The sequence below is a fragment of the Paracoccus sulfuroxidans genome (assembly GCF_007830335.1).
Classification (GTDB): Bacteria; Pseudomonadota; Alphaproteobacteria; order Rhodobacterales; family Rhodobacteraceae; genus Paracoccus; species Paracoccus sulfuroxidans.
The window spans coordinates 1-375,819 of the sequence record NZ_VLKU01000004.1; the positions used below are offsets into that span (position 1 = coordinate 1).

364 protein-coding genes, 2 tRNA genes, 5 pseudogenes and 1 riboswitch are annotated in these 375,819 nt (G+C 64.4%); of the genes and pseudogenes, 231 read left to right on the forward strand and 140 right to left on the reverse strand.

Annotated features, from left to right (window positions below):
• Positions 1 to 50: 50 nt before the first annotated feature.
• The 14 genes from IQ24_RS07095 to IQ24_RS07155 all read left to right on the forward strand — a co-directional run bounded on the left by IQ24_RS07095 (position 51) and on the right by IQ24_RS07155 (position 10,274).
• Positions 51 to 320: a hypothetical protein gene (locus tag IQ24_RS07095; RefSeq protein WP_145397122.1), complete on the forward strand. Its 270-nt coding sequence runs from the start codon at positions 51 to 53 to the stop codon at positions 318 to 320.
• The gene (locus IQ24_RS20220) at positions 320 to 472 is read left to right on the forward strand and encodes a hypothetical protein (protein WP_199756516.1); all 153 of its coding nucleotides are present in this window, start codon (positions 320 to 322) and stop codon (positions 470 to 472) included. The genes IQ24_RS07095 and IQ24_RS20220 overlap by 1 nt, the downstream gene beginning before the upstream one ends.
• Positions 469 to 948: a helix-turn-helix domain-containing protein gene (locus IQ24_RS07100; RefSeq protein ID WP_145397599.1), complete on the forward strand. Its 480-nt coding sequence runs from the start codon at positions 469 to 471 to the stop codon at positions 946 to 948. The genes IQ24_RS20220 and IQ24_RS07100 overlap by 4 nt, the downstream gene beginning before the upstream one ends.
• Positions 945 to 1,772, forward strand: coding sequence for a ParB N-terminal domain-containing protein (locus tag IQ24_RS07105; protein WP_145397123.1), 828 nt, complete (start codon positions 945 to 947; stop codon positions 1,770 to 1,772). The genes IQ24_RS07100 and IQ24_RS07105 overlap by 4 nt, the downstream gene beginning before the upstream one ends.
• Positions 1,769 to 1,993: a hypothetical protein gene (locus IQ24_RS07110; protein WP_145397124.1), complete on the forward strand. Its 225-nt coding sequence runs from the start codon at positions 1,769 to 1,771 to the stop codon at positions 1,991 to 1,993. Before IQ24_RS07105 ends, IQ24_RS07110 begins: the two co-directional genes overlap by 4 nt.
• A complete protein-coding gene (locus IQ24_RS07115) occupies positions 1,993 to 2,529 on the forward strand; it encodes a class I SAM-dependent methyltransferase (RefSeq protein ID WP_145397125.1) in 537 nt (178 codons plus the stop codon). Before IQ24_RS07110 ends, IQ24_RS07115 begins: the two co-directional genes overlap by 1 nt.
• Positions 2,526 to 3,164 carry a hypothetical protein gene (locus IQ24_RS07120; RefSeq protein ID WP_145397126.1) on the forward strand — a complete coding sequence of 213 codons (639 nt, stop codon included), beginning with the start codon at positions 2,526 to 2,528 and terminating at the stop codon, positions 3,162 to 3,164. The genes IQ24_RS07115 and IQ24_RS07120 overlap by 4 nt, the downstream gene beginning before the upstream one ends.
• Positions 3,165 to 3,336: 172 nt before the next feature.
• Positions 3,337 to 4,530, forward strand: coding sequence for a hypothetical protein (locus IQ24_RS07125; protein ID WP_145397127.1), 1,194 nt, complete (start codon positions 3,337 to 3,339; stop codon positions 4,528 to 4,530).
• A gap of 1 nt (position 4,531) precedes the next feature.
• Positions 4,532 to 5,347 (forward strand): hypothetical protein, encoded by an 816-nt coding sequence (locus tag IQ24_RS07130; RefSeq protein WP_145397128.1) that lies wholly within the window; start codon positions 4,532 to 4,534, stop codon positions 5,345 to 5,347.
• Positions 5,340 to 7,130, forward strand: coding sequence for a hypothetical protein (locus IQ24_RS07135; protein WP_145397129.1), 1,791 nt, complete (start codon positions 5,340 to 5,342; stop codon positions 7,128 to 7,130). Before IQ24_RS07130 ends, IQ24_RS07135 begins: the two co-directional genes overlap by 8 nt.
• A gap of 3 nt (positions 7,131 to 7,133) precedes the next feature.
• Positions 7,134 to 7,565: a hypothetical protein gene (locus IQ24_RS07140; RefSeq protein WP_145397130.1), complete on the forward strand. Its 432-nt coding sequence runs from the start codon at positions 7,134 to 7,136 to the stop codon at positions 7,563 to 7,565.
• Positions 7,565 to 7,750 (forward strand): hypothetical protein, encoded by a 186-nt coding sequence (locus IQ24_RS07145; RefSeq protein WP_145397131.1) that lies wholly within the window; start codon positions 7,565 to 7,567, stop codon positions 7,748 to 7,750. The genes IQ24_RS07140 and IQ24_RS07145 overlap by 1 nt, the downstream gene beginning before the upstream one ends.
• Before the next feature lie 62 nt (positions 7,751 to 7,812).
• The gene (locus IQ24_RS07150; protein ID WP_145397132.1) at positions 7,813 to 8,460 is read left to right on the forward strand and encodes a hypothetical protein; all 648 of its coding nucleotides are present in this window, start codon (positions 7,813 to 7,815) and stop codon (positions 8,458 to 8,460) included.
• Positions 8,457 to 10,274 (forward strand): hypothetical protein, encoded by a 1,818-nt coding sequence (locus IQ24_RS07155; protein ID WP_145397133.1) that lies wholly within the window; start codon positions 8,457 to 8,459, stop codon positions 10,272 to 10,274. Before IQ24_RS07150 ends, IQ24_RS07155 begins: the two co-directional genes overlap by 4 nt.
• Here IQ24_RS07155 and IQ24_RS07160 read toward each other — a convergent pair.
• Complete coding sequence (locus IQ24_RS07160) at positions 10,235 to 11,068, reverse strand: Stf0 family sulfotransferase (protein ID WP_158637492.1); 834 nt, start codon at positions 11,066 to 11,068, stop codon at positions 10,235 to 10,237. The two genes, IQ24_RS07155 and IQ24_RS07160, sit on opposite strands and share 40 nt — an antisense overlap.
• A gap of 49 nt (positions 11,069 to 11,117) precedes the next feature.
• Between IQ24_RS07160 and IQ24_RS20070 the strand changes: the two genes are divergently transcribed.
• Both IQ24_RS20070 and IQ24_RS07165 read left to right on the forward strand, forming a co-directional pair.
• Complete coding sequence (locus IQ24_RS20070) at positions 11,118 to 11,276, forward strand: hypothetical protein (protein ID WP_158637493.1); 159 nt, start codon at positions 11,118 to 11,120, stop codon at positions 11,274 to 11,276.
• Between the two features lie 240 nt (positions 11,277 to 11,516).
• Positions 11,517 to 11,804, forward strand: a complete 288-nt coding sequence (locus tag IQ24_RS07165) for a hypothetical protein (RefSeq protein WP_145397135.1) — start codon at positions 11,517 to 11,519, stop codon at positions 11,802 to 11,804.
• A gap of 175 nt (positions 11,805 to 11,979) precedes the next feature.
• Here the strand turns inward: IQ24_RS07165 and IQ24_RS07170 are convergent, their stop codons facing one another.
• Complete coding sequence (locus IQ24_RS07170) at positions 11,980 to 12,207, reverse strand: hypothetical protein (protein WP_145397136.1); 228 nt, start codon at positions 12,205 to 12,207, stop codon at positions 11,980 to 11,982.
• Positions 12,208 to 12,631: 424 nt separating this feature from the next.
• Here IQ24_RS07170 and IQ24_RS07175 point away from each other — a divergent pair, with 424 nt between their 5' ends.
• Together IQ24_RS07175 and IQ24_RS07180 are read left to right on the forward strand one after the other, a co-directional pair.
• The gene (locus IQ24_RS07175; RefSeq protein ID WP_145397137.1) at positions 12,632 to 13,180 is read left to right on the forward strand and encodes an N-acetylmuramoyl-L-alanine amidase; all 549 of its coding nucleotides are present in this window, start codon (positions 12,632 to 12,634) and stop codon (positions 13,178 to 13,180) included.
• A gap of 2 nt (positions 13,181 to 13,182) precedes the next feature.
• Positions 13,183 to 13,542 carry a hypothetical protein gene (locus IQ24_RS07180; RefSeq protein ID WP_145397138.1) on the forward strand — a complete coding sequence of 120 codons (360 nt, stop codon included), beginning with the start codon at positions 13,183 to 13,185 and terminating at the stop codon, positions 13,540 to 13,542.
• A 151-nt stretch (positions 13,543 to 13,693) separates the two neighbouring features.
• Here IQ24_RS07180 and IQ24_RS07185 read toward each other — a convergent pair whose 3' ends face one another.
• Both IQ24_RS07185 and IQ24_RS07190 read right to left on the reverse strand, forming a co-directional pair.
• The gene (locus IQ24_RS07185) at positions 13,694 to 14,818 is read right to left on the reverse strand and encodes a Hint domain-containing protein (protein ID WP_242007988.1); all 1,125 of its coding nucleotides are present in this window, start codon (positions 14,816 to 14,818) and stop codon (positions 13,694 to 13,696) included.
• Between the two features lie 386 nt (positions 14,819 to 15,204).
• A pseudogene (locus tag IQ24_RS07190) lies at positions 15,205 to 16,126 on the reverse strand (IS5 family transposase).
• Positions 16,127 to 16,456: 330 nt separating this feature from the next.
• Between IQ24_RS07190 and IQ24_RS07195 the strand changes: the two are divergent.
• The 3 genes from IQ24_RS07195 to IQ24_RS07205 all read left to right on the forward strand — a co-directional run bounded on the left by IQ24_RS07195 (position 16,457) and on the right by IQ24_RS07205 (position 19,154).
• Positions 16,457 to 17,917 (forward strand): calcium-binding protein, encoded by a 1,461-nt coding sequence (locus IQ24_RS07195; RefSeq protein WP_158637494.1) that lies wholly within the window; start codon positions 16,457 to 16,459, stop codon positions 17,915 to 17,917.
• Positions 17,918 to 18,454: 537 nt separating this feature from the next.
• Complete coding sequence (locus IQ24_RS07200; RefSeq protein WP_145397140.1) at positions 18,455 to 18,679, forward strand: hypothetical protein; 225 nt, start codon at positions 18,455 to 18,457, stop codon at positions 18,677 to 18,679.
• 223 nt (positions 18,680 to 18,902) lie between these two features.
• Complete coding sequence (locus IQ24_RS07205; RefSeq protein ID WP_145397141.1) at positions 18,903 to 19,154, forward strand: hypothetical protein; 252 nt, start codon at positions 18,903 to 18,905, stop codon at positions 19,152 to 19,154.
• A gap of 479 nt (positions 19,155 to 19,633) precedes the next feature.
• Here IQ24_RS07205 and IQ24_RS07210 read toward each other — a convergent pair.
• A tRNA-Gly gene (locus IQ24_RS07210) sits at positions 19,634 to 19,707 on the reverse strand.
• An 85-nt stretch (positions 19,708 to 19,792) separates the two neighbouring features.
• Between IQ24_RS07210 and IQ24_RS07215 the strand changes: the two genes are divergently transcribed.
• On the forward strand, positions 19,793 to 21,241 hold the full coding sequence (locus tag IQ24_RS07215; protein ID WP_145397142.1) for a TrkH family potassium uptake protein: 1,449 nt from the start codon (positions 19,793 to 19,795) through the stop codon (positions 21,239 to 21,241).
• Here the strand turns inward: IQ24_RS07215 and IQ24_RS07220 are convergent.
• Entirely contained in the window at positions 21,238 to 22,695 is a 1,458-nt protein-coding gene (locus IQ24_RS07220) for a peptidoglycan-binding domain-containing protein (protein WP_145397143.1), read from the reverse strand. The two genes, IQ24_RS07215 and IQ24_RS07220, sit on opposite strands and share 4 nt — an antisense overlap.
• 84 nt (positions 22,696 to 22,779) lie before the next feature.
• Here IQ24_RS07220 and IQ24_RS07225 point away from each other — a divergent pair, with 84 nt between their 5' ends.
• The 8 genes from IQ24_RS07225 (at position 22,780) to glmM (ending at position 33,093) form a co-directional block, all read left to right on the forward strand.
• The gene (locus IQ24_RS07225; RefSeq protein WP_145397144.1) at positions 22,780 to 23,712 is read left to right on the forward strand and encodes a glycine--tRNA ligase subunit alpha; all 933 of its coding nucleotides are present in this window, start codon (positions 22,780 to 22,782) and stop codon (positions 23,710 to 23,712) included.
• The gene (locus tag IQ24_RS07230) at positions 23,709 to 24,182 is read left to right on the forward strand and encodes a DUF6446 family protein (RefSeq protein ID WP_145397145.1); all 474 of its coding nucleotides are present in this window, start codon (positions 23,709 to 23,711) and stop codon (positions 24,180 to 24,182) included. The genes IQ24_RS07225 and IQ24_RS07230 overlap by 4 nt, the downstream gene beginning before the upstream one ends.
• On the forward strand, positions 24,182 to 26,470 hold the full coding sequence (gene glyS, locus IQ24_RS07235; RefSeq protein WP_145397146.1) for a glycine--tRNA ligase subunit beta: 2,289 nt from the start codon (positions 24,182 to 24,184) through the stop codon (positions 26,468 to 26,470). The genes IQ24_RS07230 and glyS overlap by 1 nt, the downstream gene beginning before the upstream one ends.
• A 102-nt stretch (positions 26,471 to 26,572) precedes the next feature.
• Positions 26,573 to 29,131, forward strand: a complete 2,559-nt coding sequence (locus IQ24_RS07240) for a putative PEP-binding protein (RefSeq protein ID WP_145397147.1) — start codon at positions 26,573 to 26,575, stop codon at positions 29,129 to 29,131.
• A 216-nt stretch (positions 29,132 to 29,347) separates the two neighbouring features.
• Entirely contained in the window at positions 29,348 to 29,917 is a 570-nt protein-coding gene (locus IQ24_RS07245; RefSeq protein ID WP_145397148.1) for a cell wall hydrolase, read from the forward strand.
• A gap of 73 nt (positions 29,918 to 29,990) precedes the next feature.
• Positions 29,991 to 30,773 carry a dihydroneopterin aldolase gene (locus tag IQ24_RS07250; RefSeq protein ID WP_145397149.1) on the forward strand — a complete coding sequence of 261 codons (783 nt, stop codon included), beginning with the start codon at positions 29,991 to 29,993 and terminating at the stop codon, positions 30,771 to 30,773.
• Positions 30,770 to 31,750: a dihydropteroate synthase gene (gene folP / locus IQ24_RS07255; RefSeq protein ID WP_145397150.1), complete on the forward strand. Its 981-nt coding sequence runs from the start codon at positions 30,770 to 30,772 to the stop codon at positions 31,748 to 31,750. Before IQ24_RS07250 ends, folP begins: the two co-directional genes overlap by 4 nt.
• A complete protein-coding gene (gene glmM, locus IQ24_RS07260) occupies positions 31,747 to 33,093 on the forward strand; it encodes a phosphoglucosamine mutase (protein WP_145397151.1) in 1,347 nt (448 codons plus the stop codon). The genes folP and glmM overlap by 4 nt, the downstream gene beginning before the upstream one ends.
• Here glmM and IQ24_RS07265 read toward each other — a convergent pair.
• The 3 genes from IQ24_RS07265 to dksA form a co-directional block, all read right to left on the reverse strand.
• Entirely contained in the window at positions 33,090 to 34,220 is a 1,131-nt protein-coding gene (locus IQ24_RS07265) for an FAD-dependent oxidoreductase (RefSeq protein ID WP_145397152.1), read from the reverse strand. The genes glmM and IQ24_RS07265 overlap by 4 nt on opposite strands.
• Positions 34,217 to 34,780, reverse strand: coding sequence for a DJ-1/PfpI family protein (locus IQ24_RS07270; RefSeq protein ID WP_145397153.1), 564 nt, complete (start codon positions 34,778 to 34,780; stop codon positions 34,217 to 34,219). Before IQ24_RS07270 ends, IQ24_RS07265 begins: the two co-directional genes overlap by 4 nt.
• A 67-nt stretch (positions 34,781 to 34,847) precedes the next feature.
• Complete coding sequence (gene dksA / locus IQ24_RS07275; protein WP_145397154.1) at positions 34,848 to 35,270, reverse strand: RNA polymerase-binding protein DksA; 423 nt, start codon at positions 35,268 to 35,270, stop codon at positions 34,848 to 34,850.
• A gap of 160 nt (positions 35,271 to 35,430) precedes the next feature.
• Here dksA and IQ24_RS07280 point away from each other — a divergent pair, with 160 nt between their 5' ends.
• Both IQ24_RS07280 and IQ24_RS07285 read left to right on the forward strand, forming a co-directional pair.
• Complete coding sequence (locus IQ24_RS07280; RefSeq protein WP_145397155.1) at positions 35,431 to 36,276, forward strand: AAA family ATPase; 846 nt, start codon at positions 35,431 to 35,433, stop codon at positions 36,274 to 36,276.
• 3 nt (positions 36,277 to 36,279) lie between these two features.
• A complete protein-coding gene (locus IQ24_RS07285) occupies positions 36,280 to 36,729 on the forward strand; it encodes a GNAT family N-acetyltransferase (RefSeq protein ID WP_145397156.1) in 450 nt (149 codons plus the stop codon).
• Positions 36,730 to 36,774: 45 nt separating this feature from the next.
• On the opposite strand, the gene IQ24_RS07290 is transcribed toward IQ24_RS07285, so the two are convergent.
• The 11 genes from IQ24_RS07290 to sucC all read right to left on the reverse strand — a co-directional run bounded on the left by IQ24_RS07290 (position 36,775) and on the right by sucC (position 47,815).
• A complete protein-coding gene (locus IQ24_RS07290) occupies positions 36,775 to 37,275 on the reverse strand; it encodes a lytic transglycosylase domain-containing protein (RefSeq protein WP_145397157.1) in 501 nt (166 codons plus the stop codon).
• A 122-nt stretch (positions 37,276 to 37,397) separates the two neighbouring features.
• Entirely contained in the window at positions 37,398 to 38,792 is a 1,395-nt protein-coding gene (lpdA, locus tag IQ24_RS07295; RefSeq protein WP_145397158.1) for a dihydrolipoyl dehydrogenase, read from the reverse strand.
• Positions 38,793 to 38,841: 49 nt separating this feature from the next.
• A complete protein-coding gene (locus IQ24_RS07300; protein ID WP_145397159.1) occupies positions 38,842 to 39,231 on the reverse strand; it encodes an MAPEG family protein in 390 nt (129 codons plus the stop codon).
• A complete protein-coding gene (locus IQ24_RS07305; protein WP_145397160.1) occupies positions 39,231 to 39,488 on the reverse strand; it encodes a hypothetical protein in 258 nt (85 codons plus the stop codon). The genes IQ24_RS07300 and IQ24_RS07305 overlap by 1 nt, the downstream gene beginning before the upstream one ends.
• Before the next feature lie 4 nt (positions 39,489 to 39,492).
• A complete protein-coding gene (locus tag IQ24_RS07310; protein ID WP_145397161.1) occupies positions 39,493 to 39,921 on the reverse strand; it encodes an EVE domain-containing protein in 429 nt (142 codons plus the stop codon).
• Positions 39,922 to 39,975: 54 nt separating this feature from the next.
• On the reverse strand, positions 39,976 to 41,526 hold the full coding sequence (odhB, locus tag IQ24_RS07315; protein WP_145397162.1) for a 2-oxoglutarate dehydrogenase complex dihydrolipoyllysine-residue succinyltransferase: 1,551 nt from the start codon (positions 41,524 to 41,526) through the stop codon (positions 39,976 to 39,978).
• Positions 41,527 to 41,529: 3 nt separating this feature from the next.
• Positions 41,530 to 44,496: a 2-oxoglutarate dehydrogenase E1 component gene (locus IQ24_RS07320; protein ID WP_145397163.1), complete on the reverse strand. Its 2,967-nt coding sequence runs from the start codon at positions 44,494 to 44,496 to the stop codon at positions 41,530 to 41,532.
• Positions 44,497 to 44,628: 132 nt separating this feature from the next.
• Positions 44,629 to 45,048, reverse strand: coding sequence for a hypothetical protein (locus tag IQ24_RS07325; RefSeq protein WP_145397164.1), 420 nt, complete (start codon positions 45,046 to 45,048; stop codon positions 44,629 to 44,631).
• Between the two features lie 67 nt (positions 45,049 to 45,115).
• Positions 45,116 to 46,000: a succinate--CoA ligase subunit alpha gene (gene sucD / locus IQ24_RS07330; RefSeq protein WP_145397165.1), complete on the reverse strand. Its 885-nt coding sequence runs from the start codon at positions 45,998 to 46,000 to the stop codon at positions 45,116 to 45,118.
• A gap of 43 nt (positions 46,001 to 46,043) precedes the next feature.
• Positions 46,044 to 46,622, reverse strand: coding sequence for a hypothetical protein (locus IQ24_RS07335; RefSeq protein WP_145397166.1), 579 nt, complete (start codon positions 46,620 to 46,622; stop codon positions 46,044 to 46,046).
• Positions 46,622 to 47,815, reverse strand: a complete 1,194-nt coding sequence (gene sucC / locus IQ24_RS07340; RefSeq protein ID WP_145397167.1) for an ADP-forming succinate--CoA ligase subunit beta — start codon at positions 47,813 to 47,815, stop codon at positions 46,622 to 46,624. The genes IQ24_RS07335 and sucC overlap by 1 nt, the downstream gene beginning before the upstream one ends.
• Positions 47,816 to 48,108: 293 nt before the next feature.
• Here sucC and IQ24_RS07345 point away from each other — a divergent pair, with 293 nt between their 5' ends.
• On the forward strand, positions 48,109 to 50,970 hold the full coding sequence (locus IQ24_RS07345; protein ID WP_145397168.1) for a beta strand repeat-containing protein: 2,862 nt from the start codon (positions 48,109 to 48,111) through the stop codon (positions 50,968 to 50,970).
• Between the two features lie 70 nt (positions 50,971 to 51,040).
• Here IQ24_RS07345 and mdh read toward each other — a convergent pair whose 3' ends face one another.
• Positions 51,041 to 52,003 (reverse strand): malate dehydrogenase, encoded by a 963-nt coding sequence (mdh, locus tag IQ24_RS07350; RefSeq protein ID WP_145397169.1) that lies wholly within the window; start codon positions 52,001 to 52,003, stop codon positions 51,041 to 51,043.
• A gap of 172 nt (positions 52,004 to 52,175) precedes the next feature.
• On the opposite strand from mdh, the gene IQ24_RS07355 reads away from it, so the two are divergent.
• From IQ24_RS07355 to IQ24_RS07415, 13 genes are all read left to right on the forward strand, one after another.
• Positions 52,176 to 52,916, forward strand: coding sequence for a sulfite exporter TauE/SafE family protein (locus IQ24_RS07355; protein WP_145397170.1), 741 nt, complete (start codon positions 52,176 to 52,178; stop codon positions 52,914 to 52,916).
• A 95-nt stretch (positions 52,917 to 53,011) separates the two neighbouring features.
• A complete protein-coding gene (locus tag IQ24_RS07360) occupies positions 53,012 to 53,851 on the forward strand; it encodes an HpcH/HpaI aldolase/citrate lyase family protein (RefSeq protein WP_145397171.1) in 840 nt (279 codons plus the stop codon).
• A gap of 46 nt (positions 53,852 to 53,897) precedes the next feature.
• A complete protein-coding gene (locus tag IQ24_RS07365) occupies positions 53,898 to 54,452 on the forward strand; it encodes an NnrU family protein (protein ID WP_145397172.1) in 555 nt (184 codons plus the stop codon).
• A 1-nt stretch (position 54,453) separates the two neighbouring features.
• On the forward strand, positions 54,454 to 54,660 hold the full coding sequence (locus IQ24_RS07370; RefSeq protein WP_145397173.1) for a DUF1737 domain-containing protein: 207 nt from the start codon (positions 54,454 to 54,456) through the stop codon (positions 54,658 to 54,660).
• A complete protein-coding gene (locus IQ24_RS07375) occupies positions 54,657 to 55,691 on the forward strand; it encodes a MaoC family dehydratase (RefSeq protein WP_145397174.1) in 1,035 nt (344 codons plus the stop codon). The genes IQ24_RS07370 and IQ24_RS07375 overlap by 4 nt, the downstream gene beginning before the upstream one ends.
• The gene (locus IQ24_RS07380) at positions 55,688 to 56,428 is read left to right on the forward strand and encodes a DUF4344 domain-containing metallopeptidase (protein WP_145397175.1); all 741 of its coding nucleotides are present in this window, start codon (positions 55,688 to 55,690) and stop codon (positions 56,426 to 56,428) included. Before IQ24_RS07375 ends, IQ24_RS07380 begins: the two co-directional genes overlap by 4 nt.
• Positions 56,429 to 56,599: 171 nt before the next feature.
• Entirely contained in the window at positions 56,600 to 56,992 is a 393-nt protein-coding gene (gene sdhC / locus IQ24_RS07385; RefSeq protein ID WP_145397176.1) for a succinate dehydrogenase, cytochrome b556 subunit, read from the forward strand.
• Between the two features lie 10 nt (positions 56,993 to 57,002).
• A complete protein-coding gene (gene sdhD, locus IQ24_RS07390) occupies positions 57,003 to 57,392 on the forward strand; it encodes a succinate dehydrogenase, hydrophobic membrane anchor protein (RefSeq protein ID WP_145397177.1) in 390 nt (129 codons plus the stop codon).
• Positions 57,393 to 57,399: 7 nt separating this feature from the next.
• A complete protein-coding gene (gene sdhA, locus IQ24_RS07395; RefSeq protein ID WP_145397178.1) occupies positions 57,400 to 59,202 on the forward strand; it encodes a succinate dehydrogenase flavoprotein subunit in 1,803 nt (600 codons plus the stop codon).
• Positions 59,202 to 59,567: a hypothetical protein gene (locus tag IQ24_RS07400; protein ID WP_145397179.1), complete on the forward strand. Its 366-nt coding sequence runs from the start codon at positions 59,202 to 59,204 to the stop codon at positions 59,565 to 59,567. Before sdhA ends, IQ24_RS07400 begins: the two co-directional genes overlap by 1 nt.
• Positions 59,567 to 59,884 carry a hypothetical protein gene (locus tag IQ24_RS07405; protein WP_145397180.1) on the forward strand — a complete coding sequence of 106 codons (318 nt, stop codon included), beginning with the start codon at positions 59,567 to 59,569 and terminating at the stop codon, positions 59,882 to 59,884. The genes IQ24_RS07400 and IQ24_RS07405 overlap by 1 nt, the downstream gene beginning before the upstream one ends.
• A complete protein-coding gene (locus tag IQ24_RS07410) occupies positions 59,881 to 60,597 on the forward strand; it encodes a hypothetical protein (RefSeq protein ID WP_145397181.1) in 717 nt (238 codons plus the stop codon). Before IQ24_RS07405 ends, IQ24_RS07410 begins: the two co-directional genes overlap by 4 nt.
• A gap of 18 nt (positions 60,598 to 60,615) precedes the next feature.
• Positions 60,616 to 61,395: a succinate dehydrogenase iron-sulfur subunit gene (locus tag IQ24_RS07415; RefSeq protein ID WP_145397182.1), complete on the forward strand. Its 780-nt coding sequence runs from the start codon at positions 60,616 to 60,618 to the stop codon at positions 61,393 to 61,395.
• A gap of 55 nt (positions 61,396 to 61,450) precedes the next feature.
• Here IQ24_RS07415 and IQ24_RS07420 read toward each other — a convergent pair whose 3' ends face one another.
• Together IQ24_RS07420 and IQ24_RS07425 are read right to left on the reverse strand one after the other, a co-directional pair.
• Complete coding sequence (locus tag IQ24_RS07420; RefSeq protein ID WP_145397183.1) at positions 61,451 to 62,143, reverse strand: metal-dependent hydrolase; 693 nt, start codon at positions 62,141 to 62,143, stop codon at positions 61,451 to 61,453.
• A gap of 40 nt (positions 62,144 to 62,183) precedes the next feature.
• Positions 62,184 to 63,143 (reverse strand): AEC family transporter, encoded by a 960-nt coding sequence (locus IQ24_RS07425; RefSeq protein ID WP_158637495.1) that lies wholly within the window; start codon positions 63,141 to 63,143, stop codon positions 62,184 to 62,186.
• 72 nt (positions 63,144 to 63,215) lie between these two features.
• Between IQ24_RS07425 and gatC the strand changes: the two genes are divergently transcribed.
• The 5 genes from gatC to IQ24_RS07450 are packed head-to-tail and all read left to right on the forward strand — an operon-like array spanning position 63,216 to position 67,026.
• On the forward strand, positions 63,216 to 63,503 hold the full coding sequence (gene gatC, locus IQ24_RS07430; protein ID WP_145397185.1) for an Asp-tRNA(Asn)/Glu-tRNA(Gln) amidotransferase subunit GatC: 288 nt from the start codon (positions 63,216 to 63,218) through the stop codon (positions 63,501 to 63,503).
• The gene (gatA, locus tag IQ24_RS07435) at positions 63,500 to 64,984 is read left to right on the forward strand and encodes an Asp-tRNA(Asn)/Glu-tRNA(Gln) amidotransferase subunit GatA (RefSeq protein WP_145397186.1); all 1,485 of its coding nucleotides are present in this window, start codon (positions 63,500 to 63,502) and stop codon (positions 64,982 to 64,984) included. The genes gatC and gatA overlap by 4 nt, the downstream gene beginning before the upstream one ends.
• A gap of 28 nt (positions 64,985 to 65,012) precedes the next feature.
• Positions 65,013 to 65,576 carry a hypothetical protein gene (locus tag IQ24_RS07440; protein ID WP_145397187.1) on the forward strand — a complete coding sequence of 188 codons (564 nt, stop codon included), beginning with the start codon at positions 65,013 to 65,015 and terminating at the stop codon, positions 65,574 to 65,576.
• A 56-nt stretch (positions 65,577 to 65,632) separates the two neighbouring features.
• Complete coding sequence (locus IQ24_RS07445; RefSeq protein WP_479684926.1) at positions 65,633 to 66,205, forward strand: N-acetylmuramoyl-L-alanine amidase; 573 nt, start codon at positions 65,633 to 65,635, stop codon at positions 66,203 to 66,205.
• Positions 66,202 to 67,026, forward strand: coding sequence for an aminoglycoside phosphotransferase family protein (locus IQ24_RS07450; RefSeq protein WP_145397189.1), 825 nt, complete (start codon positions 66,202 to 66,204; stop codon positions 67,024 to 67,026). The genes IQ24_RS07445 and IQ24_RS07450 overlap by 4 nt, the downstream gene beginning before the upstream one ends.
• Here IQ24_RS07450 and rlmJ read toward each other — a convergent pair.
• A complete protein-coding gene (gene rlmJ, locus IQ24_RS07455; RefSeq protein WP_145397190.1) occupies positions 67,023 to 67,805 on the reverse strand; it encodes a 23S rRNA (adenine(2030)-N(6))-methyltransferase RlmJ in 783 nt (260 codons plus the stop codon). The two genes, IQ24_RS07450 and rlmJ, sit on opposite strands and share 4 nt — an antisense overlap.
• 374 nt (positions 67,806 to 68,179) lie before the next feature.
• A complete protein-coding gene (locus IQ24_RS07460; protein WP_145397191.1) occupies positions 68,180 to 68,407 on the reverse strand; it encodes a DUF1127 domain-containing protein in 228 nt (75 codons plus the stop codon).
• A 315-nt stretch (positions 68,408 to 68,722) separates the two neighbouring features.
• Between IQ24_RS07460 and IQ24_RS07465 the strand changes: the two genes are divergently transcribed.
• From IQ24_RS07465 to murD, 9 genes are all read left to right on the forward strand, one after another.
• Positions 68,723 to 69,832 (forward strand): Mrp/NBP35 family ATP-binding protein, encoded by a 1,110-nt coding sequence (locus tag IQ24_RS07465; RefSeq protein WP_145397192.1) that lies wholly within the window; start codon positions 68,723 to 68,725, stop codon positions 69,830 to 69,832.
• Positions 69,833 to 70,565: 733 nt separating this feature from the next.
• Positions 70,566 to 71,096 (forward strand): division/cell wall cluster transcriptional repressor MraZ, encoded by a 531-nt coding sequence (gene mraZ, locus IQ24_RS07470; RefSeq protein WP_145397193.1) that lies wholly within the window; start codon positions 70,566 to 70,568, stop codon positions 71,094 to 71,096.
• A 1-nt stretch (position 71,097) separates the two neighbouring features.
• Positions 71,098 to 72,072, forward strand: a complete 975-nt coding sequence (gene rsmH, locus IQ24_RS07475) for a 16S rRNA (cytosine(1402)-N(4))-methyltransferase RsmH (RefSeq protein ID WP_145397194.1) — start codon at positions 71,098 to 71,100, stop codon at positions 72,070 to 72,072.
• Complete coding sequence (gene ftsL / locus IQ24_RS07480) at positions 72,072 to 72,407, forward strand: cell division protein FtsL (RefSeq protein WP_145397195.1); 336 nt, start codon at positions 72,072 to 72,074, stop codon at positions 72,405 to 72,407. Before rsmH ends, ftsL begins: the two co-directional genes overlap by 1 nt.
• Positions 72,404 to 74,209: a peptidoglycan D,D-transpeptidase FtsI family protein gene (locus IQ24_RS07485; protein WP_145397196.1), complete on the forward strand. Its 1,806-nt coding sequence runs from the start codon at positions 72,404 to 72,406 to the stop codon at positions 74,207 to 74,209. The genes ftsL and IQ24_RS07485 overlap by 4 nt, the downstream gene beginning before the upstream one ends.
• Before the next feature lie 28 nt (positions 74,210 to 74,237).
• Positions 74,238 to 75,707: a UDP-N-acetylmuramoyl-L-alanyl-D-glutamate--2,6-diaminopimelate ligase gene (locus tag IQ24_RS07490; protein ID WP_145397197.1), complete on the forward strand. Its 1,470-nt coding sequence runs from the start codon at positions 74,238 to 74,240 to the stop codon at positions 75,705 to 75,707.
• A complete protein-coding gene (locus tag IQ24_RS07495) occupies positions 75,704 to 77,089 on the forward strand; it encodes a UDP-N-acetylmuramoyl-tripeptide--D-alanyl-D-alanine ligase (protein ID WP_145397198.1) in 1,386 nt (461 codons plus the stop codon). The genes IQ24_RS07490 and IQ24_RS07495 overlap by 4 nt, the downstream gene beginning before the upstream one ends.
• Positions 77,089 to 78,171 carry a phospho-N-acetylmuramoyl-pentapeptide-transferase gene (mraY, locus tag IQ24_RS07500; protein ID WP_145397199.1) on the forward strand — a complete coding sequence of 361 codons (1,083 nt, stop codon included), beginning with the start codon at positions 77,089 to 77,091 and terminating at the stop codon, positions 78,169 to 78,171. The genes IQ24_RS07495 and mraY overlap by 1 nt, the downstream gene beginning before the upstream one ends.
• Before the next feature lie 86 nt (positions 78,172 to 78,257).
• The gene (gene murD, locus IQ24_RS07505) at positions 78,258 to 79,658 is read left to right on the forward strand and encodes a UDP-N-acetylmuramoyl-L-alanine--D-glutamate ligase (protein ID WP_145397200.1); all 1,401 of its coding nucleotides are present in this window, start codon (positions 78,258 to 78,260) and stop codon (positions 79,656 to 79,658) included.
• A 93-nt stretch (positions 79,659 to 79,751) separates the two neighbouring features.
• Here murD and IQ24_RS07510 read toward each other — a convergent pair whose 3' ends face one another.
• Positions 79,752 to 80,879: an OmpP1/FadL family transporter gene (locus IQ24_RS07510; RefSeq protein ID WP_145397201.1), complete on the reverse strand. Its 1,128-nt coding sequence runs from the start codon at positions 80,877 to 80,879 to the stop codon at positions 79,752 to 79,754.
• Between the two features lie 276 nt (positions 80,880 to 81,155).
• Here IQ24_RS07510 and guaB point away from each other — a divergent pair, with 276 nt between their 5' ends.
• The 4 genes from guaB (at position 81,156) to IQ24_RS07530 (ending at position 86,844) form a co-directional block, all read left to right on the forward strand.
• Positions 81,156 to 82,604, forward strand: a complete 1,449-nt coding sequence (gene guaB / locus IQ24_RS07515; protein ID WP_145397202.1) for an IMP dehydrogenase — start codon at positions 81,156 to 81,158, stop codon at positions 82,602 to 82,604.
• A gap of 120 nt (positions 82,605 to 82,724) precedes the next feature.
• A complete protein-coding gene (locus tag IQ24_RS07520) occupies positions 82,725 to 83,492 on the forward strand; it encodes a lysozyme family protein (protein WP_242007990.1) in 768 nt (255 codons plus the stop codon).
• An 85-nt stretch (positions 83,493 to 83,577) separates the two neighbouring features.
• A complete protein-coding gene (locus tag IQ24_RS07525) occupies positions 83,578 to 84,729 on the forward strand; it encodes an RsmB/NOP family class I SAM-dependent RNA methyltransferase (RefSeq protein WP_145397203.1) in 1,152 nt (383 codons plus the stop codon).
• A gap of 57 nt (positions 84,730 to 84,786) precedes the next feature.
• On the forward strand, positions 84,787 to 86,844 hold the full coding sequence (locus tag IQ24_RS07530; RefSeq protein ID WP_242007992.1) for a PAS domain-containing hybrid sensor histidine kinase/response regulator: 2,058 nt from the start codon (positions 84,787 to 84,789) through the stop codon (positions 86,842 to 86,844).
• A 3-nt stretch (positions 86,845 to 86,847) separates the two neighbouring features.
• On the opposite strand, the gene IQ24_RS07535 is transcribed toward IQ24_RS07530, so the two are convergent.
• Positions 86,848 to 87,432, reverse strand: a complete 585-nt coding sequence (locus IQ24_RS07535) for a sulfotransferase family protein (protein ID WP_145397205.1) — start codon at positions 87,430 to 87,432, stop codon at positions 86,848 to 86,850.
• Positions 87,433 to 87,666: 234 nt separating this feature from the next.
• Here IQ24_RS07535 and recA point away from each other — a divergent pair, with 234 nt between their 5' ends.
• The 4 genes from recA (at position 87,667) to IQ24_RS07555 (ending at position 92,737) form a co-directional block, all read left to right on the forward strand.
• The gene (gene recA / locus IQ24_RS07540) at positions 87,667 to 88,737 is read left to right on the forward strand and encodes a recombinase RecA (RefSeq protein WP_145397206.1); all 1,071 of its coding nucleotides are present in this window, start codon (positions 87,667 to 87,669) and stop codon (positions 88,735 to 88,737) included.
• Between the two features lie 191 nt (positions 88,738 to 88,928).
• Positions 88,929 to 91,589: an alanine--tRNA ligase gene (gene alaS / locus IQ24_RS07545; protein WP_145397207.1), complete on the forward strand. Its 2,661-nt coding sequence runs from the start codon at positions 88,929 to 88,931 to the stop codon at positions 91,587 to 91,589.
• A complete protein-coding gene (locus IQ24_RS07550; RefSeq protein WP_145397208.1) occupies positions 91,586 to 91,885 on the forward strand; it encodes a DUF1330 domain-containing protein in 300 nt (99 codons plus the stop codon). Before alaS ends, IQ24_RS07550 begins: the two co-directional genes overlap by 4 nt.
• 57 nt (positions 91,886 to 91,942) lie before the next feature.
• Positions 91,943 to 92,737 carry a class II glutamine amidotransferase gene (locus tag IQ24_RS07555; protein ID WP_145397209.1) on the forward strand — a complete coding sequence of 265 codons (795 nt, stop codon included), beginning with the start codon at positions 91,943 to 91,945 and terminating at the stop codon, positions 92,735 to 92,737.
• Between the two features lie 35 nt (positions 92,738 to 92,772).
• Here the strand turns inward: IQ24_RS07555 and IQ24_RS07560 are convergent, their stop codons facing one another.
• Positions 92,773 to 93,588, reverse strand: a complete 816-nt coding sequence (locus tag IQ24_RS07560) for a cyclase family protein (protein ID WP_145397210.1) — start codon at positions 93,586 to 93,588, stop codon at positions 92,773 to 92,775.
• Positions 93,589 to 93,775: 187 nt separating this feature from the next.
• Here IQ24_RS07560 and IQ24_RS07565 point away from each other — a divergent pair, with 187 nt between their 5' ends.
• From IQ24_RS07565 to IQ24_RS07575, 3 genes are read left to right on the forward strand one after another with little or no spacing between them, the layout of a single operon-like run.
• The gene (locus IQ24_RS07565; RefSeq protein ID WP_145397211.1) at positions 93,776 to 95,068 is read left to right on the forward strand and encodes an adenylosuccinate synthase; all 1,293 of its coding nucleotides are present in this window, start codon (positions 93,776 to 93,778) and stop codon (positions 95,066 to 95,068) included.
• 58 nt (positions 95,069 to 95,126) lie between these two features.
• Entirely contained in the window at positions 95,127 to 95,339 is a 213-nt protein-coding gene (locus IQ24_RS07570; protein ID WP_145397212.1) for a DUF2842 domain-containing protein, read from the forward strand.
• Entirely contained in the window at positions 95,336 to 95,992 is a 657-nt protein-coding gene (locus IQ24_RS07575; protein ID WP_145397213.1) for a thiamine diphosphokinase, read from the forward strand. Before IQ24_RS07570 ends, IQ24_RS07575 begins: the two co-directional genes overlap by 4 nt.
• Positions 95,993 to 96,034: 42 nt before the next feature.
• Here the strand turns inward: IQ24_RS07575 and IQ24_RS07580 are convergent, their stop codons facing one another.
• Genes IQ24_RS07580 through IQ24_RS07590 form a run of 3 tightly spaced genes read right to left on the reverse strand, consistent with a single transcriptional unit; the run spans position 96,035 to position 99,724 of the window.
• Positions 96,035 to 96,967, reverse strand: coding sequence for an ABC transporter permease (locus IQ24_RS07580; RefSeq protein ID WP_145397214.1), 933 nt, complete (start codon positions 96,965 to 96,967; stop codon positions 96,035 to 96,037).
• A complete protein-coding gene (locus tag IQ24_RS07585) occupies positions 96,960 to 97,967 on the reverse strand; it encodes an ABC transporter permease (RefSeq protein ID WP_145397215.1) in 1,008 nt (335 codons plus the stop codon). The genes IQ24_RS07580 and IQ24_RS07585 overlap by 8 nt, the downstream gene beginning before the upstream one ends.
• Before the next feature lie 56 nt (positions 97,968 to 98,023).
• Entirely contained in the window at positions 98,024 to 99,724 is a 1,701-nt protein-coding gene (locus tag IQ24_RS07590) for a peptide ABC transporter substrate-binding protein (RefSeq protein WP_145397216.1), read from the reverse strand.
• Positions 99,725 to 99,956: 232 nt separating this feature from the next.
• Between IQ24_RS07590 and IQ24_RS07595 the strand changes: the two genes are divergently transcribed.
• From IQ24_RS07595 to IQ24_RS07605, 3 genes are read left to right on the forward strand one after another with little or no spacing between them, the layout of a single operon-like run.
• Complete coding sequence (locus tag IQ24_RS07595; RefSeq protein ID WP_145397217.1) at positions 99,957 to 101,777, forward strand: ABC transporter ATP-binding protein; 1,821 nt, start codon at positions 99,957 to 99,959, stop codon at positions 101,775 to 101,777.
• Positions 101,778 to 103,127, forward strand: coding sequence for an NAD(P)/FAD-dependent oxidoreductase (locus IQ24_RS07600; RefSeq protein ID WP_145397218.1), 1,350 nt, complete (start codon positions 101,778 to 101,780; stop codon positions 103,125 to 103,127).
• 51 nt (positions 103,128 to 103,178) lie between these two features.
• Positions 103,179 to 104,345, forward strand: a complete 1,167-nt coding sequence (locus IQ24_RS07605) for a M20 aminoacylase family protein (protein ID WP_145397219.1) — start codon at positions 103,179 to 103,181, stop codon at positions 104,343 to 104,345.
• 98 nt (positions 104,346 to 104,443) lie between these two features.
• Here IQ24_RS07605 and lpdA (IQ24_RS07610) read toward each other — a convergent pair whose 3' ends face one another.
• Genes lpdA (IQ24_RS07610) through queA form a run of 4 tightly spaced genes read right to left on the reverse strand, consistent with a single transcriptional unit; the run spans position 104,444 to position 108,798 of the window.
• The gene (gene lpdA, locus IQ24_RS07610; protein ID WP_145397220.1) at positions 104,444 to 105,835 is read right to left on the reverse strand and encodes a dihydrolipoyl dehydrogenase; all 1,392 of its coding nucleotides are present in this window, start codon (positions 105,833 to 105,835) and stop codon (positions 104,444 to 104,446) included.
• A gap of 44 nt (positions 105,836 to 105,879) precedes the next feature.
• The gene (locus tag IQ24_RS07615; RefSeq protein ID WP_145397221.1) at positions 105,880 to 106,449 is read right to left on the reverse strand and encodes a DUF924 family protein; all 570 of its coding nucleotides are present in this window, start codon (positions 106,447 to 106,449) and stop codon (positions 105,880 to 105,882) included.
• Between the two features lie 38 nt (positions 106,450 to 106,487).
• The gene (locus tag IQ24_RS07620; RefSeq protein ID WP_145397222.1) at positions 106,488 to 107,741 is read right to left on the reverse strand and encodes an MFS transporter; all 1,254 of its coding nucleotides are present in this window, start codon (positions 107,739 to 107,741) and stop codon (positions 106,488 to 106,490) included.
• A 7-nt stretch (positions 107,742 to 107,748) separates the two neighbouring features.
• The gene (gene queA, locus IQ24_RS07625; protein WP_145397223.1) at positions 107,749 to 108,798 is read right to left on the reverse strand and encodes a tRNA preQ1(34) S-adenosylmethionine ribosyltransferase-isomerase QueA; all 1,050 of its coding nucleotides are present in this window, start codon (positions 108,796 to 108,798) and stop codon (positions 107,749 to 107,751) included.
• Positions 108,799 to 108,916: 118 nt separating this feature from the next.
• Here queA and IQ24_RS07630 point away from each other — a divergent pair, with 118 nt between their 5' ends.
• A complete protein-coding gene (locus IQ24_RS07630) occupies positions 108,917 to 109,207 on the forward strand; it encodes a (2Fe-2S)-binding protein (RefSeq protein WP_145397224.1) in 291 nt (96 codons plus the stop codon).
• Positions 109,155 to 109,640, forward strand: coding sequence for a bacterioferritin (gene bfr, locus IQ24_RS07635; RefSeq protein WP_145397225.1), 486 nt, complete (start codon positions 109,155 to 109,157; stop codon positions 109,638 to 109,640). Before IQ24_RS07630 ends, bfr begins: the two co-directional genes overlap by 53 nt.
• A gap of 72 nt (positions 109,641 to 109,712) precedes the next feature.
• Here bfr and IQ24_RS07640 read toward each other — a convergent pair whose 3' ends face one another.
• The gene (locus tag IQ24_RS07640) at positions 109,713 to 110,393 is read right to left on the reverse strand and encodes an HAD hydrolase-like protein (protein WP_145397226.1); all 681 of its coding nucleotides are present in this window, start codon (positions 110,391 to 110,393) and stop codon (positions 109,713 to 109,715) included.
• A gap of 108 nt (positions 110,394 to 110,501) precedes the next feature.
• Here IQ24_RS07640 and glmU point away from each other — a divergent pair, with 108 nt between their 5' ends.
• The 3 genes from glmU to IQ24_RS07655 are packed head-to-tail and all read left to right on the forward strand — an operon-like array spanning position 110,502 to position 114,395.
• Complete coding sequence (gene glmU, locus IQ24_RS07645) at positions 110,502 to 111,845, forward strand: bifunctional UDP-N-acetylglucosamine diphosphorylase/glucosamine-1-phosphate N-acetyltransferase GlmU (protein ID WP_145397227.1); 1,344 nt, start codon at positions 110,502 to 110,504, stop codon at positions 111,843 to 111,845.
• On the forward strand, positions 111,845 to 113,662 hold the full coding sequence (gene glmS, locus IQ24_RS07650) for a glutamine--fructose-6-phosphate transaminase (isomerizing) (protein WP_145397228.1): 1,818 nt from the start codon (positions 111,845 to 111,847) through the stop codon (positions 113,660 to 113,662). Before glmU ends, glmS begins: the two co-directional genes overlap by 1 nt.
• Positions 113,663 to 113,720: 58 nt before the next feature.
• Positions 113,721 to 114,395 (forward strand): DNA alkylation repair protein, encoded by a 675-nt coding sequence (locus tag IQ24_RS07655; protein WP_145397229.1) that lies wholly within the window; start codon positions 113,721 to 113,723, stop codon positions 114,393 to 114,395.
• Here IQ24_RS07655 and IQ24_RS07660 read toward each other — a convergent pair.
• Positions 114,383 to 114,883: a hypothetical protein gene (locus tag IQ24_RS07660; RefSeq protein WP_145397230.1), complete on the reverse strand. Its 501-nt coding sequence runs from the start codon at positions 114,881 to 114,883 to the stop codon at positions 114,383 to 114,385. The two genes, IQ24_RS07655 and IQ24_RS07660, sit on opposite strands and share 13 nt — an antisense overlap.
• 117 nt (positions 114,884 to 115,000) lie before the next feature.
• Here IQ24_RS07660 and moaA point away from each other — a divergent pair, with 117 nt between their 5' ends.
• A complete protein-coding gene (gene moaA, locus IQ24_RS07665; RefSeq protein WP_145397231.1) occupies positions 115,001 to 116,008 on the forward strand; it encodes a GTP 3',8-cyclase MoaA in 1,008 nt (335 codons plus the stop codon).
• 12 nt (positions 116,009 to 116,020) lie between these two features.
• Here moaA and IQ24_RS07670 read toward each other — a convergent pair whose 3' ends face one another.
• Positions 116,021 to 116,374: a GFA family protein gene (locus IQ24_RS07670; RefSeq protein ID WP_145397232.1), complete on the reverse strand. Its 354-nt coding sequence runs from the start codon at positions 116,372 to 116,374 to the stop codon at positions 116,021 to 116,023.
• A 144-nt stretch (positions 116,375 to 116,518) separates the two neighbouring features.
• On the opposite strand from IQ24_RS07670, the gene uvrA reads away from it, so the two are divergent.
• The 30 genes from uvrA to aroA all read left to right on the forward strand — a co-directional run bounded on the left by uvrA (position 116,519) and on the right by aroA (position 144,179).
• Positions 116,519 to 119,377 carry an excinuclease ABC subunit UvrA gene (gene uvrA, locus IQ24_RS07675; protein ID WP_145397233.1) on the forward strand — a complete coding sequence of 953 codons (2,859 nt, stop codon included), beginning with the start codon at positions 116,519 to 116,521 and terminating at the stop codon, positions 119,375 to 119,377.
• Complete coding sequence (locus tag IQ24_RS07680) at positions 119,374 to 119,745, forward strand: DUF4260 domain-containing protein (protein WP_145397234.1); 372 nt, start codon at positions 119,374 to 119,376, stop codon at positions 119,743 to 119,745. Before uvrA ends, IQ24_RS07680 begins: the two co-directional genes overlap by 4 nt.
• Positions 119,746 to 119,947: 202 nt before the next feature.
• Entirely contained in the window at positions 119,948 to 120,313 is a 366-nt protein-coding gene (locus IQ24_RS07685; RefSeq protein ID WP_145397235.1) for an NADH-quinone oxidoreductase subunit A, read from the forward strand.
• A complete protein-coding gene (locus tag IQ24_RS07690) occupies positions 120,313 to 120,837 on the forward strand; it encodes a NuoB/complex I 20 kDa subunit family protein (RefSeq protein WP_145397601.1) in 525 nt (174 codons plus the stop codon). Before IQ24_RS07685 ends, IQ24_RS07690 begins: the two co-directional genes overlap by 1 nt.
• Before the next feature lie 3 nt (positions 120,838 to 120,840).
• Entirely contained in the window at positions 120,841 to 121,458 is a 618-nt protein-coding gene (locus IQ24_RS07695) for an NADH-quinone oxidoreductase subunit C (protein WP_145397236.1), read from the forward strand.
• Complete coding sequence (locus tag IQ24_RS07700; protein ID WP_242007995.1) at positions 121,455 to 121,886, forward strand: thioesterase family protein; 432 nt, start codon at positions 121,455 to 121,457, stop codon at positions 121,884 to 121,886. Before IQ24_RS07695 ends, IQ24_RS07700 begins: the two co-directional genes overlap by 4 nt.
• A gap of 2 nt (positions 121,887 to 121,888) precedes the next feature.
• Positions 121,889 to 123,127, forward strand: coding sequence for an NADH-quinone oxidoreductase subunit D (locus IQ24_RS07705; RefSeq protein ID WP_145397237.1), 1,239 nt, complete (start codon positions 121,889 to 121,891; stop codon positions 123,125 to 123,127).
• Complete coding sequence (locus IQ24_RS07710) at positions 123,127 to 123,411, forward strand: hypothetical protein (protein ID WP_145397238.1); 285 nt, start codon at positions 123,127 to 123,129, stop codon at positions 123,409 to 123,411. The genes IQ24_RS07705 and IQ24_RS07710 overlap by 1 nt, the downstream gene beginning before the upstream one ends.
• Positions 123,411 to 124,169: an NADH-quinone oxidoreductase subunit NuoE gene (gene nuoE / locus IQ24_RS07715; RefSeq protein WP_145397239.1), complete on the forward strand. Its 759-nt coding sequence runs from the start codon at positions 123,411 to 123,413 to the stop codon at positions 124,167 to 124,169. Before IQ24_RS07710 ends, nuoE begins: the two co-directional genes overlap by 1 nt.
• Positions 124,170 to 124,296: 127 nt before the next feature.
• Positions 124,297 to 124,944, forward strand: a complete 648-nt coding sequence (locus IQ24_RS07720) for a hypothetical protein (protein WP_145397240.1) — start codon at positions 124,297 to 124,299, stop codon at positions 124,942 to 124,944.
• A complete protein-coding gene (locus IQ24_RS07725) occupies positions 124,944 to 125,192 on the forward strand; it encodes a DUF5337 domain-containing protein (protein ID WP_145397241.1) in 249 nt (82 codons plus the stop codon). The genes IQ24_RS07720 and IQ24_RS07725 overlap by 1 nt, the downstream gene beginning before the upstream one ends.
• A gap of 17 nt (positions 125,193 to 125,209) precedes the next feature.
• A complete protein-coding gene (gene nuoF / locus IQ24_RS07730; protein WP_145397242.1) occupies positions 125,210 to 126,505 on the forward strand; it encodes an NADH-quinone oxidoreductase subunit NuoF in 1,296 nt (431 codons plus the stop codon).
• Between the two features lie 179 nt (positions 126,506 to 126,684).
• Entirely contained in the window at positions 126,685 to 127,098 is a 414-nt protein-coding gene (locus IQ24_RS07735) for a DUF5333 domain-containing protein (RefSeq protein ID WP_145397243.1), read from the forward strand.
• The gene (locus IQ24_RS07740) at positions 127,095 to 127,640 is read left to right on the forward strand and encodes a hypothetical protein (RefSeq protein ID WP_199756517.1); all 546 of its coding nucleotides are present in this window, start codon (positions 127,095 to 127,097) and stop codon (positions 127,638 to 127,640) included. Before IQ24_RS07735 ends, IQ24_RS07740 begins: the two co-directional genes overlap by 4 nt.
• A 52-nt stretch (positions 127,641 to 127,692) precedes the next feature.
• Complete coding sequence (gene nuoG / locus IQ24_RS07745; protein ID WP_145397244.1) at positions 127,693 to 129,714, forward strand: NADH-quinone oxidoreductase subunit NuoG; 2,022 nt, start codon at positions 127,693 to 127,695, stop codon at positions 129,712 to 129,714.
• A gap of 4 nt (positions 129,715 to 129,718) precedes the next feature.
• Complete coding sequence (locus IQ24_RS07750; protein ID WP_145397245.1) at positions 129,719 to 130,486, forward strand: hypothetical protein; 768 nt, start codon at positions 129,719 to 129,721, stop codon at positions 130,484 to 130,486.
• Between the two features lie 18 nt (positions 130,487 to 130,504).
• Entirely contained in the window at positions 130,505 to 131,542 is a 1,038-nt protein-coding gene (gene nuoH / locus IQ24_RS07755) for an NADH-quinone oxidoreductase subunit NuoH (RefSeq protein WP_145397246.1), read from the forward strand.
• A 1-nt stretch (position 131,543) separates the two neighbouring features.
• On the forward strand, positions 131,544 to 131,726 hold the full coding sequence (locus IQ24_RS07760; protein ID WP_145397247.1) for a hypothetical protein: 183 nt from the start codon (positions 131,544 to 131,546) through the stop codon (positions 131,724 to 131,726).
• On the forward strand, positions 131,726 to 132,217 hold the full coding sequence (gene nuoI / locus IQ24_RS07765; protein ID WP_145397248.1) for an NADH-quinone oxidoreductase subunit NuoI: 492 nt from the start codon (positions 131,726 to 131,728) through the stop codon (positions 132,215 to 132,217). Before IQ24_RS07760 ends, nuoI begins: the two co-directional genes overlap by 1 nt.
• Complete coding sequence (locus IQ24_RS07770; protein WP_145397249.1) at positions 132,214 to 132,618, forward strand: carboxymuconolactone decarboxylase family protein; 405 nt, start codon at positions 132,214 to 132,216, stop codon at positions 132,616 to 132,618. Before nuoI ends, IQ24_RS07770 begins: the two co-directional genes overlap by 4 nt.
• Positions 132,615 to 133,217, forward strand: coding sequence for an NADH-quinone oxidoreductase subunit J (locus tag IQ24_RS07775; RefSeq protein WP_145397250.1), 603 nt, complete (start codon positions 132,615 to 132,617; stop codon positions 133,215 to 133,217). Before IQ24_RS07770 ends, IQ24_RS07775 begins: the two co-directional genes overlap by 4 nt.
• 101 nt (positions 133,218 to 133,318) lie before the next feature.
• The gene (nuoK, locus tag IQ24_RS07780; RefSeq protein WP_145397251.1) at positions 133,319 to 133,624 is read left to right on the forward strand and encodes an NADH-quinone oxidoreductase subunit NuoK; all 306 of its coding nucleotides are present in this window, start codon (positions 133,319 to 133,321) and stop codon (positions 133,622 to 133,624) included.
• A 6-nt stretch (positions 133,625 to 133,630) separates the two neighbouring features.
• Complete coding sequence (gene nuoL / locus IQ24_RS07785; protein WP_145397252.1) at positions 133,631 to 135,775, forward strand: NADH-quinone oxidoreductase subunit L; 2,145 nt, start codon at positions 133,631 to 133,633, stop codon at positions 135,773 to 135,775.
• 1 nt (position 135,776) lies between these two features.
• Entirely contained in the window at positions 135,777 to 137,324 is a 1,548-nt protein-coding gene (locus tag IQ24_RS07790; RefSeq protein WP_145397253.1) for an NADH-quinone oxidoreductase subunit M, read from the forward strand.
• A 9-nt stretch (positions 137,325 to 137,333) separates the two neighbouring features.
• Entirely contained in the window at positions 137,334 to 138,827 is a 1,494-nt protein-coding gene (nuoN, locus tag IQ24_RS07795) for an NADH-quinone oxidoreductase subunit NuoN (RefSeq protein WP_145397254.1), read from the forward strand.
• A complete protein-coding gene (locus IQ24_RS07800) occupies positions 138,820 to 139,584 on the forward strand; it encodes a biotin--[acetyl-CoA-carboxylase] ligase (protein ID WP_145397255.1) in 765 nt (254 codons plus the stop codon). The genes nuoN and IQ24_RS07800 overlap by 8 nt, the downstream gene beginning before the upstream one ends.
• Positions 139,584 to 140,363 carry a type III pantothenate kinase gene (locus IQ24_RS07805; protein ID WP_145397256.1) on the forward strand — a complete coding sequence of 260 codons (780 nt, stop codon included), beginning with the start codon at positions 139,584 to 139,586 and terminating at the stop codon, positions 140,361 to 140,363. Before IQ24_RS07800 ends, IQ24_RS07805 begins: the two co-directional genes overlap by 1 nt.
• The gene (locus IQ24_RS07810) at positions 140,356 to 142,032 is read left to right on the forward strand and encodes a ribonuclease J (RefSeq protein ID WP_145397257.1); all 1,677 of its coding nucleotides are present in this window, start codon (positions 140,356 to 140,358) and stop codon (positions 142,030 to 142,032) included. The genes IQ24_RS07805 and IQ24_RS07810 overlap by 8 nt, the downstream gene beginning before the upstream one ends.
• A gap of 38 nt (positions 142,033 to 142,070) precedes the next feature.
• Positions 142,071 to 142,766 carry a tRNA (guanine(46)-N(7))-methyltransferase TrmB gene (gene trmB / locus IQ24_RS07815; protein ID WP_145397258.1) on the forward strand — a complete coding sequence of 232 codons (696 nt, stop codon included), beginning with the start codon at positions 142,071 to 142,073 and terminating at the stop codon, positions 142,764 to 142,766.
• Between the two features lie 81 nt (positions 142,767 to 142,847).
• Positions 142,848 to 144,179 carry a 3-phosphoshikimate 1-carboxyvinyltransferase gene (gene aroA / locus IQ24_RS07820; protein WP_145397259.1) on the forward strand — a complete coding sequence of 444 codons (1,332 nt, stop codon included), beginning with the start codon at positions 142,848 to 142,850 and terminating at the stop codon, positions 144,177 to 144,179.
• A gap of 63 nt (positions 144,180 to 144,242) precedes the next feature.
• Here the strand turns inward: aroA and IQ24_RS07825 are convergent, their stop codons facing one another.
• Entirely contained in the window at positions 144,243 to 144,638 is a 396-nt protein-coding gene (locus tag IQ24_RS07825; protein WP_145397260.1) for a hypothetical protein, read from the reverse strand.
• A gap of 148 nt (positions 144,639 to 144,786) precedes the next feature.
• Here IQ24_RS07825 and IQ24_RS07830 point away from each other — a divergent pair, with 148 nt between their 5' ends.
• Entirely contained in the window at positions 144,787 to 145,173 is a 387-nt protein-coding gene (locus IQ24_RS07830) for a VOC family protein (protein WP_199756518.1), read from the forward strand.
• Between the two features lie 21 nt (positions 145,174 to 145,194).
• Here the strand turns inward: IQ24_RS07830 and IQ24_RS07835 are convergent, their stop codons facing one another.
• A complete protein-coding gene (locus tag IQ24_RS07835; RefSeq protein WP_145397261.1) occupies positions 145,195 to 147,090 on the reverse strand; it encodes a propionyl-CoA synthetase in 1,896 nt (631 codons plus the stop codon).
• A 152-nt stretch (positions 147,091 to 147,242) separates the two neighbouring features.
• Positions 147,243 to 149,522, reverse strand: coding sequence for an NADP-dependent malic enzyme (locus IQ24_RS07840; protein WP_145397262.1), 2,280 nt, complete (start codon positions 149,520 to 149,522; stop codon positions 147,243 to 147,245).
• Between the two features lie 118 nt (positions 149,523 to 149,640).
• Between IQ24_RS07840 and IQ24_RS07845 the strand changes: the two are divergent.
• The 6 genes and pseudogenes from IQ24_RS07845 to IQ24_RS07870 all read left to right on the forward strand — a co-directional run.
• A pseudogene (locus IQ24_RS07845) lies at positions 149,641 to 150,063 on the forward strand (cytidine deaminase); the annotation flags it as partial.
• Entirely contained in the window at positions 150,060 to 151,391 is a 1,332-nt protein-coding gene (locus IQ24_RS07850) for a thymidine phosphorylase (RefSeq protein WP_145397264.1), read from the forward strand. The pseudogene IQ24_RS07845 and the gene IQ24_RS07850, both read left to right, overlap by 4 nt.
• Positions 151,388 to 152,572: a phosphopentomutase gene (locus tag IQ24_RS07855; protein WP_145397265.1), complete on the forward strand. Its 1,185-nt coding sequence runs from the start codon at positions 151,388 to 151,390 to the stop codon at positions 152,570 to 152,572. Before IQ24_RS07850 ends, IQ24_RS07855 begins: the two co-directional genes overlap by 4 nt.
• Positions 152,572 to 153,531, forward strand: a complete 960-nt coding sequence (locus IQ24_RS07860; RefSeq protein WP_199756519.1) for an adenosine deaminase — start codon at positions 152,572 to 152,574, stop codon at positions 153,529 to 153,531. Before IQ24_RS07855 ends, IQ24_RS07860 begins: the two co-directional genes overlap by 1 nt.
• A complete protein-coding gene (gene upp, locus IQ24_RS07865) occupies positions 153,528 to 154,163 on the forward strand; it encodes a uracil phosphoribosyltransferase (RefSeq protein ID WP_145397266.1) in 636 nt (211 codons plus the stop codon). Before IQ24_RS07860 ends, upp begins: the two co-directional genes overlap by 4 nt.
• Positions 154,164 to 154,232: 69 nt before the next feature.
• Positions 154,233 to 155,297 (forward strand): SPOR domain-containing protein, encoded by a 1,065-nt coding sequence (locus tag IQ24_RS07870; protein WP_145397267.1) that lies wholly within the window; start codon positions 154,233 to 154,235, stop codon positions 155,295 to 155,297.
• 4 nt (positions 155,298 to 155,301) lie between these two features.
• Here the strand turns inward: IQ24_RS07870 and IQ24_RS07875 are convergent, their stop codons facing one another.
• From IQ24_RS07875 to IQ24_RS07885, 3 genes are all read right to left on the reverse strand, one after another.
• Entirely contained in the window at positions 155,302 to 156,321 is a 1,020-nt protein-coding gene (locus IQ24_RS07875) for a hypothetical protein (RefSeq protein WP_145397268.1), read from the reverse strand.
• Between the two features lie 129 nt (positions 156,322 to 156,450).
• Positions 156,451 to 157,356: an RNA polymerase sigma factor RpoH gene (gene rpoH, locus IQ24_RS07880; RefSeq protein ID WP_145397269.1), complete on the reverse strand. Its 906-nt coding sequence runs from the start codon at positions 157,354 to 157,356 to the stop codon at positions 156,451 to 156,453.
• A 55-nt stretch (positions 157,357 to 157,411) separates the two neighbouring features.
• Positions 157,412 to 158,446, reverse strand: a complete 1,035-nt coding sequence (locus IQ24_RS07885) for a pseudouridine synthase (RefSeq protein WP_145397270.1) — start codon at positions 158,444 to 158,446, stop codon at positions 157,412 to 157,414.
• On the opposite strand from IQ24_RS07885, the gene IQ24_RS07890 reads away from it, so the two are divergent.
• A complete protein-coding gene (locus tag IQ24_RS07890; RefSeq protein WP_242008000.1) occupies positions 158,445 to 158,750 on the forward strand; it encodes a DUF6476 family protein in 306 nt (101 codons plus the stop codon). The genes IQ24_RS07885 and IQ24_RS07890 overlap by 2 nt on opposite strands.
• Here IQ24_RS07890 and IQ24_RS07895 read toward each other — a convergent pair.
• Positions 158,747 to 158,989, reverse strand: a complete 243-nt coding sequence (locus tag IQ24_RS07895; RefSeq protein ID WP_145397271.1) for an accessory factor UbiK family protein — start codon at positions 158,987 to 158,989, stop codon at positions 158,747 to 158,749. The two genes, IQ24_RS07890 and IQ24_RS07895, sit on opposite strands and share 4 nt — an antisense overlap.
• A gap of 124 nt (positions 158,990 to 159,113) precedes the next feature.
• Here IQ24_RS07895 and lgt point away from each other — a divergent pair, with 124 nt between their 5' ends.
• The 3 genes from lgt to pgeF are packed head-to-tail and all read left to right on the forward strand — an operon-like array spanning position 159,114 to position 161,798.
• Complete coding sequence (gene lgt / locus IQ24_RS07900) at positions 159,114 to 159,995, forward strand: prolipoprotein diacylglyceryl transferase (RefSeq protein WP_145397272.1); 882 nt, start codon at positions 159,114 to 159,116, stop codon at positions 159,993 to 159,995.
• Positions 159,992 to 161,050, forward strand: a complete 1,059-nt coding sequence (locus IQ24_RS07905) for a class I SAM-dependent methyltransferase (RefSeq protein ID WP_145397273.1) — start codon at positions 159,992 to 159,994, stop codon at positions 161,048 to 161,050. Before lgt ends, IQ24_RS07905 begins: the two co-directional genes overlap by 4 nt.
• Complete coding sequence (gene pgeF, locus IQ24_RS07910) at positions 161,034 to 161,798, forward strand: peptidoglycan editing factor PgeF (RefSeq protein ID WP_145397274.1); 765 nt, start codon at positions 161,034 to 161,036, stop codon at positions 161,796 to 161,798. Before IQ24_RS07905 ends, pgeF begins: the two co-directional genes overlap by 17 nt.
• 14 nt (positions 161,799 to 161,812) lie before the next feature.
• On the opposite strand, the gene IQ24_RS07915 is transcribed toward pgeF, so the two are convergent.
• Positions 161,813 to 162,313 (reverse strand): Lrp/AsnC family transcriptional regulator, encoded by a 501-nt coding sequence (locus IQ24_RS07915; protein ID WP_145397275.1) that lies wholly within the window; start codon positions 162,311 to 162,313, stop codon positions 161,813 to 161,815.
• Positions 162,314 to 162,476: 163 nt separating this feature from the next.
• On the opposite strand from IQ24_RS07915, the gene trxB reads away from it, so the two are divergent.
• The 4 genes from trxB (at position 162,477) to IQ24_RS07935 (ending at position 167,117) form a co-directional block, all read left to right on the forward strand.
• On the forward strand, positions 162,477 to 163,481 hold the full coding sequence (trxB, locus tag IQ24_RS07920) for a thioredoxin-disulfide reductase (protein ID WP_145397276.1): 1,005 nt from the start codon (positions 162,477 to 162,479) through the stop codon (positions 163,479 to 163,481).
• Positions 163,482 to 163,598: 117 nt separating this feature from the next.
• On the forward strand, positions 163,599 to 165,308 hold the full coding sequence (locus IQ24_RS07925) for a bifunctional sulfate adenylyltransferase/adenylylsulfate kinase (RefSeq protein ID WP_145397277.1): 1,710 nt from the start codon (positions 163,599 to 163,601) through the stop codon (positions 165,306 to 165,308).
• Positions 165,309 to 165,375: 67 nt separating this feature from the next.
• A complete protein-coding gene (locus IQ24_RS07930; protein WP_145397278.1) occupies positions 165,376 to 166,167 on the forward strand; it encodes a hypothetical protein in 792 nt (263 codons plus the stop codon).
• Positions 166,164 to 167,117, forward strand: coding sequence for a glycosyltransferase family 8 protein (locus tag IQ24_RS07935; protein WP_145397279.1), 954 nt, complete (start codon positions 166,164 to 166,166; stop codon positions 167,115 to 167,117). Before IQ24_RS07930 ends, IQ24_RS07935 begins: the two co-directional genes overlap by 4 nt.
• Positions 167,118 to 167,184: 67 nt before the next feature.
• Here the strand turns inward: IQ24_RS07935 and IQ24_RS07940 are convergent, their stop codons facing one another.
• Both IQ24_RS07940 and IQ24_RS07945 read right to left on the reverse strand, forming a co-directional pair.
• Positions 167,185 to 167,412, reverse strand: coding sequence for a DUF1150 family protein (locus tag IQ24_RS07940; protein WP_145397280.1), 228 nt, complete (start codon positions 167,410 to 167,412; stop codon positions 167,185 to 167,187).
• 12 nt (positions 167,413 to 167,424) lie between these two features.
• A complete protein-coding gene (locus IQ24_RS07945) occupies positions 167,425 to 167,835 on the reverse strand; it encodes an Hsp20 family protein (protein WP_145397281.1) in 411 nt (136 codons plus the stop codon).
• Between the two features lie 162 nt (positions 167,836 to 167,997).
• Here IQ24_RS07945 and IQ24_RS07950 point away from each other — a divergent pair, with 162 nt between their 5' ends.
• The 3 genes from IQ24_RS07950 to IQ24_RS07960 are packed head-to-tail and all read left to right on the forward strand — an operon-like array spanning position 167,998 to position 169,794.
• Complete coding sequence (locus tag IQ24_RS07950; RefSeq protein ID WP_145397282.1) at positions 167,998 to 168,216, forward strand: YdcH family protein; 219 nt, start codon at positions 167,998 to 168,000, stop codon at positions 168,214 to 168,216.
• A gap of 53 nt (positions 168,217 to 168,269) precedes the next feature.
• Positions 168,270 to 168,755 (forward strand): 5-(carboxyamino)imidazole ribonucleotide mutase, encoded by a 486-nt coding sequence (gene purE, locus IQ24_RS07955; RefSeq protein ID WP_145397283.1) that lies wholly within the window; start codon positions 168,270 to 168,272, stop codon positions 168,753 to 168,755.
• On the forward strand, positions 168,748 to 169,794 hold the full coding sequence (locus IQ24_RS07960) for a 5-(carboxyamino)imidazole ribonucleotide synthase (protein WP_145397284.1): 1,047 nt from the start codon (positions 168,748 to 168,750) through the stop codon (positions 169,792 to 169,794). Before purE ends, IQ24_RS07960 begins: the two co-directional genes overlap by 8 nt.
• Here the strand turns inward: IQ24_RS07960 and cobD are convergent, their stop codons facing one another.
• A complete protein-coding gene (gene cobD / locus IQ24_RS07965; protein WP_145397285.1) occupies positions 169,795 to 170,754 on the reverse strand; it encodes a threonine-phosphate decarboxylase CobD in 960 nt (319 codons plus the stop codon).
• Positions 170,755 to 170,987: 233 nt separating this feature from the next.
• On the opposite strand from cobD, the gene IQ24_RS07970 reads away from it, so the two are divergent.
• The 5 genes from IQ24_RS07970 (at position 170,988) to IQ24_RS07990 (ending at position 175,074) form a co-directional block, all read left to right on the forward strand.
• Complete coding sequence (locus IQ24_RS07970; RefSeq protein ID WP_145397286.1) at positions 170,988 to 171,488, forward strand: type III secretion system chaperone family protein; 501 nt, start codon at positions 170,988 to 170,990, stop codon at positions 171,486 to 171,488.
• A gap of 160 nt (positions 171,489 to 171,648) precedes the next feature.
• On the forward strand, positions 171,649 to 172,458 hold the full coding sequence (proC, locus tag IQ24_RS07975; RefSeq protein ID WP_145397287.1) for a pyrroline-5-carboxylate reductase: 810 nt from the start codon (positions 171,649 to 171,651) through the stop codon (positions 172,456 to 172,458).
• Complete coding sequence (locus tag IQ24_RS07980) at positions 172,455 to 172,814, forward strand: tRNA-binding protein (RefSeq protein ID WP_145397288.1); 360 nt, start codon at positions 172,455 to 172,457, stop codon at positions 172,812 to 172,814. The genes proC and IQ24_RS07980 overlap by 4 nt, the downstream gene beginning before the upstream one ends.
• The gene (locus IQ24_RS07985; RefSeq protein ID WP_145397290.1) at positions 172,814 to 173,767 is read left to right on the forward strand and encodes a 2-hydroxyacid dehydrogenase; all 954 of its coding nucleotides are present in this window, start codon (positions 172,814 to 172,816) and stop codon (positions 173,765 to 173,767) included. Before IQ24_RS07980 ends, IQ24_RS07985 begins: the two co-directional genes overlap by 1 nt.
• Before the next feature lie 62 nt (positions 173,768 to 173,829).
• On the forward strand, positions 173,830 to 175,074 hold the full coding sequence (locus tag IQ24_RS07990; RefSeq protein WP_145397292.1) for a glycerate kinase type-2 family protein: 1,245 nt from the start codon (positions 173,830 to 173,832) through the stop codon (positions 175,072 to 175,074).
• Between the two features lie 40 nt (positions 175,075 to 175,114).
• Here IQ24_RS07990 and IQ24_RS07995 read toward each other — a convergent pair whose 3' ends face one another.
• Positions 175,115 to 176,230, reverse strand: coding sequence for an amidohydrolase family protein (locus tag IQ24_RS07995; protein WP_145397294.1), 1,116 nt, complete (start codon positions 176,228 to 176,230; stop codon positions 175,115 to 175,117).
• Positions 176,231 to 176,399: 169 nt separating this feature from the next.
• On the opposite strand from IQ24_RS07995, the gene IQ24_RS08000 reads away from it, so the two are divergent.
• A complete protein-coding gene (locus IQ24_RS08000) occupies positions 176,400 to 177,419 on the forward strand; it encodes a magnesium transporter CorA family protein (protein ID WP_145397295.1) in 1,020 nt (339 codons plus the stop codon).
• Here IQ24_RS08000 and IQ24_RS08005 read toward each other — a convergent pair.
• From IQ24_RS08005 to cobS, 6 genes are all read right to left on the reverse strand, one after another.
• A complete protein-coding gene (locus tag IQ24_RS08005; protein ID WP_145397297.1) occupies positions 177,416 to 178,087 on the reverse strand; it encodes a DUF1045 domain-containing protein in 672 nt (223 codons plus the stop codon). The genes IQ24_RS08000 and IQ24_RS08005 overlap by 4 nt on opposite strands.
• A gap of 51 nt (positions 178,088 to 178,138) precedes the next feature.
• Positions 178,139 to 179,944, reverse strand: coding sequence for an aminopeptidase P family protein (locus tag IQ24_RS08010; protein ID WP_145397299.1), 1,806 nt, complete (start codon positions 179,942 to 179,944; stop codon positions 178,139 to 178,141).
• Positions 179,945 to 179,979: 35 nt separating this feature from the next.
• Positions 179,980 to 181,248, reverse strand: a complete 1,269-nt coding sequence (epsE, locus tag IQ24_RS08015) for an exopolysaccharide biosynthesis GT4 family glycosyltransferase EpsE (RefSeq protein WP_145397301.1) — start codon at positions 181,246 to 181,248, stop codon at positions 179,980 to 179,982.
• Between the two features lie 71 nt (positions 181,249 to 181,319).
• A complete protein-coding gene (gene cobT, locus IQ24_RS08020; RefSeq protein ID WP_145397303.1) occupies positions 181,320 to 183,191 on the reverse strand; it encodes a cobaltochelatase subunit CobT in 1,872 nt (623 codons plus the stop codon).
• Entirely contained in the window at positions 183,188 to 183,730 is a 543-nt protein-coding gene (locus IQ24_RS08025) for a hypothetical protein (protein ID WP_199756520.1), read from the reverse strand. Before IQ24_RS08025 ends, cobT begins: the two co-directional genes overlap by 4 nt.
• Positions 183,730 to 184,701: a cobaltochelatase subunit CobS gene (gene cobS, locus IQ24_RS08030; RefSeq protein ID WP_145397304.1), complete on the reverse strand. Its 972-nt coding sequence runs from the start codon at positions 184,699 to 184,701 to the stop codon at positions 183,730 to 183,732. Before cobS ends, IQ24_RS08025 begins: the two co-directional genes overlap by 1 nt.
• Before the next feature lie 175 nt (positions 184,702 to 184,876).
• Between cobS and IQ24_RS08035 the strand changes: the two genes are divergently transcribed.
• From IQ24_RS08035 to IQ24_RS08065, 7 genes are all read left to right on the forward strand, one after another.
• A complete protein-coding gene (locus IQ24_RS08035) occupies positions 184,877 to 185,854 on the forward strand; it encodes a DUF808 domain-containing protein (RefSeq protein WP_145397306.1) in 978 nt (325 codons plus the stop codon).
• 158 nt (positions 185,855 to 186,012) lie between these two features.
• Positions 186,013 to 187,392, forward strand: coding sequence for an FAD-binding oxidoreductase (locus IQ24_RS08040; RefSeq protein ID WP_145397308.1), 1,380 nt, complete (start codon positions 186,013 to 186,015; stop codon positions 187,390 to 187,392).
• Between the two features lie 170 nt (positions 187,393 to 187,562).
• Positions 187,563 to 188,354: a glycoside hydrolase family 25 protein gene (locus tag IQ24_RS08045; RefSeq protein ID WP_145397309.1), complete on the forward strand. Its 792-nt coding sequence runs from the start codon at positions 187,563 to 187,565 to the stop codon at positions 188,352 to 188,354.
• Positions 188,330 to 188,986, forward strand: coding sequence for a CPBP family intramembrane glutamic endopeptidase (locus tag IQ24_RS08050; RefSeq protein WP_145397311.1), 657 nt, complete (start codon positions 188,330 to 188,332; stop codon positions 188,984 to 188,986). The genes IQ24_RS08045 and IQ24_RS08050 overlap by 25 nt, the downstream gene beginning before the upstream one ends.
• Positions 188,987 to 189,046: 60 nt before the next feature.
• Positions 189,047 to 190,825 carry an aspartate--tRNA ligase gene (aspS, locus tag IQ24_RS08055; RefSeq protein WP_145397313.1) on the forward strand — a complete coding sequence of 593 codons (1,779 nt, stop codon included), beginning with the start codon at positions 189,047 to 189,049 and terminating at the stop codon, positions 190,823 to 190,825.
• Between the two features lie 74 nt (positions 190,826 to 190,899).
• The gene (locus tag IQ24_RS08060) at positions 190,900 to 192,276 is read left to right on the forward strand and encodes a DUF1800 domain-containing protein (RefSeq protein ID WP_145397315.1); all 1,377 of its coding nucleotides are present in this window, start codon (positions 190,900 to 190,902) and stop codon (positions 192,274 to 192,276) included.
• A 9-nt stretch (positions 192,277 to 192,285) separates the two neighbouring features.
• Positions 192,286 to 193,464, forward strand: a complete 1,179-nt coding sequence (locus IQ24_RS08065; RefSeq protein WP_145397317.1) for a DUF1501 domain-containing protein — start codon at positions 192,286 to 192,288, stop codon at positions 193,462 to 193,464.
• 18 nt (positions 193,465 to 193,482) lie between these two features.
• On the opposite strand, the gene IQ24_RS08070 is transcribed toward IQ24_RS08065, so the two are convergent.
• Positions 193,483 to 194,214: a response regulator gene (locus IQ24_RS08070; protein WP_145397319.1), complete on the reverse strand. Its 732-nt coding sequence runs from the start codon at positions 194,212 to 194,214 to the stop codon at positions 193,483 to 193,485.
• A 149-nt stretch (positions 194,215 to 194,363) separates the two neighbouring features.
• Between IQ24_RS08070 and mce the strand changes: the two genes are divergently transcribed.
• Both mce and IQ24_RS08080 read left to right on the forward strand, forming a co-directional pair.
• A complete protein-coding gene (gene mce, locus IQ24_RS08075; RefSeq protein ID WP_145397320.1) occupies positions 194,364 to 194,768 on the forward strand; it encodes a methylmalonyl-CoA epimerase in 405 nt (134 codons plus the stop codon).
• Complete coding sequence (locus IQ24_RS08080) at positions 194,768 to 195,028, forward strand: DUF1467 family protein (protein ID WP_145397322.1); 261 nt, start codon at positions 194,768 to 194,770, stop codon at positions 195,026 to 195,028. The genes mce and IQ24_RS08080 overlap by 1 nt, the downstream gene beginning before the upstream one ends.
• Here IQ24_RS08080 and IQ24_RS08085 read toward each other — a convergent pair.
• Genes IQ24_RS08085 through IQ24_RS08095 form a run of 3 tightly spaced genes read right to left on the reverse strand, consistent with a single transcriptional unit; the run spans position 194,994 to position 197,359 of the window.
• The gene (locus IQ24_RS08085; RefSeq protein ID WP_242008002.1) at positions 194,994 to 195,698 is read right to left on the reverse strand and encodes an EI24 domain-containing protein; all 705 of its coding nucleotides are present in this window, start codon (positions 195,696 to 195,698) and stop codon (positions 194,994 to 194,996) included. The two genes, IQ24_RS08080 and IQ24_RS08085, sit on opposite strands and share 35 nt — an antisense overlap.
• Complete coding sequence (locus IQ24_RS08090; RefSeq protein WP_145397324.1) at positions 195,695 to 196,261, reverse strand: nitroreductase family protein; 567 nt, start codon at positions 196,259 to 196,261, stop codon at positions 195,695 to 195,697. The genes IQ24_RS08085 and IQ24_RS08090 overlap by 4 nt, the downstream gene beginning before the upstream one ends.
• Positions 196,262 to 197,359: a class II histone deacetylase gene (locus IQ24_RS08095; protein ID WP_145397326.1), complete on the reverse strand. Its 1,098-nt coding sequence runs from the start codon at positions 197,357 to 197,359 to the stop codon at positions 196,262 to 196,264.
• Between the two features lie 33 nt (positions 197,360 to 197,392).
• On the opposite strand from IQ24_RS08095, the gene IQ24_RS08100 reads away from it, so the two are divergent.
• Entirely contained in the window at positions 197,393 to 197,647 is a 255-nt protein-coding gene (locus tag IQ24_RS08100) for a DUF167 domain-containing protein (protein ID WP_145397327.1), read from the forward strand.
• Here IQ24_RS08100 and IQ24_RS08105 read toward each other — a convergent pair.
• The gene (locus IQ24_RS08105) at positions 197,644 to 197,910 is read right to left on the reverse strand and encodes a hypothetical protein (RefSeq protein ID WP_145397329.1); all 267 of its coding nucleotides are present in this window, start codon (positions 197,908 to 197,910) and stop codon (positions 197,644 to 197,646) included. The two genes, IQ24_RS08100 and IQ24_RS08105, sit on opposite strands and share 4 nt — an antisense overlap.
• A 154-nt stretch (positions 197,911 to 198,064) precedes the next feature.
• Here IQ24_RS08105 and IQ24_RS08110 point away from each other — a divergent pair, with 154 nt between their 5' ends.
• Together IQ24_RS08110 and IQ24_RS08115 are read left to right on the forward strand one after the other, a co-directional pair.
• Entirely contained in the window at positions 198,065 to 198,811 is a 747-nt protein-coding gene (locus tag IQ24_RS08110; protein WP_145397331.1) for a M48 family metalloprotease, read from the forward strand.
• A gap of 231 nt (positions 198,812 to 199,042) precedes the next feature.
• Positions 199,043 to 199,396 carry a hypothetical protein gene (locus tag IQ24_RS08115; RefSeq protein WP_145397333.1) on the forward strand — a complete coding sequence of 118 codons (354 nt, stop codon included), beginning with the start codon at positions 199,043 to 199,045 and terminating at the stop codon, positions 199,394 to 199,396.
• A 4-nt stretch (positions 199,397 to 199,400) separates the two neighbouring features.
• Here the strand turns inward: IQ24_RS08115 and ilvN are convergent, their stop codons facing one another.
• From ilvN to IQ24_RS08130, 3 genes are all read right to left on the reverse strand, one after another.
• The gene (ilvN, locus tag IQ24_RS08120) at positions 199,401 to 199,961 is read right to left on the reverse strand and encodes an acetolactate synthase small subunit (RefSeq protein WP_145397335.1); all 561 of its coding nucleotides are present in this window, start codon (positions 199,959 to 199,961) and stop codon (positions 199,401 to 199,403) included.
• A gap of 34 nt (positions 199,962 to 199,995) precedes the next feature.
• On the reverse strand, positions 199,996 to 201,750 hold the full coding sequence (locus IQ24_RS08125) for an acetolactate synthase 3 large subunit (RefSeq protein WP_145397337.1): 1,755 nt from the start codon (positions 201,748 to 201,750) through the stop codon (positions 199,996 to 199,998).
• A gap of 182 nt (positions 201,751 to 201,932) precedes the next feature.
• Positions 201,933 to 202,769, reverse strand: a complete 837-nt coding sequence (locus IQ24_RS08130; RefSeq protein WP_145397339.1) for an arginyltransferase — start codon at positions 202,767 to 202,769, stop codon at positions 201,933 to 201,935.
• 258 nt (positions 202,770 to 203,027) lie between these two features.
• On the opposite strand from IQ24_RS08130, the gene IQ24_RS08135 reads away from it, so the two are divergent.
• Positions 203,028 to 205,808, forward strand: coding sequence for a [protein-PII] uridylyltransferase family protein (locus IQ24_RS08135; RefSeq protein ID WP_145397341.1), 2,781 nt, complete (start codon positions 203,028 to 203,030; stop codon positions 205,806 to 205,808).
• Between the two features lie 21 nt (positions 205,809 to 205,829).
• On the opposite strand, the gene IQ24_RS08140 is transcribed toward IQ24_RS08135, so the two are convergent.
• Together IQ24_RS08140 and carA are read right to left on the reverse strand one after the other, a co-directional pair.
• Complete coding sequence (locus IQ24_RS08140) at positions 205,830 to 207,950, reverse strand: glycosyltransferase (protein WP_145397343.1); 2,121 nt, start codon at positions 207,948 to 207,950, stop codon at positions 205,830 to 205,832.
• Positions 207,951 to 208,033: 83 nt separating this feature from the next.
• On the reverse strand, positions 208,034 to 209,185 hold the full coding sequence (carA, locus tag IQ24_RS08145; protein ID WP_145397345.1) for a glutamine-hydrolyzing carbamoyl-phosphate synthase small subunit: 1,152 nt from the start codon (positions 209,183 to 209,185) through the stop codon (positions 208,034 to 208,036).
• 142 nt (positions 209,186 to 209,327) lie between these two features.
• Between carA and IQ24_RS08150 the strand changes: the two genes are divergently transcribed.
• Positions 209,328 to 209,792 (forward strand): GatB/YqeY domain-containing protein, encoded by a 465-nt coding sequence (locus tag IQ24_RS08150; protein WP_145397347.1) that lies wholly within the window; start codon positions 209,328 to 209,330, stop codon positions 209,790 to 209,792.
• 2 nt (positions 209,793 to 209,794) lie between these two features.
• On the opposite strand, the gene IQ24_RS08155 is transcribed toward IQ24_RS08150, so the two are convergent.
• Both IQ24_RS08155 and IQ24_RS08160 read right to left on the reverse strand, forming a co-directional pair.
• Positions 209,795 to 210,946, reverse strand: a complete 1,152-nt coding sequence (locus IQ24_RS08155) for an MFS transporter (protein ID WP_145397349.1) — start codon at positions 210,944 to 210,946, stop codon at positions 209,795 to 209,797.
• An 88-nt stretch (positions 210,947 to 211,034) separates the two neighbouring features.
• Positions 211,035 to 212,174: an alpha-D-ribose 1-methylphosphonate 5-triphosphate diphosphatase gene (locus tag IQ24_RS08160; RefSeq protein WP_145397351.1), complete on the reverse strand. Its 1,140-nt coding sequence runs from the start codon at positions 212,172 to 212,174 to the stop codon at positions 211,035 to 211,037.
• Between the two features lie 160 nt (positions 212,175 to 212,334).
• Here IQ24_RS08160 and phnF point away from each other — a divergent pair, with 160 nt between their 5' ends.
• From phnF to IQ24_RS08180, 4 genes are all read left to right on the forward strand, one after another.
• Positions 212,335 to 213,054, forward strand: coding sequence for a phosphonate metabolism transcriptional regulator PhnF (gene phnF, locus IQ24_RS08165; RefSeq protein WP_145397352.1), 720 nt, complete (start codon positions 212,335 to 212,337; stop codon positions 213,052 to 213,054).
• Positions 213,055 to 213,326: 272 nt separating this feature from the next.
• On the forward strand, positions 213,327 to 216,479 hold the full coding sequence (locus IQ24_RS08170; protein ID WP_145397354.1) for a DUF4781 domain-containing protein: 3,153 nt from the start codon (positions 213,327 to 213,329) through the stop codon (positions 216,477 to 216,479).
• A 28-nt stretch (positions 216,480 to 216,507) separates the two neighbouring features.
• Entirely contained in the window at positions 216,508 to 217,074 is a 567-nt protein-coding gene (locus tag IQ24_RS08175; protein WP_145397356.1) for an SMI1/KNR4 family protein, read from the forward strand.
• A gap of 212 nt (positions 217,075 to 217,286) precedes the next feature.
• Complete coding sequence (locus tag IQ24_RS08180) at positions 217,287 to 218,042, forward strand: hypothetical protein (RefSeq protein WP_145397358.1); 756 nt, start codon at positions 217,287 to 217,289, stop codon at positions 218,040 to 218,042.
• 62 nt (positions 218,043 to 218,104) lie between these two features.
• Here the strand turns inward: IQ24_RS08180 and IQ24_RS08185 are convergent, their stop codons facing one another.
• The 8 genes from IQ24_RS08185 to IQ24_RS08215 all read right to left on the reverse strand — a co-directional run bounded on the left by IQ24_RS08185 (position 218,105) and on the right by IQ24_RS08215 (position 224,299).
• Complete coding sequence (locus IQ24_RS08185; RefSeq protein WP_145397360.1) at positions 218,105 to 218,569, reverse strand: hypothetical protein; 465 nt, start codon at positions 218,567 to 218,569, stop codon at positions 218,105 to 218,107.
• Entirely contained in the window at positions 218,566 to 219,813 is a 1,248-nt protein-coding gene (locus IQ24_RS08190; RefSeq protein WP_145397362.1) for a type II and III secretion system protein family protein, read from the reverse strand. Before IQ24_RS08190 ends, IQ24_RS08185 begins: the two co-directional genes overlap by 4 nt.
• The gene (gene sctV, locus IQ24_RS08195) at positions 219,810 to 221,867 is read right to left on the reverse strand and encodes a type III secretion system export apparatus subunit SctV (protein WP_145397363.1); all 2,058 of its coding nucleotides are present in this window, start codon (positions 221,865 to 221,867) and stop codon (positions 219,810 to 219,812) included. The genes IQ24_RS08190 and sctV overlap by 4 nt, the downstream gene beginning before the upstream one ends.
• The gene (locus tag IQ24_RS08200; RefSeq protein ID WP_145397365.1) at positions 221,864 to 222,397 is read right to left on the reverse strand and encodes a tetratricopeptide repeat protein; all 534 of its coding nucleotides are present in this window, start codon (positions 222,395 to 222,397) and stop codon (positions 221,864 to 221,866) included. The genes sctV and IQ24_RS08200 overlap by 4 nt, the downstream gene beginning before the upstream one ends.
• Positions 222,398 to 222,408: 11 nt before the next feature.
• The gene (locus IQ24_RS08205) at positions 222,409 to 222,783 is read right to left on the reverse strand and encodes a hypothetical protein (protein WP_145397367.1); all 375 of its coding nucleotides are present in this window, start codon (positions 222,781 to 222,783) and stop codon (positions 222,409 to 222,411) included.
• 23 nt (positions 222,784 to 222,806) lie between these two features.
• Entirely contained in the window at positions 222,807 to 223,751 is a 945-nt protein-coding gene (locus IQ24_RS08210) for a SctD/MshK family protein (RefSeq protein ID WP_158637496.1), read from the reverse strand.
• Positions 223,752 to 223,861: 110 nt separating this feature from the next.
• Entirely contained in the window at positions 223,862 to 224,032 is a 171-nt protein-coding gene (locus IQ24_RS20075) for a hypothetical protein (RefSeq protein ID WP_158637497.1), read from the reverse strand.
• 21 nt (positions 224,033 to 224,053) lie between these two features.
• Positions 224,054 to 224,299, reverse strand: coding sequence for an EscE/YscE/SsaE family type III secretion system needle protein co-chaperone (locus tag IQ24_RS08215; protein ID WP_145397370.1), 246 nt, complete (start codon positions 224,297 to 224,299; stop codon positions 224,054 to 224,056).
• A 373-nt stretch (positions 224,300 to 224,672) separates the two neighbouring features.
• On the opposite strand from IQ24_RS08215, the gene IQ24_RS08220 reads away from it, so the two are divergent.
• Entirely contained in the window at positions 224,673 to 225,773 is a 1,101-nt protein-coding gene (locus IQ24_RS08220) for a DUF1521 domain-containing protein (RefSeq protein ID WP_145397372.1), read from the forward strand.
• A gap of 60 nt (positions 225,774 to 225,833) precedes the next feature.
• On the opposite strand, the gene IQ24_RS08225 is transcribed toward IQ24_RS08220, so the two are convergent.
• The 15 genes from IQ24_RS08225 to IQ24_RS08295 all read right to left on the reverse strand — a co-directional run bounded on the left by IQ24_RS08225 (position 225,834) and on the right by IQ24_RS08295 (position 236,391).
• The gene (locus IQ24_RS08225; protein WP_145397374.1) at positions 225,834 to 226,850 is read right to left on the reverse strand and encodes an EscU/YscU/HrcU family type III secretion system export apparatus switch protein; all 1,017 of its coding nucleotides are present in this window, start codon (positions 226,848 to 226,850) and stop codon (positions 225,834 to 225,836) included.
• Positions 226,847 to 227,689: an EscT/YscT/HrcT family type III secretion system export apparatus protein gene (locus IQ24_RS08230; RefSeq protein ID WP_145397375.1), complete on the reverse strand. Its 843-nt coding sequence runs from the start codon at positions 227,687 to 227,689 to the stop codon at positions 226,847 to 226,849. Before IQ24_RS08230 ends, IQ24_RS08225 begins: the two co-directional genes overlap by 4 nt.
• Entirely contained in the window at positions 227,686 to 227,940 is a 255-nt protein-coding gene (gene sctS, locus IQ24_RS08235; protein ID WP_145397377.1) for a type III secretion system export apparatus subunit SctS, read from the reverse strand. The genes IQ24_RS08230 and sctS overlap by 4 nt, the downstream gene beginning before the upstream one ends.
• Before the next feature lie 9 nt (positions 227,941 to 227,949).
• Positions 227,950 to 228,594, reverse strand: a complete 645-nt coding sequence (sctR, locus tag IQ24_RS08240) for a type III secretion system export apparatus subunit SctR (protein ID WP_145397379.1) — start codon at positions 228,592 to 228,594, stop codon at positions 227,950 to 227,952.
• A 9-nt stretch (positions 228,595 to 228,603) separates the two neighbouring features.
• Positions 228,604 to 229,845, reverse strand: a complete 1,242-nt coding sequence (locus IQ24_RS08245; RefSeq protein ID WP_145397381.1) for a FliM/FliN family flagellar motor switch protein — start codon at positions 229,843 to 229,845, stop codon at positions 228,604 to 228,606.
• Positions 229,842 to 230,336 (reverse strand): YscO family type III secretion system apparatus protein, encoded by a 495-nt coding sequence (locus tag IQ24_RS08250; protein WP_145397382.1) that lies wholly within the window; start codon positions 230,334 to 230,336, stop codon positions 229,842 to 229,844. The genes IQ24_RS08245 and IQ24_RS08250 overlap by 4 nt, the downstream gene beginning before the upstream one ends.
• Positions 230,333 to 231,661 (reverse strand): FliI/YscN family ATPase, encoded by a 1,329-nt coding sequence (locus IQ24_RS08255; protein WP_145397384.1) that lies wholly within the window; start codon positions 231,659 to 231,661, stop codon positions 230,333 to 230,335. Before IQ24_RS08255 ends, IQ24_RS08250 begins: the two co-directional genes overlap by 4 nt.
• Positions 231,658 to 232,305 (reverse strand): hypothetical protein, encoded by a 648-nt coding sequence (locus IQ24_RS08260; protein WP_145397386.1) that lies wholly within the window; start codon positions 232,303 to 232,305, stop codon positions 231,658 to 231,660. The genes IQ24_RS08255 and IQ24_RS08260 overlap by 4 nt, the downstream gene beginning before the upstream one ends.
• On the reverse strand, positions 232,302 to 233,069 hold the full coding sequence (locus tag IQ24_RS08265; RefSeq protein WP_145397388.1) for a hypothetical protein: 768 nt from the start codon (positions 233,067 to 233,069) through the stop codon (positions 232,302 to 232,304). Before IQ24_RS08265 ends, IQ24_RS08260 begins: the two co-directional genes overlap by 4 nt.
• Positions 233,069 to 233,860, reverse strand: a complete 792-nt coding sequence (gene sctJ, locus IQ24_RS08270) for a type III secretion system inner membrane ring lipoprotein SctJ (protein WP_145397390.1) — start codon at positions 233,858 to 233,860, stop codon at positions 233,069 to 233,071. The genes IQ24_RS08265 and sctJ overlap by 1 nt, the downstream gene beginning before the upstream one ends.
• Before the next feature lie 21 nt (positions 233,861 to 233,881).
• Positions 233,882 to 234,238 (reverse strand): hypothetical protein, encoded by a 357-nt coding sequence (locus IQ24_RS08275; protein WP_145397392.1) that lies wholly within the window; start codon positions 234,236 to 234,238, stop codon positions 233,882 to 233,884.
• A 461-nt stretch (positions 234,239 to 234,699) separates the two neighbouring features.
• Positions 234,700 to 234,930 carry a hypothetical protein gene (locus IQ24_RS08280; RefSeq protein WP_145397394.1) on the reverse strand — a complete coding sequence of 77 codons (231 nt, stop codon included), beginning with the start codon at positions 234,928 to 234,930 and terminating at the stop codon, positions 234,700 to 234,702.
• Entirely contained in the window at positions 234,917 to 235,399 is a 483-nt protein-coding gene (locus IQ24_RS08285; protein ID WP_145397396.1) for a hypothetical protein, read from the reverse strand. Before IQ24_RS08285 ends, IQ24_RS08280 begins: the two co-directional genes overlap by 14 nt.
• 13 nt (positions 235,400 to 235,412) lie before the next feature.
• Positions 235,413 to 235,718 carry a hypothetical protein gene (locus tag IQ24_RS08290; protein ID WP_145397398.1) on the reverse strand — a complete coding sequence of 102 codons (306 nt, stop codon included), beginning with the start codon at positions 235,716 to 235,718 and terminating at the stop codon, positions 235,413 to 235,415.
• Between the two features lie 40 nt (positions 235,719 to 235,758).
• Positions 235,759 to 236,391: a hypothetical protein gene (locus IQ24_RS08295; RefSeq protein WP_145397400.1), complete on the reverse strand. Its 633-nt coding sequence runs from the start codon at positions 236,389 to 236,391 to the stop codon at positions 235,759 to 235,761.
• A gap of 296 nt (positions 236,392 to 236,687) precedes the next feature.
• Between IQ24_RS08295 and IQ24_RS08300 the strand changes: the two genes are divergently transcribed.
• The gene (locus IQ24_RS08300) at positions 236,688 to 237,581 is read left to right on the forward strand and encodes a hypothetical protein (protein ID WP_145397402.1); all 894 of its coding nucleotides are present in this window, start codon (positions 236,688 to 236,690) and stop codon (positions 237,579 to 237,581) included.
• A gap of 58 nt (positions 237,582 to 237,639) precedes the next feature.
• On the opposite strand, the gene bamE is transcribed toward IQ24_RS08300, so the two are convergent.
• From bamE to IQ24_RS08330, 6 genes are all read right to left on the reverse strand, one after another.
• Positions 237,640 to 238,041: an outer membrane protein assembly factor BamE domain-containing protein gene (gene bamE / locus IQ24_RS08305; RefSeq protein ID WP_145397404.1), complete on the reverse strand. Its 402-nt coding sequence runs from the start codon at positions 238,039 to 238,041 to the stop codon at positions 237,640 to 237,642.
• 169 nt (positions 238,042 to 238,210) lie between these two features.
• Complete coding sequence (locus IQ24_RS08310; RefSeq protein WP_145397405.1) at positions 238,211 to 238,837, reverse strand: ABC-type transport auxiliary lipoprotein family protein; 627 nt, start codon at positions 238,835 to 238,837, stop codon at positions 238,211 to 238,213.
• Between the two features lie 9 nt (positions 238,838 to 238,846).
• A complete protein-coding gene (locus IQ24_RS08315; RefSeq protein ID WP_145397407.1) occupies positions 238,847 to 240,148 on the reverse strand; it encodes an MlaD family protein in 1,302 nt (433 codons plus the stop codon).
• Positions 240,132 to 240,929, reverse strand: coding sequence for an ABC transporter ATP-binding protein (locus IQ24_RS08320; protein ID WP_145397409.1), 798 nt, complete (start codon positions 240,927 to 240,929; stop codon positions 240,132 to 240,134). Before IQ24_RS08320 ends, IQ24_RS08315 begins: the two co-directional genes overlap by 17 nt.
• Complete coding sequence (locus tag IQ24_RS08325; protein ID WP_145397411.1) at positions 240,926 to 242,026, reverse strand: MlaE family ABC transporter permease; 1,101 nt, start codon at positions 242,024 to 242,026, stop codon at positions 240,926 to 240,928. Before IQ24_RS08325 ends, IQ24_RS08320 begins: the two co-directional genes overlap by 4 nt.
• A 69-nt stretch (positions 242,027 to 242,095) precedes the next feature.
• Positions 242,096 to 242,929 carry a LysR family transcriptional regulator gene (locus IQ24_RS08330; protein WP_145397412.1) on the reverse strand — a complete coding sequence of 278 codons (834 nt, stop codon included), beginning with the start codon at positions 242,927 to 242,929 and terminating at the stop codon, positions 242,096 to 242,098.
• Positions 242,930 to 243,275: 346 nt separating this feature from the next.
• Here IQ24_RS08330 and IQ24_RS08335 point away from each other — a divergent pair, with 346 nt between their 5' ends.
• The 16 genes from IQ24_RS08335 to IQ24_RS08410 all read left to right on the forward strand — a co-directional run bounded on the left by IQ24_RS08335 (position 243,276) and on the right by IQ24_RS08410 (position 257,276).
• Positions 243,276 to 243,965, forward strand: coding sequence for a methylamine utilization protein MauF (locus IQ24_RS08335; RefSeq protein ID WP_277872866.1), 690 nt, complete (start codon positions 243,276 to 243,278; stop codon positions 243,963 to 243,965).
• Positions 243,966 to 244,045: 80 nt separating this feature from the next.
• A complete protein-coding gene (mauB, locus tag IQ24_RS08340) occupies positions 244,046 to 245,329 on the forward strand; it encodes a methylamine dehydrogenase (amicyanin) large subunit (protein ID WP_145397416.1) in 1,284 nt (427 codons plus the stop codon).
• Between the two features lie 4 nt (positions 245,330 to 245,333).
• The gene (locus tag IQ24_RS08345) at positions 245,334 to 245,894 is read left to right on the forward strand and encodes a MauE/DoxX family redox-associated membrane protein (RefSeq protein ID WP_145397418.1); all 561 of its coding nucleotides are present in this window, start codon (positions 245,334 to 245,336) and stop codon (positions 245,892 to 245,894) included.
• Position 245,895: 1 nt separating this feature from the next.
• Positions 245,896 to 246,498, forward strand: a complete 603-nt coding sequence (gene mauD, locus IQ24_RS08350; RefSeq protein WP_145397420.1) for a methylamine dehydrogenase accessory protein MauD — start codon at positions 245,896 to 245,898, stop codon at positions 246,496 to 246,498.
• A 44-nt stretch (positions 246,499 to 246,542) separates the two neighbouring features.
• Complete coding sequence (gene mauA / locus IQ24_RS08355; protein WP_145397422.1) at positions 246,543 to 247,109, forward strand: methylamine dehydrogenase (amicyanin) small subunit; 567 nt, start codon at positions 246,543 to 246,545, stop codon at positions 247,107 to 247,109.
• 58 nt (positions 247,110 to 247,167) lie between these two features.
• Positions 247,168 to 247,566, forward strand: a complete 399-nt coding sequence (locus IQ24_RS08360; protein ID WP_145397424.1) for an amicyanin — start codon at positions 247,168 to 247,170, stop codon at positions 247,564 to 247,566.
• Between the two features lie 31 nt (positions 247,567 to 247,597).
• The gene (mauJ, locus tag IQ24_RS08365) at positions 247,598 to 248,530 is read left to right on the forward strand and encodes a methylamine utilization protein MauJ (protein WP_158637498.1); all 933 of its coding nucleotides are present in this window, start codon (positions 247,598 to 247,600) and stop codon (positions 248,528 to 248,530) included.
• Complete coding sequence (locus IQ24_RS08370; RefSeq protein ID WP_145397425.1) at positions 248,524 to 249,759, forward strand: cytochrome-c peroxidase; 1,236 nt, start codon at positions 248,524 to 248,526, stop codon at positions 249,757 to 249,759. Before mauJ ends, IQ24_RS08370 begins: the two co-directional genes overlap by 7 nt.
• A 27-nt stretch (positions 249,760 to 249,786) precedes the next feature.
• Positions 249,787 to 250,449 carry a ferredoxin-type protein NapG gene (napG, locus tag IQ24_RS08375; RefSeq protein ID WP_145397427.1) on the forward strand — a complete coding sequence of 221 codons (663 nt, stop codon included), beginning with the start codon at positions 249,787 to 249,789 and terminating at the stop codon, positions 250,447 to 250,449.
• Positions 250,446 to 251,297: a quinol dehydrogenase ferredoxin subunit NapH gene (napH, locus tag IQ24_RS08380; protein WP_145397429.1), complete on the forward strand. Its 852-nt coding sequence runs from the start codon at positions 250,446 to 250,448 to the stop codon at positions 251,295 to 251,297. The genes napG and napH overlap by 4 nt, the downstream gene beginning before the upstream one ends.
• 114 nt (positions 251,298 to 251,411) lie before the next feature.
• Positions 251,412 to 252,020: a Hint domain-containing protein gene (locus tag IQ24_RS08385; protein WP_158637499.1), complete on the forward strand. Its 609-nt coding sequence runs from the start codon at positions 251,412 to 251,414 to the stop codon at positions 252,018 to 252,020.
• A 592-nt stretch (positions 252,021 to 252,612) separates the two neighbouring features.
• Positions 252,613 to 253,368, forward strand: a complete 756-nt coding sequence (locus IQ24_RS08390; protein WP_145397433.1) for an ABC transporter ATP-binding protein — start codon at positions 252,613 to 252,615, stop codon at positions 253,366 to 253,368.
• A gap of 7 nt (positions 253,369 to 253,375) precedes the next feature.
• Entirely contained in the window at positions 253,376 to 254,107 is a 732-nt protein-coding gene (locus tag IQ24_RS08395; RefSeq protein WP_199756521.1) for an ABC transporter ATP-binding protein, read from the forward strand.
• Between the two features lie 30 nt (positions 254,108 to 254,137).
• On the forward strand, positions 254,138 to 255,343 hold the full coding sequence (locus tag IQ24_RS08400; protein WP_145397438.1) for an ABC transporter substrate-binding protein: 1,206 nt from the start codon (positions 254,138 to 254,140) through the stop codon (positions 255,341 to 255,343).
• Positions 255,344 to 255,406: 63 nt separating this feature from the next.
• A complete protein-coding gene (locus tag IQ24_RS08405; protein ID WP_145397442.1) occupies positions 255,407 to 256,294 on the forward strand; it encodes a branched-chain amino acid ABC transporter permease in 888 nt (295 codons plus the stop codon).
• Position 256,295: 1 nt separating this feature from the next.
• On the forward strand, positions 256,296 to 257,276 hold the full coding sequence (locus IQ24_RS08410; protein WP_145397444.1) for a branched-chain amino acid ABC transporter permease: 981 nt from the start codon (positions 256,296 to 256,298) through the stop codon (positions 257,274 to 257,276).
• A gap of 70 nt (positions 257,277 to 257,346) precedes the next feature.
• Here IQ24_RS08410 and IQ24_RS08415 read toward each other — a convergent pair whose 3' ends face one another.
• The 3 genes from IQ24_RS08415 to IQ24_RS08425 all read right to left on the reverse strand — a co-directional run bounded on the left by IQ24_RS08415 (position 257,347) and on the right by IQ24_RS08425 (position 260,761).
• Positions 257,347 to 258,555, reverse strand: coding sequence for an AI-2E family transporter (locus IQ24_RS08415; protein ID WP_145397447.1), 1,209 nt, complete (start codon positions 258,553 to 258,555; stop codon positions 257,347 to 257,349).
• A gap of 134 nt (positions 258,556 to 258,689) precedes the next feature.
• The gene (locus IQ24_RS08420; protein ID WP_145397449.1) at positions 258,690 to 260,093 is read right to left on the reverse strand and encodes a sensor histidine kinase; all 1,404 of its coding nucleotides are present in this window, start codon (positions 260,091 to 260,093) and stop codon (positions 258,690 to 258,692) included.
• Entirely contained in the window at positions 260,090 to 260,761 is a 672-nt protein-coding gene (locus IQ24_RS08425; RefSeq protein WP_145397452.1) for a response regulator, read from the reverse strand. The genes IQ24_RS08420 and IQ24_RS08425 overlap by 4 nt, the downstream gene beginning before the upstream one ends.
• Before the next feature lie 78 nt (positions 260,762 to 260,839).
• Here IQ24_RS08425 and IQ24_RS08430 point away from each other — a divergent pair, with 78 nt between their 5' ends.
• The 5 genes from IQ24_RS08430 (at position 260,840) to IQ24_RS20225 (ending at position 265,404) form a co-directional block, all read left to right on the forward strand.
• Positions 260,840 to 261,913 (forward strand): ABC transporter substrate-binding protein, encoded by a 1,074-nt coding sequence (locus IQ24_RS08430; protein ID WP_145397455.1) that lies wholly within the window; start codon positions 260,840 to 260,842, stop codon positions 261,911 to 261,913.
• 204 nt (positions 261,914 to 262,117) lie between these two features.
• Complete coding sequence (locus tag IQ24_RS08435) at positions 262,118 to 263,056, forward strand: Bug family tripartite tricarboxylate transporter substrate binding protein (protein ID WP_145397456.1); 939 nt, start codon at positions 262,118 to 262,120, stop codon at positions 263,054 to 263,056.
• A complete protein-coding gene (locus IQ24_RS08440) occupies positions 263,053 to 263,547 on the forward strand; it encodes a tripartite tricarboxylate transporter TctB family protein (RefSeq protein ID WP_145397458.1) in 495 nt (164 codons plus the stop codon). Before IQ24_RS08435 ends, IQ24_RS08440 begins: the two co-directional genes overlap by 4 nt.
• 3 nt (positions 263,548 to 263,550) lie before the next feature.
• Entirely contained in the window at positions 263,551 to 265,068 is a 1,518-nt protein-coding gene (locus IQ24_RS08445; RefSeq protein WP_145397460.1) for a tripartite tricarboxylate transporter permease, read from the forward strand.
• Positions 265,069 to 265,248: 180 nt separating this feature from the next.
• Complete coding sequence (locus IQ24_RS20225) at positions 265,249 to 265,404, forward strand: hypothetical protein (protein ID WP_199756522.1); 156 nt, start codon at positions 265,249 to 265,251, stop codon at positions 265,402 to 265,404.
• 103 nt (positions 265,405 to 265,507) lie between these two features.
• On the opposite strand, the gene IQ24_RS08450 is transcribed toward IQ24_RS20225, so the two are convergent.
• On the reverse strand, positions 265,508 to 267,544 hold the full coding sequence (locus tag IQ24_RS08450) for a TonB-dependent receptor domain-containing protein (RefSeq protein ID WP_145397462.1): 2,037 nt from the start codon (positions 267,542 to 267,544) through the stop codon (positions 265,508 to 265,510).
• Positions 267,545 to 267,694: 150 nt separating this feature from the next.
• Between IQ24_RS08450 and IQ24_RS08455 the strand changes: the two genes are divergently transcribed.
• The 4 genes from IQ24_RS08455 to IQ24_RS08470 are packed head-to-tail and all read left to right on the forward strand — an operon-like array spanning position 267,695 to position 271,456.
• The gene (locus IQ24_RS08455) at positions 267,695 to 268,735 is read left to right on the forward strand and encodes a hemin-degrading factor (protein WP_145397464.1); all 1,041 of its coding nucleotides are present in this window, start codon (positions 267,695 to 267,697) and stop codon (positions 268,733 to 268,735) included.
• Positions 268,732 to 269,610, forward strand: coding sequence for a heme/hemin ABC transporter substrate-binding protein (locus tag IQ24_RS08460; RefSeq protein WP_145397466.1), 879 nt, complete (start codon positions 268,732 to 268,734; stop codon positions 269,608 to 269,610). The genes IQ24_RS08455 and IQ24_RS08460 overlap by 4 nt, the downstream gene beginning before the upstream one ends.
• Positions 269,610 to 270,683: a FecCD family ABC transporter permease gene (locus IQ24_RS08465; protein ID WP_145397467.1), complete on the forward strand. Its 1,074-nt coding sequence runs from the start codon at positions 269,610 to 269,612 to the stop codon at positions 270,681 to 270,683. Before IQ24_RS08460 ends, IQ24_RS08465 begins: the two co-directional genes overlap by 1 nt.
• Positions 270,680 to 271,456, forward strand: coding sequence for a heme ABC transporter ATP-binding protein (locus IQ24_RS08470; RefSeq protein WP_145397469.1), 777 nt, complete (start codon positions 270,680 to 270,682; stop codon positions 271,454 to 271,456). The genes IQ24_RS08465 and IQ24_RS08470 overlap by 4 nt, the downstream gene beginning before the upstream one ends.
• Here the strand turns inward: IQ24_RS08470 and IQ24_RS08475 are convergent.
• The 3 genes from IQ24_RS08475 to IQ24_RS08485 all read right to left on the reverse strand — a co-directional run bounded on the left by IQ24_RS08475 (position 271,438) and on the right by IQ24_RS08485 (position 274,172).
• Positions 271,438 to 272,214, reverse strand: a complete 777-nt coding sequence (locus IQ24_RS08475) for an N-formylglutamate amidohydrolase (protein ID WP_145397471.1) — start codon at positions 272,212 to 272,214, stop codon at positions 271,438 to 271,440. The two genes, IQ24_RS08470 and IQ24_RS08475, sit on opposite strands and share 19 nt — an antisense overlap.
• The gene (locus IQ24_RS08480; protein ID WP_145397473.1) at positions 272,211 to 273,011 is read right to left on the reverse strand and encodes an alpha/beta fold hydrolase; all 801 of its coding nucleotides are present in this window, start codon (positions 273,009 to 273,011) and stop codon (positions 272,211 to 272,213) included. The genes IQ24_RS08475 and IQ24_RS08480 overlap by 4 nt, the downstream gene beginning before the upstream one ends.
• A gap of 105 nt (positions 273,012 to 273,116) precedes the next feature.
• Entirely contained in the window at positions 273,117 to 274,172 is a 1,056-nt protein-coding gene (locus IQ24_RS08485; protein WP_242008013.1) for a DUF475 domain-containing protein, read from the reverse strand.
• A gap of 420 nt (positions 274,173 to 274,592) precedes the next feature.
• On the opposite strand from IQ24_RS08485, the gene IQ24_RS08490 reads away from it, so the two are divergent.
• Positions 274,593 to 274,669: transfer RNA gene (locus IQ24_RS08490), tRNA-Pro, on the forward strand.
• 413 nt (positions 274,670 to 275,082) lie between these two features.
• Here the strand turns inward: IQ24_RS08490 and IQ24_RS08495 are convergent.
• The 8 genes from IQ24_RS08495 to IQ24_RS08530 form a co-directional block, all read right to left on the reverse strand.
• Entirely contained in the window at positions 275,083 to 279,405 is a 4,323-nt protein-coding gene (locus IQ24_RS08495) for an NACHT domain-containing protein (protein ID WP_145397477.1), read from the reverse strand.
• Between the two features lie 259 nt (positions 279,406 to 279,664).
• Positions 279,665 to 280,504 (reverse strand): hypothetical protein, encoded by an 840-nt coding sequence (locus IQ24_RS08500; protein WP_145397478.1) that lies wholly within the window; start codon positions 280,502 to 280,504, stop codon positions 279,665 to 279,667.
• A complete protein-coding gene (locus IQ24_RS08505; protein WP_145397480.1) occupies positions 280,501 to 281,331 on the reverse strand; it encodes a protein NO VEIN domain-containing protein in 831 nt (276 codons plus the stop codon). The genes IQ24_RS08500 and IQ24_RS08505 overlap by 4 nt, the downstream gene beginning before the upstream one ends.
• Before the next feature lie 197 nt (positions 281,332 to 281,528).
• Positions 281,529 to 282,254, reverse strand: coding sequence for a hypothetical protein (locus IQ24_RS08510; protein WP_145397481.1), 726 nt, complete (start codon positions 282,252 to 282,254; stop codon positions 281,529 to 281,531).
• Positions 282,255 to 284,582: 2,328 nt separating this feature from the next.
• Positions 284,583 to 285,209 carry an HNH endonuclease gene (locus IQ24_RS08515; protein WP_145397483.1) on the reverse strand — a complete coding sequence of 209 codons (627 nt, stop codon included), beginning with the start codon at positions 285,207 to 285,209 and terminating at the stop codon, positions 284,583 to 284,585.
• A gap of 251 nt (positions 285,210 to 285,460) precedes the next feature.
• On the reverse strand, positions 285,461 to 287,017 hold the full coding sequence (locus IQ24_RS08520; RefSeq protein ID WP_145397485.1) for an AAA family ATPase: 1,557 nt from the start codon (positions 287,015 to 287,017) through the stop codon (positions 285,461 to 285,463).
• A gap of 321 nt (positions 287,018 to 287,338) precedes the next feature.
• A complete protein-coding gene (locus IQ24_RS08525) occupies positions 287,339 to 288,187 on the reverse strand; it encodes a GIY-YIG nuclease family protein (RefSeq protein WP_158637500.1) in 849 nt (282 codons plus the stop codon).
• A gap of 9 nt (positions 288,188 to 288,196) precedes the next feature.
• Positions 288,197 to 289,219: an ADP-ribosylglycohydrolase family protein gene (locus IQ24_RS08530; protein ID WP_145397489.1), complete on the reverse strand. Its 1,023-nt coding sequence runs from the start codon at positions 289,217 to 289,219 to the stop codon at positions 288,197 to 288,199.
• 78 nt (positions 289,220 to 289,297) lie between these two features.
• Between IQ24_RS08530 and IQ24_RS08535 the strand changes: the two genes are divergently transcribed.
• A complete protein-coding gene (locus IQ24_RS08535) occupies positions 289,298 to 289,921 on the forward strand; it encodes a hypothetical protein (protein ID WP_145397491.1) in 624 nt (207 codons plus the stop codon).
• 372 nt (positions 289,922 to 290,293) lie between these two features.
• Here IQ24_RS08535 and IQ24_RS20390 read toward each other — a convergent pair.
• A pseudogene (locus IQ24_RS20390) lies at positions 290,294 to 290,831 on the reverse strand (IS21 family transposase); the annotation flags it as partial.
• 65 nt (positions 290,832 to 290,896) lie between these two features.
• On the opposite strand from IQ24_RS20390, the pseudogene IQ24_RS08545 reads away from it, so the two are divergent.
• Positions 290,897 to 291,687: pseudogene (locus tag IQ24_RS08545) on the forward strand (IS3 family transposase); the annotation flags it as partial.
• A 199-nt stretch (positions 291,688 to 291,886) separates the two neighbouring features.
• Positions 291,887 to 292,629: pseudogene (locus IQ24_RS08550) on the forward strand (IS5 family transposase).
• A gap of 339 nt (positions 292,630 to 292,968) precedes the next feature.
• Here IQ24_RS08550 and gabD read toward each other — a convergent pair.
• Both gabD and IQ24_RS08560 read right to left on the reverse strand, forming a co-directional pair.
• Positions 292,969 to 294,420, reverse strand: coding sequence for an NADP-dependent succinate-semialdehyde dehydrogenase (gene gabD / locus IQ24_RS08555; protein WP_145397493.1), 1,452 nt, complete (start codon positions 294,418 to 294,420; stop codon positions 292,969 to 292,971).
• Between the two features lie 72 nt (positions 294,421 to 294,492).
• Positions 294,493 to 295,524 (reverse strand): LLM class flavin-dependent oxidoreductase, encoded by a 1,032-nt coding sequence (locus tag IQ24_RS08560; protein ID WP_422386273.1) that lies wholly within the window; start codon positions 295,522 to 295,524, stop codon positions 294,493 to 294,495.
• A gap of 144 nt (positions 295,525 to 295,668) precedes the next feature.
• On the opposite strand from IQ24_RS08560, the gene IQ24_RS08565 reads away from it, so the two are divergent.
• Complete coding sequence (locus IQ24_RS08565) at positions 295,669 to 296,652, forward strand: helix-turn-helix domain-containing protein (RefSeq protein ID WP_145397497.1); 984 nt, start codon at positions 295,669 to 295,671, stop codon at positions 296,650 to 296,652.
• A gap of 3 nt (positions 296,653 to 296,655) precedes the next feature.
• On the opposite strand, the gene IQ24_RS08570 is transcribed toward IQ24_RS08565, so the two are convergent.
• Positions 296,656 to 297,333 (reverse strand): GntR family transcriptional regulator, encoded by a 678-nt coding sequence (locus tag IQ24_RS08570; protein WP_145397499.1) that lies wholly within the window; start codon positions 297,331 to 297,333, stop codon positions 296,656 to 296,658.
• Positions 297,334 to 297,472: 139 nt separating this feature from the next.
• Here IQ24_RS08570 and IQ24_RS08575 point away from each other — a divergent pair, with 139 nt between their 5' ends.
• The 11 genes from IQ24_RS08575 (at position 297,473) to IQ24_RS08625 (ending at position 310,345) form a co-directional block, all read left to right on the forward strand.
• Entirely contained in the window at positions 297,473 to 298,099 is a 627-nt protein-coding gene (locus tag IQ24_RS08575) for a flavin reductase family protein (protein ID WP_145397501.1), read from the forward strand.
• 2 nt (positions 298,100 to 298,101) lie between these two features.
• Positions 298,102 to 298,800: an aspartate/glutamate racemase family protein gene (locus IQ24_RS08580; RefSeq protein WP_145397503.1), complete on the forward strand. Its 699-nt coding sequence runs from the start codon at positions 298,102 to 298,104 to the stop codon at positions 298,798 to 298,800.
• Positions 298,801 to 299,040: 240 nt separating this feature from the next.
• Positions 299,041 to 300,009 (forward strand): ABC transporter permease, encoded by a 969-nt coding sequence (locus tag IQ24_RS08585; RefSeq protein WP_145397608.1) that lies wholly within the window; start codon positions 299,041 to 299,043, stop codon positions 300,007 to 300,009.
• A 13-nt stretch (positions 300,010 to 300,022) separates the two neighbouring features.
• Positions 300,023 to 300,961: an ABC transporter permease gene (locus IQ24_RS08590; protein ID WP_145397505.1), complete on the forward strand. Its 939-nt coding sequence runs from the start codon at positions 300,023 to 300,025 to the stop codon at positions 300,959 to 300,961.
• Between the two features lie 3 nt (positions 300,962 to 300,964).
• Entirely contained in the window at positions 300,965 to 302,158 is a 1,194-nt protein-coding gene (locus IQ24_RS08595; RefSeq protein WP_145397507.1) for an amidohydrolase family protein, read from the forward strand.
• Positions 302,155 to 303,678 (forward strand): amidohydrolase family protein, encoded by a 1,524-nt coding sequence (locus IQ24_RS08600; RefSeq protein ID WP_145397508.1) that lies wholly within the window; start codon positions 302,155 to 302,157, stop codon positions 303,676 to 303,678. Before IQ24_RS08595 ends, IQ24_RS08600 begins: the two co-directional genes overlap by 4 nt.
• Positions 303,671 to 304,687: an ABC transporter ATP-binding protein gene (locus IQ24_RS08605; protein WP_145397510.1), complete on the forward strand. Its 1,017-nt coding sequence runs from the start codon at positions 303,671 to 303,673 to the stop codon at positions 304,685 to 304,687. The genes IQ24_RS08600 and IQ24_RS08605 overlap by 8 nt, the downstream gene beginning before the upstream one ends.
• A complete protein-coding gene (locus tag IQ24_RS08610; protein ID WP_145397512.1) occupies positions 304,684 to 305,646 on the forward strand; it encodes an ABC transporter ATP-binding protein in 963 nt (320 codons plus the stop codon). The genes IQ24_RS08605 and IQ24_RS08610 overlap by 4 nt, the downstream gene beginning before the upstream one ends.
• Before the next feature lie 104 nt (positions 305,647 to 305,750).
• The gene (locus IQ24_RS08615) at positions 305,751 to 307,313 is read left to right on the forward strand and encodes an ABC transporter substrate-binding protein (protein ID WP_145397513.1); all 1,563 of its coding nucleotides are present in this window, start codon (positions 305,751 to 305,753) and stop codon (positions 307,311 to 307,313) included.
• Between the two features lie 67 nt (positions 307,314 to 307,380).
• Positions 307,381 to 308,862: a chlorohydrolase family protein gene (locus tag IQ24_RS08620; RefSeq protein WP_145397515.1), complete on the forward strand. Its 1,482-nt coding sequence runs from the start codon at positions 307,381 to 307,383 to the stop codon at positions 308,860 to 308,862.
• A 16-nt stretch (positions 308,863 to 308,878) separates the two neighbouring features.
• Complete coding sequence (locus IQ24_RS08625; protein ID WP_145397517.1) at positions 308,879 to 310,345, forward strand: amidohydrolase family protein; 1,467 nt, start codon at positions 308,879 to 308,881, stop codon at positions 310,343 to 310,345.
• Here the strand turns inward: IQ24_RS08625 and IQ24_RS08630 are convergent.
• Complete coding sequence (locus tag IQ24_RS08630; protein ID WP_145397519.1) at positions 310,300 to 311,307, reverse strand: LysR family transcriptional regulator; 1,008 nt, start codon at positions 311,305 to 311,307, stop codon at positions 310,300 to 310,302. The two genes, IQ24_RS08625 and IQ24_RS08630, sit on opposite strands and share 46 nt — an antisense overlap.
• Positions 311,308 to 311,528: 221 nt before the next feature.
• Between IQ24_RS08630 and araD1 the strand changes: the two genes are divergently transcribed.
• The 9 genes from araD1 to IQ24_RS08675 all read left to right on the forward strand — a co-directional run bounded on the left by araD1 (position 311,529) and on the right by IQ24_RS08675 (position 321,208).
• Positions 311,529 to 312,518 (forward strand): AraD1 family protein, encoded by a 990-nt coding sequence (araD1, locus tag IQ24_RS08635; protein WP_145397521.1) that lies wholly within the window; start codon positions 311,529 to 311,531, stop codon positions 312,516 to 312,518.
• A gap of 12 nt (positions 312,519 to 312,530) precedes the next feature.
• Entirely contained in the window at positions 312,531 to 314,273 is a 1,743-nt protein-coding gene (araD, locus tag IQ24_RS08640) for an L-arabinonate dehydratase (RefSeq protein ID WP_145397523.1), read from the forward strand.
• Positions 314,273 to 315,184, forward strand: coding sequence for a Gfo/Idh/MocA family protein (locus tag IQ24_RS08645; protein ID WP_145397525.1), 912 nt, complete (start codon positions 314,273 to 314,275; stop codon positions 315,182 to 315,184). Before araD ends, IQ24_RS08645 begins: the two co-directional genes overlap by 1 nt.
• Before the next feature lie 117 nt (positions 315,185 to 315,301).
• Positions 315,302 to 316,261: a galactofuranose ABC transporter, galactofuranose-binding protein YtfQ gene (gene ytfQ, locus IQ24_RS08650; RefSeq protein WP_145397526.1), complete on the forward strand. Its 960-nt coding sequence runs from the start codon at positions 315,302 to 315,304 to the stop codon at positions 316,259 to 316,261.
• 69 nt (positions 316,262 to 316,330) lie between these two features.
• A complete protein-coding gene (locus IQ24_RS08655; RefSeq protein WP_145397528.1) occupies positions 316,331 to 317,851 on the forward strand; it encodes a sugar ABC transporter ATP-binding protein in 1,521 nt (506 codons plus the stop codon).
• The gene (locus tag IQ24_RS08660) at positions 317,851 to 318,867 is read left to right on the forward strand and encodes an ABC transporter permease (protein WP_145397530.1); all 1,017 of its coding nucleotides are present in this window, start codon (positions 317,851 to 317,853) and stop codon (positions 318,865 to 318,867) included. Before IQ24_RS08655 ends, IQ24_RS08660 begins: the two co-directional genes overlap by 1 nt.
• On the forward strand, positions 318,864 to 319,835 hold the full coding sequence (gene yjfF, locus IQ24_RS08665) for a galactofuranose ABC transporter, permease protein YjfF (RefSeq protein WP_145397531.1): 972 nt from the start codon (positions 318,864 to 318,866) through the stop codon (positions 319,833 to 319,835). The genes IQ24_RS08660 and yjfF overlap by 4 nt, the downstream gene beginning before the upstream one ends.
• A gap of 137 nt (positions 319,836 to 319,972) precedes the next feature.
• Positions 319,973 to 320,761, forward strand: a complete 789-nt coding sequence (locus IQ24_RS08670; protein ID WP_199756526.1) for a TSUP family transporter — start codon at positions 319,973 to 319,975, stop codon at positions 320,759 to 320,761.
• Positions 320,762 to 320,905: 144 nt separating this feature from the next.
• Positions 320,906 to 321,208: a hypothetical protein gene (locus IQ24_RS08675; protein WP_145397533.1), complete on the forward strand. Its 303-nt coding sequence runs from the start codon at positions 320,906 to 320,908 to the stop codon at positions 321,206 to 321,208.
• Between the two features lie 81 nt (positions 321,209 to 321,289).
• Here IQ24_RS08675 and IQ24_RS08680 read toward each other — a convergent pair whose 3' ends face one another.
• Positions 321,290 to 322,567: a serine hydroxymethyltransferase gene (locus IQ24_RS08680; protein ID WP_145397535.1), complete on the reverse strand. Its 1,278-nt coding sequence runs from the start codon at positions 322,565 to 322,567 to the stop codon at positions 321,290 to 321,292.
• 478 nt (positions 322,568 to 323,045) lie between these two features.
• On the opposite strand from IQ24_RS08680, the gene IQ24_RS08685 reads away from it, so the two are divergent.
• From IQ24_RS08685 to IQ24_RS08705, 5 genes are all read left to right on the forward strand, one after another.
• Positions 323,046 to 324,068 carry a transporter substrate-binding domain-containing protein gene (locus tag IQ24_RS08685; protein WP_145397537.1) on the forward strand — a complete coding sequence of 341 codons (1,023 nt, stop codon included), beginning with the start codon at positions 323,046 to 323,048 and terminating at the stop codon, positions 324,066 to 324,068.
• A 100-nt stretch (positions 324,069 to 324,168) separates the two neighbouring features.
• Positions 324,169 to 325,311 carry an amino acid ABC transporter permease gene (locus tag IQ24_RS08690; protein WP_145397539.1) on the forward strand — a complete coding sequence of 381 codons (1,143 nt, stop codon included), beginning with the start codon at positions 324,169 to 324,171 and terminating at the stop codon, positions 325,309 to 325,311.
• 8 nt (positions 325,312 to 325,319) lie between these two features.
• On the forward strand, positions 325,320 to 326,447 hold the full coding sequence (locus IQ24_RS08695) for an amino acid ABC transporter permease (protein WP_199756527.1): 1,128 nt from the start codon (positions 325,320 to 325,322) through the stop codon (positions 326,445 to 326,447).
• Positions 326,444 to 327,217 (forward strand): amino acid ABC transporter ATP-binding protein, encoded by a 774-nt coding sequence (locus IQ24_RS08700; RefSeq protein WP_145397542.1) that lies wholly within the window; start codon positions 326,444 to 326,446, stop codon positions 327,215 to 327,217. Before IQ24_RS08695 ends, IQ24_RS08700 begins: the two co-directional genes overlap by 4 nt.
• A 211-nt stretch (positions 327,218 to 327,428) precedes the next feature.
• Positions 327,429 to 328,316, forward strand: a complete 888-nt coding sequence (locus IQ24_RS08705; RefSeq protein ID WP_145397544.1) for a DUF2189 domain-containing protein — start codon at positions 327,429 to 327,431, stop codon at positions 328,314 to 328,316.
• A gap of 42 nt (positions 328,317 to 328,358) precedes the next feature.
• Here IQ24_RS08705 and IQ24_RS08710 read toward each other — a convergent pair whose 3' ends face one another.
• Positions 328,359 to 329,252 (reverse strand): LysR family transcriptional regulator, encoded by an 894-nt coding sequence (locus IQ24_RS08710; protein WP_145397546.1) that lies wholly within the window; start codon positions 329,250 to 329,252, stop codon positions 328,359 to 328,361.
• A gap of 178 nt (positions 329,253 to 329,430) precedes the next feature.
• Between IQ24_RS08710 and IQ24_RS08715 the strand changes: the two genes are divergently transcribed.
• From IQ24_RS08715 to IQ24_RS08730, 4 genes are all read left to right on the forward strand, one after another.
• Positions 329,431 to 330,759 (forward strand): D-serine ammonia-lyase, encoded by a 1,329-nt coding sequence (locus tag IQ24_RS08715; RefSeq protein ID WP_145397548.1) that lies wholly within the window; start codon positions 329,431 to 329,433, stop codon positions 330,757 to 330,759.
• A gap of 75 nt (positions 330,760 to 330,834) precedes the next feature.
• Positions 330,835 to 331,731, forward strand: a complete 897-nt coding sequence (gene folD / locus IQ24_RS08720) for a bifunctional methylenetetrahydrofolate dehydrogenase/methenyltetrahydrofolate cyclohydrolase FolD (protein WP_145397550.1) — start codon at positions 330,835 to 330,837, stop codon at positions 331,729 to 331,731.
• Between the two features lie 11 nt (positions 331,732 to 331,742).
• Positions 331,743 to 332,636: a formyltetrahydrofolate deformylase gene (gene purU / locus IQ24_RS08725; RefSeq protein WP_145397551.1), complete on the forward strand. Its 894-nt coding sequence runs from the start codon at positions 331,743 to 331,745 to the stop codon at positions 332,634 to 332,636.
• 119 nt (positions 332,637 to 332,755) lie between these two features.
• Complete coding sequence (locus tag IQ24_RS08730) at positions 332,756 to 333,274, forward strand: flavin reductase family protein (protein ID WP_145397553.1); 519 nt, start codon at positions 332,756 to 332,758, stop codon at positions 333,272 to 333,274.
• Positions 333,275 to 333,312: 38 nt separating this feature from the next.
• Here IQ24_RS08730 and IQ24_RS08735 read toward each other — a convergent pair whose 3' ends face one another.
• A complete protein-coding gene (locus IQ24_RS08735) occupies positions 333,313 to 333,900 on the reverse strand; it encodes a nitroreductase family protein (protein ID WP_145397554.1) in 588 nt (195 codons plus the stop codon).
• 226 nt (positions 333,901 to 334,126) lie between these two features.
• Here IQ24_RS08735 and IQ24_RS08740 point away from each other — a divergent pair, with 226 nt between their 5' ends.
• Positions 334,127 to 334,864, forward strand: a complete 738-nt coding sequence (locus IQ24_RS08740; RefSeq protein WP_145397556.1) for an MgtC/SapB family protein — start codon at positions 334,127 to 334,129, stop codon at positions 334,862 to 334,864.
• Here IQ24_RS08740 and IQ24_RS08745 read toward each other — a convergent pair.
• Positions 334,861 to 335,409, reverse strand: coding sequence for a DNA-3-methyladenine glycosylase (locus IQ24_RS08745; RefSeq protein WP_145397558.1), 549 nt, complete (start codon positions 335,407 to 335,409; stop codon positions 334,861 to 334,863). The genes IQ24_RS08740 and IQ24_RS08745 overlap by 4 nt on opposite strands.
• Before the next feature lie 156 nt (positions 335,410 to 335,565).
• Here IQ24_RS08745 and IQ24_RS08750 point away from each other — a divergent pair, with 156 nt between their 5' ends.
• Positions 335,566 to 336,339, forward strand: a complete 774-nt coding sequence (locus IQ24_RS08750) for an SDR family NAD(P)-dependent oxidoreductase (RefSeq protein ID WP_145397560.1) — start codon at positions 335,566 to 335,568, stop codon at positions 336,337 to 336,339.
• Here IQ24_RS08750 and IQ24_RS08755 read toward each other — a convergent pair.
• The gene (locus tag IQ24_RS08755; RefSeq protein WP_145397561.1) at positions 336,312 to 339,134 is read right to left on the reverse strand and encodes a non-ribosomal peptide synthetase; all 2,823 of its coding nucleotides are present in this window, start codon (positions 339,132 to 339,134) and stop codon (positions 336,312 to 336,314) included. The two genes, IQ24_RS08750 and IQ24_RS08755, sit on opposite strands and share 28 nt — an antisense overlap.
• A 258-nt stretch (positions 339,135 to 339,392) precedes the next feature.
• On the opposite strand from IQ24_RS08755, the gene IQ24_RS08760 reads away from it, so the two are divergent.
• From IQ24_RS08760 to IQ24_RS08775, 4 genes are all read left to right on the forward strand, one after another.
• Entirely contained in the window at positions 339,393 to 340,604 is a 1,212-nt protein-coding gene (locus tag IQ24_RS08760) for a M24 family metallopeptidase (protein ID WP_145397610.1), read from the forward strand.
• 88 nt (positions 340,605 to 340,692) lie between these two features.
• The gene (locus IQ24_RS08765; protein WP_145397563.1) at positions 340,693 to 342,033 is read left to right on the forward strand and encodes an MFS transporter; all 1,341 of its coding nucleotides are present in this window, start codon (positions 340,693 to 340,695) and stop codon (positions 342,031 to 342,033) included.
• A 101-nt stretch (positions 342,034 to 342,134) separates the two neighbouring features.
• Positions 342,135 to 342,992, forward strand: coding sequence for a LysR substrate-binding domain-containing protein (locus IQ24_RS08770; RefSeq protein WP_145397565.1), 858 nt, complete (start codon positions 342,135 to 342,137; stop codon positions 342,990 to 342,992).
• Positions 342,993 to 343,076: 84 nt separating this feature from the next.
• Positions 343,077 to 343,976 (forward strand): DMT family transporter, encoded by a 900-nt coding sequence (locus tag IQ24_RS08775; RefSeq protein ID WP_199756528.1) that lies wholly within the window; start codon positions 343,077 to 343,079, stop codon positions 343,974 to 343,976.
• 32 nt (positions 343,977 to 344,008) lie between these two features.
• On the opposite strand, the gene IQ24_RS08780 is transcribed toward IQ24_RS08775, so the two are convergent.
• The 3 genes from IQ24_RS08780 to IQ24_RS08790 form a co-directional block, all read right to left on the reverse strand.
• Positions 344,009 to 344,458 (reverse strand): 6,7-dimethyl-8-ribityllumazine synthase, encoded by a 450-nt coding sequence (locus IQ24_RS08780; RefSeq protein WP_145397567.1) that lies wholly within the window; start codon positions 344,456 to 344,458, stop codon positions 344,009 to 344,011.
• 71 nt (positions 344,459 to 344,529) lie between these two features.
• Positions 344,530 to 344,673: riboswitch (FMN riboswitch) on the reverse strand.
• A gap of 45 nt (positions 344,674 to 344,718) precedes the next feature.
• The gene (locus IQ24_RS08785) at positions 344,719 to 345,579 is read right to left on the reverse strand and encodes a class I SAM-dependent methyltransferase (protein WP_145397569.1); all 861 of its coding nucleotides are present in this window, start codon (positions 345,577 to 345,579) and stop codon (positions 344,719 to 344,721) included.
• A 278-nt stretch (positions 345,580 to 345,857) separates the two neighbouring features.
• Positions 345,858 to 346,748, reverse strand: a complete 891-nt coding sequence (locus tag IQ24_RS08790) for a LysR family transcriptional regulator (protein WP_145397571.1) — start codon at positions 346,746 to 346,748, stop codon at positions 345,858 to 345,860.
• A gap of 172 nt (positions 346,749 to 346,920) precedes the next feature.
• On the opposite strand from IQ24_RS08790, the gene IQ24_RS08795 reads away from it, so the two are divergent.
• The 9 genes from IQ24_RS08795 (at position 346,921) to IQ24_RS08835 (ending at position 355,804) form a co-directional block, all read left to right on the forward strand.
• A complete protein-coding gene (locus tag IQ24_RS08795; RefSeq protein WP_145397572.1) occupies positions 346,921 to 347,706 on the forward strand; it encodes an ABC transporter ATP-binding protein in 786 nt (261 codons plus the stop codon).
• Positions 347,696 to 349,648: an AMP-dependent synthetase/ligase gene (locus IQ24_RS08800; protein WP_145397574.1), complete on the forward strand. Its 1,953-nt coding sequence runs from the start codon at positions 347,696 to 347,698 to the stop codon at positions 349,646 to 349,648. The genes IQ24_RS08795 and IQ24_RS08800 overlap by 11 nt, the downstream gene beginning before the upstream one ends.
• Positions 349,648 to 350,526 (forward strand): branched-chain amino acid ABC transporter permease, encoded by an 879-nt coding sequence (locus IQ24_RS08805; RefSeq protein ID WP_145397576.1) that lies wholly within the window; start codon positions 349,648 to 349,650, stop codon positions 350,524 to 350,526. Before IQ24_RS08800 ends, IQ24_RS08805 begins: the two co-directional genes overlap by 1 nt.
• Positions 350,527 to 350,528: 2 nt before the next feature.
• Positions 350,529 to 351,602, forward strand: a complete 1,074-nt coding sequence (locus IQ24_RS08810) for a branched-chain amino acid ABC transporter permease (protein WP_145397577.1) — start codon at positions 350,529 to 350,531, stop codon at positions 351,600 to 351,602.
• Between the two features lie 36 nt (positions 351,603 to 351,638).
• Positions 351,639 to 352,871: an ABC transporter substrate-binding protein gene (locus tag IQ24_RS08815; RefSeq protein WP_145397578.1), complete on the forward strand. Its 1,233-nt coding sequence runs from the start codon at positions 351,639 to 351,641 to the stop codon at positions 352,869 to 352,871.
• A 3-nt stretch (positions 352,872 to 352,874) separates the two neighbouring features.
• Positions 352,875 to 353,663 carry an ABC transporter ATP-binding protein gene (locus IQ24_RS08820; RefSeq protein ID WP_145397579.1) on the forward strand — a complete coding sequence of 263 codons (789 nt, stop codon included), beginning with the start codon at positions 352,875 to 352,877 and terminating at the stop codon, positions 353,661 to 353,663.
• An 11-nt stretch (positions 353,664 to 353,674) separates the two neighbouring features.
• Positions 353,675 to 354,886 (forward strand): phenylacetate--CoA ligase family protein, encoded by a 1,212-nt coding sequence (locus IQ24_RS08825; RefSeq protein ID WP_145397580.1) that lies wholly within the window; start codon positions 353,675 to 353,677, stop codon positions 354,884 to 354,886.
• A 247-nt stretch (positions 354,887 to 355,133) separates the two neighbouring features.
• The gene (locus IQ24_RS08830; RefSeq protein WP_145397581.1) at positions 355,134 to 355,418 is read left to right on the forward strand and encodes a hypothetical protein; all 285 of its coding nucleotides are present in this window, start codon (positions 355,134 to 355,136) and stop codon (positions 355,416 to 355,418) included.
• A gap of 107 nt (positions 355,419 to 355,525) precedes the next feature.
• Positions 355,526 to 355,804 carry a hypothetical protein gene (locus IQ24_RS08835; protein ID WP_145397582.1) on the forward strand — a complete coding sequence of 93 codons (279 nt, stop codon included), beginning with the start codon at positions 355,526 to 355,528 and terminating at the stop codon, positions 355,802 to 355,804.
• A 396-nt stretch (positions 355,805 to 356,200) separates the two neighbouring features.
• Here the strand turns inward: IQ24_RS08835 and IQ24_RS08840 are convergent, their stop codons facing one another.
• The 13 genes from IQ24_RS08840 to IQ24_RS08900 form a co-directional block, all read right to left on the reverse strand.
• Positions 356,201 to 356,596, reverse strand: coding sequence for a GlcG/HbpS family heme-binding protein (locus IQ24_RS08840; RefSeq protein ID WP_145397583.1), 396 nt, complete (start codon positions 356,594 to 356,596; stop codon positions 356,201 to 356,203).
• Positions 356,597 to 356,709: 113 nt separating this feature from the next.
• A complete protein-coding gene (locus tag IQ24_RS08845; protein WP_242008015.1) occupies positions 356,710 to 358,299 on the reverse strand; it encodes a gamma-glutamyltransferase family protein in 1,590 nt (529 codons plus the stop codon).
• Positions 358,296 to 359,849 (reverse strand): acetolactate synthase large subunit, encoded by a 1,554-nt coding sequence (locus IQ24_RS08850; protein ID WP_242008017.1) that lies wholly within the window; start codon positions 359,847 to 359,849, stop codon positions 358,296 to 358,298. The genes IQ24_RS08845 and IQ24_RS08850 overlap by 4 nt, the downstream gene beginning before the upstream one ends.
• Positions 359,846 to 360,907, reverse strand: a complete 1,062-nt coding sequence (locus tag IQ24_RS08855) for an ABC transporter ATP-binding protein (protein WP_145397584.1) — start codon at positions 360,905 to 360,907, stop codon at positions 359,846 to 359,848. The genes IQ24_RS08850 and IQ24_RS08855 overlap by 4 nt, the downstream gene beginning before the upstream one ends.
• The gene (locus IQ24_RS08860) at positions 360,904 to 361,890 is read right to left on the reverse strand and encodes an ABC transporter ATP-binding protein (RefSeq protein WP_145397585.1); all 987 of its coding nucleotides are present in this window, start codon (positions 361,888 to 361,890) and stop codon (positions 360,904 to 360,906) included. The genes IQ24_RS08855 and IQ24_RS08860 overlap by 4 nt, the downstream gene beginning before the upstream one ends.
• Positions 361,883 to 363,328: an amidohydrolase family protein gene (locus IQ24_RS08865; protein ID WP_145397586.1), complete on the reverse strand. Its 1,446-nt coding sequence runs from the start codon at positions 363,326 to 363,328 to the stop codon at positions 361,883 to 361,885. Before IQ24_RS08865 ends, IQ24_RS08860 begins: the two co-directional genes overlap by 8 nt.
• Positions 363,329 to 363,398: 70 nt before the next feature.
• Positions 363,399 to 364,970: an ABC transporter substrate-binding protein gene (locus IQ24_RS08870; protein ID WP_145397587.1), complete on the reverse strand. Its 1,572-nt coding sequence runs from the start codon at positions 364,968 to 364,970 to the stop codon at positions 363,399 to 363,401.
• 27 nt (positions 364,971 to 364,997) lie between these two features.
• Positions 364,998 to 365,897, reverse strand: a complete 900-nt coding sequence (locus IQ24_RS08875; RefSeq protein WP_145397588.1) for an ABC transporter permease — start codon at positions 365,895 to 365,897, stop codon at positions 364,998 to 365,000.
• Positions 365,894 to 366,835, reverse strand: a complete 942-nt coding sequence (locus tag IQ24_RS08880) for an ABC transporter permease (RefSeq protein ID WP_145397589.1) — start codon at positions 366,833 to 366,835, stop codon at positions 365,894 to 365,896. The genes IQ24_RS08875 and IQ24_RS08880 overlap by 4 nt, the downstream gene beginning before the upstream one ends.
• Positions 366,832 to 368,481, reverse strand: coding sequence for an amidohydrolase (locus IQ24_RS08885; protein WP_145397590.1), 1,650 nt, complete (start codon positions 368,479 to 368,481; stop codon positions 366,832 to 366,834). Before IQ24_RS08885 ends, IQ24_RS08880 begins: the two co-directional genes overlap by 4 nt.
• A gap of 272 nt (positions 368,482 to 368,753) precedes the next feature.
• A complete protein-coding gene (locus IQ24_RS08890; RefSeq protein WP_145397591.1) occupies positions 368,754 to 369,674 on the reverse strand; it encodes a LysR family transcriptional regulator in 921 nt (306 codons plus the stop codon).
• A 74-nt stretch (positions 369,675 to 369,748) separates the two neighbouring features.
• A complete protein-coding gene (locus tag IQ24_RS08895; RefSeq protein WP_145397592.1) occupies positions 369,749 to 370,150 on the reverse strand; it encodes a rhodanese-like domain-containing protein in 402 nt (133 codons plus the stop codon).
• A 77-nt stretch (positions 370,151 to 370,227) separates the two neighbouring features.
• On the reverse strand, positions 370,228 to 371,088 hold the full coding sequence (locus tag IQ24_RS08900; RefSeq protein WP_145397593.1) for a DMT family transporter: 861 nt from the start codon (positions 371,086 to 371,088) through the stop codon (positions 370,228 to 370,230).
• 531 nt (positions 371,089 to 371,619) lie between these two features.
• Here IQ24_RS08900 and IQ24_RS08905 point away from each other — a divergent pair.
• Positions 371,620 to 372,066, forward strand: coding sequence for a hypothetical protein (locus IQ24_RS08905; RefSeq protein WP_145397594.1), 447 nt, complete (start codon positions 371,620 to 371,622; stop codon positions 372,064 to 372,066).
• A gap of 124 nt (positions 372,067 to 372,190) precedes the next feature.
• Here IQ24_RS08905 and IQ24_RS08910 read toward each other — a convergent pair whose 3' ends face one another.
• Positions 372,191 to 372,691: a GNAT family N-acetyltransferase gene (locus IQ24_RS08910; protein WP_145397595.1), complete on the reverse strand. Its 501-nt coding sequence runs from the start codon at positions 372,689 to 372,691 to the stop codon at positions 372,191 to 372,193.
• 98 nt (positions 372,692 to 372,789) lie between these two features.
• Here IQ24_RS08910 and IQ24_RS08915 point away from each other — a divergent pair, with 98 nt between their 5' ends.
• Positions 372,790 to 373,590, forward strand: coding sequence for a class I SAM-dependent methyltransferase (locus IQ24_RS08915; RefSeq protein WP_145397596.1), 801 nt, complete (start codon positions 372,790 to 372,792; stop codon positions 373,588 to 373,590).
• A 5-nt stretch (positions 373,591 to 373,595) separates the two neighbouring features.
• Here IQ24_RS08915 and IQ24_RS08920 read toward each other — a convergent pair whose 3' ends face one another.
• Positions 373,596 to 374,516, reverse strand: a complete 921-nt coding sequence (locus tag IQ24_RS08920) for a LysR family transcriptional regulator (RefSeq protein ID WP_145397597.1) — start codon at positions 374,514 to 374,516, stop codon at positions 373,596 to 373,598.
• A gap of 86 nt (positions 374,517 to 374,602) precedes the next feature.
• On the opposite strand from IQ24_RS08920, the gene IQ24_RS08925 reads away from it, so the two are divergent.
• Positions 374,603 to 375,817, forward strand: coding sequence for an acyl-CoA dehydrogenase (locus IQ24_RS08925; protein WP_145397598.1), 1,215 nt, complete (start codon positions 374,603 to 374,605; stop codon positions 375,815 to 375,817).
• Positions 375,818 to 375,819 lie beyond the last annotated feature (2 nt).

Consider the following 375,819-nt stretch of genomic DNA (forward strand, 5'->3'; position numbering starts at 1 on the left):
CTGATGATCGTCCTTCCACACGAGGACACAACAGCACGGGATCATCTGAAATGTCTTTCCGAAAATGCGGGGGCGAAGAGGCGGAGCGCGCCTGGTTCGCGGGCCTGCTGTGGCGGGCCTTCCCTGACGCGCGGTCAGAGAATGAACTGGCCGAACTGGCGGCCGACGTCCTGACCTCGGACAGCCGCCCGGTCACATCGCGCACGGTGCGCAACTGGCTGCGGCGCGAGAACGCCCCTCATTTTCGCTATGTGCTGAAGGTCATCGCTCTGGTCGGTGCCGAGACCGTGTTCCAGATCATCGATCCGGAGGTGCACTGATGCGGCTGCTGTGGCGCATGGCGCAACGCTATTACGACGCCCGCCACCGGCGGGCGATGCGGGTGGCGGATCAATCTGCTGCCGATGCCGACTGGTTCAAATCGCAGTCGGAAAGGTTTTTCCAACGGATCAAGGGGGCGCGCAAACTATGAGCCGCAAGACCGTACTGGAGGCCCATGGCTTCAGTTCGCCGACCGAGGCAGCCCGCGCTTTGGGCGTTTCGGTGCAAACCATCTACAACCACATCGATCGCTTCGGGGGCCTTGATCGGGATCTTCTGGCCCGAGTGAAAAGGCGCACAACCGGTCGGGCTGTGGAACTGCCTGATGGCACGAAAGTCAGCTCGATTGCGAAAGCTGCGCGGATCCTTGGCTGCTCCGAGCAGAAGGTTGCACGCCATCTCCACCGGCACGGTGACCTGCGCTTCATCATGGAGGGCGAGATTCGCTTGCCGGAGGTGGGCGCTATTACGGATCCGCGCGAAGGGCCTGCCAACCAGCAGTTGGTCGCTGCCCCCGTCACTGTACCGCCACGCGTTCTCAGGCGGGCGACGGGGCGCATCGACGTCGAGGTCGTCATCGAAACCATCCGGCAGTGCCGCGACCAGTATTTGGAGGAAGCAGCATGAACGGTTTTCGCGTTGTCGATATCTCTGACCTGCCTGCCTGTGAGCCGCGTCCCCAGCCTGCGCCGCAGTTGATGTGGATCGCCGTTGATCATCTGGTTATCGATGAGCGCTACCAGCGCCCGTTGGCTGCTGGCAACAAATTGGCCATCCGCCGGATTGCAGAGGAGTTTCAGTGGTCGCGGTTCTCGCCCGTGCTGGTCGCTCCGGTTGCTGGTGGTCGCTATGCGCTGATTGACGGCCAGCATCGTGCCCATGCTGCCGCCCTGTGCGGCTTTGACAGTATCCCGGCCATGGTGACCCTGGTTGCGCCAGAAGAGCAGGCCTTGGCCTTTATCGAGATCAACACGCGGCAGATCCGCGTGGGGCGCGAACAGGTCTACCGGGCCGCGCTAGCTGCGGGAGAGAGTTGGGCGATCGCGTGTCGGGATGTTGTGGAGGCCGCAGGTTGCCGCCTGATGACCTCGAAATATTCTACCTCGCAGAAGAGGCCGGGCATGGTATTTGCCGTGGCGCTGATCCAGCGATTGGTCGCGGCGGGCAAGGGCGAGGCGGTCACGCGCGCCCTTGCGGCGCTCATGGAATATGATGCGTCGTCGGTGCCCAATTTCTCGAACGACCTTCTGACACCATGGATTTCGGCGGTGGCCGAGAGTGACGCGGAGGTGTCGGCGCTGGTCGCGGCGCTGCGTCATCGGCGGCCATGGTTGGTCATGGATGTGGCTGACAGGTTTGCCACTGTTGAGCACAAGCCGAAGGCCCAATGCCGTCGGGAAGCATTCTCTGCCCTGATCGCCAGTCAGATCCGCGCGGAGGCTCAGGCATGACGCATCACTGCGATCTCGCGGCGCGGCAGCAGGACATGCGCGATCTGTCTATTCTCCGCCGTGCCTGCACTGGCGAGAAGTTTTCGGACATCAGCCGATCCCATGGCAAGGGCGGGGCGTTTGCGCGCGTTCTCGTGGCGCGCATTCGTGATGCCGATCTGCGCGAGAGCGGTGAGCCGCAAAGCGTGGTGCTGGCGGGCTACCCCGGTGCGAGGTCGTGATGGGCAAGCGCTCCAGTTTTGAACGCCGCCCGCGTGACTTCTATCCGACACCCCGCGCTGCCTGTGCGCCGTTGCTGCCGCATCTGCCCTATGGCGCGATGTTCATCGAACCCTGCGCGGGCGACATGGCGCTGGTCCATGGTCTGGAGGCTGGGGGTATGTCCTGCCAGTGGGCGGGCGACATCGAGCCCCGGCACCCTGATGTCCAACGCTTTGATGCGCTGGAGGAAGATCTCGGGATGATGCTGGATTCCGCCGATTACATCATCACAAATCCGCCGTGGGCGCGCGAGATCCTTCACCCGATGATCCGCACCTTCTCGGCGCTTCGCCCGACATGGTTGCTCTTTGATGCGGACTGGGCGCACACGCGGCAGTCGGCCGCGTACATGCCTTTGTGTCGTGCCATCGTTTCGGTCGGCAGGGTCAAGTGGTTTCCCGACAGCACGATGACCGGCAAAGACAACTGCTGCTGGTATCTCTTCGACGCGACCGAGCGCGGGGCAGCCCATTTCTTCGGGAGGGTCGCCGCATGACCACGCATCTGCGCAGCTTACAGCCGATGTCGATCGATGACCTGCCGGAATATCCTCTGACGGTCGAGGATCGGCTGGACAGCCATTACTTCATGCCGTGGGAGCGCCGCCGGTGGCTCAACTCGGAAATGCGCTTGCGCGGCACGCCGGAGTGTCGGGCCTATTTCTTCGACCTCATCAACATCTCGTATGACCAGGCGCCGCTTGGCACCTTGCCCGATGATCTCGACCTTCTGGCCAAGCTGCTGCTGGTCGATCCCGCGCATTTCCGGCAGCTCTGCAAACTGGATTTCGGGCCGCTGCACAAATGGACTCGCGTTCGGTGCGAAGGCGAGATCCGCCTGATGCACGGCATGGTCTTGCGAAGCCTGCAGGAGGCGGTGGCACGGCGGGAAGACAATCGGGCGAAGAACGACGCGGCCAATGCGGCGAAACGTCTGCAGCGCCTGCGGGTGACCGTCGCCGGGTACAGCAAGGATCTGGCCGCCAACGATGCCGCTGTTCGCTGGATCGATGAATGGATGCTGAAGGAAGGCTGCGAGTATCGCACCGCCTCCTGGGTCGAGCGCGGGATTTCGCGCTGGACCGATCACGCGTTTTCGCTGGCCCGTGGGGCCGGCCGAACTGTCCCCTGATTGTCCAACATTGTCCGCAGGACAGTCTCAGACAGTCATCGGACAATCTCAGACTGTCCTGCACGACAGGGACATAGACAGGGAAATGAAAAGGAAAGCACACAGGCCAATCCCGACACTGCACCGGGCGCGCCTGTGGATAAGTCGGAAATGCTGAGAAAGAGGGATGGCCATGACCGGGACGAAAGCGGACAGGGAAGCGCGAGTTGACAGGTTACTGATCGCGCCTTTGGCGGGGCTGCCGCGCAGGCGCGGGGTCAGCGCAGAGGCACATGAGAAGATGCTGCACCGCCTGCGCGATCGGCTGGGCGCCCTGATCGATGTTGCGGTTGGCGCCACCTTCGACTGGAGCGGTGCCATGTCCAGCGTCAAAGCCGAAATTCACGGTATCGCTGCGGCCCTGTCCTCCATAGGCGGCGGCATGATCGACAATGCCGCGAAGTTCGTCGAGCTGAACGCCCGCAAAGCCGGAAAGTCCAAGGCAGAGGCGGTGCGTGCCCGGAAGGAATATGAAATTGAACTCCAGGCCGGCGCCGAATCCATGGGCGGGTCCTGGTACGATCGATGGCTTGCTGGCGTCAAGAAACAGGTGGCTCTGAAGGGGCTGGACATTGACGATCAATTGGCCGCCCTCGATGCCGCCGAAAGCGCGTCGAAACGCGGTGGGCGAAAAAAATCCCGGTCGGGCAGTTCGGATCGCGAGGGCGAGCAGGCCGCGCGCAATCTTGAACGGATCCAGCGGGATTTCCTGACAGAGCAGGAACTGCTTGCCGTTCAATATCAGGAGAAACTGGACGGTCTGGCAGCGGCGCGCGACCGGGAACTTCTGACCGAGCAGGAGTATCAGGCCCTGAAGCTCCAGGCGCAGGCCGATTTCAACGCCAAGTCAGCCAGCCTCGATCGGCAGGCGCTGCAGGAGAAGCTGGCGGCATGGTCGGGCGGTCTGGGCGACCTTGCCGGCCTGATGAACACTGGAAACCGGAAGCTGTTCAAGATCGGGAAGATGGCCGCCATTGCACAGGCCGTGGTTGATGGTTGGTCGGCGGCAACTTCCGCATGGGACAAAGGCATGAAGATTGGCGGCCCGCCGGTTGCAGCTGCATTCTCCGCCATGTCTATCGCCCGAACCGGCGCCATGATCGCCTCGATCAAATCGACGCAGTTTGATGGCGGCGGTGGGGCAGGGGGCGGCGGATCAGCCGGATCTGGCAGTGGCGCTGCCGCGGCAGCTCAGCAGCCGCTACAGGTCCGCATGCTCGGGCTGTCGCCGGACAGTATCATTTCCGGGGCCGATCTGGGAACGCTGCTGAACCGGCTGAACGATGAGGCCGGTGATCGCGGCTACAACCTGCTGACACGAGGGTAACATGCTCTACACCGACTTTCTGCGGGAGTCCCAGTTGGCCTCGGGCAACCGCAGGAACCGGCCCGTTTTCGCCTGTGACAACCTGATCGCTGCCGCGGTGTTGTCCGGCGGCAACGCTCAGGCCGGAAGTCCCGTTGGAAACCTTCGGACGTCATCGACCTATGATCGCTATCGGCAGTCAGCTGACGCGGCCTCCTCTGTGATCGTCGCGACCTTCGATGCCCCGCGCGAGGTCGGTATCATGGCGATCTCCGGGCATGGGTTGGCGGGGCTTTGCGCCTCGGTGCAATTTTCCCATCACGATGGCGCGGCATGGGTGAATGCGGACCCGATCACAGATCTGACCCCCGCCGCAATCGGGCGTCGGATCGCGCCGGTCGTGACGGATCGAGTGCGCCTGATCCTCAATGGAGTGAAGGCGGGGGCCAGTGTCGGCGTGTGGTTTGCAGGCCCGGAGCTGGTGTCCCCGCAAGATTTTCACGGTGAGTTCGCGCCTCGGATCACTCCTCAGAACGTCGAACTTCAATCCAATGTCAGCGAGGGCGGAAACCTGCTCGGGTCTGCCACAATCCGGCAAGGGTCATCGTCCTCCTTCAGCCTGCAACATCTTCGGCCGGAGTTTGTTCGCGGCGATGGGTTCAGATTCCTGGTGCGGCACCACAATGCCGGTCGAGGGTATTTCTTTGGGTGGCGGCCCGGCCGGTATCCGGAAGATCTGCAATATGTCTGGCGGCAGGGCGATCCGGTTGTTCCCACATTTATGGGCCTGCGGGATTACATGCAGGCGTCTTTCAACCTGAGGGTATTCGATGGCTGATTTTGATCGGCAGATCTTGCAGATTGTCGAGATCGACATCGAACGGTGCGGTCGGACCTTCGGTGGCGGTGTCTGTACGGCGTCGCTTTCGCAAAAAGTTCCCGACAAGTGCTTCAACACCTTCGCGACCTGTGTGCGCCCCGCTGTCTTTGCCCCGATCGTCCAGACCTTGCGTTTCGCCCAGAACATCTCGGGGCTACCGGGGGAGGTCCACATCTACCCTGCATTGGCAGCAGTGTCGGTCAGTGCGGCGGAAATCAACACCCAGGGCATCGACGCAAAATCGTCGGCCATGGGAAAGCGGGCCCGTGTAACGGTGCGGCTCCAGGACTTCACCGACGCTGACTATGGCTTTGACCAATACGCAGAAGAGCGGCGCACCGGTGCTGCGCAGTTCTCAGGTCAGGGATATAACCCAAAGGATCGCGGCAGCTTCCTGCAGAAGCTGCGCGCACGTCAGCCCTATTACACCGGGTGGAAGCTTCGTCTGCTGAGCGGCTATGTCGGAGATCGCATCGAAGACATGGCGGTCTCGCATTATGTCGTGACGGACTGGACTGGTCCTTCCGCCAGCGGAGAGGTCGTGATCACTGCCAAGGACGTGCTGGATCTTGTAGACAATGCGAAAGCCGTTCTCCCAGCCGCCACGCGCGGGCAATTGCTGACCGCCATGGACAGCAGCGGCACCGGGGCATCTACGGTCCAGCCTGCCGGGATCGGTGATCTGGAATATCCGGTCAGCGGCTGGGTCACGATTGGCTCGGAGATCCTGTCGTTTACCCGTGCGGGAGACGTATTCACCTTCACGGGACGGGGCCGTTTTGGATCAGAAGCAGCCAGCCATGAGGCCGGGGACACGGTGCAGAAATGCGAGCGGTTTCAGAACCTCTCGCTCGCCGAGGCGATTTACCAGGTCTGCGCGCGATCTGGCCAGATTCCGGCCAGCTATCTTGATCTGGCCGCATGGCGCGAGGAAGAGCAGGGGTGGCTCCTGGGCTTCAACCTCGATGCGATCGTGCCCAAGCCCGTGGGCGTAGCCACATTGTTGGGTGAACTGCAGCAATTCGGCTGCACTGTCTGGCCGGATGTCGAGGCGCAGAAAGTCCGGTTTCGTGTAAACAGGCCGATCCGTCCGGATGAGCCACGCATGGTGCTGACCGATGCGGACGGCTTTATCGAACGCAGCTCGGCAGTCTCAGATGAGGAAGAGCTTCGCGTCAGCCAGATGTTCCTGTGGCATGGCATGCTCGATGCGACAGGCGATCTGGACAAGGCCAGCAACTTCCGGCGCGGGGTCGTCGGGGTCGAGGACACGTCCCGCACCTATAAGGTTCCGGCGTTGCAGTCCCTCGGCACGCGCTGGCTCGGTCTTGCCGGTGACGACGCCATTGCCTCGGCCGTGGCGGAACGGATTGTGGCGCGGTTCTCGGAGACCCCGCGCACCTTTGAAGCACTTCTGGATCAGGGGCAGGCCGAACAGATCAAGCTCGGCGATCCGGTATTCGTGCGATCGCACCTGATCGTGGGCGCAACGGGAGAGCCGGTGACGACCATGATGGTGGTCAAATACATTGCGCCATCGATCGCGGGCCACCGCGTCAAGGTGAAGCTGGAGACCTTCGCCTTCGAGGGCAACTACGGGTACTGGGCGGCAGACGGGACGCCCGACTATGACAGCGCCCCGGAGGTGCAGCGCGAGGAAGTGGCGTTCTGGTTTGATCCGGCAGAAGAGGCCGGAGGGACGCAGTTTTCAGACGGCCGGCAGGCCTACCAATGGTATTGAGAAATGGCGACCTGGACCAACATCAGTAACGAAGACATCAAGCACAAGAAGCCGATCACGGTGGCTGCCGGGCGCGCGCTTCGCGACAACCCTGTCGCGATTGCAGAGGGGGCCGCAGGCGCGCCGAGGGTGCAGGATGCGGCACTTGCCCTTAACATCACGTCTGCAGGCGTCGACTGGGTTGCCAAGCGGATCATCGCGGCGGCGTGGAACGCCCTCGGGCAGACGGTCATGGCGGTTCACCACGCATCTACCACATCGACACTCGTGCCTGGCACCACCGTTTTGGGTAGCGAGCTGAGCGCAACCAATGCCGCTGGCAGATCCGGCCCATCTCTTCCGGGCACTTGGCGGCTTCAGGGCAACGTGATGCCCGTAGAAGGGGCTGTTGCTCTTGTCCCCGATCGCGCATCCGTATGGCTGAGGATCGTGTAATGGAATGGCGCAATCCCCGCTTCAATGCATCGGGCACCATCGATGTTGAATTACTGGTACCCGATCTGGGATGGCTTCCCTTCACGGCCAGTCCGGACGATCCCGAGGACTATGGCCGCGCGATCTTCAATGACCTGAAGGACAAGGCTGCGCCCTTTGTCCCTGAGGACCAAGCCGCAGAATAGCGGCCCTGCCACCGACAACCCGCCCCGCCCTCGTGCGGGGCTTTTTCATATCCGGAGACGCCATGCCAGTTGCAACGGCAACCATCACCGGCCCCGTCTTTGATCAGACCGGGGCACCACCGTTTGACGCAACGATTGAGTTCCGGCTGCGCAGCAATCCCCGCGATCTGAGCGGCGCCGTACTGCGCGGATCCACCGTAGTGAAGGTCGGGCCTGCCGGGGCGTTCTCGACGGTACTCTACGCTGCCGACGGCGGATCGACCTATGACGTGATCCAGCGCCACCACCCCTACCTGGGAGCGGACCTGGTCGAGCAAGATATCGGGCCGATCCGGGTCACCGGCGGGGAAACCCGATGGCTCGCGGCGCTGCTGCCGGTCAAGATCGCGACCGGGGCAAGTGATACCCACCGCATCAAGCGCGGCGATAGCTTGAGCATCGCGGGCGTCTGGCTCGACGAATTCGGCGTTCCGATCCCGAGCGCGGGTGTCGGGATCGCATCAGCGCTGCTCGGACCGGACGGCGTGACGCGCGCCATCACCAGCAGATGGCAGGCTGGTGTCGGTGAGTTTGAGCTGTCTATGGCAGCCGGAACTACGGCCCAGCTACCCATCGGAACCCATCAAATCGACATCAAGTTTTCGACCGGCGCGCGCGTTCTGCGCACCATGACGGGTCGCGTTATCGTAGGGCAGGAGATCACACCGTGAGCGTTTACGACAAGAGCCGGGCAATCCTTTTCACTGGCGGCACTCTTCCGGTTGGCGGGGTCTCGGCCGGCGATCTGGGGGCGGAAACTTCGCGGGCTACGCAGGCAGAAAGTCGGCTGGGAGCTAAAATTGACGGGCTTTCGGTCAACGGCGCGGCTGGGTTCAAGGGGCCATATCTGTCGATCTCGTCTGGAATGGCGGGGACAATTGCTGGGCAGGTATTCACGGTAACCCAGCCCGACGGGATGCTTGTGGTCAGCAACGACGGCGCGGGGCACACTGTCCTGACATCTCTGGTGTCTGCTGAGATCGCCAATCAGTCGAAACAACCGCCCTACCAGCCTTACGCATCCTATGCTGCGGCAGAGGCCGCATCCATCCCTGCTTCCGTCGACATGGTGGAAGCGCTTGAGGCGGGTGCCGTCATTGGATGGGTGCGCGATAGCGAGGGAACGGCCCTTGGCGGCGGCTGGTCTCCTGCTGGAACGCCAACCCCCAAGCATTGGGGCGCGGTTGCAGACGGCGTGACCGATGACCGCGCGGCTTTCGAGGCCGTCGAAGGTGACGGCGTGTCCCCGGTCAAAGTGACGGGCAGTCATTTCCTGAGCAGCAACACCGCTGCCCAAAATGTTGCTTACATTCTGTCCAGCGATGCATCCGTGACAATGGGAGCGGGGGGTTGGAACCCCCGACGCTACTACAAGGACGGCGTCACACCCTTCGATCGCAAGGTGAATTTCTCCACGCAAAACCCCACCGTTCCACCTGGCGCCTACACCATCCTCTCCGACGGCTACCAGTCAGAAATGTACTGGATCAACCAGTGGGGCTATCAGGAGAAGGATACCAATGGGAACCATTCCGGTGCCTTCCAAGGGCCTTGGCCAGCCGGTCAGACGCGCGGCGCAAGAACCGGAGCGCACCAGCTCTATCTTCGGGGACAGCACTCGGGGATGGGGGACGGCTACAACCTCTTTGGTTCGATGACTGTCGCGCCGCATGGGGATGGTCCGATAACTTACTGGAGTGGTCAGAACAGCGGCGGGTTCGGGAACTTTCAGGTCAATGCGCAGGGCGCCAAGGTCAACCTGTACGGCCTCGGCGATTGCGTCTTGGACGACAAAGGATTCGCCGACGTATCACTTCTTGGCCATGTGTCTATCGTCAAACGGTTCGGACTTGACAGCGGGGATTACGAGGTTCCTCGTTTTAATTTCCTCGCTATCAGTGACGGCGACAAACCTCTTGACCATGCGTATGCCACCAAGGGGGCGTATCGACACGGCCTAGATTTGGCGAACAGTACTTTCGTCAACAACTGCGCTATCGCCTTGGGTGAGGGGCACAGAATTGGGTTTGACGCACAACCGCCGCTGCCCGGCAAATATACGTCGAGCACTGGCGGAACGACCTATGTTCACAAAGCTGTCGGACCAAACCGGCTAGAGTTTGTGATGGAAGCGACGCCGATCTTGAATCTCTACAGTGACCGCCTAGAGGTCAAGCCTGCCGCAGAGAACAACGCCGGCCTCCGAGTGCGTGGGGCGTCCGCAACGGCCATGGCCGCCATTGGACAAATTGGCAACACATCTTACGTCTCAGCTCACACGACAGGTTCGGAAACTACTGTCCTTGCGTTGCGCGCAGCCGATTCAACCGGAGCTGAACAAAGCGTACTCTTGCTACGGGGTTCTGGTGTCGTGGCTGCACCCCTGCTCCCGACATTCGCGGGTAATGCATCGGCAAAAGCAGCCGGGCGCACGGCCGGGGACATCTACAAGACCGACATCGGCGAACTAAGGATTGTTGTCTGATGCGGGGCGAAGCCGATAGCGTGCGACTTCTCGCGAATGTAGCGCGCTACGAACTCCTTGTTCATGTCCCCGCCCTGCTTCCTGATTTCGGAGGCTCCAGGTTCCCATGTTTGGAGATCAACGTCGGCGAACGCCCCGATGCTCCTGACCACCGCAGCCGGATCGCGGCAAATATCGGAATAGCGCACAGGCAGAGAAGGGATGCCGGAAAGAGCAAGAAGATAGCCCATGTTCTGATTGGACTGCATGATGTAAGACAGCCGAAGGTCGATGTCACTTTCATCGTATACAGCCGCCGCAAGGGCGTTTTCCTGACTGGTCCACTGCTTGGTCTGAAATGCGATGGACCACGAGACAGCCTGCTCGATCAGGTTCTCGCGCGAGATGTGGATCATCCTGATTCCGCCCTCATACATCCGATCTATGCGCCAGCGGAGAAGCATCCGCAGCTGATCCCACGACGCTTTGAAACCGATCATCTTACCATTCCCGGGATGGTTTTGGGAAATGGCCCTGAGATAATCGGGAAATGTTTCTGCGTGGAGTTTCGGAAGTCGCGCCCCGACAGTATCGTGATTAAGCTGCTCATAAAATCCATCGAATGCAGGGGTGGAGCGAAGATACCCTGCCAGAAGGTTGGAGCCGCACCTGTTGGTGAAGCCGATCAGGTAAAGCGGATGATTGAATACGGGGGCGGCCTCCTCGAAGCGAACCCGTCCGCTGAAGATGCCTTCGATGTTGGTCTCGTGGACCATCGGAGCGGAGGCCACCCCGCCAAGTATTTTCGTAGTCATCTCGGTGGACCTTCCGTTGCCGACGCCGACCCTAAGTTGAGGAGCAGCAGTGCACACCCTGACCCTAACCGACCAGCAATTGCAACTCATCGGCGCGGCCTTGGCTGAAATGCCCTATCGCATGGCCGCGCCGATCATGGCGGAGATAAACCGGCAGATCGCGCAAGCTCAGCAAGCGTCTGGGGATGCTCCATCGGAGGCCCCATGACCACCATCACATACCGCCTCGGCACGGTCGGATGGGCGACCCGCTCCTAACCCCGCCTCCGGGCGAGGTGTGCGATATGGAAAGGCCGCAGGATCAGAGGGGGCGCCAGACTCTGATCCTGCGTTGTGACTTTGCCCAAGGGACGCGGGGCAGGCTCCCAGAGGCTAGGCGACGCCAGTAGGCTAACAGCCAAATGGCACACGACAAATACCACTTTACGCTGATGCGCAGGAGGCGCTTGTGACCGCACCATCAATTGATAACCGCATCAGTCTGGGGAATATCCTTGTCGCTGGCGGAATGATCGTCAGCATCTCGGTCGCGTGGGGGACACTCAACGGCAGGGCAGAAACCCTTGCATCCGAGCTGTCAAAGCAGGCGGCAGCGACGGCTTCGCATGAGGCCCGCATCAGGGCCATGGAGACGACCACAGCCCGTCAGGATGAGCGCATGGTCCTGATCCTCGACAGCCTACGGAAAATCGAAAGCCGTCTTGAACGAGACATGTCTGTGCCGCGTGGGCCTTGATTGGGGCCGGTGGGCTCTCGGCAACCGAGGTTGGTCGGACACCGGCCCCGCCTCGCTGTGGTGGCGGCGAGGTAGCATATTGTGCTCATATTTTTGAGAGGTTCAAGAAGATTGCGTGCGAGTTTGCCAATCGATCTTGGTTTTTGGATCGGGTGGCTAGTACTTGCGGCTTTGCCTAATGGGCAATGCAGCGTTCAAACCGCTCAAAGACGGCGCAATCCCATGCTTCGTAGCGGCCAGCTCGCGTGCGATTGAGCTTCCAACGCACAGCCGTCGCCGCGAAGGCGGTTACGGAAGCCTGGAATGCTGCATGACCTTCTGGGGTGTCCAGCGATGGCAGCACCATGAAGCCGAATTGATGAGGCGAAGTTTGGGCATGATCAAGTTTCGGAAGTTCGGTCATGTCAGGCCTTTCACGATAGGTTTCTGGACTGAGGTAACGGCCGAGTGCCGGAGCGGCAAGATACTAGCCTCTAAGCTACCGCGATCAGGACGACCAAGGGTAATGATGACGGATAGGCCAAAGTGACAAGCAAAAGCATAGCAATGGACATAGAGGACCTCTGTTTTCTCAATTTAAGCTGTAACTGCCTGCGGCAACGAGCCGATCTTCAAAGCGACTTTCGTGTGGGTGAAAGATGACCTTCCCAGCCTGACCGTCTCTGTAAGTCAATGCTCTTCCGACAAAGCCTGGCGATCAGACTGATCGCCCCAGCTTAGGCTGATCGGAGAAAGCGGGGGCGCTGTTCCTTTTTGGACTTGTGCCCCTCAATCCTACCACACCGCCCGGCCTTTGTGCTGGGCTTTTTCATGACAAGGAGACCACGATGGGCAAGATTGCTCTGGTGATCGGGCATAACGCCTGGTCGCAAGGTGCTGTGCGCGTCACAGACGGGCGCGGCGAATATGACTGGATGACAGATCTGGCCAGTCAGATCTTCACACAGGAACCGGCACTGTTCCGGGTTTTCCGCCGCCCTGCTGGTATTGGCTATTCGACCGAGATCCGGCGGGCCTATGCGGAAGTGGATGCTTGGGGCGCTGACGCCTCGATCGAGCTGCATTTCAACAGCGCAGCAGCCGGATCAGCGACCGGCACGGAAACGCTCACCTCAGGGACGACCGGCAGCCTGCGTCTCGCCAAACTGATCCAGCCAGCCATGGTCAATGCCCTCGGGCTGCGGGATCGAGGGCTGGTGACGCGTAGGCGCGGGGATCGGGGCGGCGAAAGCCTGTGGCAGGGCAGGGCGCCCGCGGTGCTGATCGAACCCTATTTCGGGTCGAACCCCGCCGACTGTGTTGCAGCCGACCGCCATTTCGCGGCGCTGGCCAGCGCTCTCCACATCGCTTGTGCAACTTACCTCAAAGGAAACTGACCATGGATCTGATCATCGCTGCGGTGATGCCGCATATCTTGGAAATCATCAGCATTGTGCTGGCATCTATCCTCGGCTGGGCGGGTAATACGGCCCGCAGGAAGTGGGGCATTGACGTCGAAGCGCGGCACCGGGATGCCCTGCATTCTGCGCTGCTGACCGGCGCGCGTTTGGCGCTCGAGCGCAAGCTCGAGCCCAAGGCAGCGATCGGTCTCATCCTGGGCCATGCACAGGCGAGCGTGCCGGATGCGATTGCGACGCTGAAGCCGAGCGCAAGGGTGCTGGAGGATCTGGCGCAGTCGAAGCTTCGGGAAGCTGCTCAGGTCCGCGGCGCTGAAGACCTGGCCGAGGCTTTGCGGTAATGCTTGGGGACGGCATCTACTATGGCGTCAGCGACATCGCCTCTGTTGTCCTTGTGGTGCTGCCTCAAGGCAGAAAGGTGGGAGGCTGGATGCCGCATATATGATCAAGAGAAGGTGGTTCGGCAGGAGCTTGGCGTGCTCCTGCCTTTTTCTAGCTAACCAGCGATCGGCGATTCTGAACGTGTCGAACCGCGAGTTTGCGAGCTTGTCGACCGGAAGTTAGTTGACGAGCAGCGACAGGTCGGTAGTCTCTCGTTCTAAGCTCGGGGAAAATTGCAAAAATCTCCTCGGAAGCTGCTGCACCGACTGCTTTGATGGCTTCCGGTCCAGTGAAGAAGGATTCCGTTTCTGCGCCGTTTGAAAACACAATTTCATGGCGATCAAAGAGGATGTGGAAGTATTCCACTTCCGCGATATCAGATGCAATATCAATGCCATCAAGTTGAAGGAGCTGCTTCGCTGCGACCAAAACCTCATTGGTGCCAAACATTCGCTGCGCGATAGAGGAACAGACTAGGATACGGTGCTGGGGAGAAACGAGCAAATCGTATCGGGGCAGGTTCGTGCCTAAAGCGCCAGCGCGAATTCTGATTGGTCGCAGATGCGCGTTCGCTTGAAGTTGCTTGTATGTCAACCGCTTGGATCCCATCCAGCGAATTGGCTGCATCCCGTTGTCTTTGGTTTTGACCATGGTGCCAATTTGGAGGCATTCTACTGCACAACTACCCGTCGAAGTGCTGAGTTCAGTTCCTCGAGCAAAGCAGACCACAGTAAGCTCGTAGACGCTGCTGGAAAAACCGATTGTCGCAGGATAAGTGGAGTTGGGCAACGGGCTCACGCCTGAGACTACTACTTTCGAAATTCGATCGATGTCGTTCCATTCCGGCAGGCTGGATACCGAAGGTCGAAAAAAGATGTCGCCGCTGCTCGTTTGCATGAGGATGCCGGATTGTGTAACATCGTGACTGTTACCATCAGCGTCGTGAACGGTAATGGTAAAGTTTGCTTGCACGAACGTGTTAATCGTCGCGTTTGAAACGTGTGCACTTGTATCCGGATCGTCGTAGGAGAACCTGCTCGGGCTCTCGAAAAACGTACCCTGATATGAGGTATTGAAATGATTGCCGACAGAGCCGGTATAGTAGTTCCCGCTAACCGAAACCGGCCGAATTCCAGAGCTGCCTTCAGCGGTCCAACCATTGATAGCATTCGCTTGTGTTTGGCCGATGTTAGTGGAAGGAGTGCTGTCGAAAAGTGGTGCTTTTCCGATCCACATGAGATTCGTGGTAGTAGAGGGCATTTTTCACCTGTTACTTGTTTCCCAACACACACATTCTGATACCTCTCAGCCACTCGGAGAAGTAGTTGGACAATTGTACAGGTTATCGGCAATGCTTAGTGCCCAGACCGTCTACCATGGTATCGCTGAGCGCGCCACTGTTTGATGGTTCTGGGCGCGATCGCAATAGTTTGACAAATGAGCCGCTCGAGCGAACGTGTCTCTTGCCCCGGTAACCTTATGTCCTGTGACGTTGCCCCATTGTCATCCAGCGTGAGTGATGCTCCTAGTTTCAGTTTTGCCTGTTTGGGCAGGTTGAGCAACAGGAGGAGCTCTGTTGCACAAATCGTCTGAGGGTAGGAGTAGCCCTTTCCCGGACAGACTTATCTTACGGCTTCCGTCGCGGGGATGCCGAGCGCGATGAAGCCGTTCAGGACAGCAACGCGGACCTGGAACTCTGCGACCTGACGGTCGAAGCCCCGGGTGGACAGGCGCTGGCCCAGCAGCTTGACGCAATTCATCTTGATCTCGGCGCGGCTTCGGCGGTGATAGCCACTCCATCATCGCCAGATGGTGCGCCCGAGCTGCTTCGAAGTGCGCAGGATCTCGTAACGGGCGATGGCCTCTGCGGTGTCGGGCCTCCACGGCTTGGCGTTCTTGCGAGGCGGGATGATCGCGGCGGCCCCGCGGGCCGCAATGGCTTAATTGTATTTGCGGGTGTCGAAGGCGCCATCGGCGGCGACGGTTGCGATCTCCTGCTCGGGCGGGATCTGGTTGAGCATCTCTGGCAGCCTCCGCGCATCGCCCAGATTGCTGGTGGTAAAATCGGCTGCGCGGATTTCCAAGGCTTTCTCGTCGATCCCGATGTGGATCTTGCACCAAACCCTGCGTTTCGAGCCACCGTGCTTGCGGGCGTTCCACTCGCCTTCGCCATCGACCTTGATCCCAGTGCTGTCGACCAGCAGGTGCAGGGGGCCATCCGAACCACGATAGGGAATGTTGACCTTCAGGGTCTTCTGCCGCCGCGACAGCGTGCTGAAGTCGGGCACCGCCCAGTCCAGGCCGATCAGCCGCATTAGGCTCTCGACGAACCCTGTGGTTTGCAGCAGCGCCATCCCGAACAGCACTTTCATCGTCAGGCCGGTCTGGGCAGAAGTCGGGCTGGCGGCTACGCTTGCCGGTGCGGACGGCTTCCTAGGTCATGGTCGGATCGAACCAGATCGTCAACGAGCCACGGCGCTTCAGTGCTTCGTTACAGGCTGGCCCGTTCTTGGTCCTGAGGGTCGGCGGTGTCGGTCTGCTCATGCCTTCCACCTACCATGCTGGATTCCCAAGATGAATCCCTAACCGGATTTGTGCAACAGAGCCAACAGGAAGCCAGCGAGGAGCTATGCAAGCTGCGCAACGCTCGGCCCCGTTACGGTGGAAGGTCTTGGTGAAAACACACCTGGCGAGCCCGGTGTTCGCTCATCTATTAGCCCGGCACCACATGCGTGACCACTTGCCGCTTTCAGGCGCGAATTTTCGTCCTGGAGCCTCTCAGTCTCTTTGCTCGCTGGTGCCTCACCGTTTTGACACAAAGGATTGACGATACAACCATAGATTGCATACTGCGTGCACGGGATGCTTGCTGGGATGCTTAACCTTTGGGAGATTGATATGGCGGTGAAGTTACTGGCTCCGACGGACCCCAAAAGGATGCTCCACGGGTCGACTTCAGACGATGTTCTGACGGCATCAACAACTGGCTCCGGGGCACATCAGGTTCATCTATATGCTGACGATGGCGACGACGTGATCAATATGAACCTAAAAACCACATTTAGTGGGGGCGGTATCAAGCATGGCTTTCACGTTTTTGGCGGAAAGGGGGCTGATGAATTCAGATTCAATAATATTAATGGAATAACTGGTACAGTAGTGAGTCGGATTGATGATTTTGACGCGACACGGGATAGTATATACATAGGAGGGCAGCTACTAGATCTGCGCAATCCGAGCGCAATCGTTGGGTGGAAGGTTGCTATCGTTGAGTTTGCAATGTCTTCCAGCTTGGGTGCTCACGAATCTCAGCAATGGTTGCGAATTGTGACACCGGCCGGCCAAGCGTTAATCGCATTGGAAGGTGCGCGATTGGATCCAGGATCTTCCACCGGGGAGGAAAAGCATTTTATCCCGATTGGGACTGCAATGCCTGCGATATTTAAAGAGGTGCCGTATCAGGATCCAATTAATTTTATTCCTTATGATGTATTCCCGAAGGCTAGCCACAGATATGTGAATCATGGACTTGGTTCTGATGGTGGCGATACTTTTTGGGGGACTGATTTCGACGATCTTTACGATGGCCATAGAGGCGCGGACCACATTAAAGGTGGTGCTGGTAACGACACCCTTTATGGCTATTTTGGCAACGATACGATTAATGGGGGCAACGGACATGATGTTATTGAGGGTGGGAAGGGGCGTGATCTTATTTATGGGGGCGAGGGGCGCGACACTATTGCTGGCGGCACCGATCAAGACGTGATTTACGGTGGAAATGGTGATGATCGAATCTATGGAGGAAGCGAAAGTGATACTCTCTATGGAAATGAGGGGTCTGACTATATCGATACCGGAACTGGGAATGATCAGGTTTGGGGTGGAGATGGCCGCGATACTGTTTTGGGCGGGCGGGGAAATGATTATCTTCGCGGAGAGAAGGGAAATGACGCCATCCAAGGGGGAGAAGGTAATGACACGCTGGTCGGAGGCTTGGGGTCCGATACCTTAAATGGTGATGTCGGCCAAGACGTGTTCATTTACTATTCGCCTGCCGAGAGCCCAAGGTTGCTTGCCGAGAGAGATAGAATCGTGAACTTTCAGTCGGGAGTAGATAAAATCAACATATTTAGTATGGATGCAGACAGGGATAGGGTGGGGCTTCAGGCTTTCAATTTTAATGAAGGAGTCGCCGGTCCAAATTCGGTTTGGTTGGTTAAATCTGGATCAGATGTAATTGTTTTTGCGGATGTTGATGGCGATGCCGTCGCAGATTTTTCCGTGCAGCTCGTTAATGCTTTGACGATAACGGTATCGGATTTTGTGTTGTAATTGTTTCGGATGAATGTGCTTGGCTTTAAATGCTTGCAGTGGTTGACTGGTAATGTGCTGAATAAATCTTTGCTTTGCATGCTTGTGTAGCTATGCGGGGCGCCGTATTCCGCTTCTATGGTAGGGCAAGTGATGATATCTGGGCCAGTGCCCTCGCATGGTTCATATCCAAATGCTTTGATGTCGTCGGCGGGTATACTACGCAGGCGAGTTACTTGATTGGTCAGTTGATTTAAGGTTGGGTTGTGCCCGTTAGGTTGATCCTAAGAATTTGACAATTCCCACAACACTTTTCATTATTCCATAATCATCAAGCGACTCATGTCGACCTCCGGTCGCACAGAAATCCTTGATGCGGTGCAGATTCTGCAGCGGTACCGTAGTCTAACCGAGTATAAAGTGGGGACGCCCCGAAGTACAAATGGTGAACCTTTTTCTCCCATCGGCCGCAGATTGATCGAGAGCTTTAGTAGGTTTCAAAACAAATGTAGATTATAGTGTTTACGATAGAATCGTCTGCAACCGAAAGTTTAGTCTATGCATCCACCTAAACATCTTGGCAGCTACCCCGGCCGCGATGTCGACCTGCAAGAAAACCTTGAGGAAGGGTTTACAGCGCTCATCATCGCGGCGGAAAATGCTGGCTGGCTGCCGTTTGAGGCATATCAGGCCGTCATTTCTCTCGCGGAAGCGCATGCTTGCGCTGATATCAGCAACGAAGCGATGGCAGATTTTCTGGAGAAGATGAACCGGCAGCGGTGATTGGCAAGTCTCGAGGCATGTACGAGAGATATGCTGAAGTCAATATGGGGCGGGCGGACTCTTGCCGCTTCCTAATTCTATCATAAGCGACCTCAACTTGGTGTTGCCCAGCGGCGCCATGCAACGTAAAGGTAGTAAGGGACGCCGCTCTAGTTGAATGCGTGTCTTTGAGTCAATCGTAGGATGTTCCATGTTCCCGTAGGCAGCCGGACGGAGCATCTACATGGCTTTGGTTCTTATAGGGTTTATCGTTGGAGTGGTCTGCTCAATCCTAGCAATCGTGCTGGGATTTGTGTGGTGGAAGGTGCTTGTCATCTACATTGGGGCCGGGATTCTGGGCATAGGCGTAGCCGCAATTGCTTGGGCCGTTGCGCCAGATGATCTGCGGGAGATCAAAAAATATGAAGACGGCCCTCCTGATCCCAAGACTCTAGCCGCGATTGCCCGGCGCCCAAACTCTCGGGAGTGGAAATAGGTAGAACCAAATTTCCGTGATTTGAGCTGGCTCTCTTGAATGTAGGGAACAAGAGGAAGGAATAGGCAAAGGATCAGCAACACCGTGATCAGCAACTGACCGGATGGAGTTGTACCGTTCCACCATCCGGTCTGTTGGCTTTAACTCTGAACCCCTTACTGCACGCATAGGGTGTAGCAAGTTCTCTACTCCCAATCCATTTGCCGTTTTCGGCAGGTGTCGAAAACGGCAGGTGTTGGCAGCAACACTAGGAATGGCGTCTCTTGCGTGCACCTTAAACGCCAGCACCCTCATGTCTCTTTAGACATCTGTTTCATGCTTGACGCTGTGCAGCCGGTGTGGAGCGACACATGAGCGTACTTCGGGGATAACTTCGGGAGTCGATGCCTGGATTTGTCCAGATTGGGCGGAATTTGTCCGATGCGATGATTGCGAAAGTGAAGCCATCTTTCGCTATGTCCCGGTATATATGGGATTTTTGGAGCGGGTGATGGGAATCGAACCCACGTATTCAGCTTGGAAGGCTGCTGCTCTACCATTGAGCTACACCCGCGTCACCCGTTTCTATAGGGGGTGGCCTTGCCCCATGCAAGTGCCGAGCGCTTGACGCAGGAAATGGCGCGGGGCAAGCCTGCGGAATGATTGATGTTCGCCCCGTGGCCAATACCGTCGGAAAACTGGTCGTCGCTTTGGGCGTCTCGATGCTGCTGCCCATGGCGGTCGATTTCTGGCATGGCGATCCGCATTGGCAGTCCTTCCTGCAGGCGGCGGCGCTGACCAGCCTGATCGGGCTTATGGTGACCATCTCGACGCGCGGGGCAGACATGGCCCTGACGCTGGAGCAGGCGTTTCTGCTGACCACCTCGCTGTGGCTGGTGGTGCCGCTCTTCGGCGCACTGCCCTTCATGCTTGGCGCGCCGAATGTGGGCTTTACCGATGCCTATTTCGAATCGATGTCGGGGCTGACCACGACGGGGACGACCGCCTTCCCGCATCTGGACGGGCTGCCCAAGGGCACGAACCTGTGGCGCGCCTTCCTGAACTGGGCAGGGGGCCTTGGGATCATCGTCGTCGCCATGATCTTCCTGCCGGTGATGAAGGTCGGCGGCATGCAGTTTTTCCGCTCTGAAGGCTTCGACACGCTGGGCAAGATCCTGCCCCGCGCCTTCGACATCGCATCCGAGATGACGGGCGTCTACATCGGGCTGACGGCCGCTTGCGCCATCGTTTTCATCCTGCTGGGCATGACCGGCTTTGACGCCATCGTGCATGCCATGTCGGCGACCTCGACCGGTGGCTTTTCCAGCTATGATGCCAGCATCGGGCATTATGGCGGGGCCAGTGAATATGCCTCGGCGCTGTTCATGATCCTGGGCTCGATCCCTTTCATCCGCATGGTGCAGCTGGTGCGCGGCCAGCCGATGCCGATGTGGCGCGACGTGCAGATCCGCGCCTATCTGCGCTGGATCTTTTATGCCGTGGCGATCGTGTGGCTCTATCGAGTGTTCTGGCTGGGGGCCGCCCATCCTGCCGATGTGCTGCGGGAAACGACGTTCAACATCATCTCGACCATCTCGGGGACGGGGCTTGCGACGGCGGATGTGGCAAGCTGGGGGCATTTCCCCTTTGTCATCCTGATCATCGTCGGGCTGATCGGCGGCTGCACCGGCTCGACCTCGTGTTCGGTCAAGGTGTTCCGCTATCTGGTGCTGCTGCAGGCCGTCCGGGCGCAGCTGCGCCGCATGCATTCGCCGAACCGGGTCTTTCCGCTGCGGCTTGAGGGGCGACCGCTGGAGGAAGACGTCGTGGCCTCGGTCATGGCCTTCTTCACGCTCTTCATGCTGACCTTCGGGGTGCTGATCGTGGCGCTGGCGCTGACCGGGCTGCATCCGCGCACCGCCGTCACCGCCGCCTGGACGGCGATTGCGAATATCGGCCCGGTCTGGGGCCCCGAGGTCAGCTCGAACGGGGCGATCAACCAGTTCCCCGCCTCATCGAAATGGCTGATGATCGCGGGCATGTACACCGGCAGGCTGGAACTGCTGTCGGTGCTGGTGCTGCTGCTGCCGCGCTTCTGGCGGGTCTAGTTCCCGGTCAGCGGATTGGCAGCCCCCTCGGGTGCCGGAGTTTCGGCTACCGGGGCGGGCGCTTCCGCCGCTGCCGGGGCGTAGCGCGCAATCCCGTCCGAGATTTCCGCCGCCAGCCTGCGCTGATCGTCGGGGTCCGAGATCGGCCAGATCAGCACGAAGCCCTGCGCGCGCCCGTCGATGACGCGGCCCTCGGCATGGCCGATATGCGTCTCATTGCGCCCGTCCAGCGTGATCGCGCCGTTCGAGACCTTGCGCTCGGGCGTGGGGACCCAGCCAAGCGCGGTGATCAGCCCCGCAAGGTCCAGCATTTCCTGCTGGCCGCCGGTCTGCGAGAATAGGATCAGCGCCGCGCCCGAGCCATCCTTCGGCCCATAGATCGACAGCGCCCGCTCGGAACGGTCGAACTGCAGCTTGTCCATCGGCGCGGGCATCGAGAGGCCCGTATGCGCATCCTCCAGCACCGTCAGGCCCATCTGCTGCCGCCATGCCTCGCGACGCGAGACCAGCTCGGCCATGGCCGTCGCCGGATCGGGAGAGGCGCGCAGCAACACGACCTCATTGGCGATGGCGGATTGGGTCCGGGGACCGTCCTTGCCGTCGATGTCGCCGTCATAATGCCCGGCCCACCGCAGGGCGCGCTGGACATCCTCCAGCGGCGGCATGGGCAGGGGCTGACTTTCGGGCGAGGAGATCACGCCGATTTCCGGCGCCTGACCGGGGGTGGTGACCTCGCCCATCTCGGCGGCCTCGGCCAGAAAGGCGTCGCGCGGCACGGCCTTGGCGTTCTTGAACGCGCCCAGCCATTCGGCACCCGCCGCTTCCTCGAAGGGGCCAAGGGCGACCGCGAAGCGACCGTTCGGCAGCGTCCACAGACCCGCGTCGGGCAGGGTCTCGCGGTATTTCGTCAGGGTCTCATCGGCCTTGGCGCGGTCGGCGCTTGATTCGATGCGGATGAAGTACTGGGCGGGGGCAGGCGCAACCTCGGGGGCTGCGACTTCAGGGGCCGCGACCTCCGGAGCGGGCTGAGCCTCGGGTGCTGCGGCCTGGGTGCTGGAAGGCGGCACGAAGGTCGAGCCTGCACCGACGGGGCTGGCGGGCGCGGTACCCTGGGTCGCAGGCGCTGCCGCCTCGGACGCGGCAACCGGCGTCAGATTGCGGCCCTGCGCGGCTGAAATGAAGCTGTCGCCCGGCACCTGACCTGCGGCTTTCAACTCATTCAGCCGGGTTTCAGCCTGCTCGCGCGGCATCGGCCCAAGGGCGATCCCGATCCAGCCATCCGACAGCGGGAAGGTCACGACGCCGGGCAGTTGCGAACTCCAGCCCTGGGCGGCGGTCTGGGCGGCCTCGGCCCCGCGCTTGGCCTCGATGCGGATCACCACGTCTTCGGCCAGCGCCGGCAGCGCCACGGCCAGTGGCAGAGCCGTCCCAAGGATGAGTGCAATCCGCCGCATCAAACAGTCCCTCTCATTGACCCCGCGCCGCCCTCTGCTAGAAGGCGGCAGACATTTGTGCCAGTTATGCCAAAGGATGCACCAATGACCAGCCCAAAGGACCGCCCCAGCTGCTTTCAGGACGTGATCCTGCGCTTGCAGAATTATTGGGCAGGGCAGGGCTGCGCCGTGCTGCAACCCTATGACATGGAGGTCGGCGCGGGCACCTTCCACCCGGCGACCACGCTGCGCTCGCTGGGGCAAAAGCCTTGGGCTGCGGCCTATGTCCAGCCCTCGCGCCGCCCGACCGATGGGCGTTACGGCGAGAACCCGAACCGGCTTCAGCACTATTATCAATATCAGGTCATCATCAAGCCAAGCCCGCCGAACCTGCAGGATCTGTACCTTGGCAGCCTGAAGGCCATCGGCCTTGATCCGATGATCCACGATGTCCGCTTTGTTGAGGACGACTGGGAATCCCCGACGCTGGGCGCCTGGGGCCTTGGCTGGGAGGTCTGGTGCGACGGCATGGAAGTCAGCCAGTTCACCTATTTCCAGCAGGTCGGCGGCCATGACTGCCGCCCCGTCTCGGGCGAGCTGACCTACGGGCTTGAACGTCTGGCCATGTATGTGCTGGGCGTCGAGCATGTCATGGACATGCCCTTCAACGACCCGAACTCGCCCATTCCGCTGACCTATGGCGACATCTTCCTGCAGACCGAGCGGGAGTATTCGCGCTGGAACTTCGATCAGGCCGATACCGAGATGCTGTTCCAGCACTTCAAGGACGCCGAGGCCGAATGCGACCGCATCCTCTCGGCCGATGACAGCGACAGCGCGGGCCGCAAGATCCCGATGCCGCATCCGGCCTATGATCAGGCGATCAAGGCCAGCCATCTCTTCAACCTCCTGGATGCGCGCGGCGTGATCTCGGTGACTGAGCGTCAGGCCTATATCGGCCGCGTCCGCGCGCTGGCCAAACGCTGCGCCGACGCCTTCGTCGCGACCCCCGCTGCCACCGGAGAGCAGATCCGATGAGCGGCAAGATCATCGCCATCTTCTTCGCCCTGCTGATCCTGATCGTGGGCGGGGGGATGTATTACCTGCAGGTCTATTACTATTACCGCGAAGTGACGGACGCCCCCGCGGTGCTGGAACTGGCCGGTCCCGAAGGCCAGCCGGTGCAGATCCCGGTCCGCGATTATCAGGGCATCTATTCGGTCAGCTCGCCGCTGGCGAACCGCGCCTGCTTCACCACCGACCCGGCCACGGCCCAGACCGCCACGCTTTACGAAAAGCCCACGCCGCTGATCCCGCCGCGCTGGTTTGACTGTTTCGATGTCGGCCAGCTGAGCGACGACATCGATGCCGGGCTCGCCAAGACCTATCTGGTCCACAAGGACATCGCGCCCAAGATCGACGCGGTTCTGGCCATCTATCCCGATGGCCGCGCCTTCGAATGGCGCCAGACCAACGAAGAAGCCGAAGAGAAAAGGACCATCGACTGATGCCCGACCTGCTGATCGAACTCTTTTCGGAAGAAATCCCGGCCCGCATGCAGGGCCGCGCGCGCGAGGATCTGAAGAAACTCGTGACCGACGGTCTGGTCGAGGCTGGCCTGACCTATGCGTCCGCTGGCGCCTTCTCGACTCCCCGCCGCCTGACGCTGACCGTCGAAGGGCTGTCCGCCGAAAGCCCGACCACGCGTGAGGAACGCAAGGGCCCCCGCACCGACGCGCCCGAGGCCGCGCTGGAAGGCTTCCTGCGCTCGACTGGCCTGACCAAGGACCAGCTGGAAGCGCGCGACGACAAGAAGGGCCAGGTCTGGTTCGCCACGATCACCAAAGCAGGCCGCCCGGCGGCCGAGATCGTCACCGAAGTCCTTGAAGCCACGATCCGCAACTTCCCCTGGCCGAAATCCATGCGCTGGGGCGCGGGCAGCTTGCGTTGGGTCCGCCCGCTGCACTCGATTCTCTGCATCCTCACCGATGAGGCGGGCGCGCAAACCGTCCCCCTGACGGTCGAGGGCATCGCGTCTGGCGACAGCACGCGCGGCCACCGCTTCATGGCCCCCGACGCCTTCACCGTCACCAGCTTCGATGACTACGCCGCCAAACTGCGCCGCGCCAAGGTCATGCTTGACAGCGCCGAACGGGAAGCCGCGATCTGGCAAGAGGCGCAGAATCTCGCCTTCGCCCGCGGCTGGGAGATCGTCGAGGACAAGGGCCTGCTGACCGAAGTCGCGGGCCTTGTCGAATGGCCCGTCCCCCTGATGGGCGCGATCGAGGACCGCTTCCTGACTCTTCCGCCCGAGGTGTTGCAAACCTCGATGAAGGAGCATCAGAAATTCTTCTCGGCCCGGAACCCGAAAACCGGCCGGATCGAGGGCTTCGTCACCGTCGCCAATATCGAGACCCCCGACAATGGCGAGACCATCCTGCACGGCAACCAGAAGGTGCTGGCCGCCCGTCTCTCGGACGCGGCCTTCTTCTGGGATCTGGACCTGCGCGAAGCGAAATCGGGCATGGCGGATTGGGCCGAGGGCCTGAAATCCGTGACCTTCCAAAGCAAACTGGGCTCTCAGGCCGACCGCATCGCCCGCATCGCGGCGCTCGCGCGAGAGATCGCGCCGCTGGTCGGCGCAAACCCGGATCAGGCCGAGGAAGCCGCCAAGATCGCCAAACTCGACCTGCGCTCGGCCATGGTCGGCGAGTTCCCCGAGCTGCAAGGCACGATGGGCCGTTACTATGCGCTGGAGGCCGGCAAGGACGCCGCTGTCGCCGATGCGGCGAGGGACCACTATTCGCCGCTGGGTCCCTCGGATGACGTGCCCTCGGCTCCGATTTCGGTGGCTGTCGCGCTGGCGGATAAGCTGGATACGCTGACCGGCTTCTGGGCGATTGACGAGAAGCCGACTGGTTCGAAAGACCCGTTTGCGCTGCGTCGCGCGGCACTGGGGGTTATTCGGTTGGTGCTGGGGAGTGGGGTGCGGGTGAACCTCCTGCAGCAGTTTAAGCTCTCAACGGGGCAACACGTTTTGAAGGCATTGGAGCGCTTCGGCATTGATGCGCTCTCCCAAGAAGAACGTCAGAGGCTTCTCGCAGCATTTGGCGACTCTGAACAAACTATGAAAGTTTTGCGCGAAATCTCTGCCAGCCGAGACACCACCAGTGAGGCTATCGATGCGACGGAGGCCATAAGTGCTTTGCTCGATGCGGCTTCCGACGTGAATACTCGTTTTATTGGGCTAACGAAGGTTGGCGTCTCAGAAGCCGACCTCCTCTCCTTCTTCCACGACCGCCTGAAAGTCTTCCTGAAAGACCAGGGCATCCGCCACGACATCATCGACGCCGTCATCGCTATGCCCGGCAATGACGACCTCGTGCTTCTTGTGAACCGCGCCACCGCCCTCTCGGATGTGCTGAAAACCGAAAACGGCACCAACCTCCTGCAGGGCCTCAAGCGTGCTGCGAACATCCTCGCGCAGGCCGAGGAAAAGGACGGCGTCGAATACAGCTTCGGTGCCGACCCGAAATTCGCCGAGACCGATCAGGAACGCGCCCTCTTCGCGGCCCTCGCTACCGCCGAACCCGCCATCAAGGCGGCAGTCAAGGCCGAGGATTTCCCGGCCGCCATGTCGGCCATCGCGGCGCTGCGCGCACCCATCGACGCCTTCTTCGATGCGGTCCAGATCAACACCGATCACCAGATCGTCCGCCGCAACCGGCTGAACCTTCTGTCTCAGATCCGCGCAGCCGGGGCGCTCATCGCCGATTTCAGCAAGATCGAGGGCTGAACCGCCCTTCTCTGTTGCGAAAGTACCCGCGGGGGTCAGGGGGCGGCAGCCCCCTTTCTTCACCCTTGCCGCAACGCGGCATCCGTGTCAGTTTCGTTACAAATGAGCTTGCTGATCGACCCTTCCTCCATCGTCGAAATCACTCCCTCGGCGGGGGTCGATGCGGCACGCCACGGCTGGCGGGCGAAATGCCTGCAACGCCTGGTGCGGATGGGCCTTCCTGTCCCGCACAGCTACGCCTTCAGCAGCGATGCCGTCCGGGCGATTGCGGGTGGCGCGACGCTCGATTCCGACCAGCTTGCGACCCTTTTCGGTCCCGGCGGGCTGGTCAGCGTCCGACCCTCGGCGGTCGATCCCGCCTGGGGCGGGCCGGGCACGATGCTGAACGTCGGCATCAATGACGAACGCCATGCCGAGCTGGTGGTGACCCACGGGCAGGACGCGGCGGACGCGCTCTATCTGGGCTTCGTACAGTCCTTTGCCATCCACGTGGCCCGGCTCGACCCGGACATGTTCTCGGACAGCGAGGCCGGGCTTCAGGCCACCTTGCGCGCCTATCAGGACGAAACCGACGACGAATTCCCGCAGGACCCGGGCCGCCAGCTGGCCGAGGTGCTGCGCAGCATGGCGCGCGCCTGGGACGGCCCGACCGCACGCCTTCTGCGGCAGGCTAAGGGCGCGCCCGCGCAGGCCCCGCTGGGGCTGGTCGTTCAGGACATGGCGCTGGCCATCGGCCCCGGCGTCACCGGCTCGGGCACGATCCAGTTCATCGATCAGGTCACCGGCCTGCCGCGCCTGACCGGGCGCTTCCGCGAACAAGAGCAGGGCCGTTCGCGCGGCCACGGCGCGGCGACGCTTTATCTGACACGCGACCCGCGCGGCCTCTCGCTCGAGGAAGCCGCGCCCGAGGTCTTTGCCGAACTGGTCCGCTTCGGCGTGGCCGCGCGCGAACGCCTGCGCGAGGAAATGCAGATCGAATTCGTCGTCGCGGATGGCGAGCTGTCCATCATCGACGCGACGCGGGTGACACGCTCGTCCCGTGCCAGCGTGCGCATCGCTGTGGCGCTGGCCCGCGACGGCATCATCCCGCCGCAAGAGGCGGTGATGCGGGTCGAACCCCGCGCCATGTCGGATCTTCTGCACCAGCAGATCGACCCGCGCGCCCCGCGCGACATTCTGGCCCGCGGCATCAACGCCAGCCCCGGCGCGGCCACCGGCCGCATCGTCTTCACCGCCGCCGCCGCACAGGCGGCCGAGGCGCGGGGTGAGCGCTGCGTCCTTGCCCGCCGCGAAACCGTCCCCGAGGATGTGCGCGGCATGCATGCCTCGGTCGCCGTCCTGACCGTGGGCGGCGGCATGACCAGCCATGCGGCGGTGATCGCGCGCGGCATCGGCCTGCCCTGCATCGTCGGCGCCAGCGGCATCGCCATCGACACGCGCGCGCGCACGCTCCGCGCCGGCGGGCGGATCTTCCACGAGGGCGAGGAAATCACCATCGACGGCACCTCGGGCGAGGTGCTGGCGGGCGCGGCGGAAATGCTGGAACCGGCGCTTGATGACAGTTTCGACCAGCTTCTCAGCTGGGCGGGGGAGTTCTGCCGCATCGGCGTGCGCGCCAATGCCGACAGCCCCGAGGACGCGCAGACCGCGCTGCGTTTCCACGCGCAGGGCATCGGCCTCTGCCGGACCGAGCATATGTTCTTCGACGAAACGCGCCTGCCTGCCATGCGCGAGATGATCTTCGCCGACACGCCCGAGGATCGCCGCTTGTCGCTGGAACGCTTGCTGCCGATGCAGCGGAGCGACTTCTTGGCGCTCTTCGGGATTATGGCGGGAATGCCCGTCACCATCCGCCTCTTCGACCCGCCGCTGCACGAATTCTTGCCGCATGACCGCGAAGGCATGCGCGAACTGGCCGAATCGCTGGACCTGCCGCTGTCGGACGTCACCCGCCGCGTCGAGGAGCTGCGCGAGTTCAACCCGATGCTGGGCATGCGTGGCGTGCGGCTGGGGATCACCGTCCCCGAGATCTATGACATGCAGGCCCGCGCCATTTTCGAGGCCGCGGTCGAGGCCAGCCGCGACGGCGCGCAGATCGTGCCGGAAATCATGATCCCGCTGGTCAGCGCCCGCCGCGAGGTTGAGCTGGTCAAGGCCCGCATCGAAACCGTCGCCGCCAAGGTCCGCAACGAAATGCGCACCGATTTCACCTATCGGCTGGGCGTGATGGTGGAAACGCCGCGCGCCGCGCTGAGGGCCGGGGATCTGGCCGAACAGGTCTCGTTCCTGTCCTTCGGCACCAATGACCTGACGCAGATGACCTATGGCCTGTCGCGCGACGACGCCGGACGCTTCATGAGCGATTATGTCGGGCAGGGCGTCTATGAGGACGACCCCTTCCACATCCTCGATCAGGACGGGGTGGGGGAACTGGTGGCCATCGGCACCGAACGGGGCCGGATCGCCAATCCCGACATCACGATTTCCTTCTGCGGCGAACATGGCGGCAACCCCGAATCCATCGCCTTCTGCCTGCGCGCAGGTGTCAGCTATGTCTCTTGCTCGCCCTATCGGGTGCCGGTCGCGCGCCTTGCTGCGGCGCAGGAATCGATTCTGGAGATGCATCGAGAGCGTCAGAATCACCCGGTCACGAAGTCTTAAGACCTTCGGAAATCAGCCGCCTTTCGCCATTTACCTAAAATGAACTAGGCGGTTTTATGCCGCTTTGGGGGCAGTTCCGGGGTTTTCGGGCACCTCACATACCTGTGGGCTAGCGCCCGTGGCGGGTTATCCGGTTCTTGGACGACAGCTTTACGCCCGGTTGTCGGGTGTTCGATCCGAAAACCGGGTGCATCCCGCAACGCGAACTGGAACATCATGTCTGATAGCCGATTGTGGCTGACGCGCCTCTCGTTATGCATCGCCGTCGCCTTCTCATCTTTCGCAGCCACCTCGGCACACGCCAATAACGCGAAAACCACGACCCCGCAGGTCCAGCAGGTCTCGTTCCGCGTCACCAGCCCCGACACCGGCCGCCAGACCGTGGCCACGGTCAGCAAGCAGGATCTGGAGTGCCTTGCAGAGGCGCTGTACTTCGAGGCCCGGGGCGAAGGCACCCAAGGCCAGCGCGCCGTCGCCGAAGTCATCCTGAACCGCGTCGATCATCCGCGTTTCCCCAAGACCGTCTGCGGCGTTGTCAACCAGCGCGGCCAGTTCAGCTACAAAGGGCGCGTTTCGCCCCGCATCCACGAATCCGGTGCCTATGCCCGGGTCAAGAACGTCGCCATCGCGGCTCTGTCGGGCTCTGCGCCCCGGACGCTGACCAATGGTGCGACCTATTTCCATACTGGCGCTGTCCGTCCGTCCTGGTCGCGCCGTTTCGAGCGGACCACCCGCATCGGCGCCCATATCTTCTATCGCTCCGATCGCCGTCTGGCCTCGAACTGATTTTCCTGCAATATGCCCCAATGAACCTCGCCAACCTTATGGCGAGGTCGTTTGTTTGGGAGATCTCGGCGCGATGGAACAGCCCGACCAGATACATTTGCGCGACTACATCGTCTCGACCGAGATCGGGGCCTTTCAGACCGAACGCGGCAATGAACAGCGGCTGCGCTTCAACCTGACGGTCGATCTGGCCCAGCATGTGGTGGGTGTGAATGATGAGGTCGACCGTATCCTCAGCTATGACATCCTGACCGGCGCGGTGGCCATCGGCCTTGCCGACCAGCGCTATGACCTGCTGGAGACGCTGGCCGAAAAGATCTCGGCGCAGGTTCTGGCGCATCCGCGCGCCGCGCAGGTGACCGTCACCGTCGAAAAGCTGGACCGCATCCCCGGGGCCTTGGGCGTGACGCTGGTGCGCCGCTCGGCCCGGGTCGAGGCCGATCCGACCGAGGCGCCGGTTTCGGTCATGTTCCACAAGACCGAGGTGGCCTTGCCGCAGGGCGGGCTGGTCATCGTGCCCGATGCGCCGCATCTGCCGCTGCCGCAGGGCGGCAACCAGCGCGAGGTCGAGCTTCTGGCGCTGGATCAGGCCGCCTGGGCGCTGGCCGGGCATCTGGGCCTGACCATCGCCGACACGCGCACCGAAATCGACTGGGCTGCGACTGAACGCCGCGCGGTCGTCTGGGCCCCCTCGCGCATGGTGCGCGACGTGGCGGGCCTGCCGCCCGAGCCGCATGCGCTGGCCTTCTGGCTGGCCGATCGGCTGGGGGCCGAGAGGCTCTACTGGGCGCTGCCCGCCGGTGAGACGCCCCCGCCCGCACCCGAAGGTTTCACCATTCCGGTGCAGCAAAAATGAGCGAGGGCGGTGCCTATTACCGACCCATCCCCGATGAATATGGCCGCTGGACGCTGGCGGGCGGCTGGGTGCGTTTTTCCCGGTTCGAGATCCTGCGCCGTGGCCTGCCGCCCGAACTGACCGATTGCGCCCCGAATGAGGTGATGGTCCGGCTGACGCAGGAACGCCCGCCCGTGCTGGGCCTCTCGATGGACCAGCCCCGGCTGATGGGCATCGTGAACGCGACGCCCGACAGTTTCTCGGACGGCGGCACCTATGATCACCGCGATCATGCCCGCCAACTGGTCGCCGACGGGGCCGAGATCGTCGATATCGGCGGCGAATCCACCCGCCCCGGCGCGCTGGAGGTTCCAGCCAGCGAAGAGGCCGCCCGTGTCCTTCCCGCCATCGAGGCGGTCCGTGGCACCGCCGCCATCTCGGTCGATACGCGCAAGGCCGATGTCGCCCGTGCGGCGGTCGCGGCGGGGGCGGGGATGGTCAACGATGTCTCGGGCCTTGATTTCGACCCGGCGATGGCCGCGACCGTGGCCCAGACCGGGGCCGAGCTTTGCATCATGCACGCGCAAGGCCTGCCCGAGACGATGCAGCACGACCCGCGCTACGGCGATGTGGTTCTGGACGTCTATGATGCGCTCTCCACTCGCATTGCGCGGGCCGAGGCGGCGGGCATTCCCCGGCACCGCATCGTGATCGATCCGGGCATTGGTTTTGGCAAGACGCAAGAGCATAATCTGGCGATCATGCGGCGGATATCGCTGTATCATGCGCTTGGCTGTCCGGTCCTTCTGGGGATCTCGCGCAAGCGGTTCATCGGGGTGATCGGACAGGCCGAACATCCTGCGGACCGCGCGCCCGGAACTCTTGCGCTGACGCTTGCGGCTATCGCGCAGGGGGTTCAGATTCACCGCGTCCATGACGTGGCAATAATAAGGCAGGGCCTGCACCTGTGGCAGGCCGCAATGCGGAGCGAGACATGAGCAGAAAACTTTTCGGGACCGATGGCGTCCGGGGCCGCGCGAACTCACATCCGATGACCGCCGAAATGGCGCTGCGCCTTGGCGCGGCGGCCGGGCGCTATTTTCGCCGGGGCAGCGAGAACCAGCACCGCGTCGTGATCGGCAAGGACACGCGGCTGTCGGGCTATATGCTGGAAAACGCGCTGACGGCGGGGCTGACCAGCACGGGCATGAATGTCCTGCTGCTGGGGCCGGTGCCGACGCCTGCGGTGGGGTATCTCACGCGCTCGATGCGTGCGGATGTTGGCATCATGATCTCGGCCAGCCACAATCCGGCGCATGACAATGGCATCAAGTTCTTCGGCCCCGACGGCTTCAAGCTGTCCGATGAGGCCGAGGCGGAAATCGAATCCATCGTCGCTGCCGAAATCGCCCCGGCGCAGCCGCAGAACATCGGGCGCGCCAAGCGCATCGATGACGGGCGCGGGCGCTATGTCGAATATGCCAAGACCACCTTCCCGGCGGGCAAGCGTCTGGACGGGCTGAAGGTCGTGGTCGATTGCGCCAATGGGGCCGCCTACCGCGCAGCACCCGACGTGCTGTGGGAACTGGGGGCCGAGGTCATTCCGCTGGGCGTCGACCCAAATGGCTTCAACATCAACGACGGCGTCGGCTCGACCCACCCCGAGGCCTGCGCGCGGGCCGTGCGCGAACATGGCGCGCATGTAGGCATCAGCCTTGATGGCGACGCCGACCGCGTGATGATCATCGACGAAAACGGCCGCGTCGCGGATGGCGACCAGATCATGGCGCTGCTGGCGGGCCGCTGGGCGGACGAGGGGCGGCTGCAGGGCGGCGCGCTGGTCGCCACCGTGATGTCGAACCTGGGGCTTGAGCGATTCTTGCAGCAGCGCGGGTTGCGGCTGGAGCGCACGGCCGTCGGCGACCGCTATGTGGTCGAACGCATGCGCGCCAATGGCTTCAACCTGGGCGGCGAGCAGTCGGGCCATATCGTGATGACCGATTATGCGACGACCGGCGACGGGCTGATCGCCAGCCTGCAGTTTCTGGCCGCGATGACCGACAGCGGGCGCTCGGCCTCGGAACTGGTGTCGCAGTTCCAGCCGGTGCCGCAGATGCTGAAGAATGTCCGCTATCAGGCGGGGGGCGATCCGCTGGCGCAGGACAGCGTCAAGGCCGAGATCGCACGGGCCGAGGCGCGGCTGCAAAGCTCGGGCCGGGTGCTGATCCGCAAATCAGGGACCGAGCCGCTGATCCGCGTCATGGCCGAGGCCGAGGATGAGGCGGTGCTACGTGAGGTCGTCGACGGAATCGTCGCGGCGGTGGAAAAGGCGGCGGCCTAGGCGCGCATCAGCGTCGGGTCGAAGTCGTAAAGCCAGCTGAACCGCTCGATCAGGCGCGTCGGCGCCAGTTTCGACACCGCGCGCAGCCCGGCATGGGCGACCGCGCGGGTCGGGCCGCGCAGGTGATAGTTGCGGGCGTTGGCATTGGCGGCCTCGACGATGCGCTGGCAGCGCTCCTGACGCAGCGACTGATAGCGGGACAGCGCCTGTGCCTGATCCGGTGTCTCATCAAGGCAGGCGGCCAGCACCCAGGCGTCCTCGATGGCCATGACCGCGCCCTGCGCCAGAAAAGGCAGGGTGGGATGCGCAGCATCGCCCAGAATGACGCGCCGCCCGTCCTGCCAATGCTGCGCGACGGGGTGGCGGAACAGCCCCCAGACCGAGACCTCATCGATCTGCGACAGCCAGCCCGAGACCGGGCCGCCAAAACGGGCGAAGGCCGCGCGCAGTTCCGCCGGGTCGCCGGGCTGGCTCCAGCCCTCGTCCAGCCAGTCGGGGCGTTCGACCACGGCGACGATATTGCGCAGCCCGTTCTTCAGCGGATAGCTGACCAGATGCCGCCCCGGCCCCATGAAGACCTGCGGCACAGCAGCCGAGTCATCGTCGGAAATCAGCGCGCGCCACGCCGTCTGGCCGGTGAAAAAGGGCGTCTCGGGCCCGTTCAGCACCGGGCGCAACACGCTTTTCACCCCATCCGCGCCGATCAGCAGCCCATCCGCGACGGATTCGGGCGTAGCGTCCTGCCCCAGCAGGACCTGCACCCCGGCGGCCCGCGCGGCCTCGGCCAGCACGTCGATCAGCCGGGCGCGATGGGTCAGATAGAAGCGATCTTCGGGCCGATGCCGCGCCATATGCAGATGCGAGACAAGCCGGCCCGCGGAATCGCGCAGCACCACCCCGGTCGAGCGCAATGAGACCGCATCCAGCGCCGCGCCAAGGCCAAGCGCCTCGAACACCCGCACCGCATTGGGCGAGATCTGCAGGCCCGCGCCAACCTCGGTCAGGGCGGGCGCGCGCTCAAGCACGGTGACCTCGGCGCCGCGCTGCGCCAGCGCGCAGGCGACGGTCAGCCCGGCGATGCCCGCGCCGATGACCGTGACGGGCCGTTGTCGGACGGCCCCGCTCAGGACAGGTGCTCCGCCGCCAATGCGCCCTGCAACTGCTGCAGATCCGCAGCCGAAAGCCCGGCGGCGGCCAGAACCAGCGCCGCGAAACTGGCCGGAGCGGTGCCGGGCGCGCTGATGATGCCGCGATCCTCGATCGCGCGGGGGCTGGTCTGGTAATGAGCCTCGCCCGCATAGGCGGGGACATGACCCTTCAGAAACTCGACCGAATTCGAGGTATGGGCGACATCCTGCAAGAGCCCGGCCCGCGCCAGCGCCAGCGTGCCGCCGCAGATCGCGGCAACGGTCTGGCCGCGATCATGCGCCGCCTTCAACTGATTTGAGATGTCAGGGGCGGCTGCGGTTTCCCAGATCGTGCCGCCGCAGATGACGATGACCTCATCGCCCTGCGGCTGGAAGGGGGCCAGATTGCAGGCCGTCAGCCCGCCCATCGAGGTGACATTGCCGCCATCGGGCGAGGTCAGCCGGACGTCTACGCCGAACCAAGCGCGCCCGGGGGCCGAGATCAGGCTGGTCTCCCAATCGGCAAAACCCTCGGTCAGCAGGATCAGAACTGGGCGCATCTGACGTTCCCTTTCGGAATGCGAAGGCCGCCCGACAGGCGGCCTTTCAAGCGTCTGGCAAAGGGGATCAGTCGTCGCGGTGCACGCGCTCGCGGCGTTCGTGCTTTTCCTGCGCTTCCAGCGTCATCGTGGCGATGGGGCGCGCGTCCAGCCGCTTGAGGCTGATGGGTTCGCCCGACATCTCGCAATAGCCGTATTCGCCGGTCTCGATCCGGCGCAGCGCCGAGTCGATCTTGCTGACCAGCTTGCGCTGACGGTCGCGGGTGCGCAGTTCCAGCGCGCGGTCGGTTTCCTCAGAGGCGCGGTCGGCCAGATCGGGGACGTTGCGGGCGCTTTCCTGCAGGCCCTCCAGTGTCTCGGCGGACAGTTCCAGAAGCTCGTGCTTCCACGCGATCAGCTTGCGGCGAAAGTATTCCAGCTGACGCTCGTTCATGAAGGGTTCGTCTTCGGCTGGGCGATAGTCGTCGGGCAGGAAGGTCTGGGCTTTCATCGTTCCTCCGGTGTCCGGGCCACGAATACCCGGTCCTCGCGCACCATGTAGGCGATGATGGTCGGATTGTCACTAGGCCATTCCTAGTTCGATCGGCACAAACTTGCGCTGCCACCGGGGGGGCATTAGGTTCGCGCAGAGTTCCCGAAAGGATTGCCAGATGCAGTTTTCCTCAACCGAGACCTATGTTGCGCCCCCCGACCTTGCCATGGCGGTGAACGCGGCGATCACGCTTGAGCGGCCGCTTCTGGTCAAGGGTGAGCCCGGCACCGGCAAGACCGAACTGGCCCGGCAGGTGGCCGCCAGCCTGAATCTGCCGATGGTCGAATGGAACATCAAATCGACCACCCGTGCCCAGCAGGGGCTTTACGAATATGACGCGGTGTCGCGCCTGCGTGACAGCCAGCTGGGCGACGCGCGCGTGCATGACATCGGCAACTATATCCGCGAGGGCAAGCTGTGGCAGGCGTTCGAGGCCGATCACAAGGTCGTCCTGCTGATCGATGAGGTCGACAAGGCCGATATCGAGTTTCCGAACGACCTCTTGCAGGAACTCGACCGTATGGAGTTTCACGTCTATGAGACTGGCCAGACCATCCGCGCGCAGCACCGCCCCGTGGTCATCATCACCTCGAACAACGAAAAAGAGCTGCCGGACGCCTTCCTGCGCCGCTGCTTCTTCCATTACATCCGCTTCCCCGATGCCGAGACGCTCAAGCGCATCGTCGATGTGCATTACCCGGGCCTGAAGCCCGCGCTTCTGGACGAGGCGCTGCACCAGTTTACCGAATTGCGCGAGGTGCAGGGGCTGAAGAAAAAGCCCTCGACCAGCGAGCTGCTGGACTGGCTGAAGCTGATTCTGGCCGAGGATCTGTCGCCCGAGGACCTGAAGCGTCCGGCGGGCGAGATGCTGCCGAAGATGCACGGGGCGCTTTTGAAGAACGAACAGGACGTGTCGCTGTTCGAAAAGCTGGCCTTCATGGCGCGCCGCCAGCAGGGGCGCTAGATCATGCAGATCCGCCCGCTGGAGCCCCGCGACCGCGCCGAATGGCAGCGGCTTTATCAGGGCTATCAGGCCTTTTACGGCTTCCACGACCGGCCCGAGGCCTTCTATGACGCCGCTTTCGCGCGGCTGATGTCGGGCGCGGCGCAGGATTTTCACGGGCTGGTCGCCGAGGCCGAGGGGCAGTTGATCGGCCTGACGCATTACGTCTTTCACCCGAACCTCTGGCGCGAGGAAGGCGTCTGCTATCTGCAGGATCTGTTCACCGATGCAGCCGCGCGGGGCAAGGGCGCGGGGCGCGCGCTGATCGAGGCGGTCTATGCCGCCGCCGACCGCGCGGGCGTGCCCAATGTCTATTGGCTGACCGCCGAGGACAATTATCCGGGCCGCGCGCTTTACGACCGGGTTGGGGTCAAATCGCCCTTCATCCGCTATAACCGTCCGCCTCAGGCATGAAAAAAGCGGCCCCAGGGGCCGCTTTCAAGGTGATCCGCTAGGGGATCAGCGAAGCCCGGTTTCTTGCAGAAGGCCTTTGCGCTTGGCTTCATAGTAATAGCCCTTGGCGTACCAGCTGACGGCGGCGTCTTGATTGCCACCGGCGACCAGATAGGCGCCGCGCAGGTATTTCACTGCATATTTCAGGTTGGTTTCGGCATCCAGCAGTCCCTCGGGGGCGCCGCGATAGCCCATGCCACGCGCGGTGGCGGGCAGGATCTGCATCAGCCCGTAATAGGGGCCGTTGCGGGCGCCGGGACGGTGACGGGATTCGCGGATGACCACGCGGTGAACCAGTTCGGGCGGAACCTGATATTCAGCCGAGTATTTGTTGATCAGGCGGCGCAGTTCCGGCGTCTCGTTCGGGTGCAGACCGGCGGTCTGCGTCTGAGCGGCGGATTTGCGGGGCTCAACCAGATAGCGGCGGTCGGGATCGACGGAGTTGTCGCCGCAGGCAGAAACAGCCAGCAGGCCACCGACAGCCAGCAGTCGGATCAAGGTTTTCATCACTGTCCTCGTTTTCCTTTGGAAAAATCCTTAAACCGGTTCGCGCGATCCAACCAAACCAAAACGAAAGGCCGCCCATGGAAGGGCGGCCAGTCGGCGAGATCTTGCCGGTTTTCAGCGGATCAGGCGTGGATTGCGCCGTCTCCAAGGGCCAGAGCGGCCTCACGCACCGCTTCCGAGCAGGTCGGATGCGCGTGGCAGGTCAGCGCGATGTCCTGAGCCGAGGCCCCGAACTCCATCGCGACGCAGACCTCGTGAATCATCTCTCCGGCGTTCGGGCCGATGATGTGGCAGCCCAGAACCCGGTCGGTTTCCGCATCGGCGATCATCTTGACGAAGCCGTCGGCCTGGAACAGGGCCTTGGCGCGGGCGTTGCCCATGAAGGGGAACTTGCCGACCTTGATCTTGCGGCCGGTGGCCTTCGCGGCCTCCTCGGTCAGGCCGACCGAGGCGACTTCGGGCGTCGTATAGATCACGCCGGGGATGACGTCATAATTCACATGACCATGCTTGCCGGCGATGACTTCGGCGGCGGCCATGCCTTCATCCTCGGCCTTGTGGGCCAGCATCGGGCCGGGCACCGCGTCGCCGATGGCATAGACGCCGGGCACATTGGACTGCCAGTGCTTGTCGACCTGCACGAAGCCGCGGTCGGTCATCTGCACGCCCAGCTTGTCCAGGCCCAGCCCGTCGACATAGGGGCGACGGCCGGTGGCGACCAGCACGACATCGGCCTTGATCTCATGCTCGCTGTCGTCCTTGCGCAGCTTGTATTCGACCTCGGCCTTGCCGCCCTTGACCTCGACCTCCGAGACTGCAGCGCCCAGAACGAACTTCAGGCCCTGCTTGGCCAGGATCTTCTGGAACTGTTTTTGCACCTCGCCGTCCATGCCGGGGGTGATGGCGTCCAGATATTCGACCACCGTGACCTCGGCCCCAAGGCGCGCATAGACCGAGCCAAGCTCAAGCCCGATCACGCCCGCACCGATGACGACCATCGAGCCCGGGACCTTCTTCAGCGCCAGCGCGCCGGTGGAATCGACGACGACGCCCGCATCATTGTCGACCGTCACACCCTTCAGCGCCGAAGGGACCGAGCCGGTGGCGATGACGATGTTCTTGGTGTCATAGGTGGTGTCGCCGACCTTGACCTTGCCGGGGGCCTCGATCGTGGCCCAGCCCTTCAGCCAGTCGATCTTGTTCTTCTTGAACAGGAATTCGATGCCTTTGGTATTGCCGGTGACGGTCTCGGCCTTGTAGCCCAGCATCTTCGCCCAATCGACCTTCACCTCGGGGGTGATCAGGCCCATCTTGGCGAAATTCTCATGCGTTTCGTGCAGCATGTGGCTGGCGTGCAGAAGAGCCTTGGACGGGATGCAGCCGACGTTCAGGCAGGTGCCGCCCAGCGTCTCGCGGCCTTCGACGCACGCAACCTTCAGGCCAAGCTGGGCCGCGCGGATCGCGCAGACATAGCCGCCGGGACCGGCGCCGATGACGATGAGATCGTAGGTGGACATTCAAACTCTCCTTGAGGTGTGCAACCGACGGCAGGTCGGCGGTGGCTGGTCAGAGCAAGGCGATGAGGATCATCGCAACGGTTGAAAAAAAGCCCACGCCCCAGATCAGCGATCGCCAGGGCGACAGGCCGAAGGCATAGGCGGGGATGTAGAGAATGCGGGCCAGCAGATAGAGCCACGAGAAGAACACCGTCCACACATTGGTGGCGTCGCTCATCGTGACCAGAACAACCGCAATCGTGAAAAGAACCAGCCCTTCGAAATGGTTGTTGACCGCCCGGCGCAGCCGGCCGGTCAGGGGCGAGAATTCGGGCTGGGTGTCACGCGCGCTGGCGTTCCACTTTGCGCCGACATCGCGGTTCATCACAGCCCCGGCCAGCATGATCTGCGTGGCCTGAAGCAGGGCGGCAAGGCCAAGGGCGGTGAGTTCAGCAGACATCAAGCGGTCTCAAGCACGTGCGAGCGGGTGCCCGTCACCCCGGCCTGACTGTTGAAGACGCCCGCCGCGCCCTGCAGATAGGCGGTCGCGGCCTTGACGTCGCTGACCTGATAAAGGGCCCAGACGCCATGCCCGGTTTCGCGCCACAGTTGCAGCAGGCTCAGCCCGTTGTTGCCCCGATCCTCGGCATCGGCGTCGAAGGCCGATTTGAAGCGGGCGTAATCGGCGGTCTCATAGTGAACGAGCATTTGGGTCATGGCGTTACTCCTTTAACATGGCGGCGTGAATGGTCTGGAAATCTGCCGCAGAAATTTCAAACAAGCCACGGCGGGCAAGCATGCCCCAGTTGCCGCGGGTAAACTCCAGCCTATCTGCTAAACGGGCGATGGGCGTTTCGGTTGCCTTGCCCCAATCGACATCACGCCGCCAGCCGGTCATGCCCGGGGCCATTTCGGCCTGATAGGGCTGACCCTCGCGGATGCGACCGATCGCGGTGAAGGCCTTCAGGGGCGCGCCATCCGGAAAGCTGACCTTCGGCGAATAGAAGATCAGCCAATGCCCGGGCAGCACGCGCCGGAGGGGCGCCTCTTTCCCGTGGTTCAGCATCGCAAACCCGCCTGCGACACCGCGCATCACGTGCTCGCGTGAGACGGTGCCGATCCAGTGGCGGGGCTCAACGCTGTCGGGCATGAGAGGCTCCCTGTTCGCAGGGCGCGCGGCCGAAAGGGTCGCGCGCCATCCGGATCACAGATCCATCAACAGACGGCGCGGATCCTCAAGCGCTTCCTTGACGCGCACGAGGAAGGTCACGGCGCCCTTGCCGTCGACGATGCGGTGGTCATAGCTCAGCGCCAGATACATCATCGGGCGGATGACGATCTGGCCATTCTCGACCACCGGGCGGTCCTGGATCTTGTGCATGCCAAGGATCCCCGACTGCGGCGGGTTCAGAATGGGCGAGGACATCAGCGAGCCATAGACGCCACCGTTCGAGATGGTGAAGGTGCCGCCCTGCATTTCCGCCATGGTCAGCTTGCCGTCGCGGGCGCGCAGACCCAGTTCGGCGATTTCCTTCTCGATCTGGGCGAAGCTTTTCAGATCGGCGTCGCGCACGACCGGAACGACCAGACCCGAGGGCGTGCCCACGGCGACGCCCATGTTGACGTAATGCTTGTAGACCACGTCGCCGCCGTCGATCTCGGCGTTGACCTCGGGCACTTCCTTCAGCGCGTGGCAGCAGGCCTTCACGAAGAAGGACATGAAGCCCAGCTTCACTTTGTGCTTCTTCTCGAACTGGTCCTTGTAGGTGTTGCGCAGGCCCATGATGCCCGACATGTCCACCTCGTTATAGGTGGTCAGCATGGCGGCGGTGTTCTGCGCGTCCTTCAGGCGGCGGGCGATGGTCGCACGCAGGCGGGTCATCTTGACGCGCTCTTCCCGGGCGGCGTCCTGCGCCGACGAGGGCTGGCGCGGCGCTGCGGCCGGGGCCGGAGCCGCCGAGGCTGCGGCAGCCGGGGCCGAACCGGCGCGGGCCACGTCTTCCTTCATCACACGGCCGTCGCGGCCGGTGCCGGTGACCGCATCGCGGTTGATGCCGGCTTCGGCCATGGCTTTCTTGGCCGAGGGTGCGTCCTCGACATCGCTGCGACCGGCGGTGGCCGCCGGGGCTGCAGCAGCGGCAGGGGCGGCGGCAGCAGCCGGAGCAGCCGCAGGCGCGAGCGTGGGGGCAGCGCCCGCCGCACCTTCGGTGATGATGGCCAGTTTCGCATTCGCGTCGACCGTGGTGCCTTCGGGGGCGAAGATCTCGCTCAACACGCCCGCTGCCGGAGCCGGAACCTCGACCGAGACCTTGTCGGTCTCAAGCTCGCACAGCATTTCGTCCTGCTGGACGCTGTCGCCGACTTTCTTGAACCAGGTCGCGACGGTCGCTTCGGTCACGCTTTCGCCCAGGGTGGGCACCATCACATCGACGGGTTTTCCGCTCATAGTCACTGTTCCTTCACTGGGCTTGGCGCCCGATTTCTCTTTGGGCAGCATTTCTTCGGGACCGGCGTTCCCCTCTTCCATGATCTGCGCGATCAGGGCGTTGGGGGCGACGGTGGTCCCTTCCGGGGCGATGATTTCGGCCAGTCGACCGGTTACGGGCGAGGGGACCTCGACCGTCACCTTGTCGGTTTCAAGTTCGCACAGCATTTCATCCGTCGCGACATGGTCACCCGGTTTCTTGAACCAGGTGGCCACAGTCGCTTCAGAGACCGATTCCCCCAAAGCGGGGACGCGTACTTCGACAGCCATATGTCAGTCCTTGATGGTGGTCGCGTCGTTGACCAGCGCGTCCTGTTCGGCCTTGTGGCGCGAGGCAAGGCCCGTTGCCGGAGAAGCCGCCGCCGCCCGTCCGACATAGCGCGGGCGGGTGTGATCGGCGCCGATATGGTTCAGCACCCATTCCAGGTTCGGCTCGACAAAGCTCCAGCCGCCCTGGTTCTTGGGCTCTTCCTGACACCAGACGATTTCGGCCTTCTTGAAGCGCTCCAGCTCGCGGACCATCGACTGGGCCGGGAAGGGATAGAACTGCTCAAGACGCAGGATATAGACATCGTCCGCACCAGCCGCGTTCCGCGCCTGCAAGAGGTCATAATAGACCTTGCCCGAGCAGATCACGACACGCTTGATCTTGTCGTCGGGCTGCAGTTTGAAGTCCGACTTGCCGCGTTCGGCATCATCCTGCAGCACGCGGTGGAAGCTGGAACCGGTGGTGAACTCATCAGCCGAAGAGACCGCCAGCGGGTGACGCAGCAGCGACTTCGGCGTCATCAGGATCAGCGGCTTGCGGAAGTTCCGCTTCAGCTGGCGACGCAGGATGTGGAAATAGTTGGCGGGGGTCGAGCAGTTGGCGACGATCCAGTTATCCTCGGCGCAGCCCTGCAGCCAGCGCTCCAGCCGGGCCGAGCTGTGCTCGGGGCCCTGACCTTCATAGCCATGCGGCAGCAGGCAGACGAGGCCCGACATGCGCAGCCATTTCTTTTCGCCCGAGCTGATGAACTGGTCGAACATGATCTGCGCGCCGTTGGCGAAGTCGCCGAACTGGGCTTCCCACAGGGTCAGCGTGTTGGGTTCGGACAGCGAATAGCCGTATTCGAAGCCCAGCACCGCATATTCCGACAGCATCGAGTCGATGACCTCGTAGCGGGCCTGACCGCTGCGGATGTGGTTCAGCGGATAGTAACGCTCTTCCGTGGTCTGGTCGGTGAAGGCCGAGTGGCGCTGCGAGAAGGTGCCGCGCGTCGAATCCTGACCGGCCAGACGGACCGGATGCCCCTCGGTCAGCAGAGAGCCGAAGGCCAGCGCCTCGCCCGTGGCCCAGTCGAAGCCCTGTCCGGTGTCGAACATCTTCGACTTCGTCTCCAGCAGGCGACCGACGGTCTTGTGCAGATCCAGATCCGCCGGATGCTTGACCAGCGCCTTGCCGATATCGGCCATGGTCTCGGGCGAGATGGCGGTTTCGCCGCGGTTGTATTCCTCGGGCTCGATCGTCAGGCCCGACCACTTGCCGTCCAGCCAGTCGGCCTTGTTCGGCTTGAAGTTCTTGCCCGCCTCGAATTCCTCGTTCAGCAGCGCCTGGAAGGCGGCCTTCATTTCCTCGATCTCGCCCTCGGGGACCAGACCGTCGGCGACGAGGCGTTCGGTGTAAAGCTGCAGCGTGGTCTTGTGGCCCTTGATGCTTTTGTACATCGCCGGGTTGGTGAACATCGGCTCATCGCCTTCGTTGTGACCGAAGCGGCGATAGCAGAAGATGTCGATGACCACGTCCTTGTGGAACTTCTGGCGGAACTCGGTCGCGACGCGCGCGGCATGGACCACGGCCTCGGGGTCGTCGCCGTTCACGTGGAAGATCGGCGCTTCCACCATCAGCGCGATATCCGTGGGATAAGGCGAGGTGCGCGAGAAGCTGGGCGCGGTGGTGAAGCCGATCTGGTTGTTCACGATGATATGGATCGTGCCACCCGTGCGATGGCCCTTGATGCCCGAAAGCTGCAGACATTCCGCCACGATGCCCTGACCGGCGAAGGCCGCGTCACCATGCAGCAGCACCGGCAGAACGGCGGTCCGCAGATCGGTGTCGTTCATCTGGTCCTGCTTGGCGCGGACCTTGCCCAGCACGACCGGGTTCACCGCTTCGAGGTGGGAGGGGTTCGCGGTCAGCGACAGGTGCACGGTGTTCGAATCGAACGTCCGGTCGGAGGAGGCGCCAAGGTGGTATTTCACGTCGCCTGAGCCGTCCACATCCTCGGGCTTGTAGCTGCCGCCCTGGAATTCGTGGAAGATCGCGCGGTAGGGCTTGCCCATCACATTGGCGAGCACCGACAGGCGGCCCCGGTGGGGCATGCCGATGGCGACTTCCTTCACCCCAAGCGCGCCACCGCGCTTGATGATCTGTTCCATCGCCGGGATCAGCGCCTCGGCACCGTCAAGGCCGAAGCGCTTGGTGCCCATGTATTTGACATGCAGGAACTTTTCGTAGCCCTCGGCTTCGACCAGCTTGTTCAGGATGGCGCGGCGGCCTTCGCGGGTGAAGGCGATTTCCTTGCCGTAACCCTCGATCCGCTCTTTCAGCCACGAGGCCTGCTCGGGGTCCGAGATATGCATGTATTGCAGCGCGAAGGTGCCGCAATAGGTCTGCTCCATCAGCTGCACGATCTGACGGATCGAGGCGATCTGCAGGCCCAATACGTTGTCGATGAAGATCGGGCGGTCCAGATCGCCGGGGCCGAAACCATAGGTCGCGGGGTCCAGCTCGCCATGATCGGGCGCGTCGCGCAGGCGCAGCGGGTCGAGGTTGGCGTGCAGGTGACCCCGGATCCGGTAGGCGCGGATCAGCATGATGGCGCGGACGCTGTCCAGCACCGCACGCTTCAGCTGGTCGTCGGTCAGGGCGATGCCCTTCGCTTCGGCCTTGGCGGCGATCTTGTCCAGCGCCGCGCTGGCCTCGGTCTTGGTCGACATCGGCCATTCGCCGGTCAGCGCCGAGGTGGTCTCATCCGAGGGGACCGGCGGCCAATCCTTGCGCTGCCAGCTTGCGCCCTGCGCTTCGCGGGTGACGACGGCTTCCTCGTCGCCAAGGCTGCTGAAAAAGCTGTCCCAGGCCGCATCCACCGCCGAGGGGTCCTTGGCCCATTGGCCATAGAGCTGCTCGACATAGGCGGCGTTCTGACCCTGCAGGAAGCTCGAGTCGCGGAAGGCGGAGTTGGGGGATTGATCGTTCATGGTTCAAACGTCCAGTTCGGTACAGACGGCGATGATCGCGGGATGAGGCAGGTCGGCGACATGCTGGCCTGCAGCGGGAAGAAAGCGGGGTATGCGTAGGAATGATGCGGAAGGGATCAAGGTTTCGGCTCCTCACGCACAGATGATGTCGATTTTGCGCGCGCCGGGATCGTCGAAGGGCTCGGCCAGCGGCTGAACCTCGATCCGCACGGGGCGTTTGCGCTCCAGCCCGCACAACGCCGAGGCGGCGTGCTGGTCGGCCCCGTTGGGCGCGCGTTCGGGGTGATAGATCAACCGCCAGCCCGCGTCGTTGCGGTTGACGGTGCGCACGGCCTGCTGGGGAAGGCGGGTCGCCTCGTGCAGGTTCGTGCGGGCGGGAACGCCGCCGCGCAGGATATCCTCGGTCGGCGCGCGCCCGCAGGCGGTCAGCGCCAAGGCGATGCCCAGAAGCAGGGTGGTCCGGCCAGCCATGCGGCGGAGGGGCAGAAGGGGCCCGTCACCGTCGGCAGGGGCGGAGGCTGCAAGCTGAAGTCTGATGCCGTCGACAAACACTTCATGAACCCGCGGTTAAACTGTCGCAGTCCCAAGGTAGGTAGGGACTGCGACTAAGTCAAAAGTCTTACTTGCCGATGGCTTTCAGCACGGCCTCGCCCAGACCGGCGGGGCTGTCGGCAACGATGATCCCGGCCTTCTTCATGGCCTCGATCTTCGATTCCGCGTCACCCTTGCCGCCCGAGACGATGGCACCGGCATGGCCCATGCGGCGACCCGGAGGAGCGGTGCGGCCGGCGATGAAGCCGGCGGTGGGCTTCCAGTTGCCCTTTTTCTTCTGCTCGGCCAGGAATTCGGCGGCCTCTTCTTCGGCCGAACCACCGATTTCACCGATCATGATGATCGAGGTGGTTTCCGGATCGTCAAGGAACAGCTTCAGCACGTCGATGTGCTCCATCCCCTTGATCGGGTCGCCGCCGATGCCGACTGCCGAGGACTGGCCAAGGCCCACATCCGAGGTCTGCTTCACGGCTTCATAGGTCAGCGTGCCCGAGCGCGAGACGACGCCCACCGAACCACGGCGGAAGATCGAGCCCGGCATGATGCCGATCTTGCATTCGTCCGGCGTCATGATGCCGGGGCAGTTCGGGCCGATCAGACGCGAATTGCTGTCCAAGAGCGCGCGCTTGACGCGCATCATGTCCAGAACCGGAATGCCTTCGGTGATCGCGACGATCAGCGGGATCTCGGCGTCGATGGCTTCCAGGATCGAGTCGGCCGCGAAGGGCGGCGGCACATAGATCACGGTCGCATTGGCGCCGGTTTTCGCCACGGCTTCGTGGGCCGAGTTGAAGACCGGCAGGCCCAGATGCTCGGATCCGCCTTTGCCGGGCGTCACGCCGCCGACCATCTTGGTGCCGTAAGCGATTGCCTGTTCGGTGTGGAACGTCCCCTGCGAGCCGGTAATGCCCTGACAGATGACTTTGGTGTTTTTATCTACGAGAACAGCCACTTGGGCCTCCTTGGATATATGTTTCTCGTCTGGCCGCGGCGCATCAGGGCGCGGCTCGGTATTTTTCTATGGCGACGGTGGCGACGTTGTCGGCCGACTGGACAGAGACGCTGGCGGTCGGCGGAAAATCGGCATTGGTCAGCACCTCCGAGCGCATCTGACCTTCCGAACCGCTGCTCAGCAGGGCAGGACCGCCGCCGATGCCACCGATCCGCACGGGATCGGTGCCGATCAGGGTCAGCGCCCCGGCGGTCGCGGCATCATGCACCTCGTCCCGCAGCTCTGAGGGCACTGAGCGTCCGCTCAGCATAATCACGCAACTCGCATGAATGCCGCCGGGCAGCTTGACGGCCGTCACGGTCATGATGCCGAAAACGTCCTCTGCCGCATCGGGGATGGCGCTGGTCGCTGTCACGATATTGCCGTCCGTCGTGGTCATGACCGTGGATTGGCCGTCAGCGGCCGCACCCAGGGTCAGAACCCTGGCCGGGTCCGAGAGGGCCGCATCGCAATCGGCATAAAGCTTGTCGACAAGCTTCTTGCCCGTGCCGTCGGCCGCCTGAGCCGTCGAGGCCCCTGCAGTCAGCAGCAGGATCGCTGCGATTTGGCCCGCCCGCCGCATCAGCCCTTCACCGCTTTCACGATCTTCTGTGCCGCGTCGGACAGATCGTCAGCCGCGATCACGTTCAGACCGGATTTCGCGATGATCTCCTTGCCCAGCTCGACGTTCGTGCCCTCAAGGCGCACGACCAGCGGAACTTGCAGGCCGACCTCTTTCACGGCGGCGATGATACCTTCCGCGATGATGTCGCAGCGCATGATGCCGCCGAAGATGTTGACCAGGATGCCTTTGACATTCGGGTCCGAGGTGATGATCTTGAACGCCTCGGTCACTTTCTCTTTCGTGGCGCCGCCGCCAACGTCAAGGAAGTTCGCAGGCTCGGCACCGAACAGCTTGATGATGTCCATCGTGGCCATCGCCAGACCCGCGCCGTTCACCATACAGCCGATTTCGCCGTCCAGAGCGATGTAGTTGAGGTCGTATTTCGACGCCTCAAGCTCTTTCGGGTCTTCTTCGGTGGTGTCGCGCAGCTCGATGATGTCGCTGTGACGGTAGAGCGCGTTGTTGTCGAAGCCCATCTTGGCGTCCAGCGCCTTGATGTTGCCATCGGGCATGACGATCAGCGGGTTGATCTCCAGCATCTCCATGTCCTTGTCCAGGAACAGGCGATACAGGTTCTTGACCAGAGCCACGCATTGCTTGACCTGCGCACCCTCAAGCCCAAGGGCGAAGGCGACGCGGCGGCCGTGGAAATCCGAAAGGCCCGAGGCCGGATCGACGCTGAAGCTGACGATCTTTTCGGGGGTCGAGGCTGCGACTTCCTCGATGTCCATGCCGCCTTCGGTCGAGGCGACGAAGCTGACGCGCGAGGTGCCACGGTCGACCAGCAGCGCCAGATAAAGCTCGCGCGCGATGTCCGAACCGTCTTCGATATAGATGCGGTTGACCTGCTTGCCGGTCTCGCCGGTCTGGTGCGTGACCAGCGTGCGGCCCAGCATCTGACGGGCCAGTTCCTCGGCCTCGGTCACCGATTTGGCCAGGCGGACGCCGCCTTTTTCACCGGCTTCCTTTTCCTTGAAGTGGCCTTTGCCACGGCCACCGGCGTGGATCTGGGCCTTCACGACCCAAAGCGGTCCGCCAAGCTCGCCTGCGGCGGCTTTCGCCTCATCGGCCCGGGTGACGACGCGACCGTCGGAAACCGGCACGCCATACTGGCGCAGCAGCGCCTTGGCCTGGTATTCATGGATATTCATGAGCAATTCCCCGCTAATTCGGTTGGCGGCGTTCTGGCACATTGCGGCCAGCCCATGAAGCGTTATGACGCCTTTGTCACCGGAAACAGCGCTGTTTTGCCGTTTTGTGATCGCAACCTCGAAGGGTGTGATCACAAACCTGCCCGGACGCCTGTCGGGGCTTCGAACGGCTTATATGACCGTTAGAGCTAACGTTGGGTCATCGATTCTTGTCGGGCAGGAAATGCTGGCGCATTTTTATTGCACGGTGCTAAGCAGGGCGCACAGCGAAATTCAGTGATGCGAGTGGGCCGATGGCAAATATTACGGGAACCGCAGGTAACGACAATCTGGTGGGCTTTCCAGAAGCGGATCAGATCTATGGACTGGCGGGCAACGACTCGATTACCGGGGGCGGCGGGAATGACCTGCTGGACGGTGGTTCAGGCGACGATACCTTCTATATCGGTGGCAATAACTTCGGCCTGGACACATTCCGCGGCGGTGAAGGTTATGACACGATCTGGATCAACGCGAACATCAGCGTCCAGAATTTCCAGCTGACCACGGCGAATGTCAGCGGCGTCGAGGTGCTGCGTTTCGGCATCGGAAACTATCTGACCGGCACGAACGGCAATGATGTGTTCAACATCAGCGGCGTCGGCTCGGTCTATAACTATAACCGCATCGAGATGAACGAGGGGAATGACCTCTTCACCGGCCATGCGGGCAACGACTATGTCAACGGCGGCGCGGGCAATGACACGCTGAACGGGCTGGCAGGCAATGACGAGCTGCGCGGCGGCAGCGGCAACGACCTGCTGAACGGCGGCTCGGGCGACGATTACTTCTATATCGGCGGCAATGACATCGGCCGCGATACGTTCCAGGGCGGTGACGGAAACGACACGATCTGGATCGAGTCGAACATCAGCGTGCAGAACTTCCAGATGACCACGGCGAATGTCGCAGGGATCGAGACGCTGCGCTTCGGCATCGGCAACTATCTGAGCGGCACGAACGGCAATGATGTGTTCAACATCAGCGGCATCAACTCGATCTATAACTATAACCGCATCGAGATGAACGAGGGGAACGACCTCTTCACCGGCCATGCAGGCAACGACTATGTCAACGGCGGTGCGGGCAATGACACGCTGAACGGGCTTGCGGGCAATGACGAGCTGCGCGGCGGCGGCGGCAACGACCTGCTGAATGGCGGCTCGGGCGACGATTACTTCTATATCGGTGGCAATGACATCGGCCGCGATACCTTCGCCGGTGGCGATGGGAATGACACGATCTGGATCGAGTCGAACATCAACGTGCAGAACTTCCAGCTGACCTCGGCCAATGTCGCGAGCATCGAGGTGCTGCGCTTCGGCATTGGCAACTATCTGGGCGGGACCAACGGCAATGATGTGTTCAACATCAGCGGCGTCGGCTCGGTCTACAATTACAACACCATCGAGTTGCTGGAAGGGCATGACAGCTTCACCGGCCATGCGGGCAACGACTATGTCGACAGCGGCGCCGGTAACGACACGCTGGTCGGCGGTGCGGGCGATGACCGCCTGAACGGCGGCACCGGCATTGATACCGTGACCTATCTGGATGCGGGCGCGGGCGTCACCGTCAACCTGGGCATCACCAATGCGCAGGTCATCGGCGGCGGGCGCGGCAGCGATACGCTGACCTCGATCGAGAACGTGACCGGCTCGAACCACGCCGACCGCCTGACGGGCAATGCCGTCGCCAACCTGCTGCTGGGCGGCATGGGCAATGACACGCTGACCGGCGGCGCGGGCAACGACACGCTGAACGGCGGCATGGGAATGGATACCGCCGCCTATGCGGGTGCGACGGCGGGTGTCAGCGTCAATCTGGCGCTGACCGGGCCGCAGGTCATCGGGGCGGGTCTGGGCGCCGACGTGCTGATCGCCATCGAAAGCGTGATCGGTTCAGCCTATGCAGACACGCTGTCGGGCAATGCGTTGGCGAACGCTCTGGAGGGCGGCGGGGGCAATGACTCGCTGAACGGGCTTTACGGCAATGACACGCTGCTGGGTGGTGCGGGCATTGACACGCTGAACGGCGGCCTCGGCGACGATGTCATCAACGGCGGCGAGGGTGTCGATACGGCCATCTTTGCCGGAGGCACGAACTTTACCGTCAATCTGGGCGTGACCGGCCGTCAGAACACCGGGCAGGGCAGCGACCAGATTGTCGGGATCGAGAACCTGATCGGCGGCACGGGCAATGATGCCTTCACCGGCAATGGCCTTGCGAACCTGCTGAACGGTCAGGCGGGCAATGACACCCTGTTGGGTCTGGGCGGCAATGACACGCTGGTCGGCGGCCTTGGCAATGACCTGATGGACGGCGGGGCCGGGGTCGATACGATCCTGTTCTCGGGCGCGGCCAATGGCATCCGCGTCAACCTGAACCTCAGCACCGTGCAGGCCACGGGGCAGGGCAATGACATCATCCGTGGCGTCGAGAACCTGACCGGCAGTGCCTTCAACGACGTCTTCACCGGCACTGCCGCCAACAACCTGCTGATCGGCAATGGCGGCAACGATTCGCTGGCGGGCATGGGCGGCAACGACACGCTGGACGGCGGTTTGGGCAATGACACGCTGGACGGCGGCGCGGGCATCGACACGCTGATCTTCTCGGGCGCGGGGGCGGTGCGGGTCAATCTGGCGCAGACCACGGCCCAGAACACCGGCATGGGCATCGATGTGCTGCGCGGGTTCGAGAATGTCGTCTCGGGCAATGGTGCGGACCTGCTACGCGGCAACACGCTGGCCAACACCCTGAACTCGGGCGGCGGCAATGACATGCTGTACGGCGGCCTTGGCAACGACACGCTGCTGGCGGGCGCAGGCGACGACTTCCTGTGGGGCGAGGGTGGCAATGACATCCTGACCGGCGGCCTTGGCGTGGATCGCTTCGCCTTCGACGCGAACAATGGCAACGACCGCGTCACCGACTTCCAGGACGGGATCGACCGCGTCGTTATCCGCACGGGGGCCGAGAACTTCAGCCAGGTGAACGTCACCTATGATCCGAACAACTACTCGAACACGGTCCTGACCTTCGGCGGCACCACGGTGACGCTGGTGGGCGTGTCCTACTGGAACATCACGGCCTCGGATTTCGAGTTCATCTGATCCAGCCGCAACGGAAAGCCCCCGGAAGAGCGATCTTCCGGGGGCTTTTCTATCTCTTGTCAGCTGTGGCTCAGGCCAGCGACGGATCGATGCCCTTGCAAGCCTCGACGAGGCCCTTCACCGCATCGACCGACTTGTCGAACATGGCCTGTTCGTCCTTGTCCAGCTTGATGTCGATGACTTTTTCGATGCCATTCGCGCCGATCACGGTGGGCACGCCCACATACATGCCGTCCAGACCATAGGCGCCCTTCACGAAGGCGGCGCAGGGCAGAACGCGCTTCTGGTCTTTCAGATAGGCTTCGGCCATTTCGATGGCGCTGGTTGCCGGGGCGTAGAAGGCGGAACCGGTCTTCAGCAGGCCCACGATCTCGGCGCCGCCATCACGGGTGCGCTGGACGATGGCGTCCAGTTTCTCCTGCGTGGTCCAGCCCATCTTGACCAGATCCGGCAGCGGGATGCCTGCGACGGTGGAATAGCGGGCCAGCGGCACCATGGTGTCGCCGTGACCGCCCAGAACGAAGGCGGTGACGTCCTTCATCGAGACGCCGAATTCCAGCGACAGGAAGTGACGGAAGCGGGCCGAGTCCAGCACGCCAGCCATGCCGACAACTTTCTCGGCGGGCAGGCCGCTGAATTCGCGCAGCGCCCAGACCATGGCGTCCAGCGGGTTGGTGATGCAGATCACGAAAGCGTTCGGGGCATGCTTGGCAATGCCTTCGCCCACGGATTTCATGACCTTGAGGTTGATGCCCAGAAGATCGTCGCGGCTCATGCCCGGCTTGCGGGCGACGCCTGCGGTGACGATGCAGACGTCCGCGCCTGCGATGTCCGCATAGTCGTTCGTGCCTTTCATCGTGGCATCGAACCCTTCCGAGGGACCCGATTCAGCAATGTCCAGCGCCTTGCCCTGAGGGGTGCCTTCGGCGATGTCGAACAGGACGACGTCGCCCAGTTCCTTCATCGCTGCCAGATGCGCAAGAGTGCCGCCGATCTGTCCAGCGCCGATGAGAGCGATCTTGGGTCGGGCCATGTTAACCTCCGATTTGGATGATGGTTCGCCGCAGCCCCTAGTGCTTTAGCACGAGAATCGCAAGTCTCGGCGGCACGGCACCCAAAATGAGACCGCTATCAGTCGCCTGCATTGCATGCCGGACGCAGTTGGCATAGGCGGGCAGGGGTATCAAGCAAGCTGGACGGCGCAGATGGATCTGGGCACGACGGGCTGGATCCTGGGGGCGATTGCCGCCTTCGCGGTCGGGCTGGCAAAGGGCGGACTGTCGATGGTGGGCGTGATCGCCGTGCCGCTGATGGCGCTGAAGGTGCCTCCGGTGCAGGCGGCGGGGATCTTGCTGCCGGTCTATATCCTCTCGGACATCGGTGGGCTGATCGCCTTTCGCAAGGATTTTGACCGCAATGTGCTGGTCAAGCTGCTGCCGGGCGCGGTCTCGGGCATTCTGCTGGGCTGGGCCACGGCGCATCTGGTCAGCGAAAGCACGGTCGAGCTGATCGTCGGCGTCATTGGCCTTGCCTTCGGCCTGAACGCGCTGCTGCGCCGCAACGGCATGCAAGAGGCGAAGTCGCCCCAATGGGGCCCGGGCACGTTCTGGGGCGTGATCGCGGGCTATACCAGCTTCGTCGCCCATGCGGGCGCGCCGCCCTATCAGGTCTATGCCCAGCCGCTGCGCATGTCGGCGATGACCTATGCCGGGACGACGACGATCTTTTTCGCCATCTGCAACATCATCAAGCTGGGCCCCTATGCGCTGCTGGGCCAGCTTTCGGCCCAGAACATGACCGTCGCCGCGATCCTGACAGTGCCCGCGATCCTTGGGGTGATCTGCGGGCTCTGGTTGGTCAAGCGCATGTCTCAGGCCGTCTTTTACCGCTTCATCACCTGGGCCTTGATCCTCGTTTCGCTGCGGCTGATCTGGGCGGGCCTATAGCAACGGCAGGTATTTGCCGCGGTGCGGCGAAACAGAGCTTGCGATTCGGTTCTGATTTATGCAGTTTTGCGCAACATTGTTTCGTGAGGATTCTGATGGCCCGTCCCTATCGCTCTGTTCTGTACATTCCTGCCGCCAATGCCCGCGCGATGGAGAAGGCCAGGACCCTGGCGGCGGATGCCATCATCTTCGATCTGGAGGACGCCGTCGCGCCCGCTGAAAAGGCTGGCGCGCGCGAGCTTCTGGCCGAGGCGCTTCGGTCGGATTTCGGCGGCCGCGCGCGGATCGTGCGGATCAACGGACTGGATACCGAATGGGGCGAGGCCGATGCCCGCGCCTTTGCGACCGGCGCGGATGCGGTGCTGGTGCCGAAGGTCAGCCGGGGCGAGGATCTGGACCGCGTCGCCGCGCTTGTGCCGCAGACCCCGCTTTGGGCGATGATGGAAACGGCCGGGGGCATGCTGAATGCCGCCGAGATCGCCCGTCACCCGCGCCTGCAGGCGATGGTCATGGGCACGAACGACCTCGCGAAAGAGCTGAACGCGCGATTCCGCCCCGACCGCCTGCCGATGATGCAGGGGCTGGGGATGTGCCTGCTGGCGGCCAAGGCGCATGGCAAGATCATCGTCGACGGTGTCTTCAACGCCTTCAAGGATCAGGACGGCCTTCGCGCCGAATGCGAGCAGGGCCGGGACATGGGCTTTGACGGCAAGACGCTGATCCACCCCTCGCAGCTGGAGATCGCGAATGAGGTCTTCGCTCCCTCGATGACCGAGATCGAGCTTTCGCGCCGCCAGATCGCCGCCTTTGAAGAGGCGACCGCGCAGGGCAAGGGCGTGGCCGTCGTCGATGGCAAGATCGTCGAGAACCTGCATGTCGCCACCGCGCGCGCTACGCTGGATCTTGCCGACGCGATTGCCCGCATGGACGCTTAGTGCAACTACTGGTCGCAGACGACATCCAGCGAAAAAGGTCAGCCCGATGTTCATTCTAGTCCTAGGCGTCTTTCTGTGGTGGGCCGCCCATCTTTTCAAACGCATCGCGCCCGCGCGCCGCAATGCCATGCCCGAGCAGCAGGCGAAGGCGCGCGTCGCCATCTCGCTTTTCGTTTCCGTCGTGCTGATGGTGATCGGCTATCGCATGGCGGACGGGCCCTATTGGTGGGGGCCGACGCCCGCGCTGAAGGGGATCAACAACCTTCTGGTGCTGGTCTCATTCTATCTGTTCGCAGCCGCCGGTATGAAAACCCGCGTGACCAGCATGATCCGTCACCCGCAGCTGATCGGCTTTTCGCTTTGGGCGGTGGCGCATCTTCTGGTGAACGGCGATCTGCCGTCCTTCGTGCTGTTTGGCGGGCTTCTGCTGTGGGCGCTGGTCCAGATCGTGCTGATCAACCGCGCCGAGCCGAACTGGGCCCGCCCGACCGGCCCCTTCCCGCCGCGCAAGGAAATCATGGCCGTGGTGGGCGGCGTGATCGTATTCGCCGTCGTGGGCCTGATCCACGGCTGGCTTGGCCCCAATCCGTTCGGAGCGTGACATGCCGAAAATCTACCGACTTCTGACCGAGGACGATACCGCCGATTTCTGCCACAAGGTATCGCTGGCGCTGTCGAAAGGGTGGGAGCTGCACGGCAGCCCCTCGATCTCATTCGACAGTGCGCGCGGCGTGATGCGCTGCGCACAGGCGGTCACCAAGGACATCGACGCCGAATACCATCCTGACATGAAACTGGGACAACAATGACCAAGACCAATCCGGGGCGCTTTTTCGAAGATTATCAGATTGGCCAGGTGATCCGCCACGCGGTGCCTCGGACCGTGGCCGAGGGTGAGCGCGCGATGTATCACGCGCTCTATCCGGCGCGGCATGCGCTGTATTCATCGGATGAATTCGCCTCGGCCTCGGGGCTGGAAGGCAGCCCGATGGATGACATGATCGCCTTCCATATCGTCTTCGGGAAAACCGTTCCGGATGTCAGCCTGAACGCGATCGCGAACCTGGGCTATGCCGAGGGGCGCTGGCTGAAGCCGGTCTGGCCGGGCGATACGCTGCGGTCGGAATCCGAGGTGATCGGCCTCAAAGAGAACTCGAACGGCAAGTCGGGCGTCCTTTGGGTGCGCACGCGCGGCCTGAACCAGATGGATGAGGTCGTGCTGGAGTACGTCCGCTGGGTCATGGTGCGCAAGCGCGATGCCGCCTCGCCCGCGCCGGACGCGGTCACGCCGGAACTGGCCAGCACCGTCGCCGCGCTGGATCTGGTGGTGCCCGAGGGGCTGGATTTCAGCGATTACGACTTCGATCTGGCCGGAGAGCCCTATCGCTGGGGTGACTATCAGGTCGGCGAGATCATCGACCACGTCGATGGTGTCACCGTCGAAGAGGCCGAGCATATGCTGGCCACGCGCCTGTGGCAGAACACCGCCAAGGTGCATTTCGACGTCACCGCGCGCGAGGATGGCAAGCGCCTGATCTATGGCGGCCATGTCATCAGCATGGCGCGCGCCCTGTCCTTCAACGGCCTTGCCAATGCGCAGATGATCGTCGCGCTGAACGCGGGTGCGCATGCGAACCCCTGCTTCTCGGGCGATACGATCCGCGCCTGGTCCGAGGTGCTGGACAAGGCCGATACCTCGGCCCCCGGCGTCGGCGCGATCCGCTTGCGGCTGGTGGCCCATAAGGGCGCAGCCGGGGATCACCAGCTGCGCGGCGAGGACGGCAAATATGCGTCGAACATCCTGCTGGATCTGGATGTGTGGGCCTTGATGCCGAAATGATCGCAAAGCGCCTGTGGGCGCTGGCCTTGGCCGGTGCCTGCACTTTCACCCCAGCTCTGGCCGATGTCGCGCGACAGAATGAGTTCGTCGAGGCGAACATCATCAACGCCTTCTATCACGAGCTGGGGCATGCGCTGATCGACACGATGGAACTGCCGGTGCTGGCGCGCGAGGAAGAGGCGGCGGACGCCTTCTCGGTGCTGCTGATTGATGAACTTTGGCCGCCCGAGCAGGCCGAATGGCTGTCGCGCGACAGCGCCCGGGGCTGGGCGCTGAGTGCGGCGACCTACAAGGGGCAGGGGACCGAGCTTTGGCAGATCTACGCCCTCGACATGCAGCGCTATTACAACGCCGTCTGCCTGTGGTACGGCGCCGACCCGAAGAAACGCCGCGCCTTCGCCGATGACCACGCCCTGCCGCGCGAGCGCGCCGAGACCTGCGCCGACGAATATTACCAATCCCACAAAAGCTGGTTCGGCCTTCTGGTCCACGCCATGCGCAACGCGCCCGGCGATGCGCTGGTCTATGAGGGCGATCAAAGCGATGAAGTAGGTCGCATCATCAAGCGCGAAATCGACCGGGTGAACGCGCATTTCAAGTTTCCCCGGAGGATCCGGGTTGTGGTAGAATCCTGCAATGAGGCCAACGCCTATTATGAATTGGGGACCCGCCGCATTCAGATCTGTCGCGAATATGCCGATTCATTCCGGCAGATGGCGCGCGATTCGCAGATGTGATCACACACATGACCAGCGTGATCACAAATTGCAAAAAACCTCGCTTATCCCCCGAATGTCCGGCTTGCAGGCGTGACACCTTCGGGAAAGAGGATAGAAGCGGAACCAATTTCGGCCAGCCCTCGCCCGCCAGCCGTCGCGCGAGAGGCCTTGAACGCAGGAGAGCGCATCATGGCTGACGTCAACCGGGGCAACCGGCCATTGTCACCACACTTGCAGGTGTACCGCCTGCCCATCGCCGCCATTACCTCGATCATGACCCGGATCACCGGGCATGCGCTGGTGGCCGGCATCCTGTTGATCGTGTGGTGGCTTGCCGCTGCCGTGACCTCGCCGGGCGCTTTCGCCTGTGCCGATTGGGTCATGCGCTCGTGGATCGGGTTCATCGTGATGACGGGGGCGATGTGGTCGCTCTGGTATCACCTGCTGGCCGGGGTGCGTCACCTTTTCTACGACGCGGGCTACGGGATGGAGATCGAATCTGCCCGCAAGTCCAGCACCGCCATCATCGCGGGTTCGGTCATTCTGGCCGTGATCACGCTGATCCTGTTCTTTGCGCTTTAAGGAGGCCGACATGCGTTACGTGACCCCGCTGAAAGCTGCCGAAGGACTGGGTGCCTCGCATACCGGGACCCAGGATCACTGGTTCCTGACCGTCACCGCCGTCGCGCTTCTGGTGCTGACGCCGCTGTTCATGATCGTCGTGGCCTGCGCCATCGGCCTGCCGCGCGAAGGCGTGATCGCCTATTTCGGCCGCCCGTTCCCCGCGATCATCACCGCGCTGTTCATCATCGTCGGCATGCTGCACTTCATCCGCGGCACCCGCATCATGATCGATGACTATCTGCAGGGCGGTGCCCGCAAGGCCGGGATCATCATCTCGGTCATCTTTTCCTGGACGGTGATCGCGGTCGCCGTTTACGCGCTGGCCCGCATGGGGCTGGCCACGCTCGTTCTCGTCTGAGGTTCCCATGGCTGCTTATCCCTATATTACGCATGATTACGATGTCGTCGTGGTGGGCGCTGGCGGAGCCGGTCTGCGGGCGACGCTGGGCATGGCCGAGCAGGGTCTGCGCACCGCCTGCGTGACCAAGGTTTTCCCGACCCGCTCGCATACCGTCGCGGCGCAGGGCGGCATTGCCGCCTCGCTGTCGAACATGGGCCCGGATAACTGGCAGTGGCACATGTATGACACCGTCAAGGGCTCGGACTGGCTGGGCGATACGGATGCGATGGAATATCTCGCCCGTGAGGCCCCGAAAGCGGTCTATGAGCTTGAACATTACGGCGTGCCGTTCTCGCGCACCGAAGAGGGCAAGATCTACCAGCGTCCCTTCGGCGGCCACACGACCGAATTCGGGGAAGGCCCGCCCGTGCAGCGCACCTGCGCCGCAGCCGACCGCACCGGCCACGCCATCCTGCACACGCTTTATGGCCAGTCGCTGAAAGAAAAAGCCGAATTCTTCATCGAATATTTCGCGCTGGACCTGATCATCACCGACGGCAAATGCACCGGCGTCGTCTGCTGGAAGCTGGATGACGGCACGATCCATGTTTTCAACGCCAAGATGGTGGTGCTGGCGACGGGCGGCTATGGCCGCGCCTATTTCAGCGCGACCTCGGCCCATACCTGCACCGGCGACGGTGGCGGCATGGTCGCGCGCGCCGGTCTGCCGCTTCAGGATATGGAATTCGTGCAGTTCCACCCGACCGGCATCTATGGCTCGGGCTGCCTGATCACCGAAGGCGCACGCGGCGAGGGTGGTTATCTGACCAACTCGGAAGGCGAGCGCTTCATGGAGCGTTATGCCCCGACCTATAAGGACCTTGCGTCCCGCGACGTGGTCTCGCGCTGCATCACCATCGAGATCCGTGAGGGTCGCGGCGTGGGTGAGCACAAGGACCACATGTTCCTGAACCTGCAGCACCTTCCGCCGGAAGCCCTGCATGAGCGTCTGCCGGGGATCTCGGAATCGGCGAAGATCTTTGCCGGCGTCGATGTCACCAAGGAACCGATCCCGATTCTGCCGACGGTCCACTACAATATGGGCGGCATCCCCACGAACTATTGGGGCGAGGTGCTGAACCCGACCGAAGAGCATCCGGATGCCGTCTTCCCGGGCCTGATGGCCGTGGGCGAGGCCGGTTGCGCTTCGGTCCATGGTGCGAACCGTCTGGGCTCGAACTCGCTGATCGACCTTGTGGTCTTTGGCCGCGCTGCCGCGATCAAGGCGGCCGAGGTGATCGACCGCGATGCGCCGATCCCGGTGACCAATGTCGAGCAGGTGGAAAAGGCGCTGGACCGCTTCGACCGCATCCGCAACGCCAATGGCTCGACCCCGACCGCCGACTTGCGGCTGGAGATGCAGAAGACCATGCAGGCCGACGCCGCCGTATTCCGCACCGACAAGTCGCTGGCCGAGGGCGTCGACAAGATGCGCGAAGTCGCGGCCAAGATGAACGATCTGAAGGTCACCGACCGCAGCCTGATCTGGAACAGCGACCTGATGGAAACGCTGGAACTGACCAACCTGATGCCCAACGCTCTGGCGACCATCGTCGCCGCCGAGGCGCGCAAGGAAAGCCGCGGCGCGCATGCGCATGAGGACTGGCCCGAGCGTGATGACGCCAATTGGCGCAAGCACTCGCTTGCGTGGATTGAAGGGAACGATGTTAAACTGGCCTATCGCCCTGTCCACCTCGAGCCTCTGACGACGCAAGAGGAAGGCGGGATCGACCTGAAGAAGATCGCACCTAAAGCGAGGGTTTATTAATGCGTCTTTCCCTATCCCTGACCGTAGCTGCGCTGGCCCTGTCGGGCTGCGTCATGCAGAACCCCGGCCAGATGCCGCCCGTCGACAGCAACCTGCCGCCGATCGCCTCGGTGCCCAGCGTTGATACCGCCGCCCGCACCACCGCGCGCGTCGTCATCAACCGCGAAATGGCGCGCCGTTTGCCGGGGGCCAATGTGGCGCCCTATACCGATTGCGTCATCGACAATGCCTCGGCCTCGGAACTGGCCAGCATCGTCAGCTCGGGTGATGCCGGTGCGGCGGGCACGGTTGCAGGCATCGTCGGACGCCCGGCGACCTCGCAATGTATCGCACGCGCGGCCTCCTCGGCCCGGGGCACCGCCTGATGAGCGGGCGCCGGGTTGCATTCCTTGCCGTTCTGACCCCGGTTCTTCTGGGGCTGGCGGCATGCAGCCCGGTGCCTGTCGCCCAGGCCGAGCGGATCTGTCTGGATGACGCGCGCGCCGCCCGCAGCCCTCAGGGCGAGGTCGGATTCGGCGTCGGCTCGGGCGGGTTCCGGGGCGGCTATCTGTCGATTGGCGTGTCCTCGGACTATATCGCCGGACGTGATCCTTCGGATGTTTACAACAATTGCGTGATGCGGCGCTCGGGTCAGATGCCCACGCGGCCGCTTTACGAACAGCCCGGCTGGAGAGGCAAGTGATCCGCGCCCATCTGGCCACTTTCCCGCCGCGCCGCAGGATCCTGCGCAAGGTCGTCGACGCGATCCTGCCGCAGGTCGACCACCTGTTCGTGGTGCTGAACGATTATGACGGCGTGCCGGGCTATCTGACGAAAGACCCGAAGATCACGGCGATCATCCCGGATCGCGACGTGAAGGATGCGGGCAAGTTCTGGTTCACGCCCGCGCCCGACGACATCGTCTTCACCATTGACGACGATATCGGCTTTCCGCCCGATTACGTCGCCCGCACCATTGCCCATGCCGAGGCCCTGGGGTGGGAGGGCAATGTTTTCGGCTATCATGGCAACGCCTGGCATTCGGCGAAAGGGTGGGAGAACTATCTGTTCCACCAGCCTCTCGACAGCGTCAGGGGCGTGTCGCTGATCGGCACGGGCACGCTTTGCGCGCGCGGCGATGCGATTGCGCCGCTATCCGCGATCGAGCCTTATGCCGGGGCCTGTGATATTGGCCATGGCCTGTGGATCCGGCAGCAGGGCATCCTGCCTTGGGTGCTGCCAAGGGAAGAGGCATGGCTGACCAATGACCTGCCCCATAACCTGTGGAAATCATCGCTTTTCGTGACGGTTCACCGCCCAAAGGCGTCTGAAAACCTCAAACTGCTGCGGAAATTCGCCTTTGACTGGCCGCATGCCAACCAAAATTTCGACGACTACCGCCCGGCGGCGGTCTGACCACCAGGAGAGTACCCAATGGTCCAGTTCAATCTTCCCAAGAATTCGCGCCTCCGGGTCGGCAAGACATGGCCCAAGCCCGAAGGGGCGACCAATGTCCGGCGCTTCAACATCTATCGCTGGGACCCGGACACCGGGGAAAACCCGCGGATGGACACCTATTTCATCGATCTGGACAAATGCGGCCCGATGGTTCTGGACGCGCTGATCAAGATCAAGAACGAGATCGATCCGACGCTGACCTTCCGCCGCTCTTGCCGGGAGGGCATCTGCGGCTCCTGCGCGATGAACATCGGCGGCGGCAACCATCTGGCCTGCATCTTCGGCATTGATGAGGTCAAGGGCGATGTGAACATCTACCCGCTGCCGCATATGCCGGTCATCAAGGACCTGATCCCGGACCTGACGCATTTCTATGCGCAGCACGCCTCGATCCAGCCCTATCTGATCACCGAGACGCCGACGCCCGACAAGGAATGGCGCCAGTCGATCGAGGATCGCAAGAAGCTGGACGGTCTTTATGAATGCGTGATGTGCGCCTCCTGCTCGACCGCGTGCCCGAGCTATTGGTGGAACGGCGACAAGTATCTTGGCCCGGCGGCGCTGCTGGCGGCCTATCGCTGGATCATCGACTCGCGCGATGAGGCGACGGGTGAGCGTCTGGACGATCTGGAAGATCCGTTCAAACTGTATCGCTGCCACACGATCATGAACTGCACCAACACCTGCCCGAAGGGTCTGAACCCGGCGAAAGCCATCGCCTCGATCAAGCATCTGATGGTCGAGCGGATCGTTTGATCGCCCGCACAGCATGATGAAAAGGCAGGGCCATCGCGCCCTGCCTTTTCATATGTCACAGCTTGATCGGTTCCAGCACTTCCGGCTCGATCACGTTGACGCCGGGAAGGCCCGCGACCAGCTCGCTTGCGTCCTGCGCCAGCAGCGGGAAGGTGCGATAGTGGCAGGGGATGACGGTGTGGAACTTGAAGTATTTCTTTGCCGCCCAGGCCGCGCGCTTCATGTCCATGGTGAAATGGCCGCCCGCGCAGAGGATGCCGATATCGGGCATGTGATATTCGCCCATCCAGGCCATATCGGCCATGATGTCGGTATCGCCCGAGACATAGATCACATGGCCTTCGCCCGCGATCATATAGCCGGATTCGTGCCCGGCATAGATCGGCCCCTCATTCCCTTCGAAGGATGAGGAGTGGGTGGCGTTGACCATCGTGACCTTGGCCCCGCCCAGATCGACCGTGCCGCCCTTGTTATAGCCGATCCCCTCGATCTCCTGATGCGTGACCCAGGTGTTGATGAGGTCATAGATGCCGACGACCGGGATTTTCAGCTCGCGCGCGATCGACAGCGTATCGCCGACATGATCGCCATGCCCATGCGTCAGCAGGATATGGGTCGCGCCTGCAATGGCCTCGTCCCGGCGATCCTCGGGGAACATCGGGTTTCCCGACAGCCAGGGGTCGATCAGGATGACGGCTTGTTCGATCTCCAGTCGGAAGCTGGAATGTCCCAGCCAGGTGATTTTCATGATGCACTCCTGAAGGTTGGGGAGAGGGGGCTGGCCGGTCTTAGGTGACGAAGGACAGCACGAAAGGGATCGAGAGAACCGACAGAACGGTCTGCCAGCTGAGAATATCGGCGAAAAGCTCGGCATCGCCACCCATTTGCCGGGCGATCAGATAGCCGTTCGCGGCCGTCGGGACCGAGGCGATGATCATGCCCGCCATGGTCAGATCGGGCGAGAGGCCGAAATATTGCGCAAGGGCCAAGAAGATCAGCGGCATCGCCAGCAGCCGCAGCCCCACCGCCATGCCAAGCGGGACCGAGATCGACCAGAGGCGGCGCACCTGCACGCCCGCGCCGACGATCAGCAGGCTGACCGAGATGGCGGCGGTGCCGATCATGTCCAGCGTCGCGGCCAGCGGCTCGGGCATGCGGATACCGCCAAGGTTCAGCGCCAGCCCGCCCATGCAGCCGAGGATCAGCGGATTGGTCGCAATCGCCAGCAGCATGCGGCCAATCCCGCCGCGCCCCGTGCCCCAGATCGCCATCAAGAGGATGTTCACCACATTGATGATCGGGATCAGGAAGGCGATGCCGACGGAAATCAGCGCGTTCCCCGCCGTGCCCATGATGCTGGCGCCAAGCGCCAGACCGATGAAGGAATTCCACCGCGTCACCGCCTGAAAGACCGTGGTGAACTGCGGGTCCGGCATTCGCCAGATCAGCCGCGCGATCACCGCGAGCACGCCCCCGGCCGCCGTCATCAGCAAAAGCGAGATGCCATAGGGGCCGACCCGCGTCCAGTTCAGATCCGCCCGATAGACCGAGATCAGCATGATCGCCGGATAGAGGATGCGATAACAGAAGATCTCGACCCCCGGCCAGGCATTCTCGGGCACTAGGGCGCTGCGGCGCGCCAGATGGCCGATCAGGATGACCAGGGCAACAGGAAGAACAGAGGCGGTGACAGACATGGCGCGACACTGCGGCCTGATCCGCGCGCCGTCAATCATGGTTCGCAGCATGGGCAAGTGCCTGCAAATGCTTGCTCCGGCCAGCGACGGGCGGTAAACCCGCCCCAAGCGAAAGGAGCCCCCATGGCGATCACCGAGGATGAAGCCCGCAAGGTTGCGCATCTGGCGCGCATTGCGGTCAATGACGCAGACCTGCCCGCTCTTGCGCAGGAGCTGAATGGCATCCTGCATTTCATGGAGCAGCTGAACGAGGTCGATGTCGACGGCGTTGAGCCGATGACCGGGGTCGAGCCGATGCGGCTGAAGCGCCGCGAGGATGTCGTCACCGACGGCGAAATGCAGGATCTGATCCTGAAGAACGCGCCCGATGCGCGCGAAGGATTCTTTGCCGTCCCGAAGGTGGTGGAATGAGCGATCTGAACAAACTGACCATCGCGGGCGCACGCGACGCGCTGGCGAAAGGCGAAACCTCGGCGGTCGAGCTGACCGAGGCCTGCATTTCCGCCATCGACGCCTCGGGGGCGCTGAATGCCTTCGTGCATGGCACGCCCGACATGGCGCGCCAGATGGCTGCCGCTGCCGACCAGCGCATCAAGGCGGGCAATGCCCAGCCGATGACCGGGATTCCGGTGGGCGTGAAGGATCTGTTCTGCGTCAAGAACGTGCCCAGCCAGTCGGCCAGCCGCATCCTTGACGGCTTCCTGCCGCAATATGAATCGACCGTGACCCAGAACCTGTGGGATCAGGGCGCGGTCATGCTGGGCAAGCTGAACCAGGATGAGTTCGGCATGGGCTCTTCGACCGAAAACAGCGTCTATGGCGCGACCGTGAACCCGTGGAAACTGGGCGATGGCGTGGCGCGGACGGCGGGCGGCTCGTCCGGCGGCTCGGCGGCTGCGGTGGCGGCGGATCTGTGCCTTGGCGCGACCGCGACCGATACCGGCGGCTCGATCCGACAGCCTGCGGCCTTCACCGGCACGGTCGGCCTGCGTCCGACCTATGGCCGCGTCAGCCGCTGGGGCGTGATCGCCTATGCCTCGTCGCTGGATCAGGCCGGGCCGATCACCAAGACGGTGCGCGATGCCGCGATCATGCTGGGTGCGATGGCCTCGGTCGACGCGAAGGATTCGACCAGCGCCGAGCGTCCGGTTCCGGATTACGAGGCAGCGCTGACCGGCGACATCCGCGGCAAGAAGATCGGCATTCCGAAGGAATACCGCATCGAGGGCCTGTCGGATGAAATCGACGGCCTCTGGTCGCGCACGGCCGAGATGCTGAAGGACGCGGGCGCCGAGATCGTCGACATCAGCCTGCCGCATGCGAAATATGCGCTGCCCGCCTATTACGTCATCGCGCCTGCCGAGGCCTCTTCGAACCTCGCGCGCTATGACGGCGTGCGCTATGGCCGCCGCGCCAAGCTGGGCGCGGGCGACGGCGTGGTCGAGATGTATGAAAAGACCCGCGCCGAAGGCTTCGGCCCCGAGGTGCGCCGCCGCGTGATGATCGGCACCTATGTGCTGTCCGCCGGTTTTTACGACGCCTATTACAACCGGGCCCGTCGCGTGCGCGCGCTGATCAAGCGTGACTTCGATCAGGCCTATGCCAGCGGCATCGACGCGATTCTGGCGCCGACCACGCCCAGCTCGGCCTTCGCCTTGGGCTCGGCTGACAGCAGCAACCCGGTCGAGATGTATCTCAACGACGTCTTCACCGTGACGCTGAACCTTGCCGGTCTGCCGGGGATCTCGGTCCCGGTCAGCCTTGACCAGCAGGGTCTGCCGCTGGGCATGCAGCTGATTGGCCGCCCGTGGGAGGAAGGCGAATTGCTGAACTTTGCTCAGGTGCTTGAAAATGCATCCGGCTTTGTGGCGAAGCCCACGCGCTGGTGGTAGGCTTGGGGCGAAAAGCAGGGAGCTTTCGATGCGGACACTGATGATCCTGAGCGTTCTGGCACTTGCTGCCTGCAACGAAAACGCAGGCTGGAACCCGAATTACGCCGGCATCAACGCCAATACGCCCTATGGCAAATACCTGCGCGAACGCGAGGTGGCGCTGCATGGCAAGGGCGCGACGCCGCAGGTGATTCCGATCGTGCTGCCCGCCAAGGCACCCACCGCCGAAGAAATCGCGGGGACTGCGCCCAGGAAAGCGGCGGCTGCGGCCCCCGTGACCGAAACGGCCCGGCCCGCCGTTCCCGCGAATGCGCAGGTCGCGCAAAGCGGGCCCTATCCGGGCTCGACGCCGGTTCTGGTGCGCTATGCCCATGCCGAACAGCAGGCCCCCGGCACGGCGACCTATCGCCGCAGCGGCGGCTCGGTCGATGCGGCGGCACGGGCCTGCCGCAGCTATGCTTCGGCTGATGCGGCGCAGACCGCGTTCATCGCGGCGGGCGGGCCGGTGATCGACCCGCGCGGCATGGACCCGGACGGCGATGGCTTCGTCTGCGGCTGGGATCCGCGACCCTATCGCCAATCGCGGCTTTGACCTTCCCCTCTCCGAACCACGGGGAACGGCGGGACGGCCAGCAGCCTGAACTGATCGTGCTGCATTATACCGGCATGGCGGACGGGCCCTCGGCCCGCGCCCGCCTTTGCGACCCCGAGGCCGAGGTCAGCGCCCATTGGCTGGTCCATGAGGATGGCCGGACGGAGGCGCTGGTCGCAGAGGATCGCCGCGCCTGGCATGCCGGGGCGGGCGCGTGGCAGGGCAGGGGGGACGTGAACTCCCGCTCCATCGGGATCGAGATCGTCAATCCCGGCGACCAGCCTTTCCCCGAACCGCAGATGGCGGCGGTCGAGGATCTGCTGCGCCAGATCATGCAGCGCTGGCACATTCCGGCCAGCGGCGTGATCGCGCATTCCGACCTTGCGCCGGATCGCAAATGCGACCCCGGCCCGCGTTTTGACTGGCGGCGGCTGGCGCTGCAGGGGCTGGCAGTCTGGCCTGTCGAGGCGGGACCGGATGCGCCACTGGCGAAATCGCTCGACGCCATCGGCTATCCGCCTGCAACTGACGATGTGCGTCTGGCCGCCTTCCGCCTCCGCTTCCGCCCCTGGGCCACCGGCCCCGAGGATGAGACCGACCGCCGCCTTGCCGCTGCATTGCTGGGATGAGCGACGCCGGGCCCTGGCTTGACCGCTGGCGGCTGGACGTCGACGGCCCCACGATCCGCACGGCCAATGCGCTGCTGTTGCCGGTCCGCCGCGACACTGCGGAACTGATGCTGAAGCTGGCGCTGACCGAGGATGAGCGGCTGGGCTTCGACCTGCTGGAGTGGTGGGGCGGGGCGGGCGCGGTGCCTGTGCTGGAACGTGACGGGCCTGCGCTGCTGATGCCGCGCGCCTCGGGCAGCCGCGATCTGGCGCAGATGGCGCGGCAGGGTCAGGACGATCTGGCGATGGGTCTGCTCTGCGCGGTCGCGAACCGGCTGCATGCGCATCGCGCACCGCCTCCGGCCCATCTGGTGCCGCTGGATCAGTGGTTCAGGGAATTGCCCGCAGCGGTGGCCGCGCATGGCGGCATCCTGCAGGACAGCTTGCAGCAGATGCAGGAACTGCTGCCCGATCAACAGCAGGTCGTGCCGCTGCATGGCGATTTGCACCACGCCAATGTGCTGGATTTCAACGGAGAATGGCTGGCGATCGACGCCAAGGCCCTGATCGGAGAGCGGGTCTTCGACTTCGCCGTGATGTTCGGAAACCCGGATCTGGATGACCCCGCGCAGCCGGTCGCGCTGCTGCCGGGCGTGCTGGACCGCAGGCTTGCGGTCGTCTGCCGCGAGGCGGGGCTGGACCGGGAACGCCTGCTGCGCTGGCTGCTGGCGTGGAGCGGGCTTTCGGCCGCCTGGTTTCTGGGCGACGATCCCGTCGACCGGCCCCGGCTGGCCGTCGATCTGCATATTGCCGAATGGGCGGCGGTGCGGCTGGCGGGCTAGGGGCGCAGGCGGGCGAAGATTGCCTCGATTCGCGCGGCTTCCTCGGGCAGGCCGAAGGGCGGGTTCACCACGAACATGCCCGAGCCGACCATGCCATGACCGGGCCGGGCAGGCGGGAAGCGCACCTCGGAGCACAGCGCCTCGGGGAAGGCGGCGCGCAGGTCCTGCACCATGCGGGCCTGCCGGTCGTCGGTCAGGATCGGATACCACAGCGCGATGACGCCCACGTTCCACTTGCGCGCTAGCTTGGCCATCTGGCGGGGAATGGCCTCATAATCGGCCTTGATCTCATAGCTGGGGTCGATCAGCAGCAACCCCCGACGCGGCGTGGGCGGGCAGACCGCCTGCGCCATCTGGAACCCGTCCTGCCGGTGCAGATGCGCGAATGAGGCGACGCGGGACAGGGCCTCATGCTCGGCCGGGTGCAGCTCGGCCAGATGAACGGTGTCGCCCGGGCGCTGGAAATGCTGCGCGATCAGGGGCGAGCCCGCATAGGCGGTGGGGCCGTGCTGCGCGCGGATGGTGGCAAGGGCCTCTGACAGCGGATGATCGGGGGGCAGCCAGCCTTCGTCCAGCGCGCGCTCGATCCCCTGCCGGGCCTCGCCCGTCTTGCGGGACGCCTCGGCGGCAAGGTCGTAAAGGCCGCGTCCGGAATGGGTTTCCAGATAGCTGAGCGGTTTCGGCTTGGCCGTCAGATAGGCCAGCATCCACGCAAGCAGGCTGTGCTTGTGCAGATCGCCCAGATTTCCGGCGTGATAGGCGTGCTGATACGACAACATGGGCGCAACATGCCGCGGATATTCAGAAAAGAAAAGCGGCGGCGCCCAGGGAGGAGGAGGGGCACCGCCGCGCAACGCCGGCCCAGGGAGGAGGAGGGGCCGCGTATTGGGTGCGGCAATGGCAGGGAGGAGGAGCCATTACCGCGAACGAGCGATCCCAGGGAGGAGGGGACCGTCGTATTCCGTTCCGCCATCCCGGGCGGAGAGAGATGCGGCGACCCCCAGGGAGGAGGAAGGGGTCGCCGCTCACAACAGGAAGCCCAGGGAGGAGGAGGGGCTTCACCGTATCTGTTGGCGGCATCCTCAGGGAGGAGGAGGAGGATGCCGCCGGAACCCAGACCCTAGGGAGGAGGAGGGGTCAGGGATCTGAATTCTTACTTCCGGCCCCAGGTAGCATCATGGGCGATGCTGGGGATGGCCGCGCGCGAGATGCCCAGATCGGCCAGGTCGCGGGTCGAGAGCTCGCTCAGTTCGCGGACCGTCTGGCGATAAAGCTCACGACGGGCGAAATATTCGCGGATGTCAGCCACCACCTTGGTGAACCGGCCAGCGCCGGCGCCATGATGACGAGACGTGTTGTGGTTCAGGTCGAGGACAGCCATTTCTTTCACTCTGCTTTCATCATCCGGCCTGCGCTATTGCCTGCCGTCTTGTTGAGTTGAAGATGGTCGAAATGCTGCAGATGCACAATGGGCTGAACGGTAATGCTGCTATGCAGAAACCGCATGGCTGGATCACGGGTTCGTGCACAACCTGTTAAAACCATGACAGTTTTTTTTAACCATACGGTCCAAAAGTCGTAAAAATGGGCCGTCGCTATGTCTGTGACGCAGGGTCGCAAGCTGTTACGCCGGGTCACTTGCCCATGCCCGCGCAACTTGCCATTGTTGCGCGATACTGGCCGAGGGGAGATCAACATGGCGACTTCACGGGAACGTGTGCTGGAGGAACTGGCGAAGGTCGCCGTTCCGGGCGGCGGAAACCTTGTTTCGGCCGATCTTGTCCGGGCTTTGGCCATCGAAGGCGGTGTGATCCGATTCGTTATCGAGGTCGCGGATGCCGCGCAGGCCCGCGCCCTTGCCTCGGCCGAAGCCGAGGCGCAGCGCCTTTTGACCGCGCTGCCCGAGGTCGAGCGCGTGCAGATCGTGATGACCGCGCCTGCCGCGCCGCGCGGCTCGGCCCCGCCTCAGGTCAAGGCGCAGTCGGGCGCGGGGCGCGAGGCTCCGCCCAATCTGACCATCGGACGCCATCCCACGCCGCAGGACGGCCCGGCTTCGGTCGCGGGTGTCGCGCGCATTCTGGCCATCGGCTCGGGCAAGGGCGGGGTCGGTAAATCGACCGTAACTTCGAACCTCGCGGTCGCGCTGGCGCGGGCAGGGCGCAAGGTCGGGATTCTGGACGCCGATATATACGGTCCCTCGCAGCCCCGGATGCTGGGCGTCACCGGCAAGCCCACCAGCGAGGGTGACGTCATCCAGCCGCTGCATGCGCATGGCGTGACGGTCATGTCGCTGGGCCTTCTGATGAAGGAAGGTGAGGCCGTCGTCTGGCGCGGTCCCATGCTGATGGGCGCGCTGCAACAGATGCTGACCCAGGTGAACTGGGGGCAGCTGGACGTGCTGCTGGTCGACCTGCCGCCGGGCACGGGCGATGTGCAGTTGAGCCTCTGCCAGAAAGCGAAGGTGACGGGGGCGATCATCGTCTCGACCCCGCAGGACGTGGCGCTGATCGACGCCCGCCGCGCGATCGACATGTTCAACAAGCTGAAGACTCCGGTTCTGGGGCTGATCGAGAATATGTCGACCTATGTCTGCCCGAATTGCGGGCATGAGGCGCATCTGTTCGGCCATGGCGGCGTCGCGACCGAGGCGCGCCAGCTGGACCTGCCCTTCCTGGGCGAGATCCCTTTGCAGCTTGAGGTGCGCCTTGCCGGGGACGCAGGCGTGCCCGTCGCGGCCGGAGAGGGCGCGGTCGCCGATGCCTATGCGCGTCTGGCCGAGCGCCTGATCGGCGGCGGCATGGCCTGACACCCACAAGCCGGGTTTCCAATTCGCCGGGCCAGAGGGCAGATCCCTCTGGCCCGGTCTCTTTATACAGAGGCGCGCGGTCCGCGACCGGTCTGGGATTTCATGGGAACCGGGGCTGGGAATTTACGGGACCGGCGTGGGCATTTCCCGAATCTGGGCCAGAACACTCGAATCACCGCGCCGTGATTCTGCGTGATTCTGATTCCCTTCCCCGTGTTCGCCTGGCCACATCGGGCCAAATCCCGCCCGTGACGCAGGGGCGAAAGCACTTTTGGGAATTCATGGGGATATTATGCCACAGCTAGAATCCCACTACATCTAGTAGCTGAATTTGTCTGCGCCCCGATACCTGCCCTGTGCGTCACGGGAAGGTGAGTTTGTTCACAGAGAGTTCTTCTGCAACAACCCGCCGGTGACCCTTGGGACTCCAAACAAATCCATTGCGTCCCATGTTTTCCCATGTCATCCCTTTCTCACGGAGAGGGGCTCCAAGGGACAACAAGATCCCGAAAGGCGATAGCAGGCTTTCATACAGGCAACCCACTCCACATTCGCCCCTGCGGCGCGCGAGCAGCACCTCCCCCAGGTGGCGCAAACGCAGGGCGCGGTCCCCGAAACTTCGGGGCCCAGCAATGGGAACGAGGGCGGCGGATCGGGCAGTGGCAGCAGCCCGATCCGCCCTTTCCTTTTCGGGCAACCGGGAAGGCTGTGACAGTGGAAGGAGTGCGGGCCAGTGGCGCGCAGATTCAGAGGTTCGGAAGAGGTCAAGGTGGACGCGAAAGGTCGCGTGTCCATTCCTGCCAAATTCCGCCGGGTCTTTGAAGCTTCCGACCCCGATTGGGTCAACGGCCGCCGCCCGCAGTTGGTCATCGTCTACGGCACCCGCGACTGGAAACACCTGCAGCTGTTCACCATTGAAGCGATGGACGAAATCGACGCCGGCATCTCGCGCATGCCGCGCGGCAGCGCCGAGCGGAACCTGCTGGAAAACATCTACCACGGCCATGCCGAGGAAACCGACATCGACGGCGATGGCCGTCTGGTCCTGCCGCAGAAGCTGCGCGAAAAGATCGGCCTCGTCGACGGCGCCTTCTTCATCTCGGCGGGCGACAGCCTGAAGGTCTGGACCCCCGAGGCCTATGCCGAGGAAGAGCGCCGCCTTGAAGAACTGGTCCCCGATTTTGAGCCGGGCGCCGACCCGCTGTCGCTGCTGAACGCAGCAGGCGCTGGCGCGGCCGCGCCGATGGCAGGGGGTGGGGACTAGCATGTCGACCGCCTCGGAACCTCATGTCTCTGTTCTGCTGGGCCCGCTGTTGCGGGCCGTTCAGCCTGTCGAGGGTGTCTGGCTGGACGGAACATTTGGCGCGGGCGGTTACAGCCGGGGACTGCTGGAGGCCGGGGCCACCAAGGTCATCGGCGTCGACCGCGACCCTTCGGTGTTCCAGATGGCCCAGAGCTGGGCGGCGCAATATGGCGACCGGCTGCGGCTGGTCGAGGGTACGTTTTCCGATCTTGACACGCTGGCGGGCGAGCCGCTGGACGGGGTCGTGCTGGATCTGGGCGTCAGCTCGATGCAGCTGGATCAGGCCGAGCGCGGATTTTCCTTCCTGCGCGACGGCCCGCTGGACATGCGCATGGCCGACAAGGGGCCGTCGGCGGCCGAGCTGCTGAACGAGGCACCCGAGGCGCTGATCGCGGATGTGCTCTATCTTTACGGCGAGGAGCGCGCCTCGCGCCGCATCGCCAAGGCGATCGTGGCCGCGCGCCCGCTGCACCGCACGGCCCAGCTGGCCGAGGTCGTGGCCGCCTGCCTGCCGCGCCCGAAACCGGGCCAAAGTCATCCCGCCACGCGGGCCTTTCAGGCCATCCGCATCTGGGTCAATGATGAATTCGGCCAGCTGGTCGCAGGGCTTTCCGCTGCCGAACGCGCGCTGAAGCCGGGCGGCAAGCTGGCGGTGGTCAGCTTCCACTCGCTGGAGGACCGGATCGTCAAGCGCTTCATGCAGGCGCGTTCGAACAGCGCGGGCGGCGGCAGCCGTCACGCCCCGGTTCTTGCGCAAGAGGCACCGGCGTTTACCCAACCCTACCGCCGCGCCATCGGCCCCGATGATGCCGAGCTTGCGGCCAATCCGCGCTCACGCTCATCGCTTCTGCGCGTCGCGATCCGCACCGATGCCCCGGCGGGCCGGGTCGAGGGCGCACTTCTGGGGCAGCCGCTTCTGCCCGAAAGGAGGGGCTGATGCGCTCGATCCTGTATCTGTTCACGGTTCTGGTGGTGATGGGACTGGCCTTCTGGGCCTACCGCGAAAACTATCGCACGCAGGCCGAGATCAACAAGATGGCCGATGTGCAGCGCGAAATGTCTGTCCTGCGCGAAAATCTGGCGATCCTGCGCGCCGAATGGGCTTATCAGAACCGTCCCGAGCGGCTGCGGGAACTGGTGAACCTGAATTTCGACAAGCTGAAACTGCTGCCGCTGACCTCTGACCAATTCGTCGACGTGGGACATGTCGCCTATCCGGCCCCGCCGCCCGCGCCGGCCGAAGACGCGCCCTCCGAGGAGACCGAGCGATGATCCGTACGCCCCTTCGCCCCCTGGCCCGCATTCTTCGCGCACGAGAAAAGGGCGAGAACCCCGATGAAATCGAGGCCGAAAACCTCGCCAACCGCCACGCCGAGATTCAGGACCGGGCCCGCTCGCAGGCAGAGAACCGGCTGTATTTCATGGCGCTGGCCTTCGTCATCGCCTTCGGCACCATCGGCGTGCGCATGGGCGCGCTGGCAGGCAGCCAGCCGACCGAGCCGCGCGTGCAGGCCAGCGGCGCGCAGATCATCTCTCAGCGGGCCGATATCGTCGACCGTCAGGGACGGGTTCTGGCGACGAACCTGATCACCCATTCGCTTTACGCCCATCCCCAGCAGATGGTCGATCCGCAGCGCGCCGTGCGCGAGCTGGTGCGGATCTTTCCTGACCTCAACGAAGAGCGGCTGACCCGCGATTTCACCGGATCGCGCACCTTCCTGTGGATCAAGCGCAAGATCAGCCCCGAGCAGATGCAGGCCGTCCATGACATCGGTGAGCCGGGCCTGCTGTTCGGCCCGCGCGAGATGCGGCTTTACCCCAACGGCCATATTGCCAGCCATATCCTTGGCGGCTCGACCTTCGGGCATGAGGGCGTGGCCAGCGCCGAGGTGCTGGGCGTCGCGGGCGTCGAAAAGGCCTTTGACCGCTGGCTGCGCGACCCCGCCAATGACGGCGCGCCCTTGATGCTGTCGCTGGACCTGACCGTTCAGGCCGCGATGGAAGAAGTGCTGTCGAACGGCATGAAGGTGATGAACGCCAAGGGCGCCACCGGCATCCTGATGGAGATCAAGACCGGTGAGATCGTGGCCATGGCCAGCATGCCTGACTTCGATCCGAACGACCGTCCGCGTCCGCTGACCAAGGGCGACGCCTCGGATAGCCCGCTGTTCAACCGCGCGGTGCAGGGCCAGTACGAGCTTGGCTCGACCTTCAAGATCTTCCCGGTCGCGCAGGCGTTGGATATGGGGCTAATCAACCCCAATACGATGATCAACACCCAGTCGCCGATGAAGATTGGCAAGTTCCTGATCCATGACTTCCATGTCTATGGCGCGCAGATGTCGGTTTCGGACATCATCGCGAAATCCTCGAACGTGGGGACGGTGCGGGTCGCGCAGATGGTGGGCGGCCAGAAGCAGCGGGAATTCCTTGAAAACCTTGGCTTCTTTGAACCGACGCCGCTGGAGCTGACCGAAGCGCCGACCGGCAAGCCCTTGGTGCCGCAGCGCTGGCCTGCGGTGACCGCCGCGACCGTGTCCTTCGGCCATGGCCTTGCCGCCAGCCCGCTGCATCTGGCGACGGCCTATGCGACGCTGGGCAATGGCGGACGCCGCGTCACGCCGACGCTGGTGCACGAACGCAACCGCCCTGCGGGCGAGCAGGTGCTGTCCGAACAGGCCTCGCGCCGGGCTCTGGGCCTCTTGCGCGAAGTGGTGACGCGCGGCAGCGGCCGCTCGGCCAATGTCGAGGGCTATGAAGTCGCGGGCAAGACCGGCACCGCCGACAAGCCGCGTCCGCAAGGTGGCTATTATCGCGACAAGGTGGTCTCGACCTTCGCCTCGGTCTTCCCGGTCAGCGATCCGCAATATGCGCTGGTCCTGACGCTGGACGAGCCTTCGGTGAACCGGGCAGGGGGCGTCTCGGCCCGGACTGCCGGTCTGACTGCCGCGCCCGTCGCGGGCGAGATGATCCGTCGCGTCGCGCCGCTGCTGGGTCTGCGCCCGATCACCGAAGATGCGCTGCCGAATGTTGAACCTCGCTCGGCCGATGGTCTAAAGATCGTCTCGAATTAAGTGAGAGGTTGTCGTGGCTGATCGGGGAATGCGACTGTCCCTTCTGGGGCTGAGAGGGGACAAGGGGCGCGACCCCGAGATCACGGATATCGCCGTGGATTCGCGCAAGGTGCGCGACGGGCATCTGTTCGCGGCGCTGCCGGGCTCGGTGACGCATGGGGCGGAATTCATCCAATACGCGCTGCGTCAGGGCGCTGCAGCGATCCTGACAGACCGTGAAGGCGCCAACATCGCGGCGGACGTGCTGGCCGGTTCGGATGCGGCGCTGGTCGTGGCCGAAGACCCGCGCGCAGCGCTGGCCGGAGCGGCGGCACTGTGGTTTCACAGCCAGCCAAGGACGATGGTCGCGGTCACCGGCACCTCGGGCAAGACCTCGATTGCCACCTTCACGCGCCAGATCTGGCAGAACCTTGGCCGCAAGGCGATCAGCATCGGCACCATGGGGGTGAACGGCGACTATCAGGCCAAGCTCGCCCATACGACGCCCGATCCCCTGACGCTGCATTTCGTGCTGGCCGATGCGGTGGCGCATGGCGTGACGCATGCGGCGATGGAGGCCTCGTCCCACGGGCTCGACCAGCGGCGTCTGGACGGGGTGCGGCTGCAGGCGGGGGCGTTCTCGAACTTCAGCCAGGACCACCTCGACTATCACAAGAACTTCGACGACTATTTCGCGGCCAAGGCGCTGCTCTTCAACCACGTGCTGGACGAGGGCGCGGCGGCGATCATCAACATCGATGAGCCGCGTGGCCGCCAGATGGCCGAGATCGCCCATGATCGCGGGCTGGTGCTGACCACCATCGGCCGGGATGAGCGCGCTGACATGCGCATTCTGGGCCAGCGTTATGACGCGACCGGACAGGATCTGCGGTTCCAGTTCCAGGGTCAGGCGCATATGGTCCGCCTGCCGCTGATCGGCGGTTTCCAGGCCGAGAACGTGCTGGCCGCCGCAGGCCTCGCCATCGCGACCGGCGAGAAGCCCGAGGAGGTTTTTGCGACGCTTTCCGAACTGCGCACCGTGCGCGGTCGGATGCAGCTGGCCGCGATGCGCGACAATGGCGCGGCGGTTTTCGTCGATTACAGCCACAAGCCCGGCGCGCTGGCCTCGGCCCTGCAATCCCTGCGCCCGCATGTGATGGGCCGGATCGTCGTGGTCTTTGGCGCAGGCGGCGATCGCGACAAGCTGAAGCGCCCGCTGATGGGCGAGGCGGCGCGCGAATTCGCCGATGTGGTGATCGTCACCGACGACAACCCCCGCAGCGAGGTTCCCGCGAAGATCCGCGCCGAGGTCATGGCCGGTGCAGGCCCCGACGCCATCGAGGTCGGGGACCGGGCCGAAGCGATCCTGCGCGGCGTCGACGCGCTGCAGCCGGGCGACGCGCTGCTGATCGCGGGCAAAGGGCATGAGACGGGCCAGATCATCGGCAACGACGTCTATCCTTTCGATGATGTCGAGCAGGCCTCAGTCGCCGTCGCGGCGCTGGACGGCAAGATATGAGCCTCTGGACCGCAGCAGAGGCCGCTGCCGCAACCGGCGGTCAGGCGGTCGGGGACTGGCAGGTCAAGGGCGTCTCCATCGACACGCGCACAATCACGCCAGGCGATCTGTTCGTCGCCCTGAAGGACGTGCGCGACGGCCATGACTTCGTGGCGCAGGCGTTGGAGAAAGGCGCAGGCGCCGCGCTGGTCAGCCACATCCCCGACGGCGTTGCGCCGGACGCGCCGCTGCTGATTGTGCCCGATGTGCTGAAGGGCCTTGAGGCGCTTGGCCGCGCCGGTCGCGCCCGCATGACGGGCAAGGTCATCGCCATCACCGGCTCGGTCGGCAAGACCTCGACCAAAGAGATGGCCCGCGCCGCTCTGGCCGGGCAGGGGCGCATCCACGCGGCTGAAGCCAGCTACAACAACCATTGGGGCGTGCCGCTAACGCTGGCGCGCATGCCCGCCGACACCGATTACGCGATCATCGAGATCGGCATGAGCAACCCCGGCGAGATCGAGCCGCTGGCGCGTCTCGCCCGGCCCCATGTCGCGATGATCACCACCGTCGCCGCCGCCCATCTGGAAGCCTTCGGCGCCATCGAGGGCATCGCCCGCGAAAAGGGCGCCATCTTCACGGGCCTTGAGGCCGCAGGCAGCGCCATCATCCCCGAGGATCTGGCCGTCACCCCGATTCTGCGCGACGCCGCCGATGCCTCTGGTGCCATCGTCATCGGCTTCGGCGATCAGGGCATGGCCCGTCCCGTGAAGGCCGAGACGACCGACGGCATCACCCAGGTTCGTGCGCGTGTGCTGGGCGAGACGCTGGATTTCACCCTGCACACCTCGGGCACGCATTTCGTGATGAATGCCGTGGGCGTACTGGCCGCGATCACCGCCTCGGGCGCGGATGCGAAGGCCGCCGCGAAGGGGCTTGGCGACTGGCATCCCCCAGCGGGCCGTGGCGCGGTCGAGGATCTGGGTGGCATCCGCCTGATCGACGACGCCTTCAACTCGAACCCCACCTCGCTCGCGGCGGGGCTTGCGACGCTGGCCCGGCTGACGGGGGGGCGCCGCGTGGCGATCCTGGGCGACATGCTGGAGCTTGGCCCCGATGAGGTCGCCATGCATCTGGCCATGGCCTCGGACCCCTCGATGCCCGCCATCGCGGTGGTCCATACGGCGGGCCCCCTGATGCAGAACCTTCACGACGCCTTGCCGCAGGACCGCCGCGGCACCCATGCCGCCACCTCGGCCGAACTGGCCCGGATGGTCACGGAACTCGTCTCGCCCGGCGATATCGTGCTGGTCAAGGGGTCGAAATCCTCAAAGGTCTCGACCGTGGTTGACGCGCTTCGCCGAAACGCGCAAACGACCCGCTCTGAAAAAGAGGGACAGTAATGCTCTATTGGCTCACAAACCTGTCGGATGGCGGCGATTTCTTCAACCTGTTCAGGTACATCACCTTCCGAGCCGGGGGAGCCTTCTTTACCGCGCTGATCTTCGGCTTCATGTTCGGCCGTCCGCTGATCGACCTTCTGCGCCGCAAGCAGAAAAAAGGTCAGCCGATCCGCGATGACGGCCCGCAGGGGCACCTGGCAAAAGCGGGTACGCCGACGATGGGCGGCCTTCTGATCCTCGCGGCGCTGGTCGTGGGGACGCTGCTCTGGGCGCGACTCGACAACGGATATGTCTGGATCGTGCTGCTGGTGACGCTGGGTTTTGCGCTGATCGGCTTTGCCGATGACTACGCCAAGGTCACCAAACAGCACCACGCGGGCCTTTCGGGCCGCATCCGCATGCTTCTGGGACTGATCATTGCCGCCGCCGCAGGTGCCGCCGCCGCATGGCTGCATCCCGAGGCGCTCAGCGGCCAGCTCGCACTCCCCTTCTTCAAGAATGCGCTTATCAATCTCGGCATTCTCTTCGTCCCCTTCGCCATGATCGTCATCGTCGGTGCCGCCAATGCGGTCAACCTGACGGACGGGCTTGACGGGCTCGCGATCATGCCGGTGATGATTGCGGCCGCGTCCTTCGGCTTCATCGCCTATGTCGTCGGCAACGCCAATCTGGCGAATTACCTCGGCGTCCACCTCGTCCCCGGCACCGGCGAACTCGCCGTCTTCGTCGCCGCGCTCATCGGCGGGGGGCTGGGCTTCCTCTGGTACAACGCCCCGCCCGCCGCCGTCTTCATGGGCGATACCGGCAGCCTCGCGCTTGGCGGCGCCCTCGGTGCCATCGCCGTCGTCACCAAGCACGAGATCGTGCTGGCCATCGTCGGCGGCCTCTTCGTGGTCGAGGCGCTCAGCGTCATCATCCAGGTCCTCTACTTCAAGCGGACCGGCAAGCGCGTCTTCCTGATGGCCCCGATCCACCACCATTTCGAAAAGAAGGGCTGGGGTGAGGCGCAGATCGTGATCCGCTTCTGGATCATCGCGCTCATCCTCGCGCTGATCGGCCTCTCGACGCTGAAACTGCGCTAGCCTCTGGCGGCTTCTTTCATGCCGAAATATCCTCTGGGGGTCCGGGGGGCGAAGCGCCCCCGGCTTTCCGCATCGAAAGGCAGATCATGATCCCCGTTCAGGGTGTCCAGAATCAGACCATTGCCGTCCTTGGTCTGGGCCGCTCCGGCCGCGCCACGGCCGAGGCTCTTGCCGCAGGCGGCGCAAATGTCATCGTCTGGGACGACGGCGCCGACACGCGTGGAGCGGCCGAGGCACAGGGCCTGCACCTCGCCGACCTCACGCAGGAAAAATCCTGGGAGGGGGTCAGCGCGCTGATCACCAGCCCCGGCATTCCGCATCTCTACCCGCGCCCACATCCGGCGATCGCCATGGCGCTGAAACTGGGCGTGCCGGTCGACAATGACATCGGGCTTTTCTTCCGCAGCTTCGCCACGCGCGACTGGGACAGTTTCGACACCATGCCGCGCGTCGTGGCGATCACCGGCTCGAACGGCAAATCCACCACAACGGCGCTGATCCATCACATTCTCCAACAATCGGGCCGGCCCACGCAGATGGGCGGCAACATCGGCACCGGTGTCCTCTCGCTCGAGCCCGCCCAGGACGCCGAGGTCGTGGTGCTAGAGCTTTCCAGCTACCAGACCGATCTCGCCCGGGCGCTCACCCCCGATGTCGCGGTCTTCACCAATCTCTCGCCCGATCACCTCGACCGCCACGGCGGCCCCGGCGGCTATTTCGCCGCCAAGCGCCGCCTCTTTGCCGAAGGCGGCCCTGATCGCGCGATCATCGGCGTCGATGAGGTCGAGGGCCAATATCTGGCCAACCAGCTCTCGCAGGGACCGACGGATGACCGGGTGATCCGCATCTCTTCCGGGCAGAAACTCGAAAGCTCGGGCTGGACGGTCTTCGCCCGCAAGGGCTTCCTCGCCGAATGGCGCAAGGGGCGGCAAGTGGCTTCCATCGACCTGCGCGGCATCACCGGCCTGCCGGGCGCGCATAACCACCAGAACGCCTGCGCCGCCTATGCCGCGACCCGCGCCCTCGGCCTCGCCCCGCGCGAGATCGAGGCCGCCTTCCACAGCTTCTCGGGCCTGCCGCACCGCAGCCAGACCGTGGCCGAGATCAACGGCATCCGCTGGGTCAATGACAGCAAAGCCACCAATGTCGATGCCGCCGCCAAGGCGCTTCAGGCCTTCGACCGCATCCGGTGGATCGCCGGAGGCTTGGGCAAGGACGGCGGCATCGCCGCGCTCGCGCCCGATCTCGGCAAGGTCGTCAAAGCCTATCTCATTGGCCATTCGGCCCGCGATTTCGCTCTGGAACTGGGCCAAACCCCCTATGAGATCGCCGAAACCATGGAGCAGGCCGTCGCCCACGCCCATGCCGAGGCCCAAGCGGGAGAGACGGTGCTTCTCGCCCCCGCCGCCGCCAGCTTCGACCAATACCCCAATTTCGAAAAACGCGGCGAGCATTTCACCGCCCTCGTCGAAGCCCTCAAGACCTGAGCGCTTCTTCGTTGCTGAAATACCCATCAAAGGGTGCAGAAAGACCAAAGGCCCCAGCAAATGCCGGGGCCTTCGTCATTTCACGCCACAAGCTTAGAAGCTGTAGCCAACCCGGACGCCCACGCCCCAGGCATCGCTGTCCCGCATCCGCGCGCGTGCCACGTCGGGCGTGCCGGTCTCGGGATCGGCGCTGCCAAGCTTGGTATAGTTGACGCCGGTGGTGATCTTCATGTTGTCGCGGGTATAGATCGCGGCCACGGTGATCGCCTTGCGGCCATTGGTCGGTGCCAGGGGCGAGACCATATCGTCGCCCGTCGACGGCTCATAAAGGAACGAGACGGTCCCCGACCAGTTGTCGTTGAACTTGCGTCCCACGCCGATCGTATAGGTGGTCGTATCCTCCAGCGCGACCAGCCCCTCGTCGACGCCGAAACCATTCGGCGGTGCCACGACCAGCATGGTCGGACGGACGCGGAACTCGGACCAGTTCACCCAGCGGATCGAGCCGAACAGCAGCGTGTCCTCGGCGATGCCGGTCTGGCCTTCCAGCGTCCAGGAACGCGGGGTCTTCACCTTGGTCTTGTCGTCCAGCGTGCCGAAGGCGCTGGATTCATGGGTGTCGAACTCATGCTCGATGGGCGAGTTATAGGTCAGTGAGACACGGGCCGCGATCTCGGGGATCTCATAGGCCACGCCCGCGACCCAGCCGAAGCCCCAGCTGTTGTCCAGCTTCACGTTGTAGCCCGAGATCGGGCCATAGGCGAGGCCGCTCAGGTTCACCTCACCCTCGGCATGCGAGCCGCGGATACCACCATGGACCGAGAAGTTGTTCTCGAACTTGTAGCGCAGCAGCGCGGTATAGGTGGTCGAGTCGACCTTGGCCGAGGTGCCGCCCAGCATCATCGAGCTGCTGTCATAGCGGATGTCGGCACCGAAGGGCTGCTCCATGATGAAGACGCCCGACAGATTGTCGTTGAACTGATGCTTGTACGAGATGCCTGCGAAGCCATAGCCCTTGGCGACATCGCCAGTGCGGGCATCGACGCCGGGGATCAGGTCGCGCCCCGAAACGCTGGGGTCGACGCCTCCGAAACTGAATTCGACGTAATTGCCCTTCTCGAACATGGGTGCAAGCGACTGCGGTGCCCGCTCAATCCCGCCCGCAAGGACCGGAGCGGCGGTGACCAGTAGCGCGCCGATGCTGGTAAATGTTCTTTTCATGATTTCCTCCCCTTCGACTGCATCAGGTCAGCCTCGAATGAAGCGTGCGTTACCACGCCCGGTTGCGTCAATCTGGCGTGCTCTCTGACGTCACGTTTCGGGGATCAATGGGGTGGGGCCGTGTTGTTGCGGCAACTTTCCGCAGCGTCGCCGATATTTTCCCACCGTTTCCGGCTTCTGCAGGAATGCGCGGCAAGGGCCTTCGGATGCTCTGGACAAATCCGTTCCGGCGTGAAATGGGAAACTGCCAAACGAACCCCTGACAAGGATGCTCCCATGCAGATTCGTGAGGCTTTGACCTTCGACGATGTCCTTCTGGTCCCCGCTGCTTCCTCGGTGATGCCGTCGACGGCGGATGTGACGACTTATGTCACCAAACAGATCCGGATGAACATTCCGCTGCTCTCCAGCGCCATGGATACGGTCACCGAAAGCCGCATGGCGATTGCGATGGCCCAGGCCGGTGGCATTGGCGTGATTCACCGCAACCTGACCACCGAACAGCAGGCGAACGAGGTTCGCCGGGTGAAGCGGTTCGAATCCGGCATCGTCTATACGCCGATCACGCTGCGTGCCGATCAGACGCTGGCCGACGCCAAGGCGCTGCAGGACCGCTACAACGTCACCGGCTTCCCGGTGGTCGATGCCGAGGGCCGGGTCGTGGGCATCGTGACCAACCGCGACATGCGCTTTGCCAGCGACGACCGCACCCCGGTCAGCGTGATGATGACCTCGGACAATCTGGCGATCCTGCAAGAGCCCGCCGACCGCGCGCAGGCCATCGACCTGATGAAGGCCCGCCGGATCGAGAAGCTGCTGGTCACCGATGGCGCGGGCAAGCTGACCGGCCTGCTGACGCTGAAGGACACCGAGATGTCGGTGCTCAACCCCTTGGCCTGCAAGGACGATCTGGGCCGCCTGCGGGTGGCCGCCGCCTCGACCGTGGGCGAAGAGGGCTATGAGCGCAGCCAGGCGCTGATCGACGCGGGCGTCGATCTGGTGGTGATCGACACCGCGCATGGCCATTCCGAGGGCGTCGCCAAGGCCGTCAGCCGCATCAAGGGCTTCTCGAATGAGGTGCAGGTGGTCGCGGGCAATGTCGCCACGGCCTCGGCCGCGCGCGCGCTGATCGACGCCGGCGCCGATGCGGTCAAGGTGGGCATTGGCCCCGGCTCGATCTGCACCACCCGCATCGTCGCGGGTGTTGGCGTGCCGCAGCTGACCGCGATCATGGATGCGGTCTCGGGCGCGGGCGACGTTCCGATCATCGCCGATGGCGGCATCAAGTTCTCGGGCGATTTCGCCAAGGCGATCGCGGCGGGCGCAAGCTGCGCCATGGTCGGCTCGGCCATCGCCGGGACCGATGAAAGCCCGGGCGAGGTGATCCTCTATCAGGGCCGCTCGTTCAAATCCTATCGCGGCATGGGCTCGCTGGGTGCGATGGCGCGTGGTTCGGCGGACCGGTATTTCCAGAAAGATGCGGCGTCCGACAAGCTGGTGCCCGAGGGGATCGAGGGGCAGGTGCCCTATAAAGGCGCCGCCGGAGCGGTCATCCACCAACTGGTCGGGGGCCTTCGCGCGGCCATGGGCTACACCGGCAACGCCACCGTCGAAGAGATGCGCAAGAATTGCGAATTCGTCCGCATCACCAATGCAGGGCTCAGCGAAAGCCACGTCCATGACGTGCAGATCACCCGCGAAAGCCCGAACTATCGCATGGGCTGAGCCCCTGCGGTGAAGATTGAAAGCGGCGTCGGGGCGATCCCGGCGCCGTTTTTCATGCGCCAACCGAATCTTAAGCATTCCGAGGGTAAGACGGGGTGTCCTGTTCCTTCGGTCGTGCCCGTGCGTCTCTCTGCCCTTCTTTTCTGTCTGCTCTTGCTGCTGCCGCGCGTCGCGCTGGCGGTGCCATCGGCTGATGTCTGCGAATGGGCGGCCCAGCAGGCGGCGGCGGAAACGGGCGTGCCTGCCGATATTCTGGGCGCGTTGACGCTGACCGAAACCGGCAGGCGAACCGATGGCGTTGTGCGCCCCTGGGCGTGGAGCGCGAATGCCGAAGGCGAAGGGGCCTGGTTCGACGACCCGCAATCGGCGATTGCCTTCGCTGAACAGCGCGTCGCCATGGGACGTCCTAATGTCGATATCGGCTGCTTTCAGTTGAACTACCGCTGGCATGGCGAGAATTTTCAGTCGGTCGCGCAGATGTTCGACCCTTTGACGAATGCCCGCTATGCCGCGCAATTCGTCAGCCAGCTTTACGCCGAAACGGGCGATTGGCGGGTGGCGGCAGGCGCGTTTCACTCGCGCACGCCGGTGCATGCGAACCGCTATCTCGCGCGGTTCGATACCCTGCGCGACATGCTGCAGACGCGGGGATTTGCCCAGATGACGGGCGCGCCCGAAACCTACAATCAGTTCCAGATGGCGCAGGCGGGACCACGCCGCGAACCTCGCGCACGGGTGATGTTGCTGGGGGCGCCGCTTGGCAGCGCGCCGTCCGGGCAGGTCGCCTCGCTGGCGGTGATCAACGCGCCGCGCGGGCCAATGATCGCGACCCGCGCCACCATGCTCTCGGACGGAGAGGGGGCGGCGCGCGGATCTCTCTGGCGCTAGGGCGGCTGCGGGATTGACTTTCCGTTGTGCAGACAGCTTCTGGGCAGCACCACCCGCGCTATCGCCCTTGAAGGGCAGGACCGACATGACCCCCAACGCACGCATTTCTGCGGCCATCGACATTCTGGACCACGTGCTGGGCGGCATGCCCGCCGAGGCTGCGCTTCTGCGTTGGTCACGCTCCAGCCGCTTTGCCGGGTCGGGCGATCGCAACGCGGTGCGCGATCTGGTCTTTGACGGGCTGCGGCGGCTGCGGTCGCGCGCGGCTCTGGGCGGCTCCATGTCCGGGCGTGGCGTGATGCTGGGCATGTGCCGCGAAACCGGCCTCGACCCCGTCAACGTCTTCACCGGCGAGGGCCATGCACCGCTCCCCCTGACTGCAGCCGAGCTGGCTGCCGGGCAGGCTCCGAAAGGACTTGAGGCGCTGGATCTGCCCGATGAGGTCTGGCCGCTGTGGCAGCAATCGCTTGGTCACCGCGCCGAGGATGTCGCGCTGGCGATGCGGGATCGCGCGCCCGTCTGGCTCAGGGTCAATGCGCTGAGGGTCGATCCGCAGCAGGCTATCGCTGCGCTGCAAGCCGAAGGCATCACCTGCCAGCCGCATTCGGAGCTACCCACGGCGCTGATGGTGACCGACGGCGCGCGAAAGATTGCCGCCTCGTCAGCCTATCGCGATGGCCTGATCGAGCTGCAGGACCTCTCCCCTCAACTCGCCTGCGCGGCGCTTCCCGCTGCCAAGCGGGCGCTTGATTATTGTGCGGGTGGCGGCGGCAAGGCGCTTGCCCTCGCGGCCAGTGGCATCGGCTCAGTCGTTGCCCATGACGCCAGTGCCGCGCGGATGACCGACCTGGCGCAGCGCGCACGACGTGCTGGCGCGCGAATTCAAATCGCCGCGCCCGGCAGCGTGAAGGGCAGCTTCGATCTGGTTCTGGTCGATGTGCCATGCTCGGGCTCGGGTACCTGGCGCAGGACGCCGGATGCGAAATGGCGTTTCAGCATGCCTGCGCTGCACAACCTGTTGCAAACGCAGAAGGATATCCTTGATGAGGTCGTGCCGCATGTCGCGCCGAAGGGGCATCTGGCCTATATGACCTGCTCGGTACTGACGCCCGAAAACGGCGATCAGATCGCGGCCTTTCTGACCCGTCATCCGGATTTCGAACAGGATTTCCAACGCTCTTTCCTGCCGCCTGAGGCGTCGGACGGATTTTTCATGGCGGTTTTGCGGCGCCGTTAACCCTGCATTAACGCGTGTGGCGCTAGGCTCGGGGCACGAATGGCAATGCGAGGCAGGATGATGCGAAGATCCGAAAGGGCTGATGCGGCGCGGGCCGGGCATCTGCTTTTGCCGCTTCTTGTCCTGCCGGCGCTTGTCGGGGCCTTGCTGCTGGCCGTTTTTCCCTCGGAACCTGATGGGATGGTGCTGGTGATCGGCAGCAGCGCGGTTCTTGCCTGGTTCCTGCTGGGCGGCTCGATCTCGGTTGCGAGTATCTGGGGGCGGCTGGCCGTGCATCGCGCCTGCAACCAGCTTCGCGCCGCGATTGCCGATATCGAGGGACCTGCGTTCATCATTGGCCCCGGTGGGGCGATCCTCGATCAGAACGAGGACGCACTGGCGCGGGCGGGCGATCTGGTCGGACAGAAGATTCATCATCTTCTGGGCCGCCGCTATGCCGAGCCCGAGCGCATGTGGTCGGATATCGGGATCAGCCTTGGCAGATCGGGCCGCTCAGCCGCCGATCTGGGGGCGCTGGGCGATTTTTTCATCAGCCGTGAGGCGGGGTCAGAGCTGCAGCTTTGGCAGCTCAAGTCGAACCTGAAGCAAATTCGTCAGCAGCTCTCGGTTGTGCCGTCGGATGATTTCGCATCCCTGCCGGTGTCGCTGCTTCGGCTGACCGCTGAGGGGAAAATCCTTTCGGCGAACGCCTCTGCGCGGGAGTTGCTGGGACCGCATGTCGAGGGCCAGACATTGTCCGCGCTGTTCGACGGGCTTGGGAGGAATGTCTCGGATTGGGTCGGCGACGTGTCGATGGGGCGGATGAAGGGCTCGGCCGAGGTGCTGCATTTCCGCACGGATGGCGCCGACCGCTACGTCCAGATCAGCCTGTCGCCTGCGACGGACGGGCTGGTAACAGCCGTGCTTTCGGACGTGAGTGAGTTGAAGACGCTTGAGGCGCAATTCGTCCAAAGCCAGAAGATGCAGGCCATCGGCCAGCTGGCGGGCGGGATCGCGCACGACTTCAACAACCTGCTGACGGCGATCCGGGGGCATTGCGACCTGTTGATGCTGCGTCATGACCGGTCAGATCCCGATTACGCCGACCTTGACCAGATCAGCCAGAACACGAACCGGGCGGCGGCGCTGGTGCGTCAGCTGCTGGCATTTTCGCGCAAGCAGATGCTGCGGTTACAGCCGCTGGATCTGCGGGAAACCCTGTCCGACCTGACCCATCTGCTCAATCGACTTGTCGGTGAACGGATCATCCTGACATTCGAGCATCACCCTGCACTGCGGACGATCCGTGCCGACCGTCGTCAGCTTGAACAGGTCATCATGAATCTTGTGGTGAATGCGCGGGACGCCATGCCCCAAGGTGGGAACATCACCATCGCCACGGACAACATCAGCTTTGCCGACCCGACCGAGATCGGGCGCGCGATCCTGCCCGCCGGTGAATATGTCCGGGTGTCGGTGCGCGATCAGGGTTGCGGTATCTCTCCGGATATTCTGGCCAAGATATTCGAGCCATTTTACACGACCAAGCGCACGGGCGAAGGCACGGGGCTGGGCCTCTCGACCGCTTATGGCATCGTGAAACAGACCGGTGGCTATATCTTCTGCGACAGCACCCCGGGCGAAGGCAGCAACTTTGCTTTGTATTTCCCCGCGCATGAGGGGGAAATTGTCGCACAGGATGAGACGCCTTCCGCGCCAGCCCCCATCAGCCGCCCCCGGCGCGAGATGGACGCGACGGTTCTTCTGGTCGAGGATGAAGCGCCGGTGCGTGCCTTTGCCAGCCGCGCCCTGAAGCTGCAGGGGTTCAAGGTCCTTGAGGCCGCCTGTGCCGAGGATGCGCTGGATATCCTGACGGACCCTGAGGTCGCGGTCGATATTTTCGTCACCGATGTGGTGATGCCTGGAATGGACGGCCCCACTTGGGTGCGGGCGGCGCTGAAAGACAGGCCCGAGACCCGTGTGGTCTTCATGTCCGGCTATGCAGAAGATGTCTTCACTGAGGATCGAGAGCCGATCCCCGGATCGACCTTCCTGGCAAAGCCGTTTTCTCTGTCGGACCTGACGACCATGGTGGCAAGCCAGGTCGAGCGAGAGGCACCGCCTGCAACCCCCTGACGCTTAAAGCGTGCGATAGATCGCCAGATCGGCCTCAAGCGCCTGCATCAGATTGGAATGCTGATCGGCATTCAGCGTCACATCGGCGGCGGGCGGGACGTTGATGTGCGGCAGTCGCAGAGCGCAATCCAGCCGATCTTCAAGGAAATCGGTGAAGGCTTCCATGTCCTCATAGCGGAAGATGCGGTCGACCCTGCTGGGGCCGTCAGTCAGAAATCCCGATTGCGATCCGACATCGGCCAGTGAGCCTGCGGTGCCACTGGCGTACAGCCGGGAGAATTCGGCGAAAGACACACCGGTCATGGGGTGGGCGGGGTCGTCCTGATCGTCCCGCTGGCGAAAGCGATACCAGCTTTGCAGCCAGCTGAGCGGTTCTCGCATCAGGGCAACGGTCGTGAAGGCATCGCCGGTGGCAGATTGCAGCCAGGGCGCGATGAACTGGCGAAAGGTGCGAAAATCCGTGTGTTTGAGCTCGGCGGGTCGTTGGACGGCCAGGTTTGCAAGCCCCTCCAGCGCGGCCTCGATCGCGGTTGAACCCGCTTTCGGCGTCGCAAGGAAAACAAGGCGGCGTTCCCAGAAGATCAACATTCTGCCGCCCTTCAAACGTAACTGTCGACCTGCGGGAAATATCGGTTGGTGCCCCTGCTGTAAACCAAATCTTAACCCCTGCATGCCAACATCGGCGGAAGGATGGTGATGGGATTAACTAAAAACTTGCAAACGCCCGCGTTCAGGGGCAAGTAAGAACAAGACATGAACATAAGCCCGGGTGGGGCACCGATTGCCCCGGCGTTCGGGGTGTGAAATAACCGTGAGGACGGCATGGCAGGGGCAACACTTTTCGATATGAGCGACAAGAAAACGGCTGACAAGCAAAAGGCGCTGGACAGCGCTCTGGCCCAGATCGAGCGTCAGTTCGGCAAGGGCTCGATCATGAAGCTCGGCGCGGACAATCCGGTGGCCGAGATCGAGGCCACCTCGACGGGCTCGCTGGGGCTGGACATCGCTTTGGGCATTGGCGGCCTGCCGAAAGGCCGCATCATTGAGATTTTCGGGCCGGAAAGCTCGGGCAAGACGACGCTGACGCTGCATGTGGTGGCCGAAGAGCAGAAAAAGGGCGGCGTTTGCGCCTTTGTCGATGCCGAGCATGCGCTGGACCCGCAATATGCGAAGAAGCTGGGCGTCAATCTGGATGAGCTGCTGATCAGCCAGCCGGACACGGGCGAACAGGCGCTGGAGATCGTGGATACGCTGGTGCGCTCGGGCGCGGTCAGCCTGGTTGTCGTCGACTCGGTCGCGGCCCTGACCCCGAAATCCGAGATCGAGGGCGATATGGGCGATATGCAGATGGGGTCTCAGGCCCGTCTGATGAGCCAGGCGATGCGCAAGCTGACCGCCTCGATCGGTCGCTCGAACTGCATGGTCATCTTCATCAACCAGATCCGGATGAAGATCGGCGTCATGTTCGGCAACCCGGAAACCACGACGGGCGGGAACGCGCTGAAGTTCTATGCCTCGGTGCGTCTGGACATCCGCCGCACGGGGTCGATCAAGGACCGCGATGAGGTGATCGGCAACGCCACCCGCGTCAAGGTGGTCAAGAACAAGGTGGCCCCTCCGTTCCGGCAGGTCGAATTCGACATCATGTATGGCGAAGGCATCTCGAAAACCGGCGAGCTTCTGGACCTTGGGGTCAAGGCGGGCGTCGTCGAGAAGTCGGGCTCGTGGTATTCCTATGGCGATGAGCGCATCGGTCAGGGCCGCGAGAATGCCAAGCAGTTCCTGCGCGACAATCCCGACACGGCCTATGCCATCGAAGACAAGATCCGCGCCAGCCACGGTCTGGACTTCGGGGCCGCCGAAGAGAGCGATGGCGACGTCATGGAAGAGTGATCGGCAGCGATCACCAGAAGAACGCAAGGGGCCGAAAGGCCCCTTTGTCATAGGGGCCGCCTGATCCCGCGATACGACTAGCTGTCGACTTCTGGCGGATGCGCCTTTACGCAGGCGACAGCGGGGGATAATGAAATCCTCCACACTCATATGCAGCGCCGGCCCAGGGCCTATCAGCGGGATCGCCAGAAATGCCAAGCCTGAACGACATTCGTTCCACCTTCCTGGATTTCTTCAAGCGCAACGATCACCAGGTCGTCGCCTCAAGCCCGCTTGTGCCGCGCAATGACCCGACGCTCATGTTCACGAACTCGGGCATGGTCCAGTTCAAGAACCTGTTCACCGGGGTTGAGCATCGCGACTACAAGCGCGCGACCACCTCGCAGAAATGCGTCCGCGCGGGCGGCAAGCACAACGACCTTGACAATGTGGGCTATACCGCGCGCCACCACACTTTCTTCGAAATGCTGGGCAATTTCAGCTTCGGCGACTATTTCAAATCCGACGCGATCCCCTTCGCGTGGGAGCTGCTGACCAAGGACTTCGGCATTCCGAAGGACAAGCTGCTGGTCACGGTCTATCACACCGACGATGAGGCCGCGAACATCTGGAAGAAGGTGGCGGGACTTTCGGACGACCGCATCATCCGCATCCCGACCGATGACAACTTCTGGCGCATGGGACCGACCGGCCCCTGCGGCCCCTGCACCGAGATTTTCTTCGACCACGGCGATCACATCTGGGGCGGCCCTCCCGGCTCGCCCGATGAGGACGGCGACCGCTTCATCGAGATCTGGAACCTCGTCTTCATGCAGAACGAGCAGTTCGAGGATGGCTCGATGCGCGAGCTTGAGATGCAGTCGATCGACACAGGCATGGGGCTGGAGCGGATCGGCGCGCTTCTGCAGGGCAAGCACGATAACTATGACACCGACCTGATGCGCAGCCTGATCGAGGCGAGCGCGAATGCCACCAGCAGCGATCCGGACGGTCCGGGCAAGGTGCATCACCGCGTCGTGGCGGACCACCTGCGCTCGACCAGCTTCCTGATTGCGGATGGCGTGATGCCCTCGAACGAGGGGCGCGGCTATGTGCTGCGCCGGATCATGCGCCGCGCGATGCGCCACATCCACATGCTGGGGGCGAAGGACCCGGTGATGTACAAGCTGGTTCCCGCGCTGGTGCGCCAGATGGGCGCTGCCTATCCCGAGCTTGGCCGCGCGCAGCCGCTGATTGAGGAAACGCTGAAACTTGAGGAAAGCCGCTTCCGCCAGACGTTGGACCGCGGTCTGCGCCTGCTGGACGATGAGCTGTCGAGGCTGCCCGAGGGTGCGAACCTGCCGGGCGAGGCGGCGTTCAAGCTGTACGACACCTATGGCTTCCCGCTGGACCTGACGCAGGATGCGCTGCGCGAAATGGGCCGCGCGGTCGATACCGCCGGGTTCGACAGCGCCATGGCCGAACAGAAGGCGAAGGCGCGCGCGGCATGGTCCGGCTCGGGCGAGGCCAAGGATGCGACGATCTGGTTCGAACTGGCCGAGCAGCACGGCGCGACCGAATTCCTGGGCTATGACACCGAGATCAGCGAGGGTCAGGTTCTGGCTCTGGTGCAGGACGGCGCCGGGATTGAGCAGGCGAGCGAGGGCCAGCAGGTCCAGATCGTCGTGAACCAGACGCCCTTCTATGCGGAATCAGGCGGGCAGGTGGGCGATACCGGCCTGATCAAGACCGAAACCGGCGCCGCGCGGGTCACCGACACGCGCAAGGCGGGCGGCGTCTTCATCCATGTGGCCGAGGTCACGCTGGGCACGATCTCGCGCGGGCAGGGGGCGCAGCTTTCGGTGGATCACACGCGCCGCAGCGCGATCCGCGCGAACCATTCGGCGACGCACCTGCTGCATGAGGCGCTGCGCCGGGCATTGGGTGAGCATGTTGCTCAGCGCGGCAGCTTGAACGCGCCCGACCGTCTGCGCTTCGACTTCAGCCATGCCAAGGCGATGTCGCCCGAGGAAATCGCGCAGGTCGAGCGTGAGGTGAACGAATTCATCCGCCAGAACAGCCCGGTCGAGACGCGGATCATGACGCCTGATGACGCACGCGGTCTGGGCGCGCAGGCGCTGTTTGGCGAAAAATACGGCGATGAGGTACGCGTCGTGTCCATGGGTGAGCTGGAAGGCTCGGGCAAGGGCAGCAATGGCCAGACCTATTCGCTGGAGCTTTGCGGCGGCACCCATGTCGCGCGCACCGGCGATATCGGCATGTTTGCCCTGACCGCCGAGACGGCCTCGGCCGCAGGCGTGCGTCGGATCGAGGCGCTGACCGGGCAGGCGGCGATGGAAGAGCTGCGCCGCGTCGATGCGGAACTGACCGAGATCGCCAGCGTGCTGAAGGCGCAGGCGGGCGATGTGGTCAGCAAGGTTCGCGCCTTGGCCGATGAGCGCAAGGCGCTGGCCAATGAGGTCGCGCAGCTGAAGCGTCAGCTGGCGATGGGCGTCGGCGGTGCCGAGGATGCACCCAAGGAGATCAACGGCATCAAGCTGATCGCGCGCCGCGTCGATGGCGTTTCGGGCAAGGAGCTGGGGCCGCTGGTCGATGAGATCAAGGCGAAGCTGGGCTCGGGCGCTGTCGTCGTTCTGGCCGAGGCTGAGGGCAAGGCCACGGTCGCGGCGGGCGTGACGCCGGATCTGACCGGCCGTGTCTCGGCGGTGGAGCTGGTGCAGGCCGCGACGGCGGCTCTTGGCGGCAAGGGTGGCGGTGGCCGTCCCGACCGCGCACAGGGTGGCGCGCCCAGCCTTGAGGCGGCGGATGCCGCGATCACCGCAGTTGAAACCCTGATCGGAGAGAAAGCATGACCGCGCTTTGGATTGCCAATGTCACCGTCACCGATGATGAGGCCTATGGCCGCTACGCCAAGCTTGCGACGGTCGTGATCGCCGAACATGGCGGCGTGTTCCTGACCCGTGGCGGCAAATATGTGCAGCTTGAGGGCCGGGACCGTCCGCGCAATGTCGTGGCGCGCTTTCCCAGCCTTGAGGCGGCCGAGGCCTGCTATCGCTCGGCCGGTTATCAGGAAGCGCTGTCGCATGCCCGCAATGCCTCCGAGCGCGATCTTGTGATCGTCGAAGAAGTCGCGCCTCCTGCGAAATAACGTGATTCGTTAGGAAGTTGGTGCTAGCCTCGGAGAAAAGTCGCAAAGGGGCAGAGCATGTGTCGCTGGGCCGCCTATATTGGCAGTCCCATCTATCTTGAGGATGTGATCAGCCGCCCGGGCCATTCGCTCGTGCGGCAAAGCCACGGCGCAACGCGGTGCCATACACCCGTCAACGCCGATGGTTTCGGCATCGCTTGGTATGGGGATCGGGAAGAACCGGGGCTTTATCGCGACGTCATGCCCGCATGGTCAGACCCCAATCTGCGCAGCCTGACCGCGACCGTACGCTCGCATCTGTTCATGGCGCATGTGCGGGCCTCGACCGGCACGGCGACCAGCCGGAACAACTGTCACCCCTTCGTCGTCGGCCGCTGGTGCTTCATGCACAATGGCCAGTTCGGCGGCTATGACAGCTATCGGCGCGCGGCCGAGCAGTTGATCCCCGACGATTATTACGCCCATCGCAAGGGCGCGACCGACAGCGAGGCGCTGTTTCTGTCCGCACTTGGCGCGGGCCTTGACGGCGATCCGGCAGGTGCGATGGCGCGGGCGACGGCGGCTTTCGAGGATCTGGCCCATCAGCGCGGCACCGCGCCCTATGTCCGCCTGACCGCCGCATTCTCGGACGGCCAACGCCTTTATGCGCTGCGCTATGCCAGCGACGATCAAGCCCCCACGCTTTATCACCGCTGGTCGGTCGGGCGCGGCGGGCGAGCTGTCGTGTCGGAGCCTCTCGAGGCGGATGAGGCCGATTGGCTAGAAGTCCCGCAGGGCTCTTTCTGCATCTTCGAAGGCGAGGAGGTCACGATCCTGCCCTTTGCCCCCGGCAAGGCGCAGGCCGCCGCCTGAGCGGGCAGGTCGGCCCCGCCGACCCGCCCAACCCGTTACATCATCGCCAGAATGCGGGCTGGTCCGCCGGTGCCGCGCGCATGTTTCGGCGCGCCGACGAACAGCGTGGCCCCCTTGGCGGGCATCTGGTCCAGATTGGCCAGCCCCTCGATCCCGAAACGCCCCGAGGGCAACCACGAGTGATGCACCGCCAGATCCGTGGAATTCCCGGGGTCCAGCGACAGCGTGTCGACCCCGATCGCGCCAACCTCCATCCCCGCAAGCATATCGGTCGCGGCGGTCGAAAAGCCGGGGAAGGCGAAATTCCCGGCAGCGTCATTGCGGAACTCGGGCGATGCGACCTTCGCCGCCCAGCCCGAATTCATCGCCACGCAGGCGCCTTTCGGAATCTCGCCATTGGCGCTGACCCAGGCTTCGATATCGGCAGGCTCGACCATGGCATTCGCATCGTCGCGGGCCTTGGCGGTCAGGTCGATGACGCAAAGCGGACAGATCAGCGACTCGGGCGCAAGTTCCGCGACCGATTTCCCATCTTTCGAAAAATGCAGCGGCGCGTCGATATGCGTGCCCGAATGCTCAAAGATTGTCAGCTTCCACAGCTGATAGCCCGCCTGATCGATATTCACCGCCTCTTCATAGGCGATGCCGGGCTTGCCGTCGAAGGTCGGGAATTTCTCATCGAAGACATGGGTCAGGTCGACCACCTTGCCCGTGCTTTGCGCCAGCGCCGGGCGCGCGCTCAGCGCGCCAAGCGCCAGCGCCGCAGTTCCGGCCGCAGCCGCACCGGCAAACAGGCTCCGGCGGCTCATCATCGAACGCTTCACATCTTCCATCACGCAGGCATGACACATCTGCATCACCTTCATCTGGCCGGACCCGCTCCGGCGGCAGGCTCAGGCTGACACGATATGGCATTTGAACCAAAGGGTTTTTCAGGATGCTTGCGTCGCAACGCGGCCATGCTGCCGAATGGGCTTTCCCCTAGGGGCACAGGTCATTATACCATGCGCGGCATTCATGACCGCAAAGGGGTAGAACATGGCCAACGTGGTGGTCGTCGGCGCGCAATGGGGCGACGAAGGCAAGGGCAAGATTGTGGACTGGCTTTCCGAACGCGCCGATGTGATCGCGCGCTTCCAGGGCGGTCATAACGCCGGTCACACGCTGGTCATCGGCGGTCAGGTCTTCAAGCTTTCGCTGCTGCCCTCGGGCATCGTGCGCAAGGGCAAGATGGCGGTGATCGGCAATGGCGTCGTGCTGGACCCCTGGTCGCTGTTCTCCGAGATCGACAAGCTGGCCGCCCAGGGCGTCGAGATCAGCCCCGAGAACCTGATGATCGCGGAAAACACCCCGCTGATCCTGCCGCTGCACCAGGACCTCGACCAGCTGCGCGAAGAGGCTGCGGGCAAGGCCAAGATCGGCACCACCGGTCGCGGCATCGGCCCTGCCTATGAGGACAAGGTTGGCCGCCGCACGATTCGCGTCGCCGATCTTGCCGATGAGGAAACGCTGGACGCGCGGCTGGACCGCCTGCTGGCCCATCACGACGCGCTGCGTCAGGGCTTGGGCGCGACGGCCGTCAACCGCGCCGAACTGCGCGCGAAGCTCCTGGAGATCGCGCCGAAGCTCCTGCAATACGCGCAGCCCGTCTGGAAGGTGATGAACGATTATCGCAAGTCGGGAAAGCGCATCCTCTTTGAAGGCGCGCAGGGCAGCCTGCTGGACATCGACTTCGGCACCTATCCCTATGTGACCAGCTCGACCACCATGTCGGGCATGGCCGCGACCGGCACCGGCCTTGGCCCAAGCGCCATCGGCTTCGTCCTGGGCATCGTCAAGGCCTACACCACCCGCGTCGGCGAAGGCCCCTTCCCGACCGAGCTTGAGGATGCCGACGGCCAGCGCCTGGGCGAGCGCGGACGTGAATTCGGCACCGTCACCGGCCGCAAGCGCCGCTGCGGCTGGTTCGACGCGGTTCTGGTCCGCCAGACCTGCGCCATCTCGGGCGTGAACGGCATCGCGCTGACCAAGCTTGACGTGCTGGACGGGTTCAAGACGCTGAAGATCTGCACCGGCTACGAAATCGACGGCACGCGCTATGACTACCTGCCGACGGCGGCTGCGCTGCAGGCTAAGGTGACGCCCATCTATGAAGAGATGGAAGGCTGGGAAGAATCGACCGAGGGCGCACGCTCCTGGGCCGATCTTCCGGCGGCGGCGATCAAATACGTCCGCCGCATCGAAGAGCTGATCCAGTGCCCGGTGGCGCTGCTCTCGACCAGCCCCGAGCGGGACGATACCATCCTCGTCACCGATCCCTTCGCGGATTGATCTGAACCGAAGGGCAGGGGCCTCGAGGCCCCGCCCGCCACCCGACCGGAGGACAGCCATGGATCTGAAGACAAGAAAGCGCTGGTCGCTGCTGATCCTGCTGATCGGGCTGCCGCTCTACATCATCGTGGCGGTGACGCTGGTGAACTGGATGGATGCCCGCTGGGGCCGCCAGCCCATCTATATCGAGGTGCTGGTCTATATCGCGCTTGGCGTGATCTGGGCGCTGCCCTGCCGCAAGATCTTCACCGGTATCGGCAAAGAAGAATGAGCGCGGCCCTGCGCAGCGCCACACCTGTCACCCTTGTCGGCGGCGGCCCTTTCGCCCCCCGCGATCTCGAAGACGCGCTCGCCCTGGCACCCACCCTCGCCGCAGCCGATGCAGGAGCCGATCAGGCGCTGGCCCTTGGCCGCATGCCACAGGCGGTCTTTGGCGATTTCGACAGCATCTCCCGCACCGCCCGCACCGCCATCCCGGCCGAGCGGCTGCACCGGATCGCCGAACAGGACAGCACCGATATCGAGAAAGCGCTGACACGGATCGACGCACCGCTGGTCCTCGGCGTAGGCTTCTCGGGCGGCAGACAAGACCATGTCCTCGCCGCGCTGAACGCGCTCGCGCGCCGGATCGGCCCGCCCTGCATCCTGCTCTCCGATCAGGACGTCATCACCCTCGCGCCCGCCCAGCTGAGCCTCGATCTGCCTCCAGACACCCGCCTTTCGCTCATGCCCATGGGCCCCGCCACGGGGCGCTCGACCGGTCTCGAATGGCCCATCGACGGACTCGACTTCGCCCCAGACGGCCGCATCGGCACCTCCAACCGCAGCACCGGCCCCGTCGAACTCAGCATCGAAGGCCCGATGCTCCTCATCCTGCCCAGACCGCAGCTTGCCCTGCTGGCGCAGTCCCTGCTCCGCGCCTGATTTCTTCGTTGCCCAAATACCCATTCGCCGAGGCGGCCACTCTCACCGCCCGCGAATGCGAGGATCCATCGCGTCCCGTAACCCGTCGCCGATGTAATTCACCGACAGCACTGCCAGCGAGATGAACATCCCCGGCAGGATGACGCGCCACGGGTACATCTGCATCTGATCGATCGCGTCGAACAGCAGCCGCCCCCAGGTCGGGAAATCGGGCGGAAAGCCAAGGCCCAGAAAGGACAGCGCGCTTTCGGTGATGATCGCGGTCGCAATCCCCAGCGTCGCCGCCACCATGATGGGAGAGATCACATTCGGCAGCACATGGCGCGTCAGCATGCGCAGTTCCGATGTGCCGATGGATTGCGCGGCGGTGATGAACTCGCGCTGTTTCAGCCCCAAGACGTCGCCGCGCACGATCCGCGCCGTCTGCATCCAGGAAGTCGCGCCGATGGCAATCACGATCAGCAGGAAGGTCCCGCCCGCCGGTCCCAGCGACTTGCCCAGCGGCTCGCGAAACAGCGTCACCATCAGCAGCAGAAGCGGCAGCAGCGGCAGCGCCAGAAACAGCTCGGTCACCCGCATCAGCGGCGCGTCCAGTCGGCGGAAATACCCCGAGAGCAACCCGATCAGGCTGCCCAGCGTCAGCGCAATGGCCATGGCGACCAGCCCCACTGAAAGCGAGATCCGCCCCCCCGCCATCATCCGGGCCAGCGTGTCCCGGCCCAGCTGGTCGGTTCCCAGCGGGTGCGCGGCGCTGAATCCCAGATTGCGGGCGCGGAAATCGACATAGGTCGGATCGATCCGCCAGATGAGCGGGCCGATGCCCACAAGCAGCAGGATCAGCACAAAGACCACCAGCCCGACCATGGCGCCGCGATGGGTGCGGAACTGTCGCCAGATCTCGCGCAACTGGCCACGGGAAGGGGGCAGGGGCTCAGGCACCAAAGGCAGGGGCGTGTTCGCGTTCAGCTCAGTCATAGCGGATCCTCGGGTCAAGGAAGCCGTAAAGCAGGTCGGCGATCAGCGTGAAGGTCACGATCAGGATCGCAAAGATGAAGGTCAGCGTCATCACCATGGGAATATCGTTCGAGTTGATCGCCAGGATCAGCAACTGGCCCAGACCGTTCACCTTGAAGACCTGCTCGGTGATGATCGCGCCGCCGAAGACGGTCGGCAGGCCAAGGGCGATGACCGTCACCACCGGGATCAGCGAGTTGCGCAGCACATGTTTCAGCACCACGACCTTCTCGGACAGGCCCTTGGCGCGGGCCGTGCGCACATAGTCCTGCCGCAGATTGTCCAGCATCGAGGCACGCATGAAGCGGCTGATCTGGGCGGCGTTGTAAAGCGCCAGCACGGTGACCGGCATCACCATCTGCCGCACCTGCACCACGAAGCTGTCCCAATCGGTCACCCGATGGGTCGTGTCATAGATCGAGGGGAACCATTGCAGCTTGATCCCGAAGACGATGATCAGCACCACGCCGGTAAAGAAGGTCGGCAGCGAAAACCCCACCATCGAGATGAAGGTGCCGATCTGATCGAACCATGAATATTGCCGATAGGCCGAGATGATGCCGATGGGCAGCGCGATCATCACGCCGATCACATAGGACATTCCGACGACCGTCAGCGTCTGCGGCAGGCGTTGGGCGATCACGTCGAAGGCCGGGCTGCGGGTCTGGAAGCTGATGATCCGCTGCATCCCCTGACTGAAGGAGGTGCCGAAGATCTGGTCGAACCAGTGCAGAGGCTCGACCCAGAAGAACTGTTTGAGCCACAGGAAATAGCGGATGTACCACTCTTGCCCCAGGCCAAGCGCCTCGCGCATCTTCTCGCGCACCTCGGGCGGGACGGTCAGGGGCACGTCACCCAGAGGGTCGCCGGGCGAGGCCTCCAGCAACAGAAAGATCACCAATGAGATGAAGATCAGCGTGGGAATGGCCAAAAGAATCCGGCGCAGGACGAAATTCAGCATTTCACCTCCGTATCTGATGACCGCCCCGGGTGGGGCGGCCTTCGGTCAGGCCCGGATCACTTGATGCGGAACCAGTCGGCGGTGTTGGCCAGCTCGGAATCCCAGGCCCCCATGTCGACGCCGCCCAGCGTCACCGACTTGGCCGAGAAACGCCCCCGCGCGATCAGCGGCAGGATCGACATGCTGTCCTTGGTCAGCATGTCATTCAACCGCTTGGCAATGTCGCCCCGCGCGGGCTGCTCGGCGGTCTTGCCCAGTTCCGCGACCAGCTTGTCATATTCGGGATCGCAGAAGCGGTTGATGTTTTCGCCCTGCCACTGGGTTTCGGGGCTGGGCATCTTGGCGCAGACGCGTTGCGCCAGATAGGGCTCGGGGTCGGTGCCGTCGAAGTTGTTCGCGTACATTTCGACATCGGCATAGAAGTGCTGGAACGTATCCGGAGAGCCCGCGTCACCGCCGAAAAAGACCGAGGCGTCGATGGTCTTCAGCTCGGTCTCGACGCCGATGTCCTGCCACCACTGCTTGATCAGCGCCTGAAAATCCTGACGGATCGGGTTGATCGGCGATTGATAGACCAGCTTCAGGCGCCGCCCGTCCTTTTCGCGGATGCCATCACCGCCGACCACCCAGCCTGCCTCATCCAGAAGCGCTTTCGCGCCCTCGACATCCTGCGCCAGACAGCCGGTGTTGTCCGAGGCGAAGGCCTCGGGCGCGGGGACGAGGTTGCAGGTGGGCTTGCCGGCCTCGCCATAGCCGATCTCGTTCAGCATGCCGCGGTCGATCGCCATCGACAGTGCCCGGCGGACGCGTTCGTCAGACAGGATAGGGTTCGGGTGTTTCGCGGTCGACCGCTCGCCCTCGGGCTGGTCAGAGGAGCCGTCGGTCATGTTCAGCTCCAGCCGCTCGACCAGCGTGCCGAAGGCGGCCAGCGTCTCGCCCTTGCCGGCGGATTTCATCTGCGCCAGCACGTCGGGGGCGACCTGCGTGTTCCAGGCATAGTCGAACTCGCCCGTTTCAAGGACCGAGCGCGCGGCCGCTGCCGCATCGCCCCCGCCCTTGATCATCGCGGTTGCGAAAGCGGGCTTGGCCGGATCGCGGTAGTTGGGGTTGGCCTCGAAGGTCACCACGTCATTGGTGCGGAATTCCTTGACCACCCAGGGGCCAGTGCCGATGGGGCCGAAATTCTGCTCGGTGCAAGTTGAGGCGGCGGCCCCCGTGCAGGCCTCGAACTGCGCCTTTTGCAATACCGGCGATTGCGACCCGGTGAAGGCGGTGAAGGGGTTCGGGCGCGGCTCCTTGAAGTGGATGGTGATGGTCAGATCGTCCGGCGTCTCGATCTTCTCGACGCCCTCATAGCGCGCCAGCTGCGCGCAGCCGCCATCGGGGTTCATGCAGTAATCGGCGGTGAATTTCACATCTGCCGAGGTCACGGGCGAGCCATCGGACCATTTCAGATCGGGCTTCAGCTTCCAGGTGATCGACTTCAGATCTTCGGCGATGCCGCCGTTTTCGCGGCTGGGCACCTCGGCGGCCAGCTTCGGAATGACATTCCCGGCGGTATCGAACCCGGCCAGCGGCTCCAGCACCATCGAGGCGGATTCGGTGTCCTTGGTGCCTGCGGACAGATAGGGGTTCAGCGTCGAGGGCGCCTGCCAATAGATGATGTTCAGCTGCCCGTCGGTTCCACGTTCGGCCATGGCGGCGGGGGCCATCACGGAAAGGGCAGCGGCGCCCAGCATCAGTCGTTTCATTCGCATAATATGCTCCTGTTGGGTGATGTCGCACGGCAGCGGGGCGCCAGATCTGGATCGTTTCGGGTAGGGGCCTCTCGCGTTCGTCGGATCGGGGTCATCGCGCCCCTTGCCTGAAGTGTCCGACAGGAGCGGGCCAAAAAGCAAGAAACAACTTTGACCTGAAATTCTGTTGCAATGATCTGAACCGCGACTAGCCTTGATAAAGCATGCGATGCCGCAATCAGGGGAATGCCCGATGCTGGATTCACGACCGCTTGTGATGATCGACGGGTTGCGCGTCGTGTTTCAGACCAATGACGGGCCGGTGGTGGGGGTCAGCGAGGTCTCGTTCGACATCGCGCCGGGGGAATGCGTCTGTGTGGTGGGCGAATCCGGCTCGGGGAAATCGGTCAGCTCTCTGGCGCTGATGCGGCTGGTTGAATTCGGCGGCGGTGAGATCGCGAATGGCAAGCTGCTGTTCAAACGCGATGAGGGCATGGTCGATCTGGCGCGAGAGCCGGGGCGGGTCATGCGCGACATTCGCGGCAATGAGATCGCGATGATCTTTCAGGAACCGATGACCGCGTTGAACCCGGTCTTCACCATCGAGGACCAGCTGACCGAGGGGCTGATCACCCATCGCGGCCTCTCGCGCGCCGATGCCCGCAAGCGTGTGCTGCATCTTCTGCGGCAGGTCCGCATCCCCGAGCCCGAGCGGCGGCTGCGCCAGTACCCGCATGAGCTGTCGGGCGGCATGCGCCAGCGCGTGATGATCGCCATGGCCATGGCCTGCAAACCCCGGCTGCTCATCTGCGATGAGCCGACGACCGCGCTGGATGTGACCATCCAGGCCGAGATCCTGGCGCTGATCGACCGCCTGAAGCAGGAAACCGGCATGGCGGTCCTGTTCATCACCCATGACATGGCCGTCGTCGCGCAGATGGCCGACCGCGTTGTGGTCATGTACCGGGGCGAGAAGGTCGAGGAGGGGCCGGTCACCCAGATTTTTGAGAACCCGCAGGCCGAATACACCCGCGCGCTGCTGGCCGCCGTTCCCCGTCTGGGAGAGATGACCGGCAAGGACGCGCCCGAGCCGATGCAGCTGATGCGCGAAGGCCAGGTCTCCGAGCCCCGGCCGGTTGTGGCGCGCGATCCGAAGCCGCTGCTGAGCGTGCGCAATCTCTGCACCCGGTTCGACGTGCAGGGCGGGTTGCTGCGCCGCACCGTGGCGCGGGTGCATGCGGTCGAGGATGTCAGCTTCACCGTCAACGCGGGCGAGACGCTGGCGCTGGTCGGCGAATCCGGCTGCGGCAAGTCGACGACGGGCCGGTCGATCCTGCGGCTGGTCGAGCCCAGTTCGGGGCAGGTCATTCTGGACGGCACCGATGTGCTGGCGCTGTCCCCGGCGCAGTTGCGGCGCGCACGGCGCGATATGCAGATGATTTTTCAGGACCCGTTCGCCAGTCTGGACCCGCATATGCGGCTGCTCGATCAGGTCGAAGAGCCGATGCTGAACTATGGCATCGGCAGCAAATCCGAGCGCCGGGACCGGGTGGCGATGCTGTTCGACCGCGTCCATCTGCCCCGCAGCTTCATGGCGCGCTATCCGCATGAGATGTCGGGCGGGCAGCGCCAGCGAATCGCCATTGCCCGCGCGCTGGCGCTGAACCCGAAGCTGCTGGTGGCGGATGAGGCGGTGTCGGCGCTGGATGTCTCGGTTCAGGCGCAGGTCCTGAACCTGCTGATGGAGTTGCAGCAGGATCTGGGCATCTCGATGCTGTTCATCAGCCATGACATGGCGGTGGTCGAGCGCATCAGCCATCAGGTCGCGGTGATGTATCTGGGCCGGATCGTCGAGATCGGGTCCCGGCGTCAGGTCTTTGAAAACCCCAGCCACAGCTATACCCGCCAGTTGATGGCCGCCGTTCCGGTGGCCGATCCCCGGCAGAAGAAATCGGAATCCGACCTGCCCATGCGCCCCGTTCCTTCCCCCATTCATCCGGTCGACTACCGACCCGCCCCCTCGATCTATCGAGAGATCGCGCCGGGGCATCTGGTGCTAGAGGGCGAGGGCTAGATGGCGGCGCAGAGCGGCGGGCCGATCTCGGCCTATGATCCCGCGCGGTTTGTTGGCGAACTGCCCGATGCGGTCGATGTCGTGGTGATTGGTGGCGGCATCGCCGGGGTGATGAGCGCGCTTTATCTGGCGCAGGCAGGGCAGCGCGTGCTGCTTTGCGAAAAGGGACGTGTCGCGGCCGAGCAAAGCTCTCGTAACTGGGGATGGGTGCGTCAGCAGGGTCGCGACCCGGCGGAACTGCCGATCATGGTCGAGGCGATGGGGCTGTGGCAGGGGTTGGCCCAGCAGTTGGGCGAGGCGGTCTCGCTGCGCCGGACGGGGACGACCTATCTGGCGCGCTCGGACCAGCAGATGCAGAATTATGAGGCCTGGCTGCCCCATGCGCGGGCGAACGGCCTCGACACGCGGCTGCTGAGCCGCGCCGAGCTTGAGGCGATGCTGCCGAACAGCGCGGGCTGGCTGGGCGGGATGGTGACGCCCTCGGACGCGCGGGCAGAGCCCTGGACCGCCGTGCCCGCCATTGCCGCGCTGGCGGCCGATGCGGGTGTGATGATCCGCGAAGACTGCGCCGTGCGTTGCCTGCAGGTGACAAATGGCCGCGTCAGCGGGGTCGAGACCGAGCATGGTCCGGTACGCGCTTCGCAGGTGCTGCTGGCGGGCGGGGCCTGGTCATCGCTATTCGCGCGGAATGCAGGGGTCTCGATCCCGCAGCTTTCGGTTCGCGCCACAGTTGCCGCGACTGAGGAGCTGCCTGAGTTCTGGGCCGGACAGGCGGCGGATGACAACTTCGCCTTTCGGCGGCGCATGGACGGCGGCTATACGCTGGCGCCGGGCAGCGTGCATGATTTCTGGATCGGGCCGGATGCCTTCCGGCATCTGCGCCTTTATGCGCCGCAGATCCGCCGCGACCTGTCGCATACCCGCATCCGCCCCTTCGCACCCGCCCATTACCCCGACGCATGGGGGACGCCCCGGCGCTGGCGCGGGGATGAGGTCTCGCCCTTCGAGCGGATGCGCGTGCTGGATCCGCCCGCGAATGAAGGGTTCGTCGAACGGCTGCGCGATGATTTTGCGGCGGCTTTCCCTGCGCTGGGGCGTCCGGCGATCCGTCGCATCTGGGCCGGGATGATCGACACCATGCCCGATCAGGTGCCGGTGCTGGATGAAAGCGGGGTGCCGGGCTTTTTCATCGCCACCGGCCTTTCGGGCCATGGCTTCGGTATCGGGCCGGGGATCGGGCGGGTGATGGCCGATATGATGCTGGGCAGGCCCGTGGGGCATGACCTGCACCGCTTCCGGCTGTCGCGGTTCAGCGATGGTTCCCCGATCGAGCTGGGGCCCACGCTCTAGCCCTTGCAACGGTGGGGCAAACGCGCCAGCGTGGAGGCGAAGGAGATCGTCATGCCCGTCAAGAACCGCTTTGCCGAATTGCTGCCCGAAATCACCGCCTGGCGACGTGATTTTCATGAGCACCCGGAACTGATGTACGAGGTCCATCGGACCGCCGGACGCGTGGCCGAGCTGCTGCGCGAATTCGGCGTGGATGAGGTGACCGAGGGCGTGGGCCGGACCGGCGTCGTGGGCGTGATCCGGGGCAAGACCGACTCGAAGGGCCGGGTGATCGGCTTGCGGGCCGATATGGATGCACTGCCGATCCGCGAGCTGACGGGGGTCGAATATGCCTCGAAAACGGCGGGGGTCATGCATGCCTGCGGCCATGATGGCCATACCGCCATGCTGCTGGGCGCGGCGAAATATCTGGCCGAGACGCGCAATTTTGACGGCACCGCCATCGTCATCTTCCAGCCCGCCGAGGAAGGCGGGGCAGGGGGGCTGGCGATGATCGAGGACGGGCTGGTCGACCGCTGGGGCATTCAGGAATTCTATGGCATGCACAATATGCCTGGCATTCCGACGGGCCAGTTCGCCATCCGCGAGGGCGCGATGATGGCGGCGGCCGATCAGTTCGACATCGTGGTGACGGGCAAGGGCGGGCATGCGGCCAAGCCCCATGACGGGATCGATACGGCGCTGGTCTCGGCCCAGATCATCGTGGCGCTGCAGTCCATCGTCTCGCGCAATATCGATCCGCTGAAGAATGCGGTGGTCTCGGTCTGTGTGATCGAGACGGATTCGACCGCGCATAATGTCATCCCGCATGTGGTCAAGCTGAAGGGCACGGCGCGCAGTCTGGATGTCGATGTCCGCGCCCAGCTGGAAGAAGGGATCGCGCGCGTCGCCCATGGGATCGCGGCGGCCTATGGCGCGACCGCCGAGGTGGATTTCGAGCGTGGCTATCCGGTGACGGTGAATGACGTCGATGCCACGCAATATGCAGCTGAGGTGGCGCGGCAGGTGGCGGGCGACGTCGATCTGGGCGTGGACCCGATGATGGGTGGCGAGGATTTCAGCTATATGCTGGAGGCGCGGCCCGGCGCGTACATTTTCGTCGGCAATGGCGACACCGAGATGGTCCATCACCCGGGCTATAATTTCGACGACAATGCTATTCCGGCGGGCTCGAGCTGGTATGCGGGCATGGTTGAGGCGCGGATGCCGGCGGCCTGACGAGACTGTGCGAAGAAGCCGGGGGCTTTGCGCCCCCGGACCCCCGCAGGATATTTCAGCATGAAAGAAGAAGGGGGCCCGTTGGCCCCCTGTCGCGTTCAGAAGTGGATGGCGCGGCCATAGGCCGAGAGGACCGATTCGTGCATCATCTCGCTGAGCGTCGGGTGCGGGAAGACGGTCTCCATCAGCTCGGCCTCGGTCGTTTCCAGCGTGCGGCCGACGACATAGCCCTGGATCAGCTCGGTCACCTCGGCGCCGACCATATGCGCGCCCAGAAGCTCGCCCGTCTTGGCGTCGAAGACGGTTTTCACCAGACCTTCGGGTTCGCCCAGAGCGATGGCCTTGCCATTGCCGATGAAGGGGAAGCGGCCGACCTTGACCTCATAGCCCGCGGCCTTGGCCTTTTCCTCGGTCAGGCCGACGGAGGCGACTTGCGGGTTGCAATAGGTGCAGCCGGGGATCGAGTTCGGCTTGATCGGATGCGGCTTCTGACCGGCGATCAGTTCGGCGACCATGACGCCTTCGTGGCTGGCCTTGTGCGCGAGCCAGGGCGCGCCCGCGACATCGCCGATGGCATAGAGGCCGGGCACGCCCGTGCCGCAATATTCGTCGGTGACGACATGGGTGCGGTCGATCTTGACGCCCAGCTTCTCGAGCCCGAGGTTTTCGACATTGCCAACAATGCCCACGGCCGAGATGACGGTGTCAAACTCATGGGTTTCGGTCTTGCCGCCGATCTCGATATGGGCGGTGACCTTGTTTCCGGCGCGGTCGAGCTTCTTGACCGCTGCCTTTTCCATGATCTTCATGCCCTGCTTGACGAATTGCTTCTTGGCGAGTGCCGAGATTTCGGCATCCTCGACCGGAAGCACGCGGTCCATGACCTCGACCACGGTGGTCTCGGCGCCGAGCGTGTTGAAGAAGCTGGCGAATTCGATGCCGATGGCGCCCGAGCCGATGACCAGAAGCTTCTTCGGCATATGCGGCGGGTTCAGCGCGTGCTTGTAGTTCCACACCAGCTTGCCATCGGGTTCTAGCCCCGGCAGTTCGCGGGCGCGGGCCCCGGTTGCGACGACGATGGCCTTGCCGGTGACTTCCTCGGTGCCCTTGTCGGTCTTGACCGAGATCTTGCCGGGCGCGGTCAGGGTCGCGTCGCCCATGATCACCGTGACCTTGTTCTTCTTCAGCAGATGGCCGACGCCGCCTGCGAGCTGTTTGGCGACGCCGCGCGAACGCTGGACGACCGCCGGAAGGTCATAGCCGATCTTGTCGGCGGAGAGGCCGAATTCCTTGGCGCGGTGCATCAGGTGGAAGACCTCGGCCGAGCGCAGCAGGGCCTTGGTGGGGATGCAGCCCCAGTTCAGGCAGATGCCGCCCAGGTGCTCGCGCTCGATCACGGCGACCTTGAGCCCCAGCTGAGCGCCCCGGATCGCGCAGACATATCCGCCAGGGCCGGAGCCGATTACCACCATATCGAACGTCTGAGCCATCGGGCACTCCCTACCGAAAATATAGTTGAGCGTTAAATCATTTTTTACAGGGCATCAAGCGACAGCTTGCCGGAAACGATGGCGCCGTAGCCGCCTGCCTGCATGACCTGATCCTCGGCGGGCGAGGGCGCGCGGGCCAAAGCCTTGTTCCGCCATGGGAAACGGCCGAATTTGGCGATGGTGTCGCGATGCGCCTTGGCGTGGACAAGGCTTTCGCCCGGCATGAATTCGCTGAAAAGCTCGACCGCGCGGTTCTGATCAGCGAGGTCTTCAGAGTGTTCGAAGGGCAGATAGAAGAACTGGCGCGCGGGTTCGGGCGTGGCCAGATCGAATCCGTTGGCGATAGCCAGATCGGCGATGCGGCGCGCCAGCGGGTCGGTCGCGAAGGCGCGCGGGTCGTCGCGGAACATGTTGCGTGGGAACTGGTCGGTCAGGATCAGCGCGGCCAGAGCGCCTTCGCGGGTGCCGGACCATTCGGCAGCGAATTCCTCGGCCTTCTCCCAGGTGGGCAGGAAGCGCTGGCGGATGGTGGCGTCAAGCGCGTCGGATTGTTCGTACCAGCCCTTCGGGCCCACTTCGTCCAGCCAGAAGTGGTTGATGTCGTCGGGGGTCATGGCTTCTCCTGATCATTCGTCCGGCAAGGGCGGTGCGATCAGCCCTTGGCCGCATCGGCGGGCGGATCGTCATTGCCAGCATTGACCAGCGCGACCTCGACGGCAAGTGGGCTCGCGGTGGGCGAGATGACCGCGAAGCTTTGATCGACGCTGGGGGTCGGGCGCCGCGTGCGCCGCCAGGCGGCGTAAAGCGCCAGCAGCAGAAGAAGTGAGCCGATATAGAGCCAGAAGCCATCCGGCCCGATCAGCGACATGAGCCAACCGGTGATCAGCGGCCCCGCCATTGCGCCGACGCCGTTGATGAACAAAAGTCCCGCCGAGGCTGCCGCCATGTCAGAGGTGTCGAGGAAGTCGTTCGTATAGGCCAGCAGCAGCGAATAGACCGGGTTTGCGACGCCGCCGACCAGTGCGGCCGTCAGCAGCAGCCCCCAGATGTTGGGCTGCAGGGCGATGGCCAGCGCGCTGACCACGGCGCCGAAGGCCGCAAGCCCAAGGACGATCAACCGGCGATCAGAGTGGTCCGAGAGCCAGCCGATCGGGTATTGGATCACCAGCCCGCCGAAATAGATGGCGGCGACGAAGGCCGATATCTCGGTCACCGACATGCCCCGGATCGCGCCCCAGACCGAGGCCATGCCGAAGAGCGCCGAAAACACGCCCCCCATCATGAAGATCCCCACGCAGCCCAGCGGCGAAACGCGGAAGAGGCGCGCGAAGCTCATCGGTTTGATGGTCGAGAATGAGGGCGCGGGCTGGGTCGACAGCAGGATCGGCAGGAAGGCCACGCTGACCAGCACCGAGGGGATGACGAAGAGCAAAATCCCCGCCGGGTCGGCGGTGTTCATCAGCAGCTGGGCGGTGATGATCCCCAGCATCTGCACGATCATATAGGCCGAAAGCGCCTGTCCCCGCGTCTCATTCGAGGCGCTGGCGTTCAGCCAGCTTTCCGAGGTGATGTAGACGCCCGAGAAGCAAAAGCCGATCAGCAGGCGCATGAAGGACCAGGCGATCCAGTGGGGCGCCACCGCATAGAGGATCAGCAGGGACGAGATGGTCGTGCCAAGCGCCGCAAAGACTCGCACATGGCCAACCTTCTGGATCATGCCCGGCACGATGCGAGAGCCCAGCAGGAAGCCGCAGAAATAGGCCGCCATGACGACCGACATCTGGGTGGTGCTGATGCCCTCGATGGCACCGCGGATGCCCAGCAGCGTGCCCTGCATGCCGTTGCCGACCATCAGAAGAAGAATGCCCAGAAGCAGCGGCCATGTCGTGCGAAGGACGGTCAGCATGAAACACCTAGGGAATCAGAAGAGAGGCATCACCATAACTGAAGAATCGATAGCCGGAATCAACGGCATGGCGATAGATGTCGCGAATTTGATCTTGGCCCATCAGCGCGCTGACCAGCATCAGCAGGGTCGATTTCGGCAGATGGAAGTTCGTCATCAGCCCGTCCGTGACGCGGAAGCGATAGCCGGGATAGATGAAGATCTGCGTGGTGTCGCGGAAAGGGTGGACGATGCCATCCTCGGAGGCGGCTGATTCGATCAGCCGCAGCGCTGTGGTGCCGACCGGAATGACCCGCCCGCCCGAGGCGCGGGTCTGGTTGATCAGGCGGGCCGCCTCCTCGGTGATCTCGCCCCATTCGGCGTGCATCTTGTGGGTAGTCACATCCTCGACCTTGACCGGCAGGAAGGTGCCCGCGCCGACATGCAGCGTCACATGGACGAATTGCACGCCCCGGGCTTTCAGCTTCTCCAGCAGGTCGGCATCAAAATGCAGGCTGGCGGTCGGCGCGGCGACCGCGCCGCTGTTGCGGGCCCAGACGGTCTGGTAATCGGTGCGGTCGGCCTCATCGGGCGCGCGCAGCGCGGCGATATAGGGCGGCAGCGGCATGGCACCGACTTCCGAAAGTGCGCGTTCGAACCCTTCGCCCGACTGGTCGAAGCGCAGGGTCAGTTCGGCGTCGCCGATCCGGGTGACTTCGGCCGACAGCGCCTCGCCAAAGCGGACGGTCTCGCCCGGCTTCAGCTTGCGCAGGGGCTTGGCGAGGGCGCGCCAGTCGCCTTCGGGCGTGGGCTCCAGCAGGGTGATCTCGATTCGCGCGACGGCCTCGCCCTGCGGGGTCATGCGGCTGCGGGTGCCGCTGAGGCGGGCAGGGATGACCCGGGTGTCGTTCAGGACCAGCAGGTCGCCCGGACCAAGAAGATCAACAAGATCATGTACATGTAGATCGCGCATGCCGCCACTTTGCGCCAGCAGCAACCGGGCCGAGCTGCGCGGACGGGCCGGGCGGGTGGCGATCAGCCCCTCGGGCAGGTCGAAATCGAAATCGTCAAGTTTCATGCGCAAGCTTCTGTCCCTCGGCGTCTGCTGCGTCAAGCGGCGCTGATTTCTAAGCGAATTACTCAGCTTTACTTCTCGGACTGAAATGCTAAGGTATCTGCGAAACCGGGGTGCATCCATGATCGTCTGCCACTGTCTTCAAATTACTGATCACGACATCAGAGCGGCGATTGACTGGATGCGCGCGTCCGATGCGGAAACCATCATCACACCGGGCAAGGTCTATCGGGCGCTGGGCAAGCGCGCCGATTGTGGTGGTTGCATGCCGTTGTTTCTGGACACCATGCGTGGGTGCGATAATCTGGCGGTCCCTCCGGTACTTAGGGGGCTGAGATCCACAAGCATGGGGGACGCAAATGAAGGGCGACGCCAAGGTCATCGACTATCTGAACGCCGCACTGCGGTCTGAACTGACGGCTGTCAGCCAGTATTGGTTGCACTATCGCTTGCAGGAAGACTGGGGTTTCGGGCGTATCGCGGACAAGTCGCGTGCCGAATCGATCGAGGAAATGCACCACGCGGATCGTCTGATCCAGCGAATCATCTTCCTTGAAGGCCATCCGAACCTGCAGAAGCTTGATCCGCTGCGCATCGGCCAGAACCTCAAGGAAACGCTCGAGGCCGATCTGGCCGCCGAATATGACGCGCGCACGCTGTATATCGAGGCACGCGAGCATTGCGAGAAAGTCGGCGACTATGTCAGCAAGGACCTGTTCGAAGCGCTGATCGCCGATGAGGAAGGCCATATCGACTTCCTCGAAACGCAGCTGCAGCTGCAGGAAACGATCGGCGACAAGAATTACGGTCAGCTCAACGCCAAGCCGGCGAACGAGGCCGAGTAAGGCAACAGACCGTCCGCAACCCTGTTGCGGCAGCAGAGGCCCCCGCCGCGGGGGCCTTTTGCGTTTCCGGGCTCAGGCGTCGCAGAGCCACCGGGCCGCCAGCGCGGGCAGGTGGTCGTAATGGGGCAGCATGGCTTCGGGCGTCAGGCGCGACAGGCCCTCGCCCTCGGGGCCAAACGCCACCAGCGCGACCCGCACCCCCGCCGCCGTGGCGGTCTTGCGGTCGGTGTCGGTGTCACCGACCAGAAAGCTTTGCGCGACCGTGCCGCCCGCCCGCTCGACCGCAGCGACATAGGGGCGGGGGTCGGGCTTGCGCACCGGCAGCGTATCGGCGCCCACCAGCGCGGCAAAACGGTGGCGGATGCCCAGTTGCTGCAGCAATTCCTCGGCCAGCGCCTGCGGCTTGTTGGTGCAGACCGACAGGATGTGACCATCGGCGGCCAGCTGCTCCAATGCACCCTCGGTGCCGGGATAAAGGACGGTATGGCGCGCGATATTGGCGGCGTAATGGTCCAGCAGGCGGCCGTAATCCTCATCCTCGGCGCCGGGGGGCAGCAGCATGTCGCCCGACATGCGCGCATAGCCCGCGCGCAGCATGGCGCGCCCGCCGTGAAAGGCAATCAGCGCGTCAGCGACCGGATCCAGCAGCTCACCCATGCCGCGATCGACCAGGCAGGCATTCGCCGCCGCGATCAGATCGGCCGAGGTATCGGCCAGCGTTCCATCCAGATCAAAGACCACCGTTCCGGGCATTTTGTAACCTTCCGTCAAGATGTGTGAACTTGCGGGGTCTTTCCCCGATCCGCAAGCCTAGCTAGAACGCCCGCAAGATATAATGAACAAGCAAAAACCGAGGCAGGCATGTCCGAGACCCCCGTCGCACTGATCGTCCTGGCTGCCGGGCAGGGCAGCAGGATGCAATCCGACCTGCCGAAGGTCCTGCACCGCCTGGGCGGCGTGCCGCTGGTCGGGCATGCGCTGGCCGCAGGCCGCAGGCTGGATCCGGCGCAGGTGATCGTCGTCGCCGGGCATGGGGCGGAAAGCGTCAGCGCTGCTGTCGCGAAGCTTGATCCCGAAGCGCAGATCGCGCTCCAGCCCGAGCAGCTGGGCACCGGTCACGCCGTCGCGCAGGCCCTGCCCCTGATCGAGGGGTTCGAGGGCCGCGTGATCGTGCTTTACGGCGACACCCCCTTCATTGGCGAGGACACTCTGACCGCGCTGGCCGATCACCCCGCCGATGTGATCGTGCTGGGCTTCGAGGCTGCCGACCCCGGCCGCTACGGGCGTCTGGTGACCGGCCCCGAGGGGCTGGAGCGGATCGTCGAATACAAGGACGCCGATGAGGCAACGCGGGCCATCCGGCTGGTGAACTCGGGCGTGCTGGCGGCCGATGCCGCGCTGCTGCGCCGCTTCGTGGCCCAGCTTGGGAATGACAATGCTGCGGGCGAATATTACCTGACCGACGTGCCGGGGCTGGCCCGTGCCGCAGGTCACCGCGTCGAGGTCGTGACCTGCGACGAGGCCGAGACGCTGGGCATCAACACCCGCACCGAACTGTCCGAGGCCGAGGCGCTGTTCCAGACCCGCGCCCGCCAACGCGCGCTTGAGGATGGCGTCACCATGTCCGACCCCGCGACCGTCTGGTTTGCGCTGGACACCGTTATCGGTCGGGATGCGATCATTGGCCAGAATGTCGTTTTCGGACCCGGCGTGACCGTGGAAAGCGGGGCCGAGATCCTGCCCTTCTGCCATCTGGAAGGCTGCCATGTCAGCTCGGGCGCGACGGTCGGCCCCTTCGCCCGCCTGCGTCCCGGTGCGGAACTGGGTGGCGACGTGCATGTCGGCAACTTCGTCGAGATCAAGAACTCGGTACTGGATGAGGGCGTGAAGGTCGGCCACCTGACCTATCTGGGCGATGCCGAGATCGGCAAGGCCACCAACATCGGCGCGGGCACCGTTACCTGCAACTATGACGGCGTCAGCAAGCATCGCACCCGGATCGGGGCGAATGCCTTCATCGGCTCGGACACGATGCTGGTCGCACCGGTCAGCGTGGGGGCGCGGGCGATGACGGGCTCGGGCTCGGTCATCACGATGGATGTGCCGGATGACGCGCTGGCGCTTGGTCGCGCGCCACAGGTCAACAAGCCCGGTCTTGCGACGCGATTGATGGAGGCGTTGCGCCTCAGAAAGGGAAAAGCCTGATGTGCGGGATCATTGGAATTCTGGGTAGCCACGAGGTCTCGCCGCAGCTGGTCGAGGCGCTGAAGCGGCTGGAATATCGGGGCTATGACAGCGCTGGTGTGGCGACGGTCGATGCCAAAGGCAATCTGGGCCGCCGTCGCGCCGTGGGCAAGCTGGTGAACCTGTCGGACCGGCTGGTGCATGAGCCGCTGACCGGGCACACCGGCATCGGCCACACCCGCTGGGCCACGCATGGCGCGGCGACCGAAACCAACGCCCACCCGCATCAGCGAGGGCCGGTGGCCGTCGTGCACAACGGCATCATCGAGAATTTCCGCGAGCTGCGGGAAGAGGTCATCGCCCTTGGCATGACGCCGGAATCGCAGACCGATACCGAGACGGTCGCCCTGCTGACCGCGCATTACATCGCGAATGGCGCTTCACCTGTTGAGGCCGCGCGCAAGACGCTGAAGCGCCTGCAGGGAGCCTTCGCGCTGGCCTTCCTCTTTGATGGCGAGGACGATCTGATGATCGCCGCGCGCCGTGGCAGCCCGCTGGCCGTGGGTCATGGCGAGGGCGAGATGTTCATCGGCTCGGACGCCGTGGCCCTTTCGCCCTTCACCGACCGGATCACCTATCTGGAAGATGGCGACCACGCGATCCTGACCCGCGCGGGCGCGCGCATCTTTGACGCGCAGGACCGCCCGGTCGAGCGTGCGACCGCGCAGATCGACGTCGGCGCGACCCAGATCGACAAGGGCGGCCATCGCCACTTCATGGCGAAAGAGATCGCGGAACAACCGGTTGTTTTGGGCGATGCCCTGAACCACTATATCAAGGAAGGCCGCATCGTCCTTCCCGAGGCGCTGGACTTTTCTCAGGTCGACCGTCTGACGCTGGTGGCCTGCGGCACGGCCTATTACGCCGCCCATGTCGCGCGCTATTGGTTCGAAAGCCTTGCTGGCCTGCCCTGCGATCTGGATGTGGCCTCCGAGTTCCGCTATCGCGAGCCGCCGCTGTCGCCCAAAAGCTGGGCCTTGTTCGTCAGCCAGTCGGGCGAGACTGCCGATACGCTGGCCGCGCTGCATTATGCGCGCGGCAAGGTGGCGCGGACCATTGGCGTGGTAAACGTGGGCACCTCGGCCATTGCGCGGGACGCCGATATCGCGCTTCCGACGCTGGCGGGGATCGAAGTGGGCGTGGCCTCCTCGAAGGCCTTCACCTGTCAGTTGGCGGTTCTGGCCGTGCTGGCGCTGAAGGCCGCGCATGATCGCGGCCGGATCGACGACCAGCAGCTGCGCGCCCATCTGGAGGATCTGCGCAGCCTGCCGGGCCTGCTCAATCAGGTGCTGGGGGTCAGCGATGAATGCCGCCGCTTGGCTGATTGGCTGAGCGAGGCGCAGGACGTTCTGTTTCTTGGGCGCGGAGCATTCTATCCCATCGCGCTGGAGGGCGCGCTGAAGCTGAAGGAGCTGAGCTATATCCACGCCGAAGGCTATGCCTCGGGCGAGCTCAAGCACGGGCCCATCGCGCTGATCGACCGGAACGTGCCGGTGGTCGTGGTCGCGCCGAATGACGCGCTGTTCGAAAAGACCATCTCGAACATGCAGGAGGTCATGGCGCGGCTGGGGCAGGTGCTGCTGATCTCGGACGCGGCGGGGATCCTGGCCGGGGGCGAGGGCGTGCGTGCGACCCTGACCATGCCCAGCGGTGGCGGCGTCTTCGCGCCCATTCTTTACGCCGTTCCGATGCAGTTTCTGGCCTATCACACGGCGGTCGCCAAAGGCACTGATGTCGACCAGCCGCGCAATCTGGCGAAATCGGTCACGGTCGAGTAGGGGCGCTGCCCCATCGCGGCAAGCCGCGATTCCCCGGGGTATTTGGGACACGGAGAAGATGCGGGAACTGGACGAGTTGAAGGCGCTTGGCGATGAGGCCAAGGCGGTCGAGATGGCGGCCTATCACAAGGTGGGGCGCGAATATCTGGGCGTCTCGGTGCCGGTGATTGACGGGCTGGCGCGCGAATGGCGTGAGGGGCGTGACCTTGAGGCGCGTCTGGCACTGGCGGATGCGCTTTGGGGCAGTGATGTTCATGAGGCGCGCATTGCTGCTGCTAAGCTGTTGACGCAGGCGCGCATTCGTCCGGATGAGGGGGCGTGGCGGCTGATCGCGTCCTGGGTGCCGCAGTTTGATGGCTGGGCGATTGCCGATCATGTGATGAATGCCGGTCAGCGTCGGCTGTTGGCCGAGCCATCGCGTCTGGACGAGGTCGAGGGCTGGCTGGATCACGAGTCGTTCTGGGTGCGTCGGGCTGCCCTGGTGGGCACGCTGCCCTGGACACATATCCGCAATCCCAAGGCGGAGGATCTGGCGCGGACCGACCGCATTCTGGGCTGGCTGGAGCGGCTGGCCGATGATCGGCAATGGTTCATCCAGAAGGCCATCGGCTGGTGGCTGCGCGAGCTTTCGAAGCACGATGGCGACCGGGTGCAGGGCTGGATGGCGCTGCATGGCGAAAGGCTGAAGCCCTTCGCCCGCAAGGAGGCGCTGCGGCGCGCTCAGCCGCGATAGACCTCGATCGTTGGCAGGTCGGTCAGGCTGACGCCGATCAGTTGCAGTGCCGGCAGTGAGACCTGACTGCCGCCGCTGGCCGGTCCTGCCAGCGGGATCAGCCGCACCTTGGCCGATTTGCCATTCGCGGGATTGACGATGCGGCCATCCGCCTCGGCCGAGACCAGCGGGGTCTTGACCCAGAAGCCCGGCTGCGTCGGGTCGCCAAGCGAGGCGACGGTATTGCCCAGCTTTTGCTGCTGGGTCGCGGGGGCTGACGCGGCCGCTGTCCGCTGTTGTTGCGTCGTGGTGTTCAGCTCGGCCGCGGTGCGCGCGGTGGGGCGGGGAACGGCGGCGGTCGTGGCGGTTGACGCCGTCGCGCCTTCGGTCGTGACGGTGGCAGCCTCTGTCCGGGGGGGCGATTCGGGCGTCTTCGAGGTCAGGTTGCTGCAGGCGGCAATCGCCAGCACCGGCAGGCAAAGGGCGATCCGGGTAAGGGGCGCGGACATGGTGACCTCATCTGTTTGCGTTGGCGAAAGGCTAACCGCGCCGAATGTGGCATGTCCACCCGATGGTTCGAATGCAATTCGCTTGTAGGCTTGATAGGCGGTGCCTATCTTTCACGCATGAGCAGCATCGCGCCCCTGATTGACCCCTTTGCCCGACCGATCACCTATTTGCGGGTCTCGGTCACCGATCGCTGCGATTTTCGCTGCACCTATTGCATGGCCGAGCATATGCAGTTCCTGCCCAAGCGCGACCTGCTGACGCTGGAGGAGCTGGACCGGCTCTGCTCGACCTTCGTCGGTCTGGGTGTGCGCAAGCTGCGCATCACGGGCGGAGAACCGCTGGTGCGCCGCGACATCATGAGCTTTTTCCGTTCGGTCTCGCGCCATCTGGGGCAGGGGCTGGATGAGCTGACGGTGACCACGAACGGCAGCCAGCTGGCGCGCTATGCGCAGGAACTGGCCGATTGTGGCGTGCGGCGCATCAACGTGTCGCTGGACACGCTGGATGAGGACAAGTTCGCTGCGATCACTCGCTGGGGGCGTCTGCCGCAGGTGATGGAGGGGCTGAAGGCCGCCAAAGCTGCCGGGCTGCGCGTCAAGATCAACACCGTCGCGCTGAAGGGCTTCAACGAAGAAGAGCTTTTCCGCCTGACCGACTGGTGCGCCGCCGAGGGCCACGACCTGACCTTCATCGAGGTCATGCCGATGGGCGAGATCGGCGGCGAGGAGCGTCTGGATCAATATTGGGCGCTGTCGGATCTGCGCGCCCGGCTTGAGGAACGGCTGAGCCTGACGCCTCTGGCCGAACGCACCGGCGGCCCCGCCCGCTATGCCCGCGTCGAGGAGACGGGGCAGAAGATCGGCTTCATCACGCCGCTGACGCATAATTTCTGCGAAAGCTGCAACCGCGTGCGGGTGACCTGCACGGGGGAGTTGTTCATGTGTCTGGGGCAGGAGGATCGGGCCGATCTGCGCGCGCCTCTGCGGGCCAGCGACAGCGATGAACCGCTGCGTGACGCCATTCGCGAGGCGATCACCCGCAAGCCGAAAGGCCATGATTTCGACTATTCCCGCCAGAATGTGGCGGGCAAGGTCAGCCGCTTCATGAGCCACACGGGCGGCTGACGACCTGCAAGATCAGGCGCTGGCGCCGTCGACCGCCTGGCTGTTGAGGCTGCGGGGATTGACGCCCTCAAGACAGTTCACGTTGACCGCCACCATCTCCATCCCGTCGGGGCCGATGCCGCGCGCATAGGATTCGATGCCGCAGGTGGGGCAGAACAGATGATGGATGACCATCTTGTTGAACAGGTATTCAGACACCGGACCGTCTTTGATCAGGTGAAAATCCTCGCGCGGGACGAAGGTCAGCACCGCACCGATGCGCTGACAGCGTGAGCAGTTGCAGGTGAAGGTGTGGTCGAGGTCTGCCTCGGTCTCATAGGTGACGCTGCCGCATTGGCAGCCGCCGGAGTAATGTTGCTTGGCCATATCCGCCTCATTGGTTACCTGCCTGATCGTTTCGCAACGAAAGACCAAGTGCAAGCGTGCAAATGTTCGCTGGTTGTTCTATTTGATGTTGCCATTTTCGATTCATTGCCTATCTCATGCGCTTGGCGGAATCAGGACGTGGCGATGGAACAGAAGTTCATCGAGGTTCGCGGCGCGCGCGAACATAATCTGAAGAACGTGGATATGGATATTCCGCGCGACCAGCTGGTGGTGATCACCGGGCTGTCGGGATCGGGCAAATCCAGCCTGGCCTTCGACACGATCTATGCCGAGGGTCAGCGCCGCTATGTCGAAAGCCTGTCGGCCTATGCCCGGCAGTTTCTGGACATGATGGGCAAGCCGGATGTCGACCATATCAGCGGTCTTTCTCCGGCGATTTCCATTGAGCAGAAGACGACCTCGAAGAACCCGCGCTCGACCGTGGGGACCGTGACCGAGATCTATGACTATCTGCGCCTGCTGTTTGCGCGCGCGGGTACGCCCTACAGCCCCACGACCGGCCTGCCCATCGAGGCGCAGCAGGTGCAGGACATGGTCGACCGGGTGATGGAGCTGCCCGAGGGCACGCGCGCCTATCTGCTGGCGCCCATCGTTCGCGACCGCAAGGGCGAGTACAAGAAAGAGATGCTGGAACTGCGCAAGCAGGGCTTCCAGCGCGTGAAGGTGAACGGCGAATTCCATGAGCTGGAAGAGCCGCCGACCCTCGACAAGAAATACCGCCACAATATCGACGTCGTCGTTGACCGGATCGTCGTGCGCGAAGGGATGGAGACGCGGCTGGCCGACAGTTTCCGCACCGCGCTGGATCTGGCCGATGGCATCGCCCTGCTGGAGACCGCGCCCGCCGAGGGCGAGCCCGAGCGCATCACCTTCAGCGAGAATTTCGCCTGTCCCGTCAGCGGCTTCACCATTCCGGAAATCGAGCCGCGGCTGTTTTCCTTCAACGCGCCCTTCGGGGCCTGTCCGGTCTGTGACGGGCTGGGGGTTGAACTGTTCTTCGACGAACGGCTGGTCGTGCCCGATTCCGCGCTGTCGATTGCGCAGGGCGCGCTGGCCCCATGGGCCAAGTCGAAATCGGCCTATCTGACCCAGACGATCAACGCTCTGGCCAAGCATTATGGCTTCGACAAGAAGACCCCGTGGAAGAACCTGCCCGAAAGCGTGCGCGAGGTGTTTCTGCGCGGCTCGGGCAAGGATGAGATCCCGTTCCGCTTCGACGATGCGGGCCGGATCTATGAAATCACCCGCACCTTCGAAGGCGTCATCCCGAATATGGAGCGTCGGCTGCGCGAAAGCGACAGCGCCTGGGTGCGCGAGGAATTCGAGAAATATCAGAACAACCGCCCCTGTGGCGCCTGCGCGGGCTATCGCCTCAAGCCCGAGGCGCTGGCCGTCAAGATCGCGATGAACCACATCGGCGAGGTCACGCAGCTTTCCATCCACGAGGCGCTGGCCTGGATCGAGGATGCGCCCAACCATCTGACGAAGCAGAAGAACGAAATCGCCGTCGCCATCCTGAAGGAAATCCGCGAGCGGCTGGGTTTTCTGGTCAATGTCGGTCTGGATTATCTGACGCTTTCGCGCGCGGCGGGCACGCTGTCGGGCGGGGAAAGCCAGCGGATCCGGCTGGCCAGCCAGATCGGCTCGGGGCTGACGGGCGTTCTTTACGTGCTGGACGAGCCCTCGATCGGCCTGCACCAGCGCGACAACGACCGCCTGCTGGCGACGCTGAAAGGGCTGCGCGATCAGGGCAACTCGGTCGTTGTGGTCGAGCATGATGAGGATGCCATCCGCCACGCCGACTATGTCTTCGACATGGGCCCGGGCGCGGGCGTGCATGGCGGTCAGGTGGTGGCCAAGGGCACCCCGGCCGAGATTGCGGCGGATCCCGTCAGCCTGACCGGGCAGTATCTGTCGGGGGCGCGGGAAATCTCGGTCCCGGCCGAGCGGCGCAAGGGCAATGGCAAATCCGTGACCGTGGTCGGCGCGACCGGCAACAACCTCAAGGATGTCACCGTCCAGTTCCCGCTGGGCAAGTTCGTCTGCGTGACCGGCGTTTCGGGCGGCGGCAAGTCGACCCTGACCATCGAGACGCTGTTCAAGACCGCCTCGATGCGGCTCAATGGCGCGCGCCAGACCCCGGCCCCCTGCGAGACGATCAAGGGGCTGGAGCTGCTGGACAAGGTCATCGACATCGACCAGCGGCCCATCGGGCGCACGCCGCGTTCGAACCCCGCAACCTATACCGGGGCCTTCACGCCGATTCGCGACTGGTTCGCCGGTCTGCCCGAGGCGAAGGCGCGCGGCTACAAGCCCGGGCGCTTCAGCTTCAACGTCAAGGGCGGCCGCTGCGAGGCCTGTCAGGGCGACGGCGTCATCAAGATCGAGATGCACTTCCTGCCCGACGTCTATGTCGAATGTGAGACCTGCAAGGGCAAGCGCTACAACCGCGAGACGCTGGAGGTGCAGTTCAAGGGCAAATCCATCGCCGACGTGCTGGACATGACGGTCGAGGACGCGCAGGAGTTCTTCAAGGCCGTCCCCTCGATCCGCGAGAAAATGGACGCGCTGGTCGAGGTGGGTCTGGGCTATATCAAGGTCGGCCAGCAGGCCACGACGCTGTCGGGCGGCGAGGCGCAGCGGGTGAAGCTGTCGAAGGAGCTCTCGCGCCGGGCGACCGGCAAGACGCTGTATATCCTTGATGAGCCGACCACAGGCCTGCATTTCGAGGATGTCCGCAAGCTGTTGGAAGTGCTGCATTCTCTGGTCGAGCAGGGCAACACCGTGGTGGTGATCGAGCATAACCTCGACGTCATCAAGACCGCCGACTGGATCATCGACATCGGCCCGGAAGGCGGTGACGGCGGTGGTCGCATCGTGGCCGAGGGCACGCCCGAGCATGTGGCGGGGATCGCGGAAAGCCACACGGGGCGCTATCTGGACCCGATGCTGCAGGCCGCAGCCCAGCGGGCCGCGGAATGACCGCGGTCGAGTGGCAGCGGCTCGAGGGGCTGGGGATCGGGCTGTTCGGCCTGGTCGCCGGCTATCTGGTGATGCCGGAATGGTCGCTTTGGGTCTGGCCGGTTCTGCTGCTGTGGCCTGATGTCGCAATGCTGGGCTATCTGGCTGGTCCCCGCGTGGGGGCCGCCGCCTATAACGTCGCGCATCTCTATGCGCTGCCGCTGTTGCTGTTCGCCTTGGGCGTCCTCACCGGCATGCTGGGGCTTTCGGCCATCGGCGCGCTTTGGCTGGCGCATATTGGCGTCGATCGCGCCTGCGGCTTCGGGCTGAAAGAGCCCACCGGTTTTCAGGACACGCATCTGGGTCGCATCGGCAAATCTGGACAATAGTCCATTTTCATCCCGAATTCGTCTGGGGCCCAGCCGGGCAGGGCTTTGGGCTGTCTTCGCACGTGTCTCTGCGCGGCCACCATGGCACGATATCGCACCCTGCCACCGTTGACCCTGACGGCGGGCGGGGATAAACGGGCGAAAGCCAAACCCATCGCGGGACGCCACACGGGTTCCTGCGGTTGAGAGGGAGCCCAAATCCGTGGAATACCTGCTGAATGAATATCTGCCCGTCCTGGTGTTTCTGGGAATGGCGTCAGCATTGGCGATCATTCTGATTCTGGCCGCCGTCATCATCGCCGTGCGCAACCCCGACCCCGAAAAGGTCAGCGCCTATGAATGCGGGTTCAACGCTTTCGACGACGCGCGGATGAAGTTTGACGTCCGGTTCTACCTTGTCGCGATCCTGTTCATCATCTTCGACCTTGAAGTCGTCTTCCTGTTCCCCTGGGCCGTGGGCTTCAGCGGGCTGAGCGATGTGGCCTTCTGGTCGATGATGGTCTTCCTGGGTGTGCTGACGGTGGGCTTTGCCTATGAATGGAAGAAGGGGGCGCTCGAATGGGCGTGATGACGGGAGCCAATACGGCTGGCCCTGACCGTGAAGTCGCCACGGCCGAGCTGAACCGCGAGCTGCAGGACAAGGGCTTCCTGCTGACCACGACCGAGGACCTGATCCACTGGGCGCGCAACGGCTCGCTGCACTGGATGACCTTCGGTCTGGCCTGCTGCGCGGTCGAGATGATGCAGGCTTCGATGCCGCGCTATGACCTTGAACGCTTCGGGACCGCGCCGCGCGCCTCTCCGCGCCAGTCGGACCTGATGATCGTCGCGGGCACGCTGACCAACAAAATGGCCCCTGCGCTGCGCAAGGTCTACGACCAGATGCCCGAGCCGCGCTATGTGATCTCGATGGGCAGCTGCGCCAATGGCGGTGGCTATTACCATTACTCGTATTCGGTGGTGCGCGGCTGTGACCGCATCGTGCCCGTGGACATCTATGTCCCCGGCTGCCCCCCGACCGCCGAGGCGCTGCTTTACGGCATCCTGCAACTTCAGCGCCGCATCCGGCGCACCGGCACGCTGGTGAGGTGACCCATGGCTGATCTTGAGGCCCTGGCCGAACTTGGTGAACGCATCGCGGCGGCCCGCGCGAATGAGGTCGTCTCGACCGAGATCGCCAATGGCGAGCTGACGGTGCAGGCGACGCTGTCGGGCATCATCGGGCTGCTGGATTTCCTGCGCGCCGATCAGGCCTGCCGCTTCTCGACCCTGATCGACATCACGGCGGTCGACAACCCGGCCCGTCCGGCGCGCTTCGATCTGGTCTATCACATGCTGTCGATGTACCAGAACCAGCGCATCCGCGTGAAGGTTCAGGTCCGCGAGGACGAGTTGGTCCCCAGCCTGACCCCGGTCTTTGCCGGTGCCAACTGGTACGAGCGTGAGATCTTCGACATGTTCGGGATCATGTTCACCGGCCACCCCGACCTGCGCCGCATCCTGACCGACTATGGTTTCCGGGGCTATCCGCTGCGCAAGGACTTCCCGACCACCGGCTATGTCGAGGTGCGCTGGAACGATGACGACATGCGCGTCGTCTATGAGCCGGTGAACCTGGTTCAGGAATACCGGCAGTTCGACTTTCTGTCGCCCTGGGAAGGCGCGAAATACGTGCTTCCGGGAGACGAGAAGGCACCGGAGGCGCCGAAGTGAAACTCGGACTGAAGCCAGGCGACCGCGCCCAGCATCAGATGCAGGTCCTGCCCTCGCATCTGGTGCCTGCGCTTTTTGCGGAAGCCAACGCTTTCCCCGACATGCCAAAGGTCTTTGCCACCGCCCAGATGATCGGGCTGATGGAATGGGCCTGCGTCGAACAGCTTCGCCCCTTCTATGACGTGGGTGAAGATTCGGTCGGGATTCATGTCGATGTGGACCATTCGGCCCCGACGCTGCCCGGCCAGACCGTCACGGTCGAAACAGAGGTGGAAGAGGTCGATGGCCGCTTCGTCTGGTTCCGCGTGCTCGCGCATGACGGGATCGATCAGATCGGGGCAGGACGCCACCGCCGTGCGGTGATCGACAGCGCGAAATTCAACGAACGGCTGGAGGCCAAGCGCGCCGCAGCCGGGCTGGAGGGATGACCATGGACGGCGACATCCGCAAGAACACCTATGACGACGGCTCGGTGGACGCCCTGACGGGTGAACAGAGCATCCGCAACTTCAACATCAACTTCGGCCCCCAGCACCCGGCCGCGCACGGCGTGCTGCGCATGGTGCTGGAGCTGGATGGCGAGGTCGTCGAACGCGCCGACCCGCATATCGGCCTGCTGCATCGCGGCACCGAGAAGCTGATGGAAAGCCGCACCTATCTGCAGAACCTGCCTTATCTGGACCGTCTCGATTACGTGGCGCCGATGAACCAGGAACATGCCTGGTGTCTGGCGATCGAGCGTCTGACCAACACGACCATCCCGCGCCGCGCCAGCCTGATCCGCGTGCTTTACTCGGAAATCGGGCGGATTCTGAACCACCTGATGGGCCTGACGACCGGGGCTCTGGACATCGGGGCGCTGACCCCGCCGCTCTGGGGGTTCGAGGCGCGCGAGCAACTGATGGTCTTCTATGAGCGTGCCTGCGGTGCGCGCCTGCACGCGGCCTATTTCCGTCCGGGCGGCGTCCATCAGGACCTGCCTCCGGATCTGATCGACGATATCGAGGAATGGTGCGAGCATTTCCCGAAGCTGGTCGATGACCTTGACACCCTGCTGACCGAAAACCGGATCTTCAAGCAGCGTCTGGTCGACATCGGCATCGTGACCGAGCAGGACTGCCTTGATTGGGGCTACACCGGCGTCATGGTTCGCGGCTCGGGGCTGGCATGGGACCTGCGTCGTGCGCAGCCCTATGAATGCTATGACGAATTCGACTTCCAGATCCCGGTCGGCAAGAACGGCGACTGCTATGATCGCTTCCTGTGCCGCATGGCCGAGATGCGCGAGTCGACCAAGATCATGCAGCAGGCCTGCCAGAAACTGCGCGCGGAACCTGCGGGCGACGTGCTGGCGCGCGGCAAGCTGACGCCCCCCCGGCGCGGCGAGATGAAGCGCGACATGGAAAGCTTGATCCACCACTTCAAGCTTTACACCGAAGGCTTCAAGGTCCCGGCGGGAGAGGTCTATGCCGCCGTCGAGGCCCCCAAGGGCGAATTCGGCGTCTATATGGTCTCGGACGGCACCAACAAGCCGTGGCGCGCCAAGCTGCGTGCACCGGGCTTTGCGCATCTGCAGTCGATCGACTGGATGACGCGCGGGCATATGCTGGCCGACGTGCCGGCGGTCATCGCGACGCTGGATATCGTGTTCGGAGAGGTCGACCGCTGATGCAGGTGACCCCGCTTCTGATCGCCACGGGCGCTTCGATCCTGACCCTGTCGGGATCTTTGGCCATGGCGGCGACGGGGGCGGATGTCCGGCAGGCGCAGCTGATCAAGGCGCTTGAGAAGAACGGCTGCCGCATGACCGAAGAGACCGCAGAAAAGGCTCTGCCCCCGCTGGGCTTCACGAAAGACGAAACGCGCGCGATCGTCGATCTGATGGAGGCCGCAGGGCTGGCCAATGTTGATGAATCGGGATCGCTGATCCTCATGACGGAGAATTGTCGCTGATGTTGCGTCGCCTTTCCCCCATCCAGCCGGATTCGTTCGAATTCACGCCCGCGAACCTTGAATGGGCGCAGGCGCAGACGACGAAATTCCCGGAAGGCCGCCAGCAGTCGGCGATCATTCCGGTGCTGTGGCGCGCGCAGGAGCAGGAGGGCTGGCTGAGCCGTCCCGCCATCGAATATTGCGCGACGCTGCTGGGCATGCCCTATATCCGCGCGCTGGAAGTGGCGACCTTCTACTTCATGTTCCAGCTTTATCCGGTGGGCAATGTCGCCAACATCCAGATCTGCGGCACGACGACCTGCATGATCTGCGGGGCCGAGGATCTGATCCGCGTCTGCAAGGAAAAGATCGCGCCCACGCCGCATACGCTGTCGGCTGACGGCCGCTTCTCGTGGGAAGAGGTCGAATGTCTGGGCGCCTGCACCAACGCGCCGATGATCCAGATCGGCAAGGATTTCTATGAAGACCTGACGGCCGAGAAGCTGGCGCAGCTGATCGACGCCTTCGCGGCTGGCGAAGTGCCGGTGCCGGGTCCGCAGAATGGCCGCTATTCCTCGGAAGCTCTGGGCGGTCCGACCGCGCTCACCGAGCTGAAGGGGCAGGGCGATCAGCACAATGCCAGCGTGGCGCGCGCCGTCGCGCTGCAAGAGACGATCAAGCGCATCGACGGAACGGAAGTGCCGATCCTGACCCCCTGGCTGAAGGGGCGCGGCACGGAGGTTTCGCCGGAAGCGGAAAAGGATGGTATCAAGGGCTGAGGACCCGCCGCAGCATTCGCAGAGGATGAACGTAAGCATGCCCGAGACGGATTGTAGACGAAATTGCTGGATCTCCGCCGCGATTGGCGGGGTCATTGTCTTGCTTTTCAAATCCGGCATTGGCGACATGCACTGGCTTGCCGGCGCGTTTGTCGGGCTGATCGCCTTCCTGCTGCTGGGCGGGTTGCTGACCTGGCTGGTCTGTGACGGGCGGCAAGCGCCGTTCGAGCCTCGGATCAAGGCCGTGCCGCCTGCACCCGCGCCGCAAGCGCCGCTGCCCGCGCGCGGCACCATCGATGTCGAGAATACGGCGCAGATGCCGATCATGGCGGGGGCCACGCCGCAGGCGGTCGCCGCCGCGCATGTGACGGCTCCGGCAGTTTCGGCCCCGGCTCCGGTGGCTGCGCCCGAGCCGCGCAAGGCCGAAAAGAAGACGAAGGCCGAAAAGGCCGCGAAAAAGGCGGCCAAGGCCGAGAAGCCCGCCAAGGACAAGCCTGCCAAGGACAAGTCCGGCAAGAAGAAGGCCGCAAAGGCGCTGCTGGACCAGCCGCGCGGCGGTCAGGCGGACGACCTCAAGGTGATCAAGGGCGTGGGGCCCAAGATCGAGGTCTGGCTGAACGAAAACGGGATCTGGCACTTTGACCAGATCGCTGCTTGGGACGCGAAGGATGTGGCGTCCTATATGGACCGGATGGGCCGCATGGGGACGCGGATCGAGTCGGATGAATGGGTGGCGCAGGCCAGGGCGCTGGCTGCGACGGGCAAGGTCTATTGATGGCCCGGCCCGATTCAGATAGCCCCCGGGCCAGGTCGCAGGCCGCCGAAACCGCGCAGATGCGGATGGTGGCGGTGGTGATCGCGGTCACGATGGTGGCCTGGTTGGGATTTCAATGGCTTGGCGGCCACTATGGGCTGCCCGCCAAATACGCCTTTCTTGCCGATCTTCTGGCAATCGGGGCAATGATCTGGTCGCTTGTGGTGACCTGGCGGATCTGGCGACGGCGCAACGCGCCCTCGCGGTGACAAGGATGATGACGTAGATGCTGAACGATCAGGACCGGATCTTTACGAACCTTTACGGGATGGGCGATCGCAGCCTCGCAGGCGCGAAGAAGCGCGGCTGCTGGGACGGCACCGCCGAGATCATCGCGCGGGGCCGTGACAAGATCGTCGAGGAGATGAAGGCCTCGGGTCTGCGCGGCCGGGGCGGCGCGGGCTTCCCGACGGGTCTCAAATGGTCCTTCATGCCGAAGGAATCCGATGGCCGCCCGGCCTATCTGGTCATCAACGCCGACGAATCCGAGCCCGCGACCTGCAAGGACCGCGAGATCATGCGTCACGATCCGCACACGCTGATCGAGGGCGCGCTGATCGCCAGCTTCGCCATGGGCGCGAACACCAGCTATATCTATATCCGCGGCGAATTCATCCGCGAGCGGGAGGCCCTGCAGGCCGCCATCGACGAATGCTATGACGCGGGGCTTCTGGGCCGGAACGCGGCGGGCTCGGGCTGGGATTTCGACCTGTTCCTCAGCCATGGCGCGGGCGCCTATATCTGCGGCGAGGAAACCGCGCTGCTGGAAAGCCTTGAGGGCAAGAAGGGCATGCCGCGCATGAAGCCGCCGTTCCCGGCAGGCGCGGGCCTTTACGGCTGCCCGACCACCGTGAACAACGTCGAATCCATCGCCGTCGTCCCCACCATCCTGCGTCGCGGCCCCGAGTGGTTCGCCTCGTTCGGGCGTCCGAACAACGCCGGTCTGAAGCTTTACGGCCTGACCGGGCACGTCAACACGCCCTGCGTCGTCGAAGAGACCATGTCGATCCCCATGCGCGAGCTGATCGAGCGTCACGGTGGCGGCGTGCGCGGCGGCTGGAAGAACCTCAAGGCCGTCATCCCCGGCGGCGCGTCCTGCCCGGTGCTGACCGCCGAGCAATGCGAAAACGCCATCATGGACTATGACGGCATGCGCGAACTGCGCTCGTCCTTCGGGACGGCCTGCATGATCGTGATGGATCAGGACACCGACATCATCAAGGCGATCTGGCGTCTGGCGGCCTTCTTCAAGCATGAAAGCTGCGGCCAGTGCACGCCCTGCCGCGAAGGCACGGGCTGGATGATGCGCGTGATGGAGCGTCTGGTGAAGGGCGAGGCCGAGGTCGAGGAAATCGACATGCTGTTCGACGTTACCAAACAGGTCGAAGGCCATACGATCTGCGCGTTGGGCGATGCGGCGGCATGGCCGATCCAGGGCCTGATCCGCAACTTCCGCGAAGAAATCGAAGACCGCATCAAGGCCAAGCGCACCGGGCGCATGGGCGCGATGGCGGCGGAGTAACAGGGATGTTCGCAGGGCATCAGGACAGGACAGCGAAAGGGCGCACCGCAACCGGTGCGCTGACTGCTGCTGGCCGGATGCCGGTTGCGGACGCTCGGGCCCGCTCACCCTTCCGTGTCGGGCATGCCGCCCTGCCGCGTGTTATGACGTCAGTTCGTAACATGAAGGAGGCGAACGCCATGAAACTTCTGAAGACGCTGACCGCTGCGGCACTGGCCGCTGTGACGCTGGGCACGGTCCCCGCATTCGCGCTGGAGCCGCTGGCTCAGGAAAAATACATCAACGACCGGCTGATCGGGGCGCGGATCGCGGACCGGGTGCGGCGCGAATGCCCCTCGCTCGACGCGCGGATCTTCTATGCCTACAGCCAGGCACGCGCGCTGAAGCGCTATGCCCGTGACAAGGGCTATTCCGAGGCGCAGATCGAGGCGTTCCTCGACGACCGTCAGGAAAAGGCCCGCATCTATGCCGTGGCGGAGGATTATCTGACCCGCAAGGGCGCGACCAAGGGCAATGCCGAAAGCTATTGCGCGGTCGGTCGTCAGGAAATTCAGAACAGGACGATCATCGGATCGCTGCTGGTGGCAAGATGAGAAAAGTCGTCAATTACATCGGACTGGGCCTGATGGCGGCGGCCGCCGCGGCGATGATCGCAGGCGACGCCTTCGCGGGCGAGACCTCGTCGCCGCTGCAGCCCACGGCCGAGAAGTTCTATCTTGATTTCGACATGCTGGCTCCGGCGGCGCTCAGCTGCGACGCGACGGGGCCGGGCGTTCGGACGAAAGCCACCCGCGACATCGCCGGCAAGCCCGTGCTGCGGGTGACCGGCAATGCGGCGCAGGCGCAGATCTCCTGCGCGCTGCCCGATGGCACACGGTTCAGCACGGATGTGAACCGCGACCCGAGGCTCTACAACACCATGTATCCGACCTATGCGACCGTGACCTTCCAGCGCGGCGCCGATCGGATGACCACCGTTCTGCGGCAGAATGACCGCATCAAGGATGTCCGGCACGGCTCGTTCCTGCGGGTTGCGCAGGGCAGTGGCGCGGATGGATGGGACAGTTCCCTGACTTCGCTGGGCGGAAAGACTGAAGGGGGCACGAAAGACGCCCCGGTTCTGATCGGCGACTAGAATTGCGGCGCGACCGGGATGGCGCGCGGTACGAGAAAACGAAGGTGACGTGATGGCAGATCTGCGCAAGATCAAGATCGATGACAAGGTGATCGAGGTCGATCCCAACCTGACCCTGATCCAGGCTTGCGAGCAGGCGGGCATCGAGGTGCCGCGCTTCTGCTATCACGAGCGCCTGTCGATTGCGGGCAACTGCCGCATGTGTCTGGTCGAAGTCGTGGGCGGCCCGCCGAAGCCCGCCGCCTCCTGCGCGATGCAGGTCAAGGACCTGCGTCCGGGGCCGGAAGGCGCGCCTTCGGAAATCCGCACCAACTCGCCCATGGTCCGCAAGGCCCGCGAAGGCGTGATGGAATTCCTGCTGATCAACCACCCGCTGGATTGCCCGATTTGCGACCAGGGCGGCGAATGTGACCTGCAGGATCAGGCCATGGCCTACGGCGTCGATTTCAGCCGCTACCGCGAGCCGAAACGCGCGACCGAGGACCTGAACCTTGGACCGCTGGTCGAAACGCACATGACCCGCTGCATTTCCTGCACCCGCTGCGTGCGCTTCACGACCGAGGTCGCGGGCATCACCCAGATGGGCCAGACCGGGCGCGGCGAAGACAGCGAGATCACCAGCTATCTGAACGAGACGCTGAACTCGAACATGCAGGGCAATATCATCGATCTCTGCCCGGTGGGCGCGCTGGTCTCGAAGCCCTATGCCTTCACCGCCCGCCCGTGGGAGCTGACCAAGACCGAGACGATCGACGTCATGGACGCGCTTGGCAGCAACATCCGGGTCGACACCAAGGGCCGCGAAGTCATGCGCATCCTGCCGCGCAACAATGACGGCGTGAACGAGGAATGGATCAACGACAAGACCCGTTTCGTCTGGGACGGGCTGCGTCGCCAGCGCCTTGACCGCCCCTATATCCGCCAGAACGGCAAGCTGCGCCCGGCCTCGTGGCCCGAGGCGCTGGAGACCGTCGCCCGCGCGATGAAGGGCCGCAAGGTCGCCGGTCTGATCGGCGATCTGGTCCCGGTCGAGGCGGCGTTCAGCCTCAAGCAGCTGATCGAAGGTCTGGGCGGCACGGTCGAATGCCGCACCGATGGTGCGCGCCTGCCTGCCGGGAACCGTTCGGCCTATGTCGGCAATGCGACCATCGCGGACATTGACACGGCCGAGATGATCCAGCTGATCGGCACCAATCCCCGCGATGAGGCCCCGGTGCTGAACTCGCGCCTCCGCCGTGCCTGGGCGCGCGGCGCGCAGATCGGGCTGATCGGCGAGCCGGTCGACCTGACCTATGACTACGCCCATGTCGGCAATGACCGGGCGGCGCTGGAGAAGCTTTCCTCGCTGGAGATCGGCGAGGCCACGCGCGCCAAGCCGACGCTGATCATTCTGGGGCAGGGTGCCATCCGCGAAGCCGATGGCGAAGCGGTGCTGGCCCATGCGATGAAGCTGGCCGAGAACTCGAATTCCAAGCTCCTGATCCTGCACACCGCCGCATCCCGCGTGGGCGCGATGGATGTGGGCGCGGTGACCGAGGGTGGGCTGACCGCCGCCATCGAGGGGGCCGAGGTGATCTATAACCTTGGCGCCGATGAGGTCGAGATCGCGCCGGGTGCCTTCGTCGTCTATCAGGGCAGCCACGGCGACCGGGGCGCGCATCGCGCCGACGTCATCCTGCCGGGCGCTTGCTATACCGAGGAAAGCGGCCTGTTCGTGAACACCGAGGGCCGTCCTCAGCTGGCGCTGCGCGCGAATTTCGCGCCGGGCGAGGGCAAGGAAAACTGGGCGATCCTGCGGGCGCTTTCGGCGGAACTGGGCAAGACCCAGCCCTGGGACAATATGGCCGGTCTGCGCCGCAAGCTGGTCGAGGCCGTGCCGCATCTGGCGCAACTGGACCGCGTGCCCGACAACGCCTGGCAGCCGCTGACCCGCTTTGATCTGGGGCAGGCGGGCTTCCGCTATGCGATCACGGACTTCTACCTGACCAACCCCATCGCACGCTCGTCGCCCCTGATGGGGGAATTGTCGGCCATGGCTGCGGCGCGTCTGGCGCCCCCCCTTGCTGCGGAGTGACCTTATGCGTCGGATCACCGGACTTCTGCTTGGATGCGCGGCGCTGACGGCCCTTGTGGCCTGCGGCGACAAGGACAACGGACGCCCCAAAGCCAAGCCGGACGAGCTGGCGACCAGCGTCGTGCAAAGCGACGCGGGCTCGCCCGACAAGAACGTGCTGACGCGGGCGCGGATATCGACCAAGTCGGGGGACATCCTGATCCTCGAGCCGGATGGCACGGTGACCGAAATGAAGCTCGACTCACCCGAGGGCCGCGACGCCTTCGCCGTGACCGAGGCCGATCTGATGGCGCTGAACGCGAACCTGGGGCTGGACCTGTCGGGGATCCCCGACATGGGACCGGTCGCCGCACGCCAGCCCACCGCGCAAGAGCGTGCGCTGGAAGATTTCTCGCGCCGGACCCGGCCGATGCGGCTGAACCTGCCCGCGACATTCGAGGTCAACCCCGAGGATTTCAAGGGCGTCAGCGTTAACAACCTGTCGGAAGGCCGTCGGGGCGCGGGCAAGCTGGTCGAGGTGCAGGCAAACCTGCGCCGTGGGGTGGACGCCGACACGGCGTTTGCCTATGCCTCATGCGCGCTTGCCACTTGGGCGGAATCGAACGGGACCCATTATGCCCGTCACATCCGCACGCTACAGGACAAGAAAAACGGCGAGCTGATCGTCGGCGCGGTCTTTACCTTGTCGGAAAAAAAGCCGATGGGCCTGACCGTGATGACAACGAAAGACACCTTGCAGGAATGCAAGACGCGCGGCATTCCCGCGACGTGACGAGAGGGATAGAAGATCATGGCTGAATTCTGGGCCTCACCCCTTGGCTTTGCGATCATCATGCTTTTGCAGGGGCTCGCGGTCATTGCCTTCGTCATGGGCTCGCTGATCTTCATGGTCTACGGCGACCGCAAGATCTGGGCCGCCGTCCAGATGCGCCGGGGCCCGAACGTCGTCGGTCCCTGGGGGCTTCTGCAGACCTTCGCGGATGCGCTGAAATATGTGCTGAAGGAAATCGTCATCCCGGCGGGGGCGGACAAGTTTGTCTATTTCCTCGCCCCGTTCCTGTCGATGATGCTGGCGCTGTTTGCCTTCGTGGCCGTGCCCTTCGATTCCGGCTGGGTGATGGCGAACCTCAACGTCGGCATCCTGTTCATCTTCGCCGCCTCTTCGCTTGAGGTCTATGGCGTGATCATGGGCGGCTGGGCGTCGAACTCGAAATACCCGTTCCTTTCGTCTATCCGGGCGGCGGCGCAGATGATCTCCTATGAGGTCTCGATGGGCCTCATCATCATCGGCATCATCATCTCGACCGGCTCGATGAACCTGACCGCCATTGTCGAGGCGCAGCGCGGCGCTTACGGCCTGCTGAACTGGTACTGGCTGCCGCACCTGCCGATGGTCGTGCTGTTCTTCGTCTCGGCGCTGGCTGAAACCAACCGCCCGCCCTTCGACCTTGCCGAGGCTGAATCGGAACTGGTCGCGGGCTTCATGACCGAATATTCCTCGACGCCGTATCTTCTGTTCATGGCGGGCGAATATATCGCCATCTATCTGATGTGCGCGCTGCTCTCGATCCTGTTCTTCGGGGGCTGGCTGTCGCCGGTTCCGTTCATCGCTGACGGCTGGTGGTGGATGGTCATCAAGATGTGGTTCTGGTTCTTCATGTTCTCGATGGTGAAGGCGATCGTGCCGCGCTATCGCTATGACCAGCTGATGCGGATCGGCTGGAAGGTGTTCCTGCCCCTGTCGCTGGCATGGGTCGTGATCGTCGCCTTCCTTGCCCGTTACGAAGTTCTGGGCGGCCTCTGGGCACGCTGGTCGATCGGAGGGTAGGATGCAGTCCAACAAGCTAGCCGCGGCACTTGCCGAAGCCAGTGAGACCGACAAGGTGGAACTGGCCCATTTCCTGGCCAACAATCTGGATACGGCGGAACATGCGCATGACAGCGCGCGTGTCCGCGAATATGTCGCCGCGTTCGACCGGTTCGCGGCACCCAAGCAAGGGGAACGCTTCTGATGGCCTTCGATCTCGCGCGGGCGACCAAATATTTCTTCATGTGGGATTTCATCAAGGGCTTTGGCCTTGGGATGCGCTATTTCGTCTCGCCCAAGCCGACGCTGAACTATCCGCATGAAAAAGGCCCGCTTTCGCCGCGCTTCCGCGGAGAGCACGCCCTGCGCCGCTATCCCAACGGCGAGGAACGCTGCATCGCCTGCAAACTCTGCGAGGCGGTCTGCCCGGCCCAGGCCATCACCATCGACGCCGAACCGCGCGAGGACGGCTCGCGCCGCACGACGCGCTATGACATCGACATGACCAAATGCATCTTCTGCGGCTTCTGCCAGGAAGCCTGCCCGGTCGATGCCATCGTCGAGGGCCCGAACTTCGAATATGCGACCGAGACCCGCGAAGAGCTGTTCTATGACAAGCACAAGCTGCTGGCGAACGGGGATCGCTGGGAAGCCGAGATTGCCCGCAACCTCTCGATGGACGCGCCGTACAGATGACCGATCCCTTCACCAAGCTTTTCTCGCAGATGATCGCCTCGGGGCAGGAGATGGCGCGTACGCTGAATCCTGCGCTGGAAAACTTCGACACCCGCGCCTTCGAAAAGCTGGTGCCGACCATGCCTGCCGAAATGCTCGAAATGTGGTTCGGCAAGACCTTCAACCGCGAAGGGCTTGACGCCAAGACGCGGCTTCTGCTGACCGTCGGCGCGATCACCGTGCAGGGCGCGCTGGCCGAGCCGCAGTTGCGCCTGACCATTCGCCACGCGCTGGAGGCCGGTGCCACCAAGCGCGAGATTGCCGAGACGATCTTCCAGATGAGCATGTTCGCCGGGCTGCCCGCCATGCAAAAGGCGCTGGAAATCGCCCAGAGCGTCTATTCCGAGGAGAACGAGGAATGATGACCTTCGCCTTCTACCTGTTTGCGGTCTGTGCCTGCGTCGCGGGCTTCATGGTCGTCATCGGGCGAAATCCGGTCCATTCGGTGCTTTGGCTGATCCTGACCTTCATGGCCTCGGCGGGCCTCTTCGTGCTGCAGGGCGCGGAATTCGTCGCGATGCTGCTGATCGTCGTCTATGTCGGCGCGGTCGCGGTGCTGTTCCTGTTCGTCGTGATGATGCTGGATGTCGATTTCGCCAAGCTGAAGGGTGAGCTTGCACGCTACCTTCCGCTGGGCCTGATCATCGGGCTGGTGCTGCTGGCGCAGCTGGGCGTCGTGTTCTCGGGCTGGAACTCGGCCGAGACCGCCGAGGCGGCGCGCGCCGCGCCCATCATGGACGGCGTTCACAACACGCTGGGCCTCAGCCAGCTGATCTATGACCGCTATGTGCTGGCCTTCCAGCTTGCCGGTCTGGTGCTGCTGGTCGCGATGATCGGTGCGATCGTGCTGACCATGCGTCACCGCAAGGACATCAAACGCCAGAACGTGCTGCAGCAGATGTGGCGCGACCCGGCCAAGACCATGGAAATGAAGGACGTCAAGCCCGGCCAGGGCTTGTGAACGCGGGCCGCTGGATCGCAATAGCCATCGGGATCGCCGTCGCGGTCCTTGTAGCGAACGGAATTTTCAACGGGTGAACGAACCCGGAGGGACGAAAGACGATGATCGGATTGACACATTATCTGGTGGTGGGGGCAATATTGTTCGTCACCGGCATTTTCGGGATCTTCGTGAACCGAAAGAACGTCATCGTCATCCTGATGTCGATCGAACTGATGCTGCTGGCGGTGAACATCAACTTCGTCGCATTCTCGGCGCATCTGGGTGATCTGACGGGTCAGGTCTTCACCATGTTCGTCCTGACGGTCGCCGCCGCCGAGGCCGCCATCGGTCTGGCCATTCTGGTCGTCTTCTTCCGCAACCGCGGCACCATCGAGGTGGAAGACGTCAACGTGATGAAGGGATAAGCGAAAATGGAAAAGTTCATCCTGTTCGCTCCCCTCGTCGGGTCGCTGATTGCGGGCTTCGGCTGGCGCATCATCGGCGAGAAGGGCGCGCAATACCTGACCACCGGCATCCTGTTCGTCGCGGCCATCCTGTCCTGGGTCATCTTCCTGAACTTCGACGGCACCACCCGGCACATTCCGGTGCTGGACTGGATCGTCTCGGGCGATCTACACACCGAATGGGCGATCCGGCTGGACCGGCTGACGGCGATCATGCTGATCGTGGTCAACACGGTCTCGGCGCTCGTGCACATGTACTCGATGGGGTATATGGCGCATGACGACAACTTCACTCATGACGAGCATTACAAGGCGCGTTTCTTCGCCTATCTGTCGTTCTTCACCTTCTCGATGCTGATGCTGGTGACAGCCGACAACCTGCTGCAGATGTTCTTCGGCTGGGAAGGCGTGGGCGTCGCGTCCTATCTGCTGATCGGCTTCTACTTCAAGAAGCAGTCGGCGGGCGCGGCCTCGATGAAGGCCTTCATTGTCAACCGCGTCGGTGACTTCGGCTTCCTGCTGGGCATCTTCGGGCTGTACTGGCTGACCGGCTCGGTCAAGTTCGACGCAATCTTCGCGCAGGTCCCCGAGATTGCGCAGACCAACCTGCATTTCCTGTGGCGTGACTGGAACGCGGCGAACCTTCTGGGCTTCCTGCTGTTCGTCGGCGCGATGGGCAAATCGGCGCAGCTGTTCCTGCACACCTGGCTTCCGGACGCGATGGAAGGCCCGACCCCGGTGTCGGCGCTGATCCACGCGGCAACCATGGTGACGGCGGGCGTGTTCCTCGTCTGCCGCATGTCGCCGCTTTACGAATTCGCCGATACCGCGCGCCATTTCATCGTCATCGTCGGTGCGACCACCGCCTTCTTCGCCGCGACCGTCGGTCTGGTGCAGAACGACATCAAGCGCGTCATCGCCTATTCGACCTGTTCGCAGCTGGGCTATATGTTCGTCGCTGCAGGCGTCGGCGTCTATTCGGTCGCCATGTTCCACCTGCTGACGCATGCCTTCTTCAAGGCCATGCTGTTCCTGGGCGCCGGTTCGGTCATCCATGCAATGCATCACGAGCAGGACCTGCGGAACTATGGCGGGCTGCGCAAGAAGATCCCGCTGACCTTCTGGGCCATGCTGATTGGCACGCTGGCGATCACCGGCGTCGGCATTCCGCTGACCACGATCGGCTTTGCGGGCTTCCTCTCCAAGGACGCCGTCATCGAAAGCGCCTGGGTCGGCAGCAGCTATGCCTTCTGGCTTCTGGTCGTCGCGGCCTGCTTCACCAGCTTCTACAGCTGGCGGCTGATGTTCATGACCTTCTGGGGCACGCCGCGCGGCGATCACCATGCGCATGAGCATGCGCATGAAAGCCCGCCCGTGATGACGATCCCGCTGGCCGTGCTGGCCGTTGGCGCGATCTTCTCGGGCATGGTCTTCTACAAGCCCTTCTTCGGCGACCACGACCGGGTGAATGCGTTCTTCGCCATCCCCGGCCATGCGAGCGTCGAAGGACATGGTGAGGCCGCTGCGACCCATGCCGAGGATGCCGCACCCGGCACCGAGGCCGCCGCCACTGAGACGACCGAAACTGCGACGGCTGATACCGCGACCGAGGCTCCGGCCGAAGGCGAGGCCGAGCATGCCGCCGTGGACGTTCCCGCCCCTGTGGGTGGTGCGATCTACATGCACCCTGACAACCACGTGATGGATGAGGCGCACCACGCGCCGAAATGGGTCAAGATCTCGCCCTTCATCGCGATGCTTCTGGGACTGCTCGTCGCCTGGCTCTTCTATATCCGCAATCCGGCATGGCCGGGCGCTCTGGCGCGCCAGCAGCGGGGGCTCTACCAGTTCCTGCTGAACAAATGGTACTTCGACGAGATCTATGACTTCATCTTCGTCCGTCCGGCGCTGTGGCTTGGCCGCGTGCTGTGGAAGGACGGCGATGGCAAGATCATCGACGGCACCATCAACGGCATTGCCATGGGGCTGATCCCCCGCCTGACGCGGGCCGCTGGCCGGATCCAGTCCGGTTATCTTTTCCACTACGCCTTCGCGATGGTTCTGGGCATCGTGGGCTTCCTGATCTGGGTGATGCTGCGGGGCGCGCACTGATATGACGAACCTTCTTTCAATCATCACCTTCCTGCCGATCGTCGCCGCAGGCATCATGGCCGTGTTCCTGCGCGGCCAGGACGAGGCGGCGGCGCGCAACGCCAAATGGCTGGCGCTGATCGCCACCACGGCGACCTTCGTGATCTCGCTGTTTGTGCTCTTCGGCTTTGACCCCGCCAACACCGGGTTCCAGTTCGTCGAAGATCGCGAATGGATCATGGGCCTGAAATACAAGATGGGCGTGGACGGGATTTCGATCCTGTTCGTGCTGCTGACCACCTTCATGATGCCGCTGACGATCCTTTCGACCTGGACGGTCGAGACGAAGGTCAAGGAATACATGATCGCCTTCCTGGTGCTGGAAGGGCTGATGATCGGCGTGTTCACCGCGCTGGATTTGGTGCTGTTCTATCTGTTCTTCGAGGCCGGGCTGATCCCGATGTTCCTGATCATCGGGATCTGGGGCGGCAAGGACCGCATCTATGCGTCCTTCAAATTCTTCCTCTACACCTTCCTCGGCTCGGTCCTGATGCTTGTGGCGATGGTCGCGATGTACCGCATGTCGGGCACGACCGATATCGTCACGCTGCTGACCTTCGACTTCCCGTCCGAGACCTATCGCCTGCTGGGCGTCACGGTGCTGGGCGGCACGCAGATGCTGCTGTTCCTGGCTTTCTTTGCCAGCTTCGCGGTGAAGATGCCGATGTGGCCGGTCCACACCTGGTTGCCCGATGCGCACGTTCAGGCGCCGACGGCGGGCTCGGTCCTGCTGGCAGCGGTGCTGCTGAAGATGGGCGGCTACGGCTTCCTGCGCTTCTCGCTGCCGATGTTCCCGGTCGCGTCCGAGATCATGACGCCCGTCATCTTCTGGATGTCGGCCATCGCTATCGTCTACACCTCGCTGGTGGCGCTGGTGCAGACCGACATGAAGAAGGTCATCGCCTATTCCTCGGTCGCGCATATGGGTTACGTGACCATGGGGATCTTCACGACGAACCAGATTGGCGTCGACGGGGCGATCTTCCAGATGCTGTCGCACGGCTTCATCTCGGGCGCGCTGTTCCTGTGCGTCGGCGTGATCTATGACCGCATGCACACGCGCGAGATCGACGCCTATGGTGGTCTGGTGAACCGGATGCCCGCTTACGCGGCGGTTTTCCTGTTCTTCACCATGGCGAACGTGGGCCTGCCGGGCACCTCGGGCTTCGTGGGCGAATTCATGACGCTGATGGGCGTTTTCCGCGAAAACACCTGGGTTGCGCTGTTCGCGACGACGGGCGTCATCTTCTCGGCGGCCTATGCGCTGTGGCTTTATCGCCGCGTGACGCTGGGCCAGCTGATCAAGGAAAGCCTGAAGTCGATCACCGACATGACCCCGCGCGAGCGCTGGATCTTTGCCCCACTGGTTGCGATGACCCTGATCCTGGGCGTATACCCGCGGCTTGTCACCGATGTCACCGGACCGACGGTGGCCGCGCTGAACAATCACTATCACCAAAGCCAGCCCGAGGCACCCGCTGCCGACGCGCCGGCCGAAGCCAGCCACTAGGGGGCAGCTATGACCTCGCTCGATTTCTCGATCATTCTGCCCGAGGCGGTCCTGGCCGGCTATGCATTGCTTGCACTGCTGGCGGGCGCCTATTTCGGCAAGGATGCGCTGGCAAGGACGCTGCTCTGGGCCACCGTCGCAGTGATGCTGCTGGTGGCGGCCATGGTGGGGCTGTCGGATGGCGGTGACGCCGCCGCCTTCCACGACATGTTCCTTGACGACGCCTTCGCACGCTTTGCCAAGGTGGTGATCCTGGCCGGTGCCGCCGCCGTCATGGCGATGAGCGCGGATTACATGTACCGCCGCAACCTGCTGCGGTTCGAGTTCCCGATCCTCGTCGCGCTGGCAGTGGTCGGCATGATGGTCATGGTCTCGTCGGGCGATCTGCTGACGCTATACCTGGGGCTTGAGCTGCAATCGCTGGCGCTTTACGTCGTCGCCGCGATGCGTCGCGACAGCGCGCGCTCCTCCGAGGCGGGGCTGAAGTATTTCGTGCTGGGCTCGCTGTCCTCGGGTCTGCTGCTTTATGGCGCGACGCTGGTCTATGGCTTCTCGGGCAGCACCAATTTCCACGCCATCATTGCCAGCATCGAAAGCGGCAACCTGACGATGGGCGTGCTGTTCGGTCTGGTCTTCATGCTGGTGGGCCTTGCGTTCAAGGTTTCGGCGGTGCCGTTCCACATGTGGACGCCCGACGTCTATGAGGGCTCGCCCACGCCGGTCACCGCCTTCTTTGCGACCGCCCCCAAGGTGGCCGCCATGGCGCTGATCGCACGGCTGGCCTTCGAGGCTTTCGGCCATGTCATCAGCGACTGGAGCCAGATCGTCGCGGCCATGGCCGTCATGTCGATGTTCCTGGGCTCGATCGCCGGTATCGGCCAGCGCGACATCAAGCGCCTGATGGCCTATTCCTCGATCGCGCATATGGGCTTTGCCCTGATGGGTCTGGCCGCCGGAACGCAGCTGGGCGTGCAGTCGATGCTGCTTTACATGACCATCTATACGATCATGAACGTCGGCACCTTCGCCTTCATCCTGTCGCTGGAGCGTGACGGCGTGCCGGTCACCGACATGGCCTCGCTGCACCGCTTTGCCTGGGCGCATCCGACGAAGGCGATGGCGATGCTGGTGCTGCTCTTCAGCCTTGCAGGCGTGCCGCCGACGCTGGGCTTCTTTGCCAAATTCGGCGTGCTCTCGGCTGCGGTCGATGCCGGGCTGGGCTGGCTGGCGGTGCTGGGCGTGATCGCCTCGGTCATCGGCGCGTTCTACTACCTGCGCATCGTCTATTACATGTACTTCGGTGATGAGGGCGCGCGCGTCGACAGCCGCATGGGTCCGGTCCAGTATCTCGCCCTGCTGGTTCCGGCCGTGGCCATGGTTCTGGGCGCGGTCAGCATGCTGGGCGTCGACAATGCGGCGGCCCGCGCGGCGGGTGCCCTGACCAACACGGCCGAGCAATCGGTTCCGGCCTCGCAGCCGACCGAGTCGCAGCCCGTTGAGTGACACCTGGCCCGCAGGGGTCGCGCGCCATGTGCTGGCGCGCACCGACAGCACCAATGCCGAGGCGCTGAGACTGGCGCCCGGCCTTGTCGGCCCTGCCTGGGTGATGACCCATGATCAGGTCTCGGGGCGGGGACGTCGCGGGCGCAACTGGGCGATGCCGCGCGGTAATTTCGCGGGCTCTCTGGTGCAGCGGTTCGAACGCTGCGCGGCTGAGGCGGCGCAACTGTCCTTCGTGGCGGCACTGGCACTCTATGACGCGCTGGCGGATGCCTGCGGACCCGCCGCCCGGCTGGCGATCAAATGGCCGAATGACGTGCTGCTGAACGGCGGCAAGGTCGCCGGGATCCTGCTGGAAAGCGGGGGCAGCGCGCAGTCCTCATTGACGGTGGTGGTGGGCATTGGCGTCAATCTGGCCGCCGTGCCCGAGGCCGCGCTGTTGGAGACGCGGGCCGTTCCCCCGGTTTCGGTTCTGGGGGAGACCGGCCATACCGTCTCGCCGGACGATTTTCTGGACTTGCTGGCCGCGGCCTTCGCGCAATGGCAGCAGCAGTTCGACACCTACGGCTTCACGCCGATCCGCAACGCCTGGCTGGCCCGCGCCGCCCGTCTGGGTGAAACCATCATCGCCCGCGTGGGCCTTGATGAGCATGAGGGCGTTTTCGAGGGCATCGACGACAGCGGCGCGCTGATCCTGCAATCGGCCTCGGGACGTCGGGTCATTCCCGCGGCAGACGTCTTTTTCGGCAAGGAGGGCTGATGCTTCTTTGTATCGATACCGGCAATACCAACACGATGTTCTCGATCTGGGATGGCACTGCGTTCATCGCGCATTGGCGCATCGCCACCGATCACCGGCGCACGGCGGATGAGTATTTCGTCTGGCTGTCCTCGCTGATCGCGCTGAACAAGCTGTCGACCGATATCGATTCCTGCATCATCAGCTCGACCGCGCCGCGCGTGGTCTTCAACCTTCGGGTGCTGTGCAACCGCTATTTCGACACGCGCCCGCTGGTCGTCGGCAAGCCTGACTGCCTGCTGCCCGTCGCGCCCCGTGTGGATGAGGGGACCGTGGTCGGCCCCGACCGTCTGGTGAACGCGGTCGGCGCCTATGACCGCCACGGGCCGGACCTGATCGTCGTCGATTTCGGCACCGCCACCACCTTCGACGTGATCGACACGGATGGCGCCTATGTCGGCGGCGTGATTGCGCCGGGCGTGAACCTCAGCCTTGAGGCGCTGCATATGGGCGCGGCCAGCCTGCCGCATGTCGATGTCACCATGCCGACGAAAGTGATCGGCACGAATACGGTCGCCTGCATCCAGTCCGGTATCTTCTGGGGCTACATCGGTCTTTCCGAGGGGATCGTCAGCAAGATCCGGCAGGAACGGGACCGCAAGATGAAGGTGATCGCAACCGGCGGCCTTGCGCCGCTGTTCGATCAGGGATTTGATCTGTTTGACGCGATTGAAGATGACCTGACCATGCACGGTCTGCGTCTTATCTATGAATACAACAAGGAGATGGGCAATGCCTGAACGCCTGATCTATCTGCCGCTCGGCGGCGCGGGCGAGATAGGCATGAATGCCTATGTCTACGGATACGGAGAACCGGGGAAAGAGCGTCTGATCGTCGTCGATCTGGGCGTGACCTTCGGGGATATGGACAGCGCGCCCGGGATCGACCTGATCATGCCCGACGTGGCCTGGCTGGAACAGAACCGTGACCGGATCGAGGCGGTCTTCATCACCCACGCGCATGAGGATCACATCGGTGGCCTTGGCTATCTGTGGCCGCGCATCCAGAAGCCGGTGCATTGCCGCAAGTTCACCGGCGCGCTTGGCCGGTTGAAGATGGAAGAGCTGGGCCTTTCCACCGACGCGATCAAGATCCACGAGCCCCGCCCCGCCGTCATCGAGGTGGGGCCCTTCAAGGTCCAGTTCGTGCCGCTGAGCCACTCGATCCCCGAAAGCTCGGCGCTGATCATCGACACGCCTGCGGGCCGCATCGTGCATACCGGCGATTTCAAGCTGGACGGCACGCCCATCGTCGGCGAGCCCTTCGACCCCATCGCCTGGCACGAGATCGCGCATGAGGAGCAGGGCATCAAGGTGCTGGTCTGCGACTCTACCAATATCTTCTCGCCCAATCCCGGCCGGTCCGAGGCGATGCTGGCCAACCCGCTGCTGGATTTCATCACCCAGCAGAAGCAACTGGTCGTCGCCACCACCTTCGCCAGCAACGTCGCCCGTCTGAAGACACTGGCCGAGGCGGGCGTGGCGGCGGGTCGCAAGATCTGTCTGCTGGGCCGCGCCATGCGCCGCATGGTGACGGTCGCGAATGAGACGGGCGTTCTGACGAATTTCCCGGGCGTCATCAGCCCCGAGGATGCGTCGGAACTGCCGCGCGACAAGGTGTTGCTGATCGTCACCGGCTCTCAGGGCGAACGCCGCGCCGCCAGCGCGCAGCTGTCGCGGGGCCGCTATCTGGGGCTTGAGCTGAAAGAGGGGGACAGCTTCCTTTTCAGCTCCAGCACGATCCCCGGCAATGAGCGCGGCGTCATCCGCATCATGAACGCGCTCAGCGTCAAGGGCGTCGATGTCTATGACACGACGGACGGGTTCTATCACGTCTCGGGCCACGCCAACCGCCCGGATATCGAGGCCGTGCACGAGCTGCTGAAGCCGCAGATCGTCATCCCCATGCATGGCGAGCATATGCACCTGCGCGAACACGCCAAGCTGGCCGAGGCGCGCGGCATCACCTCGGTGGTCGCGACCAATGGCAGCGTGCTGGACCTGACCGGCGACAAGCCGCGCGTGGTCGACCAGATCGACACCGGGCGTCTGTATCTGGACGGCAATGCGCTGATCGGCGCGATGGACGGGGTCGTGCGCGATCGCATCCGCATGGCGCTGAACGGGCATGCGATGGTCTCGGTCATCATCGACGAAGAGGACAACGCCCTTCCCGATGCCTGGGTCGAGACCATGGGTCTGCCCGAGCGGGGCCGGGCAGGTGTGCCGCTGGTTCGCCATATCGAGGAAGAGCTGGCCGAGTTCCTGGAACGCGCCGATGACCGCACCGTCCAAAGCGACGAGCGCATGGAAGAGGCGATCCGCAAAATCACCCGGCAGGTGACGATGGAAGAAATCGGCAAGAAACCCGAGGTCAGCGTCATCATCAGCCGTCTCGCGGCCGAGTAAATCTTGACCTTTGCTCATGCGCCGGGCAAAGCCCGCGCATGAGCGAATTCGACCCGACCCCTCCGCGCCGCAATTTCTATGGCCGCCGTCACGGCAAGACCCTGCGGCAAAGCCAGAAGGGCTATCTGTCCGAGGATCTGGGCAGCCTGCGCCCGCGCGGCATCACCCATCAGGACAACCCCGAGCGGGTGCCCGTCACGACCGCCTCGATCTTCGGCGACGACCGCCCGGTCTGGCTGGAGGTCGGTTTCGGCGGGGGTGAGCACATGGTGCACATGGCGGCGCGCTACCCCGAGGTGGGCGTCATCGGCTGCGAGCCTTTCATCAACGGCGTCGCCATGCTGCTGGGCAAGATCCGCGCGGCGGGCGTCGAAAACGTCAGCGTCCATCCGGGTGATGCGCGCGATCTGATGGATGTGCTGCCCGAAGGCAGCATCGCCAAGGCATTTCTGAACTACCCCGACCCCTGGCCCAAGGCGCGCCATCACCGCCGCCGCTTCGTCACGCCCGAGCATCTGATCCCGCTTTACCGCGTCATGCAGCCGGGCGCCGAATTCCGCGTGGCGACCGACATTCCCGATTATGTCCGCCAGACGCTGGAAGAGGTACCCAAAGCCGGGTTCACGCTGGTTCATGAGGGCCTCGACGCCTGGGACGACTGGCTGAGCACGCGCTATGAGCAGAAGGCCCTGCGCGAAGGCCGCGTGCCGCATTACGTGACTTTCCGCCGATAGGCGACCTTCCGCAGATAGGTACGGGCACATTGCAACACCTCGCTGTGAACGCTATCACTCTGGCGTCAATCGAGGTGAGCCATGTCCCATTCCGCCGAAGCCCTTCCCATGTCCTCGCGCCGTTCCGGCCCGCTGTCGGGCGAGGCGCGCATCCCCGGTGACAAGTCGATCAGCCACCGCGCGCTGATCCTTGGGGCACTGACGGTCGGCGAGACGCATATCACCGGCCTGCTGGAAGGCGAGGATGTGCTGGACACCGCCAAGGCCATGCGCGCTTTCGGCGCGAAGGTCGAGCGCGTGGGCGAGGGCGAATGGCGCGTCAACGGCGTGGGCGTGGGCGGCTTCACCGAGCCCGAAGGCGTGATTGATTGCGGAAACTCGGGCACGGGCGTGCGGCTGATCATGGGCGCGATGGCAACTACCCCGATCACCGCCACCTTCACCGGCGACGCCAGCCTCTCGAAACGCCCGATGGCGCGCATCACCGACCCGCTGCAGCTTTTCGGCTGCGAGGTCACCTCGCGCGAAGGTGGACGCCTGCCGGTGACGATCAAGGGCGCGGTCGATGCTGCCCCCGTGACCTATCGCACCCCGGTCGCCAGTGCGCAGATCAAATCGGCGGTGCTGCTGGCGGGGCTGAACGCGCCCGGCCAGACCGTGGTGATCGAGGCCGAGCCGACCCGCGACCATACCGAGCGGATGCTGACCGGCTTTGGCGCGCAGATCGTAACCGAGGTGACGGATGAGGGGCATGTCATCACCCTGACAGGTCGCCCGGAGCTGAAGCCGCAGCCGATCGCCGTGCCGCGCGATCCCTCCAGCGCCGCCTTCCCGGTGGCCGCCGCGCTGATCGTGCCGGGGTCCGAGATCCGGGTGCCGGGCGTCAGCCGCAACCCGACGCGCGATGGCCTCTTCATCACGCTGCTGGAAATGGGCGCCGACATCCGCTTTGAAAACGAACGCGAAGAGGGCGGAGAGCCGGTCGCCGATCTGGTCGTCCGTCACGGTCCGCTGAAGGGCGTCGAGGTTCCGGCCGAGCGTGCGGCCAGCATGATCGACGAATTCCCGATCCTCTCGGTCATCGCCTGTTTCGCCGAAGGGCTGACGGTGATGAACGGCGTGGCCGAATTGCGGGTCAAGGAAAGCGACCGCATCGACGCCATGGCCGTGGGCCTGCGCGCGAATGGCGCGCGCGTCGATGAAACCCGCGACAGCATGACCGTGCATGGCATGGGCGGGCTGAAGGGCGGGGCCACGGCCACCAGCCATCTGGATCACCGGATCGCCATGTCCTTCCTGATCGCGGGGCTCGCGTCCGAGCAGCCGATCAGCGTCGATGACGGCAGCCCGATTGCGACCTCTTTCCCGGACTTCCTGCCGCTGATGAAGGGGCTGGGCGGCGATCTGGGCTGACATGATCGCAGCTTTGAATATGAAAACGCCCGGGCGAAGGCCCGGGCGTTTGTCGTTTCGGGCTTATTTGGATTTCATCCGCTCAAGCTCGGGGAAGGGGTTCCATTTCACATCCGGGCGGTTGCACAGCGGATGCTCAAGCGCCGCGCCATCGGGCTTCTGGTTCTCGATCTTGACGCCCATATTGTGCACGCCGACATAGACGCCCGAGACGTTCTTGCTATCCGCACGCACGCAGATGCCTTGCGTGCCATCCGAAAGCGTCGCGAGGTTCGAGATCTCGGCATCGCGGATCGAGGCGGGATCATAGATGATCTGCTGCGCGTCCTTGACGATATTGGCCTTCAGCTCGGCACTGGGCGAGACCGAATTCGCAATCGCCTTGGCGTAATCCTCGCCATCGGTGGCGCAGGCCGCCAGCCCCAGAAGCACCAAGGCGCTGATAAGCATCCGTTTCATATTCAATCCTTTAGCCATCCGCAGCGTTTCCCCCAAATCCATACCAGCCGCCGCCCCGGATGAGAAGCGGCGAGGGCGCGCCGGCCCCGCGATGAACCAATCCCCGCCGCCCCGCGTTTTCCCGCATCAGCCGATGAAGGAGAATGCGATGACCGATGCGCCCTGCATTTATCCCGCGATCCGTTACCGCGACGCGCGGGCGGCGATTGACTGGCTGGTGGGGATCCTGGGCTTCACCAACCGCGTCACCTATGAACATGACGGCAAGATCGCCCATGCCGAGCTCTCCTTGGGCAGCTCCATCATCATGCTGGGTGAGGTGCGGGACGGCATGCCCCAGCAGGCCGCGCTGATCTATGTGGCGGTCAGCGATCCGGATGCGCTCTGCGAGCGGGTTCGGGCCAGCGGTGCGGTGATCGAGCAAGAGCCCTATGACACCGAATACGGCAGCCGCGAGTTTGCCTGCCGCGACTTTGAGGGCAATCAATGGTCCTTCGGGACCTATTGGCCGAAAGTGGGCGAGCCGCCGCTGTAGCGACGGCCCGTCCGTGCCGGATCAGCTTTTCTGCGGATAGCCGACCGTCTGCAGCGCCTCGCCGATCTCGTCCAGAATGGCCGGATCGTCGATGGTCGCGGGCGTCTTGAATTCCTCGCCATCGGCGATCTTAGCCATTGTCGCGCGCAGGATCTTGCCCGACCGGGTCTTCGGCAGCCGGTCGACCACCACCGCCGATTTGAAAGCGGCGACCGGGCCGATGGTGTCGCGCACCATCCGCACCACATCCTTGACGATCTGTTCGTCCGAGGTGGTCACGCCCTTCTTCAGGCACAGGAACCCCAGCGGAGACTGGCCCTTCAGGCTGTCGGCCACGCCGATCACCGCGCATTCCGCGACATCGGGATGGCTGGACAGAACCTCCTCCATCGCGCCGGTCGAGAGCCGATGGCCCGCGACGTTGATGACGTCATCGGTGCGCGCCATGATGTACAGATAGCCGTCCTCGTCGACATAGCCCGCGTCTCCGGTCTCATAATAGCCGGGGAAATGGTCCAGATAGGATTTCAGATAGCGCGCTTCGGCATTCCACAGCGTCGGCAGGGTGCCGGGCGGCAGAGGCAGCTTGATGGCGATGGCACCCAGCGTGCCGGGGGCGACGGGATTGCCGCCCTCATCCAGAATATGCACCTCATAGCCCGGCATGGCGACCGAGGGGCTGCCCTTCCGGATCGGCATCTTCTCGATCCCGAAGGGGCTGGCGGCGATGGCCCAGGCCGTTTCGGTCTGCCACCAGTGGTCGATGACGGGCAGGTGCAGCCGGTCCTCAAGCCATTGAATGGTGTCGGGGTCGGCGCGCTCACCCGCTAGAAACACTGCCTGCAGGTTCGAAAGGTCGTATTTGCCGATGAATTCGCCCTGCGGATCGTCGCGCTTCACCGCGCGGATGGCGGTGGGGGCGGTGAAGAAGGACTTCACCTTATGGTCCTGAATGACGCGCCAGAAGGTGCCCGCATCCGGCGTGCCGACGGGCTTGCCCTCAAAGACGATGGTCGTCGCGCCCGCAATCAGCGGCGCATAGCAGATATAGCTGTGACCGACGACCCAACCCACATCCGAGGCGGCCCAGAAGACGTCGCCCGCTTCGATGTTGTAGATGTTCTTCATCGACCAGTTCAGCGCGACCAGATGCCCGCCGTTGTGACGCACGACGCCCTTGGGCTGGCCCGTCGTCCCCGAGGTGTAAAGGATGTAAAGCGGATCGTTCCCCGCCACCGGCACGCAATCGGCCAGCGGCGTCCCGGTCTGGAATTCGTGCCAGTCGTGATCGCGGCCCGGGATCAGCTCGGCGGTTTCCTGTTCGCGTTGCAGGATGACGCAGAATTCGGGCTTCTGGCCGGATTGCTGGATCGCTGCGTCCAGCAGCGGCTTGTAGCGGACGACGCGGCCCGGCTCGATCCCGCAAGAGGCGGCGATGATCGCCTTGGGGGCGCAATCGTTGATGCGCGTGGCCAGCTCATGCGCGGCAAAGCCGCCGAAGACGACGCAGTGAACGGCCCCGATGCGGGCGCAGGCCAGCATCGCGACCAGCGCCTCGGCGACCATCGGCATATAGATGATGACGCGGTCGCCTTTGGTCACGCCCTTGGCCTGCAAGGCACCGGCCAGCCGGGCGGTGGCCTCTTGCAGCTCGCGGAAGGTCAGCGTGGCCTGCGACTGGGTGACCGGGCTGTCATGGATGATGGCGGGCTGATCGCCACGGCCAGCTTCCACATGGCGGTCGACGGCGTTCCAGCAGGTGTTGACCATGCCATCCGCGAACCATTCGTAAAGGGGCGCATTCTCATCGAACAGCGCCTTGCTGGGGGGGCGGACCCAATCGATCTTCCGGGCCTGCTGCATCCAGAACGCCTCGGGGTCATTTTGCGCCGCTAGGTAAACTTCTTTGTATACCATGGTATCCCTCCGCTACTGCGCAGCGTAATTACGCTGCGCATCGGCTTTTCGCAACAATGATGCGCGGGCTGACAGCGATAAACCAGAGGTGATGGCGTCGGAACATGAAAAAGGCCCCGGAAGCCGGGGCCTTTGAAGCGTTTCGCACGAGGTCAGCTGTAATGGCCGACCGGGGTGCCTGCGATCACGCTCATGTTCAAGAGGCCGCGCGTGGTGATCGAGGGCGTCACGATATGCACACGGTTCCCCATACCCATCAGGATCGGCCCGACCTCCAACCCGTTGGCCTTGAGTTTCAAGGCGTTGCGCACGCCCGAGGCCGAGTCGGTGCCCGAGAAGACCAGCACGTTCGCCGCCCCTTCGATGCGCGAATTGGGCATCAGACGTTCGCGGATGGTGGGGTCCAGCGCCGAGTCGACATGCATTTCGCCGTCAAAGACGAAGTCGACATTGCGGCATTCAAGGATCTGCATGGCTGCGCGCATCTTGCGACCGGATTCGGTGTCGAGATTGCCGAATTGCGAATGGCTGCAGAGCGCAACCTTGGGCGTGATGCCGAAACGACGCACGTGGCGGGCGGCACCGATGACCGAATCAGCTACCTGCTCGGGGGTGGGGGCGTGGTGAACCTGCGTATCGGCGACGAACAGCGGCCCGTCTTCCAGGATCATCAGCGACAGCGCGCCCACCGGCCGCAGCCCGTCGCGGGCCAGAATCTGGCGCACATAGTTCAGGTGCCAGCTGTACTGACCGAAGGTGCCGCAGATCATGCTGTCAGCCTCTTCGCGCTGCACCATGACCGCGCCGATGGCGGTGGTGTTGGTGCGCATGATCGCCCGGGCAATATCGGGGGTGACGCCCTGGCGCGCCATCAGCTCGTGATAGGTGCCCCAGTAATCGCGGTAGCGAGGATCGTTTTCGGGGTTCACGATCTCGAAGTCGCGGCCCGGACGGATCGGCAGACCGGCGCGTTCCGCGCGCATCTCGATGACCTCGGGACGGCCGATCAGGATCGGCACATCCGTCGTCTCCTCCAGCATGGCGTTGGCGGCGCGCAGGACACGCTCATCCTCGCCCTCGGCGAAGACGATGCGGCGCTTGGCGGTCGCGGCGGCCTCGAACACCGGGCGCATGATCATCGAGGTGCGGAAGACCGAGCCGTCGAGCTTGCGCTTGTAGGCCCCGATATCCTCGATCGGGCGGGTGGCGACGCCGGTTTCCATCGCGGCCTTGGCCACCGCGCTGGAAACGACGCCGATCAGGCGCGGATCGAAGGGCTTCGGGATCAGATATTCCGGCCCGAAGGTCAGCGTCTCGCCGCGATAGGCCATGGCGGCCTCGGCGCTGGTGGTGGCGCGGGCGAGGCGGGCGATGCCCTCGATACAGGCCAGCTGCATCTGGTCGTTGATGGTGGTCGCGCCCACGTCCAGCGCGCCCCGGAAGATGAAGGGGAAGCACAGGACGTTGTTGACCTGGTTCGGGTAGTCGCTGCGCCCGGTGGCGATGATCGCGTTCGGCGCGACGGCGCGCACGTCCTCGGGCAGGATCTCGGGCGTGGGGTTCGCCAGGGCGAAGACGATGGGGCGCTCGGCCATCTTGGCGACCATCTCGGCCTTCAGGACGCCGGGGCCCGAGAGGCCCAGGAACAGGTCCGCGCCCTCGATCACCTGATCCAGCGTGCGCAGATCGCTTTTCTGCGCATACTCAGCCTTTTGCGGCGTCATCTGCTCGGTCCGGCCCTCATAGACCAGCCCTTCGATGTCGCAGAGCCAGACGTTCTCGCGCTTGACGCCCAGTTTCAGCAGCATGTTCAGGCAGGCGATGCCCGCCGCCCCACCGCCGGTCGAGACGACTTTGATCTCTTCGAACTTCTTGCCGGTGATCAGCAGCGCGTTGGTCGCGGCGGCGCCCACGACGATGGCGGTGCCGTGCTGGTCATCGTGGAAGACCGGAATGTTCATCCGCTCGCGGCAGATTTTCTCGACGATGAAACAGTCAGGGGCCTTGATGTCTTCAAGGTTGATGGCACCGAAGGTCGGCTCAAGCGCGCAGACGATCTCGGCCAGCTTCTCGGGGTCGGATTCGTTCACCTCGATGTCGAAGCAGTCGATGCTGGCGAATTTCTTGAAGAGGACGGCCTTGCCCTCCATCACGGGCTTCGAGGCGATGGCGCCGATATTGCCCAGACCCAGAACGGCGGTGCCGTTCGAGACCACGGCGACCAGGTTCCCGCGCGAGGTATAGCGTGCGGCGGTGCTGGGATCGGCCTTGATCTCAAGACAGGCCTCGGCGACCCCGGGGGAATAGGCACGCGACAGGTCCCGGCCGTTGGCCAGAGGCTTGGTCGCCCGCACCTCCAGTTTGCCGGGGCGGGGGAATTCATGGTAATCCAGCGCTTCCTGCCTTGCGCTGTCCTGTCTACGTTCTTCCATCGTCGCCTCCTCGGGAATGGTTGAGCGTTAAACTATTTTCTTTTCGGGGAACAGGGGGGTTCCGTGACTTCACGATAATCTTGCGTCAAAGCAGCCCAAAGCGCAAAGTTCCGCCCATGGTCGGCGGATGGACAAGGGGCAAAACATGGCGTTGGTGGACGAAGCAAGAGAAGTGCGCGAGCGCGCCTATGCGCCCTATTCGAATTTCAAGGTCGGTGCCGCCGTGCGCGGGCAGTCGGGCGCGATCTATCGCGGCTGCAATGTCGAAAACGTAGCCTATCCCGAAGGCACCTGCGCCGAGGCCGGGGCCATCGCCGCGATGATCGCCGCGGGCGAGACCGAGCTGATCGAGGTCGCCGTCATCGCCGACTCGCCCGAGCCGGTGCCCCCCTGCGGCGGCTGCCGCCAGAAACTGGCCGAATTCGGCCGCTCTCATACCCCTGTGCTGCTGGCGACGGTCAGCGGCAAGACGCTGGCAACCACGGTGGGCGAGTTGCTGCCCGGCCGGTTCGAGGTCGCCCATATGGCCGGGACGGAATGACCGCAGCCCCGGCCGTTCACAATCTGGATGAGGCGGGCGACCCCCGCAGCATCATCGCCGGGATCCGCGATGGGCGCGGGCTTGACGCCACCGGCGCGCGGCAGTTTGCCCAAGGGCTGGTCAGCGGCTGGTTCAGCGATGCGCAGGTGGGCGCATTGGCGATGGTGGTGCTGACGCGCGGCATCGGCCCCGAGGGGCGCGTGCATTTGACGCAGGCCATGCGCGATTCGGGGCGCGTGCTGCAATGGGACCTGCCGGGCCCGGTGGTCGACAAGCATTCGACGGGCGGTATCGGTGATACGGTCAGCCTGATCCTCGCGCCCGTGGTTGCCGCCTGCGGGGCCTATGTGCCGATGATCTCGGGCCGGGGGCTGGGGCATACGGGCGGGACGCTGGACAAGCTTGAGGCGATTGCGGGCCTGCGCACCGATCTGTCCGAGGCCGAGTTTCGCCGTGTCGTCGCCGACACCGGCACCGCCATAGTCGCCGCGGGCGGTGATCTCGCGCCCGCCGACCGTCGGCTTTACGCGCTGCGGGATGAGACGGCGACGGTGGAAAGCATCGACCTGATCACCGCCTCGATCCTGTCGAAGAAGCTGGCGGCGGGGATTGATGCGCTGGTGCTGGACGTCAAATGCGGCTCGGGCGCGTTTCTGAAGACCAGCGATGAGGCGCTGGAACTGGCGCGGGCGCTGGTCGTGACGGCGACCGGCGCGGGGAGCCGTTGTCAGGCCTTCGTGACCGACATGGACCAGCCGCTGGGCCGCGCCGCAGGCAACGCGCTGGAACTGCGCGAGGCGATCCGCGTCCTGCGCGGCGATCCATGGGCAGATCTGGGGCGTCTGGGCGATCTGTCGCTGGCTCTGGCCAGCGGCTGTCTGCGGCTGGCGGGCATCGCGCCGGAGGCAGCCATCACGGCATTGGAAACCGGCGCGGCGGCTGAGCGTTTTGCCCGCATGATTGCCGCACAGGGGGGGCCGAGTGATCTGCTGGAGCATCCCGAGAAATATCTGCCCGACGCGCCGGTCATCCGGCCCGTGCCGGGGCAGGGCGTGATCCGCGCCATCGATACCGAGGCGCTTGGCCGCGTGGTGGTGGCTCTGGGCGGCGGACGGCTGCACGCCTCGGACAAGATCGATCCCCGCGTGGGCCTGTCGGGGCTTCTGGGCATTGGCGAGGAGGCAGGCCCCGACCGCCCTCTGGCGCTGGTCCATGCCCGCAATGAGGCCGAGGCTGCCCGCGCCGTTTGCGCCGTCCATTCGGCCTACAGCTTTGGCGAAGCCCCCGCGCCGCAATCCTTGATCCGGTTTCAGGTGGATGCCGAATGACCAGCCGACGCGCCTTTCTGATCGTCATGGATTCTGTCGGCATTGGCGGCGCGCCGGATGCCGACCAGTTCTTCAATGATGACCGCCCGGACACGGGGGCGAACACGCTGGCCCATATCGCCCGCGCGGCGCCGCTGAACATGCCGCACCTTGACGCTTTGGGCCTTGGCGCGGCCCTGCGCCTTGCCAGCGGCGAGGATGCGCCGGGTCTGGGCCGCCCGCCACAGGGCCTTTGGGGGGCGGCGACCGAGGTGTCGCGCGGCAAGGACACACCCTCGGGCCATTGGGAGCTGGCGGGCGTACCGGTGCCCTGGGCCTGGCACTATTTCCCCGACACGCATCCTGCCTTTCCGCCCGACCTCAGCGCCCGGATCGCCGCACTGGCGGGGACCGAGGGCATTCTGGGCGACGAACACGCCTCGGGGACCGAGATCATCGCCCGGCTGGGCGACCGGCATCTGCAAAGCGGCTGGCCGATCTGCTATACTTCGGCTGACAGTGTGCTGCAGATCGCCGCGCATGAAGAGGCCTTCGGCTTGCAGCGCCTTTATGATCTCTGCATCGAGGTGGCGAAGCTGGTCCATCCCCTGCGCGTGGGCCGGGTGATCGCGCGGCCGTTTCTGGGGCAGGGGGGCAGCTATGCCCGCACGCCCAACCGGCGCGACTTCGCGATTGCGCCGCCCTCGGACACGCTGCTGGACGTGGCGCAGGCCGCAGGCGCGCCGACCCATGCCATCGGCAAGATTGGCGACATCTTCTCGCATCGCGGGATCGACCGGCTGCACAAGGGGGCCTCGGACGCCGATCTGGCGCGACACTTGATCCGGCTGGCCGATGAGGCCGAAGAGGGCAGCCTGACCTTCGCCAATTTCGTCGAATTCGACAGCCTTTATGGCCATCGCCGCGACATCAACGGCTATGCGCGCGCGCTGGAATGGTTCGACGGCATCGCCGGGCAGTTCCTTGCGCGCCTGCGCCCCGGCGATCTGGCGATCTTCACCGCCGATCACGGCAACGACCCCAGTTGGAGCGGCACCGACCACACGCGCGAACGCGTGCCCGTGCTGGGCTGGGGCTATGGCGCGCGCGAGATCGGGCTGGTGGGTTTTGCGGATGTGGCGGCCTCGGTCGCGCAGCATCTGGGATTGCCCGCAATCGGGCCGGGAAGGGTATTTCTGTGATGAAGAAGATTGAGCTTCACCTGCATCTGGAAGGCGCCGCACCCCCGGGGTTCATCCGTGGTCTGGCGGCGGAAAAGCATCAGGACCTGTCGGGCATCTTCGATGCGGATGGGAACTACACCTATCGCGATTTCAAGGACTTCCTGCGCGTCTATGAGGCCGCGACCTCGGTCCTGCAGGGACCGCGCGATTATGCGCGCCTGCTGGAGGAGGTGCTGGAGAATGCCGCCGAACATGGCGTCATCCATGCCGAGCTTTTCGTCTCGCCCGAGTTCTGCGGCGGGGCCGACCTGCACGCGTGGAAAGATCATCTGGCCGCCATGGAAGAGGTCGCACAGCGGATGGGGCGGCAGGGCATCTCCAGCCATGCCATCGTCACACCGATCCGCCATTTCGGGCCGGAACGTGCGCGCAAATCCGCAATCTGCGCGGCCGAGACCTCGGGCGGCTGGGTCACTGGCCTTGGCCTTGGCGGGGCCGAGGATGTGGGCAGGCCGCAGGATTTCGCCTGGTCCTACGACTGCGCGCGTGAGGCGGGCCTTGGCCTGACCATCCATGCCGGAGAGTGGTGCGGCCCGCAATCCATCCGCGATGCGCTGACACTGGGCGTGACCCGCATCGGCCACGGCGTCCGCGCCATCGAGGATCCGGCGCTGGTTCGCGATCTGGCCGAGCGTGAGATCACGCTGGAATGCTGTCCCGGCTCGAACATCGCGCTTGGGATCTATACCGACTGGCCCTCGCATCCCATTGCGCGACTGGCGGATGCGGGCGTGCGGGTGACGGTCTCGACCGATGATCCGCCGTTTTTCCACACCGACATGACGCGGGAATACGAACGGCTTTCCAGCGCATTCGGTTGGGCCGAGACCGAATTCACGCAGATGAACCTCTGGGCGGCGGACGCGGCCTTCTGTAATGACAGCACAAAGACACGCCTGCGAAAGGAACTGGCATGACCCAGCAGCACCTGACCGTCGTCAACCACCCGCTGGTCCAGCACAAGCTGACCATCATGCGCAACAAGCAGACCTCGACCGCCGGTTTTCGCAGACTTTTGCGCGAAATCAGTCTGCTCTTGGCCTATGAGGTCACGCGCGAGCTGGAGATGACCGAAACCACCATCGAGACCCCGCTTTGCGAAATGCAGGCCCCCACGCTGGAAGGGAAAAAACTGGCGCTGATCTCGATCCTGCGGGCCGGAAACGGGCTGATGGACGGGATTCTCGAACTGATTCCCGGCGCGCGCGTGGGCTTCATCGGCCTTTACCGCGACCCCGAGACGCTGAAGCCGGTGCAATATTACTCGAAGGTGCCGAACGCGTTGGACGCCCGCATGACCATTGTCGTCGATCCGATGCTGGCCACCGGCAATTCCTCGGTCGCGGCGATCGATCTTCTGAAGCAGCAGGGCGCAAAAAACCTGCGATTCCTGTGCCTTCTGGCCGCACCTGAAGGCGTGCAGCGGATGAAAGAGGCCCATCCCGACGTGCCGATCGTCACCGCCTCGCTGGATGAGCGGCTGGACGATCACGGCTATATCTGGCCGGGTCTGGGCGACGCGGGCGACCGGATGTTCGGCACGAAATAAGCCGGAGTTAACGGCTTCTTCAGGGGATTGCGCTCAAATCGGCTGGAAATGGTCGATTCGGGGGCAGGAATGGCATGGGTTTTGCGGGCGCTGGCGGGTCTTCTGCTGCCGCTGGGGCAAGCATGGGCGGTTGAACCCGCACCGGCCGAGCTTCCCCCCGATGATTTCACCGCGCGGCAATATATCGACAGCACGGGCTGCGTGTTCCTGCGCGGGGAAACCGGACAATGGGCGCCGCGCGTGGCGCGGGATGGCTCGCAACTCTGCGGCTATCCGCCCTCGCTGTCCGCGCGTGGCCGGGCACCCGATCCGGCACTGGCCGACAAGGCACAACGTGGCCGCGCCGATCAGGTCGAGCAGGTGCTGAATGAGCTGGTCATCACCAACCTGAAACCGGGAGAGCTTGGCTCGGACGCGCGCCCGCGCGAGGCGCTGACCGATCACGGGCCCGAGCCCGCGCCGCAGGGCCCGCTGGACGAGTTGAAGGCCGAGATCAGTGCTTCGGCCGAGGTTCGCCAGCAGATGGCGGCCGGGATCAAGCCGAACCTGCGCCTTTGCGAGCTTCTGGGATATGATGGCAAGCGCATTCGGCCCGAGGAGGGCGATCTGGGCCGTGACCCGACGCAGGGATTCTGTGGCTCTCTGCCGCAGGCCGATCTGGCCCGGCTGGCCTTTGCGCGCCCCGCTGGCAGTGCGGTGTCGACAGCGCCTGACGTCGCGAAAACAGCCTTGGTTGAGCCTGTCGCCACGGCTCGCCCCAAGCCAAGGGCAGAACGCACGCCCGCGACGCGGGTTGCTGCGGCTGAGGCCCCGCACAAACGGGCAGAGGGCGCGCGCCCCGCGCCGGTACGCGAGGTCACCAAACCGACCCCATCGCAGGTGCCCGCGGCCCTATCCCGCATCCCGCCCGGCGCACGCTTTGTCTATGTCGGCAGCTATTCGGTCCAGACGAATGCCGAGGCGACCGGACGCCGCGTCCTGCAGATGGGCCTGCCGGTATCGCGCGCGGTTCAGGTCCAGCCCGGACGCGACGTGCAGGTCGTGATCGCCGGTCCTTTCGAGGGGCGCGAGGCCGTGGTTCGCGCGCTCGACCAGATCCGCAAGGCGGGGTTTTCGGATGCCTATGCCCGGTAAGGGGTCACTGGTCGCAGATTTCCTGCAGGGCCAGCCAGTCGCGGTCACTCAGGACCGGGCGTGGAATTTCGGTGCGGAAGGGATCGGCCTCGATCAGCCCCAGAACGGCCTCTCCGGTCGGGTCGAGCGAGCGGGCATAAGGCTCGCTGGAGACACCCGCCTCGGCGAAGCGCTTCAGCAAGGGCTCGTCCTCGGGGCGCGGGGCAGCGGTGGACAGCAGGCGCTCGCCATAACCCTGCAGGGCATTTTCGGGCAGTTTGCCGGTTGTCATCAGATGGAAGGTCGCACGGGGACCGGCATAGCGCAACGCATCCAGCATCGGGTCATTGGCCGTAGCGGCGGCCACGGCGGCAAGAATATGGCCTGCGGCGGCTTCGGGCGATTGTTGACCGGCGATCAGATCTTCACCGATGATGGTGATATTGCCGGGCAGGGTGCGGGCGTCACGCAAGGTGGTCGGCAGGATGAAGATTTCGGCACCGGGGGTGATCAGCCGCTCGGCCAGCGCCTTGCGGACCACATCGCCAGCCGGGCGCGAGCAGGCCGCGCCGGTGGTCTTCGACATTTCGCTGAGGATTATCCGGCCGATTTCGTGCCGCTGTGCCGGGGGCGCGACGCTTGCGGCATGGCGGACCAGCGCGGGCGGGACCCAGAACACGCCGACGATGGCCATGGCGATGGCCGCGCTCAGCATCATGCCGCTGCGCAAACGGCCGGGATGAGGTTTGCGCGCCTCGATCGCGCGATGAATCCGCGCGATGGCCGAGATCATCAGCTCATCCTCGATCTCAAGCTCTTCGTCGGATTCGGCCCCGCCGGGGGCATAGACCGCCGGGTGCTTGCCGGGGTTCAGGCGTGTGACAGCCGCCAGCGACCAATGCGCCAGCGGCGTTTCCGAACGGGGATCTGTCAGCACCAGCGTCGCATCACCGAAGGACACGATGACGTCGCGCAGGCGCGCCTGCGGCGTTTCCCGCCAGATGCCCGAGGATTCAAGTCTCTGAAACTGGTTAAGCGCCGTCATCCCCGCGCGAAGGCCCCCGCTGCATTTTCCCAAGCATATGCGAAGGCATCGCAGGGTCAACTGCACCCATATCCCGCCCGTCAGGCCTGTCCCAGCCCCGATCTGCGCCGAAGCGCCCGGAAAGCGCCCTCAGGCGTCTTCCGGAACGTTCATCCCCCGCTCGCGCGCAAGCTCGCGAATGCGGTTTTGCAGCTTGTCGAAGGCGCGGACCTCGATCTGGCGGATGCGCTCGCGCGAGACCTCGTAGCGCAGCGACAGATCTTCCAGCGTCATCGGATCATCGCGCAGGCGACGCTCCATCAGGATGTCCTTTTCGCGGTCGTTCAGCACATCCATGGCCGACAGCAGCATCTCGCGCCGGGTCGACAGCTCATCGGCCTCCTCAAAGGCGGCGGCCTGATCGGCGTCCTCATCCTCCAGCCAGTCCTGCCATTGCGCGGTGGATTCGCCGTCGCCCGAGCCGATCGTGGCGTTCAGCGAGGCGTCGCCCCCCGACAGGCGGCGGTTCATGTCGATGACGTCGCGCTCGGTTACATTCAGGTCATGCGCGATCTGGGCGACGTTTTCGGGGCGCAGATCGCCCTCTTCCAGCGCGCCCAGCTTGGACTTGGCCTTGCGCAGGTTGAAGAACAGCTTCTTCTGCGCCGAGGTCGTGCCCATTTTCACCAGCGACCAGGACCGCAGGATATATTCCTGGATCGAGGCGCGGATCCACCACATCGCATAGGTGGCCAGACGGAAGCCCTTTTCAGGGTCGAAGCGCTTGACTGCCTGCATGAGACCGACGTTCGCCTCCGAGATCACCTCGGCCTGCGGCAGGCCGTAGCCGCGATAGCCCATGGCGATCTTGGCGGCCAGACGCAGGTGGCTGGTCACAAGACGCTGCGCCGCCTCGGGGTCTTCGTGATCGACCCAGGCCTTGGCCAGCATGTATTCCTCTTCGGGTTCCAGCAGGGGAAACTTCCGGATTTCCTGCAGGTAACGGTTCAGCCCCTGTTCAGGACTGGGCGCGGGAAGGTTCGTATAGTTTGCCATCTCATCCCTTTTCCCGCCACTTCGGGGCGGGCAAATGTGAACGCGCGGCGTTCAGTCAGGTTCCTGACGCGTCGGCGCGCAATGTTTCCAGAAGCGCTGCCATATCTTGGGGCAGCGGACTGTCGAAGGCCAGCGTCTCGCCGCTGACCGGGTGCGTAAAGCCCAGGTGGGCTGCGTGAAGCGCCTGCCGTGGGAAGGTTGCGATCGCCTGGGCCGCCTGATCGCCAAGGGCGCGGGCCGAGGCGCGTTTAGCGCTACCATACACCGGATCGCCGATCAGACCCAATCCCGCGTAGGCCATATGCACGCGGATTTGATGGGTCCGCCCGGTCTCAAGCTGGCATTCGACCAGCATGGCCGAGGGCGGAGTGCCGAAACTCTCCTGCACCCGCGCGCGCGTCACGGCGTGGCGGCCGCGCGCAAAGCTGACCGCCTGTTTCTGCCGGTCCGAAGGGTGGCGCCCCAGCATCGTGGTGATGCGCAGGGTGCCGCCCGGCTCGAAGGCAAGCCCCGGCAGGCCGCGCAGGCGCGGGTCGCCCGCATCGATGGCCCCATGCGCCAGCGCCAGATAGCGCCTTTGCGCGCTGTGGTCGTGGAACTGCTGCGCCAGCCCCTGATGGGCCAGATCGGTCTTGGCCACGACCAGAAGCCCCGAGGTGTCCTTGTCGATCCGGTGCACGATGCCCGGCCGTGCCATGCCGCCGATGCCCGACAGGCTGTCGCGGCAATGGGCCAGCAGCGCATTGACCAGCGTGCCGCTGGGCGAGCCGGGGGCAGGGTGAACCACCATCCCGGCAGGCTTGTCGATGACGATCAGCGCGTCATCCTCATAGGCGACGACCAGCGGGATATCCTCGGGCGCGGCCTCAAGGGGGGCGGGTTCGTCCAGGCGGATGAGGAAACTCTGGCCGCCCTGCACCCGCGTCTTGACGTCGGTGACGGTGCCTGCGGGCCCGCTGACCGCGCCCTCGGCGATCAGGCGCGACAGGCGAGAGCGCGAAAGTGCGGCTTCCTCTGGCGCAGCAAGCGCCAGCGCCTTATCAAGCCGATCGGACAGACCGTCAGGAATGGTGATGATGACTTCTGGCATGGACCGGAATGATAAGCGTGAAAACGGATCCGAGGAAGCGCTGCCGATGCTGCGCTGGCTGCGGCTTCTGGTGACGTCGCTGGCCGTGGTGATGGGCGTTGGCATCATCGCCATCGTGGCCCTGCTTTGGCTGCGTCTGGGCGAGCGTCCGCTGCCCGAACTGCCACCCCAGATCGCCCTTCCCGAAGGAGAGAGCGCCGCCGCCGTCACCTTCGCCCGCGACTGGCTGGTCGTGGTGACCGACAGCGGCAAGGTGCTGCTTTACGATCACCAGGGCAAGCTGCGCGAGGAAGTGCAGCCCTAGGCCTTCGCCTCCAGCGCGTCCAGACGGGCGCGCAGCTCGGCGTTTTCCGTCCGGGCCTTGATGGCCATTTCGCGCACGGCTTCGAACTCTTCGCGGGTGACAAAGTCACGCTCGGCCAGCCAACGGTCGATCCAGCCGTTGAACGCGGTCTGCGCCTCATCCTTGGCGCCCTGAGCCACGCCCATCGCATTGGTCATCAGCTTGGAGAAATCGTCGAAGATACTGTTCTTGGCGGTCATAGCAGGCCTTTCGGGTCGATACGCCCCTTTATATGGAGGCAGAATGGCACAGGTTCAATGACAGGCTTGTAGGTTGACACCCGGATGCGCGCGCCTAGGCTGCGCCCGCCAAACCGAGGACCGCATGATCCCTTTTCCGCAGATTTCGCCCGAGATTTTCACCATCCACCTTTTCGGCATGGATTTTTCGCTGCGCTGGTACGCGCTGGCCTATCTGGTCGGGCTGATCCTCGGCTGGCGCATTCTGGTCGGGTTGATGCGCCGTCCGCGCCTTTGGGGTGACGGCGCGCCCATGCGCCCCGAACAGGTCGAGGAATTGCTGACCTGGGTCATCGCGGGCGTCGTGCTGGGCGGTCGTCTGGGCTTCGTGCTGTTCTATGAGCGCGAGTACTACATGGCCAATCCGGGCCAGATCCTGCAGATCTGGCAGGGCGGCATGTCCTTCCACGGCGGGTTCCTGGGGGTCGTCATCGCCTCGTGGATCTATTGCCGCCGCCACGGGATCGCGCCGCTGCGGCTGGCCGACGGGTTGGCGGTCGCGACGCCGATCGGTCTGGGGCTGGGTCGGGTCGCGAATTTCATCAATGGTGAGCTGTGGGGCCGCCCGACCGACGCACCCTGGGGCGTGATCTTCCCTGGCGAGGCCGCGCAGAACTGTCCGGGTGTCGAGGGGCTGTGCGCCCGCCATCCCAGCCAGCTTTATGAGGCCGGGCTGGAGGGCGTGTTGCTGGCGATCATCCTGTTCGCGGTCGTCCGCACAGGCGGGCTGCGGCGACCGGGCCTTGCCCTTGGCATCTTTGTCGCGGGCTATGGCATCAGCCGCTTCATCGTCGAATTCTTCCGTCAGGCCGACGCGCAATTCATCACGCCCGACAATCCGCTGGGCCATGTACTGGGCGGCCCGGTCTGGGGCATCACCCGCGGGCAGGAGCTGTCGCTGCCGATGATCGCCGTCGGCATCATCTTCGTCATTCTGGCGCTGAGGCGGCCAGCGGTGCCCGCATGACGCCTCTGGGCCGGTTGATTGCCGCTCAGATCCGGCTGTCGGGGCCGATGCCGCTGGATGAATATATGCAGCTGTGCCTGCTGCATCCTCAGCACGGCTATTACGCGACGCGCGACCCCTTTGGCGCGAAGGGCGATTTCACCACTGCGCCCGAGATCAGCCAGATGTTCGGAGAGATGGTCGGCCTGACGCTGGCTCAGGCCTGGCTGGATCAGGGCAGCCCGTCGCCGTTTACTCTGGCCGAGATCGGGCCGGGGCGGGGCACGCTGATGGCCGATATCCTGCGGGTGATCCGGGGCGTTCCCGGCATGCGGGATGCGGCGCGACTCGTGCTGGTCGAGGCCTCGGCCCATCTGCGGCAGGTACAGACGGACCGGCTGGGTCAGATCCGCCATGTCGATGACGTCACGACGCTTCCCGACGGGCCGCTGTTTCTGGTCGCGAATGAGTTTTTCGATGCGCTGCCGATCAAGCAGTTTCATCGCACTGCGCAGGGCTGGGCCGAATGCATGGTCATGCTGGATGGTGAGGGAGCGCTGGCCCTGAGCCTGGGCCCCGCGACCGAAGGGCCCGCCGCGCCCGAGGGCGAGATCGCCGAGCATTGCCCGGCCGCCGCCCCTGCCGCCGCCGAGGTCGCCCGCCGCATCGTCGCCTTCGGCGGCTGCGCGATTTTCGTCGATTACGGCGGCTGGAACGGTCGCGGCGACACCTTTCAGGCGCTGCGCAATCACGCCCCCGACGACCCGCTGGCCCATCCGGGCGAGGCTGATCTGACCGCCCATGTCGACTTTGCCCCGCTGGCGCAGGCCGCGTCAAAGGCGGGGGCCGAGGTCTCGCGCCTTGAGACGCAGGGCGACTGGCTGCTGCGCCTTGGCATCCGTCAGCGCGCCGAGGCTCTGGCCGCAGCGGGCGACGGAACCGCCATGGCTGCGCTTCATCGCTTGACCGATGCCGAAGAAATGGGGCAGCTATTCAAGGTACTTGCCCTGTGGTCACCCGGCGCCCCGCTGCCGGCAGGTTTCGAACGACTGGAGCTGCATGCACACGATGCTTGAAATCCTGACGAATCCGCTGCTCGGGCCAGTGCGGCACGGGTTTTTCACCCGTAAGGGCGGGGCCTCCTCGGGCCTGTTTTCAGGGCTGAACTGCGGCTATGGCTCCAGCGATCAGGGTGAGATCGTGGCGATCAACCGCGCCCGCGTGGCCGAGGCCATGGGCGTGCCGGTGACGCGCCTTGCGACCGTCCATCAGGTCCATTCGGCCGAGGTGGTGACGCTGCGCGAAGGCTGCGACCCGACCGAGGCCGCCAAGCAGCGCGCCGACGCCATGGTCACTGCCGTTCCCGGTATCGCTTTGGGCGTGCTGACCGCCGATTGCCAGCCGATCCTGCTGGCCGATCCGCAGGCGGGCGTGATCGGTGCCTTGCACGCAGGCTGGAAAGGCGCTCTGGGCGGCATCATCGAGGCAACCGTGGGCGCGATGAACGATCTGGGGGCCACGCATATCCGCGCGGTCATCGGCCCGACGATCAGCCAGCGCGCCTATGAGGTCGGCGAGGATTTCATGGACGCGTTTCTGGCCGAAGATCCGGGCCATCACCGCTTCTTCGCGGGCGGCCCGAACGGGCGGCCGATGTTCGACCTGCCGTCCTTTGGCCTATCGCGCCTGCGCGAAGCCGGTGTCGAGGCCGAATGGACCGGCCACTGCACCTATTCCGACCCGGAGCGGTTCTATTCCTATCGCCGCACCACGCATAATTCCGAAGCCGATTACGGGCGTCTGATCTCGGTGATCGTGCTTTAAGGCCGCAGCGGCGCTTAGCTGGCTGCGGCGGCCCGGCTTTCGACGATGTCGAAGGGCACGCCCGGCTCATCCTTGGCGCAGCGGATCACCAGGCTGGTCTTCACGCTGGCGACGTTGTCGGCCGAGGTCAGCCCCTCGGTCAGGAAGCGCTGGAAGGTCGGCAGATCGGGCGAGACGCATTTCAGGATGAAGTCGATCTCGCCGTTCAGCATGTGGCATTCGCGGACCAGCGGCCATTCGCGGGCGCGGGCCTCGAAGGCCGAAAGGTCCTTTTCGGACTGGCTGTGCAGGCGCACCATGGCGAAGACCTGTACCTCGAACCCCAGCTCGCGCGGTTCGACCTTGGCGTGATAGCTGCGGATGAAGCCCAGTTCCTCCAGCGCACGCACGCGCCGCAGGCAGGGCGGGGCCGAGATGCCGACCCGCCGCGCAAGCTCGACATTGGTCATCCGTCCGTCCGCCTGCAGTTCAGCCAGAATCTTGCGGTCGATTTCGTCAAGCCGTGCGCCGGTCATATTTCCCCCAAAGGCCGCAGGGCGGCAGAAAACATGCGGGAAGCTATCCTGAAGGGGCGGTCTGCGCAATATTATTTCAGAAAAGAAATCTGCACGACGCTGCGGATTGCATGGTTGCCCCCCGGTGTTTACCTAAGACCCGCAATCACAAGGGTCCGCCGATATGTCCGAAACGAAGATGCCCGCCCATACCCGCGTCCTGATCGTGGGCTCTGGCCCGGCCGGTTACACCGCTGCGGTCTATGCCTCGCGCGCGATGCTTGAGCCTGTGCTGATCCAGGGCATGCAGCCCGGTGGCCAGCTGACCATCACCACCGAGGTCGAGAACTGGCCGGGCGAAACCCAGATCCAGGGCCCCGAACTGATGGTCAAGATGGAGGAGCACGCCCGCGCGATGGGCGCCAATATCTTCATCGACACGGTCACCCGGCTGGATCTGGGCGTGCGGCCTTTTGTCGCCGAATGCGACTCGGGCGCGCGGATCACGGCGGATGCGGTCATTCTGGCCACCGGCGCGCAGGCGCGCTGGCTGGGCATCCCGTCGGAGGAGAAGTTCAAGGGCTTCGGCGTTTCGGCCTGCGCCACCTGCGACGGGTTCTTCTATCGCGGGCACGAGATCGTCGTGGTCGGCGGCGGCAATACGGCGGTGGAAGAGGCCCTGTTCCTGACCAATTTCGCCTCGAAGGTGACGCTGGTGCATCGCCGCGACAGCCTGCGGGCGGAAAAGATCCTGCAGGACCGGCTGTTCAAACACCCGAAGGTCGCGGTCATCTGGGATCATGAGGTGGCCGAGGTGCTGGGCGACGACAGCCCGCTGGGCGTGACCGGCGTCAAGCTGCGCAACGTCAAGACCGGGGCCGAGCAGGTCGTGCCCGCCACCGGCTTCTTTGTCGCCATCGGCCATTCGCCCGCCTCGGAACTGGTCAAGGACCAGCTGGAGCTGCACAGCGGCGGCTACGTCAAGGTCGAGGCCGGCACGACCCGCACCTCGATCCCCGGCGTCTTTGCGGCGGGCGACCTGACCGACCACGTCTATCGTCAGGCCGTGACCAGCGCGGGCATGGGCTGCATGGCGGCGCTGGATGCCGAACGCTGGCTGGCCGAGCATCACGAGGCGGGCCAGCCTGACCCGAATGCGGCCGTCGAGCCCGCCGAACAGACCGCCTGAAGCGCGTGGGGACCCGTGCGCGGTCCCCCGCCCATTTCCGCATAAAGGCGGTGTTGCCAGCCCTTGCGCGATCGCCATGATGGCGACTGCCCAAGCTGTCCCTGAGCGAAAGATACCATGACCGACGCCAATCTGGTCCCGATCCGGGAACTGTACGTCTCGCCCGACGCCGCCCAGCACCTGAAGTCCGAGGCCGGGCGGATGCCCTCATGGGACCTGACGCCGCGCCAGATCTGCGATCTTGAGCTGATGATGAACGGCGGCTTCACGCCCCTGCGCGGCTTCCTGACCGAGGCCGATTACAACGCCGTTCTGGACGACATGCACCTGACGACCGGCGCGCTTTGGCCGATCCCGGTGACGCTGGATGTCTCGGCCGCCTTTGCCGAGGACCTTGAACCCGGCACTGACATCGCGCTGCGCGATCAGGAGGGCGTGATTCTGGCCATCATGTCGGTCACCGACAAATGGCAGCCGGAAAAGCAGACCGAGGCCCAGAAGGTCTTCGGCACCAATGATCCGGCGCATCCGGGCGTGCATTATCTGCACCATGTCGCGGGACCGGTCTATCTGGGCGGCCCGGTGAAGGGCGTGCAGGCCCCCACGCATTACGATTTCCGCGGCCGCCGCGACACGCCGAACGAATTGCGCGCGCATTTCCGCAAGATGGGCTGGCGTCGGGTCGTGGCGTTCCAGACCCGCAATCCGCTGCACCGCGCGCATCAGGAACTGACCTTCCGCGCCGCGCGCGAGGCGCAGGCGAACCTGCTGATCCATCCCGTCGTGGGCATGACCAAGCCCGGCGATGTCGACCATTTCACCCGCGTTCGCTGCTATGAGGCGGTGCTGGACAAATACCCCGCCGCGACCACGCATCTGTCGCTGCTCAATCTGGCGATGCGCATGGCGGGCCCGCGCGAGGCGGTCTGGCACGGCATCATCCGCCGCAATCACGGGCTGACGCATATGATCGTCGGGCGCGACCACGCAGGCCCCGGCAAGGATGCCGAGGGCCGCGATTTTTACGAACCCTATGCCGCGCAGGACCTGTTCCGTCAGCATCAGGCCGAAATCGGGGTCGAGATGATCGACTTCAAGCAGATGGTCTATGTGCAGGAGCGCGCCCAATACGAGCCCCGCGACGAGGTGGCCGAGGGTGAGACGATCCTCGACATCTCGGGCACGGAACTGCGCCGCCGCCTGCGCGAGGGGCTGGATATCCCCGAATGGTTCAGCTTCCCCGAGGTGGTCGAGCAGCTGCGCCGCACCTCGCCGGCGCGCGACCGGCAGGGCTTCACGGTGTTCTTCACGGGGCTTTCCGGCTCGGGCAAATCCACCATCGCCAATGCGCTGATGGTCAAGCTGATGGAGTTGGGCGGGCGTCCGGTCACGCTGCTGGACGGGGATGTCGTGCGCAAGCACCTGTCCTCGGAACTGGGCTTCTCCAAGGAGCATCGCGACATCAACATCAAGCGCATCGGCTATGTCGCGTCCGAGATCACCAAGAACGGCGGCATCGCCATCTGCGCGCCCATCGCCCCCTATGAGGCGACCCGCCGCGCCGTGCGCGACATGATCGAGGATCACGGCGCTTTCGTCGAAGTCCATGTCGCGACCAGCATCGACGAATGCGAACGGCGCGACCGCAAGGGGCTTTACAAGCTGGCGCGCGAAGGCCGGATCAAGGAATTCACCGGAATTTCCGACCCTTACGAGGTGCCCGGCACCCCCGAACTGCGGGTCGAGACCGAGGGGTTCGACGTCGATCACGCCGCCCATCAGGTGCTGCTGAAGCTTGAGGCGATGGGGCTGATCGGTCTGCAATAGGCAAGGCCGCCGTTGACCGGTCTGGCCCCTTGGCCTATCTGATTGGTCCGCAACGCGAGGAGCGCCGATGTCTGAACCCGTCCTCATCCTGACGATGAAATGGGGAACGCTTTACAGCGCCGAGGATGTGAACAGGCTGGCCCGCCAGACGCGCCGTCACCTTGCCCGCCCGCATCGCTTCATCTGCTTTACCGACGACGCCTCGGGGCTTGAGCCGGGGATCGAGCCCTGGCCCTTGCCCGAACTGGGCCTGCCGCCCGGCAGTGGCGACACGCGCTGGCGCAAGCTGGCGCTGTTTCGCGCCGATCTGGCGGATGCGCCGGGGGCGCTGGCGCTGTTTCTGGACCTCGACCTGATCGTCACCGGCGATCTGGGCCCGCTGTTCGATCTGCCCGGCGCGTTCCGCGTCATCCGCGACGACGACCTGTTTCGTGACAAGCCGCTGCGCAAGCTGAACCGCGAGCGCGACCGCTTCCTGCATGCGGTCGGCAATACCTCGGTCTTTCGTTACCGGCTGGGCACGCTGGCCTTCGCGCTGGACGCCTATCTGGCCGATCCGGCGGCGGCGGGGCGGAATTTCGAGCATGAGCAGCAGTTCCTCAGCGCCGAGCTGGAGCGGCGGGGCATGCTGGCCTATTGGCCGAAGGGCTGGTGCGTCAGCTTCAAGAATGACTGCGTGCCGCGCAATTTCCGCAGCTTCCTTGCCGATCCGACCCTGCCTGAAGGCGCAAAGATCGTGCTGTTTGCCGGAAACCCGAAGATGTCCGAGGTGTTTTCGGGGCAGGGGGGCAAGTGGTATCGCCGGATCGGCAATATCGACTGGCTGCGCCGCGCCTGGCTGTCGGAGCAGGGCAAATGACCGACGCGCAGTTGCACATCGTCACCGGCTCGGATGACAATTACGTGCCGGGGGTGATGGTGCTGATCGCCTCGGCCCATTGGCACAATCCCGGCGCGCGCTTCACGGTGCTGGATCTGGGCATCTCGGCGGAGAACCGGGCCCGCATCGACCGGCTGGCCGCGCGGCTGGACTGCCGGATCGACCGGATCGAGATTTCCGACAGCATCTTTGCCGCCATCCCGGTACGCCGCGCGCATCTGACGCGCAGCACCTATCTGCGCCTGCTGATCCCCGAGCTGATGCCCGAGGCCGAGCGCGTGGTCTATATGGATTGTGACATGGTCGTCACCGGCGATCTGACGCCGCTGGCGACAATGGATCTGGGCGCGGCACCGGTCGCGGCGGTCGCCTGCCCGGGGCCCGACAAGCGCGAGTTGGCGGCCACCGGCACGCAGAGGGGCGAATACGTCAATGCCGGGCTTCTGGTGATGAACCTGCCGGTCCTGCGCCGGGACGGCTTTGCCGCGCGCTGCCTTGAGCTTCTGTCCGATCCCGCCCATCCGCTTCTCAGCGAGGATCAATCCGCGCTCAACATCGCCTATCGCGGCCAGATGCTGTATCTGCCCGGGCGCTTCAACGTCTATGCCAATGAGGCGACCTATCCGAGCGCCGAGGATCTGCCGGATCAGATCAGCGTGCTGCATTACGTGGTCAGCATGAAGCCCTGGCTGTGGAGCGTGCCCTTCGGCGAGGTCTGGCAGTTCCACGCCAACCGCATCGCCGATCTGATGCCGCCGCGCAAACGCAGCTTCCGCCACTATCGCACGCGGGCCGAGATGTATCGCAGAAATGCCTTCGGGCTGGCTTTGGGGAAGAAGAAGCACTGGCGGCGCATCGCGCTGCGCCGGGCCATCCGGCAGGGCTTTGTGGCCGATTATCTGCGCGCGCAGGCGGCCCGCGCCAACTAGCCACGCCAAGTAGCTACAACGGAAAACGCGACCGGCTTTCACCGGTCGCGGTCGCGTCTGGTCAAATTCAGTGGACGCTGACCGGCGTCATTTCGTTCTGGCGCGCCAGCATGAAGGCCATGCTGCGGTCCTTGACCAGCGCAAGGCGTTCTCCGTCGATGCCATGAACGGCATAAAGCGCGTCGGCATCGGGCACTTGCTTGCGCACGTCCTCGGGGAGGGTGTCCATCGCGACGCGGCGGATATAGACCGTGTTCTCGGCGGCCTCTGCTCCGAAATCAAATTTGGTGTTCATGACGATCCCCTTTCATTTGCGGCTGATCGGTATGGTCTGGACAATGCTGTCGGGGGCCGAGCGGTTCAGGTCGATGTTCAGCAACCCGTTCTCCATCCCGGCCGAGACGACCTCGACGCCGTCCGCCAGCACGAAGTTGCGCTGGAAGGCGCGCGAGGCGATGCCGCGGTGCAGGAAGACACGCTCATCCCCGGCTTCGACCTGACGCCCGCGAATCACCAGCTGGCGATCCTCGAGTGTGATCGACAGATCCTCTTCCGAGAAACCGGCGACGGCCAGCGTGATGCGAAATCCGTTCGGGCCAAGATGTTCGATATTGTAGGGCGGATAGCCCTCGGCGCCTTTGGCGGCGCGTTCGGCAAGCCGCTCCAACTGGTCGAACCCCAGCAGAAACGGATGTGTGGCCAGACTTATCTTGGTCATTTCCAAGCCCTTTGCGGTAAAGCGACTGTCGGCCGGGCCCCGATCTGGCGGCCCGACACTGGTAATATGAGAATGCGCGGCCCGACCTGCAAGATGCTGCAACCCCATTAACAGCGCCCCGGCGGCAAGCTATAACACTCGCACCACGATCCGAGGCCAAGCATGAACGCCCAGCACGAGATGTCCCCAGACGAGATTGCCCGCGCCCGGCTTGAGGTGTTGCGGAGGGAGCATCGCGATCTGGACGAGGCGATTGCCGCGCTGGCCGAGCAGGCGCTGACTGCCTCGCTGACGCTGCAGCGGCTGAAAAAGCAGAAGCTGCTGCTGAAGGACAAGATCGCCCGGCTGGAAGACCAGCTGACCCCCGATATCATCGCCTGATTGCATGCCCGCCCCGCTCGCGCTAGGGCGGGGGGCAAAAGGGGATGACGATCATGCAGACACGTGTCGGAATCATCATGGGCAGCCAATCGGACTGGCCCACCATGCGCGAGGCCGCGGCCATCCTGGATGAGCTTCAGGTGCCCTATGAGGCGCGTATCGTCAGCGCGCATCGCACGCCGGACCGGCTTTGGGACTATGGCAAGACCGCCGTCGAGCGCGGGTTGCAGGTCATCATCGCGGGCGCGGGCGGGGCGGCGCATCTGCCCGGCATGATGGCCTCGAAAACCCGTGTTCCGGTGATCGGCGTGCCGGTTCAGACGAAAGCGCTGTCGGGCGTCGATTCGCTTTACTCGATCCTGCAGATGCCCAAGGGCTATCCGGTCGCGACCATGGCCATCGGCGCTGCCGGGGCGGCGAATGCCGGCCTGATGGCGGCGGGCATCCTTGCGATCAACGACCCCGATCTGGCCCAACGCCTTGACGCCTGGCGCGAGGCGCTTTCCGCATCCATCCCAGAGGAGCCCAGCGATGACTGATCAGCTGAAACCCGGCGCCACCATCGGCATTCTGGGCGGCGGCCAGCTGGGCCGCATGCTTTCCGTCGCGGCCAGCCGTCTGGGCTATCGCTGCCACATCTATGAGCCCGCCGCCGCGCCCGCTGGTGACGTGGCCCATGCGCTGACGAACGCCCCCTATGAGGATGAGGCCGCCTTGCGCGCCTTCGCCGAAAGCGTCGATGTCATTACCTATGAATTCGAAAACGTGCCGACCGCCGCGCTGGACCTGCTGGAATCGATCCGCCCGATCCGCCCGAACCGGCGCACGCTGGCGGTCTCGCAGGACCGGCTGACGGAAAAGGACTTCCTGACCGGCATCGGCCTGACCACCGCCCCCTATCGCAATGTCGAGACCGAGGCCGATCTGCCCGCCGCCCTTCAGGATCTAGGCGCGCCCGCGATCCTCAAGACCCGCCGCATGGGCTATGACGGCAAGGGCCAGATCCGGTTTTCGGATGCGGCGCAGCGCGACTGGACGGGTGCGCCCTCGGTGCTGGAAGGTTTCGTCGATTTCTCGGCTGAGATCAGTGTGATCGTGGCGCGTGGCGTTGACGGGCAGGTTGCGGCCTTTGATCCGGGCCTCAACGTCCATCGCGAGGGTATCCTGCGCACGACGACCGTGCCCTCGGGCCAGCCGAACGGCATCCTGACCGATGCGGTGCTGATTGCCGCGCGCATCGTCAACGCGCTCGACTACATCGGCGTCATGGGGGTCGAGCTGTTCGTGACCCCGCGCGGGCTGGTGGTCAATGAGATCGCGCCGCGCGTTCATAACTCGGGTCACTGGACGCAGGCGGGCTGCGCCGTCGACCAGTTCGAGCAGCATATCCGCGCCGTTGCGGGCCTGCCGCTGGGCGATGGTCAGCGCTACGCCGATGTCGAGATGCAGAATCTGATCGGCGATGACATCGACCAGATCCCGGCGCTGCTGCGCCAGCCGCGCACGCAGGTGCATCTTTACGGCAAGGGCGAGGCGCGCCCCGGCCGCAAGATGGGCCATGTGAATCGGGTGCTGTAATCAGGTCTCCAGCGCCGCTTGCAGGCGCCGGAATTCGCTCAGATCGGCGGGAATGCCCAGACGGATCCAGTCGGGACGGTTGGGGAAAATCCGGCTCCAGATACCGGCGCGGGCCAGTTGGTCGCGCGCCGCCGCTGCCTCCGGGACGCGGTAAAGGCGGAAAAGATGCGTGCCCCCCTCCAGCGCCCAGCCCTGCGCGGTGACGATGCTGTCCAGGTAAAGGCTGGTTTCCGACAGCATGACCACCGTATCCAGCGCCCAGTCGCGGTCCTGAAGCGCGGCCGCCCCGATCTCCAGCGCGGGGCCGCTGACCGACCATGGGCCCGCCCGCCGCGACATTCCTTCCAGCAGATCCGGCGTGCCGATGGCAAAGCCCAGACGCAGGCCAGCAAGCCCCCAGAATTTTCCGAACGAGCGCAGGACCGTCACATTCGCGGGCCGCGTCGGGATGACCGACAGGTCGGGGCGCGGATCGGCAAAGCTTTCGTCAACGATCAGATGCCCAACGCCAGACGCCAGCGCGGCGATCTGGGCGGGCGTCCATTCGCGGCCATCGGGGTTGTTCGGGTTCACGATCACCGCCACATCGGCGCCCGCCAGCGCCTCGACCGTCGGCACCTCGGCCACCTGCCAGCCCGAGGCGCGCAGGCTGGCCGCGTGTTCATTATAGGTCGGCGACAGCACCGCCGCCTGCTGGCCCGCGATCTCATGCGGCAGAAGCTGGATCCCGGCCGAGGCTCCGGCCAGCGGCAGCACCTCATCGGCGGTACAGCCGTAAAGCTCGGCGGCGATCTGGCGCAGGCGCGCCTCATCCGCGCCGGTGGGAAGGGCGGTCAGCGCGTGATGCGACAGCGGCGCGGGGATGAAGGGGTTGCGGTTGATGCCGGTCGACAGGTCGATCCAGTCCGACCGCCCGAAACGCTTCGCCGCATGATCGATATTGCCGCCGTGGTCGCGCATGTCATCCCCCGTGATCGCTGCCGTCCTTGAACCGGGACGGGCGGCGCAGGTCAAGTTGCTGCAAGCGCGAAAGATTCCTGTGGACGATTCCCGCTGTAACAGAAAATTCGCTTTACACCCCTGTACAGAAGGCACACGATATTTAGTAGCTGCACCCACCTAAAACCCCGGGTGTAGTTAACGCCACCAAGGATAGGGTAAAAATCCATCCACAGACAGGCAAGGGACAGAGCATGGCGCAGCTAGATTTCATCGACAGCGACGACATTCATCCCATTGATATCGTTGAATCCGTCGCGGCCCATTACGAATGGGATTTTGACCGGCTTGCCGACGACCAGATCGCCATGGCGGTCGAGGGCCAGTGGCGCACCTATTCCATCACGCTGGCCTGGTCCACGCGCGAAGAGGTGCTGCGGCTGATCTGCACCTTCGACATGGACCCTCCGGCAGATCGGTTGCCCGCGCTTTACGAGGTGATGAACCTTGCCAACGATCAGGTCTGGGACGGCGGTTTCACCTTCTGGAACCAGCAGAAGCTGATGGTCTGGCGCTATGGTCTGCTGCTGTCGGGTGACGCGCTGGCGGGCCCCGAGCAGATCGACCGGATGATCCGCACGGCCATCCAGTCGGCCGAGCGCTTCTATCCCTGTTTCCAGCTGGCCTGCTGGGGCGATACGACGCCCGCCGCCGCGCTGGAAATCGCCATGGCCGAGGCCTACGGCCGGGCCTGAGACATTTGTCTGGCCAAGGCCACGCGGCAGGCGCAATCCGTTTCCATCATGCTATGGAGCTTTCCGACCGAGTCAGGGATAGTCGCCGTCGAAACCGGCTGCGCGGGCGGGAATCGCTTTGGCGCAGGGCAACGACAGACGGCAAAGGCAAGGGGAACGGATGGATATCTCGGCGTTGAATGAACGCGGCATGGTGCTGGTGGGCTGCGGGCGCATGGGCGGCGCGCTGCTGGATGGCTGGCTGCGCAATGGCGTGAAGCCCGGCGCCGTCCATGTGATCGAACCGAACCCCCGGCCTGACCTTGCGCAGAAGGGCGTCGTGCTGAACGGCGATCTGCCCGCCGATCCGGCCGTGCTGTTCATTGCCGTGAAGCCGCAGATGATGGCCGATGTCCTGCCGCGCCTGGCCCAGTTCGGGCGCGACGGCACGCTGGTGATGACCGTGGCTGCGGGCACGACCATCGCGACTTACGAGAAAGCCTTTCCGGGCGCGGCCATCGTGCGCGCGATGCCGAACACGCCTGCGGCCATCGGGCAGGGGATCTCGGCCATCTTGGGCAATGCCCGCGCGACCGAGGCCGATATGGATCTGGCCCGCGCCCTGATGCAGGCCGTGGGCCGCGTCGTGCGGATCTCGCATGAGGATCAGATGGATGCGGTGACGGCGGTCTCGGGCTCGGGTCCGGCCTATGTCTTCCACATGATCGAGGCGCTGGCCGCCGCGGGCGAGGCCGAGGGGCTGCCGAAGGATCTGGCGCTGGAACTGGCGCGGATGACCGTGGCCGGGGCCGGGGCGTTGGCGGTTTCGGAGGACGAGGACCCGGCGGTGCTACGCGAAAACGTGACCTCGCCTGCCGGGACGACGGCGGCGGGGCTCTCGCAACTGATGGACCCCGAAAGCGGCCTGCCGCCTCTGATGCGCCGCACCGTGGCCGCAGCCGCCGCGCGCGGAAGGGAGCTTGGGAAATGAGCGAGGCCACCGAACGCCCGGCCCAGATCACCTGGGACGATTTTGCCGCCGTCGAGATCCGCGTCGGCAAGGTCATCCGCACCGAGCCCTTCCCCGAGGCGCGCCGCCCCGCGATCAAGCTGTGGATCGACTTCGGTCCCGAGATCGGAGAGCGCAAATCCTCGGCCCAGATCACCCATCACTATTCCGCCGAAACTCTGGTCGGCAAACAGGTGATGGCCGTGGTGAATTTCCCGCCGCGCCAGATCGGGCCGTTCCGGTCCGAAGTTCTGGTGCTTGGCCTGCCCGATGATCAGGGCGAGGTCGTATTGCTGACCCCCGACAAGCCGGTGCCAATCGGCGGAAGGATGTATTGATGAAGCTTTTCGTGACCCGCCGCATGACGCAGGCGGCAGAGGCGGCGCTGAAGGCGCGTTTCGACGTGACCATCCGGGACGAGACCGCCGGTCTGACCCCCGCCGAGGCCGCACAGGCCATGCGCGACTATGACGCGATCCTGCCGACGCTGGGCGACGGCTTTTCGGCGGCGGCCTTTGCCGAGGGCCCCCTGCGCTGCAAGATCCTTGGGAATTTCGGCGCGGGCTATAACCATATCGACATCAAGGCCGCGACCGAAGCGGGCGTCATCGTCACCAATACCCCCGATGTGGTGACCGAGGCGACCGCCGATATCGCGCTGACCCTGATCCTGATGATCGCGCGCCGCGCAAGCGAGGGCGAGCGTCTGCTGCGCCGTGGCGAATGGACCGGCTGGCAGCCGACGCAGCTTCTGGGGCGTCACGTCTCGGGCTGCACGGTCGGCATCATCGGCATGGGCCGCATCGGCAAGGCCATCGCGCAGCGCTGTTTCCACGGCTTCGGCATGGATGTGATCTTCTACAACCGCTCGGCTGTCTCGGCGCTGGATATTCCCGCGCGTCAGGTGGATTCGCTGGCCGAGCTGATGAAACAGGCCGATTTCGCCGTGGTCGCCGTGCCGGGCGGCCCGAACACCAAGCATATGATCGGCGATGCGGAACTCGCACAGCTTGGCCCGCGCTCATACCTGATCAACATCGCGCGGGGCGATATCGTCGAGGAAGCCGCGCTGATCCGCGCGTTGCAGGAAAACCGCATCGCAGGTGCCGCGCTTGACGTCTTTGAGCGTGAGCCCGAGGTCCCCGAGGCGCTGCGCGTACTGGAAAACGCCACGCTGCTGCCGCATCTGGGCACCGCCACCGAAGAGGTGCGGACCGGCATGGCCATGCGGGCGATGGAAAATCTGGTGGCCTTTGATGAGGGGCGCGCGCTGCGGGATCGGGTCAACTGACCCCGCAGGCCAAGGGCGGTCCGGACCGGGCCGCAGATGCTAAGGAATGGGAGGAGAACGGGATGAGTGACAGCCAAAGCAACCCAGGCGCGCGCGCAATGGACCTGATCCGCAAGGGGATCGCAGCGGCCGAGCCGGGTGGGGCGGTCAGCCGCGCCATGGCGGGCGTGCTGTCAGATCCTCCGGCAGCGGGCGGGCGCTGGCAGGTGATCGCGCTTGGCAAGGCCGCGCGCGCGATGGCCGAGGCCGCGCAGGCCGCCTTGCCCGCCGGGACGGATGTGCTGGTGGTGACCAATGCCGGCAATGACACGCCGCTGGCAGGCGCGCGCGTCATGCGCGCGGGCCACCCCGAGCCTGATGATGAAGGTGCCGCCGCCGCCGCCGAGGTGATCGCCCGGCTGACCGCGACCGGCCCCGATGACCGCGTGCTGGCGCTGATCTCGGGTGGTGGCTCGGCGATGCTGCCCGCCCCGGCCGAGGGGATGACGCTGGCTGACAAGCAGGCGGTGAATAAGCTGCTGCTGGGCTCGGGCGGCGATATCAATGAGGTCAACCTGATCCGTCAGGGCCTGTCGCGTCTGAAGGGCGGCGGCTGGCTGCGGACCTCGAAGGCGCCGATCACCGCACTGATCCTGTCGGATGTGCCGGGCGACGACCTGCGGGTGATCGCGTCGGGGCCGACGGTCGCGCCTATCGGCAGCCGTGCGGATGCGGCGGCGCTGGCGCGGCGCTTGGGGATCTGGGACCGGATGCCGCAGATCGCGCGCGACGTGCTGGAGCAGCCCCGTGATGCGGCGGCGCTTCCGGCGGTGAAGAACCTGCTGATCGGCTCGAACGCGCTCTCGGTGCAGGCGATGGTCGATGCGGGGGCCGTGGCCGCGCCCTTCGGGCTGGAAGGCGACGTGCAGGATTGCGCCGAGCGCATCTGGGCGCTGGCCGCTGATCTGAAACCGGGTCAGGCGCTGGCCCTGGGCGGAGAGACGACCGTGCGCCTGACCGGCGACGGCATGGGCGGGCGCAATCAGGAACTGGCGCTGCGGCTGGCCCTGCTGGCCGACACGCGGCCAGTGCCGTGGCCCTGGGCCTTCGCCTCGGTCGGCACTGACGGGCGCGACGGGCCGGGCGATGCGGCGGGCGGGCTGGTCGGCCCCGGCACCATCGCGGCGATCAAGGCGGCGGGCATCGACCCTGATGAGGCGCTGCGCCGCAACGACTCGACGCCGACGCTGAAGGCGGGGGATGCGCTGGTGATGACCGGCGCGACCGGCACCAATGTCGCTGATCTGGCGGTGTTGATCCGGGCCTGAGCCCATAGCGGATCGCCCCGGCGAAGGGGCGATCCCGCGCTTACTCCGCAGCGATGCCGTTGGTCATCATCGCGCGAAATCGTGTCCTCGCTTCACCCGCCAGATAGGTCAGTTGACCCGCGCAGATGGTGGCCTCGATCTGGCCGGTGTCGCGCCGGATGATGACCATATCGGCGCGGCGGCCGTAATCCAGCGTGCCGCGATCAGCGAGCCGCATGATCTCGGCCGGTTCTTCCGACAACATCGCCCAGATCCGGGGAAGCCCCGCCAGATCGGGCCCGGCCAGAGACAGCGCCAGCGGCACCAGCGCCTCGGGCGCGCCCGCCGAAACCAGCACGTCGCCGATACCCGCGCGCAGGAAATTGCGGCTGAGCGGGGCCTGCGCCGCCGACAGCAGCACCGGCTCGCCAATGGCGCAGGCGACGGCCCCGGCAGAATGCGTCTGCGGACAGGCGGCAATGCGGGCGCCGATCATCGAATAGGCCTCGCGCTGTTCGCCGCCAGTGTCGGCCAGACTGCCGTATTGCAGGCCCAGATCGTCGAAGGTCTCGGCCAGTCGGCAGAGGTGGCGGGGCAGTTCGCGCCTGCGTGCATCCGCCAGCGCGATGGCGCGCGCAAGGCCGCGCGCCGACATGCCGACGCCCGCCGCCTCGGTCTCCAGCGCGTCGGGGTCACGCTTTTGCAACTCAAGCAGGCGGTCAAGATCGCTGCCCAGATAGGTCACCTGCGGCAGATGCGCCTGCGTCAGGGCGATCAGGCGGTCGGTGCAATCGGTGCGGAAGGTCTCGATCCGCAGGGCCGGGCGCAGATCCGCCGCCGCAGGGGTGCGGGGTAGGGCGGTCAGCAACGCCTCGGCCTGCGAGGGATCGTCATGGCTGTTGTCCCAGGACCAAAGCGGCGCGACCCATGCCGTGGTAATTCCGGCAGCGGCGGCGCGCGCACCCGCCCGGGCAATGCGGGCAGAGGTCTCGGGCTCGGTCGAGGGTTTGAAATACATGTCCACGATACCCGGCAGAACCAGATATCCCGTCAGATCGACGGCGGGCAGAGGGCCCTTGGTGATGCGACCGCGTGAAATGGCAACGGATCGCTGGCGCAATTCGCCTTCGCGCAGGATCGTCGCACCGGTCAGCCGAATGGAGGGAAGGGGCGGCATGGCCTTCCTATTTTTGCAAATGGGTGGAAACTGAACTGCCGCCATGCTGCCGGATCAGTGTGTAACCACTGTGACAGGTGCGGGGATTTCGCCGCAATTCCGGTCGCGCCTTGACCTTGGCGCGATTGGCGTTACCCATCGGGGCAAGCAGGACTGGACGGGGTCACCGATGCTGACAGCCTATATCGCAAGCGGCAACGGTCTGGCCGAACTGCCCCTGGGGCAGGATCTGTCGCAGGCGCTGTGGATCGATCTGCTGGTTCCCACGCCCGAGCAGGTCGCCCGCGTCGCCGCCCTTGGGATCGATGTCCCGACGCTGGAGGACATGGAAGAGATCGAGATCTCGAATCGGCTCTATAACGAAGGCGATCTGAGCTACATGACCGGGGTGTTCCCGGGGCAGTTGCCCGATGGCACCCAGGCGGGAATGCCCATCTGCTTCATCCTTGGCCCGCAGCGGCTGGTCACCGTGCGTCACCACACCCCCCGCCCGTTCGAGACCTATCCCCTGCGCGCAGACAAAAGCGGCGCAGGCTGCGGCACGCCCGAGCGCATCTTCATCAGCCTCTGCGATGAAATCGTGGCCCGGCTGGCGGATCTGTCCGAGGGCGTCGGCAAGGTCGTGGACCAGATCACCTCTGCCGTTTTCTCCGAGCCGAGCGCCCGCCCGCGCCTGACCCGCGCGCAGAGCCGCAGCACCATCGGCGGCAAGCCCGCCAAGACCGGCAACGGGCCGCAATATCAGGATCTGCTGCGCACCACCGGCCGTCAGGCCGAGTTGATGAGCCGGGTGCGCATCGGCCTTCTGTCCGTCGACCGCATCCTGTCGCATTATCAGGCGACCGCCATCGAGCGCGGCGGGCGTGGCAAGCTTTCGCATCTGCTGAACTCGATCCGGCGCGACATTCAGGCGCTGGAGGTGCATGCCGATTTCCTCAGCTCTCGCATCGGGCTGACGGTGGATGCGACCATGGGGATGATCGGCATTCAGCAGAACAACACCGTGCGCATCCTGTCGGTCGTCGCGGCGCTGTTCCTGCCGCCGACGCTGATCGCCAGCATCTATGGCATGAACTTCCGCATCATGCCCGAGCTGGAATGGACGCATGGCTATGCCTTCGCGCTGATCCTGATGCTGGGCTCGGCGGTGGCGACCTTCCTTGTGCTGAAATGGCGGCGCTGGTTCTAGGCCAGCGGCACCTCTTCGATCAGGTGGAAGAAACCGGCGCGGTCCTCACCCATCAGCGCGACGGCGCGCACCGGCATGGGCCGGGCGAGCAGCGGGGCCAGCACCGGGTCCAGCACCTTGCGAATGTCCTGCTGCTGGGGGACGGGCAGCGCGCCGGTCAGCGTCAGGTGGTACTGGAACGCGTCCAGCACGAAGGGGTAGCCCCAGTGGTCCAGATGGGCCAGCGCCTTGGGCGGCAGGCGGTCGGGGTGACGCCGCGCACGCTCGGCCTCGGTCAGGGGCGCGCGCAGATGGTCGAGGCGCGTGACCAGCGCCGCCTCCAGCGCGATCAGCTGCGGCGGGGGCGGGCCTTCGGGGCGCAGCGCCATGAAGCCCCAGTCATCCTGCAGCGAAACCGGCATCTCAAAGCCTGACAACTGCGCGCAGATCGCCCGCATCGCGCCTGCAACCTCTTGCGCGGTCGCGCCATCGGCCAGCCGGAAGGGCGCTTTCAGCGTGGCGTGGAAGCCATAGCGCGCAGGCGTCGAGACCAGCTTGTCAATCGGCAGGGGCAGGTCGGGATGGGGCAGGGTGCGCCCCTTTCGCGCGTCCCAGCCCAGCCAGCTGCTGCCGAACCGGCCCAGTTCGGCGTCGGGCAGGTGATAGATGGCGAAACGCTTGAAATCCATGACGGCTCCTTTTGGGGGCAGCGGTGGGGGCCCGAAGGCCCCCGGCAAGGGTCAGAGGGGTTGCGTGGCCGCTTCCAGCCAGGCGCGCAGCGGTGCGTCCAGCAGCGGGCCAATCTCGTCCCGGACGCGGGCGTGATAGCTGTTCAGCCAGTCGATCTCGTCGCGCGACATCAGGTCACGGTCGATCAGCCGGGTGTCGATGGGCGCCAGCGTCAGCGTCTCGAACCCCAGCATGTCGCGGCCATCGGGGCTGTCGACGGGGATGACGGCGATCAGGTTCTCGATCCGGATGCCGTATTCGCCTTCGCGGTAATAGCCCGGCTCGTTCGAGAGGATCATGCCCGCCTGCAGCGGAATGTCCGAGATGCGGGCGATGCGGACCGGCCCCTCATGGACCGACAGACCAGCCCCCACGCCATGGCCGGTGCCGTGGTCAAAGTCGAAGCCTTCGGACCACAGGGGGGCACGGGCGATCGGGTCCAGATGCATGCCCGCCACGCCCTTCGGGAAACGCGCGCGCGACAGCGCAATCATGCCCTGCAACACGCGGGTATAGGGGCGACGGATCGCCGGATCGACCTGACCCATGGGCAGGGTGCGGGTGATGTCGGTGGTCCCGTCCTTGTACTGCCCGCCCGAGTCGATCAGCAGTATCTCTCCGGTCATGATGCGGCGATTGCTGCCTTCCGAGACGTGGTAATGGTTGATCGCGCCATTCGGGCCCGAGCCCACGATGCTGTCGAAGCTGACGTCGAGGATGCCCTGACGGACCCGCGCCTCTTCCAGCTTTTTCGCCACGTCGATCTCGGTCAGGGGGGCGCTGTCCAGTTCCGGCGCGCGGGCGTCCAGCCAGGCCAGCACCTCGACCATGGCCGCGCCGTCGCGCTGATGCGAGGCGCGCATGCCCTGAATCTCGGCCCCGTTCTTGATCGCCTTGGGCATCAGGATCGGGTCCTGCGCCGGGGCGATGCGGGTCTTCATGCTTTCGACCAGACGGAAGGCCTGCTCGGGCGCGGTGGCCGGATCGATGCGGACCGGGCCCGAGAGGTTCGTCAGCGCCGGCGTAAACGCCTCGGGCGGCAGGATCTGCACCTCATTGCCCAGACCCGCGCGGATTTCTGCGCTGAACTTGGCCGGATTGGTGAAGACGGCGACATGGCCGTTGTCCTCGATGATCGCGAAGGCCTGCACCACCGGGTTCTTCGGCACATCCGCGCCCCGGATGTTCAACAGCCACGAGATCGAATCCGGCAGGGTGATGACGGCGGCGCGCTGCCCGGCGGCCTTCAGCAGCCCGGCAATGCGGGCGCGCTTTTCGGCGGCGCTTTCGCCAGCCAGATCGCCCGGCCAGACGCGCACAAGGCCGACGGGCGGGGCGGGCTGGTCGGGCCAGATCGCGTCGATCGGGTTCTGCTCGACCGCGATCAGCGCAATGCCGGTGCCTTCCAGCGCCTTCTCAAGCTCCTGAATTTCCTTGCGGGTGTGCAGCCACGGGTCAAAGCCCACGCGACCGCCTTCGGGCAGCGCCTGGATCAGCCAGGGGCCGGGCTTGATCTCGGGCCAGTGGACGGGGGTCATCACCTCCAGCGGGATCTCGGCCTTGACCTGCACGCGGTAGCGGCCGTCGATGAAGACGCCCGCCTCGGCGGCGGTGACGATGGCGAAACCCGCGCTGCCGCTGAACCCGGTCAGCCAGCGCAGGCGGGCGTCATGCCCGGCGACATATTCGCCCTGATGGGCGTCGGCGCGGGGCACGAGAAAGCCGTCCAGCTCTCGCCGCGCCAGTTCGGCGCGCAGCGCCTCAAGCCGGGCGGGGTGGCGCGAAGGATCGGGGGTATCGTCGTAGGTCTGAAACATCTTGGGTCTTTCTTGCAATTGGAGGCCGGGAGGCGTCAGCGCGCCATCCGGGCGGCGGCCCCGGGCAGGGTGCGGCGCAGCCCGTCGGCGACGGCCTCGGCGCTGCGGCGGTGGTGAAATTCGGCGGCGACCCGCGCGCGCGAGGCCTGAGCCAGACCGCGCGCCTTTTCGGGGTTCGCCACAAGGTCGGCGATGACCTCGGCCATGGTGTCGGGGCGTTCGGGCGGCACCAGAACCGCATCCTGACCGGAATGGATCAGCTCATGATTGCCGCCGACATCGGTGACGACGACGGGCATTTCCATCGCCATCGCCTCCATGATCGCGACCGAGATGCCTTCGTTCAGACTGGCCAGCGCAAAGACATGCGCCTTTTCCAGCCCCTGCCGCACCCGGTCTTCCGAGACCGCGCCCAGCAGGGTGATGCTGTCACCAAGGCCCATCCGGTCGATCTGACCCTGCAGCTCCTGATGATAGCCGCTGCCGCCCTGTTCATCCTCACCCGCGATCTCCAGCCGGGCGTCGATGCCCTGAGCGCGCAGGAGGCGCACGGTCTCAAAGAGATCGGCGTGCCCCTTGACCGGATTCAGCCGCCCGCAAGAGAACAGCCGCACTGGCCCGCCCGGTTCCGGCGGCTGCCAGGGCGCGCTGCGGTGGATCTGCTCCAGATCGACGCCCATCGGCGCGATATTGATGACCTCGGGCTTCGATCCGGCCAGTTCGCGGTCGACCACGCCCGACAGCAGGCGCGAGATGATGGTGGCAAAGCGCGCGTGACGCCATTTCTGCCGCTGGTTCGGGCCGTAGCCCTCCAGCGTCGGGCCGTGCAGCGTCAGGCTGTAGCTGGGGCCGCCCAGCCGTTCGGCCAGCATGGCGATATTGGCGGATTCGGCGCAGGAATGGACATGGATATGGTCCCAGCCCTCGCGCCGGGCAATGCGCTTCAGCCGGGCCGCGACGCCGATCATCGCCAGCATCCTCAGCCGGTTTTTCGCGCCGCCTGCCGTTTCGGCCGTCATTGCGGTCTGCAGGCTGCGCACCCATGCGGCGGGGCCCGAGCGCAGCAGCTCGGCCAGAATGCCGCCCAGATCGCCCGCGCCCACCGGCACCAGATAGCGGGTCATCCCCTGCGCCTCGGCCGCCCAGGAATGCGACGCCACCGCGCGCGGCGGCTGCCGGGTCGAGATCAGATCGGCCTCAACCCCCAGCTCGGCCAGGGCCTGACGCTCTCGCCACAGGAAGATATGGGTCTGGCCCGGAAACTCTGGAATGAAAAAGCCGATGCGCAGCACGTCCTGCCCCATGTTCACCGGGCGGCGGCGGTGCCCCGACCCCTTGCCTGTGCTTGCAATGGGGCGCGGGGGAAATCAAGCGATCAGATCATGCGCCGCATGGCATTCATGCCCAGAACCCGTGCCCGCTTGCGCGGATCGCTGTCGAAAAGTGCAGCCAATTGTTCGGTCATGGCCCCGGCAAGCTGTTCGGCATCGGTGATCGTCACCGCGCGTTCGTAATAGCGGGTGACGTCATGGCCGATGCCGATGGCCAAAAGCTCGACCTGCTTGCGCCGCTCGACCATCGAGATCACGTCGCGCAGATGCCGCTCCAGATAGTTGGCGGGGTTCACCGACAGGGTCGAATCGTCGACCGGCGCGCCATCCGAGATGACCATCAGGATCTTGCGCGCCTCGGGGCGGCGGATCAGGCGACGATGCGCCCATTCCAGCGCCTCGCCGTCGATGTTTTCCTTCAGCAGACCCTCTTTCATCATCAGGCCAAGGTTCGGGCGCACGCGCCGCCAGGGCGCATCGGCCCCCTTGTAGATGATGTGGCGCAGATCGTTCAGGCGGCCGGGTTGCGCCGGGCGGCCTGCGGCCAGCCAGCGTTCACGGCTTTGGCCGCCTTTCCAGGCGCGGGTGGTGAAGCCCAGGATCTCGACCTTGACCTGGCTGCGTTCCAGCGTGCGCGCCAGAACATCGGCGCAGACCGCCGCAATGCTGATCGGACGCCCGCGCATCGAGCCCGAGTTGTCCAAGAGCAGCGTCACGACCGTGTCGCGGAATTCGGTGTCCTTCTCGACCTTGAAGGAAAGCGGCGTCGTCGGGTTCGCGACCACGCGGGCCAGACGGCCTGCGTCCAGCACGCCCTCTTCCTTGTCGAACTCCCAGCTGCGGTTCTGCTGCGCCTGCAGGCGGCGCTGCAGCTTGTTCGCCAACCGGCTGACCGCGCCGCGCAGGGGCTCCAGCTGCTTGTCCAGATAGGCGCGCAGCCGTTCCAGCTCGGCCGGGTCGGCCAGATCTTCGGCGCGGATTTCCTCGTCGAATTCCTGCGTATAGACCTTGTATTCCGAGCTCGCCTCGCTGACCGGAGGCGGCAGGTCGGGGGGCACGTCGGCTTCGGACATCTCGGCCTCATCGGCCATTTCCTCGTCGGTCATGTCATCCATGCTGACCTGGGCCTGACGCTCGTCCTGTTCCTGTTCCTGGCTGCGCTCGGGGCTGGCCTCGGCCTCTTCCTCCTGCGACTGCTCGCGCGACTGGCTGTCGCCGGCCTCTTCGTCCTGCTCGGCGTTTTCCTCGCCGTCGTCGTCCTGAGGCTCATCCGGGTCGTCGCCCAGCTGGTCGCCATAGCCGAGGTCGGAAATCAGCTGCCGCGACAGGCGCGCGAAAGCGGCCTGATCGTGCAGGACACCGTTCACCTGCTCCAGATCCGCGCCCGCCTGTTCCTCGACAAAGGGACGCCAGAGATCGGCCACATGCTGGGCCGCCGGGGGCAGGGCACGCCCGGTCGCGGCCTGCCGGACCAGATAGCCCGCTGCCGCCGCCAGCGGCGCATCCGAGGGCGACTTGATCTGGCCGTAGCCCTTGCGCTCGGCCTCATAGCCCATCTTGTGATCGATGTTCGACAGCGCGCCCGGCATGTCGCGCGCGCCAAGCGCCTCGCAGCGGGCGGTCTCCATCGCCTCGTAAAGCTCGCGCGCCATGGGACCGGCGGGCACGTATTTCGCATGCGTGGTCGTGTCGTGATGGCGAAGGCGCATCGCCAGCGCATCGGCGGTGCCGCGCGCCATAACGATCTCGTCGCGTGTCATCCGGCGGCTGACCTGAGGCAGGCGCATCGTATCCCCCGCAACCCCCGAGGGATCGGCGGTGAAGGTCACGTTCAGCTCATGCTCCTCGGCCAGCGCGCGGGTGGCTTCGGTCAGGGCCTTCTTGAACGGATCGGCGGGGTTGTCGGATTTTTTCATGTACGTTCCTCAAGCTGAGGTGCTGGCTGCGTGATCGAGGCTATCTGATCCCAATTTTCATGATACCGGTTCAACCAGCCAGCGACATAGGGCGTTTGTGGCCCCATCAATTTTGTATAATCGGGCAAGAGACGCCGGATGTTCGAGTCATTGCGCTTCTGACCGCGCGCGCCCGGATTGGAAAGCCACGTTGCGTGGCTGGTCCGGATAACATTAGCGACGATTGGGCTCGGAATGACATAGATTTCGGCGGCATTCGACGCATGTTTGCCAAGATCAACGAAGCAATAGAATATCCGTGGGTTCGTCAGCTCTTCGTGTTTTTGACGCATATGCCAACCGCCGTCGCTACCCTTGTCCCAACGGGTCTTTACCTGAAAGGCACATAGTTGCGTTCCATCCACGGATGTTACGACAATGTCAAAGTTTGGGACGCCCTGCGGAGCAAGTGCAGCAATGTACCCACGCGATAGAAGCCGCGACATGACCAGATGTTCGCCTGCGGCACCCGTCATGGTCGAGGCGTCTATCGCATTCATCACCCAGCCTTCGCAGCCGCGCTCTCCGGCAGTTCCTCGTCGAACAGGCGCTGATAGAACTCGGCGACCGTCTGGCGCTCAAGCTCATCACATTTGTTCAGGAAGGTCAGGCGGAAGGCATAACCCACATTGTCGAAGATGCGCGCGTTCTGCGCCCACGAGATCACCGTGCGCGGCGACATGACCGTCGACAGATCGCCCTGCATGAAAGCGGTGCGGGTCAGGTCGGCCAGCGTCACCATCTGGCTGATGATCTTGCGGCCCTTCTCGGTGTTGTAGGTCGGGTTCTTCGCCAGCACGATATTCGTCTCGGCGTCGTGGCTGAGATAGTTCAGCGTCGCGACCAGCGACCAGCGGTCCATCTGGCCCTGGTTGATCTGCTGCGTGCCGTGGTAAAGGCCGGTCGTGTCGCCCAGACCCACGGTGTTCGCGGTCGCAAACAGGCGGAAGCAGGGGTTCGGCGTGATGACCTCGTTCTGGTCCAGAAGGGTCAGCTTGCCGTCGGCCTCCAGCACGCGCTGGATCACGAACATGACGTCGGCGCGGCCCGCGTCATATTCGTCGAAGACGATGGCGGTCGGGTTGCGCAGCGCCCAGGGCAGGATGCCTTCGTGGAAAACGGTGACCTGCTTGCCGTCGACCAGCTTGATCGCATCCTTGCCGATCAGGTCGATGCGGCTGACGTGGCTGTCAAGGTTGACGCGCACGCAGGGCCAGTTGAGGCGGGCGGCGACCTGCTCGATATGGGTCGATTTGCCGGTGCCGTGATAACCCTGGATCATGACGCGGCGATTATAGGCAAAGCCCGCCAGAATCGCCATGGTCGTGTCAGGGTCGAATTTATAGGTCGGATCGATCTCGGGCACGCGGTCGGTTCGCTCGGCAAAGCCCTTGACCTTCATGTCACTGTCAAGGCCGAAGACCTCGCGCAGGTCGATTTCTTCGGTCGGTTTTGCGTTCTGATCCAGCATGGGTCCACCCTTTCGGTCTACAGATCGCTTGATGGAACATTCGGCAGAGGGGTGCAAGACGCAGCGTCAATATCCCCCAAAAGGTCCGGGTCCGGGCGACGCCCCGACGCTGCCGAATTGCGCGGGCGCGCCGCTTCTTTTATCGTCGGACAGATCAAAGGTCGGGGATATCAGGATGAGTGGACTGCTTGCGCTGCTGGATGACGTGGCGGGGATCGCCAAGGTTGCGGCGGCTTCGATTGACGATGTCGCGGGTCAGGCCGCCAAGGCGGGGGCCAAGGCCGCGGGCGCTGTCATCGACGATGCGGCGGTCACGCCCAAATATGTGAACGGCTTCTCGGCCGCGCGCGAAGTCCCCATCGTGATGAAGATCGCGCGCGGATCGCTGCTGAACAAGCTCGTCATCCTGCTGCCGATCGCGCTGATCCTTTCGGCCTTCGCGCCCTGGCTCATCTCGCCGCTCCTGATGCTGGGCGGGGCTTATCTTTGCTTCGAAGGCGCCGAGAAGGTCTGGCACGCGCTGGTCGGCCACCATGACGAACCCCATCTGGTCACCACCGAGGATGGCGGCGCCGGCCTCGAAGAGACGCGCGTCAAGGGCGCGATCAAGACCGACTTCATCCTCTCGGCCGAGATCATGACCATCGCCCTCTCGACCATTCCCGCCGATGATCCGCTCTGGATGAAGGCGCTGATCCTGGTCGTGGTCGCCATCGGCATCACCGTGGCCGTCTACGGTTTCGTGGCTATCATCGTTAAGGCCGATGATTTCGGCCTGCACCTGTCGCAAAAGGGCGGCGCGCTGGCCGGGCTTGGCCGCGGCATCGTCCGGGTGATGCCGGGCTTCATGAAGGTCCTGACGGTCGTCGGCACGGCGGCAATGATCTGGGTCGGCGGGCAAATCATCATCCACGGGCTCCATGAACTCGGCATGCACCAGCCCTATGAATGGATCAAATCCACCGCCGCGCTGGCCGCCGCATCGGTGCCGCAGATCGCGGGCCTCGCGAACTGGGCGGTCACGGCCTTCTTCGACGGCGTCTTCGGCCTGATCCTGGGGCTCGCGGTGATGCCGCTGGCCACCTATGTGATCGGCCCGCTCTTCGCGGCGGTCGGTGGCCTCTTCGGCAAAGGCGACGCCCCCAGCCACTAACCCCGGCGACGGCCCGGCCCCTCGCCGGACCGCCTCATTTCTCTGTTGCCCAAATACCCAAGCGACCGCGCGGCGACACGCCGCGCTGGTCCGCTGAGGCGTCTTGTCCTTTCCCGACCCGTGCGTATCTTTTCACCCAAGAATCCACGGAGTCCCCCATGACCATCGCCAACGCCGCCCTCGACGCCCTTTCCGCCCTGCTGGGCCCGCGCTTCACCACCGGCATGGCCGAGAGGGAACTGCACGGCGGGTCCGAAACCTTCCACCGCGCGCCCCCGCCGGAAGCGGTCGCCTGGCCTGCCTCGACCGCTGAGGTCTCGGCCGTGCTCGCGATCTGCCACCAGCATCGCGTGCCGGTGATCGGCTGGGGCACGGGGACGTCGCTCGAAGGGCATGCGCTCGCGCCGCAGGGTGGGCTGGTGCTCGACATGATGAAGATGGATCGCATCCTCAGCATCGATGCCGAGGACCTGCAGACGACCGTTCAGCCCGGCGTGACGCGTGAGGCGCTGAACCTCGAACTCCGCGCCACCGGGCTTTTCTTCCCGGTCGATCCCGGCGCGAATGCCTCACTGGGCGGCATGGCCTCGACCCGCGCCAGCGGCACGACGGCGGTGCGCTATGGGACCATGCGCGACAATGTCATCGCGCTTGAGGTGGTGCTGGCCGATGGCACGATCATCCGCACCGGCACCAAGGCCGCGAAATCCAGCGCCGGATATGACCTGACCGCGCTCTTCGTCGGGGCCGAGGGCACGCTTGGCATCATCACCGAACTGACCTTGCGCCTGCATGGCCAGCCCGAGGAAGTGGCCGCCGCCGTCTGCGGCTTCCCGACGCTGGAGCAGGCCGTCGAATGCGTCACCGCCACGATCCAGTCGGGCATCCCGATGGCGAGGATCGAGTTCGTCGATGCCGATGCGGCCCGCGCCTTCAACGCCTATGCCGGGACGCATCTGCATGAAGGCCCGCATCTGATGGTCGAGTTCAACGGCTCCCCCACCAGCGTGCAGGAGGATGTCGCGCGCTTCGGCGATCTGGCGCAGGAGTTCGGCGGCACCGGCTTTGAATGGGCGACCACCGCCGAGGACCGCGCGGCGCTGTGGAAGATGCGCCACGGGGCCTATCGCGCCTGCCTTGCATTGCGGCCGGGCGCGACCTCGCTGACGACGGATGTCTGCGTGCCCATGTCGCAACTGCCCGCCGCCGTGGCCGCGGCCGCCGCCGACATCAAGGAGGTCGGCCTGATCGGGCCGATGGTCGGCCATGTGGGCGACGGCAACTTCCACGCCCAGATGCTGATCATGCCGGGCGACGCCGAGGAACTGGCGCGGGCCAAGGGGGTGGCCACGCGTATGGCCCAGCGGGCGCTGGCTGTTGGCGGCACGATCACCGGCGAACATGGCGTGGGCCTTGGCAAGATGGGCCTGATGCCCGCGCAGCATGGCGCGGCTCTGGGGGCGATGGCGGCGCTGAAAAAGGCGCTCGATCCCCTGAACATCATGAACCCCGGCAAGATGATTCCCGTTCTGGCCTGAGGCGGTGGCCTTCACCGACCGGCCCGGAACCAGCTGCGTACTGGGTCTGACTAATTCGTGATGCGGTCTTGGAAAGCGTTGCGTCACGACGTCGTGACTTTTCCCTGCTCCTTTGCAATAACGGCAGGCAAATCGCGAAGAAAACGCGGGCAGGAGCATAAGGGGCAGGCATGAGAGTGCTGGGTAAGATATTGACGGTCGTGCTGTTGGTCGCGCTGGCGGCCTGTTCGCGCAGCCCGTCGCCGGGTCGAGGACCGGGCGTGACCTATGGTCAGGGCAGCGGCCCCCGTTTTGGCGATTCCGCCCCGCATTCATGGGTGGGCGGGCATCCCTATAACCACGAGGTGCATGGCATCGACATCTCGCGCTATCAGGGCAACATCGACTGGAACACCGTCCGCAATTCGGGTGTCAGCTTTGCCTTCATCAAGGCGACCGAGGGCGGCGATCACGCCGATCCGAACTTCCGCCGCTACTGGTACGAGGCCGGGCAGGCCCGTATTCCGCGCGGCGCCTATCATTATTTCTACTTCTGCCGCTCGGGCGCGCAGCAGGCGGCCTGGTTCATCGCCAATGTGCCGCGCGAACGCGGGGCGATGCCTCCGGTCATCGATCTGGAGTGGACGGCCTCGAAAACCTGTCCGCGTCGCCCGCCCAGCCATGAGGTCCTGCGCGAAGCCAAGATCTTCAAGGACATCCTGCATCGCCACTATGGTCAGCGGCCGATCATCTATACGACCGTCGACTTCTATCGCGACAACAACCTTGGCAGCTGGCCCGAGGAGTTCTGGCTGCGCAGCGTCGCCGGTCACCCGCGCATCGTCTATCCCGGCCAGCAATATTCCTTCTGGCAATATACCGGCACGGGCCGGGTTCCGGGCATCGGCGGCAATGTCGATCTCAATGTGTTCAGCGGTTCTCCGGCGGCGTGGCGTCAATGGTTGAACAGGCGCTTGCAGTAAGCCGCACCCGCCTGTGGATCGAATTTGCGGTGCTCTATATCGGGGCACCGCTACTGATCGCGCTGTTCATGCCGGGCGATCTGCTGTTTCCGGCGCTGGCCGTGTTCATGGTCGGGGGCATCGCGCTTCTGTGGCTGACCGGAGGCTTTGACCTGCGCGATCTGTTGCGCGGCTGGGGCAGGGTGCCGCTTGCCAAGGTGGTCCTTTTCGGCCTGATCACCGCCGCCATCGCCTGGTGGATCATGCAGACGACGCGGCCCGACTACATGCGCCCGCTGACCCTTGAGCGGTTGCGGTTTCTGGTCATGGTCTGGACGCTCTACCCCCTGCTTTCAGCCCTGCCGCAAGAGCTGATCTTCCGCCCGCTGTTCTTCCATCGCTACGGCGCGCTGTTCCCGGATCAGCGGGTTGGACTTCTGGTCAACGCGGCGGTCTTTTCCTTCGCCCATCTGATGTACTGGTCCTGGATCGTGGCGATCCTGACCTTTGCCGGAGGGTTGGTCTTTGCACTGGCCTATGTGCGGCGCGGCTTCCCCTCGGCCTGGCTGTTCCATGGCATCGCCGGGAATGTGCTCTTCACGATGGGAATGGGGGCGTATTTCTATACCGGCAATGTGGTGCGCCCCTTCTGATTGCTTGACTTCCCGGTGCCGGGGATGTTGATGCAAGGCCGAATATCTAGGGGAAAACCGATGAGCGCCTATCGCAGCCATACCTGCGGCCAGCTGACCGCCGCGAATGCCGGAAACGAGGTTCGCCTCTCGGGGTGGGTGCATCGCGTCCGAGATCATGGCGGCGTGCTGTTCATCGACCTGCGCGACCATTACGGCATCACGCAGGTGATCGCCGACAGCGACAGCCCGGCCTTTGCCACGCTGGAAAAGCTGCGCGCCGAGACCGTGATCCGCATCGACGGCAAGGTGAAGCTGCGTGACGCGTCGCTGGTGAACCCGAAACTTCCGACCGGTGAGATCGAGGTCTATGCCACCGACATGGAGGTGCTGGGCGCGTCCGACGATCTGCCGCTGCCGGTCTTTGGCGATCAGGACTACCCCGAGGAAACGCGCCTGACCTACCGCTTCCTCGACCTGCGCCGCGAGAGCCTCCACAACAACATCATGCTGCGCTCGAAAGTGGTGCGCTCGATCCGCAACCGCATGTGGGATCAGGGTTTCACCGAATTCCAGACGCCGATCATCACCGCGTCGAGCCCCGAAGGCGCGCGCGACTTCCTCGTGCCCTCGCGTCTGCATCCGGGCAAATTCTACGCGCTGCCGCAGGCCCCGCAGCAGTTCAAGCAGCTGATCATGGTTGCGGGCTTCGACAAATATTTCCAGATCGCGCCCTGCTTCCGCGACGAAGACCCGCGTGCTGACCGTTCGCCCACGGACTTCTATCAGCTCGACCTCGAAATGTCGTTCATCGAGCAGGAAGACGTTTTCAACACCGTCCAGCCGGTCATCCAGGGCCTCTTCGAAGAATTCGGCGGTGGTCGTCCGGTCGACAGCGTCTGGCCGCGCATTCCCTATGCGGAATCGATGCTGAAATACGGCAGCGACAAGCCTGACCTGCGCAACCCGATCGAGATGCAGATCGTCTCGGACCACTTCCGCGGTTCGGGCTTCGCGATCTTCGCGAAACTGCTGGAGCAGGAAGGGACCGAGGTTCGCGCCATTCCCGCCCCGACCGGCGGCAGCCGCAAATTCGCCGACCGAATGAACGCCTTTGCGCAGCAGCAGGGTTTGCCGGGTATGGGCTATATCTTCTGGCGCAAGGCCGAAGATGGCTCGACCGAAGCCGCTGGCCCGATTGCCAAGGCGCTTGGCGAGGAAAAGACCGAAGCGATCCGCATCCAGCTTGGTCTGGGTGAGGGCGACGCGGCCTTCTTCCTTGGCGGCAAGCCCGAAACCTTCGAGGCCGTCGCCGGTCGTGCCCGGAACGAGATCGGCCGCGAGCTTGGGCTGACCGACGAAAACCAGTTCAAATTCGCCTGGATCATCGACTTCCCGATGTATGAAAAGGGTGATGACGGGAAGATCGACTTCTCGCACAACCCATTCAGCATGCCGCAGGGTGGGCTTGAAGCGCTGAACACCCAAGACCCGCTCGACATCAAGGGCTATCAATACGACCTCGCCTGCAACGGCTATGAGCTGATTTCGGGCGCGATCCGCAACCACTCGCCCGAGATCATGTTCAAGGCGTTCGAACTCGCTGGTTACGGTCATGACGAGGTCGAAAAGCGCTTCGGCGGCATGGTCAAGGCGTTCCGCTATGGCGCGCCGCCCCACGGCGGTTGTGCTGCGGGCATCGACCGGATCGTCATGCTGCTGGCGGATGAACAGAACATCCGCGAGGTCATCATGTTCCCGATGAACCAGCGCGCGGAAGACCTGATGATGGGCGCGCCGTCTGAGCCTACGAATGAACAGATGCGGGAACTGCGTTTGCGCGCATTGCCGAAAGAGTGATCTGACCTTCACGGCTCAAGATGCGATAAACCCCGGTGGGGGCCCCGGCGGCCCCTGCTGGTGAAGGTGATTGCGTGTCTTTTGGTTTCTCTGAACTTGCCGCCATTCGGCTGGGCTTCGGCCTGTCGCCGCTGATGCCCCCTGCGCCGGACGTCGATGCGTTGCTGGCGGGCGTGGCACATGCGGGGCCGCTGCCGGATGCGATGACGACCGAGACCGCCCGCGCCATGACGCTGGAGCTGCGCGACACGCGCCGGGCCCGCGAAGAGGACAAATCCGAGGCCAACGAGGAAGCTTTCCAGATCGTCAACACCCGGATGGGGATGGTGCCGATCTATGACCTGCGCGACCGGATCGCGCGTGCGGTCGATGATGGCGTGGGTTTTGGCGAGCGTCTGGTCCAGTTCTGGGCCGACCATTTCACCGTGATCTCGGCCGGGTCCGCGACCCATCCTCTGGCCGTCGCCTTTGTGGATGAGGCCATCCGCCCCCATATCGGCGGCCGGTTCGAGGATATGTTCTTCGCCGCCGACACGCATCCGATGATGCTGACCTATCTCAACCAGTCGCAAAGCAAGGGGCCGAACTCTCCCTTCGTGAAGAACCGCCCGAAGATGGAGCTGGGCCTGAACGAGAACCTGGCCCGCGAGGCGATGGAGCTTCACTCGCTGGGCGTCGATGCGGGCTATTCGCAGGACGATGTGCGTCAGCTGGCCGAGCTGCTGACCGGCATGGAATACACCGCCAACCTTGGCTTTCGCTATCGCGCCGACGTGGCCGAGCCGGGGGCCGAGACGGTCCTGGGCAAAAGCTACGGCGGCAATCGGCGCGGCGGGATGGAGGACATCCGCACGGCGCTGACCGACATTGCCCGCCGCCCCGAAACCGCGCGCTATCTGTCGCGCAAGCTGGCCGTCCACTTCGTCTCGGATGACCCGGGCGAGGATCTGGTCAATGAATTGGCGGGCGTCTGGCAGGAAACGCAGGGCGATCTGCCCTCGGTCTATCGGGTGCTGGCCACGCATCCGGATCTGGTGACCAATCTGCGCAAGAAAGTCCGCCAGCCCTTCGAGGTGATCGTGGCCGCGCTGCGCGCCCTAGGCGTCAACGGCGGGCGGCTGGCCGATCTGGATGACAAGCAACTGCGCCGGTTCTTCTGGGGGCCGATGATCGCCATGGGCCAGCCCTGGGGCAAGCCGACCGGACCTGACGGCTGGCCGGAAGAGGCCGAAAGCTGGATCGCTCCGCAGATGCTGGCGGCGCGGATCAACTGGACAATGAACATGCCGCGCGGGCTGCTGCCCCGGCAATTGCCCGATCCGCGCGAAATGCTGATCTCGACCTTCGGCGGCACGCAATCGGCGCAGCTGTCCTGGGCCGTGCCCAAGGCCGAAAGCGCGGCTGAAGGCGTCGCGCTGATCCTGGCCTCGAACGATTTCAACCGGCGATAGGAGAAGCCCATGCTGAACCGACGCAGTTTCCTGCAGGCCGCCACCTTGCTTGGCTGCTCTGCCGCGGCCCATCCGCTGATGTCGACGATGACCTTTGCCGCCGCCCCGGGCGAGAACCGGCTGGTGGTCATCATCCTGCGCGGCGCCATGGACGGGATGGACGCGATCCAGCCTTACGGCGACCCGATGCTGCGCCAGTACCGGCGGGAACTGTCTGTCGGCCCGGAAAACGGCGCGCTGGATCTGGACGGCTTCTATGCGCTGCACCCCGAACTCGCCCCGCTGATGCCGCTGTGGAAGGCCGGAGAACTGGCCTTCGCGCATGCCGTCTCGACCCCTTACCGCGACAAGCGCAGCCATTTTGACGGTCAGGACCTGCTGGAGGCGGGGACCGGCAATGACCTGCCCTTCGACCGCCAGCAGGGGGGCTGGCTGAACCGGCTGCTGGGCCAGATGCCGGGCGTCGTCTCCGAGACAGCCTATTCGGTCGGGGTCGAGCAGATGAAGATCCTCAGCGGCAAGGCGCCCTATCTCAGCTGGGCGCCCCGGGCGAACCTGCAGCTGACCCCGCAGGCGCAGATGCTGCTGGAGCATGTCTATCACGACGACCCGCTGTTCCGTGACGCCGCGCGCGACGCGACCGAGATCGTGGCCGAAACCGGCGATCAGGCCATGGCGGGCGGCGGACCCGGCGCGGATGCCAAGGCGCTTGGCCAGTTCGCGGCGACGCGGCTGAACGCCGAGACGCGGATCGCGGCCTTCTCGATCCCCGGCTGGGACAGCCATGCGGGCCAGGTGGCGACGCTGACGAAAGCCTTTGAGCGGCTTTGCGGCTCGATGCTCAGCCTGCGCGAGGGGCTGGGGCAGAACTGGGCGCGCACCACGGTGCTGGTGATGACCGAATTTGGCCGCACCGTGCGCGAAAACGGCTCAGCCGGCACCGATCATGGCACGGGCGGCGCGCTGTTGATGGCGGGTGGGGCGATCAAGGGTGGGCGCGCCTTCGGCGACTGGCCGGGGCTGGGCGAATCCGATCTTTATGCCGACCGCGACCTGATGCCGGTGCGCGACATCCGCGCCTATGCGGGCTGGGCGATGCACGGGCTTTTCGGCATCGAGCGGCAGAAGATCGAGCAGGTCATCTTGCCGGGCCTCGACCTGGGCAGCGATCCCGGAATGCTGGCCTGAGAGAATGCCCGCCGCGCGTCAGTGTTCGCTGACGCCCGCCAGCCGGACCTGCACCATCGCCCCCACGCGCGTCACGTCGTCAGCGGGCACCGCACCCTGACGCGTGCGCTGCGCCAGCGCGGTTGCCGCATCTTCCAGCGGGCGATCATGGGACGAGCGGGCGACACCGGCCAGAAAGCGCGCGATATATTCCAGCGCGTCCGGGTTGCCGCTATCCAGCATCTCGACCACATGGGCCAGATCGTCGCGCAGCGCACCCCGATCAGGCAGGACGACATCCTCACGCTCCAGCAGGCGCAGACCGCGCGGGCGCTGGTCGGCGGGCAGGGCCGAGAGGACCGCATTCTGGAACACCGCAAGGCTTTCGACCGGCTTCGGCAGGAACCCGTCCGCGCCCGCCTGCAGGGCCAGCTCCTCATTCGCGCTGTCGCCCGAGATGCCGATGATCGCCGGAACGCGTGGCACGCTTTGAGAGATCAGCCGGATCAGCTCGGCCCCGTTGCCGTCGGGCAGACCCATGTCGATGATCGCCGCATCGGGGCGATAGGTCTGCAGATGGCGCAGGGCCGCGCGCAGGCTGTCGGCGCGGCGGATGCGCGCGCCCGAGCGCAGGCACAACAGCCGCACGGCTTCGGATGCAAAGCGCGAATCCTCGACCACCAACACGGTCAGCCCACCCAGCGGACGCCCCGCCACCGCAACTTGCGAAACGGGGCGCGGGATCGGTTGGACGATTTCAAGTCCCCTCATTCCTCAGATCTCCGTAAAAATACCAGACATTGAAGACAATTTGACGCGATTCGGCTAAGAACCCGTTAACGAGGACGGTTTTCCTTTCCCCTCGGGCGCGCAGGGCCTAGAAGGTCGTCAACATTCTGGAACCCTTTCGGAGAATTGCCTTGATCGGACGCCTGAACCATGTCGCCATCGCCGTGCCGGACCTGACAGCAGCGGCTGCGCAGTATGAAACCACGCTGGGCGCCAAGGTCGGGGCACCGCAGGACGAGCCCGATCACGGCGTGACGGTGGTCTTTATCGAGCTGCCCAACACCAAGATCGAACTGCTGTACCCGCTGGGCGAGGACAGCCCGATCAACGGATTTCTGCAGAAAAACCCCTCGGGCGGCATTCATCACATGTGCTTTGAGGTCGATGACATTCTGGCCGCGCGCGATCAGCTGAAGGCGCAGGGTGCCCGCGTTCTGGGCACCGGTGAGCCGAAGATCGGCGCGCATGGCAAGCCTGTGCTGTTCCTGCATCCCAAGGACTTCAACGGCTGCCTGATTGAGCTGGAGCAAGTCTGATGAGCCTGACCGGCGGCTTCGTCCTTTACGCGACGCTTTGGTTTCTGGTGCTGTTCGTCGTCGTCCCCATCGGCCAGAAAAGTCAGGCCGACGCGGGACATGTCGTGCCGGGAACGCCCGCGGGCGCCCCGCACGACCTGCGTTTCATGCGCAAATGCATCATCACCACGGTCATCACGACGATCCTGTTCGGCATCATCGCCTGGGTCATCTTTGCCGATATCATCACCCGCGCGGACCTCGAGAAGCTGATCTCGTAAGATGAAAAAGGTGCGTGAAGGCGGCAGCGCCCAGCACCGGCACCAGAATATTCAGAAACGGCACCGTCAGCAGCAGGGCGATCAGCACGCCAAGCGCCGTCACCTGACCTGACAGGCTGCGGCGCAGCGCCGTTGCCTGCGGCGGGTGCAGGTGGCGGCTGGCGGCCATCTGGAAGAACTCTCGACCCAGCAGCCAGCCATTGCCGCCATAGAACAGCACGCCCGCCAGCGGCCCCAGAAAGGGCGTCAGGATCAGCGTCAGCAGGCTGACCAGCAGCACCGCGCCCAGAAGAGCCGCCGATTCCAGCAGCCCGTCCCAGAAGTCGACGGGCAGCCCCTTCGCCTGCGGGTAATGCGTGTCCTCGACGGCTTCGGCCACGCGCTCGGCGAAAAGGCCCGAGAAGGCAGCGGCCACCGGTGCCATCAGGAAAAACCCCATCAGCGGCAGCAGCACCAGCGAACCCCAGGACAGCGCGCCGCCAATCGGGATCTCGCCGATCCAGGGCAGCGTCAGATGCTGGGGCGCGAACAGGCGGATGGCCCAGAACGCGCCCGCCTGCAGCGCCAGAAACAGCACGATGGTCAAAGCCACGCCCAGGGCCACGACGCCCATGATCCTGGGGCGCAGCAGGTCGCCCCAGGCCAGCGTCAGGGCGCGGAGCGGGTTCACAGGAAGCTGGTCCGGCTTGCCACGTCGGGGCGCGGACGCTCGGGCGGGGTGCCGGTGCGCTGGCCGATGTGGATGAGGCCCACCAGCTTTTCGCCCGCACCAAGGCCCAGATGCGCCTGCGCGAACTCCTGCTGCGTGGCGGGGCCGGTCAGCCATGCCGCGCCGTAACCTGCGGCCAGCGCGGCGTTCAGCAGCGACAGGCAGACCGCGCCCGCAGACAGCACCTGCTCCCATTCCGGGATCTTCGGGTGATCGACCGGGGCCGAGACGACGCCCACGATCACCGGAGTGTCAAAGGCCGAGCGGGCTTTCAGCGCCGCCGCCTCATCGCCGCCGGTCCGGGTGACGAAATCGGCCAAAAGCGGGGCCAGACGGTCCAGCGTCTCACGCTCCAGCACGATCAGCCGCCAGGGCTCCAGCTTGGCATGGTCGGGGACGCGCAGGCCCAGCTCAATCAGACCCATCAGTTCCTCGCGTGAGGGGGCGGGGCCGGTCAGCGTGCGGGGCGGATGAGAGCGGCGGCTGCGCAGGAAAGCCAGCGCGTCGGGATTGGTATGTTCCATTCAGACCTCGAAGAAAGTGGCAAGCTCGCGCAGATGCGCCGAGACATGGTTGATCCAGACCGGGCCTGGCTGGCGGGCATCGATGACCGCGCCCAGAGGGTCGGGGGCTTCGATGTCCAGGCGGGCGAGCCTTGCGATCGCGGCATGTCCGCAGAAGGGGACATGCGCCTCTGAATAGCCGCCTTCGTGCACAAGGACCAGCCGGTCCTGACACAGCTCCGCCGCCGCCTGCTGCATCAGCGCGGTCATCGCGCCGAAGCTGTTTGCGCCCAGCACCATGCGCCCCAGCGGGTCCATGGCCGAGGCGTCATAGCCGCAGGCGACAATGATGATCTCGGGGCGGTGGCGGCGCAGGGCGGGCAGGACGATCCGCTCCAGCGCCTCCAGATAGCTTTGATGGCCGGTGCCGGGGGGCAGGGGGATGTTGATGTTCGCGCCCGCCGCGCCGCGCACATCCGCGCCGCCGGTCTCTAGCGGATAGTTGCGGTCCTGATGCAGCGAGATTGTCAGCACGTCGGGATCGTCCAGATAGATCGCCTCGGTCCCATTGCCGTGATGCACGTCCCAGTCGACGACGGCAAAGCGCTGCGCCAGCCCTGCGGCGCGGGCGGCCTCGATGGCGATGGCAATATTGGCGAAAAGGCAGAAGCCGTTTGGCAGGTCGGGCAGGGCGTGATGCCCCGGCGGCCGCGACAGCGCATAGGCGCTCGCCAGCTGGCCCTGCAGCACTGCCGCCACGGCGGCCTTGGCCAGCCCGGCCGAGCGCGCCGCGATCTCATACCCGCCCTTGAGGAAGGGCGCGCGGGGGCCAAGCTCACCCCCCGTCGCGTCCGAGAGCGCCTTGAACCGCTCAAGATAGCTGGCCGGGTGGACGCGCAGCAGATCCTTGCGCGTGGCCGAGGGGGCGGATTGCAGCTGCAACCGGTCCATAAGACCGGTCACATGCATCAGGTTCACCATCCTGCGCTTGCTTTCCGGGCTTTCGGGAATGCTGCCGCCCGGTTGAACCAGCCCGCCGGCCTGCATGGTCAGGACGTAATCGCCCCCCGCATGCCACATGCAGAGTTCGTCATGGAAAAATCCGGTCTGAGGCGCCATTGTCTGTCCCGTATCAAAGGATGTCGCGCCAGCATGACCGATCTGAAACACCTTGCGCAACCCGGTCACGAGATCGCCGTCCGCGTCACCCCGCGTGCCTCGCGCAATGCGGTGACGCTGGGGCCGGACGGGGCGATCCGCGTCAGCGTCACGACCGTCCCCGAGGATGGCAAGGCCAATGCGGTCGTGATCAAGCTGCTGGCGAAATCCATCGGTATCGCCAAATCGCGGCTGGTGCTGCTGCGCGGGGCCAGCGCGCGCGACAAGCTGTTCCGGATCGTGGACTAGTCGCTGCGCCCGCCGCGTTCCAGCCGGTAATTCCCCTCGGGCAGGTTCAGGGCGGCGCGCAGTTCTTCCAGCTGTTCCAGCGTCAGGACGATATGCACCGGCTCTCCGCTTTCGGGGTCGAACTGCTCGATGATGATGCGGTCGTCGAAGGCCTGAACGATCACGTCCTCATTCAGAGGGCGCGCGCCGACGGCGGCCCCTTCGGGAAGTTCGTCGATCAGGGTGATGACGGTCGCGTCGAATTCGTGCTCGATGGTGAACATGGCTGCCTCCGAAGCGTTGGCCTTGGTGCAACAATCGCGTGATCTTCGCGCGGGGGCAAGCCGGGGGATTGGCGGGGATCGCCTTCGACGGATAGACTGCCCCCGAACCGCCGAAAACGGCGAAGATGTTTTCAAGACGAAGGACCAGGGGCGAATGATCAGGGCGTGGGCGGCGGTGATTGCGGTGCTTGGGCTGGCGGGCTGTGTGGCCGCGCCGGGGCCGCAGGGGCAGGGCCCGGCTACCCAGCCTGTCGGGGTCATCATGACCTCACCCGATGTGCCGCGCACGGCGCGTGATTCCGCGCGCTCATTCGTTGCGGTGATCAACAAGATGGAGCCCGCGGTCGAGCGTGAATGCGTCGAGCGGCGCACCCAGCCCATCAATTGCGATTATCAATTCGTCGTCGATGACCGCGCCGGATTGGAGCCGAACGCGTTTCAGACCATCGATGCCAATGGCCGCCCGATTATCGGCTTCACGCTGTCGCTGATTGGCGAGGCGCGCAATGCCGATGAACTGGCATTTGTGGTCGGGCATGAAGCCAGCCACCATATTCTGGGCCATATCACCCGCAAAAGCTCGGCTGCTTCGGTTGGTGCGGTGATCCTGGGCGGGTTGGCCAGCGCCTATGGTGCCAATGCTGATGCAATCCAGTCGGCCTCGAATTACGGGGCGCAGATTGGCGCGCGCTATTATTCGCGCGATTGGGAGCTTGAGGCCGATTATCTGGGCGCAATCATTGCGCTGAATGCCGGATACGATCCCGAGCATGGGGCGCAGTTCTTTGCGCGAATCCCTGACCCCGGCGACAAGATTCTGGGCACACACCCGTCAAGAGCGGCGCGTATGGCGCAGGTTGCGCGGGCTGTTTCTGATTACCGTTCCGGGCGAGTTCGATAGCATTCGAATCCGTAAGCAGTTGTAAATTAGTTGATTAAAATTAATTCGAATCAACTGAGAGTGGTGCAGATTTGCAAGGCTTCGGCGGGATTTTGCACATTTGATATTTACGCAACGTAAATCTGCGGGTACTCAGCGAGAAATTGCTTTTATAGGCAAATAGCTGCCTATAGTTTTTACGTGAAGACATTTTCGGGCCGGATGCGCCGCGCCCATTGGGTGAGGTATTTTATGATCGGCGTTATTATGTGGAGTAGCGAGGATAAAGCCAAAGCGGTGATCTGGTGTGAAGATCATGCGGCGCTCGCTTATCTCCAGGGGACCGAAAATCTGACAGGTGCCTCGTCCTGGCCCGCCGTGGGCGATCTGGTCGAGCTGGAATGCGATACAGTGAACGGTATGCGTTATGCCCGCTCGGTCAATGTCATTTCCGGCCACAAACGGGCCGAACTGCCCAGCCTTCTTCGCAGCATGAGTGAAACGCAAAACGCGCAGAAACGTCCGGTTCTGCGCGTTGTGTCGTCTCAGGATGCGTCCTGGTCGGGTGAGCCGCGCCCCTTGCGCGAAGCTTCGGGGCGCCGCTAGGGCCTCAGGCGCCGCGCGACAGCGCGGCGACCCCGGTCCGGGCCAGATCCGTCAGACCCAGCGGCCGCATCAGCTCGGCGAAGGCGTCCAGTTTTTCGGGCGTGCCGGTCATTTCGAAGACAAAACTTTCCAGCGTCGAATCCACGACATTCGCCCGGAAGATCTCGGCGATGCGCAGCGCCTCGACGCGCTTTTCGCCCTTGCCCGACACCTTGAAGAGGCCCAGCTCACGCTCGACGCTGGGGCCTTCGACGGTCAGGTCATGCACGTCATGGACGGGCACGATGCGGCCAAGCTGCGCCTTGATCTGCTCGATCACCGAAGGCGTGCCGCGCGTCACGATGGTGATGCGCGAGCGGTGGCCCAGATGGTCCACCTCGGCCACGGTCAGGCTGTCGATGTTGTAGCCACGCCCCGAGAACAGGCCGATGACGCGGGCCAGAACGCCCGCCTCGTTGTCGACCAGCACTGCCAGCGTGTGCGACTCGACGGTCTGGGCATTCGGATCGCGAAGATCATAGGCCGAATGGCTGGATGCGCCCTGTTGGATATTCAATGCCGCCATGATGGGTCTCGCTTCTTTCTGTTTCGGCCGTGGATCAGACGAGCGCGCCGCCAGCGCCGGTGATGGCGCCTTCGGTCGAGGCATCGCCCAGCAGCATCTCGTTATGCGGTTTGCCCGAGGGGATCATCGGGAAGCAGTTTTCATGCTTCTCGACCAGCACGTCGAGGATATAGGGTCCGTCATAATCCAGCATTTCCTGAATCGCATCGTCCAGTTCCGCCGGGTCAGAGACCACGCGGCCCTTGCAGCCGAAGGCCTCGGCCAGCTTGACGAAATCGGGCAGGCTTTCCGACCAGCTCTGGCTATAGCGCTCGCCATGCAGCAGTTGCTGCCACTGGCGGACCATGCCCAGACGTTCGTTGTTCAGGATGAACTGCTTGACCGGGGCGCGGAACTGCACCGCCGTGCTCATTTCCTGCATATTCATCAGCCACGAGGCATCGCCCGCGACGTTGATGACCAGGGCCTCGGGGTGGGCGACCTGCGCGCCGATCGAGGCCGGCAGGCCATAGCCCATCGTGCCCAGACCACCCGAGGTCATCCAGTGGTTCGGATCGTCGAAATGCAGATATTGCGCGGCCCACATCTGGTGCTGGCCGACCTCGGTCGCGACATAGGGCTTCCGATGCTTGGTCAGTTCATGCAGGCGCTGCAGCGCGTATTGCGGCTTGATGATGCTGTCCGAGCCTTTGTAGGCAAGGCAGTCGCGCGCCTTCCACTGCTCGATCTGCGCCCACCATTTCGGCAGCGCCTCGGCATTGGTCTTGCGGCCCCGCGCCTTCCATATCTTCAGCAGATCTTCCAGCACATGCGCGACATCGCCGACAATCGGCAGGTCGACATGGATGACCTTGTTGATCGAGCTGGGGTCGATGTCGATCTGCACCTTGACCGAGCCGGGGCTGAAATCCGCTACGCGGCCGGTGATGCGGTCGTCGAAACGCGCGCCGACGGCGATCATCAGGTCGCAATCATGCATGGCCATATTGGCCTCATAAAGACCGTGCATGCCCAGCATGCCGATCCAGCCTTTGCCGGTCGCCGGATAGGCGCCCAAGCCCATCAGGGTCGAGGTGACCGGGAAGCCCGTCGCCTCAGCCAGTTCGCGCAGCAGCTGGCTGGCGCCGGGGCCCGAGTTGATGACGCCGCCGCCGGTGTAGAAGATCGGACGCTCGGCGCGCTCGATCATCTCGGCCAGACGGGTGATCGCCGCGATATCGCCCTTCTTGGTGGGCTGGTAGGTCGGCGTCTCGATCTGTTTCGGGCCGACATATTCGCCGGTCGCGAATTGCACGTCCTTCGGGATGTCGACCAGCACCGGACCCGGACGGCCCGAGGTGGCGACGTGGAAGGCCTTGTGGATCGTCGCGGCCAGTACGTCGGTGTCCTTCACCAGCCAGTTGTGCTTGGTGCAGGGGCGGGTGATGCCGATGGTGTCGGCCTCCTGGAAGCCATCCGTGCCGATCAGGAAGGTCGGAACCTGGCCCGAGATCACGATCAGCGGGATCGAATCCATCAGCGCATCGGTCAGGCCGGTGACCGCATTGGTCGCGCCCGGACCCGAGGTGACCAGCACGACACCGGGCTTGCCGGTTGAGCGGGCATAGCCTTCGGCCATATGAACCGCGCCCTGTTCGTGGCGGACCAGAATGTGCTTGATGTCGTTTTGCTGGAACAGCTCGTCATAGATGGGAAGTACCGCGCCACCCGGATAGCCGAATACCGTATCGACGCCCTGATCGCGCAGAGCTTCGACAACCATTCTCGCACCCGTCATGTCTCGGGACATCCGCATTCTCCATGCTACTTGCTTACACAGACACGTATCGCGCAGCCTTTGACCGGGCGACCTTTCTGCAACGCCGCAAACTATGGGCGGACCGGGGCGGGGTCAATGGGCAAAAACGCCGAAAATAACAAGAAATGCCAAAACTAAGACATTAAATTACAAAACGCGGTGCGCGTGCGCAATTATTTGGTCTGCGGCAGGGTGATTCTGGCAACCTGTTCGACAATCGGCGCAATCGACAGCGGATGCGTGTCCGAGTTATGCGCATCCGGCGTGCCAATCGGCTGCCAGACGCCGCCCTTGTAGATTTCCAGCGCGCTGAAGCGGGCCTTGTAATCCATCTTGCGGCTGCCCGGCACCCAATAGCCCAGATAGACATAGGGCAGGCCGGAACTGCGGGCCATTTCGATATGGTCAAGGATGATATGCGTGCCCAGGCTGAAATGCTCAAGCTCGGGTTCGTAGAAGCTGTAGACGAGGCTCAGCCCGTCATCGAGAATATCGGTCAGGCAGACGGCGATCAGCTGGTCGTCGCCCTGCTTGAAGCGCCCACCCTCGACGCCCGCGGCGCGATATTCGATCACGCGGGTGCGGACCGGCGTCTCCTCGATCATCGAGGCGAATTCGAAGATGTCCATATCGGCCATGCCGCCATCGGCGTGGCGCACATCCAGATAAGAGCGGAACAGCTCATACTGCTCTTCCGTGGCCCAGGCGCTGGTCGCCACGCGCCGCAGCCCGGCGTTGCGTGACTGCACCCGGCGCTGCGTCCGCGAAGGCTTGAAATCGGCAACGCGGATGCGGGCGGACATGCAGGCCATGCAGCTTTCGCAGCTGGGCCGATAGAGCACGTTCTGCGAGCGGCGAAAGCCCTGCCGCGACAGCGCATTGTTCAGCTCGGTCGCGTTTTCGCCGACCAGCGCGGTGAACAGCTTCCGCTCGGCCCGGCCGTGCAGATAGGGGCAGGGCTGGGGGGCGGTCACATAGAATTGGGGGGCATGCGGCAGGCTGTGACGCATCAGCAACCTCCGGCGCCGGACCGGCTTACACAACTGTCGCGTCGACGCATGTCTTGTCTCATCGGTCGCGGTGATACCGTTTGCAAGGGAAGAAACCATCCATTTCTGCGAGAGCCTAGCAACAGAACCTCATTCCGCCAAGCGTTGATCCATCTCTCTCTTCTAGATGGGCAGAGGTGGTTAATTTTGAAACCCAAGGCCCACGGTTTCGCAATCACATCGCATTGACGCGGCAAGGCGCTGCGCTAGGTTGCTGGCATGGATTTCGCCGCCAAGATCACCCGCCTGCCCATTCCCGTCGACCCGGCCCGTGGGCAGGAGGCCGCCGATGCCGCGGCCATCGCCGATCCCCGCATTGCCGACCTGATCCGCGGGGCCGCCGGGTGCAGCCCGTATCTGACCAGCCTGATCCTGCGAGAGGCCGATTGGCTGGGCGACGCCCTGACGCGAGAGATGACCGTGGCTGAGGTCACGCGCGACTTCGAGCAGTTGTCCGGTGACGAACTCGGTCCGGCGCTGCGTCAGGCCAAGCGGCGCGTCGCGCTTTGGGCGGCGCTGGCGGATCTGGGCGGTGTCTGGGCGCTGGAAGAGGTGACCGGCGCGCTGACGGATCTGGCCGACCGGGCCAGCGATCTGGCACTGCGTGCGCATATCCGGGCCGAGGTTCAGCGTGGCAAGCTGCCCCCGACCGAGGCCGATGCGGGCGGGATCTTCGCGCTGGCCATGGGCAAGATGGGCGGGCGAGAGCTGAACTATTCCTCGGACATCGACCTGATCGTGCTGTTTGACGACATGGCCTATGCCCCCGATGACCGGGCCGACGCCCGCGCGGTGCTGATCCGCGCTACTCGCAAGGCGGCGGCGACGCTGTCGGACATCACCGATCAGGGCTATGTCTTCCGCACCGATCTGCGGCTGCGGCCCGATGTCTCGGTCACACCGGTCTGCGTCTCGGTCTCGGGCGCGCTTGGTTATTACGAGGCCGAGGGCCGCACATGGGAGCGTGCAGCCTATATCAAGGCGCGCCCCTGCGCGGGCGATATCGGCGCGGCGGACCGTTTCCTGCGCGAGATGCGGCCCTTCGTCTGGCGCCGGCATCTGGATTTCTCGACCATTCAGGACACGCATGACATGCGGCTGCGCATCCGCAGCCACAAGGGCCTGCACGGCCGCATCGAAGTGCCGGGCCACAATATGAAGCTGGGGCAGGGCGGCATCCGCGAAATCGAGTTCTTCACCCAAACGCGGCAGCTGATCTCGGGCGGGCGGGACCCATCGCTGCGCTCTCGCCAGACGGTCGAGGCGCTGCGGCAACTGGCCAAAAAGGGCTGGGTGCAGACCGACGTCGCGGAAGAGCTGATCCGCCACTATCGCGAGCATCGCGAGATTGAGCATCGGATCCAGATGGTCAATGACGCGCAAACGCATTCCGTGCCGCAATCGGCCGAGGGGATCGACATCATCGCCCGCATGATGGGCGAGCCTGACACGCGCGCCTGGTCCGAGCGGCTGGCCGCCCGGCTTGAGCAGGTCGAGACCCTGACGAGCGATTTTTTCGCGCCGCAGGAAAGCGCCGAGCGACCGGCGCTCTCGGATGAGGCCGAGGCGATCGTGGCCCGGTGGCGCACCTATCCGGCGCTGCGCTCGGAGCGCGGGCAGCGCATCTTCTCGCGGATCGAGCCGGAGCTTTTGTCGCGGCTGAATGCAGCCACTCATGCGGACGAAGCACTGGCGCGCTTCGACGACTTCCTGTCGGGACTGCCTGCCGGGGTGCAGCTTTTCTCGCTGTTCGAGGCGAATCCGCAGTTGATCGACCTGATTGTCGATATCTGCGCGACCTCCGCCGGGCTGGCCGCCTATCTGGCGCGCCACCCCGAGGTGCTGGACGCGGTGGTCGGCGGCAGCTTCTTTTCGCGCTGGCCCGAGGCGAATGGGCTGCGCGCCGATCTGGACCGGCAGCTGGCGAACGCCCTCTCGGCCCCGGATGGCGGCTATGAGCGCGCGCTGGATGTCGCCCGCCGCTGGGCGCATGAATGGCAGTTCCGCACCGGCGTTCACCACCTGCGCGGGCTGATCGGCGCGGAAGAGGCGGGCGGGCAATATGCCGATATCGCCGATGCGGCCATCGGCGCGCTGTTTCCGGTGGTCGCGGCGGAATTCGCCGCGCGCCACGGCCCGCCGCCGGGGCGCGGAGCGGTCCTGCTGGGGATGGGCTCGCTGGGTGCGCGCCAGTTGAACGCGGCCTCGGATCTGGACCTGATCGTGATCTATGACGCCGCCGGGCAGGAGAGTTCGGAGGGGCGCAAGCCCTTGGCGACCCGCGCCTATTACGCGCGGCTGACGCAGGCGATGATCACGGCGATCTCGGCCCCCACTTCAGCCGGTCGGCTTTATGAGGTCGATATGCGTCTGCGCCCCTCGGGGCGGCAGGGGCCGGTCGCGACCTCGGTCCAGTCCTTCCGCGACTATCAGATGAACGAGGCCTGGACCTGGGAGCATCTGGCGCTGACCCGTGCGCGCATCGTCGGCCTTTGCGGCGATGACGTCGCTGAACTGGCCATCGAGATCGAGGCGCTGCGCATCGAGGTGCTGGCCACGCGTGGATCCGATCCGAAGGTCGCGCCCGATCTGGCCGAGATGCGAGACCGGATCTTTTCTGCCAAGGCCTCGGACGGTCCCTGGGACGCCAAGACCGGGCGGGGGCGGCTGCAGGATATCGAGCTTCTAGCGCAATCCTTTGCCCTGCGGACGGCTGCGACCGCGCGCGGGACGGTGGCGCAGCTGCGCTCGGGCGGGCGGGGCGGGCTGATCAGCCGCGAGGACAATGACACGCTGATCGCCACCCGCCGGTTCCTGTGGAACCTGCAATGCGCGACGCGGCTGCTGACCGAGGCTCCGCTGGACATGCAGCTTCTGGGTCGCGGCGGGCAGGCCTTCCTTTTGCGCGAGACGGGAACCGCGACGCTGGAAGAACTGGCCCTGCGCCTTGAGGAGGCTGTCAGCAAGGCCGGGGCCATCATCGATCAAAGCCTGGCCTGAGGCCGCCCGCGCACCCGGGCGCTAGTTGACCTTGCCCAGAACCGGCAGCAGGCCGGAGTCCTCAAACGCGGGTGCGATCACCGACGGGCCGGATGCGGGCGCGGGGAACAGTTCGATCAGCGGCGGCGGCTTGGCGGCCTGCGGGGCGGCTGTCGGGATCTCTTCTTCCTCGGTGGCGATGTCGAAGATGCCATGCGCGGTCTTGTCCCAGTAGAAGGGCTTTGCCACGACCTCATAGATCGCCTTCCACCCGGCCAGACAGCCGAGAGGGAAGTAAAGATGCAAGGTCGGGACCCAGGGCATCAGGTGGCGGTGGTCCTTCCCGCGCACGGCCCAGAGGCCCACGGTGATGTTGAGGATCTCGGACAGGATGAAGAGCGTGAAGAGCAGCGCAATCGCATTGCCGCCAAGCCCGCCCGAGAGCATGTCGCGCATCGGATGCGGTAGGCCGAAGATCAAGAGCCAGAAGCTCCACAGCACCGGCGCCAGCAGATATTGCGAGAGGGAGGCGAGGAACTGCGCCTGAAAACCCAGGAAGCGGCGCGGACCCAGATCCTGCCACAGCCGCAGGGGGTTGCGCATATGTACGCCCCAGGTCATCGCAAAGCCCTTGTGCCAGCGCGAGCGCTGCTTGATCCAGGGAAGGGCGCGGCAATTCGCCTCTTCATGGGTGACGGTGTCCAGCATCTCGGTCCGGTAGCCACGGCGGACCAGACGCACGCCCAGATCGGCGTCTTCGGTCACGTTCCAGGCGTCCCAGCAGCCTACCTCTTCCAGCGCCTTGCGGCGGAAGAACAGGGTCGTGCCGCCCAGCGGGACGACCAGGTTGAGCGCAGCGGCCCCGGCCAGTGTGGCGCGAAACCACGAGGCGTATTCGATGGTGAAGGCGCGGGCCAGCCAGTTGGTGCGGGGGTTGTAGAAATCCAGCACGCCCTGCAGGCAGGCGACCTCGGGCGGGGCAAAGTGGAACCGGCGGGCGACCTTGTGCAGCTGTTCAGGCTCGGGCCGGTCTTCGGCGTCCCAGACGCCGATGATGTCACCCCGGCAGAAATTCAGCGCATAGTTCAGCGCGCGCGGCTTGGTGCGGATGGGGCCGTCGGGGACGCGCACGATCCGCATCCAGCGGGGCAGGGTGGCGGCGGCCAGCGCCTCGCAGGTGATCTGGTCGGTCTCTTCGACGACGATCAGGATATCCATCAGCTCATGCGGATAGTTGAGCCGCCCCAGCCGGCCAATCAGGCGGTCGGCGATATTCGCCTCGCCAAAAAGCGGCACCATGACCGAAATCACGGGCAGGGGCGCGGTCATCTCGGGCGGGGTGGCGCGGCCTTTGGCCAGCGCCAGTTCCTGCATGCGGGCCCGCTTTCGGGCACGCAGGACGGCGCAGAACGAGAGAAGCTTCAGCGCCGAGGAGGCCAGAAGCGTCAGCACCGCCCAGAAGGTCAAAAGCGCGATCATCGCGATTGGGGCGAAGATCAGACCAAGCGTGACCGCAAGGCCCAGCACCATGGCCACCCGGGCGACGCGCACCTCATTGCGGGTGCGGCAGCTTTCATGGGCGGGCACGCGTGTCTCGGCCTGCCGGATCAGCGCGGTCTGGCGGCGTTTCAGCACCGCCTCAAGCACGTCGGCATCCGAGGAAAGCAGCATGCGCACGGTGCCGAAACCAGCGGGAAAGCCGGGGCGCAGCCGGTCAAAATCTTCGGGGCGGGCGGTCACGATATAGGTCACGCCGCCGATGCGACGCCAAGGCACCAGCCCCTCGCTGAGGCAGAAATCCGCGCCCAACTGGTCGATCAGGCGCGGGTCGGGGGGCATGGCAGCCAGATCGATGACGCTGCTGCGCCACTGGCGCGACAGCGCGCGGGTCAGCGCCTCGGGCTGGACCCAGCCGTTCGCCAGCAGTACCTCGCCAAGTCGCGAGGCCTGCCGCTGCCGGATCATCGCGGCTTTCAGCAGATTGCCGGACTCGACCGCCCCGTCTTCCAGCAGGATTTGCCCCAAGGGGCGCTGGTCGCGCGCGGCGATGACGGTGGATGAACTCACGGTGGGGCCCCCTTCTTCGGGGGCTGCAGGACCCGGCCCCGCGCTCGCGCGGAGAGTTGTCAGTGCCGTCGTCTGGGCAGCAGCAGTCGTGGCCATGGGCGAATCCCGTTCCTAACCTGTCCTCTGCTTGGCACAGGGTGGGTTAAGAACCGGTTAACTGCGAAATTGCAGGCCTCGCGTCAGGCGTGACGGCGGGCTTCCATGGCTGAGGCGAAGTTCTCGAACAGGTAGAAGCTGTCCTGCGGGCCGGGGCTGGCCTCGGGGTGATGCTGGACCGAGAACACCGGCTTGCCATCGATGCGCAGGCCGCAGTTCGTGCCGTCGAACAGGCTGACATGGGTCTCGATCACGCCTGCGGGCAGGGTCTGCGAATCGACCGTGAAGCCGTGGTTCATCGAGGTGATCTCGACCTTGCCCGTGTCGACGTTGCGGACCGGGTGGTTCGCGCCGTGATGGCCATGGCTCATCTTCACCGTGCGCGCGCCGACGGCCAGCGCCAGCATCTGGTGGCCAAGGCAGATCCCGAAGATCGGCAGATCGCGGGCCAGCAGTTCCTTGATCATCGGCACGGCATATTCGCCGGTCGCCGCCGGGTCGCCGGGGCCGTTCGACAGGAAGATGCCTTCCGGATTATGGGCCAGCACCTCTTCGGCGGTGGCGGTCGCGGGCAGCACGGTCACATCGGCGCCGCTGGCCACCAGCGAGCGCAGGATGTTGCGCTTGGCGCCATAATCCAGCGCGACGACGCGGTAGGGGTTCTTGCGCTCGGGCTTGCTGAACTCATCGGGCCAGTTCCACGCGCCTTCGTCCCAGTGATAGCTTTGCGTGCAGCTGACTTCCTTGGCGAGGTCAAGGCCCACAAGGCCCTTCCAGTCGCGCGCGCGGGCGATCATCGACTTGATGTCGAAATTGCCCGAGGGGTCATGCGCCAGCACGACATGCGGCGAGCCCTGCTGACGGATCGCACGGGTCAGGCGGCGGGTGTCGAGACCGCCGATGCCGATGCGGCCCAGCTTGGTCATCCAGTCGATCAGGTTCGAATGCGCGCGCCAGTTCGAGGGCTCGGTCGGGTCCCATTTCACCACGATGCCCGAGGCCACGGGTTCGGCCCCTTCATAGTCCATCGGCGTCACGCCGGTGTTGCCGATATGGGGGAAGGTGAAGGTGACGATCTGGCTGGCGTAAGAGGGATCGGTCATGATCTCCTGATAGCCGGTCATGGCGGTGTTGAACACCAGCTCGGCCACGACCTCACCGGTGGCGCCGAACCCCATTCCGTAGAAAACGGTTCCGTCGGCAAGTGCAAGACATGCGGTCGGTTTTTGGGACATCTGCGACTCTCCGGCTAAATCGCCGGGAAACTAGGTGTCAGACAGGTCAGCGTCAAGGCCGGAACTAAACTTCCTTGAGCAGGTTGACGAGGCAGCCGAAGCCGGGCAAGGCGCGTCCTCGACGCAAGCTGAAAGGATCACGATGTCACTGCGCGAGCGAATTCAAGCGGATATCAAGGAAGCCATGAAAGCCAAGGAGGCGGCGCGTCTGTCAACCTTACGGTTGATCTCGGCGGCGATCAAGGATCGCGAAATTGCCGCCCGCACCGAACGCGGCGAAGACAGCGCGCTGAGCGAGGATGACGTGATCGCGCTGATGTCCAAAATGGTCAAGCAGCGGCAGGAATCGGCGCGCGCCTATGAAGAGGGCGGACGCCTTGAACTGGCCGAGCGCGAAGAGGCCGAGATCAAGATCATCCAAAGCTATCTGCCGCGCCAGCTGACCGAGGATGAGGTCGCCGCCGCCATCGAGAAGGTGATCAAGGATCTGGGTGCCAGCTCGATCCGCGACATGGGCCGGGTCATGGCCGATCTGCGGGCGCATTACGCCGGGCGGATGGATTTCGGCGCGGTCGGGCCGCTGATCAAGGCGAAGCTGATGGGCTGAGGCTAGTCCCTCGGGGGAAAGTGGTGACGCGGCCGCAGCGCCAATGCGATGGCGGCCAACGCGACGCAGGCCGCAGCCGCAGTCGCCACGCCCCGAAAGCCCACGCTTGGATAGATCAGCCCCATCAGCATGGGGCCGGCAAAGACCGCCGAATAGGTCACCGCACTGTTCAGCCCCATCACCGCCCCGCGTGCGTCCTGCGCGCGCCGGTTCAGCGCGAGGATCATCGCGTTCAGCCCGAACTGGTTCAGAAACCCCCAAAGCCCGATGTTCAGCATCGCCAGCCGCGCATGCCCGATGCTGAAGCGCCAGGACAGATAAGTCAGCGCAATCAGCGAAAACAGCACGGCCATCAGGGTCCGGCCCTCGGGCGCGGGCAAGCGCCCCGCGCATAGCCCGGCGATCCCGAACCCCACGCCATAGATCAGCACATAGACCCCCGCGCCCGAGGCCGAGAGGTTCAGGGCGTTGCGGATGCCCTCGCCGAAATAGGCGTAGGTGCCATAGAAAGCGGTCATATACATCAATGAGATGCCGAGGATGAAGGGCACGCCCGGCAGCCGCAGCGCCTGCAAGGGGCCGGTGCGCCTGGGCAGGGCGCTCGCCATGCCTCTCGGCAGCCCGTGCCACATGCCCACGCTGACCAGCGCCGAGATCACCGCAAGGATGCCATAGACCGGACGCCAGCCCATATGCTCGGTCATCCAGGCCGAGACCGGCACGGCCAGCACCAGCGACAGCGCCCAGCCGGTCAGCACCCGGCCCAGCCGCGCGGTCTGCTGGCCGGGCGGCGCGGTCGCGGTCGTCGCCGCATAGATCGCCGGAAGCATGACGCCCACGGCCATGCCCGCCAGCGCCTGCGCCATGGCGAGGCCAAGCCAGCTTTGCGCACAAAGGCTCAGCACCTGCGCCAGCGCCAGCACCGCCGCCGAGGCCGCAAGCGAGCGGCGCACCCCCTGCCGGTCGATCTGCGCGGCCAGCATCAGCGCGGAAATGGCAGTGGCCGCGCCAAAGGCGGCGGTTGCGCGGGTCACATGCGCAGGCGTCGTCTGCAGGCTGGCGGCGACTTCGGGCAGGATCGGGCTCAGCACGAAGGCATTCGCGCCCACCAGCACCACACCGATCATCAGAAGGAAGGTGGCGTTCAGCTTCATGGTTCGGCAGCTATCGGGTTTCGGATGCGCCAGATGTCCGATGTTGCGCGGCCGGTTGCAACCGCGAAACAGGGGATGCGCGCCCGGATCAGACGCGGCGACCCCGGACCCAGGTTTCCCGCATCACCGGCGTCTGGTCCAGCATGCGGAAGCGGATCAGGTCGGCGCGCGCCCCGGGGATCAGGCGGCCCCGGTCGTCCAGCCCGGCGGCGCGCGCGGGGTTGGCCGTCACCGTCGCCATCGCACGCGGCAGGTCGTCCCAGATCCGCGACAGGATCAGCGCCCCGGTCAGCAGGCCCGAGGGCACGTAATCCGAGGACAGAATATCCAGATGCCCGGCGCGGGCCAGTTCCTCGGCCGAGACATTGCCGGAATGCGACCCGCCGCGCACCAGATTGGGCGCGCCCATGATCACCATGATGCCCGAGGCATTGCAGGCGGCCGCGGCCTCCAGCGTGGTCGGGAATTCGGCCAGACGCACTCCGTGCCGGGCCGAGGTTTGAACATGCGCCGCAGTGGTGTCGTCATGGCTGGCCAGAACCGCGCCCAGCCTATGCGCCATGGCGACGGTCGCCGCCTCATGCGCATCGCCGAAACTGTCGCGCATCGCCTGCAGGTCGGCGACATGAGCGGCGAATTCCTCTTCGTCCAGACCTCGGCGGCCCTGCACATATTGCTTGAGCTTGCTCAGATCGCGGAACTGGCGTTGGCCGGGGGTGTGGTCCATCAGGCTGATGATGCCGACGCGGTCGTCGGGGCCGAACTCGGCCAGCTCATCGACCAGCGTTTCCGAGCAGACCTCGGCCCGCAGATGCAGCAGATGGCTGATCCGCAGCGCGCCGGTGTGGCGCATGGTGATCAGCTCGCTGGCAAGCGCGCGGGCATAGGCATGCGACTCTCCGTCCCGCCCGCCCGAGCGGATCGAGCCCACGCGCATCGCGTCAAAGACTGTGGTGATGCCGCAGCCCGCCAGTTCCGCATCATGGGCCAGAATGGCGCTGGCATGCGGCCAGTCGACGCCGGGGCGGGGCTGGATGTGACGTTCCAGATTGTCGGTGTGCAGCTCGATCATGCCGGGCGCGAGGTAATCGCCCTGCAGGTCGATGGCGCCCTCAGGCACCTCGGCCCCCCGGCGGATCTCGGCAATCCGGTCGCCTTCGACCAGCAGCATGCCGGTCTGGACGCGGTCCTCAAGGATCAGGCGGGCATTGGCGAAGGCAAGTGTCATGCAGAAACCTTGAGGGTGGAAGGAAGAGCCTTCGATCCATAGCCCAGCCGCGCGCAGGCGGCGATCACGTTTCTGCGGGCGACCCGCTTGCCGATCCCGATTTCAGCCTATACAACTAGACAATTAGGGCGGGCTGACCGTCACCGTTGAAGGAACCTGCATGGCGCAATCTGGAACCCCCGTCTGGAGATCCATCCGCGACACATTGGCCAGCGAGATCGCCCAGCAGGGCCTGCGACCCGGCGACAGATTGCCGACCGAGGCGCAGCTTTCCGCCCGTTTCGGGGTCAACCGCCACACCTTGCGCCGGGCCGTTGCGTCGCTGGTCGATGAGGGGCTGTTGCGGGCGCGGCGCGGCTCGGGCGTGTTCGTGGCGATGCAGCCGGTCGAATATGCCATCGGGCGGCATGTGAGCTTTCACCAGAACCTCGCGCTGGCCGGGCGGCTGCCGGGGCGTCGGGTCAATGTGACCGCGCGGCGTCCCGCCGACCCGGTCGAGGCACAGGCGCTGCGCATTCTGGCGGGGGAAGAGGTCTGGGTCTCGGAAGGGGTGTCGACGGCGGATGATCAGCCGATCGCGCTTTATCGCACTGTCTTTCCGGCGGCGCGCTTTCCGGGGCTGGATGAGCGGCTGAGCCGCCTCTCTTCGGTCACGGCGGCGCTGAATGAGGCGGGGCTGGCCGAATTCCTGCGTGCCGAGACCCGGATCAGCGCCCAGACCGTCACCGTCGCGCAGGCGCTGCTGCTGAACGCGCAGGAAGGCCAGCCGCTGATCGTGACGCAATCGGTCAACACCGACATGCAGGGCGTGCCGGTCGAATATGGCACGACCTGGTTCCTGTCCGAGCGGGTGACGCTGATCACCCGATCCGAGATCTGACGCCATCTGATTCCTGCCGTGATTCCGTGGCTCTACCCTTCCGCAGGGGCAACCTTGCGGGCGCGTCCGCGCGCCCTGAAAGCATAGGGCGACGGGGTTCCGGGCGGGGTCGCCCGCAGGTTGCCGCGCGCCCTGATGCGGGGCGAAAAACCGGCAAGATCTTGCCAGCCGGAGGCGCTCGCCCGCGAATTTCAGATTTCTGTCAGGTGGCCTTCGCAAACATCTGGCATCGTGGCGGAAAGGTAATCAGTTTTTGAGTTGAGAGGTCGTCCATGACCACAGTTTTCCGCAGAGACGATCGCTCTACCCCCGTTCCCCAGCAGCCCCCGGCCAAGCCCGTTCCGGCCGCGAAGCCGCAGCCGACCGAGGCCACGACGCCGCCGAAACCGGGTGATCCGAATTTCGTCGGACCGGTCGCGGCAGCCCCGGCGACGGCGCCCGCGACAGGCCCGGCCCCAACGACGGCCCCGACGGCAGGGCCGAAACCCGGCGATCCCAACTTTGTCGGGCCGGTGGCGACGGCACCGGGCGCGCCGAAACCTCCTGCAGAAGAGGTCACGCCCGAGCGTAAGGCGGAAATCTCGACCTGGGTCGCGGATAACGCCGGTGAGCGGTCGCGCGGCGGTTTCCTGTGGCTGGGCCATGATGAGCATGGCGGCGAACGCACGGCGGCGGCCATGCGCGGCGACTCGTCGCTGGGCAAGCTGACCGAGGCCGAACAGCGCGAGCTGGCGCGGCAATCGGTCGGGGCGGTGCTGGGACAACGCGGTGATCAGCGCAGTGAAAATCTGCGCGAGATGGCCGAGGGCGTGAAGGACGATCCGACCGCCCGCCGCATCCTTGCCGAGGAACTGGCCAGGCCCGAGGCTGCGACCAAGGCCTCGCACGCCCGGGGCATCCCGACGATGGCCAGCGAGGGCTATTTCGAAGGCCAGTACGAGGCAATGGAGCAGGCGATCAAGCTGGATCCCGCCGCCGCCGTGCGCCAGTTCGACGGCATCGAGCCGCAACTGGCCAGCGTTCTGGGCGCGAACCCCGAGGCGCGGCGCGAGCTATGGGCCGCTTTGGGCGATAAAGGCCGGATCCCGGCGGAACAGGCCGACCGGCTGGCGACCTCGCTTTTCATGTTCGAAGACGGCTCGGCCCTGACCAGCCAGAAGGACCGCCAGAACTTCGCCAATGCCATCGCCAATGTGAAGCGTCCGGGCGATGGGCCGACCGACAAGATCGGTCGCGAACAGACCGCCCGCAACCTGGAACAGGTGCTGCAGGATCCGGGCGCGCGCGACATGCTGTTCAATCAGGAAACCTCGCCCGAGCAGCGGGTCTGGGCCCTGGATATGGCAGCCGCCGACGGCGCCTGCACGACCAAGGATCACATGAAGGGCGGCTGGGAGAACGAGCAGGTCTCGCGCGACTATGCCCAGAAGGTGACCGACGCCTATCAGCAGCGCGGCACCGATCCGCAGACCCTGTCGGGCGAGGCGCTGCGCAACACCGTCGGTCAGGCCATGGGCTATCAGCCCGACCAGCTCCCCGAAGGGGCGCAGACCGACGCGATGATGGCGCAGGGGATGGACTATCAGTTCTATTCCCGCGGCGGCAACAACGCCGCGCTCGACAAGGTCGCTGATCAGATCACCTCACTGGGCGGCGCGGATGCGAAGGTCACGGTTATCCCGATCAGCGTGACCGCCGAGGGGCAGGGCGCAGCCGTTGTGCCGCTCTTCCGGGTCGAGACCGAGGGCGGGCCGCAATTCGTCGACCACTCGGGCAGGACCTACAAGGACGTCAAGGACTGGGAAGAAAACAACACCCTTCCCGAAGGCAAGATGACCTATGCCGAGGGGTTGGACCTGAAATCCGACAAGCTGACCCATCGCAACACGCCGGGCGTGGTCGACACCTTCTCGGAAGGGTTCGGCAAGGTTGTGGACGGCGTGGCGATTGGCGCGGGCATCGTGGCGGGCGTGGTCATCATCGCGGGCTCGGGGGGCACGGCGGCACCGCTGGTCGCGGGCGGCGCGGGGCTGTGGATGGCGGGCCGTGCGGGCCAAAGCCTGCACGACAAGGCCACGCATGGCCAGGATATCACCGATCTCAGCGATCCCAGCGTCCGGGCCGACTGGCTTGAGGTTGCGGCGGGCACGCTGTCGGTCGGGGCTCTGGGCGGGGCGATGAAGCTTGCGACCGCGGGCGCGCGGGTGACGCCGGGTCTGGCGCGGACGGTCGCGGGGCTGGGTTATGCGGCCGAGGGCGCGGATGCCATCGCCATGGCCGATCAGGCGATCCAGCTGGGCCAGAACTGGGACAATATGTCCGGAAAGGACCGCGCGGCGTCGCTTCTGAACATCGGCTTCTGGGCGGGCATGAGCGGGGCCTCGCATCGCGCGGGCCAAAGTGCCACGAACGGCACCGGCTTTGCAGGCATCGACGCCAGCATCCGCAATGGCACGGCCACGCTGCCACGCGCGGACGTGCCGGTCTCGCAGAACACCAGCCTCGCTCCGGGCGAGGTGCGGGTCGCCTATGACACCCAGAACGGGCGCGCGACCAATGTCCGCATCGAGACGGGAACCGGCCCGATCAGCCCCGATCTGCTGGCGCTGCACCAGACCACCGCCAACCAGATGAAGAACGCCAACGGGTTGCGCGACCGGCTGACCAGCCTGTTGACCGGCCAGCAGCAGCCCGAGGTCGGCTCGAACGCGTGGGAAGCCAAGCTCGAGATCGACAAGATCACCACCGAATCCTCGCAACTGGCGACGCAGCTTGCCAATGCCAAGACCCCGACCGAACGTGACGCCATTGCCGTGCGTCAGCGCGAACTGGATCAGGCACTTGTGCGCGAGACGCGGCGGCTGGATGCGGCGGCCTCGCAGGGGAATGGCTTCGTGGCCGCCCCCCGCTCGCAGACGGATATCCAGAACCAATATGTGGCCTCGGGCGATATCACTCTGGGCATACCGGCCGGAACCGCCGCGCTGGCCGCGCCGAAACCGGGGGATGCGAAGCTGACGAATTTTGGCACGCTGAAGGGAGATCAGGCGCAGGGCATCGAAGTCACTCTTGATCGCAGCATGCTGGACACCGGCACCCATGCCGATCCGAACCTGCGCCCGCCGGGCTTTGAAGGGGGCGGCGCGAACCATTCGCGTGGTCACCTGCTGGCCCGTCGTCTGGGTGGAGACGGGGCCGAGATGGCGAACCTTGTCACGCTTTACCAGAACCCGACCAATTCGCCCGTCATGCGCTCGTTCGAGGATGTGGTCTATCGGGCCGTCGACGCGGGCGAGAATGTGAACTACCGCGTGACCCCGGTTTATGCGGAAGGCAATCCCGTCCCGACCCATATCGTCTTGCAAGCCAAGGGCGATCAGGGCTTGGATATCGCTGTGACCATCAACAATCGCGATGGCGTTTGATTGCAAGACCCGAAGGAAGACCTGAAGCATGTGGATTGACGATCTGGCGCTGCTGATCCCGCCGCCCCCGGCCGAGGAGCGCACTGTGACCATCGAAGCCGGTGACTGGAAAGCCGCCGAACAGAAACTGGGCCGCCCCTTTCCCCCCGATTTCAAGCAATTCGTCGAAACCTGGGGGCCGGGGTACATTGGTAGTTTCGTCGCTTTCTATACGCCCACTGGGAATTACAGCACTGCCATACTCTTGCCCGCCGCAGTCGAGCGTCCGGCCAAGGCCTATGCTGAGCTGAAGCAGAACTGGCCCGCGAAATATGCACTGCCGAATTTCCCGGCCGATGGCAGCCTGATGACCGCAGGCGTCACCGACAACGGCGACTACGTCGGCTGGATCGTCAGCGATGCCCCGCCCGAGACATGGCCTGTCGCCGTCTGGGGGGATGAGGACGGCATGCCGCAGGTCTTCGAAGGTGTGACCTTCGGGCCGTTCCTTGTGGGGCTGGTGACCGGCTCGATCCGGCCCGAGGCGTTTCCGCCGCAGCTTTGGACGGACACGCCGCTGGGCTTCACGGTCCTGCCGCAGAAGGCCGCGCGCTAGGGCCACCGGCCCCGGGTTTGCCCATGTCAGGGCGCGCGGTTGCGCGCCCTTTCTGCCATTCAAGGCAGTAGTTTGCCGAACCGTCCCCAATGGTGCGGAAACCGGCAAGCTGCTTTTCCGGCTGGATTTTTTCGGTTCATTTTGACGGCGATCTGTGGCACGACTCGAAGGGACGGGCATGTCCTCCGTCGAGTTTTCTGTCGGATGAGTAAATGTCTGCAACGAGTTTCCCGAAAGCCCCGCTGTTCCGCCTTGCCCCTGCTTTGCTTGTCGCCCTGGCGCTGGCTGGATGTGCTGATGACAATTCCTCCTTCGGGCCCGAGCCCAGCCGCCCGCTGACTGCCTCGCAGCGCATGGGTGAGCTGCAGGTGGCGCTGCGCCGCAACCCCAACGATGTCGAGACGCTGAAGGAATACGGCAAGATCCAGGCCGATCTGGGCCAGTGGAGCCAGTCCATGGGCGCCTATCGCGAGGCCCTGTTGGTCAAGCCCGACGACCGGGACGCGGTGATGGGCTATGGCCGGGCGCAGCTGGCGGTCGGCGATTACGCCGGTGCGCTGTCGATGGCGCAGAAGGCCGGGGGCACGGACCTGCCGGTGCTGCTGCTGAAATCGGGCGCACTGACCGGTCTCAACCGTCTGGCCGAAGCGCGTGCGGTTCTGGATGCCGCGACGCGGGCGTATCCGCGCGATCTGGACGTGCGCAGCAATATCGCGATCATCGCGGGCCTAACCGGCGATCCGCAGGCCTATGGCATCGCCCGCGCGGCGGCCTTCGCGCCCGACAGCAGCTATTCGCACCGGCGCAACCTGATCCTTGTGGGCGGGATGACCCGGCAGGACGCCACGGCCCGCGCCGATGGCCAGCAGCTGGGCCTTGCCCGGGAAGAGATCGGTGACATTCTGGCCGTGGGTCACCGCGCGCGGACGCAGGGCATGCGCGCCTTCGGCATCATGCCCGCGATCTGAAACCAGACGACAGTCAAAATAGAAAAGGGGCCGGTTGGCCCCTTTTTCATGCTGTTCTGTCTCTATTGCCCGGTCGCGTAGGGATCATAGGGCGCGGTCGGATAGATCGGGCCGTTCGGACCATTGGGCGCGGGGGCTCCGCCGATCTCTTGCGGGCGCACCGTGCGGGGAGAGCCGCGCATGCCGCCGTAATTGGGCACGACCTGCGGGTCCATGCCGCCGTTCAGATAGGCATCGGCGGCGCGACCGACCGGACCGGTCGGCGGCGGCCCCGGCGGGATCGGGTCGACCAGATCGCTGGGGTTCAGCACCTGCTTGGCGAAGGCCACATCACGCGCGCAGCCCGGCGGCGTGCCGGAATAGGTCGAGGCGCGGCCCGGCTGGCAGGAGGTCGGGATGACCACCCCGCCCTCATTATAGGTGAACGAGGGGTCCATCGAGGTCCGGATGACGTCCGAATCGCGGATCATCGGCTCGGCGCAGGCGGTCAGCAGAAGGGCGGGGGCAAGGAAGGCAAGCGTTCTCATCTGGTGATGAACCCCACGGTGTTCTGCGGTTGCGGGCGGGCCTGACGCGGCCCCGCAACATCGCGCGAGCCTGCCAGATAGGGGGTGATGAAGATCATCAGCTCGCGCTCGCGCCGCGACCGGGTGGATTTGCCGAAGATATTGCTCATGCCCGGGACGCCGTTCGACGAGTTTTCCGAGAACTGCTCATAAAGACCGGCGATGGCGAAGGTCTGGCCGCTGGAAACCTCGACCGTGGTATCGGCGCGCCGCACCGAGACGCCCGGAACCTGGAAGCCCTGCACGGCCACGGTCGCCTCATTGTTGAGGAAGCTGACCTCGGGCTTCACCTCGATGGCGATGCGGCGATTGGGCAGGACCGTCGGCAGGAAGTCGATCGAGACGCCATACTGCTTGAACGCGGCGGTGATGACGCCGTCGCCCTGATTGACGGGATAGGCGATCTCGCCCCCCGCCTGGAAGCTGGCGCGGCGACCGCTGACGGTGGTCAGCGTCGGCTCGGACAGGATCTGCACCGCGCCGCGACGTTCCAGTGCGTCGATCAGCGTGTCGATGGTGAAGCTGCCTGCGGTGGCACGGCCGCCCACGGCAGGGCCGCCCGGCCCGTTGACCGCGCCATCGACGAAGCCCGTCGGGTTGCCAAGGCCGGTGACCACGCGCAAGGGGCCCGCGGCCGAGCTGCCAAGCGCCGACAGATCGACCCCAAGCCGCTGCAGGTCATTGCGCGAGGCCTCGACAAAGCGGACCCGCAGCGACACCTGCGTGCCGCCGCCATAGGTCGAGTTGTCCTGCACCGAGACGCCCTGATTCTGCAGCGCCCGCGTCGCCGCCGAGACCGAGCGCGCGCCCTGCACGTCATTGGTGTTGCCCGAGATCACCGCGCCATCCGGCGTGGTGTTGATCGTCAGCCCCGGCGCCATCATGCCGTTCGCCGCCGAGGTGTCGGGGCGCACGTCGATGGCATATTGCGCCAGCTGCTGCTCATTCGCATCGCTCAGGATGATGTTCGTGCGGCCGGGCGCGATGCCCGTCACATAGATCGAATTCGGCGAGGAGGCCTGCGCATCGGCGATCATCGGATCGGCGACAAAGACCGTGGCGGTGCCCTCGGGCAGGTTCATCATCCGGCCTTCGCCTTCGCGCAGCACCAGTCGCGCCTGTGCAAGAGAGGGGCCAGCCAGCAGCACCAGCAGCAGGAAGCCAAGGAAAAGCGGGACAGGCAGGGATCTGATCGTCTGGTTCATTGGATCGACAACATGGCCAGTGGTTGCACCTTGTAGGTGGGCGCGACTTCCTTGTGCGACAGAACCGGGAAGTTCATGTCGTGATTGGCAAGGAAACGGCGCAGGAACCGGCGAATGTCCATGCTGGACAGGAAAACCGGCTGCGAAGTGTGGGAAGACGGATCGCCCACGGCGGATTTCAGTGTCTCCAGCAGCTTGCGCGACTGCTGGGCCTCAAGCGCCAGATAGACGCCCGAAGGGGCCTGACGGATCGAGTTGCGGATGGTGTCCTCGATGTCGGTTTCCACCACATAGGCGGCGATGAAACGGTCGGCATCGGCGTATTTGTGGCTGATCTGGCGGGCGAGTGCGGCGCGCACATATTCGGCCAGCAGTTCGGCATCCTTTTCGCGCGGGGCCCAGTCGACGATGGTTTCCAGCAGGATGCGCAGGTTGCGGACGGGGATCTCTTCTTCGACCAGCTTACGCATGATGGCGGCGATCTTTTGCAAGGGCAGCGCCTTTTGCGCCTCGGAGACGAGGCTGTCATAGCGCGCCTCCATCGCGGCCAGCAGCGCGCCGACCTCTTGCACGCCCAGAAACTCGGCCGCATGGCGCGGCAGGCGCGCGATGGCGGTGCGTGCCAGCGCCTCGGCGGGGGTCAGATAGGCGATGCCGTGGCGCTTCAGATCGGGCGCGGCCGAGGGGTGGCACCACCAGCTGCGGGTGTCGCCGATTTCGACCTCATCGACCGGAACGCCCAGAATCCGCGCAGGCTCGGGACTGTCGAGCAGACGCAACCGCCCGGCGGGGATATGCCCCTCGGCGACCGGAACGTTCTCGACCCGCAGCTGCCAGCGGTCGGCGGGCGCGAGGCTGTCGACAGAGAGCTGCAGCCGGGGGAAGGGCACGCCCAGATCGTCGAACATCCGCGCACGTTCGCTTAGCGCCGCGTCGTCGAAGATCGCGCGCTCCAGCCCCGAGGCAAGGCCGCTGCCGACGCTCAACTGCACCGGCTGCATCGGCACCATCAGCAGGTCCTGACGCGACTCGACGCGGCCCGGTACGTTGGCGGAGAGATCGTTTTGCGCTGCGGCCTCGGCCTTTTCGCGGCGGCTGGCGAAGAAGCCCGCGCTCCCGAACAGAATGGCCAGCGAGACAAAGACCATCCACGGGAAACCGGGGATCAGCGCAAAGCCCAGAAGGACGACGGCGGCGACCTGCAACGCGCGGGCGCTGGCGGTGATCTGGGCGGCGATGTCCTGTCCCAGATCGGCCGAGCCGTCATGCGTGATGCGGGTGATGACCAGACCGGCGCTGATCGCCATCAGCAGCGCGGGGATCTGGCTGACCATACCGTCGCCAACGGTCAGCACCGAATAAAGATGCAGCGCATCGCCGAAGGCCATGCCCTGCTGGCCGACACCAACGCCCAGACCGCCCAGAATGTTGACGGCAATGATGATCAGGCCCGCAATCGCGTCGCCTTTGACGAATTTCATCGCCCCGTCCATCGAGCCGTAGAATTCGCTTTCCAGCTGCAGCGCTTCGCGGCGGCGGCGGGCCTCGGCCAGATCGATCTCGCCCGCGCGCATGTCGCTGTCGATCGACATCTGCCGCCCCGGCAGCGCGTCCAGCGAGAAGCGGGCCGAGACCTCGGCCACACGTTCCGAGCCTTTGGTGATCACGATGAACTGGACGATGGTGATGATCAGGAAGACCACGATGCCGACGACCAGCGAGCCGCCCAGAACGAATTTGCCGAAGGTTTCGACGATCTGGCCCGCATCGGCCTGAAGCAGGATCAGACGCGTCGTGGAAATGCCGATGGCCAGCCGGAACAGCGTGGCAAACAGCAAAACCGCAGGCAGGGTCGAGAAGGACGTAGGCTTTTGCAGATAGACGGCGACGATCAGGATCAGCACCGATAGCGACAGGTTGAAGCCGATCGACAGGTCGATCAGCCATGTCGGCAGGGGCAGCACGATCATGAAGACGATCAGGATCAGCAGGACGACCAGTGCGAGGTCCTGCCGTGACGCGATCATCTTCAGAGCGGCTGTGATCCTGCTCATGCCTGGCCCCCGTGCAGTAGCTGTGCCTCGCGCGAGCGGGCCAGCGCGGCGCGGGCGCCTTCATTGTCACCGCGACGATGCAGGATGCGCGCGGTGATATAATGGCGCGCGGCAATCTCGGCCTGGTTCGGGGCGTGGGACAGCGCGCCCGGCTGATCGGGCTTGCGGTCAAACCGGGTCAGCACGGTCATCGCCTGTTCGGGGTCGCCCGCGCGTAACATCGCCTCGGCCACGATCAGAATGGTCGAGGGCGTCAGATCGCCCATCGCCATGCCAGCAAGGCTCAACACCATGGCGCGCGCCGGATCGCCGTGGCGCAGATAGATCAGCGCAAGCGAGGACAGGACCTGCCCATGCTGTTGTGAGTTCGGCGGCGGCGGGGGCGTGCCCGGCTCATCGCCGTCCTGCCAGCTCTCATCCTCGCTCTGCTGGCGCCATTCGGTCGTGGCGAAAGCGTCCGGCCCTTCGCCCTTGCCCAGAGGGCCGTCGAGATACTGGCTGGAGTTCAGTGAAAGTGATGAATTGTTCAAAACGGCCTGTCCTATTGGCCGCGAAGGTCAAGATAGCGTTGCAGCTTGCGCGTCTCGTCGTCGATGACGGCGGTGACCAGACGACCCAGACCCGGCACCGCCTTGTCGGCAAGGCCTGCGTGATCGCGCGCCGCCTCAAGGGCCGCGACCAGCTGGATCGTGTCGGGCAGGCGGACGCGGCCGAAGCCTTCCTCAAGGATCTCGCGGAAGCCGCCTGTCTCCGAGCGGTTTTCGTCAAGGCGCGCGCGGGGCGGCGGGATCTGGCCCTGCCCCTGGATCTGCTTGTCCGGCGTCAGATGCGCGCGGCCACGAAGATTCGTTGTGGTCGTCCCAGACGTTTCGGTACTGGGGCGCGCTGGCGGGAAGGGGCTGATCTGGTTTACCATGGTTGCTTGACCTGAGAGTACATTTAGAAGCGCACCGTTGTTGTCTGCGAGCCCCGGGCCAGCTCGATCTCGCCCTTGGCGATGGATTGGATGATCCAGCCGTCGCCGGTCGTGTCGCCGATCCGAAGGACGGTGCCGGATTTCGTGCGGATCTCGGGGGCCTTGCCCAGCCAGACCGAGGACACGGCGAGGATGGGCGAGGCATCGCCCTCATGGACCTGAACCACCAAGGGCAGACTCTGGCCGAAATCGGATTCGAAATTGGCGCGCAACTGGCGCCAGACGTCGGTCTTGTTGGCGGGCAGGGCGCCGGTGACGCGGAAGATCCCGTCCTCGACGCTGAGTGTCAGCCCGTCCAGCCCCTCGGCCTGCATGCGTGTCTGCAGCCCTTCGGCGGCCGAGGTGGCGCAATCGCCGGTGCAGGACATCTTGGGCGAGGTCGCCGTCATCAGATCGGGCGGCGCGGCAGGGGCCGCAGCCTCGGCGGTTTGCGTGGGTGCGGGGCCAGTGCTGTCGGTCGCGGCCTGCGTTTCGGGCGGGCTGGCGGCATCGGGGGAATTCGCGCCCAGCCACAGCCCCATCGACAGGGCAATCGCGCCGATTGCCAGACTGGCAGGCAGGCCCAGACGGCGCCGCGTGTCGGCATGCAGGCGCGAGATGGTGACCACGGTGTCGGAATTCAGCCGCAGCGTGGCGGGCAGTTCGGTCTCATAGACCGCGCCGCCCGTCGGCAGCGCCGAGGGTACGCCGGTCGCGCCGTCATGGCAGCTGAGCCCCTCGCTGCGGGCGGCGATTCGCAGACGGTTGCCGTCGCCCTTGAAGGCCAGACAATCCGGCGAAAGCCCGGCCAGAACGATATTATCCTCGCGTCCGCCGCCAAGCTGCATTTTGGCGGTCCCGAATGCGGTGCTGGCCCCGGCATTGGGGCCGGTCAGCACGCTCAGCAAAAAGGGTTTCGAATGCGACATTATATGGGCCCAATAGCCGGTCCTCCTGATTAAGGAGCCGGCGCCGTATTTCATTCAGCTGCTTTATTGAATTGATGGGGCGCGGCAAAAACCGCACCCCGCCCAAGAGATCAGGCTTTGATCTTGTCCCAGGCTTTTTTGATCGCGTCGAGAGCGGACATCTTGGTGTTGAAGTCCTTCATTTCGCGGTTCAGGCTTTGCTGGAATGCCAGAGCTTCCTGGTTCTCCGAGCGGGTCTGCTGCAGCATACCTTGGAGCGAGCTATTAGAATTGATGGACATGATTTATACTCACTAGTTAAGTTAACCGGTTGGGTCTTCGTTAATTGATGCCCACAGCTTTGGCAGCGCGTCGATGCCAGCATCATACGCCTGGGAGAGAAGAGCGAGCCGGGCATACTGTTCTGTGCTCACTCCACGGCCCATTTCCTGGACCACACGCCCTTTTCCTGCCAACAGCCGTTCCGTAAGGCGCTTCAACTCGACCCCGTCAGGGTCGACTCCGAAGCGTCTGTCCAGTTCGACGATTTCAATCACGCGTTCAGACACTGTTCGTAAACCTCCCGACGGGGACCGCGTCGTCCCAGCGCAACCAAGTAAGACTGGTCAAACATGCAGGCCAAAGATGACGGCCGTGCGACCATAGGGGCAGTCTTTCTTGAAAACGTCCGGATGTGGACCCCGTTTAGAGGTTTGGAAAATAATCTGGCGGATTTTTGCCATACGCCTATGCCCAATAGGCGATGCGGCGCGCAACAGCGGAAAGCCGCCAAAAATGCCATAAACTATTCACGAAATTGTGGAATTATCAGTCTGCTGGTGACCAATAACGTGTAATTCAGTTTTAGAGAGTGTCATGAACACACCTGTCAACCTTACGGCGATAAATATTAGCGTCGGTATGCCCGGGTTGGATCAACCCTTGCCAGCGCAGGCTTTCAAACGACCGAATTTCCTCCAGGCTCTCTTCCCTGGGCATCACGGTCATCATGGCCCGCACGGTCACCACGGGCATCATGGTCACCATGGACCGCATGGTCATCACCATGGGCATCATCACCATCACGGCCACCACGGGCCGCATGGGCGCCACCATCACCACAGCCACGGGCCGCATGGCTCGCACGAGGGCCCTGGGCATCATCCGGGCGAATCGCAGAACGGTGGCAACCAGAACCCGATCTCGCAGCTTTTCAACGGTCTGGGGCAGCTCTTCGACGGTCTGTCGCAGCTGATCGGCGGCGGCAACAACAGCGAAGGCGCGCAAAAGCCCATCAGCGGTCAGGCCCGGATCTGGGGTGACCCCCATTTCATCGGTGCTGACGGCGGCAAGTTCGACGTTCAGGGCGAGGCCGGGAAGACCTACAACCTGCTCTCGGATCAGGGGTTCCAGATGAACGGAACCTTCGAGAAATGGGGCAACGGCGGCGCGACCGTGGTCGGCAAGGTCGGAATCACGGCCGGGTCCAACTATATCCAGGTCGACAAATCCGGTGCTGCGACTGTGAACGGCCAGGAGCTGAAGGAAGGCGAGCGTGTGCAGCTGCACGACGGCGGCTATGCCGAGCGCAAGAATGGTCAGGTCGTCGTCAAGAAGGGCGAATGGGAAGTGAACTTCCAGCCCAAGGGCGACATGATCAACATGGACGTCAAGACCGACAACGCGGTCGCTGACGGCGTGCGCCCGCACGGCCTGCTGGGCCAGACCTTCGACGGCGATGGCAAGGCGCGCAACGGCGACTCGGGTTCGGGCGCGCAGGGTGGCGGTGCCATCGAGCGTCTGGACGGCTCGATCTCGAGCGCGGGCGACAAGAACACGGTGAAGGACTACGAGGTCGAGAATCTCTACGACACGCATTTCCAGAATCACAACAGTGACTATGGACAGTGGAGCCAGTTCGAAAAGCCGATGAACGAAGCGCTGCAGCTCAGCATGATGCTGGGCTTCTCGACGCTGTTCAACAGCCTGTTCTCCAGCCAGAACATGTTCGGCGGCAACTCGTGGGGCGGTCAGTACGTCTGACCCTGCCGGTTGAAGACAAGGAAGGCCCCGTCGCATCGGCGGGGCCTTTTCCTTTGCCGCCTAGCGCAGATAGGGCGCGATGGCGGTGATCTGGTCGTCGCGGGTGATGTAGTCGCCGACTGCGATCGATTCGACCTTGGCGACGGTCTCGGCATCGAAATGGGTGTCGACCTTGGCCTGCCGCAGCAGACGGCGGACGGCCTGACTGCCGCGCGCGCGAATCACGACCAGAGGCGCGGGCGTGTCCCCCTCGACATAGCGGATGCCGATGGCCTGATGCGGGGCGTTGTGGATCACGGTCGTCGCCTGCGAGAGCCCGGTTGGCCGGTCCACCATCGCCCGCTGGTCCGAGCGCATCTGACCCTTCAGCAGTGGGTCGCCATCCTGATCTTTGAACTCTCGCTTAAGCTCGGTGATCGACATGCGCTGTTCACGCATGAAGCTGGAGCGCTGCACCAGATAATCGAACAGCGCCGCCAGCGTCAGGATGGCAATGGTCGCCATCAGCAAGGGGCCCATCATCCGGTCCATCACATAGCTCGCGCAATCCATGCCGCAGGGCGGGGTCGAGATCATCGCCCCGAAATAGCCCCAGGCCAGAATCCCCAGCACCACCGTGACCGCCGAAAGCCGCACCACATGCATGAGGAAGCCCAGAAGCGCACGCTTGCCGAAGATCTTCTTGAAGCCTTCGGCTGGGTTCAGCTTCTTGAAGTCGGGAATCAGCGGATGCGTCGAAAAGACCGGGCCGCCGGAAATCGTCATGCCGCCCAGAATGCCGATCACGATGACCCCGACCAGCAGCGGCACCACGATCATCAGCCCCAGATCCAGCGAGACCTTGGCCTTGTCGGCCAGCTGCTCGGCAAAGCTCAGCGCCGGGTCCGGGTCATAGGAAAACAGCTGCTTCAGATTCTCGGTGATGCTGGCCCGGCGCATGTAGAGATAGCCCAGCCCCACGATGGTCGCGACCGAGGATAGCGTATCCTTCGAGGTCACGACCTGCCCCTTCTCGCGCGCTTTCTTCAGCTTGTGGGGCGTCGGCGGCAGGTTCTTTTCTTCCGAGGATTCGCTCATTCAACGACCCCCTTCAGGAAGGGCGACAGCGCGTCGGGTGACAGCGCGCCATGGCCGATCTGGCTGATCGCATAGCGGGCCACAATGACGGTATAGATCAGCAAAAGCAGGGCGTGCACGATCTGCTTGACCGACATGGCCAGAAACATCGCGTTGATCTGCGGCATGTATTTCGTGCCGACGACCAGCACCATCTCGGCCAGCAGAAGCGGGACCAGCACCGGCAGCGCCAGCAAAAGCCCCGCGCGCAGGATCTGATCGAGCATCTGCAGGGCCAGCGCACCCTGACGCGGATCGGGCAGCTCGAAGGGTTGCAGGACCGGGAACATCGCATAGCTTTTCAGCAGTGGGCCAAAGAGCGTCGGGAACAGCACGCCCTCGGCCGCCAGCACCAGCACGCAGACCATGAAATAGAAGGTCCCCGTAACCGAGGCCTCTGACGACGAGCCCGGGTCCATGATATTGGCCATGGATGCGCCGCGCTGCATGTCGATGAAATCACCCGCCGCCAGCACCGCCCAGAAGGGGATGCCCACCAGAAAGCCCAGCACCGCCCCGATGATCGTTTCACGCAGAACCACCAGCGGCAGCGAGATGGTCGAGATCAGATCGGGCTCTGCCATCACCTGTGCGCTGGCGGTGCCAAGGACAGGTGCGGTCATGGCGACGACGACCGCGCCGCGCAGGAAGCCCCGGCTGATGCCGAAGCGGCCAAAGACCGGGCAGATCATTACGAACCCGACCGCCCGCGCGCCGGTGACGATCAGCACGACCGTCAGGGTGGCCAGATCCGCAGGCAAGGACAGCCCCGGCGCCAGCACCTCGTAAAGGCCGTTCATCCGGCCGCGATCCGGGAAAACACGTCGATGGTGAAGGCGATCAGCCGGGCCGAGAGTGCCGCACCCAGCACGATGATAACCCCCGACACGGCCAGAAGCTTGACCGCCATCGGCAGCGTCTGGTCCTGGATCTGGGTCAGCGCCTGGATCAGGCCGACGATCAGCCCCACCGCCGTCGCCGCGATGATGACCGGCAGTGACAGTTGCAGCACAAGGATCAGCGCGTGGTTCAGGGTCTCGTAAAGCCGCATCGCGCCCCCCTAGACATAGCTCATCACCAGCCCATGCGTCAGCCGCGACCAGCCGTCGACGGCGACGAACAGCAAGAGTTTGAACGGCAGCGAGATCACCGTGGGCGAGACCATCATCATCCCCATGGCGGTCAGGATATTCGTCATCACCAGATCGATGACGATGAAGGGCAGGTACAGCAGCACGCCGATTTCGAAGGCGCGGGTCAGCTCGGCGGTGACGAAGGCGGGGGCGAGGATGAAGATGTCGCGCTCACCCGGCATCACGCCGCTGTTGGCATGCATTTCCTGCGCGGCCGACAGGAAGAATTCGCGGTCCTGCGGGGTGGTGAAGCGCATCAGGAATTCGCGGACAGGCTCCAGCCCGCGCTGCAAAAGCTGAGCCCATTCCGAAGGTGGGGGCACGGTGGTCAGGCTGCCGTTGTCGGTCAGCGCGGCGATGGACTGCGCGATCACCGGCGACATGACATAGCCGGTCAGCACGATGGTGACACCGTAAAGCACCATGTTCGGCGGCGTCTGCTGCACGCCCAGCGCGCTGCGCACCAGAAACAGCACCACCGCGATCTTGACGAAGGCGGTCAGGCTGACGACCAGAAAGGGTACGATCATCAGGGCCGTGGCGGCCATCAGCAGCGGAAGCGGGCTTTCCATGACGGTGGCTTATCCGTCGCCGAAGAGGCTGCGGATCTCGATGGCGCGCTGGCCCGCGACCGAGATGACCTCGCCCGTGCCGATCAGCTGGCCATTGGCCAGAATGTCGACCAGCGCGCCATCGGGGCGGTCCAGCGTGATGATCGTGCCGGGACCGGCGCGGCGCAGCTCGGCCAGCGACATCAGCGTCTCGCCCAGACGGAAGGACAGGCGCAGCTCCAGCGCATCAAGGGATTCGGTGCTGGGGGCCGCACCTGCCTGAGGCGGGCGCGGGCCACGCGGCGCGGGCTCGGCGGGGGGCGGCGTCTGGCCCGCGGGCTCGGGTGAGGGGGTGTCGGTATCGCTCATCAGGACCTCGGACCGGCTGGCGGTGGGAACGGTGCGGTCACGCGGGGACCGCAGGGTAAACGGGCCTGCCAGCGACCATGCGGCGGGCAGGGGCCCCTCGCCCGCAGGACGGGCCAGGGCGGTAAATTGCGACTCGATCACGATGCGCGCGGAATCGGGAACCTCGGTCAGGACCAGGGCATCGCCGGGGCCAAGGCTGGCGAGTTCGGCGACCGAAAGGCGCATATTGTCGATCTCGACCGCCGTGCGCAGCTTCAGCGGCAGGTCCTCGGCGATGGGCGCGGTCCAGCGCGACAGCACCGGGCCCAGCGCGCGCGCGGCGGCGGGCGACAGTTCCAGCGGCATCTGCTGGCGGTAGGGCTGGGCGGGCGGCTTCTGCATCACCTCAAGGCGCAGGCCCAGATGAACGGCCGAGGCGGTTTCCTCGGGCTCGGTCACAAGGCTGCGGAACCGGATCGAGAGCCCGGCCTGCGCTTCGACATCGTCGAGCCATGCGGCCAGACTGTCCTCGATCAGCAGGGCGGCATCGGCGGGATCGGTGTTTTCCAGCGGCAGGCCGGCCTGCCGGCGCGCCGCGCCCCATGAAAGGCCGATGCGGGCAGGATGACCCTCGATCTCAAGTTCCAGCCAGGCGGCACCCACCGGCAGTTGCCGTGCCCCGGTCAGCGCGACCGAGACCATCGTGCCCCCGGCGCGAAGGTTGATCGGCCCGCGCCGCATGCAAAGCAGGTTCTGCGCGGCGGCCTGCTCCGCCGTCAGTCGACGCCGTGCCAGCGGCAGGCGGCGCGGGTCGCGCTGGGGCAGGTCCTGCGGGCTGTGGTCCTGCTGCTGAAGAACCAGCCGTTCAAGTCGCGAGGCCGAAATTGCGCCCGCTGCGGGCTGTCTGGCGGGGGGAAGGGTCATCCGCGGCCTCCGAACAGCACGAGGCTGCGGCGCTCTTCGGCCTCAAGCTCATCGCGGCGGTCAATGGCATAGGCCAGCGCCTCGGCCAGCGGCTCGCGCATGCGGCGGCGCTTTTCGCACAAGCGTCCGGCCCGGGCCAAGGCCTTGCGGGCCTCGTCCAGCTGCGCCTCGGCCTCGGTCACGCGCTGGGCGGCGGCCGCGATGGCGGCTTGCGCATCGGCCTCTCGCTGGCGGTCGCCCTGAAAGGTGTTAAGCACCGCCTCCAGCGCGCCACGCAACTGGGCCGAGCCGATCATCGGGTTGCGCAGCGCATCGCGCCGCTCGGCCTGTTCGCGCGACAGCTCATCAGCCAAACGGATGCTGTCCCGATGCTCCTCGATCCGCTGGGCGACGACACCGCGCGCGGCAGAGACGGCCCGCGTCGCCAGCTCCTCGCGCAGATGCGCCAGCCGCAGCAGCTTGTCGGCTTGGTTCAGCTTGCGCCGGTTCATCGCGTGCCCCCGACCGAGGCCAGTTTCGTCAGCGTGTCGCTGAAGCCGCTGATGTCTGCGGTGTCCTGCTGCAGGAAGGCGTCCATGGCCGGGCGCGTCGACAGCGCCTCATCCGCCAGCGGGTCCGAGCCCTGCCGGTATTCGCCGACCTGCACGAGGATCTCGATTTCCTCAAGCTTGGCCAGCCGCGCGGCAATGCGCTGGCTTTGCGCGATCTGTTCGCGCGGGGCGACGGCGCTCATCACCCGGCTTTTGCTGCGCAGAACGTCGATGGCGGGGTAGTGGCCGCGCGCGGCCAGATCGCGAGACAGGATGATATGGCCGTCCAGAAGGCTGCGCATTTCATCGGCCACGGGATCGGCGGCATCGTCATCGCCCTCGACCAGAATGGTATAGATGGCGGTGATGACGCCTTCGCGCGTGCGGCCCGGACGCTCCACGATGCGGGGCAGGGCGGCAAAGACCGAGGGCGGGAAGCCGCGCCGGACCGGAGGCTCGCCCGCCGAAAGGCCGATCTCGCGCAGGGCGCGCGCGACGCGGGTCGCGCTGTCGATCAGCAGCAGCACGCGCTTGCCCTGACGGCGGAACTCCTCGGCGGCGGCGGTTGCGGTCAGGGCGGCGCGCAGGCGCTCGGTCGCGGGCCGGTCCGAGGTCGAGACGACTACCGCCGCGCGTTTGCGGCCTTCCTCGCCCAGATCGCGTTCAAGGAATTCGGCGACCTCGCGGCCCCGTTCCCCGATCAGGCCCAGCACGATGGCATCGGCATCGGCCCCGCGGATGATCTGCGACAGCAGCGTCGATTTACCGACACCGGCCGCGCCAAAAATCCCCATCCGCTGGCCTTCGCCCATGGTCAGCATGCCGTCGATGACGCGCAGCCCGGTGACGAAGGGCGTGTCGATGACCGGGCGATCCAGCGGCGAGGGCGGATCGGTGTTCAGCGGCACGCGCCGGGCGATGGCAGGCCCCCCGTCCAAGGGGCGCCCGAAGGCGTCGACGACCCGGCCCAGCATTTCGGCACCCGCAGGGCCCAGAGGCTCGGCCCCGGTCGGCAGCACTTCGGTGCGGGCCGAAAGGCCGCGCACGTCACCGGCGGGGGCCAGAATCGCCTCTTCGCCGTCGAAGCCGATGATTTCGGCGGAAAGTTCGATCCGGCTGACGGGGTCGCGCAGGATACATTCCTCGCCCACGCGGCCATCGGCCAGCCGCGCATGCAGCACGCAGCCCGAGATGCGGGTGATGCGTCCGCGCAGCTCGACCGCCTCGACGCGGCGGGCGCGGGCGCGCAGCTGTTCGGTCAGCGGGTCATTGCCGGGTGCTGTCATTCGCTGTCCTTGCTGTCGTCTGGCTCAAGCCCGTCGCCGTCAAGGGTCGAGGGCATCGGGGCGGGCTCTTCCTGCTCTTCCCAGGCACGCAAAGCGCGGTCGGTCAGCGCGCCAAGGCCGATCTCGACGCTGCCGCGATCGCTGGTCAGGACGGCGCGACCGGGATCCAGCGCCGGGTCCGAGATGACCGAGAGGATCTCGGGCCCGTCAGGTCCAAGCGCATCCACGGCGCGCCGCACCGGCCCCACCATCTCATCCGAGGCAAAGATGCGGCCCTTGCGGTGGTCGCGCATCTGCGTCAGCGCGTGCAGGGCGGCCAGATAGGTGGCCTCCTCGGGTTCAAAATTGCCAAGGATCGTGCGCACCGTCTGGGCGATCAGCCGCGCGAGTTCCGGCTCCATATTCCGCAGCCGCGCCTCGGCGGCCTCTTCGGCGCGAGCGATCAGACGCGAGGCGGTGCGCGCCGATTCCTGCAACGCGCGGCGGCGGGCCTCATTGATGGCGGTCTTTTCCATCTGCACGGCGGCGTCCTGAGAACGCTGCCGCGTCGCCTCGGCGTCGCGCAGGATGGAATCGGCCTCGCGCAGGCGTCCCACCTCGTCCCGGCGCAGGATGCGCCCGCCGCTGGAGCGATCCGAGGTCATGCCGGGGCCTGCTGTTCGGGCGCGGGGGCCTCGGCGATCACCGGCTGCACCAGCGTGGCGATGGCCGCCGCAAGCGCTGCCGAGGCGCGCTCGGGCGGGGTTTGCTGGGCCGCGCGGGGCAGGACGATGCGCGTGCGGGGGCGCACCATTTCCGAGAGTTCGCGCAGACGCCGCGCCAAGGTGTGGGGGGGCGGCGCAATGGCACGCGGGCGGGCAGGCTCGGGCGGGACATGCGGCAGATGCAGGGGTCGCGCGCCCGGCGCATATTCATGCGACAACGGCGAGGGCAGGCTGTCAGCCCAAAGCGCGACCAGCCCGGCCCGCAGCGCGTCATAAGAGGTGTCCTCGCTGATTTCCTCGGGCATCAGCGACAGGTGGCGATGACGCAGGGCGAAATCCTGCGCCTCCTGCGGCATGGGAAGCTCGGCCAGCGCCTCGGGGGTGATGGCCCCAGCGATGAAATTGGCCAGCAGGGCCGAGGCCGCCGCGTCGAATGTCCGTTCCGCCAGATCGCTGTCCAGAAGCAGCGACAGGGCGGGCGTTTCGCGGTTGATGCGGGCGGGGTTCAAGGGCGAGAGGCCCTGGCCCAGACGGCCGACCACGCGGCCCGTTGGCGCGATGCCCGGATGGCGGCGGACGGCCCGTGCGGCCATCAGCCTTGCGCGCAGCTTCGCGCCCTCGACCCGTGCGGGATCGCAGCGCCGGGGCTTTTCAGCCGGGGCCGCGGCGTCCGGCGCAGTCTCGGGCACGGGGGCGCTGTCCATCACAGACCACCCTCGTCGGTTTCCTGCCGGGCAGGGGCCTTGCTGCGGCCACGGCCAAGCTGCTGGCGCAGATAGGGCCAACCGGCGGCGATGCCCGCGATCATGAACAGCAAAAGTGCGCCTGCAAGCGTCATCCACAGCCGCTGGGCCGAGGCGGGATGCACCCAGATGCCCAGCACATTGCTGAACTCGACGGGTTTCGCCTGCGCCACCTCGGTGGCCGAGGCGGGCACCATGACGACGGTGATGTTGTCGTAAAGCAGCCCCTCGATCGAGTTCGCGACCAGAAGCTTGATCTGCGCCGAATAGTCCTGGACGTTCGAGCCCGGCTGATAGCGCACGAAGACCGAGGCCGAGGACGGCTTCACATCGCGGCCCAGCATGTCGGATTCGGGCAGAACGACATGGATGCGCGCCGACAGAACGCCATCAATCTCGGCAATGGTGCGCGACAGTTCCTGACTGAGCGCATAGATCATCCGCGCGCGCTCTTCGGTCGGAGAGGAGACCAGCCCCTCTTTCTTGAAGACATCGCCCATGCTGGCATATTGCCGCGCGGGCAGGCCGCGCTGGTCCAGAATGCCCATGGCGTCAGAGAAACGCGCGTCATCGACCAGAACCGAGATCCCCTCGGAGCCAGTGTTTTTCGAGGCTGGGATCCCCGCAGACAACAGCGCGGCGACCATTTCGTTGGCCTCGCGCTCGGTCAGTCCCGAGTAAAGCTCGGCCTTGCAGCCAGCCAGCGCCAGTACCAGTGCAAGCGCAGCGGCGAAACGAAAACTTCGAACCATATTGTCGACCTGTGCCGAAGCTCAGGAGCCTTTAAGAAAACTGTTGAGGTTGTTGCCCAGTGACTGCGAAATCGAAGTCGCCATCGAGAACTGGACGAGTTGGGCCTGCATGTGCAGGTTGGCCCCCATCTGCTGAACGGCCTCGTCGAACATCTGCTTGAGTTCGGGATTCTCGTTCGGCGTATGGACGGGCTTCTTCTCGACCTGGATATTCTGCATCCCGGCTTCGAAGTCGTTGTGCAACCTGCTGACGCTGTCGAGAACCGACTGCGCCATGTCGCTCAGCGCCGGTTCAGTGGGCTGCTGGGCCTGCTGAACATCGCTGCCGACGGCAAAGGATGCGGCGGTATTTGCGAAACCGGTAACTGCGGTAACCATTGTATCAACCTCGCGGGTGACAAGTACTCATGACGCCAAAAGGGCGGTGTGCGGACCGACCTTCGCCTGCCATCCGGGGCTGCCACCTCCGCCACCGGCAAGGCCAAGGCCCAGCGTGGACAGATGGTTCAGTACGGATGACATGAAGAAGGTCAGGGGATGACGTTCCGGTGTGCAAAGCCGGAACCGGTTTGCGCCCGAGGCGCGCCCTATCGCCTGTGCAAGGCGATAAAGAGGGTTGGCCCGCTTTCCCCCGGCACGATGTGCCACACGCCGACGCAGCCATGCCCGCATCGACGCGCGGATGCGCGGTGCGGTCAGGCCGGTTCTCGGGCCGTGTTTCGGGGTTGCGGACATGTCGTCGTTATTCCTTCGGGTTGCGAGTGAGGCGGCGGGCCCGGCGCTTGCCGGGAAAGGGGCGATAGTTGCTGGCGACCGACCCCTCTTCCCGCCGCTTTTTATCAGTAGTTCTGGCCGCCGCCGACGCCGCCGGACAGGTTACCCATCATGCCTGCAAAGTTCATGATGCCGCTCAGCATGCCGAGGGGCGGGAACACCATGCCCAGCATCTTGCCGATGGGCGAGTTCATCAGGCCGCCGAGGCCCTTGAAGATCTCACCAAGGCCGCCGAACATTTTCGTGATGCCGCCCAGAAGGCCGCCGCCGCCAGTAATACCGCTAAGAAGTCCCATCTTTACTCTCCATGTCAAAAATTGCCCGCTGTGCACTATGACTGTCCCGCACGGGCTCCGTGACAGTCTCCATCGCAAGCCCCTGATTGCCTTGCGAGGTTTCGGGTTCGCCATTCACCAGAAGATCCGCGAAGGCTTCGGCGTGACCGCCGGTGCCCACCAGTTCCTCTTGCAAGCGACGAGCTTCGTCATGCTGGTTTTCCAGCGCCTTGCACATGGCAAGGATGGCGCGCGCCTCGTTGCGTCCCTCGCGATCCGTCGCAAGGATCGCGGTCAGCATTTCGTCGGCGCGGGCGAATTCTCCGGCGACCATGGCCTGCAGGGCAAGCCCGATCTCTCCGGCGGCATATTGCGGCATCCATTCGTTCAGCATGTGGAAGATCGGCGACACATCGGTCGAGATCCCGCGCATGACAGACGAATAGCCTGCCTCGGTCAGCAATTTCATGTCGGCACGGTCAATCTGCATGACGTGGCCTCCTTCAGCGTGACATTTCGCCCAGGTCCTGCTGAAGCGCGGTCAGCACTTCGCGGGCCTGATCGGCGCGTGTCAGGGATTTGTCGGCGGCTTCCTGGATCAGCATCATGCCTGCTTCCGGGTTGCCGTTGCCGACCATGAAAAGGCCGCGGCCCAGATTGGCCAGAGCGTCCTTCGGATAGTACGAGGCCCAGGCGTCGAAAATCGGCATGATGTCACTGTCGACCCCACGCTGGCCGCACAGGATTGCCGCCGCCATCAATAGATGCAGATCGTCTTGCTGTTCTGCGGTGGCCGCGGGCTGATCCATGTACTCGTCCTTTCGTCTAATCGTTAACAACAGGGGTCCCTTACTGAAGCTGGGATCGCCCTCTGATGATCCTGGGCATATGCCCGCCGGTCTCGGGGTTGCGGCTTTCGACCATATGCGTGATCAGCTCGGCCACGGCGTCGACATAGCCTTGCGGCGCGACGATGCGGACCATTTCGGCATTGGCATCGGCCCTAAGCGGAAATTGTTCATTCTCAAGCCCGACGGCGCGCATCTGGTCGCGCAGCTGCGTGACCGTGATGCCATCCAGCCCGATCAGCTGGCTGACGATGCTGCCCGGCGGCTCGACATGCACGGCGCTGCCATCAAACCACCAGATGCCCTGACCCTGGTCAGACATCATGTTCAACGCATCACGGACGGACCCGTCCTGGTTCGACAGCGTCAGCTTGCCTCCAATCGGCTTGGAAACAATCACCGGAACCTGCGTCTTGCGCGTCAGATCCTGCAACATCGCCTCAACACCTACCTCTTTCGCCTCATAGGGAAAGGGGTTTTCCAACACATTAACCACCTCTGGCATCACCGGCTCGAACACCTGGCCATGTGCCAGGGACGTTCCGGTAAGCAGCCAAAGCCCCAGCAAGGCGGACCTGAGCGCCGGAGTACTGATCGGATGTTTTGCACCGCCAGTGCCGGATCTTTTGGTCATTTGCCTCACCCGGGCCTTAGAAAACACAAGTTACACGACATGCGGATGACGGTTAGTCCCCAGTTGGCTTCCCTCCGCGTTATCGGCAGAGTCCTGCCAAATCGGCCCGGTTTGCAAGGGGGCATCGGGTTCATCGAAAGGCCCGGATCGGCTATCAATTGGTTGAATTCAATCAGTAGTGGAGCCTGTTCATGGCCCGATTTTCACGAGTTATCCTTGCATTTAGCGCGATTCTTTCTGGTTCTGCGCCGAGCCTTTTTGCCAAGCCCGCAGACATGGAAGTCTGGGCGCCACAGATGGCGAACGCTTTCGTTCAGTTGCTGCAGCCAGAGGCGTCGGCGGAAACCCGCCAGAAGATTGAGCAGGAAATGGTCGAATTGGGCGGGGCCTACTCCGAGAACGAGATGTTCGCCGATCGCATGCCCCAGGCATTCGTTCAGGCAGCCAGTCTGGCGCATGATGGAAGCGTCCCGGCGACTCGGGGGGTGATGTACGATCTGGCCCGGATTATTCTGGTCAATGGCGCGGATATGTCGGGCAAACCAGAGGACAGTTTCGAGACCCTGCGCATCTGGAACGCCGCCGATCCCATCCGCGAAGAGTTCCTGCCGGGGATGGGTCTGGCGCAATCCGACATCGACGCGCTGGACCGGCTGCGCGCGCTGGACGTGGCGGGCGGCTATAACGCGATGCCGCCTGCGAATTCGTCCGAAGAGCTGATCGTGACCGCATGGCGGGGCATGACCAATGACGTGGACAAGGTCTTTCCGACCAAGCTGAACGCCTATGTCGACGGCGTCGAGGCGAATTGGGACAAGCTGTCGCCCGAAGAGCAGAAGCGCGCGGTCAGCATTTTCACCGCCGAGGATTTCCCCAAGCCCGAGCTGACCAAGAAGATGCTGGGTGCCGATGACTATGTCTTCTGGCTGGGCACGGTCCTGTTGCCGATGAGCGATGAGGAAGAAAAGGCCAGCAAGGAACTGGTTCATCTGGTCGATAATGGCGTGTTCTCGGGGCCGATGGAAAAGCCGCTGACCGACCTGATCGTCGCGATGCGGCAGAAGCAGTCGGCCGGGGGCGGAGACCTCAGCGGCGCGACGCTGCAGCTGTTCCGGCTGAACAACTATGGCGCCGCTATGGGCGAGATGCACAGCTGGGAGGCCTATCGCTACGGCACGATGGGCTACTAACTCCCGGTAATTGGCAAAAAATCGGCCCGCGACCGTACCCCGGCGCGGGCCTTTTTCGTCAGCGGGTCATATGCGCGCCGTCCGGGGGTGCATAGGCCGCGCCCTGAAACTCCCGCGCCGAGACCAGAAGCCCGTCACCGTTGAAGAAGACGATCAGGACCTTGCTGTCCTGCTCCTTCGATTTCCCCAGATAATAGACCCATTCGGTGTCAAACTGCGCCTCGGGCGATCCCAGCGACGCCTTGACGTCGGCGGCCGGCGTGCCATTCGTCAGCGACGCCAGCGCCCCCGGCAACATCTCCTGACGGCGGGGGTTTTCCTCATCATAGCCCATCGGCGTCTGCCAGATGCTTTTGTCGAACCCCACCTCGGCCCATGCGCCCGTGGCCCAGATCGACATCAGGCCCGCCGCCATCATCCGCGCCGGTGCAAGGCCCGTCAGCCTGTGTCCTTCCGCCATGATCCTTGCCCCTTCATGTCAATCGTTACGACGCCCCCCCGCAGCGTGGCGGGGCAGCCGGATCGGATCGTCACGAAATCCGCAGCGGAAGCAATCTCTCCGGCCGCGTTTCGGGGTTAACTGACGGTTTTTGCAGCGTAAACGGGTGCGTTCTCGCGATTGTTCAACCCTAGCGGCAGGATCCGGGGCTGACACCGGCACCGCGCAGGCTCCAATCCACCATCTGCGAGACAAGCTCGCGGCTGGCCGCGTCGAAGGCCGGAATCAGATCCTCGTTCTTCGTCGTGGCCGCGTTGGCGGTGGTGGTGAAGGTGCCGCGCGCGACGACGGTCGCGTCCATCTCTCGCACCAGTTGGGCATCGACCGACAGCCGCACGGTCGCGCCCTTGCCGCTGGCTTCGGCGTTGAAATCATTGATCTCGCTGATCATCGCCAGATCGCCCGCCGTGCCCAAGGGCGCGCGCCCGACATGGCTGAAGGCGTCGTAAGCGCCCAGCGAGCGGACCAGCAGCGTCTGCAGCGTCACCGGCACGGTATCGCCCCATTGCGCGTCGGGCAGATACTGGGTCTGCAGCTCATTGGGGCGGATCATGATGCGTTCGCTTGCCAGCGTGCCGCGCGTCTTCGGTTCCTCGATCACCAGTTCGGCCACATGCTTGCGGCCGCATTGGCGCGCCTGATCCGAGGGCGGGCGCAGCTCGAACACGTCGCGCTTGGGCTCTCCCTCCAGCGCGCGCAGCGCGGCACAGCCGGGCAGGGCGACGGTCAGGGCAAGAAACAGGGCGGTCAGGCGCATGGCGGCTCCTCAGCGGCGGAATTCGGGCGTCTGCGGCCCGGTGATGACTTGTGCCGGATTGCGGCGCAGGGTGACGAAGAACTGGTCGACGTTCTTGACCAGATTCCGCATTTCTTGCGCCATGCGGGTGAATTGCGGCAGGCCGTCCCTTGCGAAAGCCTGCACCGGGCCATTGGCGCTGTCCAGCATCGCGCGCAGGCTGCCGAAGGCCTGATCGGCGGAATCGGCGGCGTTTCGCAGGCGCTGGGTGATCTCGGGCAGGTCGGTGACAACGCTGTCGATGGCGGTGTTCAGATGGGACAGGGTTTCGCGCAGGTCAGTCACCACGGGTTCGACATTCGAGTTGATGACCCGGTCCGCGCCGTCAAAGGCCCGCTCGGCCGAGGCGAGGGTGCGGTTGCCCGTAGCCAGCGCGCTGTCCAGACTGTCGAGCGTCGTGCCAGCGCGCGTGCTGAGCTGCGACAGGTCCGTCTGCAGGCTGGTCGCCGTCTGGTCCAGCCGCTGCGTCAGGCTGCGCAGATCGCCCGAGATATAGTTCCGCGCCTCATCCAGCGTGCCGGTGGCCGAGTCGAGCGCCGTATTCGCCTTGCCCGCCGTCTCGTTGAAACTGGTCAGCGTGGTGTCGATATTGCCCAGCGTCGTCTCAGCCGCCCCGCTGATCGCGTCCAGCTTGTCGCCAAAGGCGGTGATGCTGTCGGCGGCCTTGCCGATGGCATCGGTGGCATTGGCGATATCGGTCATGGCCTTTTCCAGATTGCCGCTGGAGGTTTCGACATTGGTCAGGATGTTGCGCACGCGGGTCTGGTTCTCATCGCCCAGAAGCACGGTCAGTTGCGAGGCGACGTTGTTCAGCCGCTCGATCATCTCGGGGCCCTGATCGCTGAGCGTTTGCAGGATCGAGCGGTTGGCCGGGATCTCGGGGACGCCGGTGGGGCTGCTGTCCTCCAGCAGGCGGTTGCCGGGGGTTCCGGCCGTGATGGCGACATCGGCAACCCCGGTCACGCCCTGAATCTCGATCGAGGCGCGGGAATCGATGCGGATGGGCGTGTGTTCGCGCACCTCGATCCGGGTGCGGACGGTGCCGTCATTCTTGCCGCTGATTTCCATGTCGATGACGCGGCCGACGACCAGACCAGCGAAGCGCACATTCGAGGAGACGTCGAGCCCCGACACTTCGGTGAAGTAGATGTCGTAATAGTCGAACTGGCGGTTCACCTGCAGCTTGGCGAACCACATCAGAAAGCCCAGAAGCGCCAGAAAGCCCGCCAGCGTGAAGGCACCGATCAGGACGAAATTAGCCTTGGTTTCCATCGGGCGACTCCTTGCTGCGGCCGGTCGTCAGGGCGGCCCTGGCGCGTGGTCCGTGGAAATATTCATGCACCCAAGGGTGATCGATCTTCAACATATCGGCCATGGTGCCGGTGGCCAGCACCTTGCGTTCGGCCAGAACCGCGATGCGGTCGCAACAGGCGTGAAGCGTATCCAGATCATGCGTCACCAGAAACACCGAAAGGTCCAGCGCGTCGCGCAATTCGACGATCAGCCGGTCGAAGGCATCCGCGCCGATGGGATCGAGCCCTGCCGTGGGTTCGTCCAGAAACAGGATCTCGGGGTCTAGGGCCAGCGCACGCGCCAGACCTGCGCGCTTGCGCATGCCCCCCGACAGGTCCGAGGGCATCTTGTCATTGGCATTCCACGGCAGCCCCGCCATCGACACCTTCAGCTCGGCCAGCGCCCGGCGCTGCTCGGGGCCAAGATCGGGGACGGCGCGCAGGGGGGCCTCGACATTCTCGCGCACGTTCAGCGCCGAAAACAGCGCGCCATCCTGAAACATGACGCCCCAGCGGCGTTCCAGCGCCTCGCGGGCCGGGGGGCTGAGCGTTTCAATGTCCTGACCCAGCACCCGGACCTGACCCGCCGCGGGTTTCAGCAGACCGACGATGGTGCGCAGCAGCACAGATTTCCCGGTGCCCGAGCCGCCGACCACGCCCAGAATCTCGCCGCGCTTCAGATCAAGGTCCAGCCCGTCATGGACGGTATGGCTGCCGAAACGGGTGACAAGGCCACGGACTTCGACGACGTTTTCGCTCATATCCCGACCTCGGCGAAGAAGATCGAGAAGAGCGCGTCGGCGATGATGACCAGAAAGATCGCGTTCACCACGGCGGTCGAGGTCTGCGCGCCCAGCGATTCGGCGTCCTTGCCGACCTTCATCCCGGCGTGGCAGCCGATGACGCCGATGATCAGCGCAAAGACCGGCGCCTTGCTGAGCCCGGCGATGACGTTGTCGACATCCGTTTCCGCGATCATCCGATAGCGGAACATCGAGGGCGAGATGCCCAGCTCCACCCATGACATGATCGCCCCGCCCAAGAGGCCCGCGGCATTGGCGATCACTGTCAGGATCGGCAGGGTGATCAGCAGCGCCAGAATGCGTGGCAGCACCAGCCGCATGTCAGGGTCGATCCCCAGCGTGCGCATGGCGTCGATTTCCTCGCGCATTTTCATCGACCCGATCGAGGCCGTCAGCGCCGAGGCGGTGCGCCCGGCCACGATGATCGCGGTCAGCAGCACGCCCAGCTCGCGGATGATCGAGATCGAGATCAGGTCGACCACAAAGACCTCGGCCCCGAATTCGTGCAGCTGCACCGCGCCCTGAAACGCCAGCACCACGCCGATCAGGAAGGACATCAGCGCCACGATGGGAACGGCGCGCAAGCCGGTCTCCTGACAATGGTGGACCAACGGGATCAGCGGGAATTCGGAAGGATGGCGGATGGAACGCGCCAGTGCCGCCAGAAAGCGGCCCAGATATTCGGCGAGTTCCGTCAGGAAACGCAGCGCCCGGACGACACGCCTGCCAGTGTTGTCCAGAAGCGCCCGCAGCCCGCGCAGCACGGGCTTGGCCGGGTCCGGGGTCGGGACGGATTTGCGGACGGCCTCCAGCAGGCGTTCATGGGTGGGGGCCAGCCCTTGCAGCGTGACGCCCTGATCCTGAAGCGACAGCAAAAGCAGGGCGGCGGCCGTGTCGAACCGCGTCAGCCCCGCCAGATCGATCTGCCTTGCATCGCCGATCAACTGCTTGGCGCGTGCCAGCGTCCAGACCGAGAAATCGCCCGACAGCGACGCGACACCGGCCGAGACGGTGCCGGTCAGGCGATGTTCACTGGGCAGGCTGCTGCTGGTCATTCAATGCAATCAGATGAAATCCACCAGCATTTGATGAGTGCTGGCGTCTGGATTGTCAAACTTCGGCGCTCAGGCCCGGTTGAACAGGGCCGCGCACCAATCGCCGATGCGCCGGGTGACCGGGTCGTCGCGCAGATGGGCCTGCGCCAGCAGCCACAGTTCGCGCCGGGCCTCCATTTCGCGGATCTCGAAGCGCGGGTCGTCCATGAGATCGCGGCAAAGGAAGTCGGGCAGCACCGCGACCCCGGTCTCGCATTCCACGAACCGGCGGAAGAGGCAGAGGTTCGAGGTCTTCATGCGTACCAGCCGAGGCGGATAGATGGCAAACAGCTCGCACATCTCGGGCGTTTCCAGAAACTGGTCGGGATAGGCCGCCACCGTGACCTCCTCGCCCTTGGCGTGGCGCGGGATGACCAGCATGAAGCGGATCTCTCCGATCTTGCGCATGGTAAAGGTGCCGTGTTTGGGACGGCCCAGACGGATCGCGAGGTCGGCCTCCCAGCGGGACATGTCGACCACCTGATCGGTGGTCTCGATCAGCAGCGTGAGGTCGGGCTGCGATTCCAGCAGCTCCCCAAGGGCCGGGGCAAGGAAGTGGTCGGCAATCGCCTCGATGGTCGAAAGGCGCAGGTTGCGCCTTGGCATCTGCTGATGCTGAAGCTGGGCCGAGATGTGATCTGCGGCCTGTTCCATGGCCGCGAGATCGGTCAGAATGGCCTGACAGCTCTCTGTTGGCTGGCGCACACCGTCCTTCGCCTCGAACAAAGGTATGCCCAGCGTCGATTCGATTCGCGTAACCCTTCGCGCTACAGTGGTTTCTTCCACCTCAAGCAGTCGCGCGGCGCGTGTGTAAGAGCCGGTTTTGTTGACGGCTGCGATCACGCGGAGATCATCCCAGTTCAACTTTTTTTCCTCTCCTGCAAGTTTGCACCCCCCCGCTGCATATCCTCGGGTTTACCAAATGTCACCGTACGTCACAAACTCGTATCGATGCTTGATTGCCCTTTTCGACAGTCTCGGATGCCTCATCTAAAAGTATGATAATCCGAAAGTTTTAGAGGACAGACAGGCAGCGACGACACTGAGCGAGAGGAGGCGTGAAGTGGCATCTATCGAGAACTTCCCCGGTAGGGCGGATCCGGCTGCGGCCGTTCCGGACTGCGCGTTTTTTCCTGAGACCTATTCGACGGCTTCCCGCCTGGTGATCCTTGGGATCGCCGCTGTGGCGGGTGTTGCCGGTGGGATGGCCATGAACAGCGCGGCAGATACGACGGGGGCGGTCTGGGCCGTTCTGGGGTCGGCCGCGGTTGCGGGTGGCCTTTTGTCGACGTGGTCGCCCTGCGGCTATTCGTCGATCTCGCTTCTGCGGCCTTCGGGGCGCGGGGCAAAGGCGGTGATGGGCTGGCTGCCGACGTTCGGCATGCATGGCCTTGGCTATGCCTTGGGTGCGGTCATTCTGGGAACTCTGCTGGGCGCCATCGGCGGTCTGGCGGGCTTCACCGGTTTTGGCGTGACTGCACTGGTGATCATGGGTCTGGTCGGCGTTCTTTATGGCGCGCACCAGCTCGACTTCCTGCGCGTGCCTTATCCGCAGCGCCGGGCTCAGGTTCCGCATGACGCCCGTCAGCGGTTCCCGAAATGGTTCATCGGTGGCCTTTACGGGCTGTCGCTTGGGCTTGATTACATGACCTACGTTCAGACCCCGCTGCTTTATGTCATGACGCTGGCGGCAGCATTCACCGGCAACATCCCCGAGGCCATCGCGATTATCGCGCTGTTCAACGTGGGTCGTTACCTGCCGGTCGCGGTCAACGCCCTGCCGATCACGGACTACAAGGTCCAGGCATGGCTGGCCCGCAATCAGGAGCGCGCGGCGCTTGCCGATGGCGCGATCCTTGTCGCGCTGGGCGCAGCATTCCTGGTTGTTGCTCTGCTGTAACGGCTGAACACCTGCCGAAACTACCCATTCTGTGGCCCCGCCTTTCGCGGGTGCCCGGTCGCCATCACAGGGAGGATACGATGGCCCATCCACGCTACCTTTTGCCGGTTTTCCGCGCATCGCTGCTTGGCCTGGGGATGACCTGTTCGTCTCTCGCGCTGGGAACTGCAACTGCGCAGGAAGCCACCGCAGACGATGCGGCACTGACCTCGGCCGGGGTGACCCGGAACGACGGTGAAAGCCAGGGCGCTGCCGGCGCGCGTACCGCCGCAGCCGATCTGGCTGCCGGTAAGGACGACGAGCCGCACATTCTTGAAGCACCCGCGCCCGATTCGCGCCGCGTCTATGTCAACGATCCGGCCCACTTCGCCGCGATCACCCAGCAGTTCGTCATCGACGGCGACGACGGTCGCGTCATCGGGATGACCGACGGCGGCTTCCTGCCGAACCCGGTGGTTGCCGACGACGGCTCGATCTTCGCGCAGGCCAGCACGGTCTTCTCGCGCATCGCACGTGGTGAGCGGACGGACTATGTCGAGGTTTTCGATTCGAAGACCTTCCAGCCGATCGCCGACATCGAGCTGCCGAACACGCCGCGCTTCCTGGTGGGCACCTACCCCTGGATGACGTCGCTGACCCCGGACAACAAGACCCTGCTGTTCTATCAGTTCTCGCCTGCACCGGCCGTTGGTGTGGTCGATCTGGAAGGCAAGAAGTTCGGTCGCATGCTGGATGTTCCGGACTGCTACCACATGTTCCCGACCGCAGCTGACACCTTCTTCATGCACTGCCGCGACGGCAGCCTGGCGAAGGTCAAGTTCGCAGCCGAGGGCGAGCCCGAGATCACCCATACCGAGGTGTTCCACCCCGAAGATGAGTATCTCATCAACCACCCCGCCTTCTCGACCAAGGCAGGCCGTCTGGTCTGGCCGACCTATACCGGCAAGATCTACCAGGTCGACCTGAGCTCGGGCGATGCCAAGTTCATGGAGCCGATCGAGGCCCTGACCGAGGAAGAGCGTTCGCAGGACTGGCGTCCGGGCGGCTGGCAGCAGGTGGCCTACCACCGTGGCAGCGACCGCATCTATCTGCTGGTCGACCAGCGTGACCAGTGGCGCCACAAGACCGCAAGCCGCTTTGTCGTCGTCGTCGACGCCAAGACGGGCGAGCGCGTGAGCAAGATCGAAATGGGCCACGAGATCGACTCGATCAACGTGAGCCAGGACGAGAAGCCGCTGCTCTACGGTCTGTCGACCGGCACCTCGACCCTGCACATCTATGACGCCGAAAGCGGCGAAGAGCTGCGCAGCGTTGACCAGCTTGGTCGTGGCCCGCAGGTCATCACCACCGCTGACATGGGCTGAGGGAATGGAAGAATTCCTTTCCCAACCCATGCTGCTCTGGTGCCTTCGGGTGTTCCTGGCGCTGATGTTCGCGACGGCTGCAGTTTCCAAACTGCAGAACGTCGAGGAATTCTACGGCGTCGTGCGGAACTTCCGGCTGGTTCCCGATGCGGCAAGCCGCGCTCTCGCTCTGGTACTTCCGGTACTTGAGCTGGCGATCGCGGCAGGCCTGCTGATCGGCCCGCTTGCGGTGCCGGCAGCATTCACGGCAGCGGCCTTGCTTCTGGTCTTTGCCGTGGCCTTGGGGATCAACGTGGCGCGTGGCCGGACCTACATCGACTGCGGATGTTTCCGTAACGGTCTGAAGCAGACGGTCAGCTGGCTGCTGGTGGGGCGCAACATCGTCCTGACCGCACTGGCACTGGTGGTGGCTTACGGGCTGCCCCAGGCGGTGCCCGCCGGGCTGGCTGAAATCGCGACCGGCATTCTTGCCGGGACCACCGGGATGGCACTTTACGTATGCGCCTCTCTGCTTGGCGGGATCTCCGCCCAGCAGGCCCAAAACTCAAGCGCGAAAGGACACTGACATGACTTCATTTCTGATCGCCTCGAACATCCTGCTTTGGGTTGCGTTTCTGGGCGTGACGGTGGTGATGCTTGGCCTGATGCGCCAGGTGGGCCTGCTGCACGAACGTTCGTCGCCGATGGGCGCGATGATCACCGATCATGGCCCCGATATCGGCGATGCAGCGCCCGAGTTCGAGCTGCCCGACTATTTTGGCCGCAAGGTCAAGATCGGTGGCGCGGATGCCGCTGGCCGGCAGACGCTGCTGATGTTCACGGCGCCGACCTGCCCGGTCTGCGACAAGCTCTTCCCGATCATCAAGTCGATCGGCAAGACCGAGGGCATCAACGTCGTGATGATCTCGGACGGCGCCCCGGAAGAGCACAAGCGCTTCCTGGACAACCACGAGCTGGGCGACATGCGCTACGTCGTCTCGGCCGAGGCGGGCATGGCATTCCAGGTCGGCAAGATCCCCTACGGCGTCCTTCTGGATGCAAATGGTGTGATCCGGTCGAAGGGTCTGACCAACACGCGTGAGCATCTTGAGAGCCTTTTCGAGGCTGACAAGACGGGCTTCGCATCGCTGCAACAGTACATGAGCAGCCGGAAGAAACAGGCGGCCTGACCGGCCGCCGCGGTGACAACCCCGCAGAGAGGGAGGAGATATCTATGCTGGGGAATTTCAGGTTCGACGACATGGTCGAAAAGCTGTCGCGCCGCGTTGCTGGTCGTACCAGCCGGCGCAGTGTGATCGGCAAGATGGGCACGGCAATGCTTGGTATCGGTCTGGTGCCGTTGCTGCCGGTGGACCGCCGTGGTCGCGTCAGCCGCGCCAACGCAGCCGGTGCTGCCGAGGGCACGGATCCGCGGGCGAAATGGGTGCCGCAGGACAACGACATCCAGTCGTGCGACTATTGGCGCCACTGCTCGATCGACGGCAACATCTGTGACTGTTCGGGCGGCTCGCTGACCAACTGTCCTCCGGGCACGAAGCTTGCTTCGGCCTCGTGGGTGGCCAGCTGCTACAACCCGACCGACGGCCAGAGCTATCTGATCGCCTATCGCGACTGCTGCGGTTACAACGTGTCGGGTCGCTGCCCGTGCCTCAACACCGAGGGCGAGCTGCCTGTCTACCGTCCGGAATTCGCGAACGACATCATCTGGTGCTTCGGCGCCGAGGATGACGCGATGACCTATCACTGCACGATTTCGCCCATCGTCGGCAAAGCCAGCTGACGGCGATTGCCGGGCGTGATCCGCGTCACGCCCGGCAGCAATCTTTCAGGAGATGAACATGAACTCTGCAATGAAGGCCCGCTCGATCCTGGCCGCACTGTTTCTGGCCACGACCGCCGCAGGCGGAGCCATGGCGCAGGACAAGGTCAGCGTGACCACCGAAGCAGCCGTCGCAGCCACCGAAGTTCCGGCGGATGCGGTTGTCGTGAATATCGACAAGCTGAAGTACGAGACCCCGGACCTGACCGTGAAGGTCGGCGACACCGTCTATTGGGTCAACAAGGAAGCGATGCCCCATAACGTCGAATTCGTGAAGGGTGTCGTGAACGAAGGCGGTCTGAAAGGCCCGATGCTGAAGCGTGATCAGGCCTATGCCATCACCTTCAACGAAGCCGGCACCTTCGACTACCACTGCACCCCGCATCCGTTCATGCGTGGAAAAGTGACGGTCGAGTAACTATCTATCAGGAAGGGGAGGAGGGTCTGCCATGTGGATCCCATACGACATTCGCGGTTCTCTCAAGGCGGAAAGTGCCGCCGAGACGATCAGGCTGTCGCGCGCCGATGAAAGCGTGCGGGATTTTCTGGTGGGCTTTTTCGTCCGCAACCCTGTCACCCAGTCGTGGGAGCTGGATATCGTCGCCACTTCGGATGGCGAAGAGATCACCGCGCCCACGACTGGGGGCCAGATGCTGCCTCTGCGGCTTTATGGCAATGATTCCGGCAAGCTGAGCGAGGTGATCATCCGCGCTCCTGCCTCTTCGGCCGAGGCCGCGCTGGCCCTGGCCCATGACGCGCTGAACCGCTGGGTGCTGCGCCAGGTCGTCGAGACCGGGCGGGGCATGGCCATCGCCGGTTGGCGCATCGCCGACAACGCAAATGATGCACGCTGGCGCTGCACGCCGTTCCGGCCCAGTGCTCTGCAACTGAACCTGGCGACACAGGACCCGCTGGACGCGGATCTGATGCCGGTGGTCGAACTGTTCCAGCGCGCGCGCAACGCGCCCGATGCGGCAAGCCGCATGCTGGCTGCCTATGCGGTGCTGGCCGCCGCCTCGGACGGGCTTCCCGCACTGGCGGGTGCGGTCGGCGCGGATTTCGCCGTCACGCAGGAAATGCTGATCCACGCCGGTGCGATGGATCACGTTGAAGAATTCAAAGGGCTGGATCTGTATGCGCTGGTCGCGGCGCTGAAGCCGCAGCACGACCGCCTGATCGCTCCGGGCGGCATGCTGGCCGCGCTTGGCGATGACCTGCCACGTCAGAAACATCTGGCCCGGCTGGCCAATCTGGCCGATCTGGCGGCCCATCGCCTGATCCTCTCGGAAATGCGCGCCCGCCGTCAGGGCGCCACGACAGCCGCCATTCCGGGGGCCGCTCCGAACCATGTCGCCGAGGCAAGGGGGGCGCCGTCATGTTGAGGCCGCTGCTTGTCACCGTCGCCGCTGCGGCTGCCTTCACCTCGGGGGTCTGGGCTCTGGCTGGGACCAGCGACAAGGCGGTGCCTCAGGTGCCGAGCGACAAGCTGGCCCAACTGGGCGAGCAGCTGTTCAACGATCCATCCCTGTCGCGCAATGGCACGCAGTCCTGTGCCACCTGCCATGATCCGGCCCGCGCCTTCACCGACCCACGGGAAGGCAAGGCGGGGCTGGCGGTCTCGGTCGGCGATGACGGGGAATCGCATGGCGACCGCAACACGCCGATGCTGACCTATGCGGCCTTCACGCCGGATTTCCACAAGGACGCACGCGGCAATTACAAGGGCGGGCAGTTCTGGGACGGGCGCGCCAGCTCTTTGAAGGATCAGGCGGGCCAGCCCATGCTGAACCCCGTCGAGATGGGCATGCCCGATCAGGACTCCATCGCCGAGCGTCTGCGCGCCAAGCCGGAATATCAGGAGACGTTCACCGCGCTCTTTGGTGACGGCGTTCTTGACGACAGCGCGCGCGCCTTTGACGCCGCGACCGAGGCGCTGGCCGCCTTCCAGTCGACGCCGGAATTCTCGACCTTCGATTCCCGCTTCGACCGCTATCTGCGGGGCGAGGAGAAATTCACCGCGCAGGAAGAATTCGGCTATACCGTGTTCATCACCTGGAACTGCCGCCTGTGCCACATGCAGCGCAAGCAGGGCGTGGCGGTGAACGAAACCTTCACGAATTTCGAATATCACAACATCGGGCTGCCCGCGAACGCCGATGTGCGCGCGATCAGCAATATGAAGGACGGCTACATCGATCACGGGCTGCTGGCACATCCCGATATCGAGGATGCGGAACAGGACGGGCGGTTCCGCGTGCCCAGCCTGCGCAACGTCGCCGTGACCGCGCCCTATATGCACAATGGTGTGTTCAAGGATCTGCGCACGGCTGTGGTATTCTACAACAAATACACCAGCCGCAGGCCGCATGCCAAAATCAACCCGGAAACGGATGAGCCCTGGGGCGATCCCGAGGTCGACGCGAACCTGTCGCTGGCCGAGTTGCAATCGGGCCTCATGCTGGATGACGGGCGAGTCGATGCGCTGGTCGCCTTCCTCGAGACGCTGACCGACAAGCGCTATGAACCGCTACTTGAAGAACAGCGGGCCGCACGCCGCGCCGCTGCCGAAGGTGAAACCCAGATAGCCACGTCCTCCGACGGCAAGAACTGACCCGGAGGACCGAGCGAAGGAGACAGAATGGCCAAACGCCGCAAGATGTCCCGTCGGGATGCCATGGCCGAAGTGGCCCGCGCCGCCGGTGTCGTTTGTCTTGGAGGCTTTTCGCTGGCCGCGTTGGTCAAGACGACCAGTTCGGCGGATGCGCGCGCCATTCGTCCTCCGGGGGCCATGCCCGAGCAGGACTTTCTGAAAGCCTGCGTCCGCTGCGGCCTTTGCGTCGAAGCCTGCCCCTATGGCACGCTGTCGCTGGCCCGCTGGGGCGATGAGGCCGAGCTTGGCACCCCGTTCTTCACCCCGCGCAGCATCCCCTGCTACATGTGCCGCGACGTGCCTTGCGCGCGCGCCTGCCCGACGGGTGCGCTGGACCGCGACATCCCCTCGATCCGCGATGCGAATATGGGCGTGGCGGTGCTGGTCGGGCACGAGACCTGCCTGAACTACAAGGGCATCAACTGCGGCATCTGCGTGCGCGTCTGCCCGATCCGCGGCAAGGCGATCTCGCTTGAGCCGCAAGAGATCAACGGCCGTCAGGTGCAGATCCCGGTCGTCCATTCCAGCGAATGCACCGGCTGCGGCACCTGCGAAAAGCAATGCGTGCTGGGCCATGCCGCGATCCGGGTGCTGCCGCGCGATCTGGGCCTGGGCGGCCCGGGCCGCAACCGCGCAGGCCGACCGACATGATGAACTGGTGGGTCAGCAACAGCCGCCGCGAGGCGGTGGCCAGCCGTGGCTTCTTTGCCGCCCACAAGTGGTGGATGCTGCGCCGGGCCACGCAGATTCTGGTGATGACCACCTTCATGCTGGGGCCGATGGCGGGCATCTGGATCGTGAAGGGCAACTTTGCCTCCAGCGAGCTGCTGGGCGTTCTGGACCTCGCCGACCCCTATATGCAGCTGCAGGGGCTGGTCGCGGGCTGGCCGCTGGCCGCGCCCGCGCTGATCGGCGCGGGGATCATCACGCTCTTCTATCTGATCATCGGCGGGCGCGCCTATTGCAGTTGGGTCTGCCCGGTCAATGCGGTCACCGATACCGCGCATTGGCTGCGCGAGAAGCTGGGGCTGACGCGCGACCGCAAGCTCGACAAGCGCACCCGCTATCTGCTGCTGGTGGGCACGCTGCTCGCGGCCTTCATCACCGGCACGCTGGCGTGGGAGCTGGTGAACCCGGTCAGCATCATGCAGCGCGGGCTGATCTTTGGCGTGGGCCTGGGCTGGGGGATCGTGCTTCTGGTTTTCCTGCTGGACCTGCTGGTCTCGCGCCGCGCCTGGTGCAGCCATCTCTGCCCGGTGGGGGCGTTCTACGGGCTGATCGGGCGGTTTTCCTTCGTCCGCATCTCGGCCCGGAACCGCGAGGATTGCAACTCCTGCGGGGCCTGCCTGACCACCTGTCCCGAGCCGCATGTGATCGTTCCCGCACTGAAGGGCGATGGCAGCACGCTGGTCCTGTCCGGCGATTGCATCAACTGCGGTGGCTGCATCGATTCCTGCCCGAACAAGGTGTTTTCGATGGCGACGCGCCTGCGGCCCTAGGGGGCGAACGCCCGAAAACTGGTTCAAATGCGACGCATCCGGCCGTGTCGCAAGCAGTTGTTAGCGAATGAAGGCCATACCCGAGGCATATGGACCTGTGCCGGGAAGCGCCGCTTGAGCCTTCATTCCTTTCTTGATCCGCCCACCTCAAACCTTGCGCGCGGGGCAGGGGCGACGTCTTTCGTGCATGCGAACTCGCGCTTCCTGACCGCCAAGGGCCGGGTCTATGCCGATGAGCTGGCCGTGGGCGACCTGCTGCTGACCCGTGACGACCAGACGCACCCCATCGCCGCGATCGAGCGGCTCAGTTTCCGCGCCCTTTCGGAACTGACGGGCGGGCTGCAGCCGATCCGCATCGGCAGCGGGGCGCTTGGCTGCGGCCTCCCGCGCCGGGAAACCGTGGTCGCCACCGATCAGCGCCTGATGCTGAGTTCGCGTATTGCCGAGCGGATGTTCGGAGCGCGCCATGTGCTGGTGCGGGCGGGGCAGCTGTGCCAGCTGGAGGGCGTCGATCTGGCCTTCGACCTGCAAGAGCTGCGCTATCTGCGCATCCTGATGCCCCGCGAGCTGATCGCATTGGTGAACGGCGCACCGCTGCAGGTGCTGGCCGTGCCGGGCGGCGGCGAGGCGGCCTCCCCCTTCGCCATTCCGCCGGATCGCCGTGCGTCGAAGCTGATCCAGCGGCATGTGCGCAACCGCGTTCCGGTGGTCATGCGCGGCTAAGATCCGGGCCGTGGCCGGTCACCTGCACGCGACATGCCGCCGCAGCATGGGCGAAAGCTGGCCGCGCAGGCTGATGACGCCACGTCAGATGCTGCGTCGGCGAAATCGGCCCAAGGCGCAATCCGTATGCCGATTTGCCCCGCGAATAGTGAAAATCTTGGGCAATTCAAGCCGCTTGGGCCTGGGGACCCGCGTGGATGCCGGTACAGAAATCGACCCGCCGGGCGCTGCGGCGCGGCGCTTCGCAGGGGCCCGAGGGCCGCTGCTTTTCATGCCCGGTTTCTGGCTGTTGACAAGTCGGGGGCCGAACATGTCCTATACACCCATAAACAAAAGACTACGACTTCGGGGGGAAGCCTGCGCGCCCCCGGCACGCAGGAAGAATGAGGGAGCCATGACGACATCCGCGCCAGACAGGGCAACCCGCATGCAAGGCCGCGCCAGCCACTGCTAGCGCCGTCTTCTGCATCGAACCACATTGCCAACCCGTTTTTGCCGACCGCCACCACGCGGACGGGCAGGGAAGGCTTGCCCCTGAATGACCGCGACCCGGATGCCTCATGGCGACCGAACAACTGACAAGGATAAGCGAATGAGTTCTGACATAATCCTGCAGGCCGAAAAACTCTCGATCCAGTTCAAGGGTTTCTGGGCGGTGAAGGATGTCGATCTGAACATTCGGCGGGGCACGATCCACGCGCTGATCGGCCCGAACGGGGCCGGCAAGACCACCTGCTTCAACCTGCTGACGAAGTTCCTGATCCCGACCTCGGGCAAGATCCACTTCGACGGGCAAGACATCACCCGCAAGGGGCCTGCCGAGATCGCGCAGCTGGGAATGGTGCGGTCGTTCCAGATCTCGGCGGTGTTTCCCAGCCTCAGCGTGCTGGAGAATGTGACCATCGCGCTGCAGCGCAATCGCGGAAACTCGTTCGATTTCTGGAAGCGCGACACCAGCCTGCGTGCGCTGAACCCGCGCGCCGAGGAACTGCTGGAAGAGGTCGGGCTGACCTCGTACCGCAACCATCTGGCCAATGAGCTGTCCTATGGCCGCAAGCGCGCGCTGGAGATCGCCACCACGCTGGCGCTGGAGCCCAAGATGATGCTGCTGGACGAACCGATGGCCGGGATGGCCGTCGAGGATATTGACCGCATCACCGAACTGATCCGCCGCGTCTCGAAAGGGCGCACCATTCTGATGGTCGAGCACAACCTCTCGGTCGTGGCGACGCTGTCGGACCAGATCACCGTGCTGGCGCGCGGGCAGGTTCTGGCCGAGGGCGATTACGCCACCGTTTCCGCCAATCCGCAGGTGCTTGAAGCCTATATGGGGACCGCCCATGCCTGAGACCGACATGAAAACCCAGCCTGGCATCGTTTCGGGGACGGATCAACTGCTGAAGCTGCGCGACCTGAACGGCTGGTACGGCGAAAGCCATGTGCTGCACGGCATCAATTTCGACGTCCGCAAGGGCGAGGTCGTCACGCTTCTGGGCCGCAACGGCGCGGGCAAGACCTCGACCCTGCGCGCGATCATGGGGCTGCTGCCCAGACGCGCGGGCTCGATTATGCTGGGCGGGGAAGAGCTGATCTCGACCCCCTCGCGGCTGATCGCGCGCAAGGGCATCGGCTATTGCCCCGAGGAACGCGGCATCTTCGCCAGCCTCGACGTCAAGGAAAACCTGCTGCTGCCGCCCGTGGTGGCCCCCGGCGGGCTGTCTCTGGACGAGATTTTCGAGCTGTTCCCGAACCTCAAGGAACGGCTCAACAGCCCCGGCACCAAGCTGTCGGGGGGCGAACAGCAGATGCTGGCCATCGGGCGCATCCTGCGCACCGGCGCGAAGGTTCTGCTGCTGGACGAACCCAGCGAGGGGCTGGCGCCGGTGATCGTGCAAAGCATCTGCCGCACGATCCTGAAGCTGAAGGGGATGGGCTTCACCATCCTGCTGGTCGAACAGAATTTCCACGCCGCCGACACCGTCACCGACCGGCACCTGATCGTCGAACAGGGCCGCATCGTGGACGAGATCGAAGGCGGGAACATTGAACGGCACCGGGACAAGCTGAACCGGTACCTGGGCGTATAAAAAACGAACTACATCAGGAGGAATGTTGCAATGAAGCTTACCAAGACGGTGGTGATGACCTCGATCCTGGCGCTGGTCAGCGGGGCCGCCTGGGCGCAGGACCCGATCGCGCTGAAACTGGGCGTGCTGAACGATCGCTCGGGCGTCTATGCGGACCTTTCGGGCGAGGGCTCGGTGATCGCAGCGCAGATGGCGGTCGAGGATTTCGGCGCGGCCGACAAGGGCATGACGGTCGAGATCGTTTCGGCGGACCACCAGAACAAGCCCGACATCGCATCGAACATCGCGCGCCAGTGGATCGACTCGGACGGAGTGGACCTGATCCTGGACGTGCCGACCTCGTCCGCGGCGCTGGCCGTGGCGGAAATCGTCAAGGAAAAGAACAAGATCGTCATGATCTCGGGTGGCGGGACGTCGGATCTGACCGGCTCGAAATGCTCGCCCAACACCGTGCACTGGACCTATGACACCTGGGCGCTTGGCAATGGCACGCCCACGGCGCTGGTCAAGGAAGGCCAGAAGTCCTGGTTCTTCATCACCGCCGACTATGCCTTCGGCCACGCGCTGGAGAAGGACGCAAGTGCCGCCGTGACCGCTGCGGGCGGCGAGATCAAGGGCCAGGTCAAGCACCCGTTCCCGGGGCAGGACTTCTCGTCCTATCTGCTGCAGGCGCAAAGCTCGGGCGCGCAGGTCATCGGTCTGGCGAACGCCGGTGGCGACATGATCAACACCGTGAAGCAGGCCTCCGAATTCGGCATCACCCAGGGCGGCCAGACGCTGGCGGGCCTGCTGGTCTTCATCACCGAAGTTCACGCGCTTGGCCTTGAGGCCGCGCAGGGGCTGATGCTGACCGACGCCTTCTACTGGGATCAGAACGATGGCACCCGCGAATGGTCCAAGCGCTTCGCCGAGCGTCACGGCGGCGACATGCCGACCAGCGTTCACGCGGGCGTCTATGCCTCGACCCTGCATTACCTGAAGGCCGTCGAGGCCGCAGGCAGCAAGGAGACCGAGGCCGTCATGGCCAAGATGAAGGAAACGCCGACCGACGACCCGCTGTTCGGCAAGGGCGAGGTTCGCGTCGACGGTCGCGCCACGCATGACATGTACCTGTTCAAGGTGAAGGCCCCGGCGGATTCGAAAGGTCCGTGGGACTATTACGAGCAGGTGTCGGTCATCCCGGCGGCGGATGCCTGGCGTCCGCTGGATCAGGGCGGCTGCTCGCTCGTCAAGTAAGATCGCAACACCGGGTCAGGGCGGCATGGCTTGCCCTGACCCGCCTCAAGCGGAACCTATCCCATGTTTGAACTTCTTGGCATTCCACCGGCGGCGCTGTTTGGCCAGCTTTTGCTGGGCCTGATCAATGGTGCCTTCTATGCCGTGCTCAGCCTTGGGCTGGCGGTCATCTTCGGCATGTTGAACATCATCAACTTCGCCCATGGCGCGCAATACATGGTGGGGGCCTTCGTCGCCTGGATGCTGCTCAATCATCTGGGCATCGGCTATTGGCCGGCGCTGTTCATTGCGCCCATCGTGGTTGGCGCCTTCGGCATCGTGATCGAGCGATTGTTCCTGTCGCGGCTTTACAAGCTGGACCATCTGTATGGCCTCTTGCTGACATTCGGCCTGGCGCTGATCCTTGAGGGGTTGTTTCGCAATGAATTCGGCGTCTCGGGCCAGTCCTACGGCGTGCCTGCCTCGCTGACCGGGACGGTGAACCTGGGCTTCATGTTCCTGCCCATCTATCGCGCCTGGGTGATCGTGGCCGCGCTGATCGTCTGCCTGGCGACCTGGCTTTTGATCGAGAAGACCCGGCTCGGCTCGTACCTGCGGGCCGCGACTGAGAACCCCGAGCTGGTGCAGGCCTTCGGCGTCAACGTGCCCCTGATCATCACCCTGACCTATGGCGGCGGCGTGGCGCTGGCGGCTTTCGCGGGCGTGCTGGCCGCGCCCATCTATGCGGTCAGCCCGGGTATGGGCTCGAACCTGATCATCGTGGTCTTCGCGGTCGTGGTGATCGGCGGCATGGGCTCGATCTTGGGGGCGATCATCACCGGCTTCGCGCTTGGGCTGATCGAGGGGCTGACCAAGGTGTTCTATCCCGAGGCGGCCTCGACCATGATCTTCGTCATCATGGCGATCGTCCTTCTTGTGAAGCCTAACGGCCTGTTCGGAAAGAGAGCCTGAGATGAGCGGTAATCCCACAGACGACACCCCCGCCACCCCGGCCGTCCAGAACAGCGAAGACCGTCGCCACTATATGCTGCTGTTCGTCGGGCTGGCGGTGCTGCTGGTTGCGCTGCCCTATCTGGTCTATCCGGTCTTTGCGATGAAGGTGCTGTGCTTTGCGCTGTTCGCCGTCGCTTTCAACCTGCTGATCGGCTATTCGGGGCTCCTGTCCTTCGGCCATGCGGCCTTCTTCGGCGGCTCGGCCTATGTCACCGCGCATGCCGCCAAGGTCTGGGGCCTGACGCCCGAGCTTGCCATTCTGGCGGGCACGCTGGCCTCGGCCTTTCTGGGGCTGCTGATCGGCGCGCTGTCGATCCGCAGGCAGGGCATTTATTTCGCCATGGTGACGCTGGCCTTCGCGCAGATGGTCTATTTCTTCGCGCTGCAGGCCCCGTTCACCGGGGGCGAGGACGGCATTCAGGCGGTCCCGCGCGGCCATCTGTTCGGCGTGCTGAGCCTGTCGAACGACCTGACCCTCTATTTCGTCGTGGCGGTGATCTTCATGGCCGGGTTCCTGCTGGTCTATCGCGTGATGAATTCACCCTTCGGTCGCGTCATGCGCGCCATCCGCGAGAATGAGCCGCGCGCCATCTCGCTGGGATATCAGGTGAACCGCTACAAGCTGCTGCTGTTCGTCCTGTCGGCGGGCATCGCGGGTCTTGCGGGGGGCACGAAAGCCATCGTCTTCCAGCTGGCCTCGCTGACCGATGTCGCCTGGAACATGTCGGGCGAGGTGGTGCTGATGACGCTGATCGGCGGCATGGGCACGATCTTCGGGCCGATTGTCGGGGCGGGGATCATCGTCTCGCTGCAGAACTATCTGGCCAGCCAGGGCAGCTGGGTGACGGTCATTCAGGGCGTCATCTTCGTGATCTGCGTGCTGGCCTTCCGCAGCGGGATCGTGGGCGTGATCGCGCAGAAGCTGCGCATCAACCTGTAAGCCTTCGGGCAGTTGAAATGCAAAACGCCGGTGCAGATCGCACCGGCGTTTTCATTTGCGGGATGGCGTTCTAGCCGTCCGAGCTTGTCCAGTCGGCGGGCTGGCTGGTTTCTTCATTGACGATCTCACGCTGCCATTCGCGCCAGATGGTGACCAGCAGGGCCATCAGCACCGGGCCCACGAAAAGGCCCAGAATGCCCATGGTCTTTACGCCCCCGATCAGGCCGAAGAAGGTCGGAAGGAAGGGCAGCTTGACCGGGCCACCGACCAGCACCGGGCGGATGGTCTTGTCGACGATGAAAAGCTCGATCGAGCCCCAGAGGAACAGCCCCAGCCCCGCGAAGGGCGTGCCGCTGGCCGCCAGATAGATCGACATCAGCGTGAAGGACAAAGGCGCGCCGCCCGGGATCAGCGCCATGAAGCCGGTGATGACGCCGAAAGTGACGGGCGAGGGTGCGCCCGCGATCCAATAGGCCGTGCCCAGAATGACCCCCTCGCCAATGGCGATCAGCGTCATCCCCGTCACGGTCGAGCTGATCGTGGCCGGGACGACATGCGACAGCCGCTCCCACCGGGTGGGCAGGATGCGCTGGCCGACGCGGTTGATCTGCGCCGCCAGCCGGTCGCCGTCGCGATAAAGTACGAAGAGCGTAATCAGCGTGAACAGCAGCGTCAGCGCCAGATGGAAGGCCAGGGCCCCCGCCGTGATCGCCCCGCGATAGATCGCCCCGATGTTCGAGCCGCTGACCAGCTGCACGATCTCGCTGATCGCGCCGGGCTTGCCGATATAAAGGTCCCATTGCTCGACCAGCCAGTCGCCGATCTGCGGGACCGAGATCATCCAGCTGGGCGGCTCGGCCCCGGTGCTGTTCACCGTGATCGCCCAGTTGATCCACAGGCGCAGCTCCTCGAACGCATAGAAGAAGGCAAAGCCGATGGGCACGATCAGGAACATGATCAGCACCAGCACCAGAAGCCCGGCGGTCGCGGTGCGCTTCTGGCCCAGCTGGTCATAGACCCGGCGGCGCAGCGGCCAGCTGGCCAGCGCGATGACGCTGGCGGCCAGGAAGGGCACGAGGAAGCCGTGGAAGAAATAGATCCAGGCGGCCAGCAGCCCCAGCAGCAGCCAGCGCGCGGCCGAAATATCGGTGATCAGGGGCTGGCGGAAGACGAATCGCGATTGCGGGGCCGGGCTGACGTCAGACGTTGGCCGGGGCGGGCTTTCCTCGGTTATGTGGTGGTCCCCGCCATGGCCAAACTCCCCGTCATGTGTCGTCATCCGGTCCAAGCACCTTTACGTTCATCTGGCAGTTTCCGCATCGGCGGAAAGATGCACATTACCGTCGGAAATTGTTACACCACGCTGTCAGTGTCAACTTTCTGCGCGCCCTGATCAACAGCTTGGGAAGAGGCTCAGCCGGGCGGTGCCGTCGCGGAACTTGCGGGAAGGGCGATCCGGGCCAGCAGGCCACGCCCTTCCGCGCCCTCCAGAAGCTCAAGCTGGCCGCCGAAAAGCGTCGCGATTTCTTGCACGATGGCCAGACCCAGCCCGAAGCCGCTGCCGGGGGCCGAGGCATCGCCGCGCGTGAACCGGCTGGTCGCTTGCGCGCGCAAAGGCGTGGGAATGCCGGGGCCGTTGTCCTCGACCTCCAGCATGACGCTGGTGGCACTGGCGCGGGTGCGCACCGTGACCTCGGCCCCCGAACCCGCATGCAGGATCGCGTTCGAGACGAGGTTGCGCAGCGCCTCGCCCAGCAGCAGGGGCTCGGCCTGCACCCAGAGCGGCGGGATACCCTCAAAGCCCAGATCGACGCCTGCCTCATGCGCGCCGGGGATCATTTGCGCGGTCAGGTCGCGGGCCAGTTCCGTCAGGTCCAGCCTGCCGGTCTTGGGGCCGCTGCCGGTCGCGGCATCGACGCGCGCCAGCAGCAGAAGCTGGGTCAGCACCTGCTCTGCCTGCGCGACGGCGGCGTCACCCTTTGCGGCGGCCTGCCGTGCCTCATCCAGCGAGCCCGCGCGGCTTGCCAGCGCCAGTTGCGTGCGCAGGACCGCCAAGGGCGTGCGCAGCTGATGCCCGGCATTGCCGCTGAAGTTCCGCAGGCCCCCCGCTGCCGATTGCAGGCGGCGCATGAACAGGTTCACCGTGCCGACAAGGCCGCGCACCTCCGAAGGCACGGGCGTCTCGATCGGGCGCAGGTCGTCGAAGCTGCGGGCCGAGATTTCATCGCTCAGCCGGTAAAGCGGACGCAGCGAGATGGTGACCGCAAACCAGACGATCAGCGCCGCGCCAAGGATCATGCCCGCCAGCCGCAGCGCCGAATGCAGCAGGATCTTGCGGGTCAGCTCTTGCCGGGCCTGCGTGGTCTCGGCCACGGTCACGACGAAGGGAAGCTCATCAATCCCGGTCGAGGCGGCACGCACCAGGGTCGCGACCCGCACCGGCACGCCCTCGAAGAGGCCATCGGCAAAGGCGGGCGCGCCACCCGGCAGGGCGCGGGCGGTCGGCAGATCGGCATAGCCGGTGACCAGATGATCGGGCGGGCCGTCGACGCGGTAAAAGACGCGGTCCTGCGCGGCGGAGCTGAGCATTTCCAGCGCGCCATAGGGGATCTCGATGATCAGCGAACCGTCCTCGGCCAGCGCCGCACGCTCGGCAATGACCAGCGCCGAGCCTGCCAGCACCCGGTCGGCCAGATCGTTGGCGGTGCGCACCGCCTCGCGCCAGGTGTCGATCAGCGCGACGGCCCCCATGATCGCCGTCGCCACCAGAAGCCAGGTCAAGAGCGTGCTGCGGAGCGAGCGGGGTCTGAGGCTCATCTTTCCGCCCGGTCGAGGAAATAGCCGATGCCGCGCGCCGTCCGGACCGTCAGATCGAAGGGGGCAAGGCGTTTGCGCAGGCGGCTGATATATTGCTCGATGGCGTTCGGCGACAGATCATCCTCAAGCGAGGTCAAGGATTGCACGATGGCGTCGCGGGTGACGACCTTGCCCGCCCGCATTATGAGGATCTCCAGCAGCCCGCGTTCCCGCGCGGGCAGTTCCAGCGGCTGGCCGCCCGCCGCGAAACTGCGCGAATTCAGGTCCAGCTCCAGCCCGCCGAAGCTGAGGGTCGAGGCTTTCAGCCCCGCCTGACGGCGCAGCAGCGACCGGACCCGCGCCTCGAATTCGCCAATGTCGAAGGGCTTGATGAGGTAATCATCCGCGCCCAGATCCAGCCCCTTCACCCGATCTTCGGGCGCGCCGCGTGCGGTCAGGATCAGCACGGCGGCGGTGTTGCGGCGCGCGCGCATGGCGCGCAGCACGTCGAGCCCGTCCATCTGCGGCAGGTTCAGGTCCAGAATGACCAGATCGAAGCTTTCGGCAGCCGCCAGCGCCTCGGCCGAGGCACCGTCATGGACGATATCGACCGCATAGCCCGACTGACGCAAAAGCGTCGTCAGCCCTTCGGCCAGCGGCAGGTTGTCCTCGACCAGCAGGATCCGCAATCCATCCCCCTTTTTCCGGCGATTCTAACCACAGAGGCCGGACTTGTGAACACAAGGGACGTCAGGCAATCTGCGCCGATGCGTGCGATCCCCGTGCTTCTTTTTCTGGCAGGTTTCCTTGCAGCCCCGGCCCTTGCCGAGGATGGGCCGGTCACGCGCTTTCCCGCGCCCGAGGGGCAAGCGCGGGAGCTGGTCGTCTATTCGACGCTGGACACCGATCTGGCGGCCCCGCTGATCCACGCCTATCAGGCCCGTCATCCCGGCACTGCCGTGCTTTATGAGGATCTGCTGACCGGAGAGCTGCATGACCGAGTTGCGCGCGAAAGCCGCGAAGGCGGGGTGACGGCGGATTTCACCTTCTCTTCGGCCATGGATCTGCAGGTCAAGCTGGCCAATGACGGGCTGGCGCGGCCTGTCGTGACCGCCGAGACCGAGAACTGGCCGCAATGGGCGAACTGGCGCGACACGGCCTATGCGCTGACCTATGAACCGGCGGTCTTTGCCTATCACATCCCCAGCTTCCGGGGCCGGACGCCGCCCGCGACCCGGGCCGAGCTGATGGACTGGCTGGCGACCGACCCGCAGGCCAAAGGCCGTATCGGGACCTATGACATTTCGCGCTCGGGCGTGGGCTATCTGTTCCTTGCCCGCGATCAGGAGCTGTTTCCCAAGATCTGGCAGATCATCGCGGCCATGGGCCGGGCCGGGGTCCAGCAATTCCCGACCTCGGGCGATCTGCTGGACCGGATCGGCGACGGGCGGCTGGCGCTTGGCTATAACCTGCTGGGCTCCTATGCGGCCGAGGCGGCGCGGCGCAATCCCGACATCGGGCTGATCCTGCCGAAGGATTTCACTGTCGTCGTCTCACGCGTGGCGGTGGTGCCGGAAAAGGCGGCCTCGCCCGATCTGGGGGCCGAGTTTCTAGACTATCTGATGTCGAACGAAGGCCAGACGCTTCTGTCCGAGACGCTGCGGCTGCCCGCCGTCGGGCTTGAGGTGCAGGGTGGGCCGGGGCCCGTGGGCGGGATGCAGGATCTCAGCGGGCTGCGTCTGAAGCCCGTGCCGGTCAGCCCGGGGCTGCTGGCCTATCTGGATCAGGCCACGCGCAAGCGGCTGATCGACCGCTGGAACCGGACGCTGGCGGGGGAATAGCGCCCCTACACGCCTAGGGTGCAATTTTCCGAAATTCTGCGCCGCATGTCAGGTCGATGACAGCTTTCTGTGTTCACACTTCCTTCAGGGAGCGGCCTGCGCCGCGCCCATCCGCCTGTCACCCTGGGAGAGGTGGCGGGCCATCGCAAAAAGAACCGAAGACAGAGACCAGGGCAGAACCGGCCCGGTCCGACAGGAGGAACCATGAAGAATTTCGTTCTGGCAGGCCTGCTTGCAGGTGCCATGGCGCTGCCCGCCTCGGCCTATACGATCATTGCGCCTGCCAACCCCGGCGGCGGCTGGGACCAGACCGCACGCACCATGCAGACCGTGCTGCAGGAAGAGGGCATCAGCCCCGGCACGCAGGTCCAGAACGTCCCCGGCGCCGGTGGCACCATCGGACTGGCGCAATTCGCCGCCCAGAATTCGGGCAAGGATGATGCGCTGATCGTCGGCGGCTATGTGATGGTGGGCGCGATCCTGACCAACAACTCGCCCGTATCGCTGAAGGACGTGACGCCGATCGCACGCCTGACCGGCGAATATGAGGCCATCGTCGTCCCGGCCGCCTCGCCGATCCAGAACATGGGTGAGCTGGTCGAGAAGCTGAAAGCCGATCCGGGCGCGGTCAGCTGGGCGGGCGGCTCGGCCGGGGGCACCGACCATATCGCCGTGGGCCTGATCGCCAAGGCGGCGGGCGTCGACCCGACCAAGATCAACTACATCGCCTATTCGGGCGGCGGCGAGGCGCTGGCCGCGATCCTGGGCAATCAGGTGACCGCCGGGATCTCGTCCTTGGGTGAATTCGAGGCGCAGGTTCAGGCGGGCACGCTGCGCCTGCTGGCCGTGTCCTCGCCCGAGCGGATCGAGGGCGTCGATGCGCCGACGCTGAAGGAAGCGGGCGTCGATGTCGAGCTGCAGAACTGGCGCATGGTCGCGGCAGGCCCGAACCTTTCGCCCGAACAGAAGGCCAAGGTCACCGCCGACGTTGAAAAGATGGTGAAATCAGCCAACTGGCAGGAGCAGCTGAAAACCAAGGGCTGGATGGACACCTATCTGGCGGGCGATGAGTTCGACAAGCAGCTTGAGGCCGACACCGCCGCCACGGCGACCGTCCTCAAGGACATTGGCCTGGTGAAATGACGGATCATTCCGAACAGAACCATCGCCGCCCGGATGTGGCGGCGATGGTCATCGCAGCCGGTCTGGCGGTGATCGGAGGCGTGATGCTGTGGGACAGCGCACGCCTGGCCGATCTGGGCGGCTATTCCGGCATCGGCCCGGCAAGCGCGCCGCGGGTGATCGGTGGCGGCATCATCCTGCTGGCCATCTGGACCGCGTTCGAGGCCTTTCGCGGCGACTTCCCGGAGCGGCCGAAACAGGACCTCGGCCCGGTCTTCTGGATCATCGCCGGGCTCGCGCTGCAGATGATGCTGCTGAATTACGCCGGGTTCTCGATTGCCACGGGGATCATGTTCGCGCTGACCGCGCGGGCCTTCGGCAAGCGCAATCTGGCGCTGACGGTCCCGGTGGGGATCGCGATCTCATTCGTGGTCTGGTTCATCTTCACGCAGTATCTGATGCTGCATCTGCCAGCCGGGCCGCTGGAACATCTGTTCGTCAAGGGGGCCTGAGACATGGGTGCATTCGATCTTCTGATGAATGGCCTTGTGACGGCCGCAGACCCGATGCTGCTGCTTTACGCGCTGATCGGCGTCACGCTGGGCACGGCAGTGGGCGTGCTGCCGGGCATCGGCCCGGCGCTGACCGTGGCGCTGCTGCTTCCGGTCACCTTCCGCATGGACCCCGCCGGATCGCTGATCATGTTCGCGGGCATCTATTACGGCGGTATGTACGGGGGATCGACCACCTCGATCCTGCTGAATACGCCCGGAGAAAGTGCGTCGATCATCACCGCGCTTGAGGGCAACAAGATGGCCCGGAAGGGCAGGGGTGGTCCGGCGCTTGCGACCGCCGCCATCGGCTCATTCATCGCCGGGTTGATCGCGACCTTGCTGCTGGCCTTCTTTGCGCCCTTCATCGTCAAGAAGGCGTTGGCCTTCGGCTCGCCCGAGTATTTCGCGCTGATGATGCTGGCCTTCGTCACCGTCTCGGCCGCCTTCGGGGATTCGACGCTTCGGGGCCTGACCTCGCTGTTTCTGGGGCTGGCGCTTGGCTGCATCGGCATCGACCAGCTGACCGGGCAGACGCGTCTGGCCTTCGGTCAGGCCGAACTGCTGGACGGGATCGAGGTCACCACGCTGGCCGTCGCGATGTTCGCCCTGGGCGAGGCGTTGGCCGTCGCCGGAACCCGCAACAAGGCCGAGGAAAAGGTCGAGGCCGTCAAAGGCTCGGTCTGGATGACGCGGCAGGATTGGGCGCGGTCGTGGAAACCCTGGCTGCGCGGGACGCTGATCGGCTTTCCCATCGGCGCAATGCCCGCAGGCGGGGCCGAGATCGGCACCTTCCTCAGCTATTCCGCCGAAAAGAAGCTGTCGAAGCACCCTGAAGAATTCGGCCATGGCGCGATTGAGGGCGTCGCCGGACCCGAGGCCGCCAACAACGCCTCGGCGGCGGGAACGCTGGTGCCGCTTCTGACGCTGGGCCTGCCGACCTCGGCTACGGCGGCGATCATGCTGGCAGGCTTCATGCAGTTCGGTCTGCAACCGGGGCCGCTGCTCTTTGCCACCAACCCGGGGTTGGTCTGGAGCCTGATCGCCTCGCTTCTGATCGCGAACTTCATGCTGCTGGTGCTGAACCTGCCGCTGATCGGGCTGTGGGTGCGGCTGCTGACCATTCCGAAGCCCTGGCTTTACGCGGGCATCCTGCTGTTTGCGACGCTGGGCACCATCGGCGCCAACCCCTCGACCTTCGAGCTGGGGATGCTGCTGGGCTTTGGCATTCTGGGCTATGTGATGCGCCTGTTTGGCTATCCGATTGCCCCGATTGTCGTCGGCCTGATCCTGGGCCCGCTGGCCGAGATCCACCTGCGCCGCGCGCTGTCGATCTCGCAGGGGGACTGGACGGTGCTCTTCCATTCCTACCTCAGCATCGGCCTGCTGACGGCGGCTGCGCTGGCGCTGATCGTACCGGTCATCCTGCGCGCCCGTGGCAAGGGCCAGGTGCTGTCGCAACTGGCAGGGGACGAGGACTGAGACTGTCACGGCAGGACCCGCGCGCTTGCGGGTCCTGCCATTTCCGACCCGAAACGACCTTAGACTTTTGGGTCTGCGACATGCGGTCGCATGGGGTCAGATATGCGCCGGACGGCATTGCGAAAGGGCGGGGCGAGGACCATCTGTTGGGGGTAACAACCAGCATAAAGGCCTAGAACAATGTCCCGCTTCGTCAGTGTCCTCCGTGAATTGGTTGCCGACTTTTCGGCGGCCTCGCATGCTGCGGCTGCGGTCCGGCGGCACCAGATGCCCTCGGACGCCACGCTGCGCCAACTGGGCATTTCGCCGCGCGATATGGCCACCATCCGGCTTTGACCGGAGTTGAATAAGCTGGCGGCCTCCTCCCTATAGCCGCCGGTCAAGCCGCCGCTCTCTCTCCTCCCTATAAGAGAGCGGCGGCTTTAATTTTTTTCAGGCGTCAGAACGCGCGCGACACCGAAAGCTTGAAGTTCCGCCCCGGAGCGGGGCCGGTCAGCCAGGTGGCGGGCGTATAGTCGCGGTTGGTGACGTTATCGACGCCCAGATGCACGGCCACGCCTTCTAGCGCGTCCTGCTGCGGGGTCCAGGTGGCGAAGATGTCATGGACGCCGTAGCCACCGCGACGCGTGCCATCCGGCTTGTCGCGACCCGCAGCCAGCGTGCTGCGCGCGCCCACGCGCCATGCGTCATTCGCCTGCCATGCCGCAGACAGTGACAGGCGGTCGTTGGGCAGGCTGTCCAGCACCTCGCCATCCTGATCCTCGCCATCGACGACCGAAACCGCAGCCCCCAGCAGCAACCCGCCGGTGGCATAGCTCGCCTCCAGCTCGAAGCCCTTCAGATAAGCGCGGTCGATGTTGGTATAGGCCGGGGTCGGCGCCATGCCATTGGTGCGGATGATCATGTCGTCAATATGGTTGCGGAATGCCGTCAGCTTCAGCGCCGCCTCATCATCCGAGGTAAAGACATCGTTCGAGCGGTAAGAGAAGCCCAGCTCGATGTTCTTGCCCTTTTCATCCTTCAGATTGATCGCGGGCGCGCCGCCCATGAAGCCGTCGTAAAGCTCATCCACGGTGGGCATCCGGTTCACGAAAGCCACCGAGCCAAAGACCGCCCAATCATCGTTCAGCTTGTAGATCGCCGAGATCTGCGGCTCGATTGACTCGGACGAGACGCGGTCATCGGAATAGGTGACCGAGGATTTCGGCTCGGTCCGCTGCTTTTCATAGCGCAGGCCCGAGTTGATCGTCAGGCGGTCCCAGCTGACCTCCGACCAGGCGAAGGCCGCGGCCGAGCGGGTCCAGGCCTCGGGGTGCGAGGATGAGGGCACGCTGGAGGTGCGCTCCTGCCGCAGATATTCCGTGCCGACCGTCAGGTGATGGGTATAGCCGTCGCCCGACAGATCCGCGACGTTCTGCGCCTTCAGCTTCCACAGACGATAATCACGTTCCCCCAGCATCGAGGACATGATCGGCTCGGCAGGGTTGCTGCCCTGCTCGATGCGCTTCATCGTGTTGGTGTAGGACAGCGTCACTTCCATATCGACATAGCGATTGTCCGCCGGGTTCCAGCCCCAGGTCAGCTTGGCGGTCTGGTCGCGGGTGGTGATGTCGCCCACGCCCCAGCCGGGGAAGCCGGGGAACAGGCCGACCTGCGCGCCTTCCAGCTGGTTGAAGTCCTGATCGTCCCCCTTGGCCTCCAGATGGTTATAGCTGAAGGCGATATACTGGTCGCCGAAGGTCTTCTTGGCCTTCAGCAGCAGGTTCGGCGTTTCCGAGTTTGACCGCACGCTGACATTGTCATCGGCATCCTTGGTGTCGCCCAGTTTGCGCCATGCGAAGGCTGCGACGCCCTCGAAATCGGCGGTCGGGCGCCAGCCCAAAGCGATGCTGGCCAGGGCCGTGTCGGGGTTCGATTCGTAGCCCAGCTTGGCGCGTCCGCCCCAGGTCTTGCCCTCGGCAATCAGGTCGTCGGCGTCGATCGTCTCCATAGCGATGACGCCGCCAAGCGCGCCCGAGCCATAAAGCGTCGAGGCGCCCGGCCCCCGAAGCACCTCGACCCGCTTCAGGAAGTCAGGCTCAACGAACAGCGAGCCCTGACGGTAGGATTCGTAATATTTCTCTTCGCCGTCGATCATCTGCACGATGCCGGATTCCGAGGCAGCAAGCCCCGCCCCAAAACCGCGAATGTTGAACGCCTGACCGAAGAAACTGCCCGAGCCCACGCCCGCGACGCCCGGCACGGTGTCCAGCACCTGACCGATATGGCCGGGCGCGATGTCGCCCAGCGTCTGGCTGTCGATGACCGAGATGGATTGCGGCACCTCGGAGGCCACTTTCGGGATGCCGGCGCGGATGACGATCCGGTCCAGCACATAGGGCGCGCGGTCCTCGGTCTGGGCGGCGTCCTGCGCATAGGCAAGAATGGGAAGAAGGCAGCAGCTGGCCAGCAGCGCCGCTTTCGAGACATGGTTCATGGCATGTACCCTGAGTCAGCGTGAAAGAATGATCAGGCTGGCGGGTCGCTCGCGTCACTTGATTTCGATAAAATGGCAAAGTAAAATAGTCAACTAACGCGTACCAGCCTTTCGCCAGACACGCATCGAACCGTCACGAAAGAGCCCGAAATGCCACAATATTCCCCCGCCGAGCTGCGCCGGTTGAAGCGCGAATCCAAACAGCGCGCCTTTGATCTGGCCGCCGAACTGGGCGTGTCCGAAGGCGCGCTGGTCGCGGCCGAGGTCGGGCATGGCGCGACGCGCATCGATGCGACGCTGGGCCGCCTGATCCCCGCCGTCGAGACGCTGGGCGAGGTGATGGCGCTGACCCGCAACCGCTCCTGCGTGATCGAAAAGGTCGGCACTTACGGCGAGTTTCATGACGGCGACCATGCCGCGATGACGCTGACCGATGAGATCGACCTGCGGATGTTCCCGCGCTATTTCCGCCATGCCTTCTCGGTCGAGACGGAAAACGATCACGGCATTTCCCGCTCGATCCAGGTGTTCGATGCGACCGGCAGCGCGATCCACAAGGTGCATCTGCGCGCGAATTCGAACCTTGAGGCCTATGAGGCGCTCAAGCGCGATCTGGCGCTGGACGACCAGTCCGATGAGATCGCCTTTGAACCGGCGGCCGAGGTCGAGGGCGCGAAATCCGCGCTGGACCGGGTCGATACGCTGCGCGAGGAATGGGCGCGCATGAGCGACACGCATCAGTTCAACACGCTGGTGCGGCGGCTGAAGATGAACCGACTGGGCGCTTACCGCATCGCAGGCGCGCCCCATGTGCGGCCGCTGGATGTCAGCGCCGTTCAGGCCATGTTCGACCGGATGCTGGCCGATGGCCTGCGCACGATGCTGTTTGTCGGCAATCAGGGCTGTATCGAGATCCACTCGGGTCCGATCCATTCGCTGAATCCCATGGGGCCGTGGATCAATGTCATGGACCCGCGTTTCAACCTGCATCTGCGCGGCGATCACGTGGCTGAGGTCTGGGCCGTCGACAAGCCCACCAAACGCGGTCCGGCGATCTCGGTCGAGGCTTTCGACGCCGAGGGGGCGCTGATCTTCCAGGCCTTCACGCAGCGGGCCGAAAAGGGCGGCGATCCTGACGCCTGGGCGCAGATGGTCGCGGACCTGCCGGTTCTGGCCGAGGCCGCCGAATGAAACGGCTTCTGCTTTCGGTTGCCCTGCTGGCCGGTCCGGCAGCGGCCGCCGAGCCGCATCCCGACGCGACCCGTGTGCTGAGCCTCGGTGGCTCGATCACCGAGATCGTCTATGCTCTGGGCGAAGAGGGGCGTCTGGTCGGGCGCGACATGACCTCCTCCTTCCCGCCCGAGGCGCAGGCCCTGCCGGATGTGGGCTATGTCCGGCAGCTTTCGCCCGAGGGCGTGCTGTCGGTCAAACCCGACCTCATTCTGGCCGAGGACGGCGCAGGCCCACCCGAGACAGTCGAGGTGCTGAAGAACGCCGGGATCGCTTACGAATCCATCGCCTCGGATTGGAGCGATACGGGCATCCGCGACAAGATCGACGCCGTTGCCACCGCTCTGGGCGTGCCCGAAAAAGGACAGGCGCTGGCCGACAAGATCGCGCAGGAGTTCAGCACTGCCGAGACCCGCGCGAAATCGGTGACCGAGCCGCGCAAGGTCATGTTCATCATGTCGCTGCAGGGTGGGCGGATCATGGCCTCGGGGCGGCAGACCTCGGCGAACGGGATCATCCATCTGGCGGGCGCGCAGAACGCTTTCTATGAATTCGAGGGCTACAAGACCGTCACCGATGAGGCCGTGCTGGCCGCCAATCCCGACGTGATCCTGATGATGGACCGCAACGCCCCGCAGGCCAACAAGGCCGCCAACGGCACCGATGACCATGCCGCGCTGCGCGAGCAAGTGCTGGCGATGCCCGCGATCGCCGCGACGCCTGCCGGCAAGAACGGTGCCTTTGTCCAGATGGACGGGCTGTTCCTGCTGGGCTTCGGTCCGCGGACGGGGCAGGCCGCCCTTGCGCTGCATGACGCTGTCTACGGGACCGAGTGATGGTCGCCATCTCGACCGGGCGGATGGTGCGGATTGAGGGCGACCGCTCGGCCCGGGCGCGCGGGCTGGCGGTGCTGCTGGTCGGGCTGCTGATCGCCGTCTCGCTGGCCTCGCTGGGCTGGGGGGCGACGGATACCAGCCTGTCGGGGGTACTGCGCGACCTGCTGTCGGGGCGTCCGATCTCGCAGCAGGACAGCATCGTGATGTTGCAGATCCGACTGCCTCGGCTGGTGACGGGCATTCTGGTGGGCGCGGCGCTGGCGATGTCGGGCGCGATCATGCAGGGCCTGTTTCGTAATCCGTTGGCCGATCCGGGGCTGGTTGGCGTCAGCGCGGGTGCCTCGCTTGGCGCGGTCGCGGCCATCGTTCTGGGCGGTGCGCTGCCCGCGTCCATGGCGGCGGTCTTCGGCTGGTATCTGACGCCGGTCGCGGCCTTTGTCGGAAGCTGGCTCTGCACGATCCTGCTTTACCGCATCGCCACCCGCAGGGGGCGCACCTCGGTCGCGACCATGCTGCTGGCGGGGATCGCGCTGGCGGCGATGATCGGCGCGGTCACGGGCATCATCATCTACAAGGCCAATGACGCGCAGCTGCGCGACCTGACCTTCTGGGGCCTCGGGTCACTGGGTGGGGCAAGCTGGCCCAAGGTGACGGCGGCGGCGCCGGTCATCCTGCTGGCGCTGCTGGCGGGTCCCTGGCTTGCACGCGGGCTGAACGGGCTGGCCTTGGGCGAGGCTGCGGCGGCCCATGTCGGCATCCGCGTGCAGCGTGTCAAGAATGCGGCGATCCTGACGGTCGCGGGCGCGGTCGGGGCCTCGGTCGCGATCTCGGGCGGCATCGGCTTTGTGGGCATCGTCGTGCCGCATCTGCTGCGGCTGGTCTCGGGGCCGGATCATCGCTGGCTGCTGGTGAACTCGGGCCTGCTGGGCGCATCGCTGCTGCTGCTGGCCGATATGATCAGCCGCTCGGTCGTGGCCCCGGCCGAACTCCCCATCGGCATCATCACCGCCGTCATCGGCGGACCGTTCTTCATGTGGGTGCTGCTGCGCAACCGAGGAGTGCTGGACCTGTGAGCGTTATTGCCGAAGACATCCGCATCAGCCTGAGCGGGAAAGAGATCCTGCATGGCGTCGATTTCAGCGCCGTCGCCGGAGAGCTGACGGCCATCGTCGGCCCGAACGGCTCGGGCAAGACCACGCTGCTGCGCGCGCTGACAGCCGATATCGGCTATCGCGGGCGCATTCGGTTGAACGGGGTGGACATCGCGCGCGCCGATATCGCGGCGCTGGCGCGGATGCGCGCCGTGCTGCCGCAGGCCAGCAGCCTGTCCTTCCCCTTCACCGTGGCCGAGATCGTCCGCATCGGGCTGGAAGCGCAGGGCCAGCGCGACGACAACCTGATCCGTCAGGCGCTGCAGCTGGTGGACCTGCCCGGCTTTTCCGGGCGGCTTTATCAGGAGCTGTCGGGGGGTGAGCAGCAGCGCGTGCAACTGGCCCGCGTCCTCTGCCAGGTCTGGCAGCCGGTCGGCCCCGATGGCCCGCGCTGGCTGTTTCTGGATGAGCCGGTCAGCAGTCTGGATATCGGCCACCAGCTGACCATCATGCGTCTGGCGCGCGACTATGCGCGGCGCGGCGGCGGCGTCATCGCGGTCATGCATGACTTGAACCTGACGGCGATGTTTGCCGACCGGCTGTGCATGATGAAGCAGGGCGCGATCCTAGCCGAGGGACGCCCGCAGACCGTCCTGACCGATGAGACCCTGACTGCCGCCTATGGCTGCGCGCTGCGGGTCAATGTCGTGCCGCAGGCGGGGCCGTGGTTGCTGCCTCAGGGGGCAGGGGCCTGAGCACTGGCGGCGGCGCTGCGCACGGTGCGGGCGATCAGCTCTGACCAGTGCCGGATCGCCTCTGCGCCTGCGGTCAGGTCATTGCGGATCTCGAACTCGACGCAAGGAATGCCGCGCTTTTCGCCGTGAACGGGGATGGTGTAGTCGCCCTCATCGCTCATGGCATAGGGCTGGTTGTCACCCACCGTATGATCCGAGTGGCGGCGCAGATAGTCCAGCGCCGCCGGGGCGAATTGCCGGTCACGATTGTAAAGGACGCCAACCTCCCACGGGCGGGGCACGCCTTTATAGACCGGCGTGAAGCTGTGGATCGTCACCAGAAAAGTGGGTTTGCCTGCCTCCCGGCGCGCATCCAGCGCGGCCGAGACCGCATCGTGAAACGGCGACCAGACGGCCTGCCTGCGCACCTCAAGCTGGGCAGGCGTCAGCCCCGCATTGCCGGGGATCGAGGTCAGCTCGCTAAGATCCGGCGCAAAGCCCGGCACGTCCGGACGCCGGTTGCAGTCGCAGACAAGGCGCGAATATCGCTGCATGTATAGCGGCGCGTCCAGCGCTTCGGCCAGCGCCACCGCGATCTCTCTTGCGCCGATGTCCCATGCGATGTGGCGGGTCAGCTCGGACGTGGGCAGGCCCAGAGAGCCAAGGCTGCGCGGGATCAGCCGCCCGGCATGTTCGCAGACCAGCAGAAAGGGCGAGGCCCCGTCGGGGTTTACGCAATCCAGCGGATGCGGCTCATCATCGGCGATCAGCCCGGTCACGGCTGGCCCCCGGCATCGGGAAGCAGGCCAAGGAAAGCCGCGACCTCATCCAGCAGCAGCGCCTCATTGTCGCGATGGGGGACATGGCCGACGCCGGTCAGGATCTTCATGCGGCCCTGTGGGGCACGGGCGATCCGCGCCGCATTCTCGACCGAGCCATATTCGTCAAGCTCACCATGCAGGGCCAGCGTGGGGCAGGGGACGCGGGCGATGGTCTGGGTCAGGGTCCAGTCGGCAAAGGCCTCGGAGAGCCAGTTCTCGGTCCAGGCATCGACGACCCAGCGGGATTTCTCGCCGTGATAGCGATGCAGGCGGCCCAGAGCCTCGGGGTCGCTGAACGTGTCTTTGGCTTCCTGCACCCCGGCCTTGGTCTTTGGCTCATTGACCGCCTGCGCGGCAATGGTGATCAGCGCGATGCAGCGTTCGGGTTCCTGCGCGGCGATCTCGACCGCCATGCCGCCGCCGACGCTGTGGCCGCAGGCGATGAAATGCGTAAGCCCCAGATGCCGGCAGATCAGCGGGACGGCGCCGCGCGCCTCCTCGGCCACGAAATCGGGGCCGGGCAGGGCGTCACGCGGGTCCGAGCGGCCAAAGCCCAGCCGGTCATAGGCGATGACGCTGCGCCCGGTGCGGAGCGCCAGATGGGCGGGAAAGCTGCGCCACAGCTCGACCGAGCCCAGCGAGTCATGCATCAGCAGGATCGGCGCGCGATCCCCCGGCATCGGCCAGAGGCGCAGGAACAGGCGGCCATCGGGCGTCTGCAGATATTCGTCGCGGGGGTCGGGTGTCTTGGTCATATCCGTCGATCTGATCGGGAGCGGCCAAGTCTTGTGCGCGGGCGCGGGATTGTCCAGACGCCGGGCCGAAAAAGGGCCGCCGGATCGCGGCGGCCCCCGAATGGGTCAGTGATGCGTCGGGCTTTCGCCCGGATGGCGACGGTTCCAGCGGATCGACGACCAAAGCGAGATGCCGATCAGGCCCGCGCCGCCAAGGCCGGTGATGACCTCGGGGATATGCGTCAGCGTCTGCACATACATGATCACCGACAGGATCAGGATGGCGTAGAAGGCCCCGTGCTCCAGATAGCGGTACTGGGTCAGCGTGCCTTTCTCGACCAGCATGATGGTCATCGAGCGGACATACATCGCCCCGATGCCAAGGCCGATGGCGATGATGAACAGGTTCTGCGTCAGCGCGAAAGCCCCGATCACCCCGTCGAACGAGAAGCTGGCGTCCAGCACCTCAAGATAGAGGAACGCCCCCAGGCCGCCCTTGGCCGCGCCTTCCATCAGCTGCTGGCTGCGGTCCAGAACGCCGCCCAGCACCTCGACCAGCAGGAAGGTCAGCAGCCCCCAGATGGCCGAGTGGAAGAAGATGTTGGACTGCGCAGTGCCCAGCCTGCTTTCGATGACCTTCGAGAAGACCAGCATGACGCAGAGGACGAAGGCGATCTCGATTCCCTTGACCGAGGAATATTGCGAGGCCTTTTCCTCGACCCAGCGGACCCAGTGGATGTCCTTCTCATTGTTGAAGAAGAACGAGAGGCCCACCATCATCAGGAAGGTGCCGCCGAAGGCCGCGATGGGCAGGTGGGCGTCATGCATGATCTCGGCGTAGCGTTCCGGCTCTGATGCGGCCATGACCATGGCGGTCCAGGGGCCGACATTGGCGGCGACGACGACGATCAGCAGCGGGAAGACGATCCGCATGCCGAAGACCGCGATCAGGATGCCCCAGGTCAGGAAGCGGCGCTGCCAGAGCGGCGTCATGTCCTTGAGCTTGTTGGCGTTGACGATGGCGTTGTCGAAGCTGAGCGAGATCTCAAGCACGGCCAGCACGACGCAGATGAAGAAGATCGTCAGCGTGCCGCCCACGGTGCCGGTCATCTGCCAGCCAAGGGCAGCGCCAAGCGCGAGGCCCAGAATCGTGACGATGAAAGCCCATTTGAAATAGTGCATCAGCGAATGCGTCCCTGCATTGCCGATGGAAGGATTGGTTCCGTTCCCCATTTTGAAAGGTCCAGGCGGCTGGTCAAAATTCGGTCGCCGACATCACGGATGTGCCGCCACATCCGCCAGAGGGGCCCGGCCGGCCGGTGGTGTGCTCGCGAAAACGCGAGCTGCGCGAAATTGTCGCAATTCGGGGCGAAAATCAAGTTCGGAATATGGGGAGGTGCGGTGGGTTGCCGGTTTGAGGAGGCCGTGCTGCAGGGGTGCCTAGAGAACTGGACTACGTCTACGCGCTGGCCCCGATGCTTCGGGGCAGGTCAAGCTTGCCGCTGCTTACTGCGCTCTGACCGATCCCGGCTAAATCTGCTTCCCCGGAGACGAATTGCGCTTGCAATTCCCCCGCCCCCGGTTTACCTGCCCCTCCACGGTCGGAGCGTAGCGCAGCCTGGTAGCGCACCTGCTTCGGGAGCAGGGGGTCGGAGGTTCGAATCCTCTCGCTCCGACCAGATTTCCCGTGGAAAGAGGCAGAAAGAGCTGCCTTTTTGATCATAAGAATTGCCTCTCCCAGCCATTAATCTCTCGTCAACGCACTGATTTCGTGTGATTAAAGGTGCTTGGGAGTGATCCCGCCGCTAATAGTGATGGTCGGTCACGATGAGAGCCTTCGGATTCGCCTTTCCCTCAAACGCCGGACAGCGGAGCTCAGATCGCTACCGGAAAAGTGTCGCGACACCCAAGATGAGTGCCTCCTGTGACTGCTATGCCGGACGCTGCTGCGCACGCCTTGCATCTTAGACACCATGTTGCGCGACCCGGATCGACGCGTTGGGCGGGGAGCGGACCTTAGCTGCGTGTGCGAACACACAAGCCCAGCGACAAAAATGCGGTCGTTCCCGAAGAACTCAGGCCAATGCGTGGTTCAGGTATTCGATCTATGCCCACGACGTACGAGATCGATGACAACGATCTTGACCTCTTCAACGGCTGGCCAATCATGGGCGATCGAGTGCCAGTATTCTTGTAAGGCTTCTTCGAGTCCCTCGAGTTCAACTAAGCGACCCTCAACTTGCCACCTGCGTTCAGGTGCGCGTCCTTGCCACACCAGAAGCATGACACCGCGGCCTCCGCCTTCATCTCGGAGGTAGTCTCCCGCGAGTTGGTTCCGGAGACGCTCGCATAGGTCTGGTCCTGACCAACCATTGTCGAGTAGCTTCAATTCGATTGGGACTGATGTGAGGCCCGGCCTCTGGATCCAGATGTCGGGTCGCTGCGCATTCGGCATCTCGTTTTCCTGCGCGCAGCTGTATCGACCATTCGCCAGATCATTTAAGCGGCCGGTTATGAGATTTCTCATCTCTGTTTCGGCCTCCACACGCTGCCATGTCCGGCTCGGACTGTCGTCGCCGTCTTCCAACCACGACCGAATATCGGTCACCCGCTGAATGACGATTGAAAAAAGTTGAGCGTTCGTTGCTGGCGTCATCAACTGATCAGTATCGAACTCGCGCAACTGGCCGTCCGACCAATCCTCGATGTCGCCGTCCTTCTCGGCACGTTCGGACGCCAAATGGAGCATCCAGGCGCGAGAGGACTCGTTCGGATGGTCCTCGGCTAACTCCCTTAGGGCGAGGTATGTCTCCTTTCCGGGGATATCGCAGAGCGCTTTGAATATGCCGTCGCGCGCATCCTGAGCGTCGTCGCGCAGGCCCGGCGAGTAAACGCCGTGTCCAGCCCGATTGATGTCCGTCTCTGCCGTGATGTGTTGGTGCATGAGCACATATAGTCGCTTGAGGTGAGCCGGTGTCCGATGACTTTCGAATCCCGTCCCGAGGTTTTCGCTGCGGCGACTTCCAAGCAACTCGGTGATGAAATGCTGAGCTGCCGTGGAGGCCTCTGCGGCGGGCAGTGAACCGAGCCACCCTTCCATATGCGCGATTGCCTCGTCAGCGTCGATGTCGACCCAAAGCGCGAACCATTTAGCGTGCTCCGCGACTGAAGACCGCACCTCCAACTTTGCGCGCGCGAGAGCAGTAAGCCGAGTGCTATCAGCTGTGCTGTTGGCAATGAAGATCGCCTTGCGAAGCACATCTGCGTCGCGTGCGTTGTTAGCCTCCAGCCAATCAATGACCCACTCCGCAATATCCGCGTGCAGCCACGGCGCGTAGTACACGATATTATGGAGCACGTAGGACCGGTGCGCAATCTGGCGTTCGAGATCCCAAGCAAGTTCCCGGAGCATCGCGTCGGCAACGATCTCAGGGCGATCACGATAGGCTTTTTCCAGCCAGGTCGGGAACCCGTTCAGTTCCCATGGCACATAGCGCATAGCGAGACGTAGCTCCTCGTCACTTAGTTGTGCCGGGAACTCAGCGACCAAGCCAGCTTCCATCTCAAGGCCCGCGAGACCGAAGATAAGGTTGCTCGGAACTGTGGTTGTATCTTGCCCTTCGGAGGCGAGCGCAGGGCTGTAGTGGCGCCAGTGGTCAATGGCGGCATCTCGGTATTCTATGGCAACGTTTTCACTGAATGTCTCGGTGAGGCTACTCCAATTGTCACCTCGCCACCGGTTGCTTTCGGCATTCTGGGCAGATTCCATCAGATACAACTGATTGTACGTCATTTGGCCGGGATCGACGTCTTTCGGGCGTCGAACGAGGTTCGGGTTGGCCTTGAGTTCCTCAATCCAACGACGACGACGCTCAGCGGCTACAGCACTTTTTCTCTCACGTCTCTGCCGGGCCTTAGCAAAACGCTCGTCCATGGCCCGCTGCTGTTTCGTGGGCTTCCAGTTTACCAGGCTTTCAAGGTGTTCTGCCAAGGATGGGTTGCCTTCGACGAGGCTCCGCAGCCGACCCAGGGCCTCGTCTGGGAGTTCAAAGTCTTTGACCAAGCGGAAGGCAAGCGTGACCGCAACGAGCTTATCGTCATCGTGCTCGCGATTCAGGACAAATGACAGCACGCGATCGAAATCGGCATCCCTGTACCGGCAATAATCATAATGCAACGCCCGGAACGGATCGGTCAGGCGCGCCCCCCCGGTCTCCTCGCGTCGTGTCCGTTCGGCAGAAATCGCGGACCAGAAGACGGCATCGTTGAGATCGGGCCAGTCTGGCACCGCCTCCTGAAGGCGCTTGGCATGTTCACTTAGATCGTCATCATGCCAGAAGAGAGCCGAGGCAACCTTGTGCAGGATGGCGACAGTGCTCTCATCGAGCGCGTGTGGAGATCGCGCGCCGACAAGTCGCTCGACGCCATGAGCCGCCGCGCTGAGAAGCCAGTTCTGTTCTCGCGAAATACGTTCACCTCCGCCATCAAGGTGAGGTCCCCGTGAGAGGATCTCGTTCAATGCCTCGATCAACCTTGCCAGGTCATGCTGGTCGTCAGAGTGCTCGAGGTCGAAACCGTCCAGAAACCGATGAATGGCACTGGACAACCCGGTCGTCTGAAAGCGCTCGTACGGTGTCAGCCGCTCGATCATCGCAAGGAGTCGATTGATGGAGGCGCGATCGGGCGATGCGTGGCTTGTGATCTCCGCGGCGAGGTGCCGATCCACAGGATTCTCGTCCGCGACAATTTGGTCCCAGACAGCGTCGAAATCTTCTCTCGTTCCGGCCGTCGCAACGGCTCTTAGCGCCGCAATCCGTGCGTAGCGACCTCTACCGCCGTCGACGGCGATATAGGCCATCGGTTTGACGCAAGCCGTCATTTTGCCCTGCCAAGCCAGTCTTCCAAGGAAAAACAGTGCGGAGTCGTTATCACGATGCTCATCCGTCAACCGCAGGACATCATCAGAGAGGTCGCCTTCGGCGATCCGCGCGATGGCGTCATTGTCGCTCGCCGAATGAGGGCCGACGTCGTCGGCAATTCTGGCGACGATTTCATGAAGGAGCTGCCGCCTCTCTTCCAGCGGAAGTCGAGAGGGATCTCCGCCTTCCGCGATAATTTCGGGACTGAGGGCAACCGCCCTCCGGCGGATATTTTCATCGAGGAGGATCAGCCATGGCAGCACTGAACGCAGGCGCGGCGCGATGAAAGTGTGGCCGTATTTCTCGCGGAAGATCAGGCTTTCAATTGACCGCCGAGAATTTCCCGTTCGCAGCAGCTCGGCCAACCATTCCGCTGCCAACAATTCTCGTACCTCGCGGTGACGAAAGCGAACCTTGCCGTAGATAACATCGTCGAATATTCCGCGCTCGAGGAGAGCGTGGACTTCATCAGGTTGCCAGACGCCGAGAACCGCAGCGGCGTCGACGCCGTCTCGGAGAGGTCGTTCGTCCGGTACTCGTATTCCGGACTTGCCCGAGAGAATGACCGCCGCAGCCAGATGTCTCGCGCCTGCGCGAGCTTTTTCGTGATTTAGTGGCTGTTGCCTATCCCGGTCGGGATTGATCTCCGAAAGCCGCTTGTCGATCCCGAAGCACAGGAAATCAAAACGGCTACCGAGTTCGCCGTCCTGTTTCCATTTCTCGATGATGCTTTCGAGATCGAAGGGCCGCGCCGCAACCGCAAAGAGATTTCGTCTCTGGATGTTTTCGACCAGCACATCCGCATCGGCAACGCCGCGCGCTTCAGCAAAGACGCGGATATCGGTTTCCGTAAGGTCATTTAGAACGTAGACGCGCAACCCGCCTTTCGCTTCCGGTGTCTCCTTGACCTGCTCAAGCCCCTCCTCAATGAGCTCGTCGACGTCGACCGCCTCCACGACCTTGGTCTGCTGCCTTGAATGGGGCAGGTGCTTTTGTACCATCACGCGATCGGTGTGGCTCCGCCAAGCGTATGGGCGACTGGATATCACGATTTGCGCTCGATGCTGCGCAACTTTTATTTTGCGGGCAAAGCGGCGGATCGCCTTCTCGAACATGCGCGGGTCGTCGAGGCGGGCCTCGTCGATGGAGTCGAGATAGAACCACGCTTCGTCAGACGATGACAGCCAAGCCTCAAAGGCCTCTTCATCCCCGACCTCGAATGAGAGCTCGAAGTCTTCGTCAATATCCTCGATGCGAATAAAGAATGCCGCGTCGCCAGCCTCGCGTTTTTCTTCTGCACGGCGCTTCATCTCATGCGTTTTGCCGATCCCGGCTCCGGCGAGGATCACCGCTCGCTGGCTGTTCTCGACGCCCGCCCAATCGATTGGCCCTCGCCCTTCGACAAAAGACTGGATCTCGTGGTCCTCCGCATCTTTGTCCGTCGCGTGAAGGGGTGAAAAAGTTCGGTCGAGATGGACGTGATCACCAACGGTCACAGTTCGCTCCAATTCACGGCAAAATTATTTAGAATGAAATATTTGCACTGGCCGACTGACGATTTCAAGAAACCTGTCCAGAGGTTTTCCGCACTCGTGCCCCCGCCAGTGTGCTTGGCAACGTATCCCCGGCTGAACCGACCGGCATGCACGAACGGCAGCTTCGGCGAAGCCGCGCTGCGGCATCCGCAATGCTTGGGAATGACCGCTGTGGGCCGAACGAAGCAGCAAAAACGCGAGAGACTCGGTTAATTGCGCGCTATGATGACCCTAGCCGCTGCCGTTTTCTGTTCATGAAATCCGCCAACCCATGCCGATCAAGAGCAGGGGCATGAATTGCCTTCTTGACCCCAAAAGCCGGGTTTCCGACCCATCTTCCGTCGATCCATTGCGCCCAGCCAGTGTCAGTCAGAGTGGTTTCAAACGCCGCGGCGAAATGGCTCTGCGCGGTTCGTACGTGGCCGCGCCGATAGTGAAGAGGTTTTTTCGCGCCATGTTCGTCGTTGTCGGTTGCCGCGAGTTTTCTGCCCGCAGCGGTTCTCCAAACAACTTTGTGCCATGCGTTCACCGGTAGCCTGAGCGATCTGTTCGCTGCACGGCGCTCCTGCCTCTGGCTGCTGTCCGTGAGTTCGACAAGCTTCGGACTGTTAATCAAAGACAGCATCATCGATAGGGACAAGGCGGTGAGGTCGAGCTGAGATTGAACCTCCTCGGTCTGCGGTTCAAACGTTGACCGCGTGTCGATCCTGTTTGTCCCTGGCTGCCAACGAAATTCACGGTATATTGCTCCGTTTGCGCCGATCTGAGTGACGAAAACAACCTGTCCTGCCGATCTCATGAGAAAGATGCTGTTCTCGTCTCCAATCCGAAACGTGGCAGGATTAGCTGGTGGGACCGCAATACTGTCGACAAAGAACTCTGATCCCTCGGTGAGTTCCCAGACAAAGCGACCTGCCGCGATATAGATCTCGCGATCGACCTCAAAGTGCTGAGCCTCGCCTAGATCCGCAACCGTACGAGCATCACCTGCATGCTTTAGCGCGCTTATGGCGGCTGTAACAAGTTGAACATGGGTCAGATAGCGCGACCCATTCGTCATTGGAAGCTGGCCTGAAAACTGGTGGCGGTGAGCGAAACATGCGCATCGAGCGGTGGCCGCAACTCGAAGGCTTTGGGCGCACGGGCAAATTCGTAGAGCCGGAACAGATGCCAGTCATCGCGGCGCTCATTTGCGACTTCGAGTTCGTTGCGCGAGATGTGGAAAGGGGTACGTTGCCAGCCATTCGTCGTCTTGACCTCGATCAGGCGTTCACGGCCGTCGGGCATGAAACTAGCAATGTCATAGCCTGCGCCATCGCCGTCCTCCAAGGCGACCCATCGAACGCGTCGCGCCAGATCGTCCCGTCCGTTCTGCCGCAGTAACGTGCGTTCATTGTGAAAGACCCGCTCCTCACCGGCACGCCCCAGGCTGCGATTGCGTTCATCGCGGCCCGCCACATCGAAGCGACGCGCGATCCGCTGCATCTGCTCCAGTTCGTCAGGGGGTGGCGCGTTGCGCAGCGTTGGTGCGACCCCGACAAAGAGCGGCGGCGGGTCGGCCATATGCGCGACCTCTTGGCGATGAAGCGCCTGCTCCCATTCCGGATGCTGGGCAAGCCAGCGCGATACGGCTTCGGCCAAAGACATTTGGAAATTGAAGCGTGGCTTGTAACCCGTGATGATCGGCAGACCGAAGCCTTGGAAGGCGGCGGAGATATTTGCGAGCTTGAACTCTACCGATCCGCGGCTGCGGTCAATCTGTTCCTGCAGCAACCTGTTCTGGGCGGCCTTGTTGTAGGACCGGCCCGATAGCTCATCACTGAGCATCGAGAAATAGGCGGCAACCACCGCATCGTTTTCCTGATCAGACCAATCACCGGAATTCATGTGGACAGGCTATTTCGGCGCGAGGGCGATGTCATCTGCGATCAATGAACTTTCTAAGGTGGCCGGATCGCGACCAGGGTTTGGATGCGCGAAAGTTTCCCGATCGATGAGGATTGTGCCTCGTGTAATCGCGGTGCACGAGCCGGACAAGCCGCTTCGGTGAAACCGCACTGCAGCACCGAGGCATCGATGGACGGTCAGTGTCGCGTTGCTAACTTGACCATATCATCGGTATCGAGCTTGAGCGCGGATCGCCAGAGCGGAGTCTTAAAGATCATATGCGCTGATCGTCCGGCTGGACTCTTGGCTTCCTGCAAGGTGATAAGGCCGGCCCACTCGAGTGGTTTCAGGACGCATCCACTGAATGCACCAATCTGGCGCCATCCGTCGTTATCCCAATCTGCGCCCTCCCCATAGAAAGTCCCATATAACTGCCGCTCACTAATGCCGTTTTCAATTTCGACATTCATGACATTTAGCCACGTGTCCCAGTTGCCCGGAGCCTGCTTTGCGCTGCGGGAATAGGCGGCATGGTCCATTGCTAGCAGGAAAAACGGCACCAGCTTGTCAAAGAGTCGTCCTGGATGCGCTGCCAGCACCCGACCGTCATGGTTGACCCTGAAGGTGCCCTTGAAATGGTGTCCGAACCGCAACCGGATCAACAGGAAATGGAGAAGTTCGAGAGGAGGAAAATCCGCCTCGTTGACGAAGCGCTGATAACGAAACATTTCCGCGGCGGACTTTCCTGGCCAATCGAAATGGTCAACTGCCCAGTGAACGAAGTCACGCTTGAAGGCTTTAGTTGCCGTCAGGCCGATGCCGCCGTGCTCCATAGCATAATTAATCGTGAGACGGGCAGCGCGCAGCATCGGCGAGAAGGCGAGGTCGGGATGCTCATCAGGCAGAACACGGAATTCAATCACGGCTATGATCCATACCAAAGGCAGCTGTCCGAAGCACGTCGCCATCTGAGATGGTCACAGAGCACGCAGACCGGGCATCTCAGCGCTGTGATCGCTTCCGTTCCGACTAGTACGGACTTCATCCCTCCTCCAGTTCTCCCATACCTCAAGGCTAGCCGTCGAAGGCTTGCGTCCCCCGCTCATCACATGGACGGTATCGAGCTCTTGGGACCGGTTCCTGATTTCACGGCCATGATCGTCATCGTGGCATTGAAGTGTTACTCGCCTGCATGAAAATCACCTCAGCGTCCCCGAGATCGTCCATCGCACCCAATTCCATATCTCGAGAGCACTGCTCCGGCGGTCGTCCACGATACCCCCGCAGCCTCGGCAGCCTTATTCACCGAGCCAGCTTTGTCGAATGTTTCTGCGATCAGGGCCTCATCATATCGCCAGTTGCTGTTTCTGGGCAGAACAGTGCGACCAGTCTTCCGGATCCACCGTGCGATCGTGTCTCTTCCCGGTCCGTGCCTGCGACTGAGTTCTCGCGTGTCGCATCCTGCCTCCCATTCTCGGGCAATATCCTCATAGATATCAATGCCCGCTATCTTAAGCGCCTTAATGGCCCGCCCTCGCGCGAGCCCAAAGGTCGCGGCAAAACCATGCAGCGATCTAACGAGTTGATAGACTGCGCGCGCCTCAAGGGGGTCAGGTAAGGGCGGAACAGGTGGCGGCGGTAGGAATATACTTCTTTCGGGCACCGGCAGCATACGCGACGCTTTTCTCGGATAGTCCTGACGACCTCGCGGTTGCGGTGTCTGCGTGCTAATTCGCTGTATTTCAAGGCGATGCGCCCGAGCCTCGCTGGCTAGTTTTTCGAGAATGTTATCCGAACGCAAACCCAGCCCTTCGAGTTCGTCAATCGTAACCCTCGCCGCTCTCGCTGTGGCAAGCGCGATGCTCTCCACTTCTCTGGCTTCATCAAGCGCCTGCTGCTGGGCGTCCGAGAGACCAGGCAGCCTCCTCAAAAAGGTAGTGCCACTTTTGCGCTTAGCCATGCCTCTCCCCTCCTAGATGATGGGTCAGTTGGAGAAGAGTACCACGAAATATGCGTTGTCCAAGTATCCCTTTCTCAGTTTGGCCGTATACGCAGCGGCCAACCTGAAGATTTCTCCACCCAAAATGGGAGAACTGTTGTGCCGGACGCACTTTTCCGACTCAGTGATTCGCAGCGCAACTTGAGAGACCAAGGACTTAACCCCACGCCATGAAGGTCGAAATGCAGAACCATGAACTGTTGAAGTTCCGACTGCGCTCGGCAGGCTCGTCGATGGCGGAAGTAGCCCGGTCGCTTGTCCTTTTCACTATGTCCGAGAGTTCGTTAGGCGGGATTTGCTCAGGCTGTTATCCCATGGCGCCCAAGAGCGTTATCTGAGCCGAATTGAGGTCCAAAAGATCCTCCGGACAGTCGAGCAACTACCTATAGTCGAGCAACATGGTAAACTACTTCGTGCGTCTCAACTTCGAGGTCAAATAGGCTGCACGGTTCCAGAGGCTTTCGCGCTGTATTTAGGGGGTGTTATTACGCCGACTTGTCGCATCATTGGGATAAACGGAATTGGTGCAATACTATTTGATGTCGATAAGATAAGATCCGTGCAACAGGCAGGTGTTCGAGATTTTATCTCCTTCGCGGCCGCGTGCAATGCTCTAAATCTTCACTACTCCGTTCTTAGAGCTCTCATTGCGCAGGGCTATATTAAAATAGAGGTGCGAAAGAACCCGGATACCGGTTACTCCTGCGCCATGATTAACGCCGAATCGCTCGGGCTCTTTAGGTCGCGCTTCATTACACTCATTGAGCTTGCAAAAGTGTTACGTAGGAAAGCCGCTGCGCTATCCGCAGACCTGGCGGACTTAGGAGTGTTTTCAGTGCTTTCGGGTGATCATCGCACACCCATTTATGAGCGATCGAAGCTTCCTGATCTTTCTCCTCTGAGCAGTCGCTGCAGCAAGTTAGTTTCGACCGTGATCCGAGCCCCTGAACCCCCTCCGGATATTCCGTGGACCTAAGCTGCTGCTGAAGCCTGCTGATCGGTTTGATGCTGTGGATTCACGCTGCGGGCGGAATACTACTGTCCCATAGCGGACCACCGGTCGCGGCCTCGACAGGCAGCTATGCGGACCTAACTGCCGTTCGTTGCGCAAGATCTGCGCTGCTGTTGCGAGTGCACGGACGAGTGGTCCCGCGCTGGCGAGAACACTCGGTTAGATCATGCTTAGAGCGAGGCCGTCTCCACCACCGCCGCCAGCTTGTCCCGGAAGCTCCAGCCTTCCGGCGCGGGGAGTTCACGCTGCAAAATTATTAGCGCAAAACCAAACAGAATCCGCGAGTCCATAATAAAGGCTACGCTTCCAACCATTGATTGGCAAAAGCTCGTTGTCAGCGACGGCTTTTAGCACTTCACGAAACGCCTCAGGGCTTAAATCACGATGTACGGTCTTTCGCTGCGCGATTATTGAAGAAAGATCGGAAGCAACTTTTGTCCTGTAGCGTCCTCGTAATTTGCAGCTTTTAAAATGTTGTACTACACGTTGCCTGTCATTTTCGCTCCATGCGGCAGGAGGATTAACGTCAAAAGTCACCATGACTGGCTCTTCTTCCGACACAGTGGCCGTCGTCCATTTTTCATCGAAGAAGTGTGGAGCATCAAAATATGGATGAAGAGGTTGAAGTTCCGGAGCCGTCGGAAAACGACTTCCCATCCCTGTGTTACAAGTTCCGCAAGCCGGGACGAGGTTTGCAGGAACAATGGAGAAAATAGGGAACCGCGCCTTTGGGAGAAAATGGTCGATGGTGCCAATACCTTCTTCCTCAACCAACTCTCCACAGCCTCCACAATAAGGACACTCATCATGAGCCAGTAGCTTTATTTCATCGTACTTTTTCCTAGCGGCTCCCCTGGATCCAACCATGCCTTCATCATATAGTGCAACGAGCTCTCCTTTCGTTAGGTTTCCGACTATAACTTGGTCAGGGTGTCCATGGAGGGCTCTAGGGAGCTTGCACCACGTCTGGGCAGCTGAACTCGTAGCATAATTGGCGTTTGCAGATTCTAGTAAGGCTTTCTGAACAACGAAACGCGCTCGTAAAGCAGCATTTGAAAGTCCCCGCACACACTCGTCGAATAGTTCGGACGGGCAACAGGTCGGCGCATTTAGTCTCTTCATCTCTGGTCATCCCGTTCGTCACGATTGACAACCATGGCCTTCAAAATACCCCTTGCTTCGTAACCTAAACTGCCTCCCAGTCTATCGAGAATTTGTTCATAAGATCCCCCAGATTTGACTAGATCTGCTAAGATCATATGAAAGCCAGATTTCGCCACATCTAACCCGAATACATCTCTGGTAAGCGTGCCAACGTTTTCACCGAATGTCTCGATCTCCGGTCGTGTCTTTTCCGAAGCCAGCTTCGAACGAAAAACCTTCCAGACACAGGATTTTGGTATCTCCTGCAAAACTACCGGCGAATGCGTGGCGATTATTGCCACGGCGTTCCTAGCTTTCATCAACTGGGAAAGGCTTCGCATGAGAGCTGATAACAAAGGTGGCTGAAGATGACTCTCAGGCTCATCAAATAATACCAAAGTCTTTTCATCCACCCTTGCGACAAGGAGTGTCATGCTAAGGATCACTATTGTATGCCCAGAGCTCATCTTTTTGATCCTCTGGAGGGCCGCCTCTCTTAGATCGCCGTCAGAACATTCTGCCAATTCCAAAAGTCTCATTTCGGCAAAATTTTCGTCTCGTTCTAATGTTTCAATTGCCTGCTTCCACCTTGTCTTTCGGCTCAAATCTAAAAAACATTCGGCGAGAGATTTAACAAATTCCTCCTGAAGCATTTCGTCGGTTTTTAGATGCTTACCGCTGGAAGTCACCCGACTTTGCAGATGGTCCGTTAATCCGATGTAAGAGTATTTCAAACCGCCATCTTGATCTTCGGCAAGAGGTGGCTGGTCAAACGGATCGAAGGCGCTAAATGCCACGGATATCAGACTCCCGAAATAGTTTTCAGGATCCATTTTTCGCCGGCCAAATATTGATGCCGTAGTGTAGAATGAAGCATCTGTCTGGGTATGTGGCGACACCGCTTTCACCATCGCGTTCAAGTAAGTCGTTTTGCCAACACCATTTCTTCCTATTATTGCATGCATGTTGGTGCTTGGCATTGATCTCGCTTTAACTTTGAATTCGAGATCGAAGCCTGCAAATTTATCAGACGGTGGCAATTCAAAGCCAAAGTCGAAGTCGGTCAGGAGAACCTCACCACGCAGAACGCTGGCAAACTGGTCCTTCACTTCATCAATTCCCACAGACCGCAAGAGTGATACCTGGACGACCTTCTCACTTTTCACACTATCCAGCAACTCAGGGTAGCGAACTAAATCTCTGAAAGCTCTGAGAAACTCCGCACGCCACCCCTCGGAAAACTCGCTGTAAAGCATCTTGTAGAAATCTACGGAACCACAAAGCGAAAAGAAACCTTCAGGGAGTTCATTAAAAGGCTCTTTGAATAGAGTGTAGGTATCAAGAGATGTGGTCTGCCCGGAAAATCCTATGTGGAATCTTGGCAGATCATGCCGAGCCCCGTATTCATCAAAAGCGATCACGCCAAATGTCGTCCGGAAGCCGTAGTCGTCCCAATTGTCATAAATCAGATAAACAGCATTAACTGCCCCGGAAGGCACTTCGTTTCGGTTCATAACAAAATGAATTATCATCAATCAGCGCCTAAATGTCACATCCCGGTAGCTACTGTGGCTGCCTCTCGAACAGCCATAGACTGTGTTTGTGCCCTTCCTGCATCGCGAGCAAGGGCAATTTTTTGCTTGGGGCTAATTATGGCAGTTGCAGGTTTTAGAGCCACACGCAGCGGTGGAAAATGGCCGCCAATTCTACACCGGACCTCGATGTCCACTCTGGGCTGCCCCTCCCGCCTAAAGGGCGCGAGTGCGACGGGCCTTTCTGGACGGATCATTTCGCTGCACTTGCAAGCCGCGAGAGATTCCGCGCGCTACGCGAATGTCCGCAAAGGGCTCATTTCACTGTTCATCCTCCTTGGTCCCCACCGCCGAAAGCTCCACCTCGTTCGTGCTTCTGACGTGACCCGTCACAAGTCCTCCAAGGTGCGAGGCGCGCTGAAACCAATCTGCAATGGCACGATTGCTGCCGACGAAACGCACACTTCCATTGGCGTTTGCCCGACGATCAATCCGAGTGGAGACCGAGGGCGTTCCGTCAGAAAAGGTGACGGTCAGAAGGCCATCTGAGGGGCCTAGAAGATAGCTAACCTCCTTTCCGACGTTGACGATCCCTTTATCGTAATAGGTTGGGCCTAGCCTAATGGTAAACTCGCCTAAGGTCGGTGCATCGGATCCATCTGCGGTCATCGAGATTGGGCCATCAAGCTGTTCCGACTCCAGGACCGCGCTTTCGCTGACGGCAACACCCTTACCTCCCCCATTCCAAGGAGGGTTGAAGTGGCGAATAAGCGCGTCCTCCAGCCCTCCAGCCAGATTGATTTCGAAACCTCGAAACAGAAAATCAGATGGCGGCGCGAATACGAGAAGATCGATACTCTCCCCATCCTGAAGGACTGCGATGATCTTCTCATGGCATTTCCTGTTCGTGATTTGCGACATGCCCGGCTTGCAGTAGCCGTATAGTCGCTTCTTCAACGTCTGTGTGGTCTTGCCGATATAGAGGACATCATCCTTCCGGCAAAACGCGTAGAGGGCGTTGCTGACCGTCAAATGCGCCTCGATCTGATCAGAGATACCGGCGTGGATCTTGTAGGCAAGCTTGCTGCCGTCGTGGCACCAGATTGCCGCGCGGATGAAGCCCGCGTCGAGCAGATCCGACGTCTGTCTCGACATTTTCGTCTCTGTCATGCGCATCCCCTAGCAACCCGGAAATTTGTCACCCAGCATATCGGTGTCCCCCGACATCGCCAAGGCGAGGGCCTGAGATATACGGGAAATCAGATCGGTACATTCAACCTCCTGGGCCCATGGATGCGTCTGAACCTTTCCTGCAAAGATGAGCCCGAGCGCATTGCCAGCAATTGCTCCGGTACTGTCACTGTCGCCGGAATGCGTGACCGCAATCGTCAAGCCGTGGATCAGATCACGGGCGCAAAGGCAGGAATAAAGCGCGATCGACAGCGCCTCGTCGGCGGTCCAGCCTGCACCCAGAGACTCGACCGTTTCGGGAGCACCGTCACGCGGTGCTTGCAACGCTTTTCGGATCGCTCGGCTTGTTTCCGCTCCCCAGCTTTGCTCCTGGCGCGTGGCGGCTTTCTCGATTTCGATGCCGCCTGCAAGATCAGCTAGGATCAGCGCCCAGGCCGCGGCCGCCTCCTGCGCGGTTCGATGGCCGTGAGTGAGTGCAGAGCTTTCCAATGCCAGTTCGGCGACACGATCCATTGCGACAAAGGCCATAGGTGCGACGCGCATAATCGTTCCGCAACCCTTAGAGTTGTTGTGCGCGCGATCGCCCCAGGATGTCGTCTTGCGCAACGCATCGAGACACGTGCTCCCCGGAGCGCGGCGCCGGTGAAGTCGCTGGTCACAGATCAGACCGACATGATCAATCGCTGTCTGTGGTACCTCACCTTGTGTGGCGAGCCAGCGCAATAGCGCATGATGAATGACCGACGGAGGGTGGCAAATGCCTTTCCCGTCAAATCTGACGGCAGCACGGATCAGGCCTTCGGCCGTGAAAAGTGTCATCTGGGTATCATCGGTTATCGCGCCTCGGATACCGTCGTGCTGAGGCAGTTCTCTGAAACCCTCGGGAAACCTTCTCTGGATCTCGGATAGCGGCAGAAATTCTATCTCGGCACCCAACGCATCGCCAATCGCGCCCCCGAGAAGGCAATCCCGGATAAGTTGGGCTAGGCGGGTTGGGAATTGGTCGCTCATGTGTTTGCACCTCTCGTCATCTGACCCAGAAAATGACACGGTTTGCGGCGACACAGTTGGACCGTCGGGATTTTCCGCATGTGGAAGCAGCGCTTCATTGGCATCTACTGGACGCGCCCTGTGCCATGGGCGGGCTTCACGGAGATATCGCCGGACGTCGACGTCGCGATCACGCAAAGCCGGACGATCCACTATCAGTGCGATGTCATCCGACGGTACGTCAAGGAGGTCGGGGGAGAACTCGAGAGTGAGGTTTCGCTTCTGGAACTGGCACCTGATCGCGCGACACCTGAAAGCGCCCTCTCTTTGCGGAAAGTCGTAACGACAGCATCACCCGAGGCGCTGTTCCTCAGCGTGGAGTTTTCCGCAACACGCGGCTGGCGACCGCATCCGTTTATCCGTGACGGGCTACCGTCGCACCGGACTCTCGGGCTGCCACCTGATCCAATTCTAATGGATGGAAAGCTGTTTGATCCTGCCGATCATTTCGCGAAATGGCGGGCAACAGAGAAGGGTCATGTCGATTCAAAGTCTGCACACCGCGACACGGTCCTAGACGCACTACGGCCCCAGTCAAGCCGAAGCTATCAGCAACTCGCCACGGACTTGAACGCCAAAAATCTCAAGACACATGGAGGCAAGGATTGGACTGCCGACAATCTGCGCAAGTTTCTTGGAGCAAATTGGAGAGGCACCTCCTAGGAGTCTATGCGCGTTCAATTTTCCTGAGGGGCAGGTTTGTCGACAGTCTTCGCAGCTGGGGCATAGCGTCCGAACAATCCGAAGCATCTTGAAGTGTCGGCTGTGGGGCTTCCGCACATGCTGTGCCGGCGAGAGGACTTGTTGTGTTGCGACCTGCCTGAAGGTCCGAGAAGGGCTCCTCGCGAGGATCGCCTGTTCCTTTCCGGAGGATCTCTAAGGGACGTTTCCCTTGACCGAAAAGGAAGTTTTCGCTGTCGGTCGCAGCCATAACTTATTGATACTGCTTGACCACACAGGAGGAGTTACCTGACTTTCGACACGTTGTGAAATTTCAGGAAGGTTTGCCTAAGCAGGCGAAATGTCATTCGAGCCAACACGGAAGAGACCAGCTCGACTAAGCCCGCAGCACGGCACGCTGTAGCCTTGCGTCGGGGAAACGATCCCCCGGATCGTTTCCTGATCCTCCTCACGCTCGAAGCTGATCAGACAGGTGGGAGAGACGCGCTTGCTCAATTCGATGAGGCCATGGAAAGCCGGCGGCACCGGCATCAACGCGGCCTGTTCCTCAGCCTAGGCATTGGCCACAGTCCCAGCCAGACGGCCATGCGGGATCTTGTGCCAGAGCTCCTTGCAGCGCTGTTCCAGCCAATCATTCAGCGCCGCGAGATCGGGAAAGTCCGGCCCAAGCTTCAAAAAGCGGGGCTGCCAAAGCCGCGGTCGTGCATCCTGGACGTTCTTCTCGACCTGACCGCTCGCCATTGGGCTTGAACCAATGGCGCCACAAGGGCTCGCCCCAACCTGCGGCCGGATTGCAGAATTCCGGCTCGAAGACATAATGGTTGGCCATGGCAAGGAAACGCATGTTGACCTGACGCTCCTTGCCGCGCCCGATCCGATCCACCGCTGTCTTCGTTCGGCATGGCCTCGGACCGATGGCGGCTCACGCCTCACTATCGTAGATACCACGTTCCGGCACTTCGCCAGCATCGCTCGACACAACGCAAATTGCCGCGAGGGTGGCCGGACGAAGACCGCCTGGTCGCCGACATGATCGAGCTGGCCCGACAATATGGCCGCTATCACTATCGCCGGATTGCGGCTCTGTTGCGGAATACCGGGTAGCAAGTGAACGACAAGCGCGTCGAGCGCTTGTGGTGGCGTGAGGGGCTGAAAGTGCCATCGAGACAACCGAAGAAGGGTCGATTGTGGCTGAATGACGGCTCCTGTGTCCGGTTACGGCCGGAATATCGGGATCATGTCTGGTCCTACGAATTCGCTTCGCGGACCTTCGGTTCGTTCATTGCCGCACCGATGACGGTAAGGCGTTCCGGACGTTGAACATCCTCGATGAGTTCAGCCGCGAATGCCTGACGATCAGAGTGCGGCGCAGGCTGAATTCGGCAGAGGTAATCGACGCGCTGACTGACCTGTTCATCCTTCGCGGTGTACCGGCTTTCATCCGCTCCGATAACGGCCCGGAATTCATCGCCCTAGCCGTCCGGGACTGGATCGGCGCCGTCGGCGCAAAAACGGCTTATATCGAGCCAGGTTCGCCTTGGGAGAACGGCTATTGTGAGAGCTTCAACGCTCGCTTCCACGATGAAATGCTGAACGGGGAAATCTTCTACAACCTCCGTGAGGCACAGATCCTGATCGAGCAATGGAGGAGGCATTACAACACCAAACGACCACACAGCGCATTGGGCTATCGCCCACCAGCCCCGGAAACCATCGTCCCGATGGACCAAAGGCCCATCATGTATTAACTTTCAAAATGGACCACTCAGGTGGCGCGGATCAACAGCGGACCACCTCACACGGGGGGAGGATCACTGCACGATAATCACCTTTGCGTCGCTGAGATCGTCCGTCATATCCGATCCCTCATCTAGGTCGTGTTGACAAAAAGGATCCGCGGGTCGGGTTGAACGTGATTCAAGCTGGCATCTGCAACGGAGACCAGTTTTGGCACGAGACCTCGTTCCGGACGAGGAATAGGGCGTTCCATAAACGTTTTATTCTATCGATCGGCGCGCCGAACGGGCGCAAATCTCTGAGCCATCGTCTTGTTCTGGAGGGGATTTTCTGGATCGCCCGCACCGGATCGCCTTGGCGCGACCTCCCCGGGGAGTTTGTCGAGCACCAGTTCGAGCGCTGGACCCTGGCGGGGCTCTGGGAGCAGATTCCGAGGGCCTGGAGCGAGAGTTGGCTGGTTCCCGACGCCCTTCAGATGCTCGACACAACCGTGGTCCGCGCCCATCATTAGGCAGCGGGCGCAGAAGGGAGACTCCCCGACAGGGTTTCGGCCGTTCTAGAGGTGGTTTCACGACCAAGATCCACCTCCGCGTCAACGGCGCTGGTCTTCCCATGAGATCAGACATCACGCCGGGGCAGACATCGGACTATTTGGACTTCGACCTGATCATGGACAAACGCAAACGATGGAAGCACGCTACGCTGTGCCGTTCGTCGGAAAAACAGTCCCTCAAACTCTTTTCTGACCCTTCTCACTCCCGATGCGAAGTCCCGCAGGCCTCGTGTCCTGTAGACCGACAGCTCTACCGGTTGCGCAACCTCGTCGAGCGGTGTTTCAACAAGTTCAAGAATGCCCACCACGTTGCCACGCGCTACAACAAGGCCGCCGAAAGCTTCTGGGCTTCATAGACATCACGTCCATCCGCTTCCGGATCCGTCAGCCGTCAAAGTGACCTAGTCATAATGGTGAACCACTTCACTGGGGGAACATCAGGTTTCTGTGATTACAATTTCAACGAATGGCCAGTTGCAGTTTCTGGGTAGAACAACGCGACCTATCGTCCGAAGCTAGCGTGCGATCATGGCTCTGCCCGCTCCATGTCTGCCAATGAGCTCTTGCGCGTGACGCATCCTGCCTCCTTGAAAACCTGCCGTCTCCCGCGTGATCGGATGGATCTCGACCAGAAGACGGCAAATGCTACAACCGGCAGTCTAGGAAAGCGCCGTGGCCACAACGACACCGCCGCCAACTTCGTCCAAAGAGCCCCGCCTTGCCGCGGGGCCATCGCCTCCTACGCGACCCCGCCGAGACAGACGTATTTCAGCTCGATGAAGTCATCCATGCCGAAATGCGAGCCCTCGCGGCCAAGGCCCGACAGCTTCACGCCGCCGAATGGCGCTTCGGCGGTCGAGATCAGCCCGGTGTTCACGCCCACCATCCCGTATTCCAGCGCTTCCGAGACGCGGAAGACCCGCGCCAGATCGCGGGCGTAGAAATAGGACGCCAGCCCGAATTCGGTGTCATTGGCCTGGGCGATGACCTCGGCCTCGTTGGTAAAACGGAAGAGGGGCGCGATGGGGCCGAAGGTCTCCTCGCGCGCCACGGCCATCTCGGGCGTGACGCCGGTCAGCACGGTCGCTTGGAAGAAGGTCCCGCCCAGCTCATGCGGCTGGCCGCCAAGCGCCACTTTCGCGCCCTTCGAGACCGCGTCGGCCACGTGTTCCTTCACCTTCTCGACCGCCGCCTGATCGATCAGCGGGCCAAGGTTCACGCCGGTCGCAAAGCCGTCGCCGGTTTTCAGCTTCGCCACCGCCGCCGTCAGCTTTTCGGCGAAGGCGTCATAGACCCCGTCCTGCACATAGATGCGGTTCGCGCAGACGCAGGTCTGGCCGTTGTTGCGGAATTTGGCGATCAGCGCGCCCTCGACCGCCGCGTCCAGATCGGCGTCGTCGAAGACGATGAACGGGGCGTTGCCGCCCAGCTCCAGCCCCAGTTTCTTGATGGTCTTGGCGCTTTGGGCGTAAAGCTGAACGCCGATCTCGGTCGAGCCGGTGAAGGTCAGCTTGCGGACCACGGGGTTCGCGGTCATCTCGGCCCCGATCTCGGCGGCCGAGCCGGTGATGACGCTGAAAAGCCCCGCAGGCAGGCCCGCACGCTCGGCCAGCACCGCCAGCGCAATCGCCGAAAACGGCGTCTGCGAGGCCGGTTTCAGCACCATGGCGCAGCCGGCGGCAAAGGCGGGTCCGGCCTTGCGGGTGATCATTGCATTCGGGAAGTTCCAGGGCGTGATGGCCGCCACGACGCCGATCGGCTGCTTCATCACCAGGATGCGCTTGTCGGGCTGGTGGCCGGGGATGGTCTCGCCATAGATGCGGCGGGCCTCTTCGGCGAACCATTCGATGAAGCTGGCGCCATAGGCGATCTCGCCCACGGCCTCGGGCAGGGGCTTGCCCTGCTCGGCGGTGAGGATGCGGCCAAGGTCGTCCTTGTGCTGGATCATCAGGTTGAACCAGGCGCGCAGGATCTCGGCGCGGTCCTTGGCGGTGCGCTTGGACCAAGCCTTCTGGGCGACCTCCGCGGCGGCGATGGCACGCGCGGTCTCGGCCTGGCCAAGGCGCGGCACATGGCCGATCAGCGCCCCGGTCGAGGGGTTCGTCACCGCGATCCCCGCGCCATTCGCCTCGATCCATTCGCCGCCGATCAATGCCGCCTGCCGAAGCAGGCCAGGGTCTTGCAAATCCATCTCAGTCCTCCACTGAAGGTCTTATACCGCCCTTTCGGCGCGGGCGTCAGCCCCCGGCGCGGGTTTCCGAGCCTACCGCCAGCCCATCGCCGGGGCGACATGGGTCAGGATGCTTTCCAGCACATGGGTGTTGTAATCGACGCCCAGCATATTGGGGATGGTCAGCAGCAAGGTATCGGCCTCGGCAATCGCCTCATCCTCGCGCAATTGCTCGATCAGGCGGTCGGGCTCATCGGCATAGCTGCGGCCAAAGACCGAGCGGGTCTCGTCGATCACGCCCACCTGATCGCTGTCCTTGCCGCCCCGGCCGAAATAGGCGCGGTCGCGGTCATCGGTCAGCGCAAAGATCGAGCGGCTGACCGAGACGCGCGGCTTGCGGCTGTGGCCCGCCTTCTGCCATGCCTCGCGGAAGGCGCGGATCTGTTTGGCCTGCTGGATGTGGAAGGGCTCGCCGCTTTCGTCGGTCTTCAGCGTCGAGCTTTGCAGGTTCATCCCCATCTCCGCCGCCCAGATCGCCGTCGCATCCGAGGCCGCGCCCCACCAGATGCGGTCGCGCAACCCTTCGGAATGCGGCTCAAGCCGCAGAAGGCCGGGCGGGTTCGGGAACATCGGATTGGGGTTCGGCTGGGCGAAGCCGCGCCCCTCCAGCTGCTGCAGGAAAACCTCGGCATGGCGGCGGGCCATATCGGCGGGGCTTTCGCCCTCGGCGGGCTGATAGCCGAAATAGCGCCAGCCATCGATCACCTGCTCGGGCGAGCCACGGCTGATCCCCAGTTGCAGACGCCCGCCCGAGATGAGGTCGGCAGCCCCCGCGTCCTCGACCATGTAAAGCGGGTTTTCATAGCGCATGTCGATGACGCCCGTTCCGATCTCGATGGTCGAGGTGCGCGCGCCGATGGCGGCCATCAGCGGAAAGGGCGAGGCCAGCTGGCGGGCGTAATGGTGGACGCGGAAATAGGCGCCGTCGATGCCAAGCTGTTCGGCGGCGACCGAAAGCTCGATCGATTGCAGCAGCACGTCCGAGGCCGTGCGCACGCCCGAGCCCCGCTCATCCGCCCAATGGCCGAAGGACAGAAAGCCGATTTTCTTCCGTTCAGTCGTCATCTGCTGCATCCATTCTGTCTGCTGGCGCGCGCGCCCGGTTGCCATGCATGTAGGAAGCCGCCCCGCCCTTGCGCAAGCCGTTCGGGCGGTGATGGAGCTTTCGCCCTCGCCCCGCTAAGCTGGCCCCTCAGACAAGAAGGGGCGATGGTGCAGACAGAGGATGAGATCGGCGACTGGCCCCTGCCGCGTGCGGGCGAGCAGGATCTGCTGGATGCGGCGCCCTGGCTTTCGCGGCAATCGGCGCTGACTTTGCCGCTGGCCGATGCCGCACTGGCCGTCGGGCGACTGGATGCGGATCTGGCGGGGTTGGACGAGACCCGGCGCGCGGGCTTTCTGCGCAGGCTGGCGCTGGCCGAGGTCGAGGCGCTTTTATGGGTGCTGGGCCGCCCGCTGGCCCGCGATGAGATTGGCCGCGACCTGATGGACGCCCGCGCGACCAGCGATCTTGAGGCGATGCGCTTTGCCCGCTGGGCGATCCGGCGGCTGGAGGGGCAGGGGGGCGAGAGCCTGCGCGATTTTCTGGGCCTGCACAGCCAGCCGCCGACAGGCGCGGCGATGCCCCGGCTGACCGGCGACAGTTTTGACGATGCGGCGCTGGTCTTTGCCGAGGCGATGGGCCATGCGCAGGGGCTGCATCCGCTCTCGCGCGCGCCGTTTGCGCTGCTGGCCTGGCGGATGACCGAGCTTTCGCCGCCGGAAGAGGCCACCGCCGAGGCGCTGGTCTGGATCGCCCGCGACATGGCGCGCGGCTGCGAGGCGCTGACCTTCCTGCCCATCGCGGCCGAGACGCGCCGCACCCGCAGCGATGCGGGGCCGGTGGAAGGCCGCATGGAAGCGCATCTGACCGCGCTGACGGCGGGGGCGCGGGCGGCGCGGCTGCTGCTGCGCCGGGTGGACGAATGGCAGGACCGCGCGCTGCGGGCGACGCAGCCCGTCAAGGGCAACAGCCCGGCGCGGGTGATCGAGGTGCTGGCCGCGCATCCGCTGGTCTCGGCCCCCGATGTCGAGAAGGCGACGGGCCTCAGCCGGATCACGTCCGAGCGGATGCTGAACCGGCTGGAGGACCTGCAGCAGATCCGCGAGATCACCGGCACGCGGCGCTTCCGGCTGTGGACGGCGCGGCTTTAGCGCCTATTCCGACAGCAGCAGCGCATCCTTGAGGCTGCGCACGGTGTCGCGTTCGCCCGACAGGCGCAACTCTTTTTCGACGTGATCCAGATGATGGGCCATCGCCTTGCGCGCGGCCTTCACATCGCCGCTGCGCAGATGGGCGATGATCTCATCATGCTCATCGGGGCCGCAATTGTACTTGTCGGAATCGCGGAAGGCGGCGGTGATCAGCGAACTGCGGCTGATCAGGTCGCGCATCAGCCCGCTGAGGAAACCGGCCTCGGACATCTCGGCCAGCATCTGATGAAAGCCGCCCGACAGCTTGATGATCGCGCGCTGGTCGTTGGTGGCGTTGGCGACGCGCTCTTTCTCGACATGGGCGGCCAGTACGGCCAGCTTGTCGTCGTCCAGCCGGTCGATCAGCCGTTCGATCACCCGCTGCTCGACCGAGCGGCGGATGTGGAAGACGTCGCGCGCCTCCTCGACGCTGGGTTCGGCGACGAAGGCACCCTTGTTCAGCTCGCTGGCGACCAGGCCCTCACGCTCAAGAATGGCCAGCACCTGCCGCACCTTGGCGCGGCTGACACCGAAAAGCTCGGCCAGTTCGGTTTCCTTCAACCGCATGCCGGGGCGCAGCCGCCGCTCGGCAATGGACAGCCAAATCCGTTCGGCAATCTGTTCTGCGCTCAATGCGTCCATGGTGCCCCTGACATTGCCTTGGGAAAGAGTAGCCGATCTTTTTGCTTCCCGTCCAGCAGGAATGCAGTCATAATTGTCGACAATCGTGTGTACATATATTAAGCGATCAGTCGCGAACATGGCAGCAAAGGAGTGGTTCATGGAGTTTGATTTCACCCGGATGGAGCCTTTGGACCGCTATCGCCTGCTGACGAACTTTGTCGGGCCGCGGCCGATTGCGCTGGTCACCACGCGCTCGGCCGAAGGGCATGACAACGGCGCACCGATGAGCTTTTTCAACGTCTTTTCGCATGATCCGGCCATTGTTGTGCTGGGCATCCAGCCGCGCGCCGACGGGCGCGAAAAGGACACCGTCACCAATATCCGCCGCACGGGCGAATTCACGGTGAACATGGTCGACATGGCCCTGTCGCGCACCATGCTGATCTGCGGCCTTGGGGCCGAAAGCGATGTCGATGAGCTGGAGCTGGCGGGCGAATCGGTCATGCCGGGCACGCAGGTCGGCGCCTCCTGGATTCCGGCCAGCCCCTGCGCGATGGAGTGCCGGGTCGAGCGGCTGATCGAATATCCCAAGCGCGTGCTGGTTCTGGGCGAGGTCGTGCATATGCATGTCCGCCGCGACTGTCTGGACGCCCAGGGGCGCTATGTCGACCCCGAGACCTATCAGCCGATCGCCCGGCTGCATGCGGATAATTACATCGTCTCGGACCAGCAATTCGTGCTGAAGGCGCCCCCACTTTCCGATGTGCTGAAGGCCAAGGGTTAATCATGCAAGTCTTTATCATCAATCCGAATTCCACCGAATCCATGACGCGGATGGCGCTGAAAAGCGCGCAAGGTGTGGCCGACCCCGGCACGGTGATCCTGCCCGCGACGGGGCGCGACGCGCCCGCCAGCATCGAGGGTTTCTCGGATGAGGCGCTGTCGGTGCCCTCCATGCTGGCGCAGATCCGCGAGGCCGAGCAGGCGGGCGCGCAGGCCACCGTCATCGCCTGTTTCGACGACCCCGGCCTTGATGCCGCGCGCGAGGTGGCGGGCGGCCCGGTGCTGGGCATCTGCCAGTCGGGCATTCAGGCGGCGATGATTCTGTCCAAGCGCTTCTCGATCGTGACGACGCTGCCGCGCTCGGTCCCGGCGATCGAGGATCTGGTGCAGCGTTACGGCGCCTCGGGCCATTGCCGCCGCGTGCGCTGCATCGATCTGCCGGTGCTGTCCATCGAAAGCGAATCACAGCAGGCCTTCAGCCTTCTGGTCGCCGAAATCGAGCGTGCGCGCGACGAAGACGGGGCCGAGGCGGTCGTTCTGGGCTGCGCCGGCATGTCCGATCTGACCGATGCGCTGACCCGTGCGACCGGAGTCGTGGTCATCGACGGCGTCGTCGTGGCGGTGAAAATGGCCGAGGCGCTGGTGGGCAGCGGGCTGCGCACCTCGAAGGCCAATGCCTATGCCTATCCAAGGGTTAAGTGACGCAAATTGGGCTGTATGGCCGGGGCGAAATCGCCCGGTCCGCGACCTTCGCGATCAGGATTGCGACGAATTGTCGTCCTGATTGTCGACAAAACAGTTGACACAAACGGCGACCATATTACGCTTTAGTGAACGGCCCGACAGGGTCATGGGGGGAAGAACTGACATGACACAGCGCGCGAAACGCCTTCGCTCATGCGTTCAGGCCAAGCCAGCCACCGGCCGGAGGGGCTGATCGGCATGCTGGTCTTCATCATCAAGAAACTGGCGAATGCCGCATTGGTCATGCTGGCTGTGGCCTTTCTGGCCTTCATGATCTTCCGCCTTGCGGGCGATCCGGTCGACATGATGTCCACCGAACAGACGACCGAGGCCGACCGCGAACTGATGCGCGAAAAGCTGGGCCTGAACGACAGCTTTCTGGTCCAGTACGGGCGCTTCGTCGGCAATGCCGCGCAGGGCGAATTCGGCATCTCGTACCGCAACGGGCAAGAGGTGCTGGGCCTGATCGCCGAGCGTTTCCCCGCCACGATGGAACTGGTGCTGGTCGCCACGATCCTGTCGCTGGTGGTGGGCCTGCCGCTGGGCGTGCTGACCGCGATCAAGCGCGGGAAATGGTATTCCGAGATCCTGCAGTTCGGCTCGATCATCGGGGTGTCGCTGCCCAGTTTCGTCGTGGGCATCCTGCTGATTCTGGTCTTCTCGGTGACGCTTGGCATCTTCCCGGCCTTCGGGCGGGGCGAGGTGGTCGACCTTGGCTGGTGGTCCACGGGTTTCCTGACGAAAACCGGGCTGATGGCGCTGGTGCTGCCCTCGATCTCGCTGGCGCTTTATCAGGTGACGCTGATCATGCGTCTGGTGCGGGCCGAGATGCTGGAGGTCATGCGCTCGGATTACGTGAAATTCGCCCGCGCCCGGGGCATCAGCCGCACCAAGATCTATTTCCGCCACGCGCTGCGCAACTGCCTGATGCCGGTCGTGACGCTGACCGCGATGAACATCGGCACGCTGATCGCCTTCGCCCTGATCACCGAGACGGTGTTCCAGTGGCCGGGCATGGGCATGCTGTTCATTCAGGCCGTCACCTTCATCGATATCCCGGTGATGGCGGCCTATCTGTGCATCGTGTCCTTCATCTTCGTGTTCCTGAACACGATGGTCGACATCACCTATGCGGTGATCGACCCGCGCCTGCGCAACGCCAAGTAACCGCGAGGGGATGATGACGACCCAATCGACCAACTCCGCCCCGTCCCGCAGGAAGCGCTTTCGCGACAGCGACCTGTGGTGGTCCTTCACCCACAGCTGGTCCGCGCGCATCGCGGCGGTGCTGCTGATCGTGCTGATCGGCTCGGCCTTCCTGGCCCCCTGGATCGCGCCGCAGAACCCCTATGACGCGGCCAGCCTTGATATGTGGAAATCCGAGCTGCCGCCGATCTGGCAGCAGGGGTCCGAAATGCCCTATCTGCTGGGCACCGACACGCAGGGCCGCGACATGCTGTCGGTGCTGCTTTACGGCACGCGGATCTCGGTGATGATCGGCTTTGCCTCGGTCATCTTTTCGCTGCTGATCGGGCTGACGCTGGGTCTGGTCGCGGGCTATTTCGGCGGCATCGCCGACAACCTCTTGATGCGGGTGGGCGATGTGGTGCTGTCGATCCCGACCATCCTGATCGCCATTCTGGTCTCGGCCGTGGTGCGGCAGATGCTGCCCACCAACCTGCGAGAGATCGGCGCGGCCGCCGTTCTGGTGCTGGCGATCACGCTGTCGGGCTGGGTGCAATACGCCCGCACCGTGCGCGCCCAGACCATTGTCGAGCGGGGCAAGGAATATGTCATGGCGGCGAAGCTGCTGAACGTGCCCAAGCATCGCATCATGTTCCGCCACATCCTGCCGAACACCCTGACCCCGGTGCTGGTCGCGGCGACGCTGTCCTTCGGCATGGCCATCCTGACCGAGGCGACGCTGTCCTTCCTGGGCATCGGCATGCCGCCGGGCCAGCCGTCGCTGGGGACGCTGATCCGCATTGGCAACCAGTACCTCTTCTCGGGTCTGTGGTGGATGGTGATCTTCCCCGTGGTGCAGCTGTCGCTGCTGGTCATCTCGGTCAACCTGCTGGGCGACTGGCTGCGCGACGCCCTGAACCCCAAGCTGAGGTAAGCGATGAGCAATCTGATCCTGCGCAATGTCCGCCCCTATGGCGAGGCGGCGACCGACCTTCTGATCCGGGATGGCGTCATTGCCGAAACCGGCACCATCGCCGACCAGCCCGGCATCGCCGTCGAGGACGGGCAGGGCGCGATCCTGTGGCCGGGCCTAATCGACGCGCATACGCATCTGGACAAGACCACCTGGGGCATGGGCTGGCACGAGAACAACCGTGCCGCCGTCCTGCGCGAGCGCATCGATTATGAGCGCGAGATGCGGCTGGAGCTGGGCATGGACCCGCACCGCCAGTCGATGCGCCACGCCATCGGCCTTGCCGCCCATGGCGCGACCCATATCCGCAGCCATGTCGACATCGACACCACCCACGGGCTGCGTCTGGTCGAGGGCGTGCAGCAGACGCGCGAAAAGCTGCGCGGCATCATCGACATCGAGATCGTGGCCTTCCCGCAATCCGGCCTCATGGTCATGCCCGGCACGCTGGAGCTGCTGGATGAGGCGCTGGCCAATGGCTGCGAGGTGCTGGGCGGCATCGACCCCTGCGGCATCGACCGCGACCCGAAGGGCCAGCTGGATGCGCTGTTCGCCCTGGCGGGCAAGCATGGCGTGCCGATCGACATTCACCTGCACGAAGCGGGCGAACTTGGCGCCTTCACCATGGAGATGATCTTCGAGCGGGTCCGCGCCACCGGCATGCAGGGCAAATTCGTCATCAGCCACGCCTTCGCGCTTGGCATGAATGATGAGCTGCGCGTGGCCCGGCTGGTCGAAGAGATCGCCGAACTCGACATCGGCATCGCCACCACCGGCGCGCCCTCGGCCACCGTACCCTCGGCCCGGCGGCTGAAGGCGGCGGGTGTGCGCCTTGGCGCGGGCTGCGACGGCATCCGCGACACCTGGGGGCCCTGGGGCCTGCCCGACATGATGGACCGCGCCCGCATCATCGGCATGAAGAACGGCGTCCGCTCGGACCACGAGCTGCGCCACATGCTGGAGATCGTCAGCCAGGGCGGGGCCGATCTGATGCGGCTCGATGGCTATGGCATCGCGCCGGGCTGCAAGGCCGATTTCACTCTGCTGCGTGGGCAGACCGTCGGCCATGCCGTCGTTCAGCCCGCCCTGCCGCCGCTGGTCGTCAAGGCCGGCAAGATCATCGCCCGCGAGGGCCATTGCATCGTGGACATGCCATGACCAAGACCAATCCCGCCCGTCAGGCGCTTGCCGATCTGGAAATGGGCGCGCGCCCCTCGGGCCGCACGCTGCTGACCGCCGACTGGGTGCTGGCGCATGAAGATGGCGGCCATGTCCTGCTGCGCAAGGGCGAAGTGGTGATCGAGGGCGGCGCGGTCGTCTTCACCGGCCACGGCTTTCAGGGCGAGGTCGCCCGCCGGATCGATTTCGGCGCGGCGCTGATTTCGCCCGGTCTGGTCGATCTGGACGCGCTGTCGGATCTGGACACCACCATTCTGGGCATCGACCATTTCCCCTCGTGGAAGAAGGGCCGCGTCTGGCCGCTGTCTTACGTCGAGCGTGGCCCCTATGAGATGTACACGCCCGAGGAACTGGCGTTCCAGAAGCGCTTCGCCTTTGGTCAGCTGCTTCTGAACGGCATCACCACCGCCGCGCCCATCGCCTCGCTTTTCTATCGCGAATGGGCCGAGACGGTCGCCGAATTCGACGCGGCCGCCGATGCGGCGGGCGATCTGGGCCTGCGCGTCTTCCTGTCGCCCGCCTATCGCTCGGGCGGGATGGTGCTGCATGCGCCGGGCGACATGCGCGCCCATTTCGATGAGCCGCGCGGTCTGGAAGGGCTTAACGCTGCGGCGGAATACATCGCCCGCCAGCAGGGCCGTTTCGACGGGTTGGTGCAGGGCATGTTCGCGCCCGACCGGGTCGAGACCGCGACGGCGGGCCTGTTGCGCGCCACCATGGCGCGGGCCGAGGAACTGGACGTCAAGGTTCGCCTGCATATGGCGCAGGGCACGATGGAGGTCGACACGGTGCGCGCCCTTCACGGCAGCACCGCGCCGGTCTGGCTGGCCAGGGAAGGTCTGCTGAACAACCGCCTGATCGCCCCGCACGCGACCGAGGCGACCGATGAGGATTTGGCGCTTTACGCGCAGCATGGCGTCTCGGTCGTGCATTGCCCGCTGGTTTCGGGGCGCAGTGGCGGCAGCCTCGACAGCTTCTCGAAGCTGAAGGGTCTGGGCATCAACATCGCCATGGGCACGGATACGACGCCTCCCGACATGCTGATGAACCTGCTGGTCGGGCTGATCACCTGCCGGATGAACGACGGCTGCCCCGACCGGGTCATGGCGCGCGATTTCTTCGACGCGGCGACCCTGGGTGGCGCGCAGGCGCTTGGCCGCGACGATCTGGGCCGACTGGCGCCGGGCGCGCGGGCCGATATCGCCGTCTTCGGGCTGGACGATCTCTACATGGCGCCCTCGATCGACCCGATCACCACGCTGGTCACCGGCGGCTCGGGCAAGGTCACGCAGGCGGTGATCGTCGATGGCCGCCTGTCGATGCGCTTTGGCGAGGTCGCGGGCATCGACATGGCTGCCGCGCGCAATCAGGCGCAGGCCCAGTTCGACCGGCTGATCGCCCAATATCCCGCCCGCACCTGGGATCACCCCCCGGTCGAGCAGATTTTCCCGCCCAGCTACCCCATGCGTCAGCCCCAGCCGGAGAACGTCGATGGATGATCCTTCCCGTATTGTTCAGGCCAAGGCCGATCCCGGCCACAACTGTCTTGAGGTGCGCAACCTCGTCGTCGAATTCCCCAACCGCCACGGCACGCTGAGGGCGCTGGACGATGTTTCGCTGTCGATCCGCCCCGGCGAGATCCTGGGCGTCGTGGGCGAATCCGGTGCGGGCAAGTCGATGACTGGTCTTGCCATTCAGGGCCTCTTGGAGCGGCCGGGCCGCATCGCCTCGGGCGAGGTCTGGCTGGAGGGGCGGCGCATCGACGGGCTCAGCGACCGGCAGATGGAAAAGATCCGCGGCAAGGAAATCGGCGCGATCTTTCAGGACCCGCTGACCTCGCTGAACCCGTTGTTCTCGGTCGGCGCGCAGCTTGTGGAAACCATCCGCCAGCACATGCCCGAACTGGGCAAGGCCGCCGCGCGCGGTCGCGCCATCGCGCTTTTGAAAGAGGTGGGCATCCCCGCCCCGGAAGAGCGTGTCGACCATTTCCCGCACCAGTTCTCGGGCGGGATGCGGCAGCGCGTGGTGATTGCGCTGGCCTTGGCGGTGAACCCGCGCCTGATCATCGCCGATGAGCCGACGACGGCGCTGGATGTCTCGATCCAGGCGCAGATCACCGGGCTTTTGCGCCGCCTTTGCAAGGAACATGGCACGGCGGTCATGCTGGTGACGCATGACATGGGCGTCATCGCCGAGACCGCCGACCGCGTCGCGGTGATGTATGCGGGCCGCCTGATCGAGATCGGCCCGGTCGAGACCGTGCTGAAATCCCCCGCCCATCCCTATACGCGCGGGCTGATGGCCTCGATCCCGGCGCTTGGCGCGCGGGTCGAGCATCTGCACCAGATCGACGGCGCGATGCCGCGCCTGAACGCCATCCCGCCCGGTTGCGCCTTCAACCCGCGCTGCGCCGCTGCCGGTCCGCGCTGCCGCCGCGATGAGCCCGCGCTTGCGCCCGTGGGGCAGGGCGCGGCCGCTTGCTGGCTTCATGAAGGAGGAGTGGCATGACCACCGCCCGCACCACCGCGCTTGAGGTCACGAACCTTGACCGCACCTTCGACGTCTCGCCGCCCTTTCTGAACCGGGTGCTTTACGGCCAGAAGCGGCGCCACCTGCATGCGGTCAGCGACGTGAGTTTCAGCGTGCCCGCAGGCGGCTGCATGAGCCTTGTGGGCGAATCCGGCTGCGGCAAGTCGACCGTCGCCCGACTGGTCACCGGCATCTATGCACCCACGGCGGGCGAGATCCGCTTTGCCCCGGGCAAGTCGGGCGCGCCCCTTTCGGCGCAGATGATCTTTCAGGACCCCTATGCCAGCCTGAACCCGCGCTGGCGGGTCAAGAACATCATCGCCGAGCCGCTGCGCGAGCTGAAGCTGCGCGCGACCGAGGCCGAGATTCAGGACCGCGTCGCCGAGCTTCTGGGCATCGTCGGCCTCAATGCCGCCGATGGTGCGAAGTTCCCGCATGAGTTTTCGGGCGGGCAGCGGCAGCGCATCTCGATCGCGCGGGCGCTGGCGTCAGAACCCGAGTTTCTGGTCTGTGATGAGCCGACCAGCGCGCTGGACGTCTCGGTCCAGGCGCAGATCCTGAACCTGATGCGCAAGCTGCAGGATGAGCTGGGCCTGACCTATCTGTTCATCAGCCATGACCTGTCGGTCGTGCGCCACATGTCCGACCGGATCGCGGTCATGTATCTGGGTCGCATCGTCGAGGAAGCCGCGACCGAGACGCTGTTTGCCGACCCCAAGCACCCCTATACGCGGCTGCTTTTGCAGACGATCCCGAATGTGAACGACCCCCAACGCGACCGCGTGGCCGCCGAGGGCGAGGTGCCAAGCCCGCTGAACCCGCCCTCGGGCTGCACCTTCCACACCCGCTGCCCGCTGGCCACCGACCAGTGCAAGGCGCAGCGCCCCGAACTTGTCGAAAAGGCCGATGGCGCCCGCGTCGCCTGCCATTTCGCCTAGATCCACGCCCAGATCCGGGGGCGAGAAGGCCCCGGTCCACGCCTGACCGACCGGACCCCGAAGGGCCGGCCGTCCCCCAACACGCAAAAACGCAGGAGAGGTTAATGTCCATCGTCACGAAACTTGCAGCGACGCTTGCACTGTCCGTCAGCGCCTTCGCCGCCCAGGCCGAAACGGTCAAATGGGCCTCGCGCGCCGATATCTATTCGCTCGATCCGAACTCGATCCCCTCGACGTCGAACCTGGCGTTCCTGAACCACATCTATGAAGGGCTCGTGCGTTACGACAAGACCTTCGGGCTGGAACCGGCGCTGGCGACCGAGTGGGAGCTGATCGACAACAAGTTCTGGCGCTTCAAGCTGCGCGAGGGCGTCAAGTTCCACGATGGCGCGGATTTCACCGCCGATGACGTGGTGGCCTCGTTCAACCGCGCGGGCGACGAATCGTCGCCCCTGAAGGGCAACATGCCGCTTTATGAAGGCGTGCGGAAGATCGACGATCACACGGTCGAGATCGACGTCTCCTCGCCCTCGTCGCTGTTTCTGAACGACATCACCAATATCTTCATCTTCGACGCGGGCTGGCTGAAGGACAACAACACCGAAACGCCGACCCGCTATGATGAAGGCGTCGAGGGGTTCGCGACCAGCAACACCAACGGCACCGGCCCCTTCAAGCTGGAAAGCCGCAAACCCGATTCGATGACCGTGCTGACCGTCAACGAAGGCTGGTGGGATGAGCGCAAGCACAATGTCGACCGGCTGGAATTCATCCCGATCACCTCGGCCGCGACCCGCGTGGCGGCGCTTCTGTCGGGTGAGGTCGATCTGATCGACAGCGCGCCCATTCAGGACCTTGACCGGCTGAAGGCCGATCCGAACATCAAGGTCAACGCCCTGACCGAATTGCGCACCGTTTTCGTGGCCTTCAACCGCCGCGAAAAGCTGCCGAGCGGGGCTGAAAACCCGTTCAACGACATCCGCGTGCGTCAGGCGTTTGAGCTGGCGATTGACCGTGACATGATCAACCAGCGCGTGATGCGCGGGCTGGCGCGTCCCTCGGGCTCGCTGATCGCGCCCGATATCGCGGGCTATTCGGCCGAGCTTGACACCTATCAGCCCGCCGATGCGGAAAAGGCGCGCGCGCTGCTGGCCGAAGCGGGTCAAGAGGGACTGGCCTTCACCTATACCTGTAACAACGACGAAAGCATCAACGAGGAAGACTGGTGCCAGGCCGTTGCCAACCTGCTGAGCCGCGCAGGCTTCCAGCCCTCGATCGACATGGGCCCGCGCGCGGTGCAGTCGCCCAAACGCTCGAAAGGCGAAACCGAGGTCTTCAACCTCAGCTGGGCGAATGAGCCGACGCTGGACGCCTTCTCGCTGCTGTCGCAGGTGCTGGCCACCAAGGAAGACACCTATGGCGTCTCGAACTATGGCGGCTGGTCGGTTCCGGCACTGGACGAGCTGGTCCGTCAGGCGGCGGATGCCACCGACCCGGCCGAGCGTCTGAAGCTGGAAGGCGAAGCGCTGAAGATCGCCAAGGATGAGGTTCTGGCGATCCCGCTGCATCAGCAGCCGATTGCATGGGCCACGACCCAGAAGATCGAGTCGCTGGACCTGCGCGCCGACAACAAGCCGCGTCACTGGTTCACCGTCGTCGGCAAGTAAGACCCATCAAAAGGCGCCGCCCCTGCCTGTGGCGGGGGCGGCGCTGTCATGTCCGGGGAGGGGGCAGATGACGCAGATTGAACTGGGTACGCTGGAACTGGGCGCGCGTCCCAAGGGCCGCACCCTGCTGACCGCCGACTGGCTGCTGGCGCATCAGGACGGCCACCACGTCCTGCACCGCCGGGGCGAGCTGGTGATCGAGGGGCGTCACGTCCTTTACGCCGGGCCCCGGTTTGAAGGCGAGGTCGCGCGCCGCATCGATCTGGGCGCGGCGCTGATCTCTCCGGGGTTGATCGACCTCGACGCGCTCTCGGATCTTGATACCTACAGCCTTGTGCTGGACAACCAGCCCGGCTGGTCGCGTGGCCGCATCCTGCCCCAGACCTATCTCGCGCGCGGCCCCTATGAGATGTACAGCCCGCAGGAACTGGCCTTCCAGAAGCGCTTTTCCTTCGCGACCTTGCTCTTGAACGGCATCACCACGGCGCTGCCCATCGCCTCGCTTTACTATCGCGAATGGGCCGAGACCGTGCCCGAATTCGATGCTGCCGCCGATGCCGCCGCCGATCTGGGGCTGCGGGTGTTTCTGGGCCCGGCCTACCGTTCAGGCGGGGCGATGGTCGATGCGGCGGGCGCGTTTCACATGTATTTCGACGAGGCGCGCGGCTTTCAGGGGCTGCAGGACGCCTGCGACTTCATCCGCCGCCGCGCAGGTGATGCGGGCGGGCTGATCAACGGCTTGCTGGCCCCCGACCGGGTCGAGACGAACACCCCCGAACTGATGCGCGCCACTATGGCCGCCGCCGAGGATCTGGACGTGCCCGTCCGCCTGCACATGTCGCAAGGCAAGTTTGAATTGCAGATGATGCAGCGCCTGCACGGGCGCACGGCCGCGCGCTGGCTGACTGATCTGCGGGCGTTCAATCGCCGCCTGATCGCCCCGCACGGCACCCATGCGACCGACGATGATATCGCGCTTTACGCCGAGCATGGCGTCAGCATCGCGCATTCACCGCTGGTTTCGGCCCGGATGGGGTCGGTGCTGGCGTCCTTCGCCTCGATCCGGGAACGCGGGGTGAATATCGGCATGGCGACCGATACCGCGCCGCCCGATATGTGGATGAACATGCTGGCCGGGCTGATCGCCTGCCGCATCGCAGAGGGCCGGTCGGATGCCGCCTTCAGCGCCGATTTCTTTAACGCCGCCACTTTGGGTGGTGCGCAGGCGCTGAACCGGCCCGATCTGGGGCGGTTGCAGGCGGGCGCGCTGGCCGATGTGGCGATCTTCCGGCTGGACGATCCGCATATGGTGCCGACGGTCGATCCGGTGACGACGCTGGTTCTGGGCGGCAATGGCAAGGCGACGCAGGCGGTGTTTGTCGACGGGCGGCTTTCCATGCGCGCGGGCCAGGTTGCGGGCATGGATATGGTCGCCGCCCGTGCGCAGGCGCAGGCCCAGTTTGACGGGCTGGTCGCCAAATACCCCGACCGCAGCTTTGAACACCCCCCGGTCGAGGCGCTGTTTCGCCCCTCGTTCCCGGTTCTCTGACCCTGAAGGAGCCCCCATGTCCGCGACCATCCTGACCAATGCGACCATCATCACGATGGACCCCGCCCGCCGCATCATCGAAGGCGGCGCGGTCCGCGTTGTCGGCGACCGCATTGCCGCCGTTGGCCCCGCCGACACGCTGCGCCCCGAGCCGGGCGACAAGGTGATCGACTGCACCGGGCGGCTGGTCATTCCGGGCCTGATCGACGCGCATGGCCATGCGGGGCATTGCCTGATCCGGGGCATCGGCGCGGACACCAGCCCCCTCTGGATGAAGATTGTGACGCCGCTTTACTGGCATTTCACCACGCCCGAGTTCTGGGCGGCCGAGGGCATGGTCTCGGGGCTGGAACGCCTGCGGGCGGGGGTGACGACGGGGGTCAGCATCATCACCTCGATGCCGCGCAGCGACGATCCGCGCATGGCGGTGGCCCATGCCGGGGCCTACGACCGCATCGGGTTGCGAGAGATCATCTGCACCGGCCCCGCGGGCCTGCCCTGGCCGCGCCCGGCAACGCAATGGACGGATGGCGTGCCGACCCGCCGCAGCATCAGCTTTGCCGAGATGATGGAGGGGGCCGAGGCCGCCATTCAGACGCTGGACGGCAGCGCCGATGGCCGGATCAAGGTCTATCTGACGCCCTTCACCATCGTGCCCTCGATCGATCCCTCGAACATCTCGACGCCCGATCAGGCGGTCAGCCTGACGGCGGATGACCGCATGCACGCCCGCGCGGTGCGGGAACTGGCGCGCAAGCATGGGGTGCGCCTGCATTCCGACGCGTTTGCGGGCCATATCCGGCTGGCCGCGCAGGATCGCGAAAACGCCCTGCTGGGCCCTGACATCCACCTGCAGCATTGCTGGGGCATCTCTCCGCTGGAAGTCGAGATTCTGGCCGAGTCCGGCACCGCCGTCACCCATGCCCCGCCCGGACGTTCGACCCCGGTGATCGAGATGATGGGGCGCGGCATCAATGTCGCCGTGACGACGGACGGGACCGCGCCCAACCGTTTCTTCGACCTTTTCCAGACCGCGCGCCTGTTCCAGTCGGTTCAGCATGTGCTGCGGGGTCATGACCGCTATTACCTGCCGCCGGGCAAGGTGCTGGAGATGATCACCATCGACGCCGCACGCGCGCTTGGGCTGGATCACGAGATTGGCTCGCTTGAGCCCGGCAAGAAGGCCGATCTGGCGGTGATCGACATGCGCGCCCCGCATCTGACGCCCGACTGGCAGCCGGTGCATCGGCTGATCAATCAGGCGGTCGGCTCGGATGTGGAAACGGTGATGGTCGACGGCAAGGTCATTCTGGACCAGCGCCGCGTGGTGAATGTCGACGAACCCGCCGCTTTGGCCGAGGGCAACCGCCTCGCCCGCGAACTGGTCGCCAGCGCCGGGATGGAGGCGCATTTGCGCGACCCCGGCTGGGGCCAGCTTTACCGCAGCTTCGACGCGCCGGTCAGCCTGCCCGACTGGGACTGACCGGCAGCGCCGCCCGAATGCTCCAGCGGCTCGGCCCCGATCAGGGTGACCAGCTTTTCACGCAGGGCCTGCGCCAGCGGCGACAGCGGTCGCCGCTTCAGCGCCAGCATGTAATAGCGCGAGACGCGGATATCCTGCGCCATCGGCAGCACCACGAAACCCGCGCCGACCGGCGGGCGGATCAGCAGTTCCGCCACCTCATCCGACAGGGGCGCGATGGCATCGGTCTGCGAGAGGTACGCCAGCGTCAGCAGGGTCGAGGGGCTTTGCACGATATTCGTGGGCTCGCTGAGCCCGACGGCGGCAAAGGCCGCCATCGCGGCCTCTCGGATCGGGGCGCCGCGCTGCTGCATGATCCATTCCTGCCCCTGCACCTCGGTCAGCGTGACGACCGATGCACGCGCCAGCGGATGCGAGGCGCGGGCCAGAAACGCCACTTTTTCATCGCGCATCGGCAGGATCGAGAAATCGCGGCTGTCGAATTCCGGCAGGATGCGGGCCAGCACGAAATCCATCTCTCCGGCCAGAAGATGCGTCAAGAGATCGCGTGAGGGCAGCACGTCCAGCGTGATATCGGCGGACCGCGCCTCTTCCTTGATCTGGCGCACGGCGGTCACCAGATAGCGCACCGCCGGGCCGGTCACCGCGCCCACGCGGACCGCGCCGCCCAGACCTTCGCGCATATGGGCAAGCTCGGTCGTCATGCTGGTCATCTCGCGCAGGATGGCGCGGGCGCGGCGCAACACGGCATGCCCGGCCTCGGTCGGCTCCATCCCGCGCGGCTGGCGCAGAAACAGGGTCGCGCCCAGTTGACGCTCGGTCTCGGCCAGCATGCGCGAGGCGGCGGGCTGGGTCATGCCCACGGCGGCGGCGGCCAGTTGCAGCTGCCCGTATTCGGCAATCTCGTTCAGAAGCCGCAGTTGCGCGGGCTTCAGCAACATGCGGGCGGTCAGGTTCTGCATGACAATTCCGGTATGCTAATTGTGTCAGATGTAATTTTACCAGCATGTGCGCGCAAAGCTAGTCTGACCGCGACCGCTGCTGCGGCAGGGCCCGAAAAGGGTGCGTCCAGCGGATCGGTGAAACGGGGGGAAGTCGGCAAGGCCATGCCTGCATCCTGCGGTCCGGGCAACGGGCGGCGGGCAGGCCGGGTCCCGACACGCATCGCAAGAAAGGCAATGACATGTTCCTGTCGCAAATCCGGCTTTCCGATGGGGCGCGTGCCGTTGTCATGCGCGAGGGCGAGACCGCCCATACCGTACCCGGCGTCACCACCACGCTGGAGCTGGCCCATGCCGCGATTGCCGCAGGCCGGTCGCTTGCGGCCGAGGTCGCGCATCGCGGGCAGGGCGTGCCCGTCGATCTGGCCGCCGCGCTGGCCGAGGGGCGCGTGCTGCTGCCGGTCGATCACCAGGACCCCGCGCATATGCATCTGACGGGCACGGGGCTGACGCATCTGGGCTCGGCCTCGACCCGCAATTCGATGCATGCCAAGGCCGATCCCGAGACGCTGACCGACAGCATGAAGATGTTCCGCATGGGGCTGGAGGGCGGCAAGCCCGCCGGCGGCGAAATCGGCGTGCAGCCCGAATGGTTCTGGAAGGGCAATGGAGCCAATGCCGCGGGGCCGGGTGCGCCCCTGATCTCGCCCGGCTGTGCGCTGGACGCGGGCGAAGAGCCCGAAATCGCCGGGATCTATCTGATCGGCCCCGATGGCACGCCCTGGCGGCTGGGCTTTGCGCTGGCCAATGAGTTTTCCGACCATGTGACCGAGCGTGGCAACTACCTGTGGCTGGCCCATTCCAAGCTGCGCCCGGCCAGCTTCGGCCCCGAGATGCTGCTGGGCCCCTTGCCCGATCATGTCGAGGGCACGAGCCGCATCCTGCGGGATGGTGAGGTGATCTGGGAAAAGCCGTTCCTCTCGGGCGAGGCGAACATGTCGCACACGCTGGCGAACCTGGAAAACCACCATTTCAAATATGACCTCTTCCGCCAGCCGGGCGATGTGCATGTGCATTTCTTCGGCACCGCCACGCTGTCCTTCGCCGATGGCATCCGCACGCAGCAGGGCGATGTCTTCCAGCTGGAATGCGCGGCCCTTGGGCTGCCGCTGTCGAACCCTCTGGACCAGCAGGCCGCCAGCGCCGCGCCGGTTGCCGTGCAAAGCCTGTAACGGAGGCCACCCATGTCCTTTCGCCCCGCACCCTGGCCCCGCAAGCTGCGCTCGCAGCATTGGTATGGCGGCAATTCCCGCGACACGATCTATCATCGCGGCTGGCTGAAAAATCAGGGCTATCCGCATGACCTGTTCGATGGCCGCCCGGTCATCGGCATCCTGAACACCTGGTCGGACCTGACGCCCTGCAACGGGCATCTGCGCGAACTGGCTGAGAAGGTGAAGGCCGGGGTCTGGGAGGCGGGCGGCTTTCCCGTTGAAGTTCCCGTCTTTTCCGCCAGCGAGAACACCTATCGCCCGACCGCGATGATGTATCGCAACCTGGCCGCCATGGCGGTCGAGGAAGCCATGCGCGGCCAGCCCATCGACGGCGCGGTACTGCTGGTCGGCTGCGACAAGACCACGCCCAGCCTGCTGATGGGGGCGGCCTCGACCGATATTCCTTCAATCGTGGTGACCGGGGGCCCGATGCTCAACGGCTGGTTCCGGGGTGAGCGCATCGGCTCGGGCACGCATCTGTGGAAGTTCAGCGAGGCTGTGAAGGCCGGAGAGATGACGCAGGACGATTTCCTTGAGGCCGAGCAGGCGATGAGCCGCTCCTCGGGCACCTGCAACACGATGGGCACGGCCAGCACCATGGCCTCGATGGCCGAGGCGCTTGGCATGGCGCTGTCGGGCAATGCGGCGATCCCGGCGGTCGACAGCCGACGCCGGGTGATGGCGCAGATGACCGGGCGGCGCATCGTGCAGATGGTCAAGGACGATCTGAAGCCCAGCGATATCATGACGAAAGCGGCCTTCGAAAATGCGATCCGCACGAATGGCGCGATTGGCGGCTCGACCAATGCGGTGGTGCATCTGCTGGCGCTGGCGGGCCGGGTGGGCGTCGATCTGACGCTGGAGGATTGGGACCGGCTGGGCCGCGACGTGCCGACCATCGTGAACCTGATGCCCTCGGGCAAATATCTGATGGAAGAGTTCTTCTATGCCGGTGGCCTGCCCGTCGTGCTGAAACGTCTGGGCGAGGCGGGGCTTCTGAACCGGGACGCGCTGACCGTCTCGGGCGCGACGATCTGGGAGGAGGTCAGCGAGGCGCGGAACTGGAATGAGGAGGTCATCCTGCCCGCCGACCGCCCGTTGACCGAACATGGCGGTATCGCGGTGCTGCGCGGCAATCTGGCCCCCGACGGGGCGGTGCTGAAGCCCTCGGCCGCCAGCCCGCATCTGATGAAGCATCGCGGCCCCGCCGTCGTCTTCGAGGACATCGACGACTACAAGGCCCGCATCAATGATGACGCGCTGGAGATCGATGAAAACAGCGTCATGGTGCTGAAGAACTGTGGCCCGCGCGGCTATCCCGGCATGGCCGAGGTCGGCAATATGGGCCTGCCGCCCAAGGTGCTGAAGAAGGGCATCACCGATATGGTGCGCATCTCGGACGCGCGGATGTCGGGGACGGCTTACGGCACGGTGGTCCTGCACACCTCGCCCGAGGCGGCGCGGGGCGGCCCGCTGGCCATCGTGCGGACCGGCGACATGATCGAACTCGACGTCGAGGCCCGCCGCCTGCATCTGGACCTCTCGGATGCCGAGATCGCGGCGCGGCTGGCCGAATGGCGCAATCCCGTCGCGCCGCCCGCCAGCGGCTATGCCCGCATGTTCCACGACCATGTGCAGGGGGCCGATACCGGCGCTGACTTCGACTTTCTGGTCGGGCAGCGCGGCAGCGAGGTCGGAAAGGACAGCCATTGATGAAGATCGCCCTTGCAGGCATTGGCAAGATCGCGCTGGACCAGCATGTCCCGGCCATTGCGGCCAGCCGCGATTGGGAACTGGCGGCGACCGTCTCTCGTCACGGCAAGGTGCCGGGCGTGCCGGGTTTCGCCGATATGGCCGAGATGCTGGAGGCGTGCCCCGATGTGGCGGCGGTCTCGCTGTGTCTGCCGCCGGTGCCCCGGTTCGAGGCGGCCGCGGCGGCGCTGCGCGCAGGCTGCCATGTCATGCTGGAAAAGCCGCCCGGTGCCACGCTGGCCGAGGTCCATGCGCTGGCGGATCTGGCCCGCGCCGAAGGCGTCAGCCTGTTTGCCACCTGGCATTCGCGCGAGGCCGAGGCGGTGGCCGCCGCCTGCGCCTGGCTGGCGGACAAGACCATTCGCGAAGGCCGCATCATCTGGCGCGAGGATGTGCGCAAATGGCATCCCGGTCAGGACTGGATCTTCGAGGCGGGCGGCATGGGGGTCTTTGATCCGGGCATCAATGCGCTCTCGATCCTGACCCGCATCCTGCCCGTGCCGGTGCGCATCCTTTCGGCCGAACTGGACGTGCCTGCGAACCGTCAGGCCCCGATTGCGGCGCGGCTGCAACTGTCGCAGGGCATCACCGCCGATTTCGATTTCCGGCAGGAAGGCCCGCAGACCTGGGACATGGAATTCGACACCGATGCCGGTCCTATGGCGCTGCGCATGGGCGGCAACCTGTTGGAGATCGGCGGCGCGCCCGCAGGCGGCGAAAACTCGATCATGGGGGAATATCCGGCACTTTACGCGCGCATGGCGGAACTGGTGCGGCAGGGGGCCTCGGACGTCGATCTGGCGCCGATGGTGCTGGTCGCCGACGCTTTCACGCTGGGCCAGCGCCGCGAGGTCGCGGCCTTCGATTTCTAGACCTGCGCCGCCAGACGCCCAAGGCGCGGCGGCAGGACAGACCCGACCGGGGCGGCTTGCCCAACCCCGGTCACATCGCCGGGCAACGCCCCGGCACATACCCAGGGAGGAACTGGAATGACTGTCTCGAAACTTCTGACCACCGCCGCGGCGCTGGCCATCTCGGCCACGGCGGCCTTTGCCGATGGCAAGGTCATCGGCTTTTCGCAGATCGGCTCGGAATCGGGCTGGCGCGCGGCGGAAACCACGCTGACCAAAAGCCAGGCGGAAGAGCGCGGCTATCAGCTGCAATTCTCGGACGCGCAGCAAAAGCAGGAAAACCAGATCGCGGCGCTGCGCAGCTTCATCGCGCAGGGCGTCGACGCGATCCTGATCGCGCCGGTCGTCGCCACCGGCTGGGACGGCGTGCTGCAGGAAGCCAAAGAGGCCGAGATCCCGGTCGTTCTGCTGGACCGCATGGTCGACAGCGACAACGGCCTGTACCTGACCGCCGTCGGCTCGAACCTTGTGCATGAAGGCGAGGTTGCGGGCAAATGGCTGGCCGACACCGTGGGCGACAAGGATTGCCGCATCGTCGAATTGCAGGGCACCACCGGCTCCAGCCCCGCCATCGACCGCAAGAAGGGCTTCGAGCAGGGCATCGCGGGTCATGACAACCTGAAGATCGTGCAAAGCCAGACCGGCGACTTCACCCGCTCGCTGGGCAAGGAGGTCATGGAAAGCTTCATTCAGGCGGAAAACGGCGGCAAGGACATCTGCGCGCTTTACGCCCATAACGACGACATGGCGGTCGGTGCCATTCAGGCGATCAAGGAAGCCGGGCTGAAGCCGGGGACCGACATTCTGGTCGTCTCGATCGACGGCGTGCCGGACATCTTCAAGGCCATGGCGGATGGCGAGGCGAATGCCACGGTCGAACTGACCCCGAATATGGCGGGCCCGGCCTTCGACGCGCTGGAGGCCTATTGGAAGGACGGGACCGAGCCTGCGAAATTCCTGCAGACGGAATCGAAGCTGTTTACCCAGGCCGATGATCCGGCTGGCCAGTACGAGGCCCGCAAGGGTCTGGGCTACTGACATCGGGCGGCGCGGGCTTTGCCCCGCGCCCTCTTTCGCCACCCTGTCTTTCCCAAAGGACACCGGCAGATGCTGCTTTCCATTCGATCCCTGACCAAGGTCTTTCCCGGCACGCGGGCGCTGGACGGCGTCGATTTCGACCTGCGCGCGGGCGAGGTTCACGCGCTTCTGGGCGAAAACGGCGCGGGCAAGTCGACGCTGATCAAATGCCTGACCGGCGCCTATCAGCGCAGCGAGGGCACCATTTCGCTGGACGGGGTTGAGATCGCCCCGCGCTCGACCGTCGAGGCGCAGGATCTGGGCATCGGCACCGTCTATCAAGAGGTGAACCTGCTGCCGAACCTGACCGTCGCGCAGAACCTGCTGTTCGGACGCGAGCCGCGCCGCCTCGGCCTGATCGACGCCCGCGCGCTGCGCCGCGAGGCGCGCGAGATGCTGGCGCGCTATCGTCTGGACATCAATGTCGACCGCGATCTGGGCAGCTATTCCGTGGCCATCCAGCAGATCGTCGCCATCGCCCGCGCGGTCGAGCTGTCGGGCAAGGTGCTGATCCTGGACGAGCCGACCGCAAGTCTGGATGCGCGCGAGGTCGAGATGGTCTTCGACGCCGTGCGCTCGCTGCGCGACAAGGGGCTGGGGATCGTCTTCGTGTCGCATTTCCTCGATCAGGTCTTCGAGATTTCCGACCGCATCACCGTCTTGCGCAATGGCCGCTACGTCACCACCGCCGAGACCGCGACGCTGGACCGGGTGCGCCTGATCGAACATATGCTGGGCCGCACGCTGGCCGATGACGTGCTGCATTCGCCGCCGCCCGACCGGGGCCCGCGCCCTGCGATGCTGAGTTTCAAGGGCTATGGCCGCAAGGGCGTGATCGAGCCTTTCGACATGACCATCGGGCAGGGCGAGGTGCTGGGGCTGGCGGGGCTTCTGGGCTCGGGCCGGACCGAGACCGCCGAAGTCATGTTCGGCCTGCGCCCCGCCCAGACCGGAGAGGCGCGCGACACCAGCGGCCCGGTTTCGCTTGGCTCGCCCCGTGCGGCGATTGCGCAGGGCTTCGGTTTCGCGCCCGAGGATCGCAAGACCGACGGGATCGTCGCCGACCTCTCGATCCGCGAGAATATCATTCTGGGCATGCAGGCCCGACGCGGTTGGACGCGGCCCATCCCGCGCGCGGAACAGAACCGGCTGGCCGATGATTTCATCAAGCGGCTGGATATCCGCACCTCGGGCCGCGAAAAGCGCATCGGAGAGCTGTCGGGTGGCAACCAGCAGAAGGTCGTTCTGGCCCGCTGGCTGGCGATGAACCCGCGCTTCCTGATCCTGGATGAGCCGACGCGCGGCATCGATGTCGGCGCGCATGCCGAAATCCTGCGGCTGATCCATGAGCTGGTGGGGCAGGGGATGTCGCTGCTGGTGATTTCCTCGGAACTGGATGAGCTGATTGCGGTCTCGAACCGCGTCATCGTGCTGCGCGACCGCGCGCAGGTGGCGGAACTGACCGGCGCCGAGATCTCGGGTCAGGCGATCATGCGCGCCATCGCCACCCCCGGCGGCACGGCGGCTGAGACCATGGAGAGGGCGGGCTGATGGCGGAACTTCTACGCAGGCTGGCGCCGCAACTGATCGCGCTGGTCGTTCTGGTGGCGCTGGTCACCGTATTTTATCCGGGCTTTCTGTCGATCAGCACCAATGACGGGCGGCTGGTCGGGCCGCTGATCGACGTCTTGAAACGCAGCGCGCCGGTGGCGGTGCTGGCGGTCGGCATGACGCTGGTGATCGCGACCAAGGGGATCGACCTTTCGGTCGGCGCGACCATGGCGATCTGTGGCGCGGTCGCCGCCTATGCCATCGGCGCGGGCTTTGGCCTGCCCGCCGCCATCGCGATGGCGCTGGCCGCCGGGGCGGTTGCGGGTCTTTGGAACGGGGTTCTTGTGGCGGTGGTGGGCGTCCAGCCCTTTGTCGCCACGCTGATCCTGATGACCATGGGGCGCGGCGTCGCCCAGCTGATCACCGAGGGGCGCATCCTGACCTTCACCGATCCGGCCTTCGCCTATCTGGGCTCGGGGTCGTTTCTGGGGCTGCCGGTGCCGACATGGATCTGGCTGGCGGTCGCGCTTGGCACCATCCTTCTGATGCGGCGCACCGCCCTTGGCATGCTGATCGAGGCGGTGGGGATCAACCGCAGGGCCTCGGCGCTGGCGGGGGTGAATGCGACGGTGCTGCTGATCGCGGTCTATGTCGCGGCGGGGCTGTGCGCGGCGCTGGCGGGGATGATCGTCACCGCCGATATTCGTGGGGCCGATGCCAATAACGCGGGCCTGTGGCTGGAGCTGGACGCAATTTTGGCCGTGGTGATCGGCGGCAATTCCCTGCTGGGCGGGCGGTTCTCTATCGCGGCCTCGGTCCTTGGGGCGCTGATCATCCAGACCATCTCGATCGGGATCCGGCTGGCGGGTTTCCCCTCGGAATACAACCTCGTCATCAAGGCGGTGCTGGTGCTGGTCATTCTGGTCCTGCAATCGCCCCGCATCGCCAGCGAATGGCATTTCTGGCGGCAGGCGATCCGCCGCAAGCGCGAGGGCGCGGAAAGGACAGCCTCATGAATCTGCGCGCGCTGCCGCTTTACATCACCATCGCGATCTTTCTGGCGGCCTATGTCATCTGCTGGCTGCAGTTCCCGGCCATGCTGTCGACGCGGGTCATCGGCAATCTGCTGACCGACAACGCCTATCTGGGGATTGTCGCGGTGGGCATGACGCTGGTGATCCTGTCGGGCGGGATCGACCTGTCTGTGGGCGCGGTCATCGCCTTTTCCGGCGTCTTCATCGCGGTGCTGCTGCGCGACACTGGGCTGCACCCGCTGGTGGTCTTTGCCCTGCTGCTGGCGCTGACCACGGCGTTCGGCGCGGCGATGGGGTTCCTGATTGACCGGCTGGCGATGCCCGCCTTTATCGTCACGCTGGCGGGCATGTTTCTGGCGCGCGGCGCGGCCTATCTGCTGTCGATCGAATCCGTGCCGATCCAGCACCCGTTCTATCAAAGCCTGCAAAGCGCCTATTGGCTGATGCCGGGCAAGGGGCGGCTGACGCTGATCGGCGTGCTGATGCTGGCGACCTTCGCCCTGGGCATCGTGATCGCGCATAAGACCCGCTTTGGCGCCTCGGTCATGGCGCTTGGCGGGGGCGAGGCGACCGCGCGCCTGATGGGTGTGCGGCAGGGGCGCACGACCGTGCTGGTCTATGCGTTTTCGGGCGCGATGGCGGGGCTCTCGGGGATCGTGTTTTCGGTCTATACCGGCTCGGGCTATTCGCTGGCGACGGTCGGGACGGAACTGACCGCCATCGCCGCCGTCGTCATCGGCGGCACGCTGCTGACCGGGGGCTCGGGCTATATGTTCGGGACGCTGGTGGGCGTGCTGACCATGGGGCTGATCCAGACCTATATCGTCTTTGACGGCACGCTTTCGTCCTGGTGGACCAAGATCGTCATCGGCCTGCTGTTGCTGCTGTTCATCCTGCTGCAGAAGGGACTGCTGCGGCTGACGCAGAGCAGGTTGGCCGCCGCGCCATAGTCGGGGAAATCCGGCAATCTGCGGCTGGACCCGCCTGAGGGTCTGGCCCATACCGGCGCCATGACACGAATCCCGCGCCTTGCCCCCTGCCAGCCACCCGTCCCGGCTCTGCCGAAGCAAAGGTCGCAGGTCTCCCGATGATCGACAAAGTGATGGCATTTGCCAGCGGCGACATGCTGCTGCTGTGGGCGCTGGTGGGTTTCGCGGCCTGGCTGCAGACGCTGACCGGCTTTGCCTTCGGGCTGATCCTGATGGGCGGCGTCGGGGTCTTTGGCCTGATCCCGCTGCCCGAGGCGGCGATTCTGGGCAGCATCCTGACCATCCTGAACGGCGGGCTGGTCATCGGAAAAGAGTGGCGGCAGATCGACCGCCCGGCGCTGCGGCTGTTCCTGATCGCCAGCCCCTTCGGCCTGCTGATCGGCTATTTCGCGCTGCTGTGGCTGGCGGGAACGGCGGTCACCGTGCTGCAACTGGTGCTGGGGGTGGTGATCCTTCTCGCCTCGGTCCAGCTGATGCGCCGCCCGCAGGTGCAGTTCCGGCGCAGCGATCCGGGCTCGTTTCTGGTGACCGGGCTTTTGGGCGGCATCATGGGCGGGATGTTTTCCACCGGAGGCCCGCCCGTCATCTGGCAGATGTACCGCCAGCCGGTCGAGATCGCGACGATCCGCGCCACGCTGCTGTCGCTCTTCGTGCTGAACAGCGTCATGCGTCTGGGGCTGGTGCTGGGCACGACCGGCATTTCCGCCAGCACGCTGACGGCGACGCTGGGGGCCATGCCCTCGGTCGCGATTGGCACGATCATCGCGCATCGCCTGCCGCCGCCCCTGCCTCCGGCGGCGATGCGGCAGATGGCCTTCGGGCTGCTGTTCCTGTCGGGCGTGGCGCTGAGCCTGCCTGCGCTGCTGGCCATCCTGCAGGGCCGGTAAGGCCGCGCTCTCGGAGAGGTGATCACTTCATTTATGCACAGTCACTGTGCGCTTGGGGCAGTTTAACAAATGCGGCCGACTGCCGATATCGGTTGGGAAGACGAAAGACGGCAATTACGCCGCATCCCAAATAGGACTGATACCATGTTTGCCAAATCGATCATCGCTGCTGCTGCTCTGGCCGTTTCCATGCCCTTCGCCGTGACCGCCGCCAGCGCCAATGCAGGCCACGACATGCAGGCCGAGCTGCTGGGTCTGGACCCCGCACAGTTCACCACCAGCGAACTGGCCCAGATCGGCGCCGAGAACAACTTCGAAACCCGTGCCGACCTGGCCCGCTTCATCCTGTCGCAGAAATCGGCTGGCCTGAACAGCAACGCCGTCGCCATGGACAACACCGCGACGAACGGTCTGGGCTCGATGGGCTTTGGTGGCCGCGACAACTAAGACCTGAACCCTTCGGGGTTGGAATTGAAAAGGCCGCACAGGGTGAACCTGCGCGGCCTTCTTCATTGTCAGATCCGTGGATCAGTGGGCGTAGACCGGGAAGGCCTCGGTCAGTTCGCGCACGGTCACCTTGGCTTTTTCGGCGGCCTCGGGGCCATTGCCCGCGCTTTCGGCCTCCAAGAGATCGGCGACGATATTGCCAAGCTTGCGGAACTCATCCTCTTTCATGCCGCGCGTGGTCGCGGCCGAGACGCCAAGGCGCATGCCGACCCATTCCGCCGGGCGCGGGCTGTCGTTCGGGATCGGGTTCTTGTTCGAGGTGATGTTGGCGCGAGCCAGCGCATCCTCGGCCTGCTTGCCGTTCAAGCCCTTGCTGGACAGATCCAGCAGCACGATATGCGTGTCCGTCCCGCCCGAGACGATGCGGATGCCGCGCGAGGTCAGCGTTTCGGCCAGCACTTTCGCGTTCTTGACGACCTGAGCCACATAGTCGCGGAACTCGGGGCGCAGCGCCTCACCCAGACAGATGGCCTTCGCCGCCAGCACGTTCGAGTGCAGCGAGCCCTGAACGCCCGGGAACACGGCGGTCTGCAGCTTCTTGTACCACTCTTCATTGTTGGTCAGGATCAGGCCGCCGCGCGGGCCGCGCAGGGTTTTCGTCGTGGTGCAGGTGACGATATCGGCATGCGGGAAGGGCGAGGGATGCGCGCCGCCCGCGACCAGACCGGCGATATGGGCCATGTCGACCATGAAGAAGGCGCCGACCTTCTTGGCGATCTGTGCCATGCGGGCGAAATCCAGCTCGCGCGGGTAGGCCGAGCCGCCGGTGATCAGCAGTTTCGGCTTCACCTCTTCGGCGATGCGCTCCATTTCGTCATAGTTGATGACTTCGTTCTGCGGATCGACGTTGTAGTTATGCGCCTCGAACCAGCGGCCCGAGAGATTGCCCTTCATCCCGTGCGACAGGTGGCCACCGGCGGCCAGATCCAGCGACAGGATGCGGTCGCCCGGCTTCACCAGCAGGAAGAAGACCGCAAGGTTCGCCTGCGTGCCCGAATGCGGCTGGACGTTTGCATAGCCGCAGTTGAACAGCTCTTTCGCGCGGTCGATGGCGGCCTGTTCGACCACATCGACGAATTGACCGCCGCCGTGGAAGCGGTTGCCCGGATAGCCTTCCAGCGTCTTGTTGGTCATCTCATGGCCAAGCGCGTCCAGCACGGCCTGGCTCACGATGTTTTCCGAGGCGATCAGCTCGATCTGGTTTTTCTGGCGGGCGCGTTCATCGTCCAGCGCCTGGGCGATCAGGGGATCGGTGTCATGCACCGAGGAATTGAAGAAGGTCCTGGTCAATTCGTTCATGGCGGTCTCTCCGGACGGAACTGGTCTTTGTTCGCCGGAACCTAGAGCGAAGTTCACTTGATACATAGTTAATAATATTTCTCTATATGATTAGTGAAACTGCACGAATGGCGCGAGGTACCCTGCGTCGCGGCTTTGCATTCCGGGGCTGTGCCCTTCACCTTTCAAACAACTGTGGCTAGAACCCGGATTCAGAGGCCGAAGCGGCCCCGGGGCGGAAGGACATGCCAGAATGCAGGCAAAATGAGCAATTCGGGCGCAAACCCGGGCCGCAATTCCCATTGTCGGGGCGTGGCGTCGCGCTGGATGATTGCTAAGCACAGCTTATCCATAAGCTGAAACAAATTAACTTGTTTGAATATTGGCTCCTATCTACTCCTTTTGGAGGGCCCTCCTGCCTTGCCTGCGCAAGAGCATTCCGGGTGATGGGCCAAACCGACGACCACCGATCACAAAGACGAAAACACAGGGGGAAATAATGAAGAAAACGATCCTCGCCCTAGGCGCGACAGTTTCAGTCATGGCGGCGACGTCTGCGGGTGCAGGCGTGCTGGAAACCGTGGTGCAGCGCGGGACGCTGAACTGCGGCACCGACAACACCGCGCCGGGCTTTGGCTATCTGAACACCACGACCGGCCAGATGGAGGGTCTGGACGTCGACTTCTGCCGCGCCGTTGCCGCCGCCGTTCTGGGCGATGCGACCAAGGTGAACTTCGTCAACGTCACCGACAAAAGCCGCTTCACCGCGGTGCAGACCGGTCAGGTCGATGTCGTTTTTGCCCATACCACGCTGAAGCCGGGCCGCGAATCCGCGATCACCGTCGACTTCCTGCCGGTGAACTTCTGGGACGGCACCGGCGCGATGGTCAAGACCGAGCTGGGCGTCGAGGGCATCGGCGATCTGGACGGCGCGAACCTTTGCACCACGCAGGGCTCCAGCACCGAGGCGGCGCTCGCGAACCTGCTGAAAGCGAACGGCTGGTCGAACCAGGTCCTGACCTATGAGAACCTTGAAAAGCTGTTCGGCGCGCTCAACAGCGGCCGCTGCGACGCGATGTTCACCGACAAATCGGCGCTGGCCGCATGGCGTGCGAACTCGGCCAACCCGGCTGACTATGTCGTCCTGCCCGAGATCATCGAGAAATCGCCCTTCGCCGGTTTCGTCGTCGCCAATGACAGCCGCTGGCGCAACGCTTTGCGCTGGATCAGCTATGCGCTGATCGAAGCGGAAGAGCGCGGCATCACCTCGGCCAATGTCGAGGAAACGCTGAAGTCGGAAGACCCGAACACGCTGATGTTCCTGGGCGCGCAGGGCACCTTCGGCGCCGATTTCGGCATCCCCGCCGATTTCGTGACCCAGGCGGTCAAGCAGGTCGGCAACTATGGCGAGATCTACGAGCGGAACCTCGGCCCCGACACCACCATCTTCATCGACCGCAAGGGCACGCCCAACGCGCTCAGCAAGGATGGCGGCGCGATGATTTCGCCGCTCTGGAACTGATGATGATCGGCGCGGGCCCCGGGGTCCGCGCCATTTCCGCGCGCCGCCCGTCTGAATGGCCGGGCAGGAACGCCGCGATTTTCCCAAAGCAGAAGCTCATATGACGGTTTCCAACTCACTTCGCTGGCGCAGGTTGCGTCGAACTTCGGTGCAGGTCGGGGTCCTTGGGATCGCGGCTTTGCTGCTGGTGCTGCTGGGGCTGGCCGTGCGCAACGGCTTTGCCGAGCGGGGCGTCAGCTTCAGCTTCGATTTCCTGTGGCAGCGCGCCGGGTTCGAGATCTCGGAAGGCCGCGTCCTGACCTGGTCAGGCTTTACCAGCTTCGGCGCCGATATGGCGAACTGGCAGGCGCTGGCGGCGGGTCTGGGCAATACGCTGAAAGTGGCGGTGGTCGCCGTTCTGCTGTCGACCCTGCTGGGGGTCGCGCTTGGCGTCTCGCGCCTGTCGACGAACTGGCTGATCCGCAAGCTGGCCTTCACCGCGACCGAGTTTCTGCGCAACACGCCGCTGCTGATCCAGCTGACCTTCTGGTATGTCGCCGTGGTGCTGCAACTGCCGGGCCTGCGCGATGCGCCGCATTTCTGGGGTGCGATCATCAGCCGTCAGGGGCTGTGGCTGCCCCGTCCCGAATTCACCTCTGGCCCCGGCCTTTGGCTGGCGCTGGCCGCCGTGGTCACGCTCGCGCTGATGCTGATGCGCCGCTTTCAGCCCTGGCGTCGCCATCTGGCCGGCGCGGGCGTGGCCCTGTTGGCGCTGGCCTTCGTCCTTGGCTTCCGCATCCATCTGGACCTGCCCGAGGCGGGCCGCTTCCGCGCCTCTGGCGGGGTGGCCATCAGCCCCGAATTCACCGCCCTGCTGATCGCCCTGACCGCCAACACCGCCGCCTATATCGGTGAGATCATCCGCGGCGCGATCGAGGCCGTGCCGCGCGGCCAGTGGGAGGCTGCCGATGCCATCGGCCTCAGCCGCCGCCACCAGCTGCGCGAGGTGATCCTGCCGCAGGTCTTCCGCGTGGTCATGCCTTCCTTGGGCAACCAATACCTGAACCTTGCGAAAAACACCTCGCTGGGCATCGCCATCGGCTATCCCGACCTCTTCAACGTCTATGGCACGGTCTCGAACCAGACCGGGCGCAGCCTTGAGGGCGTGCTGATCGCCATGGGCATCTATCTGGTCCTCAGCTGGGTCATCAGCCTGCTGGTCAACGTGGCCAACAACCGCCTGAAAATTCCGGGAGTCCGCTGATGTCTCCGATGCAGAAAAAGATCCGCTGGCTGCATGTGAACCTGTTTGCCAAACCGGCCGATGCGCTTTTGACGCTGGTGGTCGTGCCCTTGCTGCTTTGGGCGGTCTGGGCCTTCCTCAGCTGGGCGCTGACCGCCGCTGACTGGAGCGTCGTCTTCAACAGCCTCAAGGTGCTGATGACCGGCACCTTCCCCAGCTCGAAGCTGTGGCTGGTGTGGATCGTGGCAGGGATGATCGCGGCGCTGGCGGGTCTGGCGACCTCGGCCAGCATCCCCTTCGGCCGCACGGCCGCCGTGATCGCGGTTCTGTGCTATCTGGTGCTGGTGCTGGCGATCTTTGGCGCGGCCCATATCGCCCCGCAGGCGCTGCTGGTGCTGGCGGCCTTCCACGCCGCCTGGCTGATCGGGCTGCGTGTGCCGGTCCTGCGCGAAAACCTTGCCCCCATTGCCTTCGGCACGCTGATCGCCGTGCTGGTGATCCTGTCGCCGGTTGGACCGTCGAACTGGGGTGGCCTTCTGCTCTCGATCCTGATCACGCTGACCGCCGCGCTGCTGACGATCCCCCTGGGCATCCTTCTGGCCTTCGGCCGTCAAAGCAAGATTGCCAGCCTGCGCGCGCTTTGCACCGGGTATATCGAGGTCATGCGCTCGGTCCCGCTGATCCTTGTGGTCTTTTGCATCTGGGTGGCCTTCCCGCTGGTGCTGCCGAAATTCCCGATCCCCGATGTGGTGCGGGGCCTGATCGGCTTCACGCTGTTCTACAGCGCCTATGCGGCGGAATTCATCCGCTCGGGCCTGCAATCGGTGGCCAAGGGTCAGACGGAAGCGGCGGAATCGCTGGGTCTGTCGGATTTCGACCTCAAGCGCATCGTCATCCTGCCGCAGGCGCTGCGCGTCGCGGTGCCGGGGCTGGTGGGCAATATCCTTGATATCTTCAACTATGCGCCGCTGGTCTTCATCATCGGGTTGACCGACTTCCTGCGCGCCGGGCAGATGATCCTGGCGAACCCGGAAAACAGCGCCCGCACCTATGAGATCTATGTCTTCATGTTCCTGACCTATTTCGTGGTCGGCAGCATCATCACCTTCCAGGCCCGCCGGCTGGAGCAGAAACTGAACAAGGGGGTGCGCAAATGAAAGCCGCACAAGGCGAGCCGATCGTCCAGATCAACCAGCTGAACAAGTTCTACGGCAATTTCCACGTCCTGAAAGAGGTCGACCTGACCGTCACGCGGGGCGAGGTGCTGGTGATCGTCGGCGCCTCGGGCTCGGGCAAATCGACCCTGATCCGCTGCGTGAACGGGCTGGAGGAATACCAGTCAGGCACGCTGGAGGTCGACGGCTTCCTGATGCCCCGCGCCGAAGAGCGCGAGTTCGGCGAGGTCAAGGGCCTGCGCGAGATCCGCCGCGGCGTCGGCATGGTCTTCCAGCAGTTCAACCTGTTCCCGCATATGACCGTGCTGCAGAACATCACCCTGGGCCCGATGCGCGTGCGCCGCAAATCCCGCGCCGAGGCCGAGGAAAACGCCATGCGCCTGCTGGACCGCGTGGGCCTGCGCGATCAGGCGCTGAAATACCCCGGCGCGCTGTCGGGCGGCCAGCAGCAGCGCGTGGCGATTGCCCGCTCGCTGGCGATGGAGCCGCATCTGATGCTGTTCGATGAGCCGACCTCGGCGCTCGACCCCGAGATGGTGGGCGAGGTGCTGGACGTCATGCGCGAACTGGCCCGCGAGGGCATGACGATGATGATCGTCACGCATGAGATGGGCTTTGCGCGCGAGGTGGGCGACCGGGTGATCTATGTCGATCAGGGCCGCATCACCGAAAGCGGTACGCCCGCCGAGTTCTTCGACAACCCCAAGAACGAACGCACCCGCACGTTCCTGTCGCGCGTGCTGAAGCATTGATTTCGGCGGGCAGGATCACAGCGTTTTGTAAGGTGATCCTGCCCCCTTCACCCTGCATCCCCCAACTCCGAAAGTGCATTTTCCCCCTGCGCGTGCTATCATGGCCGGGCAAGAGGACGGTTCGGCCCCGGGGAAATCTGGGCGCGTGCCGGGTTTTCTCCGGTGAACGCCTCGCCCGGTGTCTGACCCCCGTGTCAGGGAGGATACAGGCATGACACGCGAAACGATCGGCAATCCCATCAGCTGGAGCGCGCAGCGGCTGGCCGGTATCGGCCACGGGCTGAGCCATGCGGTCGACGGTATGGGCACCCATGACATGACCCGGCCACAGGTCAACACCATCGACATGACCGACATCCGCGCCGCATTGCGGGCCGGGGTCGAGGATTTCACCGCGCTGCGCTCGGATATTCTTTTTCTGGTTATCCTTTACCCGGTGATCGGCTTCATCATGGCCGTCTGGGCCTTCAACGCCGGGCAGCTTCACCTGCTGTTCCCGCTGGTCGCGGGCTTCCCGCTAATGGGCCCCGTTGCGGCCCTTGGCCTATATGAGATGAGCCGCCAGCGAGAGCGGGGCAAGCATGCCACCTGGGCCAGCGCGCTTCACGCATTGCGCGGGCGGGTGCTGGGTCCGGTGCTGGCGCTGGCCGCGATGCTGGCCATGGTCTTTGCGGTCTGGCTGATCGCGGCGCATGTGGTCTGGATCTACACGATGGGCCCCGAGCCCTACCAAAGCCTGACGACCTTCCTGCGCGACACCCTGACGACCAGTGCCGGGTGGGAGATGATCCTGATCGGCTGCGCCGTGGGCTTTGTCTTCGCGGCGCTTGTGCTTTGCATGACCATCGTCTCATTCCCGATGCTGCTGGACCGGCCGGTGGGCGTGCCGATGGCGATTGCGACCTCGCTGGAGGTGACGCGCCGCAACCCGGGCACCGTCGCCGCATGGGGCCTGATCGTGGCGGCCTCGCTGCTGCTGGGGTCGATCCCGCTGTTCGTCGGGCTGATCGTGGTGCTGCCGATCCTGGGTCACGCGACCTGGCATCTGTATCGTCGGGCGGTCACATGGCCGGATCAGCGGATGCGCCTGCACCGCTAGGCATTTGGCCGAAAGGGGCAGGGCGGTCCGCCCTGCCCCCGCCTAGATCTTCGCCTGCGCGCGAAGCTGCGCCAGAAAGGCCTGCAGGGCGGGCTTGCGTTCCTCGGACCGGCGAAACGCCAATGAGATCTGGCGGCGGATCTCGGGCTTCAGGCGGGCGACCCAGACGTCTTCAAGGTCATGGCTGGCGCGCAGCCCCGGCAGGATCGAGATGCCGCAGTTTTCGCGGATCATCGCGATCACCACCTCGAACCCGTTGCAGCGCGCGGTGATGTTGGGCGTAAAGCCCGCCGCCTGACAGGCCTCGGTCAGCATGGCCGTGTAATGGACCGAGGCGGTGTCGACGATCCACAGCTCATCTTTCAGCTCGGTCAGCGTGACGGCATTGCGCCCGTCCAGCGCATGACCGGGCGCGACCATGACGTTGAAGACGTCGGTCATCAGCGGGATCGTTGCGATATTCGCCTCAAGCGCGCCCTGAGGCACGTTCAGGTCGTCGATCAGCGCCACGTCGGTCTGCCAGCTGCGCAGCGAGGCCAGGCTTTCGCCGGGCTCCAGTTCCTCGAAGCGGATCAGCAGCTGCGGATGCAGCGCCTGCATGGCGCGGATCGTGCGCGGCAGCAGCGCCGCCGCGACCGAGGGGAAGGCGGCGACCCGCAGCTCTCCGTTGATGACCTCTTTCATCGCGGCGATATCGGCCTGCGCGGCCTCGATCTCGGCAAAGATGCGGTCGGCGCGTGCGGCGAGGCTGGCCCCGGCGGCGGTCAGTACGACCCGACGCCCGCGCCGCTCGATCAGGGGAATCCCGGCCTCTTTCTCCAGAAGCGAGATCTGTTGCGACACGGCAGAGGGCGAGACATACAGCGTCTCGGCCACCGCGATCATCGTTCCGCGCAGCGACAATTCCCGCAAGGCGCGCAGCCGTCCCAGATCCATGCAGCGTCCTTTTCCACCCCGGCGCCCGTGGGCGCGATCTGGCGCAACGTATAAGCAAGGTTAAACATATAGAAAAGAATTATTGTCTTTTACTGAACATGAACTCGGCTTAACCCTTGCATCAGACGTGACGCCGGGACGATCATCCCGCCCGGCGATTCAGCAGACTGGACAACAGATGGCGATTACCCTTCCCGATGATCCCGCGCGTGAGGCGCTTCTGGCAGGCCAGCCGGTGCTGTGGCTGAACCCCCGCCTGCAGCCGCAGGGGATCGAGGATCCGGCGCTGCCGGTCCGCCCCGATCAGGTCGCGGTCGCGGAAGCGAACTGGCAGCGGCTGGCCCCGCTGTTGCAGGCGCTCTTCCCCGATCTGGCGGCGACGTCGGGCCGCATCCGCTCGGATCTGGTGGCGCTGGAGCCGCCTTTGCGCCGCGCCATCGGGCAGGACGGGCCGGAGTTCGGGCAGATCTTCGTCAAGGCCGACAATGCCCTGCCGGTCGCAGGCTCGATCAAGGCGCGGGGCGGCGTCTATGAGGTCTTCATGCATGCCGAGGCGCTGGCCCGCCGGAACGGCATCGCCACCGATGACATCATGGCGCTGGCAAGCGACGAGGCGCGCACGCTGTTCTCGGGCCACACCATCGCGGTGGGCAGCACCGGGAACCTTGGCCTCAGCGTTGGCATTGCAGCGCGCGCGCTTGGCTTCAAGGCGGCGGTGCACATGTCCTCGGACGCGAAGGAATGGAAGGTGCAGCGCCTGACCCGTCTGGGGGTCGAGGTGGTCAAGCATCAGGCCGATTACACCACCGCCGTCGAGGAGGCCCGCCGCGAGGCCGAGGCCGACCCGACCATCTATTTCGTCGATGACGAGCGCTCTCAGATGCTGTTCTTCGGCTATAGCGCCGCCGCGCAGGAACTGGCCGCGCAACTGTCCGAGGCGGGCGTGACGGTCGATGCCGACCATCCGCTGTTCGTCTATCTGCCCTGCGGCATCGGCGGCGCGCCGGGCGGGGTGGCCTATGGGCTGAAGGCGATCTTTGGCGATGCCGCGCATTGCTTCTTTGTCGAGCCGGTGCAATCCCCCTGCGCCATGGTCCAGATGATGAGCGGGCGGGACGATTTGGTCTCGGTCTATGATGTCGGGCTGACCAACCGGACCGAGGCCGATGGCATGGCCGTCGCGCGCATGTCCGATTTCGTGGGCGAGGTGATGCGGCCGATGCTGTCGGGCATCTTCACCGTCGATGATGACGCGCTTTTCCGCTGGCTGTGGCATGCCCATGATGCGCAGGGCATCCGGCTGGAGCCCTCGGCTGCGGCCGGGTTCGGCGGCCCCGATTTCATCCTGAAAAGCGAGGCGGGCAGCGATTACCTGCGCCTGAACGGCATCGAAAGCCGGCTGGGGCAGGGCACGCATGTGATCTGGGCCACCGGCGGCGCTTTTGTCCCCGAAGAGCAGTTTCAGGACTTCCTGCAACGCGGCAAGGCGCTGGCGACGGGCGGCTAAGCCCCGCCCCTTCCATACCCATCAACCGAAGGGCCCCTGCGCCCGAACCTCTTTCACTGAACGGGGAGCGATCTCATGCGACCATCCGACACCGCCCTGATCGACGGCAAGGCCTTTGCGGCGGGGCTTGTGGCCCGGCTGGCCGATGAGGTGCTGGACATCCGCGCCGCGACCGGCCTTGTCCCCGGCCTTGCGGTCGTGCTGGTGGGCGAGGACCCGGCCAGCGCGGTCTATGTGGGCGCCAAGCACCGCCAGACCATGGCGATCGGCATGGAATCCTTCGTGCACCGCCTGCCTGCCGCGACCTCTCAGGCCGAACTCATGGCGCTGCTCGACCGGCTGAACGGCGACGCGGCGGTCCATGGCATTCTGGTGCAGCTGCCGCTGCCCGCGCATCTGGACGCGCATGAGGTAATCGCGGCCATCGCACCCGAAAAGGACGTCGACGGCTTTCACGTGACGAACGCGGGGCTGCTCGCGACCGGGCAGGATGCGCTGGTGCCCTGCACGCCCTTGGGCTGCCTCATGCTTCTGCGCGACCGGCTGGGCGATCTGGCCGGGCTGAAGGTCGTCGTCATCGGCAAGTCGAACATCGTCGGGCGGCCCATGGCGCAGCTTCTGATGCATGAGGATTGCACCGTCACCGTCGCCCATTCCCGCACCCGCAACCTGCCCGATCTGTGCCGCGCCGCCGATGTCATCGTGGTCGCGGCGGGCTGTCCGGGGCTGGTGCGCGGCGACTGGATCCGCCCCGGCGCGACCGTCATCGACGTCGGCATCAACCGCATCGAGGCCGATGGCGTCTCGCGCATCACCGGCGACGTGGCCTTTGACGAGGCCGGGCATGCGGGCGCGATCACCCCGGTTCCGGGCGGCGTCGGCCCCATGACCATCGCCTGCCTTCTGTCGAACACCCTGACGGCCTTCCGCCGTCGCCACCGCATCCCCGCCAGCGCGCTGGCCGCCGAATAGGACCCCTTCCCATGACCCAGACCACCAGTTTCGCCCTGCGCGTCGCCTGCCCCTCGATCCGGGGGGTGACCGCCGATATCGCCGGTTTCCTGGCCAGCCACGGCTGCAACATCGGCGACAGCGCGCAATTCGACGACGCCGACACCGGGCGCTATTTCATGCGCGTCAGCTTCCGCTCGGAAGAGGGGCGCACGCTTGAGGACCTGCGCGCGGCCTTCCTGCCTCTGGCCGAGCAATACCGGATGGAGCATGAAATCTTTGACGAAACCGTCAAGCGCAAGGTGGTGCTGATGGTCTCGCGCTTCGGGCATTGCCTCAATGATCTGCTGTATCGCTGGCGGATCGGGGCGCTGCCGATTGATATTGTCGCGGTGATCTCGAACCATCTGGACTATCAGAAGGTGGTGGTGAACCACGACATCCCCTTCCATCACATCAATGTCACGCGCGAGAACAAGCCCGAGGCCGAGGCCAAGCAGATGCGCATCGTCGAGGAAAGCGGGGCTGAGCTGGTGGTGCTGGCGCGCTATATGCAGGTGCTGTCCGATGAGATGTGCCAGAAGATGTCGGGCCGGATCATCAACATCCACCACTCGTTCCTGCCGTCGTTCAAGGGCGCGAACCCCTATAAGCAGGCGTTCCAGCGCGGCGTGAAGCTGATCGGCGCGACCTCGCATTACGTCACCGCCGATCTGGACGAGGGCCCGATCATCGAGCAGGACACCGTGCGCGTCACCCACGCCCAATCGGCCGAGGATTACGTCTCGATGGGCCGCGATGTCGAAAGTCAGGTGCTGGCCCGCGCGATCCACGCCCATGCGCATGGCCGCGTCTTCATCAACGGCAACAAGACCATCGTCTTCCCGCCCTCGCCCGGCTCCTTCGTGTCCGAACGGATGGGCTAAGCCGCAGGGCATTTCCCGCGCGGCCTTCGGGTCCGCGCGGGCGCAATGAAGGGCGGGGCGGCTTGTACCCGCCCCAAGCTGCATGCAACATGGCGGTTCCGGGCGGATCTTTCGCCGCCATGAACCAGAATGCCATGACCTCATCCGACCTGATCTCGACCGTCTTCCGCGAGGCTTTCCGCAATCACCCTGCGGGCGTCGCCATTGTCACCGCCGATCCCGGCGACGGGCCGGTGGCGATGACGGTCAGCTCACTCATTTCGGTCAGTGCCGAGCCGCCGACGGTGGCGTTCTCGATCTCATCGGCGTCCAGCGCGGGGCCGGTGCTGCTGCGGGCCAAGACGCTGGTCATTCACCTGCTGCGGTTTCGCAATCTGGAACTGGCGCGGATGGTCTCGGCGCGGGGCTCGGACCGGTTCGGGCCGGGCGTCGCCTGGGAACGCCTGCCGACCGGAGAGCCGCGCTATACCGAGGTCGCGACCTGGTTCCGGGCCGAGACCGTGGGCGTCCTGCCGCTGGATGGCGCGAGCCTGCTGGCCGCCCGCCTGATCGAGGGCGAGGTCAGCCCCTCGGACGTCCCCGAGACCGAATCGCTGGTCTATCTGGACCGGCGCTGGCATCGGCTGGACGGCGTGTGAAGGGACGGGCTGGCGCTGCCAGCCCTTGCCCCGATGGCTTAGCCGAAGCTGCGGAAACGCGTCTCATCCGCGATGAAGGGCTTTTCCGAGGGCGCGCTTTCGTTCGAGCCGAAGGGCATCTGCGCGCGCAGTTTCCACGAGGGCGGCAGGTCCCAGTTCGCGGCGGCCTTGTCGTCGATCAGCGGGTTGTAATGCTGAAGGCTGGCGCCGATCCCGGCATCGGCCAGCGTGGTCCAGACGGCCAGCTGCGCCATCCCGGTCGACTGTTCCGACCAGATCGGGAAGTTTTCGGCGTAAAGCGGGAATTTCTGCTGCAGACCTTCGATCACGCCCTGATCTTCATAGAACAGCACCGTGCCCGTGCCTGCGGCGAAGCTGTCGATGCGGGCGGCGGTCTTGTCGAAATCCTGCTCGGGCACGATGGTCTTCAGCGTCTCTTTGACGAAGCGCCAGAAGGTGCGGCTTTCATCGCCAAACAGGATCACCGCGCGCGAGCTTTGCGAGTTGAAGGACGAGGGGGCCTGACGCACGGCACTGCGCACCAGCGCGTCGATCTCGGCCGGAGTGTGGCTCAGGTTCGTCCCAAGGGCATATTGCGAGCGGCGTTTTTCAAGTTTGTCCAGCATCTTGTTCTTTCAACGGAATATCGGGTCAATCTGTGGGCGCATGACGCCCTTGAAACTGAGGTGGCCCCCGATCCCGGCTTTGGCAAGGCGGCACGTCGCGACAGTCAAGCGGTGAAAAGCAGGTTTGCGTTCACTGCATGGCTTGTCGTTGCGTCAGGCGCAGCGCGCCCGCGAAACTTCCGCACGCCCGGCGCGTTGCATCCGTCAGGCAGTTCAGGACGCATGAATGGATTTCGATACTCTTATCAGCACCTTCTCGAATTCCGAGATCACCTATCCGCTGCTCGGCAGCCTGATCGCCGGGGCGCTGATCGGGGCCGAGCGCGAGCGTCAGGGCAAGGCCGCCGGGCTGCGCACGCATATTCTGGTCTGCTATGCCTCGGCGCTGATGACGCTGGTTGCGCTTCACATGGGGTCATGGACGGCGGTGCTGGTCGAGGGCACGCAGATCGTGTCGGACATGTCGCGGATGCCGCATGCGATCCTGACCGGGATCGGGTTTCTTTGCGCCGGGGTGATCTTTCGCGAGGGCGCGTCGGTCCATGGGCTGACCACGGCGGCCTCGCTGTGGCTGACGGCGGCCATAGGCATCACCTTCGGCACCGGCCTGCTGGAGCTTGCGACCTTCAGCACGGTCATTGCCATGGTGGTGCTGTTCCTTTTGCGCTTCGCCCAGCGGATCGCGCCGCCCCAGCCCAAGCTGGACCTGCAGATGCGGGTCAATGCCGACAGCGAATTCGACGCGGGCCATCTGATCGGGATTCTGGCCCAGCAGAACCTGCACGCAGGCCCGCCCGCGCTGTCGCATGACCGTCTGGGCCGCACCCGCTCTTACCGCCTGCGCATTGCCGCCGGGCAGGCCGAATTCGATGTCGAAGCCTTGGGTCGGGCGCTGGATGCGGAACCGGCAGTGCAGGAATTCTCGATCACGCCGATCCTTCCGAACCATATGGCTGACGGCTAGGGGCGCTGCGGCGGGAACGGGCGGCTGAGATCGCGCGAACCTGCAAGGCCGAAGCGCCAGCGCAAATCCGTCGCACGAGAGATGCCGATGCGCGGCCCGACCAGCAGTGGTTGGGCCTCGTTGGGCAGTTCCAGCAGCAGGTCGCCGCCGTCGAAGGGCCGCCCGTCATCCTCGATCCGCACGTCCAGCGCCTGCGCAAGGCAGCCGGGGCCCGCACAGAGCCGGGCGCGGCCGCGCCGTTCCTGCATCGTCTCGACCCCGATCAGCGGTGTCAGCGCGCGGATCAGCACGGCCTCGCCGGGGCGGGCGACGACGTTCAGGCACAGATGGATGCCATAGCAGCGATAGACATAGGCATGCCCCGCCGGGCCGAACATCGCCTGATTGCGCGGCGTCGGGCCGCGAAAGCTGTGCGAGGCGGGGTCATCGGCGGCATAGGCCTCGGTTTCCGTGATGAGGCCGCCCACGCCGCGCACGATCAGCCGCGCGCCGATCAGGGCGGGGGCCAGCTCCAACGCTGAGATCTGGGGGTCAAAGGGCGGCATCGGCATCCGAAAACTGGCGGTCAGGCTTCAACTAGGCCGCAGCCGGGCGGATTTCCAGAGTGCCACCCGATCCTCGCTTGCGCTGATATTCGCCATGGACGGCGCGGCCCGACAACGCGATAAGGTGCCCGACGCGCCCGAACGCAGGTTGAAACGATGAGCATTGATCCGAAAATTGCGATTGTCACCGGCGGTCTGTCGGGCATCGGCAACGCCGTGGCGCGCCGGTTTCTGGCCGATGGCATGACCGTCCATATTGGCGCGCGGCGCGGCGATGACCCGGCGTTCCAGCAGGGCCTGCGCGCGGAATATGGCGATGCGGTCACCGTGGGGCCTCTGGATGTGCGCGACAGCGCCAGTGCGGATGCTTTTGTCGCGGGCGTCATGGCCACGCATGGCCGCGTCGATATTCTGGTCAATGCGGCGGGCGTTTATGAGGAAGCGCCGGTCAGCGGCCATTCCGACCGGATCTGGGACGATGCGATCGACACCAATCTGACCGGCACCTTCAAGATGATCCGCGCCGTCATGCCGCAGATGCTGGCGCAGAAATGGGGGCGGATCGTCAACATCGCCTCGGTCGCGGCGCATCAGGGGATGGCGAACAATGCCGCCTATTGCGCCTCGAAGGCGGGGCTGCTGGGGCTGGGGCGCTGCGTCAGCCTTGAGGGCGCGGCGGCGGGCGTGACCTGCAACAGCATCAGCCCCACCTGGGTCGAGACCGAGATGCTGCAGCAGTTCATCGAACAGGACATCGCCCGGACCGGCCTGCCCCGCGCCGAGGTGCGGGCGACCTACGAGGCCTCGAACCCGCAGGGCCTGCTGGTCCAGCCCGATGAGATCGCAGGCCTTGCCGCCTTCCTTGTCAGCGACGCAGCCCGCGCAATCACCATGGCCGATTATCAGGTCAACGCTGGATCGCTCTGGTAGGATTCAGATTGGAAGCGCCGCGCCATCACCGCCGCCACATCTGACACCGCCGCAAAATCGCCAAGCCCCAGACCCGCCCACAGGCGTTTCGCGCTGGTATTGTCATAGTGCGCATCGGCCTGCAGCGTGCTGGGCGCGTCGCTCAGCAACCGCCGCTCGGGCGCGGTCAGGGGCGCGGTCGCCAGCCATTCAGAAATCGGCAGGGCGGTCATGCCCTCGGGACTGGTCACCGTGCCATCGCCGATCAGGTTGCACCAATGCAGCCCCTGCTCCCCGGCCTGGCGGACCAGAAACCGCGCCGCCGCCCGCACATCGGTCATCTTGAAGCACAGCCCCTGCGGCACGCGACCCGAGGCGCGGCAGGCCTTCAGGATCGTCTCATAGAGATCCTTCGGGTTCGCGGCCTCCAGATCGCACAGCGAGGGCAGCCGCACGATGCTGGCCGAAAGGCCGGATGCGGCAATCGCCTGCTCGGCCGCGATCTTGGCCGCGCCATAGCCCGAAATCCCGTCAAACAGCGCCACCGGTCCTTCGGGGAAGGGGCCGCCCCGGTCCGGAAAGACCGAGGTCGAGCTGGAAAACGCCAGCGGCGCGCCCGCATCGCGGCAGAAATCAAGGATCGTCGCGATCCCCGCCTGCGACCACGCGACCATATGCTGCGGATCGACGGCAAGGTTCACCATCGCGGCGCAATGGATCACCGCCTCGGCGCTGGCGGCCAGTTGCGCATAGCGCGCGGGCTCCAGCCCGAAGCGGGGCAGGTCGATCGCGCCCGAGACCATCACCACGCGATCCTCGGCCACGCCAAAGGCCTGCATCTGCGCCTGAAGCCGCGCCTGCGGGTCGCGGTTGCGGGGGCGGACGAGGCAATAGATGACCTGATCCGGGGGCAGGGCGCGCGCGGCCTCGGCCAGCACATGCCCACCCAGAAAGCCGGTCGCGCCGGTCAGCAGGATGCCTTTGCGGCTGAAATCGGCAGCGGTGTCCATATCCTCGGACGGGGTGGACAGCAGCTCATGCAGGCGCTGCAGCGGCAGATTCAGCGCCCAGTCGAAATCGACCTGACGGCCATAGGCCTCCTCCAGCAGGACCAGCAGGTCGACGCACATCAGCGAATCGCCGCCCAGATCGTGGAAGGACAGCGCCGGATCAACGTCAGAGAGCGGATAGCGCAGCACCGATGCGGCAAGCCGGGTGACGGGCAGGGCGCCCGCGTCATCTTGGGGTGCCAGATCCTGCTGCGGTGGTTGCGGCAGCGCCTTGAAGTCGCATTTGCCCGAGACGGGGTTCAGCGGGATCTCCTCCAGCCGGGTCAGGAAGGTCGGGATGCAATAGCGCGGCAGCACCTCGGCCAGCGCATCCGCCAAAGCCTGCGGCGTGCGCTGCCAGATCTCGGTAATCCCCAGCTGGTGGTTCCGAGCGATCTGGTCGGGATCGGCGGTGTAATAGAAGATCAGCACCTGCCCCCGGTCCTCGGTCTGCAGGACCCAGGGGATGGCCTTGAGAAAGCCCAGATGCGCGCCAAGGGTTTCGGTCAGTTCGCGGGTCTGGATGCTATGGCCGCGCAGTTTCAGCATATGCGCGACGCGGCCCATGACGTGGATCTGGCCGCTTTCGGTCACATAGCCCTGATCGCCGGTGTCATAAAGACGGCGCGGCTGCCCCTCGAGTTCCACGGTGCGGAAGCGCTGCGCGGTCTCTTCGGGGCGGTTGATATAGCCCGGCCCCAGCATGCGATCGCCTTCGAAATGCAGAAGGCCCGGCTGGCCTGCGGGGCAGGGCTGGTCACGCTCATCCAGCACCACGGCGCGCAGGTGAGGCATCGCCACGCCGACCGAGACGGGCTGCGTGGGATCGCGCTTTCCGTCCACAAGGGTCATGCAGATGTCATGCGTCTCGCAGATGCTGTAGAGGTTCCAGATTGCGGTGTTGGGCAGTTTCGCGGTCGCCTCGGCGGCGAGGGCGTCGCTGACGACCTCTCCGTTCAGGACGACGCGGCGCAGGGGCAGGCTGGCCCCAATCTGCGGCGTGATCGCGCCAAGCGCCTTTTCGAAGAATGAGGGCGTGAACAGCATCTCATCCAGACCCGAGCGGGCGATGAACCCGACCAGCGCCTGCGGTGACATCAGGTCGTTGAGGCCGGGGAAGTAAAGCTCGGACCCGTCGCGCAGCGGGCGGAACATTTCCCAGATCGCGAAGATATAGATGCCGACCTTCATCGCCGGATCATAGGGCGTGTAGGCATCGCGCCAGCGATACGAGAGCCACGCCGCGTCATGCGTCACGGGGATGCATTTGGGCCGCCCCGTCGTCCCCGAGGTGGCGACCAGATAGATGATATCGGTCGGCGCGACATCCGCTGCGATCAGCGGCGCGCGCGGGGCCTGCGGAGCCTCGAGGCAGGATTGGGCGGTGATGACGCGGCAATGCGCGGGCAGCTGGCCGGGCTTGGCGGGCTGGCTGGTGATGATCGTGCCGACCTGAAGCTCATCGACGATATTCGTCAGCACCGCCTGCGGCATCGCCGGGTCCAGATGCACGAAGGGACGCCCGCAGACGACCGCCGCCGTGGCCGCCGCCCCCATCAGCGTGCCGGGCGCGCCAAAGACCCCGACCGGACCGTCCTCCAGCATCTGGTCGCGAAATGCCTGCACGAACGCGGCCAGATCGCCATAGCTCAGCCGGTGGTCCTGATCGTGCATCGCGGGCCGGTCACGATGGGTCGCAAAGGCCTGCACAAGTTCCGCAGGAACGCTCTGGCCAGCGGTGACCGTCGTCTTCGTCGAATGGGGCATGTCGCAAAGGCTCGATAAATGGTCGCTTTATGAGGCTTCGCAATAAAATCTCTGCCCCCGCTTGTCTATATTCGTGACGCTTCCCCACGACCATTGGGCATCCTATCGCGCCTGCGACGGGGCCTCGGACGGGCAGGGGGCTATAAGCAACGCTAATGTGTCATTCACACTACAAATTAGATCGGAGACGCGGCGTCACATAGTCTTGCGGCATCAACCAGAACTCATGGGGCTTCGATGAACCGACACACTGACGCCATGCCGAATGAACTGCTGCGCCTGCAGAAGATGCATAACGGAGAGAAGGTCCAGCCGACCTTCAGCGCCCCCGAGATGCAGCGCCGGCAGGACGGGCTGCGCAAGATCAACGCCGATCTGAAGCTGGATGGCTCGATCCTGACCTCCTACCACAACATCAATTATTTCGCCGATTTCGTGTATTGCTACTTCGGTCGCCGCTATGCCTTCGTCGTCTCGGACAAGGCGGCGACCTCGGTCACGGCGGGGATCGATGCGGGCCAGCCCTGGCGGCGCACTTTCGGCGACAACATCACCTATACCGACTGGCGCCGGGACAACTATTTCCACGCGCTTCAGTTGCTGCTGCCCGGCGCCAAGCGCATCGGGATCGAGTTCGACCACGTGAACCTTGATCTGCTGAAACTGCTGAAAGAGGCCTTCCCCGGCGCGGAATTCGTCGACATCGGCCAGCCGACCATGTGGCTGCGCACGATCAAATCGGCCGAGGAGATCGCGCTGATCAAGGAAGGCGCGCGCACCGCCGACATCGGCGGCGAGGCCATCCGCGACGCCATCGCCGAGGGCACGCCCGAGCATGAGATCGCGCTGGCGGGCACGCAGCGCATGATCCGCCACATCGCCCAGACCTTCCCCCATGCCGAGCTGATGGACACCTGGGTCTGGTTCCAGTCGGGCATCAACACCGATGGCGCGCATAACCCGGTCACCTCTCGCAAACTGGAGAAGGGCGATATCCTGTCGCTCAACTGCTTCCCGATGATCGCGGGCTATTACACCGCGCTGGAGCGGACGCTGTTCCTTGACCACGCCTCGGACGCGCATCTGGAGATCTGGGAGGTCAACACCGAGGTCCACCGCCGCGGGCTGGAACTGCTGGTGCCGGGCGCGAAATGCTCGGATGTGGCGGCGGAACTCAATGAGATCTATCGCGGCCACGGCCTGCTGGGCTATCGCAGCTTCGGCTATGGCCACAGCTTCGGGGTGCTGTCGCATTACTATGGCCGCGAGGCGGGCGTCGAGCTGCGCGAGGACATCGACACGGTTCTTGAGCCGGGCATGGTCGTCTCGATGGAGCCGATGCTGACCATCCCCGAAGGCATGCCGGGCGCGGGCGGCTACCGCGAGCATGACATTCTGGTCATCGGCGACAAGGGTGCCGAGAACATCACCAAGTTCCCCTTCGGGCCCGAGCATAACATCGTCAAATAAGACCCTGAATGGACCGCATTTGCGGTCCATTTCACCTTCCGCGCCCGGTCGCGGACCAGCCACAAAATCATCCAACAGGAGAGCCTGCATGTCCGTCATTTCGCAGGACGGGGTGCCTTTGCACCCTGCCCCCCGCCCGATCGACCATGAGGCGGAAGTGTCGTCCAGAACCATGCGCCGCGTGTTGACGGCCAGCTTCATGGGCAATTTCGTTGAGTGGTTCGACTATGCCTCTTACGGCTATCTGGCGACCGTCATCGCGCTGGTCTTCTTCCCCGAGATCGCGCCTTCGACCGCCCTGCTGGCCACCTATGCGCTGTTCGCGATCTCTTTCGTGATCCGGCCCATCGGCGGCATCATCTGGGGCGGGATCGGTGATCGCATCGGGCGGCGCACGGCGCTGTCGGCCTCGATCCTGATCATGTCGGGGGCAACGACGCTGATCGCGCTGCTGCCGGGCTATGCCCAGATCGGCATCTGGGCCCCGATCGCGCTTTTGCTTTTACGCATGGTGCAGGGCTTTTCGGCGGCGGGCGAATATGCGGGGGCGGCGGCCTTCATCTCGGAATATTCGCCGCCGGGCAAGCGCGGCTTCTATACCAGCCTCGTGCCTGCCAGCACGGCAGCGGGCCTGCTGGCCGGGTCGCTGATGTCGGCGGGGCTGTTTGCGCTGCTGGATGCCTCGCAGATCCAGTCCTACGGCTGGCGCATCCCGTTCCTTCTGGCCTTCCCGCTGGGGCTTGTCGGCCTTTACATCCGCCTGAAGCTTGAGGACACACCGAAATTCCGCGAGATGGAGGCCCGCCAGCCGCTGGACGCCATGCCAGTCGGCACGATATTTCGCGACTATCGCCGCCAGATCATCATCGCCATCGGCGTGACCTGCCTGAACGCGGTCGGCTTCTATCTGATCCTCAGCTATATGCCGACCTATCTGATCACCGAGATGGGTCTGGGCGAGACGGAATCCTTCATCGCCGTCAGCCTGTCGCTGGTGGTCTATTGCTTCTCGATCTTCGCGATGGGCAGGCTGTCGGACCGGTTCGGGCGCAAGCGGGTGCTGATCACCGCCTCGGTCCTGTTCATCCTGCTGACGCTGCCGCTGTTTCGGCTGCTGGACGGCGCGAGCTTCGCCACCATCGTCGCCGTGCAGATCGCCTTCGGCATCCTTTTGACCGTGAATGACGGCACGCTGCCCTGCTTCCTGACCGAGATCTTTCCGACCAAGGTGCGCTATTCGGGCTTTGCCTTCAGCTTCAACACCGCGAACGCCATCTTCGGCGGCACCGCGCCCTTTGTCGCGACCTGGCTGATCGGCGTCACCGGCAGCAAGCTGGCGCCTGCCTGGTATCTGGTGGCAATCGCAGTGGTCGCGCTGATCGCCATGGCGCTGGCGCGCGAAACCAAGGGACAGCCGCTGCCGGACTGATCAGCGCCCCTCCCTGCCGGCCTGATCGACCGGGTCGCCCCATCGGGGCGGCCGGGCGCATTTCCCCTGTTCTTTCCCCGGCAACTGCAGATACTCGGGCCATGCGCAACATTCCGACCGACCTGCTTCGGACCTTTGTCACCATCATCGAGCTGAACGGCTTTCGGCGCGCGGGCGACAAGCTGGGCCGGACCCAGCCCGCGATCAGCCTGCAGATGAAACGCCTGCAAGAACTGCTGGGCGTCAGCCTGTTTCTGCGCAACGGCAGTCTGGACCTGACCGAGCAGGGCGCGATCGTCGCCCGCCACGCGCGCCAGATTCTGGCGATGAATGACGACATGCAGCATGAGCTGGCGCAGCACAAAAGTGCGGGCACGCTGAAGCTGGGCATCCCCAATGATTACGCCGATCATTTCCTGCCCCGGCTGATCGCCCAGCTGGGGCAAGAGGCCCCGCAGCTGACCTTCAACGTGGTCTGTCAGGTCTCGCATCAGCTGATCAGCGGGCTGCAGCGCGATGAGTTCGACATGATCATCGCCCTCACCCCGAAAGGCGCCAGCGCCGGGGCGCATATGGTCTGGCCCGAGCCGCTGACCTGGGTCGGCAGCCTTGACGCGCCGCCGCTTCAGGGCAGGCCCGCCCGCATCGTCTGCTACCCCGAGGGCTGTCTTTACCGCAAAAGCATGATCGCCGCGCTTGGCCCGGAACGCGGGTATGAGATCGTCTATGAAAGCCCCAGCCTTGCGGGCCTGCACGCCGCCGTCAGCACCGGCTTCGGCATTACCGCGCTGTCGCGCCGGATCGTGCCGAAATCACTGCGCGCAATCCCCGAGGGTGGGGGCCTGCCGCCTCTGCCCGATGCCGAGGTGGCGCTTTACCTCAATTCCCGCCACGGTCGCAGCCCGGCGGTCCTGCGGCTGGCGAAGGCGTTCTCCAGCCTTTTCGAAGATCTGGGCTAAGACCCCCCGGCTGCGCCGTAACCTGTTGCAAATCCCCAAAATTCGCGGCACGCCTTGGGCCAAAGCCATTCAGCCGGTGCCGCCATGAACCCGCCTCCTGTCGCCGCGCCCTCGCAGGTGATCTCCCCGCAAAGCATCGCCGCCATGTTGCTGCTGGCGCTGCTCTGGGGCTTGTCGATTCCGGTCACGAAGCTGGGGCTTGAGACCACGCCGCCGATGCTGCTGACGGCGCTGCGCTATGCCATTGCGGTGCCGCTGTTTCTGGTGCTGCTGCCCGGACGCGGGCGACTGCCCCGCAGCGCACTGCCTCAGGTGGCGCTGCTGGGCATCCTTGGCATCGGCATCGGGCAGGTCAGCCAGACACTGGGCATCGTCGGCACCTCGGCCTCGACCGGGACGGTGATTTCCGCGATGATCCCGGTCTTCGTGGTGATTTTCGCCGCATGGAGGCTGCGCCAGCGGGTCACCGGCTGGCAGCGTCTGGGCATCGCGCTGGCCTTCGCGGGCATCGCCGCCGTCGCCATGGGGCAGGGCGGCGAAGGGGCCGCGCGCACCACGTTGCAAGGGGCGGTGCTGGTGCTGCTCTCGGCGGTGACGATCTCGCTTTACTATGTCTGGAGCATCGAGATCGCCGCCCGCCACGGCACGGTCGCCGTCGTCGTCTGGAGCACGATGGCCGGTTTCATCGCCATGCTGCCCTGGGCCGTGGCCGAAGCCCGCCGCGTGCCCTTTGACCTGACATTCGAGGCCTTCGCTGCCGCCGCCTATCTGGGGCTGGTGGTCACCGTGGCCGGGCTGTTTCTGTGGCTGTGGATCCTGCGCACCGTGCCCGCGCGCATCGCGGCCAGCGTGCAATTCCTGCAACCGCTGGTCGGCATCGCCGCCTCGGCGCTGGCCTTCGGTGACCCGATGGGGCCGATGTTCCTGCTGGGCGGCGCGCTGGTGCTGGCGGGCGTCGGGCTGACGGTGATGCGCGCGCCCTGACGGTGGGGCCGGGACGCGCCCGGCCCGAGGGATCAGGCGGCGGCCTTGCCGTCCGTCAGCTGCGCCCGCAATGCGGTGATGTTCAGTGCGGCCTCGGCCGCCTCACGGCCCTTCTGCACGAAATGCTCGCGGAAGATCGCCGTGTGATGCGCGGTTTCCTGAAAATGATGCGGCGTCAGCGAGACCGAGAGCACCGGCACCCCGGTCTCCATCCCCGCCTGCATCAGGCCGCTGACCACCGCCTGCGCCACGAAATCATGCCGGTAGATCCCGCCATCCACGACCAGCGCCGCAGCCGCAATGGCGGCATATTTTCCGCTGGCGGCCAGATCGCGCGCCAGAAGCGGCATCTCGAACGCGCCCGGCACGTCGAAGACGTCGATCTGCGCGGCCGGGATCAGTTGCTGGAAGCCGACCAGAGCCTGATCGACGATATCCGCGTGCCAGCGGGCCTTGATGAAGGCGTAACGGGTGTGTGTCATGTGATCTCCTTCGTCGTAAGTGACACGTCACCCAAGGCGATCACATGCGTGTCCCGCGGCTTGCGGGTGACGCACATTCTCTTTCATCCGGACTGTGACCGTCGGCCCAGGAATCGCACCTGATCTGCTGACCCCCTGCTGCGAGGGGCGCTCGCGGGCTTGCGGACGCGCCGCTTACCGCCGGTAGGGAATTTCACCCCGCCCTGAGAACATGGCGAAGCTGCCACGCCCGCAGCGTGGGTGCAAGGGGCTGGCGCGCGCTAGGCGCGCTTGCGGCAGATCATCACGTCCTGGAATTGCGGGAAGCGGCGGCGCACCTCGACCACCTTGAAGAAGCGGCCCCAGACATTCTTCAGATAATCGGTCTTGTAGAAGACGTTGCTGGCGTAAGAGCGTTCGTTCTGCCAGCGCACCACCAGCCGGTTGCCTTTGAACTTGCGCTCGGCATCTAGCACATTGCCGATATTGGGATAGTTCATCACCGGCTTCCACAGGGGCCAGTTCTCGTTCATGTCGGTCAGCGTGTGTTCGCTGTGGAAGGTCAGCCAGGCTAAACCGCCGGGGCGCAGGACGCGCTCAAGCTCGGCCAACCAGGCGGTCTCGAACGCCTCGATATGAGTGAAGACCGAGAAGGCCGAGACCAGATCCATCGAATTGTCCGCCAGCGGCAGCGAGGGGATCGTGCTGCTGTGGAACACCCGCGCCTGCGGCGGAAGATAAAGGTTACACCATTCGACATGCAGCCGGTTGATGTCGCAGCCGACGGCGCGGATGCCGCGCTCATTCAGCGCCATGTGCCGCAGCACGCGCCCCGAGGCGCAGCCGATGTCCAGATAATCGCGCACCTGAACGCCGTATTTGTCGGCCACATCCAGAAGGTTCTTCGCGTCTTGGAAACCGCTGGCCCAGAAGCTGAAGTGATGGGGGCCGTAATAGCCCTCGCGGTTCTGGGTCTCGGGCAAGGGCCAGGTGTCGCGCGCCAAGGCCTCGCGATAGTCGAGATGGTCGAACATCTTCTTGCGCTCGTCCGCCTCATAATGCTGGGCCGCCGGGGGCAAGATATTGAACTCCGGCTCTTTTCCCGAGTTCAGCGAGACCATGTCTTCCCAGATCGCAGCCATAATTTCGCCATAGATCTAGCCAATGCTGGGGCGATTAGCCGTAATCGCGCGTGCTCTGACAATTCACAACCGTCGGTTCGGCGGAAAACTGCGCGAGACGTGCCAGTGCGGCTTCGCAGATTGACGGACTGAAGGGCTTCAAATTTTACATAACTCTGGTTATCACATATTTATTTGGCGTCACGCAGCTTCCGGGCGAACCGCGACGACTCTCGGCCCCCCACGGTCCGGACGGGCGGAGATCAATGCGCCACATCTACAAAAGCAACCCGGGACCCCTACTCCGCCATCAAGCTCGCCATGCATTCGACCAGCTCATGCCCCAGCAATCCGGGGCGGCGATGGGCGGGCCAGGCGACGACGACGGTGCGGACGGGGTGGAACTGCATGTCCTCGCAGACCAGCCGGACGACCTCGCCGCGCCGCTCCTCGGCCTCGAAGGTGCGGGTGGCCGAGAAGCACCAGCCGAGGCCGGCCGCGACCATGCTCTTGATCGTCTCGACATCGTTCACTGTCCAGACATCGGTGGCGAAGATGCGGCCCACCCGCTCCATATCGATGTCGGGGCTGCGGACGTAGTAGATCTGCCGCTCCTGATCGAAGGCGCTCAGCGGCAGGGGCTGGGGCAGGCCCGCCAGCCGGTGATTGACGGCGCAGACCGGGGCCAGCGTCTCGCTGCCCAGATGCCGGGCGGCGATGTCCGAGGGGATCGCGGCTGCCAGCGTCAGCGCAATGTCGAACTCACCTTCCCGCAGATCATCCCACAGCGTCGCCAGCGACGAGTTGAAGAACTGGATGCGGGCGCGCGGATGGGCCGCCGAAAAGACGGCCAGCGCGCGGTTGATATCGGCGCGCGGGAACAGCACGTCGACCAGCACGCGCAGCCGCGTCTCCTCGCCCTTCTCAAGCGAGACGGCATGCGAGGTAAAGCCGCGCGCCCGCTCGACCACACTGCGGGCCTCGGCCAGCAGGGCGCGCCCGCGCTCGGTCAGGTCCGAGCGGTTCGGGCCCCGCCCCAGCAGCGGAAAGCCGCATTGCGCCTCAAGCTGAGCCAGCGAATAGCTGATCGAGGAAATCGGCTTGCGCAGCTCCTTGGCCGCCCCGGTCAGGCTGCCCTGATCGACGACGGCGCAGAAGGCGGTCAGCTGATCGACAAGATTGGGATGCATTTCGAAAATCCTGAAAGAAGTTTCCGATTCTTTTCGGTTTACCGGAAATTGAAACGGATGCTAGCCTGATTGCACTATTCCAAGGTCGCAGCAGGCGACCCGCAAGACTGTCTTTGGGAGGAGCAGCCATGCAGGGAACGAAGGCGCGCAATCCGTCGATGCGTGGCTGCCGATGAGCGGCGATGAGAACGTCCTTGTCTGTGACAATGTGGTGCGCCGCTTTGGCGGGGTCGTGGCGCTGAAGGGCGTCTCGGTCGCGGTCAAGCGCGGCGAGATCTTCGGGCTGGTCGGGCCGAACGGCTCGGGCAAGACGACGCTGGTGAACTCGGTCACCGGATTCTACCCGCCGCAGGAAGGCCGCATCACGCTGAACGGCACGCAGATCAATGGCTTGAAGCCCTATAAGATCGCCGGGATGGGCGTCGCGCGCACCTTCCAGAACGTCGCGCTGTTCCATGGGATGAGCGTGCTCGACAACATCCTGATGGGCCGCCACATCTATATGAAGCCCAATCCTTTGGCCTCGTTCTTCTATCCCTGGTGGGCGCGCAAGGAAGAGATCGCGCATCGCGAGAAGGTCGAGGAGGTCATCGACCTGCTGCAACTCGCCCCCGCCCGCGACGAGCATGTCGATGTGATCCCGCTTGGCCTGCAAAAGCGCGTCGAACTGGCCCGCGCCCTTTGTGCCGAACCCAGCCTTCTGGTGTTGGACGAGCCGATGGCCGGGATGAACCAGGAAGAAAAGGAATATATGGTCCGTTTCATCCTTGATGCGCAGGAGGCGCTTGGGCTGACGGTCCTGATCATCGAACATCACATGGACGTCGTGACCGCGCTTTGCGACCGCGTGCTGGTCCTGAACAACGGGCAGGAGATCGCGCAGGGTCCCGCGCGCGAAACCATCGCCAATCCGCAGGTGGTCGAGGCCTATATCGGAAAGCCCCGCAATGCAGCATGACCCCATCGACCTTGCCGCCGCCGAGGCGCTGCACCCGAATTGGAAACGCGACGACCACCTGCTGACCCGGCTGGCGGCGAACGCCGCCCAGCACCCGGCCGAGATCGCCATGCGCGAACGCGACCGTGGCATCTGGCAGGAATATAGCTGGTCCGATTACCTGACCGCCGTGCTGGAATTCGCCGCAGGGCTTGAGGCGCGGGGCGTGAAACCCGGCGATATCGTGCTGGTGATCGGCGACAACCGCCCGAACCTCTATTTCGCGATGCTGGCGCTGGCGGCTTTGCGCGCGATCCCCTCGCCCGCCTATCCCGACGCCCCGACCGAGGAACTGGCCGCGCAGATGGCGCGCGAGAATATCCGCTGCGCCATTGCCGAGGATCAGGAGCAGGTCGACAAGATGATGGAGGCGCGCGAGCGTCACCCAGACTTGCGCCTCGTGATCTATGACGATCCGCGCGGGTTGAAGGGGCGCGAGCCTGAGGGCGTCGCCGGTTTCGACGATCTGCGCGCCGAGGGTGCGGCGCGGCTGAAGGCCGAACCGGCGCTGGCGAAGGATCTGATCGCGCGACCCTCGGTCCATGATGTCGCGGTGCTGATGCATTCCTCGGGCACGACCGGCGCGCCGAAGGGCATTCCCTTGAAGCATGGCCATGTGCTGTCTGGCGTCCGGAACGCCGCCGCTGCCGGATATTTCCAGCAGGGCGAGGTGCATATGGCCTACCTGCCCATCGGCTGGGTCGGCGATTTCATCTTCTCGATTGGGGCGGCGCTGGATCTGCGTTTTTCGGTCAACATCCCGGAATCGCAGGAAACCGTGATGCATGACCTGCGGGAAATTGCGCCGACGCTGTATTTCTGTTCGCCCCGCGCGTGGTCGGCGATGCTGACGCGCGTGCAGGTGGGGATGGCGGAAACGACTGGCCTCAAGCGCAAGCTTTACGATTACTTCATGCCCCGCGCCATGGCGGCGGAACGCGCGAAGCTGGACGGCAAGCCCGCGACCAGCGGCGGTCTTTCGCGCTGGCTGGGCGAGGTGCTGGTCTATGGCCCGCTGCGGGATCGGCTTGGTCTGGCCCGCGTTGAGCGAGCCTATACGGCGGGCGAGGCGATTGGTGAGGATGTGTTTCTCTGGTTCCGCGCCCTTGGCCTGAACCTGCGCCAATTCTATGGCCAGACTGAAAACTGCGCGCTGGCGGTGGCCCAGAAGCCCGAGGATATCTCGCTGACCACGGTCGGCCGCCCCTTCCCCGGCGTAGAGATGAAGATCGACGAGCATGGAGAAATCCTGCTGAAGGGCGACAATATCTTCGACGGCTATTTCCAGAATGCCAAATCGACGGCGGAGACGCTGGTCGATGGCTGGCTGCATACCGGCGACGCGGGCCAGATCGAGCCTGACGGGCAGCTTGTGGTGCTGGGCCGTGTGTCCGAGGTGGTGGAAAAGGCCGATGGCCAGCGTTTCATCGCGACCTATCTGGAAAACCGGCTGAAATTCTCGCCCTATATCAAGGATGCGGCGGTGATCGGCAAAGGCCGTCAGATCCTCACCGCGATCATCTGCATCGACTTTCAGGCGGTGGGCCAATGGGCGCAGGAACATGGCGTGCCCTATACCTCTTACGCGGAACTCTCGCAAAGCCCGCGCATCTATGACCTGATCGCGGGCCAGATCGCCGAGGTGAACGCGCATCTGCCGCATGGCCTGTCGATTGACCGGTTCGTCAACCTGCACAAGGAATTCGACCCCGACGACGGCGAGGTCACCCGCACCCGCAAGCTGAAGCGCAATGTCATCGATGAGCGTTACGGCCCCATCATCGAGGCGCTGAACGCGGGCGCGCGCGAAATCGACTTCAAGGCGCAGATCACCTATGAGAACGGCCAGACCGGATCGCTTGACCGGGTCCTGCGGCTGTCCGACGTGAAGGGAGCCGCGTGATGGCCTATTTCTTCGAGCTTCTCATCAACGGTGCCCTCACCGGCCTCATGTATGCGCTGGTCGCGCTTGGCTTCGTGCTGATCTACAAATCGGCGGGCGTGCCGAACCTTGCGCAAGGCGCGGTGGTGATGACGGCGGGCTATGCGGTATGGCTTTTCATGTCGATGGGCCTGCCGGTCTGGCTGGCGATCCCGGCGGCGATGGTCGTGATGTTCCTCTTCGGTCTGGTGGTCGAGCGGTTGCTGCTGCGCCGCATGGTCGGCCAGCCGATCATCATGGTCGTGATGCTGACACTGGGCCTCGACATCCTGCTGCGCGGCCTTGTCCCCGGCATCCTTGGCTCGGCCCCGAAATCCATCGACCTTGGCATCAATTTCGCCCCGGTCATCATCGGCGATGTGTTCATCAACCGCACCTCGCTGATCGGCGGCGTGATTGCGATCCTGCTGGTGGGGGCCTCGCTTCTGTTTTTCCGCACCCGGCTGGGCACCAAGCTGCGCGCGGTTTCGGACGACCATATCTCCAGCTGGGCGGTCGGCATCTCGGTCGAGCGCGCCATCGGCATCTCATGGGGCCTTGCAGGCATCGCGGCGGTGGTTGCTGGCGCGCTTTGGGGCTCGGCGCAGGGGGTCGACTGGACGCTGTCGACGCTGCTCTTCCCCGCCATCGCCGTGGTCATTCTGGGCGGTATCGACTCGATCCCCGGCGTGCTGGTGGGCGGGCTGTTGGTCGGCATTCTGGGGTCCGTCGTGCCGGGCTATCTGGACAGCTATGTCGGGGGGTCCACCCGCGACGTCGTGACCTCGGTCATCATCCTGCTGACCATCATGGTCCGCCCCTTCGGCATCTTTGGCCGCGAAGACATTGAGAGGATCTGAGCATGTTCTACCGCCTCTCGGGGGTTTATCAGACCAATTACGCCGCTGACCGCAAGCTGTGGAAAATCCCGGCGGACCGCTGGCAGGTGATCGCGGTTCTGGTGCTTGCGCTGATGGCGCCGCTGTACGTCTCGCCGCTCTATCTCGGCAGCTATGTCCTGCCTTGGGTGATCTGGTCGGCGGCAGCGCTGTCGCTGACGCTGCTGATGGGCATGGCCGGTCAGCTTCATTTCGGCTTTGCTGCGGTCATGGCGATCGGCGCCTATAGCTCGATCCATCTGGTGCGCGCGGGCATCCCGTTCGAGATCGCGCTGATCCTCTCGGGCGTTGTCTCGGCGGTGATCGGGACGCTCTTCGGCGGCGCGGCGCTGCGGGTGAAGGGCCTTTATCTGGTCATGGCGACGCTCGCCATGCAGTATCTGGTCGATTGGGTCGTGGTGAACGTGCCGTGGATTTCGGGCGGGGCCCATGCCACGCTGCGCACGCCTGCTGTCAACTTCCTCGTCATGCCCATCGACAGCCTTGCCGCGCGCTATTGGCTGGCGCTTGGCTGGGCGGTGCTGATCACGCTGTTCTTCCTGAACGTCAAGCGCACCAGCTTTGGCCGCGCATTGGTCGCGATCCGTGACAAGGATTTCGCGGCGGCGGTGATCGGGGTCGACCCGTTCCGCACCAAGCTTGCCGCCTTCTTCACCTCGTCTTTCCTCGGCGGCGTGACCGGCGCGATCCTGGCCTTCTGCTACTACCGCGCCGTCACGCCCGAGCAGTTCGGCTTCAACGTCTCGATCCAGCTGGTGGCGATGGTGCTGGTGGGCGGGCTTGGTTCGGTCATCGGCAGCTATCTGGGCGCGGGCTTCGTGCTGCTGGCCCCGATTTTCCTGACCAATGCGATCTCGTCTCTGGCGGCGGCGGGCTGGGTGCCGGTCAGCCAGAACTTCCTGTCGCACCTACCGCTGATCATCTACGGCGCCATGATTATTGGCTTTTTGCTGTTCGAGCCGCTGGGGCTGGCCAAGATCTATGACAACATCCGCAAGTATTTTCTGGTCTGGCCGTTCCGCCACGCCAAAAGCTGAGGCCCTTGGGAGGGGGTTGAAATGGGAGGAAAAACAATGAAATGGCTGCGCACAACCGCACTGACTGCCGCCCTTGCCTTTGGCTCGGTCACGACGGCCGCCACGGCTGATGAAATCAAGATCGGCCTGCTGCAGGACTTCACGGCGGTCTATACGTTCCTGACCGGCGAATATAACCAGGGCCAGCAGGATTATCTGACGCTGATCAACGAAGAAGGCGGGATCGACGGCAATACCTTCACCGCCATCGTGCGCGACACCGGCAACCAGCCGCAGCGCGGGATCGAGGCCTATAACCGCGCCAAGGAAGAAGGCGCGGTGCTGTTCGACTTCCTCTCGACCCCGGTTTCGGCGGCCATTCTGGATCAGGCCGATGCCGACAAGCGCGTCGTCATCACCCCGGTCCATGGTCGCGGCGACGCCTCGGACGGGACGGTCTTCCCCTATATCTTCCCGATGATGGCGACCTATTGGGCGCAGGCCGCGAACCTTATCGAGTTCATGAAGACGAATGAGGGCGGGCTGGAAGGCAAGAAGATCGCCATCGTCCATATCGACAGCCCCTTTGGCAAGGAACCTCTGCCGATCCTTGACGCGCTGGCCGCGCAGGAGAAGTTTGAATATAAGGCCTTCCCCTATGCCTCGCCCGGCAACGAACAATCGGCCGCATGGTCCGAAGTGCGCCGCTATCAGCCTGATTTCGTGATGATCTGGGGCGCGGGCGGCGGTCAGGCGGTCTCGGTGAAAACCGCGATCCAGAACGGCATCAAGCCCGAACAGATCCATTCGGTGATCTGGCTGGCCGAGACCGACGCGGCCAATGTCGGCCCGATGATGAAGGGCGTGAAGCGCTTTGAGGCGACCGCCTCGGGGCTGGATCACCCGATCATCCAGCGCATTCAGGAAAAGGTCATCACGCCGGGCAAGGGTGCGGGCGATGCGAAAAACGTCGGCACCAGCTATTACAACCTGGGCGTCGCGACCATGGCGGTATCCGTCGAGGCCGCGCGGCTTGGGCTGGAAGGCGGCGGGCCGCTGGACGGCGACAAGCTGAAAGCGGGCTTTGAAAAGATCGCAGGCTACGATGCCGAAGGCCTGATGCCCGCCATCACCATCACCGCCGAGGACCATCAGGGCGGCGGCGCCGGTCGCGTCTCGGAATGGGATGGCGAGAAATGGGCCCCGGTCTCCGACTGGCACGCCGCCTACCCCGAGCTGATCCGCAAGACGATTGAGGACTCGGCCGCCAAGTACAAAGAGGGTCACTAAGCCATGCCCGCGCTGATGCTTGAGAACGTCGAAGTCATCTATGACAAGGTCTTCCTTGCGATCAAAGGCGTCTCGCTGGAGATCGGCGAGGGTGAGATGGTCGCGCTTCTGGGCTCAAACGGCGCGGGGAAATCGACCACGTTGAAATCCATCTCGGGGCTTCTGGGCCCCGAGCGTGGGCTGGTCACGCGGGGTGATGTGCAGTTTCAGGGCAAATCGATCCTGAACATGGGCGCGCCCGAGCGGGTGGCGGCGGGGCTGGTGCATGTGCTGGAAGGTCGGCGCATCTTCGGCCACCTGACCCCCGATGAAAACCTGATTGCCGCCTATCGCGGCGGCAATTCGGGCCGCTTCAATGAGCTGCGCGAACAGGTCTATGCCTATTTCCCGCGCCTGAAGGAACGTATCAAATCGAAGGCGGGCTATCTGTCGGGCGGCGAACAGCAGATGCTGGCCATCGGTCGCGCGCTGATGACCGAACCCAAGCTCATCATGCTGGATGAGCCTTCGCTGGGCCTGTCGCCGCTGCTGGTGCAAGAGATTTTCGGCATCATTCAGGACATCAACGCGCGTGAAAAGCTGTCGGTCCTGCTGGTCGAACAGAACGCCGCCGCGACCCTCGACATCGTGCACCGCGCCTATCTGATCGAACAGGGGCAGGTCGTCATGTCCGGCTCGGCCGATGTGCTGAAATCGAACCCGGATGTGCAGGACTTCTATCTGGGCGGCGCGGGCAAGGTCGATTACCGCAACGTCAAACATTACCGCCGGCGCAAGCGCTGGCTGGCCTGAGGAGTTTTCCCATGACCGCAGCATTTTACGACGCGGCCGAGGGGCGTTCGCCCGAGGCCCGTGCCAAGGACCAGCTTGCCCGGCTGAACGCCCAGTTCCAGCACATGCGAAGCGCGCAGCCCTTCTGGGCGGATCGCCTGCCCGAGGCCACGCTGACCTCGCTTGCAGACCTTGCCGCGCTGCCCTTGCTGCGCAAATCCGATCTGGTCGCGATGCAGGGCGAAAACGCGCCGCTGGGCGGGCTGAACGGCAATCCCGTGGGCGCGCTGCGGCGTCTGTTCGTCTCGCCCGGGCCGATCTTCGACCCCGAGGGGCGGGGCCGAGACTGGTGGAACTCGGCTGCGGCACTGCATGCGGCGGGGGTGCGGCAGGGCGATGTGATCCTGAACACCTTCTCGTATCACCTGACGCCCGCCGCCTTCATCTTCGAGGGCGGGGCCGAGGCCATCGGCTGCCCCGTCATCCCTGCCGGTCCCGGCAATACTGCCGACCAGTTGGTCGCCATCGCCCAATACCGGCCCCGCGTCTATGTGGGCGTGCCCGATTTCCTGAAGATCATCCTCGACAAGGCCGATGAGGCGGGCGCGGACCGTTCGTCGCTGAAAATCGGCATGGTCACGGGCGCGGCCCTGCCCGAAAGCCTGCGCGCGGAATTCGCGGCGCGCGGCGTCGATGTGCGGCAATGCTACGGCACCGCCGATCTGGGCATCATCGCCTATGAGACCGGCGGCAACGGCATGGTCGTCAGCGAGAACGCCATCCTTGAGATCGTGCGCCCCGGCACCGGCGATCCCGTCGCCCCGGGCGAGGTCGGCGAGATCGTGGTGACCCGGCTTGACCTCGACTATCCGCTGGTCCGCTTTGCCACCGGCGACATGTCTGCCTTCCTGACCGAGCCTCAGCCCGACGGCCGCACCGGGCCGCGCATCAAGGGCTGGATGGGCCGCGCCGATCAGGCAACCAAGGTCAAGGGCATGTTCGTGCGCCCCGAACAGATCGCCGCCGTGGCCCGCGCCGTGCCGGGCTGCGGACGGCTGCGGCTTGAGGTCTCGCGCGATGGGCAGCAGGACCGCATGCATCTGCGGGCCGAACATCCCGACCCCGCCACCGCCATCGTGCTGGCCGAGAAGCTGGCCGAACTGACCCGCCTGAAAGGCTCGGTCGAGGTGGTGACGCCCGGCAGCCTGCCCAATGATGGCAAGGTGATCGCCGATCTGCGCTGATCGCGCGCGCAGCGCCGCAGGCATCGGCGGGTTTTTGCACATATTCACTCAACCCTGACAGGGGCTTCGGGGCGAAAGGGAAAGGATAATTCCGCCCTTCCGCCCCGCCCGCACAACTGTTGCGGGGATCCGGGGGGCGCGCCTGCGCAAAGCTGCCGAGCGCGGAAAATCCGCGTGCAGTCGGGCGTCGATCATCGGAAAATCGGCCATGGGCCGCTGTCCCGGCCCGCATCAAAGGTAATGAGTTATGGCGTTCATGATTAACAATATCGACGGCGGCCCGATCTCCGCGCGTCAGCAGCCGCCCGAGAAGATCGACAAGCTCGACAAGAAAGTTGAGATTGAATCGGTCGACGGCCACAGCTCTCAGGGCGAACCGGCAGACCCCGCCGAACCGGGTGTGCCGCCCGATCCGCTGAAGAAGCAGCCCAACCGGGAGACGGTCATAGACCGCATGCAAGAGATCGCGAAGCAGCAGCATGAGACGCAAGAGGCCAACGACCTTCTGCGTGCCATCCTGAATCGCGTCTAGGGCCAGACCCGTTTTCCGGGCAGGGCGGCCCATGCTGCCCTGCCCGCATTTGCTGCGCCGCAGGCAGTTCGCGCATCGGCGCATCCCCAGAATAAGGATCAGGAGCCATGGCGTTCCGTATTTCCAATGTCGACAGCATGGCCGGGGCCGCACCGGCAGGTGCCCCGCAGGCTCCGCCGCTGCCGTATGCCCCGAAACCGACCGCAGAGCCCGGACCTGCCCCGCAAGCCCCGCCGCAAGAGCCTCCGATGACGGAAGAAGAGCGCGCGCAGCGAGAGACCGAGCGCATGCAGCGGGAACAGCAGGAAATGCAGAAGCGGCAGCAGGAGCTGGATGACTTCATAGAGAAAATGCGCCGAATTTTAGAAGGGATCTCCCGTCGATGACGAATTCGGTCGGGCTGCTACTGCCCGTGTTCGATCACGCAGAGGCCCCTTCCCGCACCGGCAAGACCCCAGAATAAGGATCAAGAGCCATGACTATCCAAAGCCTCAACAACATCGCCGGGGCGCCACGCGGGCCCGAGCCGCCGCCCCCGACCTCGGGGCCGCTCCCGACGCCGACCGCACAGCCTGCGCCGCCCCCTCAGGCCCCGCCGCAGACGCCTCCGCCGCCTGAACCTTCCATCTTGGAGCAACTCAAGCAGAAGCAGCAGGAAGAGGAGAAGCAGCGGCACCTTTGGGAGCAAGTCCTGAAGGATCTGGGCGAAACTCTGGGAAAAATAGTCAAGCAAAGATGAATCCGGACGGGCGGCCCTTGCCGCCCATCCTTAGCCCGTTGCGTCAGAAGGCCGCCGCTGCGGCCTCGGCCACGGATTGATCCTGTTCCCCGCTGCCGCCGCTGATGCCGACCGCGCCGACGATCCGGCCATCGCGCGTCAGCGGCACGCCACCCGCAAACACCATGACCCGGCCGTGGTTCGAGGTCAAAATCCCGTAAAATTGCTGGCCCGGCTGGCTGTTTTCGCCAAGCGCCTGCGTCGAGATGTCGAACGCGCGCGAGGTGAAGGCCTTGTTGATCGACACGTCGATGCTGCCGATCCAGGCGCCGTCCATGCGGGCATGGCTGACCAGATTGCCGCCCTCATCAACGACGGCAATGTTCATCGGCTGGCCCAATTCCTTGGCTTTCACTTCGGCTGCGGCAATGATCCGGCGGGCGTCCTCAAGTTTGACCATGACTGGCTCCTTCATGAAACAGGTTGGATTAACACCTGTTCAACTCGGGCCCATGGTCGCGGGGTTCCGCGCCTGACCGGCACTTCGGCGGGAAATGGCCGGGACGCGACCGGTCAGAAACCGATCGCCATCCCGTCCTTGCGGCTGTCGGACGCCCCGGTCCGCAGCCCCGTCGCCAGATCCAGCCGGATCGCCTGCGAGCCGCCCATCGGACGCGGCAGGCGCTTGATCTTGTGGCCGCGCGCGGCGAGGTCCTGAACGACCTCCTCGGGCATGGTGCGTTCGACCTGCAGCTCACCGTCGAAGGCGAAGCTGCGCGGCTCGTCCATCGCGGCCTGCAGGTCCATGCCGCGATCCACGACTGCCGAGACGAAGGCCGCCTGCCCCGCCGCCTGATAATGCCCGCCCATGACGCCAAACGGCATGATGCGACCCTCGCCCCGCAGGATGCCGGGGATGATCGTGTGCATCGGCCGCTTGCCCGGCGCGATGCAGTTCGGGTGCCCCTCGATCAGGCGGAAGGACGCGCCGCGGCTGTGAAACAGCACGCCCGTTTCCGGACACAGCCGGGTCGAGCCGAAGGCGTGGAAGATCGAGTTGATGAACGAGACCGCGTTCCCCTCACCGTCGACGACGCAGAGATAGATCGTGTCCTTGTGCTCGGGCTCATCCCACAGCGTCGGCGGCGTGGCGCGGTCCATGCGGATGCGGGCGCGCAAAGTGGCGATGGCGTCATCCGACAGCAGCCGCTCAGCCAGCCCCTCGCAATGGGCGGGATCGGCGATCAGCGCGTCGCGGTGGTGATAGGCCAGCTTCGTGGCCTCGGCCTGCAGATGCACGCGGTTGGCCAGTGGAACCTCGGGGCCCATGTCGAAACCTTCGAGGATCTTCAGGATCAGCAGCGCCGCCAGCCCCTGCCCGTTCGGGCCGCATTCCAGCAGCTCATGCCCGCGATAGCTGGCCGAAATCGGCTCTTGCCAGTCGGCCCCGTCGGTCGCGTCGTGGAAATCCTTCTCGGTATGCAGACCGCCCAGTGATTGCAGGTGGCGGGCCATCTTTGCGGCGTTCTCGCCCTGATAGAAGGCGGCGGCGCCCCGCTCTCCGACCTCGCGGAAACGCTGCGCCAGTTCCGGCTGACGCAGGATGTCGCCCGGCGTGGGCAACTGGTCACCTGGCAGGAACATGGCGGCGGCATGAACGTCACCGCGCAGGTCATTGGCGTAATTGGCGAAATCCGCCGCCACGCGGGTCGAGATGGCAAAGCCGTCCTCGGCATAATGGATGGCGGCGGCCAGCACATCCGAAAGCGGCAGGCGGCCATGATCGGCATGGAGCCGACACCAGGCCGAGACCGCACCGGGAATGGTGATCGCATGGACGCTCGTCTGTTCCAGCGCGGTCACGCCACGCGCGCTGAGCGCCGCCAGCGTCGCCCCGGCAGGCGCACGGCCCGAGCCGTTCAGCGCCCGCACCGGCCCGTCCTTCGGCGCATAAAGCACGAAGCAATCGCCGCCAATCCCGGTCATATGTGGGTCGACGACGCATTGCACGGCGCTGGCGGCAATCGCCGCATCCACGGCATTGCCGCCCTGCGCAAGGATCGCCAGCCCCGCGCTGCTGGCCAGCGCATGTGAGGTCGCGACCATGCCGCCGGTTCCATAGGTCGAGGGGCGGCGTCCGGAGAGAAAATCGAACTCGGTCACAGGATGGCCTCGATCAGGAAGGGGCCGGGTTCGTTGATCGCGGCAGACAGCACCCGGTGCAGCTCGGCTGCGCATTCGACGCGGGCCGAGGGCACGCCCATGCCCTTGGCCAGCGCGCAGAAGTCCAGCTCGGGGCGGCGCAGGTCCAGCATGTTCAGTGCATCCGGGCCGGGGTTGGTGCCGACGTTGTAAAGCTCGCGCTTCAGCAGGTCGTAGCTTTTGTTGGCGAAGATGATGGTGGTGATGTTCAACTGCTCACGCGCCTGCGTCCAGAGCGCCTGGATCGTATACATGGCCGAGCCATCGGCCTGCAGCGTGACCACCGGGCGGTCGGCGGCAGCAATCGCCGCCCCGGTCGCCAAGGGCGGGCCGATGCCGATGGCACCGCCGGTCAGCGACAGCCAGGAATGGGGTGGCGCGCCCGCCGACATGCTTTCGACCTCGGTCGCGCTGGTCAGGCTTTCATCGATGATGATCGCCCCTTCCGGCAGGGCCGAGACGATGGCCGCCGACAGCGCATGATCGGTCAGCGGACCCGCCGAGGGCGCGGTGATGCGCGGGCGATCCGCCATCTGGCCGGGTTTGGCGTCGATGGAATCGGCCAGCGCCTGCACGGCGGCACGCCCGTCCTGATCGAAATCCGACAGCTGGATGACCTCGCAGGCCTCGGGCAGAAGCAGGCTGGGCCGGTCGGGATAGGCAAAGAAGGCGACGGGGGCCTGCGCCTCGATCAGGATGGCGCGGCGGAATTTCGACAGCCGCTCGATCGCCATGTTGATCGGATAGGGCACGCGCGGAATGGCCGCGCGCCCTGCCCCGCGCTCGATCCGGCGGTTCGAGGTGGGGGCCATCAGCTCGGCCCCGGTCTGGGCGGCGATGCCCTCCAGCAGGCGCGTCGACGCGGGGTCCTCCAGCACGGTGCCGCCGCAAATGATGACGCAGCCCGGCCCGAGGGCTGCGACCGCATGCTTGACCATATCTTTGTCGAGCGCCCGGGGGCCGCTCGGCTCCATCGGTTCGACCATGACGCCGCCCGGCTCCCACCCGATGTCGGCGGGCGCGATCAGCGTGGCGATACGGCCCGGATGGCCCTTGGCGACGGCCAGCCCTTCGATGGCGTCCTTGGCGATGGTTTCCACGCTTTGCGCGGTCCGCACCCAGTCCGAGAACACCGCCGCCGTTCCCGCCAGATCCGCCGTCAGCGGCGCGTCATAGCGCAGGTGCCGCAGGGCGTGGTTGCCCACAAGGTTCAGCATGGGCGAGCGTGCCTTCTTAGCGTTGTGCAGGTTCGCGCCCGCGTTCGCCATGCCGGGGGCCAGATGCAGCAGCGTCACCGCAGGCTTGCCCGCCATGCGCGCATAGCCATCCGCCGCGCCGGACACGACGCCCTCGAACAGGCCCAGCACGCAGCGCATCAGCCGCGTGCGGTCCAGCGCATCGACGAATTGCATCTCGGACGTGCCGGGGTTGGCAAAACAGACATCGACCCCGGCATTCGAGAGGCTGCGAACAAGGCTTTCCGCGCCGTTCATCGGAGGTTGGTCTTTCATGCCTGCATCGTCCTTGCTTGTTCCAATATTTCCAGCCGTCGCAGCAGCGCGGGGCTGTCCTTGCCCGCTGCCGCGACGTCCATTCCTTCAACCGCCTCATCGGCGCGGTGACAGGCGACCAGCGTGCCGCCCAGCTGGCGCAGTTCGGGGCGTTCGGCGCGGCAGCGGTCCACGGCCATCGGGCAGCGCGGGTGGAAGGCACAGCCCGAGGGCAGCGCCATCGCGCTTGGTGTGCCGCCCTCGACCGGCAGCTTGTGGCGCGCGACCGTCGGGTCGGGCCGGGGCGCAGATGAGATCAGCGTCCGCGTATAGGGGTGGCGGGGGTTCAGGAACAGCTCTTCGGTGTCGGCCTGTTCCACGATCCGGCCCAGATACATCACCGCCACGCGATTGGCGATGTGGCGCACGACGCCAAGGTCGTGGCTGATGAAGACATAGGCCAGCCCCAACTGCCGCTGAAGGTCTTGCAGCAGGTTCACGATCTGCGCCTGAACCGAGACATCCAGCGCCGAAACCGGCTCGTCGCAGACGATCAGCCGGGGGCGCGTGGCCAGCGCCCGCGCAATGCCGACCCGCTGGCGCTGCCCGCCCGAGAATTCATGCGGATAGCGGTCGGCATGCCAGGCGGAAAGGCCGCACATGGTGATCAGCTCATCAACCTTGGCGCGGATATTGGCGGGCGTTGCCATGCCGTGCAGCAGCAGGGGCTCGGCCAGCGTCTCGCGCACGGTCATGCGCGGGTTGAGCGAGCCGTAAGGGTCCTGAAAGATGATCTGCATGCGCTTGCGCGCCTCGCGCAGGTCGCGGGTGTCCAGCGCCGTCACATCCTCGCCGTCCAGCCGGATCTCGCCCGAGCTGGGTTCGTGCAGGCGCAGGATGGCGCGGCCCAGCGTCGACTTGCCGCAACCGGATTCGCCGACCACGGCCAGCGTCTCGCCGGGGGCCAGCGTGAAGCTGACATCGGTCACCGCCTGCACCGTGCCGACCTGACGGCGCAGGAGGCCGCGCTTGACCGGGAAATGCTTCGTCAGGTTCTGGACCCGCAACAGTTCGGTCATGCGCGTGCTCCTTCGATGGGGGCCTTCCAGCAGGCGACCTCGTGCCCGGCGGTGATGGGGCGCAGCGGCGGCGGGCTTTTGCGGCAACGGTCATCGGCCAGCGGGCAGCGCCCGGCGAAGCGGCAACCGGGGATCGCCTGCCAAGGCGGCGGAACGGCACCGGGAATGGTGGCGAGCCTGCCACGCGCCGTGTCCATGCGCGGAACGGCAGCCATCAGGCCGATGGTATAGGGGTGCTGCGGGTCCTGGAAAATCTGCTGAACCTCGCCCTTCTCGATCACCGCGCCCGCATACATGACAACGACCTGCTGGCAGGTCTCGGCCACGACGCCAAGGTCATGGGTAATCAGCATGATCGCGGTGCCGGTGCGGTCCTGCAGATCGCGCATGAGGTCCAGGATCTGGCTTTGAATGGTCACATCCAGCGCGGTCGTCGGCTCATCGGCGATCAGCACCGCCGGGTCATTGGCCAGCGCCAAGGCGATCATCACCCGCTGCCGCTGCCCGCCCGACAGCTGGTGCGGATAGTCGTCGACGCGCTTTTCGGGCGAGGGCAGGCGCACCAGCGTCAAAAGCTCGATGGCGCGGTCGCGGGCGTCCTTGCCCTTCAGGCCGGAATGGATGCGCAGGCTTTCGATGATCTGGTCGCCGCAGGTATAGACCGGGTTCAGCGAGGTCATCGGTTCCTGAAAGATCATGCCCATGCGGCCGCCGCGCAGCTTGCGCATCTCGGCCTCCGAAAGCTTCAAGAGATCGCGCCCCTGCAGCAGGACCTGCCCGCCCTCGATCATCGCAGGCGGGCTCGGCAGCAGCCGCATGATCGACAGCGAGGTCACGCTTTTGCCGCAGCCCGATTCACCCACGATGCCCAGCGTCTGGCCCGGCATCAGGTCGAAGCTGACACCATCGACGGCGCGCAGGCTTTGGCCACCGCTGCGGAAACGGACCTGAAGGTCGCGGACGGAAAGAAGGGGTTCAGCCATCGACGACCTCATAACTGAAGGGAGAGGCGACCGAATGCGCCCGCTTCTTGGGGTCGCGATCGGTGAAGGCGGCCTCGGCCCGGCGCTGCGCGGCCTCCAGCCGCTCAAGGGCGGCGGGCAGATCGAAGGCCAGCACGCGGCCCGCCTGCACGACCTGACGGCCGTCAACGAAGACATCCGTCACCGCGCGTTCCGCCGCGACATAGATCAGCGAGCGCAGCGGGTCGCGCACCGGCCGCATCGCGGGATGGGTCACATCCGCCAGGAACAGATCGGCCTTGGCGCCGACCTCAAGCTTGCCGATGTCGTCGCGGCCAAGGATGCGCGCCCCGGCGACGGTCGCCGCGTCAAAGACATCGGCGGTCCGCAGGTCGAAGACATTGCCGCTCATCAGGCGGGAATTGATCAGCGCGTGGCGCATTTCCTCGATCATGTTGTGCGGATAGGTGTCGGTGCCGATGCCCATGGGCACGCCCGCCCGGCGATAGCGGCCAAAGCTGCGCAGGCTCATGCCGCGCCGCTGGAAAACGGTCGGGCAATGCGCCACCGCCGCCCCCGAGGCGGCCAGCCGCTCCAGATCGCGGCCCTGCGGCCAATGCACCCAAGGGTGATCGTTCAGGAAGATACCATGGCCGATGATCGTGTGCTGGTCCAGCACGCCAAGGCTGTCCAGCCATTCGACCGGGGTCAGGCCGTGGCGGCGGGTGATCTCGTGGAATTCGACGACCGATTGCGCGGCGTGGATCTGCATCTTCAGCCCGCGGCGCTTGGCCTCGGCATGGCTGTCGCGGATCAGCTCGGCGGTGCAGGTGTCGATCTGCGCCGGCGCGACCATGCCCGAAAGCCGCCCCGAGGGGTCGGCATCGGCGCGGTCGATCACCGCCATGGCGGCCTGCATCGCCGCCTCTCCGGCCTTCGGGTCCCATTCATATTCGGTCAGGTGGCCGTTCATCGTGTACCAGCGGGCCGAGCGGTACATGGGCGCGGCAATCGCCCGCAGCCCCGAGGCCGACAGAAGCTCCAGCCAGCCCTCATAGGGCACCGACAGATCGACCAGCGTGGTCACGCCCGACAGCAGAGCCTCGGATAGCGCAACCTCGGTGCAGGCCAGGCGGCCTTCATCGTCGGGATTGAACAGCGCCATATATTCGTAAAGCGAGCTTTGATAGAGCCCGTCGGAGGCCAACTCGTCCAGAAAGCCCTTGTTCATCGGCTCGGACAGCGGGTGGGAATGCATGTTCACCAGACCGGGCGAGACCATCTTGCCGCGCCCATCGATCTCGGTGGTCACCGGCCCGTCATAGCGACCGCCGACCTGCACCAGACGGTCGCCCGAGAAGGCCACGTCCTGACCCTTCAGGAACTGGTGCCGAGCCGAGGCCGAGTTGTAGCCGATGATCCAGTCGGCATTGCGGATGACGGTGATATCGTTTTGCATTCCAGCCCCTTGCCTTCGCTGCCGGGACGGCGTTGACCGCCGCCCCGTCGTTTCACTGGGTCGCGCCCGCTTATTCGCGGTATTTCAGGTCCAGACCCTTGTAGAGACCGGCGCCATAGTTGTTGTGCGGCACGATCGGCTCCAGCTTCACGGATTGCACGATGGTCATCGGCTCGTGGTAAAGCGGCAGCCAGACGGCGGCTTCATGCACCTTGTCCAGCACCTTGGCGTAGGCGGCGGCGCGGCTGGCGTCATCGGTCGCGCGGCGGCCTTCGGCCAGCCATTCGTCGGTCTCCGGGTCGTTCCAGTTCATCCGGTTCGGCGTCGGGATATTCTTCGACAGGAAGTACAGGTTCAGCGCATCACCGGCCGAGATATAGGGATAGCTCATGCCGAAGCTGTCGAATTCCTGCGTCGCGACCTTGCCCCAGAATACGGTGGCGTCAAAGACCTGAATGTCCAGACCAATGCCCACCTTCAGCAGCTCCGCCTGCACGAATTCGGCCAGCTTCTGCCAGGTCGAGCCACCCTGGATGTAAAGGTTCGGGCGCAGCTTCACGCCGTCCTTTTCGCGGATGCCATCGGCACCGGGCTTCCAGCCTGCCTCGTCCAGCAGCTTGATGGCGGCCTCGGGGTCATATTTGATCAGCTTGTCATTCAGCGCCGGATCCCAGTCGAGCGCGTTTTCCGAGATATAGCTATGCGCGGGCGTGACCTCTCCGAACAGGATGTCGCGGGCCAGCGCGTCCTGATCGACCGCCATGTTCATCGCGCGGCGCACCGCCGGATCGGAGACGGTGGGCTTGTCGACCTTGAAGCCGATGAACCAGGTCCAGAACGCCTCGTCCGAGCGGTGGACCTCGACGGTGGGGGTGTTGCGCATCTGCGCGAAGGCAATCTGCGGGATATATTGCGTGACCTGGCTTTGATCGGTCATCAGCGCGACGGTGCGGGTGTTTTCCTCGGGCACGATCTGCCAGGTGACCTTGGCCATATGCGGCGCGCCCTTGTTCGTATAGAACTGCGGGCCCCAGTTATAGCCTTCGTGGCGGGTCATCGTCATACGGTCGCGCGGCAGCCATTCGCCCCAGCAGAAGGGGCCGGTGGTGTTCAGCCCGGTCACGCCGAAATCGGCACCCAGCTTTTCCACGTCATTCTTGTCGATCACCGTCGCGAAGCTTTGGGTCAGCTGATAGAGCAGCTCCGAGAAGGGCTCTTCCAGCTGATAGACGACCGTCTTCGCATCTGGCGCAGTGATGTCCTTGACCGTACCGGCACGCCAGGCCACCGGCGATTTCGTCTCGGGGTCGATCCAGCGTTTCAGCGAATAGACCACGTCATCGGCGGTCATGTCGCGGCCGTCGCAGAACTTGATGCCGTCCTTCAGGTGGAAGGTATAGGTCATCTTGTCATCCGAAACTTCCCAGCTTTTCGCCAGACCGTCGGTCACCGTCTTCATGTCCGGCTCAAGCGAGACCAGCGTGTCGCCCAGCATGAACAGGGATTCAGCCGCGGCGCGGGCGGTCGATTTATGCGGGTCGTAGTTGTTGCTGTCGACCTCGCGCACGATGTTGATTTCCTGCGCGAAGGCCGTGCCGGTCAGGACGGCAAGTGCACAGCCCAGAAGCAAGGTCTTTTTCATGGTTGCTTTCCCTGTTGATATTGTCGTTCAGCTTTTCAGTCTTGGATCAAGAACGTCGCGCAGGGCGTCACCCGCCACATTGGCGCAAAGCACGATCAGGAAGATCACGACCGAAGGGATGGTCGCGATATGCGGCGCGAACAGCAGGAAGTCGCGGCCCTGCGCGGCCATCATCCCCAGTTCCGACGCCGGAGGCCTCGCGCCAAGGCCCAGAAAGCTCAGCGCCGCGCCGATCAGGATCACCTGCCCGAAGCGCAGGCTGAGGAAGATCATGATGGACGAGATCGAGTTGCGCAGCAGATAGCGGCGGAAGATCGTCCAGTCCGAGAGGCCGACCGCACGGCCCGCCTCGATATATTCCTGTCCCATGACGCCGATGCCGATGGAGCGCGCGATCCGCGCGCAATCGGGGATCGAGGCGATGCCAAGCGCCACGATCACCGGCCAGACGCCCGGCCCCGCGACGGCGACCAGCGCCAGACCCAGCAGGATCGCCGGGAAGGACAGCATCATGTCGTTGAGGCGCATGACCCAGGGGTCGATCTTCGGATACATCGACGCCAGCAGCCCAAGGCCCGAGCCGATGACCCCGCCGATGCCGACCGCCACAAGACCGATCAGCAGCGTCAGCCGCGTGCCGTAAAGGATGCGCGACAGGATATCGCGGCCCTGCCCGTCGGTGCCCAGGATGAACTCCCAGGTGCCTCGCTCGGTCCAGACCGGCGGCTGCATCACCGAGCGGCTGTTGAGGTTCGGGTCATGCGGCGCAATCAGCGGCGCGATGATGGCGGCGATCACGATGATGGTCAGCAGGATCAGCGCCAGCATCGCGGCACGGTCGCGCATCAGCGCGCGCCACCAGGACTTGTGGACCGGGGCCGCATCCTGCGGCGCGGCAGCGGGGGTTTGCGTGTCGGTCGCGCTCATTTCTTCTGCACCCTCGGATCAAGGCGGGCGTAAAGGATGTCGACGATCAGGTTCACAAGGATGAAGCCAAGCGCCAGCACCAGAATCGTGCCCTGCGCCAGCGGGAAGTCCGCCGACAGGATCGCGCCCACCGCCAGCCGCCCGATGCCGGGATAGGAAAAGATCGTCTCGGTCACCACCGCGCCGCCCAGCAGATAGCCGATCTGCAGACCGACCAGCGTGACGACCGGGATCAGCGCATTGCGAAGCCCGTGGCGCAGGATCACCTGCGTCTCGGTCAGGCCCTTGGCGCGGGCGGTGCGCACATGGTCCAGACGCAGCACCTCCAGCACGGACGAACGCGTCATCCGCGACACCGGCCCGATGAAGATCAGCCCCAGGGACAGCGCCGGCAGTGCGATATGGCGCAGCCCGTCCACGGTCCAAAGCGGCCCACCCCGCCCGATGAACGGGAAGATCGGGTATTTTACGCCCAGAAACTGGATCAGCAGCAGGCAGATGAAGAAGATCGGCAGCGACACCCCCGCGACCGAGATCGCCATGATCGCCCGGTCGATCAGCGAGCCGCGCCAGACCGCCGCCAGCGTGCCCATGGCGATGCCCAGCGGGATCGACCAGATGAGGCTCGCGAACATCAGCTCCAGCGTGGGCACGATCGCGGCCGCCAGCTCGCTGCTGACTGCCTTGTTCGAGATCAGCGAGCGGCCCAGATCGCCATGCGCCAGCCGCTCGATATAGCGGCCGAACTGCACGATCATCGGCTGGTCAAGGCCCATCTCCTCGCGGATCTTGGCGACGATTTCGGGCGTGGCCGAGGGTCCGGCCTGCACCGCAGCGGGATCGCCCGGGGCAAGCTGGACCAGCGCAAAGCCCAGAAACAGCACCCCAAACAGGACCGGGATGGAAACCAGCAACCGGTTGATGATCGTTTCGATCATGCGTCGGCCTTGTCACGGACGCCCTGCCCGGCCCTTTCATGCGCAATGCGGCCGCCAAGGATCGCCAGATCGCAATTCGCCTGCAGAATTTCCGCCGGGTCGATGGTGAACAGGTCGCGGTCCCAGACCGCCACATCGCCCAGTTGTCCGGGGATCAGGCGGCCCTTCACCTCTTCTTCGTGCGAGCCATAGGCCGAGGCATAGGTATAGGCGTGCAGCGCCTCTTCCACGCTCAGCCGCTGCGCCTCGCCCAGCACCAGACCCTTCGCGGTCTTGCGGGTGATGAGGTTGTAAAGAACCGGGCGCGGGTCGATCTCGGTCACCGGGCAATCGGTCGAGGCCGAGGGCTCCAGCCCCGCATTGATCCAGTCGCGATAGGGGTGCGAGCCCTCGACCTTGTCGAGTTCCGCGACTGCACAGTAAAGCTCTCCGAACCAGTACATGAACGAGGGTTGCGGCACCGGCAGGACATGCATGTCGATCATGCGCTGCAACTGGTCGGGACGCAGCCAGCCGCAATGCTCGATCCGGTGGCGGCGGTCGGGGGCGGGCGTGTCCTTCAGCGCGGCCTCATAGGCGTTCAGCACCTCGTCGATGGCAGCATCGCCGATGGCGTGGATGGCCATCTGGTAACCGGCGCGATGCGCGGCCAGCACCATGGCGCTGAGTTCCGCCTGATCGGGAATGCAAAGGATGCCCTTGTCGTCCGGATCGCCGCCCTTATAGGCCCAGGTCATCGCGGCGGTGCGCCCGCTGGCGCTGCCATCGGTGAAGATCTTCACCGGGCCGTGGCGGAACATCTCATCCCCGGTGCCGGTGATCATCCCGGCGGCGGTTGCCTGATCCAGAATGGATTGCGTCTTGTCGCCCATGATCGTGCCATAGACGCGCAAGGGCAGGCGTCCGGTCCGATTGGCCTCCAGATAGGCTTCCATCTCGGGCCAGCCGCCCTGAATGCCGATGGCGGCCTCCATGCAGGAGGTGATGCCATGCGACAAAAGCACCTTGCCCGCCCGCTCGATGGCCTCGACCAGCTGCGGCACGTCGGCCTTCGGCATGATGTCGGTCAGCTGCTGGCGGCCGGTTTCGGCCAGAAGGCCGGTCAAACGGCCGTTCTTGCGCTCGATGAGGCCACCTTCGGGCGAGGGCGTATCCTCGGTGATCCCGGCCATTTCCAGCGCCAGAGAGTTCGCGACGCCCAGATGCCCGTCGGTGCGCACGACATAGACGGGATGATCCGGGCAGGCCATGTCCAGCTCTTCGCGGAAGGGATGGCGGCCGACGTCCAGCTTGAAATTGTCATAGCCCCGGCCGGTGATCCATTCGCCCTTGGGCGTGACGGCGGCCTTGGCGCGCACGGCGTCCAGCAGTTGCTCCAGCGTCTCGACGACCTGCGGGCGCAGATCGACCTCGGCCATGGCCAGCCCGTACATGTGCAGGTGCATATGCGCGTCGTAAAGACCGGGCGTGGCCAGTCGGCCATCCAGCGCGATTCGTTCGGTCTTTGGCCCCGCCAGCGCGGTGATCTCGGCATCCGAGCCGACAGCCAGCACCTTGCCATCCGCGATGGCGACGGCCTCGGCAAAGCCCAGACCCTTGCCCTTCCAGACCCGGCCTCCGGTCAGGATGCAATCTGCGACGCTCATTCTGCGGGCCTCTGATGGGGAACGTGCGATGGGATCACGAGAGCCTCCTGTCCGGTCGTTCTAACACCCCATGATGGTAGCAGGACCGACCCGGATCCGGTCAATCAGACCAGCCCGTATTCTGCGGCGCGGCTAGGACCTGCCAGAATATTGCGCCAAACGGCTAGATTTGCAGCGCTTTCACGCAGCAATCGCAGCAGGGATTTCCTGCTGCAGCGCCGCATAAAGAATTTTATCCAAGAATTATAATTCTTGTTCCAGATTTCTGCTGTTCAACCCCAGCCCGCCGGACCAAGGGCGACGACGGTTGCGGCCAGCGCCGTCAGGAAGGATTCCATCATCTGATCGGGCTGGCTGCCTTCGGGCAGCACCGCCACCACCGCGACCCGCGTGACCGGAGAGAACTTGCGCGTGACGATGGCGGAACCCGGCGCAACCGCCGCCGAATAGGGATCGACCACCGCGACGCCCAAGCCCGCATTCACCAGCGCGCAGGCGCTTTGCGCCTGATCGCAGCGCAGTTGCGGCTGATAGCGGATGCCCTGCAGCGCATAGGCCCCCTCGACCAGCGTGGTCAGCACCGGCCCTGCCGAGATCAGGCGGCTTTTCACCAGATCCGCCGGACCCAGGACCGAGCGCGTGGTCAGCAGGTGGTCGCGCGGCAGCACGGCGACCAGCTCGGCCCCGCCCAGAACGTGGGTCTGGACGCCGGGGATATCCACCGGCCCCAGCAGCAGGCCGACATCGGCAAGCCCCAGTTCCACCGTCTGGGCCACCTGCTCGGTCGGAAGCAAGGTCAGATCCACCTCGATCTCGGCGCGGCTCGACAGAAGATGGCTCAGCGCGGGCGGCAGCACCGCATTCCCCACCGGCGCCGTCGCCGCGACCGAGATCCGGCCCCGGCGATTGTGCTTGAGCCTGTGCAGACGCCCGGCCAGATTGCCCAGAACGCCGATCAGCGGGCGGATGTCGTCATAGACCAGACGCCCCTCATCCGTGGGCTCCAGCCGCCTGCCCTTGCGGCGGAACAGCGTGACGTCCAGCTGCGCCTCGAAAGCCTTCACCGCGTTCCAGACCGCCGATTGCGACAGGCCCAGATGCTCGGCCGCGGCAGGGGTCGTGCCGCGCTCCATGACGGCGGCGAAAGCCTCGATCAGGCGCAGATCCAGGTCATTGCGGCGGTCGATACGCATGGCGGTCCTCAAGCAGGGCGGTTCAGGTCAACCCGGGGTTTTCCGGAAAGCGGGCGGCTGTCAAGCGCCCTGCCCTAGCCGCGCGATTCGGGCGGGCTGACCAGACCGCCCATGGCCGCCCAGTCGTTGAACCCGTCCTTCAGATGCGCCGCAGGAAAGCCCATGTCCTGCAGCATCGCCGCCGACAGCGCCGACCGCCAGCCCGAGGCGCAGTGAAAGACGAACCGCCGATCCTGCGCGAAAACCTCATTGAAATAAGGGCTTTCCGGGTCGATGCAGAATTCCAGCATGCCGCGCGGACAGTGAAAACTGCCGGGAATGAAGCCCATGCGGTCACGCTCGGCCTGTTCGCGCAGATCGACAAAAACCACGCCCGGATCGTCCAGCAGGGCGAAGGCATCGCGGGTGTCGATTTCTTCGATGCGCGCACGGGCAGCGGCGACCAGATCGGCGACCGGGGTCTTCAGCCTGACCATGTTCCCTCCCAAGGTGGATTGGTCCTGAATGACCGGGCCATGGTCGCATTCCAGACCCGATGCGGCAAGGGAAATGCCTAGCCCGGCTTGCGGCGGCGCGGACCCAATTCGCTGACGATGACGCCCAGCACGATCAGGGCGGCGCCCAGAATGGCCAGCCCGGGCAGCCGGTCGCCCGCCATGCGGCCGAAGATGCCGCCCCAGACCGGCTCTCCGGCATAGATCACCGTGGCGCGGGTCGGTGAGACCGTCCGCTGCGCCCAGTTCATCGCCAGCTGGATGAGCGCGCTGGATGCGCCGAGGCCCAAGCCCGCCGCCAGCCAGACCCATGAGAAGGTGGGCACGCCCTCGCCCGCCAGCGGCATGGCGGCGAAGGCCAGAAGCCCCGCGACGATCAGTTGCACCACCGTCACCCGGCGGCTGTCGACCTGGTTGGCGAAGCGGCCGATCAGGATGATCTCGGCGGCGATGGCGACCGCGCTCAGCAGCGTCGTGAGCTCGCCAAGGCTCAGCGAGACGCCCCCGGCCTGCGGCCCCGCCAGCAGGATCAGCCCGGCGAAGGCCAGCGCGATTCCCGCCCAGCTGGCCAGCCTTGGCGGGCGGCGCAGCACCAGCCATTGCAAAAGCGGCACGATGGGCACGTAAAGCGCCGAGATGAAGGCCGACTGGCTGCTGCTGACGGTCTGAAGCCCATGCGTCTGCAGCCCGTAGCCCAGCCAGATCGCGACGCCGATGGAAGCGCCCGCGCGCAATTCGGCCTGCGTCAGGCCGCGCATATGCCGGTGAAACAGCGCCACGCAGATCGCGCCCGCGACCAGAAAGCGCAGGCCCACGAAGAACAGCGGGCCGCTGCTGCGCATGGCGTGATGCACGATCAGGAAGCTGGCCCCCCAGATGATCGTCGCGCCGATCAGGGCGAGTTCGTGGCGCGAGAACATGGGAAAGGCCGCCGGTGGCTTGGGGTTGACGCCCCTCGCCCTAGGTCAATCCCTGCGACGGGGCAAGACGCCCGGGCGGGCCTGAGGCGAAAGAAAGGGGATCTGCCAAGCGGGCGCGCCGGACCTGCCGATGGGTGGGTACAACTGGCTTGCTGGGAAGATGTAAGCTGGCTTGCTTGCGAACGGGCTGGCTGGCCTTGCTTGATTGGATATCTAGGAGGCCGTGCGGGCGAAGTCAATATTGTTTTGAGAAATCAATTAGTTGAGTGTTTTTATTGGGTTTCACTGCGTGACGGATTCCGATGCCGAAGCAAGCACTTGCCGTGAAATGCCGGGCGCGGGGGTGGGGGGATTTTTTTGCGTTGGGTCATCTCGTCGGCCGAGTTTGACCTGTCCGGTGATGGCCAGCCGGGCAAGCTCCATTGGCCGCGCGAAAACCCGCGCCTGCGGGAAATTTATGTTGGACACCTGCCTGCCAACACCCACCATTCCCCGTAAGTATCAGAAGCTGCTTTTCCACCGGAGGCTTTGTTGAAACCCTTGGCCGCAATACTCTTTGCCAGCGCTTTCCTTGCCGCCTGCAAGAACGATCCCGTCGATCTGGGGCTGTTCTGCGGCACCGATGCCGCTGATACCGTCGCGCGGTCCAGCGCCATCGCCTATGGGCCCGATGTGCCGCCTCCGCAGGTGCAGCGTGTGCGGCCGATAGAAGAAAGCGATCTGGTCGGGGTCATGATGGGCGATCCGGCGCCGATCGGTCTGATCTCGACCGATGCCACAGGCGCGTTGCATCATGTCGTTTGCGCCGATGCGCTCTGTGCGGTGCAGGATGCGGAAAAGGCTTTGGCGGCGTGTTCAGATCAGGCGCAATGCCGGATCGTGGGCGCGGTCAAGACCGCGACCTTTTATCCGTTGTATCTGGACGATGATGCGGGCGGGCATATCTGTGCCGCGCGGTGGGCGAATGACCGATCCTAGCCCGCGCGAAAGGTCATCACCTAGCCGGGAAGCGATATTTGGACAAATGAAGCGCCTGCGACGCACGGCGACTTTGTTCCATTAGGCCGCTGATCTGACACGGTTCGCCCCCTTCCCCCGGCGGTCAGCCGAAATGCCGATAAACGAGATCGGTCGGGTCCTGCCCCCGGGCAGTCTTGTCAAGCACCGCGCCCAACCGCTCGGCCAGGCGGCAGGACCGGTCATTCTGCGGATCGACGTAGCTGACCAGCGTCGCAAGTTGCCGGACGTCTCTGGCCCAGTCTCGAAAGGCCGAGGCGGCCTCGAAGGCGTATCCCTGCCCCTCGGCCCCGTCAAACAGCAGCCAGCCCATCTCCTGCTCGGGGAAAAGCGGCCCTGAGTTGATGCCGACCTGCCCCAGACAGGCGCCGGTCTGCCGGTCCTCCAGCATCAGGGACCCCGCGCCGAAGAAATCCCATTGCGCATGATCGGCGCAAAACATCCCCCAGGCCGCGCTGACCGAGTGCGGCCCGCCCATGAAGCGCGCGCGCTCGGACTGCATCAGGGTCGAGAATGGCGCCCAATCCTCGGCCCGCATCGGGCGCAGCAGCAGGCGTTCGGTGGCAAGCGTGGGGATCGCGGTCAACTTGGGGCCTCGTGGCTTTACAACATAGCGTGCAGCCACTTTATGGGGCGGCACTCCGGGTGTAAAATGGCGACCTTGTTGAGCCATTGGAGGGCAAAATGTCCACCACCTTCAACGTACACAAAGCCTCCGCCTACGATCAACTGATGGGCCGCTGGAGCCGGAAGCTTGCGCCCCTGTTCATCGAATTTGCCGAAGTGGCCGAGGGCGACAGCGTGCTGGACGTCGGCTGCGGCACGGGCAGCCTGACGTTCGAGCTGTCGAATATTCCCTTCCTGTCGCGCATCAACGCCATCGACATGTCGCCGGTCTTTGTCGAGGCCGTCCGCGCCAGGAACAGCGATCCGCGTGTCGCCGTTCAGGAAGCGGATGCGCAATCGCTTCCCTTCGAGAATGCCGGGTTCGATCGCGTGTTTTCCCTGCTGGTGCTGCATTTCGTGGCCGATGTCGACCAGGCTATGAGCGAAATGCGGCGCGTCGCCCGCCCCGGGGGCGTGGCGGCTGCAGCGGTCTGGGACCATGCGGGCGGCATGCCGGTGATGCGCATGCTGGTCGATTCCCTTGCGGCGGTCGTTCCCAAGGCCGAGGCCTTCCGCACGCGCTTCTGCTTTCAGCCGATGACGCAGCCCGGTGAACTGGAACATGCCTTCATCACCGCCGGGTTTGACGAGATTCAGCAGGCGGAGCTGACCATTCGGATGAACTACCAGAATTTCGACGATTTCTGGTTGCCGATCGCCGCTGGCGAGGGACCATTCGGGCCGCTGATCAGCCCCCTCTCGGATGACGAGCGGGCGTTGGCCGCAACGACCCTGCGCGCGGCATTCGAGGCTGGTCGACCGGACGGCCCACGCTCTTTCGCCAGCACGGCGTTCGTCTGCAAGGGGCGCGCGCCCTGACGGGATCATCGGCGGGCCAGATCACCGCCATCAGACGCCACCGTCCGCAGCCAGTCCGCGAATAAATCCAGCGACCTCGGGGCCGTCGCCGAGGTGGGGCGGATCAGCGCATAGGGGCTGCGGCCCGGCAGGATATGGTCGCAGGGCTGGCACAGATGACCGTCGGCCAGCGCGCGGGCGGCGAAGATGTCGGGCAGAAGCGCGATCCCCAGACCGGCCTCGGCCGCGGCCATGACCATGTCGAAATGCTCGAACCTCGGGCCGCGCAGGCGGCCGAAGGGGGCAAGCCCTAGGCTCGCCATCCAGTCGCTCCACAGATCCGGGCGGGTCGATTGCTGGATCAGCGGATGGGCCATCAGATCGGCGGGGGTCACCGGGCCGGGCCCTACCAGCTGGCGCGAGGCCACGACGATCAGCCGCTCGGCGCAGATCGGCAGGACCTCGGTGCCGGGGCGGGCCATCTCGGTCCGTTGCAGGGCGGCGTCGAAGACCGAATCCTGAAAGTCGACCGGGGACAGCGCCTCGCCCAGATCGATGCAGATTTCCGGGTGCAGCGCCGAGAAAGCAGCAAGGCGCGGGATCAGCCAGGTGGTGGCGAAAGTCGGAAGGACCCCCAGCCGCAGCACATCCTCGCCGCCGCCGAAGGCCATGACCATGCGGGCCGAGGCGTCGATCCGCTCAAGAATCTCGCGCGCGTCGCGGACCATGGCGCGGCCTGCGTCCGACAGGATCAGGCGCTGGCGTTCGCGGTGAAACAGCCGCACGCCCAGCCGGTCCTCCAGCCCCCGGATCGAGCGGCTGACCGCGCTTTGCGTCAGGCTCATCGCTTCGGCGGCAGCCGAGGCCGAGCCCGCGTCCGCGCACAAGACCAGCGCGCGCAATTCCTGAACCGTGGGCGTATGCGCCGGGCGGGACGGCAAGGTCATGATCAAATCTCATCAACTCATCCATATTCATCGTTAGTCGGCAGGCGCGAATTTCGCTAGTCCTGCCCTGAATATTGGAGGGATTGATGGCACCCGCACTGAAACCGAAAGACGCCCCTGATCTTGGCCGCTTTGACTGGGAGGACCCTTTCCGGCTTTCGGATCAGCTGAGCGAGGAAGAGCGGATGCTGCGGGACGCGGCGCGGTCTTACGCGCAGGACCGGCTGCAGCCGCGCATCATCGACGCCTATCGCGAGGAGCTGACCGACCCGGAAATCTTCCGCGAGATGGGTGCGATGGGCCTGCTGGGCGTCACCGTGCCTGAGGAATACGGCGGCATCGGCGCCTCTTACGTCGCCTACGGCCTGATCGCGCGCGAGGTCGAGCGCGTCGATTCGGGCTATCGCAGCATGATGTCGGTGCAATCCTCGCTGGTGATGTACCCGATCTATGCCTATGGCAGCGAGGAACAGCGGCAGAAATACCTGCCGAAACTGGCCTCGGGCGAGTTCATCGGCTGTTTCGGCCTGACCGAGCCGGACGCGGGCTCGGACCCCGCCGGCATGAAGACCGTGGCGAAGAAGACCGCCGGGGGCTATGTGCTGAACGGCTCGAAGATGTGGATCTCGAACGCGCCGATCGCGGATGTCTTCGTGGTCTGGGCCAAGTCCGAGGCGCATGGCGGCAAGATCCGCGGCTTCGTGCTGGAGAAGGGGCTGAAGGGGCTTTCGGCGCCGAAGATCGGCGGCAAGCTGAGCCTGCGCGCCTCGATCACCGGCGAGATCGTGCTGCAGGATGTCGAGGTTGGCGAGGACGCGCTGCTGCCCGGCGTCGAGGGGCTGAAGGGCCCGTTCGGCTGTCTGAACCGGGCGCGCTACGGCATCAGCTGGGGCGTGCTGGGGGCGGCCGAGTTCTGCCTGCATGCCGCGCGCCAATATGGGCTGGACCGGCACCAGTTCGGGCGGCCGCTGGCCAATACGCAGCTGTTCCAGCTGAAGCTGGCGAATATGGCGACCGAGATCGCGCTTGGCCTTCAGGCCAGCCTGCGGGTGGGTCGGCTTCTGGATGCGGCGGAGGCGGCGCCCGAGATGATCTCGATCATCAAGCGCAACAACTGCGGCAAGGCGCTGGAGATCGCGCGGGTGGCGCGGGACATGCATGGCGGCAACGGGATCTCGGAGGAGTTCCAGGTGATGCGGCATGCGGCGAACCTCGAGACGGTGAACACCTATGAGGGCACGCATGACGTCCATGCGCTGATCCTGGGACGCGCCATCACCGGGCTGCAGGCGTTCTTCTGAGG

What these genes read in the sequence shown, in the direction of transcription:
- IQ24_RS07790 (WP_145397253.1), top strand. Translation starts at nt 135,777, where the DNA reads ATGACGAACCTTCTTTCAATCATCACCTTCCTGCCGATCGTCGCCGCA.
- IQ24_RS08175 (WP_145397356.1), top strand. Translation starts at nt 216,508, where the DNA reads ATGTGGATTGACGATCTGGCGCTGCTGATCCCGCCGCCCCCGGCCGAG.
- IQ24_RS07225 (WP_145397144.1), top strand. Translation starts at nt 22,780, where the DNA reads ATGACCAGCCCAAAGGACCGCCCCAGCTGCTTTCAGGACGTGATCCTG.
- mraY (WP_145397199.1), top strand. Translation starts at nt 77,089, where the DNA reads ATGCTCTATTGGCTCACAAACCTGTCGGATGGCGGCGATTTCTTCAAC.
- IQ24_RS07285 (WP_145397156.1), top strand. Translation starts at nt 36,280, where the DNA reads ATGCAGATCCGCCCGCTGGAGCCCCGCGACCGCGCCGAATGGCAGCGG.
- IQ24_RS08260 (WP_145397386.1), bottom strand. Translation starts at nt 232,305, where the DNA reads ATGACCTCGGATCGCTCCAGCGGCGGGCGCATCCTGCGCCGGGACGAG.
- IQ24_RS07355 (WP_145397170.1), top strand. Translation starts at nt 52,176, where the DNA reads ATGGATCTGGGCACGACGGGCTGGATCCTGGGGGCGATTGCCGCCTTC.
- IQ24_RS08685 (WP_145397537.1), top strand. Translation starts at nt 323,046, where the DNA reads ATGAAGAAAACGATCCTCGCCCTAGGCGCGACAGTTTCAGTCATGGCG.
- IQ24_RS08335 (WP_277872866.1), top strand. Translation starts at nt 243,276, where the DNA reads ATGAACAGCGCGGCAGATACGACGGGGGCGGTCTGGGCCGTTCTGGGG.
- IQ24_RS08840 (WP_145397583.1), bottom strand. Translation starts at nt 356,596, where the DNA reads ATGGTCAAACTTGAGGACGCCCGCCGGATCATTGCCGCAGCCGAAGTG.
- IQ24_RS08440 (WP_145397458.1), top strand. Translation starts at nt 263,053, where the DNA reads ATGACGGATCATTCCGAACAGAACCATCGCCGCCCGGATGTGGCGGCG.
- IQ24_RS07400 (WP_145397179.1), top strand. Translation starts at nt 59,202, where the DNA reads ATGCGTCTTTCCCTATCCCTGACCGTAGCTGCGCTGGCCCTGTCGGGC.
- mauB (WP_145397416.1), top strand. Translation starts at nt 244,046, where the DNA reads ATGGCCCATCCACGCTACCTTTTGCCGGTTTTCCGCGCATCGCTGCTT.
- IQ24_RS08710 (WP_145397546.1), bottom strand. Translation starts at nt 329,252, where the DNA reads ATGGATCTGGGACGGCTGCGCGCCTTGCGGGAATTGTCGCTGCGCGGA.
- IQ24_RS08675 (WP_145397533.1), top strand. Translation starts at nt 320,906, where the DNA reads ATGTTTGCCAAATCGATCATCGCTGCTGCTGCTCTGGCCGTTTCCATG.
- gabD (WP_145397493.1), bottom strand. Translation starts at nt 294,420, where the DNA reads ATGGATTTGCAAGACCCTGGCCTGCTTCGGCAGGCGGCATTGATCGGC.
- IQ24_RS08390 (WP_145397433.1), top strand. Translation starts at nt 252,613, where the DNA reads ATGAGTTCTGACATAATCCTGCAGGCCGAAAAACTCTCGATCCAGTTC.
- IQ24_RS08645 (WP_145397525.1), top strand. Translation starts at nt 314,273, where the DNA reads ATGAAGATCGCCCTTGCAGGCATTGGCAAGATCGCGCTGGACCAGCAT.
- IQ24_RS07935 (WP_145397279.1), top strand. Translation starts at nt 166,164, where the DNA reads ATGACCGACGCGCAGTTGCACATCGTCACCGGCTCGGATGACAATTAC.
- phnF (WP_145397352.1), top strand. Translation starts at nt 212,335, where the DNA reads ATGGCGCAATCTGGAACCCCCGTCTGGAGATCCATCCGCGACACATTG.
- IQ24_RS08800 (WP_145397574.1), top strand. Translation starts at nt 347,696, where the DNA reads ATGCAGCATGACCCCATCGACCTTGCCGCCGCCGAGGCGCTGCACCCG.
- alaS (WP_145397207.1), top strand. Translation starts at nt 88,929, where the DNA reads ATGCCAAGCCTGAACGACATTCGTTCCACCTTCCTGGATTTCTTCAAG.
- IQ24_RS07970 (WP_145397286.1), top strand. Translation starts at nt 170,988, where the DNA reads ATGGCGCAGCTAGATTTCATCGACAGCGACGACATTCATCCCATTGAT.
- recA (WP_145397206.1), top strand. Translation starts at nt 87,667, where the DNA reads ATGGCAGGGGCAACACTTTTCGATATGAGCGACAAGAAAACGGCTGAC.
- IQ24_RS08895 (WP_145397592.1), bottom strand. Translation starts at nt 370,150, where the DNA reads ATGGTCAGGCTGAAGACCCCGGTCGCCGATCTGGTCGCCGCTGCCCGT.
- IQ24_RS07660 (WP_145397230.1), bottom strand. Translation starts at nt 114,883, where the DNA reads ATGTCCGCGCCCCTTACCCGGATCGCCCTTTGCCTGCCGGTGCTGGCG.
- IQ24_RS08190 (WP_145397362.1), bottom strand. Translation starts at nt 219,813, where the DNA reads ATGAACCAGACGATCAGATCCCTGCCTGTCCCGCTTTTCCTTGGCTTC.
- sdhC (WP_145397176.1), top strand. Translation starts at nt 56,600, where the DNA reads ATGGCTGACGTCAACCGGGGCAACCGGCCATTGTCACCACACTTGCAG.
- araD1 (WP_145397521.1), top strand. Translation starts at nt 311,529, where the DNA reads ATGTTCCTGTCGCAAATCCGGCTTTCCGATGGGGCGCGTGCCGTTGTC.
- glmS (WP_145397228.1), top strand. Translation starts at nt 111,845, where the DNA reads ATGTGCGGGATCATTGGAATTCTGGGTAGCCACGAGGTCTCGCCGCAG.
- purU (WP_145397551.1), top strand. Translation starts at nt 331,743, where the DNA reads ATGACCCAGACCACCAGTTTCGCCCTGCGCGTCGCCTGCCCCTCGATC.
- IQ24_RS07230 (WP_145397145.1), top strand. Translation starts at nt 23,709, where the DNA reads ATGAGCGGCAAGATCATCGCCATCTTCTTCGCCCTGCTGATCCTGATC.
- IQ24_RS07655 (WP_145397229.1), top strand. Translation starts at nt 113,721, where the DNA reads ATGCGGGAACTGGACGAGTTGAAGGCGCTTGGCGATGAGGCCAAGGCG.
- IQ24_RS07415 (WP_145397182.1), top strand. Translation starts at nt 60,616, where the DNA reads ATGGTCCAGTTCAATCTTCCCAAGAATTCGCGCCTCCGGGTCGGCAAG.
- IQ24_RS08090 (WP_145397324.1), bottom strand. Translation starts at nt 196,261, where the DNA reads ATGGAACATACCAATCCCGACGCGCTGGCTTTCCTGCGCAGCCGCCGC.
- proC (WP_145397287.1), top strand. Translation starts at nt 171,649, where the DNA reads ATGGATATCTCGGCGTTGAATGAACGCGGCATGGTGCTGGTGGGCTGC.
- uvrA (WP_145397233.1), top strand. Translation starts at nt 116,519, where the DNA reads ATGGAACAGAAGTTCATCGAGGTTCGCGGCGCGCGCGAACATAATCTG.
- mauJ (WP_158637498.1), top strand. Translation starts at nt 247,598, where the DNA reads ATGTGGATCCCATACGACATTCGCGGTTCTCTCAAGGCGGAAAGTGCC.
- IQ24_RS07360 (WP_145397171.1), top strand. Translation starts at nt 53,012, where the DNA reads ATGGCCCGTCCCTATCGCTCTGTTCTGTACATTCCTGCCGCCAATGCC.
- IQ24_RS08870 (WP_145397587.1), bottom strand. Translation starts at nt 364,970, where the DNA reads ATGAAAAAGACCTTGCTTCTGGGCTGTGCACTTGCCGTCCTGACCGGC.
- IQ24_RS07320 (WP_145397163.1), bottom strand. Translation starts at nt 44,496, where the DNA reads ATGAACGATCAATCCCCCAACTCCGCCTTCCGCGACTCGAGCTTCCTG.
- IQ24_RS07135 (WP_145397129.1), top strand. Translation starts at nt 5,340, where the DNA reads ATGGCTGATTTTGATCGGCAGATCTTGCAGATTGTCGAGATCGACATC.
- IQ24_RS07775 (WP_145397250.1), top strand. Translation starts at nt 132,615, where the DNA reads ATGATGACCTTCGCCTTCTACCTGTTTGCGGTCTGTGCCTGCGTCGCG.
- IQ24_RS08210 (WP_158637496.1), bottom strand. Translation starts at nt 223,751, where the DNA reads ATGTCGCATTCGAAACCCTTTTTGCTGAGCGTGCTGACCGGCCCCAAT.
- IQ24_RS07245 (WP_145397148.1), top strand. Translation starts at nt 29,348, where the DNA reads ATGTCTGATAGCCGATTGTGGCTGACGCGCCTCTCGTTATGCATCGCC.
- IQ24_RS07530 (WP_242007992.1), top strand. Translation starts at nt 84,787, where the DNA reads ATGATGCGAAGATCCGAAAGGGCTGATGCGGCGCGGGCCGGGCATCTG.
- IQ24_RS08855 (WP_145397584.1), bottom strand. Translation starts at nt 360,907, where the DNA reads ATGACCGAACTGTTGCGGGTCCAGAACCTGACGAAGCATTTCCCGGTC.
- IQ24_RS08765 (WP_145397563.1), top strand. Translation starts at nt 340,693, where the DNA reads ATGTCCGTCATTTCGCAGGACGGGGTGCCTTTGCACCCTGCCCCCCGC.
- IQ24_RS07740 (WP_199756517.1), top strand. Translation starts at nt 127,095, where the DNA reads ATGAGAAAAGTCGTCAATTACATCGGACTGGGCCTGATGGCGGCGGCC.
- purE (WP_145397283.1), top strand. Translation starts at nt 168,270, where the DNA reads ATGCAGACACGTGTCGGAATCATCATGGGCAGCCAATCGGACTGGCCC.
- IQ24_RS08810 (WP_145397577.1), top strand. Translation starts at nt 350,529, where the DNA reads ATGTTCTACCGCCTCTCGGGGGTTTATCAGACCAATTACGCCGCTGAC.
- lpdA (WP_145397220.1), bottom strand. Translation starts at nt 105,835, where the DNA reads ATGGCTCAGACGTTCGATATGGTGGTAATCGGCTCCGGCCCTGGCGGA.
- sctS (WP_145397377.1), bottom strand. Translation starts at nt 227,940, where the DNA reads ATGCGGCTTTACGAGACCCTGAACCACGCGCTGATCCTTGTGCTGCAA.
- IQ24_RS07405 (WP_145397180.1), top strand. Translation starts at nt 59,567, where the DNA reads ATGAGCGGGCGCCGGGTTGCATTCCTTGCCGTTCTGACCCCGGTTCTT.
- sctJ (WP_145397390.1), bottom strand. Translation starts at nt 233,860, where the DNA reads ATGGTTCGAAGTTTTCGTTTCGCCGCTGCGCTTGCACTGGTACTGGCG.
- IQ24_RS08535 (WP_145397491.1), top strand. Translation starts at nt 289,298, where the DNA reads ATGTGGAAGCAGCGCTTCATTGGCATCTACTGGACGCGCCCTGTGCCA.
- IQ24_RS07720 (WP_145397240.1), top strand. Translation starts at nt 124,297, where the DNA reads ATGCACTGGCTTGCCGGCGCGTTTGTCGGGCTGATCGCCTTCCTGCTG.
- IQ24_RS08830 (WP_145397581.1), top strand. Translation starts at nt 355,134, where the DNA reads ATGGCGTTCATGATTAACAATATCGACGGCGGCCCGATCTCCGCGCGT.
- IQ24_RS08655 (WP_145397528.1), top strand. Translation starts at nt 316,331, where the DNA reads ATGCTGCTTTCCATTCGATCCCTGACCAAGGTCTTTCCCGGCACGCGG.
- IQ24_RS07600 (WP_145397218.1), top strand. Translation starts at nt 101,778, where the DNA reads ATGGCGGCGCAGAGCGGCGGGCCGATCTCGGCCTATGATCCCGCGCGG.
- IQ24_RS08485 (WP_242008013.1), bottom strand. Translation starts at nt 274,172, where the DNA reads ATGCACTATTTCAAATGGGCTTTCATCGTCACGATTCTGGGCCTCGCG.
- IQ24_RS07535 (WP_145397205.1), bottom strand. Translation starts at nt 87,432, where the DNA reads ATGTTGATCTTCTGGGAACGCCGCCTTGTTTTCCTTGCGACGCCGAAA.
- IQ24_RS07985 (WP_145397290.1), top strand. Translation starts at nt 172,814, where the DNA reads ATGAAGCTTTTCGTGACCCGCCGCATGACGCAGGCGGCAGAGGCGGCG.
- IQ24_RS08795 (WP_145397572.1), top strand. Translation starts at nt 346,921, where the DNA reads ATGAGCGGCGATGAGAACGTCCTTGTCTGTGACAATGTGGTGCGCCGC.
- cobT (WP_145397303.1), bottom strand. Translation starts at nt 183,191, where the DNA reads ATGAAAAAATCCGACAACCCCGCCGATCCGTTCAAGAAGGCCCTGACC.
- IQ24_RS08680 (WP_145397535.1), bottom strand. Translation starts at nt 322,567, where the DNA reads ATGAACGAATTGACCAGGACCTTCTTCAATTCCTCGGTGCATGACACC.
- IQ24_RS08250 (WP_145397382.1), bottom strand. Translation starts at nt 230,336, where the DNA reads ATGAACCGGCGCAAGCTGAACCAAGCCGACAAGCTGCTGCGGCTGGCG.
- IQ24_RS07575 (WP_145397213.1), top strand. Translation starts at nt 95,336, where the DNA reads ATGAGCGCGGCCCTGCGCAGCGCCACACCTGTCACCCTTGTCGGCGGC.
- IQ24_RS08070 (WP_145397319.1), bottom strand. Translation starts at nt 194,214, where the DNA reads ATGAGGGGACTTGAAATCGTCCAACCGATCCCGCGCCCCGTTTCGCAA.
- IQ24_RS08005 (WP_145397297.1), bottom strand. Translation starts at nt 178,087, where the DNA reads ATGGATTTCAAGCGTTTCGCCATCTATCACCTGCCCGACGCCGAACTG.
- IQ24_RS08180 (WP_145397358.1), top strand. Translation starts at nt 217,287, where the DNA reads ATGTCTGCAACGAGTTTCCCGAAAGCCCCGCTGTTCCGCCTTGCCCCT.
- IQ24_RS08135 (WP_145397341.1), top strand. Translation starts at nt 203,028, where the DNA reads ATGGATTTCGCCGCCAAGATCACCCGCCTGCCCATTCCCGTCGACCCG.
- IQ24_RS08450 (WP_145397462.1), bottom strand. Translation starts at nt 267,544, where the DNA reads ATGAACCATGTCTCGAAAGCGGCGCTGCTGGCCAGCTGCTGCCTTCTT.
- mauD (WP_145397420.1), top strand. Translation starts at nt 245,896, where the DNA reads ATGACTTCATTTCTGATCGCCTCGAACATCCTGCTTTGGGTTGCGTTT.
- gatA (WP_145397186.1), top strand. Translation starts at nt 63,500, where the DNA reads ATGAGCGATCTGAACAAACTGACCATCGCGGGCGCACGCGACGCGCTG.
- IQ24_RS07495 (WP_145397198.1), top strand. Translation starts at nt 75,704, where the DNA reads ATGAGCCTCTGGACCGCAGCAGAGGCCGCTGCCGCAACCGGCGGTCAG.
- IQ24_RS08875 (WP_145397588.1), bottom strand. Translation starts at nt 365,897, where the DNA reads ATGAGCGCGACCGACACGCAAACCCCCGCTGCCGCGCCGCAGGATGCG.
- nuoE (WP_145397239.1), top strand. Translation starts at nt 123,411, where the DNA reads ATGTTGCGTCGCCTTTCCCCCATCCAGCCGGATTCGTTCGAATTCACG.
- IQ24_RS07860 (WP_199756519.1), top strand. Translation starts at nt 152,572, where the DNA reads ATGAAGAAGATTGAGCTTCACCTGCATCTGGAAGGCGCCGCACCCCCG.
- IQ24_RS08100 (WP_145397327.1), top strand. Translation starts at nt 197,393, where the DNA reads ATGACCGATCTGAAACACCTTGCGCAACCCGGTCACGAGATCGCCGTC.
- IQ24_RS08585 (WP_145397608.1), top strand. Translation starts at nt 299,041, where the DNA reads ATGCTGGTCTTCATCATCAAGAAACTGGCGAATGCCGCATTGGTCATG.
- IQ24_RS08760 (WP_145397610.1), top strand. Translation starts at nt 339,393, where the DNA reads ATGCCGAATGAACTGCTGCGCCTGCAGAAGATGCATAACGGAGAGAAG.
- IQ24_RS07555 (WP_145397209.1), top strand. Translation starts at nt 91,943, where the DNA reads ATGTGTCGCTGGGCCGCCTATATTGGCAGTCCCATCTATCTTGAGGAT.
- nuoH (WP_145397246.1), top strand. Translation starts at nt 130,505, where the DNA reads ATGGCTGAATTCTGGGCCTCACCCCTTGGCTTTGCGATCATCATGCTT.
- IQ24_RS08255 (WP_145397384.1), bottom strand. Translation starts at nt 231,661, where the DNA reads ATGACAGCACCCGGCAATGACCCGCTGACCGAACAGCTGCGCGCCCGC.
- IQ24_RS08095 (WP_145397326.1), bottom strand. Translation starts at nt 197,359, where the DNA reads ATGGCGCCTCAGACCGGATTTTTCCATGACGAACTCTGCATGTGGCAT.
- IQ24_RS07160 (WP_158637492.1), bottom strand. Translation starts at nt 11,068, where the DNA reads ATGACTACGAAAATACTTGGCGGGGTGGCCTCCGCTCCGATGGTCCAC.
- IQ24_RS07770 (WP_145397249.1), top strand. Translation starts at nt 132,214, where the DNA reads ATGACCGATCCCTTCACCAAGCTTTTCTCGCAGATGATCGCCTCGGGG.
- IQ24_RS08415 (WP_145397447.1), bottom strand. Translation starts at nt 258,555, where the DNA reads ATGACGACACATGACGGGGAGTTTGGCCATGGCGGGGACCACCACATA.
- IQ24_RS08880 (WP_145397589.1), bottom strand. Translation starts at nt 366,835, where the DNA reads ATGATCGAAACGATCATCAACCGGTTGCTGGTTTCCATCCCGGTCCTG.
- IQ24_RS08405 (WP_145397442.1), top strand. Translation starts at nt 255,407, where the DNA reads ATGTTTGAACTTCTTGGCATTCCACCGGCGGCGCTGTTTGGCCAGCTT.
- IQ24_RS07915 (WP_145397275.1), bottom strand. Translation starts at nt 162,313, where the DNA reads ATGACCGGCGCACGGCTTGACGAAATCGACCGCAAGATTCTGGCTGAA.
- IQ24_RS08185 (WP_145397360.1), bottom strand. Translation starts at nt 218,569, where the DNA reads ATGAGAACGCTTGCCTTCCTTGCCCCCGCCCTTCTGCTGACCGCCTGC.
- moaA (WP_145397231.1), top strand. Translation starts at nt 115,001, where the DNA reads ATGAGCAGCATCGCGCCCCTGATTGACCCCTTTGCCCGACCGATCACC.
- IQ24_RS07825 (WP_145397260.1), bottom strand. Translation starts at nt 144,638, where the DNA reads ATGAAACGGATGCTTATCAGCGCCTTGGTGCTTCTGGGGCTGGCGGCC.
- IQ24_RS08530 (WP_145397489.1), bottom strand. Translation starts at nt 289,219, where the DNA reads ATGAGCGACCAATTCCCAACCCGCCTAGCCCAACTTATCCGGGATTGC.
- IQ24_RS08110 (WP_145397331.1), top strand. Translation starts at nt 198,065, where the DNA reads ATGATCAGGGCGTGGGCGGCGGTGATTGCGGTGCTTGGGCTGGCGGGC.
- IQ24_RS07630 (WP_145397224.1), top strand. Translation starts at nt 108,917, where the DNA reads ATGATCGTCTGCCACTGTCTTCAAATTACTGATCACGACATCAGAGCG.
- IQ24_RS07375 (WP_145397174.1), top strand. Translation starts at nt 54,657, where the DNA reads ATGACCAAGACCAATCCGGGGCGCTTTTTCGAAGATTATCAGATTGGC.
- cobS (WP_145397304.1), bottom strand. Translation starts at nt 184,701, where the DNA reads ATGCTGGATCAGAACGCAAAACCGACCGAAGAAATCGACCTGCGCGAG.
- IQ24_RS07300 (WP_145397159.1), bottom strand. Translation starts at nt 39,231, where the DNA reads ATGTCTGCTGAACTCACCGCCCTTGGCCTTGCCGCCCTGCTTCAGGCC.
- IQ24_RS08445 (WP_145397460.1), top strand. Translation starts at nt 263,551, where the DNA reads ATGGGTGCATTCGATCTTCTGATGAATGGCCTTGTGACGGCCGCAGAC.
- IQ24_RS07510 (WP_145397201.1), bottom strand. Translation starts at nt 80,879, where the DNA reads ATGAAAAGAACATTTACCAGCATCGGCGCGCTACTGGTCACCGCCGCT.
- IQ24_RS07890 (WP_242008000.1), top strand. Translation starts at nt 158,445, where the DNA reads ATGGACCGGAATGATAAGCGTGAAAACGGATCCGAGGAAGCGCTGCCG.
- IQ24_RS07895 (WP_145397271.1), bottom strand. Translation starts at nt 158,989, where the DNA reads ATGACCGCCAAGAACAGTATCTTCGACGATTTCTCCAAGCTGATGACC.
- IQ24_RS08010 (WP_145397299.1), bottom strand. Translation starts at nt 179,944, where the DNA reads ATGTTTCAGACCTACGACGATACCCCCGATCCTTCGCGCCACCCCGCC.
- IQ24_RS07735 (WP_145397243.1), top strand. Translation starts at nt 126,685, where the DNA reads ATGAAACTTCTGAAGACGCTGACCGCTGCGGCACTGGCCGCTGTGACG.
- IQ24_RS08370 (WP_145397425.1), top strand. Translation starts at nt 248,524, where the DNA reads ATGTTGAGGCCGCTGCTTGTCACCGTCGCCGCTGCGGCTGCCTTCACC.
- IQ24_RS07220 (WP_145397143.1), bottom strand. Translation starts at nt 22,695, where the DNA reads ATGCGGCGGATTGCACTCATCCTTGGGACGGCTCTGCCACTGGCCGTG.
- pgeF (WP_145397274.1), top strand. Translation starts at nt 161,034, where the DNA reads ATGCACACGATGCTTGAAATCCTGACGAATCCGCTGCTCGGGCCAGTG.
- folD (WP_145397550.1), top strand. Translation starts at nt 330,835, where the DNA reads ATGCGACCATCCGACACCGCCCTGATCGACGGCAAGGCCTTTGCGGCG.
- IQ24_RS07425 (WP_158637495.1), bottom strand. Translation starts at nt 63,143, where the DNA reads ATGCTGCGAACCATGATTGACGGCGCGCGGATCAGGCCGCAGTGTCGC.
- gatC (WP_145397185.1), top strand. Translation starts at nt 63,216, where the DNA reads ATGGCGATCACCGAGGATGAAGCCCGCAAGGTTGCGCATCTGGCGCGC.
- IQ24_RS08400 (WP_145397438.1), top strand. Translation starts at nt 254,138, where the DNA reads ATGAAGCTTACCAAGACGGTGGTGATGACCTCGATCCTGGCGCTGGTC.
- IQ24_RS07585 (WP_145397215.1), bottom strand. Translation starts at nt 97,967, where the DNA reads ATGCTGAATTTCGTCCTGCGCCGGATTCTTTTGGCCATTCCCACGCTG.
- IQ24_RS07440 (WP_145397187.1), top strand. Translation starts at nt 65,013, where the DNA reads ATGCGGACACTGATGATCCTGAGCGTTCTGGCACTTGCTGCCTGCAAC.
- IQ24_RS08745 (WP_145397558.1), bottom strand. Translation starts at nt 335,409, where the DNA reads ATGCCGCCCTTTGACCCCCAGATCTCAGCGTTGGAGCTGGCCCCCGCC.
- IQ24_RS07125 (WP_145397127.1), top strand. Translation starts at nt 3,337, where the DNA reads ATGACCGGGACGAAAGCGGACAGGGAAGCGCGAGTTGACAGGTTACTG.
- IQ24_RS08295 (WP_145397400.1), bottom strand. Translation starts at nt 236,391, where the DNA reads ATGACCAAAAGATCCGGCACTGGCGGTGCAAAACATCCGATCAGTACT.
- IQ24_RS08790 (WP_145397571.1), bottom strand. Translation starts at nt 346,748, where the DNA reads ATGCATCCCAATCTTGTCGATCAGCTGACCGCCTTCTGCGCCGTCGTC.
- IQ24_RS07830 (WP_199756518.1), top strand. Translation starts at nt 144,787, where the DNA reads ATGACCGATGCGCCCTGCATTTATCCCGCGATCCGTTACCGCGACGCG.
- IQ24_RS08705 (WP_145397544.1), top strand. Translation starts at nt 327,429, where the DNA reads ATGACACGCGAAACGATCGGCAATCCCATCAGCTGGAGCGCGCAGCGG.
- IQ24_RS07875 (WP_145397268.1), bottom strand. Translation starts at nt 156,321, where the DNA reads ATGACGGCGCTTAACCAGTTTCAGAGACTTGAATCCTCGGGCATCTGG.
- IQ24_RS07995 (WP_145397294.1), bottom strand. Translation starts at nt 176,230, where the DNA reads ATGCCGCCCCTTCCCTCCATTCGGCTGACCGGTGCGACGATCCTGCGC.
- IQ24_RS07345 (WP_145397168.1), top strand. Translation starts at nt 48,109, where the DNA reads ATGGCAAATATTACGGGAACCGCAGGTAACGACAATCTGGTGGGCTTT.
- IQ24_RS08605 (WP_145397510.1), top strand. Translation starts at nt 303,671, where the DNA reads ATGGATGATCCTTCCCGTATTGTTCAGGCCAAGGCCGATCCCGGCCAC.
- IQ24_RS07925 (WP_145397277.1), top strand. Translation starts at nt 163,599, where the DNA reads ATGACCGACGCCAATCTGGTCCCGATCCGGGAACTGTACGTCTCGCCC.
- mdh (WP_145397169.1), bottom strand. Translation starts at nt 52,003, where the DNA reads ATGGCCCGACCCAAGATCGCTCTCATCGGCGCTGGACAGATCGGCGGC.
- IQ24_RS07670 (WP_145397232.1), bottom strand. Translation starts at nt 116,374, where the DNA reads ATGGCCAAGCAACATTACTCCGGCGGCTGCCAATGCGGCAGCGTCACC.
- IQ24_RS07200 (WP_145397140.1), top strand. Translation starts at nt 18,455, where the DNA reads ATGCATCCACCTAAACATCTTGGCAGCTACCCCGGCCGCGATGTCGAC.
- bfr (WP_145397225.1), top strand. Translation starts at nt 109,155, where the DNA reads ATGAAGGGCGACGCCAAGGTCATCGACTATCTGAACGCCGCACTGCGG.
- IQ24_RS08740 (WP_145397556.1), top strand. Translation starts at nt 334,127, where the DNA reads ATGGATTTCGATACTCTTATCAGCACCTTCTCGAATTCCGAGATCACC.
- IQ24_RS08815 (WP_145397578.1), top strand. Translation starts at nt 351,639, where the DNA reads ATGAAATGGCTGCGCACAACCGCACTGACTGCCGCCCTTGCCTTTGGC.
- IQ24_RS07810 (WP_145397257.1), top strand. Translation starts at nt 140,356, where the DNA reads ATGCCTGAACGCCTGATCTATCTGCCGCTCGGCGGCGCGGGCGAGATA.
- IQ24_RS07565 (WP_145397211.1), top strand. Translation starts at nt 93,776, where the DNA reads ATGGCCAACGTGGTGGTCGTCGGCGCGCAATGGGGCGACGAAGGCAAG.
- yjfF (WP_145397531.1), top strand. Translation starts at nt 318,864, where the DNA reads ATGAATCTGCGCGCGCTGCCGCTTTACATCACCATCGCGATCTTTCTG.
- nuoL (WP_145397252.1), top strand. Translation starts at nt 133,631, where the DNA reads ATGGAAAAGTTCATCCTGTTCGCTCCCCTCGTCGGGTCGCTGATTGCG.
- IQ24_RS07175 (WP_145397137.1), top strand. Translation starts at nt 12,632, where the DNA reads ATGGGCAAGATTGCTCTGGTGATCGGGCATAACGCCTGGTCGCAAGGT.
- IQ24_RS08245 (WP_145397381.1), bottom strand. Translation starts at nt 229,845, where the DNA reads ATGACCCTTCCCCCCGCCAGACAGCCCGCAGCGGGCGCAATTTCGGCC.
- IQ24_RS08890 (WP_145397591.1), bottom strand. Translation starts at nt 369,674, where the DNA reads ATGCGTATCGACCGCCGCAATGACCTGGATCTGCGCCTGATCGAGGCT.
- IQ24_RS07380 (WP_145397175.1), top strand. Translation starts at nt 55,688, where the DNA reads ATGATCGCAAAGCGCCTGTGGGCGCTGGCCTTGGCCGGTGCCTGCACT.
- aspS (WP_145397313.1), top strand. Translation starts at nt 189,047, where the DNA reads ATGAGCGCCTATCGCAGCCATACCTGCGGCCAGCTGACCGCCGCGAAT.
- IQ24_RS07460 (WP_145397191.1), bottom strand. Translation starts at nt 68,407, where the DNA reads ATGGCTGTCCTCGACCTGAACCACAACACGTCTCGTCATCATGGCGCC.
- IQ24_RS08320 (WP_145397409.1), bottom strand. Translation starts at nt 240,929, where the DNA reads ATGAGCGAAAACGTCGTCGAAGTCCGTGGCCTTGTCACCCGTTTCGGC.
- IQ24_RS08515 (WP_145397483.1), bottom strand. Translation starts at nt 285,209, where the DNA reads ATGGTTGGATCCAGGGGAGCCGCTAGGAAAAAGTACGATGAAATAAAG.
- IQ24_RS07185 (WP_242007988.1), bottom strand. Translation starts at nt 14,818, where the DNA reads ATGTGGATCGGAAAAGCACCACTTTTCGACAGCACTCCTTCCACTAAC.
- IQ24_RS08290 (WP_145397398.1), bottom strand. Translation starts at nt 235,718, where the DNA reads ATGGATCAGCCCGCGGCCACCGCAGAACAGCAAGACGATCTGCATCTA.
- IQ24_RS20225 (WP_199756522.1), top strand. Translation starts at nt 265,249, where the DNA reads ATGTCCCGCTTCGTCAGTGTCCTCCGTGAATTGGTTGCCGACTTTTCG.
- IQ24_RS07945 (WP_145397281.1), bottom strand. Translation starts at nt 167,835, where the DNA reads ATGACCAAGATAAGTCTGGCCACACATCCGTTTCTGCTGGGGTTCGAC.
- IQ24_RS07680 (WP_145397234.1), top strand. Translation starts at nt 119,374, where the DNA reads ATGACCGCGGTCGAGTGGCAGCGGCTCGAGGGGCTGGGGATCGGGCTG.
- sctR (WP_145397379.1), bottom strand. Translation starts at nt 228,594, where the DNA reads ATGGAAAGCCCGCTTCCGCTGCTGATGGCCGCCACGGCCCTGATGATC.
- IQ24_RS08885 (WP_145397590.1), bottom strand. Translation starts at nt 368,481, where the DNA reads ATGAGCGTCGCAGATTGCATCCTGACCGGAGGCCGGGTCTGGAAGGGC.
- IQ24_RS07870 (WP_145397267.1), top strand. Translation starts at nt 154,233, where the DNA reads ATGGCATGGGTTTTGCGGGCGCTGGCGGGTCTTCTGCTGCCGCTGGGG.
- IQ24_RS07140 (WP_145397130.1), top strand. Translation starts at nt 7,134, where the DNA reads ATGGCGACCTGGACCAACATCAGTAACGAAGACATCAAGCACAAGAAG.
- IQ24_RS07850 (WP_145397264.1), top strand. Translation starts at nt 150,060, where the DNA reads ATGACCGCAGCCCCGGCCGTTCACAATCTGGATGAGGCGGGCGACCCC.
- IQ24_RS07150 (WP_145397132.1), top strand. Translation starts at nt 7,813, where the DNA reads ATGCCAGTTGCAACGGCAACCATCACCGGCCCCGTCTTTGATCAGACC.
- IQ24_RS07110 (WP_145397124.1), top strand. Translation starts at nt 1,769, where the DNA reads ATGACGCATCACTGCGATCTCGCGGCGCGGCAGCAGGACATGCGCGAT.
- queA (WP_145397223.1), bottom strand. Translation starts at nt 108,798, where the DNA reads ATGAAACTTGACGATTTCGATTTCGACCTGCCCGAGGGGCTGATCGCC.
- IQ24_RS08600 (WP_145397508.1), top strand. Translation starts at nt 302,155, where the DNA reads ATGACCAAGACCAATCCCGCCCGTCAGGCGCTTGCCGATCTGGAAATG.
- IQ24_RS08670 (WP_199756526.1), top strand. Translation starts at nt 319,973, where the DNA reads ATGATCGACAAAGTGATGGCATTTGCCAGCGGCGACATGCTGCTGCTG.
- IQ24_RS08580 (WP_145397503.1), top strand. Translation starts at nt 298,102, where the DNA reads ATGCAAGTCTTTATCATCAATCCGAATTCCACCGAATCCATGACGCGG.
- IQ24_RS08900 (WP_145397593.1), bottom strand. Translation starts at nt 371,088, where the DNA reads ATGTTCTCGCGCCACGAACTCGCCCTGATCGGCGCGACGATCATCTGG.
- sdhA (WP_145397178.1), top strand. Translation starts at nt 57,400, where the DNA reads ATGGCTGCTTATCCCTATATTACGCATGATTACGATGTCGTCGTGGTG.
- IQ24_RS08780 (WP_145397567.1), bottom strand. Translation starts at nt 344,458, where the DNA reads ATGACACACACCCGTTACGCCTTCATCAAGGCCCGCTGGCACGCGGAT.
- epsE (WP_145397301.1), bottom strand. Translation starts at nt 181,248, where the DNA reads ATGGGGCAGGACGTGCTGCGCATCGGCTTTTTCATTCCAGAGTTTCCG.
- IQ24_RS08775 (WP_199756528.1), top strand. Translation starts at nt 343,077, where the DNA reads ATGAACCCGCCTCCTGTCGCCGCGCCCTCGCAGGTGATCTCCCCGCAA.
- IQ24_RS08160 (WP_145397351.1), bottom strand. Translation starts at nt 212,174, where the DNA reads ATGACACTTGCCTTCGCCAATGCCCGCCTGATCCTTGAGGACCGCGTC.
- IQ24_RS07465 (WP_145397192.1), top strand. Translation starts at nt 68,723, where the DNA reads ATGGCGACTTCACGGGAACGTGTGCTGGAGGAACTGGCGAAGGTCGCC.
- IQ24_RS07580 (WP_145397214.1), bottom strand. Translation starts at nt 96,967, where the DNA reads ATGACTGAGCTGAACGCGAACACGCCCCTGCCTTTGGTGCCTGAGCCC.
- IQ24_RS08170 (WP_145397354.1), top strand. Translation starts at nt 213,327, where the DNA reads ATGACCACAGTTTTCCGCAGAGACGATCGCTCTACCCCCGTTCCCCAG.
- IQ24_RS07605 (WP_145397219.1), top strand. Translation starts at nt 103,179, where the DNA reads ATGCCCGTCAAGAACCGCTTTGCCGAATTGCTGCCCGAAATCACCGCC.
- IQ24_RS08865 (WP_145397586.1), bottom strand. Translation starts at nt 363,328, where the DNA reads ATGCAAAACGATATCACCGTCATCCGCAATGCCGACTGGATCATCGGC.
- IQ24_RS07310 (WP_145397161.1), bottom strand. Translation starts at nt 39,921, where the DNA reads ATGCCCGACAGCGTTGAGCCCCGCCACTGGATCGGCACCGTCTCACGC.
- IQ24_RS07370 (WP_145397173.1), top strand. Translation starts at nt 54,454, where the DNA reads ATGCCGAAAATCTACCGACTTCTGACCGAGGACGATACCGCCGATTTC.
- IQ24_RS08045 (WP_145397309.1), top strand. Translation starts at nt 187,563, where the DNA reads ATGAGAGTGCTGGGTAAGATATTGACGGTCGTGCTGTTGGTCGCGCTG.
- IQ24_RS07930 (WP_145397278.1), top strand. Translation starts at nt 165,376, where the DNA reads ATGTCTGAACCCGTCCTCATCCTGACGATGAAATGGGGAACGCTTTAC.
- IQ24_RS08690 (WP_145397539.1), top strand. Translation starts at nt 324,169, where the DNA reads ATGACGGTTTCCAACTCACTTCGCTGGCGCAGGTTGCGTCGAACTTCG.
- IQ24_RS08620 (WP_145397515.1), top strand. Translation starts at nt 307,381, where the DNA reads ATGACGCAGATTGAACTGGGTACGCTGGAACTGGGCGCGCGTCCCAAG.
- IQ24_RS08325 (WP_145397411.1), bottom strand. Translation starts at nt 242,026, where the DNA reads ATGACCAGCAGCAGCCTGCCCAGTGAACATCGCCTGACCGGCACCGTC.
- IQ24_RS08140 (WP_145397343.1), bottom strand. Translation starts at nt 207,950, where the DNA reads ATGGCCACGACTGCTGCTGCCCAGACGACGGCACTGACAACTCTCCGC.
- IQ24_RS08460 (WP_145397466.1), top strand. Translation starts at nt 268,732, where the DNA reads ATGAAACGGCTTCTGCTTTCGGTTGCCCTGCTGGCCGGTCCGGCAGCG.
- IQ24_RS07595 (WP_145397217.1), top strand. Translation starts at nt 99,957, where the DNA reads ATGCTGGATTCACGACCGCTTGTGATGATCGACGGGTTGCGCGTCGTG.
- glyS (WP_145397146.1), top strand. Translation starts at nt 24,182, where the DNA reads ATGCCCGACCTGCTGATCGAACTCTTTTCGGAAGAAATCCCGGCCCGC.
- IQ24_RS08280 (WP_145397394.1), bottom strand. Translation starts at nt 234,930, where the DNA reads ATGGGACTTCTTAGCGGTATTACTGGCGGCGGCGGCCTTCTGGGCGGC.
- IQ24_RS07280 (WP_145397155.1), top strand. Translation starts at nt 35,431, where the DNA reads ATGCAGTTTTCCTCAACCGAGACCTATGTTGCGCCCCCCGACCTTGCC.
- ilvN (WP_145397335.1), bottom strand. Translation starts at nt 199,961, where the DNA reads ATGGCGGCATTGAATATCCAACAGGGCGCATCCAGCCATTCGGCCTAT.
- IQ24_RS07205 (WP_145397141.1), top strand. Translation starts at nt 18,903, where the DNA reads ATGGCTTTGGTTCTTATAGGGTTTATCGTTGGAGTGGTCTGCTCAATC.
- IQ24_RS08115 (WP_145397333.1), top strand. Translation starts at nt 199,043, where the DNA reads ATGATCGGCGTTATTATGTGGAGTAGCGAGGATAAAGCCAAAGCGGTG.
- IQ24_RS07640 (WP_145397226.1), bottom strand. Translation starts at nt 110,393, where the DNA reads ATGCCCGGAACGGTGGTCTTTGATCTGGATGGAACGCTGGCCGATACC.
- cobD (WP_145397285.1), bottom strand. Translation starts at nt 170,754, where the DNA reads ATGCGCGACCACGGCGGCAATATCGATCATGCGGCGAAGCGTTTCGGG.
- IQ24_RS07615 (WP_145397221.1), bottom strand. Translation starts at nt 106,449, where the DNA reads ATGACCCCCGACGACATCAACCACTTCTGGCTGGACGAAGTGGGCCCG.
- IQ24_RS08660 (WP_145397530.1), top strand. Translation starts at nt 317,851, where the DNA reads ATGGCGGAACTTCTACGCAGGCTGGCGCCGCAACTGATCGCGCTGGTC.
- IQ24_RS07365 (WP_145397172.1), top strand. Translation starts at nt 53,898, where the DNA reads ATGTTCATTCTAGTCCTAGGCGTCTTTCTGTGGTGGGCCGCCCATCTT.
- IQ24_RS07725 (WP_145397241.1), top strand. Translation starts at nt 124,944, where the DNA reads ATGGCCCGGCCCGATTCAGATAGCCCCCGGGCCAGGTCGCAGGCCGCC.
- IQ24_RS07180 (WP_145397138.1), top strand. Translation starts at nt 13,183, where the DNA reads ATGGATCTGATCATCGCTGCGGTGATGCCGCATATCTTGGAAATCATC.
- sucC (WP_145397167.1), bottom strand. Translation starts at nt 47,815, where the DNA reads ATGAATATCCATGAATACCAGGCCAAGGCGCTGCTGCGCCAGTATGGC.
- IQ24_RS07490 (WP_145397197.1), top strand. Translation starts at nt 74,238, where the DNA reads ATGCGACTGTCCCTTCTGGGGCTGAGAGGGGACAAGGGGCGCGACCCC.
- IQ24_RS08525 (WP_158637500.1), bottom strand. Translation starts at nt 288,187, where the DNA reads ATGACAGAGACGAAAATGTCGAGACAGACGTCGGATCTGCTCGACGCG.
- IQ24_RS07990 (WP_145397292.1), top strand. Translation starts at nt 173,830, where the DNA reads ATGAGTGACAGCCAAAGCAACCCAGGCGCGCGCGCAATGGACCTGATC.
- IQ24_RS07885 (WP_145397270.1), bottom strand. Translation starts at nt 158,446, where the DNA reads ATGCCAGAAGTCATCATCACCATTCCTGACGGTCTGTCCGATCGGCTT.
- IQ24_RS08435 (WP_145397456.1), top strand. Translation starts at nt 262,118, where the DNA reads ATGAAGAATTTCGTTCTGGCAGGCCTGCTTGCAGGTGCCATGGCGCTG.
- IQ24_RS07215 (WP_145397142.1), top strand. Translation starts at nt 19,793, where the DNA reads ATGATTGATGTTCGCCCCGTGGCCAATACCGTCGGAAAACTGGTCGTC.
- IQ24_RS07170 (WP_145397136.1), bottom strand. Translation starts at nt 12,207, where the DNA reads ATGACCGAACTTCCGAAACTTGATCATGCCCAAACTTCGCCTCATCAA.
- IQ24_RS08225 (WP_145397374.1), bottom strand. Translation starts at nt 226,850, where the DNA reads ATGAGCGAATCCTCGGAAGAAAAGAACCTGCCGCCGACGCCCCACAAG.
- IQ24_RS08750 (WP_145397560.1), top strand. Translation starts at nt 335,566, where the DNA reads ATGAGCATTGATCCGAAAATTGCGATTGTCACCGGCGGTCTGTCGGGC.
- IQ24_RS08205 (WP_145397367.1), bottom strand. Translation starts at nt 222,783, where the DNA reads ATGGTAAACCAGATCAGCCCCTTCCCGCCAGCGCGCCCCAGTACCGAA.
- IQ24_RS07290 (WP_145397157.1), bottom strand. Translation starts at nt 37,275, where the DNA reads ATGAAAACCTTGATCCGACTGCTGGCTGTCGGTGGCCTGCTGGCTGTT.
- IQ24_RS08105 (WP_145397329.1), bottom strand. Translation starts at nt 197,910, where the DNA reads ATGTTCACCATCGAGCACGAATTCGACGCGACCGTCATCACCCTGATC.
- IQ24_RS08570 (WP_145397499.1), bottom strand. Translation starts at nt 297,333, where the DNA reads ATGGACGCATTGAGCGCAGAACAGATTGCCGAACGGATTTGGCTGTCC.
- IQ24_RS07710 (WP_145397238.1), top strand. Translation starts at nt 123,127, where the DNA reads ATGCAGGTGACCCCGCTTCTGATCGCCACGGGCGCTTCGATCCTGACC.
- napH (WP_145397429.1), top strand. Translation starts at nt 250,446, where the DNA reads ATGATGAACTGGTGGGTCAGCAACAGCCGCCGCGAGGCGGTGGCCAGC.
- IQ24_RS08825 (WP_145397580.1), top strand. Translation starts at nt 353,675, where the DNA reads ATGACCGCAGCATTTTACGACGCGGCCGAGGGGCGTTCGCCCGAGGCC.
- ytfQ (WP_145397526.1), top strand. Translation starts at nt 315,302, where the DNA reads ATGACTGTCTCGAAACTTCTGACCACCGCCGCGGCGCTGGCCATCTCG.
- nuoI (WP_145397248.1), top strand. Translation starts at nt 131,726, where the DNA reads ATGGCCTTCGATCTCGCGCGGGCGACCAAATATTTCTTCATGTGGGAT.
- IQ24_RS08770 (WP_145397565.1), top strand. Translation starts at nt 342,135, where the DNA reads ATGCGCAACATTCCGACCGACCTGCTTCGGACCTTTGTCACCATCATC.
- sdhD (WP_145397177.1), top strand. Translation starts at nt 57,003, where the DNA reads ATGCGTTACGTGACCCCGCTGAAAGCTGCCGAAGGACTGGGTGCCTCG.
- lpdA (WP_145397158.1), bottom strand. Translation starts at nt 38,792, where the DNA reads ATGTCCACCTACGATCTCATCGTCATCGGCGCCGGTCCCGGCGGCTAT.
- IQ24_RS08455 (WP_145397464.1), top strand. Translation starts at nt 267,695, where the DNA reads ATGCCACAATATTCCCCCGCCGAGCTGCGCCGGTTGAAGCGCGAATCC.
- IQ24_RS07960 (WP_145397284.1), top strand. Translation starts at nt 168,748, where the DNA reads ATGACTGATCAGCTGAAACCCGGCGCCACCATCGGCATTCTGGGCGGC.
- IQ24_RS08310 (WP_145397405.1), bottom strand. Translation starts at nt 238,837, where the DNA reads ATGCGCCTGACCGCCCTGTTTCTTGCCCTGACCGTCGCCCTGCCCGGC.
- upp (WP_145397266.1), top strand. Translation starts at nt 153,528, where the DNA reads ATGACCCAGCAGCACCTGACCGTCGTCAACCACCCGCTGGTCCAGCAC.
- IQ24_RS08300 (WP_145397402.1), top strand. Translation starts at nt 236,688, where the DNA reads ATGGCGAACGCTTTCGTTCAGTTGCTGCAGCCAGAGGCGTCGGCGGAA.
- IQ24_RS08730 (WP_145397553.1), top strand. Translation starts at nt 332,756, where the DNA reads ATGAACCAGAATGCCATGACCTCATCCGACCTGATCTCGACCGTCTTC.
- IQ24_RS07240 (WP_145397147.1), top strand. Translation starts at nt 26,573, where the DNA reads ATGAGCTTGCTGATCGACCCTTCCTCCATCGTCGAAATCACTCCCTCG.
- IQ24_RS08150 (WP_145397347.1), top strand. Translation starts at nt 209,328, where the DNA reads ATGTCACTGCGCGAGCGAATTCAAGCGGATATCAAGGAAGCCATGAAA.
- IQ24_RS07570 (WP_145397212.1), top strand. Translation starts at nt 95,127, where the DNA reads ATGGATCTGAAGACAAGAAAGCGCTGGTCGCTGCTGATCCTGCTGATC.
- IQ24_RS07980 (WP_145397288.1), top strand. Translation starts at nt 172,455, where the DNA reads ATGAGCGAGGCCACCGAACGCCCGGCCCAGATCACCTGGGACGATTTT.
- IQ24_RS08000 (WP_145397295.1), top strand. Translation starts at nt 176,400, where the DNA reads ATGCTGACAGCCTATATCGCAAGCGGCAACGGTCTGGCCGAACTGCCC.
- aroA (WP_145397259.1), top strand. Translation starts at nt 142,848, where the DNA reads ATGTCCCATTCCGCCGAAGCCCTTCCCATGTCCTCGCGCCGTTCCGGC.
- araD (WP_145397523.1), top strand. Translation starts at nt 312,531, where the DNA reads ATGTCCTTTCGCCCCGCACCCTGGCCCCGCAAGCTGCGCTCGCAGCAT.
- IQ24_RS07270 (WP_145397153.1), bottom strand. Translation starts at nt 34,780, where the DNA reads ATGCGCCCAGTTCTGATCCTGCTGACCGAGGGTTTTGCCGATTGGGAG.
- IQ24_RS08755 (WP_145397561.1), bottom strand. Translation starts at nt 339,134, where the DNA reads ATGCCCCATTCGACGAAGACGACGGTCACCGCTGGCCAGAGCGTTCCT.
- IQ24_RS08275 (WP_145397392.1), bottom strand. Translation starts at nt 234,238, where the DNA reads ATGGTTACCGCAGTTACCGGTTTCGCAAATACCGCCGCATCCTTTGCC.
- IQ24_RS08920 (WP_145397597.1), bottom strand. Translation starts at nt 374,516, where the DNA reads ATGACCTTGCCGTCCCGCCCGGCGCATACGCCCACGGTTCAGGAATTG.
- murD (WP_145397200.1), top strand. Translation starts at nt 78,258, where the DNA reads ATGATCCCCGTTCAGGGTGTCCAGAATCAGACCATTGCCGTCCTTGGT.
- IQ24_RS08480 (WP_145397473.1), bottom strand. Translation starts at nt 273,011, where the DNA reads ATGACCAAGACACCCGACCCCCGCGACGAATATCTGCAGACGCCCGAT.
- IQ24_RS08590 (WP_145397505.1), top strand. Translation starts at nt 300,023, where the DNA reads ATGACGACCCAATCGACCAACTCCGCCCCGTCCCGCAGGAAGCGCTTT.
- sctV (WP_145397363.1), bottom strand. Translation starts at nt 221,867, where the DNA reads ATGAGCAGGATCACAGCCGCTCTGAAGATGATCGCGTCACGGCAGGAC.
- rlmJ (WP_145397190.1), bottom strand. Translation starts at nt 67,805, where the DNA reads ATGTTGTCGTATCAGCACGCCTATCACGCCGGAAATCTGGGCGATCTG.
- folP (WP_145397150.1), top strand. Translation starts at nt 30,770, where the DNA reads ATGAGCGAGGGCGGTGCCTATTACCGACCCATCCCCGATGAATATGGC.
- IQ24_RS07120 (WP_145397126.1), top strand. Translation starts at nt 2,526, where the DNA reads ATGACCACGCATCTGCGCAGCTTACAGCCGATGTCGATCGATGACCTG.
- IQ24_RS08500 (WP_145397478.1), bottom strand. Translation starts at nt 280,504, where the DNA reads ATGACGAATGGGTCGCGCTATCTGACCCATGTTCAACTTGTTACAGCC.
- IQ24_RS08430 (WP_145397455.1), top strand. Translation starts at nt 260,840, where the DNA reads ATGCGTGCGATCCCCGTGCTTCTTTTTCTGGCAGGTTTCCTTGCAGCC.
- IQ24_RS08035 (WP_145397306.1), top strand. Translation starts at nt 184,877, where the DNA reads ATGAGTGGACTGCTTGCGCTGCTGGATGACGTGGCGGGGATCGCCAAG.
- carA (WP_145397345.1), bottom strand. Translation starts at nt 209,185, where the DNA reads ATGTCCCAAAAACCGACCGCATGTCTTGCACTTGCCGACGGAACCGTT.
- IQ24_RS08420 (WP_145397449.1), bottom strand. Translation starts at nt 260,093, where the DNA reads ATGAGCCTCAGACCCCGCTCGCTCCGCAGCACGCTCTTGACCTGGCTT.
- IQ24_RS07550 (WP_145397208.1), top strand. Translation starts at nt 91,586, where the DNA reads ATGACCGCGCTTTGGATTGCCAATGTCACCGTCACCGATGATGAGGCC.
- IQ24_RS08155 (WP_145397349.1), bottom strand. Translation starts at nt 210,946, where the DNA reads ATGAAGCTGAACGCCACCTTCCTTCTGATGATCGGTGTGGTGCTGGTG.
- IQ24_RS08125 (WP_145397337.1), bottom strand. Translation starts at nt 201,750, where the DNA reads ATGTCCCGAGACATGACGGGTGCGAGAATGGTTGTCGAAGCTCTGCGC.
- IQ24_RS07105 (WP_145397123.1), top strand. Translation starts at nt 945, where the DNA reads ATGAACGGTTTTCGCGTTGTCGATATCTCTGACCTGCCTGCCTGTGAG.
- nuoG (WP_145397244.1), top strand. Translation starts at nt 127,693, where the DNA reads ATGGCAGATCTGCGCAAGATCAAGATCGATGACAAGGTGATCGAGGTC.
- IQ24_RS08230 (WP_145397375.1), bottom strand. Translation starts at nt 227,689, where the DNA reads ATGAACGGCCTTTACGAGGTGCTGGCGCCGGGGCTGTCCTTGCCTGCG.
- IQ24_RS07335 (WP_145397166.1), bottom strand. Translation starts at nt 46,622, where the DNA reads ATGCGGCGGGCGGGCCAAATCGCAGCGATCCTGCTGCTGACTGCAGGG.
- IQ24_RS08610 (WP_145397512.1), top strand. Translation starts at nt 304,684, where the DNA reads ATGACCACCGCCCGCACCACCGCGCTTGAGGTCACGAACCTTGACCGC.
- IQ24_RS07250 (WP_145397149.1), top strand. Translation starts at nt 29,991, where the DNA reads ATGGAACAGCCCGACCAGATACATTTGCGCGACTACATCGTCTCGACC.
- IQ24_RS07695 (WP_145397236.1), top strand. Translation starts at nt 120,841, where the DNA reads ATGGCTGATCTTGAGGCCCTGGCCGAACTTGGTGAACGCATCGCGGCG.
- trxB (WP_145397276.1), top strand. Translation starts at nt 162,477, where the DNA reads ATGTCCGAAACGAAGATGCCCGCCCATACCCGCGTCCTGATCGTGGGC.
- IQ24_RS07305 (WP_145397160.1), bottom strand. Translation starts at nt 39,488, where the DNA reads ATGACCCAAATGCTCGTTCACTATGAGACCGCCGATTACGCCCGCTTC.
- IQ24_RS08465 (WP_145397467.1), top strand. Translation starts at nt 269,610, where the DNA reads ATGGTCGCCATCTCGACCGGGCGGATGGTGCGGATTGAGGGCGACCGC.
- nuoF (WP_145397242.1), top strand. Translation starts at nt 125,210, where the DNA reads ATGCTGAACGATCAGGACCGGATCTTTACGAACCTTTACGGGATGGGC.
- IQ24_RS08625 (WP_145397517.1), top strand. Translation starts at nt 308,879, where the DNA reads ATGTCCGCGACCATCCTGACCAATGCGACCATCATCACGATGGACCCC.
- IQ24_RS08615 (WP_145397513.1), top strand. Translation starts at nt 305,751, where the DNA reads ATGTCCATCGTCACGAAACTTGCAGCGACGCTTGCACTGTCCGTCAGC.
- IQ24_RS08050 (WP_145397311.1), top strand. Translation starts at nt 188,330, where the DNA reads ATGGTTGAACAGGCGCTTGCAGTAAGCCGCACCCGCCTGTGGATCGAA.
- IQ24_RS07620 (WP_145397222.1), bottom strand. Translation starts at nt 107,741, where the DNA reads ATGCTGACCGTCCTTCGCACGACATGGCCGCTGCTTCTGGGCATTCTT.
- IQ24_RS07130 (WP_145397128.1), top strand. Translation starts at nt 4,532, where the DNA reads ATGCTCTACACCGACTTTCTGCGGGAGTCCCAGTTGGCCTCGGGCAAC.
- IQ24_RS08065 (WP_145397317.1), top strand. Translation starts at nt 192,286, where the DNA reads ATGCTGAACCGACGCAGTTTCCTGCAGGCCGCCACCTTGCTTGGCTGC.
- IQ24_RS08735 (WP_145397554.1), bottom strand. Translation starts at nt 333,900, where the DNA reads ATGCTGGACAAACTTGAAAAACGCCGCTCGCAATATGCCCTTGGGACG.
- napG (WP_145397427.1), top strand. Translation starts at nt 249,787, where the DNA reads ATGGCCAAACGCCGCAAGATGTCCCGTCGGGATGCCATGGCCGAAGTG.
- IQ24_RS08835 (WP_145397582.1), top strand. Translation starts at nt 355,526, where the DNA reads ATGGCGTTCCGTATTTCCAATGTCGACAGCATGGCCGGGGCCGCACCG.
- IQ24_RS08025 (WP_199756520.1), bottom strand. Translation starts at nt 183,730, where the DNA reads ATGAATGCGATAGACGCCTCGACCATGACGGGTGCCGCAGGCGAACAT.
- rsmH (WP_145397194.1), top strand. Translation starts at nt 71,098, where the DNA reads ATGTCGACCGCCTCGGAACCTCATGTCTCTGTTCTGCTGGGCCCGCTG.
- lgt (WP_145397272.1), top strand. Translation starts at nt 159,114, where the DNA reads ATGATCCCTTTTCCGCAGATTTCGCCCGAGATTTTCACCATCCACCTT.
- IQ24_RS08265 (WP_145397388.1), bottom strand. Translation starts at nt 233,069, where the DNA reads ATGGACAGCGCCCCCGTGCCCGAGACTGCGCCGGACGCCGCGGCCCCG.
- nuoK (WP_145397251.1), top strand. Translation starts at nt 133,319, where the DNA reads ATGATCGGATTGACACATTATCTGGTGGTGGGGGCAATATTGTTCGTC.
- IQ24_RS07855 (WP_145397265.1), top strand. Translation starts at nt 151,388, where the DNA reads ATGACCAGCCGACGCGCCTTTCTGATCGTCATGGATTCTGTCGGCATT.
- IQ24_RS08410 (WP_145397444.1), top strand. Translation starts at nt 256,296, where the DNA reads ATGAGCGGTAATCCCACAGACGACACCCCCGCCACCCCGGCCGTCCAG.
- ftsL (WP_145397195.1), top strand. Translation starts at nt 72,072, where the DNA reads ATGCGCTCGATCCTGTATCTGTTCACGGTTCTGGTGGTGATGGGACTG.
- IQ24_RS08395 (WP_199756521.1), top strand. Translation starts at nt 253,376, where the DNA reads ATGAAAACCCAGCCTGGCATCGTTTCGGGGACGGATCAACTGCTGAAG.
- dksA (WP_145397154.1), bottom strand. Translation starts at nt 35,270, where the DNA reads ATGAAAGCCCAGACCTTCCTGCCCGACGACTATCGCCCAGCCGAAGAC.
- IQ24_RS08630 (WP_145397519.1), bottom strand. Translation starts at nt 311,307, where the DNA reads ATGCAGAACCTGACCGCCCGCATGTTGCTGAAGCCCGCGCAACTGCGG.
- IQ24_RS08285 (WP_145397396.1), bottom strand. Translation starts at nt 235,399, where the DNA reads ATGCAGATTGACCGTGCCGACATGAAATTGCTGACCGAGGCAGGCTAT.
- rpoH (WP_145397269.1), bottom strand. Translation starts at nt 157,356, where the DNA reads ATGGCAAACTATACGAACCTTCCCGCGCCCAGTCCTGAACAGGGGCTG.
- IQ24_RS07485 (WP_145397196.1), top strand. Translation starts at nt 72,404, where the DNA reads ATGATCCGTACGCCCCTTCGCCCCCTGGCCCGCATTCTTCGCGCACGA.
- nuoN (WP_145397254.1), top strand. Translation starts at nt 137,334, where the DNA reads ATGACCTCGCTCGATTTCTCGATCATTCTGCCCGAGGCGGTCCTGGCC.
- IQ24_RS08345 (WP_145397418.1), top strand. Translation starts at nt 245,334, where the DNA reads ATGGAAGAATTCCTTTCCCAACCCATGCTGCTCTGGTGCCTTCGGGTG.
- IQ24_RS07450 (WP_145397189.1), top strand. Translation starts at nt 66,202, where the DNA reads ATGAGCGACGCCGGGCCCTGGCTTGACCGCTGGCGGCTGGACGTCGAC.
- bamE (WP_145397404.1), bottom strand. Translation starts at nt 238,041, where the DNA reads ATGGCGGAAGGACACAGGCTGACGGGCCTTGCACCGGCGCGGATGATG.
- mauA (WP_145397422.1), top strand. Translation starts at nt 246,543, where the DNA reads ATGCTGGGGAATTTCAGGTTCGACGACATGGTCGAAAAGCTGTCGCGC.
- IQ24_RS08360 (WP_145397424.1), top strand. Translation starts at nt 247,168, where the DNA reads ATGAACTCTGCAATGAAGGCCCGCTCGATCCTGGCCGCACTGTTTCTG.
- IQ24_RS07690 (WP_145397601.1), top strand. Translation starts at nt 120,313, where the DNA reads ATGACGGGAGCCAATACGGCTGGCCCTGACCGTGAAGTCGCCACGGCC.
- IQ24_RS07940 (WP_145397280.1), bottom strand. Translation starts at nt 167,412, where the DNA reads ATGAACACCAAATTTGATTTCGGAGCAGAGGCCGCCGAGAACACGGTC.
- IQ24_RS08695 (WP_199756527.1), top strand. Translation starts at nt 325,320, where the DNA reads ATGCAGAAAAAGATCCGCTGGCTGCATGTGAACCTGTTTGCCAAACCG.
- IQ24_RS07950 (WP_145397282.1), top strand. Translation starts at nt 167,998, where the DNA reads ATGAACGCCCAGCACGAGATGTCCCCAGACGAGATTGCCCGCGCCCGG.
- IQ24_RS07905 (WP_145397273.1), top strand. Translation starts at nt 159,992, where the DNA reads ATGACGCCTCTGGGCCGGTTGATTGCCGCTCAGATCCGGCTGTCGGGG.
- IQ24_RS08595 (WP_145397507.1), top strand. Translation starts at nt 300,965, where the DNA reads ATGAGCAATCTGATCCTGCGCAATGTCCGCCCCTATGGCGAGGCGGCG.
- IQ24_RS07195 (WP_158637494.1), top strand. Translation starts at nt 16,457, where the DNA reads ATGCTTAACCTTTGGGAGATTGATATGGCGGTGAAGTTACTGGCTCCG.
- IQ24_RS20220 (WP_199756516.1), top strand. Translation starts at nt 320, where the DNA reads ATGCGGCTGCTGTGGCGCATGGCGCAACGCTATTACGACGCCCGCCAC.
- IQ24_RS08575 (WP_145397501.1), top strand. Translation starts at nt 297,473, where the DNA reads ATGGAGTTTGATTTCACCCGGATGGAGCCTTTGGACCGCTATCGCCTG.
- IQ24_RS08520 (WP_145397485.1), bottom strand. Translation starts at nt 287,017, where the DNA reads ATGATAATTCATTTTGTTATGAACCGAAACGAAGTGCCTTCCGGGGCA.
- IQ24_RS08560 (WP_422386273.1), bottom strand. Translation starts at nt 295,524, where the DNA reads ATGACGACTGAACGGAAGAAAATCGGCTTTCTGTCCTTCGGCCATTGG.
- IQ24_RS08820 (WP_145397579.1), top strand. Translation starts at nt 352,875, where the DNA reads ATGCCCGCGCTGATGCTTGAGAACGTCGAAGTCATCTATGACAAGGTC.
- IQ24_RS08805 (WP_145397576.1), top strand. Translation starts at nt 349,648, where the DNA reads ATGGCCTATTTCTTCGAGCTTCTCATCAACGGTGCCCTCACCGGCCTC.
- IQ24_RS08850 (WP_242008017.1), bottom strand. Translation starts at nt 359,849, where the DNA reads ATGAAAGACCAACCTCCGATGAACGGCGCGGAAAGCCTTGTTCGCAGC.
- IQ24_RS07145 (WP_145397131.1), top strand. Translation starts at nt 7,565, where the DNA reads ATGGAATGGCGCAATCCCCGCTTCAATGCATCGGGCACCATCGATGTT.
- IQ24_RS08315 (WP_145397407.1), bottom strand. Translation starts at nt 240,148, where the DNA reads ATGGAAACCAAGGCTAATTTCGTCCTGATCGGTGCCTTCACGCTGGCG.
- IQ24_RS07750 (WP_145397245.1), top strand. Translation starts at nt 129,719, where the DNA reads ATGCGTCGGATCACCGGACTTCTGCTTGGATGCGCGGCGCTGACGGCC.
- IQ24_RS07100 (WP_145397599.1), top strand. Translation starts at nt 469, where the DNA reads ATGAGCCGCAAGACCGTACTGGAGGCCCATGGCTTCAGTTCGCCGACC.
- IQ24_RS07805 (WP_145397256.1), top strand. Translation starts at nt 139,584, where the DNA reads ATGCTTCTTTGTATCGATACCGGCAATACCAACACGATGTTCTCGATC.
- IQ24_RS07705 (WP_145397237.1), top strand. Translation starts at nt 121,889, where the DNA reads ATGGACGGCGACATCCGCAAGAACACCTATGACGACGGCTCGGTGGAC.
- IQ24_RS07835 (WP_145397261.1), bottom strand. Translation starts at nt 147,090, where the DNA reads ATGGTATACAAAGAAGTTTACCTAGCGGCGCAAAATGACCCCGAGGCG.
- IQ24_RS08785 (WP_145397569.1), bottom strand. Translation starts at nt 345,579, where the DNA reads ATGGCTGCGATCTGGGAAGACATGGTCTCGCTGAACTCGGGAAAAGAG.
- IQ24_RS07525 (WP_145397203.1), top strand. Translation starts at nt 83,578, where the DNA reads ATGACCCCCAACGCACGCATTTCTGCGGCCATCGACATTCTGGACCAC.
- IQ24_RS20075 (WP_158637497.1), bottom strand. Translation starts at nt 224,032, where the DNA reads ATGTCCATCAATTCTAATAGCTCGCTCCAAGGTATGCTGCAGCAGACC.
- guaB (WP_145397202.1), top strand. Translation starts at nt 81,156, where the DNA reads ATGCAGATTCGTGAGGCTTTGACCTTCGACGATGTCCTTCTGGTCCCC.
- IQ24_RS07560 (WP_145397210.1), bottom strand. Translation starts at nt 93,588, where the DNA reads ATGTGTCATGCCTGCGTGATGGAAGATGTGAAGCGTTCGATGATGAGC.
- odhB (WP_145397162.1), bottom strand. Translation starts at nt 41,526, where the DNA reads ATGGCTGTCGAAGTACGCGTCCCCGCTTTGGGGGAATCGGTCTCTGAA.
- IQ24_RS08130 (WP_145397339.1), bottom strand. Translation starts at nt 202,769, where the DNA reads ATGCGTCACAGCCTGCCGCATGCCCCCCAATTCTATGTGACCGCCCCC.
- IQ24_RS07115 (WP_145397125.1), top strand. Translation starts at nt 1,993, where the DNA reads ATGGGCAAGCGCTCCAGTTTTGAACGCCGCCCGCGTGACTTCTATCCG.
- IQ24_RS08915 (WP_145397596.1), top strand. Translation starts at nt 372,790, where the DNA reads ATGTCCACCACCTTCAACGTACACAAAGCCTCCGCCTACGATCAACTG.
- IQ24_RS07840 (WP_145397262.1), bottom strand. Translation starts at nt 149,522, where the DNA reads ATGGAAGAACGTAGACAGGACAGCGCAAGGCAGGAAGCGCTGGATTAC.
- IQ24_RS08925 (WP_145397598.1), top strand. Translation starts at nt 374,603, where the DNA reads ATGGCACCCGCACTGAAACCGAAAGACGCCCCTGATCTTGGCCGCTTT.
- trmB (WP_145397258.1), top strand. Translation starts at nt 142,071, where the DNA reads ATGAGCGAATTCGACCCGACCCCTCCGCGCCGCAATTTCTATGGCCGC.
- IQ24_RS08700 (WP_145397542.1), top strand. Translation starts at nt 326,444, where the DNA reads ATGAAAGCCGCACAAGGCGAGCCGATCGTCCAGATCAACCAGCTGAAC.
- IQ24_RS07590 (WP_145397216.1), bottom strand. Translation starts at nt 99,724, where the DNA reads ATGCGAATGAAACGACTGATGCTGGGCGCCGCTGCCCTTTCCGTGATG.
- glmM (WP_145397151.1), top strand. Translation starts at nt 31,747, where the DNA reads ATGAGCAGAAAACTTTTCGGGACCGATGGCGTCCGGGGCCGCGCGAAC.
- IQ24_RS07095 (WP_145397122.1), top strand. Translation starts at nt 51, where the DNA reads ATGTCTTTCCGAAAATGCGGGGGCGAAGAGGCGGAGCGCGCCTGGTTC.
- IQ24_RS08080 (WP_145397322.1), top strand. Translation starts at nt 194,768, where the DNA reads ATGAGCCTGACCGGCGGCTTCGTCCTTTACGCGACGCTTTGGTTTCTG.
- IQ24_RS07760 (WP_145397247.1), top strand. Translation starts at nt 131,544, where the DNA reads ATGCAGTCCAACAAGCTAGCCGCGGCACTTGCCGAAGCCAGTGAGACC.
- IQ24_RS08565 (WP_145397497.1), top strand. Translation starts at nt 295,669, where the DNA reads ATGGTGCAGACAGAGGATGAGATCGGCGACTGGCCCCTGCCGCGTGCG.
- IQ24_RS08860 (WP_145397585.1), bottom strand. Translation starts at nt 361,890, where the DNA reads ATGGCTGAACCCCTTCTTTCCGTCCGCGACCTTCAGGTCCGTTTCCGC.
- IQ24_RS07420 (WP_145397183.1), bottom strand. Translation starts at nt 62,143, where the DNA reads ATGAAAATCACCTGGCTGGGACATTCCAGCTTCCGACTGGAGATCGAA.
- IQ24_RS08040 (WP_145397308.1), top strand. Translation starts at nt 186,013, where the DNA reads ATGACCATCGCCAACGCCGCCCTCGACGCCCTTTCCGCCCTGCTGGGC.
- glmU (WP_145397227.1), top strand. Translation starts at nt 110,502, where the DNA reads ATGTCCGAGACCCCCGTCGCACTGATCGTCCTGGCTGCCGGGCAGGGC.
- IQ24_RS08715 (WP_145397548.1), top strand. Translation starts at nt 329,431, where the DNA reads ATGGCGATTACCCTTCCCGATGATCCCGCGCGTGAGGCGCTTCTGGCA.
- IQ24_RS08505 (WP_145397480.1), bottom strand. Translation starts at nt 281,331, where the DNA reads ATGAATTCCGGTGATTGGTCTGATCAGGAAAACGATGCGGTGGTTGCC.